Origin of the sequence: Mycobacterium sp. RTGN6 (genome assembly GCF_033804605.1) — a bacterium.
Lineage (GTDB): Bacteria > Actinomycetota > Actinomycetes > Mycobacteriales > Mycobacteriaceae > Mycobacterium.
In genome coordinates, this window is the sequence record NZ_JAPZKZ010000005.1 from 55547 (window position 1) to 434257 (window position 378711).

Here is a 378711-nt window from a genome sequence, read left to right on the forward strand (position 1 = left end):
AGCAGTTGAGTGTTGGAGATGTTGCCCGTTGCGACGATCAACAACCGCCGGGGCAAGCTGTCAGTCAGATGCGAGTGTCGAAAATCCGAATCCTTGGTGACAACGATGCGATCTTCCGCGTCTGCGGTCTCAGCAATGACGGCGTCAGACGACCTATTACCGTCGGGCAGTGCCGAGACATGGACTGCGTCATAGCCACAACGAATCAGGAAGTCACACAATCGAACTGGCAGCTGCGCATCAACGAGAAACTTCACGATCCGGACGGAAACAGCTGCTGGCCTCCAGCCACCAACGCGCCGTACTCCAGCGCTGCGAGCAGATCGTCACGCTGCAGGTCTGGATAGTCCGCCAACACCTCATCGAAGGACATACCGCTGGCCAGCAATTCCAGGACAGACTGCACCGAAAGCCTCAACCCACGAATTACAGGTTTGCCGTGCAGCACCGAAGGATCAACTGTGATGCGATCCAGACGGCTGGCGGCACTCGGCATAACACCCATTGTCCCCCACCTTTCCGATGTACGAGATCAATGTCACCGTAGGTGGGCCCACCGACACGCAGCGAGCAGTCCTGCACTCACCCGGTGGCCCAGAACTCCACCCGCGAACACCAGAGAGGGACGATGACAAACCGCTGGTCCGGAGTCACCATCGATTGCGCCGATCCCATTCGGATGGCGACTTTCTGGGCCGCCTTGCTAACCATTCCGAGGTCGAACGAGCATGGGGACGATCCGAACTGGGCGACTGTGGGCTCGCGCTCGGGGCAGTTTCCGCGACTCACCTTTCAGCGCGTACCCGAACCGAAATCCACAAAGGTACGCATCCACCTGGACGTGCAAGTGGACGACATCGCCACGGGCGTAAGGCAGGTCGAGGACCTTGGCGGACGGTGGGCGGGCATTCGCAACGACCACGAAGAGGGCGTCGTCCTTGTCATGCTCGATCCCGAAGGGCACGAATTCTGCCTGGTTCAATACTTCGGAAACCACCTATCAGACGTTGAACCGTAACGGGTCTAGACGTTGAAGCGGAACTCCACCACGTCGCCGTCCACCACGTTCAGGCCTCGACGGACTCCAGTAGTGCAACATCGTCGCGGACGGCCCAATGCTCGACCACCAAGCCGTTCGCGAAGCGGAAAATGTGGACCTGAGGCCAGTTGACGTGGTTGCCCTTGACCTGTTTGCCAGCCAGACGCGGAAAGCCGTTGCCAATGTGCCGACCGCGAACCGTGCACCAGATCACGACCGTGTCGTCGGAGTGCGTCACGAGATGAACGTCAGCTGACCGCTGGTCGAGGCTGGTGGCCAACCACTCACCGACGACCTGAAAGATTTCCAGTCCGGACCGGCCACTGACGTTGTCGAAGAAGCTCTCAGAAAACATCCTGAATACCCCACCGTCTCCCGACGCAAGGTAGGCGCGGTAGCCGTCCGCTAGTTCCTTGGCAGTTTCGTGGTCCATCGACGCTATCCGATCAGGACGACGAGTTCGACTAGACGTTGAAGCGAAACTCCACCACGTCGCCGTCGGCCATCACGTAGTCCTTGCCCTCCATGCGAACCTTGCCCGCAGCCTTCGCCGCGGCCATCGAACCCGCCTCGACGAGGTCGGCGTACGAGACGATCTCGGCCTTGATGAAGCCCTTCTCGAAGTCGGTGTGGATGACACCGGCCGCCTTGGGCGCGGTGTCGCCGCGGTGGATCGTCCAGGCGCGCGATTCCTTCGGGCCTGCCGTGAGGTACGTCTGCAGCTTCAGGGTGTGAAAACCCGCCCGGGCCAACGCATCCAGGCCCTTCTCCGTCTGCCCGATCGACTCGAGCAACTCGGCGGCCGACTCGTCGTCGAGCTCCTGCAGCTCCGCCTCGATCTTCGCGTCGAGGAACACCGCGTCGGCCGGGGCCACCAGCTCGCGCAGCTCGGCCTTGCGCGCGTCGTCGGTGAGCACCGACTCGTCGGCGTTGAAGACGTAGAGGAACGGCTTGGTGGTCATGAGGTTCAGTTCACGCAGCACCGCGGCGTCGGCACCCGCCGCGAAGAGCGTCGTACCGCCGTCGAGCGTCGCCTGGGCCGCCACCGCCGCCTCGTGAAGGGACTTGCGCTCCTTGTTGTTGCGCGCCTCCTTCTCCAGCCGCGGCACCGCCTTCTCCAACGTCTGCAGGTCGGCGAGAATCAGCTCGGTCTCGATGACCTCGATGTCGGATTTCGGGTCGACCTTGCCGTCAACGTGCACGACGTCGTCGTCGGCGAATACGCGCACCACCTGGCAGATGGCGTCGCACTCGCGAATGTTGGCCAGGAACTTGTTGCCCAACCCGGCGCCCTCCGACGCGCCCTTCACGATCCCGGCGATGTCGACGAACGTCACCGGCGCGGGCACGGTCTTCTCCGACGAGAAGATCTCGGCGAGCTTGTCGAGCCGCGGATCGGGCAACGCCACCACACCCTCGTTCGGCTCGATGGTCGCGAACGGATAGTTCGCCGCCAGCACGTCGTTGCGTGTCAGCGCGTTGAATAGAGTTGACTTGCCCACGTTCGGCAGTCCGACGATTCCCAGGTTGAGGCCCACGGGTTGGACAGTCTAGGCGGCGCCACCGGCACGCCCGCGCGCGCTGGCAGCGCTCTTTGCGCGAATGCCGGTACGGTCTAAGCGTGTCAGGTCAGCGTGCACGGTCGGCGACTGCGGCCGATCATCGCTCGGCGCTGCCTCGAGTTCCGGGCATTCCCTGGTGGGGAGCCATCTTGCTGGCGGCGACGACGTCTGCCGTTGGGTTCGCGTACGACGCGGGTACCGGCAACAAGGAACTCTCGATCGCCTTCGCGATCTGCTACGTTGCCGGCTGCGTGTTAGCGGTACTTGCAGTTCGGCAGTCGGGAGTGTTCACCGCGGTCATCCAGCCGCCGCTGATCCTGTTCGGCATCGTCCCGGCCGCGTACTTCGTCTTCCACGGTAGCCAGGTCACCGGCATCAAGGACATTCTGATCAATTGCGGCTATCCGCTGATCGAACGCTTCCCCCTGATGTTCTTCACGTCCGCGGCCGTCCTGGTGGTCGGTCTGGTCCGGTGGTACTTGGCCCTGTCGGCTCGACGAGCCGCACCCGAGGGCGCCGAGACCGAGACCCCCGATCGGGCGTCGGGCCGACTTGCGGCCGCCGAGACCACGACGATCGACGCCGTCGAGGCGACCCCACGCCGCCGGCGCCGCGAGCACTCGCTAGACCGTCCGAGCCGCGCGAAGGCTGCTGCCGAAGTCCCGGAAGAGGCGCCGCGCCGGCCGAAGAAGACTCCAAGGACCGCCCCGGCCGCGGGAGCGTCGCGCTCGCGTCATGCCAGGCCGCCGGAGACCGAGCTCGCCGAGCCGAACCCCAACCGACCCCGGCGCCGCCCGGGACCACCCGTGACGCCGCCCGCCGAACCGCCCGCCGACGCCCGCAGGCGTACCCGTGGCGCTGCGCCGCGCGAACCGCGCCGAAACCTGCCGCCGGTGGACGCCCGAGGCGCGCACGAGCGACCCGAACGGCCGCGGCCGGCGGAACGCTCCGACCGCTACGACCCGTACGACCAGCCCGAGCGCCGTCGGCGGCCCGCTCACGAAACCTACGACCCCTACACTCCGCCCGAACCCCGCTCGACGAATGGCGCGAACGGGACGCATCACCCGGTGTCGCGCGTGCGCTACCGCGGCGCCGATGACGGCGAGTCACGTACCGAGCACCGCACTCGCCCGCGGCGGCCCAGTGACGCCGACTCCTGGGAGTACGACGCCTGACGCCCGCGGGCTAGCGTCGCGCGGGCCGGATCTCGCGGGGAAGCGTGAATACCAACGTCTCGTTGGCCGTGGTGACTGACTGCACCTCGCCGTAGCCATAGTCAGCGAGCCGCTCGAGCACTCCCTGCACCAGGATCTCTGGTACCGAGGCACCGGAGGTCACGCCGACGGTGGTGACGCCGTCGAACCAGGACGGGTCGATGTCGTCGGCATAGTCCACCAGGTATGACGCGTCGGAGCCCGCACCGAGGGCGACCTCGACCAGCCGAACGGAGTTCGACGAGTTGCGTGAGCCGACGACGATGACCAGCTCGCACGCGGGCGCCATGGCCTTGACGGCGACCTGGCGGTTCTGCGTGGCGTAGCAGATGTCGTCGCTGGGCGGATCCTGCAGCGTCGGGAAGCGCTCGCGCAGCCGCCGCACCGTCTCCATGGTCTCGTCGACGGACAACGTGGTCTGGGAGAGCCAGATGACCTTGCTCTCGTCGCGGACGGTGACGCGGTCGACGGAGTCCGGCCCGTCGACCAGCTGCACGTGGTCGGGCGCCTCGCCCGCGGTGCCAACGACCTCTTCGTGGCCCTCGTGGCCGATGAGCAGGATGTCGTAGTCGTCGCGGGCGAACCGCTTGGCCTCGTTGTGCACCTTGGTGACCAGCGGGCAGGTGGCGTCGATGACCCTGAGGTCGCGCTCCTGCGCATTCACGTGCACCGTCGGGGCGACGCCGTGCGCAGAGAACACCACGATCGAGCCTTCGGGCACCTCGTCGGTCTCGTCGACGAAGATGGCGCCGGCCTTGGCCAGCGTCTCGACGACGTGGACGTTGTGCACGATCTCGTGGCGAACGTAGACGGGTGCGCCGTGCTTCTCGAGGGCACGCTCGACGGTCTCGACGGCACGGTCGACGCCCGCGCAGTACCCGCGCGGCTCGGCGAGCAGGACTCGCTTGGCGGTCGCGGGCCCGACGATGGACGGGACAGCACCCGGAAGACCCAGGTTGATCGTCGGTTGCATGGGGTCCAGGGTACTTACCCACGGGCTTCGCAGACCAGTCGACGGACCCGCCCGTACTCTTGCACCCATGGCTACAGCACCGTATGGGGTTCGACTGCTGGTCGGCGCGGCGGTGACCGCGCTGGACGAAACCCGCAAGCTGCCGCAGACGATCCTGACGTACCCGATGACGGTGGCCAGTCAACTCGCGCAGCTCGTCATGAAGATGCAGCAGGACGTCGCCGACCTCGTCAACAGGGGCGACGAGACGCTCGAGCAGCTGTTCCCGCCCAAGGACGAGCAGCCCGAGTGGGCGACCTTCGACGAGGACGTCGACGACGACGCAGATGACGACACCGTCGTTCGACTGGACGGCGAACGGCTCACCGAGGGCCGCTTCGCGCTGTACACCACCGGTGAGCCGGACGCCGAGACCGAAGCGGGCAGCCCGGCGCCCGACGGTGCCGGGGCGCCCGGGATCGTCGCCGAGTTGGACTATGCGTCGCTGACGCTCGCTCAGCTGCGCGCGCGGCTGCCATCGCTTCGGGTGGCCGACCTCGAGGCGTTGCTGACTTACGAGGGTGCGACGAAGTCGCGGGCGCCGTTTCAGACGTTGTTGGCCAATAGGATCACCCGCGCGACCGCCAAGTGAGCCAAGCCGCACCCCCGAACTCGGCCGAGAATCCGTGGCCGGTGCGCGCGGTCTCGACGCGGGTGGCGGACTACATCGACAAGCTCGGACGGGTGTGGGTCGAGGGCGAGATCGCCCAGTTGACGATGCGCCCGACGGTGGCGTTCATCGCCCTGCGTGATCCGGCCGCCGACATGTCGCTGTCGGTGGTCTGTCCGCGCGACCTCGTGCTGAACGCCCCGGTCGCATTGACCGAGGGTGTCCGCGTCGTCATGTACGGCAAGCCCAACTTCCACACCGGTAGGGGCACGTTCTCGTTGCGCGTCACGGAGATCCGTGCGGTCGGCGTCGGCGAACTGCTCGCCCGCATCGAGCGGCTGCGTCGCCTGCTCGACGCCGAGGGGCTTTTCGACCCGCGGCTCAAGCGCCCGATTCCCTTCCTGCCCAACGTTATCGGCCTCATCACCGGGCGAGCCTCGGCGGCTGAGCGCGACGTCATGACCGTCACCAGGAACCGATGGCCCGCCGCCCGGTTCGCCGTGCGCCACACCGCGGTTCAGGGCCCGAGCACCGTGCCGCAGATCGTCGAGTCGTTGCGCTCGCTCGACGCGGACCCAGCCGTCGACGTCATCGTGATCGCGAGAGGCGGCGGCGATGTGGAGGCGCTGCTCCCGTTCTCCGACGAGACGTTGTGCCGCGAGATCGTCAAGTGCACGACGCCGGTGGTGAGCGCCGTCGGGCACGAACCCGACAACCCGTTGTGCGACTTGGTCGCCGACCTGCGGGCCGCGACACCGACCGACGCGGCGAAGCGCATCGTGCCCGACGCCGCAGCAGAACGGGCACTGGTGGCGGACTTGTGCCGGCGCAGTGCGCGTGCCCTGCGCAACTGGGTGAACCGCGAGCAACACGTGATCGCCCAGCTCCGCAGCCGCCCGGTGCTCGCCGAACCGCTTGCCGCGCTGGCGGCGCGCGCGGAAGAGATTCACCGCGCCCGCACCGCGGCCCGCCGGGACATCACCCGGTTGATTGCCGCCGAGTCCGAGCGCGTCGGCCACCTGTCGGCCCGGCTGAGCACACTGGGCCCGGCCGCCACGCTCGCCCGCGGCTACGCGGTCGTGCAGACAGTGCCGGCCACCGGATCGGCGGCCGTACTGCGCTCCGTCCACGACGCCCCGGCGGGCACCCGGTTGCGAATCCGGGTCGCCGACGGCGCCATCACCACCGTTAGTGAGGGATCAGATGAAGCCCATTAGTCAGCTGGGATACGAAGCGGCGCGGGACGAGCTGATCGACGTCGTGCGGCAGCTGGAGCAGGGCGGACTCGATCTCGATACATCGCTGAAACTCTGGGAACGTGGCGAGGAACTGGCTAAACGCTGCGAATCACACTTAGCTGGCGCGCGGGAGAAAGTCGAGCAGACGCTGGCCGCCAAGGATGACGAAGAAGCTTGAAAACGGAAATTCAGAGATCCTGGATTCCGCCAAGAAGTGCAGAACTGGAACACGTTACATTTTCCTTGGTATGATTCGTTCCCGTGAGTGATTCAACGCTGACCACTTCCCTTGGCCGTGTCCTCGTCACCGGGGGTTCCGGCTTCGTCGGCGCCAATCTGGTGACCGCGCTACTGGCCCGCGGACACGACGTCCGTTCGTTCGACCGCGCACCGTCCCCGCTGCCCGACCATCCGCGGCTGCAGACCATCGTCGGCGACATCACCAACCCCGACGACGTCGCCACGGCGGTCACCGACGTCGACACCGTCTTCCACACCGCGGCCATCATCGATCTGATGGGCGGCGGGTCCGTCACCGACGAGTACCGGCAGCGCAGCTTCGCCGTGAACGTCGGCGGCACCGAGAATCTGGTGCGCGCCGCTCGGACGGCGGGCGCGAAGCGCTTCGTCTACACCGCGTCCAACAGCGTGGTCATGGGCGGCCAGGTCATCTCGGACGGCGACGAAACCCTGCCCTACACAGAGCGATTCAACGATCTCTACACTGAGACCAAGGTGGCTGCCGAGAAGTTCGTGCTCGCGGCCAACGGCGTCGACGGAATGCTCACGTGCTCGATCCGCCCCAGCGGCATCTGGGGCCGCGGCGATCAGACCATGTTCCGCAAACTGTTCGAAAGCGTGCTCGCAGGACACGTCAAGGTGCTGGTGGGCAGCGCGGAGGCGAAGCTCGATAACTCCTACGTGCACAACCTGATTCACGGATTCATCCTGGCCGGTGAGCACCTAGTGCCCGGCGGCACGGCGCCGGGTCAGGCGTACTTCATCAACGACGGCGAGCCGATCAACATGTTCGAGTTCTCCCGACCGGTCGTCGAGGCCTGCGGAGTCCGCTGGCCCAAGTTCCGGGTGTCGGGCCCGTTGGTGCGGTTCGTGATGACGGTGTGGCAGTGGCTGCACTTCCGGATCGGCCTGCCGAAGCCACCGCTGGAACCCCTTGCGGTGGAACGGGTTTACCTCGACAACTACTTCTCCATCGCCAAGGCGCGGCGCGACCTCGGCTACGAGCCGTTGTTCACCACCGAGCAGGCCATGGCCGAATGCCTCCCGTACTACACCGACCTGTACGCACGGATGAAGAACTCGGGTGCGACCGCGCCCGCCACCGCGTAGGGCGCTACTGCCCGACCAGTGACAGGGCGTGCGCGCGCCGCAGCTTGCCCGACGGCGTCTTCGGGATGATTCCCGGCGCGAGCACCACGACGTTGCGCGGTCGGACGTCGACCTCGGCGAACACCTCGTGCGCGACTGCACGCTGGATGCGACGTGCGTCGGCGTGATCCTCGAAGAGGTTCGACTCGACCGCGATGGCGAACGTCTCCCGACGGTGGCCTGCGTTCAGACGCACCGCGACGGCGCACCCGGCCCGCACCCCTTCGACTCGGGCGGCGGCCCGCTCGATGTCCGTCGGGTAGATGTTCCGGCCGCCCATGATGATGACGTCCTTGACCCGTCCGCACACCACGATGTGCGCCTTCTCGGTCAGGTAACCCAGGTCGCCGGTGTCGTACCAGCCCTGTTCGTCCTGAGCGGACAGGAACCCCGCCAGCGTCGTGTAGCCGGGCGTCAGCGGCTCACCGCGCACCTGGATCACCCCGACGCCACGGGTGGGAAGCTCGTTGTCTGATTCGTCGACGATGCGCGCCTCGAGCCCGGCGAGCAGCGGGCCCAGCGTCGCGAGCCTGCGCACGTTGCCCGACGTGGCCGGCACGGCCCGGTGCAGGACGGCGAGCATGTCGGCGTCGACCTCGTCGATCACCAGTCCGGTGCCGCACACGGAGAACGACACCGCGACCGTCGTCTCGGCCATTCCGTATGCGGGCAGGATGGCCTCCCGACGCAGCCCGAATGGCGCGCCCGCATCGCAAAGGTCCTCGACGACCGCCGGTTCGACCTGCTCGGCCCCTGACAGCGCCCAGCGCAGCGACGACAGGTCGAACTGGCCCGGCTGGGCCTGCTTGCGCAGCCGCTTCGCCAGCAGGGCGTAGGCGAAGTTGGGCGCCGCCGTCATGGTGCCCTTGTACTTGTCGATGAGTCTTGGCCACAACAGGATGTCGGTCAGGAAGTCCATCGGAGTGACCTTGACCAGCTCGGCGCCGAAGTACATCGGCACGATCAGGAACCCGGTCATGCCCATGTCGTGAAACAGCGGCAACCAGCTGACGATCACGTCGGTGTCCAGGTCGTACTCCGCGCCGACGAACATCGCCTCGGCGTTCGACACCAGGTTGCGGTGCGTGATGCGTACTGCCTTGGGTGGGCCCGTCGAACCGGACGTCAGCTGCAGCAGCGCGATGTCGTCCTCTTCGGTCTCGATCGGGTCGATCGGATCCGCGGCCAACAAATCGGCAATGACGAGCACGGTGACGCCGCGGTCCGACAGCACCGGCGCCGCGGCCATGAAGGGATCGGACACGATCACGACCGCCGCCCCGAGCGCGTGGATCACGCGCGCCGTCTCCTCGGCCCACATCATCAGATCGGTGCGGGGGGTGGGCTGGTGCAGCATCGTCAGGCTGCCGCCGCGCATCCAGACCGCCTGGGCGGTGGGCGCGATCTCGACGGGCGCCCCGGCCAGCACGGCGACCGCGTCACCGTGGCCGACACCTGCGGCGGCCAGTCCGCCAGCAATCGCGCGGGCCCGCTCATGCACCTCGGCCCAGCTTTGCCGGACCGGCGCATGGGGCTCGCCAGTGACCAGTCCCCTGGTGCTCGTCGTGGCGTTCGCGTACATGACGTCGCAGAACCGGCTCATCGGGTAATTCCTGACGTCACGGTATGCGCCTGTCGCCGACCTCGGCGAAATGCCCCAACAAGTGCCGCACGACGGACGCCATCATGGGCACTGTCGACTCGGAGACCGCACCGAGCACGCGGTTGGCCACCGTGGGCTTGCAGGACGGCGGAACGACGTAGAGCACCGCGTCTCGCGAGTGCGTGCCGATCAGGTACAGCGTTTCGCTCGTCACCAACGAGTACGGGTCGACGGAGATGGCCACGCCCCGGCGAATGACGCGGCGCGGCGTCGGCGGCCAGATGCTCGGGTCGTAGACCACCCGGCGCACCTCGCCGATCATCGAACCGACGACGGCGACCAGGTCGGGCAGTTGAGCGCCCAGGTCGTTGCTGCCGGGCCACCATGCCCCGTCCACGCCACCGCGGCCCGTGGACCGGCTGCAGAAGGCCAATCGGGCTGACTTCGTCGTGGGCGGAGAAACAGGCACCATGGCTGGTGCTCCCGTCTGCTCGAGGAGCAATCGCAGACCGTAACCGGCGGCACACTAGGAACCTACGATTCATAGAGGGTAGCGCACCCCCTGGTTCGACCCCGTTTACCCGCCGGTAGCCGACCGCACGATTCAGCAACGGAATTGTTAAGGCGCGACGTGTATTTGATATGAAGCCCGGGCGGCGGACTCGGCCAAACCCCCATACGCGGGCCACCGATTTCCTAGCCTGGAGGGGTTCACCAGTCGAAGGAGTCGCCGTGCCCAACGGAAAGCCAAACATCCTCGTCATCTGGGGTGACGACATCGGGATCAGCAATCTGAGCTGCTACAGCGACGGCATGATGGGCTATCGCACGCCGAACATCGACCGCATCGCCAGCGAAGGCATGCGATTCACGGATTCCTACGGCGAGCAAAGCTGCACCGCGGGTCGGGCGGCCTTCATCAGCGGCCAAAGCGTGTACCGCACCGGAATGAGCAAGGTCGGCGTCCCCGGTGTGGACATCGGCTGGGCGGCCGAGGATCCCACCATTGCCGAGCTGCTCAAGCCGCTCGGCTACGCAACCGGGCAGTTCGGCAAGAACCACTTCGGCGACCTGAACAAGTACCTGCCGACGGTGCATGGGTTCGACGAGTTCTTCGGCAACCTGTATCACCTCAACGCCGAAGAGGAACCCGAGCAGTACGACTACCCGCACAAGGACCAGTTCCCGCGGCTGTACGAGCTTGCCCTGCCGCGCGGCGTAATGAAGTGCAAGGCGACCGACGAGGTGTCCAGCGAACCCGACGACCCCAAGTTCGGTCCGGTCGGAAAGCAGATCATCGAGGACACCGGGCCACTGACCGCCAAGCGCATGGAGACCATCGACGACGACATCGCCAACACCACCATCGAGTACATCAAGCGGCAGCACGAGGCCGACATCCCGTTCTTCGTGTGGTGCAACTTCACCCACATGCACCTCTACACGCACGTGAAGCCCGGCAGCCGCGGCCAAGCGGGAATGTGGCAGTCGGAATACCACGACGCGATGATCGACCACGACAAGAACGTGGGCCAGGTACTCGACGTTCTCGACGACCTTGGCATCGCCGAGGACACCATCGTCATCTACTCCACCGACAACGGACCACACCGCAACAGCTGGCCGGATGGCGGCACTACGCCGTTCCGCAGCGAAAAGAACACGAACTGGGAAGGCGCGTACCGGATTCCGGAGTTGATTCGTTGGCCCGGAAAGATCAAGGCGGGCAGCGTGTCCAACGACATCATCCAGCATCACGACTGGCTACCGACCCTGCTTGCCGCGGCCGGCGATCCCGACGTCAGCGACAAGTTGAAGAAGGGCTACAAGGCGGGGGCGGACGGCGAGACCGAGTACAAGGTGCACATCGACGGGTTCAATCTGATGCCGTATCTGATGGGCGAGGTCGAGCACAGCCCGCGGCGCGGGTTCTTCTACTTCAACGATGACGCCGAACTGGTGGCGATGCGGTTCGAGAACTGGAAGATCGTGTTCGCCGAGCAGCGTTGCCAAGGCACGCTGCGGATCTGGGCCGAGCCGTTCACGCCGCTGCGCATACCGAAGCTGTTCAACCTTCGCACCGACCCGTACGAGTACGCCGACATCACCTCGAACACGTACTACGAGTGGTTCCTTCGGCGCGACTTCTTCGTCTTCTACGCGACGGCGATGGCGTCGGCGTTCCTGGACACGTTCAGGGAGTTTCCCCCCCGGCACCCACCCGCCAGCTTCAGCATCGATCAGATCGTGAAGAAGCTCGAAGAGTTCCTGGCGGCCGACTAGGGTCGACTCGCCGCTACAGCAACGACAATTCAAGAAGGGGTACGCGAATGCCTGACTCCAAGCCGAACATCCTCGTCATCTGGGGCGATGACATCGGCATCTCGAACCTCAGCTGCTACAGCCGCGGGATGATGGGTTACTCCACGCCCAACATCGACCGGATCGCCGACGAGGGAATGCTCTTCACCGATTCCTACGGCGAGCAGAGTTGCACAGCAGGCCGCTCGTCCTTCATCACCGGACAGAGCGTCTACCGCACCGGCATGAGCAAGGTCGGCATGCCCGGCGTGGACATCGGGCTGCAGAAGGAAGACCCGACCATCGCCGAGCTGCTCAAGCCAATGGGTTACGCCACTGGACAATTCGGCAAGAACCACCTCGGCGACCTGAACAAGTACCTGCCGACCGCGCACGGGTTCGACGAGTTCTTCGGCAACCTGTACCACCTCAACGCCGAAGAGGAACCCGAACACGAGGACTACCCCACCGCGGAGGAAGCGCCGCTGTTGCGCAAGGCGCTGGTGCCGCGCGGCGTGATTCACTCGTGGGCCACCGACGACGACTCCGGCGAGGTGGACGAGCGGTACGGCCCCGTCGGCAAGCAGCGCATCGAGGACACCGGACCGCTGACCAAGTTGCGAATGGAGACCATCGACGACGAAACCACCGGCGCATGCGTCGACTTCATCAAGCGCCAGCACGACGCGGGCACCCCGTTCTTCGTGTGGATGAACATGACGCACATGCACTTTCGGACGCACACCAAGCCGGAGAGCAAGGGCCAGGCCGGCCGTTGGCAGTCGCCGTACCACGACACGATGATCGACCACGACCGCAACGTCGGCACGTTGCTCGACCTGGTCGACGAACTCGGCATCGCCGAGGACACCATCGTCATCTACTCGACCGACAACGGCCCGCACGCCAACAGTTGGCCGGACGGCGCCACCACGCCGTTCCGCAGCGAGAAGGCCACCAACTGGGAGGGCGCCTTCCGCATTCCGGAAATGATCCGCTGGACGGGAAAGATCAAGCCGCGCAGCGTGTCCAACGAGATCGTCCAGCATCATGATTGGCTGCCGACGTTCCTGGCCGCCGCGGGCGACCCCGACATCGTCGACAAGCTCAAGGCCGGGTACACCGCCGGCGACATGACGTACAAGGTGCACATCGACGGCTACAACCTGCTGCCGTACCTCACCGGAGAGGTGGACGAGAGCCCGCGCCGCGGGATGATCTACTTCTCCGACGACTGCGACGTGCTGGGCATTCGGGCGGACAACTGGAAGATCGTGTTCATGGAGCAACGCTGCCAGGGCACGCTGCAGGTCTGGTTCGAACCGTTCACCGCGCTGCGGGCGCCCAAGCTTTTCAACCTGCGCACCGACCCCTACGAACACGCAGACGTCACGTCGAACACCTACTGGGACTGGCTGATTGATCGCCTCTACCTGATGTTCTACGGCTCGGCGATCGTGACCCAGTTCCTCGAGACGTTCAAGGAGTTCCCACCGCGTCAGGAACCGGCCTCGTTCACGATCAACCATGCGGTGGAAGAACTCGACAAGTTCCTCGCCACCCGCGGCGGCTGACCGTGGCCGAGCTCGCATCCTGGACCGACGGGTCCACGAAGTCGGCGATCGTCGACTTCGTGGGCCGGGTCACCACCGATGGTCCGGATTACGTCAGTCCAGAAGAGCGCATCGCCGTGTTCGACAACGACGGCACCCTGTGGTGCGAGAAGCCGATGTACATCCAACTCGACTTCATCATCCGCAGGCTGGCCGAAAAGGCGAGCGCCGAACCAGCGCTGGCGGGACAACAGCCATACCAGGCGGCCGCGGCGAACGACCTGAACTGGTTCGGCGGGGCCATCACCAAGCACTACCAGGGCGACGACTCCGATCTGAAAGTGCTTGCCGGCGCTGCACTCTCGCTCCACGAGTCGATGAAGGTCGAAGAACACGCGGCACGGATCGCGGCGTTCTTCGCCGAGGCCGTCCACCCGAGCCTGGGCCGGCCGTACCCGACGTGCACCTACGTGCCGATGGTCGAGTTGCTGCGCTACCTGGAGGCGCACGGCTTCACCTGCTACATCGTCTCCGGGGGTGGTCGCGACTTCATGCGGCCCATCACGTCGACCATCTACGGCATCCCACCCGAGCGCGTCGTGGGCAGTGCGCAAGGGCTGAAGTTCGAGGGCGGCGACGGGCACGGTGACCTGTTGATTCAACCCGCACTGGACATCTGGGACGACGGCCCCGAGAAGCCGGTGCGCATCTGGAATCGGATCGGTCGGCGGCCCATCCTCTCGGCAGGCAACTCCAACGGCGACGACGAGATGCTGATGTACTCGGGTAGGCCCAATGCGGCATCGCTGCGGCTGCTGGTGCTTCATGACGACGCCGAGCGTGAATTCGCCTACACCGCAGGGGCGGAACGCGCGCTGGAGCATGCCGGCCAGTACGGGTGGACGGTGGTCAGCATGCGCAACGACTGGGCCCAGGTCTTCAGTGCCTAACCTCCTCGCCGAGACTGCGGGGAGATCGCGTTGACGCACGAAATCGCGATCTCCCCGCAGTCTCGGGACGACTTGGTGTGGATTCCGGCGCAGACCGCACTGCTCGGCTCCGATGCGCACTACCCCGAGGAGGCCCCGACGCGGGAGGTGGCCGTCGACGGGTTCTGGATGCAGCGTCATCAGGTCACCAACGCGCAATTCGCCGGATTCGTCGACGCCACCAAGTACGTCACCGTCGCCGAGCGGCCGCTGAACCCGGACGACTACCCCGGCGCTCCGCGCGAGAACCTGCAGCCGGGGTCCATGGTCTTCCACCGCACCACGGGCCCCGTCGACGTCCGGCACCTCGACCAGTGGTGGACCTGGACGCCTGGCGCGTGCTGGAACCACCCCCGCGGACCGAAGTCGTCACTGCGCAACCGCGAGCAGCATCCGGTCGTACACGTGGCGTTCGACGACGCGCAGGCCTACGCCGACTGGGCCGGGCTGGCGCTGCCCACCGAGGTGCAGTGGGAGACGGCGGCCCGCGGCGGGCTGCGCGGCGCCGCCTATACCTGGGGCGACGAGCCCGAGCCCGCCGGGCAGCGGCTGGCCAACTACTGGCACGGCGAGTTTCCGTACCTACCGGACACGGGGTACGGGGCCACGCGGCCGGTCGGCTCCTTCCCCGCCAACGGCTACGGGCTCCACGACATGGCGGGCAACGCGTGGGAGTGGACCACCGACTGGTGGGCCGACGATCGGTCCGTCGAATCATGCTGCGCCGCAGATAGTTACGACCCCAACCAGCCCCAGTTCGAGATCGGACGCAGGGTCGTCAAGGGCGGATCGTTCCTGTGCGCCGACAGCTACTGCCTGCGCTACCGCCCCGCGGCGCGGCGCCCGCAGATGGTGGACACCGGGATGAGTCACATCGGGTTCCGCTGCATCCTGTCCTAGGCTGACGATTGCGCTCCCGGTTTTGGCGTGCGAGGTTGTACCACGTTCTAGATGGGGAGGGTCATGTCTGACGCCGTGCTCGTGACGGGCGCCTTCGGCTTGGTGGGCTCGGCGACGGTCAAACGCCTCGCCGCCGACGGCCGCAACGTGGTCGCCACCGACCTCGACGTTCCGGAGAACCGCAAGGCCGCCGCCGACCTGCCACCCGGGGTGGACGTGCGGTACGCCGACCTCACCAACCCGGCGGAGGTCGACGCGCTGATCGACGCGGTCCAGCCCGCCGCGATCATCCACCTGGCCGCGATCATCGCGCCGTTCTGCTACGCCAGGGCGGCGCTGGCCCGCAAGGTCAGCGTCGACGCCACGGGTCACCTGGTACGGGCCGCCGCGGCACAGGAGCCGCCGCCGCGCTTCGTGCAGGCCTCCAGCATCGCGGTGTACGGGGCGCGCAACCCACACCACGTCACCGGCGTGCTGACCGCCGACACCCCGATGCACCCCACCGATCTGTACGGCACGCACAAGGCCGAGGCCGAGCAGCTGGTCCGAGACTCGAGCCTGGACTGGGTGGTGTTGCGGCTCGGCGGCGTGCTGACAGTCGAGCTCAGCTTCGACATCAAGCCGGAGTTCCTCTTCTTCGAGAGTGCGCTGCCCACCGACGGCCGGATCCAGACCGTCGACGTGCGCGACGTCGCCGCGGCGTTCACGGCGGCCACCACCGCCGACTGCGTCGGCGAGATCCTGCTGATCGGCGGCGACGACGCCACGCACCGGCTCACCCAGGGCGACATCGCCGTTGCAGTCGCCGGGGCCATGGGCCTCGTCGGCGCAGTTCCCATCGGGCGGCGCGGCAACCCGGACAGTGACGACGATTGGTTCGCCACCGACTGGATGGACACCACCCGCGCCCAGGAAGTGCTGAAGTACCAAACCATTTCGTGGCCCGACATCCTCACCGAAACCGCCGAGAAGGCCGGCTGGAAGCGCTACCCGTTCCGGCTCATCGCCCCGCTCATCGGATACTTCCTGCGCAAGCAGTCGGCGTACCGCGACTACCCCGGCGAGTACGCCGACCCGTGGGGCGCCATCCGCGGCAAGTGGGGCGACCCCGGACCCGACCGACCCACCTCCTGACGGGCGTCGACCACCGTGGCCATGGAGAAGACCTTCACGCAACCGCAGAAGCGGGCGCTGGCGATCGCCACCGTGCTCGCGCTCGTCTTCGGCGCGTACTTCCTGCGCGGCTACTTCATCCTCATCGTGATGGCGGCCGTCGCGGCATACCTGTTCGAGCCACTCTTCGAGCGGTTCCGCAAGCGATTCGGCACCGGCTTGTCGGTCACCCTGACCGTCCTGGCGGCCCTGCTCATGGTCATCATCCCGGTGACGCTGCTGGTACTCCTGGCGGTGGTCCAGATCAGCGCGATGGTCGACAGCGTCTCCGGGTGGCTTGCGGAGACGGACCTCAGCTCGCTCGGCGACCGCGCGCTGAGGTACACCAACGACGTGATCGACCGCGTGCCGCTGCTCAACGGCGTCGACGTGACACCGGAACTGTTGCGCGAGCGCGTGACCACCATCGCCCAGCACGTCGGCGAGTATCTGCTGCACGTGCTGCAGGGGGCCGCGGGCGGCCTGCTCGGCGGCGTCACCGCGGCGTTCTTGTTCCTCTACGTGTTCATCTCACTGCTGTCCCAGCACGAACGGGTTCAGACGCTGATCCGCCAACTCAACCCGCTCGGCGAGGAGGTCACCGACCTCTACCTCGCGAAGATGGGCGCCATGGTGCGCGGCACCGTGCGCGGGCAGTTCGTCATCGCACTCGCCCAGGGCCTGTCCGGCGCGCTGTCGATCTACATCGCGGGCTTCCACGAGGGGTTCTTCATCTTCGCGATCCTGCTGACGGCGCTGTCGATGATCCCGCTGGGCGGCGGAATCATCAGCATCCCGTTCGGGGTCGGCATGATCCTGTTCGACAACGTCGTCGGCGGGGTCTTCGTCATCGCGTTCCACCTCATCGTGGTCACCAACATCGACAACTTCCTGCGGCCGATCCTGGTGCCAAAGCAGGCTCGGCTGGACTCTGCGCTGATGCTGCTCGCCGTATTCGCGGGCATCACCATGTTCGGGTTCTGGGGGCTGATCATCGGGCCGGTCATCATGATCGTCATCGTCACCACGATCAGCGTGTATCTCGCGGTGTACAAGGACGTTCCACTCGATCAACCGGACGACGACGAGCCCAAGAAGCCGGGCAGACTGCGGGTGCTGCTCGATCGGGCCCGCAAACGGGCCGACGCCGAGAAGGCGCAGAAGCGCGCCGCCGAAGCGGCCGCATCGGCGACTAAGCCAGCCGCTCCTTGAGGAACGCCACGACGCGTTTGCGCGCCTCGTAGGCCGGATGCCCCTCTACCTCACGGACCTCCAGCGTCAGCACCGAGTGCGCCATCTTGCCGAACCCGTGCTCGTTGCCCTTCTTCGAGTCGATCTCGATGACCTCGAACGCGTCGCCGAGCCGCGCCTTGAGCGTCTTGAAGCGGGCGCCCGGCGACAGCGGATCCTCACTGAACCGCAGCCCCAGCGCGCACAACCCCTCGTCGGCGGCCCGGCGTTCGACGATCTTCAACTCGGCTTCGGACAGCCCCGGATCGGCCTTGTGCTTCGCCGTCAGCCCGATCGGCAACGACGGTTGGCTCAGCACCGGGGCCAGCACGCTGTCGTCGACGGCGGCCGCCAACGCGAAGCCGCCGCTCCAGCACTCGCCGATCACGCCGACACCCTTGCCCGGCGTCTGCTCGTTGAGGTCACGGGCCAACGCACGCAGGTAGTGGGCGATCGGCCGGTCGGCGTTGGTGGTGAACGCCGCGAATTCCTTTGCCACACAACCGCGAATCATCACCGGTATCGCACCCGGCCGCATTCCCGGCGCGCCCGGCGTGCCGTAGAGCGACGGCGCGGCGACGGTGAAGCCGTTGTCCACCAGGTGATTTCCCAGGGCCAGCACGCCGGGATGAATACCTGGCATCTCCGGGATGAGCACCACACCCGGGCCTTCGCCCTTGCGGTAGACGTCGTAGGTGAAGCCTTCCGCCGTGAACGGGGCGGCGGTCCATCCAGTGAGATCGGCTTCCGGAGCCGCTCCGCCGGCGACATCAGACTTGCGTGAGGTCATCGTGCACTCCTAGGAGACGGGCAAGGGCGGCTGCGTCTGCGTCGCCGCGGCCAGCGTACGGTACTCGGCCGTACCTGCTGCGCCGGTTATCGCAATCTGCGCCGAGCCCGATGCGGCTTGCAGCCGGGTTGTCCACACCGCATTGGGAACCTCGCCGACGGGGTCGCCCCCCTCGTACACCACCCAGCGCACCCCGTCGACGTCCTGCACGCCGGTGGGCACCAAGCCGGTGTCCATCCACCTCATCAGCTTGTCCTCGTCGGCATTGCTCTGCGTCAGGCTGATGAACATTCCGGTCGGGGCCAGAAACCCCACCCGCGACGTCACCGCCCGCACGGCCTGACCGCCGTCGGTCCGTCCCGCGTCGATACTGCCCCGGGAACCGGAGTTGGCCTGCCACCCCTGCGGTAGCTGCGGCACCCGGATGGGGAACTTGAGCGCGTCGGCGTCGGCCCGGAGCGCGGCGGGGGCGTCGTACTGCGGCGCAGGCCCTGGACCTGGACCGTTCGGCGCGAACGAGCACATCCCGAGCACGCCGGCGAGCACGATGCAGGCCAGCAGCAACGGTGCCATCGACCAGAACATGTCGCGGCCGTCCTGCAATAGCCGGGACTTCTCGGGCGGCTTCACGGGGACCGTTTGCGCGGTGACATCCTGCCCTGGGGTCGGCTGCGGCGGGACGGTCACGACGACCAGTATCCCAGGTCCCAAAGTCCGATCCGGTAATGGGAGAATCTGGACCCATGACGCCATCGCGACGTGAAGCCCCCGACCGGAACCTGGCCCTCGAATTGGTGCGGGTGACGGAGGCGGGCGCGATGGCGGCGGGCCGCTGGGTCGGCCGCGGCGACAAGGAGGGTGGTGACGGCGCTGCCGTCGACGCCATGCGCGAACTGGTGAACTCCGTGTCCATGCGCGGTGTCGTGGTCATCGGCGAGGGCGAGAAGGACAACGCCCCGATGCTCTACAACGGCGAAGAGGTCGGCAACGGCGACGGTCCCGAGTGCGACTTCGCCGTCGACCCGGTCGACGGCACCACGTTGATGAGCAAGGGCATGCCGAATGCCATCTCGGTTCTGGCGGTCGCCGAGCGCGGTGCGATGTTCGATCCGTCGGCGGTGTTCTACATGAACAAGATCGCCGTCGGTCCGGACGCCGTCGACGTCATCGACATCATGGCGCCCATCGGGGAGAACATCCGCAAGGTCGCCAAGGTGAAGGGCTCCAGCGTCGCCGACCTCACGGTGTGCGTGCTGGACCGACCGCGCCACGCCCAGCTGATCGAAGACGTCCGCGAGGCAGGCGCGCGGATCCGGCTGATCTCCGACGGTGACGTCGCGGGCGCCATCTCGGCCTGTCGGCCGAACTCCGGTACCGACATGCTTGCAGGTATCGGCGGCACCCCGGAGGGCATCATCACTGCGGCGGCGATCCGTTGCATGGGCGGCGCCATCCAGGCGGTGCTGGCACCAACCGACGACGCCGAACGCCAGAAGGCCATCGACGCCGGCCACGACCTGGATCGGGTACTGCACACCGAGGACCTGGTCTCGGGTGAGAACGTCTTCTTCTCCGCGACGGGCGTGACCGACGGCGACCTGCTGCAGGGTGTCCGCTACTCCGCCGGCGGCTGCACCACCCAGTCCATCGTGATGCGGTCCAAGTCCGGCACGGTCCGGATGATCGAGGCGTACCACCGGCTCACCAAACTCAACGAATACTCAGCCGTCGACTTCACCGGCGACAAGACCGCCGCCTACCCACTGCCGTAACACCCCTTCCGCCAACATAATTCGAATGAACAGGGAGCACATGACCGCCGACAGCGTCGTCGAGAACGCAGCAGGCAACACCCAGTACCGCATCGAACACGACACCATGGGCGAGGTGCGGGTACCCATCAACGCGATGTGGCGCGCCCAGACCCAACGTGCGGTGGAGAACTTCCCAATCTCAGGGCGCGGCCTCGAGCGCACGCAGATCCGCGCGCTCGGTCTGCTCAAGGGCGCTTGCGCACAGGTGAACAAGGACCTGGGCCTGCTCGCGCCCGAGAAGGCCGACGCCATCGTCGCGGCAGCAGCCGAGATCGCCGACGGTCTGCACGACGACCAGTTCCCCATCGACGTCTTCCAGACCGGGTCAGGCACCAGCTCCAACATGAACGCCAACGAGGTCATCGCGTCGATCGCCGCGGCGAGCGGCGTGACCGTGCACCCCAACGACGACGTCAACATGTCGCAGAGCTCCAACGACACGTTCCCCACCGCCACGCACATCGCCGCGACGGAAGCCGCTGTGCGCCACTTGATTCCGGCACTCGAGGTGTTGCACGAGTCGCTGGCGGCCAAGGCGAAGCAATGGCGCACCACGGTCAAGTCCGGCCGCACCCACCTGATGGACGCGGTGCCCGTGACGCTCGGCCAGGAGTTCGGCGGCTACGCGCGTCAGATCGAGGCCGGTATCGAGCGGGTCAAGGCCACGCTCCCCCGACTCGGTGAGCTGGCCATCGGCGGTACCGCCGTCGGCACCGGGCTCAACGCGCCGGACGGCTTCGGCAAGAAGGTCGTCGACGTGCTCGTCGACCAGACCGGCATCGCAGAATTGCGCACGGCCGTCGACTCATTCGAGGCACAGGCGGCGCGCGACGGCCTGGTGGAGGCGTCCGGCGCGCTCAAGACCATCGCGGTGTCGCTGACCAAGATCGCCAACGACGTGCGCTGGATGGGTTCGGGCCCGCTCACCGGGCTCGGCGAACTGCAGCTGCCCGACCTGCAGCCGGGTAGCTCGATCATGCCCGGCAAGGTCAACCCGGTGCTGCCCGAGGCGGTCACGCAGGTGGCCGCACAGGTCATCGGCAACGACGCGGCCGTCACCTGGGGCGGCGGCAACGGTGCGTTCGAGCTCAACGTCTACATCCCGATGATGGCGCGCAACGTGCTCGAGTCGTTCACGCTGCTGGCCAACGTGTCGAGGCTGTTCGCCTCCAAGTGCATCGACGGTTTGATCGCCAACGAGCAGCACCTGCGCGAGCTGGCCGAGTCCTCGCCGTCGATCGTGACACCGCTGAACTCGGCCATCGGGTACGAGGAGGCCGCGAAGGTCGCCAAGGAAGCGCTCAAGGAGCGCAAGACGATTCGGCAGACGGTCATCGACCGCGGGCTGATCGGCGACAAGTTGTCGGAGGCCGAGCTCGACAAGCGGCTCGACGTGCTGGCGATGGCCAAGGTGAAGGACGGCGACTAGCTTTTCTCCCGCGGGTGGAACGAGGCATCTTGAGCACCAACGACATCCGCGTCGGCGTCACCAACCTGATGACGACCTATCAGTACCTGGCCGACACGGGGAAGGTCGAGCGGCTGGCGCAGCTGTTCGCGCCCGACGGCGTGCTGGAGATCGGCGCCGAGAAGTTCACCGGACCCGACGAGGTGCTCGGTCTGTTCACCCGCACCAGCGGCCAGTTCGTCGACGCCGACTTCCTGCCCGCGCGTCACCACCTGAGCTCCATCTACGTCGAACCGCAGCCGGACGGCAGCGCGAAGACGTACGCGTGCTTCCAGTTCATCGGCACGCGCGGACTCGACCACTGGGGCACCTACCGCGACGTCGCCGTCCCCACCGACTCGGGCGATGACTGGCGCTTCGCGCATCGACGGGTGATCACGGAGGGGTTCGCGCCGGGGTCGCGGCTGGCGCCGAAATCCACCTGATTCCCGGCCACGCGCTGAGGCTGTGCAGCGCCAGGCTCAGCGTGACGGTCACGGCGACCACCTGTATGATCAACGACTCCTGTTGTATCTCACCGCGATTCACCATCAGCACGCCCAACACCAAGGTACCGATGCCGCGCGGGCGTCAGGCGCCGTTGTTGGAGCCGCCGGAGTTTGCGCCAGGGATGTCGGTGATCGGAAGGTTCGGCATGGGCGCAGGCGACGGCGTGGCGGGCAGCGACGGAATCTCCGCGGGCGGAATGTCATTCAGTCCGTTGATCGGCGGACCGTTGTCCCGACTGCCGTAGCTGCTGCCGGGGGCGCGCGGGCCGAGCAGGTGGCTGACCGTGACGAGGTGATAGCCATTGGCCTTGAGCACGGGGATGAACTGGTACACCAGGTCGACGGTGGACGAGTAGGTGTCGTGGAACAGCACCACCGAGTTCGGCTTCAGCTGGCTCATCAGCAAGGCGCGGGTGGCGCCGGTGTTGGCGTCGTTGGCCCAGTCGAACGGGATGACGTCCCAGTTGATGTCGGCCAGCCCCTGCTTGCCGGCTTCCGCGAGCACGGCATCGTTGATCAGCCCGCCCGCGGTGCGAACCAGTTGCGGGCGCTGCCCCGTCGCCGCCTCGATGGCGTCGCTGGCCTTGCTGAACTGCGCCGGGATCTCCTTCGGCGGGATGGCCGTCATGTTGGGGTGTTCCCAGGTGTGGCTGCCGATCTCCATGCCTGCGTCGGCGATGCGCTTGGCGCCTGCGGGGTTGGCCGCCACCTTGTTGCCGATCAGGAAGAACGTCGCCGCCGCGTCGTTGTCCTTGAGGACCTGCAGCAGCCGGTCGGTGTACGGGCTCGGCCCGTCGTCGAAGGTGAGCGCGACGCACTTGACCACCGTGCAGTCGACGTCCTCGGCCGCTTCGGCAGGAGTGGACAGCCGGACGTGGCCGGTGAGACCGCCGATGATGACGATCGCGACGCCCGCGCAGACGCCGATGACCACGCGCCAGTACGACCAGTTCACGGAGAAAGCCTACCGGCGGCCGTTGAGGTAGCACTCACGGCGACGAAGTGCGAGTGGCGGTCGCCGGGAGCGCTATCTCAACGTGGATCACGGCAGGGCGCCGGGGCTGAACTCCTCCAGCATCTCGGTGACCAGCGCCGCGATCGGCGAACGCTCACTGCGCAACAGCGTGATGTGGGCGAACAGCGGATGCCCCTTCAGCTTCTCGATGACGGCCGCGACGCCGTCGTGGCGGCCGACGCGAAGGTTGTCGCGCTGGGCCACGTCGTGGGTGAGCACCACCCGCGATCCCGCGCCCAACCGCGAAAGCACCGTGAGCAGCACGTTGCGTTCCAGCGACTGCGCCTCGTCGACGATGACGAACGAGTCGTGTAGCGAGCGGCCGCGGATGTGGGTCAGCGGAAGCACTTCGAGCATGCCGCGGGACAGCACCTCCTCCAGTACCGCCGGGCTGGCCAACCCCTCGAGCGTGTCGAAGACCGCCTGCGCCCACGGGCCCATCTTCTCGCTCTCGCTGCCGGGCAGGTAGCCGAGATCTTGGCCGCCGACGGCGTACAGCGGACGGAACACGACGACCTTGCGCTGCGTGCGTCGTTCGAGCACGGCCTCAAGTCCGGCGCACAACGCCAGCGCCGACTTACCGGTGCCCGCCTTGCCGCCGAGCGAGACGATGCCGACCGACTCGTCGAGAAGCAGGTCGAGTGCCACCCGCTGCTCCGCCGAGCGACCCCGCAACCCGAACACCTCACGGTCACCGCGGACGAGCTGCACCTTCTTCTCGGCGTTGACCCGCCCCAGCGCATGCGAGGTACCGCCCAGCAGTCGAATACCCGTGTGGCAGGGCATGTTACGGGCGTCTTCGAGGTCGATCTCGCCGTCCTCGTACAACGCGTCGATGTCGGCTGCGGACACCTCGATCTCGTCCATCCCGGTCCAGCCGGAGGTCACGACGTCCTGAGCGTGATACTCGTCGGCGGCCAGTCCGACGGCGCCGGCCTTCACGCGTAGCGGAATGTCCTTGCTGACCAACGTGACCGCCTTGCCCTCGGCCGCGAGGTTGGCCGCACAGGTCAGGATGCGCGCGTCGTTGGTGTCGGTCCGGAAGCCGGCAGGCAACACTGTGGGGTCGCTGTGATTCAACTCGACGTGTAGTGAACCGCCTTGGTTGCCAACGGGAATGGGCTGATCCAGGCGTCCGTGCTCGAGCCGCAGATCGTCGAACATCCGCAACGCTTGCCGGGCGAACCACCCGAGTTCGTGATGGTGTCGTTTGGCCTCGAGCTCGCTGATGACCACCAAGGGAACAACCACGTCGTGTTCGGCGAACCGGGTACATGCCCACGGGTCGGACAACAGGACGGAGGTATCGAGCACATAGGTCCGAACGGACGAATCAGTCACGTGGCGCTCCTAGGCCCGCGCGGCCCCGCACGGACTCCCTCGGCGGACGCTGCGGTACCAGGACCGGGGCCGGTCCCGTTCTTGTCGTAACGACCGGTACCGCCCGGACAGCAGAGCAATTCGCTAGCCATCGAGAGCGACGCTACCCCCGTCCGGGCGTGTCCGCCTTTCGGCGCGCCGTGACCGGAGCGTGACTACTGGGTGACGAGTTGGGCGAGGGCGGGCTCGTCGGCCAGCCCCCATGCGGTGATGCGATCGGAAACGACCGTGCGAAGGGTTGATTCGTCGAAGATGCCCGCGGCGGCGACGGCGTTGCGCTTGTCCGCGTAGGCGTCGATGTCGGCGCCGATGACGTCGAGTTCGGCGGCCCGCCGGGCGATCGCCGCGACCGTCTCGTCGCGCTCGAACTGCAGGCAGTACGCGACGAGGTTGGCGAAGAACTCCTCGTGACGCTCCTCGTCGCGGGCGATGCGGCCGACGAGTGCCTTGAGCGTCGGCTCCTCGATCTGAGCCTGAAGGTTGCGGCAGAACACGGCGTGCGCACGCTCGAAGAACGCCATGAACGCCAGCGTCTCGAGCTGGCTGTAGGTGTTGGCGCGGTAGCCCTTCATCACGTGCTCGACGCGGACGTCCTCGTTGGCCGCCGGGTCGATCTCGCGGGTGACGACGAGGTAGTTGCGCAGCGCGACGGCGTGCAGGTGCTCCTCGGCGGTCCAGCGACCGATCCAGCGGCCCCACTTGTCCTCGAGGATGAAGTGCTCGACGAGCTCGCGGTTGTAAGCCGCGAGGTTGTCCTTGGTGATCAGCAGGATCTCCAGCGCATCGGTGACGTGGCGCGGCAGCGTCATGTCCGACGGCTCCCAGTCCTTGCCACCGAGGAAGGCGAAGTTCTCGCCCTTGTCGAACGGTACGAAGTCGTGCGCGTACCAGAGTTCCTCGGATTGGACGTGCCGGACCAAGTTCTGGTCCACGACCGGCTCGAGCTCCAGGATCAGCGCGTTAGCCACCGGTTTCTGTGCCATGAAAGTAACTGTAACCCGAATTCACATGTTTCTTGAAATCAGGGTGGCGCGTGTCCGCGACGACTTAAAGCGTCAGCCCTGGGTACAGCGGATTGGCGTTGAGCAGTTCGGCGGACGCGGCGTGCACGCGCGCGGCGGTGCCGTCGGCCAGCTTGTACTTCGCCTTCGAAGTGCCCTCCACCGACGTGTTGGTCAGCACGTCGACCACGAGTTCGGCGACGCGATCGAAGTCGGCGCCGTCGAAGCCGCGGGTGGTCAGGGCCGGGGTGCCGAACCGGATGCCGCTGGAGTACCAGGCGCCGTTGGGGTCGTTGGGGATCGAGTTGCGGTTGGTGACGATGCCCGCGTCCAGCAGCGCCGACTCGGCTTGGCGCCCGGTCAGCCCGAACGACGTGACGTCGAGCAGCACGATGTGGTTGTCGGTGCCGCCAGTGACGAGCCGCGCGTCGCGCTTCAGGAAGCCCTCGGCGAGCGCCTTGGCGTTGTCGGCAATGTTCTGGGCGTAGGTCTGGAACGACGGCTGCCGGGCCTCGGCGAGTGCGACGGCCTTGGCGGCCATGACGTGGCTCAGTGGGCCGCCGAGCACCATCGGGCAGCCCTTGTCGACGGCGCCCGAGTACTCCTCGGTGGCCAGCACCAGGCCGCCGCGCGGACCGCGCAGCGACTTGTGGGTCGTCGTGGTGGTGACGTGGGCGTGGGGTACCGGGTCCTCGTCGCCGGTGAACACCTTGCCCGCGACCAGGCCCGCGAAGTGCGCCATGTCGACCATCAACGTCGCGCCCACCTCGTCGGCGATCTCGCGCATCTTGGCGAAGTTCACCCGGCGCGGGTACGCGGAGTAGCCGGCGACCAGGATCAGCGGCTTGAACTCGCGGGCGGTTGCGGCGACGGCGGCGTAGTCGATGAACCCGGTCTCGGAATCGGTGCCGTAACTGCGCTGATGAAACATCTTGCCGGAGATGTTGGGCCGGAAACCGTGGGTGAGGTGGCCGCCGGTGTCCAGCGACATGCCGAGCAGCCGCTGGTTGCCGAGCTTGCCGCGCAGCTTCTCCCAGTCCGCCTCGGAGAGGTCGTTGACGTGCTTGGCGCCGAGCTCGGCCAGCCCGGGTGCTTCGATGCGGGTCGCGAGGATGGCCCAGAACGCGACGAGGTTGGCATCGATGCCAGAGTGCGGCTGCGCGTACGCATACGGCGCGCCGAACAACTCGCGGGCGTGCTCGGCGGCCAACGCCTCGACGGTGTCGACGTTCTGGCAGGCGGCGTAGAACCGGTGCCCGATGGTGCCCTCGGCGTACTTGTCGGAGAGCCAGGTGCCCATGGTCAGCAGCACGGCCGGCGAGGCGTAGTTCTCGCTGGCGATGAGCTTCAGCGAATCCCGTTGGTCGGCAAGCTCCTTGCGCGTCGCCGCCGCGATACGAGGTTCGACGGATTCGATGACCTCCAACGCCGCGCGGTATGCGGCGCTTGCGGTGTCGGCGTACTCGGCGCCGAGGCCGGCGGAGGATGCGGTCGCGGAGTCAGCAGTCATGCAGCCCAGCCTAATCCCCGGCAATCGCCCGTCGAACGTCGACTTCCCGTCGAGCATTTGCCCGACCGTCGACAACGAGTCGACGCTCGGCGAAGCGGTTCAGCCCGCCCGCAGCGCCGAGGGAATGAGCGGCTCGTCGAGCAACCGGCCGAAGCGCTGCGTCAGGCTCACCTCCGCCGGTCGCGCCTCCAACCAGCCGTGCAGCAACCGGTAACCCTCGACGTACGTGCTGGTGTACGCCCGCCACAGCGGCGACGACAGGAAGCGCAGCGACTGCCTGGCGCGGGTGTCGGTGGTGAGCAGCCACCGTTGCAGGAACGCGGTGACGTCGTCGACGTCGCGGTGCTCGTCGTGCAGCATCAGCGCCGCATCTTGGCGGACGTCGGCCAGGGTCGCCGACGCCTCCGAGACCGCCTGTGCGCGTTCGCCGTCGAAGCGCAACCCGAGGTCGGCGTAGATCTCGGCCGCCCATGCTCCCCAGTCGGGGCCGATCGCGGCGTACAGCGCCAGGTCGGCAAGCCCCTCGGCCATCAGGCATTGCGGGGTGTTGACCAGGAAGATCGTCTGCTCGGCCTGTCCGCCCCGCTCGACGAGTCCCGCTTCCTTGCGGCAGTGCTCGGTGTGATGGCCGGGATAGGACTCGTGGGCCACGAGCCTCGGCAGGTTCGACATCTGCTGCTTGAGGTCGGCGTTGACGGCGACGGTCGACCGGTAGTCGCCCTCGTAGTAGTTGAAGCCCGACCACGGCTTGTCGGTGACCACCTCGTAGACGATGGTCTCCGCTTCGGGCAGTGGGTACTCGGCGCGGACGCGGTCGCGCAGTGCGCTGGAGAACGCGTGGATACATTCCTCGAGGCGCTCCGGCGGAATCTCCTCGCCAGCGCGGTAGGCCTGCATCCGGTCGGCGAGCGGACCGCTTCCGCCCAGCGCCGCGTCGATCCTGCGGTGCGCGTCGCGGTACCGCTCGGGGTCGCCCTTGACGATGTCGACGTCGAAGTACTCCCTGACCTCGTCGACGAATCCGACGTCCTCCCCCGCGAACTTGCGCCCCGCACAGGCCAGGGCCTTCAAGTGGGCGGCCAGGTAGTCGGCCCGCTGGGCGTCCAGGCCGTCGGCGTGCAGCACCGCGTCCAGCAGTCGCTGGGCGGTCCTGGCGAGCTCCGCTGGGTCGGGGGCGGGCTCGGACGCGACGACCTTGCGCAACGCGGGATCGCCGGTGAACGAGTCGACGTAGCCCTCTTCGATGCGGTCGAACCTCAGACCGAGCAGCAGATACTCGCGAATCAGAGTGGCGGCCTCCATGGCCACCACCGTAATTGCCAGCCGCCCCCGGCGCGCCCCGCGTCACCCCGGGCCCCTCGCGCTCGGCGAGTGCTGTAAGACTGATCCCCATGCCGCGGCCGAGCGAGCCGAGCCCCTATGTGGAGTTCGACCGAGCGCAATGGCAGGCGCTGCGCATGTCGACGCCGCTGAAGCTCACCGAAGCCGAACTCATCGGGCTGCGCGGCCTCGGCGAACAGCTGGACATCCGCGAGGTCGAAGAGGTCTACCTACCGCTCGCCCGGTTGATTCACCTTCAAGTGGCGGCGCGGCAGCGGCTCTTCGCGACGACCGCCGAGTTCCTCGGCGAACCCCAGCAGAACCCGGACCGACCGGTGCCGTTCGTCATCGGCGTCGCGGGAAGCGTGGCGGTGGGCAAGTCCACCACAGCCCGCGTGCTTCAGGCGCTGCTCGCACGCTGGGAGCACCACCCCCGCGTCGACCTGGTCACCACCGACGGCTTCTTGTACCCGAACAGCGAGCTTCTGCGACGAAACTTGATGCACCGCAAGGGCTTTCCCGAGAGTTATGACCGCAGAGGCCTGATGCGCTTCGTGACGGCGGTGAAGTCGGGTGCCGACCTGGTCTGCGCACCGGTGTACTCACACCTGCTGTACGACATCGTGCCCGGCGAGAAGATGATGATTCGCCATCCGGACATCCTGATTCTGGAGGGGCTCAACGTGCTCCAGACGGGGCCCGCACTGATGGTGTCCGACCTGTTCGACTTCTCCGTCTACGTCGACGCCCGCATCGAGGACATCGAGGGCTGGTACGTGTCGCGGTTCCTCGCGATGCGCGCCGGAGCGTTCGCCGATCCGCAGTCGCACTTCCATCACTACTCGACGCTCACCGACGAGCAGGCCGTCTTCGCCGCCCGGGACATCTGGCATTCGATCAATCGCCCCAACCTGATCGAGAACATTCTCCCGACCAGGCCGAGGGCGACGTTGGTGCTGCGCAAGGACGCCGATCACGCGATCAATCGGCTGCGGCTGCGCAAGCTCTAGACGCGATTCCGCATGCGGCGCAGGCCGACGTACTGCAGGTCGGCCATCACCAGGGTGTAGACGCCGGCGGCGAGTGTCAGCACGATGCCGGTGGTGGTCAGCGGAAAGACGCCCGCGAGGACGAAGATCACCGAGGCCACCGTGTACAGGACGTTGCCGCCGATCACCCAGATGCCGGGGATCCGAACGTGCTTCATCCGGGCCAGCCCGAGCACCAAGGCGCCGTAGGCGATGAAGAACGCGGCCATCCCGTACTCGAAGGCCGGGGTGGTGCCCGATAACTCGGCGATCCGGGGCGCCAGCGCGGCGCCTGCGATACCCATGAGCCCGGTGATCACGGCGTCGAGCCGCATTGCGAAGCGCAGGAACGAATCCGTGCCTGTGGTGGCGGAAGTGATGGTGGTGGCGGTCATGAACTTTCCTTTCGTGGTGGGTGGTGGAGAAACCGGTGCGGGGCAACATGCCGCAACCTCTTTCGGCTGCGCCCCGCACCGGCGCGGAGGGAGTCACGCCAGACGGCGCACTCCGAGGTACTGGGCGTAGGCGAAGCCGAGCGTGGCGGCGGCGGTCGCGAGCATCATGGCGACGCCGGCAGCGGTCAGCGGCAGGACGCTCGTCACCAGGACGGCTACCAGCGCGACGGAGAAGACGACGTTCGCGGCGATAATTCCGACGCCGATCCGCCGAATCGCCGGGGCGGCGGCGAGCACGTAGAGGGCCGCGCCGTAGAGCACCAGCGCCGCGCCGGCGATCCACTCGGTGGTGGCCGACAGGCCCGACAGCCGCGACAGCGGGTCGGCGGTGAACGCGACGAGCAGGCCGAGGCCGGCACACAGGGTGGCATCGACGCGCATTGCGAATCTCAGTAAGGAATCGGAACTGTCGGCCAGTGGCCGGGTGGTGATGGTGGCGGTCATCGCGGGCTCCTCGGCGGTGAGGTCTGTGGGAGGGACACCACAAACACTGCTCAGAAGCCACTGCCACTTCGACGCCGAATGCTGCCAATCACTGCCAGCCCCTGGTCAGGGGGTTTTGGGCGGCTCAGCCGATGGCCGACACAGGCGCGCCGCGCAGGTCGGCGGCGATGACGCGCGCTGCCGCGTTCTGCCAGTTGTGCAGCGAGCGCTGCGGCACGTCGGTGACGAACCACTGCCACGCCTGCCGGGCGACCGGATCGAGCCCGGCAGCCGTCGCGTTCTGGGCGTACGCCCGCACGCCGACGACGTACGGGAAGTACAGCGAGTTGTAGTGGCGCCACTGTTCAGTGGTGCCGAACTCGCCGCCGTCGCGCGGCTTGAGCGCGGCGATCCTGTCGGCGAGCAGTGCCTTGAGTTCGTTGGCACGTTCGAGTGGTTGGTCGGGTGCGCCACGCGCGGCCAGGCGTTCGCCGATCGCGGGCAGCGCGGTGAGTGGGCTGGCGACGAGCTTGGACAGGTCGCCGTAGTGACCGAGGGCGCGGCGGGTCAGCCGGACGAACGTGTCGTCGTCGAGCTGGTCGAGCGGGTTGGCCGACCGCAGGGGCAGCGCCGCCTCTGCGTCGCGAAGCGCGGCGCGGTCGGCCCGCAGGCCCGGCGACCGTGAGAAGGCCAGCCGGTCGAGCAGCCCGGCCAGCGGATCGGCCAGCACGTTGATCCCGATCGCGACGGCGAGGCTGGTGAAGAGCAGCACCACGAGCGCGGTGCGGTCGTCGGTCACCGCCATGCCGATCAGCGCCTGCCCACCGAACAGCACGGCGACGACGACGCTGCCGATGAACGAGCGCAGCATGTCGGCGCGCAACGCCTGACCCTCGTCGAACGCGTCCCACAGCGCAACCGCAAGGCCGAGCAGCAACACGTCGAACCCGGTGGACGCCAAGGCAATCCAGCTGGGCACCAGGCCTAGCGGGATGATCAAGATCACGTTGCCCAGCGCGAAGAACAACGTGGCGACGACCGCGGCGCGGAGCGCCCGACGCGGTCGGCCCTGCCGTCGCACCGCGACGACCATCGCGCCGAGCGTCGACACAGAGTTCACTCCGAACATCACCCAGTGCCCAAGCCGCACCGGCCCCTCGACTCCGCCCGCCAACGTCGCCCCGACGAGCGCGAGCACCGCGACGACCGCGACCATCGCCAGCTCCCCGACCCGGCTGCGCCACGTATCGCTCGACCGCGACAGCTCGAGCAGGACGGCGAACCACGCGACGCCGGGCACGGCGACGAGGTAGATCTCGATTTGGCTCAGCAGCTCGGCGTGCCGCCCACCGGTGACGCGGACCGCGTCCAGGGCGACGACGAGAGCGAAGCTCGTCAGCCCAAGCGCGGCGAGCGCGAGCACGGGCTTGCGTGGGTCGCGCGCCAGCAGGTAGAGCCCGAGCCACCAGCTCAGGCCGAATACCACTGCGGACATCGCAGCCACGGCTCTAGTCTTCCACGCCTACTTGCCGTAGCGCCGGTGCCGCAGCGTGTAGTCACGCAGCGCACGCAGGAAGTCGACGCGACGGAACGCCGGCCAGTGCGCCTCGGTGAACCACATCTCCGAATAGGCGCTCTGCCACAGCAGGAATCCGGACAGCCGCTGCTCCCCCGACGTCCTGATGACCAGATCGGGGTCGGGTTGGCCGGAGGTGTAGAGGTTCTCCGAGATCGCGTCGACCGTGACGGCCTCGACGAGCTGCTCGGCCGTCGCGCCGTTGGCGACTTCCTTGCTCAGCAGGGCCCGCACGCCGTCGACGATCTCTTGTCGACCGCCGTATCCGACGGCGACGTTGACGTGAAAGGACCCGGCAGCCGCCGCATCGCGCGTCGAATCGACTGCGTCGCGCAGCCTGCGGGCCGGCTCCTCGCCAAGCAGTTCGAGATCGCCGACGGTGCGGACGCTCCACCGGTTGACCGGTGCGCAAATCTCCTCGACGACGTCGGTGATGATCTCGATGAGTGGGCCGAGCTCGTCGGCGTCGCGTTGCAGGTTCTCGGTCGAGAGCAGGTACACCGTCGCCATTTCGACGCCGATTTCCTGGCACCAGCGCAGCATCTCGGCGATCTTGGCCGCACCCATCCGGTAGCCGTAGCTGACGTCGTCGTGACCCTCGTCACGCGCCCACCGCCGGTTGCCGTCGCACAGCACGGCGACGTGTCGAGGTAGTTCGGATCGGGCCTGCGCCAACTCCTGCCGGAGCCGCAGCTCATAGAGCCGGTAGGCCGGCTCCTTGAGGCGCCGGGGAATGAGTTCCACAACGAACCAGACTACTGTGGCGGGCGGATGCCCCCATGCCAGTTAGTGGAGGTGATATGGCTCAGATCGACATTGCCGACGACTTCGCAGACGAGGCTCAGCAACCGCCGCCGCGCGTATACGCCGAGGACCTACCCGAGGCCTTGGTCGACGGCGTCGCCCAGTTCTTCGGAAGGCCGAGGGCGCGCGGCTGGATTCACGTCTACTCCGCTGTCGTCGCATTCATCGCGGGCGCGGCATTGGTGTCGGTGTCGTGGTCGGTGGGCTCGACCCGGGCGGGCTTGGCGACGCTGCTCTACACGTTCACGATCGTGGCGATGTTCGCCGTCAGCGGCACGTACCACCGGGTGAACTGGACGAACCCGACGGCGCGCAAGTGGATGAAGCGACTCGACCACTCGATGATCTTCATCTTCATCGCGGGCAGCTACACACCCTTCGCCCTGCTGGCCCTGCCCTCCCACGAAGGCTGGGTGCTGTTCTGGATCGTCTGGGCAGGCGCCATCGCGGGCGTGCTGCTCAAGATGTTCTGGCCGTCGGCGCCCGCGTGGGTCGGCGTGCCGCTGTATCTCCTGCTCGGCTGGGTGGCGGCCTGGTTCATCGTGCCGATCATGGACGGGGCGGGCGTGGCGGCGCTTGTGCTGCTAATCGTCGGCGGTGCGCTGTACAGCATTGGCGGCGTGCTCTACGGGCTCAAGTGGCCCAACCCGTGGCCGACGACGTTCGGTCACCACGAGTTCTTCCACGCCTGCACGGCGGTCGCGGCGATCTGCCACTACATCGCGATGTGGTTCGCCGTGTTTTACTAGCGATTTCGGCGCGCTTTCGCCCGGTGAGCGTCCGTAAGCGCGCCGAAGTCGCTATAGCGGGGTGACGTTGTCCTGGGTCCAGTAGGCCTTCATCGACGTGATCTTCGCGTCGTCGTCGAACGTCATGACGCTAATGATCTCCATGCGCATGCCGCCGTCGCCCATCTTCACGGTGAGTGCCCAGAAGAACGCCGCCTCGTGACCGAGCGCCCGCAGTGACAGCATCTCGCTGCTGCGTTCGAGCCCCTCGAGGGCGGCGTAGAAGCCGTGGACGGCCTGCTTGCCGATGTGGACCTCGCCGCCGACCGGATCCTCGACGGTGGCGTCGGACGCATAGAGCTCGAGGATGTCGTCGGCGCCACCGTTGGACACCAACTCCAGGTAGCGGTTGACGGTCTGGCTGATCTGCTCTGGCGTCGACATGTGGCGCACGCTACACGGACGCACTCAGCGCGGCAGCCAGTTCCTCCGGGGTCGTGACGGGCAGGTCGCACACGTGGCCGCGGCACACATAGACGGCGTCGCGGCCGCCGATCCGGTCGCGCCCCGCGAGCAGTTCCGAGGAGTCGACGGCCCCGCCGACGACGATCGCGCCGCCAGGGGCCAACACCCTCGCCGCGCGCAGCAGGTCCGACCGCTCCGGGTCGCAGGCCACCGCCAGCTGAAGCGGACCGCGGACGGCGGCCTCGGCGACCGCGAGCCAATGGCCGCCCGAACGCGCCGCCTTGACCAGGATCGGCGTGCCGGCGTGCAGGGTCGCGGCGGCGAATTCTGCGTAGCGCCCGGCAGACTCGGCTTGGGCAAGGTGCGACGCCAACTGCAGCGCCTCCGCCATGAGCGACGCACCCGCAGGCGTGGCGCCGTCGACGGGGTCGGCGGGTCGCACCATGAGTTGCTCGGCGTCGTCGGCGGTGTCGAACCAATGGCCGATGCGTTCGGGGTCGGCGAAGTGCTCGACGGCGTCATCGACCAACGCCGTCGCGGCCTCGAGCCACGCGGCGTCCCCGGTGACCTGATACAGCGTCAGCAGACCCGTCGCGAGGGCGGCGTGGTCCTCCAGGATGCCCGCACTGTCGCCGACTCGCCCGCCAAGGCTCGCCCGGCGCAGCCGTCCGTCGACGACGTGCAGGTCGACGATCGCGCGGGCGCATCGCATTGCGGCGGTGAGGAATTCGGGCTCGTCGAGCGCAACGGACGCTTCGGCCAGCGCGGTGATCGCGAAGCCGTTCCATGCGGTGACCACCTTGTCGTCGCGCCCCGGCTGCGGCCGGGCCCGGCGATGCTCGGACAACGCGGCGCGCACTCGTTCGAAGCGGTCGACGTCGTCGGGGTCGGCCAACAGCTGCAGGACCGAACTCCCGTGTTCGAAGGTGCCCGCCTCAGTGACACCGAATAACGTTGCCGCCCAACCGCCGTCGTCGTCGAGCACGTCCCGCAATTGCTCCCGCGTCCAGACGTACGTAAGGCCTTCGTGTCCGTCGGTGTCCGCGTCCAACGACGACGTGAACATGCCTTCGGCACCGAGGTCGTCGACGAGGAAGCTGGCCGTCTCACTTGCTATCTTGCGGGCCAACGGATTTCGCGTGCGCCGCCACCAGTGGGCGTACACCCGCAGCAGCAGTGCGTTGTCGTAGAGCATCTTCTCGAAGTGCGGTACCACCCACGACGCGTCCACGCTGTAGCGCGCGAAGCCTCCTGCGAGTTGGTCGTAGATGCCACCGCGGGCCATCGCCGTGCACGTCCGCTCGAACGTCGCCAACGACTCGGCGGCGCCGGTTCGTTCGTGATGACGGAGCAGCGCCTCCAGCAGCGCCGACGGCGGAAACTTAGGCGCGCCACCGAATCCGCCGCGAGCGGTGTCCTCGTCGCCCAGCACTGCAGCCACTGCGTGGTTGCACAGTTCCGGGACCAGCGCAGGCCCTCCCCCCGGCAGTCCCGATGCCATCGAGCGCAGTTCGCCCGTGATCGCGTCGGAGGCCTGCTCCACCTCTGCGCGCCGGTTGCGCCACGTGTCGGCGACCGCCGCCAGCAGTTGAAGGAACCCGGCCTTCGGGTAGTACGTGCCGCAGAAGAATGGCCGACCGTCGGGAGTCAGGAAGCACGTCATCGGCCAGCCACCCTGGCCGGTGAGCGCAACGGTCGCGTTCATGTAGACCGCGTCGAGGTCGGGCCGCTCCTCGCGGTCCACCTTGATGCAGACGAAGTCGGCGTTCATCGCCGCGGCCACCTCGTCGTCTTCGAACGACTCGTGTGCCATGACGTGGCACCAGTGACAGGCCGCGTACCCGATCGACAGCAGGATCGGTACGTCGCGCGACGCGGCGTCGGCGAGCGCCTCGGGCGTCCACTGCTGCCAGTGCACCGGGTTGTCGGCGTGCTGGCGAAGGTAGGGGCTGGTCGCCGTCCCGAGGGCGTTACCCGCCTGGCTCATGCCGCCCGTCCGGATCGGCCGGCGGTTCGACCGTCCCGTCGTCGGCGGCCTGATCCGGTTCGGGGCTCTCCGGGTCGAACGACTCGGGCAGCTTCTTCAGCTGCTTGTTCATCGACCAGACCAGAAGGAACGTCGCGATGAGCAGGATCACGACGACGACGAGCCCGAGCGGGCTGGCCTTGCCGAAGTCCGGGCCGGTGTCGCGCGGCACGTCGTCGGCGAGCAGGCCGACGATCGTCATCACGGTGATGTTCACGGCGCAATCCCCGTGAACAGGTCGTCCTCGGGCAGGTCGGCGCGCACCCGCGAGCGGGCGAGCTCGTACTCCTCGGTGGGCCACAGCCGCTGCTGCCACTCGATCGGCGCGGCGAAGAAGTCACCCGTTGGGTCGATCTGCGTTGCGTGAGCACGCAATGCATCATCGCGCTGCGCGAAGTACTTCGAGCACTCGATCCGGGTGGTTACCCGGTGCTCGAAGATGTCGAGTTCGGGATCCCAATGCTTCAGCCACTTCTCGAACGGACCCGTCTTGCCGTGCTTGGCGAACTCGTCCTGGATCAGTTGCATCCGCTTCCGCAGAAACCCGTGGTTGTAGTACAGCTTGGACACACTCCACGGTGCGCCGGCATCGGGGAACAGCAGGTAGTCGGCTGCGGCCTCGTATGCGGCGATCGACACCTCGTGGCACCGGATGTGGTCGGGGTGCGGGTATCCGCCGTTCTCGTCGTACGTGGTCAGCACGTGCGGCTTGAACTCGCGGATGAGCCGGACGAGGGCCTCGGTCGGCTGTTCGAGGGGCACCACCGCGAAGCACCCGTCGGGCAGCGGTGGGGGTGGGTCGCCCTCCGGCAGCCCCGAGTCGACGAAGCCCAGCCAGGCGTGCTCGACGCCGAGGATCTCGGCGGCCTGGGCCATCTCGTCGCGCCGAATCTCGTGAATCCGTCCGTGCACTTCCGGCAGGTCCATCGCCGGGTTGAGGATGTCACCGCGCTCGCCGCCGGTCAGCGTCACGACCATGACGCGCGCGCCTTCGGCCGCATAGCGGGCCGTCGTGGCCGCGCCCTTGCTCGACTCGTCGTCCGGGTGGGCGTGCACCGCCATCAACCGCAGTTCGCTCACTCGTTCCTACCTGATCGCATAATCGTCGGGGCTCGTCGGTCGGTTTCAACACTTTCGGGTAGCCCTATAGTTCCAGTCCTAATAGACCCGGCCCACCCGGACCCAATCTCGAGGGGAACCGAACCACCCGTGATCGAGCGTCCCGCCGCCCGCTACGGGCGCCAGCGCCTGTCGCGCCGCTCCCGCCGCGGCATCGCGATCGGCCTGACACTGTTCATTGTCGCCGCGGGTGTGGCGATCGCGCTCATCGGCTTTCAGCGACTGGGCAGCGGCGACGTCAAGGGCGAACTGAGCGGCTACCGACTGGTCGACGACGAAACCGTCGAGGTCACGATCAGCGTCACCCGCAAGGACCCCACCCAGCAAGTCGTCTGCATCGTGCGGGCTCGTTCGCTCGACGGCACCGAAACGGGACGGCGCGAGGTGCTGGTACCCCCATCAGCGCAGACAATGGTGCAGGTCACAGCCATCGTCAAGTCGAGCAAGCCTCCGGTCGTCGGCGACGTCTACGGTTGCGGGACCGAAGTCCCGACCTACCTCCGCGCACCCTGACAACTGGCCGTGGGGCAACCACACGACGAACTCCGAACTGCGAATTCGTGAAAAGCGGTTGACCTGGCGGTGGTACCATCGACGGGTACACGGTTCCCCGGGGAGCCGTGTATTGCTGCATTTCCGCGCGGATATGCGCTTGCGTTTGCGGCAATCACAACGACTTTTTAGACGCGAGAAGCGCGAAGAACGACCACGACAGGAGCGCGACAATGACTGACACGCAGGTGACCTGGCTCACTCAAGACGCCTTCGAAAAGTTGCAGGCCGAACTCGAGCAACTCATCGCGAATCGCCCCATCATCGCCGCGGAGATCAACGACCGTCGCGAAGAGGGCGACCTCCGCGAGAACGGCGGCTACCACCAGGCCCGCGAGGATCAGGGCCAGCAGGAGGCGCGCATCCGCCAACTGCAGGAGTTGCTCAACAACGCCAAGGTCGGCGAGGCGCCCAAGCAGCGTGACGTCGCCTTGCCGGGTTCGGTGGTCAAGGTCTTCTTCAACGGCGACAAGAGCGACACCGAGACGTTCCTGATCGCCACGCGCCAGGAGGGCGTGACCGACGGCAAGCTCGAGGTCTACTCACCGAACTCGCCGCTGGGCAGTGCGCTGCTCGACCACAAGGTCGGCGACGAGGTGACCTACTCGGTGCCCAACGGCAGCGTCATGAAGGTCACGCTCGTCAGCGCGGAGCCCTACCACTCCTAACCTCGAACCAGTCGGGCGGTTACGGTCCGTTCATGGCGCAGATCGCCGAAGACCTCTTCCTCCTGCTGCTCGACAACGCGGCGGCGCAGCCCGCCCTGGAGCGCGACCGCCTCGAACGGGTACTAGCGGGCGCGCTGCTGCTCGACCTCGCGTACGCGTGCCGGATCCGTCCCGCCGTGCCCGGCGAACAGGTAACGGCAGGCCGGCTGGTGGCACTCGCGAGTGGCGGCCAGTTCGACCCCGTCGCTGAGCCGGCGTTTGCGCTCCTGCACCAGAAGCCGCTGGCGCCGTCGAGCGCGGTGTCGAAGCTGCGCAAGGTCGCACAGGAAGCCGTCGCGCTGCACCTGGAGCGGCTGGGACAGATCCGACGGATACCACTGTCCGCCAAGCGATTCAGCCACGTCGAAGCCTGGCCGCTGACCAACCGGGAACGCGTGGCAATGGCCCGCTCCGCACTGCTGTCAGCACTGTTCGACCGCAATCCACCGACGCCGGCCACCGCGGGCATCGTGACGCTGTTGCACGCCGTGGACGGGCTTGGCGCGCTGCTGAGCCTCAACGATCGCGGCTGGCGTTGGGTGCATGCCCGCGCCACCGAGATCTCCAGCGGCAGTTGGGTCAACGAGTATCCGACGGCTCTGCCCGAGATGAACCTCGCGGTGACGGCGTCGGCGCTGCGTCCGGCCCTCGGCTGACCAGCCGGAGCTAGCGGAGCGCCTGCTCGAGATCGCCTAGCAGGTCGGCGGCCTCCTCGATCCCGACCGACAGGCGCACCAGATCGTCGGGCACCTCCAACTGCGAACCCGCGGTCGACGCGTGCGTCATCGCGCCAGGGAACTCGATGAGCGACTCCACCCCGCCGAGCGACTCCGCGAGGATGAAGATCTCGGTGCGCGCGCAGAAGTTGCGGGCCGCTTCGGCACCACCACGCAGCCGCACGGAGACCATTCCGCCGAAGGCGCTCATCTGTTGTTTGGCCACTTCGTGATTGGGGTGAGTCGGCAGGCCCGGATACAGCACGGAGTCGATCGCGGGATGCCCAGCCAAGAATTCGGCGATCAGGGCCGCGTTCTCGCTGTGGCGCTCCATGCGCAGCGGCAACGTCTTGAGCCCTCGCATCGTCAAGTAGGCGTCGAACGGGCCCGGAACGGCGCCGGCGCCGTTCTGCAGGAACGCGAAGGCGTCGTCGAGTTCCTCGTCGTTGGTCAACAGGGCGCCACCGACGACGTCGGAGTGCCCACCGATGTACTTCGTGGTCGAGTGCAATACCACGTCGGCGCCCAGCCGCAACGGCTGCTGTAGCGCTGGCGAGGCAAAGGTGTTGTCCACCAACACCTTGATCCCCGCGGCCGACGCGAGCTGGACGATCGCCGCGATGTCGGCGATCGACAGCAATGGGTTCGTCGGCGTCTCGACCCAGATGAGCTTGGTCTGCGGGGTGAGCGCGGCGCGGACGGCGTCGACGTCGGTCAACGCCGCGGGCGTGTGCGCGACGCCCCACTGCGTGAACACCTTGTCGACGAGCCGGAACGTGCCGCCGTACGCGTCGTCGGGGATGACGACGTGGTCGCCAGGACGCAGGATCGCGCGCAACGCGCAGTCGGTGGCGGCCATGCCGGAGCTGAACGCCCGACCGTATGCCGCATGCTCGACGGCCGCCAGCCCCGCCTCGAGCGCCGAACGCGTCGGGTTGCCGGTCCTGGCGTATTCGAAGCCGCCCCGAAGGCCGCCCACGCCGTCCTGGGCGAACGTCGAACTGGCGTAGATGGGTGCATTCACCGCACCGGTCGCCGGGTCGGGGCGGTAGCCGGCATGGATGGCCTTCGTCGCGGGACCGTACGCGCGGAAGGCGTCTGCCTTGGAACGCTGCTCACTCATCGACGATCAGGGTAGACGGTGTAGACATGGGCTATGGCCGCCACACTTGAAAGCCTGCTCGACCTGGACTCACTACTGTCCACCGAAGATCTGGAACTGCGCAGCGTGGTCCGCCAGTTCGGCGAGCAGCGGCTGCGGCCACACATCGCCGACTGGTTCGAATCAGGCGAAGTTCCAGTCCGCGAACTCGCGCTGGAGTTCGGCAAGCTGGGCCTGCTGGGCATGCACCTCACCGGGTACGGCTGCGGCGGGTCGACGGCCACCGCGTACGGGTTGGTGTGCCAGGAGCTCGAGGCCGTCGACAGCGGGCTGCGCAGTCTGGTGTCGGTGCAGGGCTCGCTGGCGATGTTCGCGATTCACCGCTGGGGCAGCGAGCAGCAACGCGAGCAGTGGCTGCCCGGAATGGCCGCGGGCGAACTGATCGGCTGCTTCGGGCTGACCGAACCCGACTTCGGCTCCAACCCAGGCGGCATGCGCACGACGGCTCGGCGCGACGGGTCCGACTGGGTACTCAACGGCTCGAAGATGTGGATCACCAACGCGTCCGTCGCCGACGTGGCGATCGTGTGGGCGCGCGCGGACGAAGGCATCGTCGGCTTCGCGGTGCCGACGTCAACACCGGGGTTCAGCGCGCGGGAGATGACGCACAAGATGTCGTTGCGCGCGTCAGTCACCTCGGAGTTCAGTCTCGACGACGTCCGCCTGCCAGATGATGCGAAACTGCCTGGTGCGCTTGGATTGTCGGGCCCGCTCGCGTGCCTGTCGGAGGCCCGCTTCGGCATCGTGTTCGGCGCCGTCGGTGCGGCGCGGGACTGTCTGCAGACCGCGTTGGACTACGTCGCCACGCGCCAGGTTTTCGACAAGCCGCTGGCCGGCTATCAACTGACGCAAGCCAAGATCGCCGACATGGCCGTCGAACTCGGCAAGGCGCAACTGTTGGCGCTACATCTCGGCGGGCTCAAGGATGCCGGACGCATCAAGCCCGAACAGGTCAGCATCGGCAAGCTCAACAACGTGCGGGAAGCCATCAAGATCGCCAGGCAGTGTCGAACCCTGCTGGGCGCCAACGGAATCACGTTGGAGTACCCGGTAATCCGGCACGCCAACAACCTGGAGTCGGTGCTGACCTACGAGGGTACGTCCGAGGTGCACCAGCTCGTCATCGCCGAGGCGCTCACCGGAGTCAGCGCGTTTCGCTGACGGGCACGCACACCGTGTGCAACAGCTTGTCGGCGAAGGTCTGGTGCTTCGCGTCCCACAGTGGCCACAGGTACCCGAGGCCTAGCGTCAGCAGCTCGAGCACGTGGGCGAGCTGCCGGATCACCGAGCGCGAGAAGCCGATCGGCGTGCCCGTGGCCGCGTCGACGACCTTCACGTCCAAGTACGACTTGCCCAGGCTCGACCCGGTCCTGCCCTGCCGGTGGCCGAAGTTCCACACAACGTAGCCGACCGCGGCCAGCCACATCGCGATGAAGCTCGCCCTGCCGACGGTGCTCACCCCGGTGCCACACTGTGGCCCGAAGTCGGTCACCGAAGGGTCGCCGTCACACGCCCGAATCCTGGTGAGCCACATCAGCCCGATGGCCGCCGCGGCGAACAGGAGCACGGGGACGGCGTCGAGCACCAGCGCCGCCGCGCGCCTAGGCCATGCGGCGTACCGAGGTGGCGGAGTGGACCGATGCTCGTCCACTCCGCCCTTCTCGCTGGACTCCGCTATGGCGTGAGCGGTGCGACCTGACCGCCACTGAGCTTGCGGTAGGCGAACACCAGGAACAGTTGCGCGACCGGCACCGAGACGATCATGCCGATGTAGCAGACCAGGCCGCCAATGGAGGCGATCACACCCGCGATTAGATACGCGATGATCGCTTGGCCGATGTTCGCCTTGACGATGTCGATGCTCGCCTTGATCGCATCGACCGGCTTGAGGTTGCGGTCCAGCAGCACGACGGTGGTGAACATCGTGAACAGCGCCACGATGAGTCCAGGCAGGTAGCAGAGCACCATCCCAATGGCCGTCGCCACTCCCACGATTACGGTGGCCAGCACGACCGGGCCGATGAGTCGCGGCTTGAAGAACGACCCGATGGTCACGGGTTGACCGTTCGCGACGTCCAGCAGTCCGCTCATGTACGCCGACTGCATTGCCCCGCCGACGACGATCAGCACCAGCACGCCGAGCGACATCACCGCGATGCTGGCGAAGCCGAAGTTGAACCCGTACGAGTAGCTGTAGTCATAGCCATACGCGGAGCCGTAGTCGTACGACGGCGCCAGGGCGAACGCGATGCCGACGAAGATCCCGATGATGACGGCGGCGATCAGGCCGTACACCAGAGTGGGCACGATCAGTGCGGCGACGTTCTTGCTGAACTTGTTCCACGCCCACGTGAAGGCTTCGGCGATGTCGAACGTCGGTTTCGCGGCGGCGTAGCCCGGGGCGCCGGGAGGCGCGTAGCCCCCCGGAGGTGGCGCCGGATACCCGGGCGGCGGCGGAGGAGGGTAGCCGCCCTGTTGCGGTGGGTAGCCGCCCTGTTGCGGTGGGTAGCCGCCCTGTTGCGGTGGGTAGCCGCCCTGTTGCGGCGGCGGAGGTGGTGGATATCCACCTTGCTGCGGTGGCGGAGGCGGCGGTGGATAACCACCTTGCTGCGGTGGCGGAGGCGGCGGGTAGCCACCCTGCGGAGGAGGGTAGTTACCTGGCGGTGGCGGTTGATCAGTCATTGCAGCTTCCTCTGAGATGTCTTGCCGTAGTTCGCAAGACGCCGGCCTGGGAACGTCGTGCCCAGGCCGGCGCTTTGCGATTTGTCGTTAGATCGGCAAGGCGACCGTTTTGATCAGCTTGTCGACGAGGGTCTGACGCTTCGGATCCCAAAGCGGGAACAGGACCGCGACGAGCCACACGATGCCGCAGACGAAATACGCGACCACGTAGATGAGTTCACGAGCCAGCGACTTTCCGACTCCGATCGGTTGTCCCGTCGCCTCATCCACCACCTTGAACTTCATGATGCCCTTGCCGATGCTGGACCCCGTGGTGCCCTGCTTCATTCCGCAGTTCCAGAGCACGAACGCCAGCCCGATGAGCGGCAGCAGAATGCCCAGGGTCCAGCCCAGCCCCGACGGGCCGTTGTTGCCAGTCGCGCAGAACTCGCCGAGGTCTAGTCCGGAATCGTCGGTGATGCAGACGGTTTCGACCTTCTGCATCATCGACAGACAGGCGAACCCGATGCCGGTGAGGATGAGGAACGGCAGCCAGTCGATGAGCCACGCAAGCGCGCGCGTCGGCCACGGCGTGTACGCCTCAGCCGGGAGTCCCCCACCCGCTGGGCCGCCAGCCGGCGGCGGGGCGTAGCCACCCTGCGGCGCGGGCGGCGGCGGGTAGCCGCCACCCGGCGGCGGCGGAGGAGGCGGGTTGTAGCCACCGCCGGGAGGCGGTGGAGGAGGAGGCGGTGGGTAATTCCCCGGAGGTGGTGGCGGTGGAGTGGTCATAATGAGCCTTCCATTGTGTGATTACTCGGTGGCAGCTTAGGAGAACCTTGCCCGGTGCTCCAGGGTTTTGCCGAGACAGCGAGCCCCGGCGGGTGCGCTCGGTTGGTCACTTGTGTCTCTCTTGCCCCCCTAATCGAACGATGCGTGCACATCGCGGACTCCATTCCTCCGACGCGATGGCGAATTTGCTTCGGCCTCAGTAACTCGAATAGCTCGAGGAGTTCAAGGCGTACACGATGAAGATCACGTAGAGCACGATGCCGATGATCCAGAGCGCGACGGCGATGCCACCCACGATCACCCCCGCCAGCGCCATCCCTCGACCTTCTTGGCCCGTCTGCTTGATCTGGTTCATCGCCACGATGCCGAGCACGATGCCGACGATTGACGGAACCCCGTAGCAAGCGAGTCCCGCTACCGAACACACGAGAGACCCGATTGCCATTCCGTTGGTGCCAGCCCGCGGCGGATAGCCGGGTGGTGGATAGCCCCCGGGAGCTGGATAGCCCGGTGGCGGATAGCCCCCGGGAACTGGATAGCCCGGCGGCGGCTGGCTACCGGGAACTGGATAGCCCCCTGGCGGGAGCTGGGGATTCCAGTCCTGCGGCGGCGGATAGGTCACAACTAGTCCCCTCGAGTTTGCTTGCCCGTCAACGAACTTCGGTTCGGCCCAGCCGTTGCGCTACACGTAGAGCCCCGTGAACGGCGGAAACGGAAGGTTGCGGACGACGAACCACACCGCCACCAGTACCAGCGCCACGGCCGCGGCCCAGCGGTGGTGCTGCCAGCTGATGACCTTGCGGCCGACCAGCCGACCGTAAACCCAAGCGCCATAGGCCCATAGCAACAATGCCACCGCAACCGCGCCGAGCGCGTTGTACCTCAGTGCGCCCCCGATGTCGCCGTGCAGCAGTGAGTACACCATGCGCAGGCTGCCACAGCCGGGACAGTCGATTCCGAGCAACGCCTTGGTGGGGCACACCGGAAGTGGCCCGCCTGGCGTCGTCGGATCGCCCATCCACACGGCGCCACACAACAGTCCGGCCGCGAGGGCCACACCGAGCGGGGCGCCGAGTTGGGGAAGGACCCACGGCTGTCGCGTGTCCTGCATCTGGTGTTCGGCTACGAGTACGACGAGAAGGTGCTGACGCCTACCACCAAGGAGAAAATGAGGTAGAGCGCGATAACGACGACGCCGGCGATGGCGCCCCAGATCGCGAACTTCTTGGCGTCGTCAGCGGCCTTCTGCGCTTCCGCGTGCTGACCGGAGGCCCAGAGTCCGGAGACCTGCGTGGCTTTCACGATCGACACGATGCCAAGGGGCAGACAGCACAGCACGGTGACGACGATTCCCCACACCAGATTGTTGTCTGGCGGTGCACCACCGGGCACCGGTCCGCCCGGGGGCGGGAAGGCGCCAGGAGGAGGCGGCGGAGGGTAGTTCCCCGGGGGAGGTGGTGGATACTCGGTCATGGACGCCTTCCAGGTGTGAATTAGCTGGCAATGAGCGGTGTAACCCTATCTCAGAACACGGTCAGACAGACGGCCATAATCGGAACTTCATTGGTGTCGCCGACCGCGGCCCTTGGCGCAATTCTTGCTTAAGCTAACGGTTTTCGGGACGGCCGTACGGGTGCCGAAACCCCACTTACACCCGCTCTACCGGCGCAGACTGCCGTCCGAGAGGAACCCCAACAGGTCGTGCCGGGTAAGGACGCCAACGGGTTTGCCGTCCTCGACCACCATCACGGCGTCGCATTCGCGCAACGTCTTGGCCGCGGTACCGACGAGTTCGCCCGCTCCGATGAGCGGCAACGGCGGGCTCATGTGCTGCGACACGGCGTCCGCGAGCTTTGCTCGGCCCTCGAATACGGCTGACAACAGCTCGCGTTCCGCGACGCTGCCGGCAACCTCTCCGGCCATCACCGGCGGCTCCGCCCCGACGACCGGCATCTGAGATACGCCGTACTCGCGCAGGATCCCGATGGCGTCGCGGACCGTCTCCGACGGGTGCGTGTGGACAAGGTCCGGCAACGCCCCCGACTTGCGCCGCAACACGTCGCCGACGGTCGACTGCTCGATCGAGCCGTCGAGCCTGCTGCGCAGGAAACCGTACGACGACATCCACGCGTCGTTGAAAACCTTTGAGAGATAGCCACGTCCACCATCGGGGAGCAGGACCACCACGACGGCGTCCGGCCCGGCCTGCTCGGCCACCTTGACCGCCGCGACCACCGCCATGCCGCAGGATCCGCCGACGAGCAGCGCTTCCTCGCGGGCCAGCCGACGCGTCATCTCGAACGAATCCGCGTCGGATACGGCGATGATGCCGTCGGCGATGTTCGGGTCATAGGCCGACGGCCAGAAGTCCTCGCCGACGCCCTCGACCAGATAGGGCCGACCGGTGCCGCCCGAGTACACCGAGCCCTCGGGGTCGACGCCGATGATCTGAACAGCGCCGTCCGACACCTCCTTGAGGTAGCGGCCGGTGCCGGTGATGGTGCCGCCGGTGCCCACGCCCGCGACGAAGTGCGTGACCTTGCCGTCGGTGTCGGCCCAGATCTCGGGCCCCGTCGTTTCGTAGTGGCTCGCCGGGCCCATCGGGTTGCTGTACTGGTCGGGCTTCCAGGCGCCGTCGATCTCCTCGACGAGCCGGTTGGACACGCTGTAGTAGCTGTCCGGGTCGTCCGGCGCGACGGCCGTCGGGCACACCACGACGTCAGCGCCGTACGCCCGCAACACGTTCCGCTTGTCCTCGCTGACCTTGTCGGGGCAGACGAAGATGCACTTGTAGCCACGCTGTTGCGCGACGAGCGCCAACCCGACGCCGGTGTTACCCGACGTGGGCTCGACGATGGTGCCGCCGGCCTTGAGCTCGCCGCTGGCCTCGGCCGCGTCGATCATCTTGACGGCGATGCGGTCCTTGCTGCTGCCGCCGGGGTTGAGGTACTCGATCTTCGCCGCGACGATGCCTGCCCCTTCGGGCACAACGGAGTTCAGCCGTACCAGAGGTGTATTGCCGATGAGCTCACTGATGTGCCCTGCGATCCGCATGCGTCCATCGTGTCAGGCCGCGACGATCCGTTCCAGGCAGGACCCCGACTCGCCGCTTCCGCGGGGTTACCAGGTGGCTTCGCGGATGTAGTCACCGATCTGCCGCAGCGAACGAGTCGACTCCTTCACCGCGGGCGAGGCCAGCTGGAACACGTGCATCTGCCCGGGCCAGACGCGCACCTCGACCGGCACGCCTGCGGCGGCCAGCATGTGCGCGGCCTTGCGCGCATCGTTGAGCAGAACCTCGGATCCGGAGACGTGGATGAGCGTGCGCGGCAGTCCCGGCTCGATGTGGTCGAGCGGCTCGTAGACCTCTTCACCGCGACGCTTGGCCGTAGCCCCGACCAGTTCCGTCAACGCTTCGAACGCCTTTGGCGGGAACATCGCGTCCGAGCGCATGTTCGGATGTTGCGCACGCCCGTCGTTGTCGATCTCGAACAGCGGGGACATGGTCACCACGGCCGCGGGCAGCTCGCCGTCGGCTTGGACCCGTTCGGCCAGCGCCAACGAGAGGTAGCCGCCAGCGGAGTCGCCCGCCAGCACGATCTGCTCGGGGTCGTACCCCGACAGACGCAGCCACTCGTAGGCGTCGTAGCAGTCGTCCATCGCCTGTGCGATCGAGAACTGCGGGATCATGCGGTAGTTCACGACGAGCACCGGGCTGTCGGCGAACTTCGACAGTGCGGTCACCAACCGGCCGTGCGAATTGGCTCCGCAGGTGAGGAACGCCCCGCCGTGCATGTAGAGCACGACGCTGCGCTTGCCGTCTGCGGGCAGCACGCCCGCGGCGCGCACCAGCTGCGCGGTGCAGTTGGGCAGCGCGATCGTCGCGCGAACGGTTCCGGGGGCGGGCCGAAGCACGCGGCACGCGAAGTCGACGAGTCCCCACGGCCACGGCAGACGCGGCGCGTAGCTACCGATTGTCAGAGTTGGCTTGATCGTGAGCATCGCGGCCAGGGCAAACAAACGGCCGGCGATGCTTGCACCGTCTTCGACCACCTCGACGGGGGCCCCGTCACTGACCGGGAACCGCCGTGGTTTGTGCCCTCTAGCTGGGTTTATGCCATGCCGAGACGCCGTCTGTACCTTACTGGGTGCCGTCATCGCCACCACTTCCTACGCCGTTGTAGTACCTGGTGCCTGCTACTTCCTTAGGCAACCCAGGTAACTTAGCTTGACACCTACGTTTTGTTCAACAAACAAAGAATCCGCATTCGTACCGGACTTGATACCGCAATGTGACCGCCTCTGGCATGCCGCCACGCGGATGGCAGCCCGATCCGGCCCTAAACTGTCTCGCGTGGGCATACGTGCACCGCGTGGGTCGATCATTGCGATTGCCGCCGCGGCCGCTGTCGCATCGACGGGTTCCGCCGTACTCGGAGCCCGTAACCTGCTGAACGTGCAGGCAGACAAGGCCCGCCTCGTCATCCCCAAGTCCTGGGACGTCCCACCCCGCGCCGACGGCGTCTACTCCCCTGCCGGGGGCCCCGTCGAGAAGTGGCACCGCGGGGTGCCGTTCGACCTGCACCTCATGGTGTTCGGCGACTCGACGGCGACCGGCTACGGGTGCGTCGATGCCGAGGAAGTCCCCGGCGTGCTGATCGCGCGGGAGCTCGCGAAGGTGTCGGGCAAGCGGATTCGGCTGAACACCAAGGCGATCGTCGGGGCCACGTCCAAGGGGCTGTCGGGTCAGATCGACGCGATGTTCGTCGCGGGGCCGCCGCCGGACGCCGCCGTGGTCATGATCGGCGCCAACGACATCACCGCGGTCAACGGTCTTTCGCCATCGGCGCGACGGCTGGGCGCGGCGGTGCAGCGGTTGTGCGCCAGCGGTGCGGTCGTCGTGGTGGGCACCTGCCCCGACTTCGGCCTCATCACCGCGATTCCGCAGCCCCTTCGCCTGGTGGCGCGCACGCGCGGGCTGCGCCTGGCCCGGCTGCAGGCCTCCGCCGTGCGCGGCGCGGGCGGCGTCGCGGTGCCGTTCTCCGACCTGCTCGCACCCGAGTTCCTCAAGGCGCCCGAGGTGCTGTTCTCGTCGGACATGTTCCACCCGTCCGCGGCCGGCTACTCGTTGGCGGCAAGCCAGCTGCTGCCCGCGCTGTGTAATGCGTTGGGCGTGTTGACGAGTGCGGCCGAGGAACCGCCCGCGCTGCGCTCGCGCTCAATCGACGCGGGCGCGCTGCTGGGTCGCGTCGGTCAGGTCAGCCGGCTGTGGCGACGGACCACTGGCGTACCCGCGCCGATCGTCGCACCTGCGACGAGCTAGGTTCTCGGGTAGTCACACTCGACCGCCGGCGTGCAACGCCGAATTCGCACCTAGGAGGCAGCCATGCCTGAAGCCGTCATCGTCGCTACCGCTCGCTCGCCAATCGGACGTGCGGTCAAGGGATCTCTGGCCACCATGCGTCCGGACGACCTTGCCGCGCAGATGGTCCGCGCCGCGCTCGACAAGGTGCCGTCGCTTGACCCCAAGGACATCGACGACCTGATGATGGGCTGCGCTCAGCCTGCCGGTGAGGCCGGCTACAACGTCGCCCGCGCCGTGGCCGTCGAACTCGGATACGACTTCCTGCCAGGCACCACGGTCAACCGCTACTGTTCGTCGTCACTGCAGACCACGCGGATGGCGTTCCACGCGATCAAGGCCGGCGAGGGTGACGTGTTCATCTCGGCGGGCGTCGAGACCGTGTCGCGGTTCGGCGTCGGTGCGGCCGACGGTGCGCCCAACAGCAAGAACGCCCTGTTCGACGAGGCGCAGGAGCGCACCACCGCGCAGTCTGCCGGCGCCGACGAATGGCACGACCCGCGTGACGACGGCAACATCCCCGACGTCTACATCGCGATGGGCCAGACGGCCGAGAACGTCGCGCTGTTCACCGGCATCAGCCGTGAGGACCAGGACCACTGGGGCGTCCGTTCGCAGAACCGCGCCGAGGACGCCATCAAGAGCGGCTTCTTCGAGCGCGAGATCGTCCCGGTGAAGCTGCCCGACGGAACGACGGTCACGACCGATGATGGCCCCCGCGCGGGCACCACGTACGAGAAGATCAGCCAGCTCAACCCGGTGTTCCGGCCCAATGGCACCATCACGGCCGGCAACGCGTGCCCGCTGAACGACGGTGCGGCCGCGGTCGTCATCATGAGCGACACCAAGGCCAAGGAGTTGGGGCTGACCCCGCTGGCGCGCATCGTGTCGACCGGGGTGTCGGGGCTGTCGCCGGAGATCATGGGCCTTGGCCCGATCGAGGCCATCAAGAAGGCGCTGGCCAAGGCGGGCAAGGAGATCTCCGACATCGACCTCGTCGAGATCAACGAGGCGTTCGCCGTTCAGGTGCTCGGCTCGGCGCGGGCGCTCGGCATCGACGAGGACAAGCTCAACGTCTCCGGCGGCGCGATCGCGCTGGGGCATCCGTTCGGCATGACCGGCGCCCGGATCACGGCGACGCTGCTGAACAACCTCACGACGTACGACAAGACGTTCGGCATCGAGTCGATGTGCGTCGGCGGCGGCCAGGGCATGGCGATGGTCCTGGAGCGGCTGAGCTAGCTCTCCCTTTCGCCGAGACTGCTGACAGATCGCAATTTCACGGAATTTCGCGATCTGTCAGCAGTCTCGACGCTCGGGCGTCGCGTACTCGACGCACGATGTCGGGCCGACGGTGTTCGGCGAGTACGCGTATCACGAGCCAGCCCACCGAACCGATGTACTCCAGCCGGATGACGTCCTTGGCGTAGCTTGGGCGGTCCGTTCGGTGGTGCTCTCCGTCGTACTCGACGGCCACCTTCAGGTCCTCCCACCCCATGTCGAGGAAGTACAGCGGTTGGCCATCGGGCCCAAGCACCGGGATTTGCGTCTGCGGCCTCGGAAAGCCTTCGTCGATGAGCAGCATTCGCAACCACGTCTCCTTGGGCGACTCGGCACCCGGGTCATGGAGGTCGAGCGCGACGGCGAGCCGCCGCACGTTTCGTGCACCGCGGTGTCGCGCCGCCAAAGCCGCTACGTCTCCAACACGAAAACGCGACGCATTCCCAAGCGCGTCGAGCCGCGACACGGCCTCGAGTCGACCGCGTCGTCGGCCGATGTCGAACGCCGTGCGCGTGAGCGTCGTGACGCGCATGCCGTCGAGCTCGAAGAATTCATCGCCTCCGAGTCTGTAGTCGTAAGTGCGGATTCCCTCGGCCGGCCGGGCATTTGGCCATACCAGTTCGATCGGTAGCGAGTCGTCCACCCACTTCGCACCGTGCAAGGCCGATGCGGTGAGTCCGGCGATGACACCCTCCCGGTGGGACCACAACCAAGCGGCCCGAGCCCGGTGATCGAGCGTTGGCTCGACGGCCGGGTGCAGATATACGTCGGGAAACACCGACGTGAACCTTCGACGCAGTTCGAACTTCGTGACCAGGCTCGCAGTCATGGCTTCACTGCCGACGAAGGGGCAATCGTTGATGCGCATGCATCGACACTGATTGATCGCTGCCGCAACTCAGCCCGCGAGACTGCGGCGAGATCGCAATTTGTGGATGAATCGCGATCTGTGAGCAGTTTCGGCGGGGAGGAAGGTGAGGTCCGGGCAAAACGAAAGCCCGGCACACCGTGCCGGGCTTTCGGGGAGCGGCCGCTAGTCGCTGTTGAAGTAGCTGAGCAGCCGCAGGATCTCGAGGTAGAGCCAGACGAGCGTGACCGTCAGTCCGAGCGCGATACCCCACGCCGCCTTCGACGGAACACCCGCGCGGATCATCTGATCGGCGGAGTCGAAGTCGGTGAGGAAGAAGAACGCCGCAAGCCCGATCATCAGGAGCGAGAAGATGATCGCGATGGGTCCGCCGTCACGCAGCGGGCCCGCTCCGTCGGTGAACATTCCGACCACGAAGTTGACGATCATGAGCACAAGCGCGCCGATGCCAGCCGCTGCGATCCAGCGGGTGAGCTTCGGCGTCACCCGGATGGCACCGGTCTTGTATACGACGAGCATGCCGAAGAACACGCCCAAGGTACCGACGACCGCCTGGCTGATCAGTGCACCGGCACTGATGCCGGACACCATGAGGTTGGCGACCACGAACGAGAACGCGCCGACCACCATGCCCTCGAGCACGGCGTAGCTCAGCACGATCGCCGGGTTGTCCTGCTTCTTGCCGAAGATGGCGACGAGCATCAGTCCCAAGCCGCCGAGCAGGCCGACCAACAGGAGCGGCATGGCGAGCGCCAGGTTCATCGACACCAGGTAGTACGACACGACCGCGGAGACGGTCAGCACGGCCAGCGTGATGCCCGTCTTGGTGACGACGTCGTCGATGGTCAGAGGCTGCGTGACGCCCGACTGCTGGTCGGTGTACGGCTGAGCCGCGTAGGGGTCGGCGTGTACCGCCTGAGCACCGTAGCCGGCGGCTCCGGTACCGAACTGCGCGTATCCGCCCTGCGTCTTCGGCAGGGACTTGAATACCGGGTTGCTGCTCTCGCGCACCGTCGGATCCTCTCCTAATGCTGTGGCTCGCGTATTGCGAACACTGACTCAACGTGCGGCGATGAGGCTTGGTTCCCGACCCAACCGCCGAACCTGTGAACTTCTTGGGAAAGGTTACCCGGCGTGCGTAGCGAACGGGCGACGATCTACATTGCTGTCGTGGCAGAAAACGAGGATGTCCTAGTAAATGTCGAGAACGGCATCGGCCACGTGACGCTGAACAGGCCCAAGGCCATCAACTCGCTCACCGACGCGATGGTGGCCGGGCTGGCCAAGGCGCTCGACGACTGGGAGCACGACGACTCCGTCCACGCCGTGCTGTTGACCGGCGCGGGCGAGCGGGGGCTGTGCGCGGGCGGCGACGTCGTCGCGATCTACCACGACGCGCAGGTCGGCGGCTCCAAGACCCGCGCCTTCTGGCACGACGAGTACGTGCTCAATGCCCGTATCGCGCGCTACTCCAAGCCGTACGTGGCGGTGATGGACGGCATCGTCATGGGCGGTGGCGTCGGAGTCAGCGCGCACGCGAGCACACGCGTCGTCACCGACACGACGAAATTGGGCATGCCCGAGGTCGGCATCGGGTTCATCCCCGACGTCGGCGGCACCTATCTGTTGGCGCGCGCCCCAGGGCAACTAGGTCTGCACGCGGCGCTCACCGGCGCTCCGTTCTCCGGCGCCGACGCCATTGCGATGGGGTTCGCCGACCACTTCGTTCCGCACGACGCGCTCGGCGCCTTCACGGCGGCGGTGCTCGCCGACGGGCCCGACGCCGCGCTGGCCGCCCACGCCGTCGAGCCGCCCGCGAGTCCGCTACTCGCACAACGACGCTGGATCGACGAGTGCTTCTCCGGTGAGACAGTGCCTGCCATCCTCGCCGCGCTGCGCGGACACGATGCGGGACCGGCCAACGACGCCGCCAACCTGATCGCCAGCCGTTCCCCGATCGCGTTGGCCGTCACACTGCAGGCCGTCCGCCGCGCCGCCAAGCTGGACACCCTGGAAGACGTTCTGCGCCAAGAATTTCGGACGTCGTGCGCGGCGCTGCGTTCGCACGACCTCGTCGAGGGCATCCGCGCACTACTCATCGACAAGGACCGCAACCCCAAGTGGTCGCCGCCAAACCTCACTCTGTGCGACGCTTCCGAGGTCGAGGCGTACTTCGCCTCCGCCGATCCCGACCTGACCTTTCCCAACTAGACGGGCATTAGGAGCAGTCATGAGCTACGAGACCATCCTCGTCACCACCGAGGACCGCGTCGGCCTCATCACGTTGAACCGACCGAAGGCGCTCAACGCGCTCAACAGCCAGGTGATGGCCGAAGTCACCACGGCAGCAGCAGAATTCGACGCCGATCCCGGCATCGGCGCGATCATCCTGACAGGCAACGAGAAGGCGTTCGCGGCCGGTGCCGACATCAAGGAGATGGCCGACCTGTCGTTCGCCGACGTGTTCGCCTCCGACTTCTTCGCGCCGTGGGCCAAGTTCGCAGCCACCCGCACCCCCACCATCGCCGCGGTGTCCGGCTACGCGCTCGGCGGCGGGTGCGAGCTCGCCATGATGTGCGACGTGCTGATCGCCGCCGATACGGCCAAGTTCGGCCAACCCGAGATCAAGCTCGGCGTGCTGCCCGGCATGGGCGGCTCGCAGCGGCTCACCCGCGCCATCGGCAAGGCCAAGGCGATGGACCTGATCCTCACGGGCCGCACCATCGACGCCGCAGAGGCCGATCGCAGCGGTTTGGTGTCGCGGGTCGTGCCCGCCGACACGCTGCTCGACGAGGCCAGGGCCATCGCGACCACCATTGCGGGCATGTCGCTTTCGGCCGCCAGGATGGCCAAGGAAGCCGTCAACCGGGCTTTCGAATCCACCTTGACCGAAGGTCTGCTCTACGAACGCAGGCTGTTCCACTCGGCCTTCGCCACCGACGACCAGACCGAGGGCATGGCCGCGTTCACCGAGAAGCGCCCACCGAACTTTCGGCACCGTTAATCTTCCCTAGTGACCGAGACCGACGCCAAGGAATCCGAGGAGTCGGAGGAGCCCACGCCGACCGACACACCCGCTGCCGCCGCCGAGGGTGAGATCGCGACGCCAGCCAGGCACGCCTGGTGGCTTCGCCACTACACGTTCTTCGGGACGGCCCTCGGGTTGGTGTTCATCTGGCTGTCGTTGACGCCGTCGCTGCTACCCCGCGGGCCGCTCTTCCAGGGCATCGTCAGCGGCTCCGCGGGCGCGATCGGCTACGGGCTCGGCGTTTTCGGCGTGTGGTTGGTGCGCTACATGCAGTCGAAGGAGACCAGCCCGCCTGCGCCTCGGTGGGCGTGGCTGACGCTGGCGGTCGTCGCCGTCATCGGGCAGATCCTGGCCATCGTCTACTTCCACCACTGGCAGGACGACGTCCGCGACTTCATGGGCGTGCCGCGGCTCGGCTTCTGGGCCCACCCGCAGACCGCGGTGCTGGCGTTGGTGTTCCTGTTCGCGTTCGTCGAAATCGGCCAGCTGGTCGGCAAATTGGTGCGCTACCTGGTCCGCCTGCTTGATCGCATCGCCCCGCCCCGGGTGTCCGCGGTGGTGGTGGTCAGCCTGTTGCTCATCGTCACCGTCGCCCTGCTCAACGGTGTCGTGGTGCGGGTCGGCATGGACGTGCTGAACAAGTCGTTCGCGTCGGTCAACGACGAGCTCGACCCCGACAACCCCGCTCCCACGAGCACGTTGCGCTCGGGGGGTCCGCAGTCGCAGGTGTCGTGGGAGTCGCTCGGACATCAGGGCCGCGTCTTCGTCGCGGGCGGGCCCACCGTCGACGAGCTCGGTGAGTTCAACGGCGCCAAGGCCATCGAGCCGATCCGCGCCTACGCGGGCCTCAATTCGGGCGACGACATCAAGGAAACCGCCAGGCTCGCCGCCCAGGAACTCCTGCGCACCGGTGGGCTCGATCGCAAGGTGGTCGCCGTGGCCACGACGACGGGCACCGGCTGGATCAACGCGGCCGAGGCGTCGGCGCTGGAATACATGTACAACGGCGACACCGCGATCGTGTCGATGCAGTACTCGTACCTGCCCAGCTGGTTGTCGTTCCTGGTCGACAAGGAGAACGCGCGCCAGGCCGGCCAGGCAATGTTCGAAGCGGTCGACGAGCTGGTGCGGGAGCGGCCGGAGGGCCAGCGCCCGAAGCTGGTGGTGTTCGGCGAGAGCCTCGGTTCGTTCGGCGGCGAGACGCCGTTCCTCTCGCTCAACAACCTGATCGCCCGCACCGACGGCGCCCTGTTCTCCGGGCCGACGTTCAACAACACCATCTGGACCGACCTGACGAACAACCGCGACGAGGGCTCGCCGGAGTGGCTACCGATCTACGACAAGGGCGAGTACGTCCGCTTCACCGCGGAACCGCAGAACCTCGGTCGACCGGACGATCCGTGGGGCCAACCGCGTGTGGTGTACATGCAGCACGCGTCGGACCCCATCGCCTGGTGGAACCCGGAACTGCTGTTCTCCAAACCGGATTGGCTGCGTGAGCCCCGCGGCTACGACGTGTCGCCGACCATGGAGTGGATCCCCGTGGTCACGTTCCTGCAGGTGTCCGCGGACATGGCGGTGGCCGTCGACGTACCGGACGGGCATGGCCACGTGTACATCCGCGACGTCGCGAACGCGTGGGCGGCCATCCTCCAGCCGCCGGGGTGGACACCGGAGAAGACGGAGCGGCTGCGCCCGCTGCTGCTGAGGGGCTATTCGAGCTGACGGCTCAGTTCAGTTGCGCGAGTACGCCTGCGGCCTTCAGCGCGTGGTATCCGCCGACCACGTCGGTGGCACGGTGCAGGCCGAGGTCCAGCAGCGCCGCCGCGGCCAGACTCGACGTATAGCCCTCGGAGCACAGGATCACCCATTCGACGTCGTCCCCGATCGCCTCGGGCAGCTTCGCATCGCTGGTGGGGTCGCACCGCCACTCCAACACGTTGCGTTCGATGACGAGCGCGGCGGGGACGTCGCCCTCGCGCGCGCGTTGAGCGGCGGGCCTGATGTCGACGAGCAGCGCGCCACGGTCCAGCGCAACGGGCACGTCGCGGGCGTCGAGCCGGACCAACCGGGCACGGGCGCGGTCCAGTACCGCGTCGATGCGGCTCATCAGTCCCCCTCGGGTTTGTCCGTCAACTCGGTGCGGTTGCGGCGCAGCGTGTTCCGCTCGGTGACGTCGTAGTACGACATCGCCGTCAGCGGCGGCGAGTAGGCGTGCACGCTGAGCGTGGGACCACTCACCGTCACGCTATCGCGGGCCCACGCGACGTCGTGCACCCAGCCCAGCGGGAACGCGGCCTGGTCACCGGCGGCGAGCCGACGGCGACGCAACGCGGCTCCGTCCCAGCGGGTTTCGGAAAGCGCCCCGGACACCACCGTCAGCGCGCCGAGCGACCCGCCGTGATCGTGCAGTTCGGTGGACCGGTCGGGCACCCAGCTGATGAGCCAGACGTCGAGTTCGTCGTCGCCGAGAAGCCGGGTGAACCACCGATCGTCGGTCGGCGGGCCGCCGGCCGGCAACAGGTGGTCGTAGCGGCCGGAGAGCACCGCGTCAGCGGCTCGGTCGGTGGCGTGGAGCAGGTCGGGCAAACGCAATCGAGTGGGCGCGACCAGGGACGGGGAAGCGAGGGACATGGGAGGGCAACTCCAAAGAGCCGGAGGGTCAGGGGGCGGGCATCAAGCCCGACAACACTCCTGACATACGGTCCGCTCCGGCACGGTGCCGAGTGTTGCATAGATTGACGTCATGCGCCGCTACCCGATCCTCGCCGCCATCATGGTCGGTTCCGCCGCCCTCGCCGGGTGCTCGTCGGGTTCGGACGGGGCCCCGTCCACGACGTCGACCCCGTCGGCCGCCAGCACGCCGACCTCGACGCTCGAGACGCACACGGCGGCCCCCGGTGCGGTCGGACGGTCCCCCGGTGGCGTCACGACGGCCGTTGGGGCGCCCGCCGAGTCGACCGAGGAGGAGTACTTCCAGGCCTGCCATGCCGCGACGATGTGGATGACCGCGCAGGGTGGCGACCCGAAGACTCAGTTCGAGCCGTATCTGAGCAGCTTGCAATCGTCGGACCAGGCGGGCCCCGGCACGTTCGGCACCGCGTGGTCACAACTGCCCCCAGGGCGCCAAGCCGCCGTGATCGTCGCCGCCGAGGCCGCGGCCAACGACCTCTGCGGGTGACGCCCAGCTAACCGACCCGTTTAAATCACGGCGGTCGGAAGTCAGTCGCCGGAGGCTTCGGAGCGCTGCGCGATCCAGCGCCGACCGCGCGCCAGGGCCTCGTCGACCGCTCCGAAGATCCGGGTGGTGCCGGGCACGATGCCGTCGTCGCCGAGCACCTCGGTGAGGCCGCCGCGGTCGAGCACCTTCTCGACGGCCGGGCTGACCCCGGCGATGATGAGCCGACCACCGTTGGCATCCAGGTCGGAGGCCCACTTGCGGATGGCGCGGATGACCTTCGACGACGGCACGTCGGGCAGCGTGCCCATGCTCAGCACGACGACGGCGTTGCGCGAATCGGCCACCCGCGGCCAGAGCTCGTCGATGCGCGGCACCTCGGCGAACAGTCCGACGCCCGCGTAGTGCAGCACGGTCACCTCGTTGCTTGGGCAGGCGTCGGGGACGTCGGCGCGGTCCCATCCGCCGTCGGGGTCCGGACGCAACGCCACCAGCGTGGCCGACTGCGACGCCTTCACGCAGTAGAGCACCAGCGACGTGATGGCCCCGATCAGGATCGCCTGGTGCAGCGGCAGTTCGGTGGTGGCGACGAAGGTGATGACCATGGCGACGGCCGAGAGTGGCGCGGTCCGCAACACGAGCTTGATGTCGGCCCACCGGCCCGCGACCAGTTCGACGCCGATGACGAGGATGAGGCCGCCGATCACGGGCATCGGAATCAGTTCGGCGAGCGACCCGGCGAGCAGGACGAGCACCGTCAGCCACAGGCCGGCGAAGATGCCCGCCCACCGCGTCTGCGCCCCAGCGGAAACCGCAACGCCGGTGCGGGACAACGAGCCACCCGTCGGCAGCGCACCGAAGAAACCGCCCGCCAGGTTCGCCACGCCCTGGGCGGTGAAGTCGCGCGAGGTCTTTGGCCGGCTGCCGTCGGGGTTCGGCACGGCCGCGGAGATGCCCGCCGCCTGGGCGAGCCCCACCAACGCCACCGCGAGCCCGCCGGCGAGTAGGCCAGGGATCGCGTCGAGGTTCGGCAACACGAACGGCGGCAACGCATTCGGGATCGAAGCGATGTCGCCGACGGTCTCGACGTCGGCGTGCAGCAGGGTCACGGCCGCGGTCACCACGACGAGCGCAATCAGCGTCGCGAAGGCCTTCAACCGCTTGACGAGGTGGAAGGCCGCCCACACCGCCACCGTCGCCAATGCGACGAGACACGGCGCAAGCTGCCAGGAGCCGACGTTGGCGAACGCCTCGACGAACTTGCGAATCGTGTTGTGGCTCTGGGGTTTGTACCCGGTGGCATCGAAGATGACGCCCGCGATGATCTGGACGGCGATACCGGTGGTGAACCCCGTCATGACCGCGTTGGAGACGAAGTTCATGATGGCACCGAACTTCAGCAGCCCGAACAGCAGCATCACCGCACCAACCACCAGCGCGAGCGCGGCGACGTTCGCCGGGTCGCCAGGATCGAGTCCGGCCGCGGTCAGCACGCTTCGCGACGAAAGAGCCAGGGCGCTCGTCAGCGTCGTCACCATCAGCACGGTTCTCGCGAATACCGAGCCGAGGATCGTCGACAGCATCCCCGAGTACAGCCCCGCAACGGGATTGAAGCCCCCGATGCTCGCGTACGCCATGCCTTCGGGGATGGAGAACAGCCCGGTGACGAGGCCGGCGAACGCATCGCGCGGCCGTGGCCGCCCGAGACCGGCCAGCGCAGTGCGCACTCTGGACCGCCCGTCCGTCACGCGCAACAACACTGCCACGCCGGCAAGGCCAGCGACCCGGAAACGCCGCGCCACCAGGCAATTAGCCCATCTACATGTTGTGGCGCCAGTCACAATGTCGGTTACACTGTGTCCCTCATCACTGCTTGAGAGGACGCCAGATGCCCGGACCCAACGACGGCCAGGTCGAACGCATCCGCACCGACCTACCGCCTGCTGCGCACGGATCGATCAACGGCATGAAGGTGCTCATGGGCATCGTTCTGCTTCTGATCGCCATCGCGGCCATCTCCGGTGTCGCGGTGGCCCTGTCCAGCGGACAGCCGGCAGTCGCCTTCATCATCGGCCTCGTCGCCGTCGCGTTCTTCTCCCGAGTGGGCTGCTAACCAAGCAGTGGACAATGGCCACCATGCGGGTGGCATTGGCGCTTGGTAGTGGCGGGGCCCGGGGCTACGCCCACATCGGCGTCATCAACGAACTGCGCGACCGTGGGCACGAGATCGTCGGCATCGCGGGGTCTTCCATGGGAGCGTTGGTCGGCGGTCTAGAGGCCGCCGGCAAGCTCGACGAATACACCGAGTGGGCAAGCTCTTTGACGCAACGGGCCGTGCTCCGCCTGCTCGACCCGTCGCTCACGGCGGCGGGCGTGCTGCGGGCCGAGAAGATCCTCGACAAGGTCCGCGACATCCTCGGCGAGGTGGCGATCGAGGACCTGCCGATCCCGTACACGTCGGTCAGCACCGACCTCATCTCCGGCAAGTCGGTGTGGCTCCAGCGCGGTCCGGTCGACGCGGCGATCCGCGCGTCCATCGCGATCCCCGGGGTGATCACCCCACACGAGCACGACGGTCGACTGCTCGCCGACGGCGGCATCCTCGACCCACTTCCCATGGCGCCGATCGCCGCGGTCAACGCCGACGTGACCATCGCCGTGAGCCTCAACGGCGACGACCCCTTCCACGGCTCGCGGCCCGAGTCCCGGCCCAGCGCTGAGTTGTTGAGCAGGATGTGGCGCAATACGACGGCGCTGCTCGACACGAGCGCGGCGCGCACGCTGCTCGACACGCCGACCGCGCGTTCAGTACTCAGCCGGTTCAACGGGTCGGCCGACGACGGCACGGAGGTCGACTCCGTGCGCGACGCGGACCCGATGCCGGTACCCAAACTCGGCGGCTTCGAGGTGATGAACCGCGCCATCGACATCGCGCAGTCGGCATTGATGCGCCACACGCTCGCGGCGTATCCGCCCGACGTGCTGATCGAGGTGCCGCGTACGGCGTGCCGCAGCCTCGAGTTCTACCGCGCAGGAGAGGTCATCGACATCGGCCAGGAGCTCGCCGCGATCGCGCTCGACACGTTCGTCGACCGCGAGTCAGATACCTAGACCTCAGACATTGAGAAACGTGGCCACCCGTGACGCCTCGCGGCGGCCCTGTGCCCGTCCGGCGTGCGCCGACGGAATCCGGCACGCCGGGTCGAGCGGGTTGCGGCCGAACGCGGCGAGCGCATCGTCGTCGGCGAAGACGGTCAGGGTAGCGCCGGGGAAGGCCGCGATTTCGGCGACTGCCCCATCCCCGAACGGTGACGGCGACGTCTCCCCGGAGGGCACCAGCACGACGACGGAGTCGCAGTCGCTGGCGGCCCCCATGTTGACGGTGCTTCCGACGCCGCCGTCCATGTAGCGCCGATCGCCAATCGTGACGGGTGGCCACGCGCCTGGCACGGCGCAACTGGCGGCCACCGCGTCCACCAACGCGACGTTCGCGTGCCTATCGAGCACCACCAGTTCGCCCGTCGCGGTGTCGATCGCCGTCACCCGCAGCACCCGATCGGGCCAGTCGTGGTTGGGCAGTCGGTGGGCGATCACGTCGCGGCGCACGGACTCGGCGACGGTCGCGCTGCCCAGTGCGATGGCGCCGATGCGTTGCAGCTTCTGCTCCTTCGTGACGCCTGGGACCGACATCGCGTCGATGAAGAGCGCGCTGATGTCGTCGAGGTCGACGCCGGAGTTGAGTTCGGCGGACGTGTCCGCGACCTGCCGGGCGAACAGTTCGTCGAGCGAGGCCCCACTGCCGAGCTGCGCGGCCACCGTTGCCCCCGCCGAGGTGCCAAGCAGCACGTCGGAGGCCAACAGCGCCTGGGCGGTGTCCGGCGCCTCGTCGGCGATGCCGCGCAGGATCCCCGTCTCCCAGGCGATACCCGCCAATCCCCCACCCGCAAGCACCAGTCCGTTCACGGGAACCGAGTGTGCCAAACGCGGTCCCGCTAGGCTCCATCGCGTGCTCAGACGCGCCGGCATCGCCTCCGCCGTCGCCGTGTGCGCGCTGATCGCGGCGACCCCGGTGGCCGTCGCGGAACCGCCTGCCCCACCGGTTCCGATCCTCCCGCCGCCCGTGCAGCCCGCCAACGTCGGTGACCTCAAGACCGAGGCCGTCGGCTACTACGACAGCGGCGCCTACCTGACCGACCTGCAGCTGGCTGCGGCGCCCGCGGCCGCGTGGATCGACGAAGAGGCGCCCCGCGTGGACCGGCCCGCGGTGGTGTTCGACATCGACGAGACCGCCTTGTCGAACTGGGAGGCGATCAAGGCCAACGACTTCGGCCGGGTGATCGACGGCCCGTGCACCACGCTTCCGCAGGGCCCGTGCGGCTGGCGGGCGTGGGACCTGAGGGCCTCCTCGACGGTGCTCCCGCCGACCATGGACGTCTTCACGACTGCCCGGGATCGTGGTGCGGCGATCTTCTTCATCACCGGTCGCGACGAGTCGCAGCGTACGGCCACCGAACGCAACCTGCGCGACGTCGGATACGACGGATACGCGGGCCTCGTCATGGAACCCGTTGGCGCACATTACTCTTCAGCGGCGGATTTCAAGGCGCCGCAACGCGCCGACATCGAGGCCGACGGCTACACCATCATCGCGAACGTCGGCGATCAGCCGTCGGACCTGGCGGGGGGTTTCGCCGAACGGACGTTCCTGCTGCCGAACCCGTTCTACCGGATTCCCTGAGCCATCAGCCCACCAACTGGTCCGACAACTCCTCGAGTGACCGACGCGCGTAGCCCAGCCACAGCCTGCCGAACACGGGCAGCAGCGGGGCGGTGAACGCCGAGCGGGGATGGATCGCCCACTGCCAGGTGACCCTGCTTCCCGTGCCGACGGACTCGAAGGACCAGAGCCCGTCGACGTGGTCCACCAGCGGCGCGAGCGGACCCTTGACGTCCGACAGGGTGTAGCCGAACGACTTCGGCTCGTCGTAGGAGGTGAGCTGCTCGCGCATGCTGCCCCCGCCGGTCAACACGACCGTGCGACTCTGCCCGACGGTGTTCCAGTCGCCGGTCTGGTCGTTCACCGCCTTGATCGGTGGAATGGGGCCGTACCAGCGGTGGAAGAGTGTGGGCAGCGGGATCGGGACGGTGCCGCTGAACGCAGCCTCCTGGGTCACCGGAATTGCCCGTGATTGCTTGACCACCATCGGCTGCGCCATGATGGCGATGGTACCCCCAAGTACCACGACGCGCGACGAAGGGAGCGGCATGGCCGACACGATGAGGGCCCAGAGGTTCTACGCAGACTCCAAAACGATTGCGGTGGAAGACGTTCCGGTACCCGAACCCGGCCCTGGCGAGGTGCTGATCAAGGTCGCGTTTTGCGGCATCTGTCACTCCGACCTCAGCCTCATCAACGGCACCTTCCCCTCGCAGTTGCCGGTGGTGACGCAGGGCCACGAGGCGTCGGGCACCGTCGCCAAACTCGGGCCAGGCGTCACCGGCTGGGCCGAGGGCGATCGGGTGGTGGTGGCCGCGGGCAAGCCGTGCCTGGAATGCGTGAACTGCGCCCGCGGCGACATGTCGAACTGTCTGCGCATCCGCCTCATGGCGTTCGCCTACGACGGCGCCTGGGCCGAGTACACCGTGGCACAGGCGTTCGGGCTGACCAGGATTCCGGACAACGTGCCGATGGAACAGGCCGCGATCCTGGCCGACGCCGTGTCCACGCCATACGGCGCCATCGTGCGGACGGCCGCCGTCGGCATCGGCGAGTCCGTCGGCGTGTGGGGCGTCGGCGGTCTCGGCACCCATATGGTCCAGCTGGCCCGACTGGTCGGCGCGGCCCCGATCATCGCCGTCGACATCAAGCCCACCATCCTCGACCGGGCGCTGGCCGTCGGCGCCGACTACGCGTTCGACGCCCGCGACGCCGACCTGCCCGCGAAGATCGCCGAGGCCACCGGCGGGCGCAACCTCGACGTCGCGTTCGACGCGGTCGGGCTGAAGTCGACGTTCGAGCAGGCCCTGAACAGCCTGACGGTCGGCGGCCGGCTGGTCGGCGTCGGCATGAGCGCCGACACTCCGTCCATCGGGCCGACGTCGATCTTCAATCTGTTCAAGCGTCAGGTACTGGGCCACCTCGGCTATCAGAACGCCGACATCGGCACGCTGGCGCAGCTCGTCTCGCTGGGGCGGCTCGACTTGTCCCGCTCGATCAGCGAGGTGGTGGATCTGGAGGACGTCGCGCTCGGCATCGAGAAACTCGACAAGGCCGACGGTGACCCGATCCGAATCCTGGTGCGGCCGTGACCGATCCGACGGGTCGCGTCGCACTGCTCACCGCAGGCGCGGCGCGGCCTTCCCACTGATCAGCGGCAGGTCGAGGTACGTAGCGATGCCGGGCTCGGCCGCACACACCGCGGGAATCGAGTTCACACAGTGCGCCGCCGTGGCGACGATGCCGTTGTTGCACTCGAGGCCCTCCGCGACGGTCTCGGGCTGGAAACCCTTGATGGTCACCGAGAAGTCCGGGTCGCCCTTGGCCTCCATCTCGTAGCGCTCACCCGCGGGTCCGAACGTCCATGGGGGATCGAGGTTCTCCTGACCCATGAACCAGTTCACGGTCACGCGGACCACGGGCTCGTCGCCGACGAGCGCTTCCCAGTGGAACTTGCGCCCGGCCACCTGCCCGGGCTGGATCGCGCCCATCGGGGTGTCGATGGGCGCCGTGGCGACGGCGATCTCCTGGGTGGCGCGGATCTGCGGATCGGCGTTGAAGCCCATGGTGTCGACGATCATCTTCACCGACTGGATGAAGCCACCGTCGAGCAGTTTCTGCATCGGTCCGGTCAGGGCCTTCTCGGGGGTGTCGCCGAAACCCATCACGTAGCGCAGCACGTCGGGCGCGTCGTAGGTGCGCAGGTCGGAGAACTCCTCGGCGCGAACGAATGTCACGCCCGTCGACATGATCGACATCATCAGCGGGAACTTGTCGCTGATGCCGCCCGGCGCAATGCCGGTGCCGTGCAGGGTGACGTTGCCCTCGACCGCCGCCGCGCGCAGGGGTGCCCCCTCCTTGTCGCCGGGGTAGAACCACCCGACGGGCGTCACCACGTTCTTGCCCGACCGCAGCAGCGCCGCCACCTCGTCGGGATTGGGCATCAGCGGGGAGTAGATCACCGCGTCGGCGTCGAGGGCGAGGATCTCGTCGACGCTGTTGGTCGCGGCGACGCCGAGCGGCTCGATACCCGCGAGCTCGCCAACGTCCTTGCCGCCCTTGGCCTCCGAGTGCACCCAGCAGCCGACCAGTTCGAGGTCGGGATGCTCGAGCACGCCCTTGATCGCGGCGATGCCGACGCCGCCCGTCGCCCACTGCACGACCCGCAATGCCATCTCGCATTCCCTTCGACGCCGAAAACTAGAACACGTTCTAACTACATCTACACCACCCGGACACCCGAAACGGTGGAAACTCTGGCGCTGGGCGGCACAATTGCCGGTAATGGGAAAACGACTGGAGTACGGCGTGCTCGGCCCGCTGCAGATGACCGCCGACGGCGCCCCCCTGCCGTTGGGCACGCCGAAGCAACGGGCGGTGCTGGCGATGTTGGTGATCGGCCGCAACCGGCCGGTCAGCAGCGAGTCGCTTGTCAACGCCGCCTGGGAGCAGTTCCCTCCCCCCGAACCGAAGGCCAGCCTGCACTCGTACGTCTCCAACCTGCGCAAACTGGTATCGAACGCCGGACTCGAGCCGAAGTCGGTGCTGGCCAGTGCGCCACCTGGATACCGGCTGGCGATCGCCGACGCCGACTGCGACCTCGGCCGCTTCGTCGCCGCGAAGAACGCGGGCGTGCAGGCGGCCGCCGCCAGCCAGTTCGAGCAGGCCAGCAGGCATCTGCAGAATGCGCTCGCCGAATGGCGCGGGGCCGTGCTCGAGGACCTGCGCGACTTTCAGTTCGTCGAGCCGTTGTCCACCGCACTCGTCGAGGACAAGGTCGTCGCGCACACCGCCCTCGCGGAGGCCGAGATCGCCTGCAACCGCGCCTTTGGCGTGATCGGCGGGCTCGAGGCGCTGGTGACCGAACATCCGTATCGCGAGCCGCTGTGGATTCAGCTGATCACGGCGTACTACCTGTCCGAACGGCAGTCCGACGCGTTGGACGCCTTCCAACGGTTGAAGTCGACCCTGGCCGACGATCTCGGGATCGATCCCGGCCAAACGGTCCGCAACCTGCACGAACGCATCCTGCGACAGGAACCGCTCAACGTCCGCAAGGCCGCGCTCACCACCGCGGTGCACAAGATCAACAGCATCGACGCGCGCACCGCCGTCGGAGCCCAGACGTCGGTCGCGTTCCTGCGCTTCGCGACGGGGATGAGCCATCCGCTGGTAGCGGTGGCCACCAGGATCGGGCGCCTGCCGGACAACGAGATCGTGCTTGACGACGTCAACGTCAGCAGACATCACGCCGTCATCATCGATACGGGAACGAGCTTCGTCATCACCGATTTGCGCTCGGCCAACGGTGTCGAGGTGGGCGACGAGCGGATTCGGGGCACGGCCACCCTTGCCCACGGCGACGTGATCCGCATCTGCGACTACGAGTTCACCTTCGAGCTCCGCGCGCCCGCCCCCACCTGACGGAAGTGGTTCGGCTGTCCTGAATTCAGCAACGCACTAGTGTGCTAACCGGCACGTCACCGGGGTGCCGATGTTTCGCGGTGTTTCGAGGAGACGGCACATGAGCGAGCCGACGTCGCGGGAGGGCACCCAGTTCGGGCCCTATCGCCTGCTACGGCTGATCGGCAAGGGCGGCATGGGTGAGGTCTATGAGGCCGAGGACACCGTCAAGGACCGCACCGTCGCGTTGAAGCTGCTGCCGGAGGGCGTCTCCCACGACCCGGTGTTCCGCAAGCGACTCCAGCGCGAGGCCCACTCCGCGGGGCGGCTGCAGGAACCGCACGTGGTGCCGATTCACGACTACGGCGAGATCGACGGCGTGCTCTTCGTCGACATGCGGATGATCAGCGGCTCGGATCTGCGCAAGCTGCTGAAGAACTACGGGCCCATGACGCCGGCCCGCGCGGTGGCGATCGTCAGGCAGGTCGCCTCGGCGCTGGACGCCGCGCACGAGAGCGCCATCATGCACCGCGACGTCAAGCCGGAGAACATCCTTGTCACCCGGGAGGACTTCGCCTATCTGGTGGACTTCGGCATCGCCAACGCCGCCAGCGACGAGAAGCTGACCGAATTGGGCACCGCCGTCGGCACGTACGCCTACATGGCGCCCGAGCGGTTCACTAGCGGCGACGTCACCTACCGCGCCGACATCTACGCGTTGGCCTGTGTCCTGCACGAGTGCCTGACGGGTTCGCAGCCCTACGGCGGCGACAGCGTGAGCGTCGTCATCACGGCCCATTTGATGCAGCCCATTCCGCGGCCAAGCGTCGAACGCCCGGGCATCCCTTCGGCGTTCGACCAGGTGATCGCCCGCGGCATGGCCAAGAAGCCCGAGGAGCGGTTCTCCTCCGCGGGTGACATGGCGATGGCGGCCCAGCAGGCGTTGACGGAAAGCGACAAGGGCCAGGCCAACACCATCGTGCAGCGCAGCGAGGCGGCGACGACGCCGGGTATGCCTGCCGATCAAGGCGCCACCCTCGCCGCTCCCACGCTGACGCCGCCCCCGGGTATGCCGCCTCCCCCACCGCCGCCCGGCTATGCGCCGTATAGCGCGACGCCGACGCCTGGCTCGTTCCCCGCAACGCCGACGCCCGGCTCGTTCCCCGCAACGCCGACGCCCGGCTCGTTCCCGACGGCGACGCCGTCGCAGCAGTACGGCTTCACCGGTCCGCCGCCGCCTCCGGGTGGGGCATCGGCGAGTGGCGCGTGGACGCCACCGCCCCCGCCCGGCTCGAAACCGAAGGGCGGCAACAAGGTCCCGTTGATCGTCATCGGGGCGATCGTCGCCGTGGTCGTCCTGGTCGCAGGCGCCATCGGGATCGTGCTTGCGCTCGGTGGCGACGACACCAACGCCGCCGGACCGACGTCGACGTCCAAGTCGCCCACGAAGGTGTCGACGTCACGGTCGAAGCCGACGTCCACCACTGACGAGCCGACGCCGACGGTGAATCCGGATTCGTTCGGCGCCAAGCTGATGGCGTTGATTCCGTCGGGCTACCCGACCAGCGTGTGCGAGATCGTCAGCCCGCCTGCGCCGGGTGCCCTGGCCACCGTCGACTGCCGCAAGTCGACGCAGCCCGACGGCCCGGACGCGGCGCGGTACTCGCTGTTCGCGACGGACGCCGAGCTGCAGGACCACTTCGACCAGTCGCTCGCGGAGAACGAAGAGGTGCTCCAGTGTCCGGGCACGGGTATGGACTCGCCCCAGGACTGGAACTTCAAGAGCAATGCCGAGGTCGTCGCTGGTCAGGTGGGCTGCGGTACCTATCAGGGCAGCGCCGACGTCATGTGGAGCCAGCGGCAGGATCTGATGCTCGCCGACGTCCAGAGCAGCAACCTCGAGTCGCTGTACAACTGGTGGCTCAACTACAGCTGAGCGGCGCGCCAAGAATCTTCCAAGAATCCGCAAAGGCCCCCGTCAGAGGCTGACGTCAGTCCGGAAATCCTCCGGAGCAACCACGACGTCACCAGGGAGTCACCATGTTCGCTCACAAGGTCGCCAAGCTCGCCGGAACCGCCTTCGTCGCAGGCGCACTCGGGTTGGCCGCCGTCGCCACCGCGGGCACCGCCAGCGCGTTGAGCTCGGCCGACGACCAGTTCCTCAACGAGCTCCAGAGCGAGGGCATCGGCTATGACTCGCCCAAGACGGCGATCGAGAACGGGCACTACGTGTGCAGCGCGTTCGACGACGGCGCCTCGATTGGCGAGCTCGGCCACGAGATCCTTGCGAACTCGGATCTGACCACCCGCCAGGCCGCCGCGTTCATCGTCTCGGCCGTCGGAATCTACTGCCCGGAGTACACCGACCTGTTCTCCTGATCCCAATTGCGGGCGGTATGTTGCAAACAACCGCAGCGCAGCGAAGGGATGGATCATGGCCAACACCAGCAAGAATCGGGTCTTCGTCGTCGGAGTCGGAATGACGAAGTTCGAAAAGCCCGGTCGCCGGGAGGGCTGGGACTACCCGCAGATGGCCAAGGAGTCCGGCACCAAGGCGCTGGAGGACGCCGGCATCCCCTACACCGACGTCGAGCAGGGCTACGTCGGGTACTGCTCGGGCGACTCGACGTCGGGCCAGCGCGCGCTCTACGAGCTTGGCATGACGGGCATCCCGATCGTCAACGTCAACAACAACTGTTCGACGGGCTCGACGGCGCTCTACCTTGCCGCGCAGTCGATCCGCGGCGGGCTCGCCGACTGCGTCATCGCGCTGGGCTTCGAGAAGATGCAGCCCGGCTCCCTCGGCGGCGGGGCCGACGACCGCGAGTCGCCGCTGATGCGTCACATCGTCGCGCTCAACGAGACCGACACGATGGCATTCCCGGTGGCGCCGTGGATGTTCGGCGCCGCGGGCCGCGAGCACATGAAGAAATATGGAAGCACTGCCGAGCACTTCGCGAAGATCGGCTACAAGAACCACAAGCACTCGGTGAACAACCCGTACGCCCAGTTCCAGGACGAGTACACGCTCGACGACATCCTGGCCGCCAAGATGATCTCCGACCCGCTGACCAAGCTGCAGTGCTCCCCCACCTCCGACGGGTCGGGCGCAGCGATCGTGGTCAGCGAGGACTACGTCGCCCAGCACGGTTTGGCCGCCCAGGCCGTCGAGATCGTCGGCCAGGCGATGACCACCGACTTCGCCAGCACGTTCGACGGCAGCGCCGCGAACATCATCGGCTACGACATGAACGTCCAAGCGGCGCAGAAGGTTTACGACCAATCAGGGCTCGGTCCGCACGACTTCCAGGTCATCGAGTTGCATGACTGCTTCTCGGCCAACGAGCTACTGCTGTACGAGGCGCTCGGGCTGTGCGGCGAGGGCGAGGCGCCCAAGCTCATCGACGACGGCGACACCACCTACGGCGGGCGCTGGGTGGTCAACCCGTCGGGCGGGCTGATCTCCAAGGGCCATCCGCTCGGCGCCACCGGGCTAGCTCAGTGCGCCGAGCTGACCTGGCAGCTGCGCGGCACCGCCGACAAGCGCCAGGTCGACGGCGTCACCGCCGCGCTGCAGCACAACATCGGCCTCGGCGGCGCGGCCGTCGTCACGGCCTACCAGCGCGCCGAACGCTAGTCGCGGTACTCGATCACGTCGTACTCGCCGTCGGCGTGGCGAGCCCGGATCGTCTTCTTGTCGTACTTGCCGACACTGGTGCGCGGCACTTGGTCGACGAAGGTCCAGCGCTCGGGCAGCCACCAGCGAACCACCTTGTCCACCAAGAATTCCCGCAGCTGCTGCGGGGTGGCGTCGGCACCGTCGTTGAGCACGACGACGGCCAGCGGGCGTTCCTGCCAACGCTCGTCGGGCACGGCGACGACGGAGGCCTCGAGCACCGCGGGATGCGCGATGAGGTGGTTCTCGAGCTCGACCGACGAGATCCACTCGCCGCCGGACTTGATGACGTCCTTGGCGCGGTCGGTGAGCGTGACGAAGCCGAGCGGGTCGACGCACCCGACGTCGCCGGTGCGCAACCAGCCGTTGTCGAACTTCGACTCGTCGCGGCCCAGGTAGTACGAACCGGTGACCCACGGCCCCCGCACCTCGATCTCGCCGACGGCCTTGCCGTCGTGTGGCAGCGGGTGGCCCGCGTCGTCGACGATGCGGACCTCGACGCCACACGCCGCCCGGCCCTGGCTGGAGCGCAACGCCCAGGACAGTTCGTCGGTGACGCCAGGGATCGGGATGGCAACCGTCGCCACCGGAGAGGTCTCCGTCATCCCCCAGGCTTGTTGAATCCGGACGCCGTAGCGTTCCTCGAACACCTTCATCATGGACAACGGCACCGCGGAGCCGCCGCACGCCACCAGCCGTAGCGACGAGATGTCGTGGCCCGGATTGCGTTCCAGATGGTTGAGCACGTCGTTCCAGATGGTCGGCACGGCCCCGGCGACGGTCGGCCGCTGTGTCTCGATCAGGTCGACGAGCGACGTTGCGTCCATGAAGCGTTCGGGCAAGACGAGGTCGGCCCCCGCCATCAACGCCGCATACGGGAGACCCCAGGCGTTGGCGTGGAACATCGGCACGATCGGCAGCACGGAGTCGCCGACCCCGACGCCGAGCACGTTGGTGGTGCAGGTGCTCATCGAATGCAGATACGCCGACCGGTGGCTGTAGACGACGCCCTTCGGGTTGCCGGTCGTGCCGCTGGTGTAACACATTGCGGCGGCTGAGTTCTCGTCGAGCTCGGGCCAGTCGAAGGAAGGCGACCGGCCGGCCAACGCGTCGGAGTAGCGCACCACCATCTTCCCGGCGTCCTGCAACGGGGCGAGGTCGCCGTCGCCGACCGCGAGCACCGTGTGCACGGTCGTCAGCAACGGGAGCACGGGAGCGAGCTGCGCGGCCAACGAGAGGTCGGCGACGATCACCCGGTCCTCCGCCTCGTTGGCGATGTAGGCGATCTGTTCGGGCGAGAGCCGAATGTTGAGCGTGTGCAGGACCGCGCCCATCGACGGCGCGGCCAAATACACCGCGAGGTGTTCAGCGTTGTTCCACATGAAGGTGCCGACGCGTTCGTCACCGGTGATGCCGAGTCCGCGTAGCGCGTTGGCCAGTCGCGCGGCCTGCTCGCCGAGCTCGCGGTACGTGGTCGTGCGGTAGCGGCCGCCACCCATGGCGGTGGTCACGGTGCGGTCGCCGTTGACGTCCGAGGCGTATCGCATGATCGTCGTGACGGTCAACGGGACGTCCTGCATGGTGCTGCGCATCGTCGGCTCCCTCGGTCGGTTGGGCGCGATGGTAGCCGCGCGAGCTAACGGCGGCGGCGGTTCGGCAAGGGCCGCTCGGCGGCATGGAACGTTTTGCGCCCCCACAGCGATAAATCAGTCGAACTACATCCATTTACCAGACAGGGGGCGCCCACCCATGCGTCCATCGTTGATTTCAGCCACACTGGCCACTTTGGCCGCAGCAGTATGCGTGGTGACCGTGCCGGCAGGCATCGCCACCGCCGACCCGGGCGCCCAGATCACCATCAACCAGTTGCAGCTCGACGGGTACACGGTGAACGTCGACCGAGTCGGGAGCGCGCCCATCCAGGACTGCGTGGTGACCAGTGTGCGCAACCCGCAGATCCAGACCCGCACGATTCGCGACTACTACGGCAAGAAGGACGCGAACGGCAATCGCAAGTGGCGCATCATCGAGATCGAGACCGGCCGGTCGATCTCGGTGTCGCTGGACTGCTCGCGCTGACCCGCCGCGCCCGACTCCGTAAGGTTCCCCCCGCGCGCCAACTAGGGGATGATGGTCGCGACACGACAGGAGGCGCGGCCATGCGCATGAAGTGGACGGTTGCAGCGGCGACCATCGGAGTATGCGCAGCGGCAGTCGCCCCGGCCGGTTTCGCCGGCGCGGACGAGACGGCGCAGGACGTGATCTCGCGGCTGCAGGACCAGGGCTACACGGTGACCATCGACAAGATCGGCACCGGATCCATCGACAAGTGCACGGTGACCAGCGTGCGCAATCCGCAGACCGTGTCGCAGCTCGTGCCGTACGTCGGCCCCGGGCTCGGCGGTGACCGAATCCTGGTCCCGCAGACCACCAGTCAGACGGTGTCGGTCTCGCTCAACTGCTCGCGCTGAGCACGGTTACCTGCTGGAGCAGTCCAGTGACACGGTGATGGTCCGGTTCACCACCACCTCGATGAAGCGGTCGCGGCCCTTGCGTCCATCCACCCGGATGAGCCTGGTCTGCTCCTGCGGGTTGCGCACGCTGGTCACTTCGCACTCCGAAAGTGGCGCGCTCCCAATGCGATCGACGCGGACGTCGTAGCCGGAAGCTTCCAGCTGGCCAATGGTGACGATGGCCTCGTTGGATCCGGCGGAAGCCAAACCCGCTGGGGCGAGGATCAATCCGCACGCCGCGGCGGCCACGGCGATCAAAGTCAGTAATGCTGCGCGCATCATGCACCTCCATGTCGTTCCGGGGTGCGATGTCGCGGCACGCCCGCTCGGTGGCCGGTTGGGCCGTCATAGAGGAAACGAGCTGGGCTGCGGTTCGGTTCAATTCACGCGGGGGCCGACATGAAAGGACCCGGCCAGTCGGGGGGGGAGGGCTGGCCGGGTCCTTCATCTCCGCGCCCTACGCCGGTGCAGGGATGCGCTCCTGCACGGGCTCTTCGACGCGGTCGTCTTCGTCATCGAGCATGGTCAATTCGTCGAACGGAGCGTCGCCGCTGAGCACGGCGTCGACCCTGTCCTTGTCGATGGTGTGAGTCCACGATCCGACCAGGATGGTGGCCACCGCGTTGCCCGAGAAGTTGGTCAGCGCACGGGCTTCCGACATGAACCGGTCGATGCCCACGATCAGGCCGACGCCGTCGAGCAGGTCCGGGCGGTGGCTCTGCAGCCCGCCCGCGAGCGTCGCCAGGCCGGCGCCGGTGACGCCGGCGGCACCCTTGGAGGCGACGATCATGAACACCAGCAGACCGATCTGCTCGGTCAACGACAGCGGGTCACCCATCGCACCGGCGATGAACAGCGACGCCATGGTCAGGTAGATCGCGGTGCCGTCGAGGTTGAACGAGTACCCGGTCGGCACCACCACGCCAACCGTCGTGCGCTCGACGCCCAGGTGCTCCATCTTGGCGATCAGGCGCGGCAAGGCGGATTCCGAGGACGACGTGGACACGATCAGGAGGTACTCGCGGGCCAGGTAGCGCACCAGCTTGAAGATCGACACTCCGGAGACCACCCGCAGGATGACGCCCAGCACGCCGAACACGAACACGATGCAGGTCAGGTAGAAGGCGAGCATCAGCCCGAGCAGTTGCGTGACCGCGGTCCAGCCGGTCTGGCCGACGACGTTCGCGATGGCACCGAACGCACCGATCGGGGCGAGCCACAGGATCATCACCAGGACCTTGAACACCAGCTTCTGCAGCGACGCGATCGCCCGCAACGCCGGCTCGCCCGCCCTGCCCATGCCCTGCAGCGCGAACCCGACGAGCAGCGCGACGAACAGCGCCTGAAGCACGCTGCCCGCCGTCAGCGCGGAGAACAGCGTGTCCGGGATGATGCCCTTCACGAACTCCAGCAGTCCGCCCGCTTCGTGGGCGGTTTCGGCGAGTTCGGCACCCTTACCCGCGGTTTTCTCCGTCAGGTGCATGCCGCTGCCTGGGTGAATCAGGTTGCCGACCACCAGGCCAATCGCCAGCGCGAATGTGGACATCACCAGGAAGTAGAGGAAGGCCAGCCCGCCGACCTTGCCGACGGTGGCCGCCTTGCGTACCGATCCGATGCCCAACACGATCGTGCAGAAGATGACCGGCGCGATCATCATCTTGATCAGGCTCACGAACATCGTGCCGAGCACCCCGACGCTCTTGCCGACGTCGGGGGCAAGCAGGCCGACGACGACACCAGCGACGACGGCGACGATGACGGCGATGTACAGCCAGTGGGTTCTGTCCCGCTTCGCCGGCGGTGCCGACGTATCGAGTTTGTTGGCCATGGGATTCCTCCGAGTCGCGAGCGGATTGTGGTCTGCAAGGATGGTGTTCTCAGAAGTGACCCAGGTCACGCTTTAGTTCATTACGTTCACGGCGGAGGTGCGATGCGTAGCTGGTGGCCGCGCTCGCTGGCTGGCCAGGCGATCGCCCTGCAGGTCGCGGTGATCGCAGTGGTGGTCGTGGTGGGCAGCGCCCTGGCTCTGCTCGACGCGCGCCGCGACGCCGACGACGCCGCCCGTCAGCAGGTCGTCAGCATCGCCACGGCGCTGGCCGACTCACCGTCGACCGCCGCCGCGATCGGCTCCGGCCGGGCCACCGAGATCCTGCAGCCCGTCACGGAGGCCGTGCGCACCAACACCAACATCGCGTTCATCACGATCATGGCGCCCGACGGCACCCGCTTCACCCACACCGATCCGACGCAGATCGGCGGCCACTACCTTGGCACCATCGATCCGGCGCTGCGCGGCGAGACCTTCACCGAGGTGTACACCGGCACGCTCGGCCCCTCGATGCGGGCCATCGTGCCGGTGCGCAACGAGGCGGGGACGGTGGTCGGCCTCGTGGCCGCTGGCATCACGCAGCAGACGCTGGCGCAACGCTGGCGCGACACGTGGCCTGCCATCGCGACCGTCGGGCTTGGGGCGCTTGCCGTTTCGATGCTCGGTGTGTGGGCCATCCGCCGTCGCCTGCTGCGCCAGACCCACGGGCTTCGCCCCGATGAACTACGGGTGATGTACGAGCACCACGACGCGATCCTGCATTCGGTGTCCGAGGGGCTCGTCGTGCTCGACGGTGACCGGGTGGTGCTGGCCAACGACGAGGCCCGCCGCTTGCTGGCATTGCCTGCCACCGACATCACGTCGTCGGACCTGCCGAAGTTCCTGCGCAGCTACGAGCCCGGCGCGCGCGACGAGCTCCACGTGACCGACGAGCGCGTGCTGGTGGTGAACCGGTCGAAGGTGGAGGGGTCGGCGCATTCCGAGGTGGTGACGATTCGCGATCGCACCGAATTGCAGGGCGCACTAGGCGAATTGAGCTCGTTGCACGTGCTGGCCGACTCACTGCGCGCGCAGGCGCACGAGGCCGCGAACAAGCTGCACACGGTGATCACGATGGTGGAGCTCGGCCGACCTCAGGATGCGGTCGAGTTTGCGACCGAGGAACTGGCCCTGTCTCAGCGCCTGGTGGACCGGCTGTCCGCGGACGTCGGCGAACCCGCATTAGTCGCCCTGTTGATCGGCAAGACCGCCCAGGCCGACGAACGCGGCATCGCGCTGAGTGTCACCGAGGACACCCAGTTGCCTTCCGCTGCAGAGCAAGTGCCGCTGTCCGCGCAGGAGCTCGTCACCGTGCTGGGCAATCTGATCGACAACGGGATGGATGCGTGCGACCGCGACGATCCGTGGGTCGAGGTGACGGTGGGTCTGGACGACAGGGCACTGCTGATCCGGGTCGCCGACAGTGGCGCAGGCATGGATGCGGACGCGTTCGCCCGCGCCATGCAGCGCGGCTACTCGACGAAGTCCGGGGCCGACGCCGAGCAGCACGGGCTCGGCCTCGCGTTGATCGCTCAGGTGGTGCGGCGTCACGACGGCGAGTTGACCGCGGACGTGACCTACGGCTCGGTCGTCACGGTCACCGTGCCGAGGGCGGCCGCGTCGTGATATCCGTGCTCATCGTCGAAGACGATCCCCTGATCGCGCAGGCACACAGCACGTATCTGGCTCGGCTGGAAGGCTTTTCGAACGCCGCGGTGGCCCACACCGCACGCGACGCCATGCAGCTCGCAACGGAGGCCTCCGCGTCGGACACCCCGATCGAACTCGTGCTGCTCGACCTCGGGCTGCCCGACGCCAGCGGGATCGCGTTGGCGTCGGCGCTGGCCGGGCTGCGTCCCGCCCCGGACATCATCGCCATCACGTCGGAACGCGACCTGGAGATGGTGCGGGCCGCCGTTGCCCACGGTGCGCTGGCCTATCTGCTGAAGCCGTTCACGTTCGCGGCCTTTCGCGACCGATTGGAGCGCTATCGGCGTTACCGATTGGCGCTGCCCGCGGGCGTCGACGCTGCCAGTCAGGCCGAGGTGGACAGGGCGCTCGCCGAGTTGCGGGTTGCCACCGACAAGTCGGCCTCACCCAAGGGCGCCGCACCGCAGACGAACGACGACATCGCTCGGACCGTGCGCGATCGGGCCGATGGCGCGACGGCCGACGAGGTCGCCAAACACGTTGGGGTGTCGCGTGTCACCGCGTGGCGCTACTTGGAACGACTCGCCGACGAGGGCGTCGTCACGCGGCACACCGACTACGGCAAGGGCCGCCCGAAGACGCGCTACCAGTGGCGCTGAAAGGTCAGACTCCGACCGGCTGCAGTTCCCGAACCGGCTGAGCGACAACCGGGTTGGCCGCGACGAACTGCGCGTAGAGCATCGGCGCGCGCGCTGTGACCGCATATGCGGTGACGCTGCCCGCGTAGTCGGCGATGTAGAGCCGCTCGGGGCTGACGGCGACGCACGACGGGCGAGCGCCCACCGAGACGGAGCCGACGACGGTCCTGGTCTCGGTGCAGACGACGTGGACCTGGTCGTAGTCGACGACGAAGGCCCGGGTGCCGTCGGGGCTGAGCGCGAGCTGCATCGGTGCGGCGCCGACGCTGACGGTGGCGTACACGCGGTTGCCGACCAGGTCGAGCACGTGCAGCACGCCACGGTCGTCGATGTTGGAGGTCAGTGCGTAGGCGGTGCTGTCGAAGCCCAGTTCCAGCCCGCGGATGGGGGCACCGAGTTCGATGCTGCGACGCACGTGGCCCGACTCGACGTCGACCACGATGACGCGGCTGCTCACCGAGTCCGACGTGGCGATGAACAGCCTGCGGCCCGCGGCGTCGACGCGCAGTGCGTCGATGGTGGCGTCCGGGGTGCTCGCGACCTCGATGGTGGCGACGCGCTCGGCGATGACGTCGATGACGGCGACGTCCACGCCGTCACGCCCGGCCCGGGCCGCGTACACGCGCTTGCCGTCGATGTTGGCGGCAATCGCGGTGACGTTGCCCGACATCGGGTAGGCGGCGACGATCTTGCCGCTGTCGGTGTCGATGACGGTGACGGCATCGTCGCTGGCCGACGACACGGCCACGAAGGCGCGCGCGTCGGAGACTGCGACGGCGAACGGCTGGCCCGTGGCGACGCCGCCGCGAACGGCGAGCGACTCGGCATCCAGGACCGCGAGCGTGTTGTCGCCGAAGTTGGTGACGACGAGCGAGCCGCCGTCGACGGCGATGTCCGAGATCGGGCCCCGCCCGAGGGTCGTGGAATGCAGCAGGGACACGTCTTGCGTATCCACCGTCACGCCGTGTGTGCGCGCGATCGTATTAGCCATGGTCTTGGCACCTCCGCCGGGCGGCATGCACCGGCACTAGATCAAATGTTTTATCGTCGCCCAGTCGGGGCGCGGTCTGCGTCGAGTCTAGCGACGGAATCGGACACTCCGAGGGCGCTCGGCATAAGCCGACGCCTCACTTCTGTCAACCTCTCAGGCCCCACTTAGGAAACTCTTCGTTATGCGACCGTTATCTTTGGTTGGCAATGCGTCTCGTAGCGTTTTCCTTGCACTTTCGACGGATTTGGCAACCAGTCACCCGGGTGGCTTCGGGAACCGTCGAAACCTGGGCTCTTAGGCTTCGCCGCGAAAGTGAGCGCTAAATCACACGGCGACACGACAGCAAACTTCCGCCGTTCTGCGGCGAAACTGACGGCTGTGACAGTTGAGGCCAACGATGTCTCAGCGTCCGAGCCCGCGGACACGGCGAGACTTTGCCGTTTACCCATCGTTCAGCTTGCGCAGGCGCGTCGCGCTCGCGATTTCGGCGCGCGCACGGACGCTCACCGGGCGAAAGCGCGCCGAAATCCCTCAGCCCTGATCGACGGTGTTGCCGTTACCCCCGTTGTCCACCTGCGGGGAGCCGGAGTGATAGATGACGGAGTTGTTGACGCCGGAGGCGGTGATGGCGTCCGCCGAGTCCACGGTGATCTTGTTCTGGACACCCGATACGGAGACCAGTGAGCAGTTGCCCGTGATCTCGATGACGTTGGAGAAGCCGCTGACGGTCACCGCCCCGCCGTCGCAGACCAATGTCTTCGAACCACCGGAGCCCGAGACGCTGACCGAGCCCCCGGCGGCGATGGTTGGGATCGACGATGCCGTCGGCGCTTCCTCGCCGATGGTGCCCGGGGAGAGCGACGGGAAGCTCGGGGGCGAGAACGACGGGATGCTGCTAATCGTGTTCCTCACGGCGAAGACTGCATACAGCCCACCGATCGCCGGCACCAGGACGACAAGGGCGACGATGGCCAAGATCCACCCGGTCGGAAAGCCGGACTTCTTCACGGTCGGATTGAAGGGACCACCAAACGACGCCGGTGGCGGATAGCTCCCATACCCGCCGGGCGGCGGCGCGTAGCTCTGGTCGTACGACCCGGGCGGTGGCGGCGGAGGGGGCAGCGGGTACGTCGAACCGCCGGGCGGCGGCGGAATGTAGCCGTATTGCCCCGATCCGGCGTCGGGCGAACCCGTCCCGAGTTCGGTGCTTCCGCCCCCCAACTCGGACGTGCGGGCCTGGTCGTTCAGGGATCGCTCCAGTTCCCGGATACGGGCCTCCGGGTCGTCCTTCGAGTCCATGCGCAGATGGTCCCACATCGACGAGGCTTTGCCATGCCTAGCGACGAAATCGCCGCCGATGCCGGTGCGCCTGTCCCCCAGCTGGGCACCAGCACAGACGGTAAGAGCTTGCGCTACACCGTGTTTCGCAGTTCAGCCGTGCGACACGACGCTGTCGCCGGACTTGTTGATGCGGGGCTCTCCGAAGTGATACGTCACCGTATTGCCGAAGCCAGAGGCGGTGATCTCGTCGGACGAATCGACGACCACCTTGTTCTCGAAGCCCGACACCGCGAGGTCGGCGCAATGCCCAGTGATCGTGACCGTGTTGGTGAAGCCGCTGACGCTGACGTCGCCGCCGCCGTCGCACACGACGGTCTGCGTCTCGTTCGAGCCCGACACGCTGACGTTGCCACCCGACGAGACGGTTAGCCCCTGCGGACCCATGAAGCCCGTCTTGTCGAAGGCGAGGAACAAGCTGCCTGCAATGGCGATCCCGACGACCGTCGTGATCGCGAACATCATCCACCCGAGGCGACGTCCCGTGCCGGAGATGGTGTACTGCAGGCCGCCGTAGGACCCCGACACCGGCGGGTAGGCCGAGCCGAAGGACGTTGCCGGCGGCGGATACGTCGGCCCGTAGGACACCGGCGGCGGGGCGACGTACCCGTACTGACCCCCGCCGGGTTCGTAGCCCTTACCGCCCAACTCGGACGTGCGGGCCTGCTCGGTCAGGGAGCGCTCCAGTTCCCGGATGCGGGCTTCTGGATCGTCCTTCGACTCCATGTGCCGATGGTCCCACAACGGCAGGACGGTGCGACGGAATCGAGCTACAGCGTCGGAAGCGGACTGACCTGCGCGACGGTCACGTCCCGCGTCATGCAGCGAGGGCACTTGTGGATGTCCGTCAGTGCCCTGACCTGATCGGTGGCCTTCTGACAGAACGCGAGGATGCATTCACACGACAACGTGACCAGCCACTCGGCCAGGTGACGGCCGTCTCGGCGGGCGACTTCGCACGCGCCCATGTCCTCGCACTCAACGACCATGCCGCGCTCGAGAAAGTACTCGGGACGGTGCTTCATGACGCGGCGAATTGGTCGGAGTCGGCCAAGGCATGCCTCCTGCTGAACGCGGTGGGGATGGGTCCATCTTGCCAACCGTCGCCGCCAGAGGCCAGCCGTTTCGCTCGAGCAAACCACTTCGTGTCGGACGATCTTGATGCACGGGCCACCCTGCGCGCTACCGCACCTTGGACAGAAACTCCTGTAGGCGTGGATGTTTGGGGTCTCGAAGAGCTCAGTGGGGGCGGCATCCTCGACGATCTTCCCGCCGCCGGTGAAGAGCACCCGCGACGCCACCCTGGCGCAATCGCTTCCGTCGGCCTATGAAGAAGGCATGGACACCGATCCGGAGCGTGACTACCCGCAGCCGCCTGCCGTCCGTGGGCGGGTCGAGCCTGCGCCGCGGCGGGTTCGCGGCTTCCTTGGCAACGAGTTGGTCTTCGACACCACGTCGGCGCGCTACGTGTGGGAGATGCCGTACTACCCGCAGTACTACGTGCCCCTCGCCGACGTCCGCTCCGAGCACCTACTCGACGAGAACCATCCGCAGAAGGTGCAATTCGGACCGTCGCGGACGTACTCGTTGGTGGGCGCCGGGCAGACGCACGAGTCGGCGGCGCGGGTGTTCGACGACGGCGACGGCCCGGTGGCGGGGCTGGTGCGGTTCGAGTGGGCCGCGCTGACCTGGTTCGAGGAGGATGAGCCGATCTACGGCCATCCCCGCAACCCGTATTCGAGGGTCGACGCGCTGCGCTCGCACCGGCGGGTCACGGTCGAGCTCGACGGAGTGGTGCTGGCCGACACCAGCTGCCCCGTTTTGCTCTTCGAAACCGGTTTGCCGACAAGGTATTACCTCGACGCATCCGACGTCGCCTTCGAACACCTCGAGCCGAGCGACACGCAGACGCTGTGCCCGTACAAGGGCGTGACGTCGGGCTACTGGTCGGTGCGGGCGGGTGACGCACTGCACCCCGACCTGGCGTGGACGTATCACTATCCGCTGCCTGCCGTCGCGCCGATCGCGAGCCTGGTGGCGTTCTACAACGAGAAACTCGACATCATCGTCGACGGCACCCCACTGGCGCGGCCGAAGACCCAATTCAGCTGACGGAACCGCTTCTACCTGCAATCTCCCGCAGATCTCCACGAAGCCTCCAAGTTCGGACCGCCTCGCTGCGACAACATCGACTCATCGACAAAAGCGAGCCGCCAGGCTCTCGCACGAGGAGTCCACCATGAAGAAGTCCATCCGCTCGACGATCGTCATCGGCGCCGCCGCCATCGGAGCGCTGCTCGCGCCCGCGGCCCCGGCATTCGCCGCCGCCGACCTCGACATCGCTCAACTCGAGGCTCAGGGCTTCGACGTCAAGGTCAACCGGATCGGCAGCGCACCGCTGGACGAGTGCGAGGTGACCGACATCCGCAACCCCCGGGAACAGAAGCGGTTCCAGCGCATCGGCGACGACCTCATCGAGGTCGTCTTCAAGCGCACGATCACGGTGACGGTGAACTGCTCGCGCCGCTGAGCGTGCGCACCGGCTCAGGTGCTCGTTCGGGCCAATCGGCGCCATCACCCTGCGAAGCTGAGGCGATGACCGAACATCGGGGCGTCGACGATCACGTCGTGCAGTTGCGCGATGGGCGGGCACTGGGTTACGCCGAGTACGGGCGGCCCGACGGCCGCGTCGTCGTCAGTGCCCACGGCGGCCTGGTGGGCCGGCTCGACGTGGCCGCGGCCGCACCCTTCGCCGAACGGGCGGGGGTCCGACTGATCTCACCCGACCGGCCTGGGATCGGGCTCTCCGATCCCCTGTCCGGACGCTCGATGCTGGGCTGGGCCGACGACGTCGCCGATCTGCTCGATCAGCTTGGAGTCGACCGCTTCGCGGCGATGGGATGGTCGATGGGCGGCCAGTACGCCGCCGCGCTCGGTCACGCGATGCCGTCACGGGTGATTCGAGTCGCAATCGTCGCAGGGGCCCTGCCGCTGACGGAACCCGGACGGTTCGCCGAACTGCCGTTCTTCGACCGCGCGTACACGCGGCTGTCGCAGCGGGCGCCGGCCGTCGCCCGGCTGTGCTTCCGAACGATGGCGTTGATGGCCCGGTCGGCACCCACGCTAAACGGTCGATTGGTCGCAATGGAACTCGGCAAGGCCGATGCGGCGGTCCTGAAAACCGAAGGGTTCGCAGCATTTTCGCACACCTCGTATGAGGGGTTACGACGCGCATCCGGCGTCGTGGACGACTACCGAACCTGGATGCTGCCATGGGGGTTCGCACCCGAGGACCTTCGGGTGCCGGTCGACGTCTGGTCGGGCCTGGAGGACGAACTCGTCCCGAGCAACTGGGGAGACGAACTGGCGCAACGCATTCCCGGCGCCACCCGCTACCTGCGGCCCGGCGGCCACTTCGTGGCGCACCTGCACTTCGACGAACTGTTCGAGGCGCTGCTGCGCTCGGAGTCGCCAGAATCGGCTACCAGACCCTGATGCGGTCCTCGGGCCTAAGGTAGAGCGCGTCGCCCTCCTTGATGTCGAACGCGTCGTACCACTCGTCCATGTTGCGGACGATTCCGTTGACGCGATACTTCGCCGGGCTGTGGACGTCGCTTTGCAAGAGAATCCGCTGTATTTCGGGGCGGCACAACCCCTTCCAGCTGGCGGCATAGGCGAGGAAGAAACGCTGGTCGCCGGTGAGCCCGTCGATGACCGGCGCCTCCTTGCCGTCGAGCGACAACTTGTAGGCGTCATAGGCGATGCGTAGGCCGGCGAGGTCGGCGATGTTCTCGCCGAGCGTCAGGGCGCCGTTGACGTGCATGCCGGGCAGCGGCTCGTAGGCGTCGAACTGCGCGGTGAGCTTGTCCGCCTCCGCTTCGTACCGCTGCTCGTCGGCCGGCTTCCACCAGTCGCGCATCGTGCCCGTCGAGTCGACCTTTCGGCCTTGGTCGTCGAAGGCGTGGCTCATCTCGTGACCGATGGTCGCTCCGATGGCGCCGTAGTTGGCGGCCGAGTCGGCTGCGGCGTCGAAGTAGGGCGGCTGCAGGATGCCTGCGGGAAAGGTGATGTCATTGAACCGGGCCGCGTAGAAGGCGTTGTTGGTCTGCGGGGTCGTACCCCACTCGGCCCGGTCGACGGGCTTGCCCAACCTGTCCAGTGAGTCCTCGGAGGCCCACTGCTCGATGCTCCTCTTGTTCGCGAACAGGTCGTCGGGCACGATGTCGAGGTCGTCGTAGGTCTCCCACTTGTCCGGATAGCCGATCTTGGCCACCATCGCGGTGAGCTTCGCCTGCGCCTGCTCCTTGGTCTCGGGGGTCATCCACTCGGCATCGTCGATCCGCGCCGCGTATGCGCGGCGCAAGTTCTCGACGAGCGTCAACGCCTGATCCTTGGTGGCCTGCGTGAAGTGCGCCTCGGCATAGCGTTCGCCCACGGCGTCGCCCAGCGCATTGCTGACGGCGGAAACGCCGCGCTCCTCGCGGGGCGAGCGCTGTTCCTGGCCTGCCACGACGCGGCCGGAGAAGTCGAATAGCTCCTCGGAGAAGGGTTTTGACAGTTGAGCTCCGTAGGAGGCCAACACGTGGTAGCGCTGATACGACTTCCAGGATTCCACGGGTTGGGTGGCGAAGAGCTGCGCCGTCTTCGTCAGGACGTCCGGCGCACCGACTTGCACGTCGATGTCGGCCGGGAACCCCAGCGCGTCGAACATCTCCTTGAGTGGCGCTCCAACAGCGAGCTTTTCGACCTCGGCGCGAGGCATGATGTTGTTGGACTTCTCGACGTCGCGGGACTCCTCTTGTGTCCGCTGCACCTGTGCCAGTGCGGTTTCGAGCGCGAGGATTCGTTCGGCTTGCGCGGGCGCGTCCTGATAGCCCGCAAGGCTGAGCATCTTCTCGACGTGCGCGACGAACTTCTCCCGCAACGCAATCGAATCGGGGTCCTGCTTCAGGTAGTAGTCGCGCTCGCCAAGCGACAGTCCCCCCTGATCGATGGCGACGATGTAGCGAGTGGGGTCGTTCGGATCGATGGTGATACCCGCAGAGAAGGGGTCGTCCACCGACGTACGCATCCTGTTGAACGACAACATCACATCGGTCATGCCTGCGCGGTCGACGGCACCATCGATGGCGGTGAGGAACGGCTTGACCGGTTCGAGGCCTCGCGCGTCGAGGTCCTTCTCGTCCATGTACGACGAGTACAAGTCCCCGATCTTCTGCGAGATGTCGCCCTTCGGCGCGTGCTCCGCCGACGCCGACTCGACGACCGACGTCAGGTCGGCGTCCAGTTGGTCCTGGATGTCGAGGTCGACCCCCGTACACGTCCTGTCTGGACGGATCTGCGCCGACTTCTCCCACGACCCAACGACGTAGCCGAAGAAGTCGTCGCCGGGGTTGACGGACTTGTCCATGCCCGTCATGTCGATGCCCCACGCGCCGTACCTCGGTTTGGGCGGCTCGACAGGTGGCGAGGGCGTCGCACACCCCGACAACACCAAGCCCGTCGCCAGTCCGGCAGCGAGCGCCCGACCCAATACACGCATTGTTGACTCCCGGGGGACCGACCCTCGCGGAGCATATCCTCCGCCCCACGCAGCGATTGGCCGATATGGTGAGCCCGGTGGAGGGGACGCCGTTCGGCCGCTACCAGTTGCTCGAGCTGCTGGGTCGCGGTGGCATGGGCGAGGTGTGGCGCGCGCATGACACCACCATCGACCGCGTCGTGGCCATCAAGATGCTGCTCCCCCACTATGCGCAGGACCCCGCCTTCGAACAACGCTTCCGCCGCGAGGCCCGCGCCGCCGCACGGCTCGACGAACCGCACGTCGTGCCGATCCACGACGTCGGCGAGGTCGACGGCCGGCTGTACGTCACGATGCGGCTCGTCGACGGAGTCGACCTGCAAACGCTGCTCGACGCCGGACCCTTGCCCGCCGATCGCGCGGTACACGTCGTCGAGCAGATCGCGTCCGCATTGCACAGTGCCCACCGGGTCGGGCTGGTGCACCGCGACGTCAAGCCGTCCAACATCTTGGTCGCCGACAACGACTTCGCCTACCTCATCGACTTCGGCATCGCCCGCTCCACCGACGACACCGGCTTGACGTCGGAGGGCTCGACCATCGGCACGTGGGCCTACATGGCCCCCGAACGGTTCGGCGCGGGCGCAATCGGTCCCGGCTGCGACGTCTACGCCCTGGCCTGTGTGCTCTACCAGTGCCTCACCGGCGAACTGCCCTTCCCCGGCACCACGCTGGAACAAGTCGCGGTGGCGCACATGGTGATGCCGCCGCCCAAGCCCTCCGAGGAGCGCAACACCGTCCCGACGGCCCTGGACGAGGTGATCGCCAACGGTCTGGCCAAGCAACCCGACGAGCGCTACCAGACAACCGTCGAAATGGCCACTGCCGCAAGGCAAGCCATCACCAACCCGACGATACGGCCGCCCGTGCCGGCCTCCCCACAGCGGACTCAGGCCTACCAACCCAATCGCGGCCTGACACCGCCCCCGGGTGCGCCGCCGCCGCACTTCCCGACGTACGCGCCGCCTCCTCCACCCCCGCAGTACCCCGGCTTCGTTCCGCACCCGCCGCCCGCACCACCCCCACGACGGAGGAGCCGCGGTGTCCTGATCGGCGCCCTCGCCGCCGTCGCGTTGCTCGTCGTCGCCGGAGGCATCTTCGCGGCGGTGACGCTCACCGGACACCGCGACCCGACGACCACGCCGCCGTCGTCCCCCGACACAGCGAATGGGAGTCAATTCACCGGCACCTACCGGGCCGACTATGGCCCGGGCACCGACCTCGAAGGCAATCCGGTCGCGGGCGCACCAGCGACGACCGCAACGTGGGGCGTGCGCTCGACGTGCGGCTCCGGTGGTTGCGTGGCGACGGCGGCGATCATCGGTGGTAGCGGGATCACGCTGGTGTCGAACGCGACGTTCGACCAGCTGAGCGGGACGTGGGTGGCAGTTTCCCTCGCCTCGGCGCAGTGCACGAACGGCCCCGCCGAATACTGGGTGGTGTACGCGCTGAAACCGGGCCCGAACGGCAGCCTCTCCGGCGAAACCACGAGGGCCTCGACCGACGGCGCCTGCTCGGCCAAGCGAACCGTGAAGTTCACCCGCACGGGCGACGTCGACCTCGACAAGGTTCCCGACCCTGCCGTGCTGCCGCCGCGGTCGGTATCCGCCGCCGAAGCGCTGCACGGCAGCTACCGCGAGTCGACCACCTTCACGAACGGCAACGTCATCCCCGGACAAGGCGATCTCACCGTCCGTACGGACTGCCTTCGCGACGTCGATCGGTGCATGAGCTTGTTCCACGCACCCCACGGAGTCGTGACGATGGTCTTCGACGACGGCAAGTGGACGCGCAAGGAAGTGGGCATGACGAACTGCTCGGCCGGCGGTACGGCGCAGATCACCATCACCGCGGAGTATCCGGTTCCCGAACAGCTAGCGGATCCGATCCCGCTGCTCACCGGGCGCGGTACCCAGACCGTCGCGGCCGGAGGCGCGTGCACCGGTGGCGGTGACTTCGTCGACGCCTTCGAGCGCACCGGCGACTAGCTACTTCATGTTCTGAGTGATTTGGCTTGCGGTGCAGGAGATCTTCTTCAAGATGTTCGACAGCGTACTCATCATCTTGCTCATCCGGTCCATGGCCATCTGAAGCCGCAGGCTTTCCATTTCGCCCAGCTCGCTCATGGAGTCAAGGTCGGCCTTGAGCTCGTCGATGACGCGCGACGTCTCGGCCTTCGCCGTGACCGCCGACATCAGCGAGGCGACCGACAACGGGTCGAGCCCGCGGTCCGGCCGCTGTTTGAGCGCGGCCCTGACCTTCTTCTTCTGTGCCGAGATCGCCTTGACCTGCTCCATGACCGCGCGTAGGTCTTCTTGCGCGGACTTGCTCGCCTGCATCTGTACGAGGAACGCAATGGCCATGATGTCACCGGAGTCGTTGCCGCTCAGCGGCGTAGCTTCGCTGATCTCGACGCGCACGCCTGGCACCGCGTCGTCGAGCACGTGCAGCTGAACCCTCAACTGATCGGTCAACGTGTAGAACCGCTGCAACTCTGCACGTGCCTTCTTGGTGCTACTCATCGGCGGAGTCTAAGAGTCTGAACCGAACTGGCGGCGGGATCGACCGACATGTCATCAACGAGGACGGGCAGTATGGTCCCCGAATCAGGATCGCCGCCCGACCCCGAAGGAGCACGCATCGATGGCAACCGCGCCGACACCCCTGACCATCATGTTCTGGCCGGAGTCGGCATACGGCCCGACGAACCAGTGCATCGGCCTTGCGGACATCCTGCGCGACCGGGGCCACACCATCGTCTTCGCCGCGGAGAGCTCGTGGGCGGGCAAGCTGGCACCCTTCGGCTTCATCGAGGAACTCGTCGACCTCGCCGAGCCCGCCGCCGACGCCACCGACGAGGACGCGGGGGCGTTCTGGACCAACTTCATCGCCGAGACGGCGCCCGAGTTTCGCAAGCCGACGGTCGAGCAACTCGAGTCGTTCATCAAGCCGACGTATCAGGCGCTCATCGACGGGGCGAAGTACAGCGAGCCGCGGCTGCGCGAGATCGTCGCCAAGCACCACCCCGACGTCATCGTCGAGGACAACGTCGTGATCTTCCCGGCGCTGGTGACCTCGGGCGTCCCGTTCGTGCGGATCGTTTCGTGCAGCCCGTTGGAGGTCAGCGGCCCGAACGTTCCGCCACCGTTCTCCGGCCTGCCCAGCGCCGATCCCGGCGAGTGGGAGGCGTACCGCAAGGAGTTCGACCGCACCCACCGGGAGCTGTGGGCCGACTTCGACGCGTGGGCGCAGGATCAGGGCGCGGCGGCGTTGCCCGAACTGGAGTTCATGCCCCGAGCGAACGCCGCCAACCTCTACGTCTATCCGGCCGAGGCCGACTACCTCGACGTCCGTCCGCTCGACGACAGCTGGACGCGCATGGACTCCAGCGTCCGCAAGACCGACGACGAGTACGCGCTACCGGCCGCGGTGGTCGATCGGCCGGACGACAGCGCGCTCATCTACCTGTCGCTCGGTTCACTCGGCGGTGCCGACGTGGAACTCATGCAGCGCCTGGTCGACGTGCTCGGCACCACTAGGCACCGCGTCATCGTCAGCAAGGGTCCGCAAGCGGATCGAATCACGTTGGCGGACAACATGGTCGGCGAGCAGATGCTGCCCCAGACCAAGGTGATTCCACAGGTCGACCTGGTGATCTCGCACGGGGGCAACAACACCGTGACCGAGACCCTGCACTTCGGCAAGCCGTTGATAGTGCTCCCGCTGTTCTGGGATCAGTACGAAAATGCCCAGCGCGTCGACGAACTCGGGTTCGGGGTGAGGTTGAACACCTACGGTTTCGCCGATGCCGAACTGACCGACGCGGTCGAACGACTGCTCGCCGACACCGACCTGCGCGCCCGCCTCGTCGATATCGGGGCGGCCATTCGCGGGCGCGACGGCCTCCATGTCGGCGCCGACGCCATCGAGCGGGTTGGCGCGCAGTACCGGTCGTCGGTTGACTGAGCCGCTCGACGCGCTCGACCTCGGCGACGGGCGACGGCTCGCCGTCCAGTCGGACGCCGACGGGCTGGCCGTCGTCCCCACGGTGCACGAGCGGCGCGCCGAGCCGGGCGACGGGGTGGCCGAGGCGCTGCTGCGCCTGCTCGCCGACGGTCCGGCGACGCTGGGGCACTTCACCGTTCGATCCTGGGTGCCACGCATCGCGACGGGCGAGCGCGGGGTCGGCGTCGACCAGACCAACGAATCGGTGATCGTCGGCGAAGCGGCGGTGGTCAAGTGGGCCACCCGCCTGGCCGACGGTCCGCACCCGGCACCCCGGCGGATCGGTCTGTTGCGCGACAGCGGGTTCGCGGGCATGCCCACCCCGTGGGGACTTGTCACGTGGCGCCCGCGAGACGGAGCCGAGACGTTGGTGGCCAGCGTCGACGAGTACCTGCCCGGCGCCGTCGACGGGTGGACGTGGGCCGTCGACGTGATCACCTCGTGCGCACTGAAGTGTGAGCTGGATCCAGTCACCGCTGCGGCCACCGACGTTGGCGTGCTGATCGCCGACCTGCATGCCGCGCTGGCCTCCACCGAGACGCGGGCGACACAGCAGGACGCGACGCGCTGGCAGGCAAACGCAGTGGAGACTCTGGAAACAGTGTGTGCCCTTGATGACTCGCCGAGCGTGCTGATCGCCCGGAGCCGGCGGACCGAGCTCGAGGCCATGCTCGACGGGCTCGGTACGCTTGCGGGTACGCCCATCATCGAGGGCCACGGCGATCTGCACGTCGGGCAGATACTGCGTAGCGACGGCCGCTTCGTGGTCACCGACTTCGACGGCAACCCGGTGCTCACCGCGCCGGAGCGGATGCTGCCGATTCCCGCGGCACTGGACGTCGCGGGGCTGGCCCAGTCGCTGAGCCACGCCGCAATCGTCGCCCGCAAGTACACCGACCTCGACGCCGACGCGCTCGCCGACGTCGACGCGGCGGGCCGCTCGGTGTTCGAGCATGCCTACACGGACCGCCTCGCGTCCCTCGGCCACGGGGGGCTGTACGACCCCGGCCAGCTTCGCGCGTTCCGGACCCAACAGGTACTGCGCGAGATCATCTACGCTGCACGGCATCTCCCCCGCTGGATGTACGTGCCCGACGCGGCGCTGCCAGCACTTCTCGACGAAGGAACGCGATCGTGAAACCGGATGGCTTCGCCGCCGACCTGCTCCGCAAGCCCGAGGTGCTGCGCGGCCTATCCGCGACGCTCGCGTCGGGCAACCCCTGGGCGGAGGTCGTGCCGCCCGACGTCGAGCGGGTGGTCCTGCTCGGGATGGGCTCGTCGGCCTACGCGGGAGGTGTCGCCGCGGCGCGCATGCGAGCGCGTGGACTCGTCGCATCCTCGGAGTTGGCGTCCTCGCGACTGCTCCCGGCGTGGGGTGCGGGCACGTTGGTGGTGGCGACGTCGGCCAGTGGCGGTTCGGTCGAGACGCTGGATGCGTTGGGTCGGTTGCCGACGGAAGCGCGGGTGGTCGCGTTGACGAACACTCCCGGCTCGGCGATCACGGAGCGCAGTGCCGCGATGGTCGACCTTCAGGCCGAACTCGAAGTGGGCGGCGTCGCATGCCGGAGCTATCAACACACGTTGGCGCTGCTGATGGCGTTGGAGTGCCACCTCACCGGCGAGAGTACCGACGCGTTGGCGGACTCGGTCGCCGCGGCAGCCGATGCGACCGCTCACCTGCTCTCCACCGAGTCCGATTGGTGTCCAACGATTTCCGAGCTACTGCTGGGGCCGTCCGGCACCCACCTGGCAGCCCCGGCGCATCGGTTCTGTTCGGCCCAGCAGGGTGCGCTGATGCTGCGCGAGGGGCCACGCCTGCCGGCAGTCGGGTGTGAGACCGGCGACTGGAGCCACGTCGACGTCTACCTCACGAAGACGACCGACTACCGGTTGCTCGTCTTCGCCGGATCGGCGTGGGAGCAACAGCTGGCGGAGTGGACCACGGCGCGCGACAGCACCGTGGTCGGCGTCGGCGGGCAGGTGCCGGGCGCGGGCCACGAACTGCGCTACCCCGGTGACACCGACGACGACGTCCGGCTACTCACCGAGGTGTTGATTCCCGAACTCGTCGCCGCCAGGGCGTGGCAGTGAAGGTGAGAATGAACCGACGCCTCGCGCTGTGGATCGGTATCGCAGTCATCGTCACGCTCGGCGTCGCCTTCGTTGCGTCACCGGCCGGCTTGAACGCCACAGGATCGTGGCTGCAGACGGACGACGAACCCAAGCCGGTGCCTATCGAGCGTGCCGACCTCAGCGGCGCCGGGCCCGGCAGCCTGATCAGTGCCATGACGATGCCGGAGTTCCTCGACGCCGCAGGCAATCCCCCGCTACGCGCCGCGCGCGTCGTCTATCGGTCCACCAATGGTGATACCGGCGCCGAAACGAAGGTGTCCGGTTCGGTTTTCACTCCCAATGGCGAGCCGCCGCCCGGAGGCTGGCCGATCGTCGCACTGGCGCACGGGACGACCGGCATCCAGAAGAAGTGCGCACCGTCGGTGACGGACGACCTGTGGGAGCTGGCCGATCCGGTGATGAATTACGTCAAGGGCGGCTATGCCGTTGCCCTGACCGACTACGAAGGGCTCGGCGAGGACGGCGTACATCCGTACATGGACGCCAAGACCGCCGGGCTGAACGTGATCGACTCCGTTCGTGCACTCCGACGCGCATTTGCGGGCACCTCCACCCGCTGGCTGGCATTCGGTGGTTCGCAGGGCGGTGCCGCGGCGTGGGCCGCTGACGAACAAGCCACGACGTACGCGCCCGAGCTCGAACTCGTGGGCGCCGTGGCTAATTCGCCAGCCGCCGACCTCACCGGAATGGTGGACAAGGCGCAACGCGCCACGCTGAGCGTCGACCAGATGCCGTTGTTTCTGAACATCGTCGAAGCGGTCGCTCGACTACACCCCGACGTCGAACGAGGCGACTTCCGCTCTGGGGCCGCGGCGACCTACTGGGTTCCGCTGTTGTCCTGCAACCCCAACACCAGCACGTACCGGGGGACCGAAAAGATGAGGCTCAAACCGGAAGAGTTCGAGCCGCGGACCCCCGACGCCGCCAACCGACTCCGCGGGGTGCTCACGAAATGGGCACTGCCCCAACAAGCCTTGTCGGCACCACTGTCGGTGACCTATGGCGGCAGGGACACTTTCATCGACGCGCAGTGGACCACCGAAGCCATCGCCCGGCAGTGCGCACTCGGCGGCATCGTCGCCTGGGAGCTGCAGCCCGACAAGGGCCACGGCGACATCGACATCGTTCACCAATTCGATTGGATGGCAGACAGATTCGCAGGGAAGCCGGCGATCAGCCAGTGCCCGTAGTCAGGCAGCGCTCGGTTCGCCGCACAACGCACCGCTCGAACTCGGCACGCATAGGACCAGCACGACGGAGTCCGGCAGCGTCGCCTGCTCGGCCGGCGGGAAGTCGGGCGGCGCCGGCGGGAACAGCGGGAAGATGCTGGCGCCGCTTACGCCGGTGGCGAAGGCGACGAGCTGCGCGGGGACGTTCGTCGCGATGTACAAGCCGTCGAAGAGAAGCTGCACTGGCAAGACGAGGAAGCTCGGAAGCCCCGCGCCGGCGTCGTTGCCGAACGTGTACACGTAGTACGGCACCGTGGCGAAGATCGTGCGCAGGGTGAGGGCGACGTCGGTGACGAAGTCGGGCGACTTGTTCTTCGCGATCTCCTCCTCGAGGGCAGCCTTCAGGTTGCTCGGCAGGAAGCCGTCACCCAGCGACTGCAGCGGGACGCCGTCGGCTCCGGCCAGCGGAATGCCGCCAAGGAGACTGACCACCGTTGGCGTGGTGTCGACGATCTCGTAGGCCTGGTTGACGTAGCCGTCCTTGAAATCCGGACCGTCGGCGATGACGAACGTCGATGTCTCGTCCGGTGATTGGAAGCCGTGCCCGAATCCGACCTGCGGCTGGTGACCATGGTCGGTGACCACGATGATGGTCCAGTCTTCGCCCGTGTTCAGCTCGCGCAGGGCCACGGTGTCCAAGATCGTGCCGAGGTTGTCGTCCATGTTCTCGATGGCCAGCTTGTACTCCTCCGATGCGCCGCCGTACAGGTGCCCGTTCTCGTCGACGCCGACGAAGTAGGAGAAGAGGAAATTCGGGCCCGCGTCGGCGCCCTCGATCGCATCGATGGTCAAGTCGGCGACCCTGTCATCGGTGGCAAGCCAGTTCGTGTCGCCCTCGAGCTGCGCCACGTAGAGGTTTACGTCGGCACCGTCCGAGCCGGCGCCTGCGATGGCGTTGATGACGTCCCAGTCACCGATGGCCGTGGTGTCGACATCCGAAGGGAGCGCTTCGAGTTGGTTGAACACCGTCGGGAACCTGTCGTACGTCCACGGGGTGAAGACGTTGTTGATCACCCCGGTCCGCTCGCCCCACACGCCGGTCAGGATGGCCGTCCACGACGGGTTGGAGATGGTGGTGTGCCCGACGATGCTCGACGCGGCGGTGGTGCTGGTGCCCATCAGTTCGAGGAAGTTCTCATTCTCGGGATCGGCGAGGATCCTGCTCAAGTTCGTGCCGTCCACGCCGATCACCAGCACGTGTTGCTGGGCGGGATCCACGAGCAGCGAAGGTTGTGGCGAGGGGTCCGCGAGCAGCGTGACGGTTTGTTGGGACGCCACACTCGTCTTGCGGGGGGCGAAGATCCGCTCGAACTCGTTGCGCACCAAGGCCAGCGCCGCCGTGAGAATCGGCAGCTGAATCGGCGACCCGTCGCCCTGGCCCAGCAGCGGTTGCAGCACCGCAGCCACGAACTCCGTCACGACACCGACCAGAGTCTTCGGCTGCTGTGGCACTGCCGGCGCCGGCACCGCTGACTGCAATGCCGTCGCGACCGTCGTGAACACCGCAGCCGAGGACTGCGGCGCGGGGTCGTCGGCTACCGCGGCACGGCTGAACGTCTGCGACTGAGGCTCGACGTCGGCAGCAGCGGTGACCGTCGCGTCGACGTCGTCGGAGGCGTCCGCAACGGCGGCGGGCGCGCGCTTCGACTGGTTCGCTACCTGCTCGTGGTCTGACTTGCCCTTCGACGATTCCTGAACTGAGGGTGAAGTGTCGGCGTCGTCCTCGACGGGCGCGGCGTCCTCGTCCTGTACGTCGTCCTCAAGCCCGTCAGCCGTGTCATCGTCGACGGTGTCGTCGCCGTCCACCGTGGATTCGTCCACCGAGCCCGCTGACGACTTCGGGTCCGGCGCCGACGACGCGGTGCCGTCAGCCGCTTCCTTCTCCGCTGTGTCGGTAGCCGTCGATGGCTTCTTCGCCGAAGGAGAATCTCCCGCTGATGCCGACGAGGAATCGCTCGGTGGTGGCGACGAGTCCGACTCGTCGGCGTACGCGATGCCCGGTGAGGTCGCGATGGCCACGCCCACTCCCAGCGTGACGGCCAATGCTCCGACTCGACCGATGTGCTTGGCGTATCCCATGACGGTTCCTCTCGTTCACCCGCACCGAATCAGACGGCGGAGTTCAACAGCAGGAGCCATCGCCTGTCGCCGTTGACGTCGCATCGCCCTCTTACAACTTCCTGTGAATCTGCTGGGCCGAAAATTACGCGCCTTTACGTCGTCTACGGGAGGAATCGACCAATTGGGTCTTCACGCCGAGCGGCAGGTACGGCCATCGCCACTGACCGTTCCGCCTATGTTGCGTGAAAATCATTGTGCCCCAAGGTCGATCATCGGCAGTGGTAGCAACCGGCCATGAGTTGCAACGCTTTTCGCCTGTCGCAAGGCAAAGTTCACCCCCTTGATGGCACGGCTAGTCAAATCTTTGAGACAGGCCATGACGCCGCTACGCGCAGTGCGTCGGGCCGCGAGCAGCAACCGAAGAATGGAGTTGGTACGAATTACATATTCGTCAATTTATTATGTACACATTCGTCAATTTACTGCAATTTCTGCAACACCCACAGCATTACTTTCATGGCCGTCGCGTGGCATAGCTGTACGGCTATCGTCGGCACCTTTGACCGCCGAGCAGGCGGCTCACTTCATCCATATGCCCTTTTGTATGATGGTCGTTCCCTGTTCAACCTTCATCGACCCGATGTTCCCGAGATTTGCTGAGCCGATTCACGGAAAACGTTGACCAATCCGACAGCAAACTCTAAATTATATCGGTCGGGTTTCATTCAGATTTCAGCAAGACCCGCCGGCGGCGGGCCAGGCTTGGCTACTTGAAGGGCTGCAGATGTCCAAACACCGCAAGAATGGGCGCACTCCGAGAATGTCGGCTCGCCAGTACGTGACCACCGGAGTAGGCGGAGCCGCATTTGTTGGCGTCGGTCTGCTGCTGGCCAGTCCGCCAGGAGCGTCCACGCCGATCGAAGCCAGTCCCGCGGTGCAGCTGGCGTCCACCGGCTCGATGTTGGCGCCCCCGCCACTATCCCCATTGACAACAACGACACCTTGGTGGTTGACCGACGGCGGCAGCACCACCAGCAGCAGCCTGTTCGGACCCAGCATCACCCCCAACGCGTTGGTCTCCGCGATCGGCGACGCCGGCGGGTTCAACATCTTCAATCCCATCGGCAACGGTGGGTGGCTGATCGGCAACGGCGTCGACGCGCAGGCGGGTTGTGAAGGCGCTGCGTGCAACGGCGGCAACGCCGGACTCCTGTTCGGCACGGGCGGTGCGGGCCTCAACGGCGGCCACGGCGGAGCCGGCGGGTTGTTCCTCGGCACCGGCGGCGCCGGCGGGCAAGGCCTAGCGGGTAGCACCGGCGGCGCCGGCGGGGCCGGCGGGTTGTTCGGTGGCACCGGCGGCGCCGGCGGCCAAGGCGGAACGGGCACCAACGGTGCAGGCGGTGGCGACAAGGGAACCGACGGCGGACAGGGCGGCGTCGGCGGGACCGGCGGGTTCTTCGGCGGCACCGGCGGCGTCGGCGGCCAAGGCGGGACGGGCGGCGACGGGTTCACCAACGGCGGAACGGACCCGGGTGGCATCGGCGGCGACGGCGGAGACGCCGGGGCTGGCGGCGCCGGCGGGTTCCTCGGGGCCGACGGCGTAACCGGTAACGGCGGCACCGGTGGCAACGGCGGCCAGGGCATCGAAGGCGATAACAGCGTCGGCGGCATCGGCGCCGTGGGCGGCGACGGCGGCGCAGGCACGGTCGGCGGCACCGGCGGCACCGGCGGCCAGGGCGGCACCGGCGACACCGGCTTCATCGGCGGCACCGGCGGCGAGGGCGGCAAGGGCGGCACCGGCACCACGACCGGCGGCGCCGGCGGCGAGGGCGGCAAGGGCGGCCTAGGCGGCCAAGACGTCAGCGCCGGCGGCGACGGCTCGACCGGCGGTCAGGGCGGCGGCGGCGGCGAAGGCGGCACCGGCGGCACCGATGGCGGCGCAGGCGGCCTCGGCGGTGGGGGCGGCACCGGCGGCGAGGGCGGCACCGGTGCGGGCTCCACCGGCGGCGGGGGCGGCACCGGCGGTACTGGCGGCCAGGGCGGTATCGGCGACAACGGAGCAGGCGGCCACGGTGCCACGGGTGGCACCGGCGGCACCGGCGGCTCGACCGGTGCCGGTGGCACCGGCGGCAACGGCGGCACAGGCGGCGGGGGCGGCGACGGCGGCCCCGGCAGCAGCGGCCAAACCCCCGGCTCCGGCGCCAACACCGGCACCAACCCCGGCAACAACCACAACGGCTCCGAGGGCGGAGCCGGCGGCGCCGGTGGTGCTGGCGGCGGCGGCGCGCCCAGCGCCTGATCGAGATTTGATCGAGCCGCATCCTGCCTTAGGGCAGGGTGCGGCTCGATCGTCGCCGGTGAGCGCCGGGCTTCGCGGAGCCAGCGTGAAAGTACTGTGCTCCAACCACTTTTGAGTGCTGCACCGCGAACGTGACGGAAGCTTCCCGCGATGAGGCGAAACTCGTCGTTAGATGCAGCAATCTTGGTGCGAGCGAACACCTTCGACGTCATGAGGGCGGATAGCGGCGGATGGAGCGGGGCTACTCACGTCGATTCCGAACGGGTCCGCCCGTTCGGCGGATGAGGCCGGTCCTCGACAGTATTGACACTCCCCCGCGCCGCGAGAACGACGGTAGCTGTAGCAAACAATAATTTGACGCTTACGTAAGTAGCTGACATGTTTCACATGTCGACCGAAATCAGGTTAGATTGTCACCGCGGAACCGTTATTTTACTGGTGCAACCGGAGGAGATTCATGTTCAGGGCCAGATACCTTTCCATCGGTCCTGGCATTGCAGCCGTCGGCGCAGCAGTATTGCTGGCTACCCAGTATGATTCGCTGACCGCTACCTCCGTACCCCCCACCGTGCGTGAGTTCCATCCGGCAGCCCAGCCGTTCCCCTTGGACTTCAGCCAGATCTACCCGTGGACAGCCGGGTCAGGAACACCAACCAGCAGTAGCGGCGCCGCCGTCTGGTCGGCCTTCACCGACGGTGCCACGGCTGCAACATCTGGCACCCTTCAAGCGGTCAACCAACTCGGTCCGCTGTCTTTCGGCCTCGATTCCATCCGAGCTTTCAGTGCCAACCAGGCGCCGCCCGGCAGCAACGCCGCCACGGCCAACTACACCAACATGGACCAGTGGGTGACAGGGATCGCAGGGTTGGCCAGCAGCACCGGTGCACTGGGCTTCACCGACAACGCCACCGCGTACGACCCCTTCGTCGGTACCCACGCCGGCGTCCTGCAGACCGCCAATCAGCTCGGCCCGGCCTTCTTCAACCTCAACGTGCTCAAGGCCATCGGTTTGACCCAGGCCCCGAGCGGCACCGTCCTGCCCAGTGGTCAGCCAGACAATTTCAGCGCCGTTGACATCGGCCGGTGGTCAGCCGGAATACCCGGAGTCATCACCAACACGGGTACCACGGGCTTCGTCACGTACCAGGACTTTGGCGCCGGCCCCATCGCCGATTATCGGATCGGCGGCCTGCACACCACCACTCAAATTGGTTCGGCGACCTTCGACTTCAACGTGCTACCCGCCATCAGTACCGGCATCGTTCCCCCCAGCATCTCCTTCTCCATGGCGCCCGACATGACGGCCGCCAACACCCCCTTCGCTCCAAGCAGTCCCCCGCCGCCCGGGGTCGTCCAGCCCAATGGTGGGCTTCCGGCTCCGGCGGCCTTCAGCGCGCCGGCTGTCAGCAGCGCTGCAGAAGTGTCGGACCCTGTTGCCGAGACCCCGACGTCCCGCATCAACGAAACGAAGCCGATCATCGTGATACCTGGCGTCAACGGGGCTCCCCTCGCCAAGACACCAACCACCGGGACGACTGGCGGGACGGGACGCGACCCGTTCGACCCGTGGAAGCAGTTGAAGCCGGTGACCGACGTGATCGACGCCTACAACGGCACGAAGCCAGCCACCGGTGGACCCGGTGCCGATCCGGGCACTGATGGCGGCACGGAATCTGGAAACGACAACGGATAGGCCCGACCTAGCCAGCAACGTGCCGTCCCTGGGGCCGCAGAGTGCCCGATTACGTCACTTGCATAGCTCAACGATCTTCGCGCTGTTCGCCTCGAGGCCCTGAAGCCGCGCGACCTGACTGGCTTCGTCCTCTGCGGTTCCGGCCAGTGCGTTGATCGTGAGGTCTTGCAGATCCGTCGCGAGTGAGCGCAACAACTCAGCTAATTCGGGTGGCACCGCAGGACTGAGATTGTCGACGAGATGCTGGCTGCCGACGGCCATGGCCAAGCGCGCGTTGGCCGCGACCGCCTGCGACGCAATCGGATCGGTGCCGAGGTCGGCCTGAGTTTGCCGCGCCACCGCGGTGCGCACCGTGTTGTAGGCGGCGCACGCACGCCCCTTGGCGTCGGCGACCTGCTGCGAGCTTGGCGGCGGCGGGGTATCGGACGGCGGACGCAGCAGAGCCCAAATGGCAACCCCCAGTGCGACGACCGCGATCAGCGCGGGTGCGACGGTGGCCCAACGCGACACGGTCCGCGGTTTGGGAGGGGCCGGTGCGTCATCTGAATCTGGCCGCGCGTGCGCGCTCGACCGAAACGGCTCATCCTCGTCCGGTTCCGCACTGTGCGACATGGTGAGCCGATGGTAACCGTCGGTTTGGCTACCCGGTTGGTTTCCGTACTGGTTGCCGCGACCAGGCCGCGGCTACTTGCGCATGCCGCCGCACACGGCGATGTCGTCACCGGTGACGAATGACGACGCGTCACTGGCGAGATACAAAGCAGGGCCAACGATTTCGGAGAGCTCGGCGATGCGCTTCTGCGGGTTCATGTCAGCCAGCAGCGACAGCGCGCCAGGCTGGAAGCGCTCGGCAGTGATGAGCAGCTCGGTGGCGAACGGTCCCGGACAGAGAATGTTGACCCGCACCCCCCACGATGCCCACAGGTTGGCCATCGACACGGTCAGATTGCGCAGCGCGGCCTTTGACGCGCTGTAGACCACCGACACCGGGCTCGAGGGATAGTAGGACTCCATCGAGCCGATGTTGATGATGCTTCCGCCCCGGTGGTCGCGCATGACGGGCGCAACACATTGGCTCATGCGCAACGCCCCCTCGACGTTGACGCTGAACACCTTGCGCCACAATTCCAGTGACACGTCGTTGAGGTCCTGGACCGCCGGATTGATGCCGGCATTGTTGACCAAGACGTCGATCTTGCCGTATTCGTTGACTACGGCATCGACGAAGCCAGGGATGGCATTCCAGTCACCGACGTGGCAGGCGATGCCCACCGCCTTCCCACCGGTAGCACGAATCTCGGCGGCCACCTCGTCGCAATTTTGTTGTTTGCGACTGGACACCACTACTGACGCGCCGGCCCGGGAATAGCCTTGCAGGATCGCGCGCCCTATTCCGCGGGTTGACCCGGTCACGACCGCCACCCGGCCGGTGAGCTCGAACAGCCCCTTGGCGCCTTGCTCAGTCACACGCACTCCTCGTCGATAGACCCCGGCCATCGGTAGGTTCCGAACACCGGGGCGATCACCACGCCCGGCGGCGCTGCCATCACGTCGGGAATCGCGTTGACGGCGGTCATCGCGACGGCGAGTTGACCAGCCGACGAGTCGAGCTCGGCGAGCGGTTCATTGCCGATCGTCAGCACCAACCGCAGCGACGGACTCCCGTCGACGAGCACTCGCACCAGGAATTCGTCGCCGTCGGGGACTTGCCACTGGGCGATCTCACGAGACGTCGACCAGAACTCCTCGGCGACGAGAACGGCGCTGCCGCGACGGTAGGCCGTCCACGTCAAGCGTTGACCGACAACGGTTCCCGTGGGAAGTGTCGCGCACGCTACGGTCACGTCGGCGGTGTGTGTGGCGGTTTCGATGGTTGGTTCGATGCTGTCGATGTGCAACCCAAGTACGTCGGCGGCGGCCTCCAACGCCTGTTCGTACTGAATCGACACTGCCCGGAACATCGGCGAGTCAACGGTGATCTCTTCAGGACGCTTGCCCATTCCCATCAGATCCACCAGCATGCGCCGCTGCGAAACTCCCGAGCAGTCCACGAATTCCTGAACGGTGATCCGATCGATGCGCTGCGATAGCACGGTGATGCTGGTCGCAAGGCGTTCGAAGATGAAGCCGGGGTGCTCCCCGGCGGCGTGGAAGCGCACCCCTGCATCAAGGCATGCCTGGCTGATCCGGGCCAGCGCCGCACTGCCATAGGTCGGAAGGTGGTTGTACGAGGTGGTGGTGATGACACTCTTGCCGGACTCCAGCAGCGCCACGATGTCGTCGGTGTTGTCGCCGCCGTACGCCTTGCTCGCGGCGTGCAGCACGAGATCAGCTGGTATGGAGAGGATCTCGGACTTCTCGCCGGTGACCGTCACCCCGGTGGCGCCGCGATGCACGAGTGTCCCTGCGTCGACGCCGATCTTGTCCGGGCTGTAGGCGAAGACGCCGACGAGCCCGAGGCCGGGGCTGTCGATGACCTCGCGCAGCTGGGCAGCGCCGACCGGTCCGGTCGCCCACTGAATGACCCGTAGCGTCACGCCGGATCCGGCGCCTCGATGAGGCCTTCGATGGTCGCGTGCATCACCGAGGCACTGGCGTCGGGCAGCACGCGACGCGCCACCAGGAACTCGCTGCCGACCCAGCCATGGCGGATGAACTTGCCGAACCGAAGACGTGTTCCTGGGGCGCCAGCGGCGGCGGGGAGCATCTTGATCTTCTCCAACGCCTCCTTTACTCCCGGTCCGGTCAACGGACGCGCCGTGGCCAGAGCGATCATCATCAGCCGCGCGACGTCGTAGCAATACACCGGGAAGAAGTACTCGGGCCGATGTCCGTAGCGTTCCTGAAACCGATCCAGGAAGTCCTGCCCCGTCCGGTTGCGCTCGTCGTACTGGTCCAGCCCGATCCATCCGGCGAGTTGTTCGCGCCACCATTGCCCGGTGGCCGCGAACTCGAACGCCGTCGTGGTGTAACGCGGCGGCATCCAGCCGATGCTCTCCAGGGCCGCGTTCATGCCGACGATGCCGAGCCCGAATCCGACGTGCAGGATGGCGTCCGGTTTGTCGGCGGCCAGGCGTGCCATCGCCGCGCGCTTGTCGGCTACGACCTGTGGAATGGCCACCTCGGCGGTGATGGTCAGCCCGGCGTCCGCGCACGCGACCCGCGTGGTCCGCAGGTATTCGCGCCCGATCAAGGCGTCCTCGAAAGCGATTCCCACGGTGCGACATCCGTCGAGGGCGGCCACCGTCGCCATGATGATCGGTTCCTCCTCCATCGACCCGGCCGGTAGCCCGAACACCCACTCCCCGAGCATGCTTTCCGAGGCCCCCATGGTGATGATCGGCACCTCGGCGAGCTCTTCGACGTACGGGTGCAGTGCGACGCCGTTCTCCGAGACCCACGGCCCGAAGATCACCAACGCATCCTCTTCGACCAGTTCGAAGAACGCGTCGCGTACCTGCCGGAACGACCCGTTGGGCAGGCCCTGCACCGCCCGGACGACGAACTCGACCGGGCGCTCCAGCTTTCCGCGGGCTAGATAGTCGTCGGCGACGAGTTGCAGTGCCGGAAGGATGTTTTCGTCGAAGCCGCCGTCGGCGTCCAGATAGTCGATGAGCAGCCCGATGCGGGCGGGAGTTACCTCGGTGGCCACGTGCAACCTCCTGTGAAAGACGCGATGTCGGCCAGATCCATGACGCCAGGGGGCGCCGCGGTGACGATGGGGATGGCGTGTACGGCGTGCATGGCGGTGGCCAAACAACCCATCACGGTGTGGTCCTCCCCGGCGATGCCAAGGACGAGATTGCACCGCAGTGTTGGAGCACCATCGAACTCGATCTCGTAGCCTTGCGAGGTCGACCACTCGGGGGCGACCCTCTCGTCGAGCCAGGTCACGTGCTCGACCTCGATCGTCGTCGGCCCACAATCGGCGCGCACGCCAAGTTTCATCGCGGCCACGGTTCCGGCTGGTATCAGACCCGCGGCGACGTGCAGATCGTTTGTCGTGCAGGAGGTTTCACGGAACGCTTCGACGTTGCGGACCTCGAGCCCGAGCGCCTTCGCCAACACGCTGGCAGTGCCCACGAACGCGCCCCTCGCGCGCTCGGGGTCACTCAGCAGTGGCGCGGTCGATTCGGGTACCTGGCCGTAGCCCATCACGTCGACGAGCATCTGCCGGCTCGGGTAGCCCGCATACGACAGTGCCTCTCGCACCGTGATGCGGCCACAGTGCGCGGACAGTCGCGCGAGCACGGGTGCCACCGCCTCGCCCCAAAAGCCGGGAAACAGGCCAAGTCCGAGGAAGGTGCTCGCGCCCTCGTTGCACGCCACTGCGAGGGCCGCATGGCGGGTGGGGTCGAATGCATGGACGTCGATGAACGAACTACCGGTGGCGACCACGTTCACCCCGGCGCACAGGAGCTGGGCGACGTCGGCAAAGCAGCTGTCGGGCGATCGTTCGACTGCCCCCATGTACAGCACGACGTCAGGCGACGCGCTCAGCAAGACATCGAGGACGTCGGTGGCGCACACTCCCGTCGGTGCACGGTCCGCCAGCGCACCTGCGTCGCGGCCGACCTTGTCGGGGTCGTACACCCGCACCCCGACGAGTTCGAGCGCGGGCGCGTCGATGACCGCGCCCAGCGCCAGTCGGCCGGTGGCGCCGGTGGCCCATTGCGCGACGCGGATCGCGGTCATGCCTTCGTCGGCCACGTCAGTTGCAGATCGGGCACGAACCTCAATGGTGGCCGGAAACGGACTTCGTAGCCAGGGGCAAGGGCGTATTCGGGGATGCGTCGATGCCACTCCCGCAACGCAATACGCAGTTCACGGCGCGCCAGATGGGAGCCCAGGCACCGGTGCGGCCCACCGCCGAACGCCAAGTGGGGATTGCCGCGGCGATCCAGATCGACGTTCATCGGCTCGGAGAAGTTGGCGGGGTCGAGGTTGGCCGAACTGAGGTTCACCAGGACGTGGTGACCCGCGCCGACGACGTGTTCGCCCAGCTGGCGCTCCTCGCGGGCCCAGCGGACGACGAACGGCACCGGCGTCTCCCATCGGAGCAGTTCCTCGACGGCGTGAGGGATGAGTTCGGGATCGGCGACCAGCCGGCGCTGGTCTTCGGGGTGGCGGGCCAGATGCGCCCAGAAACAGGTCAGCGAGTCGGTAACCGTATCCAGCCCGGCCGTCAACAACACGAAGCAGATGGACAGCGCATCGTCGCGGGACAAGGGGCCGACATCGTCACGGGGCGTGATGAGCTCGGACAACACGTCGTCACGGGGGGCGGCCGCCCGGTCGTCACGGGGGGCGGCCGCCCGGTCGTCGAGTATTGCGTCGAAGTACCCGTAGACCTCTTGCGCGGTGTCCCGCTGAATTGCGGTGCGTTCCTCGGGCGACATCTCGGCCGTCCCGGGATGGAGCAACCCGTCGCGCAATCGCACCAACGTGTCGAGCTCGTCCCACGGCAACCCCATCAGGCCGAGGAATACCGACGCGGGGAACAGTTCGGCGAACTCGTCGGTGAAGTCACACGACCCACGATCGATGAAGACGTCGATGAAGTGATTCACGCGCTCGACAATGTCGTCTTCCTGCGCTTGCATACGACGCACGGAGAACAGCGGGTCGAGCAGTCGGCGAAAGCGCGCGTGGTCCGGCGGGTCGATCCCCAGCGGAATCAACGGGCGGGTGTTGCCCTGCTCGACGAGGTCGGCCGACGAGAAGACGTCGGCGTTGGTGAGGGTCTCGCTCACAAGTTTTCGCGAGCCGACCATCACGGCGCCGCCAAGTCCGATCGATTCCTTCAATGCCAGCACATGGTTGCGCGGTTGTGGATCGGCCGATGACAGGGCCTCGGGTTGACCGTTGACGAAGTCGAATTTCGACACCGGGGCGTCCGCCCGCTGGGGATCTGCTCCGTTCGCGCCGACGCCCTCGGCCTTCATGGCACCTCCCGGCACGCGTTCGCACAGTGACGTCAACCGCGAACATCGGACAATTGCGGTTTGGGCCAAGCTACCTCGTGGCGAGGGCCTAGTACAGGGATACCTCTAGAGGTTTCTTGGGACCCTACGTTGCCGAGCCATCAGTGATGGCGCGTGAGGTCCACGACGTTGCCGGCACTTTCGCCTAGCAGCGAGCGGCGCAAGCGGGCCATGTGAGTGTTCCAATGCGCTTGTGCGCCATCGCCATCGCCGGCTGCGATGAGGTCTGCAAGCGCCTCGTGCGAACGAATCGTGCGCCGCCGGGCCGAGATCGGCTCGGACTCTGTGCGGATGAGCACGTCGGCGATGGCACGTGCGATGACCTCGTTGAGCATCTCGCAGACGAGAATGAGCGTCTGGTTGCCCGAGAGGTGGACGATGTCGCTGTGAAATCGAATCATCGCATTCGTGCATGCGGTCGGGTCGTTGACGGTCCGCTTCTCATCGATGATGGCTTCCCGCAGTTGGCCGGCCGCGCGTTGGTGAGCGCGCGAGGTGGCGACCATCCTGGCCGCCGCCGGCTCGATCACGGCGCTCGCATCGAAGACGTCGGCCAGCGCGACGCTCCGTGACTGCATCACCACCGCTGCCGCGCGCGCCGTCATGCGCTGGTCGGGCCGGTGCACGACCACACCGCCAAGCGAACCGCGGACGATGGAGATCAGGCCGTCAGCCTCGAGGATGCGCAATGCCTCTCGCAACGACGGCCGCGATACGTCGAAACGATCGATCAGGTTGGCCTCGGTGCCCAGCAGGTCTCCCTCGTCGAGCCCGCTGGCGATGATCAGGCCGCGCAGTTTGTCGGCTATCTGCTTCGGCTTGCCAAGTGCCGCACCCTCGGACGCCGGCAGCCTGCTGACGCTAGTGCGCTTCGCCACTTCTCTCCCTACTCGCGACACTTCTCGTTCATGGCCGGACCATGGACCGCCCTCGAAACTCTTTACAACGATATCTCTAGAGGTTTAAATGAGCCAGCCCGCTGGACGCCATCTGAGCATCGAAGGGGAATCCCATGAAGTCGCAAGCGGCGGTGCTACACGGTGTTGGCCAGAATTGGCAGCTCGAGACCATCGACATCGACCCACCGCGCACGGGCGAGGTGGTGGTGAGGATGGCCATCGCCGGCATCTGTCACTCCGACGACCACTTCGCGACCGGCGACAGCGTTCCCGACGACGGCATGCTCGCCATGATCGAGGCCGCTGGAATGCCTGTCCCCGAATGGTTTCCGCTGCTGGGAGGACATGAAGGCGCCGGCATCGTGGAGGAGGTTGGCGCTGGGGTGACAACGCTGAAACCGGGTGATCACGTCGCGGTCTCCTTCATTCCGACCTGCGGAACCTGCCGGTGGTGCGCCACGGGATCAAGCTATCTCTGCGACGTCGGTGGTCAAGTCTTCAGCAAGAACATGATCACCGACGGAACCCCGCGGCGTCACCTCGGCGATCAGGATCTGATGGCGCTGATGCAAGTCGGTACCTTCTCCGAGTACGTCGTGGCATCCGAGCGGTCACTAATCAAGGTCAACGATTGGATTCCGCTCGAGGCCGCCTCGCTCGTATCTTGCGGTGTAACAACAGGATTCGGCTCGGGTAGCGTATGCGCGGGGACCAAGCCGGGCGACACCATCGTGGTGATCGGCACCGGCGGTGTCGGCATGAACGCGCTGCAGGGTGCGCGGGCAGCTGGCGCCAAGCACGTCATCGCCGTCGACCCGGTCGACTTCAAGCGCGAGGTCGCGCCGTCGTTCGGCGCGACCCACACGGTCAACGACGCCGGTGCAGCGCTGCAACTCGTGAACGAACTCACGTGGGGCGTGATGGCCGACGCGGTGATCCTCACGGTGGGCGTCCTTCACACCGATCTCATTCCGCTCGCACTGATGATGACCCGCAAGGGCGGGACCTGTGTCGTCACCGCGATGACTCCGCTGTCCGAGATGTCGGTGCCACTGATCATGGCCGACGTGGTCAACTCGTGTAAGACGCTCAAGGGCTCGCTGTACGGCGAGATGAACGCCCGGGCAAGCATGCCGATGCTGTTGTCGATGTACGAGGCAGGCACGCTCAAGTTGGACGAGCTCATCACGCGACGTTATCGCCTCGACGAAATCAACGACGCCATAACGCATTTGCGCAACGGTGAGCTCATCCGCGGAGTCATCGACTTCGGTCTAGGAAGCTAGAAACAAAGGAGATTCGCGTGGCAAACGACATCGACTTCAGCGTGCGGGCTGAGCCGCCCACACTCGACCACTACCGACGGGAATGGGTTCCCGGCCCTGACGTCGGTTGTGCCGGAATGTGGATCGGCGCAGTGGTCGCCGACGCATCCGGACAGGAGTACTGGGGCCTACGGGGAGCCGATGACTTCCTCGTCGGCATGACCCATGTCGTGACACCGATCACCAACTTCAAGAAACTGAACAAGTCCCTCGACGGTGACCAGCCACCCCTGTTTCCGGAATACTCGACGATCGACTGGTTCGAGCCCCTCGAGTACGCCGACAGCGGCGAACAGGTGCGGTTGAGTTACGACAGCGGCCGCATCGAACGCGATGCCAACGGATTTCACTGGTACGACGCGAGTGGACGTTGGGAGCTACACGGCAAACACGCCTCCGACATCTTCACCGTGCACGTGCCAACGCAAGACGGCATCGATCGCGAGGCCTACTACCGCCACGAGTTGATGATCGCCAGCGGCACGATCGAGGGTGTCGAGGTTTCGGGTTATCTGCACCAGGACTACGCATACGGTCCCCCGGGAACCATCTACCCGGAGCTACCGATCGCCCGCCAGCTTCAAGGAATGTGGGTGTCGTGGCTGCACGAGTACGACGACGGTGAGCTTGGTGGCGGCTGCTTCTGGCAAGGTCGCGACGGTCTGACCTTCGGGCCGGGCTATCACTTCAAGGGCTCGACCACTACCGCCCACGACGACATCGTCGCCAAACCGACGTTCAACGACGAGGGCAAGCTGGTCGCGCTCGACGCATCGATCGGCTCCGACTCGTACTCGTTCACCTTCGATACGGCTGGCAGCTTCATCCACTTCATCGGACGGCTCACCGACAACTCGTCGGGAAAGCGGGTCGCCCGGAGTTGGTGCTGGGTGGAGTATGCCGCTGGCTTGATGACCCCGGAAATCCTCGACTTCATGGTGCAGCGTTTTCGGCTCCCCCGCGGCCGCTAACGGTGCAGCCGGCATTGGCGGGGCAGGTGCGCCCCAGACTCACTGCGGCAGTTCTTCACCTGACTGCTCGCGCACGATGTACTCGGCATACCAGTCCGCCCAGTTCTCGTCGTACTGCCCGCCGTTCCGCTCCTCATGCTTTCCGTGCGCGACCCCGGCCCGACGAAGCGCGCCCGCAAGGTCGGCGGCGGATGCGAAGGTGGTTTCGGTCTCAATGCGCCCGGGCGCACGCGTCGTCACCTCCTGCAGCAGCCAGCCGTTGCCGTCGGGATCGTGGAACGACGCGAAGGAGTGGTAGCTCGCGGGATCGGCCGCCGGGCCACTGACGCGGAGCCGCCCGAACAGGTAGGGCTCATCCGGGCCGGCGTACTCCCCCGTGGAGTCGTGGAACACCTCGCTGATGGGGACGCCCTTGCCGAGCAGTTCGGCGCGGGCGGCCTGAACATCGGAGACGATCAGGTAGAGACCCTGGGCAGAGCCCGGCGCCGCGGCGGTGACGTTTTCGCCGAAGATGATCGAGCAGCCGGAGCCGGGCGGCGTGAACTGAATGACGCGAAAGGCGTTGCCACTGTCGAAGTCGGCATCGAGGCGCCAACCGAGCTGCGCGTAGAACTCCTTGGCGCGGTCCACGTCCGAGACGGGAATGACGACGATCTCGAGTTTCAGGTCGATGCCGGCCATGGCGGACCCCCTTCGTGTCTCAAGAAATGTGATCACTCCCAGGGGCAAAAGTCGACCCTTTGTGCAGCAGAACCTCGGAGGGCTCCCCTACCGTGTCGGCGACGACAGCCCGCATGGTTGTCATCTTCTGGCGCTCCTTCAGTCGGATCCAGATCTCACACGGTTCCATGCGCCAACCCGCCACGATCCGCGACAGTCGCGCGCAGAATCGAGAGTAGAGCCACCTGCAACCGAAGGGGTGAGACCAATGGTCCGAACACATACGGTTGTCGCGGGGGAAACGCTGTGGCAATTGGCGTTGCGCTTCTATGGCGACGCGGAATTGTATCGGCTGATCGCCACCGCCAGCGGGATCGCCGATCCCGGCGACATCGATGTGGGCCAACGGCTCATATTTCCCGACTTCACCAGATATACGGCGGTCGCAGGGGACACGCTGTCGGCGCTAGCGTCGCGCTTCTACGGCGACGCGGAACTGTACCCGTTGATCGCCACCGCCAGCGGGATCGCCGATCCCGGCGACATCGATGTGGGCCAACCGCTGATCATCCCGGACATCACGAGACACACGGTCGTTGCAGGAGACACGTTGTCGAAGTTGGCGTCGCGCTTCTATGGCGACAAGGCGCTCTATCCGCTGATCGCCACCGCCAACGGCATTGCCGATCCCAACGTCATCAACGTCGGGCAGGTACTGGTCATCTTCCTCGGGCGCAGCGACGGGTTCGGGCTGCGTATCGTCGACCGCAACGAGAACGACCCTCGCATGTGGTACTACCGGTTCCAGACCGACGCGATCGGCTGGAATCCCGGCGTCAACGTCCTGCTTCCCGACGACTACCGCACCAGCGGACTCACTTATCCCGTCCTCTACATGCTCCACGGCGGTGCCGCGGACTTCCGCCAGTTCGACTTTCTGGGCATCCGTAACCTGACCGCCGGAAAGCCGATCATCGTGGTGATGCCTGACGGCGGGCAGGCGGGCTGGTACTCCAACCCGGTGGGCTCGTTCGTCGGTCCGCGAAACTGGGAGACATTCCACATCGCCCAGCTGCTCCCCTGGATCGACGCGAACTTCCGAACGTTCGCCGAGTACGACGGCCGTGCAGTCGGCGGGTTTTCGATGGGTGGCTTCGGTGCGCTGAAGTACGCAGCCAAGTACTACGGCCACTTCGCGTCGACGAGCGCGCACTCCGGCCCGGCGAGTCTGCGCCGCGACTCCGGCCTCGTCGTGCATTGGGCAAACTTGAGTTCGGCCGTCGTCGAACTGGGCGGCGCAACGGTCTACGGCGTGCCGTGGGACGAGGCCAGGGTCAGTGCCGACAACCCGGTCGAGCGAATCGAGAGCTACCGGAACAAGCGGATCTTCCTGGTCGCCGGCACCAGTCCGGACCCGGTCAACTGGTTCGACAGCGTGCAGGAGACCCAGGTGCTTGCCGGCCAGCGGGAGTTCCGCGGACGCCTCAGCGACGCCGGCATCCCACACGAGTTTCGTGAGGAGCCCGGCGGCCACATCTTCCGGCCCGACATGTTCGTCCTTGACCTCGACGGCATCATCTCCCGGCTGCGGGCCGCGGCACCCTCGGTTTGAGTTCCAGCGCGGTCACACGCATTTCAGTCCGTTTCGTTGGCGGCCACCAGTAGCAGCTCTGCAGGTGTCACCACCCTCAAGTTCAAGGCGGCAGCGGTGGCAGGGCCGACGATGCCGTCGACCTTCAAGCCGCGGGTGCGTCGCTGAAACTCCCTGACCGCGGCCTCGGTTTGCCGGCCGTAGACGCCGTCGATCACCAGCTGCCCGGAGTAAGCGTTGTAGCCAGCCTCGAGTTGGCGCTGTAGCTGGGCGACCTGCGGCCCCTCGGAACCGAGGAAGAGCAGGATGTCGGCGTACTGACCGACCGGCACCGGTGGTCTCGGTGTCGGCGCCGGGTTCGAAATGGCGCCGATGCGGGCTTGAATGTCGCTGCGCAAGATGTCCATGTCGATGGCGCCCGGATCCCATTTGCCTTGTGCGCGGCGCGCATACTCCTTGTGCCCGATCGTGCGGCTGGAGTTCTGCGCCAGGCGGCGGTTGATCGCGGCGCAGCTACGAACCAGCGCGTCATATTGCGCATCGGGCCAGTTTCTGCGGTGCGGCGCTGTCGGACTGGTTCCGGTGTTGGCGCACTCGATGCCGATCATGTGCCAGTTGCCCATGTTGGTGGGCAGCCACGGATACATGCCGACGCCGGCGTGCCATGCGACGCCGACCGCGACCACGGTCACCGTGCCGTCCCGCGCGATCTGCAGCTGCGACAGCGGTCCTGGCAGGTCAGGCCTGCCGTCGGCGATCGAGGCGGCGCTGGCAGTGTCCGATCCGGTGTGGTGGACCATCACTCCACGGATGTCCTTGAAGTCTCCGTGGCCGCGGCCGCGCCAACCGGGATACTCGACGAGCCGGACACCCTCGGCGCGCAGCACGTCCGCGAGCCAGGCCGGGTCGCCGGTCCACGGTCCTGTCTGGGGCATGTGGTTTCCTTTCGCCGACGCCGACGCTAGCCCCTCGGACGTGAGTAGGCACCAACGGGCTTGCGCCGCGGACGATTACAGGCGATTCGCTGCTAAGCCACAGCTGTCGTCGATCGACGTTCGGACGATGACGAGACAGCCATGGGGTCCGCGGTCGGCACCGAGATCTGCATGCTCGACACGGTGAGGGTCCCAAACGACGGCACGATCGTCTCGTACAGGCTGGCACTGGAGACGAGTTGCAGCGTCACCGTCTCGCCGGGGCGAAGCGTGTGCGCGACGGGCTCGAGGTCGACGGTGATCGTGTGCGGCTCGCCGTCCAGCGTCACTGGCACCGGGGTGACGAGGCTGCCCAACACCATCCCCGTCTGATTGTCGACGAGTTGGGCGTAGACGTGTCGGGCCGACCCGGTGCCCGAGTAGGTCAGCGTCAACGTCGGTGCACCCACCAGGTACGTCGTCGCGGTGCTCGCCGGGACCTTCAGGCTCACCGCGTTGACGGCCGGCAACGCGTAGGGAACGAAGGGCACTCCCGACCCACCGAGGTACGGAATCAGCGGCAGGATGCCTTGGCTATCAGTCGTCGCGACGACGGGCGCACCCTTCGTCACCGGGTACGTCGACGAGAACCATTGTCCGCGTTGATCGACCCACTCGAACTGGGGACCGGTGTGCGCGGTGAGGTCGTTCTTCACGTACCGGTCCAGCCACGCGAGCGTCTCGCGCTCGATCACCGCACCGTCGCTCAGATCGAACAGGTTGTTGGCGCATATGCCGTGGCCGCCGCAGAACCAAATCACCTTGGTGGTAACCCCGTTCGCGAGCAGCGTCTGCGCGGTGGCGTCGGCTTCCGCCAACGAGAACAGCGTGTCGACGGTGCCATGGATCAGCAGGGTCGGCACCGTGATCTTCTCGATCGCGGGATTGCGTGACAGGAACAACGCCAGATCGCTCGGACTCAGTTGTCCCGTGAGGTCGCCGTAGACCGTCGCGGGAAGGATCCGAGGATTGATGCGCCCGCCCAACAGTTCGAGCACCGCGGTGAGTGGGGTGGCCCAGCTGCTCTTGAACGCCCCGCTCTTGTAGAGCGACGTGTCGAGGCGGTTGTAGGCGATGGCGGGGACGATCGCGTCGACGCGCGTGTCGTTCGCCGCGGTCACCAATTGGATTCCGCCGCCGTAGGACACGCCGATCATGCCGAGCCGGGGATCGCCTGGCGCGTCGAGGAGCACCTCGGGCTGGGTGGCGATCCAGCTGATGATCGCCGACATGTCTTGTCCCTCGAACTCGGCGGCGTTGAGCTCCAAGGTGCCGCCTGAGTTCCACTCGCCGCGAGGGTCCCAGGTGACGACGTTGTAGCCCGCCCGGCGCAGCGTTCCGGGGGTCAACATGCCGACGACGTCGGCGAGGATCGGGTCGAGGAACGTGCCGTCGAGGTTCGTGGCGCCCGTCGCGCCCAGGCCGGGTCCGTTGAGCACGGTGGGTGCCTTCTGATCCTTCAGCAGTCCCTGGGCCGGCATGAAGTGGACGTAGATCTGGGTGCCGTCGAAGGAGACCACCTTGACGTCGCGCGCTTGCGGCGCCCCCCGTGGGAGCCCCCACTGCACCGGATAGCCGATGAACGGGTGCAGGATGTCGCCGACGATCGGAATCTGGTGCAGCAGGGCGACAATCGGAGTCACGACGCCCGGCCCGAAGACCGGAATCTGCTGCAGGAACGCCAGCGGCGGAACCTGCTCGATCGCAACGACGTTCGGCGCTGCCGTTGCCGAGCTCAGTGCCGTCTTCTGCACGCCGTCGGTCGGCACGTCGGCCAACTCACGACGCGCTGCCGCGGCCATGGTCCACTCCGCGGGCGAATCCGGCGGCGCTGCAGGCACATCGGTTGACGAGGGGCTGGTCGCCGGCTTCGCGGCCTTTGGCAACTCGGCCGGTGCGGTCACCGTCGCGGCGGGAGCGTCCGGAGCGTCCGCATCGGTTGGCGACGTGACGTCGGCGTCCGGATCGGCGTGCTCCGAAACGCGTGACGTCGAGTCCGTCGCAGGTTTCCGTCGATCGTCGTCGGGTTTGGCATCAGTGTCCGAGACACCTATCTTGCGAGCCGATTCGGAGGTTTTCTCGTCGCTTTCGGATTCCACGCCTTGGCTAGACGTTTCCTTCGCCGACGACGGTGCCGACCCGGCAGACGATGGAGGAGTCGAATTCGTGGTGGTCGACGACGATGGGCCCGCCTGCGACGAGGTCGACGAGTCCGCTCCAGCGGACCCGTCCGTCGGCTCGGCCGACGCCACCCCCGGGGCGGCCACGACTGCGTATCCGATACCTAGCGCGACGGCGAGTCCACCCGTCCGTGCTGTCACCATTCGTCGTCCTCCCCACGGTGCGAATGGCGCCCATCGTAGGGAGGCGCTTGCGGTCGGACCGGCGATTTCCGCGACCCCGTCATATTTCGTCTACAACCGACCTCGGTGAGGGAGATCTGTCCCTGCGCAACCATTGGTCACGATCTGTCGGTGGGGCGCGCCACACTGACGCCATGTCGCAAGTGTTACTCGCAAACTTCACGGACTGGCTCGATGAGTGTGGCGCGGGCTACGTGACGGAGGAGTTGGTGAACCATGCGGAGGCGTTTCTGCGATGGCGAGCGGACGCGCCGTTGGAATCGCTCGACGACGACGACATCCGCACGTTCTTGCTCGACTGGTGCCCGCGCCAACTTGCACTACCCGCCGAAGCCGCGGGCGCGGCGTGCGAAGCAATGGTGGAGTTCAGCTTTTTCCTTGGCTGCATGGGACGGCTTCGCGGTGGTGTCGAGCGGGGCAGATCACTTGCGAGAGTTGCGAACACTCTCGAGGGTGCCATGCGCGCCGCGATCGCCGATCGATCCAACTGCCACACGACCAAGTCGCTGTCCGAAGGCGATGAGGGCAACACGTCAGACCTCCCCGAAGTGGACCTAGCCGATCTGATTGTGGCGATGAATTCCGCACCACAGGAACAGCATTCGACGATGCTCACCGAATGGAGGCCGGGGTCGACGGCATCCGAACGGGCGGGAATCGTCGCGGCATTGATCACCGACTCAAACGATGCACGGACCCGGCTCGTCGGACTGCGGCTGCTCGGCATGTTCGACACCGACGTTGCCGAGCCGTACATGCGGCAACTGCTCGACACCGCAGCCGCTGGGCATGCGGCGATCTGGTTGCTCGATCGCGGGCTAGCGGACGGCGACACCGTCGGCGGATTCGTCACCCCGGCCATCCTGGTCGACATCCTGTCGCAGCTGGTTGACCATCCGGACGTGTTGTGCGAGCAGTTCCTCGGCAGCCATGACCCGCACCGCATGCTGGAGTTCTTCTGGCGTCATCCGGCACCTGAGACGGCGTCGGTGCTCGACGTATTGGGGCGGTACCTGCCGGACCGTGTGCTCGCCAAGCAGGCCCGCAAGGCGGGGATCAAACACCAAAGCTGGTTGGCCAACGACAGCCGGCGATGATCGGCGTGCCCGTGTCGGTACATAGATTCCCCGGAGTGGGTGCGGCACACGAACGGATAGGGAACCGGGCTTGCGGTTCGCAGGCGGTATAGAGCAAACACGTCGAACGACGGCATAGGCTGAGATACATTTGCCGTCATGGGGAAATTGTCGATGCTGACAATTGGGTTTGTAGTGGGCATCGCCTTTAGTCCAGCGGCAGGCGCTGCGCCAGGTAGCGTAGCGCTTGTACGGCCCCTGAGTCCCTATGCACCTCTTGAGCAAATCTCTGAGTGCGATCCCAACTACTCGGGTGCCTGCGTTCCGATCGCCAGTGACGTCGACTGTGCTGGCGGTAGCGGGAACGGTCCGGAGTATGTCGAAGGTCCGGTGACTGTCGAGGGTAATGACATCTACGAACTTGATCGAGACGGCAACGGAACTGGGTGCGAATAGCGCGGCAGCCGCACTGACAGCCGCGCCTGAGCCGCATGCTGTCACGCCGCTGTCACGACGGCCGAAATAGGCGGAAACAGCGGTCAGCCTCGCCGCCCGGCGCGTTCGGCGAAAGCGTCGAGCGCGGCGAGCACTTCAGGAGAACGCCACACTCGGTTGCGGGGTCCACTGGTCGTCTCGACGAGGATTCCCGCCTCGGTGAGCGGGTTGAGGTAGCGATGAGCGTTGGTGGATTCGATGCCCAGCTCCTGCGCCAGTAGCGCAGCGTTGACGACCGGACGCCGGATCAATTGATCGGCGACCCTCCACACCGCCGAGTCGGACCGCGCTGTGATCACGTCGTTCCAGGTCTCCCGGATATCGCGAAGGTCGGTGACCAGTTGACGCCCGTTTGCGATCGCCAGGAGGGTGGCCCGCGAGAAGCGCTCGACAATCGGCGCGGCGTCACCGTCGCGATAGCTCGTCAACGCGGCGAAGTATGCGCCCGTGTCGGCCAGCAGCCCGGCCGAGATCGGCACCGTCACCTGGCGCGTCAAGCCCTTGTTGCGCAGCATCGCTTGCACCAATGCGCGGCCCGTGCGGCCGTTGCCGCCGGTGAAGGGATGGATGGTCTCGAACTGTGCGTGGCCGACCGCGATCTGCGACAGCGCAGGTACGTCGGCGCGCTGCGTGAAGGCGATCAGGTCTCCAATCGCCCCAGGGATCAACTCATGGCGCGGGCCGACGAATGTCGCGCCGACGGGGGTGGAGCCACCGCCGGTCCACACTGGCTCGGTGCGGAATTCGCCTGGCGTGTGGCGTGGTTCGTCGAACATCAACGCGCGGTGCATCGCCAGGATCGCGTCGACGTCAACGGTGTCGGACAGCGCGACCGCTGCTTGCATCGCAGCGGTGTTGGCGACGATCAGTTCAGCGTTGCGCTTGGCCTTGCCACCGGGCCGCTCGGCGTCGGCGATAGCGCGGGCTGATGCGGTCAAGTTTTCGATCTGCGAGCTTGCGGCGGACTCCGACCGCAGCAACACGGCGGCAAACGGTGCGATCTCGCCTCCGAGTTCGGCGTCGAAACGTGTGATCTCGTGGCTGGCGGACTCGGCGGCTGCCAACACGGACGGCAGCAAGGCCAGAACCAGCTCGGCGATGCTTGCCGGCACGGCGGGGTGATAGGTGCCGTACTTGGGCAGCGTCTCGCTCGCGTACCGCCTACCCTGCGGGTCCCAACGAACGTCCTCGTAGGTGACGGGGCGAAGTGAAGTCACCTACTCAGATTAGCCTCACTTATATGGCTAAGTGAAGTTAATAGTGGCGGTTGACTTCATTTAACGCGGGACGGGGCGGCCGCCGAAGTCCGGCAATAGCGGGCCGAGCGGAAGGCGCATCCCGCACGCACTGCTGTTTCCAGGTCGGCGCAATCGCTACGTCTTCGATTGGGCTCACCCGATCCGTGCCGGAAACCTGTACGAGCACCACCTGCAACCCGCTTGTCGAGCGCTGAAGCTCGGCAACGTCCGCTTTCACGACCTGCGGCACACCTTCGCGACCATGAACCTGAGCGCTGGCGAGCACTACATGCAGATGTCAAAGTGATTGGGACACTCTAGTTTCGTGCTTACGCTGACCATCTACGCCGACTAATCAACGAGGACGAGCAAGCAGCGCCGAAGGTAGGCAGAGGCGTCGCGGCGGACGCGAAAACGTAGTGTCCCTATCTGGGCCAGGGCCAGGTTGACGCGCCTACGGCCTCCACTGTTCGATACCTTTGCGCTGACCTACCTTTGTGCTGGGGGTGGCCGCACCTGGAAACCACTGAACTACATACGGGGAAGGTCCCACTTGCAGGCCACCGCCGTAAAAGGCCACTAGATGCTGTTCTTCTTTGGCCAGTAGGGCGTTCCGCACGGCTTCTGTTTGCTCAAGCCGGAGGGTGTCGTACGCGTATCTTTCGTTCGCCACGGCTTCGTCATCGTGTACGAACGCCGAAAAGTTGGGACTGCCATGAGTATCGGCGAGTTCCTGAAGAACGACCTTCACGTTCTGCTTGAAGCCATCGTTGTCCAGATCCGCCGAGTCGACCACAACGTAGTAGTGAGGTTCATTGTCTTGGCGGAAGTGACCTTCACCAAGAATCTCGAAGTTTGGTACTGGTGTCTGTACGGCGACGGTGTCAGTCGCCGCCGACGGAGTTGAAGTGGTGCCACTGCCACAACCTGTCAGCGCTAGGGTCAGCATGACGAGTATTGCCGCCGCAGTCGACGCTCGGAGTGATTTCATTACGTGCCTTCGTCATTTGATCGGCTAGCAGGTTGGGTGCGCTTGCCTGCGAGTTCACGTCGGGTCTGTTCGCTTCTTTCCCGAAGGCGCGCAGCCAAGTCTTCGTAGTACTGACGTTCGTCTTCGCCGGGCACGGTGTAAACCCATACGCCACTATGCTGTTTCGCGTAGCCCTTGAGGGTCTTAGAGATCTCGTATAGTGCCTTCTCTGGTGATCGGGCCTTCTCGGTTGTGACACGCAACGTGTTCCAAAACATGTTGGTGTCCAGCGAAATTGGATTGCGATAGCTGGGCTTGTCGGGGTTCATCTTGTCGTCAAACTCAACATCACCAACGAACTGAGTCTGTAGGTCTCCCTCGTACTCTGCGCGTTCGATGCCTGAGGCCCAACTAGTTCGCCATTCCTGACCTGGCGCAAGGACGGCGATTTGGTTTGGTACAAACAGCTGGTCGACCTGCTCGCCGGTTACCATGTTTTCATACGGCACTAACTTCAACGGTGGCAGCGTGAACCGAATGTTGTACGCCGGTGTCTGGCCGAAGTTCTTGATGACCAAGTCCATGTACTGCCAGTCGTTGGGGTCAAGCTCGATGTAGACCACGACGTCGGGCTGTGCGACCCGTTCACGCGTCTCGCGTGCTTCCTTAACCTGCCCGCGTGCGTAGACCAGCGCCCCGACCGCGATTAGTGCTGTAACCCATTGGGCTAACGCCGCCCACGCGTCGGCGGTCACTTGGAGTCTGCTGGTCGTCCGAAGAAGCGGCGGAGCTCATCGAAGAAGGCCACGACGGCTGGCATCATGTCGTCCGGGATCACAAGGTTGACCTCTCGGTCGGTGGGTTCGCCACGCCGCCGTACCCGTAGCGGCACTAGCTGGCCGGGGCTTTTGCCAGAGACGAGCTCGGTTGGCGGTTCGAGCAGCACGTATTGATCTAGCGACAGTAGGGCGTCGCCCATCAGCACCGTTGGTTGCGCCGTCCCGGTGACCGACGGCTCGCTGCCCTGCAGCTCGAAGTCCTCACCGGCAAGCGCACGTGCTCGGTGGTCGTCGCACAGCGGGCCGACCAGCGGCAGCGGCTCCATCGTCTCGTTGGCCGCGGTCAGGCACTTCAACGCGTTGCACGGCGTCACGGTTGCCAGAATCTCACAGCGCGCCGACAAAGTTGCGGATGTGGACGCAGCGACGGCCACACGTCCGAAGGCACCGCGCTAGACGGCGCAAAACGACCTGTGAGCAGGTGTTTCACCAGTGCTCCCACTGGGATTCGAACCCAGACTTGGCGGATTTTAAGTCTCCGTTGGCTTGTTCCCCGCCGTGCCACCAGAGTCCTGAATGACCACTGACCAGCACAAATATTCCTTGCGCGTCTCGGACCGAACCTGACCGTCTCCCAGTAGTTGTGACACGGTCGTGACAGCGAGCGCTCCGCGAACTCGACCCTGACTGCAGGGATAACGGACCTAGCCGGGCGTCCAGAAGCTACGTCTCGTAAACCGAGTGTCGGGGGGCTCAACTATCGTCCGGTCTAGTGGGACGTGACCAGACATGATGGGAGGGCGTGGTGCGCGAAGGCGAGACGACAAGTGACAAGGCCGAACGCAAACCCGTTCGTGTGGTTCTCTCGAACGGGGAGATCCGGTATGAAGTTCGAGCAGCTGTCTACTGCAACGGTAAGAGAAAACGTCTCAGACGACGGTTCAGAACTGTTGTCGAAGCCGACGCGTTCTTGGCCGAAATACCCGAATCAAATCGGATGAGGCGCTACAAGATACGCGATGAGCAGTATCGTGAGGCAGTCAGGCAGTCCCATTCACTTGCTGGCGCACTCAGGCTGTTAGGTGTCGTGCCGGAGGGCGGAAATTACCGCGTCCTTCACAGAGCCATCGAACGACTCGGTCTCAATACGTCACACTTCGCCGGGCAGTCTTGGTCAAGAGGCGTGACGCTTTCTCACCGCGTGCGACCGATAGAGGACTACCTATCGAACAAGTATCCAATTCAGTCTGATCGGTTACGCCGACGACTGATCGACGAAGGCGTCCTCGAGCGGAGGTGTTGCGGCTGCAAGCTCGATACCTGGTTGGACCAACCGATTCCGCTGGAGTTGGACCACATAGACGGCAACCATCAGAACAACGCGCTGGACAACCTTCGACTGTTGTGCCCCAACTGCCACTCGCTTACGCCGACCTTCAGAGGCAAAAACAAGAGATCTACCTCCACGCTAGACTCTGCTGCCTAGAGGGGACGTAGCCTAATTGGCATCGGCGGGGCGCTTAAAACGCCTGACATTTGTGGGTTCGAGTCCCACCGTCCCCACCCGGCTATCACAATTGGGCTATGGGCGTCGCAGACGCTGAGCCTAGTTGGTGTGCGCCCGCCCAAGCTGGACCTGCCATCGAGCACCGCGCGTTGTCGGTCCGAACGAGCCTATTTCACGTCGCCAGCGGGGATTCCGAACCCGCTTACTTGCTCCGCGAAATCGTGATCGTCGTCCATGCTCCGACGTGGATGCGGTCACCATCGGCGAGGGGGATCTCCTCGTGCTTCGCGATGAGCTCTTCGCTGCCGTTGAGACTGGTTCCGTTGGTCGACCCCAGGTCCGTGATCGTGATCCCCGCATCACCGATGCGCAGCACCGCGTGCTGTGAGGAGACGCCGCGGTCGGCGGGATGGACACTGAGGTCGATCTCGGGTTCGACGCCCTGTTCGGGCTTGGCACGTCCGATCAGTGCGATGTTGCCCCGCAAGGGGATTCGGCGGTCGCGGAAGAACTTCGGGAACTCGACCGTGTCGGGGCCTTCGCGGGCCAGCACGCGTTGATGGAACTCCCGGTCGGCGGCGACCACCGCGGTCCACAGCACGGGCGCTGCCGAAGCCGGCGGCTCCGCAGGCTCCCCGGGCGTCGCCGTGGGCCGCGCCAGCGGTGCGGGCAGCGCCGAATCGTGTCCGCATGCTTCACAGAAGCGGCCGCTGCTCGGCATCCCGCACGCGGGGCAGGCCTTCTCCTCGGCTGGCGCCGGCGCGGCTTGCTGTGCGGGCGCCGCTCCAAGGGCGGTGCCACACACGTCGCAGTAGTCCACGGCCACCGAGTCGTGTCCATCGGGACAGGTCGGCATCAGGTCTCCTTCCGCACCCGGGCCGTCTTCGTCGACCGCGCGTCGAGCGCCATCTCGTCGGCCGCCGCCACGTCGCGCCGCAGCTTGGCCGTGCCGGTCCGCTCATCGACCTCCACCACTGCTCTGAGCAGCTTGGCGGTGCCGTCGTTGCCCGACTCCACGGCGAGTTCCATCGCACGCTGCAGTTTGGCGGTCGCCGTCTTGACGTCGCCACTCTTGCGTGCGCTCAGGCCCTCCTGCACCGCTGCCGCGAGCTCTTCCTGGCCCGTGTAGTGGGCCACCCGGCGGCTGATCTTGGCGGACAACTCGGTGTCCGCGGTCCACACCGCCTTCACCAATCCCTCGCCGAGCACTTGGTCGCCCGCGACGACGCTGACCCTCATCGCGAGCTTCTCGCGTCCGACCGCGGCAGGTTCTACCTCGACCTGCACGTGGTAGTCCCGGTCCTCCGCCCCCCACGAACCCAGCGGGTAGTCGCCGAGCTGGCCCGAGTCGACGCGCCGGTGCGTGAGGTCCTCCACCGTCGGCGCGACCTGCTTGACGAACTCGATTCGCGCTCCGGCGGGCGTCCACACCCGCAAGGTCAGGTCCGGGATCGCCTTGCTCATCGACGTGCGCATCATGTCGGCGAAGTCCTCCGCGAGGTCCTCGGGATCGGCCACGATGTCGACGGTGCCGAGCAACGCCGATGAGATCGCCCGCAATTCCTCGACGTGCCAGGCGGTGCCGACGCCCCGGCAGTCGCAGGTGAATTGTCCTTGACTGGAGGCGATCTGGGCCCGCATCTGCTCGGCGGTCTCGTGTTCGTTCTTGCCATCGGTGAGCAGGATGGCATGGGTGAGCGCCCCGACATGGCGCCCAACGACTTCACGGACCGCCGCGAGCCAGGTGCCCATCGCGGTGCCGCCGCCGGGTCGTAGCGCGTCGACGGCCTGCTTCGCCGCCGCCTTGGTCGCCGCGCTGGCCGGTGTCGGCCACCCCTCCCTCGGGTAGACCGGAGTGGCGATCTCGGTCCCGGCGATGATCGTGAAGTACGTACCGTCGACGAGTTCGTCGACGGCGGCCATGGTGGCGCGCTTCGCCGCGTCGAACTTGTCCATCGGGAACTGCATCGAACCGGAGCAATCGATGACGATCGCCTCCACGCGGTCGGCCGCTGCAGCGCTCGCCACGACATCGTCCCCTGCCACGATGCTGACGATCGCATCCACCGTCCCGACGCCCTCGGCGAGGTACGGATTGTGGTCGACATCAACTGAGATGCCGGAAACCCCTTGCTGTTCATCCGAGCTCATGCGGTCCTCCGATCGGGATCACTATGACGGTGATGTTGTCCGCTCCGCCGGCGTGCCAGGCGAAGTCGACGAGCGCGCGTGCCGCCGTGATCGCGTCGCTACCGGGAAGGAACCGCGCGATGTCGACCGCCTCGGGCAGATAGTTCCAGAGTCCGTCTGAGCAGAGCAACACCGAACCCGGGCCGCTGACCGTGATCGCGTGCACGCTCGAGTCCCGCCAGGGCTGCGGGTCGGCGTCGGCGCCCAGCCAGCGAGTCAGGGTGTGCGCACCAAGTTGCACGGCCTCGGAGTGGGCCGAGGCGCCGGCGGTGATGAGTTCCTGCGCCACGGAGTCGTCGACGGTCAGCTGCTGCGGGGGTGCGGGCGGATCGGGAAACCAGTACGCCCTGCTGTCCCCGACGTTGCCGATCGTGAGCTGCACGGCGCCTGCAGCGTCGGGCACCACGGTCACCGCCGTGTACGTACAAGACGGGGTGGACGACGGATCCGTCCGCGCGGCGGCTGCGGCCTTCGCCGCCTCGGCCAGTCCCGCGAGTACGGCGGCGCGCGGCGGCCGGGCCGCACTCAGCGCGGCGAGCATCGCATCCACGCCCAACGTCGACGCGGCGACGGCTGCCACGGACGATTCACGCGCCGACGACACCCCATCGCACACCACCGCGGCGATCAGGTCCGGCCGACCGCCGACGCCCGACACGACTCCGGCTGCGGCGGCATCCTCGTTGTACGCGTGTTCCACACCGCGATCGGTCACCGCGACGATGCCCGCGAGCTCCGCCTCGTCGCGATCGGGTTCTGCGCGCCGGTGGCCGCACACGTCGCAGTATTCCTCGAAGGGCTTGGTATTGCCGCAATCCGCGCACGACCCCTCCCTGAGCCGTCCGGGCCGCGGGATGGAGATGCGGCGAAGCTCCGCCAGCACGGCGCCACAGGCCTCGCAGAACCGGTCGGCGTGACCAACGGGCGCCGCGCACTTCGAGCATCCAAGTCCGCCTTCGGTCATACGCGCGTCCTCGGCCGAACGGCATTTGCCTGCTCCACCAACGCGATCCGCTCCCAGGTGTCGGTCGCGTCGTGAGCGAGCTCGCGGTAACAGCCCTCCATTCCGGCGCGGACTCCGGGCTCGTTGAAGTCATGGGCAAGCAATCGCGGCGCCTTGGGGGTGTGCCCGGTCCCGATCCATCGCAACGCCGCGGACAGCACCTGCAGCCTTAGCGTCGCCCGTTTGGTGGCCGACTCCAAATTCAGTGTCGTAGCCCGATTTCCGGCATCGAGTAGCACCTTCTCGTTGCAACTCTTGGGATCTCCGCCGTCGAGCAGGACTCCGATGGCCGTTGCGGCCGCCGTGGTGAAGGACGCCGAAGCCGGAGCAACCTCGTCGAGCGCTTTGATCGCGCCGTCGCGGTCACCGGCTCGCACACGTTGGCGCGCCAGTCCGAACGCGGCGCTGACGTAGCTGTGGTCGGTGCGCCACACCGATTCGTAGTACCGCGTCGCCTCGGCGGGCACGTTGCGCAATTCTGCGGTCGCAGCCAGCGCCAACTTCGGGGCGAGCTCACCCGGCAGAGTGGCCAGCACGGCATCGAAATCGGTTGCGGCCTCTTCATACTCACCCTCGAGCAAAGCGCACTGCGCGCTGTACCACATCAGCCGCCAGTCGCCGGGAATCGTCGCACTCAGTTCGGTGAGACGTTCGCGGGCGTCGGTTGGCGAGCCGAATTCCAGCGATGCGCGGACGAGTCTCAGCGGGATCTCGACGGAGGTGCTCTTGCTCAGTTCACCGCCCCGGGCCAGGTTCAGCGTGTGTTCGAGTTGCGCCAGTGGGGTGCCGCTCGTGGTGGCCAGCAGCCCTGCTCCGGAATCCGTCGGATCGACGACCGGCACCGGCAGGGCCGCGATCACCGCAGCGGGATCGACCTTGACGTCCGTGCCCATCCCGAAGACCGCGCGCTGGGGACTGAAGTACGTCGACAACCGTGGCCGTTCGACGCCCGCGTCGACGGAGGCGATCTCGTGCAGCACTCCGGTCAGTTGGTCGGCCAACTCCTCCATGGACGAGAAGCGTTGCTCCGGGTCGGGATTGGTGGCCCGCCGGATCGCGTAGTACAGGGACTCGTACTTCGCAAAGACCGGCTCCGTCTCGGGGCCGGGCAGCCCCGCGACGAATTGACCGCGCTCCTGCGGCATTTCGATGACGAGCACGGCGAGCGTCCGCCCGACGGTGTACACGTCGCTGGCGACGGTGGGGCCGGTCTGTGCGACCTCGGGAGCCTGGTAACCGGCCGTTCCGAATATCGCGCTCACCTCGTCGTCCATGGGGATGACCGCACCGAGGTCGATGAGCTTGAGCTGCTCATCGGACTGCATGACGTTGTCCGGCTTGAAGTCGCAATAGGCAAGCCCTTGCGCGTGCAGGTAACCGAGCGCAGGGGTGATCTCGACGATGTAGGCGACGGCCTGCCCAGCAGGCAGGGGGCCGTTGTTCGCCTTGCGGATCTGCTTGAGCGACGTGCCGCCCACGTACTCCATGACGATGTAGCCGACCGGCACGCCGGCTTCGTCGGGGTGTTCGACGAAGTTGTGGATCCGCACGATGTTCGGATGTTCCACTTCGGCGAGGGTCATTACCTCGGCAGCGGCGGCAGCCATCGCGTCGGCGTCACCGGAGTTCAGCAGGCCCTTGAGCACCACCCACCGGTTGTGCACGTTGCGGTCGATCGCCAGGTAGATCCAGCCCATGCCGCCATGCGCGAGGCAGCCCTGCACCTCGTACTGTCCACCGACCAGATCCCCGGCAGAAAGCTTGGGGACGAACGAGTATCTGGCACCGCACTGCGTGCAGAAGCCCTCCGCCAACCCGGGCCGCTCGTCGCGTCCCCGCCCGACGGGCTGGTTGCATTCGGAGTTGCCGCAGAACCGGCTACGTTCCGGCACCGCCGGATCGACCATGATCGCAGCGGCGGGGTCGCCCTTGGGGATGCGCGGTATCGCGACGATGCCTGCGCCAAGGCGGCCCCGGACACTCGAGGACCGGGACGACCCGGTGCGCGCAGAACGTGCTGAGCGCGCCGACGGCGCACTTGCCGCGGTCGGGATACTCGCCGCCGTCGCGACGCCGACCGTCGACGCGCTCGTCGCCGCCGGCGTCGAGCCTTCCGGTGCTGGGGCGGTACCGCAGACGTCGCAGTACCCGTCGACGATCGTTCCACCGCATCCCGGTTCGGCGCACGTCATGAAGTCGTCCCCTGCTTCTGCACGATGAGATGTTGGAAGTCCGTGATCGCTCGGGTGACTGCACGAAGGTCGCATGGCCGGCGCGACAAGAGTCCGGCCGCGATCCGGCCGGACGCCAGAAGGTCCGAGTCCTCGGACAGCCCGAGCCGGGCGGCCTTCGCCTGATAGGCCGTCAGGCGTCCCGACAACTCGTTGCGGCGGTCGAGCAGGCCCTGCGCGAGCTCTTCCTGCTCCCGCACTACCCGCAGAGCAGCCTCGATCCGACGCCGCAGGGACATCAACGCCGTCGGATCCGGTGCCGTGATGAACCCCAGCGCTGCGCGCAGTTCCGGTTCGGCGTCGGCGGGTTCCGGCAGCGGGCCGGACACGATGGTCTCCTCGGCCCGCACGCGTGCCTGCACCGCGCGGTCCGTCTCGTTGCGCAACCCGTCGAGCTGCGCAGCCGTCGCGGTGAGCTCCTGGGGCCAATTCGCTTGCAGCGCAGCTAGCTCGGCTAGCTGAGCGGTCCTCCGGTCGATGCCGTCGCAAATGATCTTGACGCGTCGCTCGACGTCCTGCTCGGTGAGCGAGAGCGGATCGGTGGCGGAAACCGCCAACAGGTCGATGAGCTCCTTGGGGCTCGCCACACCCGCCGCGTCGAGCCGGTCCTGCGCGGGCCCCAGTCCCTTGGTGACCAGCGAGTCGATCTGGTCGATGCCATCGAGGAACTCGACGACCTTGGGGTAGTCGGCACGCATCCGTTCCGCGAGCTCGGCGAGGCCGGCGAACTCCACCGCTTCGGCGCGACTGGTTATCGAACGCTGCGCCAGCGGGATTCGTTGACGTGACACCTCGAGCGGGCGTCCGAACAGCAGTCGCGTCAACTCGGCGCGGTCGGCGTCGGTGACGTTGGATCGGCGTGCCCGCACCGCCTTCGCGGAGTTCAAGATCGACGTCATCGAGCCCAGGTCCTCCCACAGCTGAGCATGCGACTTCTCGATCTCGACCCAACGTTGGGCGGTCACCCCGGTCGGTGAATACCGACGGACGTGTTCCAGTCCCGGATGGGCATCCAACTCGAACATCGTCGCCGACATCGCGTCGACTTTCTCAGTGCGCGTGGCGATCTCGCGATCGATCGCTTCGATGTCCTGGGCCGTCATGTCAGTCCTGGTACCGCGCCGTCGGGGGGCCGGGCGAAGGGCCGAAGCTGCGTAGGTGCGCGTTGTAGAGCGCCTCCCACGTTCCGTTGTCGCGCATCCGCTCGAGCACTCCGTTGACGAACCGGACCAGATCGACGTTCTCCTTCTTGACCCCGACTCCGTACGGTTCGACCGAGATGTTGGGCCCGACCACCACGACATTCGGATCCTGAGCGGCCAGGCCCGCCAAGACGACCCCGTCCGTTCCGATCGCGTCGATCTGGCCCTGCTGCAGCATCACCAGGCAGTCGGTCCAGGTGGGTGCGCCGAGCACCGTCGGCCGGGGATCGAGCCCGTACAGCTTTGCCGCCGACGTCGTTCCCGACACCGCGCACGCCCGCTTGCCCGAAAGGTCCGCGGCAGAACGGATTTCCGAATCCCTGCGCACCAGGATCTTCTGGTCGGCGTAGAAGTACACCGTAGAGAAGGCGACCTTGCTCTTGCGTTCGCAGTTGATCGAGTAGGTGCGGACCACCACGTCGACGTCGCCGGACTGCAGTAGGGCCTCGCGTTCGCTACCTGCGACCACCCGGAACTGGATGCGATCGGGATTGCCGAAGATGGCACGTGCGAGCTGGCGAGCGATGTCGATGTCGAAGCCCTCCAGCTGCCCAGTGAACGGGTTCCGATAGCCGAACAGATACTGGTTCTGGTCGACGCCGACGATCAGCCGACCACGTTCGGCGATCGCCGCCATCGTCGAACCCGCGGGCATCGCGCCCGGGTCGGGCAGCGGACCTGGACGCAGGCTGGCCTCCTGATTGCAGTCGTCGACGACCGAGTTGGCTCCAGCGGTGACGTCCTTGACCCCGGCGGGCGTCACCTCGACCGGAGCGACCGTCACCGGTGGCGGTGCAGGCTGCGTTCCACAACCAGCAACCAAGGCGAGCGCGAGCACTGCCATGCCGATTCGAGTTCTCATAGAAACTCCTTGAGTCGCGGCCACAACCCGACGACCGCCGCGACCGCCGCGACCGCCATGAGCACCAGCGCACCCGTGGGGGCGAACGTCAGCCAGGTGCCCGCGCTGGACACGCCGTCGCGCAGGGTTGCGCGGGTCTCCTCGATTTCGCCTCGCAGGCCCGACTCGACAGCGGCGAAGTGAGCGGCCGAGGCATTCGGATCGCCGCCGATCGCTTGGTCGACCGCGGCGGCGTAGTCGCCACCCAAGTAGACGTCGACCTGCTTGCGGTGGCTTGCCGTCCAGTCCCCCAGCGGGTTGGACGCCTCCGACGATGCACTGTTCAGCAGGTCATTCATTTGGGCGATGCGATCGCCAAACGACTTTTCACTGGCAGTGATGTCGCCACGCGTGATCAGCAGCAGCGTCTCGTCGGTCCGGGCCTGCTGGGCGAGGATGCGGGCCTTGGCCAGCTGTGCGAACTTCGCGGTGCCCTCGGTCCGGCTCTCGTCGATCGCGCCCGCCGCGAGCTGGATCGCTGCCACCATCCAGATGCCGACGACCACCACCAGTCCGGCAGCCACCATGAGACCGATGTTGAACTGCCGGTTGGTGCGCCGATACACCAGCACCGAGCCGACGGCGATCGCCGCAAGCGCCACTGCCAGTAGTGCGAGCCCGACGAGCGGCAGTGTGCCGACGGCGCGCTGATCCTCGTCGACCGCGGCGAGGTCGCGAGTGAAGATCTTCTCGGCCCCGGGCAGCGTGGTGGTCTGCATCAGCGACGACGCCTCACGCAGGTATGCGGACCCGACGGGGAAGCCCTGCCTGCTGTTGCTGCGCGCCGCCTCCACCAGCCCGGTGTACGCCATCAATTGCGCCGAGAGCTCCGCCGCCGCAGCGCGCGTGGCCGGGTCGGTGGCGCCCGCGGTGACGTCGGCCAACGCGGCGGCCGCGTCGGCGAGCGCCCGTTGATATTGCACCCGCACGGGACCGCTCTCGTCTCCCGAGAGGAACGCCGAGGCCGCTGCGGCGTCGGCGGCCGACAACGCGGCGTACAGGTTCTGCGCCGAGTAGGCAAGCGGCTCGGACTGGTCGAGCACCTCGCGGTGCTTGGCGATCCGACCGTCGAGTTGCCCTCCGCATACCAGTCCGGCGATCACGCAGATCGCGGCCACGGTGATCGCAATGAGGCCGACCACGCCGGGCGTCGTGCGCGCGAAGCGTCGCAACCACGCCGCCGATGCCCGCCGGTCCAGAGTCCGCGAAGAGCCCTGCTCCATCACCGCAGCTTCCACCACGACGCGATCGTAATCGCATACGGTGCGCGATTTCCCGATTCGCGCATGGGATGCCCGCGAGGCCATGAGCACCAGGGTGTAAAGACGCAACTGCGCAGGTGAGACGCGGTAGCGCAAGGACTCCGTAAACGAACGCCGCGGGCGCGTCAAGAAACCGTCAAGGCCGGTCGAATCGCGTCAAGGAAGGCGTTGACTCATCCGTCGTGCCCTTTCCCCGAGGGCCCCGAACGGAGTTGAGATGTCCATCGTCGTATTCGTCTTGCTGACGCTCGCGATCTTCGCGCTGCTCGGCCTCGTCCAGAGGATGTTCGAGCGGTGAACGCCGAGAACATCGTCGGGCTGATCCTCGCCGTCCTCATCGCGGTATTCACGTTCGCCGCACTTCTGTTTCCCGAGAGGTTCTAGTGTCATCGACTTGGGCGGGAATCGTCTTTCTCGCAACGCTGATCCTGGCGCTGGTGGCGGTCCACGTGCCGCTAGGCGACTACATGTATCGGGTCTACAACGCCGACAAGCACTCTCGCGTCGAAAAGGTCGTCTACAAGGCCATCGGCGCCAACCCCGAGGCGGAGCAGGGCTGGGGCGCCTATGCCCGCAGCGTGCTCGCGTTCTCGGCCGTCAGCATCCTGGCGCTGTTCACCTTGCAACTGGTCCAGGGCAGACTCCCGCTGCACCTCAACGATCCCGCCACCCCGATGACGCCCGCGCTGGCGTGGAACACGGCGGTCAGCTTCGTCACCAACACCAACTGGCAGGCCTACTCGGGTGAGTCCACCCAGGGCCACCTGGTCCAGATGGCCGGGCTGACGGTGCAGAACTTCGTCTCGGCCGCCGTCGGCATGGCCGTCGCGATCGCACTGGTGCGCGGGTTCGCCCGACGCCGCACCAGTGACCTCGGCAACTTCTGGGTCGACCTGGTGCGCGGCACGATTCGCATCCTGCTGCCGCTGGCCATCATCGCCGCCATCATCCTGATCGCCGGCGGGGTCATCCAGAACTTCCACCTCCACGACCAGGTCGTCAACACCATCGCCGGCGGCACCCAGACCATTCCCGGTGGTCCGGTCGCCAGCCAAGAGGCCATCAAGGAGCTCGGCACCAACGGTGGCGGCTTCTTCAACGCCAACTCCGCGCATCCGTTCGAGAACCCCACCTCGTGGACCAACTGGATCGAGATCTTCCTGCTGCTGGTCATCTCGTTCACGCTGCCGCGCACCTTCGGCCGCATGGTGAACAGCCCGAAGCAGGGCTACGCGATCGTCGCGGTGATGGGTGTCATTGCCACCCTGAGCGTTTCGCTGATGCTGTTCTTCCAGATCCGGGCGGGCGGCACGGTCCCCACCGCCGTGGGCTCCGCGATGGAAGGCGTCGAGCAACGGTTCGGCGTCCCGGACTCCGCGGTGTTCGCCGATGCGACGACGCTGACGTCGACGGGTGCGGTGAACTCGTTCCACGACTCCTACACCAGCCTCGGCGGCATGATGACGATGTTCAACATGCAACTCGGCGAAGTCGCGCCGGGCGGAACGGGTTCCGGCCTGTACGGCATGCTGATCCTCGCGGTCATCACGGTCTTCGTCGCCGGCCTCATGGTCGGCCGCACGCCGGAATACCTCGGCAAGAAGATCACCCCGCGTGAGATCAAGCTCGCCGCAAGCTACTTCCTGGTCACCCCGTTGCTCGTGTTGACGGGTACCGCCATCGCCATGGCCATGCCCGGCCAGCGCGCCGGCATGCTCAACACCGGCCCGCACGGGCTCTCGGAGGTGCTCTACGCGTTCACCTCCGCGGCCAACAACAACGGCTCCGCCTTCGCGGGCGTCAGCGTCAACACCACGTGGTACAACACCGCGCTCGGATTGGCCATGGTGTTCGGCCGCTTCCTGCCGATCATCCTGGTGCTCGCCCTCGCCGGTTCACTTGCCGCCCAGGGCACTACGCCGGTGTCCGTCGGCACCCTCCCCACCCACCGACCACAGTTCGTCGGGATGGTCGCAGGCGTGACGTTGATCCTCGTCGCCCTGACCTTCCTGCCGATGCTGGCGCTCGGACCCCTCGCTGAAGGAATCCACTGATGACCGTTACCGCCGTTTCTGGCCGCGCCGCGAAACACGACGACGCGTCCCCATCCAAGAACCGGGTGCAGGGCGGCCTGCTCGATCCACGCATGCTGGGCAAGTCGCTGCCCGACGCGCTGCGCAAGCTCGACCCGCGCACGCTGTGGCGCAACCCCGTCATGTTCATCGTCGAGATCGGCGCCGTCTGGAGCACCATCCTGGCCATCACCAGCCCCAGTTGGTTCGCCTGGATGATCGTCTTCTGGCTGTGGCTCACGGTGCTGTTCGCCAATCTCGCCGAGGCCGTGGCCGAGGGCCGCGGCAAGGCTCAGGCCGACTCGCTGCGAAAGACGAAGTCGCACTCCGTCGCACGCCGACTCACCGGCTGGGGCCCCAACCGTCCCGGCACCGAGGAGGAGATCGGCGCCCCGATGCTCCAGCAGGGCGACGTCGTCGTCGTCGAGGCTGGGCAGGTCATTCCCGGTGACGGCGACGTCGTCGAAGGCATTGCGTCCGTGGACGAGTCGGCGATCACCGGCGAGTCGGCTCCCGTCATCCGCGAGTCCGGCGGCGACCGGTCCGCGGTCACCGGCGGCACCACCGTGCTCTCCGACCGCATCGTCGTCCGCATCACGCAGAAGCCCGGCGAGAGCTTCATCGACCGGATGATCGCCCTCGTCGAGGGCGCGAACCGGCAGAAGACACCCAACGAGATCGCGCTGAACATCCTGCTCGCCGCGCTCACGGTCATCTTCGTGTTCGCGGTCGCGACGCTGCAGCCGCTGGCCATCTACTCCAAGGCCAACAACCCCGGCGTGCCGGACACGTTGGCGTTGGGCAGCAACGGCATCAGCGGCATCGTCATGGTCGCACTTCTGGTGTGCCTCATCCCGACGACCATCGGCGCGCTGCTGAGCGCCATCGGCATCGCGGGTATGGACCGCCTCGTGCAGCGCAACGTGCTTGCCATGTCGGGCCGCGCCGTCGAGGCCGCCGGTGACGTCAACACGCTGCTGCTCGACAAGACCGGCACCATCACCCTGGGCAATCGGCAAGCGTCGGAACTCCTTCCGGTTTCCGGCGTCACCCCCGAACGGCTCGCCGACGCCGCGCAGCTTTCCAGCCTGGCCGACGAGACCCCCGAGGGCCGCTCGATCGTCGTCCACGCCAAGGAGAGCTACGGCCTGCGGGCCCGCACCCCTGGCGAACTGACCGGTGCCAACTGGGTCGAGTTCACCGCAACCACCAGGATGTCGGGTGTCGACCTCGAGGACGGGCAGTCCTTGCGCAAGGGCGCGGCCAGCTCCGTCACCGACTGGGTGCGCAACGAGGGCGGCACGGTGCCGCCGGACCTCGGCGAGCTCGTCGACGGCATCTCCGCCGCGGGCGGGACGCCACTGGTCGTCGGCCTGGCTCAGCACGGCACGGCACAGGTGCTCGGCGTCATCCACCTCAAGGACGTCGTCAAGCAGGGCATGCGCGAACGGTTCGACGAGATGCGCCGCATGGGCATCCGCACCGTGATGATCACCGGTGACAATCCGTTGACCGCCAAGGCGATTGCCGATGAGGCAGGCGTCGACGACTTCCTCGCCGAGGCCACGCCGGAGGACAAGCTGGCGCTGATCAGGAGCGAGCAGGAAGGCGGCAAGCTCGTCGCGATGACCGGTGACGGCACCAACGACGCCCCTGCGCTGGCGCAGGCCGACGTCGGCGTCGCGATGAACACCGGCACGTCGGCGGCCAAGGAGGCCGGCAACATGGTCGACCTCGATTCCGACCCGACGAAGCTGATCGAGATCGTCGAGATCGGCAAGCAACTGCTGATCACGCGCGGCGCGTTGACCACGTTCTCCATCGCCAACGACATCGCGAAGTACTTCGCGATCATCCCGGCGATGTTCGTGGCGCTGTTCCCCGGCCTCGACCTGCTCAACGTCATGCGGCTGCACAGCCCGCAGTCGGCGATCCTGTCGGCGGTCATCTTCAACGCGATCGTCATTGTCGCGCTGATCCCGCTGTCGCTGCGTGGCGTGCGCTACACGCCTGCCAGTGCGTCGAAGTTGTTGAGCCGCAACCTGTACGTCTACGGCCTCGGCGGCATCATCGCACCGTTCATCGGAATCAAACTCATCGACCTGGTCGTTCAACTCTTCCCCGGGATGTCCTAATCATGAAGTTCACCAACATCATTCGCCAACACTGGGCGGCGCTGCGCGCGCTTCTGGTACTCACCGTCATCGTTGGCGGCGCCTACCCCGCGCTCATCTGGCTGGTGGCCCAGATTCCCGGCCTGCAAGACAAGGCAGGAGGGTCGATCATCGAGGCGGACGGCAAGCCGGTCGGCAGCAGCCTCATCGGCCAGCTCTTCACCGACGCCGACGGAAACGCACTGCCGCAGTACTTCCAGAGCCGGCCGTCCGCCGCCGGAGCCGGGTACGACCCGCTGGCCACCAGTGCCAGCAACCTCGGGCCCGAGAGCATCGTCGACACGCTCGGCGATCCGGCGCTGCCCGCGGCCGACAACGGATCCAAGAGCAGCCTGCTCACCCTGGTGTGCTCGCGCAGCGTCGCGGCGGGCGAGCTCGACGGGGTCGACGGAGCGCGGCCGTACTGCACGGGCGAGGGCGTGGGCGCGGTGCTGTCGGTGATCGGACCGCGCGACCTGACGGGCCCCAACGCAGGTCAAGTCGTCCGACCGACCCGGGTGGTCAGCGTCAACGAACCGTGCGACACGACACCGAATCCTTTCGTCGCCACCTATCAGGGCGTCCGGGTGGAGTGCGCGAAGTTCGGCGAGGACTACAGCATCGGGCAGCTCGTGCCGGTTCGCGGTGCGGCCCCCGCCGATTCGAAGGTGCCCGCCGACGCCGTCACCGCCAGCGGTAGCGGGCTCGACCCCGACATCTCTCCGGCCTACGCCGAACTGCAGGTGAACCGGGTCGCGTCCGCCCGCGGCATCAGCGCCGAGGAGGTTCGCAAGGTCGTCGCCGCGAACACCGATGGCCGCACGCTGGGCTTCATCGGGGAGCCGACCGTCAACGTACTGGCGGTCAACCTGGCGCTCGATCAGCTGGCCCGATGACGTACGCCCCGTGAGCCCTAGCAACGAGAAAGACCCCGTCCTTCGGGGGCGGACGCTGCGTTCAGGTGGATGATGGGCGAGATGGGTACGTACCGGGTCGACAAGCGCGGTGAACTGCGCATCTACCTGGGCGCGGCTCCCGGCGTCGGCAAGACGTTCGCGATGCTCGGCGAGGCGCACCGCAGGCTGGAGCGCGGCACCGACGTAGTGGCCGCCGTGGTCGAGACGCACGGCCGCAAGAAGACGGCGGAACTGCTCAGCGACATCGAGCTGGTCCCGCCCCGGTTCATCGACTACCGCGGCGGGACGTTCGCCGAACTCGACGTGCCCGCCGTCATCGCCCGCGATCCCGACGTGGTGCTGGTCGACGAGCTCGCCCACACGAACACCCCTGGCAGCAAGAACCCCAAGCGCTGGCAGGACGTCGAGGAGCTGCTCGAGGCGGGGATCACGGTGATCTCCACCGTCAACGTGCAGCACCTCGAGAGTCTGAACGACGTCGTCACGCAGATCACCGGCATCGAGCAGCAGGAGAAGGTGCCCGACGAGGTGGTCCGCGCGGCCGACCAGATCGAGCTCGTCGATATCACGCCGGAGGCGTTGCGGCGCAGACTCTCCCACGGAAACGTCTATGCGCCGGAACGCATCGACGCCGCGCTGAGCAACTACTTCCGGCCGGGCAACCTCACCGCGTTGCGCGAGCTCGCGCTGTTGTGGCTCGCCGACCAGGTCGACGCCGCACTGGCCAAGTACCGAAAAGACCATGAGATCAGCGACACGTGGGAGGCCCGCGAACGCGTCGTGGTCGCCGTCACCGGCGGGCCCGAGTCGGAGACGTTGGTGCGCAGAGCCTTTCGCATCGCGTCGAGGTCCAGCGCCGAACTGATGGTCGTGCACGTGGTGCGGGGCGACGGGCTCGCCGGCGTGTCGGCTCCCCAGATGGGCAAGGTTCGCGAGCTCGCGATCAGTCTCGGGGCGACACTGCACACTGTCGTCGGCGACGACGTCTCCACCGCTCTGCTGGACTTCGCACGCGAGATGAACGCCACGCAGCTGGTGCTCGGCACGTCACGCCGGTCGCGGTGGGCCCGAATCCTCGACGAGGGCATCGGCGCGGAGACGGTGCAGCACAGCGGCAAAATCGACGTCCACATGGTCACACACGGCCAGGCCAAGCCGGGTTGGTCGTGGTCGGCGGCCACCCCGCGCCAACGGCATCTCACGTCGTGGCTGGCCGCCGTCGTGGTGCCGTCGGCGATCTGCGCGGTCACCGTGCTCCTGTTGGACCGCTTCCTGGGCATCGGCGGCGAGAGCGCGCTGTTCTTCGTCGGTGTGCTGGTCGTCGCGCTGCTGGGCGGCGTCGCGCCGGCCGCACTGTCGGCGTTGCTCTCGGGGCTGCTGCTCAACTACTTCCTCGTCGCGCCGCGCTACACGTTCACCATCGCCGAACCCGACAGCGCCATCACCGTCGTCGTGCTGCTCGCCGTCGCGGTCGCGGTGGCCGTCCTGGTCGACGGTGCGGCCAAGCGCGCGCGGGAGGCCCGCCGCGCATCGCAGGAGGCCGAACTGCTCGCGCTCTTCGCCGGGTCCGTACTGCGGGGCGCCGACCTGACGACGCTGCTGGAGCGGGTCCGCGAAACCTACTCGCAGCGCGCGGTGAGTCTGGCCCGCGAACGCGCCCACGACGACATGGAGATCATCGCCTGCGTCGGCGCCAACCCCTGCGTCGACGTCGACACCGCCGATACCGCAATAGATGTCGGCGACGACGAGTTCTGGATGCTGTTGAGCGGGCGCAAGCTCGCCGCGCGCGACCGTCGCGTGTTGACCGCAGTGGCCAAGCAGGCCGCCGGCCTGGTACGGCAACGCCAACTCGTCGAAGAGGCGGGCAAGGCCGAGGCCATCGCGCAAGCCGACGAGCTGCGTCGCTCCCTGCTGTCGGCGGTCAGCCACGACCTGCGCACGCCGCTGGCCGCCGCCAAGGCCGCGGTGTCGAGCCTGCGCAGCGACGACATCGGCTTCTCGCCAGAGGACACCGCCGAGCTGCTGGCCACCGTCGAAGAGTCGATCGACCAACTCACCGCCCTGGTCGGGAACCTGCTCGACTCGTCGCGGCTGGCCGCGGGTGTCGTTCAGCCCGAACTCCGCAACGTCTACCTCGACGAGGTAGTGCACCGCGCAATCGTCGGAATCAACAGGGGCACAGGCGGACTCGATCGGATCAAGGTCGACGTCGGCGACACCGTCGTGATGGCCGATAGCGGCCTACTAGAGCGCGTGCTGGTGAACCTCATCGACAATGCGCTGCGCTACGCCCCCGACGGGCTGATCCGCATCAACGCCGGCCGCATCAACGAGCGTGTGCTCATCAACGTCGTCGACGAAGGCCCCGGCATCGGGCGCGGCGCCGAGGAGCAACTGTTCGCGCCGTTCCAGCGCCTCGGCGACAGCGACAATACGTCCGGCGTAGGCCTCGGGCTCTCCGTCGCAAAGGGTTTCGTCGAGGCGATGGGCGGCAACATCGCGGCGACCGATACCCCCGGCGGCGGGCTGACCGTCGTGGTCGACCTGGCCGCCAGCCCGGGAGAGCGACCATGACCCGGGTATTGGTGATCGACGACGAGCCGCAGATCCTGCGCGCACTGCGGATCAACCTGTCGGTGCGCGGCTACGACGTGACGACGGCGGCCGACGGTGCGTCTGCGTTGAAGGCCGCCGCCGAGCACCGCCCCGACGTCGTCGTGCTCGACCTCGGACTGCCCGACATGTCCGGCATCGACGTGCTCGCCGGGCTGCGCGGCTGGCTGACCGCCCCGGTGATCGTGCTGTCGGCGCGCACGGACTCGATGGACAAGGTGGAGGCCCTCGACGCCGGCGCCGACGACTACGTCACCAAACCCTTCGGAATGGACGAGTTCCTGGCGCGGCTTCGGGCGGCGGTACGGCGTGGCACCGCAGCCTCGGCCACCGACGAGCCGGTCATCGAAACGTCGTCGTTCACCGTCGATTTGGCGGCGAAGAAGGTCACGAAGAACGACGTCGAGGTGCACCTGACACCCACCGAGTGGGGCATGTTGGAGATGCTGGTGCGCAACCGCGGCAAGCTCGTCGGCCGCGAGGAACTGCTCAAGGAGGTGTGGGGTCCGGCGTACGCGAAGGAGACCCACTACCTACGGGTGTACCTGGCGCAGCTGCGCCGCAAGCTCGAGGACGACCCCAGCCACCCGAAGCACCTGCTCACCGAAGCCGGGATGGGCTACCGCTTCCAGGAGTAAGTTCCCTTCGCCGCGCTAGGGAATCCAAGTAGTCGTTGGCTGGGCACCTCCGAAATCCAAGTAGTCGGCTCCGGGTCAGAAGTGCCGTCGCTCAGGTCAGAGTCGAGGGGCTATCGCCAGGTGAGGGGATCGATGACAACTCGCGACGACTACGAGGCGGCGCTGCGCCGGCTGCCCGAAGCACACTCGTTGGCGCTGCGCCTGAACGACGCCGGGGTAGCCGACGACGTCATCTGTGGCTATTTGCACATAGAACCGGAAGGCCTCGCCACCCTACTTGACCTCGCGCGGAGAAAACTGGACGCGTCGCTCAGCAAACCACAGCAATGACACAGCCGAGTCGCTAAGATCTGCGCAATGGTGGATCGGTGGCCCCTCACGGGTCGCGCGGAGGAGCTTCGCGTCATCAGTGAAGCGCTATCCGATGACGATCACCAGGGCATGGTCATTGCCGGCCAGGCTGGCGTCGGCAAGACCCGCCTGGCCCGCACCGCCGCCGACGCGGCAGCGAAGGCGGGATGGTCGGTGCACCGTATCGCCGGAACGACCACCGGCCAGCCAGTGACGTTGGGCGCTTTCGCCCGCTGGGCCGACGCAACCGATGGCTCACCGCTGATGTTGGCGCGCAAGGTGTTCGCCGGCCTGAAGGCAGATGCCGGTGACGCGCAGCTGCTGCTCTTCGTCGACGACGCACATCTGCTCGACGACATGTCCGCGATGATCGTCCATCAACTGCTGTTGCAGAACACCGCCAGCGTCATCGCCACCATCCGCTCCGGCGAATCCGCACCCGACGCGGTGACGGCACTCTGGAAGGACGGCCTCCTCCGCCGGCTCGAGCTCCAGCCGCTATCCCACGACGAATGTGGCGAGCTGCTCGAGACTGTACTCGACGGACCCGTTAGTGCTACGTGCGTCGACCGGATGTGGACGTTGAGCCGAGGCAACGTGCTGTTCCTGCATCACCTCGTCGAGCACGAGCGGGATTCTGGCCGCCTCGCGAGTGTCGATGGCGAATGGCGTTGGTCCGGAACACATTCGGTGTCACCATCGCTGGTTGAACTGGTGGAGACGCAGATCGGCGCGGTGCCCGACGACGTACGCGAGGTCGTCGATCTGGTCGCGATCGCGGAACCCATCGACCAAGCACTGCTGAGCTCGATTGCGGACCCGCAAGCCATCGAGGCCGCCGAACACCTCGGCCTGATCACGGCGAGCGCCGACACCGTCTTCGTCGGCCATCCGCTGTATGGCGAGATCAGGCTGAGCCAGTGCGGTCCCATACGGCTACGGCGGTTGCGTGGCCGCGTCGCAGCGGCGATGGCAACATCTGGCATGGCAGACCCGCTTCGCCTCGGTCTGCTGTGGTTGGAGTCCGACCTACCGCCCGACGTTGCGATCCTGTCCACCGCGGCCTTCATGTCGGCCTCGCTGGTCGACCTCGAGCTGGCCGACCGGTTGGCCCGCGCGGTCGTCGACGCGGATCCGAGCCCGTCCTCCAAGCTGCTGCTGGCCCACATCCTGTACATACAGGAAAAGGGGCAAGAGGCGGAGGAACTGCTCGACGCCCTCGGCGCCGATGAACTCGTTGCGCCGGGCTTCGTGGACGGAGTGATCCTGCGCGCGGCAAATCTGTTGTTCCCGTTGCGAAATCCCGATGCTGCCCGGGCCGTCATCGACGATGCGGTGCAACTCGGCGATGAGGCCCGCAACCAGGCTTTGCTGACGTTCCGGGCCGTCGGCGAGGCGATGGCGGCCGACCCCGCCACGGCGGTCGAGACGATGTGCTCAGTCGCCTATGACCAGCTCGACAGCTATGGCCGCGTGCTCGGCTACGCCGCCGAGACGATCGCGCTTGGGGATCTGGGGCTCACCGCACGCGCGACTGAACGGGCGTCCGCGGGCTATCGCGAGCTCACCGAGTCGCCGCAGGAATCCTTTCACGCCTCGGGTCTCGCCGAGTTCCACGCCTACGCACTGCTGGCCGCGGGGTGCGTCGACGACGCGGTCGTCATCGCCGAGCAAGGTCACCGCCAGTACGCCGAGCTACCCGGCATGTCGCGCTCGATGGCGATCGCGGCGCTGGGCATGGCAGCGCTGGGCAGCGGGGATCTGAACACCGCCCGACGCCAGTTCGACTCGGCCCGAGAGAGTTTCGGCGACTACGGTGAAGTCGCGGGCCTCTACTACCGGTTTCGCATTCTTCACACCGAGGTGTTGGCCCGGTCCGGCCTTCGCGACGCGGCGATTGCGTCCCTCGAGACCACCCGCCAAAGCCGCCATCCCTCATATGAATACGTCGAATCCGGCTATCTGCTGGCAAATGCCTGGGTCGCCGCGGTTTCCGGACGGGTCACCGAGGCGCGCGCGTTCAGCCGTCAAGCGGCCGAATTCGCCCGCAGCCATGGTCAACTGGCGCGCGAGGTATTGGCGCTGCAGGCGGCGGTGCAGTTCGGCGACGGGAGTGCCGTGGAACGACTGACCGAACTCGCGACCGCGGTCGAAGGCCCGCGGGCACCGTTGGCGGCGCGCTACGCACATGCCATCGCTACCGACGACGCCGCCGCGCTGGAGGCCGTGTCGCGTGACTTCGAGGCGATGGGCGACGCGTTGGCCGCCGTCGATGCCGCAGCGCAGGCCAGCACGTCACACCGACTCGCAGGTCGGCGCGGCAGCGCGCTGACGTCCAGCGCGCGCGCCTACCTGTTGGCCAATGATTGCGGTGGCGCGGTCAGCCCCGCGCTTGCCGCGGCCCGAGTACCGCTGCCGTTCACGCGACGCGAACACGAGATCGCCAAGCTGTTGTCCCGCGGGTTGTCCAACAAGGACATCGCGGAGGCGACTTCACTGTCCATCCGCACCGTCGAGGGCCACATCTACCAGGCCAGCGCCAAGGCGGGTGTGACTTCGCGGTCGGAACTGTCCGCGTTGGTGCAGCAATACAACGAACCCGAACCCGCGTCAAAGGGCTAACTCAGTGCTTGACGGCCTGGATCGTGTACGTGAGCGGCATCCGGTCACGACCCTCGGCCAGCACCCACTCGCCGTCGAAGTCCGGACTCGGAATCATGGCGTCGTCCAACGGGTTCCAGTGCACTTCACGGTGCTCCTCAAGCTTCGTCACCGTTAGCCCCGCGTCGCTCAACGCGGTGAAGAGCTCGCCCAGTCCGTGGTTGAAGATGACCGTCTCGGGTGCGGCCAGCTTCCCCTCGCCTGCGTACGTGTCCTCTTCGACGAACACCGTGCCCGACGTCTCGAAGTACGGATACTCGAGCACCAGCAGCCGATCGGGCCGGGGATCGCACATCGCCCACAGCACCGGGTGCCCCTCCCGCATGAAGAACCGGCCGCCAGGGCGCAGCAGCCCGGCGACGACGTCGGCCCAGCGCCGGATGTCGGGAAGCCAGCAGAGCGCTCCGATGCCGGTGTAGACGACGTCGTATCGTTGCGCCCCAAGGGCTTCCACGGCGGCGTAGAGGTCGGACTCGACGAACTCGACGTCGGCGCCAGCGCGTTGAGCCAGCGTCCGACCGGCCTCGAGCGCAAGCGGTGAGAAGTCCAAGCCCGTCGTCGACCGTGCACCGAGCCTCGCGAGCGACACCGTGTCGGTACCGATGTGGCACTGCAAGTGCACCACGTCGAGCCCGTCGAGTCGCCCCAGCCGCGGCAGGTCGTAGCGCACCACCGGCGAGAGGTAGTCGGGGTCGTCGAAGCTCGCCAGGTCGTAGCCGTCGGGTCCGGCGTGCAGCGGCACCCGGGACTCCCAATTGGCCAGATTGACGGCGCGCCAGTTGTCGGTCATGCCCCGATTCTCCGCGACGGAACGGCCGGGTGGGCGACGTCAGCGAAATGCTGAGTTCAGCCGCTGCTTGAACACCTCGTCGAAGCGACGATAGGCGCTTCGCAGGTCGTGTCCCGGCCATTGCCTTGGGATGAGCTCGGCGGGCAGGATCGGGTCGAGCTGAAGATGTCGGACCACCGCGATGGATAGCGCGAACTGATAGGTGAAGTCGGCGGTCCCGACCGCTTCCACGGTGAGTTCGTCGCGCATGGCGAGGGTGAGCCGGCGGGCGTCCACGGCCCAATCATCAAGGCCGAAAAGGGCTCTCACGGTCTCGGCCGGAATGCCGGTCGCGGCGCCGTGGAAGTGCACGCACTGCCGGTCCAGTACGGCGCGCAGTGACGGCAAGCGGTCCCGGTCGAGGTTGTCGGGCCGAAACCAGATGCCTTCGCGTAGTTCGGCCAGGTGCAGCGCCGTGGCCGCCTTGCGCAGCGCGAGCCGATCGGCGGCCGAGCGGCGTTCCGCGGAGATGACCGCCAACTCCCAGGTTCCATCCCACGGCGCGGCGGCGGCGTCGTCGATCCGGGCCGCGTCGTCGACGCGTTGGCGACGTTCGAGCAGGCCCCCCGCAAGGGCGTAGGTTCCGTCGTCGCCGATCAGTTCCCCGTTGGAGGCCATGCGCCACAGGCACGTACGGGCGGCGCCGTCACTGATGCCGAAGAGCGAGGCCACCCCGACGAGTTCGGAGACCGTCAGGTGCGGCTGGTCGGCACCCAACAGTGCCGTCGCGAGGACGGACCGCGCGCTCAGCGGACGGTCGCCGATCATCTCACGAACTTGTTGACGCGTGACGATCATAGTGTGATACTCGCACAGTATGAGCACTCCGACAAAGTCGTCGGTCGCCGAGGACGTCGAGATCGTTCGCCGCCTCCTTGCGCACATCGACGCCGGTACCACCGATGAGGGCGACGTCTGGCGTGAACCGGTCCAGAACTATTTGGATCCAACCCGATTCACCGACGAACTCGAGGTCTTGCGCTCGTTTCCGAGCGTGTACCTACCGTCGGCGGCGATTCCCAGCGCGGGCGACCACGCCGAACGCGTGACGTTCGGGGTGCCGCTGTTCGCGGTGCGAGGCCGCGACGGTCGGGCGCGCGTCTTCCGCAATGCATGCCGGCACCGCGGGTTGGCACTCGTCGAGGGCCGCGGCTGTTCGGCCGCGTTGGTGTGCCGTTACCACGGCTGGACTTATCGCCTCGACGGCGCGCTCTCGCACGTCCCCCACACCGACGCCTTCCCCGATCTGGACCCAGCCACCCGAGGCCTCGTCGAGGTGGACAGCCGAGAAGTGGACGGCCTCATCGTCATCGGCCCGCTGCAGTCACCGGCGCAGGATGCCGACGCGGCGATGGCGACCCTCGCCGACGGCAGCCCGTGGCGCGACAAGTTGACTCCCTTTAGCCGACTCGTGGCCGTCCGACCCACTCTGCGTGCGATGAACTGGAAGGTGCTTGTCGAGCAGTTCCTCGAGGGCTATCACATCCGCTCAACGCACAAGGACACCTTCTATCCGATTCAATACGACGACCTCAACGTCATCGAGGCATTCGGACCGAACACCCGAATAACGTTCCCCTACCAAAATATTGAACGACTGCGTGACCGCCCCGAATCCTCCTGGAATGTCGGTCACCGCGTGACCTACGTGTATCACCTGTTCCCGAACGTCATGTTCGTGACGTTCCCCAATCAGGTACTGGTGGTCACGATCGACCCCGTCGACGTCGAACATACCGATGTCACGATCTACGCGTTGGCCACGCCCGAGGTGGCCGAATACGTGTCGGCGAACCCCGAAGTCGCCGATGACCCGCGCAGCCTGCTGAACGCCGGTGGGATGGAAGACAACGAGATGTCGGAAGGCGTGCAGCGCGGTCTGCACGCCGGGGCGAATAGCTTCGTCGAATTCGGCAGGCACGAAAGCGCAATCGGGCGCTTCCACGCCACCCTCGACGAGCGGCTAGCTTGGATCCGATGAGCGACTATGAGCATCTGAGCTACGAACAGCGCGGGCCGGTCACGGTTATCACCATCAACCGTCCCGAGCGCATGAATGCCATTGGCCCGCAGACACATCGAGAGCTCATCGATGCGTGGGACCGCTTTCGCGCCGACGACGACGCGCTCGTCGGCGTCCTCACCGGCGCCGGATCCAAGGCGTTCTGCGCCGGCGGCGACTTGAAGGCGGCGGCCGCCGGGGAGCTCGTCGACCCAAGCCCGGCCGAGATCGCCGCCCACAACCGCGGCGAGCGTCCCGGCGTGCTCGGCCCGTCACGGTGGACCGACATCTACAAACCCACCATCGCAGCGATCAACGGCGTCGCCTACGCCGGCGGCCTGGAGTGGGCGTGCTGGACGGACCTGGCCATCGCCGACGAGCACGCCACCTTCGGCGTCACGTGCCGGCGCTGGAACATCGGGCTGGCCGACGGTGGCACCCAACGGCTCACCCGCATCCTCGGCTATCGCCGCGCGATCGAACTCATCATCACCGGACGGGTAATCGACGCCCACGAAGCCGAGCGCATCGGTCTCGTCAACGAGGTCGTGCCCAGCGGAACCTGCCTCGAGCGCGCGCTCGAACTCGCCGACACCATCGCCGCCCTCCCCCAGCCCGCGCTGCGCAGCGACCTGCAGGCCGCCCGCACCGGCCAAGGTCATCCGCTCGACGACGGCCTGCGCATCGAAGCCCAGTGCTTCAACCGCTCCATCTTCGAAGCCGAAACCTTCGAGGGGCTGCGCCAGTTCAACGAAAGAGACCACCCGGATCGCCGTGCCGACACTGCGCCGCTCACCCCGGGTATCGCCCGTTCCTCCTGACACCGACGCGGGTTCGACTAGTTCACAGGTTTCCGTCGGACTGCGGTCATCCGATCGACGCCCATCGTTCGTCTGCTGATCGCCTGCCCGTGTGCGCCGCGATGCCACGCTTGACCGGCAATCCCGTCCGCGCGAAAGGCCCGAGCATGTCAGACAATTCACACGCATACAACAGCGTCTGGCAGCTACGCGGCGACGCGTGGTGCCGCCTCGAGGAAGCCGCCGACCGGCTCACTCGCACGACGACCACCGGTGAGCTCAAGGATCAGTACACCGACATCTGCCGGGAACTGTTGGCCACGCTGACGCCGCTCGAGCCGTACTGGGCCTACCCCGGATCGCCGCAGTTCGCCAAGGTGCAGCGGCTGTTCAACGCGGGCAACTACGACAAGTTCGCGCACGCGGTCACCCGGATCAACCGCGCGCTGACCACCGAGTCCTACCGCAGCGGCGACGTGGAAAACGCCGGCCTCGACGACACCGACATGTTCCCCGCCGACCCGCGCACGCTCGAACAGCAGCCCGCCACCAGGAAGGAGCAGCTCTACTTCGAGGTGCTCGTCGTCGAGAAGATGACCGAGGCCCAGGAGCGTGCGCTGCGCAAGGAGGTGCGCAGCTGGCGTCGCCCCGACGACGAGTTCGTCTACGAGCTCGTCGTGGTGTCCAGCGGCGACGAGGCACTCATCGCCGCGCGGCTCAACGTCAACCTTCAGGCCGTGGTGATCCGGCGGCGCTTCAGCCACCAGTCGTCGCGCGACCTCACGAGTTTGGCGGAGTTCGTCGACACCCGCGTCTCCGAGGACCTCGACGACCACAAGTCCCCCGACGAGCGCGCGCAGATCCTCGCCGCGTCGCTGCACGAGCTCCGCCCCGAACTCGACATGTACCTCATGACCGAGATCGACGTCGAGCAGATCGCGGGCCGACTCGGACCGTCGTTCCGCCGCGTGTTCCACGCCCGCGAGGGCGTGCTGGAACTGCACCTGTCGATCCTGCATGGCGTCGCGGAGCGCTACCAGACTCCGTTCTTCAGCGCGCTCAAGCAGTACAGCCACCGCCCGACAGGCGTCTTCCACGCACTGCCGATCAGCCAGGGCAAGTCGATCGTCAACTCGCACTGGATCAAGGACATGGTCGGCTTCTACGGCCTTGACGTGTTCATGGCCGAGACGTCGGCGACGTGCGGCGGGTTGGACTCGCTGCTCGAGCCGACCGGCCCGCTTCGCGAGGCGCAGGAGCTGGCCGCGGCGGCCTACGGCTCCCGGCACACCTACTTCGTCACCAACGGCACCTCGACGGCCAACAAGATCGTCACGCAGTCGTTGGTAGCACCCGGCGACATCGTGCTGCTGGACCGCAACTGCCACCAAAGCCACCACTACGGGATGATGATGGCCGGCGCCAACGTCATCTACCTCGAGGCGTACCCACTGGCCGACTACACCATGTACGGGGCGGTGCCGCTGCGCGAGATCAAGTCGAAGTTGTTGGCGCTCAAGCGCGCTGGCAAGTTGGACCGCGTCAAGATGATGTCGCTGACCAACTGCACGTTCGACGGCATCGTGTACGACGTCGAGCGGGTGATGGAGGAATGCCTCGCCATCAAGCCCGATCTCGTCTTCCTCTGGGACGAGGCGTGGTTCGCGTTCGCGCGCTTCCACCCCGTGTACCGCAGCCGCACCGCGATGGCGTCGGCGCGCAAACTGCGGGAGAAGCTGCAGAGCGCGGAGTACAAGCGCGACTACGAGGCCGAACTCGCCAACGAGGCCGGCCACCAGCCCACCGACGACGAACTGCTCAACCGTCGCCTTCGCCCCGATCCGGCCAAGGCGCGGGTGCGGGTCTATGCCACCCAGTCGACGCACAAGACGCTCACGTCGCTGCGCCAGGGCTCGATGATCCACGTGTTCGACCAAGACTTCGAGCAGAAGGTGTCCGAAGCGTTCCACGAGGCGTACATGGCGCACACGTCCACGTCGCCGAACTACCAGATCCTGGCGTCGTTGGACCTGGGCCGACGCCAGGTCGCGCTGGAGGGCGTCGAGTTGGTGCAACGTCAGATCGAGAACGCGATGCAGCTGCGCGACGCGATCGACGACCATCCGCTGCTGAGCCGCTTCATGAACTGCCTGCGCACCTCCGACCTGATCCCCGACGAGTTCCGGCCGTCGGGCATCGAGCAGCCGTTGCGGTCGGGATTGCGAAACATGATGGCGGCGTGGGACGCCGACGAGTTCGTGCTCGACCCGTCGCGCATCACGCTGTCGATCGGCCGCACCGGTTACGACGGTGACACGTTCAAGCGCGAACAGCTGATGGACCGTCACGGCGTCCAGATCAACAAGACGTCGCGCAACACCGTGCTCTTCATGACGAACATCGGCACCACCCGCAGTTCGGTGGCGTTCCTGGTCGAGGTGCTCGTCAAGATCGCAGGCGAGCTCGAGGAGCACGTCTCCGAGATGGGCCTCGGCGAGCGCGGACGGTTCGAGCAGAAGGTGCGCGGGTTGACCACCAATTCCGTGTCGCTGCCTGACTTCAGCGGCTTCCACCCCGTCTTCCGCGACTTCACGGGTGGCGAGGAAACGCCGGAGGGGGACGTGAGACGGGCGTTCTACCTGTCCTACGACGACACCAACTGCGAGTACCTCACCCCAGAGCAGGTCTTCGAGAAGCTCGACGCGGGGACCGACGTGGTGTCGGCGACGTTCGTCACGCCCTACCCGCCAGGATTCCCGGTGCTGGTGCCCGGCCAGGTGTTTAGCCGCGAGATCCTGACCTTCATCCGCGAGCTCGATACCCCCGAGATCCATGGCTACAAGCCGGAATTCGGATACCGGGTGTACACGGAGAAGGCCATCGAGATGTGCGGCCCGGTGCAAGCAATCCAGCCCGCGCCGGTGCAAGCCGTGCCGCCCGCTCCGCAGCCAGCACCTGAGCCCGCGCCTCCCTCGAAGTCGAAGAAGAGCAACGGGAAGGCGCCGACGGAGCCCGCGGACGCCCTCAACTAACCCGCGATTTCGGCGCGGTTTCGGACGCTGACCGGGCGAAAGCGCGCCGAAATCGCTAGGGGGAAGCCGTTTCGGAGGCCAGCGCGATCAGCTTCGCGCGCACCAGGTCCGGCCGCTCGTCGATGACGAAGTGCCCCGAGTCGACGGGGTCGAAGGTGTAGTCGTCGGCCTGGGCCGTCTCGGGAGAGGCGAGCGAGTGGTGTACTGCGAAGTCGCCCATCCCAAAGAGCACGCGGATGGGTACGGTGATGCGCCGATCCTCCGGATTCCTTGCCCCTGAAAGCAATTCACGAAGCAGGAACGTGCGGTAGGTATCCCTGGCCGCGCGCGCGACGACGGGGTCGCGGAACCGGTCGGTGTACACGCGAGCCACCGCCGGATCGAGCCGGTGCGCTGCCGGCCCGAACTGGAACAGTCGGCGCAAGTAGGGCGTGTGTCGCTGCAGCGGCACCCCGACGCTGGCCACCAGCGGCTGGTAGGTCAGCAGCCGCCAGGCGTGCGGGCCGAACGTGCGGGGCGTCTGCCAGGGGTGCGCCATGTTCATCACCAGATAGCCATCGAATCGTTCCGGGTGAGCCAGCAGCATGCGGTATCCCACGAAGCCGCCCCAGTCGTGTCCGACGAGCAGTGCGCGCTCCAAGCCGAGGGCGTCCATGAGCGCGAGCACGTCCTCGGCGATCTCGTCCTTGACCCACTTGTGCGGCGCGGGACCGGACCAGCCGTAACCGGGTAGGTCGGGGGCGATGATCCGCAACCCCGGCGGCGGGTCGGCCAGCAGGTCGCGGTACACCCAGTGGTGCTGCGGCCAGCCGTGCAGCGCGATGACCGGGCGGCCGTCGGCGGGGCCGGACTCGGTGACGTGGAACCGCACGCCGCGGGCCTCCACGAAGGATCGTCGTACACCGTCGATGACCGGCGGCTCACTCGTTGTTGACATTGCGTCAGTAACCATGGTTCCGACTATAGAAACCCGGCGAACCGTCCGACAACCACCCACGGCGCGCTACCGTGCCGGTATGCCCGGCTACCGCTCATTGTTCGAGGCCAGCATCGAAGACCCGACCGCGTTCTGGGCGGAGGCCGCACGTGCCGTGACCTGGACCCGCGAGCCCACGACGGTGCTCGACGACACCAATCCACCGTTCTACCGGTGGTTCCCCGACGGGGAACTGAACACGTGCGCCAATGCGCTGGACCGCCACGTCGAGAGCGGCCGCGGCGACCAGGCCGCCCTGATCTACGACTCCCCCGTCACCGGCACCCAGCGCACCTACACCTACCGCGAACTGCTGGACCAGACGGCCCGTTTCGCGGGTGCCCTGCGCAACCTGGGCGTCGGCAAGGGCGATCGCGTCGTGATCTACCTGCCGATGGTCCCGGAGGCGGTGATCGCGATGCTGGCGTGCGCGCGATTGGGCGCCGTGCACTCGGTGGTGTTCGGCGGATTCGCCGCCAACGAGCTAGCCGCCCGCATCGACGACGCGCGCCCCGCCGTCGTCGTGTCGGCGTCCTGCGGCGTCGAGCCCACCCGGACCGTCGCCTACAAGCCGATGCTCGACGACGCGCTCCGCATCGCCGAACACGACACGCCCGCGTGCGTCATCCTGCAGCGCCCGCAGCAGCCGTGCGAGCTGGTGGAGGGTCGTGACGTCGACTGGGCCACCGCCATGGCCTCTGCCGAGCCTGTCGACCCGGTGCCCGTCGCCGCGACGGATCCGCTCTACGTGCTCTACACCTCGGGGACGACGGGCAAGCCGAAGGGCATCGTGCGGGACAACGGCGGGCATGCGGTCGCCCTGCTGTGGACGATGCGACACATCTACGACACCCAACCAGGCGAAGTGTATTGGGCCGCTTCGGATGTCGGTTGGGTGGTGGGCCACTCCTACATCGTCTACGGACCGCTGCTGCTCGGTGCGACGACGGTGCTGTACGAGGGCAAGCCGGTGGGCACCCCCGACGCGGGCGCCTTCTGGCGGGTCGCCTCTGAGCACCGCGTCACGGCACTGTTCACCGCGCCGACGGCCATGCGGGCCATCAAGAAGGTGGACCCCGACGCCGCCGAGCTCGCCCACTACGACCTGTCCGCCCTTCGCTACCTGTTCCAGGCAGGCGAACGCCTCGACCCCGGCACATATCACTGGGCCGCAGAGAAACTCGGCATCCCCGTCATCGACCACTGGTGGCAGACCGAGACCGGGTGGTCGATCGCCGCCAATCCGATGGGCCTCGAAGCGCTGCCGGTCAAGCCCGGCTCGGCTACCGTGCCAATGCCTGGATACGACGTGCGCATCCTGCGCCCCGACGGCACCGAGTGCGACGCCGGCGAGGAGGGAGCGATCTGCATGAAGCTGCCGCTTCCGCCGGGCACCCTGCCGACGCTCTGGGGCGACGACGATCGCTTTGTCGCGTCGTATCTTTCGGCATTTCCGGGCTATTACCTCTCCGGTGACGGCGGCTACCTCGACGAGGACGGCTACCTCTTCGTCATGGGCCGCACCGACGACGTCATCAACGTCGCCGGACACCGCTTGTCCACCGGCGCCATCGAAGCCGTGCTGGCCACCCATCCCGCCGTCGCGGAGTGCGCGGTCATCGGTGTGGCCGACGAGATCAAGGGGCAGGTGCCGCGTGGATTCGTCGTGCTCAAGGCCGGCGCGTCCGCCGATGGGCTCACCGAGGCGCTCGTCGACGCCGTCCGCACGAACATCGGGGCGGTGGCCAACCTGAAGCGGGTCGACGTCGTCGCCGCGCTGCCGAAGACGCGCTCGGGCAAGATCCTGCGCAAGACGATGCGTGGCATCGCCGACGGCCGCCCCGAGGCTCCTCCGTCGACCATCGAGGACATTTCGGTGCTCGACGAGCTGACCCCGGTGCTGAAGTCCTGAAACGACGACGAATTTCGCACCGTAGCGTTCCAACTCAGCGTGATCCGAACTATTGTGAAGTAGTCATATGTTGATGTCCGACCGAGTGGCAGAGGTGAATTGCGATGCGAGTTTCACAAGCCAAGGGTGGCTGCACCTGCAAGTGCAATGCGTGTGACGGTGGGCACCACTGTGGGAATCCCCCGAACTGCAACGTACGGCGCTGACGCTGCGGCGTCGCTGACGCCGCCCTGAAACTCACTGCGCGAGCGACAGCGCGATTCCGTCGAGGATGTCGTGCTCGCTAACCACGAGTTCGTCGATGCCGGCTCGGCTGCCGAGTTCGCGCGCCAACTCCTCGACGACGATGGCTCCGCCGCCGATCACGTCAACGCGGCCTTCGTGCATGGGGCCGAGTACCGCGCGCTGCTGCCGCGTCATGGCCAGTAGCTCGGCACAGACGGGCAGGAGTTCGTCGAACCCGACGCGCGACAGGTGAATTGCTTCCGAGTCGTAGGTCGCCATCCGCTGCGCGAGCGCCGACAACGTCGTGAACGTGCCTGCCACGCCCACCCACGTCCGCGCACCGTCGACTGGAACCTCGCGCAGCGCCTCGGCGAGCGCGCCGCGCACCACTTCCCGCGCGTCGGCGATCTCGGCCTCGGTTGGCGGGTCGGAGTGTAGACACCGTTCGGTCAGGCGCACGCAACCTATGTCGGCGGAGTAGCTGGCCTGGACGTCGACTTCACTGACCACCACCTCCGTCGATCCGCCGCCGAGGTCGACGACGACGAACGGGGCAGCGGCACTATCCAATTCGCCGATGGCGCCGTGGAACGACAACGCGGCCTCCTCGACCCCGGTGATGACCTCGGCCACCGCGCCGGGAACGACGGCGCCGAGCACGTCGGCCGTCATGGCGAAGAATTCGTCGCGGTTGGCGGCGTCGCGGGTCGCCGACGTGGCGACCATCCGAACCGAGGAGACGCCGTGGGTGCGCAGCAGTTCGGCGTAGTCGATGAGTGCCATCCGGGTGCGTTCCAAGGCGTCTGGCGCGAAGCTGCCCGTGGCGTCGACGCCCTGGCCGAGCCGGACGATGCGCATCTCACGGTGGACGTCGGTCAGCCTCCCGTCGGCGTAGTCAGCGATCAACAAGCGGATGGAATTGGTTCCGCAGTCGATTGCGGCAACTCTGCTCAGGGTGCCCACCGTCCTCGGTCGAGAATGCCTGCCATCCCGGGTTCGACGGCAAGTAGCGCGAGCGCCTCGTCGCCAAAGGGGTTGACGCCCGGCCCCTTTGCGAGCGAATGGGCCATGACGACGTGCAAGCACTTGACCCGCTCCGGCATGCCGCCGCCAGAGAACGTGGTCCCGAGCGATTCGACGGCGTCACGCTCGGCGAGGTAGGACTCGTGGGCGCGCCGGTACGCCGCGGCGAGCTCCGGGTCGGCGTGCAACCGCTCGGTCATGTCGCGCATCAGCCCGGCCGACTCCAACCTGCTGGCCGCGGCGGTCAGCACCGGATGCGTGAGGTAGTACAACGTCGGAAAGGGCGTTCCGTCAGGAAGTCTCGGCGTCGTCTTCACCACACCGGGCTCACCGTTCGGACAGCGGTACGCGATCTCGAGGACACCGCGCGGCTCCCGGCCCAGCTGTCGGGCCACGGCGTCCAGGTCCGCCCGATCAACCACCGGGCGGGGCAACCGGTGGCACCCCGGGCGCCGGGGGCGGCGCCGGAGCGGGGATGGGGGCGGGCGCGGATGGGGGCGAAACCCCGTGCGGCGCATCGGCGATGGTGTGCCACAGCGACGTGTACCACGGCTGCCCGCTTGGCTTGGCCGCGGCGCCGGGCCCGGCCACGGCGTCCGGTCCCACCGGCTCGTTCAGCTGCACCTGATACGGAATCTCGCCCGGCATCACGAAACCGAGTCGTTCCCTGGCCTGCGCCGCGATGTACACCGGGTCGGCGAGCTTGTCCTTCAGCTGTTCGAGATCGGCGATCTGCGAACGCAACTGCGCCTCCGCGGCGTCCAGCTGCTTCATCTCAGTGCGCTGCGCGAAGTAGGTGCGCACCGGCCCGGCAATGGTCAGCGTCAGCACGCAGACCACGGCCGCGAGGATGGCCGCCCGGCGCGCGGCCGAACCGAACCGCTGCTCGGACTGCTGGTCGGCCGCCTCGGCGATGGCCGACTTGATGGACCCGATGACGCCGGGGTCTGGCTCCGCAACCTCGTCGGGCTCGACGTCGGGCGCAGGGCGAGGTTCGGTGACACGCGGTTCACGCCGGATGGGCGTGGCGCCGCGTGGGCGACCCTTGGCCTCGCCACCCTTCCCCGGTCGCGACGCGGGGGCGCGCCGCTTGGGGTCGGGTCGCTTGGCTTCCGGCATGAACCCAAAGGTACTTGCGTCAGGACCCGAAGCGCGGGAACGCGACGTCGCCGGCATACCGTGCGGCGTCGCCGAGCAGGTCCTCGATGCGCAGCAGCTGGTTGTACTTCGCGACGCGCTCGCTGCGGGCCGGGGCACCGGTCTTGATCTGCCCGCTGCCGACGGCGACGGCGAGGTCGGCGATGGTGGTGTCCTCGGTCTCACCCGAGCGGTGGCTCATCATCGTCTTGTACCCGGCGCCGTGGGCCAGCGACACCGCGTCCAGCGTCTCGGTCAGGGTGCCGATCTGGTTCACCTTGACCAGCAGGGCGTTGGCCGCGCCCTTCTCGATGCCCTCCAAGAGCCGCTCCGGGTTGGTGACGAACAGGTCGTCGCCGACGATCTGGACGCGGTCGCCGATCGCCGTGGTCAGCGCGATCCAGCCGTCCCAGTCGTCCTCCGACAGCGGGTCCTCGATCGACACCAGCGGGTACGCGTCGAGCAGCTCGGCGTAGAACGCACCCATCTGCTCGGCGCTGCGGGTCTCCTTCTCGAACGCGTAACCCGTTCCGTCCGTGTAGAACTCGGTGGCGGCGACGTCGAGCGCGAGCGCCACGTCGGTGCCCAGCTTGAAGCCCGTCGTCTCGATCGCGGAGCTGATCAGGTCCAGCGCGGCCTTGGTGCCCGCGACGTCGGGTGCGAAGCCGCCCTCGTCACCCAGGCCGGTGGCGAGGCCCTGCTTCTTCAGCACGGCCTTCAGCGCGTGGTAGACCTCGGCGCCCCAGCGCAGGGCTTCCCGAAAGGTCGGCGCGCCGATGGGCGCGACCATGAACTCCTGGACGTCCACGCCGGTGTCGGCATGCGCGCCGCCGTTGAGGATGTTCATCATCGGGACCGGCAGGATGTGGGCGTTGGGGCCACCGACGTAGCGGAACAGCGGGAGCTCGGCGGAGTCCGCGGCGGCGCGGGCCACCGCGAGCGACACCCCGAGAATCGCGTTGGCGCCAAGCCGCGACTTGTCGGGCGTCCCGTCGAGGTCCAGCAGGGCCTGGTCGACGAGCCGCTGGTCGTCGGCGCTGTAGCCGATCACGGCCGGGGCGATCTCGTCGAGCACCGCATTCACGGCCTTCTCGACGCCCTTTCCGCCGTAGCGTTCGCCGCCGTCGCGCAGCTCGACCGCTTCGTGCTCACCCGTGGAAGCGCCCGACGGCACGGCCGCGCGGGCTGCCGACCCGTCACTCAACGCGACCTCGACTTCGACCGTCGGATTGCCGCGGGAGTCGAGGATCTCGCGGGCCGCGACCTGCTCGATGATGGCCACTGGGGTCTCCTTGGGTGATGGGGTGCGGGGACGGAGTCAGCCTAGTTGGTGCCGCTCCCGAGTTCGCGCCACGTCTTCGTGAACTGTCAGAGCGGATGACCTCCTGCGTAGGCCGTCGCCCAGTCGCGCACGGTGCGCGCGTATTGGTCGGAGAGGTTGTAGGCGCGCAGGGCGTCCATCCAGCCGCGGGGCGTCGCCAGATCCTTGCCCCGCCAGCACAGGTACCCGGCGGCCGACAGCGCCGCGTCGTCGATGTTGTCGGGGCTCACGTCGCCGTCGTTGTTGGCGTCGACCCCGTACAGCCGCCACGTCTCGGGGATGAACTGCATGGGGCCCATGGCGCGGTCCAGGGTCGGGTCGCCGTCGAGCTTCCCGCCGTCGGTGTCGGGGATCGACATGTTGCCCATCGACCCGTCCAGCCGGACCCCGCGGATCGGGGGGCGCACGTCGCCGTTCGGCGCGATCGTCGCGCCCCGGTAGGTGCCGTGGTGGCTCTCGACCATCCCGATCCCGGCGAGCGTCGTCCAGGACAGGCGACACTTCGGGTTGACAACCTCTGCCACGCGTGCGGCGTAGGCGTATGCCTCCAGCGCCGTGACCGGGATACCCATCGCCGGAGCACGCTCGGCGGCCCACGCGTGCAACTGGTCGGCCGGCCGGCCCTTGGCGGTGATGTCGACCGGCGGCACCGGGGCGCCGGCAGGCGGCGGAACGCCTTCGGGGATCGGGACGCCCGCCCGGAACGAGCACGAAAACGCCATCAGCAGGGCCGTTGCAATGACCACGCCAACGGCCCGCAGCCAACGCTTAGGCGACACCAGACTCCCTCACCAACGATCCGCACCATTGTGCCGTGCGGTGCCCGGGCTGCTCGGCAGCACCTCCGCGGCGGCGCGGTCGACGTGCGAGTTCGGCACGGTGAGGTAGTACAGGCACGCCTTATTTAGGAGTGCCTACCCTAGGCCGCCCCGACGATGTAATCTTCACGCGTCAAACCAACAGGAGGCTCCATGAATCTGCATCTCGCCTGGCCCGTGCCCTTTGTGGTAGGAGCCCTGGTCCTTGCCGGCTGCTCCAGCGGCGACAAGAGCACCGAAGCGAGTAGCAGCTCATCGAGCTCCGCAGCGACGTCCACGTCGGCCGCGGCCGAGCCCAACCCGTTGGCGGCCAAGGCCGGCGACGAGTACAAGGCGTACGCGATCGCTCAGATCGACGAACTCGTCGGGCTCGTCAAGGTGTTCACCGACGCCGTACGCGCAGGCAATCTGAAGGCCGCGCAGGACGCCTACGCGCCGTCGCGCGGGCCGTGGGAGCGCATCGAGCCGCTAGCGGGCCTCGTCGAGGAGATCGACGGGCTAACCGACTCGCGCGTCGATGACTTCACAAGCGTCGACGATCCGAAGTTCACCGGCTGGCACCGCCTCGAGTACCTGCTGTTCGAGAAGAACACCACCGAGGGCGGCGCCCCGTTCGCCGATCAGCTCGACAAGGACATCGCGACGCTCAAGGCACAGTTCCCGACCATCGAGGTACCCGCTGTCGCGGTGGCCACCGGCGCGGCCGAGCTCATCGAAGAGGTGTCGCAGGGCAAGATCACCGGCGAAGAGGACCGCTACTCCAAGACCGACCTGTGGGACTTCGACGCCAACCTGCAGGGCTCGCAGGCCGCGATCGACAAGCTGGAACCCGCGCTCAAGGAAGCCGATGCCGCGCTGCTTGGCAAGATCGACGGGGGCTTCACCGACATCTACGCCACGCTGGCGCCGCTTCGCCAAGGTAACGGCTGGGTGCTGTTCTGCACCCAGGGCGACCAGTACCCGTCACCGCGGTGCCCCGCCGTCACGGTGACGCCGCAGGTCATCGACGCCTTGAAGGCACAGCTCGCCGGTCTGTCCGAGAACGTGTCCCAGGTTGCGGGAGTGCTGGGCCTCAAGTGACGGAACAGCCACCGCGCTCGGGTATCTCACGACGAGGATTCGTCACCGGAGCGTTGAGTGCGAGCGCCGGCGCCGCGGTCGGCGTCGGCGCGAGCATGGCGCTGTCCGGCGACTCGCCGCACGAGGAGATCCGTCCAGCGGCGGCGCCTGCCACCTTCGTCCCGTTCGAGGGCGCGCACCAAACGGGCATCACCGCGTTGCCAGTCCCCACGCGAGGGTTGGCAGCGTCGTTCGCGATGGTCTCGGGCGACCGTGCCCGGCTCAAGACCGTGCTGTCTGAACTCACCGACGAGATCCGCGGGTTGATGGCGGGCAAGCCGCCGGAGACCCGCGATCCGGCCTACCCGCCCGTCGACTCGGGGATCCTGGGCGACACGCCGCCGCCGGACAACCTGTCGGTCGTCGTGAGCGTCGGAGCGTCGTTGTTCGACGATCGATTCGGGCTCGCTGCTCGCAAACCCAAGGAACTGGTCACGATGCCGTTCCTGGCCAACGACAGACTCGATCCCAAGCAGTCGCACGGCGACCTGCTGATCACGATCGAGGCCGGCCACACCGACACCATCCAGTTCGCGCTTCGGCAGCTGATGCGCTGCACGCGTGGAGATCTGGTGCTCAAGTGGATGGTGGACGGCTACGGACGCGGCGCGGGCCAGGCGTCGTCTGCCACGACGCCGCGAAACCTGCTCGGCTTCAAGGACGGAACGGCCAACCTCGATTCCGCCGACGGCGGCCTCATGGACAAACACGTGTGGGTGGGGGCCTCCGACGGCGAGCCGGATTGGGCGTTCGGCGGCTCGTATCAGGTGGTGCGCATCATCCGGATGTTCGTCGAATTCTGGGACCGCACGCAGCTGGCCGAGCAGGAGTCGATCATCGGCCGCAACAAGGTCAATGGCGCACCGATGGGCCTCACCGGCGAGTTCGACGACCCCGACTACGCCGAGGACCCCGACGGCAAGCGCATCAAGCTCGACGCCCACATTCGGCTGGCCAACCCGCGAACCACCGAAACCGACGAGAGCCTGATCCTGCGGCGCGGCTTCTCCTACGCCCGCGGTTTCGACGGTGCGGGCCGGCTCGACCAGGGGCTGGCCTTCGTCTGCTATCAGCGCAGCCTGAAGAAGGGCTTCCTCGCCGTCCAGGAACGCCTGACGGGTGAGCCGCTCGAGGAGTACATATTGCCCGTCGGCGGCGGCTTCTTCTACGCGCTACCCGGCGTCACCGGAGACGGCAGGTTCCTCGGCGACCGATTGGTCGACTAACGCTCCTTCGCCGAAACTGCTGGCAGTGCTGAGCGATCGACTAGCAACGGCTTGACGTTTGCGACTTCTGCACTGCGGTCGTTGTTTTCGCCGATCGACGACCGTGGAGTAGAACTCGCGAGAGTTGGACGCTAGTCCGTTCGGCCGCGGGCAATGTCCCTTTCACGCTGCTATGCACGAGATGCGACTCAGGGTCGTGGTTTACCGGTCCGCAGCGAGAAACCACGACCATGGGACGCCTCTCGGCCATAGGAGCTCGAAGGACGTCTACCTGCGGACTCGTTCGGTCCAGCTAGTCCGCGCGGGCCACCGATTCCGCGACCTCGTCAACGGGCTCCTCGGCCTCGGCTTCGGGTTCATCTTCGGCTTCAGGTTCGGGCTCAGCTTCAGGTTCGGGCTCAGCTTCGGCTTCGTCCTGAGGGTCCTCGACGACTTCATCCGCGGCCGGCTTCGAAGTCGGCCAGTGGGCGCGCCACTCGTCCTCGGACACCGTCCCGAGTTGAGCGATGTCGAGCACCTCGGGCACGTCCTCGCCCCGCCGACTCGCCGCGATCGTGTACTCGGCCTTGCGGATCGTGTCCATGAACTCCAGCGTCGCCGTCCGCAACGCGTTCTCGGCGTCGCCGCCCAAGCCGACCCCGATCGACACCATTCCCTCGGGAATCAGGTCGACGGGCAGCCCTGCCGCGACGGCTCGTTGGTACACCTTCTGCGTCAGCGCGAGCGCGGGCTGGCCGGTCGGCACGTCGTCCATGCTGGAGACGCGCGCCTTCACCGACGCTTCCTGGGCCTTGCGTTCCTCCCACTGCGCAACTTGCTCGTCGAGCGAAATCGGCTGTCCGCCAAGGACTCCGGGCGCACGGTTGATGAGTTTGCGCACCAGCGAGTCCGCGACGTCGTCGATGCCGAACGGCAGCAGCGTCGCGTCCTCGGCGATGCGCGCGTGAAAGAGCACCTGGAGCAGCACGTCTCCGAGCTCTTCGCGCAGCTGCTGCGCATCGCCGTTGCGAACGGCGTCGAAGAGCTCGTAGGTCTCCTCGAGCAGATACCGGCGCAGCGAGTCGTGGGTCTGTTCGCCCTCCCACGGCCCCGTGGTGCGCAGCTTGTCCATCAACGCCACGGCGTCGACCAGCCGCTCGCCCGGCTGCGGGCCCGGCGCCGAGATCAGCTGTTCGCCAGCCGCCAAGCGGGCGGTAACCTGGGGATGGTCCGGATCCGACGACAACAGCACCGGTGCGTCCTCGCCGTCGTGCGACGGCCTGGCCGCGGGCAGCGACCACGGCACCCGAACGGGCATCTCCTCGGTGTATTGCACGTCCCCGGCCAGCAGTCCAAAGGCCTCGACGGGAACCAGCGACGGGCGGCGCGGATCGACCAGAACGACCGTCATCGGCCCTGCCGCCGCTCGTTCATGAGGTCCCTTTGCTGTTCGCGCGAACACTATCCGCGTCGCGACCCGTGAGGTCGGTTATATCAACATCTGTCTGGGGTTTTCCATCCAGCGCGAGGAGCAAACCCGCCACCACCCGAAGCAACTCGACGTCGCGGATCCGCGGTGCACTCACGCCCGTGCCGGTGCGTGGGATCGGCATCGCGATGGTTGACGTCGTCGCACGGTAGGTCGCGCCCGGGTACATGCGCTTGAGCCGAAGTTGCTGGGAATCCGCCAGCGTCAGTGGGGCAATGCGCAACGTCGACTCCGACGCGGCGCTGACCTCGGTGACGCCGTACTCGCGGCACAGCAGCCGCAACCGGGCCATGGCGACCAGCCGGCGTGCCGGTTCGGGCAACTCGCCGTACCGGTCGACGAGTTCCTCGACGACCGCGGAGATGCCATCGCCGTCCGGGGCCGCCGCCATCCGGCGGTAGCCCTCCAACCGCAGCCGGTCGCTGGCGATGTAGTCCGGCGGCAGATGGGCGTCGACCGGCAGGTCGATGCGCACGTCCTTCGGCTCCTCAACGGCGGCAATGGTTTTGCCGTCGACCGCAGCGCGGTAGGCCTCGACGGCCTCGCCGACCAGTCGCACGTAGAGGTCGAAGCCGACCCCCGCGACGTGGCCGGACTGCTCGACGCCGAGCACGTTGCCCGCGCCGCGGATCTCGAGGTCCTTCATGGCGACGGCCATGCCCGCGCCGAGCTCGTTGTTCTGGGCGATCGTCGCCAACCGGTCGTATGCCGTCTCGGTCAACGGCACTTCCGGCGGGTAGAGGAAGTAGGCGTAACCACGCTCGCGGCTGCGCCCGACCCGGCCGCGCAGCTGGTGTAGCTGCGAGAGGCCAAACATGTCGGCCCGCTCGACGATCAGCGTGTTCGCATTCGAGATGTCCAGGCCGGTCTCGACGATCGTCGTGCAGATCAGAATGTCGTAATCGCGGTTCCAGAAACCCTCGACTGTGCGCTCCAACACGTCCTCGGGCATCTGCCCGTGCGCGACGACCACACGCGCCTCCGGCACCAACGCCTTGACCCTGGCCGCCGCGGCGTCGATGGTCCGCACCCGGTTGTGGATGTAGAAGACCTGGCCGTCGCGCAGCAGTTCGCGGCGCAGGGCGGCCGCGACCTGCTTGTCGTCCATCGGGCCCACGTAGGTGAGCACCGGGAACCGCTCCTCGGGCGGGGTGAGGATCGTCGACATCTCGCGGATGCCGGCCAGGCTCATCTCCAGCGTGCGCGGAATCGGGGTGGCACTCATCGTCAGCACGTCGACGTGCGTGCGCATCGCCTTGATGTGTTCCTTGTTCTCGACACCGAAGCGCTGCTCCTCGTCGACCACGACCAGGCCGAGGTCCTTCCAGGTGACGCCCGTCTGGAGCAGCCGGTGCGTGCCGATGACGATGTCGACGGAGCCGTCCTTCATGCCCTCGAGCACCGCCCGCGACTCCGCGGTACTGGTGAACCGCGACAACCCCTTGACGGTCACCGGGAACCCGGACATGCGTTCGGTGAAGGTCTGCAGGTGCTGATCGGCCAGCAGCGTCGTGGGCACCAGAATCGCCACCTGCTTGCCGTCCTGCACGGCCTTGAACGCCGCCCGCACCGCGATCTCGGTCTTGCCGTAGCCGACGTCGCCGCAGATCACCCGGTCCATCGGGACGGCCTTCTCCATGTCGGACTTGACCTCGGTGATCGCGGTCAGCTGGTCGACGGTCTCGGTGAACCCGAACGCGTCCTCCATCTCGGCCTGCCACGGGGTATCCGGTCCGAACGCGTGACCGGGCGAGGCGTGCCGCTTCGCATAGAGCGCGACGAGCTCGCTGGCGATCTCGCGAACCGCACGCCGCGCCTTGGTCTTGGTATTGACCCAGTCGCTGCCGCCGAGTCGGCTCAGCGTCGGCTCGGCGCCGCCGACGTATCGCGACAGCTGATCGAGCGAATCCATGGGCACGAACAACTTGTCCGACCCGCCACCCCGCCTGCTTGACCCGTACTCCAACACCAGGTATTCGCGGCGGGCGCCTCCGACGATGCGTTCGGACATCTCCACGAACCGGCCGATGCCGTGCTGATCGTGCACCACCAGGTCGCCGGCCGTCAGCGCCAGGGGATCGACGACGTTGCGCCGCTTTGCGGCCAACCGTTTGCCCGTGGGAGCGGTGGCCCGGTTTCCGGTCAGATCGGCCTCGGTGATGACGACCAGGTTCGCGCCAGGCACGATGAGCCCGTCGTGCAGCGGGCCCTTGAGTACCCCGACGACGCCGGGCTTCGGGGCCGCACCGGACTCCAACATCGTTGCGGGCGTGTCGGATTCGGCCAGTTGTTCGACGACGCGGTGCGCGGTGCCGGCACCTGGTGCCACCACCGCCGCGAGGCCACCGGTGGCGACGTGCGCTCGCAGCATCGCGAACATCTCGTCGAGCGGTGCGACATGCCCGCGCGCCGACGGCGCCGCTCGAACGTCGAGCTCGACGGCCTTCTCGTCGCCGAGCTGGCTCAGCGTCCACCACGGGTGCCCGCCCGCACGCGCGGCCGCGCGCACGTCGTCGAGCTCCCGGAAGCCCGAACCGCCAAGCTGCTCGAAGTCGATCGGGGCGTCGCCGCCGACGGCCGCCACCGACCACGACGCCTCGAGGAACTCCTGGCCGGTCTTGATGAGGTCGGCCGCTCGCGTGCGCACCTTCTCGGGGTCGCAGATCAGCAGCGGCGTGCCTTCGGGCAGGGCGTCGTTGAGCAGCGTGAGGTCGGTGGGCCGCAGCACCGGCAGCAGGGCCTCCATGCCGTCGACGGGGATGCCCTCGGCCAGCTTGGCCACCATTTCGCCGACGGTGCCGGTGACGTGGTTCTCCTCGGTGGGCAGGGCGTCTGCCAGCACCTTCGCCCGTTCGCGCACGTCGTCGGTGAGCAGCAGCTCGCGACATGCCACCGCGATCAGGGCAGCGGGCTCGAGCTCGGGAATGGAACGCTGGTCCGCGACCGAGAACATCCGGAGTTCGGTCACTTCGTCGCCCCAGAACTCGACGCGCATCGGATGCTCGGCGGTCGGCGCGAACACGTCGAGGATGCCGCCGCGCACGGCGAACTCGCCCCGCTTGCCGACCATGTCGACGCGTGTGTAGGCCAGTTCCACCAGGTTCGCGATCACGCCGTCGAAGTCGGCCTCGGCGCCCACCGACAGCGTCACCGGGTCGATGTCGGCGAGGTCGGGCGCCATCGGTTGCAGCAGCGAGCGCGCGGTGGTCACCACGACCCGCAGCGGCGGGCCCAAGCGCGCGTCATCGGGATGGGCGAGCCTGCGCAGCACCAGCATCCGGGCCCCGACAGTCTCGACGCCCGGCGACAGCCGTTCGTGCGGGAGGGTCTCCCACGACGGGAACATCGCGACGGCGCCCCCGAGGACGGCGCGCAATTCGGCGGTGAGGTCGTCGGCCTCGCGGCCGGTGGCGGTGACGACGAGCAGCGGGCCCGCCTGCGCCAGTGCCGCCGCCACGAACAGCCGCGCGCTGGCCGGTCCGACGAGCGCGCGTTCGCCCGCGCCGCTGGACGCGCGTTCGGTCAGTTCGGAGAAGGTTGGCGCCGTCAAGGCCAGCTCGACGAGCCCCGCAATCGGGGTCTGGACATGGGTCTGCCCCGGTGAGGTCATGGTGGTTCCATTGTAGGAGGCCCGAAGTCGTCAAGATTTCGCCGCCCGGCGTGAAGACTCCGTCAAGAACTCACCACGGCGTTGCTGGCGCGCGCACGGTGAAGCAATGACCCTTCTCGATCAAATGCCTTCGCTTCGCAAGGCCGCCCCGATGCGCATCGACCCGGCCGTCTGGCCTGTCACCGCGAGGGTCGACGACGAAGGCCGACTCTGCGTCGGCGGGGTCAGCCTGTGCGAGCTCGCCGACGAGTTCGGCACCCCTGCCTACGTCCTCGACGAGGCCGACTTCCGCTACCGCGCGCGCCGCTACCGAACGTCATTGCGCAACGTGCGGGTCGTGTACGCGGCCAAGGCGCTACTCACCACCGAGGTCGCCCGCTGGGTCGCCGACGAAGGGCTTGGCCTCGACGTCTGCTCCCCCGGCGAACTCGCGGTGGGCCTAGCGGGCGGCGTCGACCCGCGCCGGATCGTCGTACACGGCAACGCCAAGACCGCGAGCGACCTGCACACCGCCACCGCCGCGGGGGTGGGCCGCATCGTGATCGACAGCAGCACCGAGATCGCGCTGCTGGCCAGCCAGTCCCATAGCCCCCAGCCCGTACTCGTCCGCGTCACTCCCGACGTCGACATCCACGGGCACGCCGCGGTCACCACGGGGATCACCGATCAGAAGTTCGGCTTCGCGATCGCCGGCGGACACGCACTGTCGGCGGCCGGGCGCGTACTCGGCCAGCCCTCACTGCTGCTGGCGGGGCTCCACTGCCACCTGGGCTCACAGGTCACCGAACCCGAGGTGTACGCCGAGGCGATCCGGCGGATGATCGCGCTGATGGCCGACATCCGCGCCAAGCACGGCGTGGTGCTCTCGGAGTTGAACATCGGTGGCGGACATGGCGTTCCGTACGTCGCAGGCGACGCCGAACTCGACCTCGGCGAGCTCGACGACTTCATCGACGACGCCCTTGACGCGGCCTGCGCCGCGGAGCACTACCCGCGACCGGTCGTCGTGGTCGAACCCGGCCGAGCGATATCCGCTCGCGCAGGGGTGACGTGCTACCGCGTGGTTTCGGTCAAGCACCAGCCCGGCGGACGCACGTTCGTCGCCGTCGACGGCGGGATGAACGACAACCCGCGCGTGGCGCTGTACGGCGCGCGCTACACCGTGGCCGTCGCCAACCGTCACCCGCTGGGACCGACGCAGCCCGTCACGGTCGTCGGTCGATACTGCGAGGCCGGCGACGTCATCGCCCACGACGTTGCGCTGCCCGCCGATCTTCACCCCGGTGACCTGCTGGCCGTGGCCACGACGGGCGCCTACCACCACTCGATGGCGTCGACCTTCAACGCGGTGGGGCGTCCGCCCATCGTGACGGTCCGCGACGGACGAGCCCACGTGTCGGTACGGCGGGAGACGACGGACGACTTGCTCGCGCGCGATTGCGGATGAGCTACTCGTAGCCCTCGTGCAGCACCGGATCCGCTTCGAGGTGCGTCAACCCGTTCCACATCAGGTTGACCAGATGTGCGGCCACCACTTCCTTCTTCGGCTCCCTGGTGTCCAGCCACCACTGTGCCGTCATCGACACCGACCCGACCAGGGCCTGCGCGTAGAGCGGCGCGAGGTCGGGGTCGAGCCCGCGACGGGAGAAGTCCCCGGCGAGGATCGACGCGACCTGGCTGACGGCGTCGTTGAGCAGGCTGGAGTAGGTGCCCGACGCGATGCTGGCCGGCGAATCGCGGATCAGGATGCGGAAGCCGTCGGTGCGCTCCTCCACGTACGTCAACAGCGCGAGCGCCACCCGTTCGACGCGGACACGGGAGCGGTTGTTGGTCAGCGACGACGTGATGCCGTCGAGCAGGGCGGACATCTCGCGGTCGACGACCACGGCGTACAGCCCCTCCTTGCCGCCGAAGTGTTCGTAGACAACGGGTTTGGAGACGTTGGCGCGCTGCGCGATCTCCTCGATCGAGGTGGCCTCGTAGCCCCGCTCGGCGAACAGCGACTTGGCGATCTCGATGAGCTGCTGGCGCCGTTCGGTGCCAGTCATTCGCGCGCGGGGTGCACGCACTTCCTTCTCGGGCGCTGCCACGGCACTGAGCCTATTCCTCGGGTCGCTGCGCTCCTACTCTGCGAGCCTCGGGCCTGCGCCGTCGGCTAAAGTCACTACCGCAATCCGTCGTAGTGTAATCGGCAGCACCTCTGTTTTTGGTACAGATAGTTCAGGTTCGAGTCCTGGCGACGGAGCAATTCCCCAGGCATCGACATAGGGCCCAGCGCGAAGACTTGCGAGTGGACGTGTCCGTCAGCGCTATCTCAATGCACGTCTGCGACACCCCGCTAGTTTGGTCTGAACGTTCACCGGCCCGAGAATGGCCGCAGTGGTGTCCGATCGAGAGGTGAGAATGACGGTGGCAACCGACACGGCCGTCTTGGTGCTGGCCGCGGGAGCGGGCACTCGGATGCGGTCTGACCTGCCCAAAGTGCTGCACCCGATCGCGGGCCGCAGCATGCTGGCCCACGCGCTGCATGCGATCGCCAAGGTCTCGCCGCAGCACCTGGTCGTCGTGGTCGGCAACGACCGGGAACGCGTCGCCGCGGCCGTCGCCGAGCTCGCGCAAGACCTCGGCAGGCCGATCGACATCGCCGTCCAGGACGACCCGCGGGGCACCGGACACGCCGTCGGCTGCGCGCTCGCCGCGCTGCCCGCCGACTTCGCGGGAACCGTGGTCGTCACCACGGCCGACGTACCGCTGATGGACGCCGACACCCTCGCCGAGCTCGTCAGCCGGCACGGGGCCGCTGGCGCGTCAGCGACGCTGCTGACCACCACGGTGGATGACCCGACGGGCTACGGCCGGGTGCTGCGCACCCAGGACAACGAAGTGATCGGCATCGTGGAACAGGCCGATGCCACGACGTCGCAGCACGCCATTCGCGAGGTCAACGCGGGCGCATACGCGTTCGACGTGGCAGCGCTGCGGCCGGCGCTGAGCCAGCTGCGTTCGGACAACGCGCAAGGCGAGCTCTACCTGACCGACGTCATCGCGATCGTGCGTCGCGACGGCGGCATCGTGAAGTCCCATCACGTCGACGACAGCGCGCTGGTCGAGGGCGTCAACGACCGGGTGCAGCTGGCCGAACTCGCCGCCGAACTCAACCGCCGCATCGTCGCGACGCACCAGCGGGCCGGCGTCACGATCGTCGACCCCGCCACCACGTGGATCGACGTCGACGTGACCATCGGCCGGGACACCATCGTGGCGCCGGGGACCCAGCTGCTCGGGACCACCGAGATCGGCATGAACTGCACGATCGGGCCCGACACCACATTGACCGACGTCGAGGTCGGTGATGGTGCGTCGGTGATCCGTACGCACGGGCAGCTGGCAGTCATCGGCGACGGCGCCACCGTTGGGCCATTCGCCTACCTTCGCCCCGGCACCCAATTGGGCTCCGACGGCAAGCTCGGCGCGTTCGTCGAGACCAAGAACGCCGTCATCGGGACGGGCACCAAGGTGCCGCACCTGACCTACGTCGGCGACGCCGACATCGGCGAGCACAGCAACATCGGCGCCTCCAGCGTGTTCGTCAACTACGACGGAGAAGCCAAGTCCCGCACCACAATTGGCAGCCACGTGCGCACCGGATCCGACAACATGTTCGTCGCGCCCGTCACCGTCGGCGACGGCGCCTACACCGGCGCGGGCACCGTCGTCCGCGACGACGTGCCCCCGGGCGCGCTCGCGGTGTCGGCCGGTCCGCAGCGCAACATCGAGGGTTGGGTGGAGCGCAAGCGTCCGGGCAGCGCCGCCGCGGAGGCGGCCCGCAAGGCCACGACCGACGCCGAACAGTCGGAGTAACTGGACGCATTCCGTTGGCATTCTGGTAACCCGGCAACGCGTCGCGGGCAACCGTACGTACCATTGCCCCGTATCGATCTCCGACCGGCGAGGGCCAATGTGAGCAGCCACGACTGGACCGACAACCGCAAAAGCTTGATGCTCTTCTCGGGGCGCGCGCACCCCGAGTTGGCCGATCAGGTCGCCAAGGAACTCGACGTGCCCGTCACGGCGCAGACCGCGAGGGACTTCGCCAACGGCGAGATCTTCGTCCGGTTCGAGGAGTCGGTACGTGGGTGCGACGCATTCGTGCTGCAGAGCCACCCCTGGCCGCTGAATCAGTGGCTGATGGAACAGCTGATCATGATCGACGCGCTCAAGCGCGGCAGCGCCAAGCGCATCACCGCGATCCTTCCGTTCTATCCGTACGCGCGGCAGGACAAGAAGCACCGCGGCCGCGAGCCCATCTCGGCCCGACTGGTCGCCGACCTCTACAAGACGGCCGGCGCCGACCGGATCGTCACGGTGGACCTGCACACCGACCAGATTCAGGGCTTCTTCGACGGGCCCGTCGACCACATGCGCGGGCAGTCACTGCTCTGCGGCTACATCGCCGACAACTACGCCAGCCACGACATGGTCGTCGTCTCCCCCGACTCGGGCCGCGTGCGCGTCGCCGAGAAGTGGGCCGACTCGCTTGGCGGCGTTCCGCTGGCCTTCATCCACAAGACGCGTGACCCGCTGGTGCCCAACCAGGTCAAGTCCAACCGCGTCGTCGGTGACGTCAGAGGCAAGACCTGCATCATCACCGACGACATGATCGACACCGGCGGCACGATTGCCGGCGCGGTCAAGCTCTTGAAGGAGGACGGCGCCGCGGATGTCGTCATCGCGGCCACCCACGGCGTGCTGTCGGAACCCGCCTCCCAGCGGCTGGCCGACTCCGGCGCCCGGGAGGTCATCGTCACGAACACGCTGCCGATCGGCGAGGACAAGATGTTCCCGCAGCTGACCGTGCTGTCGATCGCGCCGCTGCTGGCCAGCACCATCCGCGCGGTGTTCGACAACGGTTCCGTCACCAGCCTGTTCGACGGGTCCGCCTAGCGTGCCCGGCGCTCGCATCTACCACAACCCCAAGTGCTCGACGTCCCGCAAGACATTGGATCTGTTGCGGGAGCATGGAATTGAACCCGAGGTCGTGCTCTACCTGAAGACGCCGCCAACGCGTGCGGAGCTCGTCGAGCTGATCTCCGACGCAGGCATCGACGTACGTACCGCGGTGCGAAAGCGTGAGGCGCTGTACGCCGACCTGGGCCTGGCCGACGCCTCCGACGACCAACTGCTCGACGCTATGGCCGAGCACCCGATCCTCATCGAACGGCCGTTCGTCGTCACCGCCAAGGGCACCCGGCTGGCCAGACCCATCGACTCCGTCCGCGAGATTCTGTGAGCTCAGTCCGCTACGTGGCGATGCTGGCGGTACCGCTGTTGCTCGCAGGCTGCGGCTCCGACGGCGCCCAGAGTCACGGCGATTCGACGACGGCGGCGGCGTCACCTTCGGCGGCGCCATCGTCGGCGCAGCCACCTCCCCCGGGTCGCGCGCTGCCGTTCAAGGACTACCTCGAAACCATCGACGTCCACGGAAAGCCCGTCCAGTTCTCCGACGCCAAGGGGCTCGCGGTGAACGTTCCCGTGCCCGCGGGCTGGGAGCGGTCCAACGATCCACTCTTCGCGGGCGGCATGGACTTCATCAGCGAGGTCGGCAACACGTCGAACTACCCTTCGGTGGTGCTGATGGCGATCCAACTCGACGGCGAGTTCGACCCGAAGCGCGAGATCCGGCACGCGAACGTCGACGCGCTGCCGCCCCGTACTACCGACGTCACCGAATCCTTCGACGACTACCAAGGCTTTCCGTCCGCGTTGGCCGAGGGGAACGAGGGCAGCACGCAGCGGTACAGCCGCATCGTCATCGCCACCGTGCCGTCGACGGGCGTGCGCTACCTGGTCCAACTGACGGTGGCCACCAAGGCCGACCAGCCGATCGCGGCGACGCCCGCGTTGAAGAGCATCGTCGACGGGCTCACGGTGACGGTCTCGTGAGCAGCGCCAAGTGGCCCGTCGCCGCGCTGGCCGTGGCACTGTCGATCGCCGGCTGCGGACCCGCGACGCCCGACTACGAGAAGATCTGGTCGTCGACGCCCACCACGACCACCACGTCGGCCGAGGCCGAGCCACCGGTGCCGTTCTCCCAGTACCTGGAGAACATCGGCGTCACCGGGGCACCCGTCGCACCCGACAAGCTGACCGACCTGACGGTGAGCGTGCCCACCCCCGACGGGTGGAAGCCCTACGTCAACGCCAACTTGTCACCCGGCACCCGGACCATCGCCAAGGGCGACACGTATCCGATCGCGATGGTCCTGGTGTTCCAGCTGACCGGCGCGTTCGACGCCGCCGAGGCCATCAAGCACGCCGACGCCGACGCGGAAATGTCGGAGAACTTCAAGAAGCTCAACGGCTCCCAGGAGAACTTCCGGGGCTTCCCGTCCTCGATGATCGAGGGCAGCTACGACCTCAACGGCCAGCGCATGCAGAGCTACAACCGCATCGTGATCGCCACTGGGACGCCGCCCAAGCCGGGCGCGCCTGGCCAGCGGTACCTGGTCCAGTTGACGGTGACGAGCTTCGCCGACCAAGCGCAGACCAACGCGGCCGACGTCGAGAAGGTCATCAAGGGCTTCACGGTCGCGGCGAAGTAGTCGGGGGTTCACCCGGCGCCACTAGGCTGGCCGGCATGAGCTGGACCGCCGCCGACCTGCCCTCGTTCGCCGGACGCACCGTCATCGTCACGGGCGCCAACAGTGGCCTCGGCGAGGTGACGGCCCGCGAGCTAGCCCGCGTCGGCGCCAAGGTGATCCTCGCGGTGCGCAACACCGCCAAGGGCGACGCCGCCGCGGCGGGCATGCCCGGCGACGTCGAGGTGCGCCAGCTCGACCTTCAGGAGCTGGCGTCGGTGCGGGCGTTCGCCGACGGCGTCGACGGGGTCGACGTGCTGGTGAACAACGCCGGGATCATGGCCGTTCCGTTCGCCCAGACCGTCGACGGGTTCGAGAGCCAGCTCGGCACCAATCACCTCGGCCACTTCGCGTTGACGAACCTGCTGCTACCCAAGCTCACCGACCGGGTGGTGACGGTGTCGTCGATGATGCACCTGATGGGGTACGTCAGCATCAAGGATCTGAACTGGAAGTCGCGGCCGTACTTCGCGTGGCCGGCCTATGGCCAGTCGAAGCTGGCCAACCTGCTGTTCACCAGCGAGTTGCAGCACCGGCTCGACGCGAGCGGGTCGTCGGTCAGGGCGCTGGCGGCGCACCCCGGCTACTCGGCCACCAACCTGCAGGGCCAGACCGGCAACAAGTTGGGCACCAAGTTCTGGAAGGCAGCCAACACGCTGGGCACTAGCGCCGACTTCGGCGCCCGCCAGACGCTCTACGCCGTCGCCAAGGACGTACCGGGCAACAGCTTCATCGGACCCCGGTTCGCGATGCGCGGGCCCACCGGACAGAGCCCACGCAGCCCGTTGGCCAGCTCGGCGAGCACGGCGCGGGCCCTGTGGGAGCTATCCGAGCAGCTGACCGGCACCGGATTTCCGCTCTGAGCGCTTGGTCGGCTACCCTTGCTGCGATCACGGCGAGGGTGGCTCGACCACCGTTATCGACGGGACTGGGCGAAATGCCTGCGACCTGGCCGTGCACTGACCACCGGCTACAGGAGCAGAAGACATGGCCAAGACCAAGGCCCACACCGCGAACAATCTGACCGCTGAGGTCCGCACCAAGACCGGCAAGGGCGCGTCGCGTCAGGCCCGTCGCGAGGGCAAGGTGCCCGCCGTCCTGTACGGCCACGGCGCCGATCCGCAGCACCTGGTGCTGCCGGCCCGCGAGTTCGCCGCCGTGCTGCGCAACTTCGGCACCAACGCCGTGCTGACCCTCGACGTCGACGGCAAGGAAGCGCTCGCGTTGCCCAAGTCGATCGAGATCCACCCGGTCCGCCGCAACATCCAGCACGTCGATCTCATCATCGTGCGTCGCGGCGAGAAGGTGACCGTCGAGGTCAACGTCGTCGTCGAGGGCGACGCAGGCCCCGACACGCTGGTCACCCAGGAGAGCAACAGCATCGAGATCGAATCCGACGCCATGTCGATCCCCGAGCACCTCACCTTGTCGATCGAGGGCGCCGCGGCAGGCACGCAGTTCACCGCCGCCCAGGTTCCACTGCCCGACGGCGTCACGCTGATTTCGGATCCCGAGCTGCTCGTGGTGAACGTCGTCAACGCGCCGACGGCCGAGGAGCTCGAGAGCGAAGGCGGCGGCGCGTCGGTGGAGGATCAGGCCGACGAGGCCGCCGAGGCCGAGGCCGAGGCTCCAGCAGCCGAGTCCGAGTAGATCGGACAGGACGGACCCGCCATGGCCGAACCGCTCCTGGTGGTCGGCCTTGGCAATCCGGGGCCGCAGTACGCCACCACCCGGCACAACCTCGGTTTCCTGGTTGCCGACGTCCTTGCCGACCGCATCGGCTCGGGCTTCAAGGTGCACAAGAAGTCGGGGGCCGAGGTGACGACGGGCCGGCTCGGCGACAAGTCCGTGGTGCTGGCCAAGCCGCGCACCTACATGAACGAGTCCGGTCGCCAGGTTGGGCCGCTGGCCAAGTTCTACTCGGTCGCACCCGCCGACGTCATCGTGCTGCACGACGAGCTCGACATCGACTTCGGCCGCATCCGGCTGAAGTCCGGCGGCGGGGTGGCCGGCCACAACGGGCTGCGGTCGGTGGCGTCCGCGTTGGGTACCAACGACTTTCAGCGGGTGCGGATCGGCGTCGGCCGGCCGCCTGGGCGGCAGTCCGGGGCGTCGTTCGTGTTGGAGAACTTCAACTCGCGGGAACGCCCCGAGCTCGGAACCATCGTGGAGCAGTCCGCCGACGCCACCGAACTGCTCGTCCAGCTTGGGTTGGAGCCCGCGCAGAACACCGTCCACGCCTGGGGCTAGGGCGTTTTCTTCCGCGAGCGCGCGTGTCTGCGGGCGACACGCCGAGCGAAACCCCGAGTTTGCGCGCGCTCGCGGGGTTCAGCGGCCGCGGATTCCGCTGTCGACGACCTTGACCTTCTTGTGCGGATATCGCTTCTCGGCATGCGCCTTGGCGTCCGAGTCCGGCAGCACGTAGAGGGTTTCCTCCTTGTCCTGCAACGGTTTCAGGACCAGCTTGACGAACCCCTTTCGGTCCTCGAGATACGGCTCGATGACGTCCTCGCCTGCCGGGCACACCGCCAGGCAGTAGGCCGCCTTGTAGTTGGCCTTGAACGAGAGGCTCTGCCACATCGAGGCGTTCTCCGAATCGCTGACCCGCGAGCGGAAGTCGGCCGCGTCCTCGCTGTCGGCGATGGTCTGCGCCCAGTCGGTGAACCCGCCCATGAACTCGCGGTAGTTGTGCACCGAGCAGGCGACGAAGTCGAACTCGCCGTTCTTGCCGATCGCTCCGACCGGACAGGCTGCGACACACAGCTTGCACTCCAGGCACGGCGAGTAGTCCAGCGGCTCACCGTAACTGCTGACCGGGGCGGCGACCAGGATGGTGCCGAGCAGGATGAAATTGCCGAACTTCGGGTGGATCACATTGCGGTGGATGCCCATCACGCCAAGGCCCGAGGCCACCGCAACCGGTTTGTGCGCAACCACCCAGATGCGACCGGGGAACTTGTCCATCTCCATCGGGAAGGACATCGACGGGTTGACCGCGCGGTAGCCCGCGTCCTGCAGTGCCCGGGTGATGCGATGGGCTGCCTCGTTCATGATTTCGCCGCTGCGGTGGAACTCCTGATTGGCCACGCTGCGCGCGGTCGAGCGGACGTTGTCGCGGTTCATCTTCACCACCAGCGAGATGTAGCTCTGCGTTCCCGGCAACGCCGCATCGACGTGCTCGCGCTCGCCAGCGAGGTCGGGGTTGTCGACGCTGGCGAACGCGACGTCGTCCGCACCGGCCTCCAGGCAGATCCGGCGCAGCCAATCCGCGTCGAGCGGCCCGGGCCGCTGCGTGCGTCGGCCGCGGACCTTGCGCACCGTCGGATGGTCGGCCAGGCGTGACGGGAATTTGTCGCTCATGGCGCTGAGTATAGTCAACTATATTCAGCAATCGTCAAGATCGAACTCCGAGGCGTAAGGATCGCGTATGGACAGCGGCCAACGCGGCTGGACGGGCGTAGACCTGAATGTATGACTCGACTGGATCATTCGACGCGCCCACCGCTGTTGGAGCGGTTGCTCGACGGCGGGCGTACGTGGGGTTCATTGGACGTCGCGGCAGGGCGCTACGGCGTCACCCGATATCGCCTGGTCGTGTTCCCGCCCGGCATCGCCCGCGACCAGCGGATTCTGCTGCGCATCTGGCGGGCCTACCCGGTTTGGGGCATCGCGGCATGGCTGGTGGCGGAGATCGTCCTGATGCCGACGGTCGGTCCCGGTCTCGCACTGGCTGTCTCGACGGGTCTGACCGTGTTGGCGGGCCTGGTCGCGATGGCCCTGGCCGGCGACACGCGCGGCGAGGTCCGGTCCTTGACCGTGTTGCGGATGCTCGGCGTCGACGACGCGGCCTCCGCCGAGCAGTTCGAGGAACTACGCACGTTGGCCCACCTCCTGACCGACGCCGACGCCAGGCACGACGCAGGCACTCTGGGCCGCGTCGAACACGAGTCGGCGGTGTGGCGGGTCTACGAACGGATGGGCCTAGGACATCCCAGCGCGTCCTAGTCCGTCGTGCGGCGCGCGTAGGCGCGCAGCGCGAACGGGGCGATCACCGCGGTCATCGCGAGCGACCACAGGATGGTCGACAGCACCGGATGATGCAGCGGCAGTTGCGCATCCGGCGGCGCCACCGGGCCGTTGCCCCACAACTCGCGCATGGCCTGCGCCAGCGACGACACCGGGTTCCACTCAGCCATCACCCGCAGCCACTTGGGCATCGGCTCGGTGGGCGCAAACGTGTTGCCCAGGAAGGTGATCGGGAACAGGACGGTGAACATCACCCCGTTGACCGCCTCCACCGACCGCATCACCGAGCCGATCAGGATGCCGAACCAGATCATCCCGAACCCGAAGACCAGGATCAACGCGAAGGCGAGCACGGCTTCTGCGACGCCCCCGCGAATGCGCCACCCGATGCACAACCCGGTGATGGCCATGACGACCACGCCGATCGACGAGTGGATGAGCGACGCGACACTGCGGCCGATGAGCACCGACGACCGCCGGATGGGCAACGACCGGAACCGGTCGATGATGCCCTTCTCGACGTCGGCAGTGATACCCGACGCGACCACGAACGCGGTGAACACGATGGTCTGCGCCTGAATGCCGGGCAGGAGGAACTCGCGGTAGGAGACTCCGCCGGTGTTGGCGATCGACGCACCGAACACGAACGCGAACAGCAGCACGAACATGATGGGCTGCACGGTGACGTCGCTGAGCATCTCCGGCATACGCTTGGTGTGGATCATGTTGCGCTTCACCATGATCCACGACTGTTGCACGATGGTGGTGTTGCGCGTGGCGGGCCGCGACGTGTCGACTGCGGGCTTGTTCGCGACGGCGGTCACGCGCCGACCTCCTCGGCGGTGTCGTCCTCGGCGCGGTGGCCGGTGAGCGAAAGGAACACGTCGTCGAGGCTGGGCCGGGATAGCCCGATGTCGTCGACCTCGATGCGGGCCTCCTGCAGCCAGCCCGCCACCCTGGTCAGCTCGGCGATGCCCTCGGCCGCCGCGGTGAGCTGCCGCGCGCCGACGTCGACGTGGACCTCGGCCCCCGTCTTGGCGAGCAGGTCGCGGGCCGCGGGCAGGTCGGCAGCGTGTGACATGGTCACCACCAGGCTGGAATTGCCCGCCTGCTGCTTGAGTTGCAACGGGGTGCCTTCGGCGATGATCCGCCCGTGGTCGACGACGACGATGTGGTCGGCCAGCTGGTCGGCCTCCTCGAGGTACTGCGTGGTGAGCAGCAGGGTGGTGCCGCCTTTGACCAAGCCGCGCAACACCTCCCACAGGTCGCTGCGGCTGCGCGGATCCAGCCCGGTGGTGGGCTCGTCGAGGAACAACACGGGCGGCGACGCGATCAGGCTGACCGCGAGGTCGAGCCTGCGTCGCATGCCACCGGAGTACGACCTCACCGGCCGGTCGGCGGCCTCGACGATGTCGAACTGCTCGAGCAGCTGATCACCGAGGCGTCTGATGTCCTTGCGCCCGATGCCGTACAGCCCGCCGATCATCGTGATGTTCTCGCGGCCGGTGAGCAATTCGTCGACTGTCGCGGCCTGTCCCGTCAGCCCCATGTTGCGCCGGACCATGTCTGGTTGGGTACGCACGTCGTAACCGGCCACCCGCGCCGTCCCGCTGGTGGGCTGCGACAGCGTCGTCATCATCCGCACGGTGGTGGTCTTGCCCGCGCCGTTGGGTCCCAGCAGGCCAAGCACCGAGCCTTGCGGCACCGAGAAGCTGACCCCGTCGACGGCACGGTTGTCACCGAAGCACTTGACGAGTTCGATCGCCTCGATCGCGGGGCCGTCGGTCATGGCCCCCACGTTATCGACCGCCACCGACGGGCCGCCATTGCATTTCCTGCGCGGTCGACGCCGCGAGCGCACGCAAACTCCCGCGTGTCACCGGCGTGTCGGCCGCAGACACGCGCGCTCGCGGAAGAAAAGGTCGCGCTACCCGGTGACGAGCGAGACCGAGTTGGCGCGACGGAGCTTGCCCGACGGCGTCTTCGGGATGGTGCCCGGCCCGAGCACGACGACGTTGCGGGGCCGCACGTCGACCTCCGTGACGACCTCGTGCGCGACCTGGTGCTCGATGCGCCGCACCTCGACCGGATCCTGCCAGGCGTTGCATTCGACTGCGACGGCGAAGGTTTCGCGCGAGTGTCCGGCGTCGAGGCGGACGGCGACGGCACAACCGGGCCGGACCCCCTCGACGCGGCCCGCGGCACGCTCGATGTCGGTCGGGTAGATGTTGCGGCCCGCCATGATGATGACGTCCTTGACCCGGCCGCACACCACGATGTGGCCGTTCTCCATCTGATAGCCCAAGTCGCCGGTGTCGTACCAGCCATGCTTGTCCTGTGCCGGCAGGAAGCCGCCCATCGTGATGTAGCCGGGGGTCAGCGACTCGCCGCGCAGCTCGATGACGCCGACGCCGCGGGCGGGCATCACCTCACCGTTCTCGTCGACGACGCGGGCCTCGAGATCCTGCAGCAGCGGGCCGAGCGAGGCCAGCCGCCGGGTGTTGCCCTTGGTGGACGGGACGGCGCGGCGCAGCGCGGCCAAAAGGTCGGCGTCGACCTCGTCGACCACCAGTCCGGCCCCGCACTCGGAGAACGACACGGCCAGCGTCGTCTCGGCCATGCCGTACGCGGGCAGGATCGCGTCCGGCCGCAGCCCGAACGGCTTGCCCGCATCCAGCAGGTCCTCGACGTCGGCCGGTTCGACGGGCTCGGCGCCGGACAGCGCGAAGCGCAGCGTCGACAGGTCGTACTGCCCGGGCTCGGCCTGCTTGCGCAGCCGCTTGGCGAACAGCGCGTACGCGAAGTTCGGGGCGGCCGTCATGGTGCCCTTGTACTTGTCGATCAACTTGGCCCACAGCAGCGTGTCGCGCAGGAAGTCCATCGGGGTGACCTTGACGAGCTCGGCACCGAAGTACATCGGGATCGTCAGGAATCCGACCATGCCCATGTCGTGGAAGCAGGGCAGCCAGCTGACCATGACATCGGTCTTGACGTCGTACTGGGCGCCGACGAACATCGCCTCGGCGTTGGAGTAGATGTTGCGGTGCGTGATCTGCACTGCCTTGGGAGATCCCGTCGAGCCGGACGTCAGCTGCATCAGCGCGAGGTCGTCCTCACCCGTCTCGACGGGGTCGATCGGCTCGGCCTCGAGCAGGTCGGTGATCTTGAGCACCTTGATGCCCTTTTCCTCGAGCACGGGGATGGCGACCAGGAACGGCTCGGAGACGATCACGGCGTTGGCCTCGATCATGCCGATGACGTTCATGGTGTCCTCGGCCCACACGGCGAGGTCGGTACGAGGGGTTGGCTGGTGCAGCATCGTCAGGCTCGCGCCGCGCATCCACAACGCCTGCGCGGTGGGGGCGATCTCGACGGGGTAGCCCGCCAGCACGCCTACGGCGTCGCCGGGTCCGACCCCGGCCGCGGCCAGGCCGCCTGCGACACAACGCGCACGCTCGTGAACCTCGCCCCACGTGTGGCGAATGGGTTCGTGGGGTTCACCGGTGACCATGCCCGTCGTGACGGTGCGGGCATTGTGAAACATCTTCTCGGTAAATCTGCTCACGACAGTCTCCTGAGGTCAGGCGCCAATGCCAGTTCGTCTCGGTCTTCCATGCTCCAACTGTTCACGCGCGCTTTTGAAGAGGCGCGCGCACACAGTTGGGAAGCGGTTTCGTCACGAATCGGTGATCTTCCAGCGAACCGGGACGACGTTGTCCGGGCGAAACCGTCGGGGCCGCAGCTGGCGTCGCGCATGCCCCCACCGAGTTGACCGGTGGGAGATGCCGTGGCGTAGGACGCGTGACCGCTAGCATTCACCGTCGATCATCTTAAGAGACTCTTAAGTAACCTCCAAACTCTCCGGCGAAATGAGGCGTGGGTCACACTCCCGCGAGCGCTCGAACGTCACACCGTGCGTGACGGCGCCGGGACCACGCGAGCCCCGTGCACGGGCCCACTGGCGGCCCGCACAGTGCGGCACACCCCTTCACCGGCCAGTTGAACGCCGACGTCGATCGCCGACGACGCCGAGCCGCACAGGAAGGCACACGTGGGCCCGGAGCCGGACACGATGCCGGCCAGTGCGCCCGCGTCGGTACCCGCACGCAGGGTGCGACGCAGCCGGCCGTCCAGGCTCAGCGCGGCGGCCTGAAGGTCATTGCCAAGAAGCGGCGCCAGCTGCGCGGCGTCGCCGGAGGCCAGTGCGGCGAGCAGCGGCTCCGGATCGTCGAGCCACGGCGGTTGTTCGCGGTCGGGGTCGGCGCGCAGTCGGTCGAGTTCGGCGAACACCTTGGGCGTGGCCAGCCCGCCTTCGGCGAACGCCAACACCCAATGAAAGGTGTTGCGGGCCAGCACCGTAGCCAGCTGCTCACCGCGGCCAGTGCCGAGCGCGGTCCCGCCGTGCAACGCGAACGGCACGTCGCTACCCAGTTCCGCCGCCAAGGCGTGCAGATCGCGGCGCGGCACGCCCAACTCCCACAGGGCGTTGATCGCCACCAGCGCGCCGGCCGCATCGGCGCTGCCACCGGCCATCCCACCTGCCACGGGAATGGACTTCTCGATGGAGATCGCGACGTCGGGCGCGCGTCCGACGTGCTCGGCCAAGAGCTCGGCGGCCTGCCACGCCAGGTTGCGGCGGTCGGTCGGCAGTGTCCCGTCGTCACCGCCCTCGCCGGTGAGTTCCACCGAGAGCACGTCGGCGTTGCGGACCGTGATCTCGTCGAACAACGAAACGGCGTGGAAGACGGTGGTGAGTTCGTGATAGCCGTCGTCCCGGCTCTCCCCGACGCCCAGGTAGAGGTTGACCTTGCCTGGCACGCGCACCGTTACCGAACCAGTGGGCACCCACTCTGACGCGGTACTTCCGTCCGATGCAGGCACGACACGACAGTATCGCCGGGACGGCAGACAGAAACGCGGAACCGGAATTGAAGTGGTGAGATACCCCTCGTTGATCCCGCCGCTCGGCACCATGCGGTCCCGATACACAGGAACCTCACGCTAGTGTTTGCTCGGCGGGTGTGTCAAGGATCACAACCCGGCGGTGCTCGACGAGTGCAGGACCGCCGCGGACCCTACGCTGAAGGTGTGCTCGTCCCCATGGATCGCTACGAGGACTACGTCGTCGACGGTGTCGTTGGCCACGGCGGATCCGCAACGGTCTACCGAGCGCACCGGGTCACGTCACCCGAGGTGATGGTTGCCCTCAAGGTGCTCGACGACTACCACCAGGAAGCCCCTCACCTCACCCGCCTGCGGCGCGAGTTCGACTTTGCCAATGAGCTCGCCCATCCCCACATCGTGACCATGCTCGAGTGCGGACCCGCGTGGCTCGCAATGGAGTTGATCGGTGGCGGCGGCTCGACCAACCTCACCGAGCGGCCCGACGTGTTCGTCGCGCTGAGCCAGATCGCCGGCGCGCTCGACTACGCACACCAACGCGGCGTCGTCCACTGCGACGTGAAACCGACGAACATTCTGCTCGCGGAGGACTTCTCCGCAGGCGGCGCGATCCTGATCGACTTCGGCGTGGCCCGTTCGGTGGCGCAGGACGCAGGCCACCGCCTGACGCACGTGGAGGCCTCGCTGCCCTACAGCGCGCCCGAGGTGTTGCGCGGCCGTCCCCCCTCGCCCGCCGCCGACGAGTACGCACTGGCGTGCACGCTGGTCGAATTGCTCACCGGCTCACCGCCTTTCACCGCCCACACCGCCATGGCGCTGATCGAGGATCACCTGAACCACCCAGTTCCCCGATTTTCACACCAAATCGATTGGATACCAAGGGCATTCGACTCCATCCTGGCCAAGGCGATGGCCAAGGATCCCGAGCTGCGGTACGACACGTGCGGGGAATTCATCGCCATCGCCACCAGGGCCCTGAGCTAAGCCACAAAAACAATTGAGCCCCACGGCGTAATCGCCATGGGGCTCAACCGGTTTGGCTCAGAAGACGCGGACGTGCTGCTCGTCGGCGGGGTGCTCGGGATCCCACTGGCCCGAGCGCTGCAACAGCCGCACGAAGTCGTTGATGCTGAGCGTCTCGCCGCGGCGCGACGGGTCGATGCTGGCCGACAACAGCCGCTCGGCCGACTCGTTGCCCGAGCCCGCCCACTCGGCGAACGCGTTGCGCGACGTCTTGCGCCGCTGCGCGAAGGCGATGTCGATGAGCTCGAACACCTTGCTGCGGAAGCCGTCCTCGACCGGCCACGGCGATGTCTCATAGCGGTCGATGCGCACCAGCCCGGAGTACACGCGCGGAATCGGCCAGAACACCGTCGGCGACACCATCCCGTGGCGACGAACCTTGCCGTAGAAGCGCACCTTGGCGCTGGGGACGCCGTAGTCCTTGCCACCGGGCTCGGCGGCGAGCCGCTCGGCGACCTCGGCCTGAACCATCACCATGACGGTGCGGATCGACGGGAACTCGGCCAGCAGATGCAGCAGTGCGGGTACCGCGATGTTGTAGGGCAGGTTCGCGACCAGTGCGGTCGGCGGTTCGGCCAGGTCAGACGGAGCGATCTTGAGGATGTCGCTGTGCAACACCGTCAGCCGGCCGATCTCGCTGTGCGAGTGGTCTTGGACCGTCTTGGGGAGTTGACGCGCGAGCACGGGATCGATCTCGACGGCCGTCACCTTGGCGCCACGGTCGAGCAGCGCGAGCGTCAGGGACCCGAGTCCGGGGCCGACCTCGAGCACATGATCGTGGCGGTTGACGCCCGAAGCCGACACGATGCGACGAACAGTGTTCGCGTCGTGCACGAAGTTCTGGCCATATGCCTTACGCGGGCGGAAGTCGAGTTCCTTCGCCAGATGCCGTATCTCGGTCCGACCGAGAAGTCGTATCGTCAGGACGCCCCCAACCTTCCAGAACACACCGGCCAGGCGCCCCATCCTTGACGCGCCCGTGTTACCTCAGCAATTGCGATCTGTTCTTCTCTCGTAGCCAGATCCGCACGCTGAGCATACCTCAAACCACCGTTGCGCTCCCAGGTATTTTGATCAAATTGCACGCCACCGTAAAAACCGTTGCCTGTGTTTATAGACCAGTTACCACCTGCTTCGCATTGCGAGAGGGTGTCCCAAGTGCGCCCATTCGACACCGGCGGCACCTCGGTTCCGGGCTTCGCACCGACCCGCAAAACCCCCTCCTGAGCGGGCGTGAGCACGACATTGGCTACTGGCAGCCGACCCGTTTCTGCACCATTGACTGTAGATACAGCAAACGTCACGGTCTGCAGCCCAGGTGTTCCAGGATCGTCGACGATCTGACGACTCATGTTCAGTGTGAGATCCGGCACGATCTTGTTCGCCGGAGGTAACGGCATCTGCTCAGTCACCTTCTGGACACGAATGCGCGTCACCTTGATAACCATGCCATCGACTACTGGCGAGCTCGCGGCGGGTTCGACGGAATCGCTTTGCAGAAGTGGCACGGCCGCGGCCTCGAGCAAACCCGCCACGTTGGCTGCAGCGAGCTTTACCGTCCGGACGACCCCGCCGTCGTCGAGCTGCACCGTGCGCGCGCTGACCACCGGAAGGGACATTCCCTCGAGCGGTACGCGGCTGCCACGCGAGGCCGCTGCGGGTGCGGTGTCGGTCATCGAGAGCTGTGCCAACGCCTCCTGCACGGTGGACGCCGTGGTCCATACTTCGCGGCTGTTCTGCCCGTCGAGGGAGATCTGCAGGGGCCGACTGCGCCGCAGCACGATGGTGTCCGACTGGTGCACGTCCTGGTCGCCCGCGGGGTACAGATCGTCGCGTTCGCCCACGTCAAAGCCGTTTTCTCGGACGACGTCGAGCACGTGCGACTTCATCGTCGACACCGTCGTGGCGGCGCCGTCGACCGTCAGCGTCAACGTCTTGTGGGCCGATACCGCGTATCCACCGGCGAACGTCAAGGCCAGCAGCGTCGCCGCAAGGACGAATCGCAGCATCGGTGAGCGTGCTTCATCGAGCTTATTCAAGGCATTCAAGAGCGTCGTATCCCCGACTATCTGAGCTATCTGGTCCGCAGGCGCGAACCGTCGCCGCCGAACCGCTTCTATTACAGGACGGTAACGAAATCCCCAAGAGCCAGCAACTCGTCTAGCTGCGCAATCCGTAGGCTCGTGCGGCGTTCTGCGAAGTCTCGTGCGCCAGATCCTCGGCGGGACGCCCTACGACCTCGGACAACGCTCGCACAGTGTACGGAAGGCAGTACGACTCATTCGGTGCACCGCGGTAGGGATGCGGGGTCAGGAACGGCGCATCGGTCTCGACGAGCACTTGTGTAGGCGGCACCAATCGGGCCGCCTCGCGAATTTCTCGGGCGTTGCGGAAACTGACGCTGCCGGAGAAACTCAGCAGCCATCCGGCGTCCACGCACGCGCGCGCCATGTCCGGCCCCGACGAGAAACAGTGGAAGATCACCGTCTCCGGCGCCCCCTCCGCATTGAGTACGTCGAGCACCTCCGCGTCGGCCTCACGGTTGTGGATCATCAGCGGCTTGCCCGCGCGTTTCGCCAGCTCGATGTGCCACGCGAAGGCCTCCCGCTGCTCGGCCGGCTCGGCGCAGCCGTCGAGCTTGCCGGGCCAATACATGTCCATCCCTGTCTCTCCGACCGCGACGACCCGGGGGTGCGCAGAGAGCCGCTCGAGCTCGGCGCGCGCCTCGTCGTCGAGGGCGTTGGCGCGCGTCGGGTGCAGCGCGACGGCGGCGTAGACGCGAGGGTCCCAATCGGCGGCCTGGGTGGCCCACCGCGCCGAGGCCATGTCATCGGCGATCGTGACCACCGCTGTAACGCCGACGGCGGCGGCGCGGTCGAGGATCGCGCGCACGTCGTCGGCGTCGGAGGCACCGCATGCATCGAGGTGCGTGTGGGCGTCCACCAGCGGCGCCAACGGTTCCGGAGGTGGCGGCGGCTCGCGTCGGGAACTCACGCCCACACCCTAAGGTGACTTCGTGATGAGCAAGCCCCCGTACTACGTCACGACCGCGATCGCCTATCCCAACGGCGCCCCGCACATCGGGCACGCCTATGAGTACATTGCGACCGACGCGATCGCCCGGTTCAAGCGCCTCGACGGCTTCGACGTCCGCTTCCTGACCGGCACCGACGAGCACGGCCTGAAGATGGCCCAGACGGCGGCGGCCGAGGGCATTCCGACCGCAGCCCTCGCGCGACGCAACTCCGATGCGTTCCAGGCGATGCAGGACAAGCTCGGCATCTCGTTCGACCGCTTCATCCGCACCACCGACGCCGATCACATCGAGGCGTCGATCGCGATCTGGAACGCGATGAACGCCGCGGGTGACATCTATTTGGACGCCTATTCCGGTTGGTATTCGGTGCGCGACGAACGGTTCTTCACCGACGACGAGCTCGAGGTTCAGCCCGACGGCACCCGGATTTCCACCGAGACCGGCACGGAGGTCACGTGGACCGAGGAGCAGACCTACTTCTTCAAGCTGTCCGCCTACGCCGAGCGGCTGCTGGCGCACTATGCGGCGCACCCCGAGTTCATCGGGCCCGAGACCCGGCGCAACGAGATCGTCAGCTTCGTCTCGGGCGGGCTGCGGGACCTGTCCATTTCGCGCACCACATTCGACTGGGGGGTGCCGGTCCCAGGCCATCCCGACCACGTCATGTACGTCTGGGTCGATGCGCTGACCAACTATCTGACCGGGGCGGGATATCCGGACACGTCGTCGGAGGCATTCGAAAAGTACTGGCCCGCAGACCTTCACATGATCGGCAAGGACATCATCCGGTTCCACACGGTGTACTGGCCCGCCTTTCTGATGTCGGCCGGAATCGCGTTGCCCGAGCGGGTCTTCGTACACGGCTTCCTGCTCAACCGCGGCGAGAAGATGAGCAAGTCGGTGGGCAACGTCGTCGATCCCATCGCGCTGGTCGACGCTTTCGGGCTCGACCAGGTGCGCTACTTCCTGCTGCGCGAGGTGCCATTCGGGCAGGACGGAAGCTATGGCGAGGACGCGATCATCGGCCGCATCAACTCCGACCTCGCCAACGAGTTCGGCAACCTCGCCCAGCGGTCGCTGTCGATGGTGAACAAGAACCTGGACGGCGTCGTGCCCGCCCCCGGCGAGTTCACCGACGACGACCGGGAGTTGTTGGCGCTGGCCGACGGGCTGCTGCCCAAGGTGCGGGCCCACTACGACGTGCCCGCAATGCATCTCGCGCTCGAGGTGGTCTGGCTGATGCTCGGCGCGGCCAATCGGTACTTTTCGGCGCAGGAGCCGTGGGTGCTGCGCAAGTCCGAAGCGGCGGCCGACCAGGAGCGGTTCGGCACGGTGCTGTACGCGACGCTGGAGGTGGTGCGCATCGCCGCGCTGCTGGTGCAGCCGGTCATGCCCGACTCCGCGGCCAAGCTGCTGGACCTGCTGGGTCAGCCGGAGGATGAGCGCAGCTTCGGCGCCATCGGCACCCGGATCGCGCCTGGCACGGTGTTACCGAAGCCCGAGGGTGTGTTCCCGCGCTATCTAAGTGAGTGACCTGCGCCACAATCGGTGCAGCGGTGTCACACTTCGGCGGGCACCGGTGTCTTGAGGTCAGAACGGCTCGGTAGGCGAGCCGAATGATCTCGAAGGAGTAGTCATGACCGAGCACCTCAACGTCGTCGTGATCGGTGGCGGATACGCAGGCGTTATCGCCGCCAATCGCCTCCGACTCAACGGCGACGTTGCGATCACGCTGATCAACCCGCGCCCGGAGTTCGTCGAGCGGATCCGGTTGCACCAACTGGTCACCGGTTCCGACGACGCGGTGGTGGCCTACCCCGACATCCTCGGCGAGGGCATCAACCTCGTGGTCGACACCGCCGAGCACATAAACGCCGCGGCACGGACGGTGACGCTGGGTTCGGGTGACACCGTTGCCTACGACTACCTCATCTACGCAATCGGCAGCAAGGGCGCGACGTTGACGGTCCCCGGGGCAGCCGAATTCGCCCATCCCATCTCGGAATTGGAGCATGCCAAGCCGCTGCGGGACGCCGTGGCCGCCCTTCCGTCGGACGCCCCGGTCACAATCGTCGGCGCGGGCCCAACGGGCATCGAGACGGCCTCCGAAATGGGCGAGCAGGGCTACGCGGTGACGCTGGTGTGCGGCGGCCCCCTTGGCCCGTACCTGAGCAAGCCAGGTCGCAAGGCGGTGGCCAAGCGGATGCGCAAGCTGGGCGTCACGGTCGTCGACGGACCCGATACCCAGGTCACGGAGGTGCGCAACGGCTCGGTGGTGTTGGCCGACGGGCACGAACTCGCGAGTGCGCTCACCATCTGGACGGCCGGCTTCAGCGTGCCCGACCTGGCCGCCCGCAGCGGGCTGGCCACCGACGCGATCGGCCGGTTGCTCACCGACGAGACGCTGACCAGCGTCGACAACCCGTACATCGTCGCCGCCGGTGACGCCGCCGCCCCATCGGATTCACCGCTGCGGATGAGCTGCCAGGCGGCGATACCGCTGGGTGCGCAGGCCGCCAACACGGTGCTCAGCCGCATCGCGGGCACCGCACCCGCCGCAGTGAACCAGGCCTTCGTCGGTCAATGCATCAGCCTGGGCCGCAAGGGCGGCACCGTCCAACTCGCGCACCTCGACGACCGGGTGGTGCCGATCTACGTCGGCGGACGCACCGCGGCGTCGATCAAGGAGGCCGTCTGCAAGGGCACGATCTGGGGGCTGGCCCGCGAGGCCCGCAAACCAGGCTCGTACACCTGGCTCAAGGGCGGCAAGCGGGCGGAGCGGCTGGCCGGGGCGAAGGCGGCAGCCGTCCGATGAACGCCACGCCGCGCGCTCGGAGAGCGCCATGAAACCGGAGCACGAACACGCGGAGCGGTTCACGCTGCTGCGCCCGCTCCTGTTCACGATCGCGTACGAGATCCTCGGAACGGCAACGGAATCCGAGGACGTGCTGCAGGAGAGCTACCTGAGGTGGGCCGAGGTGGACCTGGCCACGGTCCAGGACACCAAGGCCTACCTCGCGCAACTCGTCACCCGGCAGGCACTCAATGCGCTTCGCGCACAAGCGCGTAGGCGGGAGGACTACGTGGGCCCGTGGCTGCCCGAACCGTTGCTCGTCGACTCAACCGACGCCTCGTCGGACGTCGTACTCGCCGAGTCGGTGTCGATGGCGATGCTGGTGGTGCTCGAGACGCTCAGCCCCGACGAACGCGCCGTGTTCGTGCTGCGCGAGGTGTTTGGCTTCAGTCACGACGAAATCGCCTCGGCGATAGGCAAGTCCAGCGCGGCAGTGCGTCAACTCGCGCATCGCGCACGCGAGCACGTCCAGGCCCGCCGCAAGCGGTTCGAGCCCGTCGACCCGAAGCTCTCGATGGAGTTGGCGACGCAGTTCTTCGCCACGGCGGCGACGGGCGACATGGATGGGTTGATGTCGATGCTGGCGCCCGACGTGGTGTGGACGGCCGATAGCGACGGCAAGGTGAGCGCGGCCAGGCGCCCCGTCACCGGTGCGGAGAAGGTGGGCCGACTCATCCTCGGCATGTTCCGCTACGCGGGCGACGACGGCCGCGTCGAGCTTGCCTTCTACAACGGCGCGCCTGCGGTGGTGCTGTACCTCGGCGACAAGCTGGAGGGCATCGTCACCGTCGAGCTCACCGACGGGAAGATCAGCCACTTCTACGCGATGCGCAATCCCGAGAAGCTGGGCGGAGTCACGGTGGCGCGGGATCTGTCGCGCTAGCGCCTCGGCGACCTCCCACCGCAGCGTCTGACAAGCTTGGCAGATGCGCGTCGAGCGGATCGCCGAGTCGCGCAGCGCTCCATCGGTGCTGCGCGCGGTCGCAGGCGCCGCCGCGCGGCTGAGCCTCCCGCCGCCCGCGGCGCTGACCGGCGACTGGTTCGGCTCGCGCGCAGTGATCGCACCCAGCGTCGCCATCGAGGCGGTCGCGGAGTCGGACGCGTTCGCCGTGGACCCCGGCACGCGCGGTGTTCACGTCGGCGGCGGCTGGGTCGGCTACCTGACCTACCCGGACCCAGGCGCCGACGATGCGGCAGCCCGCGTCCCGGCAGCCGCCGGCGGATGGACCGACGACGTACTTCGCCAAGATGACGACGGCGACTGGTGGTACGAAAACCTCTCCGGTGCAACGCCGCCCGGCTGGCTCGTCGATGCGCTCGGCACCTCACCCATACCCACGCCGTGGCAACTCGACTGGATCGCCCCCGACCGCGATGTCCACCACGCGGGGGTACTGGCATGCCTCGAGGCGATCCGCGCAGGCGAGGTGTACCAGGCGTGTGTGTGCACGCAGTTCGTCGGCGCATTGCGCGGCGCCCCCATCGACTTCTTCGCCGACGTCGTCGCGCTTACCGCGCCCGCGCGCGCCGCGTTCGTCGCAGGCGAATGGGGTGCGGTGGCGTCGCTGTCCCCCGAGCTCTTCCTGCGCCGCACCGGCGAGACGGTGACGTCGAGCCCCATCAAGGGCACGCTCCCACTGGACCGCCCTCCGTCGGCGCTGCGCGCATCGGTCAAGGACGTCGCGGAGAACGTGATGATCGTGGACCTGGTCCGCAACGACCTCAGCCGGGTCGCGGTGACGGGAAGCGTCACCGTGCCCGAACTGCTGGCCGTGCGACGGGCCCCAGGGGTGTGGCATCTGGTGTCGACGGTGTCCGCGCGCGTGCCCGTCGAGATCCCGATGTCCGGCGTGCTGGAAGCGATGTTCCCGCCCGCGTCGGTGACCGGGACGCCGAAGGCCCGGGCCCGTGAACTGCTTTCGACGTGGGAACCACGCAGCCGCGGAGTCTATTGCGGCACAGTGGGTTTTGCGTCACCGATGGCCGGGACCGAACTCAACGTGGCCATCCGCACCGTCGAGTTCGACGCCGCCGGACGGGCGGTGCTTGGCGTCGGCGGCGGCATCACCTCCGATTCCGATCCCGCCGCCGAGTGGCAGGAGTGCCTCGACAAGGCGGCGGCAATCGTCGGCGTTACGTGCAGCGCCAACCCCGCACCTGCGGCTCAGCGCGTCGTTTCGGCCCGCTGAAGCCAGAGCTCAGCGCCGGATTCCCGCGGCCAGCCGGTCCCAGTTGCCCGACGCGATCTTCTCGCGATCGGCATCGGCGAGCTCCGCTCCGTCGAGGAAGTCACGCGCGAGTCCGCCGTTGGTCGGGGCGAACGGGTAGTCCGCGGCGAACATGACCCGATCCACGCCGACGACCTCGAGCGCCCAACGCAGGTAGCGCTGACTGAAAACCCCTCCGGGAGTGACGTACACGTTGCTCCGCACGTACTCGGAGATCGGACGGTTTAGCCCCGCGATGGGCGTCAACCGGTCGATGCGGTCGAGGTAGAAGAGCACCATTTCACCCCAGTGCCCCAGGATCACCTGCAGTTCGGGGAACCGGTCGAAGACGCCGGCCAGGATCAACCGGAGCAATCCGACGCCGGCGTCGTAGTGCCAGCCGACGCCGTGGGTGGCGAACGCACCGTCGACGACGTCGGTGAACCCGCCGTAGTACGCGTTGCGCACCGCCTCCGGTGGCGTCTGGGGATGTAGGTAGAGCGGCACGCGGAGTGCTTCGGCGGCCTCGAACATCGGCCAGAACTCGGTGTGGTCGATGGAGCGATCCCGGACGCGGTTGAAGATCAGCGCCCCGTCGAACCCGAGCTTTCGGACGGCGCGCTCGAGTTCGGCGGCCGCGGCGTCCGGGCGCTGTGGCGCCAGCGTCGCGAAACCACGAAGGCGATCGGGATGGCGGGCCACCGCGTCGGCCGCGGTGTCGTTGCACACCGACTGCAATGCGACCGCGTCGGCGACGTCCAAGTTGAACAGACCGGGCGACGTCAGAGACAGCACCTGAGTGTCGACGCCTGCGTCGTCCATGACCGCAAGACGTTCGTCGCCTAGTGACTGCAGCCGGTGGCTCAGCTCGGCGTCGAAGGACTTGGTAGCCGGATCCTGCCACTTCGGATCGAGGGCTTGCCAGGCCCGGGCGACGTCGGGCGTTGCGTAATGTTCTTCCAGTCCAACGATTTTCACAGCAACTCCTCAGGTGTTCAGTAGCTCGCCACCCCTCCTCAAAGTGCCAACACTGAAACGCGTCGACGGCATCCGTGATCACCGACACTCCACCGCGCGGAGTCGTCAATCCCTGGCGCGTAGCACCGCGTCGTACAGCTCGCGCCGTGACGGAGCGCCGGGGTTGGCCGCCACCACGTCCGCGCACGCGTCCTTGACCCGCATGCCGTCGTCGACGAGATAGGCCACCTCGGCGACCAGGGTGGCGAGATCGGCCTTCGGCTGGGCGCCCGCCAGCACGACGGTGAGCTCGCCGAGTACGCCGTCGGCCGCCCACTCCGCGAGTTCGGCGAGCGAGCCGCGTTTGACCTCTTCGTGGGTCTTGGTCAGTTCGCGGCACACCACCGCACGCCGGTCGGGCCCGAGGGTGTCGACGGCGTCGCGCAGGCAGTCCGCCAGCCGACGCGGCGACTCGAAGAACACACACGTCCGTTGCTCACCGGCCAAGCCCGACAGCCAGCCCACCCGCGCGGAGTGCTTGCGCGGGGCGAAACCCTCGAAGCAGAACCGGTCCGACGGCAGGCCCGACACCGCCAGCGCCGTCGTCACCGCCGAAGGGCCCGGCAGGCAACTCACCGTCAACCCGGCCTCGGCGCACGCCGCCACCAGCCGATAGCCCGGGTCGCTGATCAGCGGCATACCCGCGTCGCTGACGACGAGCACCGTGGCACCGCCGGCGACGTCGTCGACCAGCGCGGGCACGCGCGTCGCCTCGTTCTGGTCGAAGAAACTGACGATGCGCCCAGCTGGTCGAACGCCGAGCGTCTGGGCCAACGTCCGCACGCGTCGGGTGTCCTCCGCAGCGATCACGTCGGCGCTGCCCAACGCCTCGATCAGCCGAGCCGAGGCGTCCGAGGGCTGGCCGAGCGGCGTGGCGGCCAGCAGCAGTCGACCAGGTGTCACACCGCACAGCCTACGATCGCCGGTGTGACCGCTCCGCCGCTCGACGAGATCGCACACGAGCGCACGGTCCCCGTGATCAGCCCCGCGCCGCTCATGCCGGTGCCGGACTTCGGGCCGATGGACCGCCTGCAGGGCTGGGTGATGACGGCCGTGATCACCGCACTCGCGGCGCTGACCCGGTTCCTGAACCTCGGCTCGCCGACCGACGCGCGCACGCCGATATTCGACGAGAAGCACTACGCGCCGCAGGCGTGGCAGATGCTGGGCAACCACGGCGTCGAGGACAACCCCGGCTACGGGCTGGTGGTGCACCCGCCGGTCGGCAAGTTCCTCATGGCCACCGGCGAGGCGATATTCGGCTACAACGGCGTCGGCTGGCGGTTCTCCGGTGCGGTGTGCGGCGTGATCATCGTGCTGCTGGTGGCGCGGATCGTCCGGCGGATCACCCGCTCGACGCTGATCGGCGGGATCGCCGGCCTGCTGATCATCGCCGACGGCGTCAGCTTCGTCTCGGCGCGCACCGCGCTGCTGGACGTCTACCTGGTGGTTTTCGTGGTCGCCGCGTTCGGTGCACTGATCGTCGACCGCGACGAGATGCGCGAGCGGATGCACGTGGCGCTGCTCGAGGGCCGCATCGGCCAGACGCCGTGGGGACCTCGACTCGGGGTGCGGTGGTGGAGGTTCGGCGCCGGGGTGCTGCTGGGGCTGGCTTTCGCTACCAAGTGGTCCGGTTTGTACTTCATCCTGTTCTTCGGGGCCATGACGTTGGCGTTCGACGTCGCAGCCCGTCGGCAGTACCGGGTGCCGCGCCCGTGGGTGGGGACGCTGCGCCGCGACTTCGGGCCGACGCTCTACGCGTTGGGGCTCATTCCGCTGGCGGTGTACCTCGGCTCGTACGCGCCGTGGTTCGCCTCGGAAACCGCCATCAACCGCCACGAGGAGGGCCGCTCGATCGGCGAGGGCGGGTTGCTCCCCGACGCGATTCGGTCGTTGTGGCACTACACCTATGGGGTTTTCGAGTTCCACTCGAAGCTGACGAACGCGGCGGGCAACCACCATCCGTGGGAGTCGAAGCCGTGGACGTGGCCGATGTCGCTGCGCCCGGTGTTGTATGCGATCGACCAGGACAACATCGCGGGTTGCGGTGCACAGTCGTGCGTGAAGGCCGTGATGCTGGTCGGGACGCCTGCGATGTGGTTCATCGCGGTGCCGGTGCTTGGCTGGGCGCTGTGGCGGGCGCTCGTGAAGCGCGACTGGCGCTACGCGGTGGCGCTGACGGGGTACGGCGCGGGTTTCCTGCCATGGTTCGCCGACATCGACCGGCAGATGTACTTCTTCTACGCCGCGCCGATGGCGCCGTTCCTGGTGATGATGATTGCGCTGATACTCGGTGACGTCCTCTACGCGCCGCGACAGAACGCCGAGAGACAGACACTTGGACTACTCGTGGTGTGTTTCTACGTGGCGCTCGTGCTGACGAACTTCGCGTGGCTGTACCCGGTGCTGACGGGTCTGCCGATCTCGCAGTCGACGTGGCAGATGCAAATCTGGTTGCCTAGCTGGCGTTGATTTCGCTCCTGATGGGGCGGCGGGCTCCCAGGTTCGCTCCAATTTTGCATTTCACCCGCGTATCGACTCCATTGCTGGGTGCGACGGATCACGCGCATCTGCAAGCGAGGCAGATGATTCGAAGACTCGGTATTCGTTGCCATCGAATTTTGCAGAGCAATTGACGGTGGGGAAATTCCTGGGATCTTGCTTAGCTCAGCAATTTTCGAGGTGCGCTGCTCATATGTTGATTCCAATTTGCTGGCATTCAACAGAATTGAGCGCGTCATGTATGGAGTCTCAGCTCGATCGGTCGCCATCAGATTCGTCATCGCGACGGCTGCGTCTGCCACCGTCTGCGCTTACTGCTCCAGTCTGGGGACGCCGCCCCCACGGCTAGTCTCGGCCGAGATCGTCGACACCGCGGCGATCACGTCGTCCCCGTCGACCATCGGCATCGCCGACTCGGCGCTGTATGGCGAGTCGGCGGCCGACATCGACACCACGCTGAACACCCTTCAGTCGCTCGGCGTCCAGAACATCCGGATCTTCGTTCCCTGGGGCTTGGTCGAACCCCTGCAGGGCACCTACGACTGGTCCTACATCGACGCGGTCGTCGACGCCGCCGCCGCGCGCAACATGGGCGTGATGGCCGAGATCAACGGAACGCCTACCTGGGCCTCCACGACAACCGGACTGTTCCCGGGCAGCGGCACCCCCAACGCCAGCGACTTCGCCAGCTTCGCATCCACGGTCGCCACCCGCTACGGCAACGACATCTCGGCCTACGAGATCTGGAACGAACCGAACTCAGTCGAGTTCTCCGACCCGATCGACCCGGCGTCGTACACCGCACTGTTGAAGGCCGCCTACCCGGCGATCAAGGCGGCCAATCCCAACGCGACGGTCGTCGCCGGCGCGGTGGGCAGCGTCATCAGCTTCGGGAACGTGACGTTGGATCCCGTCACGTTCGTGCAGGACATGTTCGCCGACGGCGCCCAGGGGTACTTCGACGCACTGTCCTTCCACCCGTATCAGGAGACGCTCGAGTTATCACAGGGCGCTGGCGTGCCCAATTCGCCCCTGACCCAACTCAATGCAATCGAACAGCTGCTGATCGCCAACGGTGATGCCAGCGACAAGGTCTGGATCAGCGAGTACGGGCTGCCGACCTCCGACGTCAGCCAACAGACGCAGGCGACCTTCATCCAGAACCTCATCGACACGTGGCAGACCCTTTCCTACGCCGGGCCGGTCTTCATCTACACCGCGCAGGACACCGATAGCGCGAGCACCAACCCCAACGACACCTATGGCATCTACGAGTCGGATTGGACGCCGAAGCTCGCCGCCGCGGTGATCCAGCAGGAGATCGCCAAGTATGCGAACACCAACCCGCTGGCGGTGCTCGCTCAGCAGATCGCCAATGCGTTCGCAACGGCCGTGTCCAGCGTCGCGCAGACGTTGGGCCAGCAGATCGCCGCCGCGCTCGTCCAGGCGATCGCGAATGCCCTTGCCTCCCTGGGCACTACGACGCCCGCCGCCACGCCCGCGGTGACCACGAAGACCGCCATGACGCTCACGGCAGCCAAGGCCGGCCCGCCCGTGGCAGCGACGTCGGACGCCACGGCAGCGGATTCCAGCACCACGTCGAAGGACGCCACGGCCAAGCCGAAGCTCGCGAAGCTGATGAAGTTCAAGGCCGGAACCGAGCCCGCGGCCGCGTCGAAGCCCTCCGCTTCCACGGCATCCAGCGACGCGCCGAAGTCCGGCGACACGTCGACGTCCGGCGACAAGACCAACCACGACGCGAAGCCACGTCACGACCATCAAGGACACGCAGACGCCGACCGGGATACCGGCCACGGCGCGGCGGAACGTGGTCAATCACTTCGACTGCATCCAGGGTCGTGATCTCAACGGATCAACAACCCTCGGCGCAGTCAAAGCGCTACCCCATTGCGGTGCTAGAGCGGGTCGCGGGCGGCGGGGCACGACATGCAGCGTGGCCCACCTCGGCCAGTGCCTAGCTCCGACGCCGAAATCGCCAACACTTCAATTCCCGAATCCTCCAGCCGCGCATTGGTTTCCACGTTGCGTTCGTACGCCACCACCACACCGGGCGCCAGCGCCAAGGTGTTGTTGCCGTCGTCCCACTGCTCGCGTTCGGCGGTGACGGGATCGAGTCCGGTGTCGATGACCCGCAGCTTCTCGATACCCATCGCGTCGGCCGCCGCGTCGACGAACGGCGCCGCCCGATCGATTTTGACGCCGCTTCCGGTGCGGTGAATGGTGAACGCAGTCAACGAGTGCACGATGTTCGGATACATCACGACCGCATCGGTGTCGACCATCGTGCAGACCGTGTCCAGGTGCATCTGCGCCCGCTCCTGAGCTATCGGCACGGCCAATACGGTGTGCGCCAGGTCGTCGTCGAACAGGCTGCGCGCCAACGCTTCCGCGCCCGCCGGCGTGGTCCGCTCCCCCACGCCGACCGCGACGACACCCGGCCCGAGCAGCAACACGTCACCACCCTCGACGGGCGCCGACCGCGATTCGTAGGCCCGCCGCACCCCAAGGAATCGCGGGTGGTGGGCATAGATCAGGTCGGTCAGCGACGTCTCGCGCACCCGTGCTTGCAATGCGAGCGACGTGATGGCCACCCGAGGGCCGATCCAGAACGAGGAGTCGCGGGTGAACAGCAGATTGGGCAATGGGTCGATGACGAAGTCGCCGCCGTGGTGCATCCGGCGCACCAGCGACAGTTCGTCCTCGTCGAAGGGCAACTCGTTGAACGTCATGCCTGCCATCAGGACACCGGCCAGCGGAGCGGCCTCTAGCGTCCGCAGATAGACCGAGAGCTCTTGCGCCAGCGGCAACCCCAGCCTCCGCGAGTCGACGGCGGCCGAGATGCCATGCATGCGCGCGGCGCCGCTGGCCAGTGCCTCGGTCAACAGGTCGCCGAGCAACAACACCTCGACCTCACGCGACCGCAACAGGTCGGCGAATGCGTCGTGTTCCTGTTGCGCCCGGGCTACCCAGGGCAGCCCATCGAACAGCAGCGTGTCGTTGTTGCGCGGCGTCAGCCGCTGCAGTTCGGCCCCTGGTCGGTGCAGGATCACGACACGCAGCCGCCCCACCTCGGAGTTGGCGCCCAGCACCGGATCTGTCATACCTAGCACCGTATCGTCCGGAGGCACCTCAACTATTGTTCAGGTCATGGAGCTATCGGAGCTGACTCCCGGCGAGATGTCCCATCGCAGCGGGGTGGCGGTGTCGGCACTGCACTTCTACGAGCGCGAAGGGCTCATCGTCAGCAGGCGCACCAGCGGCAACCAACGGCGCTACGCCAGGGAGACGCTACGACGGGTGGCGTTCATCCGGATGTCGCAGCGGTTGGGCATTCCGTTGGCACGCATCCGCGATGCGCTGTCCACACTGCCCACCAATCGCGTTCCCACTAGCAAGGACTGGGCCAGACTGTCGGCAGGTTGGCGTTCCGACCTCGACGAACGCATCGTGCACCTGCAGCGGCTTCGCGACAATCTGGCGGGCTGCATCGGGTGCGGTTGCCTGAGCCTGAAGCTATGCGCACTGTCCAATCCTGCAGACGTGCTCGCCGCTGCGGGCCCCGGCGCGGCCAAGCTCTGAATTCGAATGTATGTGCGATAGCATGTCGGGGTGTCCTTGGCGGTTCAGGGGTCGCTCTTCGACCATGCCGAACGCCGCAACCTCGGTGACGGCGCCTGGTTGGACGTGCGGTCGGGCTGGTTGACGGGCGCGGAGGACGCGTACGACGAGCTGCTGGAGACCATCCCGTGGCGCGCCGAACGCCGCCAGATGTACGACCGCGTGCTCGACGTCCCGCGCCTCGTCAGCTTCCACGACCTCGGCACCGAGCCGGCGCCGCATCCAATGATCGCCCGGCTTCGCGTGCGGCTCAACGACATCTACGCACGCGAACTGGGCGAGCCGTTCACCACCGCAGGCCTCTGTCTCTACCGCGACGGCCACGACAGCGTCGCGTGGCACGGCGACACCATCGGCCGCAGCAGCACCGAGGACACCATGGTCGCCATCGTCAGCCTCGGCGCCAGGCGCGTGTTCGCGCTCCGTCCGCGCTCCGGCGGACGGTCGCTGCGCTTGCCGCAGGGCCACGGCGACCTGCTGGTGATGGGCGGATCGTGTCAACGCACCTGGGAGCACGCCGTGCCCAAGACGGCCAGGCCGATGGGCCCGAGGATCAGCATCCAGTTCCGCCCGAAGGACGTTCGCTAAGAGCCGCGGACGTCGTTCACGGCCGCCGCCAGCAGGTCGCGCGCCCGCTTGGTGTCCACCTGCTGGACGGGAGCGTTCGGCACCACCAGTGGGTTCGCGGTGACGATCACCAGATACGACCCGAAGCTCGCGACGTAGTTGTAGAGCTCGCCGCTGGCCGGCTTGCCGTCGACCATCGTCTGCACGAAGCGGTGGGTGCCCAGAGTCTTCGCCCCGTCGATCGAAGGCGATTCCGTCACCTCGACCAGACCACGCGCGCCCGGCCCCGCGAAGGCGACCTTCTGGCAGTCCGGACCCGGATCGGGGAAGGGCACCTGCTCCGACGTCTCGACGGCGATCGCGATGAACCGGTTGCCCGCACCCTCCGCCGTCACCGCGGACATGTTTCCCTTCAGCCCAGCCGGCAGCGCCAAGCCCGTCGCGGCCTTTCCGCAGTCCGGCGGGTCGAACGTCACGCCCTGCGGCAGCGGCTGCGAAGCAAGCAATCGCGGGTCGATCCCCGTCGGCGCCACGGTGCTCACCTTGAACTCGGGGCCGAAGCTCGTCTTCACGTCCACCAGCCGGGAGATGTCGCCCTGGACCGTCGGCGTGGTTGGGCCGGCGCACCCCGCGACGACGAGGGCACACGCCGTGACAGCCAGACTGGCCAACGAAGTCCTCGACATCGCCGCCAATCTACCCGCCCCGCACGGCCGACACGGCCTTGGCGAGCAACGCCGCGGCGAAGTCGGGCCCAAGCGCGGGGTCCGGCGAGCCGGGATCGGTCACGACCGTCACATAGGCGACGTGGCCGCTCAGGTATGCGCTGAAGGTGGCTGCCCGCGAATGGGTTTCGGTGCCGCCTTCGACGACTGTGGTGGCGTCGGTGACCATCCCGACCGTCGCGGCCCCCTCGATGACCGGCGCGGCGACAGCGGTGACCAGGCCACTGGTGTGACCTGCCGACACGGTCCACACGCCGCACTCGTCGACGAGCGCGGAATCCAGTCCCCCGGCTGACTCGACGACGACGGCGTAGACGATCCCTCCCGGCCCCGACGCCGACCACCCGTGCACCGGCGCATCGCCGGGCACCAGGTCGGCCAGCGCACCACACTGCGGAGGATCGGCCGACCACTGCGGCCCGAACCCCCAGAACGCCAGCGGCGACGCACGCCCGGCGAGGTCGGCGACCTCGTACCCCGCGGGCAGTTCGGTGCGCAGCCGCATGATGTTCACGGGGGTGACGGCATCGGACGCGGTGGCCGTCGACGACCAACCGGTGGGCGCCGAGGACTGGCCGCACGCCGCGCACAGCGCCAGCGCGACGCAGGACGCGAACACGCGCACGGAACCTTGGTACCACAGCTACGCTGACGGCTCCGGCCGCGACGACGAGACACGCCGACTCGGACGCGAGGAGAGCAGCGACAGATGTGTACCCGAGTTCTGTGGAATACCAACGACTTCGCAGTGTTGACGGGCCGGAGCATGGACTGGCCGGAATCCACCGAGCCGCTCATCGTCGCGTTCCCGCGCGGCCACCAGCGTGACGGCGGACTATTGCTGACCGAGGTGGTGGTGCCGGACAACCCGCTGCGCTGGACCAGCCGTTACGGCAGCCTGGTGACGACGGTTTACGGCCTTGGCACCGTCGATGGGCTCAACGAGCGGGGCCTCGGCGTGCACGCGCTGTATCTGAAGTCCACCGACGTCGGACCCCGCAACGCCGACCTTCCCGGCATCCACACCGGGCTGTGGGCGCAGTATCTGCTCGACCAGGCGGCGACGGTCGCCGAAGCGCTGGCGTTGATGGACGGCGTCCAGTTGGTGATGATCGGCGCCAAGGGATTCGACGCCACGCTGCACCTGGCCATCGAGGACGCCGGTGGTGACAGCGCAATCCTCGAGCTGGCGGCGGGCAAGCTCGTCGTGCACCACGGCCGCCAGTTCACGCTGATGACCAACGACCCGACCTATGACGAACAGCTCCAACTGCTGGCGTCGCAGGACTTCTCGCTTCCCAGCAGCTCAATGCCGTTGCCGGGGAACGTGAATCCGGTGGACCGGTTCCAGCGAGCGGCGTACTACTCGGCACTGTTGCCGAAACCGGTCAGCGAGCGTCAGGCGGTGGCCAGCGTGATGGCCATCATGCGCAACGTGTCGGTCCCGTTCGGCGCGCCCTACGGCGAGTTCGGCGTGTACGACACCGAGTACCGCACGGTCTGCGACCTGACCAACCAGGTGTACTTCTTCGAGCTCACGACCAGCCCCAGCACGATCTGGGTGGAGCTCTCCGGGCTCGACTTCTCCGACGGCGGGCAGGCTCAGGCGATCGACCCGTACGACGAGTCGCTCGCCGGCAACGTCACCGGGCGATTTGCCGCCAGGCAGCTAGGCTTCTGACGTCGCCGACCATTCACGTGCACTTTTCCTTTGCCGACCGTAGGCTCATGCCTGCATTTCCCGAGACAGGAGACTCCATGAAGACGCCCTTGAAGGCTTGCGGAACCGCCCTCGCCGTTGTCGCGCTGGGCATTGCCCTTGCGGGCTGCGGGTCCGACTCGAAGACCGAGGCCACCACCTCGAAGTCGTCCAGCAGTGCGTCGAGCTCAAGCAAGACCAGCGAGTCGAAGGCGCCGAGCAAGACCGAGGCGCCCGCGGGCACGAACAAGACGATCGCCGACTACGTCAAGGACGCCGGCCTGACCGAGACCCCCGTGAAGCGTGGCGATCCCGGCTCACCGACCATCGACCTGCCGTTCCCGGCGGGCTGGGAGGACGCCGGGCCGAACGCTCCCGAGTGGGCCTACGGCGCGATCGTGAACACCGACCCGGCATTCGCCAGCGACCCCCCGACGATCATCGCCATCGTTTCGAAGCTGACCGGACCCGTCGACGCGGCCAAGGTCCTCGAGTTCGCCCCGGGTGAGCTCAAGAACCTTCCTGGCTTCGACTCCATGGGCGGCGACGGCGAAGCCAGCACGTTGGGTGGGTTCGACGCGTTCCAGTTCGGCGGTACCTACGTCAAGGACGGCGCCAAGCGGATGATCGCCCAGAAGACGGTCGTGATTCCCGCCAAGGACGGCGACGGCGTCTTCGTGCTGCAGCTCAACGCCGACGGCACCGAGGACCAGATGACTCCGTTGATGGACGCCACGAGCGAGATCGACGAGAAGACGACGATCACGCCATGACCTCGGTCCCCCAACCGAGCCCAAACGAACCGGCTCCCCCGCAACGCGGTCAGACCGTCGAGGAACGTGGCCGCGACGTCAGCGCGGCACAGGCCGAAGCCGAGGCCGAGACGTCGACGGTCAAGAAGTACCTGCACGCCATGAGCCCGAAGTACGTCTGGTCCATGGCGGAGGGCTATCCCGTCGTGCTCAAGCAGTTCATCCAGTTCTGCCTGATCCTCATCTACCCGGCTTGGGTGTTCGCCATCCTCGCGGGTGCGGCCGTACACGCCCTGTTCTACGTGACGGCGTATCCGGTGCTGTGGCTGCTGTTTTGGCCGGTGCGGGCGTACCAGAAGAAGAACAATCCCGAGGAGTACGCCGCCAACCGGGCAAAGTACAAGAAGACGTAGCCCGTGGGCCTGTTCAACCGCTCCGGCGCCACACGGGTGTCCGTGACGCCAGACGTCGTGCGGCCCCGCCAGACGGTCACCGCAACGGTGACGACGGACAAGCCGCTCGACAAGGTCACCTCGGCGCGGCTCGAATGGGGCTACGACAACTTCTACCGCTACCACTGGGCGGGTCGGGCCGACTCCGCCGCAGCGGCCGCCAATGACACGCTATGGACGGCGGGCCAGGTCGGCACCAACTACGGCGGCGAGCGCGACACCGATGACTGGGTGTGCGCCAGCCGCGTCGACGTGCCCATCGGCGCAAGCGAATTCACTGGCACGTCATCCACTTTCACCGTGCCCTCCTGGGCAGCCGGGTCCTCCCCCGAAGTGGCCCGGTGGGCGTGTCGGCTCGTCATCGAACGCGGTGGACGCGACGTCGACGAGCGCGGCGAGTTCCGGGTCGTCATCGGCACCGCCGACGTCGACGCGATCGAGGAGCCGATGGAACGCTACATGGGCGACGCCGACACCCAGCTCGACATCGTGATGCCGTCGCCCGTGTGGCAGGCCGGTGAGCCCATCACCGGGCACCTCGTGGTTCGGCCGCAGCAGGACCTGCCGACCGCCGACATCGCCGTCTACTGGCAACGTCAACGCGAGCATCACCCGTTGGAGCGCTACCCCGCGCAGGCCAGCGAACTCGACGGACCGCCGCTCTACCTGGGCAAGAAGGTCCCGATGCAGGGCGGCGCCGAGTTCGGACTGCCGTTCGAACTGCCGCTCCCGGCGGACGCTGCACCCACCGCGACGGCCGTGCACTCCTCAGTGTCGTGGTTCGTGGGAGCGCGAATCTTCTACTCCGGCTTCACGAGCCATCAGCTCGAACGGGTGCGCCGCCCGATCGTCGTCGTCAACGCGCCCTGACGGTCACGCCCGGGAGATCGCCGACGCCTCCGCCACCTGTTCGGGCGTTGGCCGCACCCCGGTGTACCGCTCGAACTGCTCGGCCGCCTGCAATGCGATCACCTCGGCACCGGTGATGACGTCGACGCCCGCCGCGCGCGCCGCGGTGATCAACGGCGTCTCCGACGGCAGTGCGACGACGTCGAAGACGGTGTGCGCCTTGGCAATCGTCGAGTCGTCGAACGCGGGCTCGGAGGCCTCGGGCGCACCGGCCATGCCGATGGGCGTGACGTTGACGATGACCGACGCGGTGCGGTCGCCCACCTCGGCGGCGTAGTCGTAACCGAGCCGCTCGGCCAGCGCGCGGCCCGCGGCGCCATTGCGGGCGACGACGATCCCCGTGCCGAATCCGTGGTCGCGGAACGCCGCGCCCACGGCGCTGGCCATGCCCCCGCTGCCCCGAATCAGCACGGTCCCAGTCGAATCCAGTCGGTGTTCGTCGATGAGCCGCTGCACGGCCAGGTAGTCGGTGTTCGACGCGGTGAGCTGCCCGTCGTCGTTGACGATAGTGTTCACCGAATGGATGACCCGCGCCGACGCTTCGACGTCGTCGACCAGCGCGATGACGTCCTCCTTGAACGGCATCGACACCGAGCAACCGCGGATGCCGAGGGCACGCACGCCCCCGATCGCCGCGACGATGTCGGTGGTGGTGAACGCCTTGTAGACGAAGTCGAGGCCCAGCTGGTCGTAGAGGTGGTTGTGGAACCGGGTGCCGATGTTGCTCGGGCGCGCCGCAAGCGAGATGCACAGCCGGGTGTCCTTGTTGAGCGGGGGGCGCGTCACCCGAACGCTCGCATCACTTGCCTTGCCAAGGAACGTATTTGGCGATATGTCGCGGGCGAGATCGTCAGTTCGCGAAGCGTGGGCACGTCGATGCTCGTCGTCACCACCCCTTGGTCGTCGCGGTGCCACTCGGCGCCGTATCGGTCGAGAATCACTCGCATCGGGTAATTGTCCGACAGCACGCGGGCCGTGAACCGCTGCACCCCGTCGCTGCGCGCCGCGACCGACAACGCGTCCATCAAGAACGTCCCGACACCCCGGCCTTGATAGTCGTCGCCGACGATGAACGCGACCTCGGCGACGGACGGGTCTGCTTCGTCGCGGACGAACCGAGCGTCGGCCACCACGGACCCGTCGGGACCGTCGGTGACGACCCAGACGAAGTGGTCGACGTAGTCGACTTCGAACAGGTACGTCATCAGCGAACGCGTGGGGCTGCGGGTGGTCTGGAAACGCCGGTAGAACGTGTCACTCGAGAATTGGACCGGCCCGCGGACGACGCGCGCGTTGTCGCCGGGAAGCACGGGGCGCAGGTACAGGACGGTGTCGTCGCGCATGGTGACCGGGATCGGGGTGAGGTAGCTTGCCAGCCGCTGGCGTGCCGTGCGCAGCAGCTTGGCCTCCATGCAGGGCACGTCGAGCATCGACGCGAACGCCTCACGCCCGCCAACCCAGCCGTCGAGTTGGTCGCGGGCCGTCACCGTCGCGTTGCGGGTGGTGTCGCGCAGCAGCGCCATCTCGCCGACGATGAGGCCGGGCCCGACTTCGACGGCGACGTTCTCGCCGTCGGAGCCCGCATGGGTGATCGCGGCGTGCCCCGAGCCGATGAGTAGAAACGACACCGCATGCTCACCCTGGCGCATCAATACCTGCCCCGGGGCGGCGCTCACGGGACGCAACTCTTGAGCCAGCGGCCCGAGCGACTCCTTCGGGCAGCTGGCGAAGAACTCCAGGCCGGCCAGGTCCTCGACGCTGACGGCGGCGGATCCCACCACGACCCGAGGCTACGGCGTGGCCGCGGTGGCAGGCAACGACCAGCGACTACCCGGGCAGGCCCTGCTCCTCGGTGGGAAGCGGGGCAGGACCTTTGATGGCGGGCTTGGCTTCGGGGATCGCGTCTGCGCTGACCGGCGTGCCGGCGGTGACGGTGACGCCCGTCGACATGTCGCCGGCCATGGTGCCGGACTCCGGGGCGCCCTGTACGACCATCGCGGCGACGGCGGCCGCGGCCACCAGTGCGCTTGCTGCGATCGTTGCGATGGGCTTGATGTTTGTCGTGTTCATGTCAGCGACAGCACGCCCGGCTACACCGGGTATTCCGGATTTCGGAAAATAGTTACCTTTGGTAACGAATGTGACGCGTGGTCAGTCTGGGCGCGCCCTCATCACGAACGGCAAAGCCACCCAACACGCGACGATCACGATGAGTGCCACCACGCCAGCTACCAACCCCGCGGTTCGATCCGCGACCGCCGCGAAGATGATCACCGTCATCCCCGCCAGCGCCAGGCCCAGCAAGAGCAGCCCCGCATACGCCAACCGGTGCGCAACCGACACCAGCGCCTTGAGTCGGCGCTGGCGGAAGAGCACGCGATGCATGCCCACGGGCGCGACCAGCAGCACCGTCGATGCCACCGCGCACGACACGGTGGCCAGGTACAAGACGCGCACGTCACCGTCGAGCACGTCGAACCGTTGCTGAAAGGGGAGCGTGAGCAAGAAGCCCGTCAGTAGCTGCACGCCGGTCTGGACCACGCGGAGTTCCTGGAGCAGACTCCCCCAATTCCGGTCCAGGCGCTCGGTCGCGGTTTCGGACCGGCGATCGGAGTCCCATTGCTGGTCCTCCTCGGGATGGTCTACGTCGACGCCCATGGTCTCCACTGCCTCTCGCGCACGCGTGGGATACCCGTGCGCGCCAAGCGCAAACCGGGCAGCGTGCGGCAGGCACGTGGGACTTCGGAATCGGTTGCCCGAGTTGACTCCCGGTGCCATGAGGGGCTGGTCGACGCACGCGGAATTGCCGGTGCAAACGGCAATGATTAGCCATGTCTAACTGTCATTGTGCTGGTCAGGGATTCGTACTACCGTTCACTACAGGTTGAGTCCACAGCCGTAGGAAACTGAGCCCAATAGCTTGGCGTGACCCTCAGTGGGAACACCCTCGACTGACAGAGGTTCACCATGTCCGCAGCCTTCACTACGAGTGAAAAACTCCCCATAGGTGCGCCGCACAGACCGACGCGGTTCACTAGCTCGCTCATCGGATCGACGATGGTGCTCGTCACCTCCGACGGGGAGATCGACGCCTCCAACGCCCGCGGCCTCGCCGGGTACATCGAACAAGTCCTCGCCGGGAAGCGCCGGCTGATCGTCGACCTTCGCGGGCTGACGTTCTTCGGCACCCCGGGATTCTCGGCCCTGCACTACGTCAACGTGACCTGCTCGCGCCGGGACGTCAACTGGGTGCTCGTGCCCGGCGCCGAGGTGTCCAGGATGCTGCGCATCTGCGATCCGCAGCAGGGCCTGCCGGTCGCCGACACGCTGGAGAGCGCGATCGCCGTAGTCAGCCGTGCGCCCCGGAGTCACCTGAGGCCGCTTCCCCAGACCTAGTCCGCGCCGGGTACGCCGCACCTGGCGGCCACCGACTGAGCGGACCCCTTGCCGAACACCGTGATGACGACGTCGTCGTCCGAGTACCGCGCCGTCTGATGCAGCTCGTCGGTCTCGCCAATCACCGCGTTCGCTTCGTCGCCGGTCAGCGGGTAGTCAGCCACGCGGTGCCGCCAGTGCGACGCGACGACGGTCGTACCCGGTGCAAGCCGGGCGCACTCCCGGTCCAGCACGGCGCGCAGCGTCGTCGCGCTGAGGTAGTAGGCCACCTCGGACAGCACGACGAGGTCGAAGTCCTCGGCTGGCCACTCCGAGTCGATCGACATGCGGCACAAGGTGACTCGGTCGCGCAGACCCGCTCGCTCCAGCCGGGCCGCCGCAGAGTCGAGCGCCTCCGCAGCGACGTCGGTGGCCGTCACGTGGTCGCACCGTCCGGTGAGCAACTCGGTGAGCACGCCGATCGAGCAACCCGGCTCGAAGGCGTGGCGGTACGCCGGTCGCGGCAACACGGCGACGGTGATGGCGTACTTGCGCCGCTCGTACCAGCGTTCCGCGAGCCGCCACGGGTCCGCCGCCTCGGCGTACATGTCGGTGAAGTACTCGTCGGGCAATCGCTCCATCACCGGAACGCCACCTCCCCCATCGCCATCAAGCGGTGCACGACGAAGGGCGGCAGCACCGGGTCGACGCCCTGCTCGTACGGGTTCAGCTGCGTTACAAAGGCATTGACGGCGCGCCGCTTACGCGCGAGCGCCCCGCGCTCTAGCGGAACGGTGACCATCCGATGCCACGGCACGTCGACGTCGTCAGGCTGCGCCCAGTGCCACATCCACACCGGGTACTCCAGCACCACCGTCCCGGCGCGCTGCGCCGCATCGACGGCCGCGCGTCCCACCGCCTCGTGGTCGGGGTGCCCGTCGCCGGACCACGTCGCCGCGCACCACGAGTCGTTGGGGTCGGATTCGAGCAGGTCGGTCAGAAATGTCGTCAACTCAGCCTCGTGCGCGTCGAGCCGACCGTCGGGGAGGCCTAGGTGGATCGGCTCCGGAAGCCCCAAAAGACGTGTCGCGTTGCGCAGTTCGGCCCGCCGGTCGCGTTCCAGCCACGTCCGTTCCAGCGGCGAGAGGTTTAGGTAGCCGCCTCCACCGTCGCTCACCGAAACTACCCGGACGTCGACGCCGCGCGCTCGCAGCGTCGCCGCCGCCGCCCCGAAACCGAGCGTCTCGTCGTCCGGGTGCGCCGCGACCAGCACCAGCCCTGGACACGCATCGAGCTCCAATTCGGGCCATTCTCGACGCCAGTCGAGCCAGGTCTTGGTCGGGGTACCGCCGGAGGCCACCGGTCGCGCTGCGAACCTGGACCCGTTGCCGAGCGACGCCGCCCTCATCGGGCCGCCGCCCGTCCCAGTGCTGCAAGATCGCGTTCGGCGTGGCTCTGCCGCACGTACATCGTCAGATCGGCGACGCGCTGCGCGTGCTTGGTGTCCAGAGCCAACGGCGTTGGGCCCAAAGCCCTTCCGGTCCTGGTGATCGCCTCGTCGACGGCATGCTCGACGACGGCGCGAACCCGTCGTGCGATCAGTTCGGCCCGTCCGTCCTGCGGTGTCGCGTCCACGTAGGCGGCCGCAGACCACAGCATCGCCTCGGCACCGGCGAGCGCCGCGTCGACGGCACCGAGGTGGGCGTGCGCGTGGGCGTCGCGCGACACGCTGCTGTGTTCGTCGCCGACGGCGTGGTACAGCGGAGCGGCGACCCCCCGCGCCCCACCCAGCCAGCACGCGGCGACTCCGATCGCGCCGTGCCAAAAGCCGGCTCGGTCCAGGTATCGTCCCGGCTCCCCGACCTCCACCGCGGGAGCGTTCGTGAACTGGACGGACCGCGTGTCACTGTCGCACATGCCCGCGTTGCGCCAGCTGCGTGTCAGCGGAATCACCTGGGGCTGTTTCAGATCGACGGCGTAGAGCCCGCGCATGTCGTCCTCGCGGCGGGCCGTGACCAACGCGTGCGTGCACAACCCAGCTCCCGAGCACCAGGCCTTCGTGCCCTCGAGTTGAATGCCCTTTGCGTCGTGGTGGGCGACGACCACTGCGTCTGGCGCCTCGGCAGCCCATACTCCCCACAACTGCCCGCGCTGCGGGGTCGGTCCGCTCAATTCGGCGAGGATCGCCGCGGCGTCGGCGTGCGCTTCGGCCAAGCGCCCGGCGACGACGTCGTGCTCGGTGAGCGCGGCCAGCTTCGACCACCTCCGGCACGTGTGGCCGGAGCCGGGTAAGGGGAGCTCTAGTTCGCCGGCTTCCAGCCAGCGCCAGATCAATTCGGCGGTCATGCCACTCCCCCACGCGCCCGCGGGACCAGGGACCTCAGGTGTTTGGCGAACCCCCTCGGCGCGCGGCCGACTTGCCGCGCCGACGTCACGACGGACAGCTCGTCGTCGCGGTCGATCCGGAACCCCGCGGCCTCGAACCGACGTACCAGGTCGACGTCCTCCGCGCTGGCCAGCGCTGCGAATCCGCCTACCCGCCAATATGCTTCGGCGTTGAAGCCCATGTTGGCGCCGTGGACGTGGCCGTGTCCGCCGGCGCGCCGCTTGGAGCGGTACGCCGCGAGATAGCGGCGGGCCGCCGCGGCGGGAATGCGTCGCCAGTTCGAGATGCGGACCACTCCAAGAACCACGTCCGCCGCGGACTCCACTTGTCGCACCAACCAGTCCGCGTCGACGACGGTATCGGCGTCGGTGGTGGCGTACCAAATGCGCGAATCGTCGGTCAGCTGCACCGCACAGAACTGCCGCGCGTACTCGAAACCGGCCCGACGGGCCGCTCCTACGTTGCGAACGTCGACTTCGACCAGGTGTACATCGGAGCCGAATCGTCCTGCCAGCTTCCGGCTGTCGTCGTCGCAGGCGTCGAGCACGACGACGATCGAAACCGGAAAGTGAACACATGCCGCAGCCGTCACGATGGCCTTGAGGCAGTTCGGGAGCTGGGTCAGCTCGTTGTGCGCGGGGATCACGACGACCGCCCGCTCGTAGGTCATGGCACGGGGATTACCCCGCTAGGTCGGCCGAGAAACTGGGAAAGACCGGGTTGGGCGCCGCGCCACGCGGGTAAGCCCCGACAAAGACGTTCCACCGAGGCGCGGGGAGGCGAGCGACATGTCGGCGCACGACGTTGAGCACGACGAGCGAGCCGCAGTAGAGGACCGGGGCGCCGAGTCTGGGCACGCTCACACCGGCAGAGCCTTCGCGAACTGGATTCTCGCGGTGCTGTCCTTGGTGGGGGCGCTAGCGGTCGTGGCGTTCGCCTATCTCAAGGTTCTCGGCACCGCGGGATGCACCGACCGCATGTGCGACGACCTCGGTCCCGGCGAGACGGTCTTCGGACTCATCCTCTACGGAACCCCGATCGTCGCCGTCGTGGCGATCCTGCTGTCCTTCTTCACCGCGCGCCGTCGCCTGGGTTACGTCATCCCCATGATTGCGTGGGCGGTCGTGTTGGCGGCGGTGGTCGTCTTGATCGTCACCTTCTAGATTGCCCCGAGGACAACCATGACGACCACGCCGAACGACCCGATCACTGCGCTTCCCGGCCGCCCGCCCGTCGTTGACCTAGACACCTGGCAGACCGCCCGTGACGAGCTGCTGGTCCGCGAGAAGGCGCACACCCGCGAGGGCGACGCCATCGCCGCGGCCCGCCGCCGGCTCCCCATGGTGGAGCTCGACGCAACGGTCGAGGTCGTCGGGCCCGACGGCCCCGTCCCGTTCTTAGACCTGTTCGAAGGCCGCGACGAGCTCGCGGTCTACAAGCACATGTGGTACGACGGAGGACCGCACCAGGGGCAATGCGAGGGCTGCACCACCACGGCCTGGCACCTGGCGGACGCCACCTACCTCAACGCCCGCGGCGTCTCGTTCGCCATCCTGACCGCGGGCCGGTGGGACGAGGTGGCCGCTTTCGTCGAGTTCATGGGTTACACCCAGCCGTGGTACTCGGTACGCGACGTCGACGAGCCGGTCGGCGGCGAGATGGGATACCTCTCCTGCTTCCTGCGCGACGGCGACCGCGCGTTCCTCACCTACTCAACGACGGGGCGTGGCACCGAGCGGCTGAATGCCTCTGTCGGCGTGCTCGACATGACGGCCCATGGCCGCGCGGAGGATTGGGAGGACAGCCCGCAGGGCTGGCGCCAAGGCCTCAGCAGCTGGCGCACGGACGCGGACGGGAACATCACCTGGGGCCCGACCAGCCGCCCCGTGCCGCAGTGGGCCCGCCCCGGCGCCACCCCGGTGGAAACCCTTGGCCGCCGCGGCCCCTACCGCTGACGCAGCGTCGTCGACGACGTGGGCCTCGGGCCCGCTCAGTGGTTGCGCAGCTCGAAGATCAAGTCACTCTTGCTCAACGCGGAATAGCGCGTCATGCCGAGTTCCTTTGCGCGCTTCCGTAATTCGGGCACCGTCCATGAGTCATAGGCCCCGGATCTGCCGCCTCTACGCCCGATGGTCGATCGCCCCCGCGCGGCCGCGGAGTTCGAGATGCGCGCCGCCTTCTCCTTCGAGTCGCCGTGGTCGCGCAGCTCCTCGTAGAGCTCTTGGTCCTTGATCGACGCGTTGGGCATGCCGAAACCTCCTGAAGTCGCCATCTGTAGTGCAGGGTGCCCCGCCGAGCGGCGCCCAAACGTGGATCGCGAAGTCGACTACGGGTTGGCCTCGTGACCTGGGCGCCCCTTGGTTCGACGCTGCTCCTTGCAGCGAGCCTCGAACACGTGCCGCTCGCCGCCTTGCAGTTCGTCGCGGACGCGGCGTTCGTGCGCACGGAACTCCGACCAGTAGCCGTCGTCGAACTCCTCGACGACTTGGAACGTCCACCGGCCCTGCAGCACGTTGCGACCGACGAGCTCGGTCTGCAGCCGCTCGGCCACCTCCGGGTGCCCGGCGGCGGCCAGGTCCTCGCAGGCCTCACCCAGGAGCAGGTGGGCGTGTCCGATCAGCTGGTGGAAGGTGTAGAGATGGCCGCGGGCCCGCTCGACGCACTCGAGGGCTTCGGAAACCTTGCCGACCGCTTCGACGGTCCCGTCGTCGATTCCCGCCCCGCGCGCCGCGATGTCGTCGTGCTCGTTCACCACACCCGACGTATACCCGGCGCGACGCGCCGACAACCCCCGCTGCCTCGCTCAGCCGCCGTGCACGACCGGCTGCGTCGGCTGCGCCGTCGCCGTGATGAACTCGTCGATGAGATCGGCGACTTTCTCGGGCGCTTCGACGTGGGCGAAGTGGCCCACGTCGGGGAGCACCTCGAGGCGGCAGTCCGGCCTGGCCTCCAACGCGGCGTAGCCGTGGTCAACCGGAATGATCGTGTCTTCTTCGCCCCAGATCGCCAGGGTCGGCAGCTCGGCGCGCAGCGCCAGCCTGTTGAGCGCGCTGACCGCTTGCCCCCGGTAGTCGACGACCGACCGCAGCGTACGCAGGAAGGCATCCCGGGTCTGCGGGTCGGAGAACGACGAGTAGGCATTCCAGATCTCGGCGCCGCGCGGCGAGCGAAGTCCGCGCGAACTCAGAAACGACCGCACCGCATTTCCGGCGCGCAGCACGGGCGACGGCGCGATGATCGGCATCACCAGCTCTGCGCCGGGCGCCGACAGCAGCCGCAGAATCAAACCCACGTCCTGCCCCAGTCCGCCGCTACTGATCAGCACGAGCCGACGACAGTAGTCGGGATGCTGGTAGAGGAACTGCATGGCGACGCCGCCACCGAGCGAGTGGCCGACGACCGTCGCGGACTCGATCTCGAGCTCGTCGAGCAAATCGCGGAGGCCGACGGCGAAGGCGCCGAGCGAGTAGTCCGAACGCGGCTTGGACGATTGCCCATGGCCCAGCAGGTCGGGTGCCACCACCCGGTACTTCTTGGCCAGCTGCGGCATGATCGCGCGCCAAGTCTGCGAACTGCCCGCCATTCCATGGATGAGCAGCAGTGCCTCGCCCTGGCCCGCGTCGCGGTAGGCGATTCGCTCGCCGTGGATGTCGATGAACTTCAGATCCGTCATGGAATGCCCTCCGCCGGTGCTCACCTGTGGTCAAGACTACCCACCGGTAACTTTCGCGCTACACATTCGTGGTTGCGCTCACTTACTCACAGCTCCCGTGGGTAACGTCACGCAACATGAAACTGATCTCGCCCACCGACGCCATGTTCTTGGTCGGCGAGTCTCGCGAACACCCCATGCACGTCGGTGGTCTGCAGTTGTTCGAGCCACCGGCCGACGCGGGCTCCGACTTCGTGCGCAACATCTACGAGGAGATCGTCAAGCGCGACGACTTCCAACCCACCTTCCGCAAACACCCGGGGCGCATGTTCGGCGGCTTCTCGAGCGTGACGTGGGACTTCGACGACGACGTCGACATCGACTACCACCTGCGGCGGTCGGCCCTGCCGCGTCCGGGCCGGGTGCGGGACCTGCTCGAACTCACGTCACGGATGCACGGGACGCTGCTCGACCGGCACCGGCCGTTGTGGGAGGCGCATCTGATCGAAGGCCTCGACGACGGGCGCTTCGCCGTGTACGTCAAGTTCCAGCACGCGCTCGTCGACGGGATCTCCGCACAACGGTTGCTGATGCGCGCGTTGACCACCGACCCGGACGACCTCGAGTTGCGGGTGCCTTGGACATTGGGACCCAAGAAGCGCTCGAAGGCGCCGGCGTCGCGCTCGCCGTTGCGGTCATTGGTCGACACCGTGGGAACGGTTGCCGGACTTGGCCCTTCGGCCTTGGGGGTGGCCAGGGCCGCACTCTTCGAGCAAGAACTGACCATGCCGTTCCGGGCGCCGAAGACGATGTTCAACGTGCCCATCGGCGGCGCACGGCGCGTCGCCGCGCAGTCGTGGCCATTGGCGCGTATCCGGGCCATCAAGACCGCGGCGGGCGTGACGGTGAACGACGTCGTCCTGGCCATGTGCGCGGGGGCACTGCGGGGGTACCTCGGCGAGCACGACGCGCTGCCCGACACTCCGCTGATCGCCATGGTTCCGCTGAGCCTGCGCTCCAAGGACAACCAGGACGCGGGCGGCAACATGGTCGGCACCATCCTGTGCAACCTCGCCACCCACCTCGAGGATCCGGCCCAGCGGCTGGAGTCGATCAGTACGTCGATGCGCGACAACAAGAAGGTGTTCGCCGACCTGTCGACGTCGCAGGCACTCGCCTTGTCGGCATTCCTGATGTCCGGGATGGCACTCGGGGTGGTGCCGGGGTTCGTGTCGTCGGCGCCGCCGCCGTTCAACATCGTCATCTCCAACGTGCCCGGCGCCCGCGAACCGATGTACTGGGGCGGCGCGCGGCTGGACGGCAACTACCCGCTCTCGATCCCACTCGACGGGCAGGCGCTCAACATCACGCTGACCAACAACGCCGACAACCTCGACTTCGGGCTCGTCGGCTGCCGCCGCAACGTTCCGCACCTGCAACGGCTGCTGCTGCATTTGGAGGATTCGCTGGCCGACCTGGAGCGCGCCGTCGGCGTCTGAGCTCGCCCACATCCCTGTTGACATAGCGCTGGCTGCGACTGTCACTCGCACTTCGTTGCCGCTAGCGCTACCTCAACGGGCTCGGATGCTGGAGCCCGGACGTCCGCGCAGGCGGCGGGTTAGGTTACCCTACGCTCAATGAGCTTCTCGTACGCCTCCGTCACCGAGACGACGCAGCTGAGCCCCCGCATCCGCCGCGTCAGACTCCACGTCGAAGACCCCGCAGCCCTCGCGGTGCAGCCGGGCGGCGACTCCGCCGTCGGCGTCTACTTTCCCGTCGTGGCGCCGGACGGCACCCGCTACCTCGACGACGCGTCCGGTAGCGAGGGCCGCAACTACTCCGTCCGGCGCCACGATGGTGACTCGATCGACATCGACGTCGTGCTGCACGCGCGCGGCCCAGGGACGACGTGGGCCAACACCGCCGAGCCCGGCGACCGCGTCGGACTCGACCATGCCCGGTCGTGGTACCGCCCCGAGCCGACGACCGATTGGCAGCTGTTGGTCGCCGACCTTTCCGGACTGCCCGCCGCCGCCCGCATCATCGAAGAGCTCCCAGGCGGCATCCCGGTCACCGCGATCGTCGAGGTGGCCGGCGGCGACGACCTCGACTACCTGCCGTCGCATCCCGACGTCACCGTCGTCTCGAGCGTCGGCACGGGAAACGGTCATGCCCCGAGCCGGCTGGCGCAGCTGGTCCGCGACGTCACGCCGCCGCGGGGCCGCGGCTACTGCTGGTTCGCCGGGGAGGCCGCCGAATCCCGGGCGGTGCGAAAGCACTTCCGCGGGTTGGGTTGGTCGGTCGAGCAACTCGACGTCACCGGCTACTGGCGGTTCGACTCCGAGACCTGGGATGCCAAGTACGCCACCGTCGCCGACGAGGTCGAGGCGGTCTGGGCGCGCGCCCTGGCCGACGGCAAGAGCGAGCGACTGGCCGACGAGGAATTCGACGAAGCCCTCGAACGCGCCGGGCTCTGAAGTCCGTGACCGCTCACGCCCCGGCCACGTCGCCGTCCGTCCCGACCCCCGCAACGCACTACCCGACGCAGCGGAGCCGGGTGCTTGGGCTGCTCGCGTGCGCGGGCCTGCTGCTCGCGATGTGCGTGGCGAGTCTGGCGATCGGCACCGAGAGTGTCTCGCTGGCAACAGTTTTCCACGCGATCACCGACTATCAGGACGTCGGCGACCAGTGGATCGTGCACGACCTACGCATTCCGCGCACGGCGCTCGCCCTGCTCGTCGGGCTGTCGCTCGGCCTGTCGGGAACGCTGATCCAGGCGGTGGGCCGCAATCCGCTGGCCGACTCCGAGGTGCTCGGGATCAACTCCGGCGCAGCACTGTTCGTCGTCTGCGCCATCTCCTTCCTTGGCCTGACCGGCATCTGGACCTACATCTGGTTCGCGTTCGCCGGTGCGCTGTTCGCGATGGTGCTCGTCTACCTGGTCGGCATGACCGGCCGGGCGGCCGTCACGCCCGTTCGCGTGCTGCTCGCCGGGGTGGCGATCGCCGCGGTGATGGACGGCATCGGATTCGCCGTGCGACTGCGCAATCCGCGGGCCTTCGACAACATGCGGTTCTGGGACGCCGGCGCACTCGATGGCCGCTCACTCGAAGTCGCGGCCGCGATCGCCCCGTTCATCGCGGTCGGTGTCGTTCTGTGCGTCGTCGTCGCCAGGTCACTCAACGTCACCGCGCTCGGCGAGGACCTGGCAAAGAGCATGGGCGGCAACGTCACTCGGACCCAGGCGCTGAGCCTGGTCGCGGTCACGCTGCTGGCCGGCGCCGCCACCGCGGGAGCGGGCCCAATCGGCTTCGTCGGATTGATGGTGCCGCACGCGGTGCGGCGGTTCACCGGCCCGGACTGGCGGTGGATCCTCGCGTACGCCACGTTCGCGGCACCCGCCCTGCTGTTGGCGGCCGACGTCGTCGGGCGCGTCATCATCCCGCCCGCCGAGCTGCCCGCAGGCATCGTGACCGCCTTCCTCGGCGCACCGGTGTTGATCTGGCTGATCCGGAAGCGTGGGGCCGACCGCTCGTGACGATCACCGAGAAGCGCAGGAGCACAGTCGACTTCGGTCGGCGCCAGCTCGTCGTTCGGATCGGCGGCTACTCGGCGCGGGCTTCGTGGCGTGCGCTCGTGGTGGTCGTGGCACTGCTAGTCGGCGCCGTCGTCTTCGCCGTGCTGGCCATCGGCATCGGCAAGTACACCGTGTCACCCGGCGACGTGCTCGGCGTTCTGATGGGCACCAACACCTCCTTCGACCGGGTGGTGGTGCTTCAGTGGCGGATGCCCCGCATGCTGATGGCGTTGCTCATCGGCGCGGCGCTAGGCGTGTCCGGTGCGATCTTTCAGGCGTTGACCCGCAACGCGCTTGGCAGCCCCGACATCATCGGCATCAATTCGGGCGCCTACACCGGAGCCCTTGTCGTCATCGCCGGCATCGGCGGCGGCTACTACGCAGTGGCCACGGGCGCGCTGATCGGCGGGCTGATCACTGCCGTCGCGGTCTACGCGCTGTCGTACCGCAACGGACTGGCGGGCTACCGGCTCATCGTCGTCGGCATCGCGGTCAGTGCGGTGCTGAACTCGGTGAACCAGTGGATCGTCATCAAACTCGACTACCACGTCGCGGTCACGGCGGCGGTGTGGCAACAGGGCACGCTGAACGGCTTGAACTGGGCGCAGGTCTGGCCGATGACGGTGTGCCTACTCGTGGTTGCGGCGATCCTGGTCGTCATGGGTCCGCAGCTGCCGGTGCTGCAGATGGGTGACGACGCCGCGGGAGCATTGGGCGTGCGCCCGGACCGCGCCCGGCTCGGCTATCTCGTTGCCGGGGTCGGCCTCGTCGCGGTGGCCTGCGCGGCGGCAGGCCCCGTGTCGTTCGTCGCGCTGGCCGCGCCGCAGCTCGCGCGGCGGCTCACCGCCAGCCCGGGGGTGGCCCTGGTGCCTGCCGCGGCGATGGGTGCAGTGCTGCTGTTGGTCAGCGACATCCTTGCCCAACAGGCCTTCCCCGGAACCGAACTGCCGGTGGGAACCGTGACGGTGTCATTGGGCGGCGCGTACCTGATCTACCTACTGGTGACGCAGGCGCGTCAACGGTGACGAACGAAGGTGACACCACAATGACCTCACGGCTTCGCGCCGAGCACCTCTCGATCGGCTACGACGACAATTCCGTCATCGCCGACCTGTCCGTCGACGTGCTCGACGGCCGCATCACCGCCATCGTCGGCCCCAACGCGTGCGGCAAGTCGACGCTCCTGCGCGGACTGGCGCGGCTACTGAAACCATCTGGTGGACAGGTAATCCTGGACGGAAACGACATCAACGGCATGCACACCAAGGAGGTGGCTCGACGCCTCGGCTTGCTCCCGCAGACGTCGATCGCACCCGAGGGCATCAGCGTCGCCGACCTCGTGTCGCGTGGGCGGTTCCCTCATCAGAAGGTGCTGCGGCAGTGGTCCACCGACGACGACGCCGCCGTCGCCGATGCGATGCGCGCCACCGCGGTGACCGAGCTGGCCGGGCGGCTCGTCGACGAACTGTCTGGTGGTCAGCGGCAACGGGTTTGGGTGGCGGTGGTGCTCGCGCAACAGACCCCGCTGATACTGCTCGACGAGCCGACCACCTTCCTCGACATCGCGCATCAGGTGGAACTGCTCGACCTGTTCGCCAAGCTCAACCGCGAGCAGCACCGGACCGTCGTCGCCGTCTTGCATGACCTCAACCATGCCTGCCGCTACGCCGATCAGATCATCGCGATGAAGTCGGGAAGCATTGTCGCGCAGGGCGATCCGAGCGACGTGATCACCGAGGAGTTGGTCGAGGCCGTCTACGGACTCAAGTGCCAGATCATCGACGACCCTCAGACGGGCACCCCACTGGTGGTGCCACGGGCGTCACCACACGTCACGGCTCGGAGGTGAGGTACCCGCCGCCGTGCCCGAAGTAGGCCAGCGCTTCGTGGTCGACACCGTCGCCGGTGCGCACGACGTCGAGCACCAGGCCCGGCGACTGCCCGCGGTACGCCTCGGCGCCCGCGACGATGACCATCCCGCCGTCCTCCTCGATGAACACCCGGCCAGGCGTGCCACCGTAGGCACACCGCGACACGTGCGACGAGATGAGCCGCAGCCGCTCGCCACGAAAGTAGGTGTACGCGTTCGGATACGGGTCGGACAGCGCCCGGATGAAGCGCTCGATGTCGGCCGCCGGCCAGGTCCAGTCGACCACGCCGTCGCGGTCGGAGCGCTTGTGAAAGAACGTGCGCTGACTCAGATCCTGCGGAACCTTCTTGGCCGTGCCGAACTCCAGCCCGTCGAGCGCCTCCTCCAGCACGTCCGGAACCAGGTCCAACGTGGCGAACACCAAGCTGGTGCCGGTGCTCGTCGGGGTGATCTCCACGGCCTGCTGCACCAGGACGTCACCGGTGTCCAACTCGGCGTCCATCAGGTGCGCGGTCAGGCCGGTGTGACTGGCTCCGCTGATCAGCGACCAGATGACCGGTGAGAAGCCGGTGAACTTCGGAAGCAGCGAGTCGTGCAGGTTGAGGGTGCCGTGCGTCGGGATCGAGAACAACTCCTCCGGCAGCCGGGTGCGCCAGTTGTTGGCGACCATGATGTCGGGCGCCAGGGCGGCCACCCGCGCGATGAGATCCGCGGTCGGGCGTTTGGCGAGGAACACCTCGATGCCCTCGCTGCGCGCAAGGTCCTCGACCGAGTCGGCCCAAATCGATTCGTACGCATGGTCACTCGCGGGGTGTGTGACCACCAGGCACACCTCGTGACGTGACTTGAGCAACGCCTGCAAGGTGCGATGCCCCCACGTCTGATACCCGAACATGACGACGCGCACAGGAACCTCCCAGGTTTGGGGCTAGCCGACAATGGTTAGCCTAACCTTTGATAGCATGCCTTCCGACCACGATGGGCACCCTGACCCACGATGCCGCCGGTAGTTCAGGCAGCCGATCATCACGACACCCGCGGTGAAGACGGCCACGACGAAGGTACGGAGAAGCGCTTTGTCCAGCAATCCGTTTGACGACCAGGAGGGCCGATTCCTCGTGCTCGTGAACGACGAGGAGCAGTACTCGCTCTGGCCGACGTTCGCGAACGTGCCAGCCGGGTGGACGGTGACGTTCGGCGGGCCCGACGGCACCGATCGCGACGCCGCGTTGCGCTACGTCGACGAGCAGTGGGCGGACATGCGTCCCCGGTCGCTTCGCGAACGGATGAACGCCACCGCCAACGCCTCCTCGCCGGCGTGAGCGCTGCCGTCACCAACGACGTCGTCACTCGCTGGACCGGCGCGACGGTGTTGCGCCGCACCTTGTCCCGCAACCTGCGGTGGCTGATCCCCGGAACCGCGCTGATCTCGCTGCACCAACTCTGCGAGGTGGCGGTGCCGGTACTCATCGGTGTCATCGTCGACCGCGCCGTCGCCACCGGTGCCACCAGCGCGATCGTCACGTGGATCGCGGCGCTCGCCGGCCTGTTCCTGGTGCTGACCTTGGTGTACCGATTCGGAGCGAGGCTGTTGATGTTCGCCATCGCCCGTGAATCGCATCTGCTGCGCGTCGAGCTCAGCCGCAAGATCCTCGACCGACTGGGGGTCCGAACCGACTACAAGGTCGGCGAACTCCTCTCGATTTCGTCGAGCGATGCAGAGGAGACGGCTTGGCTGCTGGACTATCTGCCCCGCATCGTCGGCGCGATCGTCGCGACGATCGCCTGCGGCGCGCTCTTGCTGAGCATCGACCCGACACTTGGGCTGATGGTGCTCATCGGCGTGCCAATCGTCGTCGCCGCACTGCAGATGACCGCACCGATCATCGCGGAGCGCGTCGAGCACCAACAGGCCGAAGTGGGCCGCGCCACTGCGCTGGCCACCGATCTCATCAGCGGCCACCGCCCGCTTCAGGGCATCGGCGCTCAGGCCAACGCGGCAGCCCGTTATCGGGTCGCGAGTCGACGGTCGCTGTCCGCCGCGCTACGGGCCGCTCGCATCCAGAGCGTGCACGCCGGGGCGGCCGCGGCGGCAGGGGCGCTCGCCGCGATGGCCGTCGCGGTCGCCGCGGCCTATTTCGCGTTGCGGGGGAACCTATCGCTCGGCCAGCTCATCACGGTGATCGCGTTGGCGCAGTTCCTCATCGAGCCCTTCTCGCTGTTGGCGGTCGGGCCAAGCGAGGTGGCCGAATCGCGCGGCTCGGCCAACCGCGTGGCGAACGTGCTGTCGTCGGACACTCGCCATCAACCCGAAACGCCGATACCGGCCCCGGCCGGGGCGGACCCCCGGAGGCTCACGGTCCGCGGGGCCGCGCACGCGACATTGGACGGCGTCGCACTCGACGTCGAGCCGGGCGAGTTCGTCGCGGTGCTGGCCGCTGATGCGCGCGATGCTTCCGCGTTGGTCGACCTGCTGTCCGGGTACGTCAGGTCCGACGACGCAGGCACGGTGCGCGTCGGCGGCCGCCGGATCGGCGAGCTCCCACACGGCGAACGGCGCACCTGCCTACTGGTCGAACATCACAACAGCGACCTCTTCAGCGGCACACTGGAATCCAACCTCGCCGTCGTTGGCGAGGCCGACGAGTCAGCCGTCCGAGCCGCCCTGGAAGCGTCCTGCGCGACGGACGTCGTCGAGCTACACCCCGACGGCCTGGCCCACCCGGTGGTCGAGCGTGGAGCCAGTCTCTCCGGCGGCCAACGCCAACGCTGGACGCTGGCCAGGGCACTCGCGGCCGACCCGGACGTGCTGGTGTTGCACGACCCCACTACGTCGGTGGATGCCGTCACCGAGCAGGCCATCGCCGACGGCATCCGGCGGCTGCGCACCGCCGGTGGGCGCACCACGATCGTGGTGACCAGCAGCCCGGCAATGCTCGCCGCTGCCGACCGAGTGGTGTTCGTCGGCGATGGGAGCGTCCAGGCGCAGGGTTCGCACAGCGAGCTCGTCGACGCCAATGCGGACTATCGGACGGTCGTCGCAAGGTGACCATCAGCGAATCGATCACGCCGCCGGTGCTGCCGGTCGCGACCACCACCCGCACGTGGTCCTGGCTCACGAACGATCTGCGCCGCCGACGCGCGGGAGCCGCCGGGGCCGCTCTGGTCGGCCTCGGCGCCGCCGGTGTGGCGACCGTACCGATCTATCTGCTCGGCACCCTCGTCGACAGGGTCAGCGACGGCGACACGGTCGACAGCCTCATCGGCTTGGCCATCGTGATCGGCGTGGCAGCCCTCATCGGCGGGCTTGGTACCGGGCTGTCCACGTACCTCGTTACCCGACTGGGCGAACAGACGGTGGCCGACTTGCGCGAGGACGTCCTCGAACGCGCGCTCAACCTGCCCGCCACGATGATCGAGGAGACCGGTCGCGGCGATCTGCTGTCCCGCGTCGGCGCCGACGTCGGCGCGGTCGCGAAGGCGGTGTCGCAAGTCCTGCCGGACATGATGAACGCGTTCTTTCTCGGTGTCGTGACGCTGGTCGGCATGACCAGCATCGACTGGCGGCTCGGGTTGGCCGGCGCGCTGTGCATCCCCGCCTACGCCGCTGCGCTGTGGTGGTACCTGCCGAGGTCTTCGCCGATGTATGCCGAACAACGCATCGCCATCGCCGCCCGCGCCCAGGCCACCGTCGAGTCGATTCAGGGCGCAAGGACCATCGACGCCTACGAGACTCACGAACGCCATCTCGGCGACATCGAGCGGGAGTCAGCACGGGCCCGCGACATCTCCGTCGGCGTGTTCTTCTTGTTCACCCGCCTCGTCAGCCGGGTCAACCGGGCCGAATTCATCGGGCTGACGGCCACTTTGGTGGTCGGGTTCCTGCTGGTGAAATCGGGCACGGTCACGGTCGGGCAGACGACGGCGGCAGCGCTGCTGTTTCACCGGCTCTTCAATCCGATCGGCCTGATGATGTACAACTTCGACGAGATCCAGGCAGGTGCCGCCTGCCTGGCCCGCCTCGTCGGGATCGTCGACCTGCCGATACCTTCCGACACCGATCGACCGACTTCGGTACCAGCCGGATCCGACGTCGAGGTGGACGCGGTCTCGTTTGCCTACGGCGGCGGACCCGAAGTGCTGCACGATGTTTCGCTGACCATCCCGGCGGGCACCAGGTGCGCGCTCGTCGGTACCACCGGCGCGGGGAAGACCACGTTGGCCGCCGTCGTCGCGGGACTGCTCGCCCCAATTCGTGGACAGACCCGCATCGGGGGCGTCCCGGTCGGCGAGATCGACCGCGGCCAACTGCGCCACTGGGTGGCCACCATCACCCAGGAGGTGCACGTCTTCTCGGGCGCGCTCGTCGACGACCTGCGGCTCATCGCACCGGACGCCACGGAGGACGAAATCTGGGCGGCGCTGCGCACGGTCGGCGCCGCGGACTGGGTCGAAGCCCTTGACGACGGGCTCGACACGTCCGTCGGCGAACAGGGCCTCGCGCTGACCGCCGCGCAAGCCCAGCACATCGCGATGGCCCGCCTGGTGCTGGCCGACCCCCAGGTGGTGGTGCTCGACGAGGCGACCGCCGAGGCGGGAAGCGCACACGCCGCCGAACTCGAGGAGGCCGCCACCGCGGCAACCAAGGGGCGCACCACGCTGATCGTCGCGCATCGACTGACTCAGGCCGCCACGGCCGACCAGATCGCCGTGATGGACGGCGGCCGCATCGTCGAGAACGGCACCCATGCCGAGCTCATCGCCTTCGACGGCCGCTACGCGCGGCTGTGGCGGGCGTGGAGCGCACACAACTGAACGCCAACGGAGAGGTTGGGAGTACGTGACCGCCCATTCGCTGGACATCACGGAGCTCTTGGATCAGTGGAACAACCACTCGACACCCGAGTGGACGTCCACGGTGCCCGAGCTGTTCGCGGCCCAGTGCGTCGCGACGCCCGACGCCGTCGCCGTCGTGCACGGCGACCGCCGGCTGACCTACCGCGAACTCTGTGAGCGCGTCGCGCAGTTGGCGAACACCCTGCGCGACAACCACTCCCGGCCCGAGAGCATGGTGGCTGTCGGAGTGCCGCGCTCGGCCGAGATGGTGGTGTGCGTGCTGGCGGCCATGGTCGCGGGCGCCGCATTCGTGCCACTGGACCCCAGCTGGCCTGCGCACCGTCGCAGTCAGGTGCTCGCCGACGCCGGTGCCTCGGTGACGTTCATCGCCGGTGACGACGAATCCGATTGGGACGTCCCGACTCTGGTGGTGGACCTCGACGACTGGCGGTACGCCGACCGACCGACGTCGGCACCGCACGTGATGGTCGAGCCAGGGCAGCTCGCCTACGTCATCTTCACGTCGGGCTCGACGGGCAAGCCAAAGGGCGCGATGATCCGCCACGAGGCGATCGCCGAGCGGCTGCTCTGGCAGCGCGACCACATCCTGCTCTTCGGCGACGACGACGCCGCTCTCTTCAAGGCGCCACTGTCCTTCGACATCTCGGTCAACGAGATCCTGCTGCCACTGATCAGCGGCGGGCGTGTCGTCGTGGCACGGCCCGACGGCGAGAAGGATCCGGAGTACCTGCTCGACCTGATCCGAACCGAGCGCGTGACGTTCGTGTACCTGGTGTCGTCGATGCTCGACACCCTGCTCGAACTCGACCGGCTCGCCCAGGCGGACGGGCCGAGCTCGCTGCGGTCGCTCCGGCACGTGTGGTGCGGCGGCGAGGTGCTCACCCCGGGCTTGTTCGCCCGCTTCCGAAATCAGCTGTCCACCACGCTGTATCACGGCTACGGCCCCGCGGAGGCGACCATCGGTGTCTCCCATGTGATCTACCGCGACACCGCGGAACGCATCGCCACGTCGATCGGCAAGCCCAACCCGCACACCCAGCTGTACGTGCTCGACGACGCCATGCGCCCGGTGCCGCCAGGCGTCGGCGGCGAACTGTATGCGGCAGGCTTCCTGTTGGGTCGCGGCTACGTCAACGCGTCATCGCTGACCGCATCGCGGTTCGTGGCGAATCCCTTTGGGGGCGACGGCTCCCGCATGTACCGCACGGGCGACCTTGCGCGGTGGACCGAAGACGGTTCGTTGGAGTTCCTCGGCCGGGCCGACAACCAGGTCAAGATTCGCGGGCGGCGCATCGAACTCGAGGAGATCGAGTCGCAGCTGGCCGACCACCCCGCGGTGCGCCAAGCCGTCGTGGACGTCCACCACCGCGGCGGTGCCGACCACCTGGTCGGCTACGTGGTCACCGTCGACGGCGTCGCGAACGACGTCGCGATGCACCGCGACATCGCCGACTGGGCCCACACCCGGCTGCCCGACTACATGGTGCCGACGCTGTTCGTCGCCCTGGACCGCGTGCCCGTCACCGCCAACGGCAAGACCGACCGCCGCGCGCTGCCCGCGCCCGACGTCGCCGGCGAGCGGACGGTCAATCCACCCCGCACCCCGCGAGAAACGGTGCTGTGCAGGGCCTTCGCCGAGGCGCTTGACCTCGACCAGGTCGGCGTCGACGAGGACTTCTTCAGCCTCGGCGGCGACAGCATCGTCGCCATTCGGGTGGTCAGCCGGGTCCGTGCTCACGGCTACGCGCTGCGTCCCCGCGACATGTTCGCGCACCGGACGGTCGAGGCGCTCGCGCCGCTGCTGGCTGAAGCGGCCGCCGTCGAGGCATCGGTCGGGGTCGACCCGACGGGTGCTGCGGCTGCGACCCCGATCCTGCGCTGGCTCGACGGTGTCGCTGCGGGCGGCGGCGCAGCGCATTCCGTGCTCGACGGCTTCTACCAGGGCATGTCGCTGGTCACGCCCGCCGACCTGAACGAGGACACCTTGCGTGCCGCGTTGCGCGTCACCCTCGATCGTCACCAGGTGCTGTGGGCGAGCACCGACGGCAGCGCCTCGAACCTGGCCATTTCCGATGCCGCACCCGAACTCCGTTTGCTCACAGGCGAGCTCGCCGACGGCATCGAAGGCATGCGGGACCGGCTGGTCGCGACGCTCGATCCCGAGGCCGGGATCATGGTCGCGTTCGGATGGCTGCGTTCCACCGTCGGCACCGGTCGGCTGCTCGTGGTGGCCCACCACATCGTGGTGGACGGAGTGTCGCTGCGCATCCTCGCCGAGGACCTCACCGAGGCCCATCGACAGCTCGCGGCAGGCGATGCGGCCACGCTGGCCCCGCCCGAAACATCGTGGCGGGCTTGGGCACAGCGCCTCAGCGACGCCGCCGTCGATGGGACGTTCGACGGCGACCTCGAGTACTGGCAACACACCTGCGCGACGTCGGAGTTGGCCTGGGGCGACCGGCCGCTCGACGCCGCGGTCGACACCGTCGCGACCGAGGCCAGGCTCACCGTCGAGTTGCCCGCCGCCGTCACCGAAGCCGTGCTCTCCGCGGTGCCCGGCCGGATCCACGGCCACGTCAACGACGCGATGGTCGCCGCGCTGTACCTCGCGCTGCGTGAATGGCTGGCGGGCCGCGGTGCGGACATCGACACCCTGCTCCTCGAGTTGGAGGGGCATGGCCGGGAAGGGCAGCTCGTCGGCGACGCCGACCTGTCGAGCACCGTCGGCTGGTTCACCACGCTCTACCCCACCGTGCTGCGTGCCGACGAGTTCGACTGGCGTGCAGCGTTGTCCGACGGCTACGCGCTGGGCGCGGCGGTTCGGTCGATCAAGGATCAACTGCGCGCGGTGCCGTCGCACGGACTGAGCTACGGCGCGCTGCGCTACCTTCGCGGCAACGACGGCCTCGTCGCCACCCCGCAGGTGTTGTTCAACTACCTCGGGCGGTTCGACACCGCGGAGCGGCCTTGGGCGTTCGCCGACGACCTCGTCGCGGTGATGGAGGACCGCGACCCCGCGATGCCGCTGCCGCGACTGCTGGAGGTCAACGCCGAGGCCGTCGACACCGCCGCGGGTCCCGTGCTGCGCGCCACCTTCAGCTGGCCCTCGGGAGCCATCGCGGAGTCCGAGGTCGCCGGGCTCGCGCGCCGGTGGAGTGAACTGCTGACCACGATCGGCACCAGTGCCGAGGTCCGCGGTCACAGCGTGTCGGACTTCGGCCGGGTCGCGATCGGCGCCGACGACGTCCGCGAGCTCGAGGCCACGTACCCGGGACTGGTCGACGTACTGCCGCTGACTCCGACGCAGCAGGGCATCTACTTCCACTCCACGTTCAGCCGCCGCCACGATCCCTACGTGGTGCAACAGCTCGTCGACATCACCGGCCCCCTTGACGTGGAACGGTTCCAGCGCGCGACCGAGACCGTCGTCAGCCGGCACCGCACCCTGTCGGCAGCGTTCACGACACTGTCCGACGGCACGCCCGTCGCCGTCCACGCCGCGCCGGTGGCACCCGACTTCGAGGTGGTCGACGCGCGGCACGCATCCGGCGCCGCCTCAGTGGTCGCCCAGCGGGCCGAATGGGAACGCACTCGCCGATTCGACCTCGCCGCGCCGCCGCTGACCCGCTACACCCTGGTCCGGCGGACCGACGATTTGCACACGATGATCCAGACGGTGCACCACATCGTCGCAGACGGGTGGTCGGTCCCGCTCGTGCTCGATGACCTCCTGACGGCCTACGCTGGCGCCGACTTCGACGGTCCCGCTCCGCAATTCGACCGGTTCGTCGACTGGCTCGGCCAGCGCGACGAGTCCGCCGACGAGGAAGCCTGGGCGCGTGTGCTCGACGGCGTCGTGGAGCCCACCAGAGTCGCGGCCGCCGACGGTGCCCGCGGTCACCTCGTCGCGCACGCAACCGGATTCGGCAGCCGCACGCTCAGCATGTTGTCGCGCGGCGTCGCCGCGGCCGCGGCGGGCCGTGCGTCCGTCACCGTCGGAACCCTGCTGCACACCGCGTGGGGCATCACCGTGGGTCGGCTCACCGGCGATGACGACGTGCTGTTCGGCACGGTGGTCTCCGGACGTGGCGGCAGTGGCGAGGGCACGGTCGACGGCGTCGACCGGATGGTCGGCCTGCTGGTCAACACCGTGCCCGTGCGGGTGCGCTGGTCGGCGACGGACACTGCGCGGGACGTCGCGGCGCGGCTGGCCCGCGCCGAGTCCGAGGTCGTCGAGCACCATCATCTGCCGCTGACCGAGGCTCACCGCATCACGGGCGTTGGCGAGCTGTTCGACTCTCTGGTCGTCATCGAGAATTTGGGTGCGACAACGCATTCGAACGGTGACCTGACGCTCGGCGAGCTCGACGTGGTCGAGGCGCCGCACTACCCGCTGACGGTCATGATCGCGGTGCGCGACACCATCACGGTCACCGTCACCAACGACCGCGACCACGTGTCCGACGCGTTCGCCGAGGCAGCCGCCCAGGCCTTCGTCGAAGTGCTGACCGCCGTCACGGCGGACATCGGGATCGGCTGTGGGCAGCTCGAACTGGGCGTTGCAGAAGTGCCCGCCGCCGGAACCGAGGTCACGACGGTCACCGCGCTGCTCGCGGACGCCATCGACACTCACCGCGACGCCACGGCCATCATCGCGGGTGAGCGGTCGCTCAGCTTCGGCGAACTCGACGCTCGCGCAGGTGCACTGGCCCGTCGCCTCACCGACGCGGGCGTGCGACGCGGTGACGTCGTCGCGCTCGCCCTGTCCCGGTCGGTCGATGCGGTGGCGGGGATGTGGGCGATCATCTCGACCGGGGCGGCGTACCTCCCCGTCGATCCGACCTACCCGCAGGCACGCATCGAGTTCATGCTCGATCACGCGCAGCCTCGCGCGGTGCTCGTCGACGACGTCGGCCGCGCCGCCCTCGCGGGCGCGATTCCCGACGGCACCACCACCGTCGACACCGGCGAATCCACGGACGCGCCAGCACCCTTCGAGCCCGTCGAGGTAGGCCCGCTGGACGCGGTCTCGGTGCTCTACACGTCCGGCTCGACCGGTGAGCCCAAGGCGGTCGTGGGAACTCATGGGGCGCTGGCGAACCGACTCACCTGGGCAGTGGCCGAGTGGCCCGCGCCGACGAGGCTGGCCAAGAGCTCGCTGTCGTTCATCGACGGCACCACCGAGCTGCTGGCAGGGCTCGTCGCCGGGGCGCGCACGGTCCTTGCCGACGACGTCGCGGCCAGGGACGGCCGTCGGCTCGCCGAGTTGGTGGCCGCGCACGACGTCAACCAACTGGTGGCGGTCCCGTCGTTGGCCTCCGCACTGGCCGACGAACACGCCGCGGAGGTCCGCGGCGTCGCACGCTGGATCGTCAGCGGCGAAGCACTCGAAGCGGCCCACGTCGCGGCGCTGCGCGCCGCATGCCCTGGCGCCGCGATCGTGAACTCCTACGGCTCGTCGGAAGTCGCCGGCGACGTGCTCATGGGCGTGCAAGAGGCCGACGGCATCACGCTCGGCACCACCGTCGTCGGTACCGGCATTCGGATTCTCGACCGCAACCTGGCCGACCTTCCCGCCGGGGTGATCGGCGAAATCTACGTCAGCGGTGCGCAATTGGCGCGCGGCTACCTTGGTCGTCCCGGCCAGACGGCCACCCGGTTCGTCGCGGCGCCGGACGGCGAGCGGATGTACCGCACCGGCGACCTCGGCGCCCGCCTGGCCGACGGGCGGATCGCCTTCGGCGGTCGTGTCGACGGGCAGCTGAAGGTCAACGGGCACCGCGTCGAGCCCGGCGAGGTCGAAGCGGCGCTGACCCGGCGGGCCGGGGTGCTGCAGGCGGCCGTGGTCGGCACCGGTTCGACCCTTGCCGCCTTCATCGTCGTCGATGCGGGCGCACCCGACCCCGATGCGGTGCTGGCCAGCGTCGCCGAGGCGCTTCCGCGCCACCTGGTGCCGACGTCCATCACGGTCGTCGACGCGATTCCCCTGCTGCCCAACGGCAAACGGGACGCCGCTGCGCTGGTCGCGCGGGTCGGATCGGACGCTTCCACAGCCGACGTGCCCGTGGCGCCTGCCGACGACGCGCAACGCGCCATCGTCGAGGTGGTGGCCGACGTGCTCGACCGCGACACTGTCAGCGCGGATGCCGACTTCTTCGCCCTCGGTGGCGACAGCATCGCGGCCATCCGGGTGACCAGCAGGCTAGCCCGCGCCGGATACCGCGTCACCACCGAGGACGTCTTCCGGCGGCGCACCGCCATCGGGCTGGCCGCGCTGCTGAACGAAACCGCATCGGACCGGGCCGCCGACGGATCGCCCGAGCCCATCGCCCGCTTCGGCACGGTGCGGCTGTCGGACGCCACCATCGCGGCCATCACGTCCAGCGGAGCCGTCGAGGACGTCTGGGCGATGTCGCCACTGCAGCAGGGCGTCTACTACCAGAGCACGCTGGGCTCCGACACGGACGAGGCCGGACCGACCTACCTCGCGCAGAACACGTTCGAGTTCGACCGCCGCGTCGACGTCGATGCCATGCAGGCGGCGTTCACCGCGCTGCTGCGCCGCCACCCGCAGCTGCGAGTGGGCTTCCGTACCGTCGACCACGCCGAGTCGGACCCGGCGCCGGACGCCACCGCGCTAGTTCAGGTCGTCGTCTCCGACCCCCCGTCCGAGCTCACCGTCGTCGACCTCAGCCGATACCAGGCCGACGATCCCGCGCTCACCGAGGCGGCGCAACGCACCTCCGACATGGATCGGACCGCGGCGTTCGACGTCGCGAACCCGCCGCTGGTGCGGCTCACGGTCATCCGGCTGCCCGACGGACGCGACCGCATGTTGTTCACCTACCACTTCCTGTTGTTCGACGGTTGGTCCCGCGAGCTGGTCCTGCGGGAGTTGTTCGCGCTCTACGACTCCCGCGGCGAACGCGGCGCCATCGAACCGCACGGCAAGCTCGTCGTGCGGCATCTCGAATGGTTGCGCGCGCACGGCGACCCCGAGACGTCGCCGGCGTCCGGCGCCTGGCGTGAGCTACTGGGCGGGCTCCGCGAGCCGACCCTGGCGAGCGGCGTCGAACCAGGCCATCCCGATGCCGACGCCGACTCCGAACCGGACCGCATCGTTGTGAAGGTGGCCGAGCGGGTCACCGACCGGTTGCGCGCGCGCGCCAATGAGCTGGGCGTGACGCTGAACGCGGTCGTCACGGCGGCGGTCGCGACGGTCACCGGGTACCACGCGGGCACTACCGACGTCGTCCTCGGCACCACCGTCGCCGGACGCCCCGGCGAACTGGTCGGCATCGACGAGACCATCGGGCTGTTCCTGAACACCGTGCCCGTCCGCCTCGACCTGTCGCCCGGGCGTTCCGCGGCGGAGGTAATGCGGACCGTCAACGAGCAGCGCGTGTCGATGATGCGCCACGATCACCTCGGCCTCGGCCAGATCCAGCGCGCCGCAGGCGATTCCGGTGGAGCACTGTTCGACTCTCTGCTGGTACTTCAGAACTTCCTCGACGACGACACGTTCACCGACCTGGAATCCGCCCACGGCATCGTCGGCGTCGACTACCACGACACCACCCACTTCCCGCTCACCTGGGTGCTCACCCCCGGCCGCGAGTTGACGGTCAAGCTCGAACACCGCGTCGTCAGCGAGGACCGCGCCCACGAGATGGTCGAACAGCTCCTCGCGGTGTTCGACGCGATCGCGGCGCGGCCCGCCGTCCCGGTGGGCACCATCGACCTGGTCAGCGCGGAGCGCCGCAGCGAACTTGAGCAGCGCTGGTCGCAGACCACGCGGTCGGTCGAACCCGTCACGATCGCCGAACTGCTTGCCCGCCAAGCCGAACGCAATCCCGACGACACCGCCTTGGTCTTCGGTGCGGAACGCGTCACCTATCGCGAGTTCGACGACCGCGTGTCTGCGCTCGCGCGATACCTCCGTAGCCACGGCGCGGCCCCGGAGTCGTTCGTGGCGCTCGCCCTTCCACGCTCCATCGACATGGTGGTCGCGCTCTTCGCGGTGCTGCGGGCAGGCGCCGCCTACCTGCCGCTGGAACTCGACCTGCCGATCGACCGGTTGCGCACCATCATCGACGACGCGCGTCCGGTGTTGCTGCTCACCACCTCCGAGCGCATCGAGGTGTCGGACTGCGCCCGCGGTCACGGCGCCACCGTCATCGCGGTCGACGACCCGGACACCGTCGCGGCGTTGGCTGCCACCTCGACGCTGCCCTTGACGGCCGCCGAGCTCGGCGACTTCGCCGAAGGCGAGCGACGGCTGCAGCACCCCGCGTACCTCATCTACACGTCGGGTTCCACCGGGCGCCCGAAGGGCGTGCTGACGGGCTATGCGGGCCTGACGAACATGTACTTCAACCACCGTGAGGCGATCTTCGACCCCACCGTGCGGCGCGCCGGCGACGGGCAGTCACTACCCAAGATCAATGTCGCGCATACGGTTTCGTTCTCCTTCGACATGTCGTGGGAGGAACTGTTCTGGCTGGTCGAAGGTCACCAGGTGCACGTCTGCGACGAGGAGTTGCGCCGCGACGCACCGGCCCTGGTGGCCTACTGCCACGAGCACCGCATCGACGTCATCAACGTCACGCCCACCTACGCGCACCACCTGATCGACGCCGGCCTGCTCGGCGAGCACACGCCCGCACTGGTGCTGCTGGGCGGCGAGGCCGTCGGCGACGGCGTCTGGTCGGCGCTGCGCGACCATCCGGCATCAGCGGGCTACAACCTCTACGGTCCCACCGAGTACACCATCAACACCCTCGGTGGCGGCACCCACGACAGCGTGACACCGACTGTCGGGCAACCGATCTGGAATACCCGCGGCTACCTCCTGGATTCTGCACTGCGACCCGTGCCCGACGGTGCGACCGGCGAGCTCTACATCGCCGGAATGGGCCTGGCCCGCGGCTATCACCATCGTCCCGGGCTGACGGCCAACGCCATGGTCGCCGACCCGCACGTGCCTGGCGGCCGGATGTACCGCACCGGAGACCTGGTGCGACGCCGCCCCGACGGCCACCTCGACTTCCTGGGCCGCGCCGACGACCAGGTGAAGATCCGCGGCTACCGCGTCGAGCTCGGCGAGGTCGAGTCGGTGCTCGCGACCGTCGCCGGAGTGGCGCGCTGCGCAGTGGTGTCCCGCTCGACCTCGGGTACCCCGCCGGTGAAGACCCTTGCCGCATACGTCATTCCGGCCACCAAGCCAGCGGATGCGTCCGGGTTCATCGCTGAGTTGCGCGACCAGCTCGCCAGCCTGCTGCCGCCCTACATGGTGCCGACCCGTTACGGCATCGTCGACGAGCTCCCGTTGACGATCAACGGCAAGCTCGACGTGGCCGCGTTGCCGGAACCGGTGGCCGCCACCCTCGGCACCGGACGCTCACCACGCACCGACGTGGAGGCGACGCTGCTCGGGATCATCTCCGCGGTGCTCGGGATCGAGGCCGGCGGCCTCAGTGTCGACGACGACTTCTTCGCCTTGGGCGGAGACAGCATCTCGTCGATCGCCGTCTGCGGCAGGGCTCGCAAGGCCGGCCTGCAGCTGACCCCCCGCGACGTCTTCCGACGCAGGACGGTCGCAGCGCTGGCCGCAGTCGTCAAGACCGATTCAACGGTCGCCGTCCGCGAGTCCGACACCGGTATCGGGGTCGTCGCCGCGACACCGATGCTCGCCGAGACCGAACAGTCGGCGACGCCGCTCACGGGCTTCTACCAGGCGCAGGTGCTGGCGACTCCGGCCGGAATCACCCACGAGCAAGTAGAACTCGTCGTTCGGTCGCTCGTCGACGCACACGGCATGCTGCGCGCCAGGCTCGACGTCACAGACACGGGATGGACGCTGACCGTCCCCGAGCCCGACGGCCACGTCGAACCACTCGTCACCAGCCGGCCGGGTGTCCTCGATGCGGCCGAGCTCGACGCGGCCACCGCCGCTGCGGCCGCCGAGCTCGCACCCGAGCGTGGAGCCATGGTCCGCGCGGTGTGGTTCGACACCCCCGCGTCGGCGGGTCAGCTGCTGCTCGTCATCCACCACCTGGTGATCGACGGCGTCTCCTGGCGCATTCTCGGCGACGATCTCGCCCGGGCCTGGACCGAGGTGTCGGCCGGCCGCCCCGCCGCGCTCGACGAAGTCCCGACGTCGTTCCGGACCTGGTCGAACACGCTCGGCGCCAGGGACTTCGACGCCGAGGCCGAGTACTGGAACGAGGTACTGGCGACCCCGGACCCCGACCTGGGCAGCCGAGCCGTTGACCCCGCGGTCGACACCGCCAGCACGGTGCTGAGTCACGGGAGCTCGTTGCCGTCGGACGTCAGTTCGGCGTTGTTGTCGTCAGTGCCCGCGGCCATGCATGGCGGAGTCAACGACGTCCTGCTCACCGCCTTGACGCTGGCGCTGGCCAAGTGGCGAGCCGACCGCGGCCGCAGCGAAGGCACCGCCGCCGTCCTGAACTTGGAAGGCCATGGCCGCGAAGCGGAGTCCGTGCCAGGGCAACTGGACCTGTCCCGCACGGTCGGCTGGTTCACGTCGATCTATCCCGCGCGGATCGACCCGGGCGCGCTGACGTGGACCGAGGTGCTCGAAGCGGGCCCGGCCCTCGCGGCATCCGCGAAGTCGGTCAAGGAGCAGCTGCGCACTATTCCCAACCGGGGGCTCGGGTACGGCGTGCTGCGCTACCTGGACGAGTCGCGTCCGCTGCACGGCGCCGCGCCTCAGGTGCTATTCAACTACCTCGGCCGGTTCGCCGGTGGCGGCGGCAAGGACTGGGAGCCGGTGGCAGACATCGGCGCGCTGCGCGAGGGTGTCGACCCCGCCAACCCCGCCGTGGCACTGGAGATCAACGCGCTCGCCGAGGACCGGCCGGACGGCACCGTGCTATCCATGACGCTGGCCTGGCCGGGCGGTCTGCTCGAGCCCTCCGACGTCGCGGACCTTGCGACGTCGTGGTCGGAGGCCCTGACGGCGCTCACCCGCTGCGCTGAGCTATCCGGCCACACCCCGGCGGACTTCCCGCTCATCACCGTCACCCAGTCCGACGTCGACGGCTGGCAACGCACCGGTCCCATCGACGACGTCCTGCCCTTGCTTCCGCTGCAGCAGGGCATGTACTTCCACAGCGCATTCGGTGATGGCGTCGACACGTATCAGGTGCAGCAAGTCGCCGACTTGGCCGGGCCAGCCGATCCGGATGCGCTGCGCACCAGCGTCGCTGCCGTGATGCGCAGGCACCAGGCGCTCCGCGCCAGCTTCCGCGAACTCGCCGACGGTCGACTCGCTCAGGTCATCTGGGCCGACGCCCCCGTCGACTTCCGAGCCGTCGATGCCGACGCGGCGCAGCTGGAAGACATTGCTCAGGAAGAACTGGCACGTCCCTTCGATCTGACGGACGCGCCGCTTGTCCGCTACGTGCTGGTGAGCCTGAGCCCGACGGAGCATCGCCTCATCCAGACCATGCACCACATCGTCGCCGACGGCTGGTCGTATCCGGTGATCTTCGGCGACGTCGTCGAGCACTACAACGCCGCCGTCGGGGCTGGCCCCGCGCTGAGGCCGATCACGGCCACCTTGCGTGACCACGTCGAAGCCGTGACCAGTGGCGACCGCGCACCCGCTCGACAGGCGTGGTCGACGGCGCTCGAGCACGTCGAGTCCACCATGCTGTTCCCGAGCGAGGATGGCCAGCAAGGACATTCGGTCGGTGAGCATCGCAGTGCCGTCCGTCGACTCTCCCCCAGCCTGACCCGCGCATTGACCGAGTCGGCCCGCGCACGCGGCGTGACCCTTTCCACCGTGCTGCACGGTGCGTGGGGACTGCTCCTCGGTCGCCTGCTCGACCGACGGCGCGTGGTGTTCGGCTCGACGGTCTCGGGGCGTGGCGGCGAGTTGGCCGGCACCGAGTCGATCGTCGGACTCCTGATCAACACCATCCCGGTGCCGATGTCGTGGGACGACCAGACGACGATCGCGACCGCCATGGCGCAGCTGCAAGACCAGCAGGCGACCCTGCTCGATGCGCAACAGTTGGGCCTTGCCGAGCTCGCGCGGCTGGCCGGCGTCAGGGACTTCTTCGACACGATGGTCGTCGTCGAGAACTTCCCGACCGTCGCGACGGAGGTTTCGGAAGACGCACGGGCACTGCGGTTCCGCGGTTTCACCGGTACCGACTCGCCGCACTACCCCGTGTCGTTCGTGGCCTATCTCGACGACCGACTCACGGTGGAGCTCAAGTACGACGCCGACGCGGTGACGGAGCTGGCGGCCGACCGGTTCGCCGAGCGCATCGAGCGCATTCTGACGACGTTCGTCGAACGTCCGGACACCCCGGTCGCGGACATCGACCTGCGCACCGAGGTCGAACGGCGGTTCGGCGCGGACTCCCAGTCGCGCCCAGGACCGGACCGAACCCTCGTCGATGCCTTCGCCGCGGCGGCATCGCGTTCCTCGAACCGGGTGGCCGTCACGTGCGGCGCCGACCGACTCACCTACGCCGAACTCGATTCTCGCGCCACGGCAGTGGCCGCGACGCTCGTCGGACTCGGGGTCCGGCCCGAGAGTTGGGTGGCCGTGGCGCTGCCCCGCTCGGCAGACCTCATCGTCGGTCTGCTGGCGGTCATCAAGGCCGGCGGTACGTACGTCCCACTGGACATCGACTCGCCCGCTGCGCGGCTGCAACACATCCTCGACGACTCGGCCCCCGTCTGCGTGCTGACCGATCGTCCTGGCCGACTGACGAATTCGACGATCCGCACGGTGCTGCTCGACGACGCGGCGCAAAGTGGTCGCGATCAACCGTCACCTCAACCCGGGCTCGAACCCGATCACGCGGCCTACGTCATCTACACCTCTGGCTCGACGGGGGTGCCCAAGGGCGTCGCCGTCACGCATCGGAATGTGGCGGCGCTCTTCCGGGGTACCTCTGAGCTCTTCGAATTCGGGGCCGACGACGTGTGGACGATGTTCCACTCCGCCGCGTTCGACTTCTCGGTCTGGGAACTGTGGGGACCGCTGCTGCACGGCGGGCGGCTCGTCGTCGTCGAACAGCTGGTGGCACGAGATCCCGAGCGCTTCCTCGAGCTGCTGTCGACCGAGCGGGTGACGGTGCTCAACCAGACCCCATCGGCGTTCTACCCCTTGATCGAAGCGGACCGACTCCACCGGGTGCCCTTGCATCTGCGGTACGTCGTGTTCGGCGGCGAGGCCCTTGACACCGGCCGGCTGGCCCGCTGGTACGAGCGACACGCCCCCGAAACTCCGCTGCTGGTCAACATGTACGGGATCACCGAGACATGCGTCCACGTGTCGCACCGTGCCCTCGATGCGGCGGACACCGCGGCGACGGACAGCGTCATCGGCGGGCCCATCCCCGGGCTGCGCATCCACCTGCTCGACGCTGGGCTCCGGCCGGTCCCCGCGGGCGTGGTCGGTGAGGTCTACGTCGCCAGCGGCCAACTCGCGCGTGGGTACGTCGGTCGGCCGGGCCTGACGGCGGGACGCTTCGTGGCCAACCCGTTCGATGCCGCCGGTGAGCGGCTCTACCGCAGTGGCGACACCGCCATGTGGACCGATACTGGCGAGTTGGTCTACGTCGGGCGGTCCGACCAACAGGTCAAGGTCCGCGGATACCGAATCGAGCTCGGCGAGGTCGAGGCGGCGCTCGCCGCGCTGCCCGACGTCGCGAATGCCGCTGCGGCCGTGCGGCAGGACCCATCTGGGCGCACCCGGCTGATCGGGTACGTCGTCGGCCGCGAGACGGTCGACGTCGCTCGGTTGCGCGCGGACCTCTCACAGCGGATCCCGGACTACATGGTGCCGTCGGCGTTCGTCGTGCTCGACGCACTGCCCCTGACCGTCAACGGCAAGCTCGACCGAGCCGCACTTCCCGAGCCACCCGAGCCCGGTCCCACTCCTCGCGTCGAGGCCACCGACCAGGGCACCGCAGCACTACTCGCCAGCCTCTGCACCGAGATCCTCGGTACCGCAGTCGGTGTCGACGACGACTTCTTCATGATGGGCGGCGACAGCATCGTCGCCATCCAACTGGTCAACCGGGCGCGACGGCACGGGCTGCGGATCACCCCGCAGCAGGTCTTCGTGAACCGCACCCCGACGGCACTGGCCGAGTCCGTCGAGGAAGTCGCGCCCGCCGTGGACGACAGCGGACCGGATCTCGGCGAGGTCATGCTGACCCCCATCGTGGCGCGCCTGGCCGAACTCGGCGGAACGGTGTCGCGGTTCAACCAGACCGAGCTGCTGCGCACCCCCATCGGCGTGACGCTGGACCACCTCGACGCGGCGCTGGTGGCGGTGATCAGCCGCCACGACGCCCTGCGGTTACGGCTGAGCCGTCCGGTTCCGATGTTGTGGTCGCTGGAAACCGTTGCAGAAGCCTCGGTATCGGTGTCACGGGTCGGCGCCGCACACCTCGACGACGACGCGTTGCGGAACAGGATCGGCGAAGAGTCCGACGCCGCCGCCGACCGGCTGGACCCCGATGCCGGCACCATCGTCGAAGCGGTGTGGTTCGACCTGGGTCCGCAGCGCCAGGGCCGACTACTCCTCGTGGTCCACCACCTCGCCGTCGACGGCGTCTCTTGGCGCATCCTGATCGAGGACCTCAGCGAGGCCTGCGCTCAGGTGATGGCCGGCCAGCGGGCGATGCTGCCACCGGTCCCCACCTCGCTTCGCTCGTACGCCCGCGTCGTCAACGAGAACGCCCAGCAGGCAGCACGATTGGCCGAATTCGAGCACTGGACGTCGACGTTGACCCCCGGTGGCGAGCTCGAGCCGCAGACGGCCGTGGTCGCCCTCACCGTCGGGGCGACGCGCGATCACGACGTCCGGCTCACCGCCGAGGAGACGGTGCCGCTGCTGACGACGGTGCCCGCGATGGCGAACGCCGACGTCACCGAAACACTGGTGGCGGCACTGCATGTGGCGGTGGGCCGGTGGCGAATCGCCCGCGGCGGCGCGTCCGATGCACCGCTGGTGCTGGACCTCGAGCGGCATGGCCGCGACGGGTGGGGCGACTTCGACTTGTCCCGCACCGTCGGCTGGTTCACCGCGATCGCCCCGGTGCGACTGGATGCCCCAGCGGGTGACGACCTCGTGGCCGTGCTCAAGGAGGTCAAGGAACGGCTTCGCGCCGCTCCGGACGGCGGGCTCGGCTTCGGCCAGCTCCGCTACTGCAACCCACGCACTGCCGCCGCGTTGGGCCGGCTGCCCGCCCCTCAGCTGTTGTTCAACTACCTCGGCCGGTGGGCCGCAGATGGCACCGAGGACTGGGACTCGGCACCAGAGGTCGACGCGCTGCGGGCCGGGCCCAACCCCGACCTCGGCACTCCATACCTTTTGGAGCTCAACGCCATCTGCGACGAGACCGTCGATGGCCCACGTCTGCGCGCCACGCTCACCTACGCCCACGGCGAGCTGAGCTCCGACGCCGTTGCTGAGCTCGGCGAGCACTGGGTCGCGGTGCTGCGCGAACTGGGCCAGGCGGTCACGGGCCAGCCCGCCACCGCCGCGCTGACGCCGTCGGACTTGTCGCTCGTCTCGCTGTCCCAACAGGACGTCGACCGCGTCACGGCGGGCACCTCGCGGGCGGTTCAGGACGTCTGGCCGCTGTCGCCCCTTCAGGAGGGCGTGTACTTCCAGGCCAGGTACGCGAAGGCCGCGGTCTACATCGTCCAGAACGTCTTCGACTTCGTTGAACCGATCGACGTCGACGCCCTGCGCAAGGCCTACTCCGCGGTGATGCGACGCAACCCCGTGTTGCGGTCGGCCTTCCTGGGTGACGACCTGCCGCAACCCGTGGCCGCGATCGTCGTGGACCCCGTGTGCGAACCCGAGACCGTCGACCTGACGGGGCTTGCGCCAGAACGGGTTTCCGAGCGGGTCGAACAGCTCACCGCCGACGACCGACTCCGCACTTTCGACCTGGCTTCGCCGCCGCTGGCCCGGATGACAGTGATCCGCACCGGTGCGCACGACCGGCTGATCTTCAGCTACCACTTCCTGCTGCTGGACGGCTGGTCGCGCGAACAGCTACTGCGCGAACTGTTCTCGGAGTACACCGCCGCCAAACGGGGCATGCGCGCCGAGCTCCCCGACCCGACGGCCGACTTCACCGACTACCTGCGCTGGCTGGCCCGTCAGGACCGGGACGCCTCAGCGGGCCAATGGGCCGACGCCCTCGCCGACCTGGCCACGCCGACCCTGCTGGTACCCGAGGCGGTGGGCACCGAGGCGACACTTGCCCTGCGGCTCGACTTCACCCTGACCGACGAACAGACCGCGGCGCTCACCACGTGCGCACGATCGGCCGGCGTCACCCTGAACGCGCTCATCAGCACCGCACTGGCGCTGGTGCTGGCCTACGAGACCGGTAGTGACGACGTGGTATTCGGCTCGACGGTGGCGGGCCGCCCGACCGACCTCGACGGCATCGACTCGGTCATCGGGCTCTTCCTGAACACCGTGCCGACCCGTGTCCAGCTGCGCCCCGACCGCACGCTGGCCGAGACGATGCACGCCGTCCAGTCCGAGCGGCTTCGCCTGATGGACCACGAGTACCTCGGCCTCGGCGACATCCAGCGCGCGCTCGCCAACCGGGATCGCGACACCAATGGTGCGCTGTCTGGCGGCGGGCCGCTCTTCGACAGTCTCTACGTGTTGCAGAACTTCCTCGACGACGACACGTTCACCGACATGGAGACCGATCACGGCATCGTCGGCCACGATTCGATCGACGCGTCGCACTATCCGCTGACGTGGGTGGCGTCGCCGGGGCGTCGGCTGTGGGTCAAGTTGGAGTACCGGCCCGACGTGGTGGGCCGCGAACGCGCTGCGCGACTCCTAGCCCGGCTGCAGCAGGTCATTCTGCACATCGGCGAAGAGGGCGGTGTCGCCGATGCGTTGGCCGCGGTTCCGTTGGTGCTCCCCGACGAGCGGGCCGCCCTCGCCGCGCGGGCGGCGTCGACGGATCACGACCTTCCCGAAGCGACCGTGCTGGATCTGCTCGCCGGCCGCGACCCCGAGTCGTCGACGCTGACCGCATTGGTGTGCGGCGATGACAGCATCGACTACGGCCAGCTGGAGGAGCGGCTCAATCGGCTCGCCTGGGTGCTGCGCGACCGTGGCATCGGGCCGGAATGCACGGTGGCCCTGGCCATCCCAAGGTCGATCGATGCCGTGGTCGCGCTGTTTGCGGTGCTGCGCGCCGGCGCCGCGTACCTGCCGCTCGAACTCGACTATCCCGACGACCGGCTGGCGGTCATGCTCGACGACGCCGAGCCGGTGTGCGTGCTCGTCACGTCGGCCACGGCCAGCCGCATCGCCGGAGTGGCGCCCGACGCATGTCCGGTGATCGTGCTCGATGGCGACGACGCGTTGGCGAAGTGCGCTGCGGCCCGACCCGATTGGGACGGTTTCTCGCCGCGCCCCGACCAACCCGCCTACGTCATCTACACGTCGGGGTCGACGGGCAAGCCCAAGGGCGTCGTCACACCGCACCGCGGGCTGACCAACATGCACCTCAATCACCGCGAGGCAATCTTCGCGCCAGCCATCGCCAAGGCCGGCGGTCGCAGACTGCGCATCGCGCACACCGTGTCGTTCTCGTTCGACATGTCGTGGGAAGAGTTGTTGTGGCTCATCGAGGGTCACGAGGTGCACATCTGCGACGAGGAGCTGCGCCGCGACGCGACGGCACTGGTGTCGTACTGTCACGAGCACCGCGTCGACGTCATCAACGTGACGCCGACGTACGCTGCGCTGCTCTTCGAGCAGGGCCTGCTCGACCCGAACGGTCATCCGCCGGTGCTGGTGCTGCTCGGCGGCGAAGCCGTCTCGTCCACGGTCTGGAACAGGCTGCGCGACAGCGATACCAGCTACGGCTACAACCTCTACGGCCCCACCGAATACACCATCAACACCCTCGGCGGCGGCACCGATGACAGCGCCACTCCCACCGTCGGCGAACCGATCTGGAACACCAGGGCGCACATCCTCGACGGCTGGTTGCGTCCGGTTCCCGACGGCATCGCGGGCGAGCTCTACATCGAGGGCGCGGGGTTGGCGCGGGGCTATCTCGGGCAGCCGGCGCTGAGTGCGGGTCGCTTCGTCGCGAATCCCCAAGGCCCGGGCCGGGTCTACCGCACCGGCGACCTGGTGTTGCGGCGCGCGGACGGCAATCTGGACTTCCTCGGCCGCACCGACGACCAGCTCAAGATCCGCGGCTACCGCGTGGAGCTCGGCGACATCGAGGCGGCATTGGGCGCCCATCCCCGAGTCGCGCAGGCAGCCGTGATCGCGCGTCCCGATCCGAACACGCCGGGCTCGCACCGACTGGTTGGCTTCGTCGTGCCGACCGCGAGGACGGCCGAGCACCAGAACCTCGTCGGCGAGCTTCGTACCTACCTCAAGGGCGTGCTGCCGCCCTACATGGTGCCGACGGCGATGGCGGTGCTGAACGAACTTCCCCTGACCGACAACGGCAAGCTCAACGTCCGGGCGCTCCCCGACGTCGCGCCGTCGGCCCAGAACTCCAGTCGGCCACCGCAATCCCCCACCGAAGAGACGCTGTGCGAGCTCTTCGCCGAGGTGCTCGGGGTCGACGGCGTCGGAGTCGACGACGACTTCTTCGACCTCGGTGGACACTCCCTGCTCAGCATCCGACTGATCAGCAAGGTCCGCGCGGCGCTCGGCGTCGAGCTGGCCCTTGGTGACGTCTTCAACGCGCGCACCGTAGCGGGCCTCGCCGCTGGCCTGGAATCGGAACGGGCACTCGAGCGGGCGCCGCGCCAGGAATTGGTCGCAGGCCCCCGCCCGGAACGCGTCCCGGCGTCGCCCGCGCAGGAGCGCATGCTGGTCGTCGACCGGCTCGGCGAAACGGGTGTGGCGTACAACTATCCGTTGGTTTTCCGCGTCCGCGGCGCATTGGACGTCGATGCGCTGCGCGACGCCGTTGGCGACGTCGTCGACCGGCACGAGTCGCTGCGCACCGTCTTCACCGAGGACGACGGCGGCTACCGCCAGGAGATTCTGCCCGTTGGCACGCGGCCGCCGTTTCGCGTCACGGACTGTGCCACGGATCGGATTCCCGCCGAGGTTGCGGCGGCCGCCGGTCACCGCTTCGACCTGAGCAGCGAGCTTCCGCTGCGGGTCGACGTCTTGACCGCGAGCGCCGAGGACCACACGGTGGCGGTGCTGCTGCACCACATCGCGACCGACGAGTGGTCGGACGCGCCGTTCCTCGCAGATCTGAACCGGGCCTACCAAATCCGTTCGTCGAGTGACGATTCGGCGTTGCCCGCGTTGCCGATTCAGTATGCGGACTACGCGCTGTGGCAGCGTGAGCTGCTGGGGGACGTCGGCGCGCGGCAGCTGGAGTTCTGGAAGTCGGCCCTTGCCGGCGCCCCCGACGAGCTGAGCCTGCCGACCGACCGCGCTCGGCCCGCCCGGGCCAGCGGAACGGGTGGCACGTTGCACGTCGAGGTGTCGACGGAACTCGCTGCGGCACTTCGGACCATCGCCGACGAGCGCCAGGTCAGCATGGTGATGATGCTGCACGCCGCCGTCGCCGTGCTGCTGCACCGGTTGGGAGCCGGCGACGACATCGTGGTCGGCACGCCGGTGGCCGGCCGCGACGAGTCCGCGCTCGACGAGGTGATCGGCTTCTTCGTCAACACCGTGGTGCTGCGCGCGGACGTGTCAGGAAACCCGACGTTCGACGACGTGCTGACGCGAGTGCGGTCGGCCGACCTGGCGGCGTTCGCCCACCAGGAGTTGCCGTTCGAGCGACTGGTCGAGGAGCTCAATCCCCCGCGCGTCGCTGGCCGAAACCCGTTGTTCAACGTCTTCGTCGGATACCACCGCCGCGATGGCGACGACGCCGAGATGTTCGGGCTGCCCACCGAGTGGAGCGAACCGCCCGTCACCGCAGCCATGTTCGACCTCGGATTCACGTTGATCGACGATCGCACGTCGGGATCCGCGACGATCATGGCCGAATTCAGCAGCGACCTGTTCGATGAGTCGTCGGTGCGGACTCTGACTCGCAGGCTGACGCGGACGCTGCGCCAGGTAGCCTCCGACACCACGACGCCGGTGAGTGCCATCGACGTGCTCGCCGACGGTGAACGCGACACGCTGATCGCCACCCGCAATGACACGGACCGTGACGTGGATTCGCATGCCCTGGGTGCGCTGGTGGCCGCGCAAGCGACGGCGACACCGGATGCGCCTGCGGTGGTGTTCGAGGGCCGTGAACTGAGCTACGCAGAGTTGGACGCCTGGTCGGATCGGTTGGCGGCCAAGCTCACCGACGACGGCGCCCGCCAAGGCGGCATCATCGGAGTCTCGCTACCCAGGTCTGTCGAACTGATCGTCACCCTGCTGGCGGTCGCCAAGTCCGGTGCGGCCTTCCTGCCGCTTGACCCGGAGTATCCGCCAGACCGGTTGGCGTACATGATCGATGACGCCAAACCCGCCGCCATCATCGACGACCTCGCCGTGGTGCGCACCGCGCGCGATCGGCAGCAGGCCGGCCCGCGGGTCAAAGTCGATCCGGCGTCGTGGGCCTACGTGCTCTACACCTCAGGGACAACGGGACGGCCCAAGGGAGTCGCGGTGCCACACGCGGGCATCGTCAACCGCATCGCCTGGCTCCAAGACGCCTACCCGCTGACGGCAGACGATCGGATGCTGGCGAAGACACCCATCAGCTTCGACACCTCGGTGTGGGAGGTGTTCTGGCCGCTCAGCGTCGGCGCGACGTTGGTGATCGCCCGGCCTGGCGGTCACCGCGAACCGGCTTACCTCGCCGAAACCATTGCCGCCCAGCGTGTCACCGCAGTCGACTTCGTCCCGTCGATGCTGGAGCTCTTCCTCGACGAACCCCGCGCAGCACAGTGCGACACCCTGACGAGGGTCACCGTCGGCGGCGAAGCGCTGCCCACCGACCTGGCCGCCCGCTTCTCACTCGCGCTGGACGTCCCCTTGCACAACCTCTACGGGCCGACCGAAGCCTCGGTCGACGTCCTCGGCTGGACCGCTGACGGCGGCCCCATCGCCCTCGGGACGCCGGGCTGGAACGTCCGCGCGTATGTCCTCGACGAGTATCTGAACCCCGTCCCCTCGGGCGCCCAAGGCGAGCTCTACTTGGCCGGCGTGCAACTGGCCGACGGCTACCTGCACCGCCGCGATCTCACCGCAGAACGCTTCGTGGCCAACCCCTTCGACGCCGGCGCACGCATGTACCGCACCGGCGACCTGGTCCGCTGGCGCGCCGACCACCAACTCGAGTACCTCGGCCGCACCGACGACCAGATCAAATTGCGCGGCGTCCGCATCGAGCCCGGCGAACTCGAGACCGTTTTGGCGACGCATCCCGGCGTATCCTCGGCGCGGGTCGTGGTTCGCAACGACCGGCTCGTCGCCTACTACCTGCCTGCCGACGACGCTCCAACCGCCGACTCGCTGCGCAAGCACACGACCGCCGCGCTTCCCATCCACATGATCCCGTCGGCGTTCGTCGCACTCGACGAGTTCCCACTCACCCCCAGCGGCAAGCTCGACCGCAACGCACTACCCGCGCCCGAATTCGGCGCCACCACCGGCCGTCCCCCCGAAACCCCCCAACAGCGACGACTCTGCGACCTGTTCACCGACGTCCTCGGCGTCACCGTCACCACCATGGACGACGACTTCTTCAGTCTCGGTGGGCATTCCCTGCTTCTGGTGCGACTCGCGGCAACCATCCGACGCGAATTCGGCGTCGACCTACCCGTGGCCGAGCTGATGATCGCCTCCACCGTGGCGGACGTCGCCCGACTTCTGACCGACGGAACCACCGGTGGCGTACCCGACAGCCTGTCGCACGTGTTGTCGTTGCGCCCATCAGGATCCGAGCCGCCACTGTTCTGCATCCATCCCGCCAGCGGGCTCAGCTGGCAGTTCGCTGGCCTGAAACGGTATCTGCCCGAGCAGATCCCGTTGTATGGGCTGCAGTCGCCGCTGTTCTCCGGCCACGAGTTACCCGAGACCATCGCAGAACTCGCGGCCGACTATGCCGACACGGTGGTTGAGGTGGCCCCGATCGGCCCGATCAGGCTGCTCGGTTGGTCGTTTGGCGGCTCGATGGCGCTACTCGTGGCCGAGGAACTCACCAGGCGCGGTCGCGACGTCACCCATGTCGGCATGCTCGATGCCCGCACCGACGTCACCGCCGAGAGGACGTTCGACCCCGCTGCCGTGCTGGCCGGCCTGCTCCGAGAGATGGGCTTCCCCGTCGACCCCGGTGCCAAGATGACGGTGGCCGACGCGGTGTCGCTGGTACGCGCGAGCGACGACGCGATCGGCATCCTCGACGACCGTCAGATCGCCCTGGTCGTCGAAAACTACGTGGCCGCCGAACGTTTCACCGCGAACGCCGACTACGGACGCTACGCCGGCGATGTCTTCTTCGTCGATGCCACCACGTTGGAGATGGACCTCGTTGGAGTTGCCTCGCTGGGTTGGCGGGACCACGTCGGCGGCGAGCTGCGCGTCGTCAAGCTGGACTGCCGCCATTCCGAGCTGATGGATTCGGACACCCTTGAACGGCTGGGCCCGCTCATCGCGGCCGAACTCGCCTCGTGAGACGGCAATACCCGCCGGTTCGCACCGGCGGGTATTGGCGTCAGGCGTTGCGCGTCAGGCGTCGGCGAGATCGGCCACCGGCCGACCGTTCAGTGCGTTGGCCAGCTGCGGCGTGAGCACGTCGAGCGCGTAGAGCAGCGCCTCGGGCCCGCTGTAGGTCAGCGCACCGTTGAGGTTGGATTCGAAGTCGGTGTAGAGCGTGCGGTTCTTCGCAACGACGCCGAGCCGCGCGAACGCAGGCGACGCCAGCATCTGCTCCTTGGTAGCGCCGGTGATGAACAGCACGTCCTTGTCCAACTCGGCCAGCTTCTCTTCGCTGACGTCGCCATCGACGTCCTGGGTCTTGAACCCGAGTGCGGTGAACAGCCCACGCCGTGGGTCGTTCTCCGGCAACAGGTAGTGTCCGCCGTTCTCCGGTCCGACGTCCATCACCAGCGTCTTGCCGTCGAACTCCGGATTGGCCTTGCGCGCCTCATCGATTCGGCCCTGGACCTTCGCGACGAGTTCCTTGGCTTGGTCTTCCTTGCCGAGCGCCTTGCCCGTCGTGAGCAGCTGGACGTTCCACGGCGTCTCCTCGTCGGCGTAGTCAGCCGACTGGATCACCGTAGGCGCGATCTGGGAGAGCCGGTCGTAGGTCTCCTGGTCGATGGACTCGTAGATCGCGAAGATCAGGTCGGGCTTCTGCGCCGCGATCGCCTCGAACTCGATCTCGTCCGTTCCACCCCAGGTGGTCACGCCCTTGCCGTCGGTGGCCGCCTCGACCCAGGGGTAGCTGTTGTAGTTGTCCTCGAACACCCTGGTACTCACCGGAACAACGCCGAACGGGAGGACGAAGTCCTGATCGGTCCATCCGACGGTGACCACGCGCTTGGGGTCCGCGGGCACCTTCGTCTCGCCGAACTTGTGGGCGATGGTGATGGTCGCCGGTGGGCTGGCCTCCGGGGTCTTCTCCTGCGTCGAACCGCACGACGTCAGAAGGCCCGCGGCCAAGACAACGGCGGCAACGGCCGCGCCTGTCCGACGCCACCTCCGAAAATGCAGCTCCACGCGTGAATCCCCTTCGTTTGGCCTCATTGCAGCCAACACCATAGCTTAGGCTGTCATAAGTTTGGGTATCCTGCCCTCACAACCTTGGTTGGCAGGTATGGCACAGGTAGTTCACAGGAATGTTCTGCGCCAACCTTTTTGGCGGCGACGTCGGCCAGGGGCGCCGCGCGGGGAAGGTCTTGCGTTGTCTGTGAAGTAGGTTAGCCTTCGCTTAGTGAGCGGCCATTGCGCGCCGCGCTTCACCCGTGTTCACACGACAACCGTCAGGGCCAGAGGGCGCCGTATCCATGCGGCTAGAGAGGCGAGGATGCAGCGCACATTGCTAGGGGGCAAGATTCACCGCGCGACGGTCACTCAAGCCGACCTGCACTACGTAGGTTCGATCACGATCGACCAAGAGTTGATGGCGTCCGCAGACATCGCGGATGGCGAGCAGGTACACGTCGTCGACATCACGACGGGCGCCCGGCTGGTCACCTACGCCATCACCGGCCCCCCAGGCTCGGGCGTGATTGGAATCAACGGTGCTGCGGCACATCTGATTTCGCCTGGAAACCTCGTCATCATCATGTCGTTCCTACAGGTGGAAGAATCCAAGCGTCACTCCCATGCACCCAAGGTGGTGCACGTCGACGCCCACAACCGAATCGTGGCGCTGGGCTCGGACCCATCCGAACCCGTCCCGGGTGCAGTCGACCAGATGGCAGGCGCGTGATGTCCCAAGACCTTCAGCCATCCAACGGCGATCATCCAGTGCTCGATTGCGTCGGGGTCGGTTTCGGGCCCTCCAACCTCGCGCTCGCGATCGCGATCAAGGAGTACAACGAGCGCCCCGATGTCGCCCGACCGGTGTCCGCCGAGTTCGTCGAGGTGAAGCCCGAGTTCGGTTGGCATACGGGCATGCTCATTCCCGGCGCCACCATGCAGATCTCGTTCCTCAAAGATCTAGTCACGCAGCGTAATCCGCAGAGCGAGTTCAGCTTCCTGAGCTATCTGACCGAGCGCGGCCGGCTCACCGAGTTCATCAACTACAAGACGTTCTTCCCCACGCGACTGGAGTTTCACGACTATCTGTCCTGGGCAGCCGAAAAGGTCGACACGTCGGTCCGCTACGGATCACGCGTCACCTCAGTACGCGAAGTCGACGACCTCTTCGAGGTCGAAGTCACTGGGGCCCAAGGCGGTCGGTTGTACGCCAGGAACGTCGTGATCGCCGGCGGACTTCACCCCCAACTGCCACCTGGCGTGACGCCTTCGACGCGGCAGCTGCACAACCACTGCTTCCTTCACGACCTGGAGGAACTGCCATCCCGCGATCACGATCGTTTCGTCGTCGTGGGTGCCGGACAGAGCGCTGCCGAAGTCGCTGCCTACCTTCACGACCTGTCACCAACCGTCGAGGTGCACGGCGTCTTCGCCAAGTACGGGTACAGCCCGGCGGATGACAGCCCGTTCGCGAACCGCGTCTTCGACCCGGACGCCGTCGACGACTTCTACTCCGCGGACCCAGGTGTGCGCCGTCAGTTGATCAACTACCACCGCAGCACCAACTACTCTGCCGTCGACCTCCCGCTCATCGAGGACTTGTACGCCCGCGAGTATGCCGAGCGGGTGGCGGGCAATCGGCGCTTGTTCCTACGCGGAGCGTCGAGCCTACTCAACACCGAAGAGGACGAGGGCGGCGTCCGAGTCGACATCCTGCACCATCCCACCGGGACCATCGACCAAATCGACTGCGACGCCGTCATCTTCGCCACAGGGTTCCAGCCAACTCCGCTGCGCGACATGCTCGGCGACCTCTGCGACGAGGTCGAGATGGACGCCGCGGGCCGACCGGCGGTGTCGCGCGACTACCGGCTCACGACCTCGAGGCCGACCGTCGGCGGGCTCTTCATTCAGGGCAACACCGAGCACACTCACGGACTTACCTCGTCGCTGTTGTCGAACATTTCGGTGCGCAGCGAGGAGATCCTTCAGTCGCTCCTACAGTCGAGGCAAGCCGGCGTGCTCAGTCCCGTCGGCAACGCGTCGCGCTGAGGGTGTCCAACGCCTAGCGCTTCGGGCCCTTGCCCTTGTCGTCTCTCTTCCCGTTGCCGTTGCCGTGCGGCTTGTCGGGAAGAGGTTGCTCCACAAGTGATGTCGTGGGCGGGGGAAGCGCGCTGCTGGTCGCCGGCGGGCGTACCGACGTACTGGTGCTGATCGGGGTGGGCGCCGGTTGACTCGACGGCCCGTCGAGCGCGAACGCCAACGCCGTCACCGCCAACGCGGCCAGGACCGCCCCCGCAGCCAACATCCGCTTGCGCCTGCTCATCGACCGCGGCGGGGGTAGCGGCGGCACGTACGTCAGGGGGACGGGCGGCCCGTCGAGCACCTTGGTCGGCGGACGAAACGCCGGGGCCGCCAGCGCTGCGCCCATCTCCTCCGCACTGCCGAAGCGCTGGCGGGGATCTCGCGCCATCGCGCGTTCGACGACCGCGGCCAGCCCCGGATCGACGTCGGGCCGCACCACAGGCAGTGGCACGCGGTCACCCCGCAGCACGGCGTGGGTCAGCGCCCCGATGTTGTCGTCGGGCCCGAATGCGCGGCGGCCGGTGAGGGCTTCGTAGCCGACGACGCCCACGGCGTACAGGTCGTCCGCCACCGACGCCTGCGCCCCGCAGAGCCGTTCCGGACTCAGGTAGGCGATGGTGCCGAAGATCTGGCCCGTCACCGTCAGCGCCCCTCCGGGCGTCTTGGCAATGCCGAAGTCGCCGACTTTGTAGGCATCGCCGCCGAACGTGTGCAGGATGTTGCCGGGTTTGATGTCGCGGTGCAGAACGCCGTTGGCATGTGCAACTGCCAGCGCCGCCAGCGTGCCGACGAGCATCATGCGGGCGCATGGCTCGGCTACCGGACCGAGGGCGATCTGGTCGGCCAACGTGCCGCCGGGCAAGCGCTCCATGACGATGAAGGGGATGCCGTCGTGTTCGCCGCTGTCGTACACGGCGACGATGTTGGGATGCTCGAGCGCGGCGACGACGGCGGCCTCGGTCCGGAACCGGGCGCGCAAATGCGGTTGGTGGCTGTACTGCGGGTGCAGCAGCTTGATGGCCACCGGACGGTTCAGCCGCCGGTCCCAGCCGTCCCGCACGTCGCCCATCCCGCCACGCCCCAGAAGCCCACGGACTTCGTAGCGGTCGAGGAACAACGCGGTGCCCTGCATGACTACGTTGTAGCCCTCCTGCGCCAGGACTAACCGTCCGGGGGCCCCAACCCATTGACGTAGCGCTGGCGTAGCGAAAGTGCGAGTGGCCGTCGCCGTGAGCGCTATCTGAACGTAGCGCTGGGCCGCGGCGCCGATTGTGGCCCGCCGCACGTGCCGGCGTTCGGTGTGACCTGCCCCCTTCGCCGTGCGACCACTAGTTAGATCTCCTAGCATTGAGCTTGGCTAACGGTTCGGGTGCGAAGCAAAGGGTGGGTCGCCGTGACGAAATTGGTGAAGCGTTTCGCTCACGTGTTGGGGTCCGTGGCGGCAGGCGCCCTACTTGCCACCCCGCTCGCACCGTCCGCCGCCGCGGCTCCGTGTCCAGACGTCCAGGTGGTGTTCGCCCGCGGCACGACGGAGCCGCCAGGGGTCGGCGGCATCGGGCAGGCCTTCGTCGACTCGTTGCAATCACAGCTCGGCGCGAAGTCCGTCGACGTGTACCCCGTGACCTATCCCGCGAGCACGGACTTCCCGACGGCAGCGCAAGGCGTCGCCGACGCGAGCAACCACGTCCGCCAGATGGCCGCCACCTGCCCGTCGACCAAGATGGTGCTCGGAGGCTACTCGCAGGGCGCGGCGGTGATCGGCTACGTGACCGCCGCGGCGATACCAGCGGGCTACGCCCTGCCTGCCGACATCACCGGCCCGATGCCGTCCGACGTCGCCAAGCACGTGGCGGCCGTCGCACTGTTCGGTCAGCCCTCGAGCAGGTTCTTGACGGCCATCGACGCACCGCCGATCTCGCTGGGCCCGCTCTATGCACCAAAGACCATCGACCAGTGCGTCGACGACGACCCGATCTGCACGAACGACGGCGGCAATCTCGGTGCGCACGGCCAGTACGTCGCCAACGGCATGGTGGATCAGGCGGCCGTCTTCGCCGCGCAGCGCCTCTGAGTCACCGCGAAGCGGGACGCCACCACGGGGTGGATATCGTGGTGACGCAGCGCCGGAGCACCGGCGCTCGAAGCTAAAGAGACCAGAACGTTCGATGACGACCCCTCAACTGCTGTCCGACCGCTATGAACTCGGCGAGATCATCGGGTTCGGCGGCATGGCAGAAGTTCACCTGGCCCGCGACCTGCGGTTACACCGCGACGTCGCGGTCAAGGTGCTGCGCGCCGAGCTGGCCCGCGACCCGAACTTCTACCAGCGCTTCAAGCGCGAGGCCAAGAACGCCGCCGGGCTCAACCACCCGGCGATCGTCGCCGTGCACGACACCGGCGAGGCGCAGACGGCGATGGGCACGGTGCCCTACATCGTCATGGAGTACGTCGACGGGGTCACGCTGCGTGACATCGTCCGCACCGAGGGCCCGTTCCCGCCGCGGCGGGCCATCGAGATCATCGCCGACGCTTGCCAGGCGCTGCACTTCAGCCACCAGCACGGCATCATCCACCGCGACGTCAAGCCCGCCAACATCATGATCAGCAAGACCGGCGCGGTGAAGGTCATGGACTTCGGCATCGCCCGAGCCGTCGCCGACGCGGGCCACAGCCTCACCCAGACTGAAACGGTCATCGGCACCGCCCAGTACCTCTCCCCCGAGCAAGCGCACGGCGAGACCGTCGACGCCCGCTCCGACGTCTACTCGCTGGGTTGTGTGCTCTACGAAATCCTCACCGGGGACCCACCCTTCGTCGGCGACACCCCACTCGCGGTGGCGTACCAGCACGTGCGCAAGCGGCCGACCCCACCGTCTGCGCGCCGCCCCGGCATCTCGCCCGAGCTCGACGCGGTGGTGCTCAAGGCCCTGGCGAAGGACCCGAAGGACCGGTATCAGACGGCCGCCGACATGCGCAACGACCTCATCCGCGTCCACAGCGGCGAGCCTCCGGACGCACCGGCGGTCCCCAGCGACGCCGAGCCGACGGAGCCGTCGTCGCAGGCGGACAAGCATCACCGAACCGCGCCGCTCCCCGTGCTCGACGACGACGCGCGCCGGCCGCGCCGACGCTGGCTGGCCATCGGCGCGCTGCTGGCGGTGGTGGCGGTCGTGGCGACCATCGCCATCGTCACGTTCGGCTCCAAGGTGCGGGTGCCCGACGTCAACGGCAAGTCCCAGGACGAGGCAGTGCAGCTGCTGCAGAGCCAGGGCTTCAAGACGCACGTCGAGCCCAAGGCGAACTCAGCGACGGACCGCGGGGACGTCATCGATACCGATCCGAGCGCCAACGCCTCAGTCAGCGAGGGCACCGACATCGCCGTCAACGTGTCGACCGGGCCCGACCGTGCGCCGGTTCCCGACGTCACCGGCTCCAGCCCGGACGAGGCCGCAGACAGGCTCAAGGAGGCCGGGTTCGACGACGTCGTCCGGATCGCCGAAGCGTCGGAGCCTGACCAGAAGGACCTCGTCACCAGGACCGTCCCGCCGGCCAACTCGACCCAATCGGTCGCGACCCAGATCACGATGTGGGTGGGCACCGGGCCGGATAGCACGCTGGTGCCCGACGTGGCGGGGCGGCCTGACTTCGACTCGGCTAAGGCGATCCTCGAGGCATCCGGCTTCACCAAGCTCCTGCCCGTGCCGGTCGACAGCCCCGAACCCATCGGCCAGGTGGTTGGCACCAATCCGCCTGCCGGACAGACCGTTTCGGTGGACGAACCCATCCAGGTCCAGCAATCGAAGGCCAACCAGTTCAAGATGCCCGACGTCACCGGCCAAACGTGGGACGAAGTCCGCGCCCGGCTCGCCGCGATGGGCTGGAGGCGCGCAGACGACGGCTTGGACAGAGGTGCCGACGTGCCCGGCGACGACAAGCAACGCGGTCGAGTGGTCAGTCAATCGCCACCGGTCGATACCCCAGTCGGGTTCGACGACAAGATCACGCTGAGCTTCGGCTCCTAGGTCGGTCTGCGTGTTGACGTGGCGGCTGCCGTCGCACTTCGCCTGCGCTCACGGTCGTGGATTGCCGGATTCCACAGCCCTCAGCGCAGCCGAAGTCCAGCCCGCTTCGGCTCCTAGGCCGCGTCAGTTCTTCAGGAAACGCTCGATTTCGGCTGCGACGACCTCGGGCTGCTCGACCTGAAGGAAGTGTCCCGCGTTCGGGATCATCGTCGCAGTGGCCTCCGGCGGCAGCACGTCGCGGAGGAGGTCGACGAAACCCGGTTGCATGCAGCCGTCGTCGGTGCCGTGCAGGTACAGGAACCGACCGCGCGGCAGCCCGTAGCGCTCGCCGTGCATGTCGGCGTACCTCGGCCCCGCTCGGGTGTTGCGGCCCAGCGCCCGGTAGTAGGCCAGCGCGGCGGCGCGACGGTCGAGGGTCGGCAGGGCATCCAACGCGTGTGCCACGTCGTCCGCACCGTCATACCCCGGCGACCAGTCGCGCCACAGCTTCGCGATGATGCGGTGCACCGTCCGCTCGGGAAGCCAAGGAAGCTGAAAGTACATGACGTACCAGCTCATTCGCATCTGGCCGGGCAGCAGCCGCAAGTGCCGCCCGAGGCTTCCGCGCCGCGGGGTCATGCCGCCGATCGGCGGCACGGACATGCTGACGTGTAGGCCGAACGGCGAATCCGGGTTGGCGGCCAATGCATTCGATGCGAATGCCCCCCAGTCGTGCCCGACGACGACGGCATCCTGGCCGCCGAGCGCGTGGCACAACTGCGCCGCATCGTATGCGAGCGCGCCGATGTGGTAATCACGGTCGGCGGGCAGCGCGGTGGGTGCATATCCGCGCATGAACGGCGCGACGACGCGGAATCCCTTGTCGCCGAGGATCGCACCCACGTGGCGCCAGCTCCACGCGCTGTCGGGAAAGCCGTGCAGGCAGATCACCAGCCGTCCGTCCGCCGGACCCCACGCCAACGCCGACATTCGCAGGTGCTCGAGTTCCACGTCGAACACTTCGGCGGCTGGACGCATGGCCATGAATGTATGGTCGCGGTGAGGCCCCGCGCAAGGACGATCTTCGAGGAGCAGCATGCGAACGGTCAGGATCGACGCCCCCGGTCGGATCAGTGTCGACACCGTGCCCGACCCCACGTTGCCCGGATCGGACGGCGCCATCGTCGAGGTCACCGCCGCCGCGATCTGCGGTTCCGACCTTCACTTCTACGAAGGCGACTATCCGCTGGGGGCACCCGTCGCGCTCGGCCACGAAGCGGTCGGCACGGTGGTCGAGACGGGGGCCGACGTGCGCTCGGTCAAGGTCGGGGACTCCGTGCTGGTGTCGTCGGTCGCCGGTTGTGGAACGTGCGTCGGCTGCGCCACGGGCGACCCGATCACGTGTCTGTCCGGTCCGCAGATCTTCGGTTCGGGAGCCCTGGGCGGTGCCCAGTCCGAGCTACTCGCGGTGCCGGCAGCCGACTTTCAGCTGCTCACCATCCCCGACGGCATCGACACCGAGGAAGCGCTGCTGTTGACCGACAACCTGGCCACGGGCTGGGCGGGCGCGCAACGGGCCGACATCCCACTCGGCGGAACGGTGGTCGTGCTCGGGCTCGGGGCGGTCGGTTTGTGCGCGGTGCGAAGCGCCATCGCGTTGGGCGCGGGCACGGTGTTCGCGGTTGATCCCGTCGAGGGACGCCGACGGCGGGTCGAGTCGTGGGGCGCGACGGCGTTGGCTCCGCCCGCGCTCGAGGCGGTGATGGCGGCCACGGGTGGCCGCGGCGCCGCGGCCATCATCGACGCCGTCGGCAACGACACGACCATGACGGAGGCGCTGGCCTGCGTGCGACCCGGCGGCACGGTGTCGGTGGTCGGTGTGCACGACCTCAATCCCTTCCCCTTCCCCGCGCTCATGTCCTTGATCCGCAGCGTCACCCTGCGCATGACCACCGCACCCGTGCAGCGCACCTGGCCCGAACTGATTCCGTTGATTCAGTCCGGGCGCCTTGACACCGGCGGAATCTTCACGGATTCAATGTCTTTGGACGATGCCGCCGCGGCGTACGCCGCCGTCGCCGCGCGCACCGCCGACTGCGTCAAGGTGATCCTGACGCCCTAAAGGAGGTAGAAGTGGGACGCTTCGATGGCGTGACGATGGTGGTCACCGGTGCAGCTTCAGGCATCGGGCTCGCGACGGCGCGAAGGCTGCTCGACGACGGCGCCACCGTCGTCGGCTGTGATCTCGCACCGGGTAGCGAGCCGCTCGACGGACCAGGCGGCTACACGTTCGTCGCGGCCGACGTCAGCGACGAGGCGGCGGTGGCTGAGGTGTTCGCCGCGGCGCCGGGCCGGATCGCGGGCGTCGTCCATTCGGCCGGGGTGGCCAGCGGAGGCCCGGTGCACCTGCTGCCGTTGACGGAGTGGGACCGCGTCATCGCGATCAACCTCACGGGCACGTTCCTGGTGGCCAAGGCCGCGCTCACCCGGATGCTCACCCAGGAGCGCGTCAACGGTGAACGGGGCTCCATCGTGACGCTCGCCAGCGTCGAAGGCCTCGAGGGCACGGCAGGCGGCAGTGTCTACAACGCGTCCAAGGGCGGTGTGGTGCTACTGACCAAGAACATCGCGATCGACTACGGACCCGTGGGGATCCGTTGCAACGCAATCTGTCCCGGTTTCATCGACACGCCGTTGCTGGCCACGGTACTCAACGAGCCGTTCATGGCCGACGCGCGTGCGAAGACGGTTTACGAACACGCACTGCGCAGGCTGGGCCGCGCCGAGGAGATCGCGAGCACCGCGGCATTCCTGGTGTCGCGCGACGCGTCGTTCGTGAGCGGGCAGGCCATTGCGGTCGACGGCGGGTACACCGCCGGACGCGACCACGGCATGACCGAGTTGATGGGGTTGGGGGGACCGTGACCCTCAGAGCCCGAAGTGGTCGTCGATGATTCCGAGCCAGATCTGAGCCGAGTCGATGGCGACCTTCTCGCTGATGAACGCGTGCTGGGTACCGGTGTAGATGTCGCGGAAGGCGCGCTCCAGCCGGCTGCCCTCGCGTATCGAGGTGGTGCCAGCCGCGAGGTGCGCCCACTCGGCGCACTCGCGGGCCACGTCGGTGGCGTACACCGCGGCCGCCCGCATGTCGGCACGCATCGTGGGCGTCATGTCGTGGCCCGCGGCTACCTCGGCCTCGACGCCGCTGAACGTGTCGATCACCAGAAGCCTTGCGGCGCGCCACATCGCGACGTGGTGGGCGAGGTTCTTCTGGAAGGTCGGGCGACTGGCCAGTGACTCCCCCACGTCGGACATCCGGTACTTGGTGGCCGCCAGGTCGGCGACGTCGTCGAGCATGCTCTTGGCGACGCCGAGCGCCCATGCCGCGTGCCCGGCGGCGGTGACCGGCATCATCCCCATCCGGCCAGCCGCAGAGCTGCCCCGGCGCGGTTCGCGCGTGAACAACTCGATGGCGCGGTACGCCGGAACGAACAGATCGGTGACGTTGTAGTCGTAGGAACCCGTGCCCTTGAGGCCCTGGACGTGCCAGCCGTCGGTGAAGGTGACCTGCTCGCGCGGAACGAAGGCGACCATCAAGCGTGGAATGCCCTCGCCGAGCATGTGCGGCTGCCCATCCTCCATTGGAATGAAGCCCGCGGCGACGTAGTGCGAGTGTCCGGTGCCGGAGCCGAAGTTCCACGACCGAGTGAGGCGGTAGCCGCCGTCGACGACGACACCCTGCCCGTTTGGCGCGAACTGACCGCCCATGGTGACCAGGTTGTCGTTCGCCGTGAAGACCTCGGCGAAGCCCTCGTTGGGAAGGTAGGTGGCTGCGGCAAACGACGAGGGGAAGTTGGCGATGCCCGTCCACCCGAACGAGCCGTCCTGCCAAGCCATTTCGATCCAGGTCTCGATCATCTCCTCCAGCGAGGGTTCGGATCCGCCTGCGGCCGCCGGGTTGAAGGCCGTCATCAGCCCGCTGGCCCACATCGCGTCGACAATGGCCGGCGACATCGTGCGCAGCCGTTCGGACTCGGCGGCTTCGCTCATCACGAGGTCGCGGATGCTGCGCGCCCGCTCGCTCGCGACGATGCCTACGTCGGACTGCATCGTCACGGCGCGCTCCCTTGGATCATGTGACGCCCACCCTGGGCCGGATCTTCCACCGCACGAATCCTGCGTAACACACCGACAGCACGAAGATCATGAAGATGTCGAAGGTCCACGTCGACGCGGAGTGCACCCAATGCGAGTCCTTCGCGACCAGCACCACCGTGTTCGTCAGGTCGGAGGTGGCCGCCGTCGCCGAGTAGCCCCACCGCGCCGGGGTGAGCCAGGAGAGCGGGTCCAGTGGCCGGTCGGTCACGGGAACCATGCCGCCTCCGAGCACCAGCTGCACCATCAGCGCCGCCACCGTCAGCGGTAGGACTTGATTGCTGGTTCGCGCCAGGGACGATACGAACAGGCCGACGATCATCGACCCCACACACGTCGCCGCGACACCGACGAACAGTTCGAACCTCGGACTGCCCAACAGGGTCGCGCTCTCGGGCGCACCCTTGCCCAGCGTGACGATCGCGACCAGGATCGCCGCTTGGATGACGGCGATCACGCCGAACACCGCGATCTTGGCCGCGAGATACGCCGACGTGGACAATCCGACAGCTTGCTCTCGGCGCAAGATGTTGCGCTCGGAGACCAGTTCGCGAACCGTCAGCGCGGTCCCCATGAAGAACGCGCCGAAGTTCATCAGGCCGAGGATCTGCCGTGGTTCGTACGGCGAGATTCCGTCGATCGCCGCCTTGCCGAAGCCCGTCTCACCGGTCACGGCGAGCGGCAACACCCCGACGAAGAACGGCAACAGCACCAGGAATACGAAGTACCCGCGGTTGGCGACGACCAGCCGCACCTGGCGACGAGAAATCGTCGAGAACTGATGCCAGACACTGGCATTCGCCAGTTTGACCGCGCCAACGGGGGCCCCGGGCGCGGGCGCTGGCGGAAGCTGCGCCAGCGGCGCCGCGCTTTCGAGGAATCGGCGTTGGGCCCCGTCCGGGTCGGCGCTGATGTTGGTGAAGACGTCGGCCCAGTCCCCCGAACCCATCGCCGCCGCCAGCTCACCGGGCGGTCCCAGGTATGCGGGCTTGCCGCCGGGGGCGAGCAACAGCACTTGATCGCAGGCGTCGAGGTAAGCCAGTGAATGCGTGACCACGACGACGACGCGGCCCGCGTCGGCGAGTTGGCGCAGCATCCTCATCACCTGCTGGTCGAGCGCCGGGTCCAAACCGGTGGTGGGCTCGTCGAGCAGCAGTAGCGACGGACCGGTCAACAGTTCCAACGCGACCGACACGCGCTTGCGCTGCCCGCCCGACAACTTGTCCAGCCGGGTGTCGGCGTGCGGCGTCATCTCGAGCTCCTCGAGCACCTGCGCGACGACGCGTTGCCGGTCTTCCTTGCCTGCGTCCGGCGGCATTCGCAGTTCGGCCGCGTAGCCCAATTCCTGGTTGACGGTGAGGTTTCGGTGCACGACGTCGTCCTGCGGGACAAGGCCGATCCGGGAGCGCATCAACGCGTACTCGCCGTGGACGTCATGGGCTTCGAACGACACCGCCCCTCCGCTCGGACGCACACCGCCCGAGATCGCCTTCAACAAGGTTGACTTTCCCGAACCCGACGGGCCGATCACCGCGGTCAACGTGGCCGGTTTGGCCGACAACGAAACCCGATCCAGCAGTGTGCGATTGCCGTCGATCGTGTAGCTGACGTCGCGCGCTTCGAGGCCGCCCGTCGTGGTGGCGGGACCGGTGCGAGGTACGAGATTGCCTCCGGCGTAGACGAAGTCGACGTTTCCGATCGAGACGACGTCGTCTTGCTGGAGCACCGCCTCCTTGATGCGTTGACCGTTGACGAACGTGCCCGTGGCACTGTGGGCGTCTTCGATCCGTACACCTTGCGGCGTCGGCACCAATGTGGCGTGGTGGCGCGAGACCATGACGTCACCGATGACGACGTCGTCGTCGACGTCGCGGCCGATCTTCGTCGCCCCCGGTGGCGCTTCTGGGGGTGCACCTCGCCACCGGGCGCGCACCCCGGTGGATGGGCCCTTCGTCACGACGGTCGTCTGCTCGGCGTTGCGGCTCACCTTGAGCTGCGTCGTCGGCTGCTCGACGGGCTGCGGGGCGGGGCCGGGTTGGAACGTCAGCCATGCGCCATCGGGGGTGCCGAAGTGGATCGTCGTCGTGTTGCGGAGGTCCACGGACGGCATGCGCTGGGCGCCAACGAACATCCCGTTCATGCTGTTGTTGTCGATCACCGTCCAGCGACCGTCGACGTAGCGCAGAAATGCATGGGCCCGCGAGATCTGCGCGTGTGGAAGACGCAGGTCGGCCCGGACGTCTCGCCCGATGACCACGTCGCGACCCGGCGTGAACGTCCGCTGCCAGCCAGCGGAGCCAACGGTGATCGTGGGCGGCAGCGGCCGACTCATTGGGTCAATCTATCGGTGGCCGCCGCTGCCTGCGGAGCTTCGCGCGTGCGGCTTTCGCCGCGCGAACATCAGTTCGCGATGTGACGCAGCTGCGAGGCGAGCATCCAGCGCTGCTTCTCGAGCGACTCCAGAATCGTGTGGAGGATGTCCGCACTGGTGGGGTCCTGCTCGTCGACGTCATCGTGGACGGCGCGAATGACGTTGACCACGGCACTGATTCGCTCCGCGATCACCGCGACGGCCTGCTCGACGCTGACTTCACCCTCGGGGAAGGACGTGAGCCTGGTGGTGTTGGCGATGGTCCGGGTGCGTCCGTCCGGCACGGCGTCGAGGGCCCGCATCCGCTCGGCGACCGTGTCGACGTGCTCGACGACTGCGTCGACGATCTCGTCGAGCTCGAGGTGGACCGACCGGAAGTGCGGACCGACCACCGTCCAATGCGCCTGCTTGGCCTGGTTCTGAAGGTCGAGCAGTCCGACGAGCACGGTCTGCAGATCGGCAGCCAGTGCCGGCGAGGCGACGAACTCGGTGGTGGACAGCATGTGGTTGGTCATGGCCTGCTCCTTCATCTTGATGGACTTCCAATCACCACCTTACACCTTGTTTTGAGTGAGTCAGAATAATGAGTCTCTCGTATTATTGGTTAGGTAATGCTAAGCTCGATATATGAGCACCACCGATGCGATCGCCCAGTACAAGCAGGAGTTGCGGGCCGCAGACCTGCGCGCCACTTCGGGCCGGGTCGCCGTGCTGCAGGCACTGGAGCAGACGCCACACTCCACCGCGGAGCAGGTGTTCGAACTGATCTCCGGCGCGCTGCCCGGCACCTCGCCCCAGGCGGTGTACATGGTGCTCAACGATCTCTCCCGCTCGGGATTGATCCGCAAGTTCGAGCCGGCCGGTTCCGCCGCGCTCTACGAACGCCGGATCGGCGACAACCATCACCATCTGGTCTGCGAGTCGTGCGGCACCGTCGAGGACGTGGACTGCGCCATCGGCAAGGCGCCGTGTCTTCATCCGAGTGGCGGAGCGGGGTTTCGCGTCCGGGAGGCGGAGGTCACCTACTGGGGAGTGTGCGCCGCCTGCCAGGCGACGGTCCGGGACTAAGCGGATCGGCCGTCGCGCCAGCTCCCTGCCCGCCAAGACAAGTTGCCAAGTGATGTGCTGCATCGACTCCGCGCGCGGCCGACCCGCATCGTCACGCTATCACGTCATATGAACAGATGGACAGATGTTATCTGTCCACCATAGGCTGGAATGCCGATGACAAAGCCCACCACAGAAGATCAGCGAGGACCCCTCATGACCGAGTACACGCTGCCCGACCTCGACTACGACTACGGAGCTCTCGAACCGCATATCTCCGGTCAGATCAACGAGATTCACCACGGCAAACACCACGCCACCTATGTGAAGGGGCTCAACGACGCCGTCGCGAAACTCGAGGAAGCGCGCGCCAACGATGACCATGCGGCGATCTTCCTCAACGAGAAGAACCTGGCATTTCACCTCGGCGGCCACGTCAACCACTCGATCTGGTGGAAGAACCTGTCTCCCAACGGCGGTGACAAGCCCACCGGCGAGCTCGCCGACGCCATCGACGACCAGTTCGGCTCGTTCGACAAGTTCCGGGCGCAGTTCACCGCGGCCGCCAACGGTTTGCAGGGCTCCGGCTGGGCAGTGTTGGGTTACGAGCCCCTCGGTCAACGACTGCTGACCTTCCAGCTGTACGACCAGCAGGCCAACGTCCCAGTCGGGATCATCCCGCTGCTACAGGTCGACATGTGGGAACACGCCTACTACCTCCAGTACCAGAACGTGAAGGCCGACTACGTCAAGGCGTTCTGGAACGTCGTGAACTGGACCGACGTACAGAACCGATTCGCCGCCGCCACCAACGCGAACGGTCTGATCCTCTAGAGGAGTCGCCGAGCGTACGGTTGTTTGCGCCTCTACTCGGGCGATGCGTACGACGACCGTACGTTCGGCGAACGGAATCGGGAGCGACACACGTGCGGACGTTGATCACCGGAGTCGGCGCTGACGGCAAGTCCTGCATCGTCAGCGAGGACGAACTGGCACTGAACCCGGTAGCACCCGGTTTCGCGATGGGCATCCCATATGCGACCACGACAAGCCCGCCGCCTGCCCGTGCGCCAGGTGCCGCGCCGCTCATCGATCAGTTCATCGACCCTGGCATCGTCAGGTGGATGATCGTCGAGCTCGGCCCCCACTCCGAGACGCCGATGCACCACACCGACACCCTGGATCTGCAGACGGTGCTCTCCGGCAGCGTCGACCTGGTGCTCGACGACGGCGCCCACCGGGTCGAACATGGCGACCTGGTGGTGTTGACCGGCGTGGATCACGCCTGGAAGACCGGGGCCGACGCCTGTCGGCTCGGCGCGGTCCTCATCGGCACTCCCCCGCCGGACACGGAATCGAAGACCCAATGACCGACGGCCAATTCAGCACCCACGCACAGCTTTTCGACCTGACCGGCAAGCGCGCCCTCGTCACCGGCGGCACCCGCGGCATCGGCATCATGATGGCGCGCGGGCTCCTGCAGGCTGGCGCCCGCGTGGTGATCAGCTCACGCAAGGCCGAGGCGTGCGAGCGCGCCCGGGCGCAATTGGCGCAGTTCGGCGACGTCTCGGCCATTCCCGCCGACCTGTCGCGCCACGACGAATGCTCGCGGCTCGCCGAGCTCGTCACGGAGGACGACTCACTGCACATCCTGGTCAACAACGCGGGCGCGACGTGGGGCGAGGCGCTGGAGACCTTCCCGGACTCGGCGTGGGACAAGGTGCTCGACCTCAACGTCAAGTCGCCGTTCTGGATGGTTCAGGCGCTGCTGCCCGCGCTGCGCGAGGCCGGCACCGCAGACGACCCCGCCCGCATCATCAACGTCGGCAGCATCGACGCCATTCACGTCAGCCCGCTTCCGACCTACTCGTACGCCAGTAGCAAGGCCGCCCTGCATCAGTTGACCCGGGTACTGGCCCGCGAACTAGGACCGCAGCACGTCACCGTGAATGCGGTTGCGCCAGGACCGTTCCCGTCGAAGATGATGGCGGCCACCCTCGATGCCGTCGGCGACCTGATCGCCGCATCCGCTCCGCTGCGCCGGATCGGCCGCGACGACGACATGGCAGGCATCGCCGTGTTCCTCGCCAGCCGCGCGGGGTCCTTCCTCACCGGCGCGGTCATTCCCGTCGACGGCGGCATCGCCACCACCGCGAGCGGCACGTCCGGCTAGCCGTGGCGACCAGCGAGCAGCGCGACGGCGTCGACCTCACCAACCTCGACGAGCCGTTGAGTCCGGACGCGGGCGCCACCAAGCGCGATCTCGTCGACTACCTGGACGCCGTCGCCGACCGCATGCTGCCCGGGCTCGTCGACCGGCCGCTGACGGTGCTGCGGGTGCTGCGCGGCCGCGAGCCGTTCATGCAGAAGAACGTGCCGAAGTACACGCCGGACTGGGTCCGCACCGTGCCGATGTGGGCCGAGGCGTCGCACCGAGAGGTGCACTACGCGCTGTGCAACGACCGGCGCACTCTGCTGTGGTTGGCCAACCAGCGTGCGGTCGAGTACCACCCCACACTGGGGTTGGCCGGCGACGTCTACCGGCCCACGTACCTGATACTCGACCTCGATCCGCCAGCCGATGAATTCGCGAAGGTCGTGGCCGTCGCACACCTGGTGCGTCGGGCACTCGCCGACAGCGGGTTGGCCGGTGCGGTGAAGACCAGCGGCGCCAAGGGAATTCACGTGTTCGTCCCGATCGACGACGCCGCACCCGTCGATGACGTGGCCGCGGCGACCCGCGCGCTGGCGGCCCGGGCCGAGGCGCTCGACCCGGAGCTCGCCACCACGGCGTTCATCGTGGAGGACCGCGGCGGCAAGGTGTTCGTGGACTCCACGCGCGCGGGCGGAGCCACCGTCGCCGCGGCGTACACACCAAGGCTGCGTCCGGGCACCCCGGTGTCCTTCCCGCTCGACTGGTCGGACCTCGACAGCGTCACGCCAAGCGACTTCACCGTGCACACTGCCGTGGCCGCGTTCGAGGGCAGGCCGTCCTGGACGGAGTCGATGCCGCCGCCCCAACGACTACCGAGCGACCTCATCGAGCAAGGTCGCACCATCCCGGTCGCCCGGGTCGCGGCCATGCACGAAGGCAAGCGTCGGGCCCGCGCCAGGCGTTCGTCGTCGTAGCGGCGATCAGCACCCGAATTCGGTTACGGCAGCGGTGATTATCTCCACCGCCGCGGGCACCGTAATCGCCAAGTCCTTGGTCACCACGGGTATCGCAGCGGGCGTCGCATGACCGCTGAGGGTCATTTGACACACCTTGTACGCCTCGGTGAGCAGCTGATCCCTACTCAGATACGCCAGCCTGTCCTGGACCTTGGCCAGGTACGAGTCCTCACTTGCTGCCGCGGGCGGCGCCAGGCCGATCGCAATGCCGACCGCCAACGTCGCTATGCCCAAGGTCTTCATTGGCTGCCTCCTAGTTTCTCGGAGCGTAATGGAGGCGGGGAGTTAGCTGGCCGGTTTCGACGGGCGTGTGCCCGCGTACCGTTGTGAACTCATGACGCAACCACCGCGGATCGTCGTGGTCGGCTCCGGCATCATCGGCCTGACCACTGCCATCGCGCTGCTCGAGGCTGGTCACCAGGTGCGCGTCGTCGCGGCGGACCCGGCTGCGGCCACCACGTCGGCGCTCGCCGCGGCGGTGTGGTTCCCGACCCACGTCGGGCCGCCGGACCGGGTGTCGCACTGGGGCAAACAGACGTTCGACGTACTGGCCGAACAGGCGGCGACTCGGGTGCCCGGAGTGGTGATGCGCGAGTCGCTGGGGCTCTACCGGGAGCCGCCGCCGGAACCGGAGTGGGCGGCCGCGGTGGGCGGTGTCCGTGCCGCCGAGCCGGATGAGCTTCCCCCGGGATATCGACACGGGCTGCGCTTCGCAGTGCCGTTGGCAGAGATGCCGCGCTACCTGCCGTGGCTGGTCGCTCGGGTGCGAGGTCTCGGTGGTGAGTTCGTGAAGCAACGCCTGCGGTCACTGGACGAGGTGGACGACGCGGACGTCGTCGTCAACTGCACCGGCCTCGGTGCGCGGGAACTAGTCGACGACCCGTCGGTGTATCCGGTCCGAGGTCGGATCGTGCGAGTAAGCAATCCCGGGCTGACGATGTCGGTCCGCGACGAGGATCACCCCGGCGGTCGCGCGTACGTGCATCCGCGGACGGACGACTGCATCCTTGGCGGCACGCTCGAGGAACACCAGTGGGACACCACGATCGACCCCGACGTCGGCGCAGCGATCGTCGCGCGTTGCTGCGACCTGGTGCCCGCGCTGCGCGGCGCTCGGGTGCTTGAGCAAGTGGTTGGGCTCCGCCCGGGCCGGCCGACCGTGCGTCTCGAAGAGGGTGACCCGTTAGCGTCCGGTGCGCGGGTCGTGCACAACTACGGGCACGGCGGCGCGGGCATCACGTTGAGTTGGGGCTGTGCCCGCGAGGTCGTCGAGCTGATCTGACGCAGCTCGAGCGTCCAGTTCTGGCCGACGAGATCATGGCCGTAGCTGTGGTGCGGCGCTTCGTCGGTGAGCACGAACCCGAAGGTTTGATAGATCCTGCGTGCCGCGGTGAGCACGTCGTTGGTCCACAACGTGATCCGCCGGTAGCCGGCGTCGCGGGCGAACTCGAGGCACTGCGCGACGAGCCGGGTGCCGACACCGAGGCCACGGGCGTCGGCGGTGACCAACAGGATGCGCAGCTTGGCGACGTCGGGTTCGTCCCCGGCGACGCAGAAGATGCAGCCTGCCCGACGCCCGTCGACCTCGGCTATCCAGGCCGCTTCGCGCGTCGCGTCATGACTCGCGGCGTAGTCGGCCACGATCCCGGCCACCAAGGCCTCGAAGTCGGTGTTCCAACCGAACTGTTCGGCATAGCCCTCGCCGTGGGCCATCACGACCCATCCGAGGTCGCCGGGTCGGTCGGCACGGCGAATCGCGACACCCGATCCCTGGCCCTGCTGAGTCATGACTTCGCCTTTCGGAACACGCCTTTCAGACTACTGAAACGACTGTTTCAGTAGAGGTAGGCTACTCCCGTGACCGCGGAGCCGACAACCCCTTCCACCCGGCAGACGGAGCTGTTGGAAGCCGCCTACCGCTACGGACTCGAACACGGCATCGCCGACATGTCGCTGCGCCCGTTGGCGGCGGCCATCGGTTCGAGCCCGCGCGTATTGGTGTTCCTCTTCGGCAACAAGGACGGATTGGTTCGGGCCCTGCTCGCCAGGGCCCGCGCCGACGAGCTCACGATGCTGGACCGGCTCGGAGCGGCGACTGACGGAGCACCCGTCGGCCTGGCCACGGCGGTGGAGAAGGTCTGGGAGTGGCTGGCCGCCAAGGAACATCGTCCGTTGTTGCGGCTGTGGGCCGAGGCCTACGCCCGGTCGCTCGTCGAGCCGGACGGATCGTGGGCGGGGTTCGCGGCCTCGACCGTGGAGGACTGGCTCGCGGTCCTGGCCCAGTGCCAGCCCCCGCGTGAGCGGCGCAGCAAGGACGGTGCCACCCGGCGCACCCTGGCGCTCGCGGTGCTGCGAGGCGCGCTGTTGGACCTGCTCGCCACCGGAGCGGAGGGCCGGACAACCGCGGCCGTCAACCAATACATAGTCAACAACATGTAGTTGTCTTCTCGACGTTGACCTCGTGCCACCGTCCGCTAGCTCTGGCAGATGGTGTGCGACAACATATTTCATGCGACAACACCGTGTCAGGTGCCACGGTCGTACGGCGGACCGCCAGCTGGCCCAATCCGACCGGATCGCACGACAGACAGGGCCGACTCCTGTGAAGTCGCTGTACGCAACCACAAGTCGCTTCTGCGGGGCTCCAATTGCGACTACATAGTGCCCGTGATATATGTACGAAGTGGAAAAGCGGCTGACCGACGCGGACGTCGGCGACGATGTCGGGGAATTTCTCGACCAGGCCCTCGACCTGACGGCGCGGTTTCTGACGGATCGCGCCGACCTTGGAGCATCTGCGGCGTTCGCCCTCAACAGGGTGTGCCGCGAAGGACCCATCCGCTTGACGACGTTGGCCGCCAAGGAAGGTGTCAGCCAACCGTCGATGACTCAACTGATGCAACGGCTGGAGCGTCAGGATCTGGTGACCAGGCTGCCCGACCCCGACGACGGCCGCGCTTGCCTCATCGGCATTACCGAGTGCGGTCAGAGGCTGCTCGACGACCGCAAGCGGCTCCGTCGCCAACGCCTCACGACGTTGTTGGCGACGCTGTCGTCGGAGGACCAATGCTCACTGTGGCTTTCGGCCCAGGTCGCGTTGCCAGTGCTGCATCGGCTCGTCGCCAGCGCCGAGACTCCTGCCGACGGTGTCTTCGGATGAAGGCCATTCCTGTGGGCCGCGGCCTCAAGAAGGTGTGGATTCCCTTGGTGCTGATCGTCGTCCTGGCGGTTGCTGCCCTGGTCGTCTCGCGCCTGCACGAGAAGTTCGCGTCCGAGGACCTGAACGCCAATGCCGGTGCGGGCATCGAGATCGTCCAGTTCAACCCGAAGATCATGGTCTACGACGTGTACGGCCCGCCCGGAACCTCTGCACAGATCAGCTATTTCGACCCGGACGCCAACGTGCACCTACTCACCGCGCCGCTTCCGTGGTCGATCACCTTGTCGACGACCTTGCCAACCGTCAGCGCCAACCTCATGGCGCAGGGCGACGGCGATCAGATTGGATGCCGCGTCACCGTGAACGGAACCGTTCGTGAGGAGCAATCGGCCGACGGGATCGGCGCCCAGACCTACTGCCTGGTGAAGTCCGCATGACCCACGCAGTCACCGAGCCCGAGACCACCGGCGCGCCCAAGCGGGCCGTCGTCCCACACTTGATCCGCATCCTGTCGATACCGATCGTCCTGTTCTGGGTGTTCGTCGCCGTGCTCGTCAACGTGATCGCGCCGCAACTCGAGGTCGTCGGTGAGCTCCACTCGGCACCGATGGCCCCCGAGGACGCGCCGTCGATGAAGGCCATGAAGTTGATGGGCGGCAACTTCAAGGAGTTCGACTCCAACAGCACGGTGATGATCGTCGTCGAGGGCCAGCAGGCACTCGGACCGGACGCGCACAAGTACTACGACGAGATCATTCACAAGCTGCAGCAGGATCCCGCGCACATCCAGCACATCCAGGACTTCTGGGGCGACACGTTGACGGCGGCCGGTGCGCAGAGCGCCGACGGCAAGGCGTCGTACGTGATGATCAACCTCGCCGGCGAGCAGGGCCAGACCCTGGCCAACGAGGGTGTCGAGGCCGTCCGAAAGGCCATCGAAGACACCAAGGCTCCGCCGGGCGTACAGGCCTACGTCGCAGGCCCGGCCGCGCTCACCGACGATCTGCACGTCATCGGCAACGCCAGCCTGGCCGAGATCACGCTGTTCACGTTGGTCGCGATCGCGGGCATGCTGCTCGTCGTCTACCGCTCGATCCGCACCACGCTGATCCAGTTGTTCTTGACGTTTCTCGGATTGCTGACCGCGCGCGGAGTGGTCTCCGTGCTGGCCACCCATGGCGCCTTCGGGCTGACGACGTTCGCGGGCAACATCCTGACGATGCTGGCGATAGCCGCCGCCACCGATTACGGCATCTTCATCTTCGGTCGCTACCGCGAAGACCGTGGCATGGGGCTGGACAAGGACGACTCCTACTACGCCACCTTCAAGTCCGTTGCGCCCGTCATCGTGGGCTCGGGCCTGACCATCGCCGGCGCCACGTACTGTCTCAGCTTCTGCCGGCTGCCGTACTTCAGCACCATGGGCGCCCCGGTTGCGATCGGGATGGTCGTGGTCGTGGCGATCGCCGTCACGCTCGGACCGGCCGTGCTCTTCCTCGGTAGCCGCGTCGGGCTCTATGAGTCGAAACGCCCTCCGCAGAGCCGGTTTTGGCGACGCGTCGGCACCGTCGTCGTGCGTTGGCCGGCCCCGGTGTTCGTGGCCAGCCTGTTCGTGGTGCTGATCGGTGTCGTGGCCATTCCTGGATACAAGCCGGCGTACAACGACCGCTACTACCTGCCTGCCGACGCGCCGACGAACCTCGGCTTCGCCGCCGCCGACCGGCACTTCTCGCAGGCCCGGATGAACCCCGACATCCTGATGGTCAATTCCGACCACGACATGCGAAACCCCGCCGACATGCTGGTGCTGAACGCGGTGGCGCGCAACGTGATGCACACCGAGGGCATTGCGATGGTTCAGAACATCACGCGGCCGCTGGGCATCCCCATCCAGCACAGCTCGCTTCCATTCCAGACCAGTGTTCAGGGCCAGACCAGCAACATGAACCTGCCGTTCCAGCGGGAACAGTTGGCCAATCAGCTCAAGACGATCGATGCGACGAACGTCTCGATCGACATCTTGGAGAAGCAATACCAACTCTCCCTCGAGCAAACCAAGCTCACCCAGGACTCGTCGGCCAAGTCGCAGGACCTACTCGCGACCACCGAAAAGCTGCGAGACAACATCGCGAACCTCGACGACACCTTCAGGCCCTTGCGCGCCTACTTCTACTGGGAGCCGCACTGCTTCGACATCCCGCTGTGCACCGCGGTACGGTCCCTCTTCGATTCCCTCGATGGGATCGACGAAGTGACCGACGAGACGGGTGCGGTGCAGGTCAACACCGACAAACTGGCCGAACTCGCGCCGAAGTTGACCGCACTGCTTCCACAGACGATCGCGTCGATGAAGACCAGCAGAGACCTGTCGCTGGCGTCGTATAACTCGCAGAAGGCCTTGCTCGACCAGATGGAGGCCACCAACGACACCGCCCTGGCGATGGGGCAGAGCTTCGACCAGGCCAAGAACGACGACCTGTTTTACCTGCCACCGGAGGCCTTCCAGAATCCCGACTTCGAACGCGGTCTGAAGATGTTCCTCTCGCCGGACGGCAAGTCCGCGCGCATGTTCATCACCCACGAGAGCGACCCCGCCACGGTCGACGGCATCGCCAGGGTCGACTCCGAGCGGAAGGCGGCGCAAGAGGCGTTGAAGATGTCGTCGCTGTCGGACGCCAAGATCTACCTGGGCGGGGTTGCGGCGACCTACAAGGACATGTCCGACGGAGCCAGGTACGACCTGCTGATCGCCGTGGTGTCGGCACTCACGCTGATCTTCATGATCATGCTGATCCTGACCCGGAGCGCGGTGGCGGCCCTCGTCATCGTCGGCACCGCGGCCAGCTCGATCGCGGCGTCGTTCGGCATCTCGGTGCTGATCTGGCAGGACCTCTTCGGCATCCAGGTGCAGTGGCTCGTCATGCTGATGTCCGTCATCATCCTGTTGGCCGTCGGATCGGACTACAACCTGCTGCTGGTCTCGAGGTTCAAGGACGAGATCCACGCCGGCTTGAAAACCGGCATCATCCGCTCGATGGCCGGGACCGGCGGCGTCGTCACCGCGGCCGGTTTCGTGTTCGCGGCGACCATGGCGGCGATGCTGGGCAGCAAGCTGATCGTGCTGGCCCAGATGGGCTCCACGATCGCCATCGGTCTGCTCGTCGACACGCTGATCGTGCGCTCACTGCTGATGCCGTCGATCGCGACGATGCTCGGCCGGTGGTTCTGGTGGCCGCAGGTCGTGTACCCCCGCGGCGACAACCACTTCCGAAAGCCGCTGGCCCCGCGCCCGTCGAGTGACGAGGAGGACACCGCGGCGCTGCCGGCTCAGGCGTAGCGCTAACGTCGATGCCACCGACGACGGAGGTTCACATGGCGGCGCAGATCCCATTGGTCGACTACCTGGTGCTCGACGGCGCCGAACCGCACTTGGTCGCCCAGGAGTGCACGAACTGCAGCGCCCGGTTCTTCGACCGACGCAACGCGTGCGCCAACTGCTTCGCCTCTGAGTTCAGGACCGTCCCGATCGCCACCGAGGGCACGGTGCGCGCGTTCACCATCGTCGCGTTCGCGGCACCGGGCGTCCCCACCCCGTTCGTGGCGGCCGTGGTCGACTGCGACGGCACCCAGGTCCGCGCCAACCTGATCAACATCGAACCCGACGCCGAGCACGTCCGCGACGGCATGAAGGTTCGGCTCGCCACCCAGTCGATCGGCGCCGACTCGGAGGGCACCGAAGCCGTCGGATTCGGCTTCGAGCCCGTCGGCTGACGTTGCACCCCAACCTTTCTCGACACCCCATCTGACGAAGGAGCACCTGCGATGAGCGCGAGCGACGAGGTCTGGATCCTCGGGATTCAGATGACCAAGTTCGGCAAGCACCCCGACCTCGACACCGTCGACCTCGCGGCGGAGGCGGCCACGGGCGCGCTGTCCGACGCCGGCGTCACGATGGCGGACATCGGCGTGCTCGCGGCGGGCAATCTGATGAACGCGAGTGCCGGTATCGGACAACAGCTTCAGAAGCAGATCGGCCAGACCGGCATTCCCGTGTACAACGTCGCCAACGCGTGCGCGACCGGTGCCACCGCGCTGCGGACCGCGATCATGGCGGTCAAGGCTGGCGAAGTCGACTACGGCCTGGCCGTCGGCGTCGAGAAGCTCTCCGGCGCCGGCCTGCTCGGCGGAGGTGGTTCGCGGAAGAAAGACGCCGACACCTGGACGCCGGCGGGCCGATACGGCGCGGTCGCACCGATCGACGGACGCATCGGCACCGAGACCATGCCCGGCGTCTTCGCCCAGATCGGCATGGAGTACGGCCACAAGTACGGCGGCACCAGCTTCGAGTTGTTCGCCAAGATCAGCGAAAAGAACCACGCCCACTCCACGCTGAATCCGCTTGCGTCATACCAGAAGCGGTTCACGCTGGAGCAGATCATGAACGACGTGATGATCGCGTACCCCAACACTCGCCCGATGTGCTCGGCCAACTGCGACGGCGCCGCGGCCGCAGTGGTGTGCAACGGGGAGACGTTGAAGTCACTGTCGCTCGAGCAGCGGCGGCGCGCGGTGAAGGTGTCGGCTTCGGTGCTCACCACCGACCCCTACGAAGAGGGCTGCCAGGTGCTGCCGAACGTCAACACGCTGACGCGCAAGGCCGCCGCCATCGCCTACGAGCAGTCCGGCGTCGGTCCAAGCGACCTCGACCTGGTCGAGCTGCACGACTGCTTCGCGACGGCCGAACTGGTGCACTACGACAACCTGATGCTGTGCGAAGAGGGCGGCGCCGCAGAGTTCTTCAACTCGGGCGCCACGTGGCGGGACGGCTCGACACCGGTGAACGTGTCCGGTGGCCTGGAGTCCAAGGGCCACCCGATCGCGGCCACTGGTATCGCCAACATCTGGGAGGTCTGCCATCACCTCCGCGGCGAGGCCGGCGACCGTCAGATCGCGAATGCGAAGGTCGGGCTGGCCCACGTCATCGGACTCGGTTCGGCCTGTGGCGTTCACGTCCTGGAGCGCTCGGCGGCCTAGCTGCCAGTGCGCTCGCGGTGCTTGCACCCGGGCCAGCAGCACGGCCGGCGTTGACCCTCCTCCAGTTCCTCCTGGGTTCGGCGGATGCGCCGATTTCGAGTCACCTCTTGCTTGGCATCCTCGACCCAGCAGATGAACTCGTTGCGCGCCAGCGGAGTGATGTCCTTCCAGGCGGCGAAGGCCGTGTCATTGGCGACTAGCGCCTCACGCAAGTCCGCGGGCAGCTCGTGCACCACCCCACCGGGCACTCGTGGGCTGTTCATTGCGGCCACGTTAGTTGACCCCCCACGCCGAACGTCGAGTTGTCGTCGACGGATTCGACTTTCCGCGACGGAAAGTCGGCGTTCGGCGGGAGGTCCGGACTTGGTTGCGTCGACTCTGACAAGCGGCGCACAGTTGGGTACTATTGTATACTTTGGTCGTCATCGACGTGTCGTCCGGAGGTCTTCGCGTGGTTTCTGTTGTCTCCCCGCTGGTCTGGGTCCTCACCGTGACGGTGTTGCTGGCCATCATCGGCCTCGACCTGACGGTGATCGCCAAGCGCCAAACGACCGTCACGACCAGAGCCGCGCTTCGCTGGGTGCTCTTCTACGTCGGGCTTGCCGCACTGTTCGCGGTCGGGCTGTTCGTCTTCCTGCCTGGGCCGTCGGGGCCGCAGTTCGTCGCGGGCTACATCACCGAATACAGCCTGAGTGTGGACAACCTCTTCGTCTTCATGATCATCATGACCCGGTTCGAGGTGCCCGACCTGGCCGAGGACAAGGTGTTGTATATCGGAATCATTCTTTCGCTTGTCCTTCGGGCGGTCTTCATCTTCGCCGGCGCGGCCGCCATCGCCGCGGCGAGCTGGGTGTTCTACATCCTCGGCGCGTTCCTCATCTACACCGCGATCCAACTCGCGCTCGAGGACGCGGATGAAGAGCCGGACTACCACCACAACGTCGTCCTGCGCCTCCTGCACCGCATCCTCCCGATCAGCGAGGACTACGACGGCAGCAGGCTCGTCACCCGCGTCGGCGCGCACCGCATGCTGACCCCGCTCGTCATCGTGATCGCCGCCATCGGCATCGCGAACGTCGTCTTCGCACTCGACTCGATCCCCGCGATCTTCGGTCTCACCGACGACGCGTACATCATCTTCACCGCGAACGCCCTTGCCCTGATGGGTCTTCGGCAGTTGTACTTCCTCATCGGCGGACTCCTCGAAAGGGTTATCTACCTCAACAAGGGGCTCGCGGTCATCCTCGGATTCATCGGCGTGAAGCTGCTCTTCGAGGCACTGCACGGCTCGCACATAGACGGCATCGGCGGCGTTGCACTTCCCGAGATCGGAACGAGCGCCTCCCTGCTGTTCATCGTCGTCACGCTCGCGCTCACCACGATGGCGAGCCTGCTGAAGACGCGGCGGGCCGGTGAGGCCGAATGAATCAGGTAGCCGCGGACCGGACGAAGACGTTGCCCTCCATGAGCCTGCGGGCCGTGCGCGAGAACGAGGCCTCCCGCAGCTCGCCGTCGACCAGCTCGATGCGGACCGGGAAGACACCGCTCGGGTGACCGATCCGCACGATGGGACTCTTCGTCGCCGTGCGGACCTGGTGCACCACCGAACCCTCCACGCATGCCGCGACGCCGGTGCACACCGCACCGGTGCCCGCGAAGGCCTTGTGGACGCGCGGCGGCGGAACGACGACCCACCGCCCGAGGAAGTCTGCGTCGTTGGCGCTGACCGGCGTCGTGGCGTCGCCGATGCGGTAGAACTCCTGTGCCGGAGCGACGGCGACGGGACGCGGCATCCCGGTGGCCCGGTCGACTCCGACGAGGTCGGCGGCAGCCTGCTGGACGGCCTCGAACTTCGCCAGTACCTCTCCGGTGAACGCCGACGGACCCTCCGCCCCAGTCAGTCCGACGGATTCAGCACGGAAGAACACCGCCAGTTTGGCGACGTCGACGATGCTGACGTCGAGCTCACCGATGCCCTCGACGCGGAGCACGTCCGCAGCTGACCCGGTCGGCAGCATCTTGCCGGTGGTGGCTCCCGCCGTGGCGGCGAAGTCGAGTCTGATCTCGGCGCCGGTGCCCGGGACGCCAGAGATCGCGAAGTCCCCGTCGACCCGCGGACGCCCGTCGGCGACGGGCACCATTAGGCGGAGCAATGAGGCCGTGTTGGTGTTGTGCACCCGAATGGAGGTCACCGGCTCGACGGCCTCGACGAAGCCCTCCTCGATCGCGTAGACGCCGACGGCCGAGGAAATGTTGCCGCAGTTGCCATTCCAGTCGATCACGTTCTCGTCGATGCCAACCTGACCGAACGTATAGTCCACGTCCGCGTCTGGGCGGCTGGGCGGTCCGATGATCGCTACCTTGCTGGTGAGTACGTCCGCACCGCCGAGCCCGTCGATCTGGCGAGGATCACCACTTCCGAAGGCGGCCAAGATGATTCGGTCCCGCTCCCCCTGGTCGCCGCGGGGCAGGGCGTCGGAGGTGAAGAAGACGGCCTTACTGGTGCCGCCGCGCATCAGCACGGAGGGAATGCGCAGGAGCTCGCTCATGCGCTCGGGAGCGAGCCTTCCGCGCGCCGCAGCGTCTTGCCTGCGGTGACGCCGAGCCTCAGGAAGTTGAATACCGCACCGAGCTCGGGGCCAGGCGCCGAGAACCGCATCGCCTGTTTGAGCATGGCGGTGGCGTCGGCAGGCGGCTTGGCCAGCCGCTCGGCATAGGCCTGCACCGCGTCGCGGAACTCGGCGTCGGGAACGACGTCGCGCACCAGTCCGATCTCCTTGGCCTCGGCGGGGTGGACCTTGTCGCCCGTCATCAGGATGTCGTAGGCGCGCCCCGCACCGATGAGGCGTGGCAGCAGAAGCACCGAACCGTCACCGGGAATCAGGCCGAGCCGCATCGCCGCCTCCATGAAATAGGCGCTCTCCGCGGCGATCCGGACGTCGCAGGCCAGCGACAGCTCGAAGCCCGCCCCGACCGCGGGCCCGTTGACGGCGGCGATCACCGGCTTGTCCGAGTAGTACAGGCTCGCGGTGAACTTCTGCACGCCCGAGTGCTGCGGCACCGCGTTGGGATTGCTGCCCGCGCCGCCCGAGCCGAATAGGCCCGCGCGGTCGGCGCCTGAGCAGAATCCGCGGCCGGCGCCGGTGACGACGATGACCTTGACCTCGGAATCTTCGGTCGCCTGCTCCAGGTAGGCCCGCAGCAGGCTTACCATCTCGACGTTCAGCGCGTTCAGTCGATCGGGACGGTTGAAGGTCAACCAAGCGACGCCGTTGCGCACCTCGTACAGCGCTTCGCTGGTCTCGGTGGCGATCTGGTCAGTCATTTGCGAGTTCCTCTCGGTATTTCATTGTCGGCCAACAAGAGTCGTAGGAGCGGTCACCAAACCGAAAACAGGTCCCGACCAAGCCCCTTCTCGGCCGCCGCCCGGTATGCCGCGGCGGCCACCGCGACGTCGGCGATGCCCATTCCGCCATTGTTCTTGAAGACGGTGATCTCATCGCGGTTATGCCTGCCGGGGGTGCCCGACACCAGCTCGGTCAGCTCGACGATGCGGTCCCAGCTGAGTTGCCCGGACTCGACCTGGGCGAAGATGTCGCCCTGCCTGTCGTGGATGGCCTGGGCCTTCGACACCAGTCCGATCCGGTTGGCCCCGAGCAGGGTCGCGTCGTCGAGTTCGCGGCGCTGCGTGCGAACCTGACCAGACTTCACCAGACCCATGTTGCTGCCGACGATCGAGGTGACGTGCTGGCCCGGCCTCAGCGCAGTGCCGTCGAAGACGGCGACGTTGGAGTTGGTCGCCGTCAAGATGATGTCCGATTCGGAGACCACGGTCCTGGAGTCGTCGGCTGCCGTGATCTCGACGTCCACGAGGGCACCCATCTCGACGGCGAACCGCTTTCGGTTCTCCGCATCTCGGCTGTAGACAACGACGCGATCGAAGGGTCGCTCGGCGAGGAACGACAGCAGGTGCGTGCGGGCCTGGTCGCCGGTGCCGAAGATCCCCAACACCTTCGAGTCCTCACGGGCCATCGCGAAGGTGCCCAGCGCGCTGGTCGCCGCGGTGCGGACCGAGGTGAACGAATGCAACTCGGGCAGCTCTGCACACGACAACGCGCCAACCAGGACGGCGTCCAGATCTCCGTCGACACTGTTGTAGAGCACCGTGACGGGTGGCGCCATGTTCTCGTAGACCTGCACGTCGGAAGCGGCGTTGACGAGCTCGCAGTGCACGAGCACACCGCCTGCTTCGTGCGACGGGCTGATCCCCGGGTGCGTCGTCACGCGCATGCCGGACGGGGCGTGCATCCGTTGGCGCATCGCGTTCAGGCCGTCGTCGCTGCTCCAGTCCTGGAACGCATTTCGAACGGCATCGTTGGCGACCTTGATGGGAATGACGCCGTGCAGGTCGGCCTCGCTGAGGAACAGCTTGGCCCGCTCTTTACTTGCTGACACGGATTCCGGTCTCCTCACTGTCGGCGACGCTGTTCCACGCCGTGTCGGGGTCCGCACGGATGTGGCGGTCATCGGATCCAAGCGGCGGTGCGGGTGTGGTCACCGCACCGGGCGTCGCGCGAAGCCGGATGGGGAAGTCGGTCACCTTCCAGAACCTGCCGTTCGCAGGCCAGGTGTCGACCGTCGTGCGGGCGAGCCGTTGCCGGGTGGTCATGACGTCCTGCACCTGGACGACGGGCCCGCACGGCACCCCGTGCAGTTGCAGCGCATTCACGACGTCGTCCAGAGTCATTGCAGCACAGTATGTCTGGATCAGCGTGTTCAACTCGTCGCGGTGATCCCACCGCTCGGCGCGGTCCCAGCGGGCGAAGCCCTCCGGCGGCCGGGACGCCGCGGCGAGCACTTCGGCAAGACCGTGCCACTGCGCGTCGGACTCGCAGGCGATCGCCACCGACTGCTCGTCGCCCGCGACGAAGACCCCATAGGGCGCGAAGAGCCAGTGCCCGTTGCCGTGGCGGGTGGCCCCGGGCAGGTCCGATTGTTCGGTGACCCAGGACATCTGGGTGCTCCACGAGCAGATGTCGTACAGCGCCACGTCGAGCCGGACTCCGGCGTTGCGCCCGGTGATGCGGCCGAAGTAGGCGCCGAGGCTCGCCGCCGCCGCGGCAAGGGACCCCAGCACGTCCGCGGTGGAGATCCCGGTCTTGAGCGGCGGTCCGTCCTCCTCACCGGTGAGGCTCATCAGGCCGGTTGCCGCCTGGATGACGGTGTCGTAGGCCCGCAGACCGCCAAGCACGCCACCGTTTCCGAAGCCACTCACCGTGGTGTAGATCAGGTCCGGCGCGACGGCCAGGATGGCTTCCGGGCCGAGCCCACGCTTCTCGAGACCTCCTGGAGCCTGGTTGGAGACCATGATGTCCGTGCCGGTGAGCACCTGGGCCACCATGGCGACGTCGCGGGGGTCACGCAGGTTGGCCTGCAGCGAGCGCTTGCCATTGTTGGAGATCTGGAAGAAGACGCTCTCGCCGTCGACGATCGGGGGCATGTGCCGGCCCGGCTCGCCGTCCGGCGGTTCGATCTTCAGGACGTCTGCGCCAAGGTTGGCGAACAACCTCGTGCAATACGGACCTGCGGTCAACGTGCCGAGGTCGACCACTCGCACCCCCGCCAACGGAGGGGGCCTCGTCGACCCACCCTCGTATGCGTCGACGACGCCGTTCGTCGCAACTACGTGCGCTCCCTGTGATACTGCTCCCGTTGAATCGCACGGGAATCCGAGTGCCGGGCCGACGCTCAGCAGCTCGGCACCGTCGGCGTCTGCGGCGAGCACACCGCGGCTGTGCAGGTGACCGTCGGTCAGCACCTCCTCGACACTGGCCACCGGGCTGACGGGCACACCGTTGTCGCGGAGCAGTGTGACGATCTCGTCGCGCGGGAGCGTCCTGGCCCAATCCGCCACGATCGCAGTGATTTCCACGTAGTGGTCGCGGCGCGGGCCGTGGGTGGCGAATCGCGGGTCGTCGAGCAGTTCGGGTCGGCCCATCGTCGTGGCCAATCGGGCGAACGTCGGGTTGCTTCCCGCGATGATGAAGACGTACTCGCCGTCGGAGGCCTCGAAGAGCTCCCATGGGGCGGAGTTCGGTCCCTGGTTGCCGAGCAGCCCGAGCGGTTCGACACCCCCGAGCACGCGGCTGGCGAAGTTGGTCAGGGTGGCCACCATGCAGTCGTAGAGCGAGACGTCGACGAGCTGCCCCAGATGGGAGCGTTCCCGCTCGATCAATGCGGCCATCACCCCGATCGCTCCGTACAACGCGCCGACGGCGCTGGAAAGCTCGGTGCCCGAGCGAAGCGGACGGCCACCCGGCTCGCCGGTGGTGGCCATGACTCCGCTCATCGCCTGCAGGGTCAGGTCATTGGCGACCATCCCGGCCAGCGGTCCGTCGACGTCGAATGGCGAGAACCGGCAGACGACGGTTCCGGGCCCGACCGCGGCGACGTCGATGCCGAGCCGTCGCGCGGCGGCAGCGTCGATGAGCAGCACGTCGGCGTCGTCGACGCCGGCCCGAAGGCGATCGAGCACCAGCTCGTCGTCGAGCATGTGCTTGTCCCGGTTCGGCAGCGCGAAGGCCGCACGGCGTTCGGCGTCGTCTCGACCATAGCTGCGGAGCGAATCGCCCCACGGCAGTTCGAACTTGCTGACGTCGGCACCCATGTCCATCAACAGCCTGCCCGCGAGCGCGCACGTCCACCCGTCCCCGATCTCGAGGACCTTGACGTTCGACAGAGCCGCCGGATTCAGCACTCGACCTCCACTCGCTTGCGCCGTCCAGGCTAAAGTATCCGTTCGTATACGTTTGGTCAAGCTTGGACGCCGTGCTTGCCGCGGCACCTGACGCGGAGTCACCAAACCATGGTGCTCCCTCCCCGATTGGTTGCCACAACGTACTACTCTGTCAGGGTGTCAACACCCGCGCAGGCGGTCGGCGTCGCCGTCCACGCCGAAGACGTCGCCGCACTCCAGGACGTCAGCCTCCGGCTGACCCGCAAGCTGCGCAAGCGGTCCCAGACCGATCTGTCGATGTCCCAGATCTCGGCGCTCTCGACCATTCAGAGACACGGCCCGCTGCGGGTCGGCGAGCTGGCCCGACGGGAACAGATCAGCAAGTCATCGGTCACCCGGCTCGTCGCCCGGCTGGAGGGAACTGGCTACCTGGAGCGGACGGTCGACCCCGACGACGGCCGCAGTTTCATGGTGGTCATCACCGCTCACGGTCACGAGCTACTGGCCGCGGCGCGGCAACGGGCGAACGAGTTCCTCGCACTTCAGGTCGGCCGACTGTCCGAAGACGATCGCCGGTCGATCATGGCCGCACTGCCGTCGCTCGAGAGGTTGATCGCACTCTCGTAGTCCAACCGTTCCTGGTCGTCGGCCGCTGGCGGCTCGGCCAGCTCGTGCTTCACCCGCAGGTACGCCAAGCACGCCACGGCGGCAAACGCGGTGCCGACACCGCCGACCAGGCACGCCACCCGCGGGCTGGCATGCTCGCAGATCCACCCGATGAGCGGCCCACCCAGCGGCGTGGTGCCGGCCGTGGCCAATACCAGCAGGGAGATGACGCGGCCCCGCATCTGCGGGTCGGCGTTGAGCTGCAGAATCGACGTCGCGGTAGCCCGGAACGTCACGCTGAAGGCGCCGACGAAGAAGAGCACGACGTACACGAACGGCAGGGCGGGCATCAGGCCGAGCAGCGCCAACGCCGTGGCGAACGCGCAACCGTTGAGGATCAACCGCCGCGAGCTCGCCCTCAGGAAGCCGGCCAGCGCCAACCCGCCCAGCACGGCCCCCAGCCCCATGCTCGTGAACGCGAAGCCCACCATCCGCGCGTCGCCCCCGAAGACGTCGCGCGTCAACGTCGGCAGCAGCACGTTCCAGTTGTAGGCGAGCAGTCCCGCGACGGCCATCAGGGCCAGGGTTCCCGCGAGTTTGGGATGGGCGCCCACGTAGCGAAGCGTGCCGGTGAGGTTGCCCCGCGCCTTGAAGGTGGCGACCGGGCCGACCGGTTCGTGCGGTCGGATGGACAGCAGTGCCACGATCACCGGCAGGTACGAGAGCGCGTTGACGAAGAACGCCGCCGAGATGCCGACGGAGGCGATGAGGATGCCCGCGATCGCCGGGCCCGCGACCTTGCCGCTGTCCTGAATGATGCCGTTGATCATCACGGCGTTGGTCAGCGTCGACGGGGTGGCGATGTCGTTGACCACGGTGAGCCGGGCAGGCTTCTCGACCGCGTCGGCCAGGCCCTGGATCAGCGCGGCCAGCATGACGATCCAGACCTGCACCAGGTGTAGCTGAACGAGCACGCCGAGGGTCAGCGCCGGGATCGTCCCCGCAATGGCCATCCACAGCAGGATCGTGCGCTTGTCGAAGCGGTCCGCGAGTGCCCCACCCACCGTGGTGAACAGAAGCGTCGGAATCTGCTGCATCGCGACGGTGACACCGAGCAACAGCGGCGAGTTCGTCAACTCGAGCACCAGCCAGGCCTGAGTCAGCTTCTGCATCCAGGTGCCACTGACCGAGACCGCCTGACCGAAGGCGAATCGCCGGTAGTCGCGGACACCGAGCGACGAGAACGTGGATGCGAGATACGGCTTCATCCCGAAACCCCGTTCAACGGAAAAGCCTGTCCAGTACGCATCGGCAACCAATATACTACGCATTGCGTACTAACTTGATCCGATCCAGGAAGGCACCATGCGCACCCTGGTGTTGCTGCGCCACGGCCAGAGTGAGGGGAATGCCCGGAGTGTGTTCACGGGCTGGATCGACGTTCCGCTGACCGACGATGGCAGGGCCGAGGCCGTGCGAAGCGGCGAGCTTCTCGGCGAGGCGGGCATCAAGCCCGACGTGGTGCACACGTCCGTCTTGCGCCGGGCGATCGGCACTGCCGCGTTGACGTTGGATGCGTGCGACCGGCACTGGATCCCCACCCGCCGGTCGTGGCGGCTGAACGAGCGGCACTACGGATCACTTCAAGGGCGGTCGAAGAGCGAGATACTCACCGAGTTCGGCGAGGAGCAGTACGACGCTTGGCGCCGGTCCCGCGACGCAGCGCCACCACCGAGTTCGGATGCCGAGTTCCTGCGCCTGGCCAACGACCCTCGATACGCCGCCGTGGCACCGGAACTCATTCCACGTACCGAGAGCCATGCTCAGGTAGCCGCCAGGCTATTGCCCTACTGGTTCTCCTCGATCGCACCCGATCTCCTGGCGGGGCGGGTCACCTGCGTTGTCGCACATGGTAATTCGCTTCGAGCGTTGGTCAAGCACCTCGACCGGACGTCCGACGAGGCGTCCGCCGGACGCGACATTCCCACCGGAATCCCCTTGGTCTACGACCTCGACGACTCGCTGCGCCCAACGGCTCCTAACGGGACATATCTCGACGCGGAGCGGGCAGCCATCGCGATCGCGGCCATCGCACGGGAAGGGCGACCGAGTGGTTGACATCACATTTGCCCTCCCCTAGGGTATTTCTCAGTACACAGTTGAACACAACAGCCCACAGTGAGCACACGGCCGGTCGCGGCGTTATCTGCAGGGGAGCAATAGGTGGCAACGCAAGCATTGGAGTTCTTCAGCTTCGAGAATCCCGGCGAGACCGACACCAAGGCGAGAGTCAAACTCGCCAAGACGGACTTCGTCAGGGCAGAAGTACAGATCCTCGGGCCGGGCGGCGGGAACAACCTGCACACCCACTCGGGCAACGACGGCTTCTGGTTGGTGCTGTCGGGACGCCTGAAGTTCTATGGCGAAGGACCCGAACCGGTGGCCGAACTCGGCCCGATGCAGGGCGCGTTGGTGCCGCACGGGACGAAGTACTGGTTCGAGCCGGGCTCCGACGAGCAGGTCGAGCTGCTGCACGTGGCGGCGAGGACCAACGCCAAGGAAGACAAGCGGGTGGACTTCGCCGACCGGTTCCGCCCGAGCGCTGCGCTGAACCCGCTCTCGTCGTTGTAAGCGCGGCGGTCTAACCGCGTGACTCGCTACGACGTCGTGGTGGTGGGCTGCGGCAACGCCGGGCTTAGTGCGGCCTTGGCCGCCCAACAGGCCGGCGGTTCGGTGCTGATCCTCGAGCGGGCGCCGCGGGACCAGCGTGGCGGTAACTCCATGTACACCGGCGGCGCGTTCAAGTTCGCCTACTCGTCGGTCGAGGACATCACCGAGCTCGTTCCCGACATCTCGCCAGAACAGTTGGCGATCACCGACTTCGGGTCCTACACCGAGGGCGACTTCCTCGACGACCTGGCCCGGCTGACCGAATACCGCACCGATCCCGACCTCGCCGAGGTGCTGGTCAAGGAAAGCAAGTCGACGCTGCTGTGGCACCGGGACAACGGGGTGACGTTCCTGCCGAAGTATCACAAGGACGCCTTCAAAGTCGGTGGCACGTACACGTTCTGGGGTGGCGACCCGCTCGAAGTGTCCGCCGGCGGGCGCGGGCTGATCGACACCCTGGTGAAGACCGCAGAGAGTTCCGGCATCGAGATCCTCTACGAGGCTCGCGCGCGGGACCTCGTCGTCGGCCGCGACGGCGTCACGGGAATCAGAGTGGAACAGAACCGCACCCTGAACACGATCGAGTGCGGGGCGGTGGTGCTGGCCGCAGGTGGCTTCGAGGCGAGCGCCGACTGGCGCGCGCGATTCCTCGGTCCCGGTTGGGAACTCGCCAAGGTCCGTGGCACCCGGTTCAACACCGGGGACGGCATTGCGATGGCGCTCGACATCGGCGCGACGGCGACCGGCCACTGGTCCGGATGCCACGCGGTGTCGGTCGACCTCAACTCCCCCGACTACGGCGATCACCGGATCGGCGGCAACCACTTCGAACGCCACAGCTACGCCTTCGGCATCATGGTCAACAAACTCGGGAAGCGCTTCGTCGACGAGGGTGCCGACTTCCGCAACTTCACCTACGCCAAATACGGCGCCAAGGTCATCCAGCAGCCCGGCCAGGTGGCGTGGCAGGTCTTCGACGCCACCATGGATCCGTACCTGCGCTCCGAATACCGTGGCCGCACGTCCAAGGTCACGGGCGATTCACTCGAGGCGCTGGCCAAGCGCATGGACGGCATCGACGAAATCGCCTTTGTGGCCACGGTGACCGAGTACAACGCCGCCATCGAGAACGCATCGGCCTTCAACCCCACCATTCTCGACGGCGTGCGGACCAGAGGGCTGGAGTTCGACAAGACCAACTGGGCGCTGCCGTTCCTCAAACCACCCTTTCAGGCCTACCCCGTCACCTGCGGCATCACGTTCTCCTACGGCGGACTGAAGATCAACACGGACGCCGAGGTCATCGGCCAGGACGGCAATCCGATTCCCGGCCTGTTCGCCGCGGGCGAGCTGGCAGGCGGCATCCACTACTTCAACTACGCGGGCGGCTCGGGGCTCACCGCGGGCGCCCTGTTCGGTCGTCGCGCAGGCGCAGGCGGGGTTAAGCACACCCGCTCGTGACGTCGCGGCTCAGAGCTGGCGGCCGCCGGAGCAGGCCAACGACTCGCCCGTCGTGAACGCGGAGCGCTCGGAGGCCAGGAACAGCACGGCCTGAGCGACTTCGGTGGATCGCCCTTCGCGACGCAGCGGCGTTCGCTCGATCTGTTCGGGGGTGTGGGTATCCCCGCTCTCGCCCTCCGGATACCACTCGGGGTTGGCCCGCTTGTTCTCGATGAAGCCGGGAGCGACGAGGTTGGCCCGGATACCGTGCACGCCGAGGTCCAATGCCATCGACTTGATGAGTCCGAGCAGGGCGAACTTGGACGCCACCACGCCCGGCCGCATCGGCTGTGCGCGCAGCGAGGCGACACCGCCGAGGGCGATGATGTTGCCGAACTTGCGCTCGATCATGCCGGGCACCAGCGCCTTGGCCAGATAGAAGGTCGCGTTCAGGTTGACGTCGAAAACCCGTTGCCACTCTTCGTAACTAGTGTCGACGAGGTGGCGGTGTGGCCGGATCGCGAGCACGCTCACCAACGTGTCGATCGGACCAAGCTGCCGGGTGCCCTCGGCCACGACGCGGTTGCACTCTTCGGCGACGGTGAGGTCGGCGAGCAGGGCGACGGTCTTCGCGCCGAGCGACTCGCACTCGGCGGCGACCGCGTCGAGCTCCGCCCTGCGCTGCCTGGCGACGAGCAAGAGGTTCGCACCTTCGCGCGCCAGCGTCAGCGAGATCTCGCGTCCACTGTTGCGACCAGCACCGGCGACCAGCACCGTCCGTCCGTCGAGCTCCACGCTGCGCTCCTTGGCTCAGTGCTCCCGAATCAGGCTCAGCGCCAGTACTTCTCCCAGAATCGGTTCTGCAGATCGGTGTAGAGGCTGCTGTTCTTCTGGAAAGTCTGCACGGACTCGTCGAAGCCGGCCTGGGCTGCTTCTCCGGTGATCGGAATGACCTTGTAGTCGGTGTCCTCACCCTCTTCGGTACCCGATTGGATCTTGGCCAGCCGGTCGACGACGGTCTGATCGCTCATCACCTTGGCAAAGGCGTCCCGCAGGGCGGACACTGCACCGTCGGGCATCGATGGGCCAACCCAGAACGGATTGCCGACCTTGCCGCTGGAGATGATCGGCAGTATCTCCTCGTACTCGGCCTTCGCATCTGCCGGAAGCAGGGTGGTGATGTCGGGGATCGCGCTGCCGTCAGGCGACTTCAGGACGTTCTCGTTCGTGGCGTACTCGAACAGGATGCGCGCCTTTCCGTCCTTGATGGCGTCTTGAAAGTCCCGAATCTGGGTGATGGTGCGGCCACCGAGGGTGTTGACCTCGCCACGCTCGGCCATGATCGCGACGTCGGTGCTGGTGTCCTGGGCGACTTTGACGTACTCGCAAGGGAGTTGGAGCTTTTCGCAGACCCACGGGTACAGGAAGAGATCGCTCTCGATCTCGGTCGGGCTGCCCACCGCCCCCGGCATCCGCAGTGCCGGGGTCGTCTTCCCCGTTGCGTCGGTCAAGCTCTTGTAGTCGTTGGCTATCGGGTTGAACCCGGTCCATGCGCGCGAGTCGCCCTGGATGCCGCCGACCACCCGGATCTTCGTGGGGTCGTGCTGGGCCGCCGGATCCGATGCGGTGGTGTAGATCTGCGACGAACGCGACCCCACCCCCACGATCAGATCCGCCTCCGGCGCATTGTAGATATTGGCGGTCCCGCCGAGTCCGTCGACGTTGGTGACCGAGATCCGGGGGTTGCCTGGAATCGCCTTGGCCATGGGATCTGCGATGAACCGGGCGTAGAGGTCGGTGCCCGTACCCGGATCGGTGTTGACGATGACCCGGATCGTCTTGCCCGCGAAGTACTCTGCGGCATTGAACTCACCGGATCCGGTGCTCGTCGACGTCGGCGATCCGCCGCCACCGCACGCCGTCACCGCGAGCAGGACCGCGCCCGCCACGCACGTTGCGCGAAAGACCTTTCGAGCCTTCATTGTCTGCCTCCAAACATCATGACACCCAGTACTTGTCGTAGATCTCGGACTGGAGCTTCTTGTAGGCGTCCAGGTTGGTCACGAACGTCTTGGTCGACGCATCGAAGATCTTCTGGGCATCGGTGCCCTGCACCGCATTCACCGTGAACGAGATGCCGCCGTCACCTGCGCCGCCGGTCTGGATGTCTTCGAAGGGCCCGTAGAGCTTCGGATCATTGACGAAGTCGGCCCATGCCCCGCGCAGCGCGTTCACCGCGTCGGGCGAGGCCTTTGGTCCCATCCAGAACGTCTTGCCGAGGCCGGCTCCGGTGATGAGCGGCTGGATCATCTCCCACTGTGCCTTCGCTTCCGCGGGGATGATGTCGGTCACCTTGGGTGGAGTCTTCGTACCCTCGGGATACTTGATCGCCGACCCGTCGTCGTCGTAGCTGAAGGCGACGTAACCCGAGTGGTCGTCGAGGATCGCCCGGTGCGCACGCGAGATCGAGCCGATCGAGGTGAAGTTGGAGTTGACCTCGCCGCGCTGAAGCATCAGGTCGGTGTCCGAGCTGCCGTCTTCGGCGACGGGGAGCATCTTGCAGGGCAACTTCAACGTCTCGCACATCCATGGGGCGATCAGGGCCTCGCTGACCACGTCGACCGGGCCACCGACCGTCGCTGCGAACTTGATCGGTGCGTCCGTCTTGCCGGTGGCGTCGACCAACTGCGGGTAGGCGGCGGCGAAGTCGCCGGTCACCAGCGCACCCCGCGGCTCGGGGGTGACCGCACCGACGATCTGAATACCGGTGGGATCCCAGGACAGGTCCGGATCGAGCAGTGGCTGGGACAGATACGTCGAAAGGCCGGTGACGCCGACGACGAGGTCGCTCTCCGGGGCCGAATACGCATTGTCGATTCCGCCCATTCCGGAGTCATTGGTAACGGTGACCCTCGGGTTGCCCGGCAGCAGCCCGCTCAGGCTGTTGGCGAACGAGCGGGCCGTCAGGTCCGCCCCGCCGCCTGCGCTGTGCGACACGATGAACCGGATGGTCTTGCCCTTGAAGTAACTCGCCGCATCGAATCCCCCACCGGACTCGGTCGCCGAGGTCGGCGAGGAATCGCTCCCGCACGCGCCCAGCGCCAACACCATGGCACTCAGGAGCGCGAGGAGTCTCCATCGCAAGGTATTTCGCATTGCTTGTCCTCCATACGTCGTTGTGTGGAACGAGCTTCGAATCCTGCTGTGCCCCAATGGGGTTACTTGGCCCAGTACTTGTCGTATAGGTCGGTCTGGATCTTGCTGTAGGCGTCCCGGCTGTCAAGGAACGTCTGCGTCGACGTGTCGTACAGCTTCTGTCCGTCGGCACCGGGTATCGGCGCGACGTCGAACGAGATTCCGCCTTCACTGCCGCCGCCCTGGGCTTGGGCGAACGGACCGTAGAGCTTCGGGTCCTTGGTGAAGTCGGTCCACGCCTGGCGCAGCGTGTCCACGACGCCGCTCGACGCGGACTTGCCCATCCAGAACGTCTTGCCGAGGCCACCACCAGTGACGAGCGGTTGGATGGATTCCCATTCGGCCTTGGCGTCTGCGGGAATGAGGTCGTTCAGCTTGGGCGGGACCGTCATGCCATCGGGATAGGTGACCTTCGATCCCTCGTCGTCGTAGGTGAACGCGACGTAACCCGAGCGGTCGGTGAGGATCTCGCGGTGTGATCGCGAGATCGCCCCGATCGCAGTGAAATTGGAGTTGACCTCGCCGCGCTGGAGCATGAGCTCGGTGTCGGCGCTGGTGTCTCCTGCCACGGCGATCATGTCGCACGGCAACTTCAGGTGCTCACAGACCCACGGGGCGGTCATTGCCTCACTGATCACGTCGGCCGGGCTGCCGACGACCGCGGCGAACCGGATCGGCGTCGCCGTCTTGCCCTCGGCGTCGACGAGCTTCGGGTACGCCGCCGCGAAGTCGCCTGCCACCAACGCGCCGCGCGGCTCTGGCGACACCGATCCGATGATCTGGACGGCCTTCGGGTCGTACGTGTTCGCCGGATCCAGAATGGGTTGGTACAGATTGGCGCCGAGCGACGTCATGCCCATGACCAGGTCGGCCTCCGGCGCGTCGAGCGCATCCCTGATCCCCGCCATGCCGGAGTTGTTCGTGACGGTGACCCTCGGGCCGCCAGGCACGAGGTCGCCAAGACTTGCGGCGAAGGCGCGCGCCGCGAGGTCTGAACCGCCGCCCGCGTCGTGGGAGACGATGAGCCGAATCGTCTTGCCCTTGAAGTAGCTCGCCGCGTCGAACTGACCAGACGCGTTCGACGGGGCGTCGGTGGCGCTGGCTCCGCACCCGCTGAGCAGTAGAGCCGAAGCGCCGACGAGAGCGATCAACGCCTTCCAGTTCCCGCTGGCTCGCACAGCTGTCCTCCATATGCCGTTGCGGGGACCGCTCACTTCGGGCGGTTCCCGGACCTTGTAGTCAATCGTGCTCGGTTGTGTACAGCGGCACGCTACGCGATACCAACTCACTCGTCAATGAGTTTTTGTGGCTGCGGTCACAATCGCTGGGCGACGTGGAGCGGGTCACTATTGACGCCCCGAACGCCTCCCGCCTACCTTGAGCATGCTTCTGTACACAATCGAACACATAAGGATGGCATGGCCACGATCTCAGCCGTCGGGGATGTTCGGGTGTTCCGCGACGACCCGCATTCGGCCTTCGAACACGTCCGCGACTACTTCCACACGATGGACATCTCGTTCTGCCAGTCCGAGTCCGTCTACTCCGACAAGGGCTCCGAAGGTTCGTCCGGTCCGCGCGGGGCGTCACCGCGTGACCTCCGCGGGTATCCGGCGGTCGCCGCCGCCGGGTTCGACGTCGTGTCGCTGGCCAGCAACCACACCATGGACTGGGGCAAGGACGCCCTGCTCGACTGCATCGAGCGGATGCGCGGCGACGGGCTGAAGACAATCGGCGCGGGCAAGGATCTGGACGAGGCCAGGACACCCGCCGTGATCGACTGCGACGGCACCCGAATCGCCTTCCTCGGGTACTGCTCGGTGGCTCCGAGCAGTTACTACGCCGTGCCGGCGCGCGCCGGAGTGGCGCCGATGCGCGCCATCACGCACTACGAACCCCTCGAAGAGGACCAACCCGGCACGCCATGCGAAATCATGACCTGGCCGGTCGAGCGGGATCTGGAAGCCCTGCTCGAGGACATCGCGACCGCGCGCGAGCAGGCCGACGTCGTCCTGGTGTCACTGCACTGGGGCGTCCACTTCGCCCCGGCGCTCATCGCCGACTACCAGCCCTTGGTCGCCCACGCCGCGATCGACGCAGGGGCCGCCGCGATCATCGGCCACCATCCACACATCCTCAAGGCCATCGAGGTCTACCGGGGCAGCCCGATCTTCTACAGCCTTGGCAACTTCGTGCTCGACACCAACAGCGGTTACCGGCCGACCGATCACTTCTGGCGCAACAAGTTGAAGGCTGCCTATGCGCGGTACGGCGCCCCAGGCCCGTACGACGAACGCGCCCTCGAAGAGGCGAACTACAGCATGATCGCCAAGCTGGAAGTGAGCGACGGAGTGTTGCAACGAGTTTCGTTCCGGCCGGTGATCATCGAGGACAAGACTCCGACGTTGTACTCGGCCGCAGATGCCAAGGGCGCCGACGTATTTCGTTACGTCAGGGACATCACCGAGCAGGCCGGACTTTCCACGACCTTTCACGTCGATGGCGACGACGTCGTCGTGGGTTAGGCCCGCGGAACCAGCATCGGCGGAATCGTCGACGCGTCGGCGACCGTGTCGAGGGTCCAGAGCAGCGCCAGCAGGTCCGCGCTGCGCTGCGTCCCCAGCGGTCCGGTCGTCAGACTGACGAACTTGGCGTCCGCATCCGCGTCGCTCATCTCATCCCCGATCTCGCCGTACTCACCACCGACTTCAGCGGTGGCAGCACCCGCGGCGGTCTCGACCGTCACCCGCGTGCGGTGCAGGTTCGGCGGTTGCAGATAGTCCCTGGTGAAGCGGTGATCCTCCACCACCTCGACGGTGCTCATGACGTGCCGAATCCGCTTGTCCGCCAAGTGTTCGGCGTCGAACTGGTCGGGGCCGACGATCCCGTCGACCAGTGCCGCGGCGACGGCGTACGGGATGCTGTGATCCGCCGACTCCCTGGTGGTCGGATTCCAGTGATGTGCGTAGGTGCCGAGCTTCGCCTTGGCATCGCCGTAGGTCTCGACGAGCACCCTCTGGATCGCCAGCGGGTCGCGGTCGCGATCGAACACCCGCTCGGCCGCGAGCACCGAGGCGATGGCGGTACCGCAGGCCGCGCGCGGCTTCAGCATCGATCGGTGCAGTCGCAGCGGCCGATCACCAGTGGCGAACCGCGGTAGCTCGGACGGCGTGCCTTGGCCGACGGCGTCGTGCCAACCGGTCTTGCCGATGAAGGGCAGCGTCGGCCCCGTCATGCCCGAGTCGACGAGCAGCGCGGCGAAGACACCGGCGCGCCCGGCCTGTCCGGCTGCCGCGGCCTTCCACATGCTCAGATTCCCGCGCCGGGCTCGTCGCAGCGCGTTGTTCGGGATAAGCACGACCGAGATGGCGTCCCGGAACTGCACGAGATCGAAGCCGAGGAGCTTTCCGGCGCCAACGGCGGTGGCCAGGCTGGCCCAGTTGGTCGCGTCCCAATTGTGCAGCGACGTCGTCTCGGCCATGGAGATGTACACCTCGTAGCCGAGTACGACAGCGGTGATCAGGTCGGCGCCCGAGGACTTCTCGGCTTCGGCGACGGCGAGTAGCGGGGTGATGATGTCGCTGGGGTGCCCACCTGGGCTGCCGGGCACGTGCAATGCGTCGTTCAGTTCGGCGAATCTGGCGGTGGTCGCGTTGGCGAAGGCCGCCATGTCGATCGTCGTCCGCTGGTCGGTGCCAAGGATGGTCGACGGCCCCCATGGATAGTGACGCGCGGCGACGTCGCGAACGACGACGCTCGGCTCCGCAGACAGGGCCGGATAGATCCCGGCGAGGCAGTCGAGGATGCGCTTCTTCGCCGCATGGACCGATTCTTGCGGGATGTCCGAGAATTCGAAGGGCACCGCCGCCACCGCGATGGTGTCCTGAATCGGATCCACCGTGGGTTCCGGCGCCGTCTGTGCTGGCGAGGTCGCCATCGAGTCCTACCTCCGTTGAAGCGATCCGTGTACGCATCAGTGTGCGATTGTGTACATATTGGAGTCAGCTTCCTACATCACTCGGGCAGGGTCAACGCGAAGGGTCAGCGAGGCGTGAGCGTCGGCATCGTCGTCGCCACTAGCTGGTGGCGAAGGTGGGTGTGAACGGCCTTCTCGGCTTCGTCACTGTCGCCGGCCTCGAGGGCCACCAGGATCGCGTCGTGTTCGTCCTGAGCCGCGAGCCGGCGTCTGGCCTGGGCGAAGTCCGCTCCGCGCTCCACCCGCAACGTCAAGTTGGCGATGAGCTCGGCCAGCGTGCGGTTGCCAGAGGCCTGATTGATGAGGTCGTGAAACTTGCGGTTGAGACTGATCACCGAGGCCTGGTCGTCGGCCTGCGCCGCCGCCCGACCGTGCTCGTTGATCATGCGCAGGCCCGCGAGGTCGACCTCATTGCGCTGAACCGCGGCGAGCCTGGCGGCCACTCCGGAGAGGTACTCCAAGACCGCCCACACCTCGCGTTGCTCCGCAGAGCTCAGCGAGATGACGACGAAGCTGCGACCACGGTTGTCCACCAGGCCCGCCGCCTTCAAGCGGCGCAGGGCCTCACGCACCGGGGTGCGGCTCATCGAGGTGGCCTGGGCGATGTGCTCCTCGACCAAGCGCTCGCCAGGGGCCAGATTGCCGATGGCGATCTGGTCCTTCAGGTACTCGAAGAGGTCGTCCGACAGGCCGGCCTGGCCGGTCTGCACGAACTGCTCACCCATTACTGGCACGTCGTCCCACTGTCTGTCGGATTCAAGACCGTCATTCCGCGGGACCCCAGCAGTTGCCGTGCAAGACATGGCCCCTGGCCCCAGCCTTCTGTATTGCGCACTCAGTATACCGCGGAGCACTGTCGTTCCTGCGTCTGACTCGCGGTCGGGCCGGAGGAAAGGGTCGCGGAACGAATTGCCGTGTGCAATCGTATACAAAACTTAGGAGGCCACGTGACGGAACATTCAGGGCGCTACACCACGATGTTGGCGGACTACATCGCCGACAGTCGAGACGCCGAGCTGCCACCCGACCTCATCGACCACGTGAAGCTCGTCGTCCTGGACGCACTCGGGTGCGGAATCCTCGGGGCGGGCGCGCCGTGGAGCGAGGTGATCCGCACGACGCTGAAGGCGACCGAGCAGCCGGGCCGGTCGGTGTTGTGGGGATCGTCGGACGGCTTCTCCGCGGTGAACGCGGCGATGTTCAATGGCGCCGCCGTGCACGGGTACGAGCTCGACGACGTCGGCCCCGGCAGCCACTACGGATCCGTCACCGTGCCGGTCGCCCTGGCCCTGGCCGAGGACGGGTCCACGATGTCGGGCGCCGAGCTGCTGCGGGCAGTGGTCACCGGGGTCGAGGTGGCTGCGAGAATCACCGACTGCGTCGGGCGCGTGCCACACGAGACGTGCGGCTTCCACGGGCCAGGGTTGTTCGGAGCCTTCGCGGCCATGGCCGCCGGATGCCACGTGCTGGCACTCGACGGTGCCCAATGTGCCAGCGCCATCGGCAATGTCGCCCAATTCACCGGCGGCATCATGGCGATGCAGCACGGCGGCATGGGCAAGCGGCTGCTCGCTGGCAAGGCCGCACACTCCGGGACGTTGGCCGCCCAACTGGCTGCGCACGGTTTCACCAATGCCCCCACCATCTTCGAATGCGGGTACGGCAGCTTTCCCAGTGCGTTCTCCGGCGGTCGCGACACGTTCGACCTCGAGAAGCTCGCCAGCGGACTCGGCAAGGAATTCCGCTCGTACGAGCTCAGATTCAAGTTCTTCGCCGCCCGCGGCCCGATCCACCCTGCCCTCGAGATCATCGAGGCCCTGCGCACCGAACGGACCCTAAAGGCGGACGACGTCGGCCGCATCGACATCGCCATCCCCAACGGTTCCTTCAAGGCAGTGGGCTTTCCATACGTGCCGACGTCGGTGACGTCCGCACAGATGAACCTCCAATTCTGCGTGGCGACAATGCTGTTGGAGGGCGACGTCTTCTTCGAGCACTTCACCGAGGAGCGCATTTCCGATGCGAAGGTGCTCGACCTGGTGTCCCGGATCCACGTGCGCCACGATCCTGCGTTGGACGAAGGCGTGAACACCAAGCCGCGCGACACCGTCATGGACATCACCCTGCGGGGCGGCGAGACGATCACCCGCCGCCAGGACCGCTACCTGGTCGGCTTCGGCGAGGATGCCCAGCTGGAGCGGCGGGTGGCGGCGAAGTTCCGGCGCACCACCAACGGCAGGCTCTCCACCACCGACCAGGACCGGCTCATCGAGCTGTGCCGCAACCTCGACACCCTCGAGCACGTCGCGCCGATCATCACGCTGCTCGGCGCCTGAGTCAGGCGCGAATGAGCGACGTCAGCTCGCCGACGTCCGACAGGGTGTCGAGCGCGCCGACGGTGGCGATGATGCGGTGCTGCCGTTCGGTGTCGATGACATGCCTGCTGAAGCGCCGGAACTTGTCCACCACGTCGTCCCACTGGGCGGGCAACGTGGCCGAACCGCGGTAGTCGCCTGCGAAGATCTCGTAAGTAGTTCCCCCCGCGGTGATTTCGACGTTTGCGTGTTCCGCTTCGTCCATGTCGACTTCTTCCCACGTCACCGAAACAGCCAGCTTCTGGATGCCCGGGTCGGTCAGCGTCGAATCGTCGAACTGCAGCGGGTCGGACAGGTCGCGGGTTAACGTCACCGCGACGACGTGCGGCATCGACAGCTGCGCCAGCAGCAGCGTCTGGGGACGGGGGTCCAGGAAGCGCTTCTGCAGGATCCGCGCTCCGCTCGCCCTGACGTGCACGCCGGTCACGTCGGCAGCCGAAACCGCGTTGTCGGCCTTGAACTTCTGCAGCGCGGCGATCAGGGCCTGCACAGTCCCGTGGGCCGCGAACGGCTTGATCTTCATGTCCCAGCTCAACCAGGTGGTGCCAAGGCCTGCGACCAGCTGATCGGGCCTGGGCGTCGGTGAGAACGCATTGAGATAGCCGAACGGACCCTCGAAAACCGTTCCGGGGCCGGTGAATCCGCCCTTGGCCAGGTACGCGGCCTCCAAGCCGGCCCGGCTGGCCAGCCCGATGTGCAGCCGCTTGGTCATCTCGCCCTTCCAGGCGAACTCGGTGAGGCCGCCCGAGTAGGACCCGGCGATGCCGAACGCGTTGAGTTGGTGCTCGGCGTCCAGTCCGAGCACCTTGCCGACGGACGCTGCCGAGGAGAACGGGCCGTTGGCGGCGGGGTTGTGGAAGCCCCGCTCGTCTTCGACGAGGCGGGTCTGCGCGTCGCCGACCCGGCAGACCACCTCGTAACCCATGACGCAGGCCAGGATCACGTCGCGGCCGCTTGCCCCCGACGCCTCCGCGGCCGCGAGCGCGGCGGGGGTGACCGTGCCGCCCGCGTGTGCCGTGTGGGCGCTGTGCTCGGACTCGAACGCGCCCAACATGGTTCCGTTGACGAAGCTCGCCGCCGACGCCGACATCTGGATTTCCGAACCGAACACGCTGCACCCGCCGGTGCTTCCGTTGCCGCGCTCGAAGTCGTAGACGATCTTCGACCACGGCAGCCGGCAACCGACGAAGCCGGCCGCCAACGTGTCGAGCACGTAGGTCTTCATCCGTTCGGCCAGCCCGGCCGGTAGCTCGTCATAGGTGGTACCGGCGACGAACTCAGCCAGCTGTTGACTCTCTCGCAAGGGTGCTTACTCCTTCTCTCGAGCGCGGTGCTGCGCTACCAGCCGACCGACCGACGGACGTCGGCGGTGGGGTCGATCCGGACGTCGAGGAGCACGAGTCCTGGCTTGGGCAACCCGAGCGCATCGAGCTGGTCGATGGCGGTGATCACGTGACCCTCGCCACCAAAGGCCTTGGCCAGCACCGGGATATCCGGCAGCTGCTGGGTGATGACGTCCATCGGCAGGCCGTACTTGACGAGGTACTTGACCTCCGAGCCATACTGCTCGTCGTTCATGATCACGATCGTGAGGTCCAGCCCCGAGATTCGGACCGCATCGAGATCCTGCATGGACATGGCGAATCCGCCGTCGCCCGCGAACAGCACTACGGGGCGGTCCGGATTGGCCGTCGCCGCGCCGATGGCGATCCCGAGCCCGCGACCGATCGAACTGAAGCTGTTGCCGATGAGGAAGCTGCGCGAATCCAGTGCGTCGACGATCGCAGGCATCGAACCACCCACGCTCCGACCGGAATCGGCGGCCACGACGCGATCGGCCGGGTAGATCCGGTCGATCGCCTCGAACACCTGCCGGGGATCGATCCCCCGGGTCGGGTCATGACCGATGTCGCAGTCCAGCACGGAGCTCTTGTTCTCGGCGAACGTAAGCGGCTCGGCCCACGGTTCGGTGTCGCGCCGCCCGAACTCGTGCCAGTGGGCGAGAAGTGCCCTCGCCACCTGGCCGGCGTCACTCGTGAGCGTGATGACCGGGTTGCCTGTGAGTTCCGGGGCTGGCTCGTCGACGTCGCAGACGATCACGGTCGCGGACGGGTCGAACATCTTGCCTTCGTCGGTGGTGAATCCGTTGAGCGAGGCACCGAAAGCGAGCACGAGGTCGCTGGACTGGATCAGCTTGCGACTGCGGGTCGGCGCCCAGCCTCCGCACAGCCCAAGTTCATTGCGGTGGCCTGCGAAGAAGTGGTTCGCCACCAGGGTCGTGGCCAGTGCCGCTCCCGACCGCTCGGCGAGCTCTTCGAGGTCCGTGCGACAGTCGGCAAGGGCCGCACCCTGACCGGCGATGATCAATGGTCGTTCGGCACGCTGCAGCGCCAGCGCAACGGTCTCGATCGTCGCCGGGTCCGGCGTCGCACGGTCCGGCTGCCGCGCTGACGCTGCGGCGTCGCCGAGGGATAGCTCGGCGCCCAGGATGCGGTCGGCCATGCTCAACACCTGCACCGACCCGTTGCGCCGCGCGGCACGGTATGCCGCCCAGAACACCGACTCGAACTCGTCGGCTGAGTCGGCGTGCTGGAAGCCGGCGCCGATGAGCTTGCTCAGCGCCTGCTGCTCGAGCTGCTGCGTCGTGCGCTCCGCGGTCGGAGACTCGCCGACGATCAGCAGCACCGGCAGGTGGTTGCGTGCGGTCGCCGTGATCGCGTTGATCGAGTTCGCGAAGCCCGGGCCGCGGGTCACCGAGCACAGCCCGACGGAACCGGTCGACTTGGCATACCCCGCAGCGGCATTCACCGCCGTCTCCTCGTGTCGCGTCCTGACCAGACGCAGCGAGCCAAGTCGCTCACCCTCCGCGATCCACGGAACGTTCGTGCCGCCCAACATGGCGAACACCACCGGCATGTCCGCTCGCCGCAGAAGCTCCGGTATCGCTTGATATCCCTTCATCGCAACCGGCGGCGCATCATGCCGCGTTCCAGTACTTGTCCCAGTACTTCTGCTGCAGATCCCCGTAGTAGCTCTGGTTGTCGGTGTATTCGCCAAGTGCTGCTTCGTACGCCTTCTGCGTATCGGCTCCGTTGACGGCGGACACGACGTAACCGTCGGCGCCACCGCTCAACACCGACTGCATCTCGGTGACGACCGCCGGGTCGCTGACGACGTCCGTGTAGGCCGTGCGGAGCACGTCCAACACCTCCGTCGGGATGTTCGGTCCTGCCCAGAAGCTCCGACCCACGTCTCCGCCGCCGACGACGGGAAGGATTCGCGCGTAGTCACTTTGAAGGTTCTGGGGCAACGCCTCCGTGGCGGGTAGCACCGTCACACCCGGCGGTGGCGTCACCGTGGTGTGCGGATCCTCGGCGAACGACATGTAGATCTTGGCGCTGCCGTCGGCAAGCTCCTTGGAGTGGTCGCGAATGGCGCCAACGAGCGTGCCGCTCTGGAGGTTCATCTCACCGCGCTCGATCATGAGGTTCAGGTCCGACGAGTCGTCGTCGGCCACCGAGAACAGCTTGCAGCTCAGCCGGAGGTTCTCACACAGCCAGGGCACCATGAACGCGTCGCTGACGATGTCGACGGGTCCGCCGACCGTGCCCGCCGACTTGAACGTCGGTTCGGGCTTGCCGATGGCATCGGTGAAGGTGTTGAAGGCCTTGGCGACATCGCCGTACGCGATGATCGAGCGCGGCTCGCCACCGGTGGACCCGACGAAGTGGACGTCGGAGGCGGCGAACCCGGCCTCGGGATCCTGCGCGGCGAGGTACAGCGCCGAACCCTGCGACGTCACTCCGACGACCAGTTCCTCCTCTGGCGCCTTGACGACGTCGGTCATCCCGCCGGCGCCGCCCTTGTTCGTGACGGAAACCCGCGGATGGCCAGGGATCTTGTCTGAGAGCCGGGTGGCGATGAACCGGCCGAAGAGATCCGTTCCGCCGCCTGCCGAGTGGGTCACGATGACCTGAATCGTCTTGCCCTCGAAGTACGTTGCGGCGTCGAACCCCGAGCCGGTTCCGGTCGCCGGCGTGGAACCGCCGCCGCCACCACCACAGGCCGAGGTGAGGATCAGACCCGCACCGACCGCGACCGCGCCGAGCGACCGCCCGACTCGGGTGAACGTCGGCCGAGCGGGTGAAGAAGGCTTCCGCATCGAAGTACTCCATCTTATGTGGATCGGCCCGGCGGGATGCCGTCGGTCACAGTTGTATACTGTGCCGCGCAAGAATATACAGACGGTGACTCAAATCACAAGGGCCGTCGCCCGCCGAAGCGCTAGCCGGGCTCGCTCGGCGACGGTTGTTGTTGCGCGGCTAGCTGTCTCGCCCTTTCGCGTGGCGTAAGGGCACCCCAGATTCCGTAGGCCTCCGGGGCGCGAAGGGCATACTCCCTGCACGCGATGATCACGGGGCAGTCGCGGCAGATGCGCTTGGCCCCCTCCTCCCGAAGCCGTAGCCGGTGCCCGCGTCCGACGGGGTAGAACAGCTCCGTCGGATGCTCCTGGCAATTGCCCTGCAATTGCCAACTCCACTCCTGGATCAGCGGTGGTGGAAGATTGTTCGGCTGCGCCCTGGCATAGAGGGCGCCCCAATCACCTTGAGTAGTAGACACTCCCACCGCCGACACCGCTCGGCTAGACGGTTTCGTTGGTGCGGAACTTCCGGTAATCCGGGGGCCGCTTCTCCAGGAAGGCATTGACGCCCTCGAGGTTCTCCTGGTTGCCGTAGGTCAACGACAGCATCTCCATGCCGTGGAGGTAGGAGCTGTAGAGCAGATCCGACTCGAAGTTCAGTGACGTCTTGGCGATCCGCAGACTCTGCGGGCTCTTGTCGAGGATCTCCTCTGCCCACTCGCGCGTCGCCTTCATCAATTCGTCGTGTGGCACAACCCGATTCACCAGGCCCATCTGCAGGGCCTCCTCGGGCGAGTACTGGTGGCAGAGGTACATCATCTCCCTGGCCCGCTTCTCGCCGACCATCCGCGGCAGAAGCTGAGTCGCACCCCAGATCGGCACGCTGCCGACCTTCGGCCCGACCTGACCGAACCGGGCCTTGTCCGACGCGATGGTGAGGTCGCACATCAGGTGCAGCTCATGTCCGCCTCCGATGGAGTAGCCATTGACCGCCGCGATGACCGGCTTGCCGGAGTTCCGCATCAACGAGTAGAGCTCCATCATCCGGTGCAGGTGCTTGCGCCCACCCGAGACGGTCCTGGTCTTCTGACCTCTGACGTCACCGCCGGAGGAGAAGGCGCGATCACCGGCGCCCGTCAGGATCACGACCCCAACCTCGTCGTCGTCACCCGCCAACCGGAACGCGGCGATCAGGTCGATGTAGGTCTGTGCGCGTAGGGCGTTGAGGACCTCGGGGCGATTGATGGTGACTGTCGCGATTCCACCGTCCTTCTCGTAGCGGACGTCGGTGAACTCGGTCGTGTCTGCCACGTGCAACTCCTCATATCGTGAACATCTGAACTTTTACGTATACTACGGGACACATACACGTGTCGAGGCCTTTCGCACAGTCGAGAGTCAAACCCGCGGCAGTGTGCGAGTGCAGCTCAGCCTGCGGCCAGGCGGTGCTTGGCGATCTGGACGCGATGGATCTCGGAGGCCCCCTCGAGGACCCGCAGGAACCGGCTGTTGCGGTAGATGTACTCGATGGGCAGCTCCTTGCTGAATCCCATCCCGCCGTACAACTGCAGCGCGCGATCCGCGATCCGCGTGATCATCTCGGTGCCGAACACCTTGGTGGTACTGGCTTCGAGCCGCAGATCGCGGATGCCCGAGTCGAACTTGCGCGCCGCGTCGGCGACCATCAGGCGCGTCGCGTGCACGTCGATCACCGAGTCGGCGATCCAGCACTGGACGATCTGCCGGTCGGCGAGCGGAGCCCCGAAGGTCGACCTGCCCTTGGCCTGCTCGACCATGAGCTCGATCAGCCGTTCGCCCATCCCGACACAGCGCGAGGCCATTTCGATGCGCCGCACGCTCAACCGGTTCGTCAGCGGCGGGAACGCCATACCGACCTCGCCGAGCAGTTGCTCCGCTCCGACCCGGCAGTCCTCGAGGCGCAGTTCGTACGGCGTCGGCTCCCCCATGGTCGACTGGTGCGGCCCGACCTCGAGTCCGGGAGTGCCCTTGTCGACAAGGAACGCACTGATGCCACCGCGGGCCCGCTTCTCCTTGTCGGTCACTGCGATCACGATGAAGAAGTCCGACAGGTCGGCCCAGGAGATGAACTGCTTGACGCCGTTGATGACCCAGCCGTTCCCGTCCCTGACCGCCGTGGTCTTGATGGCCGCGGCGTCGGAGCCCGCCTCGGACTCGGTCAGCGCGAGCGACGCGCGCCGCTCGCCGCGGGAGTACGGCATCAGGTAGCGCTCGCGCTGGTCGTCGTTGCAGGTCTGAATCAGCAGGGAGAGGTTTGGCGATTCCGGAGGGAGCCGAAACGGCACGATCGAACGGAACAGTTCCTCGACCGCGACCATCTTCGCCGCCATGCCAAGCCCCTGGCCGCCGTACTCCTCTGGCACGTCGAGGCCCCACAGGTCCAGTTCGGCCGCCTTCTTCATCAGCCGGTCGTTGGCCTCGGGCGGGATCACCGGATCGGCGCCGAGGCCTCTGGCCGCTTCCCGCTCCTGCACGGTGCGCTCCAGTGGCATCAGCTCGGAGTCGACGAAGTGCCTCACCACCTGTCGCAGCTCTTCGAGGTCGCTCGCGGACAGCACCGTGGTGCCGACGTCTGCGGTCATGGCTTCTCCTTCTCGGTGGGCGCCTGACCGTCGAGGAACTCGCGAACCCGTGACGACGCCGTTCCAGTTTGGGCGCGGATGACGGCTCCAGTCCGGAGCCCGTACTCGATGGCCCGAGACCAGTCGAGGTTGGCGATCTCGCGAACCGCCTTCTTGCTGTAATCGACTGCGACGGGGTCGAATCCGGCGATCCGCTCGGCGAGCTCGCAGGCCCGCGGCAGCAGCCGGTCCGGCTCGACGACCTCGTTCACCAGGCCCCAACCGAGTGCGGTGGCCGCATCGACGCGCTCCGCGGTGAAGATCATCTGCGCGGCATGCTTGGGCAGTAGCCGATGGTAGGTACTTGGACCTGCCAGCGCGGGGAAGGTGCCGAGGCCGAGTTCTGGCATGCCGAACTGGGCGGTGCGCGACGCGACGGCCAACTCACAGTTGTTCACGAGCGTGAGCCCACCTCCGAGCGCGAAGCCGTTGACCGCCGCGACGAAGACCGCGGGATGCCGCAGGATGCGTTCCTGGACCTCGAACCACGAATCGCTGCCCCAGGCGAACTGACGCGAGGCGTCCTGCGCTCCGAGCCCGCGCCGTTCCGACAGATCCACTCCGGCGCAGAAGGCGATGTCGCCCGCGCCCGTCAATACGATTGCGGCACAATCCGCTTCGGTCGCAGCGAGGGCCGAAAGCAGCTGGCCCTGCGCCGCGCCGTTCATGGCGTTGCGCTTGGCAGGCCGATTCAGGGTGATGACGGCGTAACCGGTGTGACGTTCGAGCAGTACCAACGGCTCTTCGGATTGCGACATCAGCTCTCCTCGCGGACTGAGACCGGTCGGAACTTGGGCAACACCAAGCCATTCCAAGCCTTGTCGAACACCACGGTCAGCGGAAGGTCGCACGACAGTCCGTCGGGATCGGCATCCAGGAGCATCGACATCATCATCGGTCCCTCGGCGAGCTGCACGAATCCGACGACGTACGGAAGCTCGTCGGCGAACCCGGCGAAGTACTTCTGGTGCATCCGGATCCACGACCACAGCGTGGCCTTTCCACTGACGTCAACCCAGGCCACCTGATCGGAGAGACAGTTGGGGCACCGACACGACGGCGGGAACCAGTGCCGACCGCACACGGTGCACTGCTGGATGCTCAGGCGCCCGTCGGCGGCGGCGTCGAAGAAGGGCCGGTTGAGCTCGGTCAGCTCGGGCACCGGCTTCTGATCCGTACTCATCTCGTTTCCCTCACCGTCGGAAGATGTGGCTGGTCACTATTGGCGACACGCAGATGTATTGAGCGACGTCACAATTGGGTACCTGCGCCGCGCCGGCTTCGCCTCGCAGCTGGCGAACGGCCTCGACGTGCAGTGCCCACCCCTGCATGTAGCTCTCCGCGGTGTGCCCGCCGCTGGTGTTGATGGGCAGCTTGCCGTCGACTTCGATCCGGCCGTCCTTGACGAACTCCCAGCCCTCGCCATTGCCGCAGTAGCCGAAACCCTCGAGTGAGAACAGGATCGTCGGGGTGAAGTTGTCGTAGATCTGCACGCAGTCCACGTCAGACGGCGTGAGCTCGGCTGCGGCGAAGACGCGGTCGGCGACATCATGGGAAGCGTGCCCGAAGAAGTCGGTGCTGGTGTAGTAGTTCGTCAGATCACCCGCCGCCGCGGTGGCCGAGACGTAGACCGGCGGCTTCGCCAGGTCGCGGGCCCGCTCCGCCGACGTGACGATGAACGCCACGCCTCCGTCGTTGATGAGGCAGTAATCGAAGAGCCTCAGCGGTTCTGCGATGAACCGCGAGGACATGTACTGGTCGTAGGTAATCGGCTTGCGCATCACAGCATTCGGGTTCAGCGCACCGTTGCGGCGGTTGCTGATCGCGATGGGGGCCAGCGCGTCGTCGGGAGCCGAGTAGAGCTGCTTGTACCGCTGGTACATCATCGCGACGTACGCGCCAGGTGAGGTCATGCCCTGCATCGAGTCGTAGATCGCGGTGTTGACGTCACCACGCGCATCGCCGCTGCCGCCGCCGTAGCGGGCTCCCGCCGAACGGCCGTTGTTGCCGTAGACGCACGCGACGACCTCGGCCTGTCCCGTCACGATGGCCATGACTGCGGTCTGTAGCGCCACCCCGGACATCCGGCCCGTGCCCTCGTAGGTGTTGACCAGGCGGGGATGCCGGATTCCGAGCACGTCCGCCAGCCGGGCGTACGACGGAATCCGCGCGCTGATCAGTCCGTCGACGTCGCTCTTGCGCAGTCCGCTGTCGGCCAGCGCTGCCTCGAACGCCTCTGCGGCGAGGTCGTAGGTCGTGGTTTCGGGGTCGAGCTCCCGGTAGCGCGGCCCGAACTCGGTGGTACCCACGCCCACGATGGCCGTCTTGTCGCGGATCGTCACCATGCTGCTCTGTCCTCCTGGATCAACTGGTCTCGGAACTGGGGAGCGGCGATCGCCGTCAACGCCGCGCGCCTGGCGTCCAGCGGAAGGCCCCGCAGGTCGGCGGCGCCGTGTTCGGTGACGACGACGTCGACCAGCGTGGCCGGAATGGTGACGACACCGTCGGGCAGCCGCGGGACGATCCGGCTCTGCGTTCCCCGCGCCGCGGTCGAGGGCAATGCCACGATGCTGCAACCCTTCTCGGCGAGCGTGGCGCCCATCGCGAAGTCGAGCGCGCCGCCGACCCCGGCCACCTGCGTACCCGCGACCACCTCGGAGTTGACCTGCCCGCGCAGGTCCACCTGCAGCGCCGAGATGACCGAGACGTAGTTGCCGAGGCCGGCGATGACGGCGGGATTGTGCGTGACGTTCGGCTGGCCAAGCCAGAACTCGGGGTTCTGGTGGGCGAACCGGTACAGGTCCCGGCCGCCGATCAGCTGGCCGACGGTCGCGGGCGCGAACGCGTCGGCGCGATGCCTGCCGGTGATGACGCCGGAGCGCAGCAGCCGCATCACCGCGTCGCCCGCGGCGCCGGCATGGACGCTCAGGTCGCGGTGTGAGCCGAGCGCCGAGAGGATTCCGTCCGAAACCCCGCCCACCCCCACGCCTACGGTCGCCCCGTCGTCGACGTACTCCGCGACGAGGCCTCCGATCGGCTCGAGCGCGGGGGCCGCATCGGGGAGCGGAACCGACAGCACCGGACGGTCACTTGGCACGAGCTCGTCGAACTCGGAGACGTGGATCAGCCCGTCCCCCAACGTGTAGGGCATCTGCTGGTTGACCTCGGCCACAACGGTTTTCGCAACGGTGACCGCCGCGCGGTTGTAGCCGACGCTGACCCCAAGACTGCAAAACCCCTCGGCGTCGGGCGGCGACACCTGCACCAGGGCGACGTCGATCGCGACTCGGCCCTCGGCGAGCAGCCGCGCCGTCTGGTAGACACTCGCCGGGATGTGGTCGGCGCGCCCGGAGGCGAACGCGTCGCGCGTACTCCTGCTTGCCATGAACGTGGTCAGCGAGAAGTTCTTCGCGTAGTCGACCTCGGCGTAGGGCGCCTTGCTGCCCTGCAATCCGGTCAAGAGCCGCAGTCCACGCCACCGGTCCCGCTGGGCGACCAGCGCCTCGACCAGGGTCTGCGGCTCACCGCAGGCGCTGCCGAGGAACACCACGCCCGCGTCGTCGATCAGGTCGAGCCAAGAGCTGCTCACCAGACCGTCAACCGACCCTCGTCGCACCGCCGTTGACGCTGATGATCTGTCCCGTCACGTGGGAGGCGTCGAGTGCGAGGAAAACGATCGTGGCGGCCACGTCCTCCGGCTCGCCGAACCGCTTCATCGGGATGATGCGCACCCGCTTGGCCAGCTCCTCTGGCGTGAACAGCGACTCCAGCAAGGCAGTGCGGGTGGACCCCGGCGAGACCACGTTGACGCGCACGCCCCCGCGGGCGATCTCGGTCGCCAGCGACTTCGAGAACCCCACCACCGCGGCCTTCGCTCCGGCGTAGACGGCCTCGTCGGAGACGCCGACGCGCGCCGCGTCGGAAGCCAGGTTGACGATCCCGCTACCCTCGGCCATTCCACCCGCGAAGACGAAGCAGGTGTTCAGTACCGCCGTGTAGTTGATGTCGACGATCTTGGCCCACTCGCCGGGATCCTGGTCGAGGAACTTCACGTGCGGCGTCCATCCGGCGTTGTTCACCAGCACGCGCACCTGACCCATGCCAGCGACGATCTCGTCGTGCGCCGCCCGGACGGCGTCGAGGCTGGTGAGGTCGCAGTGGAAGTACTGCGCTTCGTGGCCTGCCGCGACGAGCTCTTCGGTCGTCTGCTTGCCCGCATCGTCGTTGATGTCGAGGATCGCCACGGCGAGCCCTCGTTCCGCGAGGAGTCGCGAGACGGCAGCGCCGATCCCCTGTGCACCGCCCGTGACGACGGCGACTCCGCCCTGGGTCATCTGTTACCTGCCTTCGAATTTCGGGGTTCGCTTGTCGAGAATCGAGCTCATGCCCTCTCGGCGGTCCTCCGTCGTGAAGGCGAGCGCGGTGAGGAGTCCTTCGAACTGCAGTGCTGCAGGGAGATCCATCTCGGTGCCCTTGTTGACCGCGAGCTTGGCGAGCCAGACGGCCATGGGCGCCGATCCGGAGATTCCCTCGACCCACTTGACGGCCGCCGCAACGCTCGAACCCTCGGCGACGAGTTCGTCGAGCAACCCGATCTCCTTCGCCTCCGTCGCGTCGAAGACACGGCCGGTCATCAGGATGTCCTTGGCGACGCTGGCGCCGATGACTCTGGGCAACCGTTGCGTCCCACCGAGTCCCGCGACGGAGCCGATCCGCGCGCTGCTCACCGAGAAGGTGGCGTCCGCGGATCCGATGCGACGGTCGCAGGCCAGCGCGAGCTCGACGCCGCCCGTGTAGCAGAAGCCGTGGATCGCTGCGACGACCGGCTTGGAGCAGTCCTCGATGGCGTTGGTCAGGCGGCGCAGGCGGTTGACGTACCTCAGGGCTGCGGGGGCGCCAACGGCCTCGAGTGCCTCGTTGAGGTCGGCACCCGCCGAGAACGCGCGGCCCGCGCCCGAGATCACGACGCCGCGGACGTCTGCGTCGGCGTCCACCAGATCGAGCGCGGCCACGACCTCGTCGATCAGCTCGGTGCTCAGCGCGTTGAGCCGGTCGGGCCGTTGCAGCTCCACCACGGCGGCGTTGCCCTCTCGGGTGATCGACAACCACCGGAACGCCATTTCTCGATTCCCTCCATCAGCCCAACGCCTTCCGGCGTCCACCCTCGTATCCATCCGTATACTAAAGATCTTGCCGGTTTTCGGCGCTTGGTGTCAACTGCAGCTAGGAGTTGGGTCCGATGGACGCGATAACCGCCGCCCTCACCGCCTACTCGACCGGCCTGGACGCGAACCGACTCACGACACGCGACCGCGAGGCCGTCGCGCACCGGCTGATCGACAGCCTCGCGTGCGCGTACGGCGGCATCGACGGACCCCCGGTGCTCGCGCTGCGCAGGCTCGCGGCCTCCCGCCCGCTCGACGGCGGATGTTCGGCCTGGGGCTCCGCCGTTCGCACGACGCCGGAGCTGGCCGCCCTCGCCAACGGCACGGCACTGCGCTACCTCGACTTCAACGACTACATCGTCGGCGGACACCCGAGCGACGTCATCCCCGCGGTCGTGGCCGCCTGCGAGTGGATAGACGGTACGGTCGCCGACCTCGTCGTCGCGGTGACGGTCAGCTACGAGGTATTCGGGGAGCTCGGCAGGATGCTCATCCGGTACCGCGGATGGGACCAGAGCACGACGGCCGCGCTGGCGGCGGCCTGCGGAGTCGGTCGGGTGCTGCGACTCGACGCCGAGCAGATGGCCAGCGCCATCGGGATGGTGGCGACGGCGAACATCGCGACGGGCAAGGCCCGCCGCGGCAATCTGTCGATGTGGAAGGCCGTCGCCGGTCCCTACCAAGCACGGAGCGGGCTGCTGGCGGCGGAGCTGGCCGCGGCGGGTGTCACCGCACCGCACGACGCGTTCGCCGGCGAATTCGGGTTCCTCCAACAGGTTTCCGGCGACTTCGAGGTCGAACGGCTCGACCTGAGCGCGGGACCCCGCTACGTCCACGCGACCGCCGAGAAGCACTGGCCGGTCCACTTCGATCTGCAGCCCGCCGTGTGGCTCGGCGCCAAGATCCGCACCGACCTTGGCCCCGATATCGGCCCGGACTCCATCGCGGAGATCCGCGTCGAGACCTCTGAGTGGACGTGGAAGGGCACTGCCAGCGATCCGGCCCAATGGGCGCCGAGCAACCGGGAATCGGCCGACCACAGCCTTCCCTACGTTCTGGCCGTGGCGCTGAGCCGAGGCGGCATCGGCCACCAGGACTTCGCCGCGGAGGCGGTCAGCAGTGGCGACCACCTCGCGTGGCTGGACCGGATCACGGTCGACCCGGCCGAGGACATCACCGCCAGGTCGACGGACTTCTGCACCATGCGGGCAGTGGTCATCAAAGCCGACGGCACCCGGCACACCTTCGCGGTCGAAGAACCGCGTTCGAAGCAGATGACCGAGGCCGAGCGGCGCGCCAAATGGCTGGCGCTCACGCGTCCGAGCCGGCTCGCGGCCGGCTCGGACGAACTGCTGCGCTCACTCACCCGGCTCGACGACCGGCAGCGAGTACGGGACCTGCTTGCGCCGTTGACACGCACCGTCGGTAACGGTACACAGATGTGTACATAAATGGACCGCGACGAAGAGGTGCGCCCGTGACGGATAGCGCGGCGACGGCTGCCCTGGCCTCCTTCGCCAGCCTGCTCACCTTCGACGACATCCCGCCAGACGTCATCGCCTACAGCGAGCTCTGCGTCCTCGACGCCCTGGGGTGCGGCCTGTTCGCGTCCTCCCTGCCGTGGTGCCGGATCGTCAACCAGCTGGCGGTCGAGCGGTACGCAGCGGGGCCCGCCACCATCTGGGGCACCCCGCTGAAGGTCTGCGCGGACGGAGCCGCATTGGCCAACGGCACGTCCGGCCACGGCTTCGAACTCGACGACATCCATCCGGGCGGCATGCACCCTGGACCGCTCGCGGTGTCGGCGGCGCTGGGTCTTGCCGAAGAGCACGACAGCTCGGGGCGCGACGTACTGACCGCGGTCGTGGCGGGCTACGAGGTGGGCTGCCGGGTGGCACTGGCCATGCTAAAAGGCCACGCCCGCGCGGGCTTTCACGCACAGGGCACCGTCGGGGCCTTCGTGGCGGTGGCCACCGCGGGCAACCTGCTGCGCCTCACCCCGGAGCAGCTGCAGCACGCCCTCGGCATCGTCGGCAGCATGGCAGCGGGCCTGCTCGCCGCCCAGGAGGGCGGCATGACCAAACGCCTGCACTCGGGACGCGCGGCTCAGAACGGCGTCCAGGCGGCGCTGCTCGCCGCAAAGGGTTTCACCGCCGTGCCCGACATCCTCGAGAATCCGCTCGGCGGATTCTGCAAGGCGATGGGCAACGGCGTGGCCGAGGTGTCCCAACTCACCGCCGGGCTCGGTCAGACCTGGGAGACGAGCAACGTCGGCTTCAAGATCTACCCGTCCTGCGGGGGTTCGCACACCGGCCTGCACGCCGTCCGGGAACTGCGGCGGGCGCACGCGATCACGGCCGAGGACGTCCAGTCCGTAACCGTGCACGGCAGCAGCCACGCCGTAATGAAGGTGGGCACGCCGTACGTCCCGAGCAGCGTCGCCAGCGCCCAGATGAGCCTGGGGTTCACGGTCGCACTGATGCTGCGATTCGGCGAGGTGCCGCTCGACCGGCTCACCGAGGACGGCATCCGCGAACCGGAGACCGTCGAGCTGGCCTCGCGGGTCGTGATGCATCCCGACCCCGACATCGACGCAAGAGGCCCACTGGCCAGGCACGCCTGCCGGGTGCGCATCGAACTCGTCGACGGCCGGGTGCTTGAGACGAGCCTTGAGCACCGACCGGGAAGCGCGAAGATGCCGATCACCTCCGAGGATCTCCGCGAGAAGTTCAGAAGCCTTGCCGCCCAGACCTTTCCGATCGATCAGGTACAGGCGATCGAGAAGACCGTCTTCGAGCTGCCGACCCTGGCCACGGCCCGCACCCTGACGGCGCTGCTTGGAACCACCGCGTGACGGGCGAGGGCGCGACGCGTCGGTTGGCGCGCTTCGTGACCGACCTGCGGTACGGCGACCTGCCCGAGGAGGTCAAGACGAAGGCTCGCGAGCTCGTGCTCCACGCGTGGGGCGTACAGCTCGCGACGAGCACGCTGCCGTGGTCGAAGGCGGTCTACCGCACGATCCGCGCCGAGGGTGGCGCGCCCGTGAGCACCGTCGTGAACTACGGCCTCCGCACCTCCCCCGCCCACGCCACGTTCGTCAACGCCACCTTTGGTCACGCGTTCGAGCTGGACGACAACCACGGCAGCTCCGCGGTGAAGATGGGCTGCGTCAACGTCGCCGCAGGCCTCGCCGTCGGTGAGCAGCGACTCAGTAGCGGCACCGATCTCATCACCGCAGTCGTGGCGGGCTATGAGGTGGTACTGCGGGCGGGGCTGGCCTTTCGCGCGTTCCGCGAGTCACACGAACCGCATCCGACGGGCACCCTCGGAGGGCTGGCCGCGGCCACGGTCACCGCGAAGCTGATCGGCCTCGACGAGACCAGGACTGCACACGCCCTCGGCTTCGGCGTGTCCAACCGCGCCGGCTACCACGAAGCGCCTGCGACGGGCCGCGGCCACGTCAAGCGGGTGTTCCCTGGGATGTCTGGGGCGGCGGGCGTGCGGGCCGCGTTCCTCGCCGAAGCGGGCCTGACGGGGACCGGGCGGACCCTGGACGCCGGAATGGGCTTCTGCAAGGCCTTCGAGGTCGACGACGCCGGAATCGAGACCCTCACAGCGGGATTCGGCGAGAAGTGGCACATTTGCGACGTGCACTACAAGGTGTACGCGCAGGACGGCTACATCCAGCCGATGACCGAGGCGATCGAGCACCTGCGGGCCCGTCACGAGTTCGACGTCGATGACATCGAGCGGGTCACGGTCGGCACGCACGCGCGGGCCGTCAACCACGTGATCGGTCTGATCCGGGAACCGAAGGATCTCACCGACGCCCAGTTCAGCGGAAACTTCAGCGTCGCACAGGCTTTGGTGACCGGCGGGGCGGGCGTGCGGGACTACACCGAGGCCAACCTGACGGACCCCCGGATTCGCGCGTTGAGCGAGCGGGTGTTCCTGGAGATCGACGACGAGATCGAGGCCGAGTTCCACCGGACCCGACCACGCGGCGCCAAGGTCCGCATCCGGCTCAACGATGGCACCGAGCTCTACGAGTTCGTGCCCAACCTTCGCGCCTTGAGCCCTGACGACCTGGACGCGAAGTTCAGGTCACTGGCCACCCTCGCGCTCGAGGACGACGCGGTGGAGCGACTCGTCGAGGCCGTCCACGGGCTCGAGGACGTCCGGGACGTCTCCAACCTGGGCCGCCTGCTGGTGGGCGGCGCCAGGATTGGCTAGCGGGCGTCGACCAGCTCACCAGCCGGCGCCGGGCTTGCGACCCGGGCGGCGCGGTCGAGCTGCTGCACATCGCTGCGAAGGCCAGCCCGACCGATGGCGTTGGACGCCTGCGCGGTCGTGAGCCGACCGTCGCCGAAGGCCAGCCCGACGGCGAAGACCTCGGCGATCAACGCCACCTTGTCGCGCATCTGCACGAATAGTGCCTGCATGATTCACACCCCGTTCAACTAGTACGCTTCTCGTACCATTCAACGGTTCAGCGGCCGCACTGGTAACCGCAGCCGGGGTGAGGTCCATCACGACAGGCGTGACGTTGCGCACGTCAGAGGGTGGAATGTGAGCTGATTCGCTCTCCCCTGAGCTCGGGTCCGTCCTCATCCACCATCGGCGCAGGCGCCCGAACCCCGGCCGGGGTCGCGCTGAGCTTCAGCGGGAAGTTGGTGACGCGGATGGTCGGGTGCCCGGGCCGCTCGACGGCCACGACGAGCTCGCGCGCCAACGTGTGCGGCGACTCGATCACCTCGGCGCACTCCAGCACCGGTTCCGCAGGGACACCGGCGCGCTGGCAGGCGTCGACGAACGCCGCGCGCGAAACATTGGCACAGTGCTTCTGCAACAGCTCGTCGAGTTCGTCGCGCCGAGACCGGCGGCCGGCCGCATCGAGCGCCGCCCAGTCGTCGGGCACCGGCGTCCCCTCGTCCTGCAGCACGGTGACCAGCGCCCGCCATTGCGCCGACGTCTCGCAGGAGAGCGCGACGAGTCCGTCCTCGGTCTCGTAGCCGCCGTAGGGCGCGAACAGCCGGTGCTGGTTGCCGGTGCGCTCGACCTCGGGCTGGCCGCGAAAGACGCTCGGCCACCACATCTGCGTGGCCCATGCGACGACGTCGTACATTGCCACGTCGAGCCACTGCCCCACGCCATCGGCAGCGCGCTCCCTGCCGTAGATGGCCGCCAGCGTCGCGGCGGTGCCGCCGATCGCGCCGAGCACGTCGGCACTCGAGATTCCGGTCTTGAGCGGTTTGCCGCCCGCCTCACCGGTGATGCTCATCATGCCGCCGGCGGCCTGGACGACGGTGTCGTAAGCGCGCTGGCCGCCGTTGGCGCCCTCGTGCCCGAAACCGCTGACCGAGGTGTAGACGAGGCGGGGGTTGGCCGCCACCAGCTCGCGACCGCCGAGCCCACGCTTGGTCAGCGCACCGGGAGCCAGGTTCTCCACCAGCACGTCGGCGGACGCGGCGAGGCGCTCGAGCTGGCCCCTACCCTCCGGCGTGCCGAGGTCAAGACACACGGACCGCTTGCCGTTGTTGGTGATGTGGAAGTAGACGCTCTCCCCCTCGACGAGCGGCGGTGAGTGCCTGCCGAGCTCGCCATCCGGCGGCTCCACCTTGATGACGTCGGCCCCCAGATTGCCAAGCAGGCGTGCGCAGAACGGGCCCGCGGTGATGGTGCCGACGTCCAGCACGGTGAGGCCGGCCAGCGGCAGTTGCCGAGCCACGGTGCCGTCGCCCGCGACCGGAGCGGATCCGGCCAACCAGCTCTCGACGTCGGGCGGCGCCGCCGTCGCGCCCTCGCCCCACTGGCTTCCGACGGCCAGCGGGGAACCAGGAACCGGCCAGCGCCGCCCGTCGACCTCGACGGAACCGAGCAGGCCCCGGCTTCGGAAGTGCGGGTCTTCGAGCACCTGCGCGGGCGTCGCCACCAGGCTCACCGGTACTCCGGCGTCGCGCAGCCCCGAGACGATGTCGTCCGCAGGGCGTTCGGCGCTCCACGCGGCCACGATCGCGGTGATCTCCTCACGGTTCTCACGCCGGTGAATGTGCGTGTCGAACTTCGGGTCCGCCAGCAGGTCCTCACGCGCCATCAGCTTGGCGAGCCGCTCGAAGGTCGGATCGCTGCCCGCGATGATGAACACGTACTGGCCGTCGCCGGAGGAGAACAGATTCCACGGAGCACTGTTGGCGCCCTGGTTCCCGAGCCGGCCCAGCGGTGCCACCCCGGCGAGCACCCGGCTGGCGAACTGAGTCAGGGTCGAGACGAGGCAGTCGTAGACCGAGACCTCGACGAACTGTCCGAGGGACGACCGCAGTCGCTCGATCAGGGCTGCGACGATCCCGATGCACCCGTACAACGCCGCCACCGAAGCACCGAGCTCGGTGCCCGCCCGGATCGGGCCGCCGCCGCGTTCGCCCGTCGTCGCCATGATGGCGCTGGCGGCCTGCAACGTGAAATCGCTTGCGACGTGGTCGGATAGCGGTCCCGATGACCCGAACGGCGATACGGCGCACACCACGGTCCCCCCGCCGACCCGGTGCCCGACGTCGAGCCGGTCAAGGAGCTCGCGGTCTCCCATGACCACGTCGGCCCGCGCGAACAGGGCCGCCAGCGTCGCGTCCGACTGGTCGGCGAGCGCCACCACCCGCTTGCCCGCGTCGATCATGTGCTTCGCGAATGGCGCCTCGTCGTCGAGGGCGTCCACCACGTCGTCGTCGGCAGTCGCGAGCTTGATGACGTCGGCGCCCAGGTCGACGAGCAGCTTGCCGCACATCGGCGTCGCCCAACCTCGCGACAGCTCGAGCACGCGGATCCCCTCCAACGGGAGGTTGTCTTCCCTACTTGGCACTCACTGACCCCTTTCTTCACGGACGAGGGCCGTCCCCTCGAAGAGCAGGCGCGCAGTCCTGGAGAACGACGCCTCATGGACGACTCCGTTGCGCAGCACGACCCGCAACGGGAACACGCCGCTCGGATGGCCGAGCCGGAAGGTGTCGTCGGCCGACTGTCGGGTGACCTGGTGAACGACGGTGCCCTCGATGCGGGAGGCGACCGCAGTGCAGACGCCGCCAGTGGCCGCGAACGCCTTGTGCAACCTGGGCGGCGGCAGAATCACCCTCCGGCCGAGCATGTCGACGGCGTCGGCCGCGATGGTCTGCCCGGTCATGTAGTCGACGTAGCTCGCCGGTTCGGCGACGGCGACCGGCCGCGGGAAACCGTCTTTGCCGTCCATGCCGATGAGGTTGGCCGCCGCGAGTTGGATGAAGAGATAGCGGTCCAGGATCTCCGGGGTGAACTCGGCCGGGCCCTCGGTTCCGGCGAGGCCGACGTCGGCCGCGTGGAAGAAGACGGCGGCGTTGGCGACGTCCACGATCGACACCGTGATCGAGCGATCGAGTTCGGGCACGAAGAGTTGGTCGCTGGGTGCGCCAGTCGGCAGGATCTTGCCGGTCATCGCTCCCGCGGTCCCGGAGAAGTCCAGCCGAATCTCGGCGCCGGTGCCGGGGACACCGGCGATCGCGAAGTCGCCCTCGACCCGCGGCTCGCCATCGGCCATCGGAACGTGCAGCAGCAGAAGCTTTCCGGTGTTCGTGTTGTGAACCCGAACCATGGTCTCGAATGCGCCCGGCTCGACGAGCCCTTGCAGGATCGCGAAGACCCCGACGGCCGACGAGATGTTCCCGCAGTTCTCGGCCCAGCTGATGGCCAGCCGCTCGACGCCGACCTGACCGAAGGTGTAGTCGACGTCCGCGTCGTCGCGGGTCGAGGGTCCGACGATCGCGATCTTGCTCGTCAAGACGTCGGCTCCGCCGAGGCCGTCGATCTGCCGCGGGTCCCCGCTGCCCATCACACCGAGCACGAGGGCGTCCCGCTCCGGGCCAGGTGACGGGACGTGCTCGGCGCGGAAGAACACTCCCTTGCTGGTTCCGCCACGGATGACCCAGACGGGAACGCGTACGACGGGCATCGTCAGGTCTCCTCGATCCGGGAGGTGGGCGGCGCCCCTTGTCCAACCATCAAGCCAACCATTCCCACCGCCGACATTAGTGTCCTACAGTATACGATGTGAACCGACTCGCAAAGGCGCCCGGCGAGACATGCGGCACGACCCGGCTCGCATGACGGCGGATCGCCTGCCGTGGGGCATCCTGTTCCCCGCCGTCCTCGCACCGAACCTCTTCTACGCAACCGGCCGTGGCGCCGTCATCCCGGTGATTCCGCTGGTAGCGATCAGCATGGGGGCAAGCTACGCCACCGCAGCCTTCGTCGCGGCACTGCTCACCATCGGCGAGCTGTCCACCACCCTGCTCGCCAGCTGGCTCGTGGTCAGGATCGGCGAGCGCAACGCGATGATGGTCGGTGCGATCGTCTCCAGCGCAGGCGCGCTGTGCTCGCTGCTGGCCCCCGACGTGCTGCTGCTCGGCATCGGCGTCTTCCTGATCGGGTCGGCGTCGTCGGTGTATCTCGTCGCCAGGCAGGCCTGGGTCGCCGTCACCGTGGCCGCGCGCCAGCGCGGCCGCGCCTACTCCCTGGTCGCGGGCTCCCAGCGCATCGGCACACTCATCGGGCCGTTCCTCACCGCGCTAGTGCTTTCGCTGTCGGATCACCCGCGGTGGGCGTTCGCGATCACGATCGGCACGGCGGTGTTCGTCGTCGCCATCCTGCTGGTGTGGCCGACGCCGCCGGAACCGCACCTGGCCAACCACGCCACCCATACCGACGAGGCGATGCCCGGCGTGCTGCAGACCATGTGGCAACAACGTCGGGTGCTGCTGCGGCTGGGGGTCGCCGCTGCACTACTGGCCTCAATGCGCGCCGTCCGGCAGATCCTGGTTCCCTTGTGGGGCACCGACCTTGGGCTCGATGCCGTCCAGGTCACCCTGGTGGTCGGCGTCTGCAGCGCCATCGACGTCGCCCTGTTCTACACCGGGGGTCAGATCACCGACCGCTTCGGCCGAATGTGGGTCAGCGTCCCGACCATGATCGGATTCGCCGCCGCCAACATCGGGCTGGCCATCAGCAGCCTGCTGCCGGGCCAGGTCGCGGTGTACATGGCGATGGCCGCGCTGATGGCATTGTCCAACGCGATCAGCAGCGGCGTGAACGCCACGATGGGAGCCGACCTCGCCGACCCGCGGCAGCCCGCGGTCTTCCTCGGCTCCTGGCGCCTCGTCGGCGAAATCGGTTCCGCAGGCGTCCCGCTGCTGTTCGCCGGAATCACGGCGGTGATGTCGCTTCCCGTCGCTGCGCTGGCGATGGGGCTGCTCGGCCTCGGGGGCGCAGCCGCCATGTGGCGCTACATCCCGCGCTTCCTCCCCCGCGAATTGCGTTGACGCCCTGACCAAGTCGGCCGCCATCGCTCAACCCTCGACGAAGAGCCCCATCCCCTCGGTCAGCTCCCGCCGGTCGGCCACCGAGCTCCAGTACGCGTACAGCGTGGCCGCGGCGGCGGGTCCGTACCTCGGCTCGACGAGCCCGAGGAACTTGGCCTCGACGTGCTTCGCCGTCATCGGGTTGGTCCAGAAGCCCAACGGATCGGACACCGAAAACGATTCGACGCGACCATCTTTCGATTTCGCATCGCACGTCAGCATCACACCGTCGGGGTGTACGGCATCGCACCGCTCGTCCGGCTCGACGACCACCTTGGCCATCAGCGGGCGGATGGCCGGGTCAAGGTAGCTCTCGGGAGTGAAGATCGACAGGTCCACCCCGTCGCCCTGCATCGCCCGCACGAAGATGTACGGCATGCTGTGGTCGGCGGTCTCCCGGGACTGCGGATCCCACTTCGCTGGCTCACTGCCGATCTCGCGCCAGCCGTGCGTGTGAGCGCCGAGCCGCACCGACTCCAACTCCTCGATCGACATCGACGCCGCAAGTCGCTTCGCGGCCCACACCGCGTTCTGGGCGGTGTACTCGACCGGCCAGTACTTCAGACTCGTACTCCTGATGAGGAATTCGCCGGGCAGCTCGGACAACGTGAACTCGCCGGTGATCTGGTCCCACAGCCCGTGGCGGCCTTCGATCGCGCGCTCCGGCCCCGTCATGCCGAGCTTCGCGAGCCGGGTGACGAACATGGCGTTGAACGTCGCGTGCGCCGTCGCCGCGCCCTTCCACAGCGACAGGGCACCCGCCCGAGTCGACCGAAGGTGCACGTTCGAGGTGGCGATCAGCGACAACGCCTCGCCGGTCGTCTTCACGTCGCAGCCGAGCAGGTTCGCGATGCCTGCGACGGCTCCCATCCCGGTGGCGTATCCGGAATCCCATCCGGGATGGACGCGCACGACGTCGGCGATCCTGGTGGCGACCTCGTACGCCGCCACGATCGCGCCCACCAGCCGCTTGCCGTCGACGCCCGGTGCACCGACGCCGGCCAGCAGCCCGCCGATCACGTCACTGGGGTGGATGTGCGGGTACCGGTCGTTGAAGTCGAGGTGGCGCACCATGCAGGTGTTGGCGAACGCCGCCAGTTCGGGCACCGTGCGTCTACTGCTACCGAGGATCAGCCCGGGAAACCCGCCATCGGCGGCCTTCGGGTCGTCGGCGAGTGGCGGACTGGCGGCCAGCGCGATCCTGGCCTGCTCGCCGTCCATCCCGCCCACCGCGCAACCGAGGGCGTCGACCAGCCGTGCGACGGCGAGGTCGACGACGTCGGCGGGGAGCTGCTCGTAGCTCAGCTCGGCGGCGAACCGCGCCAGCCGATCGATCGTGGCGTCCACGTCATCCCTTCCGAAAGCCCTTTCCGACAGTCAGTTTGGCGCCGACATCGGCGCCATCAGGTCCCGCACGCGCTGGGCACCGTCGAGCTTGCGCAGCGCGGCCAACAGGCCCGCATTGCCGTCGACGAGCCGGCTGCGCTGCGTGAGCATCGCCCACTTCTCGTCGAGCTGCTCATCGGTCATGGGTGTGGCGCGGGCCTCCGAGATCTCGAAGTGGCGTTCCTCGCCGTCGGTGGTCCTGACCTTCGCGCGCAGCGCGCTCTTCTCGTGGGAGATCGCGGTGATCGCCTCGTCGGCGTGCACGGAGATGCGTCCCATCATGGCGACGTATTCGGGCGTGCGCAGTACCTCGGGGGCGAAGTCTTCGTAGTCGATCCGCCCGCGGCACAAGGCAACTGCGACGATGTAGGGCAGGCTGTGGTCCGCCGTCTCACGGGTGGCGGGGGCCCACTTGGTCGGGTCGTTCGCGATGGTGTTCCACGTCCACTCCGAGGTGTACAACATCAGGTGCTCGATGTCGTCCGGGGCCAGTTCGGCCCGGATCCGCTGCGCGAGCCAGACGGCGAACTGCGCTTCGAACTCCACCGGCCAGTGCTTGTACCCGGTCTCGAAGATGGTGATCGGTTCGGCACCGGGGAACAGCCGTTCCACCTGGAACTCGCCCGAAATCTGTTGCCAGAAACCGAATTCGCCGGCGAAGGCGTCCAACGGACCGGTGATGCCCTTGGCCGCGAGGCAGGCGAGCAGCACCGAGGACTGGGCGGCGTAGGGCACGGCGAGCCCCTTCCAAGCCGAGAGCTCGCCCCTGCGCGTCTTGAACAGCGAGACGTTGCTCGTCACCACCATGCCGAGGGCGCTGCCGAGCTGCGCCTGCGACAGGCCGAGCACGCGACCCACGGCGCAGGTCGCGGCGATCGCAGCCGTCGTGCCCTGATCCCAACCCTTGTAGCGCAGGTAGAGCCGCCCGAGCTCACCCCATACCTCGTAGCTGACGACGATGCCCGCGGCCAACGTGTCCACCGTCGCGTCGACCCATTCGCATGCGGCGATCACCGCGGCGATGTTGTCGCTCGGGTGTCCTCCGGAGGTGTAGTCGCTGTAGTCCAGGACCCGGATCGCGGTGCCGTTGACGAAGGCGGCGAGCTCGGGCGAGCTGGGGTTGGCACTGCCCCACACCGTGCAGCCGTGCGATATCGCGCGCTCCTCGGCGACCGCCCGAAGAGCGCTCACGGGCGTGCTGTCGAGCGCCCCGTAGGCACAGGCGATGGCGTCGATCAGCCGCCGGGCCACCTCGTCCCGCACGCGCTGGTCCAATCGGGTTCCATCGACGCTGGTTGCGTACGCAGCCAGCCGGGCGGTCACGTCATCGGGTCGGCCGTCGGTGTCCACGGTCAGGAGGTGACCAAGAGTTCGGTCAATTGCGACGCACTAGCCAGACCATCGAGTCCGAGCGCAGCCTGCTGCACCTGGTCGACGGTCGACTCGGGAAGCACGGTGGAGGCAAGCCGCCTGAACTTGGCGTAGACCTCGCGGTCGGACACCGGCAGTGCCTTGCTGCCCTTGCGCTGGCGGGCCGAGCCCTCGACGACGCGACCGTCGCGCAGTTTGACGATCACCCGGGTCCGGTACCGCCCCGGCCGACCGAGCTTGTCGACCTCCGGGTCGGCGATCACGCGGATGCGGCTCGCGACCTCGAGCGTCTCGGGGTCGACGACGCCCTCGTCGGTCAGCGCTTCGAGCGACACCTCGCCGTACCGGAGCATCACGGCGAGCACGAAGAAGTAGTTCATCTGTGCTGCCGTGACGCCGCCGTCGGGCTTGTATGGCCAACCCGAGTGCAGCACCGCGTGGGTGCTGGAGTGGACGTCCATCCACTCGATGTCATCGGCGTTGAAGCAGTGCTCGCGCCGCAGCTGCTGGGTCACGTCGAGCGCCGAATGCGTTGCCCCGCAGGAAGCATGGATCTTGAAACCGGTGGTCAGGGTTTCCCACACGGTGCCGAGCCCCGCGGTCAGCACCGTCAGGTCCTCCTCACCGCCGCCGGTCGTCTTGCAGAACCCGCCGAGCGGGTTCTCCAGCACGTCGGCGATCCCGGTGAAGCCCTCACGGGCCAGTCGCGCGGCGACCACCCCGTTCTGGGCGGCCCGTCCGGCGTGCAACCGCTTGGTCATCGCGCCCTCCTGCACGGCAATCAGCCCCGACGCGAAGCTGCCAACGATGCCGAGCGTGTTGCGCGTCTGTTCCTCGTCGAGCTTCATGATGTTGGCCGCGGTCGCGGCAGCGATGAACGACCCGATGGTCCCCATCGCGTGAAAGCCCGCCTTGAGGTGTGCCTTCTGCACCGATAGTGCGACCCTGGTGCCCGCCTCGTAGCCCGCGACGGCGGCCGTGAGCACGTCCTGACCGGAGCTGCCGAGCTCGTCGGCAAGGGCGAGCGCGGTCGTCCACGCCACCGTTCCGGGGTGCACGCCCGACGGGTGGATCTCGTCGAGCTCGAATCCGTGGACCGCAGTGGCGTTGGCCAGCGCGGCATCCTCTGCGGAGACGCGAAGACCGGTGCCCCACACCACCGACGTCGGGTCGAGCGCGCGCCCCGTCACGTAGCGGTTGACGATCTGGCACCACGACAACTTCGTCGAGAACAGCCCGCAACCCAACGTGTCGAGAAGGCACAGCTTCGCGTGTGCTCGAACGTCTTCCGGAATGTCGTCGAAGCCGAGCCGGCTGACGAAATCCGCCATTTCGCGCGTCGCCGAATCAGCGCTCACTTCGGTCTGTGCGGTCACGGGATCGACCTCTCACTTCCAGAACTGGTCGTAGTAAGTCTTCTGCAGGTCCTCGTAGTACGTCAGGTTCTTCTCGAAGGAGTCCGCGTTGGCCTCGTACGCCTTCTGCGCGTCCTCGCCGCTGACGGCCGACACCTCGTACTTGTAACCGGAATCGTCGCTACCCTCACCCGCCATCGTGGATTGGAGCTGCTCGACGTTCTTCGGGTCGTCGACGACCTTGGAGTACGCGGCACGAAGCGCGGTCAGCACGTCATCGGAGGTGCCGGGACCGACCCAGAAGTTCTTGCCGACCCCGCCGCCGCCGATGATCGGCAGGATCCTGTCGTAGTCGGCCTTAGCGTCTACGGGAAGGATGTTCAGCACGTCCGGCACCGCAACGCCGTTCGGCGGCGTCACCTTGGTGTTGGGGTCGGGCGCGTACTCCAGCCCGATCTTCACCGAGCGATCGGCCAGCTGCGGGGTGTAGTCCCGGAACATCGTGATGAGCGTTCCGAGCTGGGTGTTGACCTCGCCGCGCTGCACCATCAGGTTGATGTCCGTGCTGTCGTCGTCGGCCACCGACACCATCTTGCACGGCGCCTTCAACGTCACGCACAGCCACGACGCGAAGAACGAGTCGCTCACCAGATCCACTGGTGCGCCGACGGTCTGCGCGAACTTCATCTCGGGCCCCGTCGCTCCGGAGGCCTTGTTCAGCGGGTCGTAGGACGAGGCCGCGTCACCGAAGAGCGTGAGTGCCCGCGGATCGCCACCCGTGGCACCGACCATCCTGATCTTGGCCGGGTCGATCTTGGCGTCGGGATCGAGCACCGTGGTGTACAGCGCGGACGCCTGGGACGTCACGCCGACGACCAGCTCGTCGGCCGGGGCGTTGAACACGTCACCCATGCCTCCGACGCCGGAGACGTTGGTGACCGTCACCCGCGGCTTGCCAGGCAGGGCATCGCCGAGCCGCGTGGCGATGAACCGGCCGTACAGATCGGATCCGCCGCCCGCCGAGTGCGTGACGATCACCTGAATGGTCTTGCCGCGGAAGTACTGTTCGGCGTCGAAGCCGCCCGAGCCACCGGACGTCGAGCCACCTCCACCTCCGCCACACGCTGCCACCGTGATGGTGGTGGCAGCCAGGGCAATTGCCGTCTTCCACCCGCGGCCGGTCTTCATTGCGGTCACCAGACGAACCAACCCTTCGGCCAGTAGATGGCGAGCAGTTCGTCACCGAACACCAGGACGAAGATGACGTAGAGGGTCACCGAGATCGCGGAGACCAACCACTTCTTCCGGCCCGGCATCAGCAGCAGCGGCGCGAGTATCGCGAACGGGACACCGCCCCACTTGATTCCGAATCCCTCGATACAGAACAGGTACATCGCGAGTAGGCCCGCGGTGATGATCGCCGCCCGCTTCGAGCCCACGATTCCGGCGCTACGCATGCTGATGTCGAGCACCCGGCCACGGACTTCGGTCGGCTCCGTCGCTTGCCGGATCAGCTGGTACAGCGACAGCACGCCGACGACGATGCCCATCGACATCGGCAGCCAGGCCGCCGCGGTGCGCGGGTATTCGTAGGTCTGCACGACGATGTAGATCGACAGCGCGACGAACGCCATTGGCAGCAGGTGTTCGTTGCGCCAGTAGAGCCGGACGCGGCGACCACCCTTCTCGTCCCCGTCGCCGTCGTCGGACTCCCCGTCGGCGGGGCCGCCCCCGACGTCTCGCGGTCGGTCACCGCCGTCGTCACCGTCCCCGGCCGAGGCACCGACGCCGGTGTGAAGCGGCGTACGCTCCGCAACCTGCACGGCCACACCGGATTCCGCGACAAGCAACTGAGCCTCGACGGGGACGTCTCCACGCTCGGCGACTTCCTCGGCCACGATCTCCTTGCTCCTGCGCATCGAACGCTGCAGGAAGAAGGTCACGACGACCGTGAGGATGAACAGGGCGATGGTGATCGGACGCGTGAGGATCCCTCCAACCCCGTAGACACCGATGGCGGACCACAGGTTGTCCTCGATCGTCGCCGCGAGGATGAAGCCGAGCACCAACGGCGGGCGCGGCCAGCCGAAGGTCTTCATCAACAGTCCGAGCGCGCCGAAGACGATGATCACCGGGACGATGGTCATGGTGAGATCGCTGAAGTACGCCCCGAGCACCACGATCGGCAGGATCGGACCGACGATGGCGGCGTACGGGATTCGCGTGACCTGCATCAGCTGTGGAGTGATGAGCAGCGCCGTCATGGTGGTCACCAGATTGGCGAGCGCGAAGCTGATGACGATGAGGCCGATGATGTCGGCGTGCGAGGTCAGGATGTCCGGTCCCGGCGAGATGCCGTAGGCCATCATGGCGGCGAGCACCAGCGCCCAGGAGGCCGACCCCGGCACCCCGAGTGCGAGCGTCGGGATCGCCTGTCCGCCTTCCTTGGAGTTCTCCGAGGACTCGGCGAACAGCAAGCCGTCGAGCGAGCCCTTGCCGAACTGGCTCTTGTCCTTGGTGAGCGCCATGCCGAGGCCGTAGGAGATCCACGTGACGACGTTGCCGCCCGCGCCGGGGATGGCGCCGAGGCCCACCCCGATGACGGAGTGCCGGATGGCGATCTTCCAGCGCCGCAGGCCTTCCCGGAACCCGCGGAAGACTTCCTTGCGGGAGACGTCGGCATCCATGGGTGCCACGGGCTTTCGCGAGACGGCGAGGTCGATCATCTCGGGGATGGCCATGAAACCTGCGATCGCCGCGACCAGGGGCAGGCCCGACCGCAGGTCGTAGTTGCCGAAGGTGAATCGCTCGACGTTCGTGTAGGACTGCAGTCCGATGGTTCCGAGGAAGATGCCGAGCGCGCCTGCGACGAGGCCCTTGACCATCGCCCCGGTACTGAGCACGCCCACCATCGCGATGCCGAACAGCGCGAGCATGGCGATCTCCGCGAAGCCCATCTGCAGAATGAGCGGCTTCAGAAAGGGGATCGCCAGCAGCAGGCAGGCCGCACCGACGAGGCCACCGATCGCCGAGACGGCGTAGACCGCGCCGAGTGAGTACGCGCCCTTGCCCTGTCGGGTCAGCTGGTGTCCTTCCAGAAAGGTCACCTGGGACCCCGACTGGACGATGCCCATCAGCTGCGCGGGTATCGAGTCGAAGGTGTTGCCGGTGCCCGTGATGCACGCCAGCATCACGATGCCGATCGCCGGCTCGTGGATCGAGAGCAGCACGATGGGTAGCACGATGGCGATCATCACCGTCGCGCCGATGCCGGGGAGCAGACCCACCATCGTCGCGATGGCGATGCCGCCTAGGAAGGCGATCCAGTAGGACGCGCTGTGCATGTAGTCCAGTGCGCCCAAGAGCGGATCAAGCACGTGACACCTCCTCGCTGAGCTTCGTCGGATTCACAAAGATGGTCATGTGCCGCTCCTCCCGAGCAACGTGGAGAGCTCGCGGATGTCGGACACCTGCTCCAGGTTCAGGCAGAGCTCGATGATGCGCTCCGTTGAGGATTCGGAGACATGGCCCGCCGTGCTCCTGCGGAACTTTGCGATGACCCGCTCCGACGCGTTCGGATCCTCTCCGAAGCTGAGCAGGTAGCGGTTCTCGCGCTGCCGCAGCACCGTTCCGTCCCGCAGGGTGACTTCGACGGTGGTGTCCCGCGGTTTCGGCGTCGTCGCGTTCTCGTCGAGGCGTGGGTCGTGTCGCACGGAGATGCGCGAGACCAGTTCCAGGACAGCGGGTTCGCGCAGCCGGTGCTCGGCGAACTGGTCGATGAACACCTCGCCGTCGAGCAGCATCATCGCCAGACAGTATTGGAGGTTCATCTGGGCCGACGTCGGCGAGGTGGGCCGGTACGGGAATCCGACGGCCTTGAAGGACGCGTCTGCGATCGCGATGTCGACGTGCTCGACGTCCGCTGCCCGAAAGCCGTTTGCGGCCTGCAGGATTCGAATGCACTCGAGGGACGGATGGATGGGGCCGCGGGCGGCCCAGAATTTGAACTTGATGAGGTAGGCGCGGAAGTTCGTCCCGAGCCCGTCGGTGAGCCTTTCCAGGCGGACCGTATCCGACCGCCCGCCGCTGAACGCCGTCGGAAAGCTCCCGTAGCCGCATTCGAAGATGTTGCCCACGTTGGTGAATCCGCGGCGGGCGAGCTGAGCGGCGAGCACTCCCGAGTGAGCGGCCTTTCCGGCGAGCAGGCGCTTGCCCATTCCGCCGTGGTGCACTCCCATCAGGCCGCCGGTGAACTGGGCGACGTTGCCGATCGTGCTCACGCACTGACCGGAGTCCAGCCCGAGGCAGTACGCCGCGGTGGCCGCCGCCGCGAACGCGCCGAACAGGCCCGGTCCGTGGAACCCGCACTCGACGTGGGGGATTCGGCCGACGCAGTCAGACACCCTGGCGCCCACCTCGACGCCGGTGACGGTCGCACGCAGCAGATCGAGGCCGGACAGTCGTGCGCCGTCGTCGGCGAGTGCGAGGGCGACCGGGACGGTCACCGAGCCGAAATGACTTCCAGGGCCGACGTCGTCGAGTTCGAAACCCTGGACGGCGGAGCCGTTGACCATCGCCGCGTGGGCCGCCGAGACCCTGTCGTCGGTCCCCCACAGCAGTGCGGATCCCGAGCCCTCCGTTTCGAGCAGAGTCTCGCGTACCCGACGTGTCCACTCGAGCTCGGAACCGAGCAGACCACATCCGAGGGCGTCGAGCGTCACAAGCTTCATCCATGCGAGCAGCTCGTCGGGGACGGCCAATCCCCGACTGGTGGCGATGAAGTCGCCGAGCGCGACGGTGTAGCTGCCTTCGGGCTCTTGCACCGGCGACTCCGCATCGAGCGTCGACGCCTCAGACATGACGCTCCGCGCAGCCCTGGGTGACCGTAGGGTCCCCGTTGTGTTGCAACCTCGACATCGAGTCGACAACCTCTCCAGAAATGTCCAGCCGCACGGCGCCGTGTGACGCGCGTTACGGCGATTGTATACGACCGTACAGACTTGTACTCCAAGTGTCTAGGGGTGAATTCAGCCGTCAGATTTGGGTGCGTTCGACCAGGTCAGAGGGCGTTTGTGGTGGCGATTTTCGGCACGGCTTTGGGCCTGTGAATTCGCTGTAGATGTGGAGGGTCATTCGAGGGGTGAAGCGGCTCAGGCCGTGGCGAGCGCATCCTGGAGCGGGCCGACGTCGGACAGCGTGTCGAGCGCCAGCACCAGCTCCCGTACTTCCGCCGCGCTCCCGCCGCGGCCCGCAACGAGCTTGTCGTACTTGGCGGCGACGTCCTCGTTCGACAACGGCCGCGATGGCGACCCCATCGCGAAGTCGAGGGCTTCCGACACGACGCTGCCGTCGGTGAACTCGACCCGAACGTCGGTGTGGTGGCGTCTGGTCTCGCCGAGTGCGTCGAAGCTCTCGTCGTGCTCGACGCGCACCTTGCGGGTGAGCGCGAGCACCTCGGGGCTGGTAAGCAGCTCCTCGCGGTACTGGTCGACGAACGCATCCCCCTCGAGCAGCAGGACCGCGAGCCCGTAGCTCAGGTTCATCTGCGCCTCGGTCGCGCTGCCGGTGCCCTCGTAGGTCCACCCGACCTTGGTCATAGTCGACTCGGTGCAGGCGACCCGGATCCGCTGGAGCTCGTTGAGCTCGAAGGGCCGCCGCGCGCGGATGGCACGCAGCGCGTCGAGAGGTATGTGCACCTTGGCGCAGGAGGCGTAGGGCTTGATGCACGTTTCGAGCATGCGGTACTCGGTGCCGAGCCCGTCGACGAGCTCTTCGAGGTTGAAGCGGTCACTACTGCCGGTGAAGGTCGTGCAGTACCCGGCGTACGGCTGCTCGAAGACGGCCTCGATTCCCGTGTAGCCGCGGCTCGCCAGGGCCGCGGCGTACAGCCCGCTCTGCGCCGCGCGGCCATGGTGCATCCGCTTGACCATCGAACCAAGCCCCGCCGACATCAGTCCGCCCGCCTGCGTGGCCGCGATGCCGAACGCATGCTCCATCTGCTCGGCGTCCAGGCGCAGGATCACCCCGGCCGTCGCGGCCGCCGCCATCGGGCCGATCACCGCGCCGGTGTGCCAGCCCTGTTTGGTGAGCTGGGTGGGTCCGAGGCAGCGACCGACGCGGTTGCCGACCTCGAAACCGGCGACGATGGCCGCGAGCAGTTCGGCGCCGGTGACGGTGCCGCGCATCGAGGCGGCCCCGAGCGCGGCGGGCAGGACGAGTGAGCAGGCATGCAGCGCGCCGTGCCGCGAGTAGTCGTCGATCTCGTAGCCCTGCACGTAGGACCCGTTCAGCAGCGCGGCGTGGTCGGCAGACACCTTCCGGCCGGTGCCCCACAGACTGGTCGTTCCCGCGGAGCCGAGCGCCAGCACGGCATCGGCCATCTTGGTCGACCACTCCAGCGTGCTGCCGTAGATGCCGCACCCGAAACCGTCGAGCATCAAGTACGGAATCCGGGCCCGGACGTCCGCGGGCAGCGATTCGTAGTCGACTGAACTTGCGTAGGCGGCCAGCGCGCGGGTGTAGGTGCCGCCGTTGGCGTCCAGCGTGGGCAAATCGCCTCCATCGTGTGGGCCGAAGAGGCCAGATCCGTTTAGTCTACGATTGCATACGAAAGTAGACCCTGGCCTTGCCACGGTCAACGTCGACCCCAGGAGCAGCCAATGTCCATCACCCGCGAGCTCGCAGAGTTCGTCGCCACCACGCCGTTCGAGTCCCTGCCCGAACCCGTGGTCGAGCGGGTGAAGGTGCACGCACTCGACGCCTTCGCCGCCGGTTTCGCCGGCGCGCGGTGGCCGTGGGCCCAGATGGTGGTCGAGCTGGCCACCGAATTGGGCGGCGTCAGCGAGGCCTCGGCGTTCGGGCAGCAGCGCGGGTGGAGCGTGTCGCAGGCCGCCCTTCTCAACGGCGTCATGATCAGCGGATTCGAGGCCGATCACAGCGGCCACCACTCGCACACCGGCGCGACCGTCACACCCGCCGCGCTCGCGATCGCCGAGCGGAAGCGAGTCTCCGGGCGTGAGCTTCTGACCGCACTCGCGCTCGCCTCGGAGGTCGGCTGCCGACTCGGCGTCGCTCAGACCAGGGCGGTCGAGGACGAGCGCGGCTTCCACAACCCCGGGGTCAACGGACCGTACTCCGCGTCGGCGGCGGCCGGGCGGTTGCTCGGCCTCGACGGCGAGACACAGGCCCGTGCGTTCGGCATCGCCGGCTCGCATTCGGCCGGGCTCGTCGAGTTCGCCTGGACCGGAGCGATGACGAAGCGGCTACATCTGGGGCGGGCTTCTCAGCACGGATTGGAGAGCGCGCTGCTGGCGGCCAAGGGCTTCACCGGACCGACGACGGTCATCGAGGGCCAGTACGGCATGCTCAACGCGTTCTCCCCCGCGCCGCGACCCGAGCGCGCGCTGGAAGGCCTCGGGGAGCAGTGGCTGCTGACCGAGACGTTGATCAAGCCGTACGCCGCACATGGCGTGACGCAGGCGGTCATCGCCGCGGCCGTCATCCTCAAGCAGGACAACACCATTGACCCCGAGACCATCGAGCGGATCCACGTGACCTCGACCGACCACCGGGTGCTGCTGCCCCGCTTCCTCGACCCGTCGCCCACCAACCACCTCGGAGCGCAGTGCTCGTTGCCGTTCACCACGGCCGTCGCCCTGTTCCGCGACCTCGACGACCCGATGGAGTACGACGCCTCGGTGCTCGACGATCGCCGCATCCGCAACCTGGCGAACCGCGTCACCTTCGAATACCGCACCGGTCCGGAAGGAAAGCGGCTCGTCGAAGGCACCGGAGGTCAGCTGGAGCTGAACGTCACGGCGGACGGCAAGATGGTGACCGCACACACCGGTCCCCACATCGGGTCGATCCCGAACCCGGCGTCCTTTGGCGACGTCGAGGACAAGTTCCACCGCTTCAGCCGCCACGTGCTCGGCGACGGGGCCCGCGCGCTGATGGTCGAGCGGATCCGCACGCTCGAGGAGCTCGCCGACGTCGGCGACTTGATCGCAGCGGTGCGCGGCTGAAACGTGCCCTACTAGTTGCGGATGTCCTCCAGGAACCACTCCGACGGAAGCGTCTGCCCGCGACCGGCTTCCTCGCAGCGGCGCAGCGCCAGCCCGCCGACGGCGGAGAACTGGACCCCCTGGGTACCGATCGGCAGGAATAGCGAGATGTCGCGCGGCGAGCGCTGTTCCATCTCGCCGGCGGCCATGATGTTCGCCAGCGTGGGAATCGCCTGCCCATTGCTGTCTCCCCCGCGCGGAATGCGCGCCTGTTGTTCCGGAGTGCCCGCGATGTAGGCGGACAACCCGCCCTTGACCCGCTGCAGCCCGGGAATGGCGGCGTTGCGCGGCATCGAAGAATGCCCCAATTGCGCTACCCGCGTTGCCTTTTCGTAGATGCCGGGGACGAGCTCGCGGCGCTGCACACAGGTGATGTGCGCTCCCGGGGCGATCCACTCGGGGTGCAGCGTCGGCTGCACGGAGTTGGTGGCGCTCACGACGATGTCCGACCCGCGAACGGCCTCCTCGGGCGAGTCGACCGGTGTCACGTCGAGGTCGAGCCGCTCGCTCATTTCGGCGCAGTACGCGAGCAGGTTCTTCCTGGTCGGGCTGTAAGCCTTGATCTCGGTCAGCGCTCGCACGTGCGCTATCGCTTCGAGGAACGTGTGCGCCATGCCGCCGGAACCCAGCATGCCCAGCGTCGTGGCGTCGGATCTGGCCATGATGTCCACGCCGATCGCCCCCGCGGCCCCGACGCGCATGTGCTGAATGATGCCGTCCTGCAGGATCGCCAGCGGTCGCGCGTCGACGGTGGACAACAACAGGATCAGCCCGCAGAAGGTGCCCGGTGCGCCGGCATGCTTCTGCTCCTTGCCCGACGGCCAGGAGACGATGTCGGACTTGATGCGAATCGCCGCGACGCCGTGTCTGGCCGAGTTGCCGGTGACCGCGCTGCACCGGAAGTAGTCGTCGTCGCGCGGCGTTGGCGCCCACATGCCGATCATCGGGACGTAGGCGAGCTGGCTGCGTGACAGGTCGAGGTACGCGTCGCGCAGTGCGTCGACGACGTCGCGCATCGGTAGCAGACCCTCGAGATCGGCGTTGCTGATGATCCTCATCGACGTCCTTACGTGGGCAGGAATGCGGTGAACAGGGAATCGAGCGTCGGGGCGGACCGGACCTGCCGGACGATCTCGAGCGCAGCCTCCGTCCTGGCACCGAGCGTGGGCTCGACGAGACGCGTTGCCTTGCCGCTTATTTCGGCCGTCGTCATCGGATTGAGGTGGTGGCCGCGAGGTTCGTCGACGTTGACGGTGAGCCGCTGGCCGGACTTGGTCGTCAGCTCGGCCCGGACACCGACGACGTCGGAGATCTTCGGGCCGCGTGCCCAGTCGGGCTCGACGGTGATGCGCTCCATGAGCGCGAGGGTTCCGGGATTGCGAAAGGCCTTGGGCAGGAACGTGTTTCCGTCGACCGTGCCGTACTCGAATGCCCTGGCGAAGGCATACGGCATGCTGTGGTCGGCCGACTCCCGCGTCCTCGGGTCCCAGCGTTCCCGCTCGCTACCCGACTCGTGCCAGGCGAACGGGGCCGCGTGCAGGACGACGCGCTCCACCGCGTCGGCCGCCACCGTGTGCCGCAGCCCGAGGGCCGCCCAGATGGCGGGTTGGATGCCGTAGGCGACGGGCCAGTACTTCTGACACGTCTGCAACACCTGCCACCCGTCGAACGGTTGCAGGACAACGGGTCCCGCCTCCCCCTCAATGAGCTCGCGCAGTCCGTGTCTGCCCTCGAACGGCGCCGAGGGTCCGGTCAGGCCGCGCTCGGCGAGCAGGGCGAAGAAGACGGCGAACTTCACGCTCACCGCCGATGCCGCCCCCTTGAAGTCCGACAGCGCACCCGCCCTCGACGCCCGCAACGCCACGCCCGCGGTGACGGCCATTGCCAGCGCGTCCCTTGTGGCCTCCTTGGACGTGCCGAGCAGGTTGCACACGCCCGCGGTCGCACCGATGGTGATCGAGTACGTCCGATCGATCGTCTGGTTGTGGTTCATTGTCCTGACCACGCGCGCGTGCACCTCGTAGGCGACGACGAGCGCGGTCAGCAGCTCAGATCCAGAGGCGGGCCGCCCCGGTCTGCGGGCGACCGCCAGCTGCGCGCCGATCATGTCGCTCGCGTGGCCGGCCACCAGATGATCGTTGAAGTCCAGATAGCGGATCATCGCGGTGTTGAGGAACGCTGCGAGCTCCGCCGGGTAGCACCCCGGCATGCCGACGACGCTGCCCCACTCCGCGGCCCGCGCCTCGTCGGTGACCAGGCCGCGGGCCGCGTCGACCGCGCGGAAGTCCCTGCCGCCGATCAGACAGCCCAGCGTGTCGACCAGGATGTCGGACGCCTTGTCGACGACCTCGTTGGGCAGGTCGTCGAATCGGGTGCGGGCGGTGAAGTCGGCCAGGGCGGCCAGGGTCGCATCCATCTGTACTTCCGTGTCTGGATTCGGCATGGGGCGGAACGGGGCGCCCCGCTGAGGAGGGGTGGGCGGGGCGCCCCGGGCACCTGTTGGACGGTTACTGCCAGAGCTTCGCGTAGTCCTCGCGCAGACCTTCGATGAAGACCTTGTTCGTCTCGTAGTCCCCGGACGAGGTGTCGTATGCCTTCTGGGCGTCCGCGCCCGACAGCGGCGTCACCTTGTAGTCGTAGGGCGAGTCGCCACCGGCCATCAGACCGTTCAGTTCCTTGACGTTGTCCGCGTTGCCGACGACCTTCGCGTAGGCGTCCTGCAGCGCCTTGACGGCGTCGGCGGACAGCGCCGGTCCGGCCCACATCATGTTGCCGAGCAGGCCGCTGGAGATGATCGGGACGATCTTCTGGTAGTCGTCCTTGAGGTCGGCCGGAAGGATGGTGCTGATGTCCGGCGCGGTGATCCCGTCGGGCAGGGCGGGCGATGGCTGGTCGGTCGGGGCGTACTGCATGAGGAACTTGGCCTTGCCGTCCTGCAGGTCCTTCAGGTACTGCCGCATGAACGTGATCATCGTGCCGCCCTGCAGGTTGACCTCGCCGCGCTGCACCATCAGGTTGGTGTCGGTACTGCTGTCGTCGGCGACGTTGATGTACTCGCACGGCAGCTTCATGTTCTGGCACAACCACGTATAGAGGAAGACGTCGCTCTCGACCTCGCCAGGGCCACCGACGGTGGCGGCAAAGCGCAGCTTCTCGCCGTCGGGCTTGTTGGCGGCGTCGGCGAGGGACGGGTAGGCGGTGGTGAGGGTGCCGAACCCGGCCCAGGCCCGCGGGTCGCCGGCGACGCCGCCGATCACCTGGAGCTTCGAGGGGTCCTGACGGGCGGCCGGATCATCGGCGGTGCCGTAGATCGCCGATGACCGCGAGGTGGCGCCGATGACCAAGTCGGAATCCGGCGCCTCGTAGACGTCGCCGATGCCGCCGAGGCCACCCTCGTTGGTCACCGCGATCCGTGGCCGGCCCGGGATCTCGTCGGCCAGCTTGCTGGCGATGAACCGGGCGAAGATGTCGGTGTTGCCACCGGCGGACGAGGTGACGATCAGCCGCACCGTCTTGCCGCCGAAGAACGTCGCGGCATCGAACCCGCCCGCGGGCGAGCTGCTCGCGCTGTTGTCACCGCCGCCGGAGCCACAGCCACTCAGAAGCAGCGTTGCCGCTGCCATCACGGCCAAGGCGCGCCGCGCGTGGACCCTTTTGACCATGGACTTCTCCTACTTCACGCGATTGTGGGCGAATGTGTTCCACTGTGTACTGAATGGACCCTAGAGGACCCAAAATGTGATGTCAACCACTCCCGGCGCAGGTGGGGCTCACTGCCAGAGTGCGACGTACTTCTCGCGAAGGCCCTGCAGGAACTCCTTGTTTTCCTGGTACACGCCGTTGGAGGAGTTGTAGGCGTCGATGGCTTCCTGGCCGGCCAACGGCATCGCCTGGTAGTCGTACGCAGTGTCACCACCAGCGAGGATCGAGGTGAGCGCGTCCACGTTCTTCTGGTCGCCGACGACCTTGGCGTAGGCGTCCTGGACCGCCTTGACTGCGTCAGCGGGCAAGCCAGGCCCGGCCCAGAGCATGTTGCCGAGCAGCCCGCTGGAGATGAGCGGAAGGATCTTCGCGTACTCGGCCCGCAGGTCTGGCGGGAGCATCTCCTTGAGGTCTGCGGCTTCTATGCCGTCAGGCAGCGGGGTCTTGTTTCGGTCCGTCTGGGCGTACTGGAAGAGCAACTGCGCGTCGCCCTTCTGCAATTGCGTCAAGTTGTCCCGCATGAACGTGAGCCGGTCGGCACCCTGCAGGTTGACCTCGCCGCGCTGGACCATCAGGTTGATGTCGGAGCTGCTGTCGTCGGCGACGTTGATGTAGTCGCAGTTGAGCCTCAACTTCTCGCACAACCAGGAGTAGAGGAACACGTCGCTCTCGACCTCTCCTGGGCCGCCGACGGTGGACGCGGATCGGAAGGGGATGTTGCTTCCCTCCGCGTCGACGATTGACTTGTACTTGCCAACCAGGTCGCCGTACACGGCCCAGGCCCGCGGCTCGCCGGCCAGGCCCCCGATCACCTGGAGCTTGTTCGGGTCCTGCTTCGCCGCAGGGTCGCCGGAGGTGCCGTAGAGCGACGAGGACCGCGCGGTTGCCCCGATGACGAGGGCGCTTTCGGGTGCCTCGTACACGTCGCCGACGCCGCCGAGCCCGCCCTCGTTGGTCACCGCGATCCTCGGGTGACCAGGGATCTGGTCGGCCAGCTTGCTTGCCATGAAACGTCCGAACAGGTCGGTGTTGCCGCCAGGGGACGACGTGACGATCATCTGGATCGTCTTGCCCTTGAAGTAGCCCTCGGCATCGAAGCCGGCCGCGCCGGGCGAGCCCGTCTCGGACCCACCCCCTGACCCGCAGCCCACCAGCACCAACGAGGCCGCCACCACCACGGTGGTCACCCGACGTGCACCAACTCTGTTCATCGTCATCCTTCTCCCTTTACGTACGCGGTCCCGAGGAGTCCGAGCAGTCGGTCCGTCGACTCCCCGTCGGCCAGTTCGTCAACGGCCAGCACGACCCCGTCGCGGTCATCGGTGCCCAATTGCGTCGTAGTCAGCCGGTGGAACTTCTCGACGGCGGCCGCCCAACGCTGTATCGAATTCAGGTTCCGATCACCGTGGGCGTGGCCCACGCCGTACTCGGACACCTCCCGACCGTCGCGCAGCAAGACCGTGACGCGGGAGTCCATCGAGTCGGGGAAGTGGCTCTCGGCCTCGGCGTCGACGTGCACCCGAACGCTTGCCAGCACCCGGCCGGCCGGTCCCGAGGTCACGACGTCCGGCCGGAAGCTGGTCGGGTCGCCCGCCCGCCCGAGCAGTCCCAGGACCGCACCTGACTCGAGGCTGTACTGCGTGGTCATCACGTCGACGGGCCGAGGCTGGCTCTTCTGCATGCCGTGCGAGGTCGTGCCGATCGCGACCGAGTCGACGTCGTCGATGCCGAACCCGTGGCGGGACACCAGCCGCTCGGTCGCTCGGATCACCCCGTGCAGCGCGCCGCAGCACGAATACGGTTTGAGGTAGACGTCCGCCACCGCGAAGTCGCCCCCCAGCCCATCGGTGAGCTGCGAAAGATCGGAGTCGGTCGGGGCGAAGACCCGGCAGAATCCGAATCTGCCCTCCAGCGGCTGGTCGGGCCCCTCGATACCCGCGGCCGCAAGGTCGGCGGCAAGCACGCCGTTTCGTGCGGCCTGCCCAGCATGGAGCCGCTTGACCATGCCAGGGCCGTGGACGAACGCCTTGATGCCCGACCCGAAGGACGCCGCGATCCCGATCGCGCTGTGCCACCGTTCGGCGTCGAAGCCGCGCACGTGCGCCGCCGCGGCAGCGGCCCCGAACGGGCCGACCACCCCCATGGTGTGGAACCCAAGGTCGCTGTGCGCCACGCCAATCGAGCGGGCGACCCGACCGATCAGCTCGTACCCCGCGACGACCGCGGTGATGAGCTCACGCCCGTCCCGTGGACCACCGAGGCACGCCATGGCCGGTGCGATGACGACGGAGCCGGGATGGGTTCGGTAGTAGATGTCGTCCAGCTCGAAGCCGTGCGCAGCGGTGCCGTTGACGAAGGCCGCGTCGCCTGCGGTGGTGGGGGGACCGGCTCGGAGCATGGCGTTGCGGACGGACGTCAGCCACGGTTGCTGCATGCCGTAGACCAGACAGGCGAGATGATCGAGGATCGCCGCCTGCGCTCCCACCACGACATCGGCGGGCAGGTCCTCGAACCGCAGGGCCGACAGGTAGCCGACCAGCGGCCTGGTGAGGTCGGGTGATTCAGACGTCATGGGGAGCCTCCTCGACTGGTCCGGGCCGGCGGTAGCGGTGAAGGGCGAAAAGCACTGTCGCACCAGCGATCACGAGTCCACCGGCCAGGAACGCGCCGCGCGGACCGACCCAGTCGGTGAGCCAACCGCCGATGGCGCCGCCGACCGGGCGGGTGCCCAGCCAGGCCATCGAGTACAGCGCCATCAACCTGCCGGTCATGTCGTCGGACACCAGCAGCTGAAGCCGGGTCTGCGAGCTGATGTTGACAATCGTCCCCGCCAGTCCGATCACGATGACGGTGGCGATGGCCACCGCGAGGTTCGGCGCCGCCGCGGTGGCCATCAGAGCGGCCGCGAGCACCGCACAGGCGACGAGGAGGTATCGGCGGCTGGGTCGCTCCATCCGGGACACCACGACCGCACCGACGAGGGCACCCACACTCAACATCGAGACCAGCAGCCCGAATTGGGCCGCGTCGCCGTGCAGGGTGTCCGCCGAGAACAGCGGCAGCAGGGTCTGCCAGTTCCACCCGAAGGCTCCGACGATGGCGGCGAGCAACAGTGTCTGCCGGATCGCAGGCGAGCCCCAGGCGTAGCGAAGCCCGTCCCTGATCTGACCGCGGGCTCGCGGCACCGGGACGGCCCGCCTCAGCTTGCGTCGGTCGATGAGTGCGACAGAGGCAAGCACCGCCACGAAGCTCACCGCGTTGAGCGTGAAGCACCATCCGACGCCGAGCGTGGTGATCACGACGCCTGCCACCGCGGGACCGATCGTTCGCGAGACGGTGCTGATCGCACCCTCGAGACCCAGCGCGTTGGCCAGCCGCGGATCGTCGACCATGTCGCGAATGAACGTGCGGCGCAACGGGTTGTCCACGGCGTTCACCAGGCCCTGCACCAGCACGACGGCATAGATGATGACGAGGCTGCGGTAGCCCAGCCCCCACGCGACGGCGATGGCCGCCGCTGCGGCCGCCAGTGTCAGCTGGGTGAGGAACAGCAGCTTGCGGCGGTCGACCCGGTCGCCGAGCAGCCCGCCGTACAGGCCGAACAGCACGATCGGGCCGAACCGCAGCACCGAGTGCAGACCCACCGCCGTGCCGCTGTGGGTGAGCTCGACGATGGCCCACAACTCTGCGGTCAACTGCAGCCAGCTGCCCGCCTGCGAGACGACGGTCCCGTAGAGATAGATGCGGAAGTTCCGGATCTGCAAGGACGCGGCGCTTCGGCGCCAGCGCCCCCGCGCCCCGGACTCGACGCTCATGCCGCGCGGCCGCGACCCGCCGAATCAGGCACGGACGAGGGACATCAGCTCGCCGACGTCGGCCAGACCGTCGAGCTTGGCGACGGTGTCGATGATCGCGCCCTGACGCTCAGTGCCGATGACACGCTGACTGAAGCGCCGGAACTTGTCCACGACGTCGTCCCACTGCGCGGGCATGGTTGGCGAGCCCCGGTAGTCACCGGCGAAGACCTCGTAGGTCCTACCGCCGGCGGTGACTTCGAGGTGGGGGAAGAGCGGGTTGTCCAGCTCGATCTCCTCCCATGTCACGGAAGCGGCGAGCTTGTTGATGACCGGGTCGGTCAGCGTGGCCTCGTCGAACGCCATCGGATCGGACAGGTCCCGAGTCAGCGTGACGGCGATGACGTGGGGAAGCGAGAGCTGGGCCTGCAGAAGCGTTTTGGGCTGCGGGTCGAGGAACCGCTTCACCAGGATCCGCTCGGTGCTCGCCTTGACGTGCACCCCGGTGATGTCCGACACCATCAATCCGTTGTCTGCCGTGAAGGTCTGCAGTGCCGCGATGATCGCCTGCACGGTGCCGTGCGCGGCATACGGTTTGATCTTGATGTCCCTGGAGAGCCATTCGGTGCCGAGCCCCGCAACGAGAAGCTCAGGCTTCGGCGCTGGCGAGAAGGCGTTCAGGTAGCCGAACTTGCCCTCGAAAACCGTTCCGGGACCGGTGAATCCACGCTGGGCCAGATAGGCGGCCTCGATTCCGCCGCGATTGGCCAAGCCGATATGCAGGCGCTTGGTCATCTCGCCCTTCCAGGCGAACTCGGTGAGCCCGCCGGAGAACGAGCCTGCGATGCCGAACGCGTTGAGCTGCGTGTCGGCGTCGAAGCCGAGGATCTTGCCGACCGACGCCGCCGACGAGAACGGGCCGTTGGCCGCCGGGTTGTGGAAGCCCCGCTCGTCCTCGGTCAGCCTGGTCTGCGCATCGCCCACCCGACTGACCACCTCGTAGCCCATGATGCAGGCCAGGATCAGGTCGCGGCCGCTGGCCCCGACCGCCTCCCCGGCGGCCAGCGCCGCCGGCGCGACGGTGCCACCGGCGTGCGCGGTGTGGGCGCTGTGTTCCGACTCGAACGCGCCGACCATCGACCCGTTGACGTACGCCGCGGAGATCGGGGACATGCTCTGCTCGGAGCCGAACACGCTGCAGGGCCCGATGCTGCCGTTGTCCCGCTCGACGCCGTAGACGATCTGCGACCACGGCTGTTTGCAGCCGACGAAGCCGGCGGCCAGCGTGTCGAGCACGTAGGTCTTCATCCGCTCGGCCACGTCGGCAGGCAGGTCTTCATAGGTCGTCGCGGCGACGAACTCGGCCAGCTCTCGACTTTCACCCACGGGCGGTCTACCTCCTCGGTTGCGGCCGGTTTCGCCCGCCGTCGTCAGTGCACGTCAATGTCACATACGATTGTGTACAGTCGGATGCTAGGGCGTGGCGGTCATCGGTGTCAAGGCCGCGAGCACCTCTTGGAAGTCGCCCGCCGACCCGGTGTTCCACACGGCCTCGAACGCGGTGTCCGTGTTGTCGCCAAGGGCCGAACTCGCGAGCCGGGTGAACTTCTCCGAGATCTGTTCGCGCGTCAGCGGTCTGGTGGCGTCGCCTGCGATTCCGTCGACGTAGGCCTCGTGTCGCCCGCCCGCGGTGTCGACCGCTTCGGCCCGACACCCGAGTACGAGCTTCGGCCGCTGCGCCTCCATCGCCGGGTCCAGCACCACCTGCACCTTCTTCATCAGCTCCAGGACCTCGTCGGCGCGGATCTTGTCGGCCGCGAAGGACGCCTCGTCGATGACACCGTCGAGGAAGGCCCTTGCGAACAGATACGGGATGCTGTGGTCGGCCGTCTCCCGGGTCCGCGGATCCCACTTGGCCGGCTCGCTGCCCGACTCGTGCCACGCGCGCTTGTTGACGCCGAGCGTGACCGATGCCAACTCCCCCGCGCCGATCTGCTTGCGAAGCTCCAGCGCAGCCCAGACCGCGGGCTGAGTGTTGTAGGCGGCGGGCCAGAACTTCAGCTTCGACCGCATCAGCGTCCAGTCGTCGAACGGCGCGAGCTCCAGTGGGCCCGCCGTACCGGTCATGAGTTCGACGACGCCGTGCCGCCCTTCGAAGGGTTCGGCGGGAGCGGTGAGGCCGGCGCTGCCCAATTGCAGGTAGAAGACCGCCTCCTTGGCGGCGAGCGCGGTGGCGAAACCCTTCATGTGGGACAGCTGGCCTGCGCGCACCGCACGCGTCGACAACGAACTCGTCGCGGCGAAGGACAGTGCGTGCCTGGTCTGTTCGGCGTTCAGCTTCAGCAAGTAGGCTCCCGCCGCGGCGACGCCGATGGCGGTGGGATAGCCGTGGTCGAGCCTGCGGTCCTCGAACAGCAGCCGGTCGGTGATCCGGTTGTAGACCTCGTGGCCGATCACGACGGCGACCAGCATGTCGGTCCCGCTGGCCTCCGCGAGCCGGGACAACGCGACGTGCGCGCCGATCATGTCGCTCGGGTGACCGCCCGCCGACCCCGAGTCGTTGAAGTCCAGATAGCGCATCATGGCCGAGTTCCAGAACGCCGCGAGTTCGGCGGGTACGCGCTCGGTTCGGCCGAGCACGACGCCGTCGCAGGCAACCGCCGTCCGCGGCGCGAACGCCGACGCCACCGCGGCGGCCGGGCACTCCCGGCCTCCCACGGCACACCCCAAGGTGTCGACGAGGATGTCCCTGGCCCGTTCGATGACCTCGCCGGGAATGTCCCCCGCGGACGTTGCTCCCACGAATTCGGTGATGGCCGTTAGCGTGGAGTCCACTGCGGTGCCGCCTCCCATGATCGAGTTCCATTGCGGTGCAGGTGGTTCAACCAACCGCGAGTAGCTTCACCAGCTCCGCGGCGTCGTCGAGCGCCTCGAGGCCGTGAACCATGGCGATCGCGTTCGACTGCTGCCGCTCGTCCATCACGTGGTTGGTGTAGCGGCGGAACTTGTCCTCGACGTCGTCGAACGAGGCGAGGTTGTCGATGGACCCGCGGTACGGTCCGCCGATGGCCGAGTAGGCGTGGCCGTCTGCGACCAGTTCGATCTCGAGGTGAAGCGGCTGATCGCCCCGGTCCTCGAGCGCCTCCCAGGTGACGAGTTTGGCGATCCGGCGCACCTGCGCGTCGGTGAGCACCGACTCGTCGTACTGCAGTGGGTCGGACAGATCGCGGGCCACGGCGACCGCGGTCGTGTAGGGAATCGAGCACTGCGCGGCCATGTGGTTCGTCGGCTCGGGGTCGAGGAATCTGGGGGCCAGCGTGTGGTGTTCGTCGTTGGTCTTGATGTGCACCCGCGTCACCGCGTCGGGGTCAATCGTCTTGCCTGCCTTGAGTTCCTGGAGCGTCGCGACCACCGGCTGCCCGGTGCCGTGACACGGGTAGCCCTTGATCATCGTGCGCACCAGATGCCAGGTGTCACCGAGCTCGGCGAGTACCCGTTCCGGGCGCGGCGCCGGGGCGAATGCGTTGAACAGCCCCATCGGTCCCTCGATGATGGTCTCCGGCCCGGTGAAACCCTTCGACGCGAGCACCGCGCTCTCGAGTCCGCCTCGCGACATCAAGCCGGGATGGAGCCGTTTGGTCATGGCCCCGGTCCATGCGTACTCGGCCAGGCCGCCGGACTGCGAACCCGCGATGCCGAAGGCCCAAGCCTGGTGGGTGCCGTCCAGCCCGAGCAGCCTGCCGGTCGCGGCCGCGGCGGCGAAGGGACCGTTGACGCTGAGGTTGTGAAAACCCCTCTGGTCCTCCACCGTTCGCATCTGTGCGTAGCCGATGCGGCAGCCGACCTCGGTGCCGAGCGCGAGTGCGAGCAGCAGCTCGCGCCCGCTGGCGTGGTCGCGCTCGGCGATGGCCATCGCGGCGGGTGTGACGGTGGCGGCCGAGTGGGTGAGGTGGCCGCTGTGGTTGGCCTCGTAGCCGCCGATCAGCACGCCGTTGAGCAGCGCGGCCTGCGGGGCGGTGACGCGTCCGGGCGCCCCGAACACCGAAGCCTGGGGATTGCCGCCCTCTGCGGCCACCAGGTCGGCGACCATCTGACTCCACGACAGGTGGGTGCCGACATAGCCCGTCGCCAACGCGTCCAGAAGGTGGATCTTGACCCGCTCGACCACCGAGTCCGGGATGTCCTCCAGGGAGGCGCTTGCAACGAAGTCCGCCAGCTCCCGCGTGATTCCCACAGCGCTCCTATCTTGGTGGCGATACGTCGCCGTCATGGAACCAGCTGTGCCACAACGGGTTTGTTCGGACCAGCGACCCATCGCCAGGCTGCCGTCGCCACCAGGCAAGTGTATACATATGTGTACGTCACTATCGGGGGGCTGTCAATGCCATTGGAACTGACTGCCCGGTCGGAACTGCTCATCCTCAGTCGGGAACGTCCTGCTGGCGCGCCATGCCCGCGGCATGGTCGGCGTTCGCGAGCAGGTCATCACACCGCTTGGGCCACCAGAACAGCTCGAGGCCGGCGAGTACCAGATAGACGACCGAGACGATGACGTTGCCCAGCGACCCGTGCACCGCGTCCCACAGCGCCATCGCGATGGCAACGCCCAGAACGACCACGATCACCCAGCGCCACGGCCTGCCCTGCTCCACCGCTGCATGCAGTCCGCGGCCGTAGTCCGCGACCGCGTGTGCCAGCGAGTCGTCACCGACGCGGTCGCCACGTCGCGCCGCAGCGACCACCGCCACCCGTTGGGCACCGCTCAATTCGGCTGCGCGCGGCCAATATCTGCTCATCCGGCGGGCCTCCCAGAAGCCACCGCCGACGCCAAGAATTACGAAGACGATGGCGCCGGAGATCAGCATTCCTGAGTCCAACCAGGCCAGCACACCGAAGAACAGACCCGCGCAGACACCGACCGTCACACCTCGGCGGACGGGACCACCTCGCCACACGAAGGCCGGCATCATGACCACCCGGCCATTGTGACGCCGCCGCGGTCGCCACACGGCGAAACCGCGCCATGATCACTGTCGGAGGTGGGCCGCGCCGCCGATGTACCACACCTGGCCGTTGATCCACTCCGCCTCGTCGGACAGGAGGAAGGCGCTGATCGCCGCGAGGTCGGCTGGCTTGCCCAGGCGGGTGGTTCTCGCGGCCTGGACGAACATCTGTTGCAGCTCAACGTTGTTCTGCTGCTCCTGGGTCTCACCCATGACGAGGCCCGGCATGACGCCGTTGCACCTGATGCCCTTGGTGCCCCAGTTGACGGCGACGTGGCGCGTGAGCTGATTGACGGCAGCCTTGGAGGCGTTGTAGGCAACGTGCATCGGATCGGTGCCCAGCGAACCACCGGACGAGGTGTTGACGATGCTTCCGCCGCCCTGCTCCAACAGATGGGGCAGCACCGCGCGGCTGGTGCGGACGTAGCCGAGCAGGTTGACGTCCAGCGTGCGATGCCAGACCTCCATGTCGGTGTCGAGCAGGGTGGTGTCGCGGCCCAGGTTGCCTTCGGAGAGATCGGCGCCGACGTTGTACAGGCCGTGTACTGCGCCGAACTCTGCGACGGTGCGATCGACCAGTTGGTGAACGGATTTCTCGTCGGCGAGGTCGAATTCGACGGCGATCGCCCGGCCGCCCGCCGTAGCGATCCGTTCCGCGGTGGCGTTGGCGCCGGCGATGTTGATGTCGCCGACGGCGACGAGCGCTCCCTCCTCGGCGAGCCGTTCGGCAGTACCCGCACCGATCCCGGTGGCGCCTCCCGCGACGATGAATACCTTGTCCTTCAGACCGCGCATGCCACTTTCCTTGCCTTGTGTGATTGGTCTCGGTTCGCTGCGCCCGTTAGCAGTATGCGACACCAAGATCGACTGAAATCTGGGTTCCGGTAACGAATTTCGACTGCTCTGAGGCCAGCCAGGAAACCGCGTCGGCGATGTCCTCCGGCTGTGCGATTCCCTCAGGCAGCAATGGTTTGTTCATTCCCCGCAGGTACGGGTAGCTGTCGTCGCCGGCTTGCAGGGCCTCGCGCATGCGGCCGGTACCCATCGGGGTGGCGACCGCACCCGGGTGCAGGCTGTTGACGCGGATGCGGTATCTGCCCAGTTCTGCAGCGAAGGCGCGTGCCATTCCGGTGATCGCGTGCTTGCTCGCGGTGTAGTGCACCATGAACGCCTGCATCTTCACGCCGGCGGCCGAGCCGACGAGGATGATCGAACCGCCGCGGCCACCGCTGATGATGTGGTGAGCGCCTGCCATCACGGTGTTCCACGTACCGGTCACATTGGTATCGATGGTGTCGCGGAACGCCTCCGAGGTGATCTGGTCCCACGGCGACGGGCAACAGATGCCGGCGTTGGCGACGACGACGTCGAGCCGCCCCAGTTCTGCGACGCCTCCGTCGACGGCATCCGACAGCGCGTCGCGATCGCGGGTATCGACGGCCACCGCTACGACGCGGCGGCCATTGGCGGTGACGAGGCGGGCGGTCTCCGCGAGATCGCCTGGCGTTGGCGAATCGTAGGGAACGCTCGCTGGCAGTGGACCCGCGACGTCGACGGCGATGACGTCGGCGCCTTCAGCACTCAGCCGCACGGCATGGGCCCTGCCCTGTCCGCGCGCGGCGCCGGTCACCAGGGCCACCTTGCCCGAAAGATCCGTGGTGGTCATCGAACTTCGAATTCCTTTCGTAAGTATGCGGATTCAGCGGTGGCCGAGGGCATCGGCGCCGAGTTGGAAGGCTCGCCGAAAGTACGGTTGTTTACGGCCCCACTCGGGCGATCTGTACATCAACCGTACTTTCGGCGCATGGATCGAACCGCCCACATCAATTCACACAGACCACTAGTCCCTGGCGAGCTTGTCGAGGGGGTTGGAGCGTTCGAGCATGCCGTAGGTCTGCTCGCCGTCCCATCGGTAGCGCACTCCGGCCTGTTGCAGCGCAGGGAAACTCGGAATCTCCTCCTTGAGCGCGTGCACGGACCACGTGTCGTCGTCGTGGTGGATGTCGTGGGTGGAGAAGACCGTCTCGCCTTCAATGCGTGTGGTGCCGTCCGCGGTTTCGAGCACCACCGACACGTCCTCGCCGAGCGCCTGCAGTCGGGTCAGCCAGGGTGCTTGCACGACGCGGGCCGGGATGAGCGGGCCCTCGCCGGTGAAGAGGTAGCCCTCGTTGAAGGTCGGCTGCCCGTCCGGACGCGGTGGGTAGGCGATGTAGCCAAAGGCCTTGCCGCTGGGGAACACCGCCGACTGCCAGCAGTGCCCCCAGAAGCCGGCGAGCTTGCGGACGCCCTGGCGGCGGATCCGCAGGCCGCTGCCGGTGAACTCTTGTGTGTGGCCATCGATCGTGACCGATCCGGTGGCGCGGTAGAGCTGCTCGTAGCGGGGCCCGCCCATCAGGTCGCCCTCGACCGAGGTCTTCAGTTGGACGGCGGCATCGGCTTGCAGGGCACCCTGAACCCATGGCGGTACAGCCATTTTCGCTTCGACGTAGAACTGGATGTCGACCAGCGGGCCGCCCTTCTTGCCCGCGACCAGGTCGGCGGACGACGTCTGTACGGCCTTTCCGTCATAGGTCATCGTCCAGATGTCGAACGGTTCGATGCAGCGGAACGCTAGATCGCCGGCTCCGAGCACGGTGGGCTTGCCGTCGGGACCCTGCGCAGGCAGCGACGGGCCGTTCTCCCGGCGTCGGTACACGCGCCCGTCGGGGAAGGCGACGTTGACCTGAACGTCGTGGTTGTCCCAGTTGGCGGCGACTGCTTCGATTCCGATCCGTGGCAGGCCTACCTCACCGCGATCGTCGACGGTCCAGAAGCTGACCGAGTCCCGCATTTCTGGGTTGTCCGGACGGTTGGCGAACACCTGCTCACGCGACGGATCGATCCCGCCGGTCAAATCAGTGGTCATGCTGGCCCCTCTCGTGGGTTGTCCAAAGCCGTGCATTGTCGACGTATTCGGCGAAAAGCGGTCTCACGGCGTCGAGTTCGATGTCGAACGCGACCGGATCGGCGCGGCTGCTTGGTTCGCGTTCGTTGGCGGCCTGAGTCCACCAGCCGCCCATCCGCGTTTCGAACTCCGCGCTGACTGGCTCGCCCAGCCAGGCGTAGAGACCCTTGACCTCGCCCACCGGGTCGGCTTGCATGGCGCGAAAGTCGATGTCGTAGAACCGGTCGTCAGCACCTGCGGCGCGAAACTGCAGCGCCCGCTGCATGCCCAGCGACCAGTGCTCGACGTTGAGCCGCCCAAGGTACGGGCGGTCCAACGCGTCGGTGAAGGTTCCGATGATGTCGGCGTAGAGATCGGCCACCGAAAGGATCACGTCGGTGGGATCGCGGTGCGTCATCACGTATCTGGCATCGGGGAACGCCGCGTCGAGTTGCGCAAGCCACAGCACGTGCGACGGACACTTCAGCCGCCACGGTCTGGTCGGTTCGCCCCATTGCAGGAGTTTCATCACGCGGCGTTGGTAGGCGTAAGTAGTAGTAAAATCCGCCTTTTCGACGAGCCACGCCGAATATGATGGTATCTGGGCGTATGCCTGGAAGATGTGTGATTTGAAGTCGAGCGCCATCAACTCGTGACACTCCATCGGCCCATGCGAATCGCCCGGCACGTGGCGGCGGGTCCCGACCTGCTCGCCCTTGTCGACCGGGATACGCGGGTCGACGCCCTGCACCGTCGACGGTGGCGGGCACGGCTGCGAGGATTCCCACTGCCTGAGGTAGCGCACCTCGGAGTCCTGAGCCAACAGCATGGACAGCGCCGTCGAGCCGGTGCGGGGCAAGCCCATCGCGATCAGCGGGGCTTCGACCGGTACCTCGTCGATTTCAGGATGATGGGCGTACCAGTCCTCCACTTGGAGACGCTGCGCGAGATGCCCGACGATGCGCTGATGAATGAACGCCTCGCCCCGAGCGTTGAGATGCGCTTCATCGCTTAGCGATGCCAGCAGTATCTCCAGACCTTCCCGGTAGGAGTCGTCCCCGAAGTCGTCGAGACCGGTCTGCGCGACGGCCGCACACTGAATGTCGTTGACAGAGGCCATGTTCAGCCCATCCACTGGCCACCGGCCACGTCGATCGTCTGACCGCACATGTAGCTCGCGGCCTCGGAGGCCAGGTAGGCGACCATGTTGGCGGCCTCTTCGGGCAGCGAAGCGCGGCCGAGCTGAACGTAATTCGTGATCGACTCGAGGATTGCACCGCGGCCCGCGCGTTGCTGATCGTCCTGCGGATCCAGGAGGATTTGCCTCAGCTGCTCCTTGATCATGATGCCGGGGGCGACGCAGAACACGTTGACCCCCCGCGGCGCGACCTCGTGGGCCAAGTTGCGGGTGAACCCGATGACCCCTGACTTGCAGGCGTTGTAGGCGACCAGGCCCCGCTGCTGAATGCGGCCACCGACGGACCCGATGTTGATGATCGTCCCCGAGCCCTGCGGCAACAGATACTCCAGCGCAGCATGCGCGCCGTACATCATCATCGTGAGACTGCCTAGCACCGTGAGGTCGAGCTGGTCCTTGGTCTGCGTCTCGAACGGGCCGGCCGCCACCATGACGGGGTTGTTGATCATGATGTCCAGCCCGCCGAGCGCCTCGTGGGCTTCGCGCACCGCGCGGTGGATCTGGTCCCAGTCCGACATGTCCGCTTGAACCGGGACGGTGTTGACGCCCCAGCGCGCCTCGATCTCCTTGGCGCGGCGCTCGAGTGGCTCCAGCGTCCGACCTACCAAGGCGATGTCGGCGCCGGAGCCGGCCAGCCGGTTGGCGATCGCGTGACCCAGACCGTCGCCACCGGCGCCGGTGACGAAGGCTTTCTTGCCAGTCAGGTCCAGGAGCTCGGAGAGCCGCTTGTCGATGATGTGGCTGGGCAGCTTGTCCAAGTTCAGGGCCTGTATCGCGGCCTGGTCGGCTTCAATCGTCATCGATGTCTCCCGGTCTAATAGTGCGGCAGCCAGATCGCGAAGGCATTCCACCGCGACGTCAGCCATCGAATTTCGACACTATGACCGCCTGCGACCTGCGCGGTAATACCGATTGCGAAGTTCTGTCATGCCGATTTCGTATGTCTGCAAAGCTGCATGGCGATGGACACCCACCGGTTGAAGTACTTCCTCCGAGTCGCCGAGGAAGGCTCGATCACGCGCGCGGCGACCGTGCTGGGGATCGCCCAGCCCGCGTTGAGCCGCCAGATACAACTCCTCGAGGAAGACCTTGGCGTCACCCTCTTCCACCGCACGCGCCGCGGGGTGCAGCTGACCGACGAGGGCGAGCGACTGCGTTCATCGACCGCTGCGCCGCTCCGCCAGCTCGAGCTCGCCGTCCAATACGTCGCGTCGCCATTGGCCCGACTCGAGCGCGGGATGCTTCTGGGCATGCCGGAATCGGCTGTCGGGGTACTGGCTGCGCCGCTCATCGCCCGGCTGTCGACGGTGTTCCCGCAAGTGAGTTTCTCAGTGACGGTGGGCAGTACGGATCACTTGGTCGAAGCCATGCTGAAGGGCGTGGTAGACGTGGCGGTGATCAATCCGGTGCCCGACGATCGACTGTTCTATCGGGATCTGCTTGCCGAGGAGCTCGTGGTCGTGGGGGGACCGGAGTCCGCCCTCACCCCAAGTCACGCAGTCACATTCGCGGAACTCGTCGAGCTGCCGCTGGTGGTACCGCGCTCGCACACCGGGATCGGCAACCTGCTCGAGAACGCCGCGCTGCGCGCGAAGGTCAAGATGAGCTATCGGACGACCACCGACTCCCTTCAGGTCGCCAAGAGTCTCATCGAAGCCGGTCTCGGCTACGCAGTTCTGCCACTTTCCGCCTGCGGCAATGAGATTGAGGATGGCCGGTTGCGCTTCGCGCCGCTAGTGGAACCAGTACTCACCCAGCACCTCGGCATGGCCGCGACCGCACAGTTGGACCTGCCGCGTGAGTTCGTATCCACGGTGGGCAATGCGGCCCGCGAAGAAGTGTCGCGCCTGATCACGGCGGGTCGCTGGCCGGCCCGGTTCCTGTCGCCGCAACCGTGGGACCCCAGCCTCGCGTGACGTGAGCTCACGGCACGACTGTCTGCTGTCAGCCCATGCCGATGCGAATGTTCTTGACTTGCAGGAACTCATGCAGTCCATCGAGGCCGCCGGTACGCCCGAAACCGCTCTGCTTGTAGCCGCCATAGGGTCCTTGCGGAGAGATGAGACTGAGTTGGTTGACCCACACCGACCCTGCCTCCAACTGGCGTGCGAAGCGGTGGGCCCTGGTGACGTCGCGGGTCTGCACGAACGCGTTCAGACCGTACGGGGTGGCGTTGGCGATGCGCAGCGCGTCGGCTTCGTCGCGAAACTTGATGACGGAGACGACCGGACCAAAGGTTTCGGTCTGCGCAAGCGGTGACGCGTTGTCGACGCCGCCGAAGACGGTCGGCTCGATGTAGTAGCCCGCAGCGAGCTCGCCACCGATACGCTTGCCGCCGAGGAGCAGTTCGCCGGACTGCTGCGCGACGGCGTCGTCGACGACGCCGAGAATCCGATCCGCCGACGCTTCGGTGATTACCGGACCGAAGAACACGGTGGGGTCGAGCGGGTCGCCGACCTTGGCCGAACCGACTGCGCCAACGAACTTCTCGAGAAACGCGTCGTACACCGACTCCTGCACCAGGACGCGGCTCGCGCACGCACAGCTCTGGCCAGACTGCATCAACGGACCCTGATGGGCCGACATCGCCGCCGCCGCATCAAGATCCGCATCCTCGAAGATGACGTTGGCGGACTTGCCACCTAGTTCGGCCACGACCGGGGTCAGATTGGCGGCGGCCGCCACGAGCACCCGGCGGGCGGTCGCATCCCCGCCGGTGAAGTGGATCTTCCGGACGCCGGGATGACGGACGAGGGCCTCCCCTCCGTCCGCTCCCGCAGGCACGACGTTGACCAGTCCGGGCGGCAGGCCGGCGTCGACGCACAGTTGACCAAAACGCAACGCGGCCAACGGCGCAAGCTCCGACGGTTTCAACACCACAGCGTTGCCCGCCGCGAGTGCGGGTGCGACACACGAGGCGGCCACTGCCAAGGCACCGTTCCACGGAGTGATGACGCCGACCACGCCATAGGGTTCTCGTTCGATGAGGTTCACGTCGAATGATCCGTTGACCGGAGAACTGATTCCGTGCGGCTTGTCGACGTAGCCCGCGAAGTGACGGATGAACCATTCGAGCATGTACGCGGTACCCGCGAAGGAGAGCGGCACCGCGTAGTCGTGCACGTTGAGCACGGCGAGTTCGTCGAGGTGCTCGTGCACGACGTCGGCCAGGTCGATCAGCATGTCGCGGCGCCGGTCGACCGTCAACGACATCCACGCCCGCTGGGCTTCGGCGGCCGACGCGACGGCACGGTCGATCTCGGCCGGTCCTGCAAGCGGCACCGTGACGTTGGGTTCGCCGGTGGCCGGGTAGATGTGCTGATGGCTACCACCGGAGGACTCGGCGATCAGTTCGCCGTCGATCAGCAACCCCGCCGACAGCGACAGTGCGGCGCTCACTGCGACGCGCCTTCTTCGGTTCGCCATTCCTCGAGCACGCGCTCCTTCTGACGACCGATCTCGTCGTTCAGATGCGAGCCCTTCGCCCAGCCGTAATAGGCCGCGAACTGCAGAGCGAGCTCGTCCATTTCGGCGAACGAGATGTCGCGGCTCTTCAATGCGGCGTAGACGTGGCTCAAGATCGGGTACGGCGCGTCCTGAAACGCCACGCACGCCACAGTCACCAGCCGCCGCTCCCTCATCCCGAGCCCCGGCCGCAGCCACATCTCACCGAACACGAAGTTGAGGATGCCCGCCCCGGAGTAGGGGTTGTCGCGAATGGGCACGTACGGCAGGCAGTTGACGTCCCGGAACGCCTGCTCTCCAGAGGAGAGTCGAGCTTCTGGATCGCTCGGCGTTACCAGTGGCAGCAGCGTATCCGGCGGCGGAACGGTCTGCCCACGCTCGCGGTGGATGCGCTCCCACTGCTCATCAACGACCATGTTGAACCGCGACGCCTTCGGCCACCCGCTGTACACCGCGAAATGTAGTACTGTCTCGCGCATTTCGGTGATCGTCACGTCGCCACTGTTGAGTGCCGCGTACACGTGGTCGCGCAACGGCCCCTCAGCGTCGGCCGCCGCAACGCAGGGCAACGTCACGAAGCGCCGATCTCGACGGCTGAGTCCCGGCCGATCCCACACCTCGGCGAAGACGAAGTCGATCATGCTCAACGTCGCCGGTGCGGAGTCATCGGGCGCCGGGAAGGTCATCACATCCGCGAAGGCGCGCCTCCCCCGCTCCGCCCGGTCAGTGTCCAGCGTTGTCATCACTCGCGCCTTCTCGTGAAATCCGGTTCACCGCAGGGTGACACCGGCATCGACTTTGAATTCCAGCCCGGTGACGTACCGGGATTCATCGGAGACCAGGAACAACACGGCGTTGCTGATGTCGATCGCCTCGGCCATCACAATCGGCATCGCGTTGAGGAAGATCGGCACCAGGTCGGGTCGCTGCTCTGCGAGCAATCCGTGCAGCGACGCTGGTTGCATTCCGGTCTCAACCCCGGTGGGGTGAACCGTATTCACCCGGATGTTCTGGGCGGCAAGCTCATTGGCGAGGGCTCGACTCATCCCGACCACGCCGTGCTTGGAGGCCGTGTATGGGATGTGCAGCGGCGTGCCCTTGAGTCCGGCCGCAGAGCTGATGTTGATCAGGCTGCCGCCGTGCTCGACCAGATGGGGCAATGCCGCGGCACAGGTGTTCCACGATCCGATGAGGTTGACGTCGACCACGGTCCGCCACTGCTCGGGCGTCGTCGTGTCCCAAGTGCCGACGGTCAGGACACCGGCGTTGGCCACCGACGCGTCGAGCCCGCCCAGCTGGGCCACGCCGTCGTCGACGGCTGCTGCCAATGCGGCCGCGTCACGCACGTCCACGACATGGGTGATGGCACGCCGGCCGTGCTTCTCGACCAGCCGCGCCGTCTCGTCGAGCTCTTCCCTTGAAGCGAGCGGATATTCGACGTCGGGCAGCGACTCGCAGATGTCGACCAGGATCAGGTCGGCACCTTCCTCGGCCAATCTCACGGCGTGACTGCGGCCCATCCCCCGCGCCGCGCCGGTGACGAGCACCCGCTTGTCGGCAACACGGCCGCGCGAGGCGCTCACAGCTTGTTGCAGAAGCCGGCGTCCACGGGGAACGTGACCCCGGTGACGTACTTGGCCTCGTCGGAGACGAGATAGGCGATTGCGGCGCTGATGTCCTCCGGCTCGAGCAGCCCGATCGGCATGGGGTTCTGCAGGTGGACGCCACCATCTGGATAGTTCTCCAGGAACGACGTCATCGCCGGATTGGTGGCCATCATGGTGTTCACCGCAGTCGGGTGCACGGTGTTGACCCGAATGCTCTCGGGGGCAAGCGCATTGGACAGTGTCCGCATGAGTCCGACGATGCCGTGCTTCGATGCGGCGTAGGCGAGGCCGCCACCCTGCAGACCCCCGAAGCCACGAAGGCCCGCGGTCGAACTAGTGAAGACGATCGAGCCGCCGCGCTTGCCTGCGACTAGGTGCGGGATGGCTGCCTTCGCGGTGTGGAACGCGCCAACCAGGTTGACGTCGAGCACGTCGGTCCACTGCTCCAGTTCCTCCTCGATGGTCAGTTCACGAAACGCCATGGTCGCGATACCTGCGTTGGCGCAGACGATGTCGAGGCGCCCGAAGTGTTCCACTCCGGCGTTGAGCGCGGCATTGACCGCAGCGAAGTCGCGGACGTCGGCGACCGAGCCGAGCATCTTTCCGCCCGCCGCCTCCACCAGGGCGATCGTTTCGTCGAGCTCGGCACGGCTGGCCATGGGATAGCCGTTGGAGGGAATGTCGGCACAGATGTCCACCCCGATGATGTCGGCGCCGTCTGCGGCCAACCGCACCGCGTGACTGCGGCCCTGCCCGCGGGCCACGCCCGTGATGAATGCGACCTTGCCGTCCAAAGAACCCATCTATCCTCGCTCCGTTGCGCTGGCACTCCGGCGTCCACCAAAATGAGTAACCGTGTTACATCAGGTACGGTAACTCGGTTACTCACGGACGGCAAGGGGTGTTTCCGCGGTGGTTAGTGCCGAAGCAAGCCGCGCTGATGCCCCAGAGCGTGACCGGATCCTCGACACCGTCGCCGACATCCTCGAAACCGACGGCTATGACGCGGTCCAGCTACGCGAGGTCGCGCGCCGCGCACGGACCTCGCTGGCCACGATCTACAAGCGCTACGCGACACGCGACGAACTGATCCTCGCCGCGCTAAACAGCTGGATGGATGAGCATCGGTACTCCGGGCTTGTTCACCAAGTCCCCGAACCAGGCGAAACCGTCTATGACGGCATGATGCGCGTGCTGCGCACCATCTTCGAACCGTGGGAGCAACATCCCGCCATGCTCACGGCGTTCTTCCGCGCACGGGCCGCACCAAGCGGCCAGCAGATCTTCCGGCGTGGTTCCGACGTCACCGCCCCGTCCTTCATGGCGGTACTCGCCGACGTCGACGACGCGTTCCTTCGCGACCTCGAGACGATCCTCTCCACCGTGATCTACGGACTGCTCGGCCGATTCGCCGCAGGCGAAATCGAGATCACCGACATCGTGCCCAGCCTCGACCGAACCGTGTACTGGTTAACGACGGGATACGACGCGACGCGACATCCAGAGCAGACGGGCAATCACTGTTGACAACGCCCGCGTCGCTCTCAAGGCTGACGCCATGGTTCGAGTCATCGTGCGTGCGCTGCTCGGGATCTTGGTCATCGCTGTCATCGTTGCGTCCAACCGGCAGATCTTTCGTCACGTTCCGTACGGCCCACGCCTGTCCGGGCTGGAATGGGCCTACTACGTCTTCGGAGTGACGACTGTGGTCCTGAGCTGGTACTTCGCCTTCCAGTTCATGAGCCAGCACGCGACGCAGTCGGGTAATCCGTTGTGGGGTGAGGGCAGCTGGACGGACTACCGGACCATGATGTTCGACAGTCCCGCAGCCAGTGCCGCCGCCCAGGACCTGACGATCGCGAATTTGGTACTGCTGCCGCTGTTCACCATCGTCGACGGCTTCAGACGGGGGGTGCGCCGCCCGTGGCTGTACGTCATCGCGAGCGTCTTTACCAGCTTCGCGTTCGCGTGGGCGTTCTATCTCGCCACGGTCGAGCGTCAGCGGCGCGTGTCTGGGAGCGTCCAGTTCGACTTCATGTGAGCCGTCAGTCGACGGCCACCGCGTCGACGATGTTGAGCCGGGCGGCGCGAACGGCCGGCGGGATTGCACCCAACAGCGCCAGAATGAAAGCGCCGCAAGCGAAGAGGAACGCGAGCACGCTCGGACGGAACACCACGTCGATGCTCAGCACGTTGGTCAGCGCCAATGCACTCAGGTACTGGTTCACCGTGCCGAATACGGCGCCGATCGCCGCGCCGACCAGACCCAGCCCGGTGGCCTCGGCGAGCACGGTGCGCAAGACGAACCGTCGCGACGAGCCCATCGCCCGCAGCACACCGAGCTCGCGACGTCGCTCGAGCACCGACAACATCAGCGTGTTGAACAATGCGATGCTGGCGACGAGGACGACTATCCACGCCACGACGATGACCAGCCTGGTGCCCTGAGCCATGGACGCGCCGACGGCCTTCGCCGCCTCAGTCCCCGGGTACACGTAGACGTCGGCGGGCAGTTCGTCGCGGATCGCCTCGAGCACGCTTGCGGGGTCCGCTCCCTGCACCAGCGAAACGGAGAGGATCGTCGACCCAGGCCGGTCGAACCACTGACGGAGTTGCGGCAGGCTCATCGACACCACACCGCCGAGCAGCGAGAAGAACGGGACCACCTGCAGGACCTGAACCCGCCGCTCACCGGTCGGAGTGGGCAGTGTCAACTCGTCACCGGCCCCGATCTTCATGGCGCGGGCGATGTCGCGAGAGATCACGACCCCGTCGCCGGCTTGAACCCGTTCCAACACTTCGGCATTCGTCGCACCCGAAGGTGGAGCCACCGAGCCCGGCGCGAGCCCTTGGATCAGCACGCGGGTGCCGCCGAGCGTTGCATACGCCATCTGCCCCGGAACGACGGCCCCGACTCCCGGGGTCGACGCGATCGCGGACTCGGCGTCCTGCGGTAGCAGTGGCGCGGTCGGAAACACCCCAGGGCCGGACGAACTCACGAAGAAGTCGACATCACCGAGCGCGGCGAAGCTCGCGTCGGTCGAATCGATGGCGTTGGCGTTGGAGCCGGTGCTGTGCACGGTGAGCGAGACCGCGATCATCACCGTCATCAGCGTCGCCCACACTCGGCGTGGTGCGCGTTCGATCGTGGCCGCTGCCAGCTCGCCCGGCGCACCCAACGCTCGTGCACACGCCGCCGCAGCGGCAACGATTGGACCCGCGAAGGCGAAACACAATGCGATCTGGCCGAGCACCATCAGCGCGACACCCACCACCGAGGCGCGACCCAGATCGCGGGAGGCGACCGCGATCGCCGTAGCGACGAAACCGACGCCCAAGACACCGGCCACCACCCGCGCCCGGAGCGGGACGGCATCCGCAGTGGACGTCCCGACGGGCGCCAGGGCTTCGACCGGCTCCACCTTGTACACCTGGCGGGCCGCCAGCGCCGCTGCCACCACGCTCACGACGACGCACGCGATCACACCAACCGGAATCGCATACCGCGGCAGGATGTATTCGATTCGCGACTCGTAGCCCTGGAGCAACGCCGCGGGCAGCAGGGCAATCGCCTGCCTGCCGACCAGCACACCAAGCGCCGATCCCAGAACGCCACCGACCAGCCCCACCAATCCGGCTTCCACCAGTAGATCCCCGACCATCTGGCGCCGCTTGGCACCGATCGCACGAAGCATCGAGATCACTGGGCGCCGTTGCGTGATCGCCATGCTCATCGCATTGAAGATCAGGAATCCCGCGACTACGAGTGCGCTCGACGCCGCAGACAGCATGAGGGTGCGCATGATCGCCACGGGCCCACCGGATTGCGCGGACCGAAACGTCGGCTCGGCGACGACGGCTCGCCCAGCCACCGCGTCGGTCACCCCCGCCCGAACCCGCGCGGCATCGGCGCCGGGTGCTGGCACCACCAACACCGAATCGATCATGCCCACCCGATCCGTCAGTTGTTGGATCAACGGAAGTGGTCCGACGATGAAGTTCGCGCCGTTGATCCGCTCGGCATCTGCTCCGCCGATGACGGCCGCGACGGTGACCTTGCCGTTGCCCACCGACACCGAATCGTCCTGCGCGTAACCCGTTCCCGCTCCAACCGCGACCTTGCCCGGCTGTGTGACGAGGGGGCCGAGCTGATCTTGCACCGCTCGCTGCAGGTCGCTCAGCATGGCCCTGACGTTGTCGTCCACGCCGAGCAGCAGGACGCGCTCGGACGGCTTCCCGACGGACGTCCGAAGCATCGGGACCGCGGCCGCGACGCCGGGGACGTTCGCCACCGACGCGCGCACAGCTTCCGGGAAGCCGGTGTCGGTGACCCCGGAGACCTCCAGACTCGCATTGCCGCCGATGCCGGCCACGAGCCGGTCGGACGAGCCGGTGATGGACCCGGCGATGCCCAGCACCGCGACGAGCAGGGTCGCCGAGATTCCCACCACGACAAGGGACATCGAAGTTCGGCCGGGATGCGCCCGCAACTCGCGAAGGTTGAACGCGCGCATGCGGTCGACGATCATGTCGCTTCCAGACCCGCCGGTACGTCGGAGCCGACGCGGCCGTCGGTCAGGGTGATCACCCGATCCGTCGCCGACGCGGCCTCGAGATTGTGCGTGACCATCACCACCGAGCGGCCGTGCTGGTGCGCGATGTCGGTGAGCAGGGCCATGATCGCGGCGCCGGTCTTCGTGTCGAGATTGCCCGTCGGCTCGTCGGCCAGCAGCAGCGGCGGATCCATCATCAGCGCTCGCGCCACGGCGACGCGCTGCATCTGACCGCCGGACAACTCCGACGGTCGGTGCTCCGCGCGGTCACCGAGGTCCACCATCTCGAGCAGCTCCAATGCGCGGGACTTGACCTTCGCCATCCGGGTTCCGTCGAGCACCTTCGGCACCGCCACGTTCTCCCATGCCGTCATCGTGGGCAGCAGGTTGAAGAATTGAAAGACGAACCCTACTCTGTGCCTTCTGAATTCGGACTGTTGTTCATCGTCGAGGTCGCCGATCTCGTTGCCCTCGAATCGGATCGATCCGGAGTCCGGTCGGTCCAGCGCGCCGAGCAGGTGCAGCAGTGTGCTCTTGCCCGCGCCGGAAGGGCCGACCACCGACACGAACTCGCCGCCGGTCAGCGTCAACGTCAGATCGTCGAGCGCGCGCACCGTCTGACCGCCGATGCGGTAGGTCTTGGCGACGTTCGTCAACGCCAACATCGGGTGATCGTCCAGGGCGCCCGTCATGCGGCAGTCCCAGACTCCGATGCAGGGGCGCAGTCCTCCTCGAGCTGCTCGGGCATCTGAGCGGCGAGATGTTCGGCGAGGGATTCGATTGTCGGATAGTCGAACACCGCGGTGGCGTTGATCGTGAACGCGCTACCGAACTGACCGAGCAACCGGTTGCGAAGCTCGACCGCCATCAACGAGTCCATGCCGAGCTCCAGGAAGCGACTCGCCGCCCCTGGCGGTTGCGCGAAGCCCAGGATCTGTTGCAACTCGGACTGAAGATGCTCGGTGACGAAGGCACCGCGCTGCGCCTCGGGCACGTCGTACAGCCGCCGGAGCATCGCACTGTCGCCCGGAGTCGCCGAACCTGCGCTCGGCAGCACGTGATCCAGGATCGGCGGGCGGGCACTACCCAGCAGCTTCGCCGCCCGCTGCCAATTGGCCTTGAGCGCGATCGCCTGCCCGATTCCGTTTGCGACCACCTCGCCGAGCGCGTTCAGTGCGGCGCCGGGTTCCAGCGGAATCAGGCCGCGGGCACCGAGATTGGCGCGCGCGGCCTCGGAGTCGGCCATGCCGCCGTTCGCCCACGGGCCCCAGTTGATGCTCGTCGCGGGCAGGCCCTGGGCCTTGCGATGGGCGACCAGTCCGTCGAGCATCGCGTTGGCGGTGGCGTAGTTGGCCTGGCCGGGTGCTCCCAGCACACTGGTGCCGGACGAGTACACGATGAAGAACTCGAGCTCGTCGTCCTTGGTCATCCGGTGAAGATGCCAGGCGCCGAACGACTTCGGAGCCAGCGTCGTGCGGAAACGGTCGAGGGTCTGCTGAGGCAGCAGCGCGTCGTCGAGCACGCCCGCCAGGTGTGCCACGCCGCCCAGCGGCGGTAGCTCCGCACGAATGCGCGCGAGCAGCTCGCGGACCTGACCCTCGTCGCCGACGTCGGCCGCAAAGGTATGGATCCGGCAGTGGTAGCGCTCCGTCAGCTCGTCGATGGCCTGTCGCGCGACGGGATCGGGTGGCCGCCTGCTGGTCAAGACGATGTCCGCGGCACCGAGTTGCGCCAAATACGCCGCCGTGTGCAGCCCGAGCGCGCCAAGGCCGCCGGTGATCAGATAGCACCGATCTTCGCGCGGCTTCAGCGGATTCGGCATCTGGAGCACGATCTTGCCCACGTGGCGCGCCTGCTGCATGCGGCGAAACGCCGTCTTGGCCTCCGCCAGCGGATAGATCTCGACCGGAAGCGGCGCTATCTCGCCGCTGGCTAACCCGTTGGACACGACGGCCATCAAGTCGCGGATGCGCTCGGGTTCCGTTGCCATCAGGACGTCCAGCGCAAGGATCTCGTAGTCGATGTCGGGACGGACTGCCGCCATCTGCTCCGCGGTCCAGATGTCGCGCTTGGCGATCTCGACGAACCGTCCGTTCGGTGCCGTCGCCCGCACGGTGGCCGCCACGAACCCCTCGCCGGTGAGACTGTTGAGCACTACATCAACACCGGAGCCGCCCGTGTCCGTCAGGATCTGATCTGCGAAGTCGGTACTGCGCGAGTCGTATACGTGTTCCACGCCCATCCTGCGCAGCGTCGCGCGCTTGTAGGCGCTTGCGGTGGCGAAGACGATCGCGCCGCGTAGTCGAGCCAGTTGGACGGCGGCCAGACCGACGCCACCGCTGGCGGCATGCACGAGCACCCGATCACCGGCCTGCAGCTTCGCCCAGTCGAAGGCCAGCAGCGCCGTAAGCACCGCCGTGGGTGTGCTTGCCGCCGCTATCGCGCTGATCCGCTCGGGTACCAGGGCCAGCAGTTGGACGGGCACGTTGACCCGGCTGGCCATCGCGCCCGGCCACACGCCGAAGACACGTTGCCCGAGCTCGAATTCGGTGACGTCCGGACCCATCGCCGTCACCGCGCCGGCGAAGTCGCCGCCGACCGGCCCGGGATCGCCCGGGTAGAGCCCGAGCACGTTCAGCACATCGCGGAAGTTGACGCCCGCCGCCTCCACCCGGACCTGCACCTGGCCTGCCGTCGGCGGCGCCGGCTCCAGCTCGGTCACCCGCAGGTTGTCGATTGCACCCCGTTGGGTCGGCGCGAGCACGTAGTCGGACGTTCGCGGTACCGCGAGGTAGCCGCTTCGCGCCCACGGCAACACCCGCGGCACCAGTAACTTCCCTTGTCGCAGCGCCAGTTCCGGCTCGTCGCCGGGGCTTCCGAGCAGGCTCGCCACCAGGCGCGCAGCGTCGTCGGATCCATCGACGTCGACCAGCCTGCACCGCAGCATCGGTTGTTCGCCGATGACCGTGCGGCCCAGCCCCCACAGCGCCGCCTGGACCGGGTCGACCGGCTCGCCGGCCTCCGTCGCAATAGCCCGTTCGGTGACGACCCACAGACCGCCAGCGAGACTAGTGCCCTCCTCCGCCAGCAGGACGTGGACGGCGTCGAGCACGTTGCCGAGCTCGGCCTCCAGCCGGGCCGCGAATACGGTACTCGACTCTTCGTCGTCGGGACGTCCGGTGGCCCGCAGCACGATGCCAGACACCGGCAGGCCGTCTTCGGCGGCCCGCGCGAGGAGTTGCCGCCACTGCTCGGGATCGGCGACCCTGCCGACCGCGACGGAATTCGGCAGTTCGGCCGCCAATTCGTCGAACCCGGCCACCAGCCAACTCCCGATCGAGCGCTCGGCGCCATCCGACGCGGGAGGTGGGGTCTCCCGCCAGCCGACGCCGTACAACATCCGCGTCGCATCGCCGCCGAGACTCCGCAACAACGCCTCCCGCGGTGCCCGTTTGACCGTGAACTCGCGAATTCCACCTAGGTTGCGACCGTCTCCATCAAAGAAGTCGAGGTCGAAGACCTGCACCTCGCTATCGATCCCGCTGGGCTGCCACCGTGCCCGGCAATAGAACCGCCGTGGCATCCGTTCGCGTAGCACGACCTGCCCATAGCGCAACGGCAGGAACAGATCCGAGTCGACCTCGGTCTCCGATGCCACCGCGAAGAGCGCGGCGCCTGCGATGCCGGTGCAGAGATCGAGCAGCACCGGATGGACCGGCTCGCGGCCCACGTGCTCGGCCAGCTCGTCGCCGACGGTGATGTCGCCGACCGCCTCCCTGTCGCCGACCCACAGCGATTTCAGCGACGATCGCCACACGGGCCCGAGCGCCAGTTCGTTGTCCACGAAGGCGTCGAATAGTTGTTGTGGGCGGGCGCGGGTCAGCCGCTCGAGCGTGACGTCGATGGGATCCGCGGATTCGGTCGTCGAGTCGTCCTCGACGCCCGTGCGGACCGTGCCACCGGCGTTCAACGACCAATCCGATTCCGGGTCACCGTACGGACGGCTGGATACCTGGAACGCCCACCCCTGGCCATCGTCGGACGGGTGCAGGATCAGCTGGACGTCACGGGAGTCCTTGTCGTTCAACAGAATGGGCTCGTAGAAGAACACCTCCTGAACCTGTGCGGGCGGGTCGACCGCGGCGAGCACCATGGCAGCGTAGGTGGCCCCGGGGACAACCACGGTGCCGTAGATGACATGGTCGGCGAGCCAGGGCTGCGACTTGACGCTCAGTCGGCTGGTGTAGACCGTGTCACCGGATGCGAGCTCCACTTTCGCGCCGAGAATCCCGGACACCGCGACGCCGCCGGAACTGACGCCGGATGTCTTCGGCCAGAAGGACCGGCGCTGGAACGGGTAGGTCGGTAGTTCGAGTCGGCGACGCGGCCCGCGCGCCAAGGCGGCGAAGTTGGGCCGGTGCCCGGCAACATACGCCGCGGCGACGGCTTCGGTCATCTGATGACGGGCGTCGACGCCCTTGCGAGCCGACGCGATCGCCCGCGGCGGGGTCGAGTGTTCCGGCCAGACCTGCAGCGCGGCCGCACTCAGAATCGGCTGCGGGCCGATCTCCATCAGCACCGAGCAGCCCAGCTGGGCGACGGCGCGCACGCTCTCGGCGAACTGCACGGGCTGCCGCGCATGCCGCCGCCAGTACTGTGCATCCAGCGGGGTCGCTGCCGTGAGCACGGTGCCCGCGCGGTTGCAGATCAACGGCAACGTCGGAGCGGCGAAGTCGAACTGCTGTGCGTACGCTTCGAATTCGGCGAGTGCCGGCTCCATCAGCTCGGAGTGGAAGGCGTGACTCGTGTCCAGCCAGGTGCTACGGATGTCCTCTTCGGTACACGTCGCGACCAACCGCTCCAGGTCCTCGGCGGGTCCTGACAGCACCGTGTTCGGGCCGTTGTAGGCGGCCACCGATACCCGAGGAAATTCGTCGGCGACGTCCTCCACGTGTTCGGGATCGGCGAACACCGCCACCATTCGGCCACCCTCGGGGAGACCGCCGAACAGCCGGCCCCGTTCCGCCACCAACCGGGCCCCGTCCTCGAGCCCGAACACCCCGGCCACACAGGCTGCCGCGTACTGGCCCACACTGTGGCCGAGCACCACGTCGGGCGCAATGCCCCACGACTGCCACAGCCGGGCCAAACCCAGCTCGACGGCAAAGAGCGCCGGCTGGGCAAATGAGGTGTGCCGCAACGACTCCGCGCCGGTGCCGAACAGGACCTCCAGCAACGGACGCGGCACGATCCCTTCGACCGCTTCCGCGCACCGCGTCACCGTCTCGGTGAACACGGGCTCCGCGTCGAACAACTCGCGCGTCATCCCCGCGTACTGGCTGCCCTGCCCGGTGAACAACCACGCGGTCTTCGGCGGGTCACCGCAGACACCGCGCACTACCCCAGGCGCCAGCCGATTCTCGGCCAATTCAGCCAGTGCCTCCCGCGCGCGTCCCACCGAATCCACCACGAGGGCGGCGCGGTGCTCGAAGTGCGAGCGTCCGGCACCGGCGGTGGAAGCGACGTCGGCGATGTCCACGTCGGGATGTGCGTCCAGCCAGTCCGCGTATCGCCGGGCCACCGCGACGAGCGCGTGGGGGGACCGCCCGGACAACGGCAGTACCGAAACAGATTCAAGGGACGAATCAGTCAGTGCCACTTCGGCTGTCGCGGGCGCTTCCTCGATGAGGACGTGCGCGTTCGTTCCGGAGAACCCGAAGGAGCTGATTCCGGCACGCCTCGGCCTTCCGTTGGCCTGCCAAGGGGTCGGCTTGTTCACCACCTGCACTGCGAGGCGGTCCCACGGAATGTGTGGCGACGGGTGTTCGAAGTGCAGGTTCTTCGGCAGGACGTCGTGTTCCAGCGACAGCACGACCTTGATCAAGCCGGCCACCCCCGCCGCCGACTCGAGGTGTCCGATGTTGGTCTTCACCGACCCCATCAACAACGGCACGTTGCGAGCTTCGGCACCGTAGACGGCAGCCGCGGCCTGAACCTCTATCGGGTCGCCCAGCGCCGTGCCAGTCCCGTGGGCCTCGAGGTAGTCGACGTCCCCGCCGGTGAGCCCGGCTCGCGACAGCGCCGCGGCGATGACACGTTGCTGCGCACCGCCATTCGGCACTGTCAAACCACCAGAGGCGCCGTCCTGATTGACCGCACTGCCCCGGACGACGGCCTGGATCCGGTCACCGTCGCGCACCGCGTCGCTGAGCCGCTTGAGCACCAACATCCCGCAGCCTTCACTACGCACGTAGCCGTCGGCCGCGGCATCGAAGGTCTTGCACCGCCCGTCGGGTGAGAGCATCCGCGCACGCGACGTCGCAATGGTGATCACCGGGCTCAGGAGTACGTTCACCCCGCCGGCCAGCGCGAGATCACAGTCGCCGGCGTGCAACGCCTGGCACGCCGTGTGAATGGCTACCAGCGACGAACTGCACGCGGTGTCCAAGGACACCGCCGGCCCTTCCAGTCCGAGCGCGAACGCCACCCGGCCTGCGATGACGCTGGTGGCATTGCCGGTGGCGAACTGGGCTTCGATGTCTTCGAAGCCGCTGCCGGACAGCACGTACGAGTATTCGTTGGCGCCGACTCCGACGTATACGCCACTTCTGCTGCCGCGCAACGCCGACGGCGCATACCCGGCCCGCTCGAGCCCCTCCCAGGAGGTTTCGAGGATCAGTCGCTGCTGGGGGTCGATCCACATCGCCTCACGCGGCGAAATGCCGAAGAACTCGGGATCGAATCCGTCGATCCCGTCGAGGAAGCCGCCGTAGCGGGTATAGATCTTGCCCGCTGCGTCGGGATCCGGATCGTAGAACTCGTCGACGTCGTACCGGTCGTCTGGGATCTCCCTGATCATGTCGACGCCGTCCGCCAGCAGCTGCCAGAACGCCTCCGCGTCCCGGGCACCCGGGAATCGGCAGGCCAGCCCGACGATCGCGATTGGCTCGTTCGCGGTCAACGTCACCACCGGGTCCGCCTGAGCCGGCACCCGATCGCCGAGGCCGAGGACGTCGGTCACGAGATAGCCCGCGGCATCGGTCAGATGGGGATGGTCCATGGCGAGCGTCACCGGCAGTTGCCTGCCGAACCCCCGTTCGAGCTTGCGATGCAGCTCGACGGCCATCAGTGAATCCATGCCGAGATCGAAGAATCCCGCGTCGTCGCGGATGTCCTGCGCATCGATCCGCGTGACGTCCGCGACGGCGTTGCGCAGGTACTCCAGCACGAGCTGCTTACGTTGCTGTACGGGGGCGGCCTCGAGTTCGGTGGTCAGCTGTGTCGCCGTCGATGACGTCGGAATCGCCGCGGTCTCGGGCAGCTCGCGCTCGATGTTCGACAACAACGACCGCTTGCGCTGCATCTGTTGGAACGGCACGAAGCGGGACCAGTCGATCCGGGCCACCATTCCGTGCGGTGCCGAAGACGTGATGAGCTCGGCCATCCCGGCCAGCGCGTCGGCCGACGACATCGTCCGGATGCCCACCATGTCGAGTTGTTCCCGCGTACCCCGGTCACCCATTCCCGTCGACCAGAGCCCGAACTGCACGCTGACACCGGGGACGCCGCGCTCGCGCAGCCGCCACGCCAACCCGTCGAGAAACGCGTTGGCGGCGCTGTAGACGATTTGACTCCTGGTTCCCCACAGCGCGGCGATCGACGAGGTGCACACGAAGAAGTCCAGCTGCAGGCCCGCCGCTGCTTCGCTCAAATACCAGGCCCCCCAGACCTTCCCCGCGAAGACCCGGTCGACTTCTGCGTCGTCCATGTCGAGCAGCGAGGTGGCGCCGAGTGCACCTGCGGCATGCACGATGCCGACCAACGGCGGCAGCTCCGTCCGGATGGTGGTCAGCACCCGCGCGACGTCATCCGGATCGGCGACGTCTGCCGCAAGCACCACGACCTCGCAGTTGCTCTGTTCGCGTATCGCCTCGATGCGTCGCCGAGCGTCCTGGCCCGGCGGCCGTCGTCCCGTCAGCACGAGCTGACCGGCACCGTGCGCGGCCAGATACTCGGCCAGCTCCAGTCCGACCGCACCGAGTCCACCGGTGACGAGATAGGTGGCATCACGGCGCAATTCGAGCGGTGCCGTCGCCGGTGGAGCCGACCGCCTCGACAGCCGTTCAAAGTAGGCGGCGCCATCCCGGAGCGCGAGCTGATCCTCGCCCGCCGGTGCGGCGAGGACGTGGGCGACCAAGCCGGGCCAGTCGTCTGCTCCGCCCGCAGCCATGTCCGCGAGCCCACCCCACAGTTGGGGATGTTCATAGGAGGCGGTGCGACCGTAACCCCACAGCAGGGACTGCACGGGAGAGACGGTGTCCGCCCGCGTTACCCGTTGGGCGCCGCGGGTCACCAGCCAGATGGGTGCCTCGAGCTCGGCAGCGAGCGCGGCCCGGAAGATCCGCTGCGTTCCACCAAGGACGTGGTGCTGCATCCGATCCAGCGACCGTACCGACGGAGCACCGTCGGGGTCGAGACCGGCGAGGTGCACGATGCGCAGCGCGGGTTGCTCGGCAGCGGCGGCGCGCAGCGCAGCCTCGAACTGCGCTTCGTCGGCGTCCGATCCTGGCATCGCCACGGTCCGGTGCCGGTGTCCGTGCGCGGTCAGCAGGTCGGCAAGGGGTGCAACGGTTTCGGCGTCGTCGGCGATCAGAAGCCAGGCCAGCCCCTCGATCGGGTCGAGTGCCGAAGCTGTAGTCGCCGCCTTCTCCCAGCCGAGCTCGTACCGGGCGTCGGCTATGGTCTGTGCGCTCCGTTGTTGATTGTGCTGGGCGGCCAGCTGTTTCAGGGCGCCGACGGTCTGGTCGTCACCGGCTGCGGCACCGACGAGCACGGCGAGCTCGTCGATCCGACCCTCTTCGAGAAGGCGGACCGTCTCGGTGCGTGTGGCATCGCCAGCACTCGACGTCGGGGGCGTCGAGTACCAGAACTTCCGGTGCTGGAATGGGTAGGTGGGCAGCTCGACCTTGCGGCCCTTCGCTGGTTGGACTGCGGCGAAGTCGGGGCGGTGTCCTGCCACGTAGGCCTGAGCGAAGGCGTCACTGAGCTGGCGCTGGGCAGAACCGCCGCGGCGCAGGGAAGCGATGGCCTCCGGCCTGCGCTCGGTGTCGGGCCACGCGCGCAGCGCCGCGGCGGTGAGCACCGGTTGCGGCCCAACCTCCAGGAGCAGCGCGCAGCTGAGCTCGGCGAGTGAGCGCACGCTCTTGGCGAATTCGACGGGCTGCCTCGCATGCCTGCGCCAGTAGTTGGCATCGAGTTTTGTCTGCCTGCCGATGGCAACGCCGGTGCGGTTGCACACCAAAGTGCGCTGTGGCGAACCGAACTCGAAACCGGACGCGTACGACTCGAACTCGTCGAGGATCGGATCGAGCAGCGCGGAGTGAAAGGCATGGCTGGTGTCCAGCCATTCACATCGAACGTCGTCGGCCGTCAGTCCGACCACCGCCCGCTCCAGATCCTCGGCCGGGCCGGACAGCACGGTGTTGGCGCCGTTGTAGGCCGCCACGGAGAGTCGCGGGAACTCGTCGAGGTAGCCCTCGACCCGGCCAGCATCGGCGAACGCGGCGACCATCCGACCGCCTGCGGGCAGACTCCCGAACAGTCGCCCGCGCTCCGCGAGCAGCAAGGCGCCTTCCTCGAGGCCGAACACACCGGTGACGCAGGCCGCCGAGTACTGACCGACGCTGTGCCCAAGGACCACGTCCGGTTCGAGCCCCCACGATTGCCAGAGTCGGGCCAGCCCCAGCTCCACCGCGAACAATGCGGGTTGGGCGTACGAGGTGTGACGCAGAGCCTCGTCTCCGTGTGCGCCGAGAATGACGTCCAGCAGCGGCTTTTCGAGTATCCCGTCGACCGCAGCAGCACATCGACTCACCGTGTCGGCGAACACCGGTTCGGTCTCGAACAGCTCCCGGCCCATCCCAACGTACTGGCTGCCCTGACCCGGGAACAGCCACGCCGTCTTCGGAGGGTCACCACACTCCCCCCGCACCAGACCCGGTGCCGGCCGATCGTCGACAAGCGCTCCGAGTAACTCGGTGGCGGATGCCGTCGAGTTCACGACCAATGCGGCGCGTTGCTCGAAGTGCGACCGCCCCACTCCTGCGCTGAAGCACACGTCCGACACGTCGGCATCCGAGTGCGCCGTCAACCAGTTCCGGTATCGGTGGGCGACTTCCACCAACGCCGCGGGCGTGCGTGCCGACAGTGGCAACACGGTGAAGCGTCCGTCGTCGGGCACCGCGACTTGTCCCGCCGCCGTATCAGGCTCGGCCGGTGCTTCCTCGACGATGAGGTGCGCGTTCGTCCCGGAGAACCCGAACCCGCTGACCCCGGCCATACGGGGCCGCCCGTTGCGCGTCCATGGGACGGCTTCGTCGACGACGCGCACCGGCAGCCTGTCCCACGGGATGTGCGGCGAAGCGTTCTGGAAGTTCAGGTGTTTCGGCAGCTCGTCGTGTTCGAGCGACAGGATGACCTTGATCAGTCCCGCGATCCCCGCGGCCGCTTCCAGATGCCCGACGTTCGTCTTGACCGACCCGATGAGAAGCGGTCGGTCGATGTCGCGTCCCGCGCCGTACGCCGCACCGGCGGCTTGCACTTCGATCGGATCACCCAGCGATGTCCCGGTTCCGTGCGCCTCCAGGTAGTCGACGTCGCAGGGTTCGACGCCGGCGCTCTGCAGCGCCGCGGCGATGACCCGTTGCTGCGCAGTGCCGTTCGGTACCGTCAGGCCACCCGATGCGCCGTCCTGGTTCACCGCGCTGCCGCGGATCACGGCCCGAATCCGATCACCGTCGCGGAGCGCGTCGTCCAGCCGTTTCACCACGACGACGCCGCAGCCTTCCCCACGGACATAGCCATCGGCGGCCGCGTCGAAGGTCTTGCACCGGCCGTCCGGGGCCAGCATGTGAGCCTGAGAGAAGGTGATCATCGTCGCCGGGCTGATCAACAGGTTCACCCCGCCGGCCAGGGCGAGGTCACACTCCCCGAACCGCAGGGCTTGGCACGCTTGATGAACGGCCACCAACGACGAACTACATGCGGTGTCGACCGTTATCGCGGGACCCAGCAGCCCCATCCGGTAGCTGATCCGGCCGGCTCCTGCGGCGGCCGACGTGCCGATCCCGAGGTAGGCCTCGATGTCCTCGAGGCTCATCGCGTTGGTCAGCAGACACAGATAGTCCTGCGTGGACAGCCCCATGAATACGCCGGTCTTGGTGCCCGCCAGGTCGGACGGCGCATTGCCCGAATGCTCCACGGCCCGCCACGCGGTCTCCAACAAGAAGCGATGTTGCGGGTCCATGATGGTGGCCTCGCGCGTCGACACTCCGAAGAAGGCGGCGTCGAACCCCGCAACGTCGTCGAGGAATCCCGCCCGTCGGGTCACCATCTTCCCGGCCGCGCCCGGTTCGGGATCGTAGAACTGCTCGACGTCCCACCGATCCCCCGGCACCTCCGAGATGGCATCGCGGCCCTGCTGCAACAGGTTCCAGAACTCGTCGGCATCGGGCGCGCCCGGGAAGCGCACCGCATAGCCGACGACGGCGAAGCCGTGATCCACGCCCTCGAGTTCGCGCACCCGGGCCCGCAACGTCTCGAGCTCCGCCTCGGTCTCGTGTGAAAGCGCGGTCACTTCTGGCCACCCATGATCTCGGCGAGCTTCTTGAACTTCATCGCGAGCTTCCAATCGCCCTTGATGCGCAGCCTTCCGAGGAAGAACAGTCCGCGCGGGTCGGCCCGCCCCTCGACCAACTTGACGAAGTCAGGCAGCGCCATGCTGATGGTGCACTGCGCGTCGCCGTCACCATCGATCACCCGCGGGTCGTCGGTGAGATCGACGATGAAGGTCCGCCCACCTTCACCGCTCAGCGCGAACTTGCACACCCCGCCGAACTCGCGCGCCTTGGCTGGCTCGTCGCGGATCATCGCGGACGCTCGATCCATCAGATCTTGAACTGTCGTCATGGACTCTTGCCTTCTCTCGGGGTGCTCACGCGTCGAGCCGCGCAAGCGCGGCCGAATCGGGGGTGGGGAACTTGGCGAGCGGGCGACCGGCTTCGATCGCCGCGAGTTCGCGCGCATAGAGCCTGCGCAGCAGGATGATCGCCGCATCCGAACTGCCGAGCCGGTTCTGCGACCGATCGGGTAGCACGCCCTGGCCGAGCAGCACGATGCCGTCCTCGATCAAGACTCGGTCCGGACGGTCTTCGATGTCCTCCCACCGCTCTCGGCCGCTGAGCACGGCGCGGACGACCTCGTCGACCGGCCTCAGCTGGGAGAGATACTCGCGGCTGTCCCGAACACCCTGCGCCACCATGGCTCCGACGTCAGGCGGCAGGTGGGCCGCGATGAAGAGGAAGAACATCATGTGGTTCTCGTCGTCAACCGGAACGTTCCACAGAAAGCTCTTGAAGCCGCGCAACACGCCCGCGCCCGCATTGAAGTAGAGCGTGTTCGGCATGATCAGCGCCAACCGGCGCACGAATCCGTTGTCGAACAGACTGGACTGCGTGAGTCCGAAATCCGTTGATTCGGCCGTGATCTCGGGCATTTTTCCGGCGTTGCCGTCGTCCTGGTAGACGCCGTCCGCGTGCACCCAGAATTGGTGCACGTCGTCGACGGTGTTCTCCAGGTCGTGGAAGTAGTTCCACTTGCGCAGCTCGACGATGTGAAATCGGCCGAACTCGTCCAGTTCCGGCCAGCGCGGCAACTCCGGCACCGGCGATTCACCGAGGTAGGTCCAGATGAACCCGAAGTACTCCTCCACGGGGTAGCTCGCGATCTGCACCTTGGCGGCAAAGCTCTTCGGCTCGGCGGGTTGGTCGACGCACTGCCCGGACTGGTCGTACTGCCATCCGTGGTATCGGCATCGCACGCAGTCACCTTCGACGATGCCGACCGACAGCGGCACACCTCGGTGCGCGCAGCGGCCCGCGATGACGTGCGCGCCGCCATCTTCGCCGCGGTAGAGCGTGAGCTCCTCGTGCAGGATCTTCAGCGGGACCGCACCGCCGGGTGGCAGGTCTTCCGCCACGTAGACCGGTTGCCAGCACTGCCGCAACAGATGACCGGCCGGCCGGCCCGGTCCGGTGTGCTCGAAGTCCGCGTTCTTGACACTGTCCATCCGTCGTCCTCGGGCTAGACTTTCTCGACGTCTGACACAGTCAGGGCCGCAATGAAATTCGATACGATGCCTGCGATCGACGTCTCTTCGAAGAGCGCCCCGTCGTACGTCACCGTTCCGGTGAGCTGGTCGTCTTTGGTACTCATCGCGACCGTCAACTCGCGGCGTAGGACGATGGGGGCGGGCGGGATGCGGGATACGGAGAGTCCACCGGCCGTGAGCTCGCCTGGCACCGGGTCGTCCATCAGGAAACAGAGCTCGCCGATGCCGAGCGCACTCGGTCCGTGTTGTTCCGCCAGCGCGGCGAGCACGAGATGCCACGGCGCGTCCTGGTTCGAAAGGGCGCCTAGCACGGTGGTCTTGACGTCTCGGACGAGCCCGGGCAGATCCGTCCCGGCGTCGAGGTCGATACGCAGCGGGACGGTGTTCATGAATGGCCCGATCATGAGCTGCATCGCCGGATCGGTGCGTCTGGTCAGCGGTGCGGCGATGACCACCGTGGATTGGTCCGCGTAGGTGCCCACGGCCCTCGCGAAGGCCGCGAGCAGCACCGAGTACAGCGACGCCTGCTCGAGCACGGCCAGCGCCCGCGCGGCGGCCGCAACCGCGGGCGGAAACTCGAAGGCGAACTGGCATCCGCGTCGGTGCGGCTGATCGGTGCGCGGGTGGTCGGTGGGTAGGGCAGCCGGCAGGTCCGCCGTTGCGAACTGTCGGCGGAAGTGGTCGACTCGCCTCGTCAGCGCATCACCGGTCAGCCAGGACCGCTCCCAGACCGCGTAGTCGGCATACTGCAACTGCCCGTCCAGCACGGGAAAGTCGTCGAACCCAAGCGAACTGGCGACCAGTCCGCCAAGCTCGCCCAGTAGCAGCCGCATCGAATACCCATCGGCGACGATGCGGTGCACGCGCAGCCGAAGCACGTGATGGTCGTCGGCGACGCGCATGACGTCGGCCCGAAACGGCGGTTGGGTGCCGAGGTCTCGCCAATCCCGCGCGTCGGGCGAGCGGCCGTCGGAAACGCCGTCCGTGATCGGGACCTCGGGCACGTACGAGTCGAGGATCACCTGAGTCAACATCGCCGTCGACGAGTCTTCGGAGGCCCGGAAGGTCGTGCGCAACAGTTCGTTCCGCGCCACGACGTCCTGAACACCACGTACGATCACCGCCGCGTCGAGTGGGCCGGTGATCCTGATCGACACGTCGATCCAGTGTGCGGCTGATCCGGGGTCCTCGCGTTCGGCGCGCCACATCGTCTCCTGCGCATGGGAAGCCGGCATCTCGTGGCCGCGAGCGGCCGGCCGAAGCGGCAGTGCCTCCACGGTGCCCGTCGCGGTCTCCTCGATTCGTCGCGCAAGGCCGGCCAGTGTCTGATCGTCGAAGAGCACGTCCAACGAGAGTTCGACTCCCAGGTGCTGGCGGATCCGCGAACGCACCTGTGCCGCAAGCAGAGAATGCCCACCAAGGGCAAAGAAGTTGTCGCCCGCGCCGATCTGCTCGACGTCCAGGATGCTGCGCCAGATCGACGCGAGCGCCTCTTCGACGTCCCCTCGGGGTGCGACGTACTCGACCTCCTGGTCCCGCGTGATCGCCACGACCGGCAGGGCTGCCAGATCCAGCTTGCCGTTGGGCGTTTGCGGCAGGCGGTCAATGGCGAGGAATGCCGAGGGCACCATGTGCTCGGGGAGTTGCCGCCGCGCGTGGGCCCGCAGCTCACCCACCGATACCGGCGTCCCCTGCGGTGCGAAGTAGGCGACGAGCACGCTCCCGTCCCCGTCGGGGCCCTGGACCACGGTGACGGCTTCGCGTACGCCCGGATGCTCGAGCAGCACCCTGTCGACCTCGGCCGGTTCCACGCGCAGGCCGCGAATCTTCACCTGTCGATCGGTGCGGTTGCGGTATTCGATGGTGCCGTCCCATCCCAGCCGCACCACGTCGCCGCTGGCGTACAACCGTTCGTCGGCATTCCACGGAGCGCGCACGAACCGCTCAGCGGTGAGTTCCGGATCGCCGAGATACCCGCGCGCCAACGCCGGGCCCGCGATGAACAGTTCGCCGGACACACCCGGCGGAACGGGACGCATCACCTTGTCCAGCACGTACATCGACACGTTGCCACGAGGGCGCCCGATGGGCACGATGCACTGATCGCCCCCGTCCGGCTCACCGACCCGGTGCACACTGACGATCCCGGTGGTCTCGGTCTGGCCGTACATGTTGATCCACGTGGTGCCACCGCCGAACCGCTCACGCCAGGCACGCACCACTCCGAGGCGCAGCGGCTCACTCGCGGTGAGCAACAACCTGAGTCCATTTGGCGGTGGTGTGGTGCCGGCCGCCGCGTCGACCAGCCCGCGGACCACCGTCGGAACGAGATCGGCGACGGTCACTCGTGATTCGCTGATTCGCCGGAGAAGTTCCGCCGCGTCACGACGCTCCTCGGTGGTGGCGATCACGACCTGCGCGCCGACGGCGAACGGGACCAACAGCTGCCGGATCGACGACGAGAACGAGATCGACGCCGTCTCGAGATAGACGTCCTCGGCGGATATGCCCAGCTCTCGGCCGAGGGTCTCGGCGTACTCCACCACGCTGCCGTGGCTGACCGCGACGCCCTTCGGCCTACCCGTCGACCCGGACGTGTGCATGACGTATGCGAGATCGTCAGGCGCCGTTACGGGTTCGAGTCGCTCCGCAGACTCCTGACGGACTTCCCCACCATCGACGTCGTCCTCACCGAGGAGCAACACCACGCCCGCCTCGGCGAGCATGTCGTCGACGCGATCCTTCGGGTACGACGGATCGATCGGCACGTAGACGCCACCCGCCTTGAGTATGCCGAGCATTCCAATCGCCATCGCGACCGTTCGGCCCACACACAGCGCCACGGCACTGCCTACGTCGACGCCTCGGCTTCTCAGCCGCCGGGCGAGTCGGTTGGACGCGGCGTCGAGCTCGCGATACGTGAATGATCGGCCGGCAACGGTCACCGCCACGGCGTCCGGCGCCCGGTCGACCGTCAGTTCGAAGAGCTCCCACACCGATCGGGCCGCCGTCGTACGAGGTGACGAAATGGGCTGGTAGTAGGACGATTCGGAGTCGGTCAACATCGGAAGTTCGGACAATCGCAGTCCGAGGTCGGACACCATCGCGTCGAGGACCACCTGGAAGTGGGCGATCATCCGGTCGATGCGCACGGCGTCGAACAGTTCGGCCGCGTACTCGACGTGCCCGCTCAGTTGGTCGTCGTCGACGAACGTGAACGTGAGATCGCGCTTCGCGGTATGCGTGCCGATCTCGGCGACCTCGAGGCCGAGGCCGCTCAGTTCGGCGCCGCCGACCGCGGGCTGCACGACGAGTTGAACGCTGAACAGTGGGTTGCGGTTGGCGTCGCGGTTCGGGGCCGTCGCGTTGACGATCAGATCGAATGGCACGTCCTGGTGCGCCAGGACGTCGACCATGCGCTGCCGAATTCGACTGAGCAACTTCGTGCCGTCGGGATCGCCGTCGAGTCGGATTCGCACCGGAAGCGCATTGACGAAGAGCCCGATCAAGTCCTCGGTTTCGACTCTGGTGCGGTTCGCGGTCAGGGTACCGACCACGACGTCGTCCTGACCCGAGTAGCGGGCCAGTACGGCGGCGAACGCCGCGAGCAGCGGCACCGACACCGTGACGTTCTCGGCGCGGCACAGGTCACGCAGCGCGCTGGCGCTTTCGGACCCGAGCGCGAACTGCGTCCTCGCACCGCGGAAGGTCGGTGTCTTGGGTCTGGGCCGGTCGGTGTCGAGCTCGAGTGGGGGTGCGCCGGCGAGATCGTTGCGCCAGAAGTCGAGCTGCGCGTCGAAGTCGGGTCCGCGCAGTCGAGCTCGCTGCCACTGGGCGTAGTCCGCGTACTGAATCGGCAGTTCGGCAAGCGGTATCGGATCGCCGCGTTCCAGGGCCTGGTAGATGAGGCCGAGATCGCGCAGCAGGACCCGGAACGACCAACCGTCCGTGGCGATGTGATGCATCGTGAGCACCAACACGTGGCGTTGCTCGCCGAGGCCCAAGAGTCGGGCTCGCAGCAGCGGCCCCACTGTGATGTCGAAGGGGACCGCTGCTTCCCGCTCCGCGACCGCGGCGACATCCGCTTCAGACACCCGCTCGAAGGGCAGTTCGAACGGCTGCGGCGTCCCGAGCACTGCCTGCGGAACACCCTCCACGCTGCGGCATGTCGTGCGCAAGACCTCGTGCCTCGCCATCACCGCGTCGAAACTGCGTTGCAGCACATGGTGATCCACCGGGCCGGGGATGTCGATCCGAGCGGCCACGTGGTAGGCACTCGACGACGGCAGCAGTTCGTGCAGGAACCACAACTGCTCCTGTGCATGCGAAAGGGGTAGTTCACCGTCCCGGGACGCGCGGGGAATGGCGACCTGCCGCTTCTCCTGGTCGGACGAGTTGTCCAGCCACTCCGCGAGCAGCCCTTCGGCCAGTGCCGTGACGGTCGGGTGAGCGAACAACAGCGAGGCGGGAAGCTCGGTGCCCAGCGCTGCTTGCAGTCGGCGCCGCAGGTCCATCGCCGTAAGGGAATCCATCCCCAGAGAGACGAATTCGGCGTGTGGGTCGAGCTCGGCGACGGACGTGCGCAGGGCGTTGGCGAGCTCGGCGACGATGACATCGGTGATGCGGGTCAACCGCTGCTCGGGCGGTCCCTGGAGGAGCCAATCGGTGGTCCGCACCTGCATCGGCGGAGCTTCGGCGGCTTCCGAGGACCGAGGGACGTCCGTTCCGGATTCGCCCGACCAGGACGCTCCGGCGCGCGCGCGACTGTTCAGGTCCGGAGCGGTGTACGCCGGGAACCAGTAGGTGCGGTGTTGGAACGGATAGGTGGGCAGGTCAATTGGTCGGTTCGGTCGAGTGCACCTACCGGCGAAATCCAGCCGGTGCCCGGATGTGTATGCAGCCGCAACCGCCTCGGTCAGGGAACGCCGGTCATCGGTTCCGCGGCGCAACGACGCGATGGTGTGCGGCGCCGGCGCGGCGTCGGGCCAGACCCGCATGGCCGCCGCGGTCAGAATCGGTTGCGGCCCAAGCTCGATCAACACCGTGCAACCCTGGTCCGCGAGCGTGGCCACGCTGTCGGCGAAGCGGACCGGCTGGCGTGCGTGCCTGCGCCAGTACTGAGCATCGAGGCGACTTCGCCGTGTCAGCACCTCGCCGGTGCGATTGCAGACGAACGTCACTTGCGGCGGCGAGTATTCGACATTGCTTGCGTACGACTCGAACTCGTCGAGCACGGGGTCGAGCAGCGCGGAGTGGAAGGCATGACTGGTCTGCAGCCACTCACATCGGATGCCCGCATCCGTGAACGCGGCTGCCGCGCGCTCGGTGTCTTCGTCTGGCCCGGACAGCACGGTGCTGGCGCCGTTGTATGCGGCGATCGACAACCGAGGGTACTCCGCCGCGCACTGCTCGACCTTGTCGGCGTTGGCGAAGACCGCAACCATGCGGCCCCCGGCCGGCAACGTGCCGAAGAGGCGGCCTCGTTCGGCGATCAGCCGCGCGCCGTCGTCGAGGCCGAAGACGCCGGCGACACACGCCGCCGCATACTGGCCAACGCTGTGCCCCACCACGACGTCCGGCTGGATGCCCCACGACTGCCACAACCGGGCCAGACCCAGCTCCACGGCGAACAGCGCGGGTTGGGCAAAGGTGGTGTTGCGCAACACCTCTTCGCCCTGCGGGCCGGTGTCGAACATCACCTCGATCAGGGACCGCGGCAACACCCCGTCGAGGACGTCGGCGCACCGCAGCACGGTGTCGCGGAAGACGGGTTCGCTCTCGAACAACGTCCGCGCCATCCCCGGGAACTGGCTGCCTTGTCCAGGAAACAGCCACGCGGTCTTGGGACGGTCACTGGAGCTCCCCCGCGTCAAGCCGGGAGCCGGACGGTCCTCTTGCAGTGCGCCGAGCAGACGTCGCGCTCGGCCGCGCGAATCCACCACCAAGGCGGCGCGGTGTTCGAAGTGCGAGCGTCCGGCCCCGGCCGTCGCGCAGATATCCGCAAGCGCCACATCCGGATTCGCGTCCATCCAGTCGCGATACCGCGATGCCAGCGCTGCCAAGGCCTCGGGCGTCCGCGCCGAGAGTGGCAGCAGCTGATGCTCACCGCGACCAGATTCGGCGGGGCCGTCCGCAGCGGAGCGGACGGCGGGCGCCTCCTCGACGACCACATGCGCATTGGTTCCAGAGAATCCGAACGAGCTCACCCCGGCGATCCGCGGCCGTCCGTTGCGTTGCCAGGCCGTGGCCTCCTCGACGACTCGAACCGGCAACCTGTCCCAGGGGATGTACGGCGACGGCTCGGTGAAGTGCAGATGCTTGGGCAGCACCTCGTGTTCCAGCGCGAGTGCGACCTTGATAAGGCCGGCAATGCCGGAGGCGGCCTCCAAATGCCCGATGTTCGTCTTCACCGAGCCGATCAGCAACGGCCGGTCCGGGTCTCGTCCCTCGCCGAACACCGCACCGGCGGCCTGCACTTCGATCGGATCGCCCAGCGAGGTGCCCGTCCCGTGCGCTTCCAGATAGTCGACGTCGGCTGCCTCGACACCGGCCCGGCGCAGTGCCATGGCGATGACTTCTTGCTGCGCAATGCCATTCGGTACCGTCAGCCCGCCGGACGCGCCGTCCTGGTTGACGGCGGTACTCCGTATCACCGTCCGAATCGGATCGCCGTCGCGTCGTGCGTCATCGATGCGCTTGAGCACCACGACGCCACAACCCTCGCCTCGCACATAGCCGTCGGCGGCTGCGTCGAACGTCTTGCACCGCCCGTCGGGGGCCAACATCCGTGCCCGCGAGAAGTTGATCATCGGGATCGGGGTCAGAATCACGTTCACCCCGCCGACCAACGCCAGGTCGCAGTCGCCGGAGTCCAGCGCCTGGCAGGCCTGATGCAATGCCACCAACGACGAGCTGCACGCCGTATCCACGATCACGGCCGGGCCCTTCAAGCCGAGCCGGAAGCTGATCCGTCCCGCACCCGCGGCGGCCGAACAGCCGGTTCCCGAATAGAAGTCGATGTCCTCCAACCGGGATAGCCGGATCATCATGCCCGCGTACTCGTGCGTCGACAGTCCCATGAAGACGCCGGTCGCCGTGCCCGCCAACCCCGAGGGCGCCATCCCCGCGTGTTCGATCGCCGACCACGTCGTCTCGAGCATCAGCCGGTGCTGCGGATCCATGAACATGGCCTCACGCGCCGATACCCCGAAGAACGGCGCATCGAAGCCCGAGACGTCATCGACGAATCCCGCGCGGCGGGCCACCATCTTTCCTGGCGCGTCCGGATCGGGGTCGTAGAACTCGTCGGCATCCCACCGATCGCCCGGCACGACCGATGTCGCCTCTCGGCCGTCCGCCATGAGCTGCCAGAATTCACCGGCATCGGCGGCGCCGGGGAAACGAAGCGCGTACCCCAGCATCGCGAAGCCCCGGGTCGCCGTCACGACTGAACTGCTTCCGACATGCCGAAGTCGTCGCCAGAATCGTCGATACCCCGGGGCCAACCCGAGACAGCGACGTACCCATCAGGGCTGAATTTCAGCCCATCGCCCCAGGTCATGCCGTCGGACATCATTTCACCCACCCGCAGTCACGAACGCACGCGTCAATATTGTGCGGCTTCGCTGGCGCGCGCGCACCTCTTCGGACAATTCGTAGGGTTCGCGCTCGCCGACCGCCTCGACTTCGACGCCCAAACGACCCGCTAGATTGCGAAGAAGGTGACGCCTCCCTGCCCTGATAGCATCAGTTAGACAATTAAGTGATGCTATCGTGGGAGTGTGGCATCACTTGGCGGCACGGCGATCGGCTACGAGACGCTGCACTGGGCGATGCCCAGCGAGGCAGGCTACGGGCTGGCCGAGCTGCGAGCGGCACGCAAGCAAGCCGGTGAATACCGCGCAGCGGTACCCGCCGCGATCGCCAACCTGACATTGACCTTGCCGAGCGGTGTCCTCGCCGACGCCGACGAAGCCAGCCACGAAATCGCGCGGTTCGACGCCGAACTCGGAGACGAGATCGCCCCGTTCGCCGCGGTGCTGCTCCGTTCGGAGTCTGCGGCAAGCTCCAACATCGAGAACCTCACGGCCTCGGCGCGAGCCATCGCCGAAGCAGAGATACTCGGCGACAGCGGTCGCCGCAACGCCGCGCTCATCGTCAGCAACACCCAAGCGATGAAGGCCGCCGTGGCGTTGGCCGATCGGATCGACGACGACGCCATCCTGGCCATGCACGCCGCGCTGATGCGCAAGAGCAATCCCGACCAGAGCGGCAGATGGCGCACCGAACAGGTCTGGGTCGGTGGTGGCACCTTCGGCCCACGCGGTGCCGACTTCGTCGCTCCGCGCCACGAGCGGGTTCGGCCTGCCATCGCCGACCTGCTGACCTTCACCCGCCGCGGCGACGTCCCGGCCCTGCCCCAGATCGCGATCGCCCACGCGCAATTCGAGACGATCCACCCCTTCACCGATGGCAACGGACGCACGGGACGGGCGCTCGCGCAAGCGATGTTGCGCAACAAGCGGTTGACCCGACAGATCACCGTTCCCGTCTCGGCGGGCTTGCTGACCAACACCGACGCCTACTTTCAAGCGCTGGGCGCCTACCGCACAGGCGATCCCGCACCGATCGTCGAACGGCTTTCCGCGGCATCGGTTCTCGCCGTCATCAACGGTCGTCACCTAGTGGCCGACCTGGGGTCGATACGCGAGCGCTGGAACACACAGATCACCGCGCGCCGCGACTCGGCGATCCACCGCGTCGCCGACCTACTGATCCGACAGCCGGTGTTCAACGCACTGACGCTGCAGCGCGAGCTCGGAATCACTACCGGCAACGCCCGTCGGTACGTCGACCCGCTCGCCTCTGCGGGTATCGTCGTCGAGTTCACCGACCGCGCCCGCAACCGGGCGTGGCGCGCACCAGACGTCCTCGCCGCGCTCGATGAATTCGCCGAACGAGCCGGCGCTAGTCCGGCGGCCGCCCAGTGGCGCGATCATGGAAGGCTTCGACTGCCGTCGGCAGTGTCATGAAAATGCGGTTCTCACCGATCTTTTCGACCAATCCGGCGGCATCGAGCTGGTCACGCAGGTCCTGCTTGACCCGCGCCATCGCGAAGACAATGCCGCGCGCCTCGAGGTCTTGGCGCAACTGGTCGAGTGCATCGACCGCGGTGAGGTCGACTTCGACGTTGGCTTCGGCATTGAGCACGAACCATTCGATCGGCGGCTCGCCCTCCGGATTCTCCGCAACCGCCGCCATGGCGCGTTCGCGGAAATCCTCGGCGTTGGCGAAGAACAGCGGCGCGTCATACCGGTAGACCACCAGTCCCGGCACTGGCCGTGCGTCGGGATAGTCGTCGAGATCGTGCATCCCGGCCACATCCGGCACCAAGCCGAGGACGCCGTCATGCGGTCGGGCCACCCGCCGTAGGAGATCGAGGATGGACAGCGCGATGGCCACCAGCACGCCGTTGAGCACGCCGAACCCGAGCACCGCGGCGGTGGTGGCCAACGCTAGCAGCAGTTCACTGCGGCGGAACCTGCCGAGCCTGCGGAACTCCGCGATATCGATGAGCCGGAGGGCGGCGAACACCACCAAGGCGCCGAGCGCCGCGGTCGGGAAGTTTTCCAGGAGGCCGCGTCCGAGGAACATCACCGCGATCACCGAGGCCAACGCCACCAATGAATACATCTGGGTCCGGCTGCCCACCGCGTCCCCGAGCGCGGTCCGGCTCCCGCTCGAGCTGACCGGGAAGCCATGCGTCAAACCTGTTGCCACATTGCAGATTCCGAGCGCCCGCAGTTCGGCATTGGCGTCGATGTGTTCGCCCTTCCGCGACGCGAAGGTGCGGGCGGTCAGCGCGTTGTCGGAGAAGGCCACCACCGCGATTCCAGCCGCGGGAATCAGCATCGCCAGCAGCTCTGCGGCGGGGAGCATCGGCACACTCGGCGTCGGCAGGCCCGCTGGAATCTCACCAACGACGCGGATCCCCCGGGTTTCCAGCGCGAAGACCACCACCGCGGCGGTCGCCGCCAAGACAGCCACCAAGGCGCCGGGGAACTTCGGCGCCACCCGCCCGATCGCCAGCAGCATCACCAGCACGGCCGTAGCGAGTGCGACGGTCGGCCAGTGGGCGCCACCGACACCTGCGACGAAACTCCGCACCTGGTCGACGAATTCGTCGCCCTCGACGGCCACGCCGGTCACCTTGCCCAGCTGTCCGCCGATCATGATGACCGCCACCCCGGTCATGTAGCCGATCAGGACCGGCCGCGACAGCAGGTCAGCCAGAAAGCCCAGCCGCAGCAGCCCGCCCAGCAGGCAGAACCCGCCGACCAGGACTGCCATCACCGCCGCGAGCACGGCATAGCGGGCGGGGTCGCCTGCCACCAGCGGCGCCAGCGCGGTCGCCGTCATGAGGGCGGTCGTGGATTCCGGTCCGACCGACAGCTGCCGTGATGACCCGAGCACCGCATACACGGCCAATGGCACCAACGCCGCCCACAGGCCAGCGACGGCGGGCAGACCCGCGACCGTCGCGTACGCCATCACCTGCGGAACGAGGTACGCCGCCACTGTGACGCCGGCGAGTACGTCGCCGCGCAACCAACCGCGCTGGTAATTCAGGAGCTGGCGCAACCCCGGCGTCAGCGTCGACCAGCTTGCCGGCGAAGTCCTCGGTGACGTCATAGGAGAGATAGTGCGCTGAATGCGCGAGAATAGTGTGTAGCCGACCGAGACTTGCAGTGCCCGGCGCAGGTCGATTCCCGAGCGTCAACATGAGCTGACGCCGTGGCAGGCGGTAGGACTTTCCCGCGGCGCGTTGAGCGAAGACTTGCCGCACCTCATACGACGTGGACTGTTACGTGGAGCTAAGGGGATTCGAACCCCTGACCTTCTCGATGCGAACGAGACGCGCTACCAACTGCGCCATAGCCCCTAGTGCCGGTACAGGCTATCAGCCACCGACCCCCGACCGAAAACTACTGGCCAGCCGCCCGGGCCAGGTGGTACTCCGCGTACTCCACGTCCTCGAGGTGCTCGAAGATGGGGTCCTCGTCGTCGATCTCGAGCACCACCGATCCCGGCCTGCGAAGCCGCGCCGGCACGACGTCGAACTCGGTGTCCTGGGTGTTCTCGACGCCGAGCCGCGACCGGGCCATGCGCTGCGCCCGACGACGGCGCACATGCTCTTCGATGCGGGTCTGGCGGCGCAGGTAACCCAGGTACAGCAGCGTCACCGCGCCGACCGAACCGCACGCCCACCACATCGTTGGCGTCACCACGAACGCGACGACGGCGGTGGCGACCAGCGCGACACCCATCACCAACAGCACGTTCTTGCGGAACCTGTACTTGCGCGCGCTGACGGCCGCGGCGGTCTTGGACTCGTAGCGGTTGCGACGGGCGTGCGCCATCGAATCGGCAAGCTGCGGTTCGTTTTCCGAGACCGCTTCCAGTCCCGAGGAGTCGTCGACGTACTCGTAGTCGTGTTCGGTGCCGTCGGGTGCGACCGGCTCGTAGGAGTCAGTGTCGGTGTCCTCGTCGGCTTCGGCGTCGAGGCCCTCGAGCTCGTCTAGGTTGTCGAGGTCGTCGGGTTCGAAGTCCACCTCGGACACGGTGCGGATCGCGGCGGTCGAGTCGTCGTACTCCTGGACCTCGTCCTCGGCGACGACCTCCTCGACGACGTCGTCGACCTCGTCGGGCGTGCCCACTTCGTCCTCGGCGTCGTCCAGGTCGAGGTCGAGCATGAGTTCGGACTGAACGGCCGACCCGCCGACGGGCAGCGCACCTGAGTCCTCGTCGACGATGTCGACGTCGAGGTAGTCGGGTTCGGTCGACACCGCGGTCGCCGCCAGCACGATCGTCTTGCGCGGCGCCGTGACGTCGTCGTCGCCTTCGTACTCGTCGGCGTCGTCGAGGTCTTGGCTGTGTCGCCAGTGCGGATCGCTGTGGTGCCCGGCGGCGGGGCCGCGCTTGCGTAGCAGCCGGGCGCCGCGGGCGCCGCCGTTGAGCACGCGCGTGGCCAGCGCCACGTCGCTGGTGCGACGGACGTTCTCACGCTTGCTGACCAACATCGGAACGAGCACGAAGAGCCAGAGCACGACGAGAGAAATCCACAGCAGGGATTGGGGGATGCTTGGCATGTCGCCGGGCTCCTTTCCCCTTTAGGTTAAGTCTGTGACCAGCGCCTCCGGGGGCGACGCGCCGAGGTCAATTACACACCTGTAATTCACCAGTAGCAAGCACATCAGTCCCATATGTCACATCTGCAACAGGATCAGGTCCAGCTGGCCCGACCCGCATGCACCAGCGCGGATGTTGCCGAACCCGACAACTCCTCCACGGTGAGCGCCACCAGCAGGTGGTCGCGCCACGCGCCGTCGACTTCCAGATACCGCTGCAGCAGCCCCTCCTCGCGAAACCCTGCCTTCGCCAGCACCGCCCGGCTCGCGAGATTCTCCGGACGCACCGTCGCCTCGATGCGGTGCAGCATCACCGCACCGAATCCATGGTCGAGCCCCAACGCCAGCGCGGCGGTAGCCACTCCTCCCCCGTTGACCGCCTTCTCCACCCAGTAGCCGATCCACGCCGAGCGCAGCGCGCCGTGCGTGACGTTGCCGATGGTGAGTTGGCCGCGGAACTCACCGTCCAGTTCGATCGCATACGGCAGCATGCGGCCGCGCCTGGCCTCGGCCCGCAGCCCCGAGCACATCGATGGCCACGACGAAACTGAGTGGCGCACTTCCCAATTCACCTCAGCGACCGGCTCCCACGGTTCCAGATGAGCACGGTCGGCCAGCCGGATCCGGCTCCACGCCGCACCGTCGCGCAACCGCACCGGACGCAAGCGCACCAGCCCGGCGGGCACCCTGATCGGGCCGACCGACTTCGGCCATCCCGGGTGGGCGGAGGTCGAGCGCCAGAGGTTCACGTCAGTCCTCAGCCCCGTTGGGCGAGGAAAGCGACGTCGACGATCTCGCCGGTACGGACCTGTTCGGCTTCGCTGGGAACGACCACCAGGCAGTTCGCCTCGGCGAGCGTGGCGAGCAGGTGCGACGACGCGCCCGGCGCCCCTCCGAGCGCTTGCACCAGGTACTCGCCGGTCTCCTGGTCGCGCATCAGTTGGCCGCGCAGGTAGCCCTTGCGCCCCGCCACCGACGAGATCGGCGACAGCGTGCGCGCCTGCACCACTCGCCGCATCGGTGCGCGCTTGCCTAGCGACATGCGGATCAGCGGCCGCACCATCACCTCGAACACCACTAGCGCACTGACCGGATTGGCGGGCAACAGGAACACCGGCACCCCTTCGCGGCCCAGCTGTCCGAAGCCTTGCACCGACCCGGGATGCATGGCGATCCGCGCGACCTCGACCTCGCCGAGCTCCGCCAGCACCGCCCGCACTTCCTCGGCGGCCGCGCCACCCACGGCGCCGGCGATCACGATCACCTCGGACCGGTTGATCAGTCCCTCGACGACGTCGCGCAGTTCCTTCGGCGCCGTCTCGACGATCCCGACGCGGTTCACCTCCGCGCCCGCGTCGCGGGCCGCCGCCGCCAACGCATACGAATTGACGTCGTACACCTGCCCATTGCCCGGCGAGCGCGAGATGTCCACGAGTTCACCGCCGACGCACATCACCGACAGCCGCGGCCGCGGATGCACCAGCACGCGCTCCCGTCCGACGGCCGCCAGCAGCCCCACTTGAGCCGCACCGATGATCGTGCCCGCCCGCACCGCCACGTCACCGGGTTGTACGTCGTCGCCGGTGCGCCGCACGTAGGCACCCGACCGCACGCTGCGCAGCACCCGCACCCGGGATTCGCCGCCGTCGGTCCAGCGCAACGGAAGCACCGCGTCGGCCAGGGTCGGCATCGGAGCCCCGGTCTGCACGCGCGCGGCCTGACGCGGTTGCAGCCGGCTGGGGGTCTTGTCGCCCGCCTCGATCAGCCCCATGACGGGCAGACTGACGTCGCGGACGTCGCCCGCACCGGCGTCGTCGTCTCCGTCGGCGTCACCGATGGGCTCGGCGCCGAGCACGTCGACGCTGCGCACCGCGTAGCCGTCGATGGCGGCCTGATCGAACCCGGGCAGCGGTCGTTCGGTGACGACCTCCTCCGCGCACATCAGTCCCTGCGCCTCGGCAATGGCTACTCGCACGGGTCTGGGCGCTACCGCGGCGGCAGCCACCCGAGCCTGCTGCTCCTCCACCGAACGCAATGTGCGCCTTTCTGCAGTCCGTCGGCCAGGCGCCCGCGTCAGTGCTTCAGCGTGCGTCCAGGCCCAATCGCTCGACCAGCCAGCGCCTCAGCTCCGGCCCGTAGTCGTCGCGTTCCAACGCAAAGTCAACCGCAGCCTTGAGGTAGCCGCCGGGATTTCCCAGGTCGTGTCGGCGACCGCGATGAACGACGACGTGCACCGGGTGCCCCTCGGCGATCAAGAGCGCGATGGCGTCGGTCAGCTGAATCTCGCCACCGACGCCCTTCTGCACGCGCCGCAGCGCGTCGAAGATCGCCCGGTCGAGCACGTATCGGCCAGCCGCCGCGTAGAGCGACGGCGCGTCCTCGGCCTTCGGCTTCTCCACCATGCCAAGGACTTTCAACACATTTGGGTTCGCCGCGTCGGGAACGACCTCGACGTCGAAGACGCCATAGGCGCTGATCTCTTCGCGCGGCACCTCGATGGCGCACAGCACCGAGCCACCACGCTTGGCGCGCACCTTCGACATCGTCTCGAGCACACCGGTGGGCAACACCAGGTCGTCGGGCAACAACACCGCGATGGCGTCCTCGTCGGGCAGCAACACCGACTCGACGCAGCCGACGGCGTGCCCGAGGCCCAACGGTTGAGCCTGTACCACCGACTCGACCTTGATGAGACCGTGTGCGCGACGGACCTTCTCCAGCATCACGTGCTTGCCGCGGGCTTCCAGCGTGCCCTCGAGGATGAGGTCCTCGACGAAGTGCGCAACGACGCCGTCCTTGCCCTCCGACGTCACGATGATGAGCCGCTCGCCCCCGGCCTGGGCTGCCTCGGCGGCGACCAGCTCGATACCGGGTGTGTCGACGACCGGGAGCAACTCCTTGGGCACGGTCTTGGTGGCGGGCAGGAACCGCGTCCCCAGGCCAGCGGCCGGAACGACGGCGGTACGCGGAATCCGCACCTGAGCCTGTGTCTCCATCGCTCACACCATAACGTCATCGTCCGAATACAACCTCGCAAGTCCCAGCTTCTGTGATGGGTGACATCGTTGACGCCGTGGACGGCGATCCGACGACGAAGGCGGCGTGGCGCGCCGCGATCGTTGCCGCGCGTCGTCCGGTCTCCCGCGAGCAGCGTGCGGAGGAGGCGGCGGCGCTCTGCGACCACCTCCTGGCCGCGGTACGACCAGGCACGACGGTGTGCGCATACGTGCCAGTCGGGTCCGAACCCGGTTCGCCGGACCTACTCGATGCCCTCGTCGGGGTCGACGTGCGCGTGCTGCTTCCCGTTGCCCGTGAAGTGGCAGGCACTCCACAGCCGTTGGCGTGGGGTGAGTATCGACCGGGCAGGCTCATCGAGGCGCCGTTCGGGCTGCGCGAACCCGACGCTCCTTGGCTGCCGCCCGAGGCGATCGCCGCGGCGGCGATCGTGGTCGTGCCCGCGCTCGCGGTGGACCATCGCGGCGCCCGGCTCGGGCGTGGCGCCGGCTTCTACGACCGCTCGCTCGCGCTGGCCGACGGGGCGGCCTGGCTGGTGGCCATCGTCCGCGACGACGAACTCGTCGACCGATTGCCGCACGAGGATCACGACGTCCCGATGACGCACGCGTTGACTCCGGGCGGTGGCCTCGTCACGCTGGGCGGAAGCGCCTAGCAGTCGGCGAGCACGTCGGTGATCGCGTTCTTCTCCTTGGCCGACACCCACAGCCCGTAGGCAGTCTTCACCTCGACCTGCCGAGCCACGAACTCGCACCGGAACGCCTCGTTGGGCGGGAGCCAGCTGGCCGCATCGCGAAAGGCCTTGTCGAAGTTCGCCTTTCCGCCGACGGCGATGAGGTTGCGCGGATCGTTGGCGAAGTCGCGGCGGCGTTGGTCGGTCCACTGGCGCGCGCCCTTGTACCAGGCGTCCGACAGCGACACCACGTGGTCGATCTGCACCGCATCGGAGGTCGTCGGCCCGCGGGTGAAGGCGATCGTGCTGCCGCCGTACGGGTCGTGCAGCGTCCCGCTCTGGGCGTAGCAGGTGCCGGGCCGCACGACGACCTCCGCCAGGTCGCGGCGCAGTACGTCGTCGCGGGTGTTGCACCGGTTGTGCCCGAACTCGACGTTGACGTCGTCGCTCCACGCCTCACCGAACGCGCCACGACGGAAGTCTGTCTCGCGGTCCCACCCCTTGACCGGCAAGCGCACGGCATCCACCCTCGCCTGGTCGTATGCGGGAGTCGACCGCGCGGACGGCATCGGCGCCCGCTCGGACGGTTCGCGGAAGTACAACCAGCAGCCCAGGGCGACGCCCAACGCGATCACCGTCAGCAGGACGGGAATGGCCCGGGTCACGTAGCGGTTCTAGCACTTGAGCCGGTAGAGTGCTAAGTAGTTTGACCAACTCGGAGGTTTTTGTGCCGACCTATTCTTACGCCTGCACGGAGTGCGACAACCGCTTCGACGCGGTTCAGGCGTTCACTGACGATGCGTTGACCACGTGCTCGAAGTGCGCGGGCAGGCTGCGCAAGCTCTTCGGCAAGGTGGGCGTCGTGTTCAAGGGCAGCGGCTTCTACCGCACCGACAACCGCGAATCGGTCAAGAGCGCGACCAACGGTTCGAGCTCCAGCGGCGAGTCGTCGAGCTCGAGCTCGTCGGATTCGTCCGACTCGTCGTCGAGCACCACCAAGTCCTCGTCGGACTCCTCGTCGTCCAGTTCGTCCGACTCGTCGTCGAGCTCGTCGTCGCCGGCCAAGTCGACTCCGGCCGCCGCCTCCAACTAGCCGCCGCGGGTTATCCACAGGCCCGCTCGCTAGCCCTGTCTCCTGGGTCGCCCGCTGCCTAACGTGGGCGCAATGGGGCAATCGCTCAATCCGTCACCACTGACCCGGCTCTGGTTCGGGCTGCGTCCTGACTGGACGCGCACCGTCGCGGCGCGTCGCGCGGCCGCGGGCGGCCTGGTCGTCCTCGCGGCGGTCGCCGCGCTGCGGCCGGACCCGTCGACCGGAACCACCGACGTCGTCGTCGCCGCACGTGACCTGACGCCGGGCGTCGAGCTCGGGCCTGATGACGTCAGCATCGAATCACGTTCTGCCACCACGGTTCCCGATGGCTTCCAGACCGCCATCACCGACTTGGTCGGGTCCACACTGGCGGGTCCGGCACGCCGGGGCGAGGTACTCACCGACGTGCGGTTGCTCAGCCCACGACTGGCCGAGGCCACCGCGGGGCCCGACGCGCGCATCGTCCCCCTGCACCTTGCCGACGGCGCGCTGCTCGAGTTGGTCAGACCGGGCGACGTCGTCGACGTGCTGGCCGTCGACGCGCAGGGCGGCGACGAGCAGACGACACCACGGGTGCTGGCCCGTGGCGCCGTCGTCGTGCTGACGTCCGCGACCACGAAGGCCCCCGGTGGCGGCGAGGGTGTGGTGCTCGTCGCGCTGCCCGCTCAGCAGGCCGTGGACGCGGCAGCGGCCTCGCTCTCGCAGGCCGTCACGCTGACCTTCCACTGACGGGCTCAGCGCGGCGGAGCGGGCACCGCGGTCGTAGTGGGCGCGGGCGCGCCGTGCTGGATCGCGTCCAGCACCATGTCGGCCAGGTCGTCCGTGCTCGACGTGGCGGCAGGAGGTGGCGGCGGCACCGGAGTCACCGGCTCTGCGGCGGCCGGCCCGAGCGAGAGCGCCGAAATCGCCATCAGCACAGCCGTTACCGACAACCACACCCGCTTCGTCATTCGAATCGCTCCCCAGATGGTCCACACGTCAAGGCTTTTCCGGTGAAAAGTTAGCACCGTAGTTCGGCACTCGCAGCGACTGGCCGGACTAGCGTTGACATGCCGCCTCGTCCAACCCCAAGGAAGGAACCGCTCGTGTTGAAGGGCTTCAAGGAATTCCTCGCTCGTGGCAACATCGTCGACCTGTCCGTCGCGGTGGTCATCGGTACCGCGTTCACCGGACTGGTTACCAAGTTCACCGAAAGCGTCATCCAGCCGTTGATCGACCGCATCGGCGCGGGCGGCGATGCCGAATACGGCCTCCTCAAGATCGGCATCGGTGGCGGCCAGACCATCGACCTGAACGTCGTGCTGTCCGCGGCCATCAACTTCGTCCTGGTGGCGGCCGTCGTCTACTTCCTCGTCGTGATGCCGTACAACCGGCTGCGCAAGAAGGGCGAGGTAGAGCAGGCCCAGGACACCGAGCTCAGCCTGTTGACCGAGATCCGCAATCTGCTGGCGGGTACCGAGGGTGAACACGTCACGGGCCCGGGCACCGGCCCCAGCCCCGACACCGCGAAGATCACCAGCGCCGACAGGGACTGAGCCGCTGCCACCCTCGTCGAGACTGCAGACAGATCACGATTCAGGCCTCGGATGTGATCTGCCCGCAGTCTCGGCGGAGGGGGTCAAACCACCCCACCAAACGAAACAGCCCCCGGCCGACGCCGGGGGCTGTTTCGCGAACTAGGGAATGTCAGTTCATGTTCCAGGGCTCGCCGTACGTGGTGACGGAGTCACCCGTGGAGGCGATGAGCCGAGCGAACGGACGCAGCAACACGCCACCGGCAGCACCGGTCACCGTGCCGTGAGCATTGGACACCGCGACGCCACCGGCAGCACCGGCCACGTCGACGGAGAACGTCGCGACTTCCTGGATACCCGGGCCGTTGCCCAGGTCAGCACTGATCGACACACCCGGGAACAGGTTCGGGGTGATGACCGACTCGAGGCCGAACGGCGGCGCGGTGATGTTGCCGTCGTCGATCAGGATGTTCGGCGTGGTGTAGGAGAAGTTGATACCCACGCCCAGCGACCAGGGGAAGCCGATCTGGTAG

322 protein-coding genes, 3 tRNA genes and 2 pseudogenes (1 of these 327 running past the window's edge) are annotated in these 378711 nt (G+C 67.4%); 144 read left to right on the forward strand and 183 right to left on the reverse strand.

Annotated elements, in window-relative coordinates:
• Together SLQ33_RS13830 and SLQ33_RS13835 are read right to left on the reverse strand one after the other, a co-directional pair.
• Positions 1-257, reverse strand: the 5' portion of a protein-coding gene (locus SLQ33_RS13830) for a DUF5615 family PIN-like protein (RefSeq protein ID WP_319454433.1). It extends 103 nt beyond the left edge of the window; the window shows 257 of its 360 coding nt (coding positions 1-257); it begins with the start codon at positions 255-257; the stop codon falls past the left edge of the window.
• Positions 254-505: a DUF433 domain-containing protein gene (locus tag SLQ33_RS13835; RefSeq protein WP_319454434.1), complete on the reverse strand. Its 252-nt coding sequence runs from the start codon at positions 503-505 to the stop codon at positions 254-256. Before SLQ33_RS13835 ends, SLQ33_RS13830 begins: the two co-directional genes overlap by 4 nt.
• An 84-nt stretch (positions 506-589) precedes the next feature.
• Between SLQ33_RS13835 and SLQ33_RS13840 the strand changes: the two genes are divergently transcribed.
• The gene (locus tag SLQ33_RS13840; RefSeq protein ID WP_319454435.1) at positions 590-1018 is read left to right on the forward strand and encodes a VOC family protein; all 429 of its coding nucleotides are present in this window, start codon (positions 590-592) and stop codon (positions 1016-1018) included.
• Positions 1019-1067: 49 nt separating this feature from the next.
• Here the strand turns inward: SLQ33_RS13840 and SLQ33_RS13845 are convergent, their stop codons facing one another.
• Positions 1068-1472 carry an ester cyclase gene (locus tag SLQ33_RS13845; RefSeq protein WP_319454436.1) on the reverse strand — a complete coding sequence of 135 codons (405 nt, stop codon included), beginning with the start codon at positions 1470-1472 and terminating at the stop codon, positions 1068-1070.
• Positions 1473-1503: 31 nt separating this feature from the next.
• Positions 1504-2577, reverse strand: a complete 1074-nt coding sequence (gene ychF, locus SLQ33_RS13850) for a redox-regulated ATPase YchF (RefSeq protein WP_319454437.1) — start codon at positions 2575-2577, stop codon at positions 1504-1506.
• A gap of 83 nt (positions 2578-2660) precedes the next feature.
• Here ychF and SLQ33_RS13855 point away from each other — a divergent pair, with 83 nt between their 5' ends.
• A complete protein-coding gene (locus SLQ33_RS13855) occupies positions 2661-3779 on the forward strand; it encodes a DUF6542 domain-containing protein (protein ID WP_319454438.1) in 1119 nt (372 codons plus the stop codon).
• Between the two features lie 10 nt (positions 3780-3789).
• Here SLQ33_RS13855 and SLQ33_RS13860 read toward each other — a convergent pair whose 3' ends face one another.
• Positions 3790-4791: a 4-hydroxy-3-methylbut-2-enyl diphosphate reductase gene (locus SLQ33_RS13860; RefSeq protein WP_319454439.1), complete on the reverse strand. Its 1002-nt coding sequence runs from the start codon at positions 4789-4791 to the stop codon at positions 3790-3792.
• A 67-nt stretch (positions 4792-4858) separates the two neighbouring features.
• On the opposite strand from SLQ33_RS13860, the gene SLQ33_RS13865 reads away from it, so the two are divergent.
• The 4 genes from SLQ33_RS13865 (at position 4859) to SLQ33_RS13880 (ending at position 8028) form a co-directional block, all read left to right on the forward strand.
• Positions 4859-5422 carry a lipid droplet-associated protein gene (locus SLQ33_RS13865; protein ID WP_319454440.1) on the forward strand — a complete coding sequence of 188 codons (564 nt, stop codon included), beginning with the start codon at positions 4859-4861 and terminating at the stop codon, positions 5420-5422.
• Positions 5419-6657, forward strand: a complete 1239-nt coding sequence (gene xseA / locus SLQ33_RS13870) for an exodeoxyribonuclease VII large subunit (protein WP_319454441.1) — start codon at positions 5419-5421, stop codon at positions 6655-6657. The genes SLQ33_RS13865 and xseA overlap by 4 nt, the downstream gene beginning before the upstream one ends.
• Entirely contained in the window at positions 6644-6856 is a 213-nt protein-coding gene (locus tag SLQ33_RS13875; protein WP_319454442.1) for an exodeoxyribonuclease VII small subunit, read from the forward strand. The genes xseA and SLQ33_RS13875 overlap by 14 nt, the downstream gene beginning before the upstream one ends.
• A gap of 83 nt (positions 6857-6939) precedes the next feature.
• Positions 6940-8028 carry an NAD-dependent epimerase/dehydratase family protein gene (locus SLQ33_RS13880; RefSeq protein WP_319454443.1) on the forward strand — a complete coding sequence of 363 codons (1089 nt, stop codon included), beginning with the start codon at positions 6940-6942 and terminating at the stop codon, positions 8026-8028.
• Positions 8029-8032: 4 nt separating this feature from the next.
• Here SLQ33_RS13880 and SLQ33_RS13885 read toward each other — a convergent pair whose 3' ends face one another.
• Both SLQ33_RS13885 and SLQ33_RS13890 read right to left on the reverse strand, forming a co-directional pair.
• Positions 8033-9670: a fatty acyl-AMP ligase gene (locus SLQ33_RS13885; RefSeq protein WP_319454444.1), complete on the reverse strand. Its 1638-nt coding sequence runs from the start codon at positions 9668-9670 to the stop codon at positions 8033-8035.
• A 16-nt stretch (positions 9671-9686) separates the two neighbouring features.
• Positions 9687-10142 carry a DUF5994 family protein gene (locus SLQ33_RS13890; protein ID WP_319454445.1) on the reverse strand — a complete coding sequence of 152 codons (456 nt, stop codon included), beginning with the start codon at positions 10140-10142 and terminating at the stop codon, positions 9687-9689.
• Between the two features lie 260 nt (positions 10143-10402).
• Here SLQ33_RS13890 and SLQ33_RS13895 point away from each other — a divergent pair, with 260 nt between their 5' ends.
• From SLQ33_RS13895 to SLQ33_RS13920, 6 genes are all read left to right on the forward strand, one after another.
• Entirely contained in the window at positions 10403-11953 is a 1551-nt protein-coding gene (locus SLQ33_RS13895; protein ID WP_319454446.1) for an arylsulfatase, read from the forward strand.
• A 47-nt stretch (positions 11954-12000) separates the two neighbouring features.
• Positions 12001-13545: an arylsulfatase gene (locus SLQ33_RS13900; protein ID WP_319454447.1), complete on the forward strand. Its 1545-nt coding sequence runs from the start codon at positions 12001-12003 to the stop codon at positions 13543-13545.
• 2 nt (positions 13546-13547) lie between these two features.
• Positions 13548-14474 (forward strand): HAD family hydrolase, encoded by a 927-nt coding sequence (locus SLQ33_RS13905; RefSeq protein WP_319454448.1) that lies wholly within the window; start codon positions 13548-13550, stop codon positions 14472-14474.
• 30 nt (positions 14475-14504) lie between these two features.
• On the forward strand, positions 14505-15413 hold the full coding sequence (locus tag SLQ33_RS13910) for a formylglycine-generating enzyme family protein (protein WP_319454449.1): 909 nt from the start codon (positions 14505-14507) through the stop codon (positions 15411-15413).
• 63 nt (positions 15414-15476) lie between these two features.
• A complete protein-coding gene (locus tag SLQ33_RS13915) occupies positions 15477-16547 on the forward strand; it encodes an NAD(P)-dependent oxidoreductase (protein ID WP_319454450.1) in 1071 nt (356 codons plus the stop codon).
• Positions 16548-16568: 21 nt separating this feature from the next.
• The gene (locus SLQ33_RS13920; protein ID WP_319454451.1) at positions 16569-17777 is read left to right on the forward strand and encodes an AI-2E family transporter; all 1209 of its coding nucleotides are present in this window, start codon (positions 16569-16571) and stop codon (positions 17775-17777) included.
• On the opposite strand, the gene SLQ33_RS13925 is transcribed toward SLQ33_RS13920, so the two are convergent.
• Together SLQ33_RS13925 and SLQ33_RS13930 are read right to left on the reverse strand one after the other, a co-directional pair.
• Positions 17758-18585: a dienelactone hydrolase family protein gene (locus SLQ33_RS13925; protein ID WP_319454452.1), complete on the reverse strand. Its 828-nt coding sequence runs from the start codon at positions 18583-18585 to the stop codon at positions 17758-17760. The genes SLQ33_RS13920 and SLQ33_RS13925 overlap by 20 nt on opposite strands.
• A 9-nt stretch (positions 18586-18594) precedes the next feature.
• Positions 18595-19272, reverse strand: coding sequence for a DUF4245 domain-containing protein (locus SLQ33_RS13930; RefSeq protein ID WP_413467653.1), 678 nt, complete (start codon positions 19270-19272; stop codon positions 18595-18597).
• A 38-nt stretch (positions 19273-19310) separates the two neighbouring features.
• Between SLQ33_RS13930 and glpX the strand changes: the two genes are divergently transcribed.
• Genes glpX through SLQ33_RS13945 form a run of 3 tightly spaced genes read left to right on the forward strand, consistent with a single transcriptional unit; the run spans position 19311 to position 22292 of the window.
• On the forward strand, positions 19311-20357 hold the full coding sequence (gene glpX, locus SLQ33_RS13935; RefSeq protein ID WP_319454453.1) for a class II fructose-bisphosphatase: 1047 nt from the start codon (positions 19311-19313) through the stop codon (positions 20355-20357).
• Between the two features lie 40 nt (positions 20358-20397).
• Positions 20398-21828, forward strand: a complete 1431-nt coding sequence (locus tag SLQ33_RS13940; RefSeq protein ID WP_319454454.1) for a class II fumarate hydratase — start codon at positions 20398-20400, stop codon at positions 21826-21828.
• A 29-nt stretch (positions 21829-21857) separates the two neighbouring features.
• Positions 21858-22292 (forward strand): nuclear transport factor 2 family protein, encoded by a 435-nt coding sequence (locus tag SLQ33_RS13945; RefSeq protein ID WP_319454455.1) that lies wholly within the window; start codon positions 21858-21860, stop codon positions 22290-22292.
• Between the two features lie 145 nt (positions 22293-22437).
• Here SLQ33_RS13945 and SLQ33_RS13950 read toward each other — a convergent pair whose 3' ends face one another.
• The 5 genes from SLQ33_RS13950 to SLQ33_RS13970 all read right to left on the reverse strand — a co-directional run bounded on the left by SLQ33_RS13950 (position 22438) and on the right by SLQ33_RS13970 (position 28563).
• Complete coding sequence (locus SLQ33_RS13950) at positions 22438-23310, reverse strand: polysaccharide deacetylase family protein (protein ID WP_319454456.1); 873 nt, start codon at positions 23308-23310, stop codon at positions 22438-22440.
• A gap of 87 nt (positions 23311-23397) precedes the next feature.
• Positions 23398-24711, reverse strand: coding sequence for a PhoH family protein (locus SLQ33_RS13955; protein ID WP_319454457.1), 1314 nt, complete (start codon positions 24709-24711; stop codon positions 23398-23400).
• A gap of 194 nt (positions 24712-24905) precedes the next feature.
• Entirely contained in the window at positions 24906-25733 is an 828-nt protein-coding gene (locus tag SLQ33_RS13960) for an acyl-ACP desaturase (RefSeq protein ID WP_319454458.1), read from the reverse strand.
• Positions 25734-25797: 64 nt separating this feature from the next.
• Positions 25798-27261, reverse strand: a complete 1464-nt coding sequence (locus SLQ33_RS13965) for a glycine hydroxymethyltransferase (protein WP_319454459.1) — start codon at positions 27259-27261, stop codon at positions 25798-25800.
• Between the two features lie 99 nt (positions 27262-27360).
• Entirely contained in the window at positions 27361-28563 is a 1203-nt protein-coding gene (locus tag SLQ33_RS13970; protein WP_319454460.1) for a DUF885 domain-containing protein, read from the reverse strand.
• 89 nt (positions 28564-28652) lie between these two features.
• Here SLQ33_RS13970 and coaA point away from each other — a divergent pair, with 89 nt between their 5' ends.
• Positions 28653-29591 carry a type I pantothenate kinase gene (coaA, locus tag SLQ33_RS13975; protein ID WP_319454461.1) on the forward strand — a complete coding sequence of 313 codons (939 nt, stop codon included), beginning with the start codon at positions 28653-28655 and terminating at the stop codon, positions 29589-29591.
• On the opposite strand, the gene SLQ33_RS13980 is transcribed toward coaA, so the two are convergent.
• The 4 genes from SLQ33_RS13980 to SLQ33_RS13995 all read right to left on the reverse strand — a co-directional run bounded on the left by SLQ33_RS13980 (position 29588) and on the right by SLQ33_RS13995 (position 32807).
• A complete protein-coding gene (locus SLQ33_RS13980) occupies positions 29588-30004 on the reverse strand; it encodes a hypothetical protein (protein WP_319454462.1) in 417 nt (138 codons plus the stop codon). The genes coaA and SLQ33_RS13980 overlap by 4 nt on opposite strands.
• Positions 30005-30097: 93 nt before the next feature.
• Positions 30098-30508: a hypothetical protein gene (locus tag SLQ33_RS13985; RefSeq protein ID WP_319454463.1), complete on the reverse strand. Its 411-nt coding sequence runs from the start codon at positions 30506-30508 to the stop codon at positions 30098-30100.
• A 124-nt stretch (positions 30509-30632) separates the two neighbouring features.
• Positions 30633-31991 carry a hypothetical protein gene (locus tag SLQ33_RS13990; protein ID WP_319454464.1) on the reverse strand — a complete coding sequence of 453 codons (1359 nt, stop codon included), beginning with the start codon at positions 31989-31991 and terminating at the stop codon, positions 30633-30635.
• A gap of 18 nt (positions 31992-32009) precedes the next feature.
• Positions 32010-32807: a (2Z,6E)-farnesyl diphosphate synthase gene (locus SLQ33_RS13995; protein WP_319454465.1), complete on the reverse strand. Its 798-nt coding sequence runs from the start codon at positions 32805-32807 to the stop codon at positions 32010-32012.
• 56 nt (positions 32808-32863) lie between these two features.
• Here SLQ33_RS13995 and trhA point away from each other — a divergent pair, with 56 nt between their 5' ends.
• Positions 32864-33616 carry a PAQR family membrane homeostasis protein TrhA gene (gene trhA / locus SLQ33_RS14000; RefSeq protein ID WP_319454466.1) on the forward strand — a complete coding sequence of 251 codons (753 nt, stop codon included), beginning with the start codon at positions 32864-32866 and terminating at the stop codon, positions 33614-33616.
• A gap of 51 nt (positions 33617-33667) precedes the next feature.
• Here the strand turns inward: trhA and SLQ33_RS14005 are convergent, their stop codons facing one another.
• Genes SLQ33_RS14005 through mca form a run of 4 tightly spaced genes read right to left on the reverse strand, consistent with a single transcriptional unit; the run spans position 33668 to position 37166 of the window.
• Positions 33668-34039: a nuclear transport factor 2 family protein gene (locus SLQ33_RS14005; protein WP_319454467.1), complete on the reverse strand. Its 372-nt coding sequence runs from the start codon at positions 34037-34039 to the stop codon at positions 33668-33670.
• A 10-nt stretch (positions 34040-34049) separates the two neighbouring features.
• On the reverse strand, positions 34050-36047 hold the full coding sequence (locus SLQ33_RS14010; RefSeq protein WP_319454468.1) for a thioredoxin domain-containing protein: 1998 nt from the start codon (positions 36045-36047) through the stop codon (positions 34050-34052).
• Positions 36031-36303 carry a hypothetical protein gene (locus SLQ33_RS14015; protein ID WP_319454469.1) on the reverse strand — a complete coding sequence of 91 codons (273 nt, stop codon included), beginning with the start codon at positions 36301-36303 and terminating at the stop codon, positions 36031-36033. Before SLQ33_RS14015 ends, SLQ33_RS14010 begins: the two co-directional genes overlap by 17 nt.
• Positions 36300-37166 carry a mycothiol conjugate amidase Mca gene (gene mca / locus SLQ33_RS14020; RefSeq protein WP_319454470.1) on the reverse strand — a complete coding sequence of 289 codons (867 nt, stop codon included), beginning with the start codon at positions 37164-37166 and terminating at the stop codon, positions 36300-36302. The genes SLQ33_RS14015 and mca overlap by 4 nt, the downstream gene beginning before the upstream one ends.
• Positions 37167-37295: 129 nt before the next feature.
• Between mca and SLQ33_RS14025 the strand changes: the two genes are divergently transcribed.
• The 3 genes from SLQ33_RS14025 to SLQ33_RS14035 all read left to right on the forward strand — a co-directional run bounded on the left by SLQ33_RS14025 (position 37296) and on the right by SLQ33_RS14035 (position 39120).
• Positions 37296-37718: a DUF4307 domain-containing protein gene (locus SLQ33_RS14025; protein ID WP_319454471.1), complete on the forward strand. Its 423-nt coding sequence runs from the start codon at positions 37296-37298 to the stop codon at positions 37716-37718.
• A gap of 212 nt (positions 37719-37930) precedes the next feature.
• The gene (gene greA / locus SLQ33_RS14030) at positions 37931-38425 is read left to right on the forward strand and encodes a transcription elongation factor GreA (RefSeq protein ID WP_319454472.1); all 495 of its coding nucleotides are present in this window, start codon (positions 37931-37933) and stop codon (positions 38423-38425) included.
• A gap of 32 nt (positions 38426-38457) precedes the next feature.
• On the forward strand, positions 38458-39120 hold the full coding sequence (locus SLQ33_RS14035; RefSeq protein WP_319454473.1) for a GOLPH3/VPS74 family protein: 663 nt from the start codon (positions 38458-38460) through the stop codon (positions 39118-39120).
• Between the two features lie 10 nt (positions 39121-39130).
• On the opposite strand, the gene SLQ33_RS14040 is transcribed toward SLQ33_RS14035, so the two are convergent.
• On the reverse strand, positions 39131-40303 hold the full coding sequence (locus SLQ33_RS14040) for a cystathionine gamma-synthase (RefSeq protein ID WP_319454474.1): 1173 nt from the start codon (positions 40301-40303) through the stop codon (positions 39131-39133).
• A gap of 33 nt (positions 40304-40336) precedes the next feature.
• Here SLQ33_RS14040 and SLQ33_RS14045 point away from each other — a divergent pair, with 33 nt between their 5' ends.
• Positions 40337-41503 carry an acyl-CoA dehydrogenase family protein gene (locus SLQ33_RS14045; RefSeq protein WP_319454475.1) on the forward strand — a complete coding sequence of 389 codons (1167 nt, stop codon included), beginning with the start codon at positions 40337-40339 and terminating at the stop codon, positions 41501-41503.
• Here SLQ33_RS14045 and SLQ33_RS14050 read toward each other — a convergent pair.
• From SLQ33_RS14050 to SLQ33_RS14085, 8 genes are all read right to left on the reverse strand, one after another.
• Positions 41487-41993, reverse strand: a complete 507-nt coding sequence (locus tag SLQ33_RS14050; protein ID WP_319454476.1) for an RDD family protein — start codon at positions 41991-41993, stop codon at positions 41487-41489. The genes SLQ33_RS14045 and SLQ33_RS14050 overlap by 17 nt on opposite strands.
• 23 nt (positions 41994-42016) lie before the next feature.
• A complete protein-coding gene (locus SLQ33_RS14055; RefSeq protein WP_319454477.1) occupies positions 42017-43024 on the reverse strand; it encodes a hypothetical protein in 1008 nt (335 codons plus the stop codon).
• An 87-nt stretch (positions 43025-43111) separates the two neighbouring features.
• The gene (locus tag SLQ33_RS14060) at positions 43112-43792 is read right to left on the reverse strand and encodes an RDD family protein (RefSeq protein WP_413467652.1); all 681 of its coding nucleotides are present in this window, start codon (positions 43790-43792) and stop codon (positions 43112-43114) included.
• Positions 43793-43988: 196 nt separating this feature from the next.
• Positions 43989-44414 (reverse strand): DUF4190 domain-containing protein, encoded by a 426-nt coding sequence (locus SLQ33_RS14065; RefSeq protein WP_319454478.1) that lies wholly within the window; start codon positions 44412-44414, stop codon positions 43989-43991.
• Between the two features lie 60 nt (positions 44415-44474).
• Positions 44475-44903, reverse strand: coding sequence for a DUF2752 domain-containing protein (locus SLQ33_RS14070; protein ID WP_319454479.1), 429 nt, complete (start codon positions 44901-44903; stop codon positions 44475-44477).
• A gap of 11 nt (positions 44904-44914) precedes the next feature.
• On the reverse strand, positions 44915-45265 hold the full coding sequence (locus tag SLQ33_RS14075; RefSeq protein WP_319454480.1) for a CD225/dispanin family protein: 351 nt from the start codon (positions 45263-45265) through the stop codon (positions 44915-44917).
• A 186-nt stretch (positions 45266-45451) separates the two neighbouring features.
• Complete coding sequence (locus SLQ33_RS14080; RefSeq protein WP_319454481.1) at positions 45452-46846, reverse strand: cystathionine beta-synthase; 1395 nt, start codon at positions 46844-46846, stop codon at positions 45452-45454.
• A 66-nt stretch (positions 46847-46912) separates the two neighbouring features.
• A complete protein-coding gene (locus tag SLQ33_RS14085; protein WP_319454482.1) occupies positions 46913-47950 on the reverse strand; it encodes an alpha/beta hydrolase in 1038 nt (345 codons plus the stop codon).
• 196 nt (positions 47951-48146) lie between these two features.
• Here SLQ33_RS14085 and SLQ33_RS14090 point away from each other — a divergent pair, with 196 nt between their 5' ends.
• Both SLQ33_RS14090 and SLQ33_RS14095 read left to right on the forward strand, forming a co-directional pair.
• On the forward strand, positions 48147-49115 hold the full coding sequence (locus SLQ33_RS14090; protein WP_319454483.1) for an SGNH/GDSL hydrolase family protein: 969 nt from the start codon (positions 48147-48149) through the stop codon (positions 49113-49115).
• Between the two features lie 63 nt (positions 49116-49178).
• Positions 49179-50396, forward strand: a complete 1218-nt coding sequence (locus SLQ33_RS14095) for an acetyl-CoA C-acetyltransferase (protein WP_319454484.1) — start codon at positions 49179-49181, stop codon at positions 50394-50396.
• Between the two features lie 37 nt (positions 50397-50433).
• Here the strand turns inward: SLQ33_RS14095 and SLQ33_RS14100 are convergent, their stop codons facing one another.
• Positions 50434-51303, reverse strand: a complete 870-nt coding sequence (locus SLQ33_RS14100) for a hypothetical protein (protein WP_319454485.1) — start codon at positions 51301-51303, stop codon at positions 50434-50436.
• Between the two features lie 165 nt (positions 51304-51468).
• Positions 51469-52314 carry a Bax inhibitor-1/YccA family membrane protein gene (locus tag SLQ33_RS14105; RefSeq protein WP_319454486.1) on the reverse strand — a complete coding sequence of 282 codons (846 nt, stop codon included), beginning with the start codon at positions 52312-52314 and terminating at the stop codon, positions 51469-51471.
• Positions 52315-52473: 159 nt separating this feature from the next.
• On the opposite strand from SLQ33_RS14105, the gene SLQ33_RS14110 reads away from it, so the two are divergent.
• Genes SLQ33_RS14110 through SLQ33_RS14120 form a run of 3 tightly spaced genes read left to right on the forward strand, consistent with a single transcriptional unit; the run spans position 52474 to position 56056 of the window.
• A complete protein-coding gene (locus SLQ33_RS14110) occupies positions 52474-53514 on the forward strand; it encodes an enoyl-CoA hydratase/isomerase family protein (protein ID WP_319454487.1) in 1041 nt (346 codons plus the stop codon).
• Positions 53515-53533: 19 nt separating this feature from the next.
• Positions 53534-54307: an enoyl-CoA hydratase gene (locus SLQ33_RS14115; protein WP_319454488.1), complete on the forward strand. Its 774-nt coding sequence runs from the start codon at positions 53534-53536 to the stop codon at positions 54305-54307.
• 9 nt (positions 54308-54316) lie between these two features.
• The gene (locus SLQ33_RS14120; RefSeq protein ID WP_413467651.1) at positions 54317-56056 is read left to right on the forward strand and encodes an alpha/beta hydrolase; all 1740 of its coding nucleotides are present in this window, start codon (positions 54317-54319) and stop codon (positions 56054-56056) included.
• Between the two features lie 4 nt (positions 56057-56060).
• Here SLQ33_RS14120 and SLQ33_RS14125 read toward each other — a convergent pair whose 3' ends face one another.
• Positions 56061-56441: a rhodanese-like domain-containing protein gene (locus tag SLQ33_RS14125; protein WP_319454489.1), complete on the reverse strand. Its 381-nt coding sequence runs from the start codon at positions 56439-56441 to the stop codon at positions 56061-56063.
• A complete protein-coding gene (locus tag SLQ33_RS14130; RefSeq protein WP_319454490.1) occupies positions 56441-56965 on the reverse strand; it encodes a cysteine dioxygenase in 525 nt (174 codons plus the stop codon). Before SLQ33_RS14130 ends, SLQ33_RS14125 begins: the two co-directional genes overlap by 1 nt.
• A 112-nt stretch (positions 56966-57077) precedes the next feature.
• Between SLQ33_RS14130 and lpqV the strand changes: the two genes are divergently transcribed.
• Entirely contained in the window at positions 57078-57512 is a 435-nt protein-coding gene (gene lpqV, locus SLQ33_RS14135) for a lipoprotein LpqV (protein WP_319454491.1), read from the forward strand.
• A gap of 41 nt (positions 57513-57553) precedes the next feature.
• Here lpqV and SLQ33_RS14140 read toward each other — a convergent pair whose 3' ends face one another.
• Positions 57554-59275 carry a SulP family inorganic anion transporter gene (locus SLQ33_RS14140; protein ID WP_319454492.1) on the reverse strand — a complete coding sequence of 574 codons (1722 nt, stop codon included), beginning with the start codon at positions 59273-59275 and terminating at the stop codon, positions 57554-57556.
• 122 nt (positions 59276-59397) lie between these two features.
• Between SLQ33_RS14140 and SLQ33_RS14145 the strand changes: the two genes are divergently transcribed.
• Together SLQ33_RS14145 and SLQ33_RS14150 are read left to right on the forward strand one after the other, a co-directional pair.
• Positions 59398-59622: a hypothetical protein gene (locus SLQ33_RS14145; RefSeq protein ID WP_319454493.1), complete on the forward strand. Its 225-nt coding sequence runs from the start codon at positions 59398-59400 to the stop codon at positions 59620-59622.
• A 14-nt stretch (positions 59623-59636) separates the two neighbouring features.
• Complete coding sequence (locus SLQ33_RS14150; protein ID WP_413467650.1) at positions 59637-60620, forward strand: patatin-like phospholipase family protein; 984 nt, start codon at positions 59637-59639, stop codon at positions 60618-60620.
• Between the two features lie 3 nt (positions 60621-60623).
• Here SLQ33_RS14150 and SLQ33_RS14155 read toward each other — a convergent pair whose 3' ends face one another.
• Positions 60624-61535, reverse strand: a complete 912-nt coding sequence (locus SLQ33_RS14155) for a patatin-like phospholipase family protein (protein WP_319454494.1) — start codon at positions 61533-61535, stop codon at positions 60624-60626.
• Between SLQ33_RS14155 and SLQ33_RS14160 the strand changes: the two genes are divergently transcribed.
• Positions 61516-62247, forward strand: a complete 732-nt coding sequence (locus SLQ33_RS14160) for an HAD family acid phosphatase (RefSeq protein ID WP_319454495.1) — start codon at positions 61516-61518, stop codon at positions 62245-62247. The genes SLQ33_RS14155 and SLQ33_RS14160 overlap by 20 nt on opposite strands.
• 4 nt (positions 62248-62251) lie before the next feature.
• On the opposite strand, the gene SLQ33_RS14165 is transcribed toward SLQ33_RS14160, so the two are convergent.
• Entirely contained in the window at positions 62252-62725 is a 474-nt protein-coding gene (locus SLQ33_RS14165; protein WP_319454496.1) for an SRPBCC family protein, read from the reverse strand.
• Between the two features lie 49 nt (positions 62726-62774).
• Between SLQ33_RS14165 and SLQ33_RS14170 the strand changes: the two genes are divergently transcribed.
• Complete coding sequence (locus SLQ33_RS14170; protein WP_319454497.1) at positions 62775-63818, forward strand: zinc-binding dehydrogenase; 1044 nt, start codon at positions 62775-62777, stop codon at positions 63816-63818.
• A gap of 27 nt (positions 63819-63845) precedes the next feature.
• On the opposite strand, the gene SLQ33_RS14175 is transcribed toward SLQ33_RS14170, so the two are convergent.
• The gene (locus SLQ33_RS14175) at positions 63846-64901 is read right to left on the reverse strand and encodes a dihydrodipicolinate reductase (protein ID WP_319454498.1); all 1056 of its coding nucleotides are present in this window, start codon (positions 64899-64901) and stop codon (positions 63846-63848) included.
• Positions 64902-65010: 109 nt separating this feature from the next.
• On the opposite strand from SLQ33_RS14175, the gene SLQ33_RS14180 reads away from it, so the two are divergent.
• The 4 genes from SLQ33_RS14180 to SLQ33_RS14195 all read left to right on the forward strand — a co-directional run bounded on the left by SLQ33_RS14180 (position 65011) and on the right by SLQ33_RS14195 (position 69766).
• Entirely contained in the window at positions 65011-66150 is a 1140-nt protein-coding gene (locus tag SLQ33_RS14180) for a BTAD domain-containing putative transcriptional regulator (RefSeq protein WP_319454499.1), read from the forward strand.
• Positions 66151-66250: 100 nt separating this feature from the next.
• Complete coding sequence (locus SLQ33_RS14185) at positions 66251-68065, forward strand: serine/threonine-protein kinase (RefSeq protein WP_319454500.1); 1815 nt, start codon at positions 66251-66253, stop codon at positions 68063-68065.
• A 104-nt stretch (positions 68066-68169) separates the two neighbouring features.
• Positions 68170-68508 (forward strand): DUF732 domain-containing protein, encoded by a 339-nt coding sequence (locus SLQ33_RS14190; RefSeq protein ID WP_319454501.1) that lies wholly within the window; start codon positions 68170-68172, stop codon positions 68506-68508.
• 55 nt (positions 68509-68563) lie between these two features.
• A complete protein-coding gene (locus tag SLQ33_RS14195; protein WP_319454502.1) occupies positions 68564-69766 on the forward strand; it encodes a lipid-transfer protein in 1203 nt (400 codons plus the stop codon).
• Here the strand turns inward: SLQ33_RS14195 and SLQ33_RS14200 are convergent.
• Positions 69763-71397 carry a long-chain fatty acid--CoA ligase gene (locus SLQ33_RS14200; RefSeq protein ID WP_319454503.1) on the reverse strand — a complete coding sequence of 545 codons (1635 nt, stop codon included), beginning with the start codon at positions 71395-71397 and terminating at the stop codon, positions 69763-69765. The genes SLQ33_RS14195 and SLQ33_RS14200 overlap by 4 nt on opposite strands.
• A gap of 193 nt (positions 71398-71590) precedes the next feature.
• Between SLQ33_RS14200 and SLQ33_RS14205 the strand changes: the two genes are divergently transcribed.
• Together SLQ33_RS14205 and SLQ33_RS14210 are read left to right on the forward strand one after the other, a co-directional pair.
• Positions 71591-71884 (forward strand): hypothetical protein, encoded by a 294-nt coding sequence (locus SLQ33_RS14205; protein WP_319454504.1) that lies wholly within the window; start codon positions 71591-71593, stop codon positions 71882-71884.
• Between the two features lie 80 nt (positions 71885-71964).
• A complete protein-coding gene (locus SLQ33_RS14210; protein WP_319454505.1) occupies positions 71965-72276 on the forward strand; it encodes a hypothetical protein in 312 nt (103 codons plus the stop codon).
• A gap of 6 nt (positions 72277-72282) precedes the next feature.
• On the opposite strand, the gene SLQ33_RS14215 is transcribed toward SLQ33_RS14210, so the two are convergent.
• Entirely contained in the window at positions 72283-72597 is a 315-nt protein-coding gene (locus tag SLQ33_RS14215) for a hypothetical protein (RefSeq protein ID WP_319454506.1), read from the reverse strand.
• Between the two features lie 178 nt (positions 72598-72775).
• Positions 72776-74146, reverse strand: a complete 1371-nt coding sequence (locus tag SLQ33_RS14220) for a cation:dicarboxylate symporter family transporter (RefSeq protein ID WP_319454507.1) — start codon at positions 74144-74146, stop codon at positions 72776-72778.
• A 102-nt stretch (positions 74147-74248) separates the two neighbouring features.
• On the opposite strand from SLQ33_RS14220, the gene SLQ33_RS14225 reads away from it, so the two are divergent.
• Complete coding sequence (locus SLQ33_RS14225) at positions 74249-75811, forward strand: ATP-binding protein (RefSeq protein WP_319454508.1); 1563 nt, start codon at positions 74249-74251, stop codon at positions 75809-75811.
• Positions 75808-76494, forward strand: coding sequence for a response regulator (locus SLQ33_RS14230; RefSeq protein ID WP_319454509.1), 687 nt, complete (start codon positions 75808-75810; stop codon positions 76492-76494). Before SLQ33_RS14225 ends, SLQ33_RS14230 begins: the two co-directional genes overlap by 4 nt.
• A gap of 4 nt (positions 76495-76498) precedes the next feature.
• On the opposite strand, the gene SLQ33_RS14235 is transcribed toward SLQ33_RS14230, so the two are convergent.
• From SLQ33_RS14235 to SLQ33_RS14250, 4 genes are all read right to left on the reverse strand, one after another.
• The gene (locus SLQ33_RS14235) at positions 76499-77524 is read right to left on the reverse strand and encodes a YncE family protein (protein WP_319454510.1); all 1026 of its coding nucleotides are present in this window, start codon (positions 77522-77524) and stop codon (positions 76499-76501) included.
• A gap of 531 nt (positions 77525-78055) precedes the next feature.
• Positions 78056-78823, reverse strand: a complete 768-nt coding sequence (locus SLQ33_RS14240; protein ID WP_319454511.1) for a DUF3060 domain-containing protein — start codon at positions 78821-78823, stop codon at positions 78056-78058.
• A gap of 132 nt (positions 78824-78955) precedes the next feature.
• The gene (locus tag SLQ33_RS14245; protein ID WP_319454512.1) at positions 78956-79588 is read right to left on the reverse strand and encodes a DUF3060 domain-containing protein; all 633 of its coding nucleotides are present in this window, start codon (positions 79586-79588) and stop codon (positions 78956-78958) included.
• Between the two features lie 44 nt (positions 79589-79632).
• Positions 79633-79887, reverse strand: a complete 255-nt coding sequence (locus SLQ33_RS14250; RefSeq protein ID WP_319454513.1) for a hypothetical protein — start codon at positions 79885-79887, stop codon at positions 79633-79635.
• Positions 79888-80200: 313 nt separating this feature from the next.
• Here SLQ33_RS14250 and SLQ33_RS14255 point away from each other — a divergent pair, with 313 nt between their 5' ends.
• The 3 genes from SLQ33_RS14255 to SLQ33_RS14265 all read left to right on the forward strand — a co-directional run bounded on the left by SLQ33_RS14255 (position 80201) and on the right by SLQ33_RS14265 (position 82357).
• Entirely contained in the window at positions 80201-80974 is a 774-nt protein-coding gene (locus SLQ33_RS14255; protein ID WP_319454742.1) for a DUF427 domain-containing protein, read from the forward strand.
• Between the two features lie 127 nt (positions 80975-81101).
• Positions 81102-81392, forward strand: coding sequence for a hypothetical protein (locus SLQ33_RS14260; protein WP_319454514.1), 291 nt, complete (start codon positions 81102-81104; stop codon positions 81390-81392).
• Between the two features lie 65 nt (positions 81393-81457).
• Positions 81458-82357, forward strand: coding sequence for an alpha/beta hydrolase (locus tag SLQ33_RS14265; protein ID WP_319454515.1), 900 nt, complete (start codon positions 81458-81460; stop codon positions 82355-82357).
• Here the strand turns inward: SLQ33_RS14265 and SLQ33_RS14270 are convergent.
• Complete coding sequence (locus SLQ33_RS14270) at positions 82344-84404, reverse strand: M13 family metallopeptidase (RefSeq protein ID WP_319454516.1); 2061 nt, start codon at positions 84402-84404, stop codon at positions 82344-82346. The two genes, SLQ33_RS14265 and SLQ33_RS14270, sit on opposite strands and share 14 nt — an antisense overlap.
• Positions 84405-84481: 77 nt before the next feature.
• Here SLQ33_RS14270 and SLQ33_RS14275 point away from each other — a divergent pair, with 77 nt between their 5' ends.
• Entirely contained in the window at positions 84482-86431 is a 1950-nt protein-coding gene (locus SLQ33_RS14275; protein ID WP_319454517.1) for a serine/threonine-protein kinase, read from the forward strand.
• Here the strand turns inward: SLQ33_RS14275 and SLQ33_RS14280 are convergent, their stop codons facing one another.
• Positions 86432-86965: a hypothetical protein gene (locus tag SLQ33_RS14280; RefSeq protein ID WP_319454518.1), complete on the reverse strand. Its 534-nt coding sequence runs from the start codon at positions 86963-86965 to the stop codon at positions 86432-86434. It abuts the gene before it with no gap.
• 121 nt (positions 86966-87086) lie between these two features.
• Here SLQ33_RS14280 and SLQ33_RS14285 point away from each other — a divergent pair, with 121 nt between their 5' ends.
• From SLQ33_RS14285 to SLQ33_RS14300, 4 genes are read left to right on the forward strand one after another with little or no spacing between them, the layout of a single operon-like run.
• Positions 87087-88409 carry a glycosyltransferase gene (locus SLQ33_RS14285; protein WP_319454519.1) on the forward strand — a complete coding sequence of 441 codons (1323 nt, stop codon included), beginning with the start codon at positions 87087-87089 and terminating at the stop codon, positions 88407-88409.
• Positions 88402-89586 carry a glucosamine kinase gene (locus SLQ33_RS14290; RefSeq protein ID WP_319454520.1) on the forward strand — a complete coding sequence of 395 codons (1185 nt, stop codon included), beginning with the start codon at positions 88402-88404 and terminating at the stop codon, positions 89584-89586. The genes SLQ33_RS14285 and SLQ33_RS14290 overlap by 8 nt, the downstream gene beginning before the upstream one ends.
• On the forward strand, positions 89583-90539 hold the full coding sequence (locus SLQ33_RS14295; RefSeq protein ID WP_319454521.1) for an SIS domain-containing protein: 957 nt from the start codon (positions 89583-89585) through the stop codon (positions 90537-90539). The genes SLQ33_RS14290 and SLQ33_RS14295 overlap by 4 nt, the downstream gene beginning before the upstream one ends.
• Before the next feature lie 8 nt (positions 90540-90547).
• Positions 90548-91771, forward strand: coding sequence for a lipase family protein (locus tag SLQ33_RS14300; protein WP_319454522.1), 1224 nt, complete (start codon positions 90548-90550; stop codon positions 91769-91771).
• On the opposite strand, the gene SLQ33_RS14305 is transcribed toward SLQ33_RS14300, so the two are convergent.
• The gene (locus SLQ33_RS14305; protein WP_319454523.1) at positions 91772-93889 is read right to left on the reverse strand and encodes an alkaline phosphatase family protein; all 2118 of its coding nucleotides are present in this window, start codon (positions 93887-93889) and stop codon (positions 91772-91774) included. It abuts the gene before it with no gap.
• Between the two features lie 820 nt (positions 93890-94709).
• On the opposite strand from SLQ33_RS14305, the gene SLQ33_RS14310 reads away from it, so the two are divergent.
• Positions 94710-96170: a hypothetical protein gene (locus tag SLQ33_RS14310; protein ID WP_319454524.1), complete on the forward strand. Its 1461-nt coding sequence runs from the start codon at positions 94710-94712 to the stop codon at positions 96168-96170.
• A gap of 457 nt (positions 96171-96627) precedes the next feature.
• The gene (locus tag SLQ33_RS14315; protein ID WP_319454525.1) at positions 96628-97863 is read left to right on the forward strand and encodes a hypothetical protein; all 1236 of its coding nucleotides are present in this window, start codon (positions 96628-96630) and stop codon (positions 97861-97863) included.
• Between the two features lie 54 nt (positions 97864-97917).
• On the opposite strand, the gene SLQ33_RS14320 is transcribed toward SLQ33_RS14315, so the two are convergent.
• The 7 genes from SLQ33_RS14320 to SLQ33_RS14350 form a co-directional block, all read right to left on the reverse strand.
• Positions 97918-98475 (reverse strand): hypothetical protein, encoded by a 558-nt coding sequence (locus SLQ33_RS14320; protein ID WP_319454526.1) that lies wholly within the window; start codon positions 98473-98475, stop codon positions 97918-97920.
• Positions 98476-98547: 72 nt separating this feature from the next.
• Positions 98548-99360, reverse strand: coding sequence for an SDR family oxidoreductase (locus tag SLQ33_RS14325; RefSeq protein WP_319454527.1), 813 nt, complete (start codon positions 99358-99360; stop codon positions 98548-98550).
• Entirely contained in the window at positions 99327-100400 is a 1074-nt protein-coding gene (locus SLQ33_RS14330) for a dihydrodipicolinate synthase (RefSeq protein ID WP_319454528.1), read from the reverse strand. The genes SLQ33_RS14325 and SLQ33_RS14330 overlap by 34 nt, the downstream gene beginning before the upstream one ends.
• Positions 100397-101515: an ABC transporter substrate-binding protein gene (locus SLQ33_RS14335; protein WP_319454529.1), complete on the reverse strand. Its 1119-nt coding sequence runs from the start codon at positions 101513-101515 to the stop codon at positions 100397-100399. Before SLQ33_RS14335 ends, SLQ33_RS14330 begins: the two co-directional genes overlap by 4 nt.
• Positions 101500-102573, reverse strand: a complete 1074-nt coding sequence (locus tag SLQ33_RS14340; protein WP_319454530.1) for a dihydrodipicolinate reductase — start codon at positions 102571-102573, stop codon at positions 101500-101502. The genes SLQ33_RS14335 and SLQ33_RS14340 overlap by 16 nt, the downstream gene beginning before the upstream one ends.
• Positions 102555-103808, reverse strand: a complete 1254-nt coding sequence (locus SLQ33_RS14345) for a cytochrome P450 (protein ID WP_319454531.1) — start codon at positions 103806-103808, stop codon at positions 102555-102557. The genes SLQ33_RS14340 and SLQ33_RS14345 overlap by 19 nt, the downstream gene beginning before the upstream one ends.
• 140 nt (positions 103809-103948) lie before the next feature.
• Positions 103949-104725 (reverse strand): FadR/GntR family transcriptional regulator, encoded by a 777-nt coding sequence (locus tag SLQ33_RS14350; RefSeq protein WP_319454532.1) that lies wholly within the window; start codon positions 104723-104725, stop codon positions 103949-103951.
• 134 nt (positions 104726-104859) lie between these two features.
• Between SLQ33_RS14350 and SLQ33_RS14355 the strand changes: the two genes are divergently transcribed.
• On the forward strand, positions 104860-106032 hold the full coding sequence (locus SLQ33_RS14355; RefSeq protein WP_319454533.1) for an NDMA-dependent alcohol dehydrogenase: 1173 nt from the start codon (positions 104860-104862) through the stop codon (positions 106030-106032).
• A 17-nt stretch (positions 106033-106049) separates the two neighbouring features.
• On the forward strand, positions 106050-107042 hold the full coding sequence (locus SLQ33_RS14360; RefSeq protein WP_319454534.1) for a hypothetical protein: 993 nt from the start codon (positions 106050-106052) through the stop codon (positions 107040-107042).
• A 39-nt stretch (positions 107043-107081) separates the two neighbouring features.
• Here the strand turns inward: SLQ33_RS14360 and SLQ33_RS14365 are convergent, their stop codons facing one another.
• Positions 107082-107723, reverse strand: a complete 642-nt coding sequence (locus SLQ33_RS14365) for a VOC family protein (RefSeq protein WP_319454535.1) — start codon at positions 107721-107723, stop codon at positions 107082-107084.
• Positions 107724-107970: 247 nt separating this feature from the next.
• Here SLQ33_RS14365 and SLQ33_RS14370 point away from each other — a divergent pair, with 247 nt between their 5' ends.
• Positions 107971-109314: an alpha/beta hydrolase-fold protein gene (locus SLQ33_RS14370; RefSeq protein WP_319454536.1), complete on the forward strand. Its 1344-nt coding sequence runs from the start codon at positions 107971-107973 to the stop codon at positions 109312-109314.
• A gap of 23 nt (positions 109315-109337) precedes the next feature.
• On the opposite strand, the gene SLQ33_RS14375 is transcribed toward SLQ33_RS14370, so the two are convergent.
• Positions 109338-110228, reverse strand: coding sequence for an N-acetylmuramoyl-L-alanine amidase (locus tag SLQ33_RS14375; RefSeq protein WP_319454537.1), 891 nt, complete (start codon positions 110226-110228; stop codon positions 109338-109340).
• 92 nt (positions 110229-110320) lie between these two features.
• On the reverse strand, positions 110321-112591 hold the full coding sequence (locus SLQ33_RS14380) for a CocE/NonD family hydrolase (RefSeq protein ID WP_319454538.1): 2271 nt from the start codon (positions 112589-112591) through the stop codon (positions 110321-110323).
• 173 nt (positions 112592-112764) lie between these two features.
• Between SLQ33_RS14380 and SLQ33_RS14385 the strand changes: the two genes are divergently transcribed.
• On the forward strand, positions 112765-113727 hold the full coding sequence (locus SLQ33_RS14385) for a hypothetical protein (RefSeq protein ID WP_319454539.1): 963 nt from the start codon (positions 112765-112767) through the stop codon (positions 113725-113727).
• Between the two features lie 518 nt (positions 113728-114245).
• Here SLQ33_RS14385 and SLQ33_RS14390 read toward each other — a convergent pair.
• Positions 114246-115418, reverse strand: a complete 1173-nt coding sequence (locus SLQ33_RS14390; RefSeq protein WP_319454540.1) for a Fic family protein — start codon at positions 115416-115418, stop codon at positions 114246-114248.
• 118 nt (positions 115419-115536) lie between these two features.
• Here SLQ33_RS14390 and SLQ33_RS14395 point away from each other — a divergent pair.
• Positions 115537-115859 (forward strand): annotated as a pseudogene (locus SLQ33_RS14395) (site-specific integrase); the annotation flags it as partial.
• 34 nt (positions 115860-115893) lie between these two features.
• On the opposite strand, the gene SLQ33_RS14400 reads toward SLQ33_RS14395, so the two are convergent.
• Genes SLQ33_RS14400 through SLQ33_RS14410 form a run of 3 tightly spaced genes read right to left on the reverse strand, consistent with a single transcriptional unit; the run spans position 115894 to position 117562 of the window.
• Positions 115894-116388, reverse strand: a complete 495-nt coding sequence (locus SLQ33_RS14400) for a hypothetical protein (RefSeq protein WP_319454541.1) — start codon at positions 116386-116388, stop codon at positions 115894-115896.
• A gap of 41 nt (positions 116389-116429) precedes the next feature.
• Complete coding sequence (locus SLQ33_RS14405) at positions 116430-117164, reverse strand: hypothetical protein (RefSeq protein WP_319454542.1); 735 nt, start codon at positions 117162-117164, stop codon at positions 116430-116432.
• Complete coding sequence (locus SLQ33_RS14410; protein ID WP_319454543.1) at positions 117161-117562, reverse strand: hypothetical protein; 402 nt, start codon at positions 117560-117562, stop codon at positions 117161-117163. Before SLQ33_RS14410 ends, SLQ33_RS14405 begins: the two co-directional genes overlap by 4 nt.
• Before the next feature lie 431 nt (positions 117563-117993).
• Here SLQ33_RS14410 and SLQ33_RS14415 point away from each other — a divergent pair, with 431 nt between their 5' ends.
• Together SLQ33_RS14415 and SLQ33_RS14420 are read left to right on the forward strand one after the other, a co-directional pair.
• Positions 117994-118674, forward strand: coding sequence for an HNH endonuclease signature motif containing protein (locus SLQ33_RS14415; protein ID WP_319454544.1), 681 nt, complete (start codon positions 117994-117996; stop codon positions 118672-118674).
• 1 nt (position 118675) lies between these two features.
• Positions 118676-118751: transfer RNA gene (locus tag SLQ33_RS14420), tRNA-Leu, on the forward strand.
• A 146-nt stretch (positions 118752-118897) separates the two neighbouring features.
• On the opposite strand, the gene SLQ33_RS14425 is transcribed toward SLQ33_RS14420, so the two are convergent.
• From SLQ33_RS14425 to SLQ33_RS14455, 7 genes are read right to left on the reverse strand one after another with little or no spacing between them, the layout of a single operon-like run.
• Entirely contained in the window at positions 118898-119551 is a 654-nt protein-coding gene (locus tag SLQ33_RS14425; RefSeq protein WP_319454545.1) for an FHA domain-containing protein, read from the reverse strand.
• The gene (locus SLQ33_RS14430; RefSeq protein ID WP_319454546.1) at positions 119551-120846 is read right to left on the reverse strand and encodes a VWA domain-containing protein; all 1296 of its coding nucleotides are present in this window, start codon (positions 120844-120846) and stop codon (positions 119551-119553) included. The genes SLQ33_RS14425 and SLQ33_RS14430 overlap by 1 nt, the downstream gene beginning before the upstream one ends.
• Entirely contained in the window at positions 120833-121849 is a 1017-nt protein-coding gene (locus tag SLQ33_RS14435) for a protein phosphatase 2C domain-containing protein (protein WP_319454547.1), read from the reverse strand. Before SLQ33_RS14435 ends, SLQ33_RS14430 begins: the two co-directional genes overlap by 14 nt.
• A complete protein-coding gene (locus SLQ33_RS14440; protein ID WP_319454548.1) occupies positions 121846-124080 on the reverse strand; it encodes a serine/threonine-protein kinase in 2235 nt (744 codons plus the stop codon). The genes SLQ33_RS14435 and SLQ33_RS14440 overlap by 4 nt, the downstream gene beginning before the upstream one ends.
• Entirely contained in the window at positions 124077-125222 is a 1146-nt protein-coding gene (locus SLQ33_RS14445) for a hypothetical protein (RefSeq protein ID WP_319454549.1), read from the reverse strand. Before SLQ33_RS14445 ends, SLQ33_RS14440 begins: the two co-directional genes overlap by 4 nt.
• Before the next feature lies 1 nt (position 125223).
• Complete coding sequence (locus SLQ33_RS14450; RefSeq protein WP_319454550.1) at positions 125224-126183, reverse strand: glutamate ABC transporter substrate-binding protein; 960 nt, start codon at positions 126181-126183, stop codon at positions 125224-125226.
• Positions 126180-127463 carry a hypothetical protein gene (locus SLQ33_RS14455; protein WP_319454551.1) on the reverse strand — a complete coding sequence of 428 codons (1284 nt, stop codon included), beginning with the start codon at positions 127461-127463 and terminating at the stop codon, positions 126180-126182. The genes SLQ33_RS14450 and SLQ33_RS14455 overlap by 4 nt, the downstream gene beginning before the upstream one ends.
• Positions 127464-127778: 315 nt before the next feature.
• On the opposite strand from SLQ33_RS14455, the gene SLQ33_RS14460 reads away from it, so the two are divergent.
• The 8 genes from SLQ33_RS14460 (at position 127779) to SLQ33_RS14495 (ending at position 138853) form a co-directional block, all read left to right on the forward strand.
• Positions 127779-127868 (forward strand): potassium-transporting ATPase subunit F, encoded by a 90-nt coding sequence (locus tag SLQ33_RS14460; RefSeq protein ID WP_319454552.1) that lies wholly within the window; start codon positions 127779-127781, stop codon positions 127866-127868.
• Positions 127868-129538, forward strand: a complete 1671-nt coding sequence (gene kdpA / locus SLQ33_RS14465; protein WP_319454553.1) for a potassium-transporting ATPase subunit KdpA — start codon at positions 127868-127870, stop codon at positions 129536-129538. Before SLQ33_RS14460 ends, kdpA begins: the two co-directional genes overlap by 1 nt.
• Positions 129538-131691, forward strand: coding sequence for a potassium-transporting ATPase subunit KdpB (gene kdpB / locus SLQ33_RS14470; protein ID WP_319454554.1), 2154 nt, complete (start codon positions 129538-129540; stop codon positions 131689-131691). The genes kdpA and kdpB overlap by 1 nt, the downstream gene beginning before the upstream one ends.
• A gap of 2 nt (positions 131692-131693) precedes the next feature.
• Positions 131694-132605 (forward strand): potassium-transporting ATPase subunit C, encoded by a 912-nt coding sequence (locus SLQ33_RS14475; RefSeq protein WP_319454555.1) that lies wholly within the window; start codon positions 131694-131696, stop codon positions 132603-132605.
• Between the two features lie 72 nt (positions 132606-132677).
• Positions 132678-135203, forward strand: a complete 2526-nt coding sequence (locus SLQ33_RS14480) for a sensor histidine kinase KdpD (RefSeq protein ID WP_319454556.1) — start codon at positions 132678-132680, stop codon at positions 135201-135203.
• A complete protein-coding gene (locus SLQ33_RS14485) occupies positions 135200-135880 on the forward strand; it encodes a response regulator (RefSeq protein ID WP_319454557.1) in 681 nt (226 codons plus the stop codon). The genes SLQ33_RS14480 and SLQ33_RS14485 overlap by 4 nt, the downstream gene beginning before the upstream one ends.
• Before the next feature lie 132 nt (positions 135881-136012).
• Entirely contained in the window at positions 136013-136210 is a 198-nt protein-coding gene (locus SLQ33_RS14490; RefSeq protein WP_319454558.1) for a hypothetical protein, read from the forward strand.
• 27 nt (positions 136211-136237) lie between these two features.
• Positions 136238-138853: a LuxR C-terminal-related transcriptional regulator gene (locus SLQ33_RS14495; protein WP_319454559.1), complete on the forward strand. Its 2616-nt coding sequence runs from the start codon at positions 136238-136240 to the stop codon at positions 138851-138853.
• A 1-nt stretch (position 138854) separates the two neighbouring features.
• Here SLQ33_RS14495 and SLQ33_RS14500 read toward each other — a convergent pair whose 3' ends face one another.
• Both SLQ33_RS14500 and SLQ33_RS14505 read right to left on the reverse strand, forming a co-directional pair.
• Positions 138855-139682, reverse strand: a complete 828-nt coding sequence (locus SLQ33_RS14500; protein ID WP_319454560.1) for a class I SAM-dependent methyltransferase — start codon at positions 139680-139682, stop codon at positions 138855-138857.
• Between the two features lie 39 nt (positions 139683-139721).
• On the reverse strand, positions 139722-140519 hold the full coding sequence (locus SLQ33_RS14505) for a PaaX family transcriptional regulator C-terminal domain-containing protein (protein WP_319454561.1): 798 nt from the start codon (positions 140517-140519) through the stop codon (positions 139722-139724).
• A gap of 19 nt (positions 140520-140538) precedes the next feature.
• Here SLQ33_RS14505 and SLQ33_RS14510 point away from each other — a divergent pair, with 19 nt between their 5' ends.
• From SLQ33_RS14510 to SLQ33_RS14520, 3 genes are all read left to right on the forward strand, one after another.
• The gene (locus SLQ33_RS14510) at positions 140539-141702 is read left to right on the forward strand and encodes an aromatic ring-hydroxylating oxygenase subunit alpha (RefSeq protein WP_319454562.1); all 1164 of its coding nucleotides are present in this window, start codon (positions 140539-140541) and stop codon (positions 141700-141702) included.
• Positions 141699-142544 (forward strand): enoyl-CoA hydratase/isomerase family protein, encoded by an 846-nt coding sequence (locus tag SLQ33_RS14515; RefSeq protein ID WP_319454563.1) that lies wholly within the window; start codon positions 141699-141701, stop codon positions 142542-142544. Before SLQ33_RS14510 ends, SLQ33_RS14515 begins: the two co-directional genes overlap by 4 nt.
• 146 nt (positions 142545-142690) lie before the next feature.
• Entirely contained in the window at positions 142691-145555 is a 2865-nt protein-coding gene (locus SLQ33_RS14520) for an ornithine decarboxylase (RefSeq protein ID WP_319454564.1), read from the forward strand.
• A 55-nt stretch (positions 145556-145610) separates the two neighbouring features.
• Here SLQ33_RS14520 and SLQ33_RS14525 read toward each other — a convergent pair whose 3' ends face one another.
• Positions 145611-146507, reverse strand: coding sequence for an alpha/beta hydrolase (locus tag SLQ33_RS14525; protein WP_319454565.1), 897 nt, complete (start codon positions 146505-146507; stop codon positions 145611-145613).
• On the opposite strand from SLQ33_RS14525, the gene SLQ33_RS14530 reads away from it, so the two are divergent.
• Complete coding sequence (locus tag SLQ33_RS14530; protein WP_319454566.1) at positions 146506-148443, forward strand: propionyl-CoA synthetase; 1938 nt, start codon at positions 146506-146508, stop codon at positions 148441-148443. The two genes, SLQ33_RS14525 and SLQ33_RS14530, sit on opposite strands and share 2 nt — an antisense overlap.
• A 237-nt stretch (positions 148444-148680) precedes the next feature.
• Here SLQ33_RS14530 and SLQ33_RS14535 read toward each other — a convergent pair whose 3' ends face one another.
• From SLQ33_RS14535 to SLQ33_RS14555, 5 genes are all read right to left on the reverse strand, one after another.
• Positions 148681-149622: a Ppx/GppA phosphatase family protein gene (locus SLQ33_RS14535; protein ID WP_319454743.1), complete on the reverse strand. Its 942-nt coding sequence runs from the start codon at positions 149620-149622 to the stop codon at positions 148681-148683.
• The gene (locus SLQ33_RS14540; RefSeq protein WP_319454567.1) at positions 149619-150113 is read right to left on the reverse strand and encodes a DUF501 domain-containing protein; all 495 of its coding nucleotides are present in this window, start codon (positions 150111-150113) and stop codon (positions 149619-149621) included. Before SLQ33_RS14540 ends, SLQ33_RS14535 begins: the two co-directional genes overlap by 4 nt.
• Complete coding sequence (locus SLQ33_RS14545) at positions 150106-150810, reverse strand: septum formation initiator family protein (protein ID WP_319454568.1); 705 nt, start codon at positions 150808-150810, stop codon at positions 150106-150108. Before SLQ33_RS14545 ends, SLQ33_RS14540 begins: the two co-directional genes overlap by 8 nt.
• Positions 150811-150829: 19 nt before the next feature.
• A complete protein-coding gene (gene eno, locus SLQ33_RS14550) occupies positions 150830-152110 on the reverse strand; it encodes a phosphopyruvate hydratase (protein ID WP_319454569.1) in 1281 nt (426 codons plus the stop codon).
• A gap of 86 nt (positions 152111-152196) precedes the next feature.
• Positions 152197-152928: a lytic transglycosylase domain-containing protein gene (locus SLQ33_RS14555; protein WP_319454570.1), complete on the reverse strand. Its 732-nt coding sequence runs from the start codon at positions 152926-152928 to the stop codon at positions 152197-152199.
• Positions 152929-153120: 192 nt separating this feature from the next.
• On the opposite strand from SLQ33_RS14555, the gene SLQ33_RS14560 reads away from it, so the two are divergent.
• Together SLQ33_RS14560 and SLQ33_RS14565 are read left to right on the forward strand one after the other, a co-directional pair.
• Positions 153121-154047, forward strand: coding sequence for an EfeM/EfeO family lipoprotein (locus SLQ33_RS14560; RefSeq protein ID WP_319454571.1), 927 nt, complete (start codon positions 153121-153123; stop codon positions 154045-154047).
• Positions 154044-155312, forward strand: a complete 1269-nt coding sequence (locus tag SLQ33_RS14565) for a Dyp-type peroxidase (RefSeq protein ID WP_319454572.1) — start codon at positions 154044-154046, stop codon at positions 155310-155312. The genes SLQ33_RS14560 and SLQ33_RS14565 overlap by 4 nt, the downstream gene beginning before the upstream one ends.
• Positions 155313-155604: 292 nt before the next feature.
• Here SLQ33_RS14565 and SLQ33_RS14570 read toward each other — a convergent pair whose 3' ends face one another.
• Positions 155605-156702, reverse strand: coding sequence for a nucleoside triphosphate pyrophosphohydrolase (locus tag SLQ33_RS14570; RefSeq protein WP_319454573.1), 1098 nt, complete (start codon positions 156700-156702; stop codon positions 155605-155607).
• Between the two features lie 19 nt (positions 156703-156721).
• The gene (mfd, locus tag SLQ33_RS14575) at positions 156722-160390 is read right to left on the reverse strand and encodes a transcription-repair coupling factor (RefSeq protein WP_319454574.1); all 3669 of its coding nucleotides are present in this window, start codon (positions 160388-160390) and stop codon (positions 156722-156724) included.
• 106 nt (positions 160391-160496) lie between these two features.
• On the opposite strand from mfd, the gene lysA reads away from it, so the two are divergent.
• Positions 160497-161837 carry a diaminopimelate decarboxylase gene (gene lysA, locus SLQ33_RS14580; RefSeq protein WP_319454575.1) on the forward strand — a complete coding sequence of 447 codons (1341 nt, stop codon included), beginning with the start codon at positions 160497-160499 and terminating at the stop codon, positions 161835-161837.
• 1 nt (position 161838) lies between these two features.
• Here the strand turns inward: lysA and SLQ33_RS14585 are convergent, their stop codons facing one another.
• Positions 161839-162438: a TetR/AcrR family transcriptional regulator gene (locus SLQ33_RS14585; protein ID WP_319454744.1), complete on the reverse strand. Its 600-nt coding sequence runs from the start codon at positions 162436-162438 to the stop codon at positions 161839-161841.
• A gap of 125 nt (positions 162439-162563) precedes the next feature.
• On the opposite strand from SLQ33_RS14585, the gene SLQ33_RS14590 reads away from it, so the two are divergent.
• The 9 genes from SLQ33_RS14590 to pth all read left to right on the forward strand — a co-directional run bounded on the left by SLQ33_RS14590 (position 162564) and on the right by pth (position 169278).
• A tRNA-Gln gene (locus SLQ33_RS14590) sits at positions 162564-162635 on the forward strand.
• Positions 162636-162793: 158 nt separating this feature from the next.
• Entirely contained in the window at positions 162794-164251 is a 1458-nt protein-coding gene (gene glmU / locus SLQ33_RS14595) for a bifunctional UDP-N-acetylglucosamine diphosphorylase/glucosamine-1-phosphate N-acetyltransferase GlmU (protein WP_319454576.1), read from the forward strand.
• 99 nt (positions 164252-164350) lie between these two features.
• Complete coding sequence (locus SLQ33_RS14600) at positions 164351-165334, forward strand: ribose-phosphate diphosphokinase (protein WP_319454577.1); 984 nt, start codon at positions 164351-164353, stop codon at positions 165332-165334.
• A 1-nt stretch (position 165335) separates the two neighbouring features.
• Positions 165336-165680, forward strand: coding sequence for an arsenate reductase (glutaredoxin) (arsC, locus tag SLQ33_RS14605; RefSeq protein ID WP_319454578.1), 345 nt, complete (start codon positions 165336-165338; stop codon positions 165678-165680).
• Positions 165677-166333 carry an LpqN/LpqT family lipoprotein gene (locus tag SLQ33_RS14610; protein WP_319454579.1) on the forward strand — a complete coding sequence of 219 codons (657 nt, stop codon included), beginning with the start codon at positions 165677-165679 and terminating at the stop codon, positions 166331-166333. Before arsC ends, SLQ33_RS14610 begins: the two co-directional genes overlap by 4 nt.
• Positions 166330-166992: an LpqN/LpqT family lipoprotein gene (locus SLQ33_RS14615; RefSeq protein ID WP_319454580.1), complete on the forward strand. Its 663-nt coding sequence runs from the start codon at positions 166330-166332 to the stop codon at positions 166990-166992. Before SLQ33_RS14610 ends, SLQ33_RS14615 begins: the two co-directional genes overlap by 4 nt.
• 35 nt (positions 166993-167027) lie before the next feature.
• Positions 167028-167891 carry an oxidoreductase gene (locus SLQ33_RS14620; RefSeq protein ID WP_319454581.1) on the forward strand — a complete coding sequence of 288 codons (864 nt, stop codon included), beginning with the start codon at positions 167028-167030 and terminating at the stop codon, positions 167889-167891.
• 124 nt (positions 167892-168015) lie between these two features.
• Complete coding sequence (locus SLQ33_RS14625) at positions 168016-168678, forward strand: 50S ribosomal protein L25/general stress protein Ctc (RefSeq protein ID WP_319454582.1); 663 nt, start codon at positions 168016-168018, stop codon at positions 168676-168678.
• Positions 168679-168699: 21 nt separating this feature from the next.
• Entirely contained in the window at positions 168700-169278 is a 579-nt protein-coding gene (gene pth, locus SLQ33_RS14630; protein WP_319454583.1) for an aminoacyl-tRNA hydrolase, read from the forward strand.
• 78 nt (positions 169279-169356) lie between these two features.
• On the opposite strand, the gene SLQ33_RS14635 is transcribed toward pth, so the two are convergent.
• On the reverse strand, positions 169357-170388 hold the full coding sequence (locus SLQ33_RS14635; protein ID WP_319454584.1) for an epoxyqueuosine reductase: 1032 nt from the start codon (positions 170386-170388) through the stop codon (positions 169357-169359).
• A gap of 111 nt (positions 170389-170499) precedes the next feature.
• Between SLQ33_RS14635 and SLQ33_RS14640 the strand changes: the two genes are divergently transcribed.
• On the forward strand, positions 170500-171033 hold the full coding sequence (locus SLQ33_RS14640) for a DUF6611 family protein (protein WP_319454585.1): 534 nt from the start codon (positions 170500-170502) through the stop codon (positions 171031-171033).
• Here the strand turns inward: SLQ33_RS14640 and SLQ33_RS14645 are convergent.
• From SLQ33_RS14645 to SLQ33_RS14660, 4 genes are all read right to left on the reverse strand, one after another.
• Positions 171030-171878, reverse strand: coding sequence for an ABC transporter permease (locus tag SLQ33_RS14645; protein ID WP_413467649.1), 849 nt, complete (start codon positions 171876-171878; stop codon positions 171030-171032). The two genes, SLQ33_RS14640 and SLQ33_RS14645, sit on opposite strands and share 4 nt — an antisense overlap.
• Positions 171875-172843, reverse strand: coding sequence for an ATP-binding cassette domain-containing protein (locus SLQ33_RS14650; protein WP_319454586.1), 969 nt, complete (start codon positions 172841-172843; stop codon positions 171875-171877). Before SLQ33_RS14650 ends, SLQ33_RS14645 begins: the two co-directional genes overlap by 4 nt.
• Before the next feature lie 138 nt (positions 172844-172981).
• The gene (locus SLQ33_RS14655; protein WP_319454587.1) at positions 172982-174619 is read right to left on the reverse strand and encodes a fatty acyl-AMP ligase; all 1638 of its coding nucleotides are present in this window, start codon (positions 174617-174619) and stop codon (positions 172982-172984) included.
• Positions 174620-174960: 341 nt separating this feature from the next.
• The gene (locus tag SLQ33_RS14660; RefSeq protein ID WP_319454588.1) at positions 174961-175935 is read right to left on the reverse strand and encodes a 4-(cytidine 5'-diphospho)-2-C-methyl-D-erythritol kinase; all 975 of its coding nucleotides are present in this window, start codon (positions 175933-175935) and stop codon (positions 174961-174963) included.
• A 219-nt stretch (positions 175936-176154) separates the two neighbouring features.
• On the opposite strand from SLQ33_RS14660, the gene SLQ33_RS14665 reads away from it, so the two are divergent.
• Positions 176155-176940, forward strand: coding sequence for a serine/threonine-protein kinase (locus SLQ33_RS14665; RefSeq protein WP_319454589.1), 786 nt, complete (start codon positions 176155-176157; stop codon positions 176938-176940).
• Positions 176941-176997: 57 nt separating this feature from the next.
• On the opposite strand, the gene rsmA is transcribed toward SLQ33_RS14665, so the two are convergent.
• From rsmA to SLQ33_RS14680, 3 genes are all read right to left on the reverse strand, one after another.
• Positions 176998-177945, reverse strand: a complete 948-nt coding sequence (gene rsmA, locus SLQ33_RS14670; protein ID WP_319454590.1) for a 16S rRNA (adenine(1518)-N(6)/adenine(1519)-N(6))-dimethyltransferase RsmA — start codon at positions 177943-177945, stop codon at positions 176998-177000.
• On the reverse strand, positions 177900-179027 hold the full coding sequence (locus SLQ33_RS14675) for a transglycosylase family protein (RefSeq protein ID WP_319454591.1): 1128 nt from the start codon (positions 179025-179027) through the stop codon (positions 177900-177902). The genes rsmA and SLQ33_RS14675 overlap by 46 nt, the downstream gene beginning before the upstream one ends.
• A gap of 112 nt (positions 179028-179139) precedes the next feature.
• A complete protein-coding gene (locus SLQ33_RS14680; protein ID WP_319454592.1) occupies positions 179140-179973 on the reverse strand; it encodes a TatD family hydrolase in 834 nt (277 codons plus the stop codon).
• A 25-nt stretch (positions 179974-179998) separates the two neighbouring features.
• On the opposite strand from SLQ33_RS14680, the gene metG reads away from it, so the two are divergent.
• The 4 genes from metG to SLQ33_RS14700 all read left to right on the forward strand — a co-directional run bounded on the left by metG (position 179999) and on the right by SLQ33_RS14700 (position 185059).
• A complete protein-coding gene (gene metG, locus SLQ33_RS14685) occupies positions 179999-181549 on the forward strand; it encodes a methionine--tRNA ligase (protein WP_319454593.1) in 1551 nt (516 codons plus the stop codon).
• 103 nt (positions 181550-181652) lie between these two features.
• Positions 181653-182831, forward strand: coding sequence for an NAD(P)/FAD-dependent oxidoreductase (locus SLQ33_RS14690; protein ID WP_319454594.1), 1179 nt, complete (start codon positions 181653-181655; stop codon positions 182829-182831).
• A 28-nt stretch (positions 182832-182859) separates the two neighbouring features.
• Positions 182860-183753 carry an RNA polymerase sigma-70 factor gene (locus SLQ33_RS14695; protein WP_319454595.1) on the forward strand — a complete coding sequence of 298 codons (894 nt, stop codon included), beginning with the start codon at positions 182860-182862 and terminating at the stop codon, positions 183751-183753.
• A gap of 43 nt (positions 183754-183796) precedes the next feature.
• Positions 183797-185059: an aminodeoxychorismate synthase component I gene (locus tag SLQ33_RS14700; protein WP_319454596.1), complete on the forward strand. Its 1263-nt coding sequence runs from the start codon at positions 183797-183799 to the stop codon at positions 185057-185059.
• A gap of 9 nt (positions 185060-185068) precedes the next feature.
• Here SLQ33_RS14700 and SLQ33_RS14705 read toward each other — a convergent pair whose 3' ends face one another.
• Both SLQ33_RS14705 and rsmI read right to left on the reverse strand, forming a co-directional pair.
• Positions 185069-186055, reverse strand: a complete 987-nt coding sequence (locus SLQ33_RS14705; protein ID WP_319454597.1) for an amidohydrolase family protein — start codon at positions 186053-186055, stop codon at positions 185069-185071.
• 105 nt (positions 186056-186160) lie between these two features.
• On the reverse strand, positions 186161-186997 hold the full coding sequence (gene rsmI, locus SLQ33_RS14710) for a 16S rRNA (cytidine(1402)-2'-O)-methyltransferase (protein WP_319454598.1): 837 nt from the start codon (positions 186995-186997) through the stop codon (positions 186161-186163).
• A 93-nt stretch (positions 186998-187090) separates the two neighbouring features.
• Here rsmI and SLQ33_RS14715 point away from each other — a divergent pair, with 93 nt between their 5' ends.
• Together SLQ33_RS14715 and SLQ33_RS14720 are read left to right on the forward strand one after the other, a co-directional pair.
• A complete protein-coding gene (locus SLQ33_RS14715; protein WP_319454746.1) occupies positions 187091-188566 on the forward strand; it encodes a dolichyl-phosphate-mannose--protein mannosyltransferase in 1476 nt (491 codons plus the stop codon).
• Between the two features lie 267 nt (positions 188567-188833).
• Positions 188834-190459, forward strand: coding sequence for a cellulase family glycosylhydrolase (locus SLQ33_RS14720; RefSeq protein WP_319454599.1), 1626 nt, complete (start codon positions 188834-188836; stop codon positions 190457-190459).
• Positions 190460-190512: 53 nt separating this feature from the next.
• On the opposite strand, the gene arcA is transcribed toward SLQ33_RS14720, so the two are convergent.
• Positions 190513-191718 (reverse strand): arginine deiminase, encoded by a 1206-nt coding sequence (gene arcA / locus SLQ33_RS14725; protein WP_319454600.1) that lies wholly within the window; start codon positions 191716-191718, stop codon positions 190513-190515.
• 46 nt (positions 191719-191764) lie between these two features.
• Between arcA and soxR the strand changes: the two genes are divergently transcribed.
• The gene (gene soxR, locus SLQ33_RS14730; RefSeq protein WP_319454601.1) at positions 191765-192196 is read left to right on the forward strand and encodes a redox-sensitive transcriptional activator SoxR; all 432 of its coding nucleotides are present in this window, start codon (positions 191765-191767) and stop codon (positions 192194-192196) included.
• Between the two features lie 30 nt (positions 192197-192226).
• The gene (locus SLQ33_RS14735) at positions 192227-192823 is read left to right on the forward strand and encodes an alpha-ketoglutarate-dependent dioxygenase AlkB (RefSeq protein ID WP_319454602.1); all 597 of its coding nucleotides are present in this window, start codon (positions 192227-192229) and stop codon (positions 192821-192823) included.
• Here the strand turns inward: SLQ33_RS14735 and SLQ33_RS14740 are convergent.
• Positions 192820-193488, reverse strand: coding sequence for a DUF5642 family protein (locus tag SLQ33_RS14740; RefSeq protein ID WP_319454603.1), 669 nt, complete (start codon positions 193486-193488; stop codon positions 192820-192822). The genes SLQ33_RS14735 and SLQ33_RS14740 overlap by 4 nt on opposite strands.
• Positions 193489-193498: 10 nt before the next feature.
• Entirely contained in the window at positions 193499-194152 is a 654-nt protein-coding gene (locus SLQ33_RS14745) for a DUF5642 family protein (protein WP_319454604.1), read from the reverse strand.
• 84 nt (positions 194153-194236) lie between these two features.
• On the opposite strand from SLQ33_RS14745, the gene SLQ33_RS14750 reads away from it, so the two are divergent.
• The 4 genes from SLQ33_RS14750 (at position 194237) to SLQ33_RS14765 (ending at position 197300) form a co-directional block, all read left to right on the forward strand.
• The gene (locus SLQ33_RS14750) at positions 194237-195208 is read left to right on the forward strand and encodes a linear amide C-N hydrolase (RefSeq protein ID WP_319454605.1); all 972 of its coding nucleotides are present in this window, start codon (positions 194237-194239) and stop codon (positions 195206-195208) included.
• Positions 195209-195285: 77 nt separating this feature from the next.
• A complete protein-coding gene (locus SLQ33_RS14755; protein ID WP_319454606.1) occupies positions 195286-195999 on the forward strand; it encodes an LpqN/LpqT family lipoprotein in 714 nt (237 codons plus the stop codon).
• Positions 195996-196391, forward strand: a complete 396-nt coding sequence (locus SLQ33_RS14760; protein WP_319454607.1) for a hypothetical protein — start codon at positions 195996-195998, stop codon at positions 196389-196391. Before SLQ33_RS14755 ends, SLQ33_RS14760 begins: the two co-directional genes overlap by 4 nt.
• A 3-nt stretch (positions 196392-196394) precedes the next feature.
• A complete protein-coding gene (locus SLQ33_RS14765; RefSeq protein ID WP_319454608.1) occupies positions 196395-197300 on the forward strand; it encodes a hypothetical protein in 906 nt (301 codons plus the stop codon).
• A gap of 3 nt (positions 197301-197303) precedes the next feature.
• Here the strand turns inward: SLQ33_RS14765 and SLQ33_RS14770 are convergent, their stop codons facing one another.
• The 4 genes from SLQ33_RS14770 to SLQ33_RS14785 all read right to left on the reverse strand — a co-directional run bounded on the left by SLQ33_RS14770 (position 197304) and on the right by SLQ33_RS14785 (position 199997).
• Positions 197304-198125, reverse strand: a complete 822-nt coding sequence (locus tag SLQ33_RS14770; protein WP_319454609.1) for a shikimate 5-dehydrogenase — start codon at positions 198123-198125, stop codon at positions 197304-197306.
• A complete protein-coding gene (locus tag SLQ33_RS14775) occupies positions 198122-199120 on the reverse strand; it encodes a GNAT family N-acetyltransferase (RefSeq protein ID WP_319454610.1) in 999 nt (332 codons plus the stop codon). Before SLQ33_RS14775 ends, SLQ33_RS14770 begins: the two co-directional genes overlap by 4 nt.
• Positions 199121-199166: 46 nt before the next feature.
• Positions 199167-199409, reverse strand: a complete 243-nt coding sequence (locus tag SLQ33_RS14780) for a hypothetical protein (RefSeq protein ID WP_319454611.1) — start codon at positions 199407-199409, stop codon at positions 199167-199169.
• An 81-nt stretch (positions 199410-199490) separates the two neighbouring features.
• A complete protein-coding gene (locus SLQ33_RS14785; protein WP_319454612.1) occupies positions 199491-199997 on the reverse strand; it encodes a DUF6328 family protein in 507 nt (168 codons plus the stop codon).
• A 399-nt stretch (positions 199998-200396) separates the two neighbouring features.
• Here SLQ33_RS14785 and SLQ33_RS14790 point away from each other — a divergent pair, with 399 nt between their 5' ends.
• On the forward strand, positions 200397-200735 hold the full coding sequence (locus tag SLQ33_RS14790; RefSeq protein ID WP_319454613.1) for an STAS domain-containing protein: 339 nt from the start codon (positions 200397-200399) through the stop codon (positions 200733-200735).
• On the opposite strand, the gene SLQ33_RS14795 is transcribed toward SLQ33_RS14790, so the two are convergent.
• The 4 genes from SLQ33_RS14795 to SLQ33_RS14810 are packed head-to-tail and all read right to left on the reverse strand — an operon-like array spanning position 200732 to position 203770.
• Positions 200732-201355, reverse strand: coding sequence for an SAM-dependent methyltransferase (locus SLQ33_RS14795; RefSeq protein ID WP_319454747.1), 624 nt, complete (start codon positions 201353-201355; stop codon positions 200732-200734). The two genes, SLQ33_RS14790 and SLQ33_RS14795, sit on opposite strands and share 4 nt — an antisense overlap.
• Positions 201355-202122: a PIG-L deacetylase family protein gene (locus SLQ33_RS14800; protein ID WP_319454614.1), complete on the reverse strand. Its 768-nt coding sequence runs from the start codon at positions 202120-202122 to the stop codon at positions 201355-201357. The genes SLQ33_RS14795 and SLQ33_RS14800 overlap by 1 nt, the downstream gene beginning before the upstream one ends.
• On the reverse strand, positions 202119-203060 hold the full coding sequence (locus tag SLQ33_RS14805) for an acyl-CoA dehydrogenase (protein ID WP_319454615.1): 942 nt from the start codon (positions 203058-203060) through the stop codon (positions 202119-202121). The genes SLQ33_RS14800 and SLQ33_RS14805 overlap by 4 nt, the downstream gene beginning before the upstream one ends.
• Positions 203057-203770, reverse strand: coding sequence for a glycosyltransferase (locus SLQ33_RS14810; RefSeq protein WP_319454616.1), 714 nt, complete (start codon positions 203768-203770; stop codon positions 203057-203059). Before SLQ33_RS14810 ends, SLQ33_RS14805 begins: the two co-directional genes overlap by 4 nt.
• 118 nt (positions 203771-203888) lie before the next feature.
• Between SLQ33_RS14810 and SLQ33_RS14815 the strand changes: the two genes are divergently transcribed.
• A complete protein-coding gene (locus SLQ33_RS14815) occupies positions 203889-204263 on the forward strand; it encodes a hypothetical protein (protein WP_319454617.1) in 375 nt (124 codons plus the stop codon).
• Between the two features lie 18 nt (positions 204264-204281).
• Positions 204282-205055, forward strand: a complete 774-nt coding sequence (locus SLQ33_RS14820) for a DUF899 family protein (protein WP_319454618.1) — start codon at positions 204282-204284, stop codon at positions 205053-205055.
• A gap of 35 nt (positions 205056-205090) precedes the next feature.
• Here SLQ33_RS14820 and SLQ33_RS14825 read toward each other — a convergent pair whose 3' ends face one another.
• From SLQ33_RS14825 to SLQ33_RS14835, 3 genes are all read right to left on the reverse strand, one after another.
• Entirely contained in the window at positions 205091-205348 is a 258-nt protein-coding gene (locus SLQ33_RS14825; RefSeq protein WP_319454619.1) for a Rho termination factor N-terminal domain-containing protein, read from the reverse strand.
• 78 nt (positions 205349-205426) lie between these two features.
• Positions 205427-205855: a hypothetical protein gene (locus tag SLQ33_RS14830; protein ID WP_319454620.1), complete on the reverse strand. Its 429-nt coding sequence runs from the start codon at positions 205853-205855 to the stop codon at positions 205427-205429.
• 48 nt (positions 205856-205903) lie between these two features.
• Positions 205904-206773 carry an alpha/beta fold hydrolase gene (locus SLQ33_RS14835; RefSeq protein ID WP_319454621.1) on the reverse strand — a complete coding sequence of 290 codons (870 nt, stop codon included), beginning with the start codon at positions 206771-206773 and terminating at the stop codon, positions 205904-205906.
• Positions 206774-206889: 116 nt separating this feature from the next.
• Between SLQ33_RS14835 and SLQ33_RS14840 the strand changes: the two genes are divergently transcribed.
• From SLQ33_RS14840 to SLQ33_RS14860, 5 genes are all read left to right on the forward strand, one after another.
• Positions 206890-208251: a wax ester/triacylglycerol synthase family O-acyltransferase gene (locus SLQ33_RS14840; RefSeq protein ID WP_319454622.1), complete on the forward strand. Its 1362-nt coding sequence runs from the start codon at positions 206890-206892 to the stop codon at positions 208249-208251.
• Between the two features lie 138 nt (positions 208252-208389).
• A complete protein-coding gene (locus SLQ33_RS14845; protein ID WP_319454623.1) occupies positions 208390-209229 on the forward strand; it encodes a siderophore-interacting protein in 840 nt (279 codons plus the stop codon).
• Between the two features lie 80 nt (positions 209230-209309).
• Complete coding sequence (locus SLQ33_RS14850; RefSeq protein WP_413467655.1) at positions 209310-210290, forward strand: FecCD family ABC transporter permease; 981 nt, start codon at positions 209310-209312, stop codon at positions 210288-210290.
• 2 nt (positions 210291-210292) lie between these two features.
• Complete coding sequence (locus SLQ33_RS14855; RefSeq protein ID WP_319454748.1) at positions 210293-211354, forward strand: FecCD family ABC transporter permease; 1062 nt, start codon at positions 210293-210295, stop codon at positions 211352-211354.
• Positions 211355-211374: 20 nt separating this feature from the next.
• Positions 211375-212178 carry an ABC transporter ATP-binding protein gene (locus SLQ33_RS14860; RefSeq protein WP_319454625.1) on the forward strand — a complete coding sequence of 268 codons (804 nt, stop codon included), beginning with the start codon at positions 211375-211377 and terminating at the stop codon, positions 212176-212178.
• Here SLQ33_RS14860 and SLQ33_RS14865 read toward each other — a convergent pair.
• Complete coding sequence (locus tag SLQ33_RS14865) at positions 212162-213106, reverse strand: methionyl-tRNA formyltransferase (protein WP_319454626.1); 945 nt, start codon at positions 213104-213106, stop codon at positions 212162-212164. The genes SLQ33_RS14860 and SLQ33_RS14865 overlap by 17 nt on opposite strands.
• A gap of 169 nt (positions 213107-213275) precedes the next feature.
• On the opposite strand from SLQ33_RS14865, the gene SLQ33_RS14870 reads away from it, so the two are divergent.
• From SLQ33_RS14870 to SLQ33_RS14885, 4 genes are read left to right on the forward strand one after another with little or no spacing between them, the layout of a single operon-like run.
• Positions 213276-213521: an MbtH family protein gene (locus SLQ33_RS14870; protein WP_319454627.1), complete on the forward strand. Its 246-nt coding sequence runs from the start codon at positions 213276-213278 to the stop codon at positions 213519-213521.
• Positions 213518-215248: an ABC transporter ATP-binding protein gene (locus SLQ33_RS14875; protein WP_319454628.1), complete on the forward strand. Its 1731-nt coding sequence runs from the start codon at positions 213518-213520 to the stop codon at positions 215246-215248. The genes SLQ33_RS14870 and SLQ33_RS14875 overlap by 4 nt, the downstream gene beginning before the upstream one ends.
• The gene (locus tag SLQ33_RS14880) at positions 215245-217014 is read left to right on the forward strand and encodes an ABC transporter ATP-binding protein (RefSeq protein WP_319454629.1); all 1770 of its coding nucleotides are present in this window, start codon (positions 215245-215247) and stop codon (positions 217012-217014) included. Before SLQ33_RS14875 ends, SLQ33_RS14880 begins: the two co-directional genes overlap by 4 nt.
• Before the next feature lie 25 nt (positions 217015-217039).
• Positions 217040-239710, forward strand: a complete 22671-nt coding sequence (locus SLQ33_RS14885) for a non-ribosomal peptide synthase/polyketide synthase (RefSeq protein ID WP_319454630.1) — start codon at positions 217040-217042, stop codon at positions 239708-239710.
• Between the two features lie 54 nt (positions 239711-239764).
• Here SLQ33_RS14885 and SLQ33_RS14890 read toward each other — a convergent pair whose 3' ends face one another.
• Positions 239765-240757 carry an iron-siderophore ABC transporter substrate-binding protein gene (locus tag SLQ33_RS14890; protein ID WP_319454631.1) on the reverse strand — a complete coding sequence of 331 codons (993 nt, stop codon included), beginning with the start codon at positions 240755-240757 and terminating at the stop codon, positions 239765-239767.
• Between the two features lie 307 nt (positions 240758-241064).
• Here SLQ33_RS14890 and panD point away from each other — a divergent pair, with 307 nt between their 5' ends.
• Entirely contained in the window at positions 241065-241472 is a 408-nt protein-coding gene (panD, locus tag SLQ33_RS14895) for an aspartate 1-decarboxylase (RefSeq protein WP_319454632.1), read from the forward strand.
• Positions 241472-242794 carry a lysine N(6)-hydroxylase/L-ornithine N(5)-oxygenase family protein gene (locus SLQ33_RS14900; RefSeq protein ID WP_319454633.1) on the forward strand — a complete coding sequence of 441 codons (1323 nt, stop codon included), beginning with the start codon at positions 241472-241474 and terminating at the stop codon, positions 242792-242794. Before panD ends, SLQ33_RS14900 begins: the two co-directional genes overlap by 1 nt.
• Before the next feature lie 13 nt (positions 242795-242807).
• Here the strand turns inward: SLQ33_RS14900 and SLQ33_RS14905 are convergent, their stop codons facing one another.
• On the reverse strand, positions 242808-243959 hold the full coding sequence (locus SLQ33_RS14905; protein WP_319454634.1) for a protein kinase domain-containing protein: 1152 nt from the start codon (positions 243957-243959) through the stop codon (positions 242808-242810).
• Positions 243960-244229: 270 nt separating this feature from the next.
• Here SLQ33_RS14905 and SLQ33_RS14910 point away from each other — a divergent pair, with 270 nt between their 5' ends.
• Together SLQ33_RS14910 and pknB are read left to right on the forward strand one after the other, a co-directional pair.
• Positions 244230-244898 (forward strand): cutinase family protein, encoded by a 669-nt coding sequence (locus SLQ33_RS14910; RefSeq protein WP_413467654.1) that lies wholly within the window; start codon positions 244230-244232, stop codon positions 244896-244898.
• Between the two features lie 94 nt (positions 244899-244992).
• Positions 244993-246849 carry a Stk1 family PASTA domain-containing Ser/Thr kinase gene (gene pknB / locus SLQ33_RS14915; RefSeq protein ID WP_319454635.1) on the forward strand — a complete coding sequence of 619 codons (1857 nt, stop codon included), beginning with the start codon at positions 244993-244995 and terminating at the stop codon, positions 246847-246849.
• A 123-nt stretch (positions 246850-246972) separates the two neighbouring features.
• Here pknB and SLQ33_RS14920 read toward each other — a convergent pair whose 3' ends face one another.
• Complete coding sequence (locus SLQ33_RS14920) at positions 246973-247872, reverse strand: alpha/beta hydrolase (RefSeq protein WP_319454636.1); 900 nt, start codon at positions 247870-247872, stop codon at positions 246973-246975.
• Between the two features lie 52 nt (positions 247873-247924).
• On the opposite strand from SLQ33_RS14920, the gene SLQ33_RS14925 reads away from it, so the two are divergent.
• Together SLQ33_RS14925 and SLQ33_RS14930 are read left to right on the forward strand one after the other, a co-directional pair.
• Positions 247925-248950, forward strand: coding sequence for a zinc-binding dehydrogenase (locus SLQ33_RS14925; RefSeq protein WP_319454637.1), 1026 nt, complete (start codon positions 247925-247927; stop codon positions 248948-248950).
• Between the two features lie 35 nt (positions 248951-248985).
• Positions 248986-249753, forward strand: coding sequence for an SDR family oxidoreductase (locus tag SLQ33_RS14930; RefSeq protein ID WP_319454750.1), 768 nt, complete (start codon positions 248986-248988; stop codon positions 249751-249753).
• 3 nt (positions 249754-249756) lie between these two features.
• Here the strand turns inward: SLQ33_RS14930 and SLQ33_RS14935 are convergent, their stop codons facing one another.
• The 3 genes from SLQ33_RS14935 to SLQ33_RS14945 form a co-directional block, all read right to left on the reverse strand.
• Positions 249757-250938, reverse strand: a complete 1182-nt coding sequence (locus tag SLQ33_RS14935; protein WP_319454751.1) for an acyl-CoA dehydrogenase family protein — start codon at positions 250936-250938, stop codon at positions 249757-249759.
• A 22-nt stretch (positions 250939-250960) separates the two neighbouring features.
• Positions 250961-253315, reverse strand: a complete 2355-nt coding sequence (locus SLQ33_RS14940; RefSeq protein WP_319454638.1) for an FHA domain-containing protein — start codon at positions 253313-253315, stop codon at positions 250961-250963.
• A gap of 68 nt (positions 253316-253383) precedes the next feature.
• Positions 253384-253869, reverse strand: a complete 486-nt coding sequence (locus tag SLQ33_RS14945; protein ID WP_319454639.1) for a DNA starvation/stationary phase protection protein — start codon at positions 253867-253869, stop codon at positions 253384-253386.
• Between the two features lie 112 nt (positions 253870-253981).
• On the opposite strand from SLQ33_RS14945, the gene SLQ33_RS14950 reads away from it, so the two are divergent.
• The 5 genes from SLQ33_RS14950 to SLQ33_RS14970 all read left to right on the forward strand — a co-directional run bounded on the left by SLQ33_RS14950 (position 253982) and on the right by SLQ33_RS14970 (position 257530).
• Positions 253982-254422: a Fur family transcriptional regulator gene (locus SLQ33_RS14950; RefSeq protein WP_319454640.1), complete on the forward strand. Its 441-nt coding sequence runs from the start codon at positions 253982-253984 to the stop codon at positions 254420-254422.
• Between the two features lie 195 nt (positions 254423-254617).
• Complete coding sequence (locus SLQ33_RS14955) at positions 254618-255235, forward strand: superoxide dismutase (RefSeq protein ID WP_319454641.1); 618 nt, start codon at positions 254618-254620, stop codon at positions 255233-255235.
• A 92-nt stretch (positions 255236-255327) separates the two neighbouring features.
• Complete coding sequence (locus SLQ33_RS14960) at positions 255328-255771, forward strand: cupin domain-containing protein (protein WP_319454642.1); 444 nt, start codon at positions 255328-255330, stop codon at positions 255769-255771.
• Complete coding sequence (locus SLQ33_RS14965; protein ID WP_319454643.1) at positions 255768-256574, forward strand: SDR family oxidoreductase; 807 nt, start codon at positions 255768-255770, stop codon at positions 256572-256574. Before SLQ33_RS14960 ends, SLQ33_RS14965 begins: the two co-directional genes overlap by 4 nt.
• A gap of 2 nt (positions 256575-256576) precedes the next feature.
• Entirely contained in the window at positions 256577-257530 is a 954-nt protein-coding gene (locus tag SLQ33_RS14970; RefSeq protein WP_319454644.1) for an ATP-dependent DNA ligase, read from the forward strand.
• Between the two features lie 6 nt (positions 257531-257536).
• Here the strand turns inward: SLQ33_RS14970 and SLQ33_RS14975 are convergent, their stop codons facing one another.
• On the reverse strand, positions 257537-257815 hold the full coding sequence (locus SLQ33_RS14975) for a hypothetical protein (protein ID WP_319454645.1): 279 nt from the start codon (positions 257813-257815) through the stop codon (positions 257537-257539).
• A 91-nt stretch (positions 257816-257906) separates the two neighbouring features.
• Between SLQ33_RS14975 and SLQ33_RS14980 the strand changes: the two genes are divergently transcribed.
• Entirely contained in the window at positions 257907-258854 is a 948-nt protein-coding gene (locus tag SLQ33_RS14980; protein WP_319454646.1) for an FAD-dependent oxidoreductase, read from the forward strand.
• Here SLQ33_RS14980 and SLQ33_RS14985 read toward each other — a convergent pair.
• Positions 258785-259360 (reverse strand): GNAT family N-acetyltransferase, encoded by a 576-nt coding sequence (locus SLQ33_RS14985; protein ID WP_319454647.1) that lies wholly within the window; start codon positions 259358-259360, stop codon positions 258785-258787. The genes SLQ33_RS14980 and SLQ33_RS14985 overlap by 70 nt on opposite strands.
• A gap of 69 nt (positions 259361-259429) precedes the next feature.
• On the opposite strand from SLQ33_RS14985, the gene SLQ33_RS14990 reads away from it, so the two are divergent.
• From SLQ33_RS14990 to SLQ33_RS15015, 6 genes are all read left to right on the forward strand, one after another.
• Complete coding sequence (locus tag SLQ33_RS14990) at positions 259430-260011, forward strand: TetR/AcrR family transcriptional regulator (RefSeq protein WP_319454648.1); 582 nt, start codon at positions 259430-259432, stop codon at positions 260009-260011.
• A gap of 244 nt (positions 260012-260255) precedes the next feature.
• A complete protein-coding gene (locus SLQ33_RS14995; protein WP_319454649.1) occupies positions 260256-260732 on the forward strand; it encodes a MarR family winged helix-turn-helix transcriptional regulator in 477 nt (158 codons plus the stop codon).
• The gene (locus tag SLQ33_RS15000; protein WP_319454650.1) at positions 260729-261169 is read left to right on the forward strand and encodes an MmpS family transport accessory protein; all 441 of its coding nucleotides are present in this window, start codon (positions 260729-260731) and stop codon (positions 261167-261169) included. Before SLQ33_RS14995 ends, SLQ33_RS15000 begins: the two co-directional genes overlap by 4 nt.
• Entirely contained in the window at positions 261166-264069 is a 2904-nt protein-coding gene (locus SLQ33_RS15005) for an MMPL family transporter (RefSeq protein WP_319454651.1), read from the forward strand. The genes SLQ33_RS15000 and SLQ33_RS15005 overlap by 4 nt, the downstream gene beginning before the upstream one ends.
• Positions 264070-264104: 35 nt before the next feature.
• Complete coding sequence (locus SLQ33_RS15010; protein ID WP_319454652.1) at positions 264105-264503, forward strand: Zn-ribbon domain-containing OB-fold protein; 399 nt, start codon at positions 264105-264107, stop codon at positions 264501-264503.
• A gap of 51 nt (positions 264504-264554) precedes the next feature.
• The gene (locus SLQ33_RS15015; protein ID WP_319454653.1) at positions 264555-265766 is read left to right on the forward strand and encodes a thiolase family protein; all 1212 of its coding nucleotides are present in this window, start codon (positions 264555-264557) and stop codon (positions 265764-265766) included.
• On the opposite strand, the gene SLQ33_RS15020 is transcribed toward SLQ33_RS15015, so the two are convergent.
• Positions 265763-266029, reverse strand: coding sequence for a YdeI/OmpD-associated family protein (locus tag SLQ33_RS15020; protein ID WP_319454654.1), 267 nt, complete (start codon positions 266027-266029; stop codon positions 265763-265765). The two genes, SLQ33_RS15015 and SLQ33_RS15020, sit on opposite strands and share 4 nt — an antisense overlap.
• Before the next feature lie 188 nt (positions 266030-266217).
• Here SLQ33_RS15020 and SLQ33_RS15025 point away from each other — a divergent pair, with 188 nt between their 5' ends.
• Positions 266218-267192 carry a TerC/Alx family metal homeostasis membrane protein gene (locus SLQ33_RS15025; protein ID WP_319454655.1) on the forward strand — a complete coding sequence of 325 codons (975 nt, stop codon included), beginning with the start codon at positions 266218-266220 and terminating at the stop codon, positions 267190-267192.
• Position 267193: 1 nt separating this feature from the next.
• Here SLQ33_RS15025 and SLQ33_RS15030 read toward each other — a convergent pair whose 3' ends face one another.
• From SLQ33_RS15030 to SLQ33_RS15045, 4 genes are read right to left on the reverse strand one after another with little or no spacing between them, the layout of a single operon-like run.
• Complete coding sequence (locus SLQ33_RS15030) at positions 267194-268315, reverse strand: 2-methylaconitate cis-trans isomerase PrpF family protein (protein ID WP_319454656.1); 1122 nt, start codon at positions 268313-268315, stop codon at positions 267194-267196.
• Complete coding sequence (locus SLQ33_RS15035) at positions 268312-269091, reverse strand: enoyl-CoA hydratase/isomerase family protein (protein WP_319454657.1); 780 nt, start codon at positions 269089-269091, stop codon at positions 268312-268314. The genes SLQ33_RS15030 and SLQ33_RS15035 overlap by 4 nt, the downstream gene beginning before the upstream one ends.
• 53 nt (positions 269092-269144) lie before the next feature.
• Positions 269145-270221 carry a hypothetical protein gene (locus SLQ33_RS15040; RefSeq protein ID WP_319454658.1) on the reverse strand — a complete coding sequence of 359 codons (1077 nt, stop codon included), beginning with the start codon at positions 270219-270221 and terminating at the stop codon, positions 269145-269147.
• Positions 270208-272523 (reverse strand): CaiB/BaiF CoA transferase family protein, encoded by a 2316-nt coding sequence (locus tag SLQ33_RS15045; protein WP_319454659.1) that lies wholly within the window; start codon positions 272521-272523, stop codon positions 270208-270210. Before SLQ33_RS15045 ends, SLQ33_RS15040 begins: the two co-directional genes overlap by 14 nt.
• A gap of 156 nt (positions 272524-272679) precedes the next feature.
• On the opposite strand from SLQ33_RS15045, the gene SLQ33_RS15050 reads away from it, so the two are divergent.
• Positions 272680-273129: a MarR family transcriptional regulator gene (locus SLQ33_RS15050; RefSeq protein ID WP_319454660.1), complete on the forward strand. Its 450-nt coding sequence runs from the start codon at positions 272680-272682 to the stop codon at positions 273127-273129.
• Here the strand turns inward: SLQ33_RS15050 and SLQ33_RS15055 are convergent.
• Positions 273045-274376 (reverse strand): MFS transporter, encoded by a 1332-nt coding sequence (locus SLQ33_RS15055; RefSeq protein WP_319454661.1) that lies wholly within the window; start codon positions 274374-274376, stop codon positions 273045-273047. The two genes, SLQ33_RS15050 and SLQ33_RS15055, sit on opposite strands and share 85 nt — an antisense overlap.
• A gap of 97 nt (positions 274377-274473) precedes the next feature.
• Here SLQ33_RS15055 and SLQ33_RS15060 point away from each other — a divergent pair, with 97 nt between their 5' ends.
• From SLQ33_RS15060 to tcuA, 3 genes are all read left to right on the forward strand, one after another.
• A complete protein-coding gene (locus tag SLQ33_RS15060) occupies positions 274474-275226 on the forward strand; it encodes a 2,3-bisphosphoglycerate-dependent phosphoglycerate mutase (RefSeq protein WP_319454662.1) in 753 nt (250 codons plus the stop codon).
• Between the two features lie 105 nt (positions 275227-275331).
• On the forward strand, positions 275332-275739 hold the full coding sequence (locus SLQ33_RS15065; protein ID WP_319454663.1) for a cupin domain-containing protein: 408 nt from the start codon (positions 275332-275334) through the stop codon (positions 275737-275739).
• Between the two features lie 18 nt (positions 275740-275757).
• Positions 275758-277239 carry an FAD-dependent tricarballylate dehydrogenase TcuA gene (tcuA, locus tag SLQ33_RS15070; protein ID WP_319454664.1) on the forward strand — a complete coding sequence of 494 codons (1482 nt, stop codon included), beginning with the start codon at positions 275758-275760 and terminating at the stop codon, positions 277237-277239.
• Between the two features lie 9 nt (positions 277240-277248).
• Here tcuA and SLQ33_RS15075 read toward each other — a convergent pair whose 3' ends face one another.
• The 4 genes from SLQ33_RS15075 to SLQ33_RS15090 form a co-directional block, all read right to left on the reverse strand.
• Positions 277249-278013: an SDR family NAD(P)-dependent oxidoreductase gene (locus tag SLQ33_RS15075; RefSeq protein WP_319454665.1), complete on the reverse strand. Its 765-nt coding sequence runs from the start codon at positions 278011-278013 to the stop codon at positions 277249-277251.
• A 35-nt stretch (positions 278014-278048) separates the two neighbouring features.
• The gene (locus tag SLQ33_RS15080; protein ID WP_319454666.1) at positions 278049-279200 is read right to left on the reverse strand and encodes a hypothetical protein; all 1152 of its coding nucleotides are present in this window, start codon (positions 279198-279200) and stop codon (positions 278049-278051) included.
• Positions 279201-279216: 16 nt separating this feature from the next.
• Entirely contained in the window at positions 279217-280374 is a 1158-nt protein-coding gene (locus tag SLQ33_RS15085; RefSeq protein WP_319454667.1) for a hypothetical protein, read from the reverse strand.
• Positions 280375-280436: 62 nt separating this feature from the next.
• Positions 280437-281591 carry a hypothetical protein gene (locus SLQ33_RS15090; RefSeq protein WP_319454668.1) on the reverse strand — a complete coding sequence of 385 codons (1155 nt, stop codon included), beginning with the start codon at positions 281589-281591 and terminating at the stop codon, positions 280437-280439.
• Between the two features lie 240 nt (positions 281592-281831).
• On the opposite strand from SLQ33_RS15090, the gene SLQ33_RS15095 reads away from it, so the two are divergent.
• Complete coding sequence (locus SLQ33_RS15095; RefSeq protein WP_319454669.1) at positions 281832-282938, forward strand: CapA family protein; 1107 nt, start codon at positions 281832-281834, stop codon at positions 282936-282938.
• Here the strand turns inward: SLQ33_RS15095 and SLQ33_RS15100 are convergent.
• The gene (locus SLQ33_RS15100) at positions 282935-284350 is read right to left on the reverse strand and encodes an MmgE/PrpD family protein (RefSeq protein WP_319454670.1); all 1416 of its coding nucleotides are present in this window, start codon (positions 284348-284350) and stop codon (positions 282935-282937) included. The genes SLQ33_RS15095 and SLQ33_RS15100 overlap by 4 nt on opposite strands.
• A 104-nt stretch (positions 284351-284454) precedes the next feature.
• Positions 284455-285114: a GntR family transcriptional regulator gene (locus SLQ33_RS15105; protein ID WP_319454671.1), complete on the reverse strand. Its 660-nt coding sequence runs from the start codon at positions 285112-285114 to the stop codon at positions 284455-284457.
• 222 nt (positions 285115-285336) lie between these two features.
• On the opposite strand from SLQ33_RS15105, the gene SLQ33_RS15110 reads away from it, so the two are divergent.
• Positions 285337-286725 carry an MmgE/PrpD family protein gene (locus SLQ33_RS15110; protein ID WP_319454672.1) on the forward strand — a complete coding sequence of 463 codons (1389 nt, stop codon included), beginning with the start codon at positions 285337-285339 and terminating at the stop codon, positions 286723-286725.
• 1 nt (position 286726) lies between these two features.
• Here SLQ33_RS15110 and SLQ33_RS15115 read toward each other — a convergent pair whose 3' ends face one another.
• From SLQ33_RS15115 to SLQ33_RS15170, 12 genes are all read right to left on the reverse strand, one after another.
• A complete protein-coding gene (locus SLQ33_RS15115) occupies positions 286727-288067 on the reverse strand; it encodes an MmgE/PrpD family protein (protein WP_319454673.1) in 1341 nt (446 codons plus the stop codon).
• Between the two features lie 35 nt (positions 288068-288102).
• Positions 288103-289725, reverse strand: coding sequence for a thiamine pyrophosphate-binding protein (locus tag SLQ33_RS15120; protein ID WP_319454674.1), 1623 nt, complete (start codon positions 289723-289725; stop codon positions 288103-288105).
• A gap of 16 nt (positions 289726-289741) precedes the next feature.
• Positions 289742-290926 carry a hypothetical protein gene (locus tag SLQ33_RS15125; protein WP_319454675.1) on the reverse strand — a complete coding sequence of 395 codons (1185 nt, stop codon included), beginning with the start codon at positions 290924-290926 and terminating at the stop codon, positions 289742-289744.
• Between the two features lie 122 nt (positions 290927-291048).
• The gene (locus tag SLQ33_RS15130) at positions 291049-291384 is read right to left on the reverse strand and encodes a WhiB family transcriptional regulator (protein ID WP_319454676.1); all 336 of its coding nucleotides are present in this window, start codon (positions 291382-291384) and stop codon (positions 291049-291051) included.
• 22 nt (positions 291385-291406) lie between these two features.
• Positions 291407-292216: an enoyl-CoA hydratase-related protein gene (locus SLQ33_RS15135; protein ID WP_319454677.1), complete on the reverse strand. Its 810-nt coding sequence runs from the start codon at positions 292214-292216 to the stop codon at positions 291407-291409.
• Between the two features lie 116 nt (positions 292217-292332).
• On the reverse strand, positions 292333-293526 hold the full coding sequence (locus tag SLQ33_RS15140; RefSeq protein WP_319454678.1) for an acyl-CoA dehydrogenase family protein: 1194 nt from the start codon (positions 293524-293526) through the stop codon (positions 292333-292335).
• A complete protein-coding gene (locus SLQ33_RS15145) occupies positions 293523-294323 on the reverse strand; it encodes an enoyl-CoA hydratase/isomerase family protein (protein ID WP_319454679.1) in 801 nt (266 codons plus the stop codon). Before SLQ33_RS15145 ends, SLQ33_RS15140 begins: the two co-directional genes overlap by 4 nt.
• Complete coding sequence (locus SLQ33_RS15150) at positions 294323-294748, reverse strand: Zn-ribbon domain-containing OB-fold protein (protein WP_319454680.1); 426 nt, start codon at positions 294746-294748, stop codon at positions 294323-294325. The genes SLQ33_RS15145 and SLQ33_RS15150 overlap by 1 nt, the downstream gene beginning before the upstream one ends.
• Before the next feature lie 10 nt (positions 294749-294758).
• Positions 294759-295910, reverse strand: coding sequence for a thiolase family protein (locus SLQ33_RS15155; protein WP_319454681.1), 1152 nt, complete (start codon positions 295908-295910; stop codon positions 294759-294761).
• Positions 295904-297154: an acetyl-CoA hydrolase/transferase family protein gene (locus SLQ33_RS15160; protein WP_319454682.1), complete on the reverse strand. Its 1251-nt coding sequence runs from the start codon at positions 297152-297154 to the stop codon at positions 295904-295906. The genes SLQ33_RS15155 and SLQ33_RS15160 overlap by 7 nt, the downstream gene beginning before the upstream one ends.
• 7 nt (positions 297155-297161) lie before the next feature.
• A complete protein-coding gene (locus SLQ33_RS15165; protein WP_319454683.1) occupies positions 297162-297899 on the reverse strand; it encodes an SDR family NAD(P)-dependent oxidoreductase in 738 nt (245 codons plus the stop codon).
• A gap of 3 nt (positions 297900-297902) precedes the next feature.
• Positions 297903-298685 (reverse strand): enoyl-CoA hydratase/isomerase family protein, encoded by a 783-nt coding sequence (locus tag SLQ33_RS15170; protein WP_319454684.1) that lies wholly within the window; start codon positions 298683-298685, stop codon positions 297903-297905.
• Between the two features lie 119 nt (positions 298686-298804).
• Between SLQ33_RS15170 and SLQ33_RS15175 the strand changes: the two genes are divergently transcribed.
• From SLQ33_RS15175 to SLQ33_RS15185, 3 genes are read left to right on the forward strand one after another with little or no spacing between them, the layout of a single operon-like run.
• Positions 298805-300181, forward strand: coding sequence for an MmgE/PrpD family protein (locus SLQ33_RS15175; RefSeq protein ID WP_319454685.1), 1377 nt, complete (start codon positions 298805-298807; stop codon positions 300179-300181).
• 26 nt (positions 300182-300207) lie between these two features.
• On the forward strand, positions 300208-301584 hold the full coding sequence (locus tag SLQ33_RS15180; RefSeq protein WP_319454686.1) for an MmgE/PrpD family protein: 1377 nt from the start codon (positions 300208-300210) through the stop codon (positions 301582-301584).
• A complete protein-coding gene (locus tag SLQ33_RS15185) occupies positions 301581-302963 on the forward strand; it encodes an MmgE/PrpD family protein (protein ID WP_319454687.1) in 1383 nt (460 codons plus the stop codon). Before SLQ33_RS15180 ends, SLQ33_RS15185 begins: the two co-directional genes overlap by 4 nt.
• On the opposite strand, the gene SLQ33_RS15190 is transcribed toward SLQ33_RS15185, so the two are convergent.
• The 3 genes from SLQ33_RS15190 to SLQ33_RS15200 all read right to left on the reverse strand — a co-directional run bounded on the left by SLQ33_RS15190 (position 302960) and on the right by SLQ33_RS15200 (position 306702).
• On the reverse strand, positions 302960-303172 hold the full coding sequence (locus SLQ33_RS15190; RefSeq protein WP_319454688.1) for a hypothetical protein: 213 nt from the start codon (positions 303170-303172) through the stop codon (positions 302960-302962). The two genes, SLQ33_RS15185 and SLQ33_RS15190, sit on opposite strands and share 4 nt — an antisense overlap.
• A 113-nt stretch (positions 303173-303285) precedes the next feature.
• Positions 303286-305583 carry a CoA transferase gene (locus SLQ33_RS15195; RefSeq protein ID WP_319454689.1) on the reverse strand — a complete coding sequence of 766 codons (2298 nt, stop codon included), beginning with the start codon at positions 305581-305583 and terminating at the stop codon, positions 303286-303288.
• Positions 305584-306702, reverse strand: coding sequence for a PrpF domain-containing protein (locus SLQ33_RS15200; RefSeq protein ID WP_319454690.1), 1119 nt, complete (start codon positions 306700-306702; stop codon positions 305584-305586).
• 151 nt (positions 306703-306853) lie between these two features.
• On the opposite strand from SLQ33_RS15200, the gene SLQ33_RS15205 reads away from it, so the two are divergent.
• Positions 306854-308068: an MFS transporter gene (locus SLQ33_RS15205; RefSeq protein WP_319454691.1), complete on the forward strand. Its 1215-nt coding sequence runs from the start codon at positions 306854-306856 to the stop codon at positions 308066-308068.
• 27 nt (positions 308069-308095) lie between these two features.
• Here SLQ33_RS15205 and SLQ33_RS15210 read toward each other — a convergent pair whose 3' ends face one another.
• The 7 genes from SLQ33_RS15210 to SLQ33_RS15240 form a co-directional block, all read right to left on the reverse strand.
• Entirely contained in the window at positions 308096-309454 is a 1359-nt protein-coding gene (locus tag SLQ33_RS15210) for an MmgE/PrpD family protein (protein ID WP_319454692.1), read from the reverse strand.
• Positions 309455-309484: 30 nt separating this feature from the next.
• A complete protein-coding gene (locus SLQ33_RS15215; RefSeq protein ID WP_319454693.1) occupies positions 309485-310843 on the reverse strand; it encodes an MmgE/PrpD family protein in 1359 nt (452 codons plus the stop codon).
• A gap of 2 nt (positions 310844-310845) precedes the next feature.
• Positions 310846-312240, reverse strand: coding sequence for an MmgE/PrpD family protein (locus tag SLQ33_RS15220; RefSeq protein WP_319454694.1), 1395 nt, complete (start codon positions 312238-312240; stop codon positions 310846-310848).
• A gap of 12 nt (positions 312241-312252) precedes the next feature.
• On the reverse strand, positions 312253-313416 hold the full coding sequence (locus SLQ33_RS15225; RefSeq protein ID WP_319454695.1) for a hypothetical protein: 1164 nt from the start codon (positions 313414-313416) through the stop codon (positions 312253-312255).
• Positions 313413-315596, reverse strand: coding sequence for a tripartite tricarboxylate transporter permease (locus SLQ33_RS15230; RefSeq protein ID WP_319454696.1), 2184 nt, complete (start codon positions 315594-315596; stop codon positions 313413-313415). The genes SLQ33_RS15225 and SLQ33_RS15230 overlap by 4 nt, the downstream gene beginning before the upstream one ends.
• Before the next feature lie 42 nt (positions 315597-315638).
• A complete protein-coding gene (locus SLQ33_RS15235) occupies positions 315639-317078 on the reverse strand; it encodes an MmgE/PrpD family protein (protein ID WP_319454697.1) in 1440 nt (479 codons plus the stop codon).
• Between the two features lie 291 nt (positions 317079-317369).
• Positions 317370-318770 carry an MmgE/PrpD family protein gene (locus SLQ33_RS15240; RefSeq protein ID WP_319454698.1) on the reverse strand — a complete coding sequence of 467 codons (1401 nt, stop codon included), beginning with the start codon at positions 318768-318770 and terminating at the stop codon, positions 317370-317372.
• Between the two features lie 108 nt (positions 318771-318878).
• Between SLQ33_RS15240 and SLQ33_RS15245 the strand changes: the two genes are divergently transcribed.
• The gene (locus SLQ33_RS15245) at positions 318879-320243 is read left to right on the forward strand and encodes an MmgE/PrpD family protein (protein WP_319454699.1); all 1365 of its coding nucleotides are present in this window, start codon (positions 318879-318881) and stop codon (positions 320241-320243) included.
• A gap of 11 nt (positions 320244-320254) precedes the next feature.
• Here SLQ33_RS15245 and SLQ33_RS15250 read toward each other — a convergent pair whose 3' ends face one another.
• The 15 genes from SLQ33_RS15250 to SLQ33_RS15320 form a co-directional block, all read right to left on the reverse strand.
• Positions 320255-321340, reverse strand: coding sequence for a hypothetical protein (locus SLQ33_RS15250; protein ID WP_319454700.1), 1086 nt, complete (start codon positions 321338-321340; stop codon positions 320255-320257).
• 8 nt (positions 321341-321348) lie between these two features.
• The gene (locus SLQ33_RS15255; RefSeq protein ID WP_319454701.1) at positions 321349-322698 is read right to left on the reverse strand and encodes an MmgE/PrpD family protein; all 1350 of its coding nucleotides are present in this window, start codon (positions 322696-322698) and stop codon (positions 321349-321351) included.
• Positions 322699-322789: 91 nt separating this feature from the next.
• On the reverse strand, positions 322790-323944 hold the full coding sequence (locus SLQ33_RS15260) for a hypothetical protein (RefSeq protein ID WP_319454702.1): 1155 nt from the start codon (positions 323942-323944) through the stop codon (positions 322790-322792).
• A gap of 108 nt (positions 323945-324052) precedes the next feature.
• Complete coding sequence (locus SLQ33_RS15265; protein WP_319454703.1) at positions 324053-325195, reverse strand: hypothetical protein; 1143 nt, start codon at positions 325193-325195, stop codon at positions 324053-324055.
• Between the two features lie 2 nt (positions 325196-325197).
• A complete protein-coding gene (locus SLQ33_RS15270; protein ID WP_319454704.1) occupies positions 325198-326556 on the reverse strand; it encodes an MmgE/PrpD family protein in 1359 nt (452 codons plus the stop codon).
• Entirely contained in the window at positions 326546-327799 is a 1254-nt protein-coding gene (locus SLQ33_RS15275; RefSeq protein WP_319454705.1) for an MFS transporter, read from the reverse strand. Before SLQ33_RS15275 ends, SLQ33_RS15270 begins: the two co-directional genes overlap by 11 nt.
• Positions 327800-327823: 24 nt before the next feature.
• Positions 327824-329164 (reverse strand): MmgE/PrpD family protein, encoded by a 1341-nt coding sequence (locus SLQ33_RS15280; RefSeq protein ID WP_319454706.1) that lies wholly within the window; start codon positions 329162-329164, stop codon positions 327824-327826.
• An 87-nt stretch (positions 329165-329251) separates the two neighbouring features.
• Positions 329252-330631, reverse strand: a complete 1380-nt coding sequence (locus SLQ33_RS15285; protein ID WP_319454707.1) for an MmgE/PrpD family protein — start codon at positions 330629-330631, stop codon at positions 329252-329254.
• A 28-nt stretch (positions 330632-330659) separates the two neighbouring features.
• Complete coding sequence (locus tag SLQ33_RS15290) at positions 330660-332012, reverse strand: MmgE/PrpD family protein (RefSeq protein ID WP_319454708.1); 1353 nt, start codon at positions 332010-332012, stop codon at positions 330660-330662.
• A 187-nt stretch (positions 332013-332199) separates the two neighbouring features.
• Positions 332200-332748: a hypothetical protein gene (locus SLQ33_RS15295; protein ID WP_319454752.1), complete on the reverse strand. Its 549-nt coding sequence runs from the start codon at positions 332746-332748 to the stop codon at positions 332200-332202.
• Between the two features lie 57 nt (positions 332749-332805).
• Entirely contained in the window at positions 332806-333576 is a 771-nt protein-coding gene (locus SLQ33_RS15300; RefSeq protein ID WP_319454709.1) for an SDR family oxidoreductase, read from the reverse strand.
• Positions 333577-333622: 46 nt separating this feature from the next.
• Positions 333623-334447 (reverse strand): mycofactocin-coupled SDR family oxidoreductase, encoded by an 825-nt coding sequence (locus SLQ33_RS15305; protein WP_319454710.1) that lies wholly within the window; start codon positions 334445-334447, stop codon positions 333623-333625.
• A gap of 174 nt (positions 334448-334621) precedes the next feature.
• A complete protein-coding gene (locus tag SLQ33_RS15310) occupies positions 334622-335686 on the reverse strand; it encodes a hypothetical protein (RefSeq protein WP_319454711.1) in 1065 nt (354 codons plus the stop codon).
• Positions 335676-336824 (reverse strand): sulfotransferase, encoded by a 1149-nt coding sequence (locus SLQ33_RS15315; RefSeq protein ID WP_319454712.1) that lies wholly within the window; start codon positions 336822-336824, stop codon positions 335676-335678. The genes SLQ33_RS15310 and SLQ33_RS15315 overlap by 11 nt, the downstream gene beginning before the upstream one ends.
• Positions 336825-336826: 2 nt before the next feature.
• A complete protein-coding gene (locus SLQ33_RS15320) occupies positions 336827-337702 on the reverse strand; it encodes an SDR family NAD(P)-dependent oxidoreductase (RefSeq protein ID WP_319454713.1) in 876 nt (291 codons plus the stop codon).
• A 162-nt stretch (positions 337703-337864) separates the two neighbouring features.
• Between SLQ33_RS15320 and SLQ33_RS15325 the strand changes: the two genes are divergently transcribed.
• On the forward strand, positions 337865-338818 hold the full coding sequence (locus SLQ33_RS15325) for a LysR family transcriptional regulator (protein WP_319454714.1): 954 nt from the start codon (positions 337865-337867) through the stop codon (positions 338816-338818).
• 28 nt (positions 338819-338846) lie between these two features.
• Here SLQ33_RS15325 and SLQ33_RS15330 read toward each other — a convergent pair whose 3' ends face one another.
• The 4 genes from SLQ33_RS15330 to SLQ33_RS15345 are packed head-to-tail and all read right to left on the reverse strand — an operon-like array spanning position 338847 to position 342777.
• Positions 338847-340301 carry an aldehyde dehydrogenase family protein gene (locus SLQ33_RS15330; protein ID WP_413467648.1) on the reverse strand — a complete coding sequence of 485 codons (1455 nt, stop codon included), beginning with the start codon at positions 340299-340301 and terminating at the stop codon, positions 338847-338849.
• Positions 340298-341110: a carboxymuconolactone decarboxylase family protein gene (locus SLQ33_RS15335; RefSeq protein ID WP_319454716.1), complete on the reverse strand. Its 813-nt coding sequence runs from the start codon at positions 341108-341110 to the stop codon at positions 340298-340300. Before SLQ33_RS15335 ends, SLQ33_RS15330 begins: the two co-directional genes overlap by 4 nt.
• A gap of 27 nt (positions 341111-341137) precedes the next feature.
• The gene (locus SLQ33_RS15340; protein ID WP_319454717.1) at positions 341138-341950 is read right to left on the reverse strand and encodes a mycofactocin-coupled SDR family oxidoreductase; all 813 of its coding nucleotides are present in this window, start codon (positions 341948-341950) and stop codon (positions 341138-341140) included.
• On the reverse strand, positions 341947-342777 hold the full coding sequence (locus tag SLQ33_RS15345; RefSeq protein ID WP_319454718.1) for a mycofactocin-coupled SDR family oxidoreductase: 831 nt from the start codon (positions 342775-342777) through the stop codon (positions 341947-341949). The genes SLQ33_RS15340 and SLQ33_RS15345 overlap by 4 nt, the downstream gene beginning before the upstream one ends.
• A gap of 109 nt (positions 342778-342886) precedes the next feature.
• Between SLQ33_RS15345 and SLQ33_RS15350 the strand changes: the two genes are divergently transcribed.
• On the forward strand, positions 342887-343501 hold the full coding sequence (locus tag SLQ33_RS15350; protein WP_319454719.1) for a TetR family transcriptional regulator: 615 nt from the start codon (positions 342887-342889) through the stop codon (positions 343499-343501).
• 31 nt (positions 343502-343532) lie between these two features.
• Entirely contained in the window at positions 343533-344015 is a 483-nt protein-coding gene (locus tag SLQ33_RS15355; RefSeq protein ID WP_319454720.1) for a DUF2834 domain-containing protein, read from the forward strand.
• A gap of 4 nt (positions 344016-344019) precedes the next feature.
• Here SLQ33_RS15355 and SLQ33_RS15360 read toward each other — a convergent pair whose 3' ends face one another.
• The 7 genes and pseudogenes from SLQ33_RS15360 to SLQ33_RS15390 all read right to left on the reverse strand — a co-directional run.
• Positions 344020-346503 (reverse strand): ABC transporter permease, encoded by a 2484-nt coding sequence (locus SLQ33_RS15360; RefSeq protein ID WP_319454721.1) that lies wholly within the window; start codon positions 346501-346503, stop codon positions 344020-344022.
• Positions 346500-347192, reverse strand: coding sequence for an ABC transporter ATP-binding protein (locus SLQ33_RS15365; RefSeq protein WP_319454753.1), 693 nt, complete (start codon positions 347190-347192; stop codon positions 346500-346502). Before SLQ33_RS15365 ends, SLQ33_RS15360 begins: the two co-directional genes overlap by 4 nt.
• A 23-nt stretch (positions 347193-347215) precedes the next feature.
• Positions 347216-358108 carry an SDR family NAD(P)-dependent oxidoreductase gene (locus tag SLQ33_RS15370; RefSeq protein WP_319454754.1) on the reverse strand — a complete coding sequence of 3631 codons (10893 nt, stop codon included), beginning with the start codon at positions 358106-358108 and terminating at the stop codon, positions 347216-347218.
• A 50-nt stretch (positions 358109-358158) separates the two neighbouring features.
• Positions 358159-358494, reverse strand: a complete 336-nt coding sequence (locus SLQ33_RS15375) for an SCP2 sterol-binding domain-containing protein (protein WP_319454722.1) — start codon at positions 358492-358494, stop codon at positions 358159-358161.
• Between the two features lie 25 nt (positions 358495-358519).
• On the reverse strand, positions 358520-359653 hold the full coding sequence (locus SLQ33_RS15380; protein ID WP_319454723.1) for a Rieske 2Fe-2S domain-containing protein: 1134 nt from the start codon (positions 359651-359653) through the stop codon (positions 358520-358522).
• A 14-nt stretch (positions 359654-359667) separates the two neighbouring features.
• On the reverse strand, positions 359668-362760 hold the full coding sequence (locus SLQ33_RS15385) for an amino acid adenylation domain-containing protein (protein ID WP_319454755.1): 3093 nt from the start codon (positions 362758-362760) through the stop codon (positions 359668-359670).
• Positions 362755-367116: pseudogene (locus SLQ33_RS15390) on the reverse strand (type I polyketide synthase); the annotation flags it as partial. The gene SLQ33_RS15385 and the pseudogene SLQ33_RS15390, both read right to left, overlap by 6 nt.
• Positions 367117-367476: 360 nt before the next feature.
• On the opposite strand from SLQ33_RS15390, the gene SLQ33_RS15395 reads away from it, so the two are divergent.
• Positions 367477-368727: a Fic family protein gene (locus tag SLQ33_RS15395; protein WP_319454724.1), complete on the forward strand. Its 1251-nt coding sequence runs from the start codon at positions 367477-367479 to the stop codon at positions 368725-368727.
• Here SLQ33_RS15395 and SLQ33_RS15400 read toward each other — a convergent pair.
• The 6 genes from SLQ33_RS15400 to SLQ33_RS15425 form a co-directional block, all read right to left on the reverse strand.
• A complete protein-coding gene (locus SLQ33_RS15400) occupies positions 368663-370387 on the reverse strand; it encodes a sulfate permease (RefSeq protein ID WP_319454725.1) in 1725 nt (574 codons plus the stop codon). The two genes, SLQ33_RS15395 and SLQ33_RS15400, sit on opposite strands and share 65 nt — an antisense overlap.
• A 177-nt stretch (positions 370388-370564) precedes the next feature.
• Positions 370565-370637 (reverse strand) — tRNA-Ala (locus SLQ33_RS15405).
• A gap of 43 nt (positions 370638-370680) precedes the next feature.
• Positions 370681-371844 carry a gephyrin-like molybdotransferase receptor GlpR gene (gene glpR / locus SLQ33_RS15410; RefSeq protein ID WP_319454726.1) on the reverse strand — a complete coding sequence of 388 codons (1164 nt, stop codon included), beginning with the start codon at positions 371842-371844 and terminating at the stop codon, positions 370681-370683.
• 134 nt (positions 371845-371978) lie between these two features.
• Positions 371979-372632: a GNAT family protein gene (locus SLQ33_RS15415; protein WP_319454727.1), complete on the reverse strand. Its 654-nt coding sequence runs from the start codon at positions 372630-372632 to the stop codon at positions 371979-371981.
• Positions 372633-372640: 8 nt separating this feature from the next.
• On the reverse strand, positions 372641-373918 hold the full coding sequence (gene glp, locus SLQ33_RS15420; protein WP_319454728.1) for a gephyrin-like molybdotransferase Glp: 1278 nt from the start codon (positions 373916-373918) through the stop codon (positions 372641-372643).
• A 46-nt stretch (positions 373919-373964) separates the two neighbouring features.
• Complete coding sequence (locus tag SLQ33_RS15425) at positions 373965-374879, reverse strand: UTP--glucose-1-phosphate uridylyltransferase (protein ID WP_319454729.1); 915 nt, start codon at positions 374877-374879, stop codon at positions 373965-373967.
• A 56-nt stretch (positions 374880-374935) separates the two neighbouring features.
• Between SLQ33_RS15425 and SLQ33_RS15430 the strand changes: the two genes are divergently transcribed.
• Complete coding sequence (locus SLQ33_RS15430; protein WP_319454730.1) at positions 374936-375553, forward strand: 5-formyltetrahydrofolate cyclo-ligase; 618 nt, start codon at positions 374936-374938, stop codon at positions 375551-375553.
• Here the strand turns inward: SLQ33_RS15430 and SLQ33_RS15435 are convergent.
• Positions 375550-376236 carry an HNH endonuclease family protein gene (locus tag SLQ33_RS15435; protein ID WP_319454731.1) on the reverse strand — a complete coding sequence of 229 codons (687 nt, stop codon included), beginning with the start codon at positions 376234-376236 and terminating at the stop codon, positions 375550-375552. The two genes, SLQ33_RS15430 and SLQ33_RS15435, sit on opposite strands and share 4 nt — an antisense overlap.
• Before the next feature lie 62 nt (positions 376237-376298).
• Between SLQ33_RS15435 and SLQ33_RS15440 the strand changes: the two genes are divergently transcribed.
• Complete coding sequence (locus SLQ33_RS15440) at positions 376299-376664, forward strand: FmdB family zinc ribbon protein (protein ID WP_319454732.1); 366 nt, start codon at positions 376299-376301, stop codon at positions 376662-376664.
• A 72-nt stretch (positions 376665-376736) separates the two neighbouring features.
• The gene (locus SLQ33_RS15445) at positions 376737-377393 is read left to right on the forward strand and encodes an SAF domain-containing protein (RefSeq protein WP_319454733.1); all 657 of its coding nucleotides are present in this window, start codon (positions 376737-376739) and stop codon (positions 377391-377393) included.
• A gap of 5 nt (positions 377394-377398) precedes the next feature.
• Here SLQ33_RS15445 and SLQ33_RS15450 read toward each other — a convergent pair whose 3' ends face one another.
• Complete coding sequence (locus SLQ33_RS15450; RefSeq protein ID WP_319454734.1) at positions 377399-377614, reverse strand: hypothetical protein; 216 nt, start codon at positions 377612-377614, stop codon at positions 377399-377401.
• A 135-nt stretch (positions 377615-377749) separates the two neighbouring features.
• On the opposite strand from SLQ33_RS15450, the gene mscL reads away from it, so the two are divergent.
• Positions 377750-378199, forward strand: coding sequence for a large-conductance mechanosensitive channel protein MscL (mscL, locus tag SLQ33_RS15455; RefSeq protein WP_319454735.1), 450 nt, complete (start codon positions 377750-377752; stop codon positions 378197-378199).
• Between the two features lie 151 nt (positions 378200-378350).
• On the opposite strand, the gene SLQ33_RS15460 is transcribed toward mscL, so the two are convergent.
• Positions 378351-378711, reverse strand: a 361-nt coding sequence (locus tag SLQ33_RS15460) for an MspA family porin (protein WP_319454736.1), incomplete at its 5' end; no start/stop codon positions are given.

Excerpts from the sequence above, each read along its gene's own strand:
- SLQ33_RS13835 (WP_319454434.1), bottom strand. The coding sequence starts at position 505 with ATGGGTGTTATGCCGAGTGCCGCCAGCCGTCTGGATCGCATCACAGTT.
- SLQ33_RS13845 (WP_319454436.1), bottom strand. The coding sequence starts at position 1,472 with ATGGACCACGAAACTGCCAAGGAACTAGCGGACGGCTACCGCGCCTAC.
- SLQ33_RS13860 (WP_319454439.1), bottom strand. The coding sequence starts at position 4,791 with ATGCAACCGACGATCAACCTGGGTCTTCCGGGTGCTGTCCCGTCCATC.
- SLQ33_RS13865 (WP_319454440.1), top strand. The coding sequence starts at position 4,859 with ATGGCTACAGCACCGTATGGGGTTCGACTGCTGGTCGGCGCGGCGGTG.
- SLQ33_RS13875 (WP_319454442.1), top strand. The coding sequence starts at position 6,644 with ATGAAGCCCATTAGTCAGCTGGGATACGAAGCGGCGCGGGACGAGCTG.
- SLQ33_RS13885 (WP_319454444.1), bottom strand. The coding sequence starts at position 9,670 with ATGAGCCGGTTCTGCGACGTCATGTACGCGAACGCCACGACGAGCACC.
- SLQ33_RS13890 (WP_319454445.1), bottom strand. The coding sequence starts at position 10,142 with ATGGTGCCTGTTTCTCCGCCCACGACGAAGTCAGCCCGATTGGCCTTC.
- SLQ33_RS13900 (WP_319454447.1), top strand. The coding sequence starts at position 12,001 with ATGCCTGACTCCAAGCCGAACATCCTCGTCATCTGGGGCGATGACATC.
- SLQ33_RS13915 (WP_319454450.1), top strand. The coding sequence starts at position 15,477 with ATGTCTGACGCCGTGCTCGTGACGGGCGCCTTCGGCTTGGTGGGCTCG.
- SLQ33_RS13920 (WP_319454451.1), top strand. The coding sequence starts at position 16,569 with ATGGAGAAGACCTTCACGCAACCGCAGAAGCGGGCGCTGGCGATCGCC.
- SLQ33_RS13925 (WP_319454452.1), bottom strand. The coding sequence starts at position 18,585 with ATGACCTCACGCAAGTCTGATGTCGCCGGCGGAGCGGCTCCGGAAGCC.
- glpX (WP_319454453.1), top strand. The coding sequence starts at position 19,311 with ATGGGAGAATCTGGACCCATGACGCCATCGCGACGTGAAGCCCCCGAC.
- SLQ33_RS13940 (WP_319454454.1), top strand. The coding sequence starts at position 20,398 with ATGACCGCCGACAGCGTCGTCGAGAACGCAGCAGGCAACACCCAGTAC.
- SLQ33_RS13960 (WP_319454458.1), bottom strand. The coding sequence starts at position 25,733 with ATGGCACAGAAACCGGTGGCTAACGCGCTGATCCTGGAGCTCGAGCCG.
- SLQ33_RS13965 (WP_319454459.1), bottom strand. The coding sequence starts at position 27,261 with ATGACTGCTGACTCCGCGACCGCATCCTCCGCCGGCCTCGGCGCCGAG.
- SLQ33_RS13970 (WP_319454460.1), bottom strand. The coding sequence starts at position 28,563 with ATGGAGGCCGCCACTCTGATTCGCGAGTATCTGCTGCTCGGTCTGAGG.
- coaA (WP_319454461.1), top strand. The coding sequence starts at position 28,653 with ATGCCGCGGCCGAGCGAGCCGAGCCCCTATGTGGAGTTCGACCGAGCG.
- SLQ33_RS13980 (WP_319454462.1), bottom strand. The coding sequence starts at position 30,004 with ATGACCGCCACCACCATCACTTCCGCCACCACAGGCACGGATTCGTTC.
- SLQ33_RS13985 (WP_319454463.1), bottom strand. The coding sequence starts at position 30,508 with ATGACCGCCACCATCACCACCCGGCCACTGGCCGACAGTTCCGATTCC.
- trhA (WP_319454466.1), top strand. The coding sequence starts at position 32,864 with ATGGCTCAGATCGACATTGCCGACGACTTCGCAGACGAGGCTCAGCAA.
- SLQ33_RS14005 (WP_319454467.1), bottom strand. The coding sequence starts at position 34,039 with ATGTCGACGCCAGAGCAGATCAGCCAGACCGTCAACCGCTACCTGGAG.
- SLQ33_RS14010 (WP_319454468.1), bottom strand. The coding sequence starts at position 36,047 with ATGAGCCAGGCGGGTAACGCCCTCGGGACGGCGACCAGCCCCTACCTT.
- greA (WP_319454472.1), top strand. The coding sequence starts at position 37,931 with ATGACTGACACGCAGGTGACCTGGCTCACTCAAGACGCCTTCGAAAAG.
- SLQ33_RS14035 (WP_319454473.1), top strand. The coding sequence starts at position 38,458 with ATGGCGCAGATCGCCGAAGACCTCTTCCTCCTGCTGCTCGACAACGCG.
- SLQ33_RS14040 (WP_319454474.1), bottom strand. The coding sequence starts at position 40,303 with ATGAGTGAGCAGCGTTCCAAGGCAGACGCCTTCCGCGCGTACGGTCCC.
- SLQ33_RS14045 (WP_319454475.1), top strand. The coding sequence starts at position 40,337 with ATGGCCGCCACACTTGAAAGCCTGCTCGACCTGGACTCACTACTGTCC.
- SLQ33_RS14055 (WP_319454477.1), bottom strand. The coding sequence starts at position 43,024 with ATGACTGATCAACCGCCACCGCCAGGTAACTACCCTCCTCCGCAGGGT.
- SLQ33_RS14060 (WP_413467652.1), bottom strand. The coding sequence starts at position 43,792 with ATGACCACTCCACCGCCACCACCTCCGGGGAATTACCCACCGCCTCCT.
- SLQ33_RS14070 (WP_319454479.1), bottom strand. The coding sequence starts at position 44,903 with ATGCAGGACACGCGACAGCCGTGGGTCCTTCCCCAACTCGGCGCCCCG.
- SLQ33_RS14075 (WP_319454480.1), bottom strand. The coding sequence starts at position 45,265 with ATGACCGAGTATCCACCACCTCCCCCGGGGAACTACCCTCCGCCGCCT.
- SLQ33_RS14080 (WP_319454481.1), bottom strand. The coding sequence starts at position 46,846 with ATGCGGATCGCAGGGCACATCAGTGAGCTCATCGGCAATACACCTCTG.
- SLQ33_RS14085 (WP_319454482.1), bottom strand. The coding sequence starts at position 47,950 with ATGACGGCACCCAGTAAGGTACAGACGGCGTCTCGGCATGGCATAAAC.
- SLQ33_RS14095 (WP_319454484.1), top strand. The coding sequence starts at position 49,179 with ATGCCTGAAGCCGTCATCGTCGCTACCGCTCGCTCGCCAATCGGACGT.
- SLQ33_RS14100 (WP_319454485.1), bottom strand. The coding sequence starts at position 51,303 with ATGCGCATCAACGATTGCCCCTTCGTCGGCAGTGAAGCCATGACTGCG.
- SLQ33_RS14115 (WP_319454488.1), top strand. The coding sequence starts at position 53,534 with ATGAGCTACGAGACCATCCTCGTCACCACCGAGGACCGCGTCGGCCTC.
- SLQ33_RS14125 (WP_319454489.1), bottom strand. The coding sequence starts at position 56,441 with ATGAGCCGCATCGACGCGGTACTGGACCGCGCCCGTGCCCGGTTGGTC.
- SLQ33_RS14130 (WP_319454490.1), bottom strand. The coding sequence starts at position 56,965 with ATGTCCCTCGCTTCCCCGTCCCTGGTCGCGCCCACTCGATTGCGTTTG.
- lpqV (WP_319454491.1), top strand. The coding sequence starts at position 57,078 with ATGCGCCGCTACCCGATCCTCGCCGCCATCATGGTCGGTTCCGCCGCC.
- SLQ33_RS14145 (WP_319454493.1), top strand. The coding sequence starts at position 59,398 with ATGCCCGGACCCAACGACGGCCAGGTCGAACGCATCCGCACCGACCTA.
- SLQ33_RS14150 (WP_413467650.1), top strand. The coding sequence starts at position 59,637 with ATGGCCACCATGCGGGTGGCATTGGCGCTTGGTAGTGGCGGGGCCCGG.
- SLQ33_RS14155 (WP_319454494.1), bottom strand. The coding sequence starts at position 61,535 with ATGCCGGCGCGTCTGAGCACGCGATGGAGCCTAGCGGGACCGCGTTTG.
- SLQ33_RS14165 (WP_319454496.1), bottom strand. The coding sequence starts at position 62,725 with ATGGCGCAGCCGATGGTGGTCAAGCAATCACGGGCAATTCCGGTGACC.
- SLQ33_RS14170 (WP_319454497.1), top strand. The coding sequence starts at position 62,775 with ATGGCCGACACGATGAGGGCCCAGAGGTTCTACGCAGACTCCAAAACG.
- SLQ33_RS14175 (WP_319454498.1), bottom strand. The coding sequence starts at position 64,901 with ATGGCATTGCGGGTCGTGCAGTGGGCGACGGGCGGCGTCGGCATCGCC.
- SLQ33_RS14180 (WP_319454499.1), top strand. The coding sequence starts at position 65,011 with ATGGGAAAACGACTGGAGTACGGCGTGCTCGGCCCGCTGCAGATGACC.
- SLQ33_RS14185 (WP_319454500.1), top strand. The coding sequence starts at position 66,251 with ATGAGCGAGCCGACGTCGCGGGAGGGCACCCAGTTCGGGCCCTATCGC.
- SLQ33_RS14190 (WP_319454501.1), top strand. The coding sequence starts at position 68,170 with ATGTTCGCTCACAAGGTCGCCAAGCTCGCCGGAACCGCCTTCGTCGCA.
- SLQ33_RS14195 (WP_319454502.1), top strand. The coding sequence starts at position 68,564 with ATGGCCAACACCAGCAAGAATCGGGTCTTCGTCGTCGGAGTCGGAATG.
- SLQ33_RS14200 (WP_319454503.1), bottom strand. The coding sequence starts at position 71,397 with ATGCGCAGCACCATGCAGGACGTCCCGTTGACCGTCACGACGATCATG.
- SLQ33_RS14210 (WP_319454505.1), top strand. The coding sequence starts at position 71,965 with ATGCGCATGAAGTGGACGGTTGCAGCGGCGACCATCGGAGTATGCGCA.
- SLQ33_RS14215 (WP_319454506.1), bottom strand. The coding sequence starts at position 72,597 with ATGCGCGCAGCATTACTGACTTTGATCGCCGTGGCCGCCGCGGCGTGC.
- SLQ33_RS14220 (WP_319454507.1), bottom strand. The coding sequence starts at position 74,146 with ATGGCCAACAAACTCGATACGTCGGCACCGCCGGCGAAGCGGGACAGA.
- SLQ33_RS14225 (WP_319454508.1), top strand. The coding sequence starts at position 74,249 with ATGCGTAGCTGGTGGCCGCGCTCGCTGGCTGGCCAGGCGATCGCCCTG.
- SLQ33_RS14235 (WP_319454510.1), bottom strand. The coding sequence starts at position 77,524 with ATGGCTAATACGATCGCGCGCACACACGGCGTGACGGTGGATACGCAA.
- SLQ33_RS14240 (WP_319454511.1), bottom strand. The coding sequence starts at position 78,823 with ATGGACTCGAAGGACGACCCGGAGGCCCGTATCCGGGAACTGGAGCGA.
- SLQ33_RS14245 (WP_319454512.1), bottom strand. The coding sequence starts at position 79,588 with ATGGAGTCGAAGGACGATCCAGAAGCCCGCATCCGGGAACTGGAGCGC.
- SLQ33_RS14250 (WP_319454513.1), bottom strand. The coding sequence starts at position 79,887 with ATGAAGCACCGTCCCGAGTACTTTCTCGAGCGCGGCATGGTCGTTGAG.
- SLQ33_RS14255 (WP_319454742.1), top strand. The coding sequence starts at position 80,201 with ATGGACACCGATCCGGAGCGTGACTACCCGCAGCCGCCTGCCGTCCGT.
- SLQ33_RS14260 (WP_319454514.1), top strand. The coding sequence starts at position 81,102 with ATGAAGAAGTCCATCCGCTCGACGATCGTCATCGGCGCCGCCGCCATC.
- SLQ33_RS14265 (WP_319454515.1), top strand. The coding sequence starts at position 81,458 with ATGACCGAACATCGGGGCGTCGACGATCACGTCGTGCAGTTGCGCGAT.
- SLQ33_RS14270 (WP_319454516.1), bottom strand. The coding sequence starts at position 84,404 with ATGCGTGTATTGGGTCGGGCGCTCGCTGCCGGACTGGCGACGGGCTTG.
- SLQ33_RS14280 (WP_319454518.1), bottom strand. The coding sequence starts at position 86,965 with ATGAGTAGCACCAAGAAGGCACGTGCAGAGTTGCAGCGGTTCTACACG.
- SLQ33_RS14285 (WP_319454519.1), top strand. The coding sequence starts at position 87,087 with ATGGCAACCGCGCCGACACCCCTGACCATCATGTTCTGGCCGGAGTCG.
- SLQ33_RS14300 (WP_319454522.1), top strand. The coding sequence starts at position 90,548 with ATGAACCGACGCCTCGCGCTGTGGATCGGTATCGCAGTCATCGTCACG.
- SLQ33_RS14305 (WP_319454523.1), bottom strand. The coding sequence starts at position 93,889 with ATGGGATACGCCAAGCACATCGGTCGAGTCGGAGCATTGGCCGTCACG.
- SLQ33_RS14315 (WP_319454525.1), top strand. The coding sequence starts at position 96,628 with ATGTTCAGGGCCAGATACCTTTCCATCGGTCCTGGCATTGCAGCCGTC.
- SLQ33_RS14320 (WP_319454526.1), bottom strand. The coding sequence starts at position 98,475 with ATGTCGCACAGTGCGGAACCGGACGAGGATGAGCCGTTTCGGTCGAGC.
- SLQ33_RS14325 (WP_319454527.1), bottom strand. The coding sequence starts at position 99,360 with ATGGCCGGGGTCTATCGACGAGGAGTGCGTGTGACTGAGCAAGGCGCC.
- SLQ33_RS14345 (WP_319454531.1), bottom strand. The coding sequence starts at position 103,808 with ATGAAGGCCGAGGGCGTCGGCGCGAACGGAGCAGATCCCCAGCGGGCG.
- SLQ33_RS14355 (WP_319454533.1), top strand. The coding sequence starts at position 104,860 with ATGAAGTCGCAAGCGGCGGTGCTACACGGTGTTGGCCAGAATTGGCAG.
- SLQ33_RS14365 (WP_319454535.1), bottom strand. The coding sequence starts at position 107,723 with ATGGCCGGCATCGACCTGAAACTCGAGATCGTCGTCATTCCCGTCTCG.
- SLQ33_RS14370 (WP_319454536.1), top strand. The coding sequence starts at position 107,971 with ATGGTCCGAACACATACGGTTGTCGCGGGGGAAACGCTGTGGCAATTG.
- SLQ33_RS14375 (WP_319454537.1), bottom strand. The coding sequence starts at position 110,228 with ATGCCCCAGACAGGACCGTGGACCGGCGACCCGGCCTGGCTCGCGGAC.
- SLQ33_RS14380 (WP_319454538.1), bottom strand. The coding sequence starts at position 112,591 with ATGGTGACAGCACGGACGGGTGGACTCGCCGTCGCGCTAGGTATCGGA.
- SLQ33_RS14385 (WP_319454539.1), top strand. The coding sequence starts at position 112,765 with ATGTCGCAAGTGTTACTCGCAAACTTCACGGACTGGCTCGATGAGTGT.
- SLQ33_RS14400 (WP_319454541.1), bottom strand. The coding sequence starts at position 116,388 with ATGCTGACCCTAGCGCTGACAGGTTGTGGCAGTGGCACCACTTCAACT.
- SLQ33_RS14425 (WP_319454545.1), bottom strand. The coding sequence starts at position 119,551 with ATGCCGACCTGTCCCGATGGACACGACTCGGTGGCCGTGGACTACTGC.
- SLQ33_RS14430 (WP_319454546.1), bottom strand. The coding sequence starts at position 120,846 with ATGAGCTCGGATGAACAGCAAGGGGTTTCCGGCATCTCAGTTGATGTC.
- SLQ33_RS14435 (WP_319454547.1), bottom strand. The coding sequence starts at position 121,849 with ATGACCGAAGGCGGACTTGGATGCTCGAAGTGCGCGGCGCCCGTTGGT.
- SLQ33_RS14440 (WP_319454548.1), bottom strand. The coding sequence starts at position 124,080 with ATGACGTGCGCCGAACCGGGATGCGGTGGAACGATCGTCGACGGGTAC.
- SLQ33_RS14445 (WP_319454549.1), bottom strand. The coding sequence starts at position 125,222 with ATGACGGCCCAGGACATCGAAGCGATCGATCGCGAGATCGCCACGCGC.
- SLQ33_RS14450 (WP_319454550.1), bottom strand. The coding sequence starts at position 126,183 with ATGAGAACTCGAATCGGCATGGCAGTGCTCGCGCTCGCCTTGGTTGCT.
- kdpB (WP_319454554.1), top strand. The coding sequence starts at position 129,538 with ATGACCGTTACCGCCGTTTCTGGCCGCGCCGCGAAACACGACGACGCG.
- SLQ33_RS14475 (WP_319454555.1), top strand. The coding sequence starts at position 131,694 with ATGAAGTTCACCAACATCATTCGCCAACACTGGGCGGCGCTGCGCGCG.
- SLQ33_RS14480 (WP_319454556.1), top strand. The coding sequence starts at position 132,678 with ATGGGCGAGATGGGTACGTACCGGGTCGACAAGCGCGGTGAACTGCGC.
- SLQ33_RS14485 (WP_319454557.1), top strand. The coding sequence starts at position 135,200 with ATGACCCGGGTATTGGTGATCGACGACGAGCCGCAGATCCTGCGCGCA.
- SLQ33_RS14490 (WP_319454558.1), top strand. The coding sequence starts at position 136,013 with ATGACAACTCGCGACGACTACGAGGCGGCGCTGCGCCGGCTGCCCGAA.
- SLQ33_RS14495 (WP_319454559.1), top strand. The coding sequence starts at position 136,238 with ATGGTGGATCGGTGGCCCCTCACGGGTCGCGCGGAGGAGCTTCGCGTC.
- SLQ33_RS14500 (WP_319454560.1), bottom strand. The coding sequence starts at position 139,682 with ATGACCGACAACTGGCGCGCCGTCAATCTGGCCAATTGGGAGTCCCGG.
- SLQ33_RS14505 (WP_319454561.1), bottom strand. The coding sequence starts at position 140,519 with ATGATCGTCACGCGTCAACAAGTTCGTGAGATGATCGGCGACCGTCCG.
- SLQ33_RS14510 (WP_319454562.1), top strand. The coding sequence starts at position 140,539 with ATGAGCACTCCGACAAAGTCGTCGGTCGCCGAGGACGTCGAGATCGTT.
- SLQ33_RS14515 (WP_319454563.1), top strand. The coding sequence starts at position 141,699 with ATGAGCGACTATGAGCATCTGAGCTACGAACAGCGCGGGCCGGTCACG.
- SLQ33_RS14520 (WP_319454564.1), top strand. The coding sequence starts at position 142,691 with ATGTCAGACAATTCACACGCATACAACAGCGTCTGGCAGCTACGCGGC.
- SLQ33_RS14530 (WP_319454566.1), top strand. The coding sequence starts at position 146,506 with ATGGTTCCGACTATAGAAACCCGGCGAACCGTCCGACAACCACCCACG.
- SLQ33_RS14525 (WP_319454565.1), bottom strand. The coding sequence starts at position 146,507 with ATGGTTACTGACGCAATGTCAACAACGAGTGAGCCGCCGGTCATCGAC.
- SLQ33_RS14545 (WP_319454568.1), bottom strand. The coding sequence starts at position 150,810 with ATGCCGGAAGCCAAGCGACCCGACCCCAAGCGGCGCGCCCCCGCGTCG.
- SLQ33_RS14560 (WP_319454571.1), top strand. The coding sequence starts at position 153,121 with ATGAATCTGCATCTCGCCTGGCCCGTGCCCTTTGTGGTAGGAGCCCTG.
- SLQ33_RS14570 (WP_319454573.1), bottom strand. The coding sequence starts at position 156,702 with ATGACGGTCGTTCTGGTCGATCCGCGCCGCCCGTCGCTGGTTCCCGTC.
- mfd (WP_319454574.1), bottom strand. The coding sequence starts at position 160,390 with ATGACCTCACCGGGGCAGACCCATGTCCAGACCCCGATTGCGGGGCTC.
- lysA (WP_319454575.1), top strand. The coding sequence starts at position 160,497 with ATGACCCTTCTCGATCAAATGCCTTCGCTTCGCAAGGCCGCCCCGATG.
- SLQ33_RS14585 (WP_319454744.1), bottom strand. The coding sequence starts at position 162,438 with ATGACTGGCACCGAACGGCGCCAGCAGCTCATCGAGATCGCCAAGTCG.
- glmU (WP_319454576.1), top strand. The coding sequence starts at position 162,794 with ATGACGGTGGCAACCGACACGGCCGTCTTGGTGCTGGCCGCGGGAGCG.
- SLQ33_RS14620 (WP_319454581.1), top strand. The coding sequence starts at position 167,028 with ATGAGCTGGACCGCCGCCGACCTGCCCTCGTTCGCCGGACGCACCGTC.
- SLQ33_RS14625 (WP_319454582.1), top strand. The coding sequence starts at position 168,016 with ATGGCCAAGACCAAGGCCCACACCGCGAACAATCTGACCGCTGAGGTC.
- pth (WP_319454583.1), top strand. The coding sequence starts at position 168,700 with ATGGCCGAACCGCTCCTGGTGGTCGGCCTTGGCAATCCGGGGCCGCAG.
- SLQ33_RS14635 (WP_319454584.1), bottom strand. The coding sequence starts at position 170,388 with ATGAGCGACAAATTCCCGTCACGCCTGGCCGACCATCCGACGGTGCGC.
- SLQ33_RS14640 (WP_319454585.1), top strand. The coding sequence starts at position 170,500 with ATGACTCGACTGGATCATTCGACGCGCCCACCGCTGTTGGAGCGGTTG.
- SLQ33_RS14650 (WP_319454586.1), bottom strand. The coding sequence starts at position 172,843 with ATGACCGACGGCCCCGCGATCGAGGCGATCGAACTCGTCAAGTGCTTC.
- SLQ33_RS14665 (WP_319454589.1), top strand. The coding sequence starts at position 176,155 with ATGGATCGCTACGAGGACTACGTCGTCGACGGTGTCGTTGGCCACGGC.
- rsmA (WP_319454590.1), bottom strand. The coding sequence starts at position 177,945 with ATGGGGCGCCTGGCCGGTGTGTTCTGGAAGGTTGGGGGCGTCCTGACG.
- metG (WP_319454593.1), top strand. The coding sequence starts at position 179,999 with ATGAGCAAGCCCCCGTACTACGTCACGACCGCGATCGCCTATCCCAAC.
- SLQ33_RS14690 (WP_319454594.1), top strand. The coding sequence starts at position 181,653 with ATGACCGAGCACCTCAACGTCGTCGTGATCGGTGGCGGATACGCAGGC.
- SLQ33_RS14695 (WP_319454595.1), top strand. The coding sequence starts at position 182,860 with ATGAAACCGGAGCACGAACACGCGGAGCGGTTCACGCTGCTGCGCCCG.
- SLQ33_RS14700 (WP_319454596.1), top strand. The coding sequence starts at position 183,797 with ATGCGCGTCGAGCGGATCGCCGAGTCGCGCAGCGCTCCATCGGTGCTG.
- SLQ33_RS14715 (WP_319454746.1), top strand. The coding sequence starts at position 187,091 with ATGCCGGTGCCGGACTTCGGGCCGATGGACCGCCTGCAGGGCTGGGTG.
- SLQ33_RS14720 (WP_319454599.1), top strand. The coding sequence starts at position 188,834 with ATGTATGGAGTCTCAGCTCGATCGGTCGCCATCAGATTCGTCATCGCG.
- arcA (WP_319454600.1), bottom strand. The coding sequence starts at position 191,718 with ATGACAGATCCGGTGCTGGGCGCCAACTCCGAGGTGGGGCGGCTGCGT.
- soxR (WP_319454601.1), top strand. The coding sequence starts at position 191,765 with ATGGAGCTATCGGAGCTGACTCCCGGCGAGATGTCCCATCGCAGCGGG.
- SLQ33_RS14740 (WP_319454603.1), bottom strand. The coding sequence starts at position 193,488 with ATGTCGAGGACTTCGTTGGCCAGTCTGGCTGTCACGGCGTGTGCCCTC.
- SLQ33_RS14750 (WP_319454605.1), top strand. The coding sequence starts at position 194,237 with ATGTGTACCCGAGTTCTGTGGAATACCAACGACTTCGCAGTGTTGACG.
- SLQ33_RS14755 (WP_319454606.1), top strand. The coding sequence starts at position 195,286 with ATGAAGACGCCCTTGAAGGCTTGCGGAACCGCCCTCGCCGTTGTCGCG.
- SLQ33_RS14760 (WP_319454607.1), top strand. The coding sequence starts at position 195,996 with ATGACCTCGGTCCCCCAACCGAGCCCAAACGAACCGGCTCCCCCGCAA.
- SLQ33_RS14780 (WP_319454611.1), bottom strand. The coding sequence starts at position 199,409 with ATGAACACGACAAACATCAAGCCCATCGCAACGATCGCAGCAAGCGCA.
- SLQ33_RS14785 (WP_319454612.1), bottom strand. The coding sequence starts at position 199,997 with ATGGGCGTCGACGTAGACCATCCCGAGGAGGACCAGCAATGGGACTCC.
- SLQ33_RS14790 (WP_319454613.1), top strand. The coding sequence starts at position 200,397 with ATGGTGCTCGTCACCTCCGACGGGGAGATCGACGCCTCCAACGCCCGC.
- SLQ33_RS14795 (WP_319454747.1), bottom strand. The coding sequence starts at position 201,355 with ATGGAGCGATTGCCCGACGAGTACTTCACCGACATGTACGCCGAGGCG.
- SLQ33_RS14800 (WP_319454614.1), bottom strand. The coding sequence starts at position 202,122 with ATGAGGGCGGCGTCGCTCGGCAACGGGTCCAGGTTCGCAGCGCGACCG.
- SLQ33_RS14805 (WP_319454615.1), bottom strand. The coding sequence starts at position 203,060 with ATGACCGCCGAATTGATCTGGCGCTGGCTGGAAGCCGGCGAACTAGAG.
- SLQ33_RS14810 (WP_319454616.1), bottom strand. The coding sequence starts at position 203,770 with ATGACCTACGAGCGGGCGGTCGTCGTGATCCCCGCGCACAACGAGCTG.
- SLQ33_RS14815 (WP_319454617.1), top strand. The coding sequence starts at position 203,889 with ATGTCGGCGCACGACGTTGAGCACGACGAGCGAGCCGCAGTAGAGGAC.
- SLQ33_RS14820 (WP_319454618.1), top strand. The coding sequence starts at position 204,282 with ATGACGACCACGCCGAACGACCCGATCACTGCGCTTCCCGGCCGCCCG.
- SLQ33_RS14825 (WP_319454619.1), bottom strand. The coding sequence starts at position 205,348 with ATGCCCAACGCGTCGATCAAGGACCAAGAGCTCTACGAGGAGCTGCGC.
- SLQ33_RS14835 (WP_319454621.1), bottom strand. The coding sequence starts at position 206,773 with ATGACGGATCTGAAGTTCATCGACATCCACGGCGAGCGAATCGCCTAC.
- SLQ33_RS14840 (WP_319454622.1), top strand. The coding sequence starts at position 206,890 with ATGAAACTGATCTCGCCCACCGACGCCATGTTCTTGGTCGGCGAGTCT.
- SLQ33_RS14845 (WP_319454623.1), top strand. The coding sequence starts at position 208,390 with ATGAGCTTCTCGTACGCCTCCGTCACCGAGACGACGCAGCTGAGCCCC.
- SLQ33_RS14860 (WP_319454625.1), top strand. The coding sequence starts at position 211,375 with ATGACCTCACGGCTTCGCGCCGAGCACCTCTCGATCGGCTACGACGAC.
- panD (WP_319454632.1), top strand. The coding sequence starts at position 241,065 with ATGCAGCGCACATTGCTAGGGGGCAAGATTCACCGCGCGACGGTCACT.
- SLQ33_RS14900 (WP_319454633.1), top strand. The coding sequence starts at position 241,472 with ATGTCCCAAGACCTTCAGCCATCCAACGGCGATCATCCAGTGCTCGAT.
- SLQ33_RS14905 (WP_319454634.1), bottom strand. The coding sequence starts at position 243,959 with ATGCAGGGCACCGCGTTGTTCCTCGACCGCTACGAAGTCCGTGGGCTT.
- pknB (WP_319454635.1), top strand. The coding sequence starts at position 244,993 with ATGACGACCCCTCAACTGCTGTCCGACCGCTATGAACTCGGCGAGATC.
- SLQ33_RS14920 (WP_319454636.1), bottom strand. The coding sequence starts at position 247,872 with ATGGCCATGCGTCCAGCCGCCGAAGTGTTCGACGTGGAACTCGAGCAC.
- SLQ33_RS14925 (WP_319454637.1), top strand. The coding sequence starts at position 247,925 with ATGCGAACGGTCAGGATCGACGCCCCCGGTCGGATCAGTGTCGACACC.
- SLQ33_RS14930 (WP_319454750.1), top strand. The coding sequence starts at position 248,986 with ATGGTGGTCACCGGTGCAGCTTCAGGCATCGGGCTCGCGACGGCGCGA.
- SLQ33_RS14935 (WP_319454751.1), bottom strand. The coding sequence starts at position 250,938 with ATGCAGTCCGACGTAGGCATCGTCGCGAGCGAGCGGGCGCGCAGCATC.
- SLQ33_RS14940 (WP_319454638.1), bottom strand. The coding sequence starts at position 253,315 with ATGAGTCGGCCGCTGCCGCCCACGATCACCGTTGGCTCCGCTGGCTGG.
- SLQ33_RS14945 (WP_319454639.1), bottom strand. The coding sequence starts at position 253,869 with ATGACCAACCACATGCTGTCCACCACCGAGTTCGTCGCCTCGCCGGCA.
- SLQ33_RS14950 (WP_319454640.1), top strand. The coding sequence starts at position 253,982 with ATGAGCACCACCGATGCGATCGCCCAGTACAAGCAGGAGTTGCGGGCC.
- SLQ33_RS14955 (WP_319454641.1), top strand. The coding sequence starts at position 254,618 with ATGACCGAGTACACGCTGCCCGACCTCGACTACGACTACGGAGCTCTC.
- SLQ33_RS14965 (WP_319454643.1), top strand. The coding sequence starts at position 255,768 with ATGACCGACGGCCAATTCAGCACCCACGCACAGCTTTTCGACCTGACC.
- SLQ33_RS14975 (WP_319454645.1), bottom strand. The coding sequence starts at position 257,815 with ATGAAGACCTTGGGCATAGCGACGTTGGCGGTCGGCATTGCGATCGGC.
- SLQ33_RS14980 (WP_319454646.1), top strand. The coding sequence starts at position 257,907 with ATGACGCAACCACCGCGGATCGTCGTGGTCGGCTCCGGCATCATCGGC.
- SLQ33_RS14985 (WP_319454647.1), bottom strand. The coding sequence starts at position 259,360 with ATGACTCAGCAGGGCCAGGGATCGGGTGTCGCGATTCGCCGTGCCGAC.
- SLQ33_RS15000 (WP_319454650.1), top strand. The coding sequence starts at position 260,729 with ATGAAGGCCATTCCTGTGGGCCGCGGCCTCAAGAAGGTGTGGATTCCC.
- SLQ33_RS15005 (WP_319454651.1), top strand. The coding sequence starts at position 261,166 with ATGACCCACGCAGTCACCGAGCCCGAGACCACCGGCGCGCCCAAGCGG.
- SLQ33_RS15010 (WP_319454652.1), top strand. The coding sequence starts at position 264,105 with ATGGCGGCGCAGATCCCATTGGTCGACTACCTGGTGCTCGACGGCGCC.
- SLQ33_RS15015 (WP_319454653.1), top strand. The coding sequence starts at position 264,555 with ATGAGCGCGAGCGACGAGGTCTGGATCCTCGGGATTCAGATGACCAAG.
- SLQ33_RS15020 (WP_319454654.1), bottom strand. The coding sequence starts at position 266,029 with ATGAACAGCCCACGAGTGCCCGGTGGGGTGGTGCACGAGCTGCCCGCG.
- SLQ33_RS15030 (WP_319454656.1), bottom strand. The coding sequence starts at position 268,315 with ATGAGCGAGCTCCTGCGCATTCCCTCCGTGCTGATGCGCGGCGGCACC.
- SLQ33_RS15035 (WP_319454657.1), bottom strand. The coding sequence starts at position 269,091 with ATGACTGACCAGATCGCCACCGAGACCAGCGAAGCGCTGTACGAGGTG.
- SLQ33_RS15055 (WP_319454661.1), bottom strand. The coding sequence starts at position 274,376 with ATGAAGCCGTATCTCGCATCCACGTTCTCGTCGCTCGGTGTCCGCGAC.
- SLQ33_RS15060 (WP_319454662.1), top strand. The coding sequence starts at position 274,474 with ATGCGCACCCTGGTGTTGCTGCGCCACGGCCAGAGTGAGGGGAATGCC.
- SLQ33_RS15080 (WP_319454666.1), bottom strand. The coding sequence starts at position 279,200 with ATGAAGGCTCGAAAGGTCTTTCGCGCAACGTGCGTGGCGGGCGCGGTC.
- SLQ33_RS15085 (WP_319454667.1), bottom strand. The coding sequence starts at position 280,374 with ATGCGAAATACCTTGCGATGGAGACTCCTCGCGCTCCTGAGTGCCATG.
- SLQ33_RS15095 (WP_319454669.1), top strand. The coding sequence starts at position 281,832 with ATGGCCACGATCTCAGCCGTCGGGGATGTTCGGGTGTTCCGCGACGAC.
- SLQ33_RS15100 (WP_319454670.1), bottom strand. The coding sequence starts at position 284,350 with ATGGCGACCTCGCCAGCACAGACGGCGCCGGAACCCACGGTGGATCCG.
- SLQ33_RS15105 (WP_319454671.1), bottom strand. The coding sequence starts at position 285,114 with ATGGGTGAGCAGTTCGTGCAGACCGGCCAGGCCGGCCTGTCGGACGAC.
- SLQ33_RS15120 (WP_319454674.1), bottom strand. The coding sequence starts at position 289,725 with ATGAAGGGATATCAAGCGATACCGGAGCTTCTGCGGCGAGCGGACATG.
- SLQ33_RS15125 (WP_319454675.1), bottom strand. The coding sequence starts at position 290,926 with ATGCGGAAGCCTTCTTCACCCGCTCGGCCGACGTTCACCCGAGTCGGG.
- SLQ33_RS15140 (WP_319454678.1), bottom strand. The coding sequence starts at position 293,526 with ATGACCGCAGACGTCGGCACCACGGTGCTGTCCGCGAGCGACCTCGAA.
- SLQ33_RS15145 (WP_319454679.1), bottom strand. The coding sequence starts at position 294,323 with ATGTCGCAATCCGAAGAGCCGTTGGTACTGCTCGAACGTCACACCGGT.
- SLQ33_RS15150 (WP_319454680.1), bottom strand. The coding sequence starts at position 294,748 with ATGAGTACGGATCAGAAGCCGGTGCCCGAGCTGACCGAGCTCAACCGG.
- SLQ33_RS15155 (WP_319454681.1), bottom strand. The coding sequence starts at position 295,910 with ATGGTGACGATCCGCGACAAGACGGCCATCGTGGGCGTGGGTACCACC.
- SLQ33_RS15165 (WP_319454683.1), bottom strand. The coding sequence starts at position 297,899 with ATGACCCAGGGCGGAGTCGCCGTCGTCACGGGCGGTGCACAGGGGATC.
- SLQ33_RS15170 (WP_319454684.1), bottom strand. The coding sequence starts at position 298,685 with ATGGCGTTCCGGTGGTTGTCGATCACCCGAGAGGGCAACGCCGCCGTG.
- SLQ33_RS15175 (WP_319454685.1), top strand. The coding sequence starts at position 298,805 with ATGGACGCGATAACCGCCGCCCTCACCGCCTACTCGACCGGCCTGGAC.
- SLQ33_RS15190 (WP_319454688.1), bottom strand. The coding sequence starts at position 303,172 with ATGCAGGCACTATTCGTGCAGATGCGCGACAAGGTGGCGTTGATCGCC.
- SLQ33_RS15200 (WP_319454690.1), bottom strand. The coding sequence starts at position 306,702 with ATGCCCGTCGTACGCGTTCCCGTCTGGGTCATCCGTGGCGGAACCAGC.
- SLQ33_RS15205 (WP_319454691.1), top strand. The coding sequence starts at position 306,854 with ATGACGGCGGATCGCCTGCCGTGGGGCATCCTGTTCCCCGCCGTCCTC.
- SLQ33_RS15235 (WP_319454697.1), bottom strand. The coding sequence starts at position 317,078 with ATGTCTGAGGCGTCGACGCTCGATGCGGAGTCGCCGGTGCAAGAGCCC.
- SLQ33_RS15245 (WP_319454699.1), top strand. The coding sequence starts at position 318,879 with ATGTCCATCACCCGCGAGCTCGCAGAGTTCGTCGCCACCACGCCGTTC.
- SLQ33_RS15250 (WP_319454700.1), bottom strand. The coding sequence starts at position 321,340 with ATGAGGATCATCAGCAACGCCGATCTCGAGGGTCTGCTACCGATGCGC.
- SLQ33_RS15255 (WP_319454701.1), bottom strand. The coding sequence starts at position 322,698 with ATGGATGCGACCCTGGCCGCCCTGGCCGACTTCACCGCCCGCACCCGA.
- SLQ33_RS15260 (WP_319454702.1), bottom strand. The coding sequence starts at position 323,944 with ATGGTCAAAAGGGTCCACGCGCGGCGCGCCTTGGCCGTGATGGCAGCG.
- SLQ33_RS15265 (WP_319454703.1), bottom strand. The coding sequence starts at position 325,195 with ATGAACAGAGTTGGTGCACGTCGGGTGACCACCGTGGTGGTGGCGGCC.
- SLQ33_RS15270 (WP_319454704.1), bottom strand. The coding sequence starts at position 326,556 with ATGACGTCTGAATCACCCGACCTCACCAGGCCGCTGGTCGGCTACCTG.
- SLQ33_RS15275 (WP_319454705.1), bottom strand. The coding sequence starts at position 327,799 with ATGAGCGTCGAGTCCGGGGCGCGGGGGCGCTGGCGCCGAAGCGCCGCG.
- SLQ33_RS15285 (WP_319454707.1), bottom strand. The coding sequence starts at position 330,631 with ATGGGAGGCGGCACCGCAGTGGACTCCACGCTAACGGCCATCACCGAA.
- SLQ33_RS15295 (WP_319454752.1), bottom strand. The coding sequence starts at position 332,748 with ATGATGCCGGCCTTCGTGTGGCGAGGTGGTCCCGTCCGCCGAGGTGTG.
- SLQ33_RS15300 (WP_319454709.1), bottom strand. The coding sequence starts at position 333,576 with ATGCGCGGTCTGAAGGACAAGGTATTCATCGTCGCGGGAGGCGCCACC.
- SLQ33_RS15305 (WP_319454710.1), bottom strand. The coding sequence starts at position 334,447 with ATGACCACCACGGATCTTTCGGGCAAGGTGGCCCTGGTGACCGGCGCC.
- SLQ33_RS15310 (WP_319454711.1), bottom strand. The coding sequence starts at position 335,686 with ATGACCACTGATTTGACCGGCGGGATCGATCCGTCGCGTGAGCAGGTG.
- SLQ33_RS15315 (WP_319454712.1), bottom strand. The coding sequence starts at position 336,824 with ATGGCCTCTGTCAACGACATTCAGTGTGCGGCCGTCGCGCAGACCGGT.
- SLQ33_RS15320 (WP_319454713.1), bottom strand. The coding sequence starts at position 337,702 with ATGACGATTGAAGCCGACCAGGCCGCGATACAGGCCCTGAACTTGGAC.
- SLQ33_RS15325 (WP_319454714.1), top strand. The coding sequence starts at position 337,865 with ATGGACACCCACCGGTTGAAGTACTTCCTCCGAGTCGCCGAGGAAGGC.
- SLQ33_RS15335 (WP_319454716.1), bottom strand. The coding sequence starts at position 341,110 with ATGACAACGCTGGACACTGACCGGGCGGAGCGGGGGAGGCGCGCCTTC.
- SLQ33_RS15345 (WP_319454718.1), bottom strand. The coding sequence starts at position 342,777 with ATGGGTTCTTTGGACGGCAAGGTCGCATTCATCACGGGCGTGGCCCGC.
- SLQ33_RS15355 (WP_319454720.1), top strand. The coding sequence starts at position 343,533 with ATGGTTCGAGTCATCGTGCGTGCGCTGCTCGGGATCTTGGTCATCGCT.
- SLQ33_RS15360 (WP_319454721.1), bottom strand. The coding sequence starts at position 346,503 with ATGATCGTCGACCGCATGCGCGCGTTCAACCTTCGCGAGTTGCGGGCG.
- SLQ33_RS15365 (WP_319454753.1), bottom strand. The coding sequence starts at position 347,192 with ATGTTGGCGTTGACGAACGTCGCCAAGACCTACCGCATCGGCGGTCAG.
- SLQ33_RS15375 (WP_319454722.1), bottom strand. The coding sequence starts at position 358,494 with ATGACGACAGTTCAAGATCTGATGGATCGAGCGTCCGCGATGATCCGC.
- SLQ33_RS15380 (WP_319454723.1), bottom strand. The coding sequence starts at position 359,653 with ATGGACAGTGTCAAGAACGCGGACTTCGAGCACACCGGACCGGGCCGG.
- SLQ33_RS15385 (WP_319454755.1), bottom strand. The coding sequence starts at position 362,760 with ATGTTGACCGACTCCGAATCGTCCTACTACCAGCCCATTTCGTCACCT.
- SLQ33_RS15400 (WP_319454725.1), bottom strand. The coding sequence starts at position 370,387 with ATGACGTCACCGAGGACTTCGCCGGCAAGCTGGTCGACGCTGACGCCG.
- glpR (WP_319454726.1), bottom strand. The coding sequence starts at position 371,844 with ATGCCAAGCATCCCCCAATCCCTGCTGTGGATTTCTCTCGTCGTGCTC.
- SLQ33_RS15425 (WP_319454729.1), bottom strand. The coding sequence starts at position 374,879 with ATGGAGACACAGGCTCAGGTGCGGATTCCGCGTACCGCCGTCGTTCCG.
- SLQ33_RS15430 (WP_319454730.1), top strand. The coding sequence starts at position 374,936 with ATGGGTGACATCGTTGACGCCGTGGACGGCGATCCGACGACGAAGGCG.
- SLQ33_RS15445 (WP_319454733.1), top strand. The coding sequence starts at position 376,737 with ATGGGGCAATCGCTCAATCCGTCACCACTGACCCGGCTCTGGTTCGGG.
- SLQ33_RS15450 (WP_319454734.1), bottom strand. The coding sequence starts at position 377,614 with ATGACGAAGCGGGTGTGGTTGTCGGTAACGGCTGTGCTGATGGCGATT.